Raw genomic sequence first — 453,698 nt, 5'->3', positions numbered from 1 at the left:
CGCCGCCCGGCGGCCGGGTGGCCCGCCGGCGCTGGTCCCGGTGCCGCTGCGCGGCCGGATCTCGCTCGGGCCGACCCAGCTGCTCGTGGTCGCGGTGCTCGTCGCCGTCGGCATCGCGGTCACGGGGTGGTGGGTGGTGCGCGGCGACCCGGAGCGGCTGGAGGCGCCCGCGCCGGCGACCACGGGCGGCGCGGCCGCCCCTACCGCCGCCGCGGGGAGTCCGCCGTCGTCGGCGGTGCCCTCGCAGTCATCCGCACCGGCGGGCGCCGCAGGTGCGCCGGAGGTCACGGTCGACGTCACCGGCAAGGTGCGGCGACCCGGCATCGTCGTGCTCGACGCCGGGGCCCGGGTGGTCGACGCGGTCGAGGCGGCGGGCGGCTCGCGCCGCGGGGTCGACCTGTCCTCGCTCAACCTGGCTCGGGTGCTGGTCGACGGGGAGCAGGTCGTGGTCGGGGCACCGGCCCGCGCCGATCCGGGCGTGCCGGCCGGTAGCGCGGCGCCGACGGCCGGAGCCCTGGTCAACCTCAACACCGCGACCCAGGCCGAACTGGAGTCGCTGCCCGAGGTCGGTCCCGTCACCGCGCAGGCGATCCTCGCCTGGCGCAGCGAGCACGGCGGCTTCACCGCCGTCGACGAGCTGCTCGAGGTCGACGGCATCGGCGACGCGACACTCGGGCAGATCGCCCCCCACGTGACGGTGTGAGGTGGCCGGAGCTGACGACCGCTCTGCCGGGCCCGACCTGCGGATGCTCGCGCTGGCGGCCGCGGCCTGGACCGGCGCGGGCCTGGCCCGGTGGACCGGGTGGTGGCTGGTCCCGGCCGCGACCGTGGCGGCGGCCCTCGGCTGGCTCGTGCTGCGTCGACGACCCGATCGCTCCGCGGCGCGCACGGCGTGCGGTGGCCTGCTCGTCCTCGTCGCGGTCGGCACCGTCACCCAGCTGCGCCTCGACCAGGTCGCGTTCGGACCGGTCCGCGCGCTCGCCGCCGAGCGCGCGGCGGTGACTCTCGTCGGAGCGCTGCGGTCCGACCCGCGCCCGGTCGCGGGTCGCTACGGCGACGTCGTGATCGCCCGGCTCGAGGTCCGCGAGGTGACCGGCCGCGGGTCGTCGTACGCCGTCTCCTCACCGGTCCTCGTGATCGGTGACACGGACTGGCTCGACGTGCCGCTCGGCGCGACGATCCGGGCCTCCGGACGGCTCGGCCCGGCCGACGACCACGACCTGGCCGCCGTGCTGGCCGCGCGTGGCCCACCGGTGGTGTCGGAGCCGCCCGATCTCTGGTGGCGCGGCGCCGCGGCCGTCCGGGCCTCGATCCGCGACGCGGTCGCCCATCGCCCCGCCGACGAACGGGCGCTGGTGCCGGCGCTGGTCGACGGGGACGACGCCGGTCTCGACGAGGAGCTCGCCGACGACTTCCGGACCTCGGGGCTGACCCATCTGCTCGCCGTGTCCGGCACCAACCTGACGCTGGTGGTCGGCTTCCTGCTGGTGCTGGCGCGCTGGGCCGGCGTCCGAGGTCGGGCGCTGCTGGCGGTCGGTGCCGTCGGCATCGTGGGCTTCGTGCTGCTCGCCCGCACCGAGCCCAGTGTGCTGCGGGCCGCGGTGATGGGCACGGTCGCACTGGTGTCGATGGGCGCCGACGGCCGGCGGCGCGGCGCGCGAGCGCTGGGCGTCGCCGTCGTGGTGCTGCTGTTGGCGCGGCCCGGTCTGGCGGTGCAGCCGGGGTTCGCGCTGTCGGTGCTGGCCACGGGCGGGATCGTGCTGCTGGCACCGGGCTGGCGCGACGCGTTGGCGCGCTGGCTCCCGCGCTGGGTCGCGGAGGCCGTCGCGGTGCCGGCGGCCGCCCAGCTGGCCTGCACTCCCGTGGTGGCGGCACTGTCCGGGCAGGTGAGCCTGGTCGCGGTCGCCGCCAACCTCGTGGTCGCGCCGGTGGTCGGCCCGGCGACGGTGCTCGGCCTCGGCGGTGGACTGGTCGGGCTGGTGTGGTCCGGCGGGGGCCGGCTGCTCGGGACGCTGGCCGGCTGGTGCGTGTCCTGGATCGTGCTGGTCGCGACCCGGTCGTCGGCGCTGCCGACCGCGGCGGTCGACTGGGGCAGTGGCGCCGTCGCGCTGACGGTGCTGACGGTGCTGGTCGCCGCGATCGCGCTGGTCGGCCCGATGCTGCTGAGGCACCCGGTGACCGGGGTCGGCTGCTGCGCGCTGCTGGCGCTGGTCGTGGTCGTGCGGCCTCCGACACCGGGCTGGCCGCCCGGGGGCTGGGTGCTGGTCGCCTGCGACGTCGGGCAGGGCGACGCGCTCGTCCTCAACGCGGGGGCGGGCTCCGCCGTCGTGGTCGACGCCGGCCCCGAGCCCGCGGCGGTCGACCGCTGCCTGGACCGGCTCGGCGTCGAGTCCGTCCCGCTCGCCGTGCTCACCCACTTCCATGCCGACCACGTCCGCGGCCTGGCCGGCGTGGTCGACGGACGGCGGGTGGGGGCGATCGCCACGACCGGTCTGCTCGACCCACCCGACGGCGTGCGCGCGGTCGAGGAGGTCGCGGCGGACGCCGGACTGGTGCCGGCGCCGATGGCTTCCGGCACCATCACGACGGTGGGCGAGGTGGCGATCCAGGTGCTCTGGCCACCTCCCGGCGAGCCGACCGGCGGTCCGGGCGATGGCAGCACGGCCAACGACGCCAGCGTCGTGCTGCTCGTCGACGTCCGCGGGGTCCGGATGCTGCTGACCGGCGACGTCGAGCCCGAGGGCCAGGCCGCGATCGCTCGCGCGCTGCCGGGCCTACGCGTCGACGTGCTCAAGGTTCCCCACCACGGCAGCCGCTACCAGGACGAGGACTGGCTGCTGTCCCTCGGCGCCCGGGTCGCGCTGGTCTCGGTGGGCGCCGACAACGACTACGGGCACCCCGCCGCGGCGGCGCTCCAGCCCCTCGCCGAGGCCGGCACGCGGGTGCTGCGCACCGACCGCGACGGCGACCTGGCGGTGGTCACCGACGGAGGCGACCTGGCGACGGTGACCTCCGGTGGGTAGGCGAGGGGGTTGTCCCCGGCCTGTGGCAGGCTGTCCGCACCATGGCAGGTCCCTCGAAGCCCCGCGCGGCAGACGTCCTCGGCCGGGTCACCCTGGTCACCGGCAAGGAGGAGTTCCTGCGCGAGCGCACGGTCGCCACGGTGCGCGACGCCGTCCGTCAGCACGACCCCGACGCCGAGCTGGCCGAGACCCGCGGCTCCGACCTCACCATGGGGACTCTCGGCGAGCTGGCCGCGCCCTCGCTCTTCTCCTCGACCCGGTGCGTCGTCGTGCGCGGTCTCGAGGACCTGCCCGACGAGTCGGTCGACGGACTGCTCGGGTACGCCGCCGCGCCGGTCGACGACGTCGCGCTGGTGCTCATGCACAGCGGCGGCACCAAGGGCTCGGGGGTGCTCACCAAGCTGCGCAAGCTCGACCCTGTCGTCGAGGTCAAGGTCGCCGAGCTGAGGGCGTCGGAGTTCCCGACGTTCGTGGTCTCCGAGATCCGCGGCCACGGCGCCACGCTCGAGCCGGAGGCCGCCGACCTGCTGGTCCAGGCGGTCGGCCAGGACCTGCGCTCGCTGGCCGCGGCCGCCGACCAGCTCGCCAACGACTTCCCGGGGCAGACCCTGTCGACCGAGGTGGTCAAGCGCTACTTCGGCGGCCGCGCCGAGGCGAAGTCGTTCGCGGTCGCCGACGCGGCGTTCTGGGGCCGGCGCACCGCCGCGCTCGAGGAGCTGCGCTGGGCCCTCGACGGGGGCACCGCGCCGGTGCTGGTCACCTCGGCGTTCGCCGGGGGAGCGCGCGGCGTGGCCCGCTACAAGGCGGCGCCGCGGGGCATGCGCGATGCCGACCTGGCTCGTGAGGTGGGCGTCCCGCCCTGGAAGCTGCGGACCATCCGCGACCAGTCCCGGGGCTGGTCCGACGGCGGCATCGCCCGCGCGATCCGGGCCATCGCCCAGGCCGACGCCGAGATCAAGGGCGCGGCCAGCGACGCGTCGTACACGCTGGAGCGGCTGGTGCTCACGATCACCGGCCTGCGGGACCAGCGTTAGTGGCCGCCACCGGAAGTTCTTCACGGGCCACCCCCGAGGAACTTCCAGCGACGACCACTAGACAACGGCCGTGCGCTGTCCGGGCTGACCGTTTCGGCGCAATTGCGCCGAAATGGTCAACGGCCCGCCCGACGCGAGTCGGACGGGCCGTCGTGACGACCGATCGGGTGGATCAGAGAGAGGCGGCCTTCTTGGCGATCGCGGACTTGCGGTTCGCGGCCTGGTTCTTGTGGATGACACCCTTCGAGGCGGCCTTGTCGAGCTTGCGGGCGGCGTCGCGGCCGAGCTGGACCGCGGTCTCCTTGTCGCCAGCCTCGGCGGCCTCGCGGAACTTGCGGACGGCGGTCTTCAGGCTGGTCTTGACCGCCTTGTTGCGCTCGTGCCGCTTCTCGTTCTGCTTGTTCCGCTTGATCTGGGACTTGATGTTCGCCACTGAGTACGCCTTCGTGATGGGGTGTGATCGGTCGGTTCGTCTGGGGGCGGCCGGGCGGAAACGCACCGGACACGCGACGAACAAGGCTAGCAGCGGCGCTCCGGACCGCCCAAATCTCCGAGAACCTGGTCAGCGCCAGCCGCGCCGCTCGGCGAGCCAGTGCCAACACACCTCGCCCTGCCAGCGCTGCGCGTCGCGGATGTGCGGGGAGGTGGGAGGCACGGGCAGCGTAGCCGAGAGCAGGAAGTACGCCGTGATCAGCGCGATCGCCACGTCGACCGACTCCGCGGGCAGGTCCCGGGTGACCGGGGAGGCGGCGAGGACGGCCTCGACGTCGAGGCCGTCGCCGCGAGGCCCGATCATCAGGAACACGGTGTCGAGCCAGGCGGCGCCGATGACCGGCCAGTTCCAGTCGCAGAGCAGCACCCGGCCGTCCACGGTCAGCATCAGGTTGTCGTCGCGGATGTCGGTGTGGACGAGGGTCTCGCCTGCGGTCACCTCCGCGAACCGGGCCGCGAGCGCGGCCGCCTCGTCGGCGTGCTCGGCGAACCCCGCCAGGTCGGGCGGCGTGCGCCGCAGGCGGTCCCAGTACGCCGGCCACTCGGCGAACTCGGTCGCGAAGTCGGCGACCTCGAGCTCGGGCGGCGGTGGAGTGAGCCCGACCGCCATCTGCTCCGTCATCGCCAGGCAGGCCGCCAGGTCGTCGGCGTGCCAGGGTCGCTCCGGTTGCCGTGCGTCGACGTGCTCGATGCCGAGCACGACCCAGTCGTCCGCGTCGTGGAGCCACAGCAGCCGCGGCGCGGGCGCCTCCTCGGGGAGGGCGGTGAGCTTGCGGGCCTCCTCGCGGTAGGCCTCGGCGAACATCCGCTGAGCCTTGGTCGACGCGGCCTTGACGAAGTGCCGGGTCCCGTCGGCGCAGACGAGCACCGACGCGAAGCCGGGGGTGAAGCCCGCTCCCTGCGAGCGGGCCTCGACGACGGGGGAGCCGCAGTGCTCCTCGACCAGGGCCCGGACGTGCGGCGGCAGGTGCGGCCACTCCAGGCGTCGCGCCGTACGGCCGTGCGGGATGGTGGTCGGCAGACGGACGGTGCTCACGGATCCATCCTCGGCCACGTCATCGCCCGGTAGAGCACCGGGAGTGCGGGGTTTGTGCGGAGACGATGGAACAATGGGAGGCCGTTCCCCGACCTTCGACGAGAGCCATCCGTGCCCACCACCATGCCGCCGCAGCCAGGTCAGACCGACCCGGCGATCATTCGCAACTTCTGCATCATCGCGCACATCGACCACGGCAAGTCGACGCTGGCCGACCGGATGCTGCAGCTGACCGGAGTGGTCGACGAGCGCAGCGCCCGCGCGCAGTACCTCGACCGGATGGACATCGAGCGTGAGCGCGGCATCACGATCAAGAGCCAGGCGGTCCGGATGCCCTGGACCGTCCCGGCCGACAACGCCGAGGGCGCCGAGTCCGGCACCTACATCCTGAACATGATCGACACGCCGGGCCACGTCGACTTCACCTACGAGGTCTCCCGCTCGCTCGAGGCGTGCGAGGCGGCGATCCTGCTCGTCGACGCCGCCCAGGGCATCGAGGCGCAGACGCTGGCCAATCTCTATCTGGCGATGGGCGCCGACCTGCACATCATCCCGGTGCTGAACAAGATCGACCTGCCCAGTGCGAACCCGGAGAAGTACGCCGCGGAGCTCGCCGGCCTGGTCGGCTGCGACCCGAGCGAGGTGCTCCAGGTCAGCGCCAAGACCGGCCTCGGCGTCGAGTCGCTGCTCAACGAGATCGTCAAGCAGACGCCGCCGCCGGTCGGCGAGGCCGATCAGCCGGCCCGCGCGCTGATCTTCGACTCCGTCTACGACACCTACCGCGGCGTGGTCACCTACGTCCGGGTCATCGACGGCAAGCTCACCCACCGCGACCGGATCAAGATGATGTCGACCGGCGCAACCCACGAGCTGCTCGAGCTCGGCGTGATCAGCCCCGAGCAGGTCAAGGCCGGCGAGGTCGGCGTCGGCGAGGTCGGCTATCTGATCACCGGGGTGAAGGACGTCCGCCAGTCCCGCGTCGGCGACACCGTCACCACCCAGCACGGCGGCGCCACCGAGGCGCTCGGCGGCTACAAGCACCCCAACCCGATGGTGTACGCCGGCCTCTACCCGATCGACGGCGACCAGTTCGGCGACCTGCGCGAGGCGCTGGAGAAGCTCCAGCTCAACGACGCCGCGCTCACCTACGAGCCCGAGACCTCGGGGGCGCTGGGCTTCGGCTTCCGCTGCGGCTTCCTCGGCCTGCTGCACATGGAGATCACCCGCGACCGGCTGGAGCGGGAGTTCGACCTCGACCTGATCTCGACGGCGCCGAACGTCGTCTACGACGTCACCATGGAGGACGGCACCGAGCACGAGGTGACGAACCCCAGCGAGTTCCCCGAGGGCAAGATCGCCGAGGTCCGCGAGCCCGTGGTCCGGGCCACGATCCTCAGCCCGGCCGACTTCATCGGCACCATCATGGAGCTCTGCCAGACCAAGCGCGGCACCCTGCAGGGGATGGACTACCTCTCCGAGGACCGGGTCGAGATGCGCTACACGCTGCCGATGGGCGAGATCGTCTTCGACTTCTTCGACCAGCTGAAGTCGCGCACCAAGGGCTACGCCTCCCTCGACTACGAGCGCTCCGGTGAGCAGGCCGCCGACCTGGTCAAGGTCGACATCCTGCTCCAGGGGGAGCCGGTCGACGCGTTCTCGGCGATCGTGCACAAGGACGCGGCCTACTCCTACGGCGTGATGATGGCCGGCAAGCTCAAGGACCTGATCCCGCGCCAGCAGTTCGAGGTGCCGATCCAGGCCGCCATCGGCGCTCGGGTGATCGCCCGCGAGAACATCCGCGCGATCCGCAAGGACGTGCTCGCCAAGTGCTACGGCGGCGACATCAGCCGCAAGCGCAAGCTGCTCGAGAAGCAGAAGGAGGGCAAGAAGCGGATGAAGATGGTCGGGCGCGTCGAGGTGCCCCAGGAGGCCTTCGTCGCCGCGCTGTCGACCACGCAACCCACGGAGAAGTCCAAGAAGTAGTGCGGCTCCCCGAGACCTATCTGGCCTACGCCGCGCGTGGCCCGGAGTGGGCCGACTTCCTGGATCGGCTGCCGGCGCTGCTGGGCGACCTGCTGGGGGAGTGGGAGCTGAGCGTGGACGGCGAGCCGACCCACGGGTACGGAGCGGTCGTCGTGCCCGTGCGCACGACCTCGGGCCGACCCGCCGTGCTCAAGGTCGGCTGGCCGCACTGGGAGGCCGAGCACGAGCACCTGGCGCTCCAGCACTGGCAGGGACGCGGAGCCGTACGGCTGCTGCGCGCGGACCCGCACCGCTTCGCGCTGCTGCTGGAGCGACTGCACGCCGAGGATCTCGGCGGCCTGTGGGACGTCGAGGCGTGCGAGGTCGTGGGTGGGCTCTACGGCCTGCTGCACGTGCCGGCGCCGCCGCAGCTGGTGACGCTCTCGTCCTGCGTGGACCGATGGTCCGGCGAGCTCGCCGAGCTGCCCCGGGACGCGCCGGTGCCGCGGCGGCAGGTCGAGCAGGCGGTCGCGCTGGGCCGCGACCTCGCCGTCGACGCGGCCACCGACGGCCGGCTGATCCACACCGACCTGCACTACGCCAACGTGCTCGCCGGCGATCGCGAGCCGTGGCTGGCGATCGACCCGAAGCCGCTGAGCGGCGACCCGCACTACGAGGTCGCGCCGATGCTCTGGAACCGCTGGGACGAGCTGGCGGCCGCCTCGCGCGGCATCCGCGACGGCGTCCGGCTGCGGTTCCACACCATCGTCGACGTCGCCGGGCTCGACGAGTATCGGGCCCGGGACTGGGTCGTCGTCCGGATGCTGTGCAACGCGCTGTGGCGACTGCAGGACCCACCCGGCGTGCGCCGCCAGCTGCCGACCGACGACTACCTGACCCGGTGCATCACGATCGCGAAGTCGGTGCAGGACTGAGTCCTGCCCGGGAGTCCGCCCTGGGACGAACTTCACCCTTGCTACCCGCGGGTTGGGAAAGTGATCTAGGTTACTCGGCAACCACTTCCGACCGCCCTCTCGGCCGCCCAGCAGGAGTGAGATGTCCGCCCAGGCCAGCAGCACCTCCATCGACCCCAGCTTCGTCGACCACCTGACCCCGAACGTCGCGGTGCAGTTCCTCGACCGCGTCGCGGCGTCCGCCGACCACGAGGCCTTCCGGTTCCCCCGCGGAGAGACCTGGGAGTCGGTCACCTGGCGCCAGGCCGGCGATGTCGTCGAGCGCCTCGCGGCCGGACTGCTCTCGCTCGGTCTGGAGTCCGAGCAGCGCGTCGGCATCGCCGCGGCCACGCGCTACGAGTGGGTCCTCGCCGACCTCGCGGTCATGTGCGCCGCCGGCGCGACCACGACCGTCTATCCGACGACCAACGCCGACGACACGACGTACATCCTGTCCGACGCCGAGTGTCGCGTCGTCTTCGCGGAGGACGACGAGCAGGTCGCCAAGCTGGTCGCCCACAAGGCCGAGCTGCCGCATGTCGGCAAGGTCGTGACCTTCGACGGCAGGACCGACGGCGACCCCGCCAACGACTGGGTGATCGGCCTCGACGACCTCGCGAAGCTCGGCGAGGCCTACCTCGCCGACCACTCCGGGATCGTCGAGACGACCGCGAGGTCGATCGCGCCCGACCAGCTCGCGACGCTGATCTACACCTCCGGCACGACCGGCCGCCCCAAGGGCGTGCGGCTGCTGCACCGGTCGTGGGTCTACGAGGGCACGGCGATCCAGGTGCAGAACATCCTCGACGAGACCGACCTGCAGTTCCTGTGGCTCCCGATGGCCCACTCGTTCGGCAAGGTGCTGCTCTCGGCGCAGCTGGCCTGCGGCTTCGCCACGGCCATCGACGGCCGGGTCGACCGGATCGTCGACAACCTCGGCGTCGTGAAGCCGACGTTCATGGGCGCCGCGCCGCGCATCTTCGAGAAGGCCTACGCCCGCATCATCACCATGCAGGCCGCCGAGGGCGGGGTGAAGGAGAAGATCTTCAAGCGGGCCTTCGAGGTCGGCCTCAAGGTCGACGAGTTGAAGCGCCAGGGCAGGTCGGTGCCGTTCCTGCTGAACCTCCAGCACGGCCTCTTCGACAAGCTGGTGTTCAGCAAGGTGCGCGAGCGCTTCGGCGGCCGGGTGCGCTTCTTCATCTCCGGCTCGGCCGCGCTCAACCCCGAGATCGGGGCCTGGTTCCACGCCGCCGGCATCCTGATCCTCGAGGGCTACGGCATGACCGAGAACGCCGCGGGCGCCACGGTCAACCACCCCGACGACTACAAGATGGGCACCGTCGGCCCGCCGCTGCCGGGCGCCGAGGTGAAGATCGGCGAGAACGACGAGGTGATGCTGCGCGGGCCGCACATCATGGCGGGCTACCACAACCTCCCCGAGGAGACCGCGAAGACGCTGACCGAGGACGGCTGGCTGCACACCGGCGACAAGGGCAGCCTCGACGCCGACGGTTTCCTCACCATCACCGGCCGGCTCAAGGAGCTCTTCAAGACCTCCGGCGGCAAGTACGTCGCGCCGCCGGCGATCGAGTCGAAGTTCAAGGCGATCTGCCCCTACGCCAGTCAGTTCCTGGTCTTCGGCAGCGAGCGCAACTTCGTCTCCGCGCTGATCACCCTCGACCCCGACGCGATGGCCGGCTGGGCGGAGGAGAACGGCATGGCGGGCACGTCGTACACCGACATCGTGCGGTCGGCCGCGGTCCAGAAGATGGTGGGGGAGTACGTCGAGGAGCTCAACGGCAAGCTCAACCGCTGGGAGACCATCAAGAAGTGGCAGCTCCTCGACCACGACCTCACCATCGAGTCGGGCGAGCTCACCCCCTCGATGAAGGTCAAGCGCAACGTCGTCGAGGACCGCAACAAGGCCCTGATCGAGAGCTTCTACGCCTGAGGGTGGTTTCGAGGCTCGGGCCTGGCGGCCCTCGCACCTCAACCACCGGTGACGGTGGTTGAGGAGGTTGCGCTAGCAGCCACCGGTGGTTGAGGAGGTTGCGCTAGCAACCGTCTCGAAACCACTACCGCCAACCCCGGGCTCCCGGGATTGACCCCTTCGAACAGATGTTCGATGATGGGGTGTGGCCAGCGCACTCGACACCCTCGACACCGTGGCCCAGCTGCGCACCAAGATGGCGCGGCTGCAGGAGAGTACGCCGCCGGGGATGGCGCTGGAGACTCACCCCGCCCTCGCGGGACTGGTGCGGCTGCGGGCGGGCGCCAGCTACTCGGTCGACAGCGCGACGCTGGCGTTGGCGCTGCTGGCCGGTCCGTCCCGGGCCGGTGGCTGGTGCGCGGCCGTGGGGGTCGCCGACTTCGGGGCGGAGGCGGCGGCCGCGCTCGGTGTCGACCTGGGCCGCACCGTCCTGGTGCCCGATCCGGGCGACCGGTGGCTCGAGGTCACCGCCGCCCTGGTCGACGTCGTCACCGTCGTGCTGGTCAAGCCGGCCGGCCGGGTCGCCCCCCAGCTCGCGGAGAAGCTCGCCGCCCGGCTCCGCAAGCGCGGCGCCGCACTGGTCGCCTGGGAGACGGCGCGGGGCAGGTGGCCGCGCTGCGAGGTGCGACTGACCACCCGTGACCCGGCCTGGAGCGGGATCGGCCGGGGCCACGGCCACCTCAGCTCCCGCCGCATCGTCGTCGAGGTGCAGCGCGGCACGGCGCCGCCGCGGCACGGGGCGCTGTGGCTCCCGGCGGAGGACCAGACCTACCGTCCCGTCGAGCCGGCGGCCCCGGCGGCCGCTCCCGTGGAGGGAGTGGCCTGAGGTGCGGGTGATGGTCGTCTGGTGCCCCGACTGGCCGGTGGTCGCCGCGCTGGCCGACGAGGGGCTGCCCACCCACCTCCCGGCGGCGGTCTTCCACGCCAACCTGGTGCAGTCGGGCAACGCCGCCGCCCGCACCTTCGGCGTACGCCGCGGCATGCGCCGCCGCGACGCGCAGTCACGCTGTCCCGAGCTCCAGGTCTTCCAGGCCACCCCGGAGCGGGACACCCGGACCTTCGAGACGGTGCTCGCCGCGGTCGAGGAGCAGCATCCCGGAGTCGCGCCGCTGCGTCCGGGGCTGGCGGCGCTGCGCGCGCCCAGGCGGGTCCGCGGTGGCGAGCCGACCGCGGCCGCACTGCTGGCCGAGCGGCTGGTCGAGCTCGGGGTCTGGGACTCCCGGATGGGCGTCGCCGACGAGCTGTTCACCGCCGAGCAGGCCGCCCGCCGGGCCGCCTCGCAGGACTGCCACGTGGTCGAGCCGGGGGAGTCGGTGCCGTTCCTGCGCGGGCTGCCGGTCGAGGCGATCGACGAGGCCGCCGCGGTCAGCCTGCTGCGCCGCCTCGGGCTGCGCACCCTCGGCGAGCTGGCCGACCTGCCGGCGGCCGCGGTGCGCGACCGGTTCGGGCCCAGGGTGGCGTGGGTGCACCGGGTCGTGGGTGGCGCCGGCGCCGTACCCCTCGCCACCCGCACGCCACCGCCCGAGCTGGCCTGCCATGTCGACTTCGAGCCGCCGCTCGACAACGCCGAGACGATCGGCTTCAGCGTTCGCCGGACCGCGGACCGGTTCGTCGCCGGGCTGGCCGGGCAGCAGCTGGTGTGCACCGAGGTGCGCATCGAGGCATACGTCGAGGGCAGCGAGCTGTCGGCGTCGTCGCGACACTGGCTGCACCCGCGCTGGTTCACCGCCGCCGACCTGGTCGACCGGCTGCACTGGCAGCTCCAGGGGGCCATGTCCGGGATGGTCGACCGGGCCGGCCGGGTGCGGGCGCCGGTCAACCGGGTGCTGTTCACGCCGGTGACGGTGGTGCCCGACGCGGTGCACGCCGACGGGCTGTGGGGCGGCACCGACGAGCGCGTGCAGCGCGGCATCGCCCGGGTGCAGGGCATGCTCGGCCACGAGGCCGTCGTCCGCCCGGTGCTCCAGGGCGGCCGGGCGCCCGCCGACCGGCAGGCGCTGGTGCCGTGGGGCGAGCAGCCCACCGGGCTGCGGCCGGCGAGCCACCCGTGGCCGGGGTCGATCCCGCCGCCGGCGCCCACCCGGGTGCTGGCCGACCCGTGGCCGGCCGAGGTCGTCGGCAACGGCGGCTGGCCGATCACGGTCGACGAGCGGGGCGGGGTGCTCGACGAGCCGGTGCGCTTCCGCCCCGAACCCGGCGATTGGCAGCCGGTGGCCGCCTGGTCGGGACCGTGGCCGGTCGAGGAGCTGTGGTGGGAGCCGGGAGCCCGGCGGGTGGCGCGCTTCCAGATGGTGGGTGTCGACGGCCGTGCCTGGCTGATGACCTGGGAGTCCCCGGGCTCCTGGTGGACGGAAGCTGCGTACGACTGATGGGCTGGAGCAACCCCGCGATCTCCTGGGGCGAGCTGGAGAAGCGACTCTCCGGCCGCGTGAACACGCCCCAGGACCCCGAGGCGCCGATCTCGACCCGCAAGCGCAAGCGCCAGAAGGTCGAGATCGAGCGGCCGACCGGCCCGGTCACGCCGTACGCCGAGCTGCACTGCCACTCCAGCTTCAGCTTCCTCGACGGCGCCAGCGGCCCCGACCACCTGGTCGTCGAGGCGATCCGGCTCGGCCTGCACGGGCTGGCGATCACCGACCACGACGGGTTCTACGGGGCGCCGCTGTTCGCTGAGACAGCGCAATTGCACGGTGGCCTGCAGACGATCTACGGCGCCGAGCTCTCCCTCGGGCTCACCAGGCCCCAGAACGGCGTCGCCGACCCCGCGGGCAGCCACCTGCTGGTGCTCGCGCGCGGCGTCGAGGGCTACCACCGGCTGGCCGGCGCGATCACCGACGCCCAGCTGCGCGGGGACGAGAAGGGGAGGCCGGCCTACGACCTGGGCGAGCTCGCCGAGCGGGGGCGCGGGCACTGGCTGGTGCTCACCGGCTGCCGCAAGGGCGCGGTGCGCCAGGCGCTCGTGCGTGGCACGTCGTACGCCGCCGAGGAGCTGGACCGGCTGACCGCACTGTTCGGGCACGAGCACGTCGCGGTCGAGCTGGTCGACCACGGGCTCCCCACCGACTCCGCGAGCAACGACCTGCTCGCCCGGCTCGCCGTCGACCACGGGCTGCCCTACGTCGCGACCAACAACGTCCACTACGCCCGGCCCGAGCAGCACCGCGTGGCCGGCGCGATGGCCGCCGTCCGCGCGCGGCGCAGCCTGGCGGAGATGGACGGCTGGCTGCCGGCGTCCGGGATGGCCAGCCTGCGGTCGGGGGCGGAGATGGCGCGGCGGTTCGCCCGCTATCCGGGCGCGGTCGAGCGCAGCGTCGTACTCGCCGACGAGCTCGCTTTCGACCTGCAGAAGGCCAGCCCGCGGCTGCCGGTCTGCGCACCCGAGGACTGGACCCCGTCGGCGTGGCTACGGGAGCTGACCGAGCGTGGCTTCGCGAAGAAGTACGCCGGCACCGAGCAGGAGAAGAAGGCCCGCGCCTGTGTGGAGAAGGAGCTGGCCGTGATCGCGGACAAGGGCTTCGACGGCTACTTCATCATCGTGCACGACATCGTCGAGTTCGCCCGCAGCAAGGGGATCCTCTGCCAGGGCAGGGGATCCGCGGCCAGCTCCGTGGTCTGCTACGCGCTCGGGATCACTGCGATCGATGCGGTGAAGTACGACCTCCCGTTCGAGCGGTTCATCTCCTCCACCCGCGACGAGGAGCCCGACATCGACGTCGACTTCGACTCCGACCGGCGCGAGGAGGTGATCCAGTGGGTCTACGAGAAGTACGGCCGGCACAATGCCGCCCAGGTCGCCAACGTGGTCGGCTACCGGCCCAAGCTTGCGGTCCGCGACGCCGCGAAGGCGCTCGGCCACTCGCCGGGGCAGCAGGACGCCTGGTCCAAGCAGATCACCTCCTGGACGGCCGTGGCGACGCGGGACGACGGTGAGCACGACGTGCCGGCGCCGGTGGTCGAGCTCGCCAACGCCCTCCTCGGGGCGCCGCGCCATCTCGGCATCCACTCCGGCGGCATGGTGCTCACCGAGCGGCCGATCGGCGAGGTGGTGCCGATCGAGCGGGCCCGGATGGAGAAGCGCACGGTGCTCCAGTGGGACAAGGACGCCTGCGAGTACATGGGGCTGGTGAAGTTCGACCTGCTCGGGCTCGGGATGCTCGGCGCGCTCGACGACATGATGTCGATCGCTGCCGAGCACCTCGGCGAGCGCTGGGAGCTGGACACGATCCCCAGGGAGGAGCCTGCGGTCTACGACATGCTCTGCCGGGCCGACTCGGTCGGCGTCTTCCAGGTGGAGAGCCGGGCGCAGATCGGCACCCTGCCACGGCTGCGACCGCGGGAGTTCTACGACCTGGCGATCGAGATCGCGCTGATCCGGCCGGGCCCGATCCAGGGTGGGGCGGTGCACCCCTACGTACGCCGGGCGACCAAGCGGGATCCGGTCGTCTATCCCCACAAGCTGCTGAGGCCCGTGTTGAAGCGCACCCTCGGCGTCCCCCTCTTCCAGGAGCAGCTGATGGAGATGGCCAAGGTGCTCGGCGACTGCACGGCCGAGGAGGCCGACCTGCTGCGCCGGGCGATGGGCTCCAAGCGCGGCGTCGAGCGGATCGAGTCCATCAAGGAGAAGCTGATGGACGGGATGGCAGCCAAGAACATCCCGGAGGGCCAGGCCAAGGCGATCTACCTGCAGATCCTGTCGTTCGCGAACTTCGGCTTCGCCGAGAGCCACGCGCTCTCCTTCGCCCTGCTGGTCTACGCGAGCTCGTGGTTCAAGCTGCACTACCCGGCGGCGTTCCTCGCCGCCCTGCTGCGCAACCAGCCGATGGGCTTCTACTCGTCGCAGTCGCTGGTGCACGACGCCCGCAGGCACGGCGTTGAGGTGTTGCGGCCCGACCTGGCGCGCTCCCGGGCGGTGGCCGACCTCGAGCTCGTCGGGGAGCCCGGAGCCACGGGTCTCGACTCGTGCCTGGTGGACGGCGAGCGCACCGACTGGGTCCCCGGCACCCCCGACCCGACCCCGGTGCACCGGCGCGACACGGCGTACGCCGTCCGTCTCGGGCTCGACTCGGTGCGCGGCATCGGCACGGCGGTGGCCGAGCGGATCGTGGCCGCCCGGGAGGAGCGGCCGTTCGCCGACCAGGCCGACCTGTCCCGGCGGGCGGGGCTCGACGCGCGGCAGCTCGAGGCGCTGGCGACCGCGGGGGCCTTCGACGAGTCCTTCGCGGTCTCGCGTCGGCAGGCGCTGTGGAACGCCGGCTGGACCGAGACCGACGAGCACCTGCCCGGCGTCCGGGTCGGCGCCGACGCGCCGATGCTGCCCGACATGGGTGTCGTCGAGACCACGATGGCCGACCTGTGGGCCACCGGCATCACCCCGGAGGAGCACCCGGTCGGCCTGCTGCGCGACACCCTGCGCGCGGCCGGCATCAGGTCGGTTGCCGACACCGCGACCGCCGAGGCCGGCCGGCGGGTGCACGTCGCCGGGCTGGTCACCCACCGGCAGCGGCCGGGCACGGCCGGCGGCGTCACCTTCCTCAACCTGGAGGACGAGACCGGCATGCTCAACGTGATCTGCACGGTCGGGGTGTGGCGGCGCTACCGGCAGGTGGCGGCGAGCTCGGCCGGCATGGTGATCCGCGGGGTGCTGGAGCGCCAGGACGGCGTCACCAATCTGGTCGCCGACCGGCTCGCCCCGCTCGAGGAGCTGCATCCATCGGCCGGTCGGGCGCTCCGGGCGCGGCACCGGTCCCGCGACTTCCACTGACGGCACACCGGATCGACACAGGAGCCGCACAGGTCCCGGGGGTCGGATGTGGCCATGACCGACGAGCGAGAAGAACACGACCTCGGCCTCTCCCACGATCTTCCGCGGATCATCGAGCGAAACCAGCGGATGGGACGCCGCGGCATGCTCGCGGTCTTCGGCGCGGCGGGTGTCGCCGCGCTCGCCGTGAGCTGCGGGACGGACGACCCCGAGACGACGTCCGGTAGCTCGGCCCCGGCCGGTGGTCCGGGGCAGGGAGGGGCCGGCGGCCCTGGAGCAGCCGGCGCCGAGTCGTCGGTCGAGGTCGCCGAGGGGGAGATCCCCGAGGAGACGGCCGGCCCCTACCCCGGTGACGGCTCCAACGGCGTCAACGTGCTCACCGAGTCCGGCGTCGTGCGCAGCGACCTGGCGACGTCGTTCGGGTCGGCCTCCGGCGTCGCCGAGGGCGTGCCGGTGACGATCCGGCTGAAGGTCTACGACCTGAACGGGGAGGACGTCACCGCCCTGTCCGGTGCCGCCGTCTACCTCTGGCACTGCGACCGCGAGGGCCGCTACTCGATGTACGACGAGGAGATCAAGGATGAGAACTACCTGCGCGGCGTCCAGGAGACCGACGCCTCCGGCCGCGTGGAGTTCACCAGCATCTTCCCCGCCTGCTACGACGGGCGCTGGCCACACCTGCACTTCGAGGTCTACCGATCGCTCGCCGACGCCACGTCGTACACCGACAAGCTGCGCACCTCCCAGCTCGCGCTGCCGCAGGATGCCTGCGAGGCCGTCTACGCCACCGCCGGCTACGAGCAGTCCGTCGCCAACCTCGCCCGGGTCAGCCTGGACGGCGACATGGTCTTCGCCGACGGCCACTCCCTCCAGCTGGCCACCGTCACGGGCTCCGTCGACGACGGCTACACGATCGCCCTCAACGTCCCGGTGTGAGCGGGGTCGTCCGCCTCTCGAGGGTGTGGGCGCCGGCGTCAGGCGGACGACTCGACCACCCCGAGCCTTCGAAGGTCGCGGACGATGCGCTCGGGGTGCTCTCGGAGCTCGATCGCGCTGCACCTGATCACGATCAGCCCCGTCGCGATCAGCTGGCGCTCGCGCTCGATGTCCGCGCTCCAGTGCTCGACATGCATGTGAAAGCCGCCGTCGACCTCCAGCACGACGACCCGTCCATCGGCGAGCGTCCACTCGGCGTCCGTGTACCGAAACCGGCCGCCCGAGTCACGCCGCCGCTTCTGCCGATCGGGCCGCGGCAGTCGGAACGTGTCACACATGGTCAGCACGTCGCGCTCGGCCGCGGACTGCGTACCCTCCGCCAGCTCACCGAGGAGTCGACGAAACGGCTTGGCTCGCCGCAGGGGACGCATCCGAGTGATCCAGGAGTCGAGGCGGATCGCCGTGGTCAGTCCTTGTTGCACGCACGCCGACAGCAGTCCGTACGCCGAACGCGTGACCGGCTCGTAACCGGCCCAGAGAAGCGCGGCCGGCTCGACCTGCCACGTCGGCAACGCCGTGGAGGCGGTCAGCAGCGGGATCGGCCGGCGCGTCTCGACGAAGTGGATCCCCTTGATGGGTTCGAGGTTGTGTGACTTCTCGACGAGCACGGTGATCTCGTCGCGGTGCCATCTCTCGAGCCCGTGTCGCTCCAGTGCGGTCAGCCCGCCGAGGGCACTTCGCTCGCCGGCATGCAGGACACCGGCCCACATCAGCTGCCGACGCGTGAGGACGCCTGTCGTCGTGCCGAGCACGGTGCTGCTCACCTCCTGCCAGCGCCGTGCGTCCAGCTGTGTGTCGACGTAGTCGCTGCTCAGTCCCAGGCGGCGCAGCTGTCGCCTGGTGAGCAGTCCGTCCTGGGCAGCCGCGACCGGCAACCACAGAGGAGGACGATCGGACATGCCCTGACCTTGCACCGGATCGGCGTCGGGGGTCGTCGGTCATCCACAGGACCTGGGTCGTCCGCCTGAGACCGGCGTATTCACCCGCCAGAGGCGGACGACCCGAGTCCGGAGGCCGGGTGAGAGGATGGATCAATGCCATCCGTCCTGCTCGCTGGCGACCCGGTTCCGGAGGACGGGGCGCTGCCGGAGTCGGCGCTGGCCGGGGTGGGGACGAGGCCGTTCGGGTTCTACGTGCACGTGCCGTTCTGCACGGTGCGGTGCGGCTACTGCGACTTCAACACCTACACCGCCGAGGAGCTCGGGCCGGCGGGCGGAGCGCCGGGCGCGAGCCGGGCGACGTACGCCGAGGCGGCGATCGCGGAGGTACGCCGGGCCCGGCAGGTGCTGGGCGACGCCGACCTGCCCGTCGGCACGATCTTCTTCGGCGGCGGCACGCCGACCCTGCTCAGTCCGGCCGACCTCGGCGCGATCGTGGCCGCGATCGCGAGCGAGTTCGGGCTCGCCGAGGGCGCGGAGATCACCGCCGAGTCCAACCCCGACAGCGTCGCGTTGTGGGACCTCGAGGCGCTGCGGGGCGCCGGCTTCAACCGGCTCTCGTTCGGCATGCAGTCCGCGGTCGACCAGGTCCTGAAGGTCCTCGACCGCACCCACGACCCGCTGCGCGTGCCGGCCGTCGTCGACTGGGCGCGGCAGGCCGGGTTCGAGCCGGCCCAGGGCGGCAGCATCAGCCTCGACCTGATCTACGGCACGCCGGGGGAGTCGCTCGCCGACTGGGAGACCAGCATCGAGGTGGCGCTCGCCTGCCGGCCCGACCACGTGTCGGCGTACTCCCTCATCGTCGAGGAGGGCACCGCCCTGGCCCGCCGGGTCAAGCGGGGGGAGCTGCCGATGCCCGACGACGACGACCTCGCCGACAAGTACCTCCTCGTCGACGAGCGACTCGGCGCGGACGGCCTGGAGTGGTACGAGATCTCCAACTGGGCCCGGGGGTCCGCGAGCCGGTGTCGGCACAACCTCCTCTACTGGACCGGTGGCGACTGGTGGGGCGTCGGCCCCGGAGCGCACTCGCACGTCGGCGGCGTGCGGTGGTGGAACGTCAAGCACCCCGCGGCGTACGCCGAGCGCATCGCCCGCGGGGTCACGCCCGCCCACGCCCGCGAGGTCCTCGACCAGGAGAGCCGCCGGGTCGAGCGGGTGCTGCTCGAGCTGCGCCTGCGCGACGGGCTGCCGGTGAGCGTGCTCGACGCGACCGGACGCGCCGCCGTGGCACGCCTGATCGACGAAGGCCTGCTGACCAGGCACGCGGAGCGGCTGGTGCCGACCCGCGAGGGCCGGCTGCTCGCCGACGCGCTGGTCCGCGATCTGCTGCCCTGATCCCGGCCCGTCAGCCGTAGGGTGAGGTCATGACCCAGGGGCCCGACGACCAGGACCAGCCGACACCGCCGCCCTACGGACAGGTGCCGCCTCCGCCCCCGCCGCCACAGCAGGGCTACCCGCAGCCCGGCGACCAGCAGGGCTACCCGCAGCCGGGCTACCCGTACGGCGCGAGCCCGCAGGCGCCGTACGGCGTGCACCCCGGGACCGGGCTGCCGTACTCCGACAAGCAGAAGCTGGTGGCCGGCCTGCTCCAGATCCTGATCCCGCTGGGCATCGGCCGCTTCTACATCGGCGACACCAAGACCGGCGTCTGGCAGCTCGTCGTCACCGTGCTGACCTGCGGCCTCGGTGCGCTGTGGCCGTTCATCGACGGCATCGTCATCCTCGCGACCGACAGCAAGGACGCGAACGGGCTGCCACTGCGCAACTGACGCTCGTCCTTCGCAGGCTCAGTCCGAGCTGGCGACTGGGTTTCGAGACGGCTCGCTCAGCCCTCGCAGGCTCGGTCTGAGCCGAGCCCCTCAACCTCACCGCCTGACGCTCGTCCTTCGCAGGCTCAGTCCGAGCTGGCGGTGACAAAATCAATGAGCTCCTCGACGCGGCCGAGCAGGGCCGGGTCGAGGTCCTGGTACGACGAGACCCGGCCGAGGATCTGCTGCCACGCGCGGGCGATGTCGGCCTGGTCGCGGTGCGGCCAGCCGAGCTGCTGGCACACACCCTTCTTCCACTCGATGTGGCGGGGCACGTCGGGCCAGCGCTGGAGGCCGAGCCGGTCGGGCTTCACGGCCGCCCAGACGTCGATGTAGGGGTGCCCGACGATCAGCACGTGCTGGCCGATCGGGGACTTCGCGATGCCCTGCGCGATCCGGCTCTCCTTCGAGCCCGGCACCAGGTGGTCGACGAGCACGCCGACCCGGCGCTCGGGGCCGGGACGGAAGTCGCGCAGCTCGGCCGCGAGGTCGTCGACGCCGCCGAGGTACTCCACCGCGACGCCCTCGATGCGCAGGTCGTCACCCCACACCTTCTCGACGAGCTCGGCGTCGTGGCGGCCCTCGACGAAGATCCGGCTGGCCCGGGCCACCCGCGCCTTCGCGCCGTGGACGGCGACCGAGCCGGACGCCGTGCGCGTCGGCCGCGCGGGCGCGGACCGGCGCACCGGAGCGGTGAGGATCACCGGCCGGCCCTCCAGCAGGAAGCCCGGCCCGAGCGGGAACGTGCGTCGCTTGCCGCGCCGGTCCTCCAGCGTCACGGTGTGCAGGTCGCGATCGACGGCCACGATCTCGCCGACCCAGTCGGTGGTCACCTCCTCGACCACCGCGCCCGGCTCGGCAGCCGCCTCGACGGCGCGGCCCCGCTTCGGGGCTCGCCAGTCGGAGGCCAGGACGTCGGTTCCGTAGCGGTCGCGGGAGGTCACCGAGGACACGCTAGGCGGCCGCGCCGACATCCCTGAGGGGGGCGCGCCGTCAGCCCTCCTCGGAGTCCGCGTCGGGTTCGTCACTCTCCGGGGTCTTGCCGCCGTGCATGTCCAGCTCCTCGGGCGACTTCGCCTCGTCCTCGTCGAGCGGCTTCGCCAGCGGGTTGTCCTCGGTCGGCCGCAGCTCCTCGGGCAGGTCGTCGTCGGTGATGCCGGTCGCCGGCTCGTGCTCGCTCTCGTCGTGGGAGTCGTGGTGGGAGTCGTGGTTGCGCATGACCGGGACGTACCCGCTCACACCAGCGGCAACCGCCGCTGGCTGCGGGGCAGCTGCTCGTACCCGCGGCGTACGGCGTGCTCGAGCTCCTCGCGCGGGTAGGGCCACTGCGCGGCGTCGAGCGCCTGGTCGACGGGTACGCCGCGGGTCGCCAGGTCGCGGATCGTCTCGGCCACCACGCCGATCGCGTTGCGCTGCTCCTCGACGAACTCCCGGTCGACCGGGGCGCCGTGCCCGGGCACGATCACCGTCGCGGCGCCGGTCAGGCCGAGCACGATGTCGAGGCTGAGCGGCCAGTCCATCGGGTAGCAGTCCGCGCCGAACCCGGGCACGCCGTTGCGGGCGGCGGACTCCTCGACCAGGTCGCCGGCCAGCACGACGTCGGCGTCGGGCACCCGCACCACGAGGTCGCCGCCGGTGTGGCCGCGACCGGGGTGCACGAGCTCGACCATCCGGTCGCCGAGGTCGAGCGCGACCGCGGAGGAGAACGTGTGGTCGGCCGGCACGATCGTGGTGCGCTGCACCTCGTCGCGGTGCGGGTCGTGGGGCTCGGTGTCGTAGAGCGTCTTGATCCGCTCGCCGGCGGGCAGCGTCCGCTCGGCGGCCACCTCGTGCGCGTGGATCGGGATGTCGCCGTACTCGTGCCGGAACACCCCGTTGCCGAAGGTGTGGTCGAAGTGCTCGTGGGTGTTCACGACGCCGACCACGCCCGGTGCCGGCAGCCCGGCGGCCAGGCGGCGTACGTCGTCGACGACGCCCCGGGCGGCCGGCTCGGAGGCGTGCGTGTCGACGACGAGCAGCCCGCGGTCACCGCCGACGAGCGTGACGTTGACGTCGAACCAGTCGTAGCGCGCGACCCAGACCCGGTCGGCGATCTCGGTGAAGCCCATCCCGCCAGGGTAGGCGGGCCCGGTGCCGCGGGATCAGCAGATGCCGGCGTGCAGCCCGCGACGGAGCATCTCGCCGAGCTCCGCGAGGTCGCGGGCGCGGCGCGGGAAGGCGACGGAGCGCTGGTGCGACCCGGTGACGTCCACCCACTGGAGCGTCACCTCGGAGGGGGAGAGGCGGGCGATCCGCACCCCGACCAGGTCGCCGGGGCGGGTGTTCGTGCCGAGCGCCACCGAGCGGCGCAGCTCCTCCTGGTGGCAGTCGTTGGCGTGCTCGACCGAGCGCTGGAGGTGGCCGCGGTTGAGGTGGTGCTCGCGGCTGCGGAAGTCGTCGAGCGGCACCCGCAGGTGCCTGTCCGGGCGGGCCAGCAGCACGAAGTTCAGGTCGAGGGAGACCACGTGGCGCATCTCGTCGCAGCACTCGCAGCGCTCGAACCCGGACCGGGTGAGACGGCCGGCGAGCGTGAGCGAGTCGCCGCGCGCGGATCCGCCGCGCGGGCCGAGGCCGCTGGTCAGGGTGAGCAGCGCGCTGCGCTGCGTCGCCGCCGCGCGGGCGACCGGTGAGTCGGCCAGGCACAGGAAGGTCGGCGTACCCCGGTGGTCGGTGAGGCCGAGCTGCTCGTCCTCGCCCACGGCGTGCTCCTCGCCCTCGATCACCAGGCTGACCGAGCCCGGACAGGCGAGGATGCTGCGGGCGTCGTTCGCGACCAGTCGAGGGTCGAGGTCTGAGCTGGGCTGCTCGGTCGTGGTCACCGTTGCTCCGTCCGGACGGAATAACTTAGGTAAGCCTAACCTATCTGAATACCGGAGGATGTCGCACCGGCGCTTCCACGATGTGGTGCCGCCGGGCGACGGGTACTCTTGGCACTCCGGCGGGGTGAGTGCCAAGAGGAGGCGGGCAGTGCAGGAGGAGCGCAGGCTGGCCGTGCTTCGTGCGATCGTCGAGGACTACGTCGCCACCGAGGAGCCGGTCGGGTCCAAGTCCCTCGTCGAGCGGCACGGGCTCGGCGTCTCGCCGGCCACGGTCCGCAACGACATGGCGGCGCTCGAGGACGAGGGCTACATCGCCCAGCCGCACACCAGCGCGGGCCGGGTGCCGACCGACAAGGGCTACCGGCTCTTCGTCGACCGGCTCACCACCGTCAAGCCGATGAGCGCGGCCGAGCGGCGGGCGATCGCCTCCCTCCTCGACGGGGCCGTCGACCTCGACGACGTCGTCCAGCGCTCGGTGCGACTGCTCTCGCAGCTGACCCGTCAGGTCGCGATCGTGCAGTACCCGACGCTCTCGCGCTCCACCGTGCGACACGTCGAGCTGGTCGCGCTGGCGCCCAACCGCCTGCTGGTGGTGCTGATCCTCAGCACCGGTCGGGTCGAGCAGCGCATCGTCGAGCTCGCCGCCGACCTCGACGACGAGGCGCTGGTCGAGCTGCGCGCGGTGATCGGCCAGGCGGCGATCGGGCAGGTCATCGCGGACGCCGTCACCGCGCTGGGCGCGCTCGTCGCGGAGGAGGCGCTGGCGCCGCCGGCCACGCTGGCCGTGATCGACGCGCTCTCCGAGGCGATGTCCGACCACCGCTCCGACGAGCGGATCGCGGTCGGCGGCGCGGCCAACCTCGCGCGGTACGGCGACAGCTTCGACTCGGCGGTCCGGCCCCTGCTCGAGGCGCTCGAGGAGCACGTCGTGCTGCTCAAGCTCCTCGGCGAGGCGACGACCGGCGAGCCGATCACGGTGCGCATCGGCCACGAGGGCCCCTACCAGGAGCTCGCCTCGACCAGCGTCGTCGCGGCGGGCTACGGACCCGGCGAGGAGGCGTTCGCCCGCCTCGGCATCGTCGGCCCCACCCGCATGGACTATCCCGGCAGCATGGCGGCGGTGCGGGCCGTCGCCCGCTACGTCTCGCGAATCCTCGACGAGGCCTGAACCTCCGACGGGAACAGCCCGGGAATCAGCAGAGCCAGTACGACCACGAAGGAACCCACTTGAGCCAGGACCTGTACGAGCTCCTCGGCGTCGATCGCGACGCGGACGCCGACGCCGTCAAGAAGGCCTACCGCCGACTCGCGCGCAAGTACCACCCCGACGTCAACCCCGACCCGGACGCGCAGGAGAGGTTCAAGGAGATCTCGCGCGCCTACGAGGTGCTGTCCGACCCGCAGAAGCGCGCGGCGTACGACCGCGGCGGCGACCCCTTCGGCGGCGCCGCCGGCTTCGGGCAGGGCGCCGGCTTCTCGTTCACCGACATCATGGACGCGTTCTTCGGCGGCGCCTCCGCCGGCGGCGGCCGTGGCCCGCGCTCGCGGCAGCGGCGCGGCCAGGATGCGCTGATCCGGCTCGAGGTCGATCTCGCCGAGGCCGCGTTCGGCGTCTCGCGCGAGCTCAAGGTCGACACCGCGGTGATGTGCTCCACCTGCCACGGCGAGGGCGCCGCCCCCGGCACCCACGCGGTGCCGTGCGAGACCTGTCACGGTGCCGGCGAGGTCGCCCACGTGCAGCGCTCGTTCCTCGGCGAGATCCGCACGCTGCGCCCGTGCGCGGCCTGCCGCGGCTTCGGCACGATCATCCCCGACCCCTGCCGGGAGTGCTCCGGCGACGGCCGGGTCCGCTCCCGCCGCACGTTGACGATCAAGATCCCGGCCGGCGTCGACACGGGCACGCGGGTCCAGCTCTCGGGCGAGGGCGAGGTCGGCCCGGGCGGCGGACCCGCCGGCGACCTGTACGTCGAGATCCACGTCGCCCCGCACGACGTCTTCACCCGGCACGGCAACGACCTGCACACGACCGTCACGCTGCCGATGACCGCCGCCGCGCTCGGCACCACGGTCACGCTGCCCACGCTCGAGGCCGACGTGGTCGACGGCGAGGAGCCGCGGACCGACGTCGAGACCAGCATCGACCTCGACGTCCGGCCCGGCACCCAGTCGGGCGCCGAGCAGGTGCTCCGCGGCCGCGGCGTACCTGGCCTGCGCGGCGGACGCGGCGACCTGGTCGTCACCGTGGTCGTCGAGACGCCGACCCGCCTCGACCCGCGCCAGGAGGAGCTGCTGCGCGAGCTGGCCGCGATCCGCGACGAGGAGAAGCCGTCGGGCCAGGCGCAGCCGAGCGGCAAGTCGGTCTTCGGCCGGCTCCGCGACGCCTTCAACACGCACTGAGCCCCATGTCGCTCCCCGTCCACCTCGTCCCGACGCTGGCCGGCGTCGCCGTCGGCGACGTCGTGACCGTCGACGGCGATGAGGCCCACCACGCGGTCGCGGTGCGCCGGCTGCGGGTCGGGGAGCAGGTCGTGCTCACCGACGGCGCGGGCAGGTCCGCGCGGGGCGCGGTCGGCTCGACCGGCAAGCGGGTCTTCACGCTCGAGGTCGAGACCGTGACGGCGCAGGACCCGGCGGCCCCCGAGGTGGTGGTCGTCCAGGCGATCCCCAAGGGGGACCGGGGCGAGCTCGCCGTCGAGGTGCTCACCGAGATCGGCGTCGCCCGGGTGGTGCCCTGGGCGGCCGCGCGCAGCGTGGCGGTCTGGAAGGGCGAGCGGACCGCGAAGTCGCTCGCGAAGTGGCGCGCCACCGCTCGCGAGGCCGCCAAGCAGGCCCGGCGCGCGTGGTTCCCCGAGGTCGCGGAGCCGGCGTCGACCGACGACGTGGCGGCCCTGCTGCGCGACGCCGACCTCGCCGTGGTCCTGCACGAGGCGGCGACCACCTCCTTCGCCGCGGTGTCGGTGCCGTCGTCGGGCCGGATCGTCGTGGTCGTCGGGCCCGAGGGCGGACTCACCGACGACGAGGTCGCGGCGTTCGTCGCCGCCGGAGCCGCGTCCGTGCGGCTCGGCGCCGAGGTGCTGCGAACGTCGACCGCCGGCGTCGCCGCCGTCGCCGCGATCCTGTCCCGCACGTCGCGCTGGGGGTGAGGGTGCGCCGGTATGGGTCGGCCGGGTGGCGGTGAGCTGGGCACCGTTTGGCCGGCGGGATCGGTTGCTGGCGCACCGCCGGGTGGCGCCCCGCCACCTCACCGCGCCAGCAGTCCCTCGATCCGGGCGATCTCGTCGTCGAGCTCGGCCCGCTCGGCAGGGGTGAGGTCGCGGAAGAGGTCGACGATCCGCACCCGGTCGTCCTCGATCCGCCACAGGCCGGCCAGCCAGCCGTCGACGAACACGGTGTTGGCCACGCCGCCGTTGGCGCCCATCCAGTTGCCACGCGTGCCGGCCTCGGTGACCCGATCGCGGGCGGCGTGGGCGAGCCAGACGTTGTCGTAGGTGCCGAGCAGCCGCACCGGCGCGGGGGTGTCCTCGTCCTCGATCACGCCGTCCGGGACGTCGAACAGCACCTTGCCGTCCTCGTCCTCGTGCCGCACCAGATCGGTCATCCGGGTCAGCACCGGCCGCAGCCCGGTCACGGTCGACCACACGCTGAGGTCGGCCGCCGTCGCCGGGCCGAACGCCCGCAGGTAGCGGCGGACGACCTCCTCCGGATCGGGTGTGGCGAGGACGCCTCCGGTGCGCCGCTCCAGCAGGTCCCAGACGATGCCCCCGCTGCCGCGCCACGCCCCGCGGGGCGGCAGCTGCACGAGCGGGACGATGGTGCGCGCGACGACGGTCAGGTCCGCCGGCCGTCCGGGCAGCCGCGCGGCCAGCTGCCCGCCGAGCTCCCGGTGCTCGACCGGGCCGTCGGCGAGCAGGTCGTGCACGACGGCCGCGACCTCCTTGTGGGCGGCCGGCACGCGGCCGCGCATCTGCTTCTCCAGGGCGGGCTGCAGCCACGGGCGGGTGGCGAGCGCGTCGGCACCCGTGTGCAGGTGGATCGTGCCCCGCAGGGACCCGAGGCGCACCCAGCTGCCGTCGTCGAGACCGCGCGAGACGGCGTACGGATCGAAGTCGGCGACCCGCGCGGCCAGCGAGAGGTACGGCGGCAGCGTCTCCTGCCCCTGGAGGCCGACCAGGTGGTCGGCGACCGCCTCGCTCGGCAGGCTGGTGCGCTCGAGCAGGTGCTGGCGGCGCAGCAGCGTGCGATTGAGCCGCTGCCGCGTCAGCCTCACTGGACGGTGATCGACTTCGTGTCGACCATCGGGCCGCCGCCCTCACCCCCCGACGGGTCGTCGGTGAGCGCGACGAACGTGTAGTCGCCGGGTGCCAGGTCGGACACGTCGACGTCGGTCTGCCAGGGGTAGAGCTTGTCCATCCAGCCCTCCGCGGTGGCGAAGCCCTTCGCGACGACCTTGCCGTCGGCCCCGCCCTTGCGGATCTCCCACGGCGTCGTGGCCTCGAAGGAGCTCGAGACGCCGTCGGCGGTGAAGGTGCCGCTCACCGTCGCGCCCTCGGCGGGCGTCGTGATGTTCACCAGCGCGCGTACGTCGATCTCGGGGTCGTTGCTGACCTCGCCGGCCAGCCCGAAGAGGTCGGCCGGGGCGCCGTCGAGGGTGATCGACACCGGGAGCCGCTCCTGCGCGACGCCCTGGAGCGTGTAGACCATCTGCTGGGCCGCCAGCCGGGCCTCCGCCTCCGACATGCCCTCGGGGGCCGTCGTCCACGACTCGTCGGGCAGGCCGACCGTGATCATGTCGTCGCCGATCTCGACGCTGGCGAAGCTGCCGCCGGGGTAGAGCGTGTCGTAGTCGGGGTCGAGGGCGTCCCCGGAGGTCATCAGCGCGAGTGCCGCGAGGGCCGGGTCGTCGGACTCGACCTGGCGGAACTCCCGGTAGAGCCGCGGCCCCTGCGGGGTGTCGCCCACGAAGTAGACCGGCACCGTCGCCGCCTCCGGGGTCTCCGAGGCGGGCTCGGACGGCTCGCCCGAGCCGGAGGGCTCGGCGGTCCCCTCGGTGGCGGTGCCGCCGGCGGGCTTCGGGTCCCCGTCGTCGTCGCCGCAGGCGGTCAGCGCGGCGAGCGCGAGTGCGGGAAGGGACAGGGCGGCGGCGAGCCGGGTACGCGGGGAAGTCATGGTGACCATTTTCGTCGTCTCCTGGGGTTATCGGACGCTGATCGTGCGCGTGTCGGTGAACGTGGGGCCGTAGGCGGAGAGGCGCACGTCCGCCGTCGACACGCTGAAGACGTAGGTGCCGGGGGCGAGGCCGGACAGGTCGACCTCGGCCGTCCACGGGGCGAAACCGCCTCCTCCGGCGTCGATCGTCGCGAGCCCGCGCGCGACGGCGGACTGCGCGTCGGGGCCGTCGAGGATGCTCCACTCCACCGTGCGCTCACCCGCCCCGACCCGCCCACGAGCGATGAACGACCCGGCGTAGGCGTTGCCCTCCGCGGGATCGCTGATGCTGACCGGGTTCAGCACCTCGTCCTGGCGAGCGGCGTCGACCGGGCTGCCGCTCGGCCTGCCGTTCGAGAGGAATCGCACCGGCAGCTGCCGGCCCGCGGCGGCCTGCAGCGTGTAGACGACCTGCTGCACCGCGAGCTCGGGCGCGGCCTGGTCGAGGTCGATCGGGCCGAGCTCGACGTCGATCGTGGTGTCTCGGAGCGTCGCGCTCTCCAGGGCGAGGCCCGCCCCGGTGCCCACGGCCCAGAGGGTGCGATAGTCCGGGTCGCTGGGCGGCTCCTGGATCCGCTCGAGGGCGCCCTGGAGCGGATCGCCGGCCGGCACCCGGTCGAACTCGCGGTACAGCCGCGGCCCGTTCGGCGAGGCGCCGACGAAGTACGCCGGCACCAGCATCGTCGCCGCGTCGTCCTCGGCGGGCCGGTCGGCGTGACCCGCCTCCTCGTGTCCGCCGTGCTCGGCAGGCCCGGTCGGCTGCGGCCCGCTGCCGAGTGCGGCGACCAGGGTGACCGTGGCCGCGGTGCCGACCACGGTCAGTGCCGCGGCGCGGAACCAGGGCTGCGCGGCCTGGGCCGGGCTCGACGTACGGCACCGGATCGCGTCGAGCCGGTCGGCCGGCTCGACGTCGGCGACGGCGTCCTCGAAGAGGTCGTGGAGGTCGTTCACAGCTGCTCCTCGAGGAGGGTCCGGAGGGTGGCCGCGCCCCGTGAGGCGTGGCTCTTCACCGCGCCCCGGCTGATGCCGAGGGTGTCGGAGATCTCGGCCTCCGAGAGGTCGAGGTAGTAGCGCAGCGCGAGCACCTCGCGCTGCCGCTGGGGGAGCGCCCGGAGCGCGTCGAGCACGGCCGCGCGGCGGTCGGAGACCAGCGCGGCCTGGTCGGCGCCGGGCTCCTCCGATGGCGGCGTACGACGCGCGGCGTGCCGCTCCACGACGGCCCGGTGCCGCAGCGCCGAGCGGGACCGGTTGACGACGGTCTGGCGCAGGTAGGCGAGCGCCCGCCCGGGATCGCGCAGCCGGCCCCATCGGCCGTGCACGGCCACGAAGGCGTCCTGCACGACCTCCTCCGCGACGCCCTGGTCGCGCACGAGCAGCACCGAGAGCCGCACCAGCGAGCGCCAGTGCGCGGCGTACAGCTGCTCCAGCGCCTGGTCGGCGGTCCAGGTCGGCTGCCGGCTCGCCTGTCGGCTCGCCGGTGAATCGGGCGGCCGGTCCGTCACGGTCGTCACGGTAATGGGACGCTCGTGGGCACCGATCGGTTTACGCTCACGCCATCAGATCCCGTGGAGGACCAGTGGACGACTGCCTGTTCTGCAAGATCGTGGCCGGGGAGATCCCGGGCGACATCGTGCGCACCACCGAGCACACCGTGGCGTTCCGCGACATCAACCCGCAGGCGCCGACCCACGTGCTGGTGGTGCCGAGGGCGCACTTCGCCAACGCCGCCGAGCTCGCCGCCGGCGATGCGGCCGCGTCCGCCGACCTGGTCACGACGGCCGCCGCGATCGCGGCGGACGAGGGGCATGATGACTACCGGCTGGTGTTCAACACCGGGGCCGGGGTCGGACAGACCGTCTTCCACGCCCACCTGCACCTGCTGGCCGGGCGCCCGATGACCTGGCCGCCGGGATGATCCGGCGGGCGGCGGCCGCGGCGCTGCTGCTCGCGCTCGCCATGTCGCTGGCGGCCTGCGTGGAGGAGGGCGCCGACCGCCGCACGGGGTCGCCCACCGACATCCTCGTCCCGCCGGACCCGCCGGAGGTCGAGGCCGACCAGCTCGCCGCGCTACCCGCCGGCAAGCTGCTGCCGCTGCGCGACGGCGAGCGGCGGATGACGCTGACGATGCCGACCGAGTACACCCCGTCGGCCCCGACCGGCACGGGCACCGACGACTACCGCTGCTTCCTGCTCGACCCCGGACTCGACAAGGACGTCTGGCTCACCGGCGGCCACGTCGCGCCGGGCAACCCGCGGGTGGTGCACCACGTGATCCTGTTCCGGGTCGCTCCCGAGCAGGTGGCCGAGGCCGAGGACCTGGACGCCCGGACCTCCGAGGAGGGCTGGACCTGCTTCGGCGGCTCGGGCCTCCGGGCCGACTTCGCGAATCTCGACGACGCCTTCTGGCTGGCCGCGTGGGCGCCCGGCGGCGACGAGACCAGGACCCGCGATGGCTACGGCGTCCGCCTCGAGGCCGGCTCCCGGATCATCATGCAGGTCCACTAGAACCTGCTGTCGGGTGCGGAGCCCGATGCCTCCAGCACCCAGCTGCGCTGGATGAGGGCCGGCGCCGACCTGACGCCGCTGCACACCTTCCTGATGCCCGCGCCGGTCGAGCTTCCGTGCCGGTCCGGGCACGACGACGGGCCGCTCTGCGACCGCGACGCCGCGGTCGCCGACGTGATGAAGCGCTTCGGCGCGGCGGGGAACACCAACAGCCTGCTGCACCTGCTGTGTGGCACCGACGTGTCGCCGTCTCGTACGACGTCGTGCACCCGCACGCTCCCGCGCGGCATGACGGTCCTCGGCGTCGCCGGCCACATGCATCTGCTCGGCCGCACGATCACGATCGAGGCCGACCCCGGCACCCCCGAGGCCAGGACGATCCTGGACATCCCGATCTGGGACTTCGACAACCAGGGCACGGTGCCACTGCGGGAGCCGCTGCACCTCGACGCGCTCGACCGGGTCCGGGTCACCTGCACGCACCAGCAGTGGCTGCGCGACCGGCTCCCGGCGTTCGCGGGCCAGGAGGAGCGCTACGTGATCTGGGCCGAGGGCAGCACCGACGAGATGTGCCTCTGCACACTGCAGGTGGCGTTCGACGACGAGCGGTAGCCACCGACGCGAGCGATAGGTGGCGACGCAGCGCCCTCAGAACCGAACCGGGCTGCTCGAGTGGGATGCGAGCCTTGTCCTCGAGCGCGCCCTCGAACTGTCGACTCAAGGGAAACTGGAACAGCCCGAAATGACCATGGTCGATCGCGCCGGGTATTGGCGTCGTGCCTCACGAGCTAGAACGTGTTCTCGGAGGGCATGGGCATGCGGAATTCGCTTCGTCGCAGCGCGGTGGTCGGGTCGATTGTCGGCGCTGTCGTGGGAATCTTGGCGCCAGCCGCGCACGCGGACACGTGGTACTCGGCGTGGAAAGACTTCACTTCGAACGGGGTCAACTACCAGAACCGCGCTGGAGCGATTCGCAGCGATGACTTGGATCCGACCGAGTTCGTCGGGTCGACCGTGCGACGGGTGACGGGGACGCACCGATCAACAGGATGGGTGCTCGGGCCCGAGCGTACTTCCAGAGCGACGCGCTCTGTGCGGCCGGTACGTGGGTCTACAACGACGTGGCGACGCATGCGTGGACCGTCTGGTACGCCCATCCATGCCGGGCCTTCATCTACAGCCGCGGGCAGACTCGTACCTGGATTCCTTCGGGGTACGACACGCTCCAGACGTACAAGACAGTGGTCTTCAACTCGTACTGACCGACGTTCGTTCAGAAGGAGGTCTCGTGGACATGATCAAGAATCTGGTCGTCGGTGCGACCGCCGCGCTGGCCGTCGCGGTTCCGACGGGCGTCGTCTCCTACTTCGTGGTCGCTGGCTCCTCGTCGTCGGCGGCGCCATCGGACGCGCCCTCAGCCTCTCGATCGGGGATGGAGCTCAAGTCGGATCCGTTCGTCGGGCAGAAGCTCGCAACACGGGACTTCCCGAAGAACTCCCACGGGCAGACTTACGGGTCGGACGCAGAGGCGGAGACGCTCGCGGAGAGCCCCGACCTGGTCGCGGTCGCCGGTGATCACGGTGTCGGCGGCTACGTCCTCAAGGAGGATCTGGCCGGGCCGACACCGGACAGCCCGGAGGAGGCGGGGAGACGCTCCGGCGAGTCCGTGGTGCTGAAGGTGTACGACCAGGAGGGGGAGAAGGTCGTCGATACCTTCACGCTGCTTGCTCCTGCTGACGGGTCGCCGAATGAGTAGTGGTGCTAGAAGGCGTACAGCACCCGCAGCACCGCGAGCACGACCGGCAGCCCGAAGAGGACCAGCAGGCCCCAGGCCACGATCCGGTGCCGGCGGTTGCCGGCGTCGAGGCGGCCGGCGAAGTCGATGATCGCGCCCTCCGGCACGTGGTGGCTCAGGCCCATCGCGCGGGCGTCGGATGGCAGGTGCTGGCCGGCGAACCAGTACGGCGGCGCGTCCGGGTCGTCGGGCTCGGGATCCTCCGCGAAGAGGTCCTCGACCTCGCCCTCCCTCATGCGGCCACGGTACGCGCAACTCGCTGGGCCGCGCGACGCCGCTCCCGTAGCATGGTGGGGTACGTACGCCGACCGAGAGGGCAGCCCGTCCGGGCCTCATGACTGAAACGCAGACGACCAGGCACACCACCAAGCACACCGTCGTGGTCCCCAACAGCATCAACATGGTCAGCCTGCTCGGCCCCGGTGACGAGCACCTCGGCCTGATCGAGCGCTCCTTCGACGCGCAGGTCCATGTCCGGGGCAACCGGATCACGCTCGACGGCGAGCCGGGCGAGGTGGCCCTCGCCGAGCGGCTCCTCGACGAGCTGGTGGCGATCATCCGCACCGGTCAGGGCGTCACCGGCGAGACCGTCGAGCGCGTCCTGGCGATGCTGCGCGCCGAGACGACCGAGCGCCCGGCCGACGTGCTGAGCCTGAACATCCTCAGCAACCGGGGCCGCTCGATCCGGCCCAAGACGCTCAACCAGAAGCGTTACGTCGACTCGATCGACAAGCACACGATCACCTTCGGCATCGGCCCGGCCGGCACCGGCAAGACCTACCTCGCCGTCGCCAAGGGCGTGCAGGCGCTCCAGTCGAAGCAGGTCAACCGGATCATCCTCAGCCGGCCGGCGGTCGAGGCGGGGGAGAAGCTCGGCTTCCTCCCGGGCACGCTCACCGAGAAGATCGACCCCTACCTGCGTCCGCTGTACGACGCGCTGCACGACATGCTCGACCCCGAGACCATCCCCAAGCTGCTGGCCGCCGGCACGATCGAGGTGGCGCCGCTGGCCTTCCTCCGCGGCCGCTCGCTCAACGACTCGTTCATCATCCTCGACGAGGCACAGAACACCACGCCCGAGCAGATGAAGATGTTCCTGACCCGGCTCGGGTTCGGCTCCAAGATCGTGGTCACCGGCGACGTCACCCAGACCGACCTGCCCGGCGGACAGAAGTCCGGCCTGCGGGCGGTGGAGGAGATCCTCGACGAGGTCGAGGACATCTCGTTCAACCGGCTCACCAGCCACGACGTCGTCCGCCACAAGCTGGTCGGCAAGATCGTCGCGGCCTACGACGAGCACGACGCGCGCGTGGACCTGCGACGTGCCAAGCCCCACGCGACCTCCTGAGCCCGACATGAGCATCGAGATCCTCAACGAGTCCGGCCGCGACCTGGACGTGCAGCGGCTGGCCGGGCTCAGTCGCTTCGTCATGGACCGGATGCGCGTGCATCCGCAGGCCGAGCTGTGCATCAAGGCCGTCGACGAGCCCACCATCGCCGAGCTCAACGAGCAGTGGATGGAGAAGCAGGGTCCGACCGACGTGCTGGCCTTCCCGATGGACGAGCTGCGGCCCGGCCTGGTCAACGAGGATCCCGAGGAGGGCGTGCTCGGCGACCTGGTGCTGTGCCCCGACGTCGCCGCCCGCCAGGGTGAGACGGCGGGCCACGGCACCGAGGCCGAGATCGAGCTGCTGACCGTGCACGGCATCCTGCACCTGCTCGGCTACGACCACGCCGAGCCCGAGGAGCACCGGGAGATGTTCGGTCTCCAGGACCAGCTCCTCACCGCCTGGCGCGCGTCGAGCGCCGCCCACTGACCGCGATGGATCCCACCGACGTCTGGCTGCTGGTCGCCGCGGCCGCCCTCGTCGTGCTCGCGGGGCTGTTCTCCGCCGCCGACGCCGCGCTCGCGTCGTTCTCGCGGGCCCGGGCCGACGAGCTGCTCTCCGACAACCGCCCCGGTGCCAAGCGGCTGGTCGCGCTGCTCGAGGACCCGCCCCGCTACCTCAACACCGCGCTGTTCCTGCGGCTGCTCTGCGAGATCGCCGCGATCGTGCTGGTCACCCTCCAGGTCGACGAGATCTGGGACGGCGCGTGGTGGCCGGCCGTGCTCACCACGATCGCCGCGATGCTGGTCGTCTCGTTCGTCGCGATCGGCGTCGCGCCGCGCACCGTCGGCCGCCAGCACGCCGAGCGGGTCGCGCTGGCCTCGGCCGCGCCCCTGTCGTTCGTCACCGCGGTGCTCGGACCGCTGCCGCGGCTGCTGATCCTGGTCGGCAACGCGCTGACGCCGGGCAAGGGCTTCCGCGAGGGCCCGTTCGCCACCGAGACCGAGCTGCGCGAGCTGGTCGACCTCGCCGAGGCCTCCTCGCTGATCGAGTCCGGCGAGCGCAAGATGATCCACGACGTGCTCGAGCTCGGCGACACCATCGCCCGCGAGGTGATGGTGCCGCGCACCGACGTCGTCTACATCGAGCGCCACAAGAACCTGCGGCAGACGCTCTCGCTCTTCCTGCGCAGCGGCTTCTCCCGCCTCCCGGTGATCGGCGAGAACCTCGACGAGGTGGTCGGCTTCGCCTACCTCAAGGACATCGTGCGGCGCGACTTCGAGGCGCCCGACGTCGAGTTCACCCAGCGCATCGACGAGGTGATGCGGCCGGCGCACTTCGTGCCCGACTCCAAGCCAGTCGACGCACTGCTCTCGGAGATGCAGGCGATGCGCCAGCACGTCGCGGTCGTCGTCGACGAGTACGGCGGCACCGCCGGCCTGGTCACCATCGAGGACATCCTCGAGGAGATCGTCGGCGAGATCACCGACGAGTACGACGCCGAGCAGGTCGAGGTCGAGACCGCCGACGACGGCACCGTGCGGGTCTCGTCGCGCTACCCGATCGACGACCTCGACGAGCTCTTCGGCTTCGACGTCGAGGAGGAGGACGTCGACAGCGTCGGCGGCCTGATGGCCAAGCACCTCGGCCGGGTGCCGATCCCGGGGTCGGTGGTCGAGGCCCACGGGCTGCGCTTCGAGGCGGAGGCGGTCACCGGCCGCCGCAACCGGATCGGCACCGTGCGGATCGCCCGGGTCGCGCACGAGGACGAGGAGGACCAGGTCGGCGATGAGTGACCAGCTGACGGCAGAGGACAGGAAGCTCGTGACGCTCGCTCGCGCGACCCGGGCGCGCACCGGCGCGGCGGAGGGCGCGGCGGTCCGCGACAGCGACGGTCGCACGTACGCCGCCGCCACCGTCGACCTGCCCTCGCTCCACGTCTCGGCCCTCGGCGTCTGCGTGGCGATGGCGGTGTCGTCCGGCTCGTCGGGCCTGGAGGCGGCGGTCGTGCTCGGCGCCGCCGACACTGTCGCTCCCGCCGATCTCGACGCCCTCCGCGACCTCGGCGGCGCCGGCGTCGTGGTCCATCGTGGCGACGCTCGGGGCACGATCGCCGCCACGCTCAGCACGTAGCTCCACGACGCTCGGCTGCTCGCCCCCGGACCCACGAGGCCCCGGAGAGGAGTAAGTTCTCCGACTGTGAGTCTGCGCGGCTGGGGAGCACACGAGAGAGCAGTCGAGCGATTGCGCTCGTCGTACGAAGCCCTCCCTCCGGGTTCGCCGGTGCGGCTGGCGAAGAAGACGTCGAACCTGTTCCGGCCCCGTGCCGCGACCACGTCGCCCGGACTCGACGTGTCCGGCCTCGACGGTGTGATCGCCGTCGACCCGGCGGCGCGGACCGCCGACGTGCAGGGGATGTGCACCTACGAGGACCTGGTCGACGCGACCCTGCCGCACGGCCTGATCCCGTACGTCGTCCCGCAGCTGCGCACGATCACCCTCGGCGGTGCGGTGACCGGCCTCGGCATCGAGTCGACCAGCTTCCGCAACGGCCTGCCGCACGAGTCGGTGGTGGAGATGGACGTCTTCACCGGTGCCGGCGAGGTGGTCACCTGCCGACCCGGCCCCGATGGCGAGCACAGCGACCTCTTCGACACCTTCCCCAACTCCTACGGCTCGCTGGGCTACGCCACGCGGCTGAAGATCCGGCTGGAGCAGGTCCCCGGCTACGTCGCGCTGCGGCACGTCCGCTTCGACGACGCGGACCTGCTGGCGAAGACGATCCGCGAGGTGGCCGAGACCGCGGCGTACGACGGCACCCGCGTCGACGGCCTCGACGGCGTCGCCTTCGGGCCCGGTGAGTACTACCTGACGCTCGCCACCTGGCAGGAGCAGCCCGGGCCGACCAGCGACTACACCGGGATGGACGTCTACTACCGGTCCCTGCAGCAGCGCGAGACGGACCTGCTCACGATCTACGACTACCTGTGGCGCTGGGACACCGACTGGTTCTGGTGCTCCGGTGCCTTCGGCGTCCAGAACCCGAAGGTCCGGCGGCTGTGGCCCAAGCGCTGGCGGCGCTCGGACGTCTACCACAAGCTGATCGCCCTCGACCGCCGCTTCGACGTCGCCGACCGCCTCGACCGGCGGGCCGGCCGCCCGTTGCGCGAGCGGGTGATCCAGGACATCGAGGTGCCGGTCGAGCGGCTGCCGGAGTTCCTCGACTGGTTCGACGCCGAGGTCGGCATGCGGCCGGTCTGGCTGTGCCCCTGCAAGGCCGAGCGCGACTGGCCGACCTACCCGCTGGAGCCGGACCGGCTCTACGTCAACGTCGGCTTCTGGGGCACCGTGCACGTCGGCCCCGAGGCCGTGGACGCGCCGCGCAACCGCGCGATCGAGACGAAGGTGCACGAGCTCGACGGACACAAGTCGCTCTACAGCGAGGCGTTCTACGACCGCGAGACCTTCGACCAGCTCTACGACGGCGCGCACCTCGCCGCCGTGAAGGGTCGCTACGACCCGCAGGACCGATTGACCACCCTGTACGACAAGGCGGTGAAGAGACGTTGACCACCATGACGATCGCCGAGGCCTTCGACTCGCTGTTGATCGAGCCGCTGCCGTTGCGCTTCACGGCGTACGACGGCAGCGCGACCGGCCCCGAGGACGCGCCGTTCAAGTTCCACCTGCGCACCGAGCGCGGGCTCGCCTACCTCGTCACCGCCCCCGGTGACCTGGGCCTGGCGCGCGCGTACATCACCGGCGACCTCGAGCTCGAGGGCGTGCACCCGGGCGACCCCTACGAGGCGATGCGGCTGCTGCAGAAGGGGCTCAAGCTCCGGCGGCCCTCGCCCACCGAGCTGGTCACGCTGCTGCGGGCGATCGGGCTGTCGAGCCTCAAGCCACCGCCCCCGCCGCCGCAGGAGTCGACCCCGCGCTGGCGTCGGGTGCTCGAGGGCCTGCGTCACTCCGAGCACCGCGACGCCGAGGCGATCCACCACCACTACGACGTGTCCAACGCGTTCTACGAGTACGTGCTCGGCCCGTCGATGACCTACACCTGCGCGATCTTCCCGACGGAGGAGGCGACGCTGGAGGAGGCGCAGCACACCAAGTACGACCTCGTCGCCCGCAAGCTCGACCTGCAGCCCGGCCATCGGCTGCTCGACCTCGGCTGCGGTTGGGGCGGCATGGTGCGCCACGCCGCTCGCGAGTACGGCGTCCGGGCGATCGGCGTCACGCTCTCGCGCGAGCAGGCGTCGTGGGCCCAGCGGCGGATCAAGGAGGAGGGGCTCGACCACCTCGCCGAGGTGCGCCACATGGACTACCGCCACGTCGAGGAGTCCGGCTTCGACGCGATCTCCTCCATCGGCCTCACCGAGCACATCGGGGTGAAGAACTACCCGTCGTACTTCTCCTGGATCCGCGACCACCTCAGGCCCCAGGGTCGGCTGCTCAACCACTGCATCACCCGGCAGCACAACAAGCCGACGAGCACCGGGGCGTTCATCGACCGGTACGTCTTCCCCGACGGCGAGCTGATCGGCTCCGGCACGATCGTGTCGGAGGTCGAGAACGCCGGGCTCGAGGTGCAGCACCACGAGAACATCCGGGTCCACTACGCCAAGACGCTCGCCGGCTGGTGCCACAACCTCCAGGAGAACTGGGACGCCTGCGTCGACGAGGTCGGCATCGGCACCGCCCGGGTCTGGGGGCTCTACATGGCCGGCTCCCGGCTGGCGTTCGAGCGCAACGAGATCCAGCTCCACCACGTGCTCGCCACCAAGACCGACGCCAACGGCGCCAGCGGGTATCCCCTCCGCCACACGTTCTGAGCCCCGATACGGTTGTCGGGTGAGCACGAGGGCCCAGCAGTACGTCGCGCAGGTGCTGCGTCGCGAGCAGCTGTCCGACCATCTGGTGCGGCTGACGCTCGGCGGCGCGGGGCTCGCGGGGTTCACGAGCACCGGCATCCCGGACGAGTGGGTCGGGCTGATCGTGCCCGAGCAGTTCCAGAGCCGCTACTACACCGTGCGCTCGTGGGACGGCACCGAGCTGGTGCTCGACGTCGTCGTGCACGAGGTCGGGCTGGTCACCGAGTGGGCACAGCTCGACGTCGTGGGACAGACAGCGACGATCACCGACCCCAAGGGCTCCTTCCTGATGGCGCCGAGCGCCGCCTGGCTGCTGTTGGTCGGCGACCTGACGGCGATGCCCGCGATGGCCCGGATCGCCGAGTCCGTCGACGTGCCGACCCGGATCTGGGCCGAGGTACCCGACCGGCTGCCGGACTACCTCCCCGCCGATGCCGACGTCACCTGGCTGGAGCCGCCCGGGGCGGGCCGGAGCCGCCTGGCCGAGGTGGTCGAGGGCATCGACTGGCCGGTCGGCGACGGCTACTTCTGGATGGCGGGGGAGTCCGCGCAGATGCGCGCGATCCGCAAGCACCTGATGCGCGAGCGCAGGCTGCCGAGCACGGCGTACGACGTGATGGGCTACTGGCGTGGCGTCGAGCGGCGGCAGCCGCGGGCGGTCGACCCGGGCCCGATCTGGCGGGCGGGCAAGGCGGCCGGCAAGAGCGACGAGCAGATCTGGGCCGAGTACGACGAGGCGAGGGAGCCGTGACCACCCCATGAGCGAGCACCGCAGTGGCTTCGTCTCCTTCGTCGGGCGGCCCAACGCCGGCAAGTCGACGCTGACCAACGCGCTGGTCGGCCAGAAGGTCGTGATCACCTCCGACAAGCCGCAGACCACGCGCACCGTCGTCCGCGGCATCGTGCACCGCGACGACGCCCAGCTGATCCTCGTCGACACCCCGGGCCTGCACCGGCCGCGCACGCTGCTCGGCGAGCGGCTCAACGACCTGGTGACGACCACGCTGGCCGAGGTCGACGTGGTCGCGGTGTGCTTCCCGGCCAACGAGAGGATCGGCCCGGGCGACCGGTTCATCGCCACCGAGATGGCGAAGATCAAGCGCACCAAGAAGGTCGCCGTCGCGACCAAGACCGACCTCGCCTCGGGTGAGCAGATCGGCCAGCACCTGCTGGACATCCAGGCGCTGGGCGCCGAGATCGGTGTCGAGTGGGCCGAGATCGTCCCGGTCTCGGCCAAGCAGGGCGACCAGATCGCCCTGCTGCAGGATCTCCTGGTGGGCCTGCTCCCGGAGGGTCCGCAGCTCTACCCCGACGGCGACCTGACCGACGCGCCCGAGGAGATCCTCGTCGCCGAGCTGGTCCGCGAGGCCGCGCTCGACGGCCTGCGCGACGAGCTCCCGCACTCGGTCGCGGTGGTGGTCGAGGAGATGCGGCTGCGCGAGGACCGGCCCGAGGACAAGCCGCTGGTCGACATCCACGCGAACGTCTACGTCGAGCGCGACTCCCAGAAGGGCATCATCATCGGCCCCAAGGGCTCGCGGCTGCGGACCATCGGCACCACCGCCCGCAAGCAGATCGAGGCGCTGCTCGGCACGCCGGTCTACCTCGACCTGCACGTCAAGGTCGCGAAGGACTGGCAGCGCGACCCGCGCCAGCTGCGCAAGCTGGGCTTCTGACACCCGTCCGAGTTCGGGGACGGCGGGTGGACCTCGTTTCCCCGGCCGCCCGGGGAAACGAGCGCGACACGCCGTACGGGTGGTGGGCGGTCAGGGAAAGCGAGCGTGACACGCCGGTGCGGATCGGCGTGTCGCCGTCGCTTCCCCTGACCGGCTCGTCAGCGATTCAGCTGTCGGGAGCCCAGCAGAGCCCGTAGCGCTGGCCGTCGCGCCACTTCTTCGCGCTCGGCCACTCGTAGCCCCAGCGGTAGTCGAGCGCGCCGTCCGCCGCCGCGGCGCCGGCGTCCTGACAAGGCTGGTCGCCGGCGGAGCGAGCCTTGTCCACGCCCGGGTAGCGGTCCTGCTCGAACGGCACCGTCGCGACCGCGCGCCAGGTGTGTTTCGCGGAGCAGATCACCCGCTCGAAGCCCGGCGTGCCGGGCTCGGCGGTGCCGCACATGCCGTAGCGGTCCCGGCCCTCCTCACGGCCGAGCACGCCACGGAGGTCGCCGGTCAGGTTCGCCAGGCGCTCGTCGCCCGCGATCGCGACGACGTCGCAGCGGTACCACGAGGCGCCGGCGTCGGACTGCTCCACGGTCGGGGTGAACCAGATGGGCCGCAGCATGCTGAGCCGGCGGGCGTCGGGGGAGCCGCCGACGTACGCCGCGAACCGCTGCGGGCACTGCTCCGCGACCTGGTCGCGCACCCGCCGGGAGTCGACCGCGAGCAGGTGGCCGTCCACGACGGTGTCGAGGTCGCCCACGGCGACCGTCCGCGACGTGTGCGCACGCTTGCAGGGCATCGGCGTGCCGTCGTTGGTCGGCGCGATCGCATCGGTGTAGTCGAGTCGGTAGCACCGGTCCTTCTTCGGCCGCGCGGGCGCCGCGGCCCGGGGCGACTCGGACGTCGAGGCGCCGACGCCGTCGCTCGCGGTAGCGGACGGGGTCGACGAGCCCGCCGTCCGATCCGGCTCGTCGCCGCCGCTGCACCCCGCGAGCAGCAGGGCGCCGGCGAGCACGAGCACGGCGTACCTCATCGGGCTGCCCTCACTGGGTCGTCTTGGCCCAGCAGACCGAGCGCCGATTGCCGGCCTGCCACTCGGCCTCGTGGAACCACGTGTAGCCGAAGTCGTAGTCGACGGGGTAGTTGAGCCACGCGCCCACGGACCGGGAGCAGTAGTCGCGGGTGGTCACCTCGGCCAGCCGGTCGCCCGGGTACTCGTCCTTGGCCGCGCCGAGGGAGATCGTGGTGACCGCCCGCCAGGTGTGCGGCTGGTTGCACGGCACCTTCACCGAGCCCGCGACCGTCTCGCCGTCGGCGCAGACCATCCAGGCGTCCTTCGGCCGGCCGAGCAGCAGGCCCCGGGCGCTCGTCGGCAGGTCGACGTACTCCTTGCTCTGCTCACCGCCGCCGACCACGTCGCAGCGGTACCAGCGGGCGCCGTCGTCCCACGCCTCCTGGGTGGGGCGGAACCACGCCCAGCTGACCACGGTGCGCATCACCAGGCTCTCGTCGGCGCCGAGGAAGTCGCGGAACGAGCCGGTGCACTTCTGGTAGGCCCAGGCGCCGAGCTGCTCGTCGTCGTAGTCGACGTCGTCGAAGTCGCTGGGCAGCTCGCCCACCGCGTAGGTCTCCGCGGTGTGCGACTCGGAGCACGGCACCGACGGGCTGCTGTTGGCGGGCTGGGCGACGTCCTCGGGCGAGAGCACCCGGCAGGCGCCGAGGTCGGGGGCCGCCATCTCGGCCGGAGCGGTGGTGTCGTCGCCGCAGGCCGTGAGGGTGAGCGCCGCCATGACAGCGAGCACGGCGAGGCGCACGCGGTCTCCTCTCTGCCTCGGTTCCGGACCGCGCGATCGTACCGCTGCCCCTCAGCTCAGCAGCGCGGCCAGGGTCCCGCCGAGCTCGTACGCCGACTCGCGGTGCCGGTCGGTCACGTCGCCGACCACCTCCAGCACCTCGGCCGCCTGCACCCACGGGAGCGCGCCGACGATCGACTGCACCGACCGGACCGCGCCCGTCACGTCGTACCGCCCGTGCACCCAGAGCCCGTACGGCTTCTTCCCCGGCCCGGTGCCCGCGGCGGAGCCGTCGTCGGCCAGCGCGCCGCCGGCCTCGAGGAAGATCGTGTCGAAGAAGTGCTTGAGCGCCCCGCTCATGTAGCCGAAGTTGGCCGGCGTCCCGAGCAGGTAGCCGTCCGCCGCCAGCACGTCCTCGGCGTCCGCATCGAGGGCCGCCCGGACCACCACCTCGACCCCCTCGATCTCGTCGTCGTGAGCCCCGGCCAGCACCGCGTCGGTCAGCGACCGCACCGTCGGCGTGGGGGAGTGGTGGACGACCAGGAGCCGGCTCACCGGGCGAGCGCCTCCCGCTCGACGGCGATGAAGTGCTCGTGGGTCACGGACACGGGCGCAGCCATGCGCACGAGACTAGTCACATGTCGCTACCGCCGCTTGAACATGGCAGCAGCCCCACCGGCCGGGGCGGGTGGGGTGTGGGTCAGCGGATTCGTCGTCTGGTGAAGGTGTGGTCGACGTCGTAGATGTCGCCCGACGGACTGGTCCATTCGAATCGGGTGCGGGTGAGGCGTCGGTAGGTCCAGTGGCCGTGGGTCTTCATCCGATGGTGCAGGCGACACAGCGGGGCGAGGTTCCACGAGCTCGTCGCGCCGCCCTGGTCGAAGGGTTCGATGTGGTCGAGGTCGCAGCGGCGAGCGTCGCGCGTGCAGTGGGCGAACACGCAGGTGGGAGTGGTCAGGATCGCCTGCTCCCGCTGCACCGCGGTGGGCCGGTAGGAGTCGGTGGCGAGCTCGTCGTCGAGGTCGACGACCGGGCGGATGGAGACCCTGGCGCCCGCGTAGCGGCACCACTCGGCGAGCTGCTCCCGGTTGGTCGGACCGACGCCCTCGATGGTGACGATGTCGTGGGCCTCGGCCGGGGTGTGGTGGGCGTAGATCACCAGTTCCCGGCTGGTGGCTGTGCCTTGTCCGGTCAGGAGGCGGCCGGTGGCCATGGCGCGGCGGGTGTCGAGGTCGAGCTCGGGGAACTCCTGGAGTAGCTCGTGAGCGCCGGCCGCGACCTGTGCTTCCAGCGCGAGGGCGTCGGGGTAGTCGAGCAGTCCGTGCACCGGGACCAGGCCGTTGTTGGGACGGACGCCGGTCAGCTCGATGTCGAGGTGCTGCTGGCTCCACCGGTCCAGTCGGGTCATCTCGAAGTGCTCGTCATCGCACTCCGCGACCGCGGCCTCGACCGCCCGCTCGATCTGCGCGAACGAACAGCGGTCCAGGACCGGGGCGAGGTGGGTGTCGACGTACGCGGCGCCCGACATGGTGAGGCGGTGGGTGCGCTCCGTGACTCGGCGGGCCTTCCACACCGGCACCTCACCCGCCTGGACCCGCGCCCAGGTCTTCGGGAGCCGGTGCTTGCACTCCAACGCGGCGCCGATCAGGTCGCGGCCGGCGCGCGTGGAGATCCCGATCGCGGCCGCGAACTCGCCGATCGCGAACTCCGACATCCCCGGCGCACCCTCGCCGGCGAGGGCCACGGGCTGGTCGCCGTGCATCTCCAGGAACCCGTCCGCGTCCACCACCGGACCTTCCGCCGGCGCGGGGTGCTGTGCGGCCCACGTCGCGGCCAACTCGAACCGAGCGGCCTCCGCGGACCGGATGGTCGACGTGAGGTCCCGGGCAGCCGCCAGCACCGGATCAGTCACGGTGGTGTCGGTGCGTCGGGCCATACCACATGCTACATCGATTCGAACATGTGTGCTAGATCTGGTCTAGCTTTCAGGGTGGTTTCGAGGCTCGCTGCGCTCGCACCTCAACCACCGTGGAGGCGGCGCGGTGAGCCGGGGAGCGGCGTTGGCCCGAGGCCGCCGTACCCGCTGTTTGGTGCCTGTGGGTCGGAATCGGAGCGGACCCGTAGGCCAAGGCGCACGCGGGTCGGGTGGTTTCGAGACAGGCGCCAGCGCGCCTTCCTCAACCACCGTCGAGGTGGGCGGTGAGCCGGAAGGCGGCCGCAACCCAGCGCTCGCCCGGTCCCGTAGGTGGGCGCGCATCGGATGGTTTCGAGGCTCGCTGCGCTCGCACCTCAACCACCGTGGAGGCGGGCGGTGAGCCGGGGAGCGGCGTTGGCCCGAGGCCGCCGTACCCGCTCTTGCTGCCTGTCGGTCGGAACCGGAGCGGACCCGTAGGCCAAGGCGCATGCGGGTCGGGTGGTTTCGAGACAGGCGCCAGCGCGCCTTCCTCAACCACCGTGGAGGCGGGCGAGCCCCGAGCCACCCGCAACCGGGACCTTGCCGGGCGCGCGGGGAGCGGGGTGCGTTAGAGTGGCGGCATCATGACGCGCAGCCTCCTCCTTCGCTGCCGCAGCGAGGTCTGAGCCCCCACTACGGGGAAAGAGTCCGGACCCCCTCGCTGCGGAGTGATCGCGTGCGCCGGCCCGACCGCGAACCAGACCCAGCGAGGACCCCGATCATGATTCCCCAGCAGAAGACGAGCGGCATGCCGTTCCAGCGCTACCGCCCGTTCCCGCCCATCGACCTGCCCGACCGCACCTGGCCGTCGAAGGTCATCACCGAGGCGCCGCGGTGGCTCTCCACCGACCTGCGCGACGGCAACCAGGCGCTCATCGACCCGATGAACCCCGCGCGCAAGATGACGATGTTCAACCTGCTCGTGAAGATGGGCTACAAGGAGATCGAGGTCGGCTTCCCGAGCGCCAGCGAGACCGACTTCGCGTTCGTGCGCCAGCTGATCGAGGGCGACCACATCCCCGACGACGTGACGATCTCGGTGCTGACCCAGGCGCGTGAGGACCTCATCGAGCGCAGCGTGCAGTCGCTGGTCGGCGTACCCCGCGCGAACATCCACCTCTACAACGCGCTGGCGCCGCTCTTCCGGCGCGTGGTCTTCCGGGCCAGCAAGGACGAGATCAAGGACATCGCTGTCCGCGGCACCGAGATGGTGATGAAGCACGGCGAGGCCCACCTCGACATGACCGTGATCGGCTACGAGTACAGCCCCGAGATCTTCACGAGCACCGAGCTGCCGTTCTCGGTCGAGGTCTGCGAGGCCGTGAGCGACGTGTGGCAGCCCGAGGACGGTCGCGAGATCATCCTCAACCTGCCCGCGACCATCGAGGTCGCGACGCCCAACGTGTACGCCGACCAGATCGAGTGGTTCGGGCGCCAGCTGACCCGCCGTGAGAACACCGTGATCTCGCTGCACCCGCACAACGACCGCGGCACGGCGGTCGCCGCGACCGAGCTCGCGATGATGGCCGGCGCCGACCGCGTCGAGGGCTGCCTCTTCGGCCACGGTGAGCGCACCGGCAACGTCGACCTGGTGACGCTGGGCATGAACCTCTTCAGCCAGGGCATCGACCCGATGGTCGACTTCGCCATCGAGGGCGGCATCGACGAGATCCGCCGCACGGTCGAGTACTGCACCAGCCTGCCCGTGCACCCGCGGCACCCGTACGCCGGCGACCTGGTCTACACGGCGTTCTCGGGCTCCCACCAGGACGCGATCAAGAAGGGCCTGGAGGACCTCGACCGGCAGGCCACCGAGCAGGGCGTCCCGGTCGGCGAGCTGCCGTGGGAGGCGCCGTACCTGCCGATCGACCCGAAGGACGTCGGCCGCACCTACGAGGCCGTGATCCGCGTCAACAGCCAGTCCGGCAAGGGCGGGGTCGCCTACATCCTCAAGGCCGAGCACAAGCTCGACCTGCCGCGGCGCGCGCAGATCGAGTTCAGCCGGGTGATCCAGGAGCGCACCGACGCCGAGGGCGGCGAGATGTCGCCGGAGGCGATCTGGGAGGTCTTCTCCTCCGAGTACCTCACCCGGGAGACGCCGCTCCAGCTCAACTCCGTGCACACCTCGTCGGCGGCGGGGGAGAAGGACGCGCTCGACGTCAACGTGTACGTCGACGGCGAGATCCAGTCCCTGCACGGCGAGGGCAACGGGCCGCTGTCGGCGTTCGTGGCGGCGATCAACGAGCTGCCGCAGCAGTGGGACGTGCGGGTGCTCGACTACGCCGAGCACGCCCTCTCGGCCGGCGGCGACGCGCTGGCGGCGGCGTACGTCGAGTGCCTCGTGCGCGACCAGGTCTACTGGGGCGTCGGGGTCGACGCCAACATCGTCACCGCCTCCCTGAAGGCCGTGATCAGCGCCGTCAACCGCGCCTGAGCGACGCCACCGGCGGGGTCAGCGACTGAGCTCCACGTCGGAGTCGGCCGAGACGGGTACGGCGCCGAGGTCGCCGGCGACCAGGTCCTCGAGCGTGCCCAGCGCGACGTCCGCGCTGCGCTGGGCACGCCGCTCGGCCTTCACCCGGCCCCGGCGCGCCACGGGAGCCGGCGGCTCGGTCGTGTCGTCGCTCGGCGAGGCGCTCGGGCTCGTCGGGGCCGGCGACGGCTCGGCGGGCTCGGGGACCGCCACCGGCACCGGTGTCCGCAGCGCCGCCGCCTGCTCGGCGACCCAGGCCCGCAGCGCCGCGAGCGCCTCACGGGAGAGCCGGTCCGCGTGCCGGGAGGCCACGACCACCTGGTAGGCGACGCCGGTCGCCCGGCAGGACTCGCACGCGGCGGTGGCGGCGAGGGCCCGGTTGTTGGGCACGATCGTCGGCACGCCGCGCAGGACGACTACCTGCACCGACAGGGCGGTCGCGGCGCACTGCCCGCAGCCCTGGGTCCAGGCCGTGGCGGTGTTGTCCAGGCGGGCCTCCCCACCCCGGCTGACGTAGAGGACCTGCAGGGCGGTGCCGGCCGCGTCGCAGCCGTCGCAGGCCGCCGAACCGGTCGCGACGACGTCCGCCTTCACGGAGCGCCAGCGGGCGACGTCGGACCCGAACGCGTCGTCCGTGACGGCCGGCTCGGCGGCGGACGCGTTGGCACTGGCCACCAGGTCGAGGTCACGGTCCAGGGGGTCCGGGTGGGCGGCGGGCGCCGAGGTGCTCGCCGCGGTCAGCACCAGGACGCCGGCGAGCACGGTCGACGTGATGAGGCGCCGGCGCGTCACGGCCGGTCACCCATCTGCACGAAGTTGTCGGCCACCGCGGCGGCGATGTCCACCAGGCTGTCTCGGGTCTTGCGGTGCAGTGCGGACATGTCGGTCAGTGCTCCTTGCTCGAGGGCGTCGTCCCAGGGGACGGTCACCACGTGTTCACATCGCTTCTCGAAGTGACGCCGCATCAGGTCGGGCGGGGCGGCACCGTTGCGTTGGGCGTTGACGACGACGACCGCGCGGGACACCAGGTCGTCGAAGCCGTGCTCGTCCATCCAGTCGAGGGTGAGCGCGCCGGCTCGGCCCCCGTCGATGCCGGGGCGCACCACCAGCACGATCTGGTCCGCCTCGGTCAGGAGGCCCTGATTGGCGCTGTCGAGGATGCCGGTCCCGGTGTCGAGCACGATCAGGCTGTAGAACCGGTCGAGGATCTGGACCAGCCGGTGGTAGTCGTTGCGGTCCAGCGCCATCCAGATCCGGGGGTCGTCGTCCGAGGCGAGCACCTCCAGGCGCGACTCGATCGCCTGCGCGGTGTACGAGCGCAGCGTCGCGTAGCTGGTGATCGTCTCGAGATCCCGCAGCACGTCGGTGATGGTGCGGTCGTGCGGAGGGGCGACCCGGTGGGCGAGGTTGCCGGCGTCGGGGTTGGCGTCGACGGCGATGACCCGGTCGCCCCGCAGCAGCGCGAACGTGCTGCCGAGCGCCAGCGAGATCGTGGTCTTGCCGACGCCGCCCTTGCGGCTCATGACCACGACCCGGCGCGAGCCGGTGATGGGCGTGCGCAGCCGCCGCTCGAGCTCGTGCCGGCGCTGCTCGACGGCGCTGGGCCCCGGGTTGAGCAGGTGGCCGCTGCCGTCGTACACGACCCGGCGCCAGCCGCGCTCCGGGACCGGCGCCTGCGGCCGGTACATGATCGCGTCGGTGAAGTCGGCGGCCGAGAGCGCTAGCGGCGGGTCGGCGGCCGGGAGGCCACCGACGTCGGTGTCGAGGCCGATCCGCTCCTCCCAGGTCCCGAATCGCGTGGCGATCCGCGCGCGCGTGAGGGCGGTCAGCGAGGTGGCGAGCCGCCACAGCATGACGGCGATCCCCACGAGCGGCACCAGGATCAGCGCGATCGAGATGACCGCGAGCGTCATGGCCGCCCAGTCGCGCAGCTCCCACGCCAGGTCGAAGACCTGCTGCTGGAGGCGGATCCCGGCGCGACCGCGGGCGACGAACTCGGGCAGGTGCCACAGCGTCCAGACGACGGCGCCCGTCAGGAGCGGCACCACCACCAGCACCCAGCCGGCCACGAAGCGCCGGGCGTAGGGGCGCAGCTCGGTGACCCGAGGGTCGACGGGGTGGCCGGGTCGCAGGCTGCGCAGCACCGGCCCGACCCGCGCGAAGAGGTCGGGTACGCCGGCCACGTCGGACACCACGTAGTAGCCGTCGAACCGGACGACGGGGATCAGCTGCTGCAGCATCTGCACCTGCAGCACGAAGGCGGTGAGGAGCAGCAGGCCGCTGCCGGTGGCGAAGTGGGCGGCCGCCAGGACCAGCACGGTCAGCACGTTGAAGTACAGGCCGCCGAGGTCGGTGCGCACCCGTCCGCCGCGGCTGAGCCGGTAGGAGTCGGTGACGTCGGTGTAGAACGCCGGGAAGACGATGTAGATGCCGACGCCGATCTCGCCCGGCCTGGCGCCCCCGTAGCGGCACGCCGCCGCGTGGCCCAGCTCGTGGACCACCGCGGCCAGGGTGAGCAGGGCGTAGATCACCAGCGCCAGGGTCGGCCTGATGAACACCTCGGTGACGGCGGGCCAGAATCCGCCACTGGTGACCAACGCGATGTCGGCGACCACCAGCCCGACCAGGGCGACGAGGACGAAGGGCGGCCACAGCAGCAGGGCGAGCACCCCCGCGAGGCGCCGGGTCCACCGCGCCGGCAGCAGGGTCGCCTTGACCGTCAGCGCCAGCAGCGGTCGGGCGCGGACCGGTCGGGCGATCTCCTCCGACTCCTCGGGCAGCACCAGCCCGAGCGGCTGCAGCTGGGTCGTCACCAGGTGCTCGAGGCCCTCGGCGGTGAGGGTGCGCCCGTACGCCGCGCTCACGTCGGCCGCGACGTCGGCCGCCGGGCGGGGCGGCTCCACGTGAACGACGACCAGGTGGAGCAGCTCGGACAGCTGCACCACCTGGTCGTCGGAGCGCCGTACCAGGAAGGCCACGTCACGCAGGCCCGATCCCTGGACCGGCCCGAGGAGCTGCAGACCGAGGGCGCGACGCCACCGCCGCCCCGTGGCGGGCGGTGTGTCGGCGAGGTGGTCTGCAGTCGTGGGGTTCATCGCTCTGGTGTGCTCTGGTGTGCTCTGGGGAGGTGCTGAGGACGGCGGGCGCGCCAGAGCAACACACCCGCCGCCTGATCGGAGTCAGGCGCGGTGACGGGGTCGCGATCGGAGGGTCGCGATCACGACATCTGGACCGATGCGAGGTACTGCATCGCGAGCGCGTTCGCCTGCGAGTTGATGGTGGCGGCGTTGATCGCGATGGCGAGGTTGACACCGACGACGTTGGTGACGTTGACGCACCCGATCTGGCAGCTCATCGTCTCCCGGCGGGGAAGCGGCACGGCCGCCTGCGCGTCTAGCTCGGCGAGGGCCATCTCTGGACGACGGGACATCCTGGTTCACCCCCTTTCGGCTCTCGGCGGTGTGGTCGGCGTGACCTCCCGGCGAGCGGGAGGCCACGCGTCGGGCATCAGCCCTGGGTCACGGTGATCGACTGGGCGGCCGCACTGTTGGCCATGGAGTACAGCGACGCCGCGTTGAGTGCCAGCGAGGAGTTGGACGCGAAGACGTTCGCCCAGTTGGTGTTGCCGAACGTGAGCGTCTCCCGTGCCGGAAGCAGCTCGGTGCGCTCGGCCTCGAGCTCTGCGATGGTCAGTTCCCTGCGCATTGGTGTTCACCTCCCCCCGATGGCGCGGTGGAATGAGGGGCACATGAGAGCGAGCCCTGCGTGACACCAGCGTGACCGCGGCGTGACGCGCCCAATATCGGGTATGTCCGGTGCCGGTCGATCGCGGGCGAGCCGCGCCCTGCCAGGCTGAAGGATTCCGTCTTGGCGGTCCTCGGGGAGGCAGGGATGCCAGAGCACAGCAGCGCCGGGGCGCCGTGCTCGACCCTGCGCCTGCTGGGCCGGTGGCAGCTGGTCGCCGACGGATCGGACGTCGAGCTCGGCCACCGCGAGCAACGGCTCACCGCGCTGTTGGGCCTGGCCGGGCGCAGCGGTCGGCTGCACGTCGCCGGCCTGCTGTGGCCCGAGAGCACCGACGCGCGAGCACTCGGCAGCCTGCGCCGGGCCGTCCTCCAGACGCGGCGGCGCAGCCCCGGCCTGCTCGAGGTCGACCGCCTCAGCATCGGGCTGGACGCCCACGTCGAGGTCGACGTCGACGGCGTACGGCGCGCCGCCGCCGCGGCCGCCGCCGTGACCGAGGAGGAGATCGCCGCCGGAGAGCTCGGGGCGCTGATGAGCCGGCTGGTGGGGGAGGAGCTGCTCCCCGGGTGGTACGACGACTGGGTCGTGCCGGAGCGCGAGCACCTCGAGCAGCAGCGGGTGAAGGCGTTCGAGCGGATCGCCCGGCGCGCCCTCGAGGAGCGAGACCTGGCGCTCACCATCGAGGCCGCCCGGGCCGCCAGCGACATCGACCCGCTGCAGGAGGCCGCTAGCGAGCTCGCGATCCGCGGCTACCTGGAGCGCGGTGACCTCGGCAGCGCGCTGCGGGAGTTCGGTCGCCACCGCGAGGCGATGAGCGACGAGCTCGGCGCCCCGCCGTCGCGCGCGATCCTCGAGCTGGTCGAGCCGATCCTCGCGCCGCCGGCTCCGGTCGAGACGCCCCCTCAGCCCGCGCACCCGCCGCCCCCGCCGCCCTCGGCGCCCCGGCGCGTCCCGAGCCCGCCCGCTCCGAGCGGTCCGGCCCCGCCGGTGCCGGCGCACGCGTTCGCCGGGTCGATCGGCGCCCGCGGTGCCGTCGTGCGGCTGCTGAGCGTGGCGGCGCTGATCCTGGTCGCGGCGGTGGCAGTGGCCGGGGTCGGATCCGACCGCGACGGCGGCGGCGCGGACCCTCGGGCCGGCTCGACGCGCTCACCGATGCGGGTGCTCCGCGTCGACGGGGCGATCCGGGCCGGGCAGATGGTGGTGCGTCCCGTGGAGGCGACGGTCGGGCGGGCCGCCTTCCTGGTGTGGGCCACCCTGCGGCCCACCCGCGTCCGTCTCGAGGTGGACGCCGCCGGGCCGAACGTCGTCCGCAGCCTGCTGGTGCGTGGTCCGCACGGACGCCACCTGGTGCTGGGTGGGCTGGATCCGGGTGTCCACCGATGGTCGGCGACCTCCCCGACCGCATCGACGGTGAGCGGCCGGGTGCGGGTGTTCGACCGGCCCGCCGCGGCCGGTGACGACTCCGTGGTCGAGGCGGCCGCCCCGGCTGCGACCCCGCCGCCTGCTCCCACGACCTCGGCGACCCCGACGTCCCCGCCGGCCTCGAGTCCCAGTCAGCCGGCCTCACCGCCGACCGCGACCGGAGCGCCCGCACCGAGCCAGCAACCCCGTCCCACCCCGGAACCCAGCCCCACTGCGCGCCCGAACGACCCCGGCACCGTGCAACCGACGCCTGTGGGCTGAGGAGGCAGCCATGTTGAAGACCCTGCTCGTCGCGCTCGTGGTGGGCGCGGCGTCCTTCCTCACCGGCCCCTCCGGCGTCGCGGCGGCGACGTCGGACCGCCCGGACACCGCCCACCGGTGGGTCGGCTACGAGATCCCGCGCAACGGCCGGGCCGACGGTGGCTGGATCGGCGGCTACCGGATCGACGACACGCCGATCTTCGTGACCACCCCCGCCAGGGAGCCCAACGTGTCGGGCTACCGGCCGGCACGCGTCGTCGAGAACCTCGATGGGCGGGGCGGGGCGTCGAGCACGGAGACGGAGCGGGCGGCCTGGATCCTGTCGAAGTACGGCGGCTACCGCGACGCCACGCAGGCGGCCGCGGTCGACGCGAGCGTCTACGCCCTCGTGGTCGGGGGTCGCTGGCGCACCACGGGGGAGCGGGGTGCGCACCGGATCCGCGAGACGCCGGCGTCCGCGACGGTGCGGCGGTTCGCGCGGATCATGCTCGCCCAGGCGAGCCGGCACGCGGGGGAGTACGACGCGCGGGTGACGGCGCGGGGCGCGGACGTGGGCGGCACGATCACGGCCACGGTCACGGTGACCGACGGCGGGGGCCGTCCGGCCGCTGGGCTGCCGGTGACCCTGGTCGCCGCCGGTGCCAGCGCGGTCCAGGCGGTCAGCGGGGACGACGGCCGGGCGGTGGCGCGGTTCGCGGCCCCGCAGCCCGGGTGGCGGAGGATCACCGCGACCGTGGGCAAGGTGCCCGAGCACCGGCTCCACCTCAGGCTGCCGGTCCGGCGGGGCCAGGCGGCCGCGGCCGAGGGCGGAGACCGGAGGACGCTGGTCGCGACGACGCGCGCCGCCGTCCGAGGCCCCCAGGCGCTGGCGCTCCGGGCCACCCCGGCCACCGTGCTGGTGGGCTCGCCGACGCAGGTCACCGCCACCGTGAGCGGTGACGGCACGCAGCGCGCCCTGACCGGGACCCTCCACGGGCCCTTCGCCACGACCTCGGAGGCACACTGCGGCGGCTCGGCCGGCGGCACCGTCACCGCGACCGTGGGCGCCGACGGCGACTACATCCTGCCGCCGGTCAGCCCGGGAGCGCCCGGCTACTACGTGTGGCAGGTGGCGGTCGACGGGACGGCCACCGCGCTGGCCGCCACGGCCTGCGGCGCCGCCACCACGGTCAAGGCGGTGGCCCAGGTCTCCGTGACCGCCCTGGACCCGGAGATGCAGCCCGGCAACGCGGAGGTTCGAGTGAGCCTCTCCGGCCTGCCCCGCTACCCCGCCGTCACGACGACCCTGAACGTGTGGGGGCCGTACGCCAGTCAGCAGGCGATGACGGCGGGCGGCTGTTCGGGGGCGATCGCCGCAGCCGTGGACCAGAAGATGAACGGCGACGCCACGGTGACGCTGATCCCCTACGTCGGCGAGGCCGGGTGGTACGCCCTGCAGGCGACGGTCCCGCCGGGTGAGCTCCACCAGGGGGCGCGGTCCGCCTGCCTGGCCCTCGGCACGGTGCTGCACGTGTCGTGAGCCGGGCCTACGCGGTCGGTCCTACGCGGTCGGTCGGGCAGCGAGCGGGAGGCGCACGGTGATGGTGGTGCCCTCGAGGTGGGCGGAGCGTACGTCGATCCGCCCGCCGTGGGCCGCCACGATCGCCGCGACGATCGACAGGCCGAGCCCGGTGCCGGGGATGGCCCGCTCCTGTGCGGTCGTGGACCGGAAGAACCTCTCGAACATCCCGGACTGCTCGGCCGCCGGTATGCCCACCCCGGTGTCGGCGACGGCCAGGCGGGCCTCGCCGTCGTGTGCGTCGATCGTCACCTCGATGCGGCCGCCGTCGTCGGTGAACTTGATGGCGTTGCTGAGCAGGTTGGTCAGCACCCGCTCCAGCTGCCCGTGGTCGCCGAGCACCGGCACCGGCCGCGCCGAGGCGGCGATGACGAGCTCGAGATCGCGGCCGACGAGCTGAGCACGCAGCGCGTCCTCCGCGCCGGTCGAGACCGACGCCAGGTCCAGCGCGTTGCGCTCCCACGAGGTCACCCCCGAGTCGAGACCGCTCAGCGTGAGCAGGTCGTCGCAGAGCAGGATCAGCCGCTGGCCGTTGCGCGCGATGCTCTCCAGCAGCGGCACCTGCGCCGGCGCCGGCTCGACCAGCGAGCCGTCCTCGAGCATCTCGGTGTAGCCCACGATGCTGGTCACCGGCGTGCGCAGCTCGTGGCTGACGGTGGAGACGAAGTCGTTCTTGGCCGCGTCGAGGTCGCGCATCCGCTGCACGGCGAGCCGCTCCTTCTCGAGCGCCGCGATCAGCATCTCCTGGCTGGCCCGCGCCTCGGTCACGTCGCGGCCGACGCAGAGGAAGCCGTAGTGGGCGGTGATGCTGTCGGTCACCGCGCTCAGCGACATCGAGACCGTGTGGTGGCGGCCGTCGGCGTCGACCCAGATCCAGTCCCGCGGGGTGGCCGTGCCGGACGTCTCGGCGCCGGCGACGAGGTGGGCGAACGCCGGCTCGCCCGGCCCGGTGCGCGTGCGCTCGGCGAGCTGGTCGGGGTCGAGCAGGTCGGTGAACGGCGTGCCGACCATGTCCTGTGCGTCGTGCCCCAGCAGGTTCGCGGCACCGGAGTTGAACACCGTGATCCGGCCGTCGGTGTCGATGCCGATCAGGGCGGTGGTGATGGCGGCCTCGAAGATGTGCCGGTTGAACCCGGCGGTACGCCGCTCCCGGGTCAGGTCGGTGCCGCTGATCACGACGTGCGTCGGGCGGTCGCGCTCGTCGCGCACGTAGCCGGCGTTCCACAGCACGCGGCGGCGCCGCCCGAGGTTGGTGATGACGTCGGTCTCGCGGCTCACGTGGCCGTCGGGCTCGTCGGGCAGGCCGGCCGGGTAGCCGGTCGATCCCGGAGGTGCGAACGGCATCTCCCAGATGGGGCGGCCGACGAGGTCGGACTCGACGTACCCGGTCACCGCGGTGGTGCCTCCGTTGATGCGCACCACCTCGCCGTACAGGTCGGTCACCAGGATCATCGTCGGGATGGTGTGCAGGGTGGCGTTGGTGAGCTTCTCGCTCCGGGCCAGCTCGCGGATCAGCCGTCGGCGCTGGTGGACGGCGACCGCGAGCGGGACCGTCAGCAGCATCGCGCAGAGCAGGTACCCCTGGACGAGCGTGCCCAGCGTCGAGGCGCTGATCGCGCCGCGCTCGTAGTCGAACCCGAACGGTCCGAACCCGTTGGCGCTGAGGAGCGTGACGACGACGCTGAAGGCGACCAGCTCCCACGTGAGCGCCCGGAGGTCGATCCGCAGCGCGGCCCACACCAGCACCGGCAGCGGGATGAAGGAGGCCGACAGGTCCTGGTTCGGGGAGAAGACGACCAGGGTCAGCGCGATCAGCGTGGCGGCCTGGAGCGCCAGCTCGGTGGGGCGCACGAGCAGTCGGTGCCGCAGCGGCGGGGAGATCAGGGCCGGGACGATGATCAGCGTCGCCGCGGTGTGGCTGGTGAAGAACGTCCACGCCGTCGAGACCGGGCCGGCCGTCCCGGTGAGCGCGACCGTCAGGACGCCCACCACCGTGACGGCGGCCCCGCCGAGCACGGCGGCGATCAGCAGCCGGACCAGCACGTCGCTGGAGTCGAGCACCGGCGCCCGGTCGCTGCCGCGGCGCAGGATGCTCGCGGCCACCAGCGCCTCGGCGGCGTTGCCGACCGAGAACAGCGCGGTGACGCCGACGTCGCGGCCGGCGGTGATGCTGGCCAGGCCGGTCACCACGACGATCGCGACCGCGAGCACGGGCCACCGAGTGCGCGGCTGGACCACCAGCAGCCCGACCGACAGCCCGGCGGCCGGCCACCACGCCGCGACGCTGTCGGCCTGGGGCGCGAAGGCGACGGCGTTGAGCCCGGCGACGTACGCGAGGGCGAGCAGCACCCCGGCCGCCGGCCAGCTCGCTAGACGACCCGAGAACGACATGACGCACAGTCTCTGACACGCGACGGGGTTCGTGCGAAAGAACGGACCTCCTGGGTGAGGTGGGTCGCGGGCTACCGTGGGGCACATGCTGGTGTCGGAGCAGATCGGACAGCTCTTCGTCGAGAGCGACGCCGGGCGCGACCGACTCGAGTTCACCGAGTACGGCGTGGGCGCCGCGTGGGTGGTGCTCGTGCCGGCCGAGCTGATGCCGCGGCGGATGCTCCAGCCGCTCGCCCGGGTGCTCGCCGGGGAGGGCTTCCACGTGGTCACGTTGGATCCGCTCGGCCACGGGCGATCCGACCGGCCGGCCGACCCGCAGGCCTACTCGGTCACGGCGTTCGCGGAGCAGGTGATCGCGCTGCTGGACCACATGGGCGCGCCGCAGGCGGTCGTCGGCGGCGTGTCCCTGGGCGCCAACGTCGCGCTGGAGACCGCGGCGATCGCCCCCGAGCGGGTGCGCGGGCTGATCCTCGAGGCGCCCGTGCTCGACAACGGCGTCGAGGCCGGCATCCTCACCTTCGGCCCGCTGCTGCTCACCGCCCGCTTCGTGCCGCTGGCGGTGACCGCGCTGCGGCGCGCGACCCGGCCGGTGCCGCGCGGCGTGGTGCCGTTCTGGGCCGGCATCGCGCTCGACGCCTGCGACCAGCGCGCGGACGCCGTGGCCGCGCTGGTGCACGGGCTGTTCTTCGGTCGGGCCGCACCGTCGGCGCGCGAGCGCCGGCGGATCACCGTGCCCACGCTGGTCGTCGGGCACCCCGTCGACCCGATGCGGCCGCTCGCCGACGCCGAGATGCTCGCGGCCGAGCTGCCGAACGCGACCCTGCTGCGCGCCCGCACCCCGCTCGAGTGGCGGCTGCGGCCCGCGCGCCTGGACCGGGCGGCGGTCGACCTCGCGGCCCGCTGCTGGCGCGCGCCACGCCGACGCCGTCGTACCGGATCCTGAGCCACCCCGGCAGAATGGAGGGGTGCTCTACCGTGACGAGGCGATCGTGCTGCGCACCCACAAGCTGGGTGAGGCCGACCGCATCATCACGCTGCTGACGCGGGAGCACGGCCGGGTCCGCGCGGTCGCCAAGGGGGTGCGCCGCACGACGTCGCGCTTCGGGTCGCGGCTGGAGCCCTTCACCCACGTCGACCTGCAGCTCGCCGAGGGCCGCAACCTCGACACGATCACCCAGGCCGAGACGCTCACCCCGTACGCGAAGGGCCTCGGCCTCGACTACGACCGCTACACCGCCGGGACCGTGATGCTCGAGACCGCCGACCGGCTGGTGCCCGAGGAGCGCCAGCCCGCGCTCCAGCAGTTCCTGCTGCTGGTCGGCGGGCTGCGCGTGATGGTGGCGGGCGAGCACGGGCCCGGTCAGGTGCTCGACTCCTACCTGCTGCGCTCGCTCGCGGTCGCGGGCTACGCGCCGTCCTTCGGACACTGCGCCCGCTGCGGGGAGCTGCCGGGCGCGGCCACGCACCGCTGGTTCAACCCCTCGATGGGCGGGATGCTCTGCGCGACCTGCCGGGTCCCGGGCTCGGCCAGCCCCGCACCCGCGACCGTCGAGCTGCTCGCCGCGCTGCTGAGCGGAGATTGGCCGGTCGTCGACGGCGCCGACCCGCGCTCCCTGCGCGAGGCGAGCGGCCTGGTGGCGGCGTACCTCGCCTGGCACCTCGAGCGCGGGCTGAAGTCGCTGGAGTACGTCGAGCGCTGAGCTGGGAATTGGCGCCGGGGGCCGGGGGTTCATCAAGGGATGAGGGTCAACCCGCGCCTACCCGGATGAGCTCGCCAAGGGATGCGGGGCTTCGTCCTCATTCCTTGATGAAACCGGTGCGTCTGATGCGTCCCCCGGGGCCCCGGCGGCGCCAAGCCGTCGTTTCCCCGGTCGCCCGGGGAAACGACGCGACATGCCGACGCACACCGGCGCGTCGCGCTGCTTCCCCTGACCGACGTGGCGGACCGGCCGGTGGTGCCCGGCGCCGCGACGTCCGCCACTAGGCTCGGCCGGGTGAGACGCGCCGTACGCCAGCCGACGCCGCACCCGTCGGGTGCCCGGCCGCCGGCGATCCCCAGGTCGCTGGTGCCGGGGCATGTCGCGATCGTGATGGACGGCAACGGCCGCTGGGCCAAGGAGCGCGGGCTGCCGCGCACCAAGGGCCACGAGCAGGGGGAGCACTCGCTCTTCGACGTCGTCGAGGGTGCCGTCGAGATCGGGGTCAAGGCGATCTCGGCCTACGCGTTCTCCACCGAGAACTGGTCCCGATCGCCCGACGAGGTGAAGTTCCTGATGGGCTTCAACCGCGACGTGATCCGCCGGCGGCGCGACGAGATGCACGAGCTCGGCGTGCGGGTCCGCTGGGCCGGTCGGGCGCCCCGGCTGTGGAAGTCCGTCATCGAGGAGCTGCGGGTCGCCGAGGAGCTGACCCGCGACAACGATGTCCTCACGCTCACCATGTGCGTCAACTACGGCGGCCGCGCGGAGCTCGCCGACACCGCGCGCAGCATCGCCCGGGAGGTCGCGGCCGGCCGGCTCGACCCGGAGAAGGTCACCGAGAAGACCTTCGCCCGGCACCTCTACGTGCCCGAGGTCGCCGACGCCGACCTGATCTGGCGTACGTCGGGGGAGCAGCGGCTGTCGAACTTCATGCTCTGGCAGGCGGCGTACGCCGAGCTCGTCTTCACCGACGTGCTGTGGCCCGACGTCGACCGCCGGCACCTCTGGCACGCCATCGAGCTCTACGCCCGGCGGGATCGTCGCTACGGCGGAGCGCTCCCGAACTCCGGCTGACCGCTCAGCTGCACCGCGGACAGGTGCCGAAGATCTCGAGCGCGTGGCTGACGTCGGCGTACCCGTGCTCGGCGGCGATGCTGCGGGTCCAGCGCTCGACCGCCGGGCCCTCGACCTCGACGGTCGCGCCGCACGAGCGGCACACCAGGTGATGGTGGTGGCTCTCCGAGCAGCGCCGGTAGACGGCCTCGCCATCCTCGGTGCGCAGCACGTCGACCTCGCCGGCCTCGGCCAGCCGCTGGAGCGTGCGGTAGACGGTCGCCAGGCCGACCTGCTCGCCGCGCTCGCCGAGCAGCTCGTGGATCTCCTGGGCGGAGCGGAAGTCGGCGAACGACTCCATCGCGTCGACCACGGCCCGGCGCTGCCGGGTGGGTCGCATGCCGGTGGGCTCAGTGCTCGTCATAGTGCCTCCCGTGGGCGGCGTGCCGGTGGCCGTCGTGGACGTAGTCGACGTGGTCGCCGTGCGGCACCGCCACATGGCCGCAGTCCTCGCCGTGCTCGTGCGGATGCTCGTCGGCGGTGTGGTGGGCGGTCGCCCCGACCACGGGGAAGGGCTGCCGCAGCCGGCGCCGCGACCGCAGCCACACGCCCACCGGCCACGACACCACGAAGCAGGCGAGCGCGAGCAGCACGATCGTGGGCCCCGGGGCCACGCGCGCGTGGAACGAGGCGTACGCCGAGAGCAGCAGCCCGCCCAGCGACGCGACCGTGCCGAGCACCATCGCCGCGGCCAGCGTGGTGCGGAAGGACCGGCTCAGCTGCTGGGCGGTCGCGACCGGCACCACCATCAGCGCGGAGACCAGCAGCAGCCCGACGGTGCGCATCGCGACCGTGACGCTGACCGCCGCGAGCACCGCGACCAGCAGGTTGTAGAAGCGGATGTTCAGGCCCGCGACCTTGGCGAACTCCTGGTCCTGCGCCACCGCGAAGAGCTGCGGCGCCAGCCCGAGCCCGACCAGCACCACGACGGCGGCCAGGACCATCGTGACGATCACGTCGGTGATCGAGATCGTGGTGATCGAGCCGAAGAGGTACGTCTGGAGGGTCGCGCCGCTCTCGTTGGCGAGCCCGGTGATGAGCACGCCGCCCGCGAGGCCGCCGTAGAACAGCAGCGCCAGCGCGACGTCGCCGTTCGCATGCCCGCGCTCACGGATCACCTCGATGGTGATCGCGCCGGCGATCGCGACCAGCACCGCCGTCCACGTGGGGGAGGTGCCGGTCAGCAGCCCGATGGCGACACCGGTGACGGCGACGTGGCCGATGCCGTCGCCCATCAGGGCGAGCCGCCGCTGCACGAGGTAGGTGCCGATCGCGGGCGCGGCCAGGCCGGTGAAGATCGCGGCCAGCATCGCCCGCTGCATGAACGGGAGGCCGAGCAGGTCGATGAAGTCGCTCACGGCGTGCCTCCCTCGATCAGCGAGGACACGTGCGGCGCATGGTCGTGGGAGTCCGGCACCGCGTGGTGGTGTCCGTGCTCGTGGAGGTGCAGGTGGGCCGTGGCGACCTGCTCGCTGGCCAGCGGCGGGCCGTCGTAGGCGATCAGCCCGTCGCGCATCACGACCGCGCGGTCGATGAGCGAGGCCATCGGACCGAGCTCGTGGGCCACCAGCACGATCGTGGCGCCGCGGCCGGACAGGGTCTCGAGGGTGTCGGCCAGCACCTGCTGGTTGGGCAGGTCGACGCCGGCGGTCGGCTCGTCGAGGAAGAACAGCTCGGGCTCGCCCGCGAGCGCACGCGCGATCAGCACCCGCTGCTGCTGGCCGCCGGAGAGCGACGAGACGCCGTCGCGGGCCCGATGGGCCAGGCCGACCACCTCGAGCGCATCGTCGATCGCGGCCCGGTCGGCGCGTCGCAGCGGGCGCAGCGGGCGCCGCCGGGTCAGGCGGCCCGAGGCGACGACCTCCCAGACCGAGGCGGGTACGCCGGAGGAGGCGCCGCCACGTTGCGGCACGAAGCCGATCCGCTGCCAGTCGTGGAACCGGTCGAACGGGGTGCCGAACAGCCGCAGGGACCCGGTCGCCAGCGGCCAGAGCCCGGTGAGGGCCCGCACCAGCGTCGACTTGCCGGAGCCGTTGGCGCCCATCAGGGCGACGAACTCGCCCTGCCGCACGGTGAGGTCGATGTGCCGGAGGATCGGTCGGCCGGCGATGGCGACCGCGCCGTCGTCCAGCTCGACGACGGGAGGTTCGGTGTCGGGCTCGCTCAACAGCCGTTCGCCTCCTCCAGGGCCGCCAGGTTGGCACGCATGAGGGAAAGGTAGTCCTCGTCGACGGTGTCGTCGGTCAGGCCCTCGAGCGGGTCCAGCACCGCGGTCCGCACGCCGGTGTCCTTCGCCAGCTGCTCGGCGATGTCGGGACCGACCAGCGACTCGTAGAAGACGGTGGTGATGCCGTCGTCGCGGATCAGCTCCTCGAGGTGGGCGAGGTCCGCGGGGGTCGGCTCGGCGTCGGGGGAGAGTCCCGCGATCGGCTCGAACTCGAGGCCGTACCTGCCCAGGTAGCCGAACGCGTCGTGCGAGACCACGACGGTGTCGCGCTCGCACCGGGCGAGGCCGTCGGCGTACTCGTGGTCGAGAGACTCCAGGTCGTGGCGCAGGTCGCCGGCGTTCGCCCGGTAGGCGTCGGCGTGGTCGGGGTCGACCTCGGCGAGCTGCTCGGCGACCGCGTCGCCCAGGTCGGCCATCAGCAGCGGGTCGTGCCAGAAGTGCGGGTCGACGTCGCCGTGGTCGTGGTCGTGGCCCTCGTGGTCCTCGCCCTCGTGCTCGTCGGCGTGCTCGCCGGCGGGGTGCAGCTCCACGACGTCCGCCACGTCGAGCGTCATCCCCGAGGCGTTGGTCCTGATCGCGTCGTCGACCGCGGGCTGCATGCCGCTCTCGAAGACCACGAGGTCGGCCCGGGCGACGTCGGCGGTCTCCTTGGGGTTGAGCTCGAGGTCGTGCGGCTCGCCGCCGGGTGCGGTGAGGTTCTCGACCGAGGCGTGGTCGCCCGCGATCCGCTCCGCGACGTACGCGAGGGGGTAGAACGCCGCCGCGACCTGGACCCCGTCGGCGGAGGAGGCGGAGTCGTCGGTGAACGCGGCACACCCGCTGACGACCGGGAGCAGGAGGGCGACACCGGTGGCCGCGGCGGCGAGTCTGTTCATGAGAACCATTCTCAGATCAAATGAGAATGGTTGTCAACTCCGAACGGCGTTCTAGGCTTCGCCTCATGCTGGTGGTGAGTCGATTCCGGGTGCCGACGGAGCAGGCGGAGGCGTTCCGCGTCGAGATCGAGACCGCGCGGGAGGCGCTGGCGGCCTGCCGGGGGTACGTCGGCGGCGAGGTCGGCCGCAACGTCGACGACGCCGAGCTGTGGGTGCTCAGCACCCGCTGGGCCGACGTCGGCAGCTATCGCCGCGCGCTCTCGTCGTACGACGTGAAGCTGCGCGCCGTCGTCGTGCTGAGCCGGGCGCTCGACGAGCCGTCGGCCTACGAGCTGGTCGAGCCGGGAGCCGCCCTCAACATCGACGCGCCCCGGTCGATAGGCTGACCGTTCCCACACCCAGACCGGCAGCCAGCCGGCCGACCAGCAGGAGCACCTCGTGGCCAAGCCGCCGCCGTCCACCGTCGACCATGTCGTCTCCCTCGCCAAGCGTCGGGGCTTCGTGTACCCGTGCGGCGAGATCTACGGCGGCACCCGCTCGGCCTGGGACTACGGTCCGCTCGGCGTGGAGCTCAAGGAGAACATCAAGCGCCAGTGGTGGAAGTCGATGGTCACCATGCGCGACGACATGGTGGGCCTCGACTCGAGCATCATCCTGCCGCGGCAGGTCTGGGAGGCCAGCGGCCACGTCGACACCTTCACCGACCCGCTGACCGAGTGCCAGTCGTGTCACAAGCGCTTCCGGGCCGACCACCTCCAGGAGGAGGTCGCGGAGAAGAAGGGGATCGACAACCCCGACGACGTCGACTTCGCCACCATCGCCTGCCCCAACTGCGGCACCCGCGGCGCCTGGACCGAGCCGCGTCAGTTCTCGGGCCTGCTCAAGACCTACCTCGGCGTCATCGAGAACGAGGAGGGCCTCCACTACCTGCGCCCCGAGACCGCGCAGGGCATCTTCATCAACTTCGCCAACGTCGTGACCTCGAGCCGGCAGAAGCCGCCCTTCGGCATCGCCCAGATCGGCAAGAGCTTCCGCAACGAGATCACGCCGGGCAACTTCATCTTCCGCACCCGCGAGTTCGAGCAGATGGAGATGGAGTACTTCGTCAAGCCGGGCGAGGACGAGGCCTGGCACCAGTACTGGATCGACGAGCGCACCAAGTGGTACGTCGACCTGGGCATCGACCGCGACAACCTGCGCCACTTCGAGCACCCGCAGGAGAAGCTCAGCCACTACAGCAAGCGCACGGTCGACATCGAGTACCGCTTCCGGTTCACCGGCTCGGAGTGGGGCGAGCTCGAGGGCATCGCCAACCGCACCGACTTCGACCTCTCGACGCACGCGAAGCACTCCGGCCAGGACCTGACCTACTTCGACCAGGCCAACAACGAGCGCTACACGCCGTACGTCATCGAGCCGGCCGCGGGCCTCTCGCGCAGCCTGATGACCTTCCTCGTCGACGCCTACACCGAGGACGAGGCCCCGAACACCAAGGGCGGCGTCGACAAGCGCACCGTGCTCCGGCTCGACCCGCGCCTGGCGCCGGTCAAGGTCGCCGTGCTGCCGCTGAGCCGCAACGCCGACCTGTCGCCGAAGGCGAAGGACCTCGCGATGCAGCTGCGCAGCGCCGGCTGGAACGTCGACTTCGACGACTCCGGTGCGATCGGCCGTCGCTACCGCCGCCAGGACGAGATCGGTACGCCGTACTGCGTCACGGTCGACTTCGAGACCCTCGACGACCACGCCGTGACGATCCGCGAGCGCGACTCCATGCAGCAGGAGCGGATCGGGCTCGACGGCGTCCTGTCGTACTTCGCCGAGCGTTTCGTCGGCTGCTAGCGCCCCGGCGAATGCACAATGGCGGCATGAGCACCCGTCTGCTCGGCTCCACGGCGCTGGCCGTCGTGGTCGCGGCGAGCGCGCTGGCGGGCTGCTCCGGCGACGACGGCGGCAGCGGGGCGGGCGGGTCCGAGTCGCCGACGACCTCCCCGAGCGCGTCGCCGTACCTCCCGGTGCCCGACGGCGTCACGCTCACGCCACCGGGCACCCACCTCAAGGTCGGCGACGAGGGCGTGGTCGCCTGGGAGCCGCGCCAGGACGAGGTCGGCGTGCTGGACCTCACGGTCACCAGGCTGGAGCGCACGACGACCCGCAAGACCCTCTCCGCCTGGCAGCTGACCAAGGCGCAGCGGCAGTCGACGCCGTACTTCGTGCACGTCACGGTCGAGAACGTCGGCGACACCGACCTCGGGGGGCGCCGGGTGCCGCTCTACGTCGTCAACGAGGAGAACCTGCTGCTCGAGTCGACGCCGTTCGCGAGCTCGTTCGACCCGTGTCCAAGCACGCCGCTGCCGAAGAAGTTCGGCCCCGGCGCCCGAGAGGACGTCTGCCTCGTCTACCTGGCGCCCCACCACGGCGAGCTCGAGGCCGTGAGCTTCCGGCCCGAGGAGTCCTTCGACCCGATCATCTGGACCGGCGAGGTGGAGAAGTACGTGCCGCCCAAGCCGCAGCGGAAGCCGGACCAGCCGAAGGGCAAGAAGGACGGCAAGGGCCCGAACGGCTGAGGCCGCCGGGACCGGTCGGCCAACAAGCAGGCGGTAGCTGCTCCCGGCACTCGTGGTGCCGGACGGAAAGCCGATTTTGGACCGCCCGTGTCGCGGCCGGACAATGAACACATGTCCACCGCCACGCCGCCGACCGCGCCGACCCGGAGTCTGACGCTGGGGTCGCTGACGGTCGACGTCCCCGTGGTGCTGGCGCCGATGGCGGGCATCACCAACGCGGCGTACCGACGGCTCTGCGCCGAGCAGGGCGCCGGGCTCTACGTCTGCGAGATGATCACCAGCCGCGGCCTGGTCGAGGGCGACCAGCACACCAAGGACATGCTGGTCTTCGACGAGCTCGAGACCACCCGGTCGGTCCAGCTCTACGGCACCGACCCCCTCTACGTCGGCAAGGCGGCCGAGATCCTGTGCGCCGAGTACGGCGTCGCGCACATCGACCTCAACTTCGGCTGCCCGGTCCCGAAGGTGACGCGCAAGGGCGGCGGCGGTGCGCTGCCGTGGAAGCGCGGGCTGCTCGGTGAGATCCTCGAGCGAGCCGTCTCCGCGGCCGCGCCGTACGACGTGCCGGTCACGATGAAGACCCGCAAGGGCATCGACGACGCGCACCTGACCTACCTCGACGCCGGCCGGATCGCGCAGGAGAGCGGCGTCGCCGCGATCGCGCTGCACGGCCGGACCGTGGCGCAGGCCTACTCCGGCGAGGCCGACTGGGAGGCCATCGCGGCGCTGGTCGACCACGTCGACATCCCCGTGCTCGGCAACGGTGACATCTGGGAGGCCGCCGACGCGCTGCGCATGGTCGAGCAGACCGGCGCCGCGGGTGTCGTCGTGGGCCGAGGCTGCCTGGGCCGGCCGTGGCTCTTCCGCGACCTGGCCGCGGCGTTCTCCGGAGAGGAGGTGGCGACCCTCCCGACGCTCGGCGAGGTCACCTCGATGATGCGCCGGCACGCCGAGCTGCTGTGCCGCCACCTGGGGGAGGAGCGGGGCTGCAAGGAGTTCCGCAAGCACGTCAGCTGGTACCTCAAGGGCTTCGCCGCGGGCGGCCAGATGCGGCGTTCGCTGGGCCTGGTGTGCACGCTCGCGGACCTCGACCGGCTGCTCGCCGACCTCGACCCCGACGAGCCCTTCCCGGCCAGCGCGCTGGGCGCCCCGCGGGGTCGCCAGGGCTCGCCGCGGGAGCGCGTCGTGCTGCCCGAGGGCTGGCTCGACGACGCCGACGGCGCGGGCTGCCACGTGCAGGAGGACGCCGACGAGGCCACCGGCGGGTGACCGAATACCCGATCTGTGTCGTTTGAAAATTGCACGACCGTGGAATCGGTGTGGTTGACTCAACCGTCGTTGCCGTTTCGTGACCTTCCCCCGAGAGCGGTCCGGTGACACCGACCTGACAGCAACCCGCAAAGGATCAGCGCTGTGGCAGACCACCGCCACAAGCGGGAGACCAGCGCCCGCCGTAAGCCCAGAGCCGCCCTCGTGGCCGCACCGATCGCCCTCCTGGCGACCGGATCAGCGGTGACGCTGGGCGTGTTGTCCAGTGAGCCGGTCCGCGACATCCCGGTCGCGCAGGACGCCGCCAGCATCTCCGGCGCCACCACCCGTGAGCCGGGTGCGTCCCGCGACGAGTCGCGCCTCGACACGCCTCGGGAGCGCAAGGCGTTCCAGAAGGCCGTCGATCGCAGCGCCCGGGTGGTCGCCACCCGCTCGGCGGTCCGGAAGGCCGACACCCGCCTGTGGACGACCACCGACCTCAACCTCTGGACCGGATCGGGTGACTTCGCCGCCAAGGACGGCGAGACGAAGGCCGGCAAGCGGGTGCTGGTCACCGGCCGCCGCGCCTCCGGCCGCGTGGAGATCGTCGTCGAGGGGGAGTCCCGGTGGGTCACCCAGGGCTACCTCTCGCAGGAGAAGCCGACGGCGGCCCTGTCGGTCGAGGGGAACTGCACCAATGGCACCTCGGTCTCGCCCGGGGTGAGCCCGAACATCGTGGCCGTGCACGAGGCGGTGTGCGCGAACTTCCCGGAGATCAGCACCTACGGCACGTTCCGGGGCGACGGTGAGCACTCCCAGGGCCTCGCCGTCGACATCATGGTGAGCGGCGACCGCGGCTGGCAGGTCGCGAACTTCGTGCGCGAGAACTTCGGCGCGCTCGGCGTCAACTACGTCATCTACTCCCAGCGGATCTGGTCGGTGGAGCGGTCCGGCGAGGGCTGGCGGGCCATGTCGAACCGCGGCTCGGCCACTGCCAACCACTACGACCACGTGCACGTCACGACGTACTGACAACCGTGGTCAGGGGCTCGTGACCAGGTCGATCTCGGCCCGCAGCCCCGGCGCCGTGGCAATGCGTGCGTCAGTGGTGACCAGCCTCGCGTCGAGGACCTCGGCAAGCGCGAGGTACACCGCGTCGTACGGGGTGAGGTTGTCCCGCAACTCCCAAGCTCGGGGCAGAAGCGGGGTCGGATCATGAAGAGTGATGTCCGCCGCGGTCAGGTCCGCTAGTGCGAGCGATGCCCGCTCAGGCTGCGCGTGCCCACCGAGCACGAGGCCCCGCAGGGCTGCCGCGACCTCGACGCCGATCAGTGACGGCGCGTGCACGGTGACATCGGGGTCGCTGAACCGAGCGGCGACAGCCGCTCCGAGGTCACGCACGAGGAGCCACTCGATCGCAGCAGACGTGTCGAGGACGATCACGGGGCGTTGCGTCCCGAGTCGATCAACTCCGGCGAGGAAGGGCCGGAGCGGACAGGCTCACGGGAGGCCACCAGCTCGAGAAGCTCACGACGAGTCGGCCGGTCCAAGGACCGCCGCAACTCGGCAAGTGCCAGGTCGGACAGCGAGACGCCCTCGAGGGCCGCACGTGCCTTGAGGCGTCGGTGGACGTCGTCGGGCACGTTGCGGATCTGGATCATCGTCATGCACCGAGGCTAGATTGCATGTGAGAGAGCGGCAACCATGTGCCGCGCATGGGATCCGCGCGGCTCGGGTGGGGCCGCGGGTCCTCGAACCACACGGACGTGTCGACGAGGATCACCAGGTGTCGGGCGCTCGCCGCCGCACTAGGCTCGCGCTGCCATGGAGAACCCCGACCTGTACGACGACGCCGCCCGCGAGCGGATCGTCGAGGAGCCCCGCAAGCGCGTCGACGCGCCGATCCGGACGCCGTTCGAGCGCGACCGGGCCCGCCTGGTGCACGCGGCCGCGTCCCGGCGGCTGGCCGCGAAGACCCAGGTGGTCGGCCCGCAGAGCGACGACTTCGTGCGCAACCGGCTGACGCACAGCCTCGAGGTGGCCCAGGTCGCCCGCGACCTCTCCCGGGCACTGGGCAGCCAGCCGGACATCGCCGAGACCGCGGCGCTGGCCCACGACCTCGGCCACCCGCCGTTCGGCCACAACGGCGAGCGCGTGCTGGCCGAGATGGGGGAGCCGTGCGGCGGCTTCGAGGGCAACGCGCAGACCCTGCGGCTGCTCACCCGGCTCGAGGCCAAGACCGTCGACGCCGCCGGGGCGTCGGTGGGGCTGAACCTGACCCGCGCGACGCTCGACGCCTGCACCAAGTACCCCTGGCCGCGGACCGCCGCCGAGGAGCCGCGCGGCGTGCACGCCGACGGGTCGCCGCGCACGGTGCGCAAGTTCGGCGTCTACGAGGACGACCGTCCGGTCTTCGACTGGATGCGCCGCGGCGCCGACGGCACCCGCCAGTGCCTGGAGGCGCAGGTCATGGACCTCGCCGACGACGTCGCCTACTCCGTGCACGACGTCGAGGACGGCATCGTCGCCGGCCGCATCGACCTGGCCGCGATCGACCCGGCGGCGGTGTGGGAGACGGTGCGCGACTGGTACCTGCCCGACGCCACCGACGACGTCCTCGACGCCACGCTGGCCGAGCTGCGCGCCGTGGGTGGCTGGCCGAGCACGTCGTACGACGGGAGCCGGCGCTCGCTCGCGGCCCTGAAGAACCTCACCAGTGACGTGATCGGCCGCTTCTGCGGCGCCGTGCAGCACGCCACGTTCGCGGCCAGCGACGGGCCGTTCGTCCGCTACCGCGCGGATCTCGTGGTGCCGGAGGCGACCCGGCTGGAGATCGCGGTGCTCAAGGGCATCGCCGCCCACTACGTCATGCGCGCCGACGACCGGGTCGCGCTGATGGAGCGGCAGCGCACCCTGCTCGGCGAGCTCGTCGAGGCGCTGGTCGAGCGCGGGCCCGACGCCCTGGAGCGGCCGTTCGCCGACGACTGGCTCGCCGCCGCCGACGACCTCGACCGGCTGCGCGTCGTGATCGACCAGGTCGCCTCGCTCACCGACGCCAGCGCGGTCGCCCGGCACGCCGCCCTCTGCTCCTCCTCGTGGGAGTCCTAGTCTCGGCAGCGTGACCGACCGACTCGTCTGGCTGCCGTTCGACCCCGCCGACCTGGGCGACCCGCCGTCCGGGCTGCGCTACGAGCGGGTCGACCCGACCGAGCACGTGCCCGACGGCGTCGCCGACGTGCGCTTCTACGTGCCGCCGTACCAGGTCGGACCGCGGGTCGCCGAGGTGCTGTCGCGGATGACCAGCCTGGAGGTCGTCCAGACGATGACCGCCGGCGTCGACAACATCCGCCCGCACCTGCCCGAGGGCGTCACGCTGTGCAACGGCCGCGGCATCCACGACTCCTCGACGGCCGAGCTGGCGCTCACCCTGATCCTGGCCAGCCTGCGCGGTGTCCCGGGCTTCGTGCGCGACCAGGACCGGCACCGCTGGCACTCCGGATGGCACCCCGCTCTGGCCGACAAGCGGGTGCTGATCGTCGGGTACGGCGCCGTCGGCGAGGCGATCGAGCGCCGGCTGCTGCCCTTCGAGGTCGAGGTGGTGCGGGTCGCCCGCCGTGCTCGCGACGGCGTGCACGCCATCGACGACCTGCCCGGGCTGCTGCCCGAGGTGGACGTCGTGGTGCTCGTCGTACCCCTCACCGACGCGACCCGGGGCTTGGTCGACGCCGGGTTCCTGGCCGCGATGAAGGACGGCGCGCTGCTGGTCAACGTCGCCCGGGGCGCGGTCGTCGACACGCCCGCGCTGATCGAGGCGCTCGACACCGGCCGCCTCCACGCGGCCATCGACGTCGCCGAGATCGAGCCGCTGCCCGAGGACCACGCGCTCTGGGACGCGCCCAACCTGCTGATCTCCCCGCACGTCGGCGGCGCGAGCAGCGCGATGTGGCCGCGCGCCCAGCGCCTCGTGCTCGAGCAGCTCCGCCGCTACGCCACGGGCGAGGAGCTCCTCAACGTGATGTCCGGCGAGTACTAGCGGCCACCCCGCCCGTAGGATCACGGCGTGGCAGGACGGATCCGCGAGGAGGACATCGCCGAGGTGCGCGAGAAGGCGCGCATCGACGACGTGGTCTCGCAGTACGTCACGCTCCGCAACGCCGGCGGCGGGTCCCAGAAGGGCCTCTGCCCGTTCCACGACGAGAAGTCGCCGTCGTTCAACGTCAACCCGGGCCGGGGCTTCTTCCACTGCCTGGCAGGGGAGACCCGGGTCCTGACCTGGGACGGGCCCCGCGAGATCCGTGAGCTCGCGGGTGGGACGCACCGGGTCCTCGGGGCGCGGGGCGACTGGCTCGAGGCGCCGTTCAAGTCGTACGGCGTTCAGCAACTGCACCGCATCGTGGTCACGCGCAACCGGCAGCGGAAGGAGCTCTTCGCCACCGACGGCCACCGCTGGTTCGTGCGATCCGGGAGGGACCGGAAGAAGCGCCGCGAAGTCCTCACCGCGGATCTGAAGTCCGGTGACCGCCTGGCTTCGACATTTCCGCGCTCGCGGATCCAGCGAACCACCCCGTCGCCGTTCGGCATCGCCCACGGGTTCACGTACGGCGACGGCACGCGATCCGGTACCGGGAGCATGGCCCTGCTGTGCCCGCCGAAGGACCTGGCGATGCTGAAGTGGTTCCCGAACAGCCACACGTCGGCGTCCGGCGACAACCTGCTCGTCCACCACCTGCCGCGCTTCTTCAAGGACCTGCCCCCTCTGGACGAGTCGGTGTCCTACCTCTACGGATGGCTGGCCGGCTACTTCGCGGCCGACGGATGCGTGGCAGAGGACGGCACCGTCATCCTCAACTCGGCCCGTCGCGAGGACCTCGAGTTCGTCCGCACCGTGTGCACCCGGCTGGGCATCGCGACGTACGGGATCACGTCGCAGTCACGCGTGGGGCTGGGCACGGAGGCGACCGATCTGTTCCGCGTCCACTTCGTGAACGACGACCTCACCGAGGACTTCTTCCTGCTGGACAGCCATCGACAGAGGTTCGTCGATGCAGAGAGGAAGTTCGCCCGCCTGGGCTGGGTGGTGCAGTCCGTCGAGCCCACCGACCGGGTGGAGGAAGTCTTCTGTGCCGAGGTCGAGGACGGCCACGCCTTCGTCCTCGAGGACAACATCCTCACCGGCAACTGCTTCGGCTGCGGAGAAGGTGGCGACGTCATCACCTTCCTGATGAAGATCGACGGCCTCAGCTTCGGCGAGGCGGTCGAGCGGCTCGCCGAGAAGGTCGGCGTGGTGGTGCGCCGGGAGGACGACGGGTTCGGCGGCCGGGACGACCGCCCCAAGGGCCCCCAGCGCGGCCGGCTGATCGAGGCGCACAAGGTGGCGCAGCTCTACTACGCCGAGCAGCTCGGCACTCCCGACGCGCTGGCCGCCCGGCAGTTCCTCGCCGAGCGGAGCTTCGACCAGGCCGCGGCCGAGACCTTCGGCATCGGTTTCGCCCCGCGCGAGGGCGAGGCGCTCTTCAAGCACCTGCGCGGCCGTGGGTTCACCCAGGAGGAGACGGTCGAGGCCGGACTGGTGGCGGTCGGCCGCTCGGCGTACGACCGGTTCCGCGGGCGGCTGCTCTGGCCGATCCGCGACGCGAGCGGCGACACGATCGGCTTCGGCGCGCGGCGGATCTTCGACGACGACCGCATCGAGGCGAAGTACCTCAACACCCCCGAGACCAAGATCTACAAGAAGTCCCAGGTGCTCTACGGCCTCGACCTGGCGCGGCGCGAGATCGGCCGGTCGTCGCAGGCGGTGATCGTCGAGGGCTACACCGACGTGATGGCCTGCCATCTCGCGGGCGTCGGCACAGCGGTCGCGACCTGCGGCACGGCGTTCGGCGACGACCACGCGCGGGTGCTGCGGCGCTTCCTCAACGACCACGAGGAGTTCCGCGGCGAGGTGATCTTCACCTTCGACGGCGACGCGGCCGGGCAGAAGGCGGCGGTCCGCGCCTTCGGCGGCGACCAGAACTTCGTCTCCCAGACCTACGTCTCCGTCGAGCCCGACGGCCTCGACCCGTGCGACCTGCGCATCAAGAAGGGCGACGCCGCGGTGCGCGAGCTGGTCGCCCGTCGGGTGCCGCTCTACCGGTTCGTGCTCTCCAACATCGTCGCCAAGTACGACCTCGACCGCGCCGACGGCCGCATCGACGCGCTGCGTGAGGGCGCCCGCCTGGTCTCGAGCATCCGCGACCGGTCGAAGGTCGACGCCTTCGCCCGCGAGCTCGCCGGGATGGTCGGCGTCGACCCCGACGAGGCCCGGGCCGAGGTGCGCAGGTCCGCCTCCCGACAGGCCCGCGACGCCGGCGGCCCCGGTGCCGGGCAGCCCGCGACCGCTCCGCCGCGCTCCAACGTCCCGGACCTCCGCGACCCGCGCTTCTCGATCGAGCGCGAGACGCTCAAGCTGGTCATCCAGCACCCGATGACGATCGGCCGGCTCACCTCCCACGTCGGCCCCGACGACTTCACGCACCCGACGTACCGTGCCGTCTGGGAGATCGTCGCCGCAGCAGGCGGGCCCACCGCGGGCGCCGGCGACGCGGGCTGGGCGACCCGGCTGCGCGACGCCGCGGTCGACCCGGCGGTCTCGTCGGCGATCAGCGCGCTCGGCGTCGAGCCGCTGATGAAGGAGCCCGACGCGGCGTACGTCGCCCAGTACCTGCTGCGGCTCCAGGAGCTCACCGTGGCCCGGCGGATCGCCGACATCAAGTCCAAGCTGCAGCGCACCAACCCCGTCGAGAACCCCGAGGTGTTCAACCGGATGTTCGGAGAGCTGGCCGCCCTGGAGGCGCACCGCCGCGCGCTGCGCGACCGCCTGACGGGGCCGGCCGAGTGAGCCCGCTCTTCCGTCGCGAGCGGACCCCGGTGCGCGTCGAGCGCGGTGAGCGGCTGCTCGCCGACGCCGTCGCGGAGGACGCGCGCCTCGGCGGCACCCGCGACGCGCTGTACGTCGTCCGCACCCTCGGCCACGACCGCCTCGGCCTCGAGGAGACCGTGCGGATCCCGTGGGAGCAGGTCCAGGCCGCCGACTGGGACCAGGACACCTCGACGCTCCGGGTCAGCGAGGTCGGCGCCTGGGGGGAGCGGCGCCCCGAGCACACCTTCAACCTCACCGAGCCCGGGCGGCTGCTCGAGCTGGTGCGCGAGCGCGTCACCGCCAGCGTCGTGCTCCAGCGGCACGTCCCGGTCGACGGCCGGCGCGGGGTGCGCGTGATCGCCCGCCGTGCGCCCCGGGGAGACCAGCCGATCGCCTGGTTCTACGAGTACGACGAGGGCGTCGACCCCGACGATCCCGCCGTCCGCCGCGCCGCCGCGGAGGCGTTCGCCGAGGCCCGCGCCGCCGTCGGCGCCGACTGACACCTCGATTTCCGCTGCTGCCGGCCGATTGCTAACCTGTGCGGGCGCACGATCCCCTGTAGCTCAACTGGCAGAGCATTCGGCTGTTAACCGGAGGGTTGTTGGTTCGAGTCCAACCGGGGGAGCAAGCGAAGAGGGCCTCTGGTCTGCGGCGACGCGGACCAGGGGTCTTCTTGGTACCTACAGGCTCTCATCGCCTGCGGTGACGCCAGGCTTTCGTCGTACCCGACCTCAGTGTCGTGGATCCGCGGATTCGGGAGCAGGATCGTCAGGTGCGTGAGTCGCCCACGCCTCTGGTCAGTTCGGCTCGCCACCAGGCGCCGTCCTGGACCCGCTCCACGCGGCGCAGAGCGAGGCCGCGGTAGGCGAAGGCGTCGAGCTCGGTGCGGCTGAGCGGCCACGGCGGGCCCTTCACCTCGGCTCCTTCGTCGCGCGTGGTCGCCAGGACCAGGAGAGTGCCTGCTGGCGCCACCAGGGCGGCGATGCTCTGCGCCGCGACCGAGTGCTGCTCGGGCGGCATCGACTGCACGGTGAGGCTCTCCACCACCAGGTCGAACCTGCCCTGCCATGCACGAGGAAGGTCCAAGACGTCCGCGACGAGGTAGTCCACCTCGCTGTCCGGGTACGTGCGCCGCGCGGCAGCGATCGCGGTCGGTGCGAAGTCGAACCCCGTGGTCCGAAAGCCCAGCAGCGCAAGGAACTCGGCATCGGCCCCGTAGCCGCACCCCACCACCAGCGCCTCGCGGCCACTGCCCGCGAGGTCCCGGGTCTCGGCCCACTCGACGAGCTGGGGACGGGGCGCGCCGTAGTCCCAGGGCGGCCGGGCTCCGCCGGCCTCCGCGCTCGCGTAGAACTCCTCGAAGATGCCGGACATCTCACCCGTCACGGTGTGAGGCTACCGAGGAGGCGGCCCCGCGGGCCACGTCGCTGTCACAACTCGCCGCCGGCCGTCGTCTGGATGTCGAAGCGACTCACACAGGAGGACGACATGACGGGCACGACGCGCATCCCCGCCGCCGAGATCACCGGCTTCAAGGGCGCGCTGATCAAGCGGTTCGCGAAGAGGACCCTGGGCCGGGTGCCGAGCTCGCTCGGCGTCTACTGGCACAACCAGCAGGTGATGATGGGCATGGCCGCCGTCGGCGGCAAGGTCCGGAAGTGGGACACCTGCGACGAGCAGCTCAAGTCGTTCGCGCACATGGCGGTCGCCGCCCAGGTCGGCTGCAGCTGGTGCCTGGACTTCAACTACTTCGAGGCACACAACAAGAACCTCGACATGGACAAGGCGCGTGAGATCCCGCGGTGGCGGGAGTCGGATGCGTTCACGCCGCTCGAGCGGGAGGTGCTGGCGTACGCCGAGGCGATGACGGTCACGGAACCGACGGTGACCGACGAGATGGTGGCGTCGCTGCGGCGCCAGCTCGGTGATGCCGCACTGGTCGAGCTCACCGCGGTGATCGCGTTCGCCAACTTCACCACGCGCCCCAACGTGGCGCTCGGCATCGAGTCCGACGGGTTCGCCGCGGCGTGCGGCCTCAAGCCGCTCGCGCGGCCCACCGCCGTAGGCTCGTGATCGTGACCGAGGATCCGTTCGTCACGCATCGTGGGCTGCTCTTCACCGTCGCCTACGACATGCTCGGCTCGGCCGCCGACGCCGAGGACGTCGTCCAGGAGACCTGGCTGCGGTGGGACGCGATCGGCGCGGACGGGCGCGCCGAGGTCCGTGCACCGCGGGCGTTCCTGGTGCGGATGGTCACCCGCAAGACGCTGGACCGGCTGCGCTCCAACGCCCGGCGGCGCGAGGAGTACGTCGGCGAGTGGCTGCCCGAGCCGCTGCTCACCGCCCCGGACGTGGCCGACGACGTCGAGCTCGCCGAGAGCGTGTCCTTCGCGATGCTCACCGTGCTCGAGACGCTGACGCCCACCGAGCGCGCGGTGTTCGTGCTGCGGGAGGTCTTCGACCTGCCGTACGGCGAGATCGCCGAGGTGGTCGACAAGTCCGCGGCCGCCGTACGCCAGATCGGACACCGGGCGCGCGAGCACGTCGCGGCGCGGCGGCCCCGGATGGAGGTCAGCCGCGGCGAGCAGCAAGAGGTCGTCGAGCGGTTCCTCGCGGCGGTGACCGGCGGCGACCTGCAGGGGCTGCTCGACGTCCTCGCGCCCGACGTCGTGCTCGTCGCCGACGGCGGCGGAGTCGCCCAGGCCGTCGTCAACCCCGTGGTCGGCGCGAAGAAGGTCGCCAACCTGCTGCGGCCGTTCGCCCGGCTCGCCCCCGGGGCCGAGATCCTGCCGGTGCCGCTCAACGGCGCGCTCGGGGCGCTGATCGTGGGCACCGACGACGGCCACGACACCGCCGTCACCTTCGCCGTCGACGAAGGCCGGATCAGCCGCATCTACGCTGTCCGCAACCCCGCCAAGCTCGGGCGGATCGACGTGGAGACGACGGTCAGCCGCTAGGTCGTCCTTCCACGAGGCGACCGCCGAACGCGAGCCGTCCCGCGGGGGCGTCGTCGACCCCTGGCGGACCGGAGCCGGCGGAGTCAGACTGGTGGACATGGGCGAGGTCCCGGTCGCACTGCAGATCGGCGTGTGTGCGCTGATCTCGATCGCCGCCGTCCTGGCGCTCGTCGTCGTCTGGCGCGACGACCACAAGTGGGTGGAGCGAGACAAGGACGCCGCCCCGGTCGCGGAACCAGGTCCCTACCCCCTGGACCTCCGCGAGCTGGCGCATCGGCCGGCCCACCACGGTCGCTCGTGACCGAGTGCGCCCGGACCGTGGCAGGGCGACGTCAGGCCGATGACGCCCGCACCCGGAGCTCGCCGGCCAGCAGGCGCTGTCGTCGCAGCCCACGCCGACCGTTGACCAGCCCGACCAGCAGGTCGACGGAGGCGACGCCGACCTCGGCCGGCCGCATGCTGACCGTCGTGACCGGCGGGTCGAGGTGTGCGTAACCGGGGTCGTCGCTGAAGCACGCCACGGCGAGATCGCGCGGCACCGTGAGGTCGTGCTCGGCCGCCGCCTCGAGCAGCAGCCGGCCCGAGTCGTCGTAGACGCCGAAGACCGCGTCGGGGGAGCGCCGCAGCGCCGCCTCGATCGCCGCCCGCTCGCCGGCGCCGGCGAGGTCGGGCGTGAAGGTCTCCACGACCGGCTCCTGGCCCGCCGCCGTGCACCATCCGTCGTACGCCGAGCGCAGGATCGCCGGGAACGCGTCGTCGTGGTCGGGTAGCACGGCCGCGATCCGTCGGGCGCCGCCCGTGCGGAAGTGGTCGAGGAGGTCGACGAGCGCGGCGCCGTCGTCGGTGTCGACCCAGGCGTCGGAGCGCCGTGACTCCAGCGGTCGACCGGCGCAGACCAGCGGGATGCCGCGCTTGGCGAGGATCGACAGCACCGGATCGTGCACCCGCGGCTCGACGTGCACCACCCCGTCGAGCGGCGTGGTGAGCCAGGTCCACGACGACATCGACGCCGGCAGCACGACGAGCAGGTAGCCCCGCTCGTGTGCCGCCCGGATCGCGGCCAGGATCAGCTCGGCGTAGTAGGGGATCTCGGTGTACGGCACGGCCACGTCGCCGTGCGTGGCCATGGTGAGGCCGAGGACGCCCGTGCCGCCGCGGGCCTGCGCGCGGGCCGAGGTGTAGGGCACGTAGCTGAGGTCGTGCGCGGCCTCGAGCACCCGCTGCCGGGTCTCCTCCGAGAGCCGGCCGGTGCCGTTGAGCGCGTTCGAGACGGTCGCCGTCGAGACGCCGGCCCGCTCGGCGACCTGGCCCACCGTGGGCCGCACCCGTCGCCCCGCCATCGAGCCTCCCGTTCCACAACCCTTGTGGTTATCTCGTTAATCATCCACGTTCCTCGCCATGAGCGAGCCCGAAGCCGTCACCCAGATCTCCCGCCGGTCCCTGGTCGCCGGAGCCGGCGTCGCCGCGGCCGGCCTCGCCGTCGCCGGACCGTCGGCGGCGCTGGCCGCGGCGGCGGTCCGCCCCCGGCGTACCGCCCGGGTCATCGTCGGCGGCCACGTCTTCACCGGCACCGGTCGAGGTGGGGGAGAGGCCGTTGCGATCGGTCCCGACGGCCGCATCCAGGCGGTCGGCAGCACCCGCGAGATCAAGCGGATGGCCGACCGGCGTACCGAGGTCGTGCACGCCGACGGCGGCACGATCATGGCCGGCATCCACGACGGCCACATGCACCCGCTCGGCGCCGCTGAGCAGGCGATGAACCCCTCGCTCGGCAACGTCTCGATGACCGTCGCCGACCTCCAGGCGACGCTCCAGGGCTTCCTCGACGAGAGCGCCGCCAAGGAGCCGGACGGCTGGCTCCAGGTCACCGACTGGAGCCCGGTCGGGCTGCTGCCCGCGGGCACCGTCGCCCACCGCTCGATGCTCGACGCGCTGAAGACGTCGCGGCCGATCTACCTCCAGGGCTCCGACTTCCACAACGCCTGGGTCAACAGCCGGGCGCTCGCCCTCGCGGGCATCGACCGAAGCACCCCGAACCCGCCCGGCGGCGAGATCGTGCGCGACGGCAGCGGCGAGCCGACGGGGCTGCTCAAGGACACCGCGCAGGACCTGGTCGGCCGGGTGATCCCGCCGCCGTCGCGGGCCGAGCTCGAGGCGGCGTACGCCGACACGCTCGCCTACCTGCTCAGCCTGGGCATCACCTCGTTCCTCGACGCCGCTTCCGGCGAGGACTCGCTGAAGTGGTACGCCGAGCTGCGCAGCGCCGGCCACCTCCTCCAGCAGGTCACCCCGGCCCTGCGCCTGTCGAACAAGCTGACCAAGCACCCCCAGCAGGCGGCCGAGTGGCTGGCCGGGCTGCGCAAGAAGTACGGCGACGTGCCGGGCCTGCACGTCACGACGACCAAGGTCTTCGTGGACGGCGTGATCGAGTACCCCGCGCAGACGGCCGCCCTGCTCACGCCGTACCTCGACGAGGACGGCAAGCCGACCAAGAACCGCGGCGACCTCTACCTCTCCAGCAAGGAGTACCAACGCCTCGCGGTGGTGCTCGACAAGGCGGGCTGGCAGCTGCACAGCCACGCCATCGGCGACCGGGCGGTGCGGGTGGCGCTCGATGCCTACGAGGCGGCGGTCAACGCCAACGGGCGGTCGGCGCGGCGGCACCGGCACACGATCGCGCACCTCCAGCTCGTGCACCCGGCGGACTACCCCCGCTTCGCCGACACCGGGACTCTCGCGTGCATGCAGCTCCAGTGGGCGGTGCGCGACGAGTGGACGCTCGACGCGCTGCGGCCGTTCATCGGCGAGGAGCGGTTCCGTCGGCTGTACCCGGCCCGCAGCCTGCAGCGCGCCGGCGCCCGCCTGGTCGGCGGCTCCGACTGGCCGGTCGACCCGCTGCGTCCGTTCAACCAGATCGCGACCGCGATGGACCGCACCTGGTACGCCGCCGTGCCGCGACCGCTGCTCGCGGAGGAGGGCCTGAGTCGATCCGCCGCGCTCACGATGCACACCGCGGGCAGCGCCTACCAGCTGCACGAGGGCAGTCGCGGCACGGTCGCCCCCGGCAAGGTCGCCGACCTGATCGTGGTCGACCGCAACCTGGAGAGGTCCGGGGCCCGGGCGATCCGGGCCGCGTCGGTGCGCACGACGCTCGTCGGGGGCCGGGTCGTCTACGACGCCGACAGCTCCGAGGGGCGCCGGCGGGCGCGCACGGGCGCGGCCCTGGCGGCGGCCGCCGGCCGCCGGGCGCCGCACTCCTGCTGCGGCTGAGCCTCGATCCACCGATTTGCGGCGTCGCGCAGCAGGCGGAAATCGGTGGATCGAGGCTGAGGCGCGGCTACTCGCCCCAGCCCATCGGGAACACCTCGAAGGCGGCGGCGAACGGCGTACCGAGCCGCTGCCCGGTCTGCCGGGCGAAGCCCTCGAGGAACTCGCGCGGGTCCCAGTTCTCCCAGCCGAGGCCGTCGATGTAGGCGCGGTGGGCCTCGAGCGAGGCGACGCCGGCGTCGAAGGTCTCGGTGGTGTCGACGGCGTGCGTCGCCTGCGGGGAGCCGGCGGCCCAGACGGCGCGGACGCCGCCCCACGGCTCGAGGCCGTCGGTGAGCTGCTCGGGGAAGACCCAGCGGTTGCCGGCGTCGCGGACCGCGTCGAGCACCGCCCGGCCGGTGGCGATGTGGTCGGCCTGGTTGAGGTTGAGCCCGCCCCAGGTGTCGCGGAAGTTGCCGGTGATCACGATCTCCGGCCGGTGCCGGCGGACGACCCCGGCGATCGCGCGACGCAGCGGTACGCCGTACTCGAGGATGCCGTCGGGCTGGCCGAGGAAGTCGACCTGGGACACCCCGACGATGCGGGCCGACTCCACCTGCTCGGCCTCGCGCACCCGCCGGCACTCGTCGGGCGGCAGCGCGTCGATGCCGGCCTCGCCGGAGGTCACCATGCAGTAGACGACGTCCTTGCCCTGACCGGTCCAGCGAGCGACGGCGGCGGCCGCGCCGAACTCCAGATCGTCGGGGTGCGCCACCACGCACAGTGCGCGCTGCCAGTCCTCCGGAACGGCTTCCAGCTTCTCGGGCTCCATGTCGACAGCATGGCAGGCGGGCGGGTCGTGACCCGTCGCCCGCTTGACATGCAGCCAAATGGCTGCATGAAATGGAGGCGTGGACGCGGTGTTCAAGGCGCTCGCCGACCCGACCCGGCGGGCCCTGCTCGACCGGCTGGAGGAGCGCAGCGGGCAGACGCTCGGGGAGCTCTGCGACGGCCTGGACATGGCCCGGCAGTCGGTGAGCAAGCACCTCGCGGTGCTCGAGGAGTCCGGCGTCGTCACCACGCGGTGGTGCGGCCGGCAGAAGCTGCACTTCCTCGACGCCGCGCCCATCAACGCCATCGCCGAGCGGTGGCTGAGCCGCTACGACCGCCGGCGCGCCGAGGCGCTCGCCGATCTCAAGACCGCCCTGGAGGCACCTCCCATGCATGAGTTCGTCTACACCACCTACATCCGCACCACGCCCGACGCGCTGTGGCAGGCGCTCACCGACCCGTCGTTCACCAGCCGCTACTGGGGTGTCGAGCTGACGTCGGACTGGCGGGTCGGGTCGGTCGTCTCCTGGCGGTTCGCCGGCGTCACGATGGCCGACGACGAGGGCGTCGTACTCGAGTCCGACCCGCCGCGACGGCTGTCCTACCGCTGGCACCCGATCACGCCGGAGTTCGGCCGGGCGATCGGGTCCGACGCGGAGGAGGTCGCCCGCCTCGCCGCCGAGCCGCGCTCGGCGGTGACTTTCGAGATCGAGCCGGTGGGGGAGATGGTCAAGCTCCGGGTGACCCACGGCGGCTTCGCCGAGGGGAGCGAGATCCTGCCCGGCATCAGCGAGGGCTGGCCCGCCATCCTCGCGAGCCTCAAGACGCTGCTGGAGACGGGCGAGCCGCTGCCCGCGTGAGGGCTGCCCGCGGCGGGTACGGAGGCCGCGTGGGTGAGATCCGCGTCGGCATCTCCGGCTGGACCTACGCCGGCTGGCGCGGCGACTTCTACCCGCGCGGGCTCCCGCAGCGCGAGGAGCTGCACTACGCGGCCGAGCGGCTCGGCACCGTCGAGATCAACGGCTCGTTCTACTCGCTGCAGCGGCCCACGTCGTACGCCGCCTGGCGCGACGCGACCCCGGAGGACTTCCTCTTCGCCGTCAAGGGCGGCCGGTTCGTCACGCACCTGAAGCGGCTGCGCGACGTCGAGGCGCCGCTCGCCAACTTCTTCGCCTCGGGCGTGCTCGCGCTCGAGGGTCGGCTCGGTCCGGTGCTGTGGCAGCTGCCCGAGCGGCTGCGGTACGACGCCGACCTGCTCGCGTCGTTCTTCGACCTGCTCCCGCGCACCGTGGGGGAGGCCGCCGCCCTGGCCCGGCGTCACGACGACAAGGTGCGGGAGGACCGGGCGCTCACCCGAGCGCCGCGCGGGTACGCCGACCGCCCGGTCCGCCACGCCCTGGAGTTCCGCCACGCGTCCTACTGCACCGACGAGGCGTTCGCGCTGCTCCGCGAGCACGACATCGCCTGCGTCGTCGCCGACTCCGCCGGACGCTGGCCACGCGCCGAGGTCGTCACCAGCGACCTCGCCTACGTCCGTCTGCACGGCGACGAGGAGCTCTACGCGAGCGGCTACTCAGACCGCGCGCTCGACCGATGGGCCGAGCGGATCCGACGCTGGTCCCGCGACGCCGACGTGGTCGTCTACTTCGACAACGACGCCCAGGGCTTCGCACCCCACGACGCCCTCCGGCTCATGGGTCGCCTGGGCCTCCACTAGTGGTCGTCGCTGGAAGTTCCTCGGGCCACCCGAAGAACTTCCGGTGATGGCCACTAGGCTCTCGACCCCGAGGGCCGCGCCCTCAGGGGGCGGTAGCTCAGTCGGTCAGAGCAGAGGACTCATAATCCTTGGGTCGTGGGTTCGAGCCCCACCCGCCCCACGAGGCTAGACATCCAGGTCGCCGCCGGACGGCCCGCGACCAGTGCCTTGCAGGTAGCACCCTCACCAGGGCCTCTCGGACTCCGACGGCAACGAGGACTGTGCTCCGGCTACCCCGATGGCGGCCACGCCCGACACGAGACCGGGCACGGTGACGGCGTCGGTACGCCCTAGGCGTCCCCGAAGCTGGTCGAGGACCAACGCTCACCGGCGCGGCGTGACCGCCAGCCTTCCGTGGGGCACAGTGACTGTCGTGAACTGGAAGGAGTTCATTTCCGAGGTTCTGGGCGCTGTGGCATGGCCGACAGCGTTCGTCGCCGCCGCACTCATCTTCCGCACAGAGGTCAAAGCCTTGATCGGCCGGGTCAAGTACGGTGAGGCGTTCGGCGCCAAGCTCACCTTTGGTGACGGCATCAATGAAGTCGAGTCCGCGCGAGCAGAAGCGGACGTTGGCGGGATGCAATCCGCGTCCGTGGTCTCTGAGACCCGCCTCTACAACCTCGCTCGAGACCTGGCAGATCATCCGTCGTTGCTCGTTGTGACGGCTTGGGAGGAGGTGCAAGCGCCGATCTGGGAACTCGGTAGGGCGTACTTCCCGCGATTCGGGCCCGGCAGTGACAGGGCATCCGGCCCCATCAGAACGAATGACGACGTCGTCAGAGAGTTGGGCAGGGAGATCGTCCTGCCGTTCTGGGTCAGGCAGTATGAGCGGCTTCGCGATCTCCGAGATTCTGTCGCGCACGGACGCGTATCCCCCACGGAAGGCGAAGCCTCGGCCTACGTGGTGAATGCCGCCTGGCTGATTAGGTCCGCGCAGGCTCTGGCCGAATCGGCGCCGGGATAACCTCACGTGCCGCCACGTCCGCCCATCGAAGGTGCCGCGGTGAGTGAGCAACCTTCTGGCGGCGACATTCGGTTGCTGACGCACCGCCGCCCGGCGGGTGGCACTGGCCCGCCGTCCTCGCCGGGCCGCCTCGAGCAAGGCATGCCGACCCCGTCCCCTCGCCATCATCATCCGGTTGCCACCCGACGAGTCGAGTGCGGATTCGCGTGGCTACTCGATCGAGCAAGCTCGACGCCTGACACGTCGAGCGGCGACCTCAGGGACGGCAGATTGCGGAGACGCGGTCACTGCGGTCGGCGTGCTGCTGTCCGCAGGACGGTCCGGACCAGATCTGCTCTCGAGCCCGAGCACCGAGCCCGAGACATACGTCAGCCCGCTGGCGTCTCGGGTCACCAGCGGGCTGACGAGTGAAATCTAGCGCCACGGTGGCTGCCGTGGGGCGTTTTGCGGAAATTCCCCTCGCGTCCTCAGACGTGCCCCGACACCGGGTGCGGCCGGTAGCCGGCGCTGAGCTCCTCGAGATCGGCTTCCGACAGCTCCAGGTCGACCGCCGCGACGGCGTCCGCGAGGTGCTGCGCCTTGGTGACGCCCACGATCGGCGCGGTCACGGCCGGCTGGTGGAGCAGCCACGCGAGGCCGACCTGCGCCCGGGGTACGCCGAGCCGTCCGGCGACCCGGCCGACGGTCTCGACGATCGCGCGGTCCTCGTCGAGGTAGAGGTTCGCGCCGAACTCGTCGGTGTCCGACCGCGCGGTCGCCGCGTCCCAGTCGCGGGTGATCCGGCCGCGCGCGAGCGGGCTCCACGGGATGACGCCCACGCCCTGGTCGGCGCAGAGCGGCAGCATCTCGCGCTCCTCCTCGCGGTAGATCAGGTTGTAGTGGTTCTGCATCGAGACGAACGGCGTCCAGCCGTTGCGCTCGGCCACGTGCTGGGCCTTCGCGAACTGCCAGGCCCACATCGACGAGGCGCCGAGGTAGCGGGCCTTGCCGGCCCGGACGACGTCGTGCAGCGCCTCCATCGTCTCCTCGATCGGCACGGCCGGGTCCCAGCGGTGGATCTGGTAGAGGTCGACGTAGTCGGTGCCGAGCCGCCGCAGCGACTCGTCGATCTCGTGCAGGATCGCCTTCCGCGACAGGCCCGCGCCGTACGGCCCCGGCCGCATCCGCCCGTGCACCTTGGTCGCGACGACGACGTCCTCGCGCCGCGCGAAGTCGCGCAGCGCGCGGCCGGTGAACTCCTCACTCGACCCGCCGGCGTACACGTTGGCGGTGTCGAACGTCGTGATCCCCGCCTCCAAGGCGTCCCGGATGATCGTGCGGGCGGCCTCCTCGTCGAGGATCCACGGGTGCCAGCCGAGGCTGGCGTCGCCCCAGCTCATGCAGCCGAGGATGACGCGGGAGACGTCGAGTCCGGTGTTGCCGAGCTTCGCGTAGCGCATGGCTCCAGCGTCGCACCGACCGTGGACGCGACGGGGCTACCGTCGGATCGTGGACCGCCGCCGCCGACACCGCACCTACTTCTGGCTGATGGGCACCTGCATCGTGCTCATCCTGCTGGCCTGGAACGTCGTGCGCCTGTGGTCGACCACGGCGGCGATCGTGATGAGCGTGGTGGCCGCCCTGATCCCGCCGGTGGCGGCGTTCGTCGGCAACCAGGGTGCGCTCGACGAGTCGGCACCGCCCGCGGGCGACGAGGACCGCTGATCGAGCGTCACTGCGACGGCTGCGGGAGGTCGATGTTGCAGTCGACCTTCGGGTTCGCCCCGACGTAGTTGAGCGGCCCGGCGACGATGGTCAGGGCCGTGTCGCCCGTCGACTTGCAGCTGACGTCGCGGTCGTCGCCGAAGTACCCACGCTGCCACGCCGCGAGCACGCCGATCACGAGCCACACCACGACGACGAGTCCGATGATGGTCCTCATGGAGGGGTCGTACCCAGGCCGCGGCCCGGTGGAACCTCAGCCGGTGCTCGAGTACGTCGCCTGGTAGGCCAGCAGCGCGGTGCGACCGGCCTCGAGCTCCCGCTCCAGCCGGTCGGCGAGCTCGGCGGCGCCGGTGGTCGTGCCCGTGTCGGCGAGCAGCTCGATCTGCTGGGCGGTCCGGCCGGCGGGGGCGACGCCGAGGTTCAGGGCGCCGCCGGCGAGCTTGTGCGAGACCTGCTTGAGGGTGGGCGCGTCGTCGGCGTCGATCGCCCGCCGGATCGTCTCCAGGGTGCCGGGCGTGTTGCGGACGAAGTTGCCGATCGCGCGGTCGAGGTACGTCGTGTCGCCCGGGTCGAGGTCGCGCAGCTCGTCGAGCCGCTCGATCGCGAGGCCGTCGAGGGGCGAGCCGGAGTCGTCGTTGGCAGGCACGAGCGGCAGGGTACTGGCCCCGGCGGACCGGGGTGGGCGCTCCGCGCCACCCGCCCAGCGCGCGAGCACGGTGCCGAGCGCCGTGGCGTCGACCGGCTTGGTCAGGAAGTCGTCCATCCCGGCGTCGAGACAGCGCTCACGCTCGCCCTCGACCGCGGCGGCAGTCATCGCGATCACCGGCACGGTCGAGCCGCCCGCCCGGATCGCCCGGGTCGCGGCGTACCCGTCCATCCTCGGCATCTGCACGTCCATGAGCACGGCGTCGTAGTCGCCGGCGCGCATCGCCGCGACGGCCGCCTCGCCGTCGTCCGCGGTGGTGCTCGCGTACCCGAGCGCGCGCAGCAGGCCCACCGCCACCAGTTGGTTGACCGGGTTGTCCTCGACGACGAGCACCCGGCGGGCGCCGTCGGCTCCGGACGCCGGCTCGGCGCGGCCGTCGCGGCGCGGCTCGCGGCCGGCGAGGTGGCGCAGCATCGTCGTGCGCAGCTCCGCCGCGAGCGTCGGCTTCGTCAGGCACGCATCGATGCCGGCGGCCTGGAGCTCCTCGGGTCTCGGCGAGTCCGACGAGGTGAGCAGCACCAGTCGTACGCCGGCGTTGGCGGCCTCGGCGCGCAGCGCCCGCGCCAGGTCGAGGCCGTCGCGGTCGGGCATGGCGAGGTCGAGCAGCACGGCGTCGAACGGCTCCCCGGCCTCCCGGGCCGCGACCATCGCGGCCTCGGCCGCATCCGCGCCGGCGGCGCTCGCGACCCGGACCCGCCAACGGGCGAGCTGCTCGCCGAGGATCAGCCGGTTGTTGTCGTTGTCGTCGACGACCAGCACCCGCTTGCCGGCGAGCCACTCCCGGCCGTACTCGTCGTCGGGATCGACGCCCGGGCCGGTGGGCGCGTCCAGCTCGGCGGTGAACCAGAAGACGCTGCCGCCCTCCGGGTTGGCGTGCAGCCCGATCTCGCCGCCCAGCGCCGTCACGATCTCGCGCGAGATGGCCAGGCCGAGGCCGGTGCCGCCGTACCGCCGGGTGGTCGACGCGTCGGCCTGGGTGAAGGCCTCGAAGAGCGTCTCGACGTCGTCCTCCCGGACGCCGACCCCGCTGTCGGTGACCGTCACCCGCAGCACGCTGCCGCCGTCGGGGCGGGGCGTCGCGGTCGCCCGCACGAACACCTCGCCCCGCTCGGTGAACTTGACCGCGTTCGAGCCCAGGTTGGTGAGCACCTGGGCGAGCCGGGTGGGGTCTCCGCAGAGCACCTCGGGCACGTCCGGGTGGCACGAGACGATCAGCTCCAGACCCTTCGCCCGGGCCGCCTCGCCGAGCATGCTGGCGATCTGGTCGAAGACCGCGCGCACCTCGAAGTCGAGCCGCTCCAGCTCGAGCATGCCGGCCTCGATCTTCGAGAAGTCCAGGATGTCGTTGATGATCGCGAGCAGCGCCCGGCTGGCGACCTGGACGCCGGAGGCGAGCCGCAGCTGCTCGGGGTCGAGTCGGGTGCGCAGCAGCAGGTCGTTGAGGCCGATCACGCCGTTGAGCGGGGTGCGGATCTCGTGGCTCATGGTGGCCAGGAACTCCGACTTCTGCCGGGACGCCTCCATCGCGGCGTCCCGGGCGTCCGCAAGCACCCGTTCGGTGCGCTCGCGTTCGGCGACCCGTCCGAGCTGGACGGCGACCTGCTCGACCATCGACTGGATCATCTGGAAGCGGTAGAGCGGAGGTGCGGAGGTGATCGTGAGTACCGCGACCACCTCGTCGGCGTACGCCACCGGGAACGCGATCGTGAGCCTCGAGTCGGCCCACACCGACCGGCGCTCCCGGAAGGAGCGGTTGGCCAGGTCGAGCTCCATCGCCGTCTCCTCCGGCGTCTCGGCGTCGGCCCGGCTGTCCTCCTCGGTGATCACCAGAGGCACGACGTGGGTGCCGGTCTCGTCGGGTACGAAGGCCCGGCCGCGCTCCCAGTCGTCGTGGAGCAGCACCAGACCGCGCGCGTGGGTGAGCACCTCCGTGAGCGTGCGTGCCTCGTTGGCGGCGACGGCCACGGTCTGCATCAGGGTGTTCTGCCGGACCTGGTCCTCGAGCGCGAGGTCGGCGAGCTTGGTCTCGGTGATGTCCTGCTGGGTGCCCGACATCGACACGACCCGACCGGTCGCGTCCGCCATCGAGACCCCGCGGCCCCGCGTCCAGATCCAGTCGGTCGGCCCCTGGAGCCGGGCGACGAACTCGAAGTCGCCGGGTCGCTCCCGGGCCGCCCGGACCTCGGCGTCGACCTCGGCGAGATCGTCGGGATGGACGATCTGCAGGAAGTCGTCGTACCCGGCGGGGAACGAGGCGGGGTCCAGCCCGTAGAGCGCGCAGAGCTCGTCGGAGGCGTAGATCTCATCGGTGGCGAGGTCCCAGTGCCAGCTGCCGAGCCGGGCGATCCGGTGCGCCTCGGCGAGCTGCTCGCGGCTCTCCCGCAGCGCGTCGAGCGCCTGCCGACGGCCGCTGTAGTCGCTGACGCGGTGGGTGAAGCCGATGATCGTGCCGTCGTCGTCGCGCAGCTCGACCTCGCGGACGATCACCCAGAGCGACGTACCGTCGGCGCGCCAGAAGAGCACGTCGACGTCCTCGCCGATGCCGCCATGGCGCTTGAGGTCCTCGAGGTGGGCGGCGAACTGGGTCCGGCCGGTCTCGTCGAGGGAGTCCCAGACGGTGACGTCGGCCATCGCGTCGGCGTCGACGCCGTACAGCGCGCACATCGCGGGGTTGGCATAGATCGTGCGACCGTCGAGGTCGCACACCCAGATCGCGTCTGGGGACCTCTCGACGATGTCCCGGTAGAGCGCCGCCAGCTCCATGGGGCAACCCTAGGGGGAAGGTCAGCTCTCGGCCGCGATGTCGAAGTCTCCGTCGGAGCCCTCGAGGGTGAGCGTGACGTCGTCGGTCGACGTGTGCCCGTCGGCGTGGACGTACTCGACCGTGTAGCTGATCTGCATGTTCTCCGGGTCCGGCTGTGCGGTGACCAGGGCGGCGGAGCGGAAGCCGCTCCAGAACTTCTGGTACTGGCCGAAGTTCCCGCTCTCCGCCTGGAACGCCGGGGTCAGCTGCTCCCAGGTCGCCTTCGGGTCGGTGGTGACCGTCGCCAGGTAGTCCGCCACGAAGCTCTCCATGCCGTCGGCGGTCACGGCGGGCGTCGTAGGCGACGAGGGCGGCGGCGAGTCGCTGTGCCCGCCGGAGGCCCCGTCGGCGTCGGGGCCGTTGTCGTCGCCCCGGCCGAGCGTCCAGCCCACGACGGCGAGTACGACGATCGTGACGGCCGCCATGACGATCGCCACCGGCCGGCCGCGCGAGCCGCGGCGCGCGGGGGCCGGAGCGGCCGGCGGGATCTGTCGGGTGGGCTCGGGCTCGGTGACCGCGACCGGGCCGGCGACCGCGGTGCCGGCGGGCGGCAGCGGTTCGGTCCGGCCCCCGGAGGGCCCGGCGGCCAGGACGTCGCGCACCTGCTCCATCGACCAGCGCGAGCCGGGGTCCGTCGACATCGTCGCGGCCAGCACCGGGGCGAGCCAGCCGGCGTCGGCCAGCAGTGGCGGAGGCTCGTTGACGATCCGGTAGAGCGCACCGAGCACGTTCTCGCCGACCTCGTATGGCGGGCGGCCGGCCAGCGCGTGGAAGAGCGTGGCCCCCAGCGACCACACGTCGCTGGCCGGCTGGGCGGTCTGCCCGGAGGCGACCTCGGGGGAGAGGTACGCCGGCGAGCCAGTAACCAGGCCGGTCTGGGTCAGCGACGCGTCGGCCTCCGCCCGGGCGATGCCGAAGTCGGACAGCTTCACGTGGCCGTCCGGAGCGACGAGGATGTTCGACGGCTTCACGTCGCGGTGCACGATCCCGGCCGAGTGTGCCGCGGCCAGCGCGTCCGCCGCCTGGCGCAGGATCGGCGCGGCCGCCTCCGGGGTGAGGGCACCGTGGCGCTGCACGAGTCCGGCGAGCGTGGCGCCCTCGACGTACTCCATCACCAGCCACTGGTCGGCGCCCTCGGTGACCAGGTCGTAGACCGCGACCACGTGGGGATGGTTCAGGCGTGCCGCGAGCCGGGCCTCGCGCTCCGCGCGCTCGAGATCCGGCGTGCTGCCGCCCGGTGCCCAGCCGACCCGCTTGAGCGCCACGTCGCGGCCCAGCACCTCGTCGCGGGCCAGCCAGACGGCGCCCATGCCGCCCCGGCCGACCTCGCGCCCGAGCGTGTACCTGCCTGCGATCAACGCTGCGATCAACGATGTCCCCTTCCCGATCCGACGAGCGTAGTCAGAGGACCACGTGGCACGCTTGACCCGCACATTCCGACCGGAAAGGTTCCCCGTGACCGTCGATCTCACCCTTCTCGACGACCTCGAGTGGCGCGGCCTGCTCGCGCACTCGACGGACCTCGGCGCCCTGCGCGAGGCCCTGTCCGCGGGGAGCGTGCGGTTCTATGTGGGCTTCGACCCGACGGCGCCGAGTCTCCACATGGGTCACCTCGTCCAGGTGCTCACCGCCCGGCGGCTCCAGCTCGCGGGCCACACGCCGTACGCCCTGGTCGGCGGTGCCACCGGCATGATCGGCGACCCGCGCGACTCGGGGGAGCGCACGCTGAACTCGCTCGACACGGTCAAGGAGTGGGTGGAGCGGGTGCGCGGCCAGATCGAGCCGTTCCTGTCCTTCGAGGGCGAGAACGCCGCGACGATGGTCAACAACTACGACTGGACCGCGAGCCTGTCCACGATCGACTTCCTGCGCGACATCGGGAAGCACTTCCCGGTCAACCGGATGCTGGCCCGCGACGTCGTGAGCCGGCGCCTCGAGTCCGGCATCAGCTACACCGAGTTCAGTTACGTGCTGCTGCAGTCGCTGGACTTCCTCAATCTGTACCGCGACCACGGGGTGAGCCTCCAGTTCGGGGGCTCCGACCAGTGGGGCAACCTGACCGCCGGTGTCGAGCTGATCCGCCGCTCCGACGGGGGCCGGGCACACGCGTTCGCGACCCCGCTGCTCACGAAGGCCGACGGCACGAAGTATGGCAAGACCGAGGGCGGTGCGCTCTGGCTCGACCCGCAGATGATGTCGCCGTACGCCTTCTACCAGTTCTGGCTCAACGTCGAGGACGAGAAGGTCGGCGAGCTGCTGCGGGTCTTCACGTTCCTCTCTCGCGCGGAGATCGAGGAGCTCGAGGCGCAGCATGCGGAGAAGCCCTTCCTCCGGTCCGGCCAGCGCGCGCTCGCGGAGCACGTGACGTCACTCGTGCACGGAGCCGAGGAGACCGAGCGGATCAGGGCCGCCTCGGCAGCGCTCTTCGGCGGGGGCGAGCTCGCCACGCTGAGCACCGACACCCTCGGGGCCGCGCTCCGGGAGGCCGGCAGCACCGTGGTCGACGGCGACGCGGGCATCCCGACGGTCACCGACCTGCTGGTCGCGACCGGCCTGGCGAAGAGCAAGGGGGAGGCCCGGCGCACCATCTCGGAGGGTGGGGCCTACCTCAACAACGAGCGCGTCGAGGACCCCGAGCTGGTCCCCGGCGACGGCGACCTCATCGGCGGCACCTGGCTGGTGCTGCGCCGGGGGAAGAAGAACTTCGCCGGCGTCGAGGTCCGCTGACGCACCGCGTGTCGGCCCTCCTCGAGGGCCGACACGGCCGCTGACCTGCGCAAACGCGGATGTGCTCGCCGTCACGTTTACTCGATTTGAACTCCGCGCGGCCGTCCCCTAATGTTCTCCGAGGCGCCAGGAGCGGCGGGAGGCAAGACCAGTCAGGTCGGGCCTCCGGCACCGGCGCCCATCCTTCACTCTCACTCCACCTCACCGGTGGCGAAGCGCGCCTCTCAGCGAGGCCCTCCAAAACTGGTGAGCAAGGTGCTGTGCGTTGCGGGATGAACGCGGAAAAGCCCGGATTTGCACCGAGCGAAAACAATCCGCTAAGTTTAAACCACTGCCCCGGACGGGGAGGCCCGAAAGGCCGAGCCGCTGGTGTGTGTCTGATGTTTGAGAACTCAACAGTGTGTCATATGTCGACGAATTAGTTTGTTTATGCCCCGTTGACTGGGTCTGGCTTTTTTGGCTGGGTTTGGTCGCGGATTTCTTTGACAATGATTCTGGCAATTGATGTCAGTGTCTCCTGTCGGGGTTTACTTTTTGTTTTCTACGGAGAGTTTGATCCTGGCTCAGGACGAACGCTGGCGGCGTGCTTAACACATGCAAGTCGAGCAGAAAGGCCCTTTCGGGGGTACTCGAGCGGCGAACGGGTGAGTAACACGTGAGTAATCTGCCCTTGGCTTTGGGATAACTATCGGAAACGGTGGCTAATACCGGATACGACCAATCACTGCATGGTGTGTTGGTGGAAAGTTTTTTCGGCTGGGGATGTGCTCGCGGCCTATCAGCTTGTTGGTGGGGTAATGGCCTACCAAGGCTTCGACGGGTAGCCGGCCTGAGAGGGTGACCGGCCACACTGGGACTGAGACACGGCCCAGACTCCTACGGGAGGCAGCAGTGGGGAATATTGGACAATGGGCGGAAGCCTGATCCAGCAACGCCGCGTGAGGGATGACGGCCTTCGGGTTGTAAACCTCTTTCAGTACCGACGAAGCGCCGATGATGGTGGTGACGGTAGGTACAGAAGAAGCACCGGCCAACTACGTGCCAGCAGCCGCGGTAATACGTAGGGTGCGAGCGTTGTCCGGAATTATTGGGCGTAAAGGGCTCGTAGGCGGTTTGTCGCGTCGGGAGTGAAAACCCAGGGCTTAACTCTGGGCTTGCTTTCGATACGGGCAGACTAGAGGCATGCAGGGGAGAACGGAATTCCTGGTGTAGCGGTGAAATGCGCAGATATCAGGAGGAACACCGGTGGCGAAGGCGGTTCTCTGGGCATGTCCTGACGCTGAGGAGCGAAAGTGTGGGGAGCGAACAGGATTAGATACCCTGGTAGTCCACACCGTAAACGTTGGGCGCTAGGTGTGGGATCCATTCCACGGGTTCCGTGCCGCAGCTAACGCATTAAGCGCCCCGCCTGGGGAGTACGGCCGCAAGGCTAAAACTCAAAGGAATTGACGGGGGCCCGCACAAGCGGCGGAGCATGCGGATTAATTCGATGCAACGCGAAGAACCTTACCTGGGTTTGACATACACCGGAAAGCTGCAGAGATGTGGCCCCTTTTTGCTGGTGTACAGGTGGTGCATGGCTGTCGTCAGCTCGTGTCGTGAGATGTTGGGTTAAGTCCCGCAACGAGCGCAACCCTCGTCCTATGTTGCCAGCGGGTTATGCCGGGGACTCATAGGAGACTGCCGGGGTCAACTCGGAGGAAGGTGGGGATGACGTCAAGTCATCATGCCCCTTATGTCCAGGGCTTCACGCATGCTACAATGGCCGGTACAAAGGGCTGCGATGCTGTAAGGCGGAGCGAATCCCAAAAAGCCGGTCTCAGTTCGGATTGGGGTCTGCAACTCGACCCCATGAAGTCGGAGTCGCTAGTAATCGCAGATCAGCAACGCTGCGGTGAATACGTTCCCGGGCCTTGTACACACCGCCCGTCACGTCACGAAAGTCGGCAACACCCGAAGCCAGTGGCCTAACCCTTGTGGGGGGAGCTGTCGAAGGTGGGGCTGGCGATTGGGACGAAGTCGTAACAAGGTAGCCGTACCGGAAGGTGCGGCTGGATCACCTCCTTTCTAAGGAGCACACGCCCCGACCATTGCCTGACCGTCTGGTCTCTCCGTACTTGTGCGGAGTGTGTGGTGGCGCATGGTGGTGTTCACTAGTGGAATCGTCGATGAACGACCGTCCCGGGTTCGGGTCGGCCTCAGTACTACCTGTCGCAGGTCTGCTCTTCGGAGTGGTTCTGGGGTGGGTGTGGAACGTGGCTGGCGTGGGTGTGGGGTGGTTGGTTGGCACACTGTTGAGTCCTGAGGCATCAGCCGTCAGGCGGGTTTCTCTGCGGGGGGCGTGTGTCCCCCGGTGCCTCCTTGGGGGGTGCCTCCTTGGGGTCTGGGGTCTTCGGGTCGTGGTCTCCTTGGTGGGTTGGAAGTTTGTGAATTGGATAGTGGACGCGAGCATCTTGCGACATCACTTCACCAGGTGGTGTCGCGATATAGCGATTGGTCGTTCGTGCGCGTGTGTGTGCGGGCGATCGTTGTCTAGTCTTTGTAGTTTTGCTTTGTAGTTTTTGTTGAGTGTTTGTGCGACAAGCTATGAAGGGCACATGGTGGATGCCTTGGCATCAAGAGCCGATGAAGGACGTAGGAGCCTGCGATAAGCCCTGGGGAGTTGGCAACCGAGCTGTGATCCGGGGGTGTCCGAATGGGGGAACCCAGCACGAGTCATGTCGTGTTACCCGCGCCTGAATATATAGGGTGTGTGGAGGGAACGCCGGGAAGTGAAACATCTCAGTACCGGTAGGAAGAGAAAACAATAGTGATTCCGAGAGTAGTGGCGAGCGAAATCGGATCAGGCTAAACCGTCTGCGTGTGATACCCGGCAGGGGTTGCGTGGGCGGGGTTGTGGGACCACTTGGGGGGATCTGCCGGTCTTCCAGACAGTGAGAAAGCATCGTTGAAGTTGAAGTCCATTGGAAAGTGGCGCCGTAGAGGGTGATAGCCCCGTAAGTGTAAGGCGATGTCTGTCGAGTGGTATCCCAAGTAACACGGAACCCCTGAAATTCCGTGTGAATCTGGCGGGACCACCCGTTAAGCCTAAATACTCCTTGATGACCGATAGCGGACTAGTACCGTGAGGGAAAGGTGAAAAGTACCCCTGGCGGGGAGTGAAATAGTACCTGAAACCGTGTGCCTACAATCCGTCAGAGCCCGGCTGCCTCCTTTGGGGGGTGTTGGGGTGATGGCGTGCCTTTTGAAGAATGAGCCTGCGAGTTTGCGTTGTGTTGCGAGGTTAACCCGTGTGGGGTAGCCGTAGCGAAAGCGAGTCCGAATAGGGCGTATCCATGTATGTGGTGTAGTAGCGCGATCAAGACCCGAAGCGAAGTGATCTATCCATGGGCAGGTTGAAGCGCGGGTAAGACCGCGTGGAGGACCGAACCCACTTAGGTTGAAAACTGAGGGGATGACCTGTGGATAGGGGTGAAAGGCCAATCAAACTTCGTGATAGCTGGTTCTCCCCGAAATGCATTTAGGTGCAGCGTTGTGTGTTTCTTGCTCCAGGTAGAGCACTGGATAGCCGATGGGCCCGACCAGGTTACTGACGTTAGCCAAACTCCGAATGGGAGTAAGTGAGAGCGCAGCAGTGAGACTGCGGGGGATAAGCTCCGTAGTCGAGAGGGAAACAGCCCAGACCATCAGCTAAGGCCCCTAAGCGGTGACTAAGTGGAAAAGGATGTGGAGTCGCAGTGACAACCAGGAGGTTGGCTTGGAAGCAGCCACCCTTGAAAGAGTGCGTAATAGCTCACTGGTCAAGTGATTCCGCGCCGACAATGTAGCGGGGCTCAAGTCATCCGCCGAAGCTATGGCACTCACACGTGTACTCAGCCTCCTTGTGGGGTTCAGGTGTGTGGGTGGGTAGGGGAGCGTCGTGTCGCGAGTGAAGCTCCGGGGTGACCCAGGGGTGGATGCGACACGAGTGAGAATGCAGGCATGAGTAGCGAATCACGGGTGAGAAACCCGTGCGCCGAATGATCAAGGGTTCCAGGGTCAAGCTAATCTGCCCTGGGTAAGTCGGGACCTAAGGCGAGGCCGACAGGCGTAGTCGATGGACAACGGGTTGATATTCCCGTACCGGCAAAGTAGCGCCCATGACGAGGCCGGTGATGCTAACCACCCGAAGCCCGGGTGACCGATCCCTTCGGGGTGAGGCGTCTGGGTGGAGCGTGGGATCCGATCCGGTAGTAGTCAAGCGATGGGGTGACGCAGGAAGGTAGCCCAACCACGCCGATGGTTGTTGCGTGGGTAAGCAGGTAGGGGACGGTCTAGGTAAATCCGGGCCGTGGTGTCGTAAGGCACGACCCTGAGATGTGATGCCGAGCCCGTATGGGTGAAGTGGGTGATCCTATGCTGTCGAGAAAAACCTCTAGCGAGCTACGCGCCGCCCGTACCCCAAACCGACTCAGGTGATCAGGTAGAGAATACCAAGGCGATCGAGCGAACCATGGTTAAGGAACTCGGCAAAATGCCCCCGTAACTTCGGGAGAAGGGGGGCCGGATCCGTGATACCCCTTGCGGGTAGTAGCGGTGATGGCCGCAGAGACCAGGCCCAAGCGACTGTTTACTAAAAACACAGGTCCGTGCGAAGTTGTAAGACGATGTATACGGACTGACTCCTGCCCGGTGCTGGAAGGTTAAGGGGACGGGTCAGCCACGTGAGTGGTGAAGCTCAGAACTTAAGCCCCAGTAAACGGCGGTGGTAACTATAACCATCCTAAGGTAGCGAAATTCCTTGTCGGGTAAGTTCCGACCTGCACGAATGGAGTAACGACTTGGGCGCTGTCTCAACCGTGGACTCGGCGAAATTGCACTACGAGTAAAGATGCTCGTTACGCGCGGCAGGACGGAAAGACCCCGGGACCTTTACTATAGTTTGGTATTGGTGTTTGGTTCGGCTTGTGTAGGATAGGTGGGAGACTGTGAAGCATCGACGCCAGTTGGTGTGGAGTCATCGTTGAAATACCACTCTGGTCGTACTAGATGTCTAACCTAGGACCATGATCTGGTTCAGGGACAGTGCCTGATGGGTAGTTTAACTGGGGCGGTTGCCTCCTAAAATGTAACGGAGGCGCTCAAAGGTTCCCTCAGCCTGGTTGGCAATCAGGTGTTGAGTGTAAGTGCACAAGGGAGCTTGACTGTGAGACAGACATGTCGAGCAGGGACGAAAGTCGGAACTAGTGATCCGGCCACGGCATGTGGAAGCGTGGTCGCTCAACGGATAAAAGGTACCCCGGGGATAACAGGCTGATCTTCCCCAAGAGTCCATATCGACGGGATGGTTTGGCACCTCGATGTCGGCTCGTCGCATCCTGGGGCTGGAGTAGGTCCCAAGGGTTGGGCTGTTCGCCCATTAAAGCGGCACGCGAGCTGGGTTTAGAACGTCGTGAGACAGTTCGGTCCCTATCCGCCGCGCGCGTAGGAAACTTGAGAAAGGCTGTCCCTAGTACGAGAGGACCGGGATGGACGAACCTCTGGTGTGCCAGTTGTCCCGCCAGGGGCACGGCTGGTTGGCTACGTTCGGAAGTGATAACCGCTGAACGCATCTAAGCGGGAAGCACGTTTCAAGATGAGGTTTCCCACCGGGTTAACCGGGTAAGGCCCCCAGCAGAACACTGGGTTGATAGGCCAGAAGTGTACAACCGTGAGGTAGAGCTGACTGGTACTAATAGGCCGAGGGCTTGTCACACAAACCCTCAACAAAACCCACAACACATTCCTGCATCGACACTCGCGTCCACAATCCAAACACAGAACCAGTGACACCTCACTGGACAGATCTACACCAAACAGATCTAAACCGAACAGATCTAACTGAACAGATGCTTGGCCACACACCGTGACAACACCGGTGCGTGACGCCACCAGAGTTACGGCGGCCATAGCGAAAGGGAAACACCCGGTCCCATCCCGAACCCGGAAGTTAAGCCTTTCAGCGCCGATGGTACTGCAACCGAGAGGCTGTGGGAGAGTAGGACGCCGCCGGACATACACTCAGTAGAGGCCACCGTAAGGTGGCCTCTACTCATTTCAGCACCATGTGGTGCGACCAGCGAGAACCAGGAGTACCCAGTCGTGGCCGAGCAGCGTCGTAGCCAGCGTCCGTCGGGCGGGGGCGGCCGCACGGGCGGCAAGCCCGCGGGCGGGCGCTCCGGCAGCCAGGGCCAGCGGTCCGGCGGCCCCAAGTCGGGGCCGAAGTCCGGTCAGAAGTCCGGTCAGAAGTCGACCCAGAGGTCAGGCCAGGGTTCCGGACAGGGGTCCGGCCAGAAGTCGGGCGGTCCGAAGTCGAGCCAGCCGCGAGGTCAGTCGGCGAAGTCGGCGGAGCGGTCGACTCGCTGGAGCCCGGACGACCGGCGCGGTGCGGGCAAGGACGCGCCCCGGCGCGGCGGCAAGCCGGCGGGCAAGCCCACGGGTGGGCGGTCGGGCGGCCGGCAGGGTGCGCCGCGTGGCGGCGGTCGCGCCGCGGAGCAGCCGGCACGCACGGCCGAGCAGGCGGCGTACGACGGTCCGGAGCTGCCCGCGGAGATCACCGGCGCCGAGCTGGATCGGTCCGTGACCGCTCAGCTGAAGGGTCTGCCGGAGAAGCTCGCGTCGCGGGTGGCGCGGCACCTCGCGGCGGCCGGGCTGTTCATCGACCAGGATCCGGAGCTGGCCTACCAGCACGCGCTGGCCGCCCGGGCCCGGGCGTCGCGGATCGCCGTGGTGCGGGAGGCGACCGGAGAGGCGGCGTACGCCGCCGGCCACTACGCCGAGGCGCTGGCCGAGCTGCGCGCGGCGAAGCGGATGAACGGGGCGACGGCGTACCTGCCGATCATGGCGGACTGCCACCGCGCGCTGGGCAAGCCCCAGGAGGCGCTGAAGCTGGCGAAGAGCCCGGGCGTCGCGAACTTCTCCGTGGAGGCGAAGGCGGAGATGACGATCGTCGAGGCCGGCGCCCGCCGTGACCTCGGACAGCTCGACGCAGCGCTGCGGACGCTCGAGCTGGCGCCGCTGCAGTCGAAGAGCCGCGGGTCGTGGGTGGTGCGGCTGCGCTACGCCTACGCGGACACGCTCGAGGCCGCGGGCCGCGAGCAGGACGCCTTGGCGTGGTTCCACCGGACCCACGCCATCGACGGGGACGACCTGACCGACGCGGCCGAGCGGGCCGAGACCCTGGAGCGCCGGTTCGGCTAGCGCGCTGCCGCCCCTGGTTTCGTGTCGGCGGCGTAGGGCAGGATCGCACCAGTCCCGGGCGAGGGAGGTCATCGTGCTGCGGTTCGCGGGAGCGGGCGTGAGTGACGTCGGTCGGGTGCGTCCCCACAACGAGGACGCGGCCTTCCTGGGCCCCTACGTCGCCGTGCTCGCCGACGGCGTGGGCGGTGCCGCCGCCGGTGAGGTGGCCGCCGCGACCGCGGCCTACGTGGTGGCGGCGACGGCGCTGGCTCGCTTCGGCGAGGATCCGGTGCAGGTGCTGCTCCGCGGTGTCGAGGACGCCCACCTGAGCGTCCGCGTGGGCGTGGCGGTGGACCCGGAGCGGACCGGGATGGCCACCACGTTGACGGCGCTCGTCACCGACGGCCGGCGGGTCGTGCTCGGCCACGTCGGCGACAGCCGTGCCTACCTGCTGCACGACGGCGAGCTGCGTCAGCTGTCGCACGACCACACCTACGTGCAGCACCTGGTCGACTCCGGCCAGCTCGACGAGGACGCGCGGGCCGGTCATCCGTGGAGCAACGTGGTGCTCCGCTCGCTCGACGGCGGCCCCGACCCGAGCCTCGACGTGACGGAGCTGCACCTGGAGGTGGGCGACCGCGTGCTGCTGTGCAGCGACGGGCTCACCGACCTGGTGCCCGACCAGGAGATCAGCGAGGCGCTGGTGACGGTCGCGGACCCGGACGTCGCGGCCGGCGTGCTGGTGTACGCCGCACTGGCGGCCGGCGGCAGGGACAACGTGACCTGCCTGGTGCTCGACGTGGTCGACGGCCCGGTCGTCGTCGGCGACGGCACCGTGCTCGGCGCCCTGGTCGACCCCGCGAACCTGGTCGACCCCACCTCCGTGCGTGTCTGATCCGGCGTCCTCCCGCGGTGTCGAGTGGGAGACTGGACGCATGGCTGGGGCGAAGGCCGGAGTGCGGCGACCGGCACTGGAGGGCACGGTCGCGGTGCGCGGGGACCGGCGGCTGAGCTTCGCGGAGTACGGCTCGCGAGGCGGCCAAACCGTGGTGTGGATGCACGGCACCCCCGGAGCGCGTCGGCAGGTCCCGTTCGAGGCGCGGCGGTACGCTGAGCAGCACGGGATCCGGCTGATCGGGCTGGACCGGCCCGGAATCGGCTCGTCGACGCCGCACCTGTATCCGGACGTCCTCGACTGGACCCGCGATCTCGAGCTGGTGCTGGAGACGCTGGCCATCGACACGGCCCACGTGATCGGCCTGTCCGGCGGCGGGCCGTACGCCCTGGCCGCCGCCGCAGCGCTGCCCGAGCGGGTGCCGGGCGTCGCCGTCCTCGGGGGAGTGGCGCCGACCCAGGGCGTCGACGCGGCCGCCGGCGGCATGGTCGCGCTCGCCGCGCACCTGGCGCCGCTGCTCACCCTGGCCCGGGTGCCGTTGGGCGTGACGCTCACCCAGGCGATCCGGCTGGCGCGCCCGCTGGCGGGGCCGGCGCTGGACCTGTACGCCGCGGCCCAGCCGCCGGGGGACAGGAACCTGCTCGCGCGGCCGGAGTTCAAGGCGATGTTCCTCGACGACCTGCTCAACGGCAGCCGGTTCCAGACCACGGCACCGATCCACGACGTCATCCTGTTCACGCGGTACTGGGGCTTCGACCTCGCCGAGGTACAGGTCCCGGTGCGGTGGTGGCACGGCGACGACGACCACATCGTCCCGCTCCGGCACGGCCGCCACGTGGTCGACCGGCTGCCGGACGCGACGCTCACGGTCATCGACGGCGAGAGCCATCTCTGCGGGCTCGGGATCGCCGAGGGCGTGTTGGCCTCGCTGCTGGAGCCCGGGCCACGGCGTACGCCGGCCGCCCGGGTCCCGTGACCGCGCGGCCGTTCACACGCCGAACGCTGGCGTTCTCGCGTCCCGTTTGCCACAATGGAGCCACAACTACACGCGTGTCACTCACGCCTCAAGACATCTTCGGTGAGACCGCTGGGGAAGGCGCATCTCGCGCCGGAGATGAAGGAGGTCACGGTGACCGCAAGCACTGCCATCCGCACCGCGACGAGGGGCGTCCTGTACGTCCACTCAGCGCCGTCCGCGCTGTGCCCTCACATCGAGTGGGCCGTCGGCGGTGTCCTTGGCGTGCCCGTGAGCCTGGACTGGACGCCGCAGGCGGCGCAGGCGGGCACCTACCGCGCCGAGCTCTCGTGGACCGGCGGTACCGGCTCCGCCGCCGCGGTGGCCTCCGCGCTGCGCGGCTGGAACCAGCTCCGGTTCGAGATCACCGAGGAGCCGACCGCCGCTTCGGAGGGCGCGCGCTACTCCTACACGCCCGAGTTGGGCGTCTTCCACGCCGTCACCGGCCTGCACGGCGACATCATGATCCCCGAGGACCGGCTCAAGGCCGCCGTGGTCAAGGCCGCCCTCGGCGACACGACGCTACTCGTCGAGATCGACAAGCTGCTCGGCAAGCCGTGGGACGACGAGCTGGAGACCTTCCGGCACGCCGGCGAGGGCGCTCCGGTGCGCTGGCTGCACCAGGTGGTCTGACAGGCGGCCCGAACGGCGGGCCTCGGCCCTCGCTCAGGCGCGGCCTCCGAAGCCACCGGTCGGCGCGAGCTCGTCGATGCGGGCCAGGTCGGCCTCGGTGAGGACCAGGTCGGCGGACGCGACGTTCTCGGCGACCCGGCCGGGGTTGCGGGAGCCGGGGATCGGGACGATGTGGTCGCGCCGCGCGAGCAGCCAGGCGATGGCCAGCTGGGAGAGGGCGGCGCCCTTCTCGGCGGCGAGCCGGGCCAGGTCGTCGACGATGCGCACGTTGGCGTCGTAGTTCTCCGGTGCCCACCAGCCGACGTACTGGCGGAAGTCGTCGGCGCCGTAGCCGCTTCGCGGCCGGACCGCGCCGCTGAGGAACCCGCGGGCCAGCGGCGAGTAGGCGACGAGCCCGATGCCGAGCTCCTCGATGGTCGGGAGGAGCGCCTCGGTGTCGCGGGCGAAGAGGGAGTACTCGGCCTGCAGGACCGAGATCGGGTGGACGGCATGAGCCCTGCGGATGCTCTCGGCGTCGGTGTTGGACAGGCCGAGGTACCGGACCTTGCCCGCGTCGACGTACTCCTTCATCACGCCGACGACCTCCTCGACCGGGACCCGGGGGTCGTGGACGTGCTGGTAGAGCACGTCGATGCAGTCGACGTCGAGGTTGCGCAGGCTGGCGTCGACGACCTCACGGATGTGGTCGAGCCGGGAGTCCGGCTCGAACCTCGGCGTGAATCCGAACTTGGTCGCGATGGTCACCTCGTCGCGGATCGGCGCCAGCGCGGCGCCGAGGAGCCTCTCGCCCGCACCCCAGCCGTACATCTCCGCGGTGTCGAAGTGGGTCACGCCGAGCTCGTGTGCCTTCCGGATCGCCGCGATCGACTCCGTCTCGTCGGCCGGGCCGTAGCCGATCGCGGTGCCCATGGCGCCGTAGCCGATCGCCGCGACCGTGAGTCCCTGCTGCCCGAGGGCGCGCTGCTGCATCGTCTCTCCTAGAGTCATACCGAACGGTTCGGTTTGACTCTACGCGTGGTCGCCCGGTTTCCAAACCGTACGGTTCGGTTCGTATGCTCGAGCCATGGCCGCCACCGAGTCCACCCGCGACCGGATCCTCACCGCGGCCACCGCCGAGTTCGCCCGGCACGGCATCGCCGGCGCCCGGGTGGAGCGCATCGCCAAGGCCGCGCGCACCAGCAAGGAGCGGGTCTACGCCCACTTCGGCAGCAAGGACGAGCTCTACCGGTTCGTGGCGGCGCGAGAGCTCACGGCGATGGCCGCGGCGGTGCCCCTGGACCCGGCGGACCTGCCCGGCTACGCCGTGCGCCTGCACGACCATGTGGTCGCGCACCCCGAGCGACTGCGCCTGATGCGGTGGGGACAGCTCGAGCTGTCCCCGGACGACACGCCGCCCGACGACCCCTTCCGGACCGTCGTCGAGGGCAAGGTCGCCCAGCTGCGCCGGGCTCAGCGGTCCGGCGTCGTCGACCCGGACTGGGACCCCGTGGACGTCCTCGTCTTCGTGAGCCAGCTGGCCACCTCGTGGGCCGACCAGGGCGACCAGGTGGCTGCGGGCCCGGAGCGCGACGCGTTCCTGGCGGCCCGTCGGCGCGCCATCGAGACGGCCGTCCAACGGCTGTTCCCCGGCGCTGCCGACTGACTACCGGGCCCGTCTCAGGCGGAAGCGGGAGGGCTCGAGCCAGACCCGGTGGCCGCCCTCGTCGTCGTACCAGTGCAGCAGCGCGCGGATCGTGAACCTGCCCGGGCGGGTGTTGTAGCGGCAGAGGTCGAAGGTGCTGCGCCGGGTGGCCGGGTCGGAGTCGGACATGAAGGCTCCGGAGGCGACCGAGTCGCCGGTGGGATCGCGGAGGAAGGTCTCGAGCGTCCAGTCGCCCGTGGGTGGTGTGACGGCGTAGCGGTAGGCGTAGCCGCGGCAGCCCTTGCGGAGCACCCCGTCGGGGGCGTGCGTGCCGCCGTACGACGAGCGGTCACGCGGTGCGCCGGGCTCCGCCGGCGCCGGCTCGGCCCGAGCGGGTGCGCCGAGCAGGCCCACGGTGACACCGGCGACCGCGAGGCACGCGGTGGCGCGAGTGACCTGGGTCATACCGGGATCAACGCGGTCCCGGCGCACCCGTTACGGGTTCGGGCCCGCTCAGAGGGGGATGTTGCCGTGCACGCCGCGGCGTACGCCGACGGTCTGGACCGCGTCCTCGATCGCCCGCGCGATCGCCGAGCGGGTCTGCGCCGGCTCGACGACCTCGTCGACGACGCCGATCTCGACGGCCTTCTCGACGCCGCCGGCGATGCGCTCGTGCTCCGCGGCCAGCTCGGCCTCGACCTGCGGCCGGATGTCGGGGGCGACCTCGGCGAGCCGGCGGCGGTGCAGGATCCGGATCGCGGCGACCGCGCCCATGACCGCGACCTCCGCGCCCGGCCAGGCGAACACCTTGGTGGCGCCGAGGGAGCGGGCGTTCATCGCGATGTAGGCGCCGCCGTACGTCTTGCGCGTGACCAGGGTGACCCGGGGGACCACGCACTCGCCGAACGCGTGCAGAAGCTTGGCGCCGCGGCGCACCACGCCGTCCCACTCCTGACCGACGCCGGGCAGGTAGCCGGGGACGTCGACCACGACGACCAGGGGCACGCCGAAGGCGTCGCACATCCGGACGAAGCGGGAGGCCTTCTCGGCCGAGAGCGAGTCGAGGCAGCCGCCGAGGCGCAGCGGGTTGTTGGCGATCACGCCGACCGTGCGGCCGCCGAAGCGGCCCAGGGCGGTGACGATGTTGGGTGCCCAGCGGGCGTGCAGCTCCTGCGTGGTGTCCTCGTCGAGGATCGACTCGACGAGCGGGTGCACGTCGTAGGCGCGCTTCTTGGACTCCGGCAGCAGGGCGGCCAGGTCGCGGTCCTCGATCTCGTCGACCTTCATGCTGCCCTGCGAGCCGAGCAGCGAGGCGACGCCACGTGCCCGATCGAGCGCCTCGCGCTCGGACTCGGCGAGGATGTGCACGACGCCCGAGCGGCGACCGTGCGGCTCGGGGCCACCGAGGCGGAGCATGTCGACGTCCTCGCCGGTGACCGAGCGGACCACGTCGGGGCCGGTGACGAAGATCCGGCCCTCGGGGCCGAGGATCACGACGTCGGTCAGCGCCGGACCGTACGCCGCGCCGCCGGCCGCCGGGCCGAGCACCACGGAGATCTGCGGGATCTTGCCGGACGCCTGGGTCATGGCCTGGAAGATCCGGCCGACCGCGTGCAGCGAGAGCACGCCCTCGGCGAGGCGCGCCCCGCCGGAGTGCCACAGGCCGATGATCGGCACGCTGTCGGTCATGGCGCGGTGGTAGGCGTCGACGACCACCCGGCAGCCGAGGTCGCCCATCGCGCCGCCCATCACGGTGGCGTCGGAGCAGAAGGCCACCACGCGGGTGCCGTCGATGCTCCCGACCGCGGCGAGCATGCCGGAGTCGTCGTCGGGCGTGATCAGCTCGAGCGTGTCCTCGTCGAACAGCGCGGTGAGCCGGTGCACGGGGTTGCGCGGGTCCTCCGCGCGGGGGAGCTTCGCGGGCTTGGTCGCCGTGGCAGTCACTGTCGTCCTTCCGTGGGGTGGCGGCTCACACCGAACCGAACGCCACGGCGACGTTGGCGCCGCCGAATCCGAACGAGTTGTTGAGCGCCGCAATGTCGCCGGCCGGCAGGTCGCGGGCCTTGGTGGCGATGTCGAGCTCGACCGCCGGGTCCTGGTTGTCCAGGTTGATCGTCGGCGGCGAGACGCGGTGGTGCAGGGCGAGCACGGTCGCCACCGCCTCCAGCGCGCCGGCCCCGCCGAGCAGGTGGCCGGTCATCGACTTGGTGCTGGTCACGACCACCTCGGTCGCGTGGGCGCCGAGGGTCGCGTGCAGCATCAGGCCCTCGGCGATGTCGCCCTGGGGGGTCGACGTCGCGTGGGCGTTGACGTGGACGATGTCGGCCGGGCTGATGTCGGCCTCGGCCAGCGCCCGCAGGATCGCCCGGGAGCCGCCGCGGCCCTCCGGGTCGGGCTGGGCGATGTCGTGGGAGTCGGCGGTGATGCCGGCCCCGAGCACGGTCGCGTAGATGCGTGCGCCGCGCGCCCGGGCGTGCTCCTCGGACTCGAGGACCAGCACACCGGCACCCTCGCCGAGGACGAACCCGTCGCGGGCGAGGTCCCACGGGCGGGAGACCGCGGTCGGATCGCCGCCCGCCTCCCCGCTCGCGGTCTTCGACAGCGCCATCATGTTGGCGAACGCCGCCATCGGCAGCGGGTGGATCGCCGCCTCGGTGCCGCCGGCGACCACGACATCGGCCCGGCCGAGCCGGATCTGGTCGACGGCGTGGGCGATCGCCTCGTTGCCGGACGCGCACGCCGAGACCGGCGTGATGACCGCCGCGCGCGCTCCGACGTACAGGCTGATCTGCGCCGCGGGCGCGTTGGGCATCAGCATCGGCACCGCGAGCGGCGAGACCCGGCGCGGCCCCTTCTCCTTCAGCGCGTCGTAGTTGTCGAGGAGCGTGGTCACGCCGCCGATGCCGGAGGCCATGGCGACGCCGAGCCGGTCGCGGTCCAGCGAGCCGTCCTCCTGCGCGGCGGCCAGGCCGGAGTCGGCCCAGGCCTCCATGGCGGCGACCATCGCGAACTGCGCGCTGCGGTCGAGGCGACGGGCCTTGACCCGCTCGATCACCTCGGTGGGCTCCACGGCGATGCGACCGGCGATCTTGACCGGCATCTCCTCGGCCCAGTCGTCGGTCAGGTACCGGACGCCGGAGCGTCCGCTGACCAGGGCGTCCCAGGTGCTGGGAACGTCACCTCCGACGGGACTGGTGGTCCCGAGGCCGGTGACGACGACTCGCTTGGAAGACATGCTGCTCCTCGGTGTTCCTCGACGTGCTGGACGGTCGAGAGAAGGTCAGGCCTGGGCCCGCTCGATGAAGGCGACGGCGTCGCCCACGGTCTTGAGGTTCTTGACCTCGTCGTCGGGGATGGAGACGCCGAACTTCTCCTCCGCTGCGACGACGACCTCGACCATGGAGAGCGAGTCGACGTCGAGGTCGTCCACGAAGGACTTGTCGAGCTGGACGTCGTCGGCGTCGATGCCGGCGACCTCGTTGACGATCTCGGCGAGGTCGGCGCGGATCTCTTCGGTGGTGGCCATCAGGCTGTTCCCTCTCTTCGGGGTTGGTTGGGTGGTGCGGAAACTTCGGAAGGGCGCTGGGTCGGGTGCGGTGCCGAGCCCGGGGCGGGTCAGGGGACCCGGACCACCTGCGCGGCGTACGCGAGGCCGGCGCCGAACGCGATCAGCAGCGCGAGGTCGCCGCTGCGCGCCTCGCCCTCCTGGATCATCCGGTCGAGCGCGAGCGGCACGGACGCGGCCGAGGTGTTGCCCTGCTCGGCGATGTCGCGGGCGATCTTGACCCGGTCGGGCAGCTTCATCGCGCGCGCCATGGCGTCGGTGATGCGCATGTTCGCCTGGTGGGGCACGAAGACGTCGAGCTGGTCGGCGGTGATGCCGGCCCGGTCGAGCGCCTCCTGGCCGATCTTGGCCATCGAGTACGACGCCCAGCGGAACACCGGGTTGCCCTGCATGACCAGGTGCGGCATGACGGGGTTGTCGCTGGCGACGACGTCGCGCCAGTCCTCGCGCTGACGGATGTGGTCGAAGTGCTCGCCCTGCGAGCCCCAGACCACGGGGCCGATGCCCGGGGTCTCGCTCGGTCCGACGACGACGGCGCCCGCGCCGTCGGCGAAGATGAAGGCGGTGCCGCGGTCGCCGACGTCGGTCAGGTCGGAGAGCCGCTCGACGCCGATCACCAGCACGTGCCCGGCGCTGCCGGCGCGCACGAAGTCGGCGGCCATCCCCACGCCGTGGCAGAAGCCGGCGCATGCCGCCGAGATGTCGAAGGCGGCGGCGTTGTCGGTGCCGAGCTCGTAGGCGATCGCCGTGGCGATGGCCGGGGTCTGGAACATGTGGCTCACCGTGGCGACGACCACGCACTCGATCTGCCGGGCGTCGACGCCGGCGTCGTCGAGGGCCTTGCGGGCCGCGGCCACCGCCATGAACTGCACGGTCTCCTCGGGGGTGGCCCACCGGCGCTGCTTGATGCCGGAGCGCTGCTGGATCCACTCGTCACTGGAGTCGATCGCCTCGACGACCTCGGCGTTGGGGATCACCCGGCTGGGCCGGTAGGACCCGAGGCCGAGGATCCCGGCGTGGCGGGCGCCCTCGGCCTGGGCGAGAGCGATGGACTCGGCCATCACTGGCCTCCTTCGGGGTGCAGGCGGAGCAGGGGCTGACCGGGGGAGACGAGGTCGCCGTCCTCGACCAGCCACTCGACGACGCGGCCCCCGTGGGGCGCGGCCACGACGGTGCGGTCGCGGAGGCTGGCGACCTCGCCGATCGTCGTACCGGACGACAGCACCTCGGCGTCCGCGGAGTCGGCGGCGATGTGGAAGGTGCCCTTGGCGGGGGAGACGACCATCCGCCAGGTCGGGCTGATGCCGAGGCCGGAGGATTCGCCGTGCTTGGCGCAGAACGCGCGGGCGTCGTCGAGCTGGTCGGGCGTCTTGAGGGCGAAGGTCTCGACCCCCTTGAGCGCGCGCTTCGCGATGCCGGTGAGCGTGCCGGCCGGCGGCATCTCGAGGATGCCGGTGACCCCCAGGTCGTCCATGGCCTCCAGGCACAGGTCCCAGCGGACCGGGCTGGCGATCTGGCCGACGATCCGGGCCAGCACCTCCCGGCCGTCGTGGACGACCTTGCCGTCCCTGTTGGAGATCACGCGGGTGCGCGGGTCGTGCACGGACACCGAGCGGGCCAGCCCGGCGAGATGGCCGACCGCGGGCTCCATGTGGTGGGTGTGGAACGCGCCGGCGACGCTCAGCGGCATCAGCCGGGCCTTGGCCGGAGGCTCCTCGGCGAACGCCGCGAGCTGTTCCATGGTGCCGGCCGCGACGATCTGGCCGGGGCCGTTGTCGTTGGCGGCGGTGAGGCCGTGCTTCTCGATGACCGCGAGGACCTCCTCGCGGTCGCCGCCGAGCACCGCGGTCATGCCGGTCGGGGTGGTGGCGGCGGCCTGCGCCATCGCCTTGCCACGCTCGCGGACCAGTACCATCGCCTGCTCGGCGGTGATCACCCGGGCACCGGCGGCCGCGGCGATCTCGCCGACGCTGTGGCCGGCGACCGCGCCGATCTGGTCGAACGCGTCGGCCGGGTGGGGGAACAGCTCCAGCGCGGCGACCAGCCCGGTCGCGACCAGCAGGGGCTGGGCGATCTGGGTCTCGCGGATGGTCTCGGCGTCCGCCTCGGTGCCGTAGTGCGCGAGGTCGAGGCCGGCCACGGTGGCCAGCCAGTCGAAGCGGGAGGCGAAGACCGGGTCCTCCAGCCACGGCTTGAGGAATCCGGGAGTCTGAGCACCTTGGCCGGGGGCGACGATCACGAGCACGCGTCCACTCTGCCGCGTGGACGGCCCGGACCTCGCCTACGGCCCGCACGAAAACGATCCGCGAGTCTTTGTATGGTTCCTACAAAGACTCCGGGATCCCGGTACCCAGGCGCCTGGTCTACGGCGTGCGGCCCGAGAGCCGGCCCAGGACCAGTGCCATCTGCAGGGTCAGCGCCTCGCGTGGATCGCTGGGGGAGAAGCCGGTGAGCTCCGTCACCTGACGCAGCCGGTAGCGCACCGTGTTGGGGTGCACGAAGAGCGCCCGACCGGTGCCCTCGATCGAGGAGCCCTCCTGGAAGTACGTCGAGAGCGTCTCGATGAGGGTGCCCCGGGCGTGCGTGATCGGGAGGTAGATCTCCTCGACCAGGTGCCGTCGCGCGTGCCCGTCGCCGGCCAGCGCGCGCTCGGGCAGCAGGTCCGCGCTGCGCACCGGCCGGGGGGCGTCCGGCCAGCCGGGCGCGGCGCGGTGGGCCGCCAGGGCCGCCCGGGCGGAGACGTGCGCGCTGCCGAGGCCGTCGGCCACCGGGCCGACCACGACGGGTCCGGGCCCGAAGTGGTCCGCGACCACCGCGGCCGCGGCCCGCGCCTCGGCCACCCCGCCGAGCACCACGACCAGGCGGTCGCCCTGGACGGCGCAGAGGGCGTCCATCCCGGCCGCGCGGGCGAGCCGGCGTACGTCGTCGAAGGTGTCGCTCTCGCGCCGCTCCGTGCTGACGCTGCCGAGCACCACCGCGACGTCGCCGCGCCCGGCCCAGCCCAGCGCGCTAGCCCGGGAGAGCAGGGTCTCGTCCGGGTCGGAGCGGAGCACGGCGTCGACCACCAGTGCCTCGAGCCGGGCGTCCCACGCGCCGCGGACCTCGGCCGCGCGGGCGTAGACCTCCGCGGTCGCGAAGGCGATCTCGCGGGCGTAGCGGAGCACCGCGGCCCGGACGTCGGCGGCATCCTCGGGGTCGAGCAGCTGCTCGACGTTCGCCTCGACCACCTCGATCGAGAGCCGCACCAGCGCGACGGTCTGCTGCAGGTTGATCACCCCGGCGAGGGCGCGGGGCGCGGCGCCGAAGACCGAGGCGACCATCTCCCCGCCCGCCGGCGCGGGTTGGTCGTCGGCCAGGCGGTACCAGTCGACGAAGCCCCGGATGCCGGCCTGCACGATCATCGACACCCACGAGCGGTCCTCCGCGCTGAGCGACCGGAACCAGGCCATGTCCTGGTCCATCCGGGCCGTCGCCGCCGTGGCGAGGGCGCCGGTGGCCCGCTGCAGCGCCTCGGCGGCTCGCTCATGGGGGGATGCGGCGGGAGGGGTGGCCACGTGGCGAGGCTATTGCACCCGCCGATGGTCGGGAAAACGCCGGTGATTCCAGGGGATCGGCCGTCGGGCCGGCGAGCGTGCGTGGTTGAATCGACCACTACCATTTGCAGCAGGCGGGCGTACACATGGGGAGGCGTTCGTGACCGGAGGGTACGACGTGCAGTTCGTGACCATCCACGGTCACCGGCGCGCCTTCGTGAAGGTGGGCCGAGGCCCGGCGCTGCTGCTCCTGCACGGCCTGGCCTGCGACCACACCACCTGGGAGCCGGTGATCGAGCGGTTGAGCCGGCGGTTCACCGTGATCGCGCCCGACCTGCTCGGCCACGGCCGGTCCGACAAGCCCCGCGCCGACTACAGCGTGGGCGGCTACGCCAACGGCATGCGCGACCTGCTTACCGTGCTCGGCGTCGACAAGGTGACCGTCGTCGGGCACAGCTTCGGCGGTGGCGTGGCGATGCAGTTCGCCTACCAGTTCCCCGAGCGCACCGAGCGCCTGATGGTCGTGGCGTCCGGCGGCCTCGGGGCCGAGGTGCATCCCGGCATCCGCGCGATCACCACGCCCGGCTTCCACGAGCTGATGGGCGTCCTCACCCTGCCCGGCCTGCGGCACCTGGGCGTCGCGGGGCTGCGCACCCTCGCCGCCGTCGGCGGCAGGCAGACCCGCGACTTCGACGAGGTCGCCCGGATCTTCGACGCCTTCAAGGACCCGGCCGCCCGGCGGGCCACGCGTCACGTCGCCCGCGCGGTGGTCGACTGGAAGGGCCAGATCGTCACGATGGCCGACCGCGCCTACCTCACCGAGGCGATGCCGATGTGGGTCGTGTGGGGCCGCGACGACCGGGTGATCCCGGCGCGGCACGCGGAGACCGTCGCCGCGCTGGCGCCCCACGCCCGGGTCGAGGTGATCCCCGACGCGGGACACTTCCCGCACCAGGACCACCCGGAGCGGTTCTGCCGGATCGTCGAGGACTTCGTCCGGTCGACCGCGCCCGCGACGTACTCCCGTGCCCGCTTCCGGACGCTGCTCAGGTCCGGCGCCGCGTCCGCACCGCTCGAGCCGGTCGAGGACACGGCCTGAGAGGTCGCCGCGAGGCGCCCGGTTGCAGGGATACCCGGTGCACCGGGTATCCCTGCACTTCTCGGGCGATGCAACGCCCGAGAAGTGCAGGGACGGCCCGAGAAGTCAGGCGTCGCCGCCCTCCTGCTTGACCCCCGCGACGGCGGTGGGGTCGTCGATGCGGTACTTCGCGAAGGCCTCCTCGACCTTCGCCCGGTCGATCTGGCCGGCGTCGGCGAGCGCCTGGAGCGCCTGGACCACGACCGACTGGGCGTCGATGTGGAAGAACCGCCGGGCGGCCGGGCGGGTGTCGGCGAAGCCGAAGCCGTCGGCACCGAGCACCCGGTAGTCGCCGGGCACCCAGCGGGCGATCTGCAGCGGGACCGCGCGCATGTAGTCGGACACCGCGATGACGGGACCCTCGGCACCGCGCAGCTTGTCGGCGACGTACGCCGTGCGGGGCTGCTCGCCCGGGTGCAGCAGGTTCCACTCCTCGGCGGCGACGCCGTCGCGGGCCAGCTCGTTCCAGGAGGTCACCGACCAGGTGTCGGCGCGGACGCCCCACTCCTCGCGGAGCAGGCGCTGGGCCTCCTTGACCCACGGGAAGCCGACGCCCGAGGCGAGCAGCTGGACCCGGGGGCCCTCCGCCGAACCCTGGGGCGCGTCGTCGACGTGGTGGATGCCCTTGAGGATGCCCTCGACGTCGACGCCCTCGGGCTCGGCCGGCTGCGCCACCGGCTCGTTGTAGACGGTGAGGTAGAAGATCACGTTCTCCGCGTCCTCGCCGTACATGCGCTCGAGGCCGGACTTCATGATGTGGCTGATCTCGTAGGCGAACGCCGGGTCGTAGTGCACGACCGCCGGGTTGCTGGCCGCGAGCAGCGGCGAGTGGCCGTCGGCGTGCTGCAGGCCCTCACCGGTCAGCGTGGTGCGGCCGGCCGTCGCGCCGATCAGGAAGCCCCGGGCGAGCTGGTCGGCCATCGCCCAGATGGAGTCGCCGGTGCGCTGGAACCCGAACATCGAGTAGAAGATGAAGAACGGGATCATGTGCTCGCCGTGCGTGGAGTACGCCGACCCGGCCGCGGTCGCCGACGCCATGCCGCCGGCCTCGGAGATGCCCTCGTGGAGCATCTGGCCCTGGGCGGACTCCTTGTAGGAGAGCAACAACTTCCGGTCGACCGATTCGTACTGCTGCCCGCCCGGGTTGTAGACCTTGGCGCTCGGGAACATCGAGTCCATGCCGAAGGTGCGGTACTCGTCGGGGGCGATCGGCACGATGCGCTTGCCGATCTCCGGGTCCTTCATCCACTCCTTGAGCAGCCGGACCAGGGCCATCGTCGTGGCGATCGAGTGCTTGCCGCCGCCCTGCTTGAGCTCGGCGTAGACCTCGTCGCCGGGCAGCGTGAGGTTCTTGGCCCGGAGCACCCGCTTGGGCAGCGAGCCGCCGAGCTGCTTGCGCCGGTCGAGCATGTACTGGATCTCCGGCGACTCCATGCCCGGGTGGAAGAACGGCGCGGCGCCGGTCTCGTCGTAGGCCCGCTCGAGGTCGCGGTCGGAGATCGGGAGGTAGAGGCGGTCCCGGAACTTCTTCAGGTCGTCCTGGGTCAGCTTCTTCATCTGGTGCGTGGCGTTCTTGCCCTCGAGGGCGTCGATCGTCCAGCCCTTGATGGTCTTGGCCAGGATCACCGTCGGCTGACCGACGTGCTTGGTGGCGGCGTCGAACGCGGCGTACACCTTGCGGTAGTCGTGGCCGCCGCGCGGCAGCTTCACGATCTGTTGGTCGGTCATGTGCTCGACCATCTTCTTCAGGCGCGGGTCGGCACCGAAGAAGTGGTCGCGGACGTAGGCGCCGTCCTCGACGCTGTAGGTCTGGAACGCGCCGTCGGGGGTCGTGTTCATCCGGTTGACGAGCACGCCGTCGACGTCGCGCGCGAGCAGGTCGTCCCACTCGCGGCCCCACACGACCTTGATGACGTTCCACCCGGCGCCGCGGAAGTTGGCCTCGAGCTCCTGGATGATCTTGCCGTTGCCGGTGACCGGTCCGTCGAGCTGCTGCAGGTTGCAGTTGACGACCCAGACCAGGTTGTCGAGCTCCTCGCGGGCGGCGAGGCGGATCGCGCCCAGCGACTCCGGCTCGGCCATCTCGCCGTCGCCGAGGAAGGCCCACACGCGCTGGTCGCCGGTGTCCTTGATGCCGCGGTTGTGCAGGTAGCGGTTGAACCGCGCCTGGTAGATGGAGTTGAGCCCGGTGAGACCCATCGAGACCGTCGGGAACTCCCAGAACTCGGGCATCAGCCGGGGGTGGGGGTACGACGAGAGGCCCGCGTGCGGCCCGTGCTGGACCTCCTGGCGGAACCGGTAGAGCTGCTCCTCGGTCAGCCGGCCCTCGAGGAAGGCGCGGGAGTAGATGCCGGGGGAGGCGTGACCCTGGATGTAGACCTGGTCGCCGCCGCCGGGGTGGTCCTTGCCACGGAAGAAGTGGTTGAAGCCGACCTCGTAGAGGCTCGCCGACGACTGGTACGTCGCGATGTGGCCGCCGACCTCGAGGCCCTTGCGGTTCGCCGACGACACCATGACGGCGGCGTTCCAGCGGATGAACGCCCGGATCCGGCGCTCGGTCTCCTCGTCACCGGGGAACCACGGCTCCCGCTCCGGCGGGATCGTGTTGATGTAGTCGGTGCTGCGCAACGCCGGGACGCCGACGTTCGCCTCTCGGGCCCGCTCGAGCAGGCGCAGCATGACGTAGCGCGCTCGCTCGCGGCCGCGCTCGTCGACGAGCGCGTCGAAGGAGTCGAGCCAGTCGTGGGTCTCGTCCGGGTCGATGTCGGGCAGCTGGGTGGGCAGGCCTTCGTGGATGACGGTCGGGGTGGTGCCGCTCCGCTTGGTGTCCGTGCCGGGGTCAGAAGTGGGTACTACGTCTTCGGTCACCTGCTCATCGTTGCACGCGCTCGAACCGCGCCAAATCTACCCATGGGTACCGGACCAGTGGCCGGCTCCTTGTGGACACGGGTTGCGCCCTCGGGTGAACTCCGGTGGACTACTCCCCACCTCGAATCCCCGCGGGACCGCCGCGGGGGCACAGCCGAAGGAGGCGACGTTGAGCTCGACCCCGGATGGTGGGTCCACCCAGACAGATCCTGCACCGGGCCCTGCCGAACGCCTCGGTTTGAAGGCAGGCATGGTGGTCCAGGAGCTGGGGTGGGACACCGACAGCGACGACGAGCTCCGGATCGCCGTCGAGGATCGGATCGACGCCGACCTCGTGGACGCCGACTACGGCAACGTCGTCGACGCGGTGCTGCTGTGGTGGCGTGACGAGGACGGCGACCTGGTCGACGGCCTCGTCGACGCGCTGACCGATCTCGTCGGCGGCGGCGCGATCTGGCTGCTCACCCCCAAGGTGGGGCGGCCCAACGCCGTCGACCCGGCCGACATCGCCGAGGCGGCCCCGATCGCCGGTCTCTCGCAGACCACGACCGCCGCGGTGAGCAAGGACTGGTCCGCAACCCGGCTCGTCGCACCCAAGACGCCGGCCTGACCAGGCTCCGGCCGTGCTCGGCAGGGCTCTCGCGGGTGCGGCCGGTGCCGGCACCACGCTGAGGGTCCTCGGGCGGGCCGGCGTCATCCGCCCGCACCACCCCGTCGCGCTGGCGAGGGCGGCCCGGGCGCTCCAGGAGTGGGGCGTGGGCCCCGCCGGCGGCTTCACCGCCGCCGCCCTGCTCGACCCCCACCGCACCGCGGTCGTCGACGAGCTCGGCTCGCTGACCTACGACGACCTGCGTCGGCGCTCCAACTCGCTGGCCCGGGCACTCGCCGGTCTGGGGGTCTCCAGCGGCGACGGCGTCGCCGTCATGTGCCGCAACCACCGCGGCTTCGTCGACGTCAGCATCGCTGCCGCGAAGCTCGGTGCCGACCTGCTGTACCTCAACACCGCCTTCGCCGGCCCGCAGCTGGTCGACGTCATCGAGCGGGAGCGGCCGCGGGTCGTCGTCCACGACGAGGAGTTCGCCGGCCTCCTGGCCGCCGCCGACGTGGCCGAGCGGGTGGTCGCCTGGACCGACGGCCCGACCGAGGTCCCCGGCCACGGCCCGACGCTCGAGGGACTCATCGGCAGCCACCCCGACGGCGATCTCGAGCCGGCCGGTCGTCATGGCCGCGTCGTGATCCTCACCTCCGGCACCACCGGTACGCCGAAGGGCGCCCCGCGCAGCGAGGCCGGCGTCGACGCGGCGGTCGCGCTGCTGTCGCGGATGCCGCTGCGCTACGGCTGGCGGACCCACATCGCGGCGCCGCTCTTCCACACCTGGGGCTTCGCGCACTTCGCGCTGGCGATGCTGCTCGGCTCCACGATGGTGCTGCGCCGCGGGTTCGACCCGGCGGACTGCCTCGCGGTCGCGGAGGCCGAGCGCTGCGACTCGCTGGTGGTGATCCCGGTGATGCTGCAGCGGATCCTGGCGCTGCCCGAGGAGGAGCTGGCCGGCCACGACCTGGCGCGCGTGCAGGTCGTCGCCTCGTCGGGCTCGGCGCTCCCGGGCGACCTGGCGCTGCGGTGGATGGACCGCTTCGGCGACCACCTCTACAACATCTACGGCTCGACCGAGGTCGCCTACGCCTCGATCGCGATGCCGGCCGACCTGCGGGCGGCCCCGGCCGCGGCCGGCCGGCCGCCGTACGCCACGGTCGTGCGCATCCTGGACCCCGAGGGCCGCGAGCTGCCGCCGGGGGAGACCGGCCGGATCTTCGTCGGCAACGGGCTGCTCTTCGAGGGCTACACCGGCGGTGGCGGCAAGGAGGTCGTCGACGGGCTGATGTCGACCGGCGACGTCGGCCGCCTCGACGCCGACGGCCGGCTCTGGGTCGAGGGCCGCGACGACGAGATGATCGTCTCCGGCGGGGAGAACGTCTTCCCCCAGGAGGTCGAGGACTGCCTGGCGCGGCACGAGGCCGTCGTCGAGGTCGCCGCGGTCGGGGTCGACGACCCCGACTTCGGCACCCGGCTGCGGGCGTACGTCGTGGTCTCGGGTCCGGTCGGTGAGGCCGAACTGCTGGACCACGTGCGGGCGAACCTGGCCCGCTTCAAGGTGCCCCGCGAGATCGTCTTCATCGACGAGCTGCCCCGCAACGTCACCGGCAAGGTGCTCAAGCGCGACCTCGGCCGCGACTGACGGACGGCGATTGAGGGTCTGTCGCCGGCGGGTGACAGGATGGCGGCATGTTCGGTCTCGAGCTCGGGGCTCCGGCCCCCGACTTCATGCTGCGCGACCAGTTCGGTCAGGACGTCTCGCTGTCGTCGTACCGCGACAAGAAGGCGGTCGCGATCCTCTTCTACCCCTACGCCTTCTCCGGTGTCTGCACCGGCGAGATGGCGGGGGTGCGCGACCGGCTCGCGGAGTTCCTGACGTTCGAGACCGAGGTGCTGGCGATCTCGTGCGACCCGATCTACTCGCTGCGCGCGTTCGCCGACCAGGACGGGCTCAACTTCCCGCTGCTCTCCGACTTCTGGCCGCACGGCGAGGTCGCCCGGGCCTACGAGGTCTTCGACGAGGCCAAGGGCTGCCCGAGACGCTCGTCGTACGTCGTCGACAAGCAGGGTCTGCTGCGCTGGGCGGTGCACAACGCGATGCCCGAGGGCCGCGATCTCGACGAGCATCTGCGCCAGCTCGTCGCGGCGGTCTAGACCGGTCGGCGTCCGGTGTCTCGAATTCCGGTCGAAGGGGAGACAACTCCTGCCCGGGCGTCCTAGTCTCTGAGCCGTTGAACCGCAGGTGACCCGAGACGCCTGCGGTTCAACTTCATTTCGGAGCCGGTTCATGCGTAGTCTGTGCCCGCTCCGGCGCCGATGCGCGACCGGCGCGACGGGCGTATAGCTCAGCGGTAGAGCACCTCCCTTACAAGGAGGTGGTCGGGGGTTCGATCCCCTCTGCGCCCACTCCCGAGGCTCACTCACAGGTGTGCCTCGGGTGCGTCGTTTCATCACGGGCTGAAGCCGGAGTCGCGCATCCCGTGCCGCGCTCGCCTTGGTGCGGGTGGTGACCTTCATCCCTTGATGAACCTGCGGCGCCGGGTGCGACCAGCGCCCGATGCTCACCCACCGGCCGTGCACGGGCGCGGTCGGCCGAGGCGCGAGGAAGCCCACCCGTCTCAAAGACCGGCCGCCGGGGCTGGTCGGTAGTAGGTTGCACCCATGATCCGGTTGCTGCTCGGCTTCCTGATCCAGCTGCTGTCCAACGCGCTGGGTCTGCTCGTCGCGAACTGGGTGCTCGACGACGTCGAGGTGAGCGGCACGGCGTTCGTCATCGCCGTCGTGATCTTCACGGTCGTCTACGCGGTCGCCCAGCCGTTCCTCACCCAGATGGCCCTCAGCAAGGCGCCCGCCCTGCGCGGCGGCGTCGCCCTGGTCGCCACGCTGGTCGGCCTGATCATCACCGCCGCCGTCTCCGACGGGCTGTCCATCTCCGGCGGGGCGCTGACCTGGATCGAGGCGACGGTGATCGTCTGGATCGTCTCCCTGATCGGCGTGCTGATCCTGCCGTTCGTGATCATCAAGAAGAAGGCCGAGGAGAAGCGCGCCTGACGCCGGGGTCTCCGACAGGAGCGCCCCGTCTACGCCGTCCCGATCACGCGGTCTTGATGGCGTCGACGTCGCTCTGGAGGAGCGAGTGCCGACGGTCGGGGACGCTGAGCGTGAGCCCGGCCAGGTAGGCCAGCTTGGAGCTCCGCACGAGCCGCCGGACGGCCCAGCGGACGTCACCGCGGTAGAAGAGGTGGAGGAAGTCGCCGACGACGACGCCGTCGAAGCCCAGCCGGTCGGCGAGTCGGTGGAGCGCCTCGGTCGTGAAGAACGTGACGTGCTGGCCGGTCTCCGGCGAGTAGTAGGCCCATTCGTCGGGCTGCGGCGCCGGCGCCGGGAGGAGCTGGGTCGACATCAGGAGCCGGTCCGTGGCCGCCGCGAGCGGGGCGAGCGACTCCACCGGGTCGACGAGGTGCTCCAGGACCTCGTAGCCGGTGATCAGGTCGTAGCGGGTCGCGTCGAGACCGGCGGCCTCGTGCTCCGGCGCGAACACGTTCTCCGCCATCGGGTCGAAGTGACTGAAGTGGAACCCGCGGTCGCGCATCAGGCGGGTGAGCGTGCCGTACCCGCCGGCCCAGTCGAGGAACCGTCCTCCACGGCCCTTCTCGGCCCGCAGGATCGCGGCCGTGGCGTTGGCCAGGATGAAGCAGCGGTCGAGCAGCCCGACGTCCAGCCGCGCGATCGGCGCGCTGTAGGCGCGGTCGAGCCAGCTCGGGTCGGCGGCCATCACCATGCCGCAACGCGGGCACCGGACATACTCGACGGGCACGTCTCCGAGGACCGTGCCCTGCGCGAACGGCGCGGTGGTGGTCGTCGGCGGGCAGACTCGGCACGCTGCGGTCACGTCGGCTCCTTGGGGGTCGGGGACTGCACGGTCAGCGCCTGTGCGCGCGCATTCAGCCGCTTGGCGGCCGACCTGCTGGCGATCCGCACCGGCACGTCCCACAGGGGGGCCAGGGGCCGGACCCAGGGGCGCAGGTAGCGGTGCTTGATGGCCTCGGACTCGGCTCCGGAGGCACGACGGTTGGACACGGTGATGGAGTCCGGGTGCCAGCGGAAGCAGGAGGTGATCCGTGGCGTCGAGACGAACCGTCCGCGCCGGCGCAGGCGCAGGAAGATGTCGAGGTCCATGGCGTACTTGAGGGACTCGTCGTAGCTGCCGACGGCGTCGAGCGCGTTCAACCGGACGAGTGACGACGGCGCCGGGACCAGGTTCGGACCCCACCCGAGGACTCGGGTGGCCCAGTCGCCGGCGCGGCTGACGGCGATCGATCGCCCCTGCGGGTCGATGTAGTCACATGCGCCGAAGGCGACGACCGCCGCGGGGTCGGCGCCGAGCAGGCCGGCCAGGTGGGTCAGGGCCCCGGGCATCAGCAGGTCGTCGTCGTTGAGCCAGGCGTAGTAGTCCTCATCGAGACGCGCCGCGATGCCGGCGTTGACGGCGGCTGTGAGCCCGCGCCGCGGGTCGTCGATGACATCGACACCGAGCTCGCGCGCGGACTCTCGGGCGTCGGACGCCCCGGTGGGGACGACGAGGACGAGCCGGACATCGACCCCTTCCTGGTCGAGCGCGCTCCGCATGGCGTCGGTCAGCGTGTCCGGGCGCTCTCCGAGCGTCGGCATCACCACCAGGACCGAGGGCCGCCCGGCGCTCATGCGCGCACCTCGCCCTCGGTCGCGGCCCGGTCCAGTTCGTCCAGGTCGGCCTGCACCATGGTTCGCACGAGCTCGGAGAAGCTCACGGTCGGCTCCCAGCCCAGTTCGCGGAGCCGGGTGGAGTCGCCGACGAGCGCCCGCGGGTCGGCGGGCCGGTAGAGGCCGGGGTCGACCGACACGTACGACTCCCAGTCGTCGATGCCGACGACGGCGAACGCCTCGCGCACGAAGTCGCGCACGCTGTGCGCGTTGCCGGTGGCCACGACGTAGTCCCGGGGCGACGGAGCGTCGAGGATGCGGATCATGGCGGCGACGTAGTCGGGGGCGTAGCCCCAGTCGCGGAGCACGTCCATGTTGCCGAGCGAGAGGTGGTCGGCTCGCCCCCGCGCGATGGCCGCGACGGCGGCGGTGATCTTGCGCGCGACGAACGTCGGCGGCCGGCGTGGCGACTCGTGGTTGTAGAGGATCGCCGCGGTCGCGTACAGGCCCCGGTGCCGATAGACCTGCACCATCGTATGGGCGAAGTCCTTCGCCGCGCCGTACGGCGTGACCGGGTTGCGCAGGGTGGCCTCGCTCTGGGGAGCCGTCGCCGGATCGCCGAAGACCTCGGCGCTGGAGGCCTGGAGGAAGCGGATCTCGCTCCCCGTGCGCTCCTGACGCTCCCACGCGGCGGCCAGCAGACGGACCGCGCCGATCCCGATCGTGTCCGCGGTCTCGACCGGCTCCTCCCAGGAGCGTGCGACGGACGTGGAGCCGGCCAGGTTGAAGATCCGATCAGGCGCCGCCGCCTCGAGCGCGCGCAGCAGGCTGTCGTGGTCGCGAAGGTCGGCGAGGTGCACCTGGAGACCCGGAAGCTCGGCCGCGATGGCGTCGATCACGGCCGCGTCGCGGACGATGCCGTGCACCTCTTGTCCTTCGGCGAGGAGCCGCCGTGCGAGGTACCACCCGTCCTGGCCGGTCACTCCCGTCAGCAGTGCCCGGTACCGGCTGTCGTGATCAGTCACATGGCTCCTCGTCGTCTGTGGGCGCGCGCCCACCCGGGGCACGGTGCACAAGGCTAGGGCACGGCTCCTCGGACGGCGGCCCGCCACTACCATGTGTGATTCCCGCGAATCGAGACAGAGACGAACCCACGCGCATGATGTCTGCAGCTGCTTCGCAGAGGCCCGTCAGCGTGGGGCTCCCGATGCTGAATCTGGTCCGGGGAGGGATGGGCGGCAGCGAGACCTACGCCCGCGAGCTGACGCGGGAGCTGGCCGTCGCCGACGGGATCGACGTCACCGCCTACGTCGCCCGACTGGCGGCCGGGTTCTCCGAGGGGGTTCCGGAGCGGGTGATCACCCGGGTGCGGGGCGGGGAGAGCGTGCGGGACCGACTGCTCAGCCAGCTCGCCGCCCGGTGCAGCCGCGAGCTGCGCACCGGGCTCCAGGCTGCGGAGGTCGTCCACTACCCGCTCAGCGTTCCGGCACCGCCCGCGCCACGCGGAGTGCCGTGGGCCGTCACGCTGCTCGACGTCCAGCACCACGACCTGGCCGAGCTGTTCTCGCGCGCCGAGCTCGCCTACCGGACGATCACCTACGATCGACCGGCCCGCCGCGCCGCCGCGGTCCTCACGATCAGCGAGTTCTCCAAGCAGCAGATCGTGCGTCACCTCGGCATCGATCCCGACCGGGTCCACGTCGCCCACCTCGGTGTCGACACCGAGCACTTCGAGCCGGTCGTCGGCGACCGCGAGGACTTCGTCCTGTACCCGGCGCGCGGCTGGCCGCACAAGAACCACCGCGCCCTGATCGAGGCGATGGCCCTGGTCCGCGAGAAGCGACCCGACCTGCGGTTGGTGCTGACCGGTGGCGGGCTCGACGACCTCGGCGACCTGCCGGAATGGGTGGACCGCCGCGGCCTCGTGTCACGGGAGGAGCTGCTCTCCCTCTACCAGCGTGCGTCCTGCCTGGTGTTTCCGAGCCGGTACGAAGGCTTCGGGCTGCCGCCGCTCGAGGCGATGGCGTCCGGATGTCCGGTCGCCGCGGCCTCGGCCGGCTCCCTGCCCGAGATCTGCGGCGACGCGGCGGTGCTGTTCGACCCCGACGACGTGCGCGACATCGCGCGTGCCGTGCTGGCGGCCGGGGCGCGCGGGCGGGAGCTCGCCGTGCTCGGCCTGGAGCGCTGCCGGAGGTTCACCTGGGCCGCGTGCGCCGAGGTGCACCGCGAGGTCTACCTCCGCCTCGGTGAAGCAGCACGCCGGTGACGGGCAGGTCCGAGACCGAGCCCCCGACGCGGGCGCCGGAGCGGCGCCCGCGCACCTGGCCGATCGCGGCGGGCGCCCTGGTCTCCGCGGTGCTGACCTGGGCCATCCAGGCGCTCGCGTTCCGGTCGCTCGGCCCGGCGTCCTACGCCGGCTTCATGGTCGTGTGGGGAGCGGTCTTCTTCCAGGTCGGCGTGCTCTTCGGCCTGCAGCAGGAGGTGACCCGGAGCGTGGCCTCGGCAGGTGGCGCGCCGGGTGGCTCCCGCTCCACGGTGCCGGTCTGGCGCTCGCCCGTGCTCCTCCTCGGGCTGTTGCTGGGCGCCGGCGGTGCTGCGGTCCTGATCGCGTTCTCCGGGCTCTACGGCGCGCGGGTGTTCGGCGACGACTGGGTGCCGATCGTGATGGCGGTCGCGGTCGCGTGGCTGCTCTACGCGTTGTTCAACGCCGTCAACGGGGCCCTGGCCGGGGCGCGTCACTGGGGTTGGCTGGGCGTCTCCATGACGGTCGAGGGCACCCTGAGGTTCGTCGTCCTCCTGGTGCTCCTGGTCGCCGGAGCCGGGCTGGCCGGGCTGTCCTTCGGACTGGCCGCTGCGGGACTCACCTGGCTCCTCCTGATGGTGTGGTCCGGGCCGCGCGACACGCTCCGCCTGCCGCTGGACCGCCGACTGCGCGCCCTGGCCCGGTCGAGCTGTCAGGCCATGGTGGCGACCGCAGCGGCAGCCATCCTGCTCTCGGGCTATCCCGTGCTGCTGAGCGTGACGGCGCACGGTCCGCTCCCGCCGGAGGCGGGTGCCGTGATCGCCACGGTGGTCGCGACCCGAGCCCCCCTGCTGCTGCCGCTCAACGCGTTCCAGACGGTGATCCTCACGCGCTTCGTGGCCGCCGGCCGACACGTTCTGCGCCCGCTGGGGGCGATCCTGGCGCTGGTCGCGAGCGTCACCGTGGTCGGCTTCGTCGTGGGCGCGCTGCTGGGACCCTGGGCCCTGACGATCCTGTACGGCGCCGACTACACGATCGAGGGCTGGCTGGTCGGAGCGCTGGTGATCGGGGCCGGGACGCTCGCGATGTTGAGCGTGACCGGGGTCGCGGCCCTCGCGCTCGAGCGCCATGCACTGTTCGCCGTCGGCTGGGTCGTGGCGGCAGCGGTGGCGACCGTGCTGCTCGCCACCGACATGCCGGTGGGCACGCGGACGGCCTGGGCCCTCGCGGCAGGACCGGTCGCCGGTGCGCTGGTGCACATGATCGGCGTGCGGCAGGGCCCGCGGACGGCCCGCTGACGGCCCTGAGGGACCCGGTGCCATGAGGTCCCGAGCCATCGGTAGTAGGTTTCTGCGCATGCTCCCGGTGTCGACGATTGCTGCGCGACTCGACGGGCAGCACGTGCTGCTCACCGGTGTGACCGGCTTCGTGGGCGAGGCGCTGCTCCACCTGATGCTGGCCGAGGCGCCGGGCGTGCGCGTCACGGTGTTGGTGCGGCGCAAGGGCTCGACGAGCGCCGAGGCCCGCACGGCGGCGCTGCTGCGCAAGCCGGTCTTCGCCGACATCGTCGAGGCCGCCGGTGGCGTCGAGGCGCTGATGGCGGCCCGGATCGAGGTGCTGGAGGGCGATCTGGCCGACGCGCCCGAGCTGCCACCCGGGCTGGACGCTGTCGTGCACTGCGCCGGCGACGTCTCCTTCGACCCGCCGGTCGACGAGGGCTTCCGCACCAACGTGCAGGGCACCCGCGAGCTGCTCGCCCGGGTCCGCGACGCCGGACCGGACATCCACTACGTGCACATCTCCACGGCGTACGTCGCGGGCCGTCGGCGCGGCAGCATCCCGGAGGCGCCGGTCGACCACGACGTCGACCTCGGGGCCGAGCTGTCGTGGGGCCTCGTCCAGCGACAGATCGTCGAGCACCAGAGCCGCAGCGCGTTCGTGCTCGAGCGCGAGCGCAAGAAGGCCGAGCGCACGCACAGCCGGGCCGGCCTGCTCACCGCGGCCGCCGCGACCGAGGAGGCCCGCAAGGAGTGGGTCAAGCGCGAGCTGGTGCGGATCGGGTCGGAGCGGGCGCGCAGCCTGGGCTGGACCGACTGCTACACGTTCACCAAGGCGCTCGGCGAGCGGGTGGTGGAGCAGCACGCCCGCGACGCCGCCCAGCCGCGCCGGGTCTCGATCGTCCGGCCGAGCATCATCGAGTCCGCCCTGGAGCGTCCGCACCCGGGCTGGATCGAGGGCTTCAAGATGGCCGAGCCGCTGATCCTGGCCTACGGTCGCGGCGAGCTGCCGGAGTTCCCGGCGGCCGCCGACACGATCGTCGACATCGTGCCGGTCGACCACGTGGTGGCCGCGATCGTCGCGGTGCTGGCGCACCCGCCGGAGGCCGGCGACCCGGCGTACTTCCACGTCTCGTCCGGGGACCGCAACCCCCTCACCTTCCGGATGCTCTACGACAACGTCCGGGCCTACTTCGACGAGCACCCGTTCGCCGCCGGCGACCGCGGCGCCGTGCGGCTGCCGGACTGGCGCTTCCCGGGCGCCTCGTCGGTCGAGCGGCTGCTGTCGACCAGCGAGCGGGCGCACCAGGTCGCGAACTACGTGGTCGGCCACGCTCCCCGCGGTGACCGGACCCGCGACCTCGCCCGCAAGCTCGACCAGCAGGGCCGGCGGCTGGAGTTCCTGCGCCGCTACCTGGACCTCTACCGCGAGTACGCCCAGGCCGAGCTGCGCTTCTCCGACGCGAACACGCTCGGGCTCTACCGCTCGCTGTCCCCGGAGGACCAGGCGGCGTTCGCGTTCGACACCGCCGTCGTCGACTGGTCCCACTACCTGCGCGAGGTGCACTGCCCGGCAGTGACCGCGCCGGTGCGGCGGATGGACGAGGCCCGCCGCAAGCGCAAGGCCGCGACCGACCCGACGCTCAAGCCGGTGTCGGCGAGCTCGACCGGCCAGATCGGCGCGTTCTTCGACATGGACGGCACGCTGATGTCCTCCAACGTCATCGAGACCTACCTGTGGCTCCGGCTGCGCGAGCAGACCGGCAGCGAGCGCTGGGGCGAGCTGGGCCGGATCGCCGCGAAGGTGCCGGCGATGGTGCGCGCCGAGCGGCGCGAGCGCAGCGCGTTCCTGCGTGCCGTCTACCGGCAGTACGATGGAGCCCGGCTCGCCGATCTGGACGCGATCGCCGACGAGCACCTGACCGACTACGTGCTCTCGCGGCTCTCGCCGGACGCCGTCCGCCGGATCCGAGAGCACCGCAACGCCGGCCACCGGACCGTGCTCATCACCGGCGCCATCCGGCCGCTGACCCGGCCCCTGGAGCCGCTCTTCGACCACATCGAGGCCGCCGAGCTCGCCGTCGACGACAGGGGCGTGTGCACCGGCTTCCTGGCCAGCTCGCCGCTGGTGGGGGAGTCGCGGGCGGCCTGGATGCGGCAGTACGCCGCGGAGCACGGCATCGACCTGGCCGCGTCGTACGGCTATGCCGACTCCCACTCCGACCTGCCGCTGCTCGATGCCGTCGGCCGGCCGGTGGCGGTCAAGCCCGACGTGTCGCTCTTCCGGCACGCCCGTCGGCACCGATGGACGATCGTCGACTGGGCGAGCTCGACGTCCAACACCCGCACCCTCAACCCGGCAGGTGATCTGCGGTGATGCTCGCGCTCGAGATGTTCCGGTCGCTGCCGCGCACGGTGGCCGGGAAGGCGATCGGCGGCCGGATGCCCGGCATCCTCTCGGGGTACGCCGCGCCGCTGCGGCTGGTGACGATCCAGGAGCCGAGGGTCGACCGACCCGGCTGGGCGCGGCTGCGCACCCGGCTCTCGGGCATCTGCGGCTCCGACCTCGGCGCGCTGTCGGGCCGGACCAGCCTGTACTTCTCCGCGGTCGTCTCGCTGCCGTTCGTGCCCGGCCACGAGGTCGTCGCCGAGCTGCTCGAGGACTGCGAGGACCTGCCGAAGGGCACCCGCGTCGTGGTCGACCCGGTGCTCACCTGCGCCGCCCGCGGCGTCGAGCCCTGCTCGGCCTGCGCGGACGGGCAGACCAACCGCTGCGAGCGGATCACCGTCGGCCATCTCTCGCCGGGCCTGCAGACCGGCTTCTGCAAGGACACCGGCGGCGGCTGGGGCCAGCAGCTCGCGGCGCACCGCAGCCAGCTGCACCCGGTGCCCGAGGGCTTCTCCGACGAGCAGGCGATCCTGATCGAGCCGGTCGCCTGCGCCGTCCACACCGCCCGCCGGGCCGGGGTGCGCAGCGGCGACCGGGTGCTGGTCAGCGGCGCCGGGTCCGTCGGGCTGTTCGCGACCCTCGCGCTGCGCGAGCTCACCGACGCCGGCGAGATCATCGTCGTGGCCAAGCACGCCCACCAGCGCGAGCTGGCCCGCGAGTTCGGTGCGACCGAGGTCGTCGCACCGGGCGAGGTGCTGCGGCGGGTACGCCGGGCGACGGGTGCCTTCCAGCTCGAGCCGGAGTTCTCCTCGCCGTACCTGCTCGGCGGCGTCGACGTCGCCGTCGACGCGGTGGGCAGCAAGCAGTCGCTCGAGACCGCGCTGCAGGCCACCCGCGCGGGTGGGCGCGTCGTGCTCTCCGGCATGCCGGCCGCCGCGGACCTCTCCGCGGCCTGGTTCCGCGAGCTCGAGGTGGTCGGCACCTACGCCTCCGCCCAGGGCGACGCGGCCTTCGAGCAGGCCGTCGAGCTGGTCGCCACCGACGCCGTCCAGCAGCTCGCGAAGAGCGTCGCCAGCTACCCGTTGCACCGCTGGCGGGAGGCACTCGACCACGCCCACGCGGCCGGCCGTCTCGGCACCGTGAAAGTCGCTTTCGATCCCAGGAGTTCCACATGAGTCGCCCCGGATTCGTCCTCGAGGTGGACGATCGCACCCCGCCGCTGGTCGTGCACGAGGGGCTGGGCTTCCGCCTGGAGAGCTTCCCGCTCGGCACCCGGGTGGTCTACCCGCCGGAGTCGCTCCCCGCGGTGCCCGACGTCGACGAGGCGATCCGCGAGGCGCTGCTGCACCCGGTCGACTCCGACCCGCTGCCGACGCTGCTCTTCCCGGGCATGCGGCTGACGATCGCCTTCGACGACCTGTCGCTGCCGCTGCCGACGATGAAGGCGCCCGACATCCGCGGCCGGATCATCGAGCACGTGCTGACGATGGCGGCCGAGGCCGGCGTCGACGACGTCAAGCTGATCGCCGCCAACGCGCTGCACCGCCGGATGACCGCGGCCGAGCTCAAGCACATCGTGGGCGAGCGGGTGTTCCGCTCGTTCTACCCCCAGGGCGACCTCTACAACTTCGACGCGGAGGACCGCGCCAACCTCACCCACCTCGGCACCACCGACAAGGGTGAGGACATCGAGATCAGCAAGCGGGCCGCCGAGTCCGACCTGCTCGTCTACGTCAACGTCAACCTCGTCGCGATGGACGGCGGCCACAAGTCGGTCGGCATCGGGCTCGCGTCGTACAAGTCGCTGCGCCACCACCACAACGCCAAGACGATGGTGCACTCGCGGTCGTTCATGGACCACAAGCACTCCGCGATGCACCACTCCGCGTGGCGGATGGGCCGGGTCATCAAGGACACCGTCAAGGTCTTCCAGATCGAGACCACGCTCAACAACGACGTCTTCCCGAAGCCCTTCGACTTCCTGCAGAAGCGGGAGTGGGAGTGGTCGGTCAAGGACCAGGCCACCATGCTCGGCGTACGCCGGGGTCTCGCGGTCGCGCCGCAGAAGATGCGGCACAAGATGTTCCACGACATGCGCTCGGTCTACGGGCTCACCGGCGTCAACGCCGGCGAGGTCGAGGCGGTGCATGAGCGCACGCTGGCGAAGGTGCATCAGCAGCACCTGGTCGAGGTGCAGGGGCAGTCGGACGTGTTGGTGATGGGGGTGCCCTACCTCGGCCCCTACAACGTCAACTCGTCGATGAACCCGATCCTGGCCACCTGCATGGGGCTCGGCTACTACTTCAACTCCTACCGGGGTCAGCCGGTCGTCCGGAAGGGCGGCGCGGTGATCCTCTACCACCCGCTCAACGAGGGCTTCAACCAGCTGCACCACCCGTCGTACGTCGACTTCTACGAGGAGGTGCTCGCCGAGTCGACCGACCCGGCGGTCGTGGGGGAGAAGTACGAGCAGCAGTTCGCGCAGGACCCCTGGTACATCCACCTCTACCGCACCTCGCACGCCTACCACGGCGTCCACCCGTTCTACATGTGGTACTGGGCGGCGCACGCGATGGACCACGTCGACGAGGTGATCTGGGTGGGGGCCGACCGGCGGGCCGCGGCGCGGCTGGGCTTCCGGGCCGCGACCACGCTGCAGGACGCGCTGGAGATGGCGTCCGGCACGGTCGGCTCGTCGCCCTCGATCACCTACCTGCACAACCCGCCGCACCTGCTCGCGGACGTGCGATGAGTGCCCGGCGCGGCGGTCCGGGCGGTGGTCCGGGCGGCGGTGCGTGGGCAACCGTTTCGGGCGCCCGGTCGGTTGCTGGCTCACCGCCGGCCGGCGGCGTGGCCGGGCGGCGGTGCGTGAGCAACCGTTTCGGGCGCCCGGTCGGTTGCTGGCTCACCGCGGGGCCGGCTGGGGCGGTGGCCCGATGACCTTCCTCCGCGAGTCGGTTGACGACGTCCGCCAGGTCGCCCGCGGGTGGCGCTGGGGCCGGCGACCCCAGGTCCCGCGGTCGGCCGAGGCGTGGGTGCCGCCGTCGCGGTCGACGGTGTTCCGCACCGACTGGTCGCGCCGCAAGCCGGCGATGGCCGCGCGCGAGGTCGCGCAGAAGGCCGGCCTCGAACCGCTCTTCCGCTCCCAGGTGCGCACGCAGGTCGAGGGGCTCGACGTGCTCGACCGCATCGACGGCCCGGTGATCTTCGTCGCCAACCACGCCTCCCACCTCGACACCCCGCTGATCCTGCTGTCGCTGCCCGACGAGTGGCGGCGGCGTACGGCGGTGGCGGCCGCGGCGGACTACTTCTTCGACACCTGGTGGCGCGCGGTCGGATCGGTGCTGCTCTTCAACACCTTCCCGATCGACCGGCGCGGCGGCACGATGGCCGCGACGCCGGGGGAGGTGCTGGCCGACGGCTGGAGCCTGGTCATCTACCCCGAGGGCACCCGGTCGGTCGACGGCTGGATGGGGCGGTTCCGCCTCGGCGCGGCGTACCTCGCCAAGGAGCACGGCGTGCCGGTCGTGCCGGTCGCCCACCGCGGGACGTTCGCGGCGATGCCGCGCGGCCAGGGTTGGCCGTCGCCGGGGCGGCGGCAGCTCACGATCCGCTTCGGCGAGCCCCTGGTGGCAGGACCCGACGAGTCCGTGCGCGACTTCGCGCCACGGATCAAGGACGCCGTGGGCGCGCTGCTCGACGAGGACCGCAGCACCTGGTGGGAGGCCCGTCGCCGGGCGGCCGCCGGTGCCGTACCCGACCCGTCGGGGCCGCGCGTCTCACAGTGGCGCCGGGTGTGGGAGCAGACCGAGTCGCCGGTCGCCGACGCACCGGCGCGCCGGCTGACCGCCTGGCGGCGCTGACCGCAACCGGAACGAGCCCGACCCCGACCCTCGAATGCGGCACCCGGGCTGAGGTCCGGGCGGGCCACCATGAGAGCGATCTCATCGGCGACTCATGGTCGCCTCACCGGCAGGCGGAATCGTCGTCCTCGTCCAGCAACCACACGAGGAGACGATGATGAACAAGCTGATCACGACCGGCACGCTCGGCCTGGCCGCACTGGTGACCACCGGGCTGGTCGCCTGGCAGGCGCCGACGGCGTCGGCCGACCACGGCTCGAGCCACGCCTCCGACCAGGGCAAGGCGTTCAAGCGGGACGACGACAGCCACGTGCTCGTCACCACCGTCGACGACGACGATGACGACGACACCGGGCTCGACCAGCAGACCGGCACCCAGACCCGCACTCGTGGCGGCGACGACACCAACACCAACACCCGCACCCGGGGTCGCGATCGCGACGACAGCCGGCACAGCCGGGTCCGCGACCTGACCAACGACGGTCCGGGCAGCGGCAACGTCGACCGGTCGCGGCACCACACCAACGACGGCACCCGTCACAACACCCGCGGCTGATGTCCTCCCTGACCTCCTGGGACTTCGTGGAGGGTGACCCGATCACCGCCGAGCTGACGGCCGTCCGTCGGCTCGGCGGCGGGTCCGCCTACGAGGCCTACCTGGCGTTCGACGAGATCACCTACGCGCCCGTCGTGGTGAAGACCGTGCGGCCCGACCAGGTCGAGGACGAGCACAGCCTGCGCGGGCTGGCGCGCGAGGTCGACGCGCTCGCGACGATCAACCACCCGGTCGTGGTGCGCGGGCTGCGGCACGTGCTGTCGGGCGAGCGCCCGCACGTCGTGCTGGAGCAGATCGACGGGCCCCGGCTCTCGACGCTGGTCCGGCGCTACGGACCGCTCCAGGAGCAGCAGTACCTGCCCCTGGCGATCGAGGTCGCCAGCGCGCTCCACTACCTCGCGCACCTCGGCTGGGTGCACCTCGACGTGAAGCCGAGCAACGTGATCATGGGCGCCCCAGCGCGCCTCATCGACCTCTCGGTCGCGCGGCCGGTGGCCGACGCGGCCCGCACGGTGCGGATCGGCACCGACGCCTACATGTCCCCCGAGCAGGCGGACCCGGATCGCTTCGGCGCACCCTCGACCCCGTCCGACGTGTGGGGCCTGTGCGCGACCCTCTTCGAGGGGGTCGCCGGCTACCGCGCCTTCGACCGCGCCCACGACGACGAGCTCCCGCAGACCTACGACGACCCGTACCAGCTCCCCGACGGCGTACCGCCGGAGGTGTCGAAGGTCCTGTACGCCGGCCTCGACCGCGATCCGGCCAACCGGCCGCTCCCGCGGGAGATCGCGGAGGCCCTCGAGCCGGTCCTCGACCGGCAGCCGCCGGTGCGGCTCGGCGGTGCGCTGCGGACCAGGTGAAACGGACAAGATGACGCGGGTCACCGGTTGAAGCGGTAGCCCATTCCGCGCACGGTGGCGATCGACCCGGAGCCGAGCTTCTTGCGCAGGTAGCCGACATAGACGTCGACGACGTTGGAGCCGGGGTCGAAGTCGAGGCCCCAGACGTGGTCGAGGAGCTGCTCGCGGGAGAGCACCTGCCCTGCGTTGACCATGAACATCTCGGCCAGCGCGAACTCGCGCGCGGAGAGCTCGACCTGCCGTCCACCCACCTCGGCGCGGCGGGTGCGCACGTCGAGTCGGACCCCGCCGCAGTCGAGGACGTCCTCGCGCCGCGGGCCGCCGTTCGACTGGTCCTGGCGCAGCCGCAGGCGGACCCGCGCGAGCAGCTCGGCGAACCGGAACGGCTTGGGCATGTAGTCGTCGGCACCGCCTTCGAGCGCCGAGACCGTGTCGCCGACGGAGTCGCGTGCGGTGAGCACGATGACGGGGACCTGGGAGCCGTGGGCGCGCAGCTGGTCGAGTACCTCGAACCCGTCGATGCCGGGCAGGCCGATGTCGAGGACGACGAGGTCGAAGTCGCCGCTCAGCGCGCGGTCGAGGCCGGCGTGACCGTCGGCGACGATCGTCGTCAGGTGGCCGTCGGCGCGCAGGCCCTTCGCCACGAACGACGCGATGCGCTGCTCGTCCTCCACGATCAGGATGCGGGCCACTCGTCCTCCATCTTCCGCACTCTCGAGAGTGTCACGACGAACCGCGCCCCCGGTGGATCCGCGTCCTCGACGGCGACCGTGCCGCCGTGCGCTCGCACGATGGCACCGACGATGGAGAGACCGAGTCCGAAGCCCTCGTCACCCGGAGGTACGGCGGAGCGGCCGAAACGTTCAAAGACGAGCTCGCGATCCTCGGGCGGGACGCCGGGCCCGGTGTCGCGGACCCAGATCCGCACCTGCGTCGGGGTGGCCGACGACCCGATCGCGATGGTGTCGCCGGCGTGGGTGTGCTTGACCGCGTTGTCGGCGAGCTGGAGCACCGCCTGGGTGAGCCGCTGCTCGTCGGCGACGACCTTGGCCTCGGCCACCTCGTCGACGACCCAGTCGCGGTCGCCGAGGCCGCGGGCCTTGGCCACCAGGTCGTTGGTCAGCCCGTCGAGGTCGACCTGCCGCAGCCGCAGGAAGTCGGGGCGGTCGCTCTTGGCGAGCAGGATCAGGTCGCCGACCAGCCGCGACATCCGGTCGATCTCGTCGAGCAGCAGCAGCCGGGTCTCGGCGACGTCGGCGGGGTTGTCGGAGTCGAGCAGCTCGAGATGTCCGCGCAGCACCGTGAGCGGGGTCTTGAGCTCATGGCCCGCGTCGTCGAGGAACTGCCGCTGCCCGACGAACGCCGCCTCCAGCCGGTCGAGCATGCCGTTGAAGGTGCGGGTGAGCGCGGTGATGTCGTCGTTGCCGGTGACCGGCAGCCGCTGCGAGAGATCGGTCTCGGTGATGTCCTCGGCGGTCTCGCGCAGGGTGCGCAGCGGCGAGAGCAGGCGTCCGGAGACCCAGAACGCCACGGCCGTCACGACCAGCAGGACGAGTGCCGCGACGATGGCGTAGGTGCGCATCGTGTCGCGCAGGCCGGACCGGACCCGGTCGAGGAATGTCACCACGACCAGCGCCCCGGTCTCGTCTCCCTGCCGGACTGCCTGCGTCGCGACCTGGAGTTCGCCGAACTCCGAATCGACAGTCGTGGTGCCGTTGTCGTCGAGCAGGGAGCGCACGGTCGGGCCGATCCAGTCGCTCTCGCTGATGGCGTCCTGCCTCGGCGACTGGGCACCGATGCGGTCGTTCCACCAGCCGATCAGCAGCTCGTTGTCGCCCGGGACATTGCGCTGGAAGAAGAGCCGCACCATGTCCTCGGGTGTCTCGAACGGACGGCCCGTGTCGGGGTTCACCCCGTCGCTCTGCAGCTTGCCGAACTCGGCGAACTCCTGGTCCACCGAGCTCGCGATCTGCTGTTCCAGGCGGCGGGACTCGATCGTGTACACGACGGCGCCGGCGAGGACGAGTCCGGCGAGCACCAGCAGCGCCACGGTCGCGGTGATGCGGACCCGGACCGAGACGCTAGTGGTCATCGCTGTTGATACGTCGGGGGTATCCGTGCTCAGGGTGCGTGCCTCGCAAGGCGGCGGCGCGACGGCATACCTGGTTGTCTACCGAGCGTCGCCGACGCGGCGAGGCGCGTGCACTGGGTGCGTAGACCCTGGGTGAATCAACGGTGATGGCCACTAGTCGTCGCCACCACCGCGCCCGCTGTGATCGTCGTCCCGGTCGTCGTGATCCCGGCCCCGGCGGTCGTCGTCGCCGTCGTCGTCGTGGTCGTCGAAGTCGTCGTAGTCCGGCACGATCACCTCGACGTCGTCATCGTCGCTGTCGTCGTCATCATCCTCGCCGTCATCCCCGCGGCCCGGTGTGCCGGTGGGCGACGGCGGCTCGCTGGGCTTGCGGGTAGGCTTCGCGCTGGGCGTGGTGCTCGGGTCGGGCTCCTGGATCTGGATCGTCTCCCGCGGCCGCGGGTCGTTCGAGGCGGACGCGGCGAGGGAGCCCGCGACGTAGGCACCCATCGGGACGACGACCGCGAGCGCGATGAGGATCTTCCAGACCGGCTTCATGGCGTCATCATTCTCCCCGATCGTGGGCAGACGGTGAGAGCCCGATGAGAGGACTCTCACCGATCCGCGGTCCAGGAACGAGGCAACCTCCGGACAACGTTGCGTGGATAGAGTGGCAGGCATGATCGTGCCGTTCAGCGTCTCGGACTTCATCGATCGGGCCGTGCAGGTGTACGGCGAGCGGGTGGGCGTCGTCGACGAGCCCGATCAGCCCGCGCCACCGCTGGCGGGTCCGTTGGGCGGCGGGCGGCTCACGTACGCCGAGCTCGGTGCCCTGGCCGGCAGGCAGGCCGCCAGACTCGACGAGCTCGGGCTGGAGGTGGGCGACCGGGTCGCGATCGTGAGCCACAACAGCGCGCGGCTGCTCACGTCGTTCTTCGGGGTCAGCGGCTGGGGCCGGGTGCTGGTGCCGGTCAACTTCCGGCTGCGTCCCGACGAGGTGCGCTACATCGTCGAGCACTCCGGTGCCCGCGTGCTGCTGGTCGACCCCGAGCTCGAGGAGTCGCTCAAGGACGTGGACGCGGAGTTCAAGTTCGTCCTCGGCAACGACGACGAGCTGTACGCCCCCGAGGGGATGCAGCCGCAGGCCTGGGCGCCCGACGAGAACGCCACCGCGTGCATCAACTACACGTCGGGCACGACCGCGCGGCCCAAGGGCGTGCAGATCACCCACCGCAACATCTGGGTCAACGCCGTCACCTTCGCCATGCACGCGGCGGTCACCGACCGCGACGTCTACCTGCACACGCTGCCGATGTTCCATGCCAACGGGTGGGGCTGGCCGTTCCTGGCGACCGGCCTGGGGCTGAAGCAGATCGTGCTCCGCAAGGTCGACGGCACCGAGATCCTGCGTCGGGTGCGCGACCACGGTGTGACCGTGATGTGCGCGGCCCCTGCGGTCGCCGCGGCGGTGCTCGAGGCCGCGCAGACCTGGGAGGGCGAGATCCCCGGCCGCGACCGGGTGCGGATCATCATGGCCGGGGCCCCGCCGCCGACGAAGACGATCGTGCGGGTGCAGGAGGAGCTGGGCTGGGAGTTCATCCAGATCTACGGCCTCACCGAGACCTCGCCGCTGCTGACCTTCAACCGCACCCGCGCGGAGTGGGACGACCTGCCCGCCGAGCAGCGGGCGTCGCTGCTGACCCGCGCGGGCGCGCCCGCGCTCGGCGTACGACTGGCGATCGCGGACGACGACGACAACGAGGGCGAGGTGCTGGCGCAGTCGAACGTCGTGCTCGAGGGCTACTGGGAGCAGCCGGAGGAGACCGAGCGGGCGCTGGGCGACGGCTGGTTCCACACCGGCGACGGCGGGACGATCGGCGACGACGGCTACCTGACGATCTCCGACCGGAAGAAGGACGTGATCATCACCGGCGGCGAGAACGTCTCCTCGATCGAGGTCGAGGACGTGATCTTCTCGCACCCGGCCGTCGCCGAGGTCGCGGTGATCGGCGTCCCCAGCGAGAAGTGGGGCGAGACGATCATGGCGATGGTGGTGCTGGCCGAGGGCCAGCAGGCGACCGAGGCCGAGATCATCGCGTGGTGCAAGGAGCGCGCGGCGGGCTACAAGGCGCCCACCGTCGTGGAGTTCCGCGCCGAGCTGGCCCGCACCGCCACCGGCAAGCTGCAGAAGTTCAAGCTGCGCGCGCCGTACTGGGAGGGACGCGGCCGGCAGGTCAACTGACGTCGGGGACCCTGCGGGTCAGCGGCGTCCGACGTCCAGGACGACCTCGAACTCGAGCAACTCGGCACCGGAGGCCACCGGCTTCCCGTGCTCGCCCGCGTGGGCGGCGCGGGCCGACCCGTCGCGCCAGGCCTCGAACGAGGCCTCGTCCTCCCACTGGGTCACCACGAAGTACCGGTCCTCGCCCTTGACGGGCCGCAGCAGCTGGAAGCCGAGGAAGCCCGGGCTGCTGTCGACGGTGTGCGCGCGGTGGGCGAAGCGGCGCTCGAGCTCCTCGTGGGCCTCGGGCGGGACGGAGATGGCGTTGATCTTCACGACCGACATGAGGCGAGCCTAACGACCCCGGTGGAGCCGCCCCGGCACGACGGCCGGGCTCGGATAGCCTCCCCCCATGCCCGCGCTGAAGGAGGTCGTCGCCCTGTTGCACGGCTGGTACCCGCCCGACACGGCCGACTCCTGGGACGCCGTCGGCCTGGTCGCCGGCGACCCGGACCAGCCCGTGCGCAAGGTGCTGTTCGCGGTCGACCCGGTGCTGCCGGTGGCCCGCGAGGCGGCCGAGTGGGGCGCCGACCTGCTCGTCGTGCACCATCCGCTCTTTCTCAAGGCGGTGCACGGCGTCGCGGCCACCACGCCGAAGGGACGCACGCTCGCGACGCTCACCGGCGCCGGGTGCGCGCTGCTCACCGCGCACACGAACGCCGACCAGGCCCGCGGCGGCGTCTCCGAGTCGCTCGCCCGCGCGCTCGGCCTGACCGGCCTGGCCCCGATCGTGCCCGCGCCGGCCGGGCCGATGGACAAGCTCACGACCTTCGTGCCGCTGGCCGACGCCGACGGGCTGCGTGCGGCGCTCGCCGAGGCGGGCGCCGGCCGGATCGGCGACTACGAGCACGCGTCGTTCTCCACGCCGGGCAGCGGCCGGTTCCGCCCGCTCGAGGGAGCCACCCCCGCGATCGGCTCGGTCGGCGACCTCGAGACCGTCGAGGAGGAGCGGGTCGAGGTCGTGCTGCCGCGGTCGCGGCGCGCGGCGGTGGTCCGGGCGCTGCTGGCCACCCACCCCTACGAGGAGCCGGCCTTCGACGTCGTCGAGCTCGCCGACCCCGGCCTCGCCGAGACCGGCACCGGCCGGATCGGGTCGATCGCACCGACCACGCTGCGCGGCTTCGCCGCGGCCGTCTCGGGCGCGCTGCCGCAGACCGCCCACGGCGTCCGCGTGGCGGGAGAACCGGAGCGGGAGGTACGCCGGGTCGCGGTGTGCGGCGGCGCCGGGGACTTCCTGCTCGACACCGTCGCACGCACCGACGCCGACGTCTACGTGACCAGCGACCTGCGGCACCACCCGGCGAGCGAGTTCCTGGAGCCGGACGGGCCGGCGCTGATCGACATCGCCCACTGGGCCGCGGAGTGGACGTGGCTGCCCGCGGTGGAGGCGCGGGTCCGTGCCACGCTGGGCGATACGGTGGACACCCGCGTGAGCACCACGTGCACCGATCCCTGGCAGTTCCGCATCTGAGGAGACCCCGCTGAAAGCCGACCCCGCCGCCCAACTGAAGCTCCTCGAGCTCCAGGAGCTCGACGCCCGCGGCGACCAGCTGCGCCACCAGCGCGCCAAGCTGCCCGAGCTGGCCGAGATCGCCGAGCTGAGCGCCAAGCGCACCGACGTCGACAACCTCGCGCGCGACGCGCGGATCTCCGTCGACGACCTGACCGCCGAGCAGCGCAAGATCGACACCGACGTCGAGGCCGTCAAGGCGCGCCGCGCCCGTGACCGCGACCGGATGGACCAGGGCCTGGTCACCAATCCCAAGGACCTCGAGCGGATGCAGCACGAGCTCGAGTCGCTGGAGCGCCGGATCTCCTCGCTCGAGGACGACGAGCTCGAGATCATGGAGCGGGTCGAGGAGGCGCAGCGCGAGCTCGACGAGCTCCAGCTCCTGGTCGCCGAGACCGACGAGCGGCTCGGTGTGCTCGGCGCGGCCCGCGACGAGAAGTTCGCCGACATCGACGCGCAGGCCGAGCGGGTGCGGGCCGATCGCGCCCCGGCGACCGAGGGCATCCCGGCCGACCTGATCGCGCTCTACGACCGCCTGCGGGAGCAGAAGGGCGGCATCGGCGCCGCCGCGCTGCGCGCCCGGGAGTGCGGCGGCTGCCGCCTCACCCTCGACTCGGCCGAGCTGACCCGGATCAAGGGCCTGCCCGACGACGAGGTGGTCCGCTGTGAGGAGTGCCAGCGGATCCTGGTGCGCACGCCCGAGTCGGGGCTGTGACCCGCGGCGTCGTCGTCGAGGCCGACGGCGCCTCCCGGGGCAACCCCGGGCCCGCGGCGTACGGCGCCGTGCTCCGCGACGCCGAGACCGGCGCGGTGCTCGCCGAGGACGGCCGCACGCTCGGGGTGGCGACCAACAACGTCGCGGAGTACTCCGGCCTGGTCGCCGGCCTCGAGCTCGCCGCCGAGCTCGCCCCCGGTGCGGACGTCGAGGTGCGGATGGACTCCAAGCTCGTCGTCGAGCAGATGTCGGGGCGCTGGCGGATCAAGCACGCCGACCTGCGGCCGCTGGCCGAGCAGGCGATGCGGCTGGCGCCGACGGGTACGACGTACACCTGGGTGCCGCGGAACCGGAACGGCCACGCCGACCGGCTCGCCAACGAGGCCCTCGACGGCACGCGCGACGGCGTCACCGTCGCCCGGGAGCCCGGCCCGTGGGAGGAGGAGCCCGAGTCGCTGGCCGAGTCGGTGCAGGACCCCGACACGCAGCCGGTCTCCATCCAGACCCAGGCGCGCGGCTGGTCCGGCGGGGAGGCGCCGACGACGGTGGTGCTGGTGCGCCACGGGGTCACCCCGCACACGGTCGAGAAGCGGTTCTCCGGCGGGCTCGCCAGCGCCAACCCCGGCCTGAGCGACGAGGGCCGCGCACAGATCCGCGCCGTCGCCGACTGGCTCAGCCCGATCGCCGAGCGCATCGACGCCGTGGTCGCCTCGCCGGTACGCCGCACGCTGGAGTCGGCCGAGATCGTCGCGGCCGCCCTCGGGCGGGAGGTCGAGCTGGAGCCGGGCTTCGCCGAGATGGAGTTCGGGGCCTGGGACGGGCTGACCTTCGCCGAGGTGGGGGAGCGCTACCCCGACGAGCTGACGACGTGGCTCGGCTCGGTCGATCACGCCCCCGGCGGCGGGGAGTCCTTCCGCGCGGTGCAGGAGCGGGTGCTGGCCGGGCTCGCGCGGCTGCTCGAGACCCACGCCGGCCGCACCGTCGTGGTCGTCAGCCACGTGACGCCGATCAAGACGCTGGTGGCCACCGCCGTCGACGCGCCGCTCGAGTCGGTCTTCCGGATGGAGCTGAGTCCCGCCTCGGTGACGGTGCTGGCGTGGTTCGACGACCGGCCGTCGATGCGGATGTACAACGCCCTGCCTCCGGGCAACGACGTCTTCGCCGCCGGGGCCGTGAAGTGGTGACTCCTACAGCTCGCTGACCACCACGTCGAGCTGCACGCCCTGCCGGCCCGGCGCGCCCTCCTCGACCGTCCAGCCCAGGTCGCGCAGCGCGCCGGCGAGCCGGGACGGCGTGCGCGGGTCCGCGCCGCTCTCGAGCAGGGCGCGCACGATGCGGCCCTTGGTGGCCTTGTTGAAGTGGCTGACCACCTTGCGTTGGCCCCGGTGCTCGTGGAGCACCCGCACGGTGGCGACCTGGAGGTCGGGCGTGGGGCGCCAGAACGCGGCGTAGGTGCTGCTGCGCAGGTCGACCAGCAGTCCGCGGCCGAGCGCCTCCGTGGCGGCCTCGCCGAGGCACTCGCGCCACACGCCCGCGACCGGGCCGAGCCCGGGCAGGGTCACGTCGCCGGAGAGGCGGTACGCCGGGATCCGGTCGCTCGGGCGCACCAGCCCGAACAGGCTGGAGGTCACCGCCAGCCGCCGGGTCGCCCGTCGCCGGGCCGCGGGGGTGAGCGTGGCGACGTCGAGGGCGTCGTACAGGACTCCGGTGTAGACCTGGTCGGCGCGCGCCGTCGGGTTCTCACGCAGCCCGCGGTTGAGCGCGACCAGGTCGAGCTGGGTGCCGCCGATGCCCAGGGTCTTCGCGGCCACGTCGGGGTCGCCCTCGCAGAGCTCGACGAGGGCGTCCAGCACCCGCTCCCGCGCCGCGGTCAGCGTCGGGAAGTCCAGCGCGGTCAGGTCGAGGGGCTTGCCGCGACGTGGGGCGGCCTTGCCCTCGCTGGGCGGTAGCAGTACGAGCACGCGGCTATGGTGCCCGTATGCCCAGCAGCCGCGTCGTCCGGGTCCGCTCCGTCGATGACGGCGTGGCCGCCGGCACGCTGCGCGCGGGTGTCGAGCGGATCCACGGCGAGCTCGACGTCTCGCCCGACTTCCCGCCCGAGGTCGAGGCGACCGCCGCCACGGCGGCCGGCTCGCCGCGGCTGCCGGACCTCGACCGCACCGACGTGCCGTTCGTGACCATCGACCCGCCCGGGTCGCGCGACCTCGACCAGGCGCTGCACCTCTCGCGCAACGGCTCGGGGTACGTCGTGGAGTACGCGATCGCCGACGTGGCCGCCTTCGTCACGCCCGGCGACCCGGTCGACCTCGAGGCGCACCGGCGCGGCGAGACCCTCTACGGCGCGGACTCCAAGGTGCCGCTGCACCCGGCCGTGCTGAGCGAGGGCGCGGCGTCGCTGCTGCCCGGCGAGGTGCGCCCGGCGCTGCTCTGGACGATCCGGCTCGACGACGAGGGCACCCGCACCGACGTGCACGTGGAGCGGGCGCGGGTGCGCTCGACCGCACAGCTCACCTACGCGCAGGCGCAGGCCGCGATCGACGGCGGCACGGCCGACGAGTCGCTGGCGCTGCTGCGCGAGATCGGCGAGCTCCGGATCGCGCGGGAGGCCGCGCGCGGCGGTGTGTCCCTGCCGTTGCCCGAGCAGGACATCGAGGTCGCGGGGGAGCGGTGGCACCTGGAGTTCCGCCAGCAGTTGCCGGTCGAGCTCTGGAACGCCCAGCTCTCGCTGCTCACCGGCTTCGCCGCAGCCGACCTGATGCTCTATGCCCGCATCGGCCTGCTCCGCACCCTGCCGCCGCCCGACCCGCGCGACGTGCAGCGCCTGCACCGGACGGCGCGCGCGCTGGGCATCGAGTGGCCGGCCGAGCAGCTCTACCCCGACTTCATCCGCACCCTCGACCCGGCGATCCCCGCCCACGCCGCGATGGTCAACGCCGCCACCCGGCTGCTGCGTGGGAGCGGGTACGTCGCGTTCGACGGCGAGACACCCGCGCAGCCGCTCCACTCGGCGCTGGCCGAGCAGTACGCCCACGTCACCGCACCGCTGCGCCGGCTCGGGGACCGCTACGCGAGCGAGGTGTGCCTCGCGCTCTGCGCCGGCACCGACGTCCCCGACTGGGTGCGGGCGGCGCTGCCGTCGCTGCCGAAGACCCTCCAGGCGTCGGGGTCGAGGTCACGGACGTACGAGCGGGCGGTGCTCGACCTGGTCGAGGCCGGCGTGCTCGCGAGCCGGGTGGGCGAGGTCTTCGGCGGCGTCGTGGTCGACGTCGACGACAAGGACGAACGCCGTGGGGTCGTCGTGCTCCACGACCCCGACGTCGAGGCGGTGGTCGGCTCGGAGGAGACGCCCCTGCCGCTCGGCACCGACGTCCGGGTGCGGCTCACGACCGCCGACGTCGCGACCCGGCGGGTGGAGTTCCAGCTCGTCGAGGAGCGGCTGACCGCGACCGCGTGACGGGGGACGAGAAATGGTCGGGCACCGATGTCGAGAACCGGGCAGCGGCTCCGTCCCCGCTGTGAACGCGACCAACATGGGTCGCCGGCACCGAGGAGAACCACGATGACCAAGTACCTGCTGCTCAAGCACTACCGCGGCGCCCCGGCCCCGGTGAACGACGTGCCGATGGACCGGTGGACGCCGGAGGAGATCTCGGCCCACGTGCAGTACATGCGCGACTTCGCGGACCGGCTCGAGCAGACCGGCGAGTACGTCGACGGTCAGGCACTCGCGCCCGAGGGCACCTTCGTCCGCTACGACGGTGCGGGTCGCCCGCCGGTCACCGACGGGCCGTTCGCCGAGACCAAGGACCTGATCGCCGGCTGGATGGTGATCGACGTCGACAGCTACGAGCGCGCCGTCGAGCTGGCCGGCGAGCTGTCGGCGGCGCCCGGCGCGGGCGGCCAGCCGATCCACGAGTGGCTCGAGCTGCGGCCGTTCCTGACCGAGCCGCCCACCATCACGGAGTGACCTCGGTGGACGAGGTCCTGCTGCGCAGCCTCACGCCGAGGGTGCTCGGCATCCTCGTCCGCCGCGGAGCCGACTTCGCGGCGGCCGAGGACGCCGTCCAGGACGCTCTCATCGACGCCCTGCGGGTCTGGCCGGTCGAACCGCCACGCGACCCGCAGGGCTGGCTGGTGACCACGGCCTGGCGCCGGTTCCTCGACGCGACCCGCGCCGACGTCGCCCGCCGCCGGCGGGAGGACCGCGTCGACGAGGAGCCGGAGCCCGGGACGGCGAGCGGGGCCGACGACACGCTCCAGCTCTACTTCCTGTGTGCGCACCCGTCGCTGACGCCGTCGTCCGCGGTCGCGCTCACGCTGCGCGCCGTGGGCGGGCTGACCACCCGCCAGATCGCGCAGGCCTATCTCGTGCCCGAGCCGACCATGGCCCAGCGCATCAGCCGCGCCAAGCGCACCGTCGCCGCCGTGCGCCTCGACCAGCCCGGCGACGTCGCCACCGTGCTGCGGGTCCTCTACCTGGTCTTCAACGAGGGCTACTCCGGTGAGGTCGACCTCGCCGACGAGGCGATCCGGCTCACCCGCCAGCTCGCCGCCGCGATCGGCACCGACCACGAGCTCGGCAGCGAGACCGCCGGGCTGCTCGCGCTGATGCTGCTCCACCACGCCCGGCGGGCGGCCCGGACCGCTGCCGACGGCAGCCTGGTGCCACTGGCCGAGCAGGACCGCAGTCGGTGGGACACCGCGGCGATCGCCGAGGGCGTCGAGATCCTGCAGGCCGCCCTCGCCCGCGACCGGCTGGGGGAGTTCCAGGCGCAGGCCGCGATCGCGGCGCTCCACGCGGACGCACCCACCGCCGCGGAGACCGACTGGGTGCAGATCGTCGAGTGGTACGACGAGCTCGTGCGCCTGACCGACAGCCCGGTCGTCCGGCTCAACCGCGCGGTGGCGGTCGGCGAGGCCGACGGACCGCGCGCCGGCCTCGCCGCGCTCGCGACGGTCGACGACTCGCTGCCCCGGCACACCGCCGCGGCGGCGTACCTCCACGAGCGGGACGGCGACCTGGCGACCGCGGCCAGGCTGTACGCCGAGGCGGCCCGCCAGGCGACCAACCTCGCCGAGCGCGACCACCTGACCCGGCAGGCGGCGCGGCTCAACACGCGGCGATGACGGCCGGCCCGCGACGGGGCAGGATGGGCGGACGTGGCGCACATCCAGCGAGCTGGGACCGCCGGCTGGACGCCGTGGCGAGCGGTGTTCGCGTTCGGGCTGGTCAGCCTGACGGCCGACATGGTCTACGAGGGCATGCGGGCCGTGTCCGGGCCGTTCCTGGGATCGCTCGGCGCCTCGGCGCTCACCGTCGGGCTGGTGACGGGAGCGGGGGAGGCGGTCGCGCTCGTGCTGCGCCTGGCCGCCGGGGCCTGGGCCGACCACAGCCGGCGGCACTGGCGCCTCACGGTCGTCGGCTATGCGATGACCGCGATCTGCGTCCCGCTCCTCGCGGTCGCGCCGTTCGTGGGTGCGGCCGGCGTCGCCCTCGCGTCGGTCCTGATCCTGCTGGAGCGCACCGGCAAGGCGATCCGGAGCCCGGCGAAGTCCGCGCTCCTCGCGCGGATGGCGACGGCGACCGGGCGCGGGCGAGGGTTCGGCGTACACAAGGCCCTCGACCAGGTGGGCGCGTTCGCGGGGCCGCTCCTGATGGCCGGTGCACTCGCGGTCACCGGCGCGTACTGGCCGGGGTTCGCCGTGCTGGCGATCCCGGGCGCCCTGTGCCTGCTGCTGCTCGCCCAGCTGCGGCGGCGGGTGCCGTCGATCGCCGAGCCGGACCCCGAGGACACGCCGGTCCCCGCCGCCGGCGGGGGCGCGCTGCGCCGGGTGCGCGCCGCCGTGCTCGGCTCCGACCTTCCGGGCACCTTCCATCTGTTCGCGCTGTCCGCGGCGTTGACCACGGCCGGGCTGATGACCTTCGGCGTGATCTCCTACCGCTTCGTCGACGCCGGACTGGTCGCGATCGCCGCGGTGCCGCTGGTCTACGCCCTCGCGATGGCCGTCGAGGCGCTCGCGGCGCTGGTCACGGGGGACCTCTTCGACCGCTGGGGAGCGGGCATCCTCCTGGCCGTACCGGCGCTCGTCTCGGTGGTGCCGGTCGCGGTCTTCGCGGACCAGTTGTGGCTGGTGCTGGTCGGCGTCGCGGTCTGGGGCCTCGCCACGGGCGTGCAGGACTCGACGGTCAAGGCGTACGTTGCGAGCCTGGTCGGCCCGAGCCGCCGCGCGACCGCGTACGGGGTCTTCGCGGCGGTTCAGGGCCTCGGCGCGCTCGGCGGTGGCGCGCTCGCGGGCGCGCTCGTCATCGGGCACGCCGCGCTGCTCGCGGCCTGTATCGGGGTGCTGCAGGTCGTCGCGTTCGGGCTGCTCTGGGCGACGCTGCGCGTCGGACGACCGGTCAGCTGACGGGTTGCTCGGTGGCGGGGAGCAGGACGGTGACGGTCATCCGGTCGTCGTGGCGGCAGGGGAGGTCCGTGCGTGCTCCGGTGGCGACATGGTGCGCTCGGTAGCACAGCCGCAGCTCGCCGCCGGCCGCGGTGACGAGGTGCTCGACGATCGACAGCCCGAGCCCGGCGCCGGGCCGGGAGCGTGCCTCGGGGGCCCGGCTGAAGCGGCGGGTGGCCTGGGCGAGCAGGTCCGGCGGCATGCCGGGTCCGTCGTCGACCACCTCGACGATCGCGCGATCGCCCTCGCGGCGTACCCGGATCCGGACGGGTGGACGGCCGTGGGTGAGCGCATTGGCGAGCAGGTTGGTCACGATCCGCTCGAGCGCGTGCGGATCGACGGGCACGAGCGTGGCGCCTCCGGGCACCTCGACGGTCACGTCCCCGGGTCGGTCGGGGTGGGCCTCGCCCCAGCGCCGGACGACGCCCTCGGCGGCCCCGGCGAGGTCGCCCACGGCGTCGCGGGGCTCGGTCTCCCGGCTCAGGTCGAGCAGCTGCTCGGCCAGCTCGGCGAGCCGCGCGACGTCCACGGCGAGCTCGTCGAGCGCGGCCTCGTGCTCCTCGACCGAGCGGACCCGGCGCCGGGTCAGCTGGATCCGGGACTTCAGCAGCGTCAGCGGCGTGCGCAGCTCGTGGCTCGCGTCGTTGACGAACTGGCGCTCCCGGTCCAGGGCCTCCTCCAGGCTCGCGAGCATCTCGTTGAGGGTGTGGCCGAGCCGGGTGACCTCGTCGTCGCGGGCCTCGGGCACGTCGAGGCGCAGGTGCGCGGCACCGGTCGCGATCTCGGCGGCCCGGCTGCGGTAGCGCTCCACCGGGCGCAGCGCCAGGCGGGCGAGCTGGTCGCCCACGACCGAGGCGATCACGAGGGCGCCGAGGCCGGCGATGGTCAGCTGGAGGAGGAGCTCGCGCAGCGCCTCGTCGCGGTGGTCGCGGCGGACGCCGACCAGCAGGTAGTCGACCGTGCCGGCGCCGGTCTCGGGGAGCGCCTCGACGCGGACCCGGTACGGCGTGTCGGCGGCCGGCAGCAGACTGCCCACGTCGAAGGTGCGGACGCCGCTCTCGCCGACCTGGTCGAGCCGGGACTCCGAGACGAGGGGCGTCGCCGAGGCCGGGCCGCCCCAGTCGAGCACCGTGCCGTCGTGTGCGAGCACCTGCCACCCGACCCCGGTGGCGTCGGCCGCGTCGCGTGGGGCGACGGTGCCGTCGGCGCCGACGAGCGGCGCGATCACGCTGGCGGCCGACGCGAGCTCGGTGTCCAGGCCGCGGTCGAGCGCGTACTCGACGCGCCAGTAGACGAAGGCGCCGGCCGCGGTCAGCAGCACGAGCATGACGACCGAGAAGCCGGCGACGAGACGGACCCGCAGGGGCAGCCGGCTCCCGAGTCGGCGTACGCCGCTCATCGAGGCCCCGGCTCGACGGGGAGCTCGAGGCGGTAGCCGGCGCCGCGCACGGTGGTGATCGTGCTGGTGCCGAAGGGCTTGTCGATCTTGCCGCGGATCGAGGCGAGGTGGACGTCGATGACGTTGCTGCGCAGGTCGGTCTCGCCGTCCCAGACGTCGTCGAGGATCGTGTAGCGCGACACCACGCGGCCCGCGCTGGCGGCGAGCAGGTGCAGGATGTCGAACTCCCGGGCCGACAGCTCGATCTCGGTCTCGCCGCGCCGGACCCGTCGCGAACCGGCGTCGACGACGAGGTCGCCGACCTCGACGACCTCGTGCTCGGCGTACGACGAGCGCCGGTGCAGCGCCCGGAGCCGGGCCAGCAGCTCGTCGAGGTCGAACGGTTTGGGCAGGTAGTCGTCGGCCCCGGCGTCCAGGCCGTGGATGCGGTCGCGGACCTCGCCGCGGGCGGTGAGCATCAGCACCGGCGTCGTCAGCCCGAGATCGCGGAGTCGCCGGCACACGGTGACGCCGTCCATGCCGGGCAGCATCCAGTCGAGCAGCAGCACGTCGTACGGCACGCCGTCGGGGAGGGCACGGGCGTACGCTGACCGGCCGTCGTGGACGACCTCGACCGCCCAGCCGGCCTCGGCGAGCGACTGCTCCAACACCTCGGCCAGCCGTACGTCGTCCTCGGCCACCAGCACCCGCACGCGCCACCCCCTTCCGGGCTGGGCCCATCGTCCCCGGCCGAGCCTCATCGGGGCCAGAGCGCGACCCCCGGTGTCCGGCAACGCCGCGGGGCGATATCATCGCTCTATGTCGATGATTCAGGTGGCGCCCGCCGATGCGGTCCAGGCCCATGCTGCAGTCGAGTCTGCCGGAGCCTCCGCGCTCTTCCGCGCTCTCGGCGACCCGTCCCGCCTGTCGATCCTGCGGCACCTGGAGCTCGGGCCGCACCGGGTCGCCGACCTCGTCGAGCACCTCGGCCTGGCGCAGTCCACCGTCTCGAAGCACCTGGCCTGTCTGCGGGACTGTGGCCTGGTCTCGTCGACCCCGCAGGGGCGGGCCTCGATGTTCGCGCTGGTGCCCGGGGTCCCCGTCGACCGGCTGCTGTCGGCCGCCGAGTCGGTGCTGGTCGCGACCGGCGCCGCGGCGGACAGCTGTGCGTCCGTGAGTCCTTCCGGCTCCGGCTCCGTGTCCGGGACGGAGGTCGGCTGATGGGTGCGGGACACAGCCACGGCGGCTCCGGGCACGCCGGCGGCCGGCACCGCTGGCGCCTGGCCACGGCGTTCGGGATGGTCGGCGCGTTCTTCGTCGTCGAGCTCGTCTTCGGACTGCTGTCCGGTTCGCTCGCGCTGATCTCGGACGCGGGCCACATGGCCGCCGACGTCGTCGCGCTCGGCGCCGCGCTGGCCGCGACCCGCATCGCCACCCGCCCGGACCGCACCGGGCTGCGCACCTACGGCTCCTACCGGGCCGAGATCTTCGCCTCCGGCCTCACCGTCCTGATCATGCTGGGCGTCTCCGTCTACGTCGTCGTCGAGGCGCTGCGCCGCGTGGGGGAGCAGGTCGACGTCGAGGCCGGCCCGATGCTCGTCGTCGGTGCGCTGGGCCTGCTCATCAACATCGCCTCGATCATGCTGCTGCGCGGCGGCGCGAAGGAGTCGCTCAACGTCAAGGGCGCCTACTACGAGGTGATCGCCGACGCCGCCGGCAGCGTCGGCGTCATCGCCGCCGGCCTCCTCGTCACGACCACGGGGCAGACCTGGTGGGACACCGCCGTCGCCCTGGCCATCGGTGCCTTCGTCGCCGTCCGCGCGGTCATCCTCGGCCGTGAGGTCCTGCACGTCCTGGGCCAGCACGTCCCCGCCGGCATGGACGTCGACCACATCGTCGGCGACCTCGCCGCCGTCCCGGGCGTCGTCGACGTCCACGACCTCCACGTCTGGACCCTCACCTCCGGCATGAACGTCGCCACCGCCCACCTCGTCGTCGCCGCCGACGCGAACCCGCAGGCCGTGCTCGACCGCGCCCGCGACGTGATGCGCGACAACCACCACCTCGAGCACGCGACCCTCCAGGTCGAGGCCCGCCCGACCAAGGAGTGCACCGAGAGCACCTGGTGACCGGGTCGGTGTAGCTCGACTGGGTCGGAGCCCCGCACCGATAGGCTGTTCGTCGGGGGGTAGCGCGCCGTGGACTTCAGACAGCTCGAGTACTTCCGGGTCGTCGTCGATGCCGGGTCGGTCTCCCGGGCCGCCAAGCGGCTCCACCTCACGCAACCGCCGGTCAGCATCGCGATCTCGAAGCTGGAGAAGGAGCTCGGCGTCCGGCTCCTGGAGCGCACGGCGAAGGGCGTGGTGCCGACCGCCGCGGGTCTCTACCTGCTCGCGGAGGGCGGCCAGCTCCTCGCCGACCGCGACCGGCTGGTGCGCCAGCTCGCGCTCATGGGCGACGGTGCGGTCGGGGAGCTGCGGGTCGGCGTGGAGCCGATGGTGGTCAACGAGCTGATCGCGGAGGTCGTCGGAGCCTTCGTGGACTCGGCTCCCGGTGCGCACGTCAGCCTCACCGATGCCGCTCCCGACGCCCTGCTCCACGGCGTCCGGACGGGCGAGCTGGACCTGGCGTGCGTGCCGTTCGGCCCGAACCAGTTCGCCGACTTCGTCACCGAGTTCTGCGACTACGAGCTGCTGGGCCGGATCCCGGTGCAGCTGGCCGTCCCTGCCGGCCGCCGGCGCGAGCAGCACGAGGGTGCCCGGGGCTGGGGACGGTGGGTGGTGCCCTACCGCCTGTCGGCCTTCAACGGCTTCCCGGAGGCCATCGAAGGGGCGCTCCGTGACGACCCGACCTTCGAGACGATCGAGGTGTCGACCCCGCAGACCTCGGTCGGCTTCGTCGCCGCCGGGCTTGGCGTCGCGCTGGTCACCGAGCGGATGGTGAAGGGCAACCCCGAGGTGGCCGCGCTCTGGGCTCCGGACTGGGTGCCCGACATGGGCGTCTCGGTGCTGTGGCGGCGAGGGGGCGAGGTGACGCCGTTGATGGCTCGGTGGCTCGACGCCAGCCGCGCCGTCGCCCGCGATCGCCTGGTGAGGGTCGAGCCATATACCTCCGTGAATACCCCTGGCGACGATCCCGTATAGAACTCGATCTGACCTGGCAACCCTCATCTCACGATATGGACGAGTTTTCTTGGGCTTTTCGGAGATGAGGAGGCGCCCGGGACGATCGAACGCGCCGGCCCCGCAAGATCGGCGTTTGCGCAGGTCAGCGCGCTAGGCGGCGGCAGAGTGGCCTGGGTCACGCGCCGGCCTGACGGGCCGGGCGGCGGCGGATCGCGGCGTTGTCAACCCCTCCGCTCCTCTTTCTTGTCGAGCGCGGCCGTTGTCAGGATCCCCGGCCATGAGCGAGCTGCTGACCAAGGACGACACCATCGAGCCCGGGGCCGCCCTCGTCCCCTTCACCGGCGAGGAGTACCTCGCGAGCCTCGACGACGGTCGCGAGGTGTGGATCTACGGCGAGCGCGTCACGAACGTCGCGGAGCACCCCGCCTTCCGCAACTCGGCGCGGATGATCGCCCGGATGTACGACGCCCTGCACGACCCGGCGCGCCAGGACATCCTGACCACGCCGACCGAGTGGGGCGGCTTCACCCATCGGTTCTTCCGCGCGGCGAACAGCGTCGACGAGCAGGTCGCGGCCCGCGACGCGATCGCGGAGTGGCAGCGGATCACCTGGGGCTGGATGGGCCGGTCGCCCGACTACAAGGGGTGCTTCCTCGGCACCCTCGGCGCCAACTTCGACTTCTACCGTGGCTACGAGGACAACGCGCTCGCCTGGTACCGCAAGGCGCAGGAGCGCACCTACTACATCAACCACGCCATCATGAACCCGCCGGTCGATCGGGCCATGGGCGCGGACGCGGGCAAGGACGTCTTCATGCGGGTGACGCGCGAGACCGCCGACGGCATCTACGTCTCCGGCGCGAAGGTGGTCGCCACCGGCTCCGCGCTCACCCACTTCACCTTCGTCGGCCACGTGGGTCAGGTCGCGATCCAGGACCCGGCGTACTCCCCGGTCTTCATCACGCCGACCAACGCCCCCGGAGTGAAGCTGATCTGCCGCACCTCGAACGAGTACCGCGCCGCCGTGCTCGGCAGCCCCTTCGACTACCCACTCTCCAGCCGGGTCGACGAGAATGACGCGATCCTGGTCTTCGACGAGGTGTTCGTCCCGTGGGAGAACGTCTTCATCCACAACGACCTCGAGCAGGCCAACCGCTACAACGTGCACTCGGGCTACCTCGAGCGGGCCTCCCTCCACGGCTGCACGCGGTTCGCCGTCAAGCTCGACTTCCTCGTCGGCCTGCTTTCGAAGGCCCTCGACGTGACCGGCGCCGGTGAGTTCCACGGCGTGAAGTCGCAGCTCGGCGAGGTGATCGCCTGGCGCAACACCTTCTGGGCGCTGTCCGACGCGATGGCCAAGAGCGGGGTCCCGTGGAAGAACGGGATGGTCCGCCCCGACCCGCACTTCGCCGGCGCCTACCGGGTGATGAACCAGCTCGCCATGCCGAAGATCAAGAACATCATCGAGCAGGTGGTGGCCAGCGGGCTGATCTACCTCAACTCCCACTCCAGCGACTTCAAGGCGCCGGAGATCAGCGGCTACCTCGACACCTACCTGCGCGGCACCAACGGCATCACCGCGGAGGAGCGGGTCAAGGTGATGAAGCTGCTCTGGGACTCGATCGGCACCGAGTTCGGCGCCCGACACGAGCTGTACGAGATCAACTACATCGGCAGCAACGACGTCACCCGCCAGACCAACCTGTTCGCCGCCCTCGGCACCGGGCTGCTGGAGGAGTGCCGGCAGTTCGCGCAGACCGCGATGGACGAGTACGACCTCGACGGGTGGACCGTCGACGACCTGGTCGGACCGGACGACGTCAGCGTCCTCGGTCGCTGACGAGGCGCCGAGGAGAGACAGCCATGGCGACCGCAGTCGACTGCGCCCAGGTCACCTACGAGATCCCGGATCTGGAGCTCCAGAAGAGGTTCCTCACGGCGTTCGGGATGACGCCGGCGGAGGGTGGCGACGAGCAGACCCTCTACATGCGAGGGACGGGCACCCAGCACCACATCCACGTCAGCCGCAAGGCACCCCGGCAGCGCTTCGTCGGGGCGTCGATCGAGATGGCCACCCGCGAGGACCTCGACGAGCTGGCCGCCCTGCCCGGCTCCTCGGCCGTCGGGGAGTCGACCGAGCCCGGCGGCGGCCTCGAGGTCGTGATGCACACCCCCGACGGGATCGAGATCAAGGCGATCTGGGGGAGGACGAAGGCCGAGCCGCTCGCGGACCGCGATCCGTTCCGGTTCAACAACCTCACGGACAAGCCGCGGGTCCACGAGTCGGTGCGGATCGAGACCGCGCCGTGCACCATCGCCCGGCTGGGGCACTTCGTGCTCCATGTCAGCGACCACGACGCGACCGTCGCCTGGCTGATGGAGCGCTTCAACTTCCTGCCGTCCGACTACATGGTCCCGGCGGGCACCGAGGACCCGCCGTACGGCACGTTCCTGCGGCTCGACCTCGGCGACCAGCTGGTTGACCACCACTTCCTGCTGGTGCTGCAGTCCGACTGGGTCGGCGTCCACCACAGCGCGTTCGAGGTGCTCGACCTCGACGCGGTGATGTCGGCGCACGACTACCTGCTTGAGGCGGGGTTCACGCTCGACGTCGGCGTCGGCCGGCACCGGCTCGGCAGCCAGGTCTTCGACTACTGGAAGGACCCGCACGGGTTCCGGATCGAGCACTACACCGACGGCGACGTGGTCGATGCCAGCCACCGGCCGACGTCGTTCAACGGCACCGCCAGCGAGACCACGCAGTGGGGCAACCGGCCGCCGCTGGAGTTCTTCCAGTGAGCCCGGCGGAGGAGGCGGCCCTCGAGCAGCTCCGCCAGGTCGGCACCGCGAACGTCGCCAACGCCCTCTACACGCGCGGATTCCGCAACGTCGTGCTGCACGGCGTCGTCCCCCTGGGCACGGACCAGGAGCAGCTCGTCGGGCCGGCGTACACGCTCCGGTTCATCCCCGCCCGGGAGGACCTGGACTCGCTGGACGAGTACGCCGAGGACTCCAACCTCCACCGGCGCGCCATCGAGGAGGCGCCGCCCGGCTCGGTGCTGGTGATCGACGCCTTCGGCTCGACCCGGGCGTCGTCGATGGGGGACATGATGGCGACCCGCCTGCGCCAGCGTGGCGTGGTGGGCGTCGTCACCGACGGTGGGTACCGCGACGCCACGGGGATCGCGGCCACCGGCCTGCCCTGCTACCAGACGGGTGGCGCGCCGCCGGCGACGCCGATCGCCCTGCACCCGATCGCGCTCGACGAGCCGGTGGGCTGCGCGGGCGTCGCGGTCTATCCGGGCGACATCGTCGTGGGCGACCGCGACGGGGTCGTCGTGGTCCCGCGCCACCTCGTGGTCGAGGTCGCCCAGGCGGCGTACGACGCCCACCAGTACGAGCAGTTCGCCGAGCTGCAGATCGGGGCCGGCCGACCCATCTTCGGCCTGTTCCCGGCCACCCCCGAGAGCCGGACCGAGTACGACGCGTGGGTGGCCGCCGGCCGCCCGCACCCGGAGGAGAGCGCATGACCGACGTCACCGAAGCGAGCCTGAAGTCCCTCGAGCTGCTGGTGCACGCCACCGACCTCGACGAGGACCAGTGGATCGACTACCCGGAGTACGGCTTCCGCCAGTACTTCCTGTTCAAGAACGAGGAGACCGGTGCAAGCATCGCGCTTCTCGAGTACGAGCCGGGTGGCCGGATCCCCACCAAGCACACACACGCCTCGAACCAGTTCATGTACTGCCTCGAGGGCGACTACGAGTACACCGACTCCGGCAAGCGGCTGGGGCCCGGCTCCTTCTACATGAACCCCAAGGACCACCCGCACGGTCCGACGCTCGCCCACGAGCGCAGCGTGCTGATCGAGATCTACGACGGGCCGCACTACTACGAGAAGCCCGAGTACCACACCGACGAGACGATCGGCGACTTCCTCGCCAAGGACCCGGCATGACCGCCACGAACGGGAGCACGCAGATGACCGACCAGAGGTTCGACCCGGCCGAGGCGCTCGCCTCCTTTGGCCTGGACCGGGTGCTCTCCGGGACCTACTCCGCCGCGACGGGCTGGGGCCCGGTCGAGGGCCGCGACCTGATCGACGCCCAGAACCCGGCCGACGGCACGACCGTCGCCCGGGTCGCCGGCTCCACCGGTGCCGACTACCAGGAGATCCTCGCCGGCGCGACCAGCGCCCAGGAGCGGTGGCGCAACGTGCCGGCGCCCCGGCGCGGCGAGTTCGTGCGCCGGATCGGTCAGCTGATCGAGGAGAACATCGACGCGCTCGCGGCGATCGTCTGCCTGGACACCGGCAAGTCGGTGATGGAGGCGAAGGGCGAGCTCAAGGAGTCGATCGACATGTCCGTCCTGGCCGCCGGCCAGGCACGGATGCTCTATGGGTTCACGCAGCAGTCGCAGCGGCCCGACCACCGGATGTACGACCAGTGGCTGCCGCTCGGCGTCGTGGGCATCATCAGCGCCTACAACTTCCCCGCGGCCGTGTGGGCGCAGAACGGGTTCCTGTCGGCGATCGCCGGCAACACCGTGGTGTGGAAGCCGAGCCCGAAGGTGCCGTTGACCGCGATCGCCCTGCAGCAGCTGGTGAACCGCGCGGCCGAGGAGCTCGGCCACCACGGCGTCTTCTCCCTCTACCTGCCCGCGGACGACGCCGATGCGGAGCTGATGGTCGCCGACCCGAGGGTCGCGATGATCTCCTTCACCGGCTCGACCGGGGTCGGGAAGAAGGTCGCCGCCATCGTGGGGTCCACCCTGGGGCGCCGCTACCAGCTGGAGTGCTCGGGCAACAACGGCTGCATCGTCGACGAGACCGCCGACCTGGACCTGGCCGCGAAGGCACTCACCTTCGGTATCGTCGGCACCACCGGCCAGCGCTGCACCAGCACCCGGCGGGTGATCGCGCACGTCGACGTCGTCGACGCGCTCGTCGAGAGGATGAAGCAGGCCTTCGACCAGATCGCGATCGGCGACCCGCGCGACCCCGGCACCGTGGTCGGCCCGCTCATCGACGCTGCTGCGGTCGACCAGTACCGCGACGTACTGGAGCGTGCGATGGCGCAGGGCGCGACCGTGGCGTACGGCGGGCGGGTACTCGACCGCCCCGGCCTCTTCGTGGAGCCGGCGATCGTCACCGACGTCAAGCCGGACTTCGAGATCGCCCAGGAGGAGACGTTTGCGCCGATCGTGTCGGTGCTGACCTACCAGACCCTCGACGAGGCGATCCGGATCCACAACGACGTCGCCCAGGGGCTCGCCTCCGGCATGCACTCGACCAACCTCACGAACATCGAGACCTTCCTCTCCGCCCGCGGCAGCGACTGCGGGATCGTCCGGATCAACATGGGGACGACCGGTGCCGACGTGGGGGCCGCCTTCGGCGGCGAGAAGGAGACCGGGGGAGGGCGGACCGCGGGCTCGGACGCCTGGAAGGGCTTCATGCGCCGCCAGTCGGTGTGCGTGAACTGGGGCGGAACCTCCGCCTGGGACCACCTGATCGAGCTGTGAGGAGCACTGTCGTGAACACGTTGAACCTGGTGAGCCAGAAGAAGCAGCGGATCCGGTCGGAGGCGGTGCGCGAGCCCGCCGACCGGCTGTGGTCGAACTGCTACCGCATTGGGGACCTGGTCCTCGTCTCCGGCATGACCGCCCGTGCCGACGACGGCGAGACCGTCGTCGGCGGCGAGTACGAGCAGGCGCGGGTGATCTTCACCAAGATCAAGAACCTGGTCGAGGCGGCCGGCGCGGTGATGGACGACGTGGTCAAGATGACGATCTACGTCACCGACATCAGCCGCAACCGCGCCGTCTGGCAGGCCCGCGAGGAGTTCTTCACCGGTGACTTCCCGGCGTGCACCCTCGTCGAGGTCTCGGCCCTCGCGAAGCCCGAGATCCTCCTCGAGATCGAAGCCATCGCGGTCGCCGGCTGCAGCGCCGACTGACCCGCGTCGCCCCCACCCTCCGTCCGGACCCCAAGGAACGCCCATGACAACTCTGAACAACCCCGACTCGTCTCGGTCGGTGGAGACCTCGCTGGCCGCGGCGGCGGAGGACCACGCGCTGGTCAGCGTGCCGGCCGTGGACCGCCGCAGCGGCTTCCAGCTGGCCCTGTCGCCCGTCAGCGTCGCGACCGCCCTGGTCATCTTCGCGATCGCCGGCTTCACCGTGACCCTGGCCGGCTTCGTCTGGGGCCTGGTCGCCGGCGTCGCCGTCGGCGTACTCGGGTTCGCGCTCGGCAAGCTGCTCGGGAACATGGCCTACCGCACCGGCCTGTCCGGCACCGTGACGTCTCGGTTCTTCGGCTTCGGCCAACGTGGCTCCGCCGTCGGCTCCGTGGTGTTCGCGGTCATGATCCTCGGCTTCCTCGCCGTCGAGTCGGCGCTGCTCTACGAGGGCACGCTGCTGATGTTCGAGTGGGAGGACACCTGGGCCACGAAGATCGGGGTGTACGGCGTCCTGACCCTGCTGTGGATCGCCCTCGCGATCTTCGGCATCAAGCTCGCGTTGCGCGCCGGCGCGGCGATGATCGTCGTGACGCTCCTGGTGACGGCGTACATGATCGTGCAGATCTACGTCGTCGACGGCGCCAGTGTCTCCGCGGTGTTCGGGTTCGACGGCGTCGTCCCGGGCGGCGGTTGGACCAAGTTCGAGACCGCCGTGTCGGTGATCGGCGCGACCGCCGGCACGATCGCGCTGGTCACCGCCGACTTCGCCCGCTACGCCCGCACCGACAAGGACGTCACCGTGCTCGCCGCGGCCGGGCCGCTGGTGCAGAACGTGGTGATGATCGTGCTCGGCTCGCTCGTCGTCATCGGCGGCATGTCCGAGGTGGTCGAGTACCTGATGGCGCGCGACGCCGGGCTCACCCCGGAGGCGGCGGCCGCGGCCGGCAGCGGCCTGGTGATGGGCAACACCGGCGCGTTCTTCGTGATCTTCGCCGGCTGGGCCGGGTTCGTGACGATCTACGCCGCCCAGGCCAAGGCGCAGGCGATCAACGCCTACTCGGGGTCGCTGGCCCTGGTGAACCTCGTCGACTCCCTCTTCGGGAAGAAGCCCGGCCGCGCCGTGATGGTGGTCGTCGGCAACGTGATCGCGCTGCTCATGATCGCCGCCGGGATCCTCGACGAGTTCAACACGTACCTGTCCTACCTCGGTGCGATGACGCTGGCCATGGCCGGCGTGATGATCGCCGACTACTACGTCGTCCGTCGTGGCAGCGTCGACGGCAGCCACCGGATCGAGAAGTGGAACTGGGCGGGCGTGACCACCCTCGTCGTGGCCGCGGCGGTCGGCATCTGGCTGATGGAGGCGGAGATCGTCACCCTCGGCTTCCTGGTGTCGCTCGTGGTCGCGGTCGTCGGCTACCCGCTGCTGCGCTCGGTGCTTCCCGAGGGCACCGGCACCGGCTTCGTCGCCGAGGCCGAGGCGCTCGACGAAGCGCTCTGACCGCCCACGTGAAGAGGAGAACCCGGATGTCCCAGCATGTCGTCGACGCGCCCTCCGTGGTGGAGTCGCCCGCCCTCCGCAGCGCCTTCGGGCGGTTCGCCACCGGCGTGGTCGCCGTGACCTACGAGTCCGCCGGTGCCCGCTACGGCATGACCGTCAACTCGTTCACCTCGGTCTCGCTCGACCCGGCGCTGGCGCTGGTGGCGATCCGGAAGAGCTCGCGGGCACGCGAGTTCCTCGAGACCGGCCACTACGCGATCAACGTGCTGGCGGAGGAGCAGCTCGCCACCGGCCTCCACTTCGCGGGCCGGCCCGGCGACGGGTCCGACGTCGAGTGGGTCACCGAGGGGCGAGCGCCCCGGGTGAGGGGGGCGCTCGCGTACTTCGAGTGCGCGCCGTGGGCGACGTACGACGGGGGCGACCACGTGCTCGTCGTCGGCCGGGTGACCGCCTTCGGTGAGCGTGACGGAGCCGGACCGCTCGTCTTCTTCGAAGGCGCTTGGCGCCAGCTGGCGGCGGGCGGCCACGCATGAACGCCCTCGACGGGTTCCCCTACGCCGACTACCTCGACCTGCTGTTGGAGACGGCGGTCCGGCCCGTGCCCGAGTGGTTCGGGCGATGAGGCTCGCCACCGTCCGCACGGAGAGCGGGACCCGGGCGGTCAGACTCGAGGGCGACCGCCTGGTCGACCTCGGCCGGCCCGACCTCGGCGTACTGCTGGCGGAGGCCGACTGGGAGAGGACGGCGGCGACGACCGGGATGCGGACCTACCCCGTCGCGGACGCGGACTTCGCGCCGCTGGTGCCGAACCCGTCGAAGGTGCTGTGCGTCGGCCACAACTACACGAACCACATCCAGGAGATGGGCCGCGAGCTCCCGGCGTTCCCCACGCTGTTCCCCAAGTTCGCCGACACCCTGATCGGCGCGAACGACCCACTCGTCAAGCCGCCCGAGACCGAGCGGCTGGACTGGGAGGTCGAACTCGCGCTGGTCGTCGGCCGGCAGGTCCGCCGGGCCTCGCCCGCGGAGGCGGCGGCCGCGATCGCGGGCTTCACCGTCATGAACGACATCTCCGTGCGCGACTGGCAGTTCCGCACCATCGAGTGGACCCAGGGCAAGATCTGGGACTCCTCCACCCCGGTCGGGCCGTACCTCGTCACCCCCGACGAGCTCCCGGGCGGCGTCCGGCCACAGGTGAACGTCCGCACCGTCGTCGATGGCATCGTGATGCAGGACGACGACACCGCGACCCTGCTCTTCGACCCGGTCGCGCTGGTGGAGTACGTCTCCACGGTGATCACCCTGCGCCCCGGCGACCTGATCGCGACCGGCACCCCGGCCGGCGTCGGTCAGGCCCGCGACCCGCAGGTGTTCCTCACCCCGGGCAGCACCGTCACGGCCGCCATCAAGGGGATCGGCGCCTGCACCAATGTGGTCATCGGTTCCTCGTGCGGCGCCGCTGTGAGGCCGCGCGGCCGACGCTGAGCGGCTGTGGCGAGCAGACATCGAGAATGGCTTCGTTCGGACCAGGACGGCCGGACGTGCTGTGCGAGCTCAGGCGTCCCACGGGTTGAGGAGTTGTACCCCGAGAGGCTCGAAGTGCTTGGTGTTGCGGGTCGCGACCACGAGCTCGTTGGCTCGCGCGACGGCCGCGATGAGGGCATCGTCAAGCGGGGCGTGCTCGGGAACCCGGTAGGTCGCTAAGACGCGTGCTGCGGCTAGATCGAACGGCAGAACGCGATCGGCGAACGCGGGCAGTACTCGCTCGCTGAACCAACGGCGGAGCACCGCTCCTTGCTCGGCGTCGGACCGCTCCAAGGCGGCCACGCCACGTTCGATCTCGGCAACCGTGGTCGCGGCGATGAACTGGTCGTTCACGGCGACCGACGCAGCCCAGACTTCGACCGCGGGATTGCGTCCGCGCACCCGCAGCGCCGAGACCACATTCGTGTCGAGCAGGTACCTCACAGTTCGGGCACTCGGGCCGTCAGACCGAGGCGGCCGGGCTCGAAGTCGATGTCGGCGCCCTCATCGGTGCTGAGAAGATCAACCAGCGTGACCGGCTCGCGCTCCAGAGCTTCAACGAGGATGGCCCGCACCTCAGCCTCTGTGTTTCGATGATGCTGCCCAGCGCGAGCCTTCAACTTGGCCTTGGTGCCGGGCGGCAGGTTGCGAATCAGGATCTGCTCCACGGCGATCACCTCCGATATCGATCACACGATATCACCGCCGTCCTGTATCTGTGTCAGGCGCTCATGGCGTCGCGACGAAGTTCGGATCGACCCTTGCGGCGGCGTACGTCAAGCAGGCCGTGATGTCCTCGGAGGTCAGGTCGGTCGGGGTGTCCCTCGAGGATCGTGGCCTCGTCGGCCCTTGCAACGAGCATCGAGAGGACGTCGGTGACGCTGTTGTGCGGATGGGCTGGCCTGTAGGCCGGGTTCTGTACGCCGAAGCGTGGCGACCATCCATCTACGACGGCCGTTGCCGGCCGCCTCCAGCGGTCTACCCGCGCACTCGGGCGGGCCGCCCTCGGTCGTGCGCGCGTCCGGGGCCCGAAGGCTCCGGACTTCTTGACCTTGCTCCAGGTGGGGTTTACCGAGCCGGCCGGGTCGCCCCGGTCGCTGGTGGTCTCTTACACCACCGTTTCACCCTTACCTCCCGTCGTCAGGCAGAGCCGTCAGGCGGGAGGCGGTCTGTTCTCTGTGGCACTGTCCCGCGGGTTTCCCCGGGTGGGCGTTACCCACCACCTCGCCCTGTGGAGCCCGGACCTTCCTCGGCACCGCACTCTCGCGAGCACGGCGACGCGGTCGCCCGGCCAGCCCATCCGCAGGGACAGGATAGGGCAGGTGGGGCGGGGGACGTCATACGGATGGTGGAAGGGGACGCACTGTCCGTATGACGTCCGGGGGAGGGCCTAGGCTGGCGCGGTGCTGGCGGACGGGTACGAGATCAGGGCGCTGCGGCGGGGTGACGGGGCCGCGCTGGCGGCGGCGTTCCGGCGCAACCGGGAGCACCTCGCGCCGTGGGACCCGGAGCGGCCGGACGAGTTCTACACCGACGCGGGGCAGGAAGCGGAGGTCGGCCGCAACCTGATGCAGGCCGAGCAGGGCCGGTCCTACCTCTGGCTGCTCACGTACGGCGACGTGGTGGTCGGCCGGATCATGCTCAACAACATCGTGCGCGGCATCCTGCAGACCGGCACGGTGGGCTACTGGATCGACCACGAGCACCTGGGTCGGGGCCTGGCGACCGCGGCCGTCGAGCACGTCGCCCGGGAGGCGACCAGGCTCGGGCTGCACCGGCTCGAGGCCGGCACGATGCCGCACAACGCGGCGTCGCAGGCGGTGCTGCGGCGCAGCGGCTTCACGGAGTACGGCACGGCGGAGAGGTTCCTCTACCTGCGCGGCGCGTGGCGCGACCACGTGCTCTTCCAGCGCATCCTGCACGACGACCCGCCCGGGAATCCCCTGCCCTGACCCGGTGTTGAGCGGGCATGTACGACGACACGCTGCCCACGCCGCCGGTCGTCTTCCCGGACCAGGCGGCACCCGAATCGGCCTACCGCACCGCCTTCGACCTGCTCGCCCGGCGCGCGCCCCGGGAGGCGCTCGAGGTGCTGACCCCCGCGCTCGAGCAGGAGCCCGACAACACCGGCCTGCTGACGCTGCGGGCGTGGGCCTACCTGATCCGTGCCCAGCTCGGGCCCGCCGAGACCGAGCTCGCCGCGCTGGCCGAGCGGCGACCCGACGACGACTGGGTCCGGCACGCGCTCGGCCGCGCCCTCGAGCGGCAGTCGCGGTACGCCGAGGCGTTGCCTCACCTGCGCCTGGCCGCCGCCATGTCGGGCGACCCCGAGCACGAGTTGGCGGTCCTGCGGGTCGAGCGACGGCTCGCCGAGACCGGTGAGCGGAACCTCGACGACCTGACCTGACGGGCCGTGCCGCGTGTAGTTTCGGCAGCATGAGCTACTGGTTCTGCGTGCGGCACCGCCGGGTCGAGGACGAGGACAACATCTGCCCGCCGATCGACCGGCTCGGGCCCTACGACACGCGCGAGGAGGCCGAGCGGGCGCTCGAGACGGCCGAGCAGCGCAACGAGGACTGGGACAACGACCCGGACTGGAATGACGACTGACTCGACGCGCCGGACCTCGCCCTGGCCGTTCGTGGGCATGGCGGGGATGGCCTGCGCCTTCTTCCTGTACGCCGCGAGTGGGCTGGTCGCCCCGTGGTGGGCGGTCGCGTTGCTGCTCGTCGTGTGGGTGCTCCTGCTGGTCGTCGCGTGCGCGTGGTGGACCCCGCGGCCGCGATGGGTCCCGGGAGTCGCGGTGTTCGCCGTGGTGCTGTGGTTCGCGGTCGTGACCGCGGGTGGGGCGTGGCTGGGCTGGACGGCCTGAGCGCCCTCAGGCGCCCGGCCGCACCGAGACCCGGGTGATCCGGTGCCGGTCGACGTCGGTGACGACGAGCCGGTGGCCGTCCACGACCACGGCGTCGCCGATCTCCGCCAGCCGGCCGAGCCGGTGCATGACGTAGCCGGCGACGGTCTCGTAGGGGCCGTCCTCCAACGGCACGCCGGTTTCGCGGGCGAACTCCTCGATCGTCAGGCCCGCGTCGACGACGTCGGGCGCGGTCTCGGGCGCGGCCTCGTCGTACTCGTCGCGGATGTCGCCGACCAGCTCCTCCACGAGATCCTCGAGGGTGACGATGCCGTCGGTGCCGCCGTACTCGTCGACCACGACCGCGATGTGGCGACCCTCGTCGCGCATCCGGGCCAGCGACGGCAGCAACCGGTTGGTGGCCGGCAGGTGCACGATGTCGCGGGTCAGGCCGCGGATCCGGCGCTTCGGGTCGGCACCGAGCAGGTCGCGCACGTGCAGGAAGCCGCGGATGTCGTCGGGGCCGGTGCCGGTCACCGGGAAGCGCGAGTAGGGGTGGGACAGCGCCGCCTCGGTCGCCTCGGCGACGGTGCAGTCGGCGGCGAGGAACGTGACGTCGCGCCGGGGCCGCATCACCTCGCTCAGCGACCGGTCGCCGGCGTCGAAGACGTCGGTGAGGATCTTGCGCTCGTCGTCGGCCAGCCCCTCGTGCTGGTCGACGAGGAACCGCAGCTCGTCGTCGCTGAGCTGCTCCGCCGTCGCGCCGGGGTCGCCGCCGAAGACCCGAACCACGGCGTTGGTCGAGAGCGAGAGCAGCCACACCACCGGCCGCATCAGGACGGCGAACCGGTCGAGCGGCCCGCCGACGACGTACGAGACGCCCGCGGCGCGCTGGAGGGCGAGCCGCTTGGGCACCAGCTCGCCGAGCACCAGCGACAGGTAGGCGATGAACAGCGTCAGCAGGATCAGCGCCAGCGTGTCGGCGGCGGCTCCGCTGAGGCCGAGATCGACGAGCACCGGGGCGAAGTCGGGCGCCAGCGTCGACGCGCCGTACGCCGCGGAGAAGAAGCCGGCCACGGTGACGCCGATCTGGACGGCGGCGAGGAACCGGTTGGGGTCGCGGGCGACCCGCGCGACCCTGGCCCCGCGCGGGCCGCGCTCGGCGAGGGCGTTGATCTGGCCCTCGCGTAGCGAGACCAGCGCGATCTCGGTGCCGGCGAACACGCCGCCGACGAGGATGAAGGCCAGGACGAGCAGCAGGTTGGTCAGCGTCTGGGCGTCCACCCGTGAAATCTAGCGGCGCGGTCGTACCCGCAGGATCACGTCGGTGCCGCCGCCGTTGTCGGTGGTCACATAGAACGTCGGACCGGGGCCGTCGACCACGGTGCGGATCCGGCCGTAGCGTCGCAGCTCGGCGGGCACGTGCACCCGCTGGAGCGTGCCGTCGGCCGACAGCGTCAGGAACAGCACCCGCTCGGCCTTGAGCGCCGCGACGGCCAGGGTGCCGTCGTACGCCCCGAGCCCTGGGCCGCCGACGAAGCCGCCGCCGGAGGTGGCCAGCGTCGGGTAGCCCGAGCTCCACACGGCCTCGACCTGTCGACCGGGCAGCGACTGGTCGGTCATCGGCACGCTCTCGTCGTAGCCCGGGCCCGGGTCGTAGCCGTAGTTGCCGCCGTTGACGAGTCGGTTGACCTCGTCGTCCCGATCGGTGCCCTGCTCGATCGACCACAGCGTGCCGTCGGCGCGCTGGCTGAGGCCCTGCACGTTGCGGTGCCCGTAGGTGTGGACGTAGCGCTGCGCGCGGCTCCGCGCCCCGGCGAACGGGTTGTCGGGCCACGGCCTGCCGGTGAAGCGGTCGAGCCGCAGCGTCTTGCCGCCGAGCGACCGCTTGTTCTGCGGGTTGGTGGCGGTGGCGGCGTCGCCGGTGCCGACCAGGAGCGAGCCCGCGTCGTCGACCAGCAGGCGACAGCCGCCGTGGCGACCGCTGGTCGCCGGGAGTCCGCCGACGAGTCGCCGCACCTTCGTGGCCCTGGTCAGGTCGGTGTTCAGCCGCCACGCGATCACGCGGACGTCGTGGCCGCCCGCGGTGGTGCCACCCTGACAGGTGTAGATCCGCCGGTTCGTCGCGAAGCGCGGGTCGACCTCGAGGCCCATCAGCCCGGTCTCGCCGCTGACCCACACCGAGCCGCTGGGGAACCGCACCCGGTGCCGGCGCCCGTGGTCCCACACCCCGAGCGTGGCCCGGTCGCGCTGGGTGTAGAGCAGCACGCCGCGACCGAGCACGCGGACGTCCCACGGATGGTCGAGGTCGCGCACGAGCCGCTTGACCGCGAGCGGTGGGTACGCCGCGGCCCGCCCGACCGCATCCCGGTCGGAGTGGTCGGGCGTGCAGGCGACCGCGGGTGCGGCGGGCAGGGCGAGTGCGAGGGCCGTGGTCAACCCGAGAACGACGGAGCGCATGGCGGCACGGTAGCGACGGTTGATGAGACCGCGGGTGGGGTCAGAAGGTGTGCTCCTCGGCCGGGAAGGTGCCGGCGCGGACGTCGGCGGCGTAGGCCCGCGCCGCGTCGAGCAGGACGCCGTGGAGGTCGGCGTACTGCCGCACGAAGCGCGGCATCCGGCCGGTGCGCAGCCCGAAGGCGTCCTGCCACACCAGCACCTGGCCGTCGCAGCCCGCCCCGGCGCCGATGCCGATGGTGGGGATCGACACGGACGCCGTGACGTCGGCGGCGACGTCGCCGGGCACCATCTCCATCACGACGGAGAAGGCGCCCGCCTCCTCCATCGCCCGGGCCTCCTCGATGACCCGCTTGGCCGCGTCGCCGCGGCCCTGCACGCGGTAGCCGCCCAGGTTGTGCTCCGACTGTGGGGTGAAGCCGATGTGCGCCATCACGGGGATGCCGCCCTCGGTCAGCTTGCGCACCTGCGGGGCCATCTCGACGCCACCCTCGAGCTTCACGGCGTGCGCGTTGGCCTCCTTCATGAACCGGACGGCGGTCAGGTAGGCCTGCTCGGGCGAGGCCTGGTAGGAGCCGAACGGCAGGTCGGCGACGACCAGCGCGCGGCGTACCGACCTCGTCACGGCGCGCGCCAGCGGGATCAGCTCGTCGACGGTCACCGGCAGCGAGGTCTCGTTGCCGAAGACGTTGTTGGAGGCGCTGTCGCCGACCAGCAGGACCTCGATACCGGCCTCGTCGAAGGTCTGGGCGGCGTACTGCTCGTAGGCGGTGAGCATCGCGAACCGCTCGCCGCGCTGCTTCATCTCGCGTAGGTGGTGGGTGCGGATCCGCTTGATCGCGGCGGCTCCCTCCGTCTGCTGGGCCTTGGCCGGACCGGTGCCGTACGGCGCGGTCTCCTCGCTCATGGAATCTCCCTGACATGTCATCTCGCGGCTCCCTGATGGAGTCCACGGACCGTTCGTCAGGCTAGCCCCGGACCGCCCCGTTGAGGCCTGTGTGCCTCGTCACGCGATGCCGGCGGGGCGGGCGGCGTCGGCCGCCGCCTCCATGTCGGCGATCACGATCTTCTGCATCGTCATCATCGCCGCGGCGGCCGCCTGGGCGCGGGCCGGGTCGGGATCGGAGATCAGCTCGTAGAGGCGCACCGGCACGATCTGCCAGGACAGCCCGAACCTGTCCTGCAGCCAGGCACACTGGTCGGGCCGGCCGCCGGCGACCAGGGTGTCCCAGTAGTAGTCGACCTCCGACTGGTCGGCGCAGTCGACGCTCAGCGACACGGTCTCGGTGAAGCCGGCGTGCACCGGTCCGCCGTTGATGCCGCGGAACGGCCGGCCGTCGAGGGTCCACCGGGCGGCGAGCACGCTGCCGTCGTCGTGATGGGACACCCCGCGGATCTCGGAGTTCGGGAAGACCGCGGTGTAGAACTCCACGGCCTCCATCAGGTTGTCGTCGAACCACAGGCAGGTGCTGATCTCAGGCATGCCGTGCAGACCGCGGCCGGTCCGAGAACTCATCGCAACCGGCACGGATCTGCCTCGTTCGGGCCATGTCGGTCGGGCGGTCGGCGGCGCACGCTGAGGGGATGGCAGCACCGCAGGACGCTCGGGAAGAGCTCCGCCTCGCCGTCGTGCTCAACGGCGGCGTGAGCCTCGCCGTCTGGATCGGGGGAGTCACCCTCGAGATCGACCGGATGACGCGGGGCGACCGCGTCTACGGCCAGCTGTTGGACCTGCTCGGCATGAGCGCTCGTGCCGACGTCATCACGGGTACGTCGGCCGGCGGGATCAACGGGGCCGCGCTCGCCCTGGCGCAGGTCAACGACCACGCCGACCTGCGCGGACTGCGCGACCTGTGGGCCGACCAGGGGCGGATGGAGACCCTGCTGCGTACGCCGTTCCACGGCCAGCCGGCGTCGCTGCTGCGCGGCGACGAGTACTTCTTGCCGTCGCTGGAGCGGGCGCTGCGCGGCCTGACCGTCGACTACGCACCGATCGGGTCGGACCGCCGGCCGGTGTACCTCGGCGTGACCACGACGCTCCTCGACGGCGCCCGCACGGTCACCTCCGACGCGCTCGGCCAGGCGCTGCCCCAGGAGGTGCACGCCGGCCTGATGACCTTCAAGCATCTGGAGAACGACGGCCAGGACGACTTCGCGGCCGACCAGATCGGCGAGACCACGCGCCGGCTCGCCCTGGCCGCCCGCTCCTCGGCGAGCTTCCCGGTGGCCTTCGAGCCGTCGTTCCTGCCGGTGGGCACCGGGGTCTCGGGCAACGGCCGGCCGGACATGACGATGGTCGCCGACTGGGTCGACCCGACCGGACCGCCGGACCAGTCGCACTTCGGCGTCGACGGCGGTGCGATGGTCAACACCCCGACGCTCCCCGCACTCGAGGTGATCGACAGCCTGCCGGCGACCACGGCGGTACGCCGGGTGATGCTGCTCGTCTTCCCGCACGCGCCGACCGTGCAGGAGCGCCCGCCCGCCGAGGAGCAGGACCCGCCGACGGTGGTGGAGGCGCTGACCGGGGTCGCCCACGCGACCCGCAGTGAGGCGAGCCGCACGCATGTCGAGAAGGTGGAGGAGCACAACCGGCAGGCGGCGGCGCGCAGGTTCGGGCGCTCCGACGTGCTGATCAGCCTCCAGCGCAGCACCGACAACGGCCTGACCGACGTGCTGTCCGGGCTGTTCGGGACGCTCTACCCGCACTACCGCGAGCTGCGCCTGCGCCGGGCCGCCCGCGACCTCGCCGAACGGGTGCCGACGGTGCCGGGCTGGTCCTACGACCGGGTGCTCGGATCCGTCGAGAAGGCGCAGCAGCGCGTCGACGCGACGCACGGCCTGCCGTACGTCGTCACCACGGCGGAGGCGCGCGACTGGCGGTTCGACCCCGCGCGCGGCTGGCCGTGGGGCGTCACCACCGCCGAGCACTTGGCCGACGACGCGCTCGACCTGGCGCGCCGGCTGGTGCGCCTCGAACTGACCGCGGACGAGCGGGTGCTGGTCGAGCGCCAGCGGATGGCGCTCTTCGACGTACGCCGCCGGGTCGAGCGGGCCCGGCGCGGGTTCGACGACGTGTGGTTCCGCGGCTGCCTGAGCGGGCTGCCGCCGAACACGTCGTACTGGCAGGTCCGGATGGCCGCCCAGCAGCGCGCCTACCGCGGCGGGCGCGAGCTGGAGGCGGCCGACTTCGAGCGACTCACCCCGGACCCGCAGCGCCGCCAGGACCTCGCCGACCTGGTCAACGCGACCTATCCCGAGCGCAGGGTCGGCACCGAGGTCGCCGACGGCCTGATCGAGCTCGCGTCCTCGCTGCTCGCGCTGACGCCGGCCGTCGACCGGCTCGCCGACGTCGTGACCGGCGACGATCAGCTGGCGCTCCAGGCCTGGCAGAAGCTCCTCGGGAACGTCGCCGACGAGCGTGAGCTGATCGCGGAGCTGGTGCGGCTCGACGTGGTGACCGCGTGTCTGAGCAACGCCCCCGAACGAGGCTCGGAGCAGCTGGTCGAGCTGGTGCAGGTGAGCCTGCAGACCAGCAACGCCTTCGCGCAGGTGACCACCCAGGGCAGCGACAAGCTGGGCGGCGCCCGGCTCGGCCGCTTCGCCGGCTTCCTCAAGGAGTCCTGGCGGATCAACGACTGGATCTGGGGCCGGCTCGACGCCGCCACGATGCTCTGTCAGGTGCTCCTGGACCCCGACCGGCTGCGCCGCGCCCGCGAGGACGCCGAGCGGCGCGGCGAGCCCTGGCCGGCGACGGCGCAGGGGTGGGTCGACGCCTGGGTGGCGACGCTGTTCGAGGGCCGGGAGCCGGGGCCGGGCTTCCTCTCGCTCCGGCAGCGGGCGGTCGTGGAGCTGGACCGGTACGTCTACCACGACACCGCCGACCGGCCGCCCACGCTGGAGGCGCTGGCCGGGCTGTTCGCCTGGGCGATCCAGGCGGATGTCGCGGCCGAGGACCTGCCCGCGCTGCGGGACGCGGTCGCCGCGGACCGCCGGGAGGGCGCGACCCAGGCCTCGCACGGGGAACGCTTCGTCGAGGACAACGCGGCCCTGCTCGACCAGCTCAAGGGGCTGGGGCCGGTGCTGCTGACGTCCAACGAGCCGGGCGCCGCACCACCCGACGACCCGAGGTCCGCCCAGCGCCGGGGTCTCGGGCTGGCCGGACTGCGCGCCTTCGACCGCGCGGGCGTCGGCCGCGAGCCGCTCGACGCCGAGGCGTCCGGCGACCTGCTGATCCGCACCGGCGTCACCGCGGTGGCCGTCGGTGCCACCGTGCTGGACAGCCCGAAGCTCGGCGTACCGGCCGCCAAGCCGCTGACCCGCACGATCCGGGGCCTGGCGCTGCTGCCGTACTGGGTGGCCCGCGGCCTCACCGGTGGCGCCCGCATCGGCAACACCGTCGCCATCGCCGTGCTGGCGCTCGGCGGCGCGATGCTGGCGCTCTCGCTGGTGCTGTCGGCGACCCCGCGCTGGGTGGCGCTGATCGGGGTGTCGGCGCTGCTCTTCGGCTTCGCCTACGCCGCGCTGCGCACCGGCAGCCTGCTGCACGGCATCGCACTGCTCAGCCCGGTGATCCCGTTGATCGCGTACGCCGTGACCCAGCAGGTCCGGCCGACGGAGACGACCCTGCCCACGCTCGCCGTGCTGCCGTTCGTGGCCGCGCTGATCGCGGGCCTGGTCATCCTGGGATCCCTGCCGGCGCTGGTGCGTACGCCGTTCGCGGTGGTCACCGACAGCGGTGGGCGCGGGTGGCTGATCGCCCTGATCGGCGGCACGCTGGTGCTGGAGGCGGCGGTCGTGGCCGCCGTATGGATCACCGTCTCCTGGAGGCCCGCGCTGGTGCTGCTGGCCGTGTCGGTCGTCGTCGACGTGGCCTGCTGGCTGGCCGAGCGCGAGTCGTCGGCCTTCCGGGTGCGCTTCCTGGCCGCCGACGGCTGGGCCGAGGATCGGCTGGTGCAGCCACAGGCGGTGGCGGGTGCCTGGGCCTGCGTCTACGCGATCCTGTCCGCCGCGGTCGGGGTGCTGCTCTGGCTCCTGGTGCGCGCGCTCGGCGACGACCTGCGCTTCGACACCGGCGAGCACCAGGGCGAGCTGACCGCCACCGGGGTCGCGCTCTGGGCCTCGGTGATCGGCGCGCTGGTGATGACCGTGCTGCTCGCGGTGCTCGTCGTGGCGCTGCCGCGCCGGGCCCGCGGCCGCTTCGCGACCGAGCTGGAGCGGCAGGTCCGGGCCGGCGCGTTCGCCGTCGGCCCCAGCCTCGACGAGACGCGGGACCTGCTGGTGCGGCGGCTGCGCACGCGCGGCACGGCGTACGTCTATCTGACGCAGGTCGCCGACGACGACCTCGTGCTCTCCGGGACCGGCGACGGCCTGGCCCGGCGCATCTGGAGGGCGGCGGGTCATACCTAGGCCCACACCTAGACTCTGGGCCGTGGACTTCTACTCCGCCTACGCCCAGGGGTTCGCCCGGGTGGCCGCGTGCACCGTCCCGATCCGGGTGGCCGACCCCGCGACCAACGCTCGCGCCGTGCTGGAGCAGGCCCGGGCCTGCTCCGACGACGGCGTCGCGGTCGCGATCTTTCCCGAGCTCTGCCTGAGCGGGTACGCCGTCGACGACCTCTTCCTGCAGGACCCGCTGCTCGACGCCGTGGCCGACGCGATCGCCGAGATCGTCGCGGCGTCGCTCGACCTGCTGCCGGTCCTGGTGGTCGGCGCGCCCGTCGAGCACGGCAACCGCGTGCTGAACGCCGCCGTGGTGATCCACCGCGGCCGGATCCTGGGCGTGGCCCCGAAGTCGTACCTGCCGACCTACCGCGAGTTCTACGAGCGCCGCTGGTTCGCGCCCGGGGACGACGTGCGCGGCACCACGGTGCTCGCGGGCCAGGAGGTGCCGATCGGGCCGGACCTGCTCTTCCGGGCCGACGACGTGCGCGGGCTGGTGCTGCACGTCGAGGTGTGCGAGGACCTGTGGGTGCCGGTGTCGCCGAGCGCCGAGGCGTCGCTCGCCGGCGCGACCGTGCTCGCGAACATCTCCGGCAGCCCGATCACCGTCGGCCGCGCGAGCGACCGGCACCTGCACGCCCGGAGCGCGTCGAGCCGCTGCCTCGCGGCGTACCTCTATGCCGCTGCCGGCCAGGGCGAGTCGACCACGGACCTGTCCTGGGACGGCCAGACGATGGTCTACGAGAACGGCGAGCTGCTCGTCGAGTCCGAGCGGTTCCCCGACGGGCCGCGGAGGTCGGTCGCCGACGTCGACCTCGACCGGCTGCGGCTGGAGCGGCTCCGGACGGGCACCTTCGACGACAACCGTCGCGCGGTCGGCCGAGACTTCCGGACCGTCGACTTCGAGCTCGCGCCGCCTGCGGGTGACATCGGGCTGCGCCGCAAGGTGGACCGGTTCCCTTTCGTGCCGGACGACCCCGAGCGCCTCGCGCAGGACTGCTACGAGGCCTACAACATCCAGGTCTCCGGGCTCGAGCAGCGCCTGGCTGCGATTGGCCAGCCGAAGGTGGTGATCGGCATCAGCGGCGGCCTCGACTCGACGCACGCGCTGATCGTCGCGGCCAAGGCGATGGACCGGCTCGGCCGGCCGCGCAGCGAGATCCACGGCTTCACGCTGCCCGGCTTCGCGACCGGCGAGCGCACCAAGGGCTACGCGTGGCGGCTCGCGGAGTCGCTCGGCATCACCATGCAGGAGATCGACATCACCGCGGCGGCACGGGAGCTGCTGGCCGACCTCGGCCACCCCTACGCGCAGGGCGAGGAGGTCTACGACGTCACGTTCGAGAACGTCCAGGCCGGGCTGCGCACCGACTACCTCTTCCGGCTCGCCAACCACCGCGGCGGGATCGTGGTCGGCACCGGCGACCTCTCCGAGCTGGCGCTGGGCTGGTGCACGTACGGCGTGGGCGACCAGATGTCCCACTACAACGTCAACGCCGGCGTACCGAAGACGCTGATCCAGCACCTGATCCGCTGGGTGATCGGCTCCGGGCAGTTCGGCGACGACACCAACGACGTACTCGCCGAGGTCGTCGCGCAGGAGATCACCCCCGAGCTGGTGCCGCATCGCGAGGACCAGCTGCCGCAGTCGACCGAGGCGTCGGTCGGGCCCTACTCGCTCCAGGACTTCACGCTCTTCCACGTGCTGCGCCTCGGCTACCCGCCGCGCAAGATCGCCTTCCTCGCCTGGCACGCCTGGCACGACGCCAACGCGGGGGAGTGGCCGCCGAACTTCCCCGACGACCGCCGGGTCGCCTTCGACCTGGCGACGATCCGGACGTGGCTCGACGTGTTCGTCCGACGCTTCTTCGCCAGCCAGTTCAAGCGCTCCGCGCTCCCGAACGGGCCGAAGGTCAGCCACGGCGGCACCATGTCGCCGCGCGGCGACTGGCGAATGCCCTCCGACGCCAGCGCGGCGGCCTGGCTGGCCGACCTCGCGTCGGTCCCGGACTGAGGTGGCCACCCGAGACCCGGGCCGCGGCGTACTCGCTGCGGTCGCTTGCCTCGGCGCCCTGCTGGTGCTGATCGGTGCGGCCTGCGGCGTCGTCAATCGCGAGGTGCTCGACGCCGGCCGCTTCGCCGCACACGTCGACGCGGTCCGGTCCGACCCCGGTGTCTCTCGGCAGGTAGGTGCGCTGCTGACCGACCGACTCCTGGACGAGCAGCCCGATCTCGTGGCGATCCGGCCACTGGTCGAGAGCACGGCCACGTCCGTCGTGGCGAGCCCGGCGCTCGGCCCGGTGGTGCGGGCCGGCGTCCGACCGCTGTACGACGCGCTGGTGCTCGGCCGTGACGACGCCGTCGTGCTCCGGCTGGCCGACGTCGGCGCGGTCGTGGTCGGGTCGCTGGCGGTCGCGGCGCCGGAGGCCAGGGCCGCGGTGCCGGCCGATCTGGACGTGCGGCTGTCGCGGTTCGGCGGCCAGGAGTACTCCGGGAGCGTGGTCGGCTCGGTGCACCTCGTGGAGCTGCTCGCCTGGCTCTGTCCGGTGCTGGGACTGGCGTTGCTCGTGCTGGCAGGCGTCCTCCGGGAGCGTGGTCCGGGGACGGTCCGCCGGGTGACGCGCGAGGTCGGCCGCGGCGTCCTGGCGGCCGGCCTGGGGCTCGCCGGCCTGCTCGTCGTGGTGGGCTTCGTCGTCGACCGGCTCGACCCGGGCACGCTGGCGGGCGCCGTACGCCGCGCTGCGTGGAGCGAGCTGGACGGGCCGTTCTGGGTGACCGCGGGCGTCGTGGTGGCGCTCGGGGCGCTGGCGACCGCCGTGGCGACGGCCACGAGGTGGCCGCGGCTCGAGGACGTGCGCCGGCTCGTCGACCTCGATGTGCCACCGCGCCGGCTTGCGGCCCGCGCGGTGGTGCTCGCCGTGCTCGGGGCGGCGCTCGTCCTCCAGCCCGCCCGGGTGGCCACCGTGGGTCTCGCGCTCCTCGGCGTCGGCCTGCTGACCCTCGCCGTGGTCTCGGCCCTGGTGGCGCTCGGCCGCAGTCCCCGGCGGCGTACCTGGATCGCCCTCGCCGCCGCCGGCCTCGTCGGAGCCACGGTCCTCTCCGCCCTCCCCGTCGAGCACCGGCTCGCGGTCACCTCGGCCGCTCCGCGCGAGGGCTGCAACGGCCACGTCGAGCTGTGCGACCGGCGCTACGACGAGATCGCCTACCCCGCGACCCACAACTCGATGGCGGCGGCGAGCGAGGGGTGGTTCTTCCCCGAGCAGCCCGACGGCATCGTCGACCAGCTCGACCACGGCATCCGGGTGCTGCTGATCGACAGCTGGTACGGCCAGCGCACCGACCGTCCGGGAGTCATCGCCACCGCCGATGAGCACCGGGCCAAGGCCATCGCCCAGGCGGAGTCTGAGCTCGGCGCCGCCACCGTGCGCAGCGCGCTGCGGATCCGCGACGCGCTCGGACTCACCCCGCAGGGCGCCGTCGAGTCGTACCTCTGCCACGGCCTGTGCGAGCTCGGCGCGACGCCATGGCTGCGGAGCCTGCGCGAGGTGCACGACTGGCTCGTCGCGCACCCCGACGAGGTGGTCACGCTCTTCGTCCAGGACGAGGTGAGCCCCGACGACACGGTCGCGCTCATCGAACGGGCCGGGCTGCTGCCGTACGTGCACGAGCAGGGCGGAGACACCTGGCCGACGCTCGGCGAGATGATCGCCTCGGGCCGGCGTCTGGTCGTGCTGATGGAGAACCGGGGTGGGGGTACGGCGCATCCGTGGCTCCTGCAGGGCTTCGACGAGGTGCAGGACACGCCGTTCCTCTTCCGTCGCCCCGGCGAGTTCAGCTGCGCGCCCAACCGAGGCTCCGTCGACGCCCCGCTCTTCCTCGTCAACCACTGGATCACCGACAAGACCGCCGAGATCACCAACGCGGAGCGGGTCAATGCGCGTGAGGTGCTGCTGCCGAGGGTCGAGCAGTGCCGGGCCGAGCGCGGGATGCTGCCCAACTACGTCGCGGTGGACTACTACGACCGCGGCGACCTGATGGAGGTCGTCGACGAGCTCAACGGGCTCTGAGCCGCCTCGGCCCCGATACGGTCAGCACGTGCGCGTCGATCTCCTGGGGTGTCAGCGGCCGGAGCACCGCGATCGAGGCATGATCACCGGACCCGACGGTCGCGGCTACGCCCGCCACGGCACGCGAACCGGCCGGCGAGCCGCGGACGAGCTGGTCGCCGCGGGCGTGCCGATCGTGCTGGACCTCTACGGCCACGGGCAGCTCGAGTGGTTCGACGCCGAGGATGCCCGCACCGCCTGGACCGAGGTGCGGCCCTTCGTCACCACGGCCGAGCCCACGTCCCGGCAGCTGGCCAAGCATGTCATGTGGACCGCGGGCACCTGGCTGTCCGAGGACGAGGGGCCCCTGCTCTACCTCACCGGTCGTTGCTGACCTGCCTTCGAGTGTGATGCCCGGAGCGGTGCGGTCAGCCGGTGGTTGCGGCCGGTGACGCGCTTACCGGGTTTGTGTGGTCGCCGTAGGGGGTGTCGGCTGCTGGGCGGCTTGCGGTCTGCTCGGGTCGCCTGGGTCGCTCGGGTCAAGCGGCGTAGTCGATGGCGATGTGGAGGTCGGTGTAGTAGAGCTCGCCTCCCATGAGGGGCACGACGCGGCTGGGGGTGGGTGCGCGTGGTGCTGTTGATCGGATGACGTGGCCGGTGGGCAGGGTGGTCTCGACGGTGTGCTGGGTGTCGGTGCTCGCGGGTGGGCCGGTGATGGGGGTGGCTCGCCAGCCGGGGGCTTGTTTGGTGTGGTTGCACTGTTCGCAGAGGCCTTGGCCGTTGATCGCGGAGGTGGGGCCGCCATCGGCGTGGTCGGTGATGTGGTCGTGGTGGCGGACCGGGGCGTTGCACCAGGGGGTGCGACAGGTCTGGTCGCGGAGGTCGAGGAACAGGCCGAGGGCCTTGGGGAACGCCCGGGTCTTCGATTCCATGGCGACGAGGGTGCCGGTCTCGGGGGCCACGTAGAGCCGCCGCAGCGCCGTCCGCGCCGTCTGTGCCTGGGCGAGCGCGGTGGCGGCGAGGTCGCGGGCGTGGTCGGCGGTGATCGGGCCGTAGCCGGTCAGCCAGGCGGGCTGGTGTCCGCCGGCGAGGAGGGTGTGGTCGGAGACGGTCAGGTTGATCGTGACCGGGACCGCCTCCGCGGTGGCTTGTCCGGTGATCAGGGTGACGAGGGTGTCGGTCATCACCTGACCCCGTGACCGGGAGTCGCCTTGGGCGCGGACCTGGTCGGCGGCCCGGGTCAGGGTGGCGTAGGCCGCGACACCCTGGGCGACCGGGAGCAGTACCGAGAGCCGGGCCATCGTGTCCGGCGCGGGCCGCAGGCTCACGTACCGGTCGGCCTCCGCGCGGGCGCGGCGGTCGACCACCGCGGCCGGGTCCAGGCCGGCGACCAGCGCCCGGGTCTGCGCGACGAGTCGTCGGTCGCCCCACCCCTCGAACCGATACGCGCCATCGGAGTCGGGGGCGCACAGCTCGGCGTCCACCCGGGCCCGGTGCCCGGGCTGGAGGCAGGCGGTCTCCCGGGCGATCAGGATCGCCCGCCACTCCGACACCACCCCGGCCGCCAGCGCGGCCTCCGTCGAGGGGAGCTCGGTCAGGGCGTGCGCGAACCCCAACAACCGCGACCCACGCGCGGGAGACTCCCGACGGGCGTAGGCCACCAGCCCGGGCACGTCCCGCCCCCGCCGCGCCGCCGGCACCCCCTGGTCGGCGTGCCGGGCCTTCACGCGGGCATCGAGTGCCCGGGTCAACCGCGCCTGGGCCGCGCAGGCCTTCGCTTTGGTGTCCTCGAGGGCGCGGATCGCGTCCACCAGCTCCGCCTCGCTCATCCCCGACATCGCGGACACGTCGGGCATCTCGGGCATGGCACCGCCGTCGACCGGGGGGTCGAGGTGGGTGTCCGAGAGCAGCGCCATACCTCATTGTATCGAACGATTGTTCGATCACATAAGGGGTTGGGCGGCGAGTTTCGCCCAGGTTCGTGGTGGTTTCGAGACAGGCGCTAGCGCGCCTTCCTCAACCACCGTGGCCCCGAGGACGTTGGTTGAGGAGGTTGCGCTAGCAACCGTCTCGAAACCCCGCTGCGTCGGCGGATGTGGGGTCGGGTGCTGGGTGGTGGTTTCGAGACAGGCGCTAGCGCGCCTTCCTCAACCACCGTGGGCGCGCTTTCGCACCTCGGCCACGGGGTGCTTCGGGCGGGCCGCTTCGCCCGGAGTGGGTGAGGCGGAGGGGGTGGGGGCTGGGGGAGCATCGGCGTGCTTGCTGCTCCAACCGGCCGCTGTGCCGAGCGCCGGTGCGCCGGGCGCGCGCTGAGCGTGCCGTACGACTGCGCCCGCTTCACGATCGAGGAGGCACCATGAGCACCCAGACCGAGGCGGCTTCGGGCGGCGCCGTCGCGAAGATGAGCGTGCCGACGCTGACGGCGATGGTGGTCGGCAGCATGGTGGGTGCGGGCGTCTTCTCGCTGCCGGCCCGCTTCGGCGTCGCCACCGGGATCCTGGGCTCGCTGATCGCCTGGGCGATCGCCGGCACCGGCATGCTGATGCTCGCGTTCGTCTTCCAGAATCTCGCGATCCGCCGGCCCGACCTCGACTCGGGTGTCTTCATCTACGCGAAGGCCGGGTTCGGCGACTATGCCGGCTTCAACTCCGCCATCGGCTTCTGGGCGAGCGCGGTGGCCGGCAACACCTTCTACTGGGTGTTCATGACCGCGACCGTCGGCGCGTTCTTCGACAGCTTCGGCGACGGGGACACGTTCCTCGCGGTCGCCGTCGGCACCGTCGGGGTCTGGATGTTCCACTACCTGGTCGCGCGCGGGGTCCGCGACGCGGCGGTGATCAACCGCATCGTGACGGTCTTCAAGATCATCCCGATCCTGGTCTTCATCGTCGTGCTGTTCGTGAACTTCGACGCCGGCGTGTTCTCCGACAACTGGACGGCCTACGGATACGGGGACCTCGGCAACCTCAACGAGCAGATCCGCAACACGATGCTGATCACGACGTTCGTCTTCATCGGCATCGAGGGGGCGAGCGTCTACTCGCGCTACGCGCGGCGCCGCGAGGACGTCGGCCGGGCGACGGTGCTCGGCTTCCTCAGTGTGCTGTCGATCTTCGCGCTGGTCACGCTCTCCAGCTACTCCGTCGTCCCGCAGCCCGAGCTAGCGGACACCCGGCAGCCGTCGATGGTCGGCGTCTTCGAGACGGTCGTGGGGGACTGGGGCGAGGTCTTCATCAGCGTCGCCGTGATCGTGTCGGTGCTGGGCGCCTACCTCGCGTGGACGCTGATGGCGGCCGAGGTGATGTACATCCCGGCGCGCCAGGACGACTTCCCGGAGTTCCTCGGTCAGGAGAACGCTAACGGCACCCCGATCACGGCGCTCGTCGTCACCTCGCTGGCGGTGCAGGGGCTGCTCGCGCTGACGCTGTTCGTGACCGACGCGCTGAACTTCATGCTCGACCTCTCCACGTGTCTCGCCCTGCTGCCCTACCTGCTGGCCGCGGCGTACGCGCTCAAGCTGGGCCTCACCGGTGAGACGTACGACGGGGTGGCGGCGGCCGTCAGACGCAAGGAGACGATCGTCGCCGGCGTCGCGACGGCGTACACGATCTTCCTCTTCGACGCCGCCGGCATGAAGTTCGTGCTGCTGATGACGGTCATCCTCGCCCCGGCGTCGCTGCTCTACATCAAGGCGCGCAGCGAGCACGGTCGGCGCCTGTTCACGCCGGCGGAGATCGCGCTCTTCGCGCTGATCGTCGCCGGTGGCGTCATCGGTGCGATCGGGCTGTGGACCGGCCGCATCGTCCTCTGACCCCCGACCCTGACCTCCACGACGCAGATCCATGGCACAGAAAGGAACCCCGATGAGCGTCTCCGAGACGTACGGCGTGCACTCCGAGGTGGGACGGCTGCGCAAGGTGTTGGTGTGCGCGCCCGGCCTCGCGCACCGCAGGCTCACCCCGAGCAACAACGACGAGCTGCTCTTCGACGACGTCATGTGGGTCGAGAACGCCCAGCGCGACCACGCGGACTTCGTCAACAAGCTGACCCAGCGCGGCGTCGAGGTCGTCGAGCTCCACGACCTGCTGGCGCAGACGCTCGCCGTGCCGGGCGCGAAGGACTGGATCCTGGATCGCAAGATTGTGCCCAATCAAGTGGGCCTCGGGCTGGTCGACGACGCCCGCGGCTATCTCGAGGCGCTACCGGACCGGCAGCTCGCGGAGTTCCTGATCGGCGGCCTGGCGACCAACGACCTCCCCGACGACTTCCGCTCCGACTACATCAACCTGGCCCGGGAGTCGACGGGGGCGCGGGAGTACCTGATGCCGCCGCTGCCCAACACCCTCTACACCCGCGACACCACCTGCTGGCTCTACGGCGGACTGACGATGAACCCGCTGTACTGGGCGGCGCGCAAGGAGGAGACCCTCCTCTACAAGGCGATCTACCAGCACCACCCCGACTACGTCGGCTCCACGATCTGGTGGGGCGACCCGGAGCGGGAGTGGGGTCAGGCCAGCTTCGAGGGCGGCGACGTGATGCCGGTCGGCAACGGCGTCGTGCTGATCGGCATGAGTGAGCGTACGTCGCGGCAGGCGATCACCCAGGTCGCGAAGGCGCTCTTCGAGCAGGGCGCCGCGACGCGGGTGATCGTGGCGGGCATGCCGAAGCTGCGCTCGGCGATGCACCTCGACACGGTGTTCACGTTCGTGGACCGCGACATCGTCACGCTCTACCCGACGATCATGGACGCGGTGCACACGTTCACGCTGACGCCGTCCGACCGGGCGCCGGGGGTCGAGGTGCGCGACGAGGGCGCGGCGGCGTTCGTCGACGTGGTGGCGCGCGAGCTCGGGCTGCCGTCGCTCCGGGTCATCGACACCGGCGGGGACGTCTACCAGTCGGAGCGGCAGCAGTGGGACAGCGGCAACAACGCCGTCGCGCTGGAGCCCGGCGTCGTCTTCACCTACGACCGCAACACGCTCACCAACACGCTGCTGCGCAAGGCGGGCATCGAGGTGATCACGATCGTCGGCGCCGAGCTCGGCCGGGGCCGGGGTGGCGGGCACTGCATGACCTGCCCGATCACCCGCGACCCAGTGGACTTCTGACCGGCCTCAGCCCGCGGACTCAGGGGTCACGGGCACCGTCTGCTGCTCGCCGGCGCGCTCGAAGGTGACGTCGACGGGCTGCCCGATCGTCGCCTCGAGCTCGATCTGCACGAGGTCGTCGGGCACCGAGACCCGGCGTCCGTCGAGCTCCATGATGACGTCGCCCGGCCGGAGGCCGGCCTGCTCGGCGGGGCCACCGGGCACCACCTCCTGGACGAAGAGACCGGTGGGCAGGCCGGTGCTCTTCGCGGTGTCGACGGACACCGCGGCGACCTGCAGGCCGAGCGTGGGGTGGCGGACCCGGCCGTGGTCGACCAGCTCGGTGGCGATCGTGGTGAAGAGCGAGGAGGGGATCGCGAAGTTCAACCCCACGCTGCCCTGGTCGCCCGGCGGCGAGGCGCCCGCGGAGTTGACGCCGACGAGTTCCCCGTCGCAGTCAACGAGCGCGCCACCGCTGTTGCCCGGGTTGATCGACGCGTCCGTCTGGATCGCCCCGACGAGGTGGTGGGACGACCCGGCCGCCGAGGGGACCCGCACGTACCTGTCCGTCGCGCTCACGATCCCGGTGGTGACGGTCGAGCTGAGCCCGAGCGGGGCGCCCAGCGCGATGACCGGCTGCCCGATGCGGAGGTCGCCCGAGCTCCCGACCTCGACGGGTGCGGCGTCCGGCTCGCTCTCGACCACGGCCAGGTCGGTCACCGCATCGGCGCCCACGACCTGGCCGACGGCGCTGCGGCCGTCGCTGTAGATCACCCGGATGTCGGTGCCCGGATCGCCCGAGCCGACGACGTGCTCGTTGGTCAGGATGTAGCGGCGGCCCGGAGTCGTCTCGACCACGACGCCCGACCCGTTGCCCTCGCCCTCGGCGGTCGTGACCTGCAGCGTCACCACGGAGGGCAGGGTCGCGGCCGCCACCCGCTCCACGTCGCAGCCGGGGCCGGCCGACCCGCTGGGGGAGTCGTCCGACCCGGCCAGCTCACGAACGCCGACCACGACACCGCCACCCACGAGACCGGCGACGAGGGCCAGCGCCACGATCAGGTAGGGATGCGCCAGGATCCGAGGTGTCGCGTCCACGAGGCGACGCTAGGGGAAGCCCGGGGGACCAGCCAATAGGCTGGCCCCATGGGCAAGCAGGAAGACTTCGTTCTCCGCGCTCTCGAGGAGCGTGACGTCCGGTTCGTCCGGCTCTGGTTCACCGACGTGCTCGGCTTCCTCAAGTCGGTCGCGGTCGCCCCGGCCGAGCTCGAGCAGGCGTTCTCGGAGGGCATCGGCTTCGACGGCTCCTCGATCGAGGGATTCGCCCGCGTCTACGAGTCCGACATGCTGGCCAAGCCCGATCCGTCCACGTTCCAGATCCTGCCGTGGCGCAGCGGCGACGGGCCGTCCACGGCCCGGATGTTCTGCGACATCTCGATGCCCGACGGCTCACCGTCGTACGCCGACCCGCGCTACGTGCTCAAGCGCACCCTGAGCACCGCGGCCGACAAGGGGTTCACGTTCTACACCCACCCCGAGATCGAGTTCTACCTGTTCAAGGACGTGCCGGCGTCGGGCGCCGAGCCGATCCCGGTCGACCGCAGCGGCTACTTCGACCACACCGCGCAGTCGCGCGGCGCCGACTTCCGGCGCGAGGCGATCACGATGCTCGAGGCGATGGGCATCTCGGTGGAGTTCAGCCACCACGAGGGCGGCCCCGGCCAGCAGGAGATCGACCTGCGCTACGCCGACGCGCTCACCACCGCCGACAACATCATGACCTTCCGCACCGTCGTGCGCGAGGTCGCGCTGACGCAGGGCATCTGGGCGTCGTTCATGCCCAAGCCGTTCACCGACCAGCCGGGCTCGGGCATGCACACCCACGTCTCGCTCTTCGAGGGCGACAACAACGCGTTCTTCGAGGCGGGCGCGGAGTACCAGCTCTCCAAGACCGGCCGCGGCTTCATCGCCGGCATCCTCAAGCACGCGAGCGAGATCAGCTGCGTCACCAACCAGTGGGTGAACAGCTACAAGCGGATGCTGTGGGGCGCCGAGGCGCCGTCGTACGTCTGCTGGGGGCACAACAACCGGTCGGCGATGATCCGGGTGCCGATGTACAAGCCGCTCAAGGGCCAGTCCACCCGGGTCGAGCTGCGCACGCTCGATGCCGCGTGCAACCCCTACCTCGCGTACGCCGTGGTGCTCGCGGCCGGCATGAAGGGCATCGAGGAGGGTTACGAGCTGCCGCGGGAGGCCGAGGACGATGTCTGGTCGCTCTCGGAGCGCGAGCGCAAGAGCCTGGGCATCGACCCGCTGCCGAAGAGCCTGCACGACGCGATCGAGATCGCCGAGGACTCCGAGCTGCTGGCCGAGACGCTCGGCGAGCACGTCTTCGACTTCTTCCTGCGCAACAAGCGCGCCGAGTGGGACGACTACCGCGGCCAGGTCTCGGCGTACGAGCGCGACCGCATGCTCCCGGTGATCTGATGACGGAGGGCCCGGAGTTCCTCACCGACGACCGCACGAAGGTGCTGCGTCGGCTGCTCTTCGTCATCGTCGGGTTCGCGGTCGTGCTGGTGTTGGTCGGCGTGCCGCTCGTCGCCGGCGACTACGAGGTGTACGGCGCGATCGTGCTCGCGATCGCGGTGGTGGTCGGTGCGGCCGCCCTCGCGACGCTGCGCGCGGTCCGTGGCCGCTCCCCGGCGGCCCGCCGGCTGTGCATCGCCACCGGGGTGCTGACGGCGGCGCTGTCGGTGCTGCTGGTGCCGGTCTGGATCGGCCTGCTGACGGTGGTCGCCGGCATCGGCCTGCTCGTGATCACCTTCGCCCCGGAGCGGGGACCTCGGTGAGCGCGCGGCGGGTGCTGGTCGTCGAGCACGACGCCGAGTGCCCGGTCGGCTGGCTGGGCGTCTGGCTCGACGAGGCCGGGTGCGCGGTCGAGGTGTGCCGGCCCTACGCCGGGGAGCCGCTGCCCGAGCTCGGCGAGTACGACGGACTGGTGGTGCTCGGCGGCCCGATGGGTGCCAACGACGACGAGTCGCACGCCTGGCTGGGCCCGGTGAAGCAGCTGCTGCGCGAGGCGCGGGACGTCGCGCTGCCCACGCTCGGCATCTGCCTGGGGCACCAGCTGGCCGCGGTCGCCCTCGGCGGCACGGTCGAGCGCAACCCGCGCGGCCAGCAGGTCGGCCTGCTCGCGCTCGGGTGGACCGCCGAGGCGGCCGCCGACCCGCTGCTCGGGCCGCTGGCGACGCCGCGCCGCGGCGTGCAGTGGAACGACGACATCGTGACCGCGCTCCCGGACGGCGCGGTGCTGCTGGCCGCGACCCCGGAGGGCGAGGTGCAGGCCGCCCGCTTCGGGCCGGCCATGTGGGGCGTGCAGCTGCACCCGGAGGTCGACGACGTCATGCTGCGGCCCTGGGCCGAGGTGGACCGGGGCAGCCACGCGACCCGGGGGATCGACACCGACGCCCTGCTCGCCGACGTGCGCGCGGCGCGGGCCGAGCTCGACGCCGCGTGGCGGCCGCTCGCCGAGAGCTTCGCGGCCCTGCTCGGCGACCGGACCACGGACGCCGCTGGGCGATGACCCGGACGGCGACGAGCAAGGGCGGCCTGGTGCGGCTCGGGTTCCAGGACCCGGAGGCCGCGCAGGCGGCCCTGGCGGGGCTCGGTGCCGCCGAGCCGCTGCTGGGCGCGCTGGGTCGCACCGCCGACCCGGACGCCGCGCTGGCCGGGCTGGTCCGGCTGCGGGCGAGCGCCGGCGACGCCGACGCCCTGCTCGCGACCCTCGTCGAGGACGACGACACCGCCATGCGGCTGCTCGGCGTGCTCGGCGCGAGCGAGGCGCTGAGCGACCACCTGGCCCGGCATCCCGAGCACTGGCACGAGCTGCGCGACCCGGCACTCGCCTCGACCCGGTCGGCCGCCTGGGCGCTGCGGGCGGCGCTGCTGGCCGCGGTCGGTGCGGACCCCGACGCCGACGTACCGGTCGCGACCCGGCCCGACGCCGAGGCGGTCGACGCGCTGCGGGTGGAGTACCGCCGCCTGCTGCTCCGGCTCGCGGCGCGCGACCTCGCGCACCGGCTCGAGGTCGACGACGCCGCCGCCGAGCTGTCCGACCTCGCCGCCGGCACCCTCGAGGCGGCGCTCGCCGTCGCCCGGCAGCGGGTGCCCGACGCCGGGCTCGCCCGGCTCGCCGTCGTCGCGATGGGCAAGTGCGGCGGCCGGGAGCTCAACTACGTCTCCGACGTCGACGTGATCTACGCCTACGCGCCGGCCGAGGGCGCCCTTCGAGACGGCTCGTCCCTCGCCTCCTCAGGAACCACGGACGACGCGGCCGCACTCAAGGTCGCCACCCAGCTCGCCAGTCACCTGATGCGGGTCTGCTCCGACCACACCGGCGAGGGCACGATCTGGCCGGTCGACGCCAACCTCCGGCCCGAGGGCAAGGCCGGTCCGCTGGTGCGCACCATCGCCAGCCACCGCGGCTACTACGAGCGCTGGGCGAGCACGTGGGAGTTCCAGGCGCTGCTCAAGGCCCGGCCGGTGGCCGGCGACCTCGCGCTGGGTCGTGAGTTCGTCGAGCTGACCGCGCCGATGGTCTGGTCGGCGGCGGGCCGCGACGGCTTCGTGGAGGACACCCAGGCGATGCGCCGCCGGGTGCTCGACCACATCCCCGCCAAGGAGGCCGAGCGCCAGCTCAAGCTCGGCGCCGGGGGACTGCGTGACGTCGAGTTCGCCGTGCAGCTGCTCCAGCTCGTGCACGGCCGGGCCGACGAGCGGATCCGGCCGCCCACCACGCTCAGCGCGCTCGCCGAGCTGACCCGGGGCGGGTACGTCGGGCGCGCCGACGGGGAGGCGCTGCACGCGGCGTACGCCTTCCTGCGCACGCTCGAGCACCGCATCCAGCTGCACGGGCTGCGGCGGACGCACGTCGTGCCCGCCGACGAGGCCTCGTTGCGCCGCCTCGGCCGCAGCATGGGCCTCTTCTCCGACCCGGTCGGCACCCTCGACAAGACCTGGCAGCACCACCGCCGCGAGGTGCGGCGGCTGCACGAGAAGCTCTTCTACCGGCCGCTGCTGACCGCCGTTGCGAGGATCCCGGGCGACGAGGCCCGGCTGACCCCGGAGGCGGCGCAGCTGCGGCTGGCCGCGCTCGGGTTCGCCGACCCGAGCGCCGCGCTGCGGCACCTCGAGGCGCTGACCGCGGGGGTCAGCCGCACGGCGCAGATCCAGCGGACCCTGCTGCCGGTGCTGCTGTCCTGGTTCGCCGACGCGCCCGACCCCGACGCCGGGCTGTGGGGTTTCCGGCGGATCAGCGAGTCGCTGGGCGCCACCCCGTGGTACCTCTCCACGCTGCGCGACGAGGGAGAGGTCGCCGAGCGGCTGGCCCGGATCCTCGCGACCTCGCGCTACGCCACCGACCTGCTCGAGCGCGAGCCGCAGGGCGTGCGGATGCTGGGCGGCGACCTGCAGCCCCTGACCGCCGAGGCGCTCACCGAGGAGATGCTCGCCTCGGCGAGCCGGCACGACCAGCCCGAGGCCGCCGTGCGCGCCGTCCGCGGCATCCGGCGCCGGGAGCTGCTGCGGATCGCGGCCGGCGACCTGCTCGGCCTGACCGACGTCGCCGACGTCGGCGCCGGGCTCTCCCGCCTCACCGACGCGACCCTGGAGGCGACGCTCGCGGTCGCCGGCCGGGCCGCCCGCACCCAGCGCGGCCTCGACGAGGCGCCGACCCGGATGGCGATCGTCGCGATGGGGCGCTACGGCGGATTCGAGCTGTCCTACGGCAGCGACGCAGACGTGATGTTCGTGCACGACCCGCTGCCGGGAGTCGACCCGCAGGCGGCCGCGACGTACGCCCAGGCGGTCGCCAACGAGCTGCGCCGGCTGCTCGCGCTGCCCGGACCCGACCCGGCGCTCGAGGTCGACGCCGACCTGCGGCCGGAGGGCCGGCAGGGGCCGCTGGTGCGCACCCTCGAGGGCTACGCCGGCTACTACGCCCGGTGGTCGAAGGTCTGGGAGGCACAGGCGCTGCTCCGCGCCGACGCGGTGGTCGGCGACCCCGGCCTGCGGCAGCGCTTCGAGGAGCTGATCGCCCCGCTGCGCTACCCGCCCGCGGGCATCACCGAGGACGACGTGGTCGAGGTGCGCCGGATCAAGGCCCGGGTCGACTCCGAGCGGCTGCCGCGCGGTGCCGACCCGCACACCCACCTCAAGCTCGGCCGCGGCGGGCTCGCCGACATCGAGTGGACCGTGCAGCTGCTCCAGATGCGGTACGCCGGCAGCGTCCCCGGGTTGCGCACCCTGCGCACCCTGGACGCCCTCGCCGCGGCCCGCGAGGCCGGGCTGATCGGGGACGACGACGCCGCCGTGCTCCAGCAGAGCTGGCGCCGGGTCAGCCGCGTCCGCAACGCCGTCACGCTGGTGCGCGGTAAGCCCGGCGACGAGCTGCCGCACGACTTCCGGGAGCGGGCCGCGGTCGCGGCGGTCCTGGGCTATCCGCCGGGGTCGTCCGATGCGATGGTCAACGACCAGCTGCGCTACACCCGGCTCGCGCGCAACGTGGTCGACCGGGTGTTCTGGGCCTGACCGTTCCGGACCGGCCTCAGCCCTCCGCCGGCTCCTCCATCCGGTAGCCGACGCCCCGCACCGTGCGGATGTAGCGCGCCCCACCCAGCTTGCGGCGCAGGTTGCCAACGTGCACCTCGACCACGTGGGTGTCGCCGACCCAGGGCGTGTCCCACACCGCCTTGAGCAGGTCCTCGCGGGTCGCGACCCGGGTCGGGTTGCGCATCAGCTCGGTGAGCAGGTCGAACTCGGTGCGGGTGAGCGACAGCTCCTCGCCGTCGCGGAAGACCCGGCGGGCGGAGACGTCCACCCGCAGCCCACCGTGCACCAGCACGTCGGCGAGGTCACCGAGGCCGGGGCGGGGGCGCCGGAACATCGCGTTCGCCCGGGCCTGCAGTTCGCGCGGGCTGAACGGCTTCGCCATGAAGTCGTCGGCTCCGGTCTCGAGCCCGAGCAGACGGTCGATCTCGTCGGAGCGGGCGGTGACCATGATGATGTACGCGTCGCTGATCTCGCGGACCTGCCGGCACACCTCGATGCCGTCGATGCCGGGGAGGCTCAGGTCGAGCGTGACCAGGTCGGGTCGCAGCTCGCGCACCGCCTCGACGCCGTCCGTGCCGGTGTCGACGGCCGTGACCTCCATGCCGAGGTCGGCGAGCGTGTGTGCGATCAACTCGCGGATGTCGCGGTCGTCCTCGACGACGACGACGCGCCGCGGCCGGTCGGGAACTCCCTCCATGTCGACGGATGATGCCATGCTCCGGAGGCGACCGTCCGGTAACCGGTGCCGACCTCGGGTCGGGTCGTGCCGCGGAGGCGGTCGGCAACCGGTTGAATGGGCGGGTGCCCGACTCTGTGGTGACCCTCGACGGCGGTCTCTCCAACGCCCTGGAGGACCGCGGACACGACCTGTCCTCCGACCTGTGGACCGCCCGCCTGCTGCTCGACGACCCGGGCGAGATCGCCGCGGTGCACGAGGCCTATTACCGCGCCGGAGCGGACGTCGCCACCACGGCGAGCTACCAGGCGAGCGTGCCGGGACTGGTGGCCGCCGGTCTCGAACGGACCCGCGCCGAGGCGGTGATCCGCGCCAGCGTCACGGTGGCCCGCGACACCCGGGACCGGCTCGCCGACGAGCTCGGGCGACCGCTGCTGGTCGCCGCGTCCGTCGGCCCGTACGGCGCCTACCTGGCCGACGGATCCGAGTACCGCGGGCGCTACGGCGTCTCGGCGCGGGTGCTCCGCGACTTCCATGCGCCCCGCCTCGAGCTGCTCGCCGCCGCCGGGCCCGACCTGCTCGCGGTCGAGACGGTGCCGGACGTCGACGAGGCGGAGGTGCTGGTGTCGCTGCTGGCCGACCTCGGCCTGCCCGCCTGGTTCTCCTACGCCGTGGCCGGCGACGCCACCCGCGCCGGGCAGCCGCTGACCGCGGCGTACGACGTGGTGGCGGGCTGCGAGCCGCTGGTCGCGGTCGGGGTGAACTGCTCCTCGCCGTACGACGTGGGCGGGGCGCTCGCGGCGGCCCGCACCGCCACCGGGCTGCCCGGCGTCGCCTACCCGAACCTGGGGGAGGCGTGGGACGCAGAGCGGCACGCCTGGACGGGCGCTCCGGAGTACGACGTCGCGCTGGCGCCGGGCTGGGTCGCGGCGGGCGCGGCGTACGTCGGCGGCTGCTGCCGGGTCGGGCCGGGACTGATCGGCGAGCTGCGCGCGCGGCTCAGCGGTAGAGGCTGACCGTGTCGTCGGAGACCACGACGACGGTGCCGTCGCCGGCCTCGAGGTAGCGGGGGTCGGCGTGCGCCAGGTCGAGCCGCCAGGCCGGCTCGGTGGCGTCGAAGGCGAAGAACGAGACCGTGTCCGAGGTCAGGTCGTAGACGCCGTCGCCGCTGACCGCGGAGAGGTGGGGGTGCGAGGTGCCGACCTCGTCGAGGTCGTCGTCGTACACGGTGCCGTCCATCGTCACCAGGAAGTCGCCGCCGGCTCCGTGCACCGCCAGCACGTAGAAGCCGCTCGGGTCGTCGCCCGGCACCGATCCGGTGCGGCCGCGTGCGTCGTAGATCACCGCCCGCCGGGGCTCCTCACCCCAGACGAAGACCGTCGACCGGGAGGCCTGGCCGACCGGCGGGCCGTAGGCCTCGGCCGCGACGTCGATGTCGGCGGTCCAGCGGGGCGCGCCGCTGTCGCTGTCGAAGGCGCGCGCCTCGTGCGTCCCCGCGGTGACGACGAAGCCGTCGGCGACCGTGATCGCGTTGAACCCGGACGACGAGCTGGCGTCGTCGACCGGCGCCGACCAGACCTCGTCGCCGTCGTCGAGGTCGAGACGGCGCAGGCGGTCGTCGTCGACGACGTACACCGCGTCCGGCCCTGTCGCCACCCCCGTGGCGGCCGCGGTGCTCCACCGCTCGCGCCCGGACCGGGCGTCGATCACGTGGGCCGTCCCGTCGGCGAGCAGGACCACGCGGTCGCCGGCGTCGTCGACGTCGTCGCCCGGTCGGGTCCAGAGCTCCGCGCCGTCGTGCGGGTCGAGTGCGGTCACCTCTCCGCTCTGGAACCCCAGCACCAGGAGGTAGTCGGCCCCGGCCGGCGCCATCAGGTAGGCGGCTCCGGACAGGTCCGTCGACCAGTCCTCGCGGCCCTCGGGGTCCAGCGCGTGGACCGCCTCGGTCGTCGCGACGTACGTCGTGGACCCGGCCGAGACGACCATCTGGACGGCGCTCTCGCCCGTCCAGGTCCAGGCCAGCTCCGGCCGGGCCGTCACGCCCGCCGGCTGAGCGAGGCGCGTGGTCCAGTAGTCCTCGTCGGTGTCGCCGCGCAGCACCCCCCAGGCCGTGCCGGCCACCGCCAGGGCGGCCACGGCGCTCACCGCGATCACGGCCGTCCGGCGCCATCGTGAGGTCTCCGCGGGGTCCGTGCCGACGGCGTCCGGCGCCTCGTCGACCGCTTCCTGGAACAGGATCGGCTCGGGCACCGGAGCCGGGGCCGGCGGCTCCGGCCGGGTGAGGACGTCCTTGCCACACCGGGGGCAGTAGCCGACGTTCGGCGAGAGCGGCTCCTCGCAGTGCGGACAGAACGGAGGCGACTCCAGGGTCACGGGCGGCCACCTCCTCGTCGGTCCGGCGTGAGTGGAGGGCCACTGTAGATGCTCCGAGCCACTCGCATGCCGAGCGGCACCAGCGGGCACCGGCGGGCCATGACCGATGCCCTCCGCGCGCTGATCCTCGTGTGCACCCTGAAGCCGTCTCCCGCGGAGTCGAGCTCCCATTTGATCGGGGAGCAGGTCCTCGGACAGCTCGAGCGGCTCGGCGTCGGTGGCGAGATCGTCCGGGTGGTCGACCACGACGTGCGGTTCGGGGTCGGCATCGACGAGGGCGACGGCGACGCCTGGCCGGGCATCCGGGAGAAGATGCTCGCCAGCGACATCCTGGTGCTCGCGACGCCGATCTGGATGGGTCAGCCGTCGTCGGTGTGCAAGATGACCCTCGAACGACTCGACGCCGAGCTGGGCGAGACCGACGACGAAGGCCGGATGCTCACTGAGGGCAAGGTGGCCGCCGTGGCCGTCGTCGGCAACGAGGACGGCGCGCACCACGTGGTCGCCGAGGTGCTGCAGGCGCTCAACGACACGGGATTCAGCGTCGCGGCCAACGCCAGCACCTACTGGGTCGGCGAGGCGATGCAGACCACCGACTACCTCGATCTCGACGAAACGCCCGAGAAGACCGGCTCCACCAACGAGTCCCTCGCCCGGCACACCGTCCACCTGGCCCGGCTGCTCGCGGCGGCGCCGTACCCCGCACCGGCGGGAGACTGACGTGACCGAGACCGGCACCGTCGAGACGACGGACTTCGGGATGCTGCGGATCAGCTTCGACCACCGCGTGTTGCGTCCACGGCCGTGGACGGCCGCGCAGTCGGCGTGGGCGGCGGAGCTGGCGGCGACCGGTCCGGCCGGGCCGATGCTCGAGCTGTGCGCCGGCGCCGGGCAGATCGGGCTGTTGGCGGTGCTCGACACGGCGCGTTCGCTGGTCTGTGTGGATGTGGATCCGGTGGCCTGCGGGTTCGCCCGGCGCAACGCCGAGGCGGCCGGGCTCGCCGACCGGGTGGAGGTACGGGTGGGCCGCATGGAGGAGGTGGTGCGCGACGAGGAGCGCTTCGCCGTCGTGGTCGCCGATCCGCCGTGGGTACGCCGGGCCGAGGTCGGCCGCTATCCCGAGGACCCGCTCCGGGCGATCGACGGGGGCGACGACGGGCTGGACCTGGCTCGGACCTGCGTGGCCGTGGCCCGCCGGCACCTGCTGCCGGGCGGCAGCGCGCTGCTGCAGCTCGGCACCGTCGAGCAGGTCGGCCTGCTGGAGAGCGTCGACGCCGCCGAGGTCGTCGAGGTGCGGCGCTACGACCGCGGGGTCGTCGTACGACTCGACCTGGCGTAGCGCCGCTCTGCCTCAGGTCGGCCTCAGGCCGGACGCAGCTTCGGCGGGAGCACCTTGTGGGTGTCGTCGCACCACGGGTACGACGCCGACCTGCTGCACCGGCAGACGGCGGTCACCGGCCGGGTGGTCTCGTGGGGGACCCCGTCGGCGTCCTCGACGGTGTGCCGTCCGCGCAGCAGCATCGGCCCGCCCGGGCAGAGGATGACGTCGGGGTGGTCGTAGCTCATGCCGCACGCTCCTCGACGCCCCAGCGCTGCAGCATCGCCCGGGCGAAGCGGTCCTCGAGGTCGAGACAGGTGAAGGCGCCGAACCACAGGTCTCCCTCGAGCTCCGGCTCCTCCGCCAGCAGGGCGCCGCAGATGGTGCGCACCGCGAGCTGCTCGTGGATCGCGTCCGCCTCGACGTGCTCGGCGTAGTAGGCGACCAGCTCGTCGGGGAAGCCGAGCCGCTCGAGACCGTGCACCATTCGGCGGGACGGGAGCGAGCTGGTCGCCTCGAAGGCCGCGAGATGGCCGAGCGCGGCCCCGCGCAGTCGGCGGTGCAGGCCGAAGAGCGTCAGGGCGTTGTTCTGCTCCAGCGCCTCGGCCGGTGCGACGTCGACGTGGGCGTCGTACGCCGGCTCGAGCCCGCAGGCCGCCATCCCGAGGGCGAACAGGTGGTGGTGCAGCCGGTTGGGGTCGCCGTCGCCGTACTCGTCGTACTGAAGCTCCATGAGCGCGGCCTTCGCGGGTACGCCGAGCCGGGGAACCAGCCAGGAGACCGGGTCGGACTCCTTGAGGTGGTAGAGCGAGCGGGCGCGCAGCAGGTCGAGCACTTGGTCGCGGTCGGCGTCGTGGTGGACGTGGCGGGCGAGCGAGACGCCCTCCTGGTCGTCGATCCATCCGAGGACGTCCGCGACGAACGGGCGGCCCTCGGGCGGCGTGCACCTGGCGCGCAGCCGGGTCTCGAGGTCGCGTTCGAGCAGCGTGCGCACCCGGACCAGCGTGGGCTCCCACTCGAGTGCGTCGTCGACCCCGGCGAAGCCGCGGTAGTGGAGCTCGTGGAGCACCCAGAGGGCGAGCGCGGCGTCGTCGCCGGTGGCGCTGGGAGCCGCCGCGAGGGTCGCGCGGAAGTCGGTGCCGACCGGTAGTGCGTCGAGGAGCTCTTCGGACAGGGGGCCGCGGGGTAGGGGGAGCCGGGGTCGGTGCATGGCCGACCCGTACCCGCACCGTGACCGGGACACGCGCCGCCCGCACGGGTGAGCCGGCCCGCATCGGCGCGGGACGCGGGGGTACTTCCGGGTCATGCGCATCGGATACTTCCTGTCGACCGAGGAGTACGCCCCCGCCGAGCTGCTCGCCCAGGCGCGGGCCGCCGAGGGGGCGGGCTTCCAGGGCCTGTGGATCAGCGACCACTTCCACCCGTGGAACGACGAGCAGGGCAACAGCCCGCACGTGTGGAGCATGATCGGCGCGATCAGCCAGGTGTGCGGCCTGCCGGTGACGACTGCGGTCACCTGCCCGACCACGCGGATCCATCCCGCGATCGTCGCGCAGGCCGCGGCCACCTCCGCCGAGCTGCTCGGTGGCCGGTTCACGCTCGGGGTCGGCACGGGGGAGGCGCTCAACGAGAGCATCCTGGGCGAGCCGTGGCCGACCCTCGACGTACGCCTGGAGATGCTGGAGGAGGCCGTCGCGCTGATCCGTCGACTCTGGACCGGCGAGGTGGTCACCCACCGCGGCCGGCACTACACGGTCGAGCACGCCCGGATCTACAACGTGCCCGACACACCGCCGGAGGTCTTCGTCTCCGCGTTCGGCCCCAAGGCCGCCGAGCTGGCCGTCCGGATCGGCGACGGCTACATCGGTACGTCACCCGACGCCGATCTGGTGAGCCGGTTCAAGCGGGGCTCCGCGGGGAAGCCGGCGCAGGCCGGTGCCAAGGTCGCGTTCGCGCCGACCCCCGAGGAGGGCTGGGAGCACGCCCACCGGCTCTGGCCGAACGCCGGGCTGCCGGGCGAACTGGCGCAGATCCTGCCCACGGTCGAGCACTTCGAGCAGGTGACGGAGCTGGTCACGTTGGACTCCACCCGCGAGTCCGTGGTCGCCGGTAGCGACCCTGCGCCGCATCTGGAGCAGGTCCGCGAGTACGCCGAGGCCGGCTACGACGAGCTCTACGTCGCGAACATGGGGCCGCACCACCAGGCGATGATCGAGTTCTACGGCGAGCACGTGCTGCCGGAGTTCGGCTGAGGTCCGATGGCGGGCGGCGGGCGCCGCGGGGGTCTCCTCGTGGTGGTGGGGGCGCTGGGGGTGGTCTTCGGCGACATCGGCACCAGCCCGCTCTACGCGCTGCGCACGATCCTCGACGAGGGCGGCTCGCTCGACCGGGCCACCGTTTACGGACTGACCTCCACCGTCATCTGGTCGCTGCTCGTCGTCGTCACCATGCTGTACGTCGGCGTGCTGCTCGGCACCGACAACGACGGCGAGGGCGGACTGCTGGCGCTGCTGGGGCTGCTGCGGCGTACCGGCGCCCCGGCCCGGGTGGTCGCCGTGGCCACGATGGTCGCGATGGTCGGGGCCGGGCTGTTCCTCGGCGACTCGGTGATCACGCCCGCCATCTCGGTGCTGTCGGCGGCCGAGGGACTCAAGGTCGCCAGCTCGTCGATGAAGGTGGTCGTCGTGCCGATCGCACTCGTGATCCTGAGCGGCGTCTTCGTGCTCCAGCGGGTCGGCAGCGGGCGGATCGGGGCGCTCTACGGACCCGTCATGGTGCTCTGGTTCGCGACGCTCGCCGCGGGCGGGGTCGCGTCGCTCGCGCGGGAGCCGGACGCGCTCCGGGCGCTGTCGCCCCTCTGGGCGGTCCGGTTCTTCCTCGACGAGCCGCTCACGGCGTTCCTGTCGCTGGGCGCGGTGATCCTCGCGATCACCGGAGCGGAGGCGCTGTACGCCGACCTCGGCCACTTCGGCCGCCGGGCCATCGCCCGCGCCTGGCTGCTCGTGGTGCTGCCGGCGCTGGTGCTCGCCTACCTCGGGGAGGCCGCCGCCGTCGTGCGCGACCCGGGCGCCGCCGCGGACCCCTTCTACGCGGTCGTGCCGGGCTGGGCGACGATCCCGGTGCTGGTGCTCGCCACGCTGGCGACGATCATCGCGTCCGAGGCGGTGATCGCCGGTGCGTTCACGGTGCTCCATCAGGCCGGCGGGCTCGGGATCTTCCCGCACCTGCTCACCCGCCACACCTCCGAGGAGGAGGGTGGGCGGATCTACCTGCCGGCCGTCAACTGGGCGCTGGCCGCGGCGGTGCTCCTCGTCGTCGTGCTCTTCCGCAGCTCCGACCGGCTGGCCTCGGCGTACGGCGTCGCCGTGGCGGGCACGATCCTGACCACCGTCACGATCTTCCTGCTGCTCGACCGCAGCAGGGCGGGTCGGCCGACGCTGCGCCAGGGTGTCGCCGGCCTCGGCCTGCTCGCGATGCTGGCGTTCTTCGTCGCCACGCTGCCGAAGGTGGTCTCGGGCGGGTGGGCGCCGGTCGGGATCGGCCTCACGGCGTTCGTGGTGATGTGGACCTGGCGCGACGGGCAGCGCCGGCTGGCCGCGGCGCGCGCTCGCGCCGAGGGCACACCGCGTGAGCTGCTCGAGGGGCTCGACGCCCGCCTGTACCGAACGCCGGGCACGTCGGTCTTCCTCACCGACGATCGGGAGGTCGCGCCCTTCGCGCTGCGGACCGTCGTCGAGCGCGCCCGGGTGCTCCCGGAGCGGGTGGTGCTGCTCAGCTGGGACGTCCGCGACACCCCGTCGGCCCGCGCACACGGGGCCGTGGTCGAGGTCGACGACTTCGACGGCCGCTGCCGGGGCGTGTTCGGGGTCTCCGTGACGCTCGGCTACCGCGAGCGGCTCTCGGTGCAGCGCGTGCTGGCCGTGGCGCGGGAGCGGGACCGCGAGCGGCTCGACATCGACCCGGACGAGGCGACGTACCTGCTCTCGGACTCGATCCCTCGGCTGTCCCGGTCCGGCGCCATGGCCGCCTGGCGGCAGCGGGTGTTCCTGTTGCTGCACCGCCTGGCGACCGACCGGGCCGAGCACCTGGACCTGCCGCGGGAGCGGACGATCGTGATCGGGCGGGAGTTCGATCTGTGACCCCGAACCTCACGTGCGTCGGTGGAACCGGATCTTCCCGGTGGGGAGGTACGTCGTCTTCCTCAACCACCGTGACCCCGACGAGGACGGTGGTTGAGGAGGTTGCGCTAGCAACCGTCTCGAAACCCTGCTGCGTCGGCGGATGTGGGGGTCGGGTGCTGGGTGGTGGTTTCGAGACAGGCGCTGGCGCGCCTTCCTCAACCACGGTGGTCCCGAGGACGGTGGTTGAGGAGGTTGCGCTAGCAACCGTCTCGAAACCCCCCTCGCGACGACGAGAACCCCCGACCCGGACCAGGCGGTGGTTTCGAGACAGGCGCTAGCGCGCCTTCCTCAACCACCGTGGTCCCGAGGACGGTTGTTGAAGAGGTTGCGCTAGCAACCGTCTCGAAACCCTGCTGCGTCGGCGGATGTGGTGGGTCGGGTGCTGGGTGGTGGTTTCGAGACAGGCGCTGGCGCGCCTTCCTCAACCACCGTGATCCCGAGGGCGGTGGTTGAGGAGGTTGCGCTAGCAACCGTCTCGAAACCCCCCTCGCGACGACGAGAACCCCCCGACCCGGACCAGGTGGTGGTTTCGAGACAGGCGCTAGCGCGCCTTCCTCAACCACCGTGACCCCCGAGGACGGTGGTTGAGGAGGTTGCGCTAGCAACCGTCTCGAAACCCCCCTCGCGACGACGAGAACCCCCCGACCCGGACCAGGTGGTGGTTTCGAGACAGGCGCTAGCGCGCCTTCCTCAACCACCGTGCGCGCGCGTCTTCACACCTCAGCCACCGTGTGCCCGGGCTCGGGCGCCGTCAGCGGACGGTGATCGTGGCAGCGCCGGCGGGCACCAGTTCGCCGATCACGGGGTAGCCCGGGACCTCGCCGGCGACGAGCAGTCCGCCCGAGGTCTGGGCGTCGGCGAGCAGCACGAGCTCGTCCTCGGACACCTGCGCGTCGAGGTGCGGGCGCACCCAGTCGAGGTTGCGGCGACTGCCGCCCGGCACGTAGCCCGCGGCGTACGACGCGCGCGCCGGTTCGAGGTAGGGCACCGCGGCGGCCTCGACGACGGCGGAGACCCCGCTGGCGCGGCAGAGCTTGTGCAGGTGGCCGAGCAGGCCGAACCCGGTGACGTCGGTCGCGCACACCGCCCCGGCGGCGAGGGCGTCTCGGGAGGCGTCGCGGTTGAGCGTGGTCATCGCGGCGATCGCCTCGGGGAACACCTCGCCGGTCGCCTTGTGCCGGTTGTTGAGCACGCCGAGACCGAGCGGCTTGGTGAGCGTGAGCGGTACGCCGGGGGCGCCGGCGGCGTTGCGCAGCAGGCGTGCCGGGTCGGCGATGCCGGTGACGGCCAGGCCGTACTTCGGCTCGGGGTCGTCGATGCTGTGCCCGCCCGCGAGGTGACAGCCGGCGCGGCGGGCGACGTCGGCGCCCCCGCGCAGCACCTCGGCCGCGAGCTCGAAGGGCACCCGGTCGCGCGGCCAGGCGAGCAGGTTGACCGCGACCAGTGGCTCGCCGCCCATCGCGTAGACGTCCGACAGCGCGTTGGCGGCCGCGATCCGCCCCCAGTCGTAGGGGTCGTCGACCACCGGCGTGAAGAAGTCGGTGGTCAGCACGACCGCCCGGCTCCGCCCGTCGGGTCCGGCCTCGATCCGCACCACCGCGGCGTCGTCGCCGTTCTCGACGCCGACGAGCAGGTCGTCGCCGCCCGCCGGCACGACGCCGGCCAGCACGCGCTCGAGCTCACCGGGTGGGACCTTGCAGGCGCAGCCCCCGCCGGCGGCGTACTGGGTGAGTCGGACGTCGGCGCTCGCGGTCACCTGCTCATCTTGGCCGACCCGCCCTGACGCGCAACCCGCTCGCGCTGGGGCACCACGGTGTACTTCGGGTCGCGCGCCGACGCGAGCCCCGCCTCGAAGATCCCGAACCGGGTGGTCACCGAGGCGGCGACGTACGTCGCGCCCGCGACCGCGGACGCCAGCCGCGAGCGGCGGCCGAGGAGCAGCGTGGCGGCGGAGGCGGCGGCCGTGCCGTTGCGGGCGATCCGCATCAGCCGGCCGGGCGTGCCGACCTGGTAGGGCTCGGCCACCAGGCCGCGCCGCAGCACGATCGACTCGGCCGCGGCGATCTCGACGGCGGCGCCGGCCAGCGCCATCCGCCGGGCCGGCCCGGCCTGGTCGAGCGGCACCAGCATCATCGCCAGACCGCCGGCGGCCTGCGCGCCGGAGCCGCCGAAGACGAATGGCAGCTCGCGGTGCGCCTCGTGCCACGCGGGCACCACGGTGTTGCCGAGCAGCGCCGCGGTGTACGTCGCGAGCGGCGGCCCGAGCACGCCCGCGCCGACGCCGGCCAGCCGGCCCAGCCGGGGCAGCAGGCCGGTGACGTGGGAGGCCGCCGCGGCACCGGAGAGCGCGCTGAACGGCGCGAGGATGAACGACCCGACCGAGAGCGGCGACGTCGGCTTGAGCACGCGGAGCATGTTGAGGAACCGCTCGGGCCGGCCCAGGTCGTGGACCAGCGCGACGGTGCCGGCCGCCGCCCCGCCGGCGGCGGCCAGGCGGGTGACCCGCTCCAGCTCCGGGCGCCCGGACAGGGCGGCGCCCTCCGCGAGCACCGCCGAGCAGCCGGCCAGGCCGCCCAGGAAGAGGTAGAGCGGGACGTCGGGGGTCTTCCACGTGGGCGTCTTGATGATCTGCCGGCCGTAGTAGGACTCGAAAGAGCTCGGTCCCTGAGGAGCCGAGGAACGAGGCGTCTCGAAGGGCGGGACCATCGGCGCCTCGCCGCGGGCCATCAGCGCCTCCTCCCGGAGAAGGCGGCGACGCCGAGTCCGGCGACGGCCGCCGCGGCGTACCCGACGTGCTTCCACACCGAGCCGAGCGTCCGCGTGGGCACCACCGGGTCGGGCGGCAGGCCGTAGACCTCCGGCTCGTCGAGCAGCAGGAAGAACGCCCCGTCGCCGCCGACGCCGTCCTCGGGGTCGCGGCCGTAGAGGCGGGCGACGTCGACGCCCCGCTCGTGCAGCTCGGCCAGGCGGCGGTCGGCGCGCTCGCGCAGCTCGTCGAGCTCGCCGAACTGGATCGACTCGGTCGGGCAGGCCTGGGCGCAGGCAGGCGTCTGCCCGTCCTTGAGCCGGTCGTAGCACAGCGTGCACTTGAACGCGCGGCCGTCGTCCTTGCGGAGGTCGATGACGCCGTAGGGACAGGCCGAGACGCAGTAGCCGCAGCCGTTGCAGACGTCGGGCTGGACGACGACCGTGCCGAACTCGGTGCGGAACAGCGCACCGGTCGGGCAGACGTCGAGGCAGCCGGCGTGCGTGCAGTGCTTGCACACGTCGGATGACATCAGCCAGCGGATCCCGGCGTCCCCCGACGCGGCCGACTGGTCGGCGTCCCGGGGCGGGCCCACGGTCGGCATGCCGAGGTCGACGGCGGGCTTCTCGACGAAGGCCACGTGCCGCCAGGTCGAGGCCCCCAGCTCCTGGGTGTTGTCGTAGGACATCCCGGTCAGCAGGTAACCGTCGTCGGGGACGTCGTTCCACTCCTTGCAGGCCACCTCGCAGGCCTTGCAGCCGATGCACACCGAGGTGTCGGTGAAGAAGCCCATCCGGGGCGGATGGTCGGCGTCGTACCCCGCGTCCGCCTGGACGTCGTCGAGGCCACCCCACAGGCTGCCCATCAGGTCTCCTCTCCGGCCTCGGGGATGCCGGCCCGGCGACGGTAGTCCGCGACGTACGCCGGGAGCGCCGGGCCGCGCGGGCGGCGACCGGGCCGGATGTCGCAGGTGCCGACCTTGTCCTGGATGTAGACGTTGGGATCGAGGGTGAGGTTGACCAGGTCGTTGGGGGAGTCGCCGGTGGTGATGCCGTTGCCGCCCCAGTGGTAGGGGAGCCCGATCTGCTCGACGAACCGGTCGCCCAGCCGCAGCGAGCGGAGCCGGTCGGTGACGATCACCCGCGCCTCGATCGCGGTCCGGGAGGTCACGATCGTGGCCCAGCCGAGGTGCTCCAGCCCGCGCTCGGCGGCCAGCCGCGGCGAGACCTCGCAGAACGGCTCGGGCTGGAGCTCGGTGAGGTAGGGCAGCGTCCGGCTCATCCCGCCCGCCGTGTGGTGCTCGGTGAGCCGGTAGGTCGTGAACACGTAGGGGTAGACCTCGCTCCAGCTCGGGTTCAGCGGGTTGGCGGGGGACCGCACCTGCTTGCGGGTGGGGTTGCTCTGCTGCCCGTAGAGCGGGTTGCGCACCGGGGACTCGGCCGGCTCGTAGTGGGTGGGCATCGGGCCGTCGGCCAGCCCCAGCGGCGCGAACAGCCAGGCCTTGCCGTCGGTCTGCATCACGAACGGGTCCTGGCCGCCGATCGCGTCCGGGCCCGTCGCACCCTCCTCGGGCACGAAGTCCGGTGCCCGGTCGGGCACGAAGTCGGGCACGTCGGCCCCGGTCCACCGCCGCGCCTCGGCGTCCCACCAGACGTAGCGCTTGCGCTCGCTCCACGGTGTGCCGTCCGGGGCCGCGGAGGCCCGGTTGTAGAGGATCCGACGGTTGGCCGGCCAGACCCAGCCCCACTCGGCGGCGACCTGGTCCTGCTCCCAGTGCGGCTTGCGGCGCCGGGCCTGGTTGGCCTCGTCGGCATACACACCGCAGTAGATCCAGCAGCCGCAGGCCGTCGAGCCGTCGGCCCGCAGCTCGGTGTACGCCGAGAGCGCGGCGCCGTCGGGTCCGGTGCCGTTGATCTCGCGGAGCACCGACTCGGGCTCGGGCCCGCCCTCGGCGTCGAGCGGGTAGTCCCAGGCCAGGTCGAGCAGCGGCCGGTCCCTCTCGTCGGTGGAGCCGGCGAGCCTGGCGCGGATCCGCCGACCGAGGTCGAAGTAGAACTGCAGCTCGCTCTGACAGTCGCCGGGCGGGGCGACGGCCTGGTCGCGCCACTGCAGCATCCGCTGGGTCTGGGTGAAGGAGCCGGCCTTCTCGACGTGCGAGGCGGCGGGCAGGAAGAAGACCTCGGTGCCGATCCGCTCGGTGACCAGCTCGCCGGTCTCGATCTCCGGGCCGTCTTTCCAGAACGTCGCGGACTCGATCAGCTGCAGGTCGCGCACCACCAGCCAGTCGAGGTTGGCCATGCCGAGCCGCTGCATCTTGCCGTTGCTGGAGCCCACGGCGGGGTTCTCGCCCACGACGAAGTAGCCCTTGCAGCGGCCCTCGATCATCGCCTTGACGGTGGTGTACGTCGAGTGGTCGCCGGTGACCCGCGGCAGGTAGTCGAAGCAGAAGTCGTTGTCCACGGTCGCGGCGTCGCCCCAGTAGGACTTCAGCAGGCTCACGGCGTACGAGCGGATGTTGCCCCAGAAGCCGGCCTTGCCCTCGTCGTCGGCCACCCACGCGTCGAGCGACTGGTGGTGGGCGGCGTTCGGCATCGGGAGGTAGCCCGGGAGGATGTTGAACAGCGTCGGGATGTCGGTCGACCCCTGGATGCTGGCGTGGCCGCGCAGCGCCATGATGCCGCCGCCGGGGCGGCCGATGTTGCCGAGCAGCAGCTGGAGGATCGAGGCGGTGCGGATCATCTGCGCGCCGACGCTGTGCTGGGTCCAGCCGACGGCGTAGCAGAACGCCGTGGTGCGCTCGCGGCCGCTGTTGCGGGTCAGCGCGTCGGCTACCCGGAGGAACTGCTCGGGCTCGATGCCGCAGACATCCCACACCATCTCGGGGGTGTAGCGGGCGTAGTGCCGCTTGAGGATCTGGAAGACGCAGCTCGGGTGCTGCAGGGTCTCGTCGCGCAGGCCCTTCCAGCTGACCGGTGCGCCGCCCGAGCCGTGGCTCTCCGAGCGGGCCGCCTGGTGGGACTCCTGGTGGCGGCTGCCCTCCTGGTCGCGGCGCTCCTGGTCCTCGAGCTCCTCGGCGCGCTGCCGCTCGTCGTCGGTCATCTCGGCCGGCGGCTGGTAGCGCCAGGTGATCGGGTCGTAGTGGCCCGCCTCGGGGTCGTAGCCGGAGAAGAGGCCGTCCAGCTCCTCGGTGTCCTGGAAGTCCTCGTCGATCACGTTGGCGGCGTTGGTGTAGGCCACGACGTACTCGCGGAAGTCGAGGTCGTTGCTCAGCACGTGGTTGACCAGGGCGCCGAGGAAGGCGATGTCGGAGCCGGCACGGATCGGCACGTGCTGGTCGGCGACCGCCGAGGTGCGGGTGAAGCGCGGGTCGACGTGGATGACCGTGGCGCCGCGCCGCTTCGCCTCCATGACCCACTGGAAGCCCACGGGATGGGCCTCGGCCATGTTCGAGCCCTCGATGAGGATGCAGTCAGCGTTGCTGAGGTCCTGCAGGTTGGTGGTCGCCCCACCCCGGCCGAACGAGGTACCCAGACCGGGCACCGTGGAGGAGTGTCATATCCGAGCCTGGTTCTCGATCTGGATCGCGCCCATCGCCGTGTAGAGCTTCTTCATGAGGTAGTTCTCCTCGTTGTCGAGGGTCGCTCCTCCGAGGCTCGCGATGCCGAGGGTGCGGCGGGTGCGGCGCCGGCCGTCGGGTCCGTCGGCCTCCCACTCCCAGTACTTCCTGCGGGTCTCGACGACCCGGTCCGCGATCATGTCGATCGCGGTGTCGCGGTCGAGGTCCTCCCAGTCGGTGGCGTACGGCCTGCGGTAGCGGACCTTGGTGACCCGGGTGGGGGAGGTGACCAGCTGCTTGCTGGCGCTGCCCTTGGGGCACAGTCGGCCCCGCGAGATCGGGCTGGCGGGGTTGCCCTCGATCTGGATGACCTCGCCGTCCTTGACGAAGACCTTCTGCGCGCAGCCGACCGCGCAGAACGGGCAGACCGAGTCGACGACCCGGTCTGCCGACGCGGTGCGGGGCGTCAGGCGGTCGCTGCGCTCGGACCGGGCGGCGTGGCCGCGGCCGAGCCGGTCCGCGCCCGTGACCTGACGCAGCAACGGCCAGCCCAGGAACGTCCGCGGATCCGCCACAGTGGCCAGGTAACCACACCTGACCCGCCGAAAACACCGGTCAGCCGACGGGTCCCGGCCGGCAGGCCGCGTCGGCCAGTCGCTGGTCGATGGCGCGCCGCGCCTGGTCGTAGACGTCGAAGCTGTCCATCAGCAGCGAGCGCAGGTTCGCCGAGTCGAGGCAGGCGACCACGTCGAAGGCCATCAGCCCGGCGTCGATGTCGGCCCGCAGCTCGCCCGTCGCCTGCGCCTCGACGATGGTCCGGGTGATCAGGCCGATCCACTCCTCGTCGACCGCGGCGAGGGCGTCACGGATCGCGCCGGGCCGCCCCGCGTGCTCGTGTGCGGCGCGGCCGAAGAAGCAGCCGCCGGGGAAGCGTCGGTCGCTGGAGTACTCCAGCCAGGCGTCGAGCAGTCGCCGCAGCCGGGTCATGCCCGCGGGCGACTCCAGCGCCGGCTCGATGACCGTGCGCACGAAGATCGCCCGGGCCGCCCGGATCGTCGAGAGCTGGAGCTGCTCCTTGGTGCCGAAGTGGGCGATCAGGCCGCTCTTGCTGATCGAGAGCTCCGCGGCGAGCCGCCCGATCGAGAGGCCGTCGAGGCCGTCGACCGACGCGACGTCGACCGCCTTGGCCAGCACCACCCGACGGGTGCGGTCGCCGCGGCGCACACGCCCGTCGGTGGGCTCGTCGACCCGTTGCTCGCTCATCGCCGTCCAGCCTAGTGCGGGTGGGGGATTGACCTGACGATCAAATAGTACGATCGTTCGGTTTGTTAGTTCAATCCATCGTGATGAGGCCACCATGACCAGCACCGACCTCCCGGATCGCCGCACCTCCGGCCCGACCCCGAGGGGCCTGCGGATCCGGGGCGCCACGCGGGCCGACCGCACCGAGCTCGCCGGGCTGCTGCGCGGCCTGAGCCTCGAGTCGTCGTACCGCCGCTTCCAGACCGGCCTCGGACCCGAGCCGCCGCCGGCGGTGCTCGACGCGCTGCTGCCGGAGGGCCTGCGCGGCGCCGCCGTGCTGGCGTACGTCGGGAGCGCGCTGGTCGGTCACGGTCTCTGGGTGCGCGCCGGCGCGACGCCGGTGGCCGAGATCGGTCTCATCGTGGCGGACGACCACCAGGGCCGCGGCATCGGTACGGCGCTCGCGCGCGGGCTGATGGCCGACCTGGGCGCCCACGGCGTCGAGCGCGTGGAGGTGTTCGCGAGCGTCACCAACGAGCCGGTGATCCGGATGGTCCGCCGCCAGGCTCCCGACGCGGTCGCCGAGCCCGACGGGGCCACGGTCACCTACTCGTTCGCCACCCCGGTGCTCGCCCGCGCCGTTCGCCCCGTGGCCTGACCGCGGGCACTTGTGGTCATCACCGTTGATGCGTCGGGGGTATCCGTGTTCAGGGTGGGTGCCTCGCAAGGCGGCGGCGCGACGGCATACCTGGTTGTCTACCGAGCGTCGCCGACGCGGCGAGGTGCGTGCACTGGGTGCGTAGACCCTTGGTGAATCAGCGGTGATGGCCACTAGATTGCCCGTGGAGGCGTAACTCGTCTGGTGACGGGCGCGGTCCTCAACACCGTAGTGGTCGGTCACGCCGGCCAGGCGGGTTCGATTCCCGTCCGCCTCCGCCAATGCGTTCCCGCAGAGGAGGCCCGTGACCGACGATCCGCGCCGTCGTACGCCGCGCACCGATGCCGTGCTCGCCGACCCGGCGGTCGCGGCGGCGGCCGTGCGGCTCGGGCGGGCGCGGGTCAAGGGCGTCGTGGTCGAGGTGCTCGACGAGTGCCGCACCGGTGCCGTCCCGCCGCAGGACGCGGTCGCGGTGGTCCTCGACCGGCTACCGGCGGCGGCCACCACGCTGCGTCGGGTCGTCAACGCGACCGGTGTCGTGGTGCACACCAACCTCGGGCGGGCGCCGCTCTCGGCGGCGGCCGTCGAGGCGGTCGCCCGGGCCGCCGGTGCCACCGACGTCGAGATGGACCTGGCCTCGGGCCGGCGCGGGCCGCGGGGCACCGGTGCGCTCGCCGCCCTGGCCGCCGCCGTGCCCGACGCGGGCGGCGTGCACGTCGTCAACAACGGGGCAGCGGCGCTGGCACTCGTGGCGTGCGCGCTGGGCCGGACCGAGATGGGCCGCGCTCGGGAGGCGGTGATCGCCCGGGGCGAGCTGGTGGAGATCGGCGACGGGTTCCGGATCCCCGAGCTGCTGGAGTCACTGGGCGTCCGGCTGCGGGAGGTCGGCACCACCAACCGGGTGCGGCTCGCCGACTACGAGGCCGCGCTCGGCGCCGACACGGCGTTCGTGCTCAAGGTGCATCCCTCGAACTTCCGCGTCGAGGGCTTCACCTCGGCGGTCTCCGTGGCGGAGCTGGCGAGCCTCGGCGTGCCGCTCGTCGTCGACATCGGCTCCGGGCTGCTCGCGCCGCATCCGCGGCTGCCCGACGAGCCGGACGCCGCGACCGTGCTGCGGGCCGGCGCGGACCTGGTCACGGCCTCGGGCGACAAGCTGCTCGGCGGACCGCAGTGCGGCCTCCTGCTCGGGGAGGCCGGACTCGTCCAGCGGCTGCGCCGGCACCCGTTCGCGCGGGCGCTGCGCGTCGACAAGCTGACGCTGGCGGCGTTGGAGGCGACGCTGACCGGCCCGGTGCCCCCGGTGCCCGCCGCACTGGCGGCGCGGCCGGAGGAGCTGCTGGCCCGCGCGACGCGACTGGCGCGGCAGCTCGGCGGCGTCGCCTCGGCCGTGCCGTCGCAGGGCCGGGTCGGGGGCGGCGGGGCGCCCGGCGTACCGCTGCCCAGTGCCGCGCTCGCGCTGCCCGCCGCGCTCGCGGCCCCGCTGCGACTCGGCGATCCGGCCGTGGTCGGGCACGTGCACGACGGGCGGCTGCACCTCGACCTGCTGACCGTGCCGGAGGAGCTCGACGAGGTGCTGGTCGAGGCGGTCCGCCGCGTGGCTCCCTGATGCACGTCGTCGCGACCGCCGGCCACGTCGACCACGGCAAGTCGACGCTGGTGGCGGCGCTCACCGGTCAGGATCCCGACCGGCTCGCGGAGGAGAAGCGGCGCGGGCTGACCATCGAGCTCGGCTACTGCTGGACGTCGCTGCCCGAGGTGGGCGAGGTGGCGTTCGTCGACGTGCCCGGCCACGAGCGCTTCGTGACGACGATGCTCGCCGGTGTGGGACCGGTGCCGGTGGCGATGCTCGTGGTGGCCGCCGACGATCCGTGGATGCCCCAGGCGGCCGAGCACCTCGCCGCGCTCGACGCGCTCGAGGTCGCGCACGGCGTGCTGGTCGTGACCCGGGCGGACCTGGCCGACCCGGCGCGGGCACTGGGCCGGGCCCGCGCCGAGGTCGACGCGACGTCGCTGCGCGGGATTCCCGACGTCGTCGTCAGCGGGCGGACCGGCGCCGGCCTCGACGGGCTGCGGTCGACGCTGGCCTCGGTGCTCGCCGCCGTGCCGGCCCCGGACCCCACCGCCGACGTGCGGCTCTGGGTGGACCGGCGCTTCCACGTGCGCGGCGCCGGGACCGTGGTCACCGGCACGTTGCCCGCCGGCACCATCCGCGTCGGCGACGTGCTCGCGTGCGGCGACGCCGAGGTGCGGGTGCGTGGCGTCGAGTCGCTCGGGACGCCCCGGCCCGCGGTGTCCGGGGTGGCGCGGGTCGCCCTCGACCTGGGCGGGCGCGCTCCGGAGTCGATCGGGCGGGGGAGTGTGCTGGTGACGCCGCGCGCATTCGAGGCGACCGCCGTCGTCGACGTACGCCTCACCGGTCCGGACCGGCTGCCCGCGCACCCCGTCCTGCACATCGGCTCGGCCCACCTCGGCACCCGCGCGCACCTGCTCGCGCCGGGCGTCGCGCGGCTCCGGCTGGAGCGCCCACTGCCGCTGCGGTACGCCGACCGCGCAGTGCTGCGCGACCCGGGCAGCCGCCGGGCCTGGGGCGTGCGGGTGCTCGACCCCGTCCCGCCGCGCCGGCGGCGTGACATCGCCTCCCACGACGGCACGCCGGAGGCCGAGCTGCGGCTGCGCGGCGTCGTCCGCCGGTCGCTGCTGACGCGCGCCGGACTGCCGATCGAGCCGCTGCCGCCCGGCACCGTCGTCGCGGGCGACTGGCTGGTCGCGCCGGGGCTGGCCCGCGAACTGCGGTCACGGCTCTCGTCACTCGTGGTCGACGGTCCGGTGGCGTCCGGCGCCGCCGCGCACGCACTCGGCCTGCCCGACCCGGCGGTCGTCGATGCGCTCGTGCTCGCGCCGCTGCGGCTCGAGGAGGGCCGGATCGTCGGACCCGACGGCCTGCCGCCGGCCCTGGTCGCGGCGGCCGAGACGCTGTGCGCGGGGCTGTCGGGGTTCGCCGCTCCGGAGGCCGGCCGGCTCGACGAGCTCGGCCTGGATCCCGCCGCCCTGGCGGTGCTGCACAAGGCCGGGCGGCTGCTCCGCGTGGACGAGCGCGTCGTCCTGCTGCCCGGAGCCGACGAGCGGGCGCTGACGGTGCTCGCCGAACTGGCCCAGCCGTTCACGACCAGTGAGGCCCGGCAGGCGCTCGGCACCAGCCGCCGGGTGGCGCTACCGCTGCTCGCCCATCTCGACCGCACCGGGCGGACGGTCCGACTGTCCGACGATCGACGTCGACTGCGCTGACGTGGCCGGTCTCGTCGGGAGCTCGTCCACGGTGATCTGCAGGTCCTTCTCGACCGACGCGTAGATCGGGGTCTCTTCCATCGCCCGCACCTACCCCGGTCCTCGGGGCCGCACACGTGAGGGTTGTCTCATCACGGCAGCGTCCGTGCGCTAGACGGCGAGGGCGACGGCTGGTGCTCCTTCAGGTCGTTGGTCGGGTCGCCGTTGATCCAGGTGATGACGAGGAAGACGATGAGCACGAGGATGATCGCGCCGACGGTCACCCCGCCCACCAGCTTGGCGGTCTGCGCGGGTGTCAGGTTCATGTCGATCAACCGTGGTAGCCCAGCACGGTGCTCAGCAGGAAGACCACCACGATCAGCATGACGAGCCCGGCCGCGACCAGCACGGGCGTCACCTGGGGGCGCGGCCTAGTGCTCAGCGGCTGCTTCGCGCCCGCGTGGCGTCGCCGTTCGTCGTCGGTCACGACGTCCAGTGCCCACCCGCGCGCGGCGCACACCTGATCCCGGCTGATCCCGGCTGGTCCGGGCCGAGTTGCGCGCGGTCGATCGGGTACCGGGACCGTGACAGGGGGAGGACGACCGTTGGGGACGATCACGTGGGAGGCCGGCCAGCACCGGCTGCGGCTGGCGGGCAGGTTTGAGGAGGGCGACCGGGGGGCCGTCGAGGACGCGCTCGCGGCCATCGGCGACCCGGGTCCGGTGTTCATCGTCGACCTGACCGCGGTCGACTCGCTGGACCCGTCCGTGGTCGAGATCCTCGCCGCCTGCGAGCGCGCCGAGGGCTGCCGGGTCAGCGTGCTGCGCCGCTCCGGGAGCGAGGTCGACCGGATGCTCAGCGAGCGGGGGGCGTGACGGCCGAGAGGTAGACCTGCCACTGCAGGCCGAGCAGGTCCTCCGGAGCGGCCGCCACCGTGACCGCGCCGGCTTCCATCAGCTCGGCCCGGCCGACGCCACCGGAGAGCAGCGCTACGCAGGCGAGACCGGCACGCGAGGCGGCCTCCACGTCGTACACGGTGTCGCCGACCAGGAGGGCCCGCTCGACGCCGTCCATGCGGCTCAGCGTCTCACCCACGAGGTCGGGCTCGGGCTTCGAGGCGTCCACGTCCTCGGAGGTCGTGAGCAGCTCGATGTCGCCGCCGATGCCCAGCATCTCGATGGCCTCCCGGGAGAACTGCGGGTCTCCGGACGACGCGAGTGCCACCCGGTAGCCCTCGTCGCGGAGCCCGGCGATCAGGGGGCGGGCGCCCGGGAGCGGACGGACCTCCTTCCGGAGCTCGAGGTACTCCTCCCGCCATGCGTCGCGCAGCAGGTCACCGAGCCGGTCCTCGGTCTCGTCGTCGGCGACCTGGGCGACGAGCCGGTCCCCGCCCATCCCGATCGCCCGGTGGATCCGCCACAGCGACTGCGCCACGTCGTGGCGGGCGAAGGCGCGGTGCCAGGCGACGGCGTGGTGGTAGGTCGAGTCGACGAGTGTGCCGTCGATGTCGAACAGCACGGCGGTGGTGGCGGTCATGACCGTGCGGTACCCAGGCGGTTGGCGGCATGCGCCGCGGGCGGCCGGGTACTTGCCCGGCATGGGAGAGCGTGAGCACACGAAGCAGCCGGTTGAGGAGCATCGCCCCGTCGACGCGCCCGGCGTGTCCGACGAGGAGGACCTGTCCCGCGCCGACGTCGCGGAGCGGGTCGACCTCGATCCGGACGAGCAGCCCAACCGGCCCGAGCAGGCCGACTTCGACGAGGCCGAGCGCCGGCAGTACGACGAGCCGCCGGTGGACCGGCCGATCGCCGAGTCGGACCGCCCCGAGGACCGCTGATCACTCCTCGTCGGCGAACCGCACCGGGGTGGGGTCCATCGACGCTCCGGTGTCGATCGCGGTGCTGTGCGCCGACGCGATGGTGGCGCGGACCCCCGGTCGCGGTCGACGCCCGCCGGGCACGAGATGTGCACGAGGTCGGTTCGGTGTGGGTCGGCGGTGGCCGAGAAGCCCTCGGTCGACAGCGCCGTGAGCACCACGACCGGGTCCTGCCCGGGCGGCACGTGATAGTCGAGGGTCGAGGTCGTCGGCCGCGCCAGGTCCTCGGCCACGGCCTCTCGCCGAGCCGCCCACGCCCGCACGCCGACGCCCACGGCGATCAGGATGACGACGAGCAGGATCAAGGGGACCAGCAGTGCGCCCATGGGCCCTCGGTGCCCGTCCCTCCGATCCGCAAACGGCTCAGGACCGGAGTCGCTCCAGCAGCGGACCGGCTGCTTCGTCGAGGAACCGGTCCTGGCCCTCGTCGCCGATCTGCACGATCGCGACGTCCGTGAACCCGGCGTCGACGTACGCCGTGATCGCCTCGGCGGCGCGATCGAGGTCGGGACCGCAGGGGATCGCGTCGGCCACGTCATCGGGGCGGACGAACTGGGTGGCGCCGGCGAACCCCGCCGGGGTGGGCAGGTCGGCGTTGACCTCCCAACCGCCGCCGAACCACCGGAACTGCTCGTGTGCGCGCCGTACGGCGGCCTCCTCGTCGGGGTCCCAGCAGATCGGGATCTGGCCGATCGCCCGCGCGCGCTCGCCGATCACGCGAGCGCCGTCGACGGCGTTCCAGGCGGTGATCAGCGACGGATCGGGCTCGACGCCGATCAGATGGTCCCCGAGGGGCGCGAAGGCCTCGACCGCGCGATCACCGGCGACGGCCAGACCGATCTCGACACCCTCCTCGGGGAGGTCCCAGATCCGTGCGGAGTCCACCTGGAAGTATTCGCCGCGGTGGTCGACCAGCTCGCCGGTGTGCAGCGCCCGGATGATCTCGACGGCCTCGCGGAGCATCTCCTGACGGTCCTGGATCGCGGGCCAGCCCGCACCGACCACGTGCTCGTTGAGGTTCTCTCCGCTGCCGAGACCGAGCGTGAAGCGGCCATCCGCCAGGATCTGCAGGGTCGCGGCCTTCTGGGCGACGACGGCCGGGTGGTAGCGCAGCGTCGGACAGGTCACGTACGTCATCAGCCCGACGCGCGAGGTCGCCTGGGCGACCGCGCCGAGGGTGGTCCACGCGTACGGCGCGTGCCCCTGCTCGACCGACCATGGCGAGTAGTGGTCGCTCATCACCTCGAAGTCGAAGCCGGCCCGCTCGGCGGCGCCGGCGTAGCGCAGCAGCTCGCGCGGCCCGCTCTGCTCGGTCATCAGCGTGTAGCCGAAGCTGGTCATCGCGCGTGGTGCTGGTCCAGCTCGTGCCTCATGTCGCCGAGGATCCGGGCCAGCAGCCGGGAGACCTGCATCTGGGTGACCCCGAGGTCGTCGCCGATCTCGGCCTGGGTGAGGTCCTCGAAGAAGCGCAGGTAGAGGATCCGGCGGTCCCGCTCCGAGAGCCGGCGGACGACGGGCTCGAGCATCAGTCGTGCGTCGCTGGCGTCGTGGTCCTCGTCGGTGTCGGGCAGCAGGTCGCCGAGCGTCGCCGACTCCGCGCCGACGGGCAGGTCGAGCGAGGTCGGCTGGAAGCAGCCGAGCGCGGCCATCGCCTCGTCGTACTCCTCGACGGGGATGTCGAGCTCGTCGGCGACCTCCTCGCCGGTGGGCTCGCGGCCGAGGTCCTGCTCGAGCTCGCGCACGACGGCGTTCGCGTGGCTCTGCAGCTCCTGGATCCGGCGCGGTGGCCGCACCGTCCAGCCCTGGTCGCGGAAGTAGCGCTGGAGCTCGCCGCGGATGGTGGGGACGGCGAAGGTGAGCAGGTCGTTGCGCAGGGACGGGTCGAAGCGGGTCACCGCCTTGGTGAGGCCCTCGTAGGCCACCTGGTTCAGGTCGTCCTGCGGCAGTCCGCGTTGGCGGTAGCGCCGGGCCACGGCCTCGGCGACCCCGCGGTTGATGAGCACGGCGCGGGCACGCAGGGCGTCGGCCTCGCCGCGATCTGGCGTCTCGTGCGCCGTCCGGAGCAGGGTGTCGGTCTGCTCGGCGCGCTCCGTGCGGCTGAGGCCGCAGTCGCTGGAGTGTGCCTCCGCGTCGGTCAGTGGGGGGAGCAGGGATGAGGATCGTGCCATCAGGTCACTCCATCTCGTCTGTGATGGTGCGCCCTGCCGACTCTCGGCAAGGTGAGGCTGCGTCCGGACTCACTGGCGACGCTACCCGCGCTGCCGACGGATACAAGCCGCCGACCTTCGTCGGCCGGGCATCGCCGGATCCGTCGGTGCCCGGCTCCCACCATGCGCCCTCCGGGGGAGGCGTCGTCTCACCCCAACGGGTCGAATCCTCCCGCCGATCCTGGGTACGGACGGTCATCCGAACGACGTCAGCAGGAGGGTGAGTCGTGAAGGCAGTGACCTGGCAGGGCCGGCAGGACATGAGGGTCGAGGAGGTCCCGGACCCCTCGATCGAGCAGCCGACCGACGCGATCGTGCGGATCACCAGCACCGGTCTGTGCGGGTCCGACCTGCACCTCTACGACCCGCTGGCGCCGTTCATGACTCCGGGCGACGTCGTCGGCCACGAGCCGATGGGCATCGTGGAGGAGGTCGGATCGGGTGTTCGCGACCTGAAGGCGGGAGACCGGGTCGTCGTCCCGTTCAACGTGAGCTGTGGTGACTGCTGGATGTGCGAGCGCGACCTCTACAGCCAGTGCGAGACCACCCAGAACCGCGACCAGGGCACCGGCGCGAGCCTCTTCGGCTACAGCAAGCTCTACGGCCAGGTGCCCGGCGGCCAGGCGGAGTACCTGCGGGTGCCGTTCGCCGACTTCCTGCCGGTCCGGGTGCCCGAGGGACCGCCGGACGAGCGGTTCCTCTACCTCTCCGACGTGCTGCCGACAGCGTGGCAGGGCGTGGAGTACGCCGCCGTGCCCGACGGCGGCACGCTACTGGTCCTCGGGGCCGGGCCGATCGGCGACATGGCGGCCCGGATCGCGCTCGACCGAGGAATACGGGTGATCGCGGTCGACTATGTGCCCGAGCGACTGGCCCGGGTGGCGGCCCGGGGCGCCGAGACGATCGACCTGGCCGAGTGCGACGACGTGCCGGCGGTGGTGCGCGAGCTGACCGACGGTCGCGGTGCCGACAGCGTGATCGACGCGGTGGGCATGGAGGCGCACGGGTCGCGGGTCGCTGAGACGGCACAGAAGGCGCTCGGCCTGCTGCCGAGCAGGGTCGCCGGCGCGGTGATGACGCGGGCCGGGATTGATCGGCTCGCCGCGTTGCAGACGGCGATCGAGGCGGTGCGCCGCGGCGGCACGATCTCGATCTCGGGGGTGTACGGCGGCGCGATGGACCCGCTCCCGATGATGCAGCTCTTCGACAAGCAGGTGCAGCTGCGGATGGGGCAGGCGAACGTGCGCGCCTGGACCGACCGGATCCTCGGCAGGCTCACCGAGGACGACGACCGGCTGGGGGTCGAGACGTTCGCCACCCACCGGCTGCCCCTCGACGAGGCCCCGGACGCGTACGCCAGGTTCCGGGCCAAGGAGGACGGCATGGTGAAGGTCGTCTTCCAGCTCTGACGACCTGTCCCTGCGACGAACGGACAACGGGGAAGGACGGTGGCATGGAGGACCGGCAGCGTCGGGAGACGGACCTGGTGCTCCGGGTCCACGACGCGCTGTTGCCGAAGGGAATCCCCGTCGTACCGGGCGTGGAGGTCTCTGCTCGCTACCTGCTCGCGGAGACCCATGTCGGCGGCGATTGGTTCGACGTGATCCCGCTCGAGGACGGCCGGCTCGTGGTCTGCGTCGGCGACGTCGTCGGGGCCGGTGTCGAGGCCTCGGCCGCGACGGGCGGGCTGCGCACGGTGTTCGACGACCGGGTCCGTGACGAGGGTGACCTCGCCGCCGCGCTCCGGGCGCTGGACCGGCGAGCGCGGCGCGCCCCGGAGACGCGGGCGACGACGATCTGCGCCGCGGCGGTCGACCCCGCGTCCGGCGACCTCTGCTACTGCACCGCGGGGCACCCCCCGCCGATCGTGGTCGATCCCTTTGGGCGCGCGTCGTACCTGCCGACCTCCGGCGCCGTCCCGCTGGGGAGCGGTGATGGCACGTTCCCGACGCTCACCCATCACCTCCGCAGGGGCGAGCTCGTGCTGCTCTACAGCGACGGTCTCGTGAAGCGGCCGGGTCGTACGCCGGCGGAGGGAGCCGCCGAGCTGCTGGAGGCCGTGAGCGGGAGCGTCGTCGGCCGGCTCGACGGCACCGACGGGACGGACGACCAGCTCGCCGACCGGGTGTCCCGCGGGATCCTGGAGCTGGTGACGAGCGCCACGGGCTATGACGACGACATCACCCTGGTGGCGCTGCGGCGGGTCGAGCCGATCGCGCCGCTGCTGCTGGAGCTGCCGGCGATCCCCGATGCGGCGCGCGCCGCGCGGGCCGATCTCGGCGCCTGGATGGCGCCGTTGCACGTGAGTGTGCTGGACGACCTCGCGGTGCGGCATGCGGTCGGCGAGCTGGTGGCGAACGCGGCAGAGCACGCCTACGAGCAGCCGGGGGTGCAGGACCAGGTGCGCCTCACCGCCGTGCTGGAACCCACCGGCGTGCTGGCGGTGCAGGTCGTCGACGACGGTCGCTGGCGGGACCGGCCCGACATCCCGGGCAACCGGGGCCGGGGCCTGGCCCTGGTGCGCGGGTTCATGGACGACCTCACCCTGGAGCGGGGGGAGTTCGGCACCCGGGCCACGATCCGGCACCTGCTGACGCGCCCGGCCGTGATCCTGCGTGGTGCGCCGTCCGGACGCCTCGGGCCCGTGGCGGCTCGGGGCTTCCGGCTGGAGGTCGACGGGCACCGGCTCGCGGTGGTCGGCGATCTCGATCAGGAGGGCGCCGACGAGCTCCGCCGGACCCTGATCCTGAGCTCGCAGGGGGGCACTCGGGCGTTGGAGGTCGACCTGTCGGGCGTTCGGGTGCTCACCAGCGCCGGCGTGCAGGTGCTGCTGGACGCGCGTGCCGAGGGGGAGGTGCGGCTGCTGGCGCCCGCCGGGTCGCCGGCCCAGCATGTGCTCGAGCTCGTGCAGGTGCCGTACGAGGCCTGAACGCCCGTCGCCCTCAGCCTTGGGGCGGCTTGTCCGGAGCGCCGGCTCCTTCGCCCTCGCGGGTGAAGAACGAGATCCTGCCGTCCGCCTCGAGCACGGCGTACTCGATCTCGGAGGTGCGCCTGATGCCCTGCTCGCGGGCGGCGACCAGCAGGTCGGCGAGCGACAGGCGCTGCTCGTCCATGCTCTCCTCGACCGGCGAACCGTCGGCGAAGACGAGGACCGGCCGCCCGGTGACGACCGGACGCGTTCTCGGGACCCGCCACTGCAACCACGACAGCCCGACGGTCAGCAGCGCGAACGTGCCCACGGCGAGGAACGCGGCCGTCACCGAGTAGTCCTGCTGGGTGACCGCCTGCTGCACCAGGTCGCCCATCGTCACGTAGAGCAGCAGCTCGAAGGTGCTGAGCTCGCCGAGCGTCGCGCGGCCCGCCGCGCGGGTAACCAGCCAGAGGAACAGGAACACCACCAGGGCGCGGATCACGATCTCCACAGGTCCTCCTACGGCAGCAGCCGGGTGCGGAAGTCGGTGGCGGCCACCCGGTCGCCGTCGACCACGACGGCGACGGTCCCGTCGCGGCCGGTCTGGGCGGAGGGCTGGACGTACGCGTCGTACGCCACCACGAACGTGTCGCCGGGCGGTGCCGTGAAGGTCAGGTAGAGCGTGTGTCCGTCGCGGGTCTCGTCGGACGGCTCGGGGTCGAACCCCTGCGACTCGAAGATGTCGAAGTAGTCGCCCGTGACGGCGAGGGTCAGCTCCTTGTCGAAGCCGCCCGGGTGGGTGACCGTCACCTGCCACGGGACGTCGAGGCCGGGGCGGGCGACCGACGCGTGCTCCACCGTGAGCGTCCACCCCGCCTCGTCGCTGCTCGCGGTCGTCGTGCGAACGCCGAGGAGGCCGAACAGTCCGGCGAGCACGAACAGCAGCAGCGCCAGCAGGAAGAGGCGCCGCAGCCAGGCCGCCGGGCGTCCCGGACGGCCGGTCTCGACGCCCGAGAGCGTGGAGGTCGTGGCGTCCACGGATCCGGTCTAACACCGTGGGTACGGCGTGCCGGCCCGACACGCCGCGTTGCTCCGGCCCGTCGCCGGGTACCCGACGACCATGGCGGCCGTGAACGAGCGCACGATGGACGCGAGCGCAGAGGCGATCTGGGACGTCCTGGCGGACGGATGGCTCTACCCCCTCTGGGTGGTGGGCGCGTCCCGGATGCGGGACGTCGACCGGCACTGGCCGGACGTCGGCTCCCGGCTCCACCATTCCGTGGGAGTCTGGCCCCTCCTCGTCGACGACGAGACCGAGGTGCTCGACGTGATCCCAGGGGAGGCGCTGACGTTGCACGCCAGGGCGCGCCCGACCGGCACGGCGGAGGTGGCGCTCCGCCTCGAGCCACGCGGCGCCGAGACCCGGGTGGTCATCGAGGAGGACGCCGTCGCGGGTCCCGGACTGCTGGTGCCCAGGCCCCTGCGCGAGCTCGGCCTCACCTGGCGCAACGTGGAGAGCCTGCGCCGGTTGGCTTACCTCGCCGAGCGTCGTGCCCGCCGAAGCCACGAGGCATCGTGACCGAGTGGGACGCCGTCGTCGTCGGCTCCGGGCCCAACGGCCTGGTCGCGGCCAACCTGCTCGCGGACGCCGGCTGGTCGGTGCTGGTGTTGGAGGCCCAGCGCAGCCCCGGCGGCGCGGTGCGCAGCGACCGCGACGTGGACCCGGACTTCGTCCACGACACGATGAGCTCGTTCTATCCGTTGGCGGCCGCGTCGCCGGTGGTCGCGCGTCTCGGCCTGGAGGCGCACGGGCTGCGCTGGCGCCACGCGCCGGCGGTGCTCGGCCACTTCCACCCGGAGTCCGGGGGCTGGGCGGTCCTGCACCGCGATCGGCAGGTGACCGCCGATCTCCTGGATCAGCACGACCCCGGTGACGGTGCGGCCTGGCTGGCCCTCTGCGAGTCGTGGGACGCGATCGGGGAGTCGCTGATCGGCGCGCTGCTCTCGCCGTTCCCGCCCCTGCGCAGTGGGCTCGCCACCGCGCGCAGGCTGCCGCGGGCCGGCGGCCTGGACCTGGTCCGCTCGCTGCTGATGCCGGCGTCCACCCTCGCTCGGCAACGCTTCGCCGGCGAGCGCGGCCGGCTGCTCATGGCCGGCAACGCCAGTCACGCCGACATCCCGCTCGACGCGCCGGGATCGGGCCTGATGGCGGTGTTGCTGGCGATGCTGGGGCAGACGGTCGGCTGGCCGGCGCCCGAGGGTGGCGCGGGTCGGCTCTCGGAGGCACTGGTACGCCGCCTCGAGGACGCCGGGGGGACCCTGCGCTGCTCGGCGGAGGTGGTCCGGATCGAGGTCGAGGACCGGCGCGCGACCGGGGTCCGACTGGCGGACGGCGAGCGCATCTCCGCCGGGGTCGTCCTGGCCGACGTCGCCGCCCCACGTCTCTACGGAGGGCTGGTCCGCCCGGAGGACCTGCCGTCGCGCACGCTGCGCCGGATGCGCGGCTTCCAGCTGGACCCGGCGACCCTCAAGGTCGACTGGGCGCTCACGGGCCCCGTGCCCTGGGCGGTCCCGCCGCCGTACCGGCCCGGCACCGTGCACGTGGCCGACTCGGTCGCCGAGCTGACCGAGACCTACGCCCAGATCGAGGCCGGGGCGGTGCCGGCCCGGCCGTTCCTGCTCGTGGGGCAGATGACGACGACCGACGAGGGCCGCTCGCCCGTCGGCACGGAGTCGGCGTGGGCCTACACGCACATGCCGCAGCAGGTCCGGCGGGACGCCGGGGACGACGGCGTCACCGGACGCTGGGACCACGACGACTGCGAGCGGCTGGCCGACCGGATGCAGGCGCGGATGGAGCGGCTCGCCCCGGGCTTCGGCGACCTGGTGCGTGCCCGGCGCGTGCTCGGACCGCGAGAGCTGGAGGCGCGCAACGCCAACCTCGTCGGCGGGGCCATCAACGGCGGCACGGCCCAGCTCCACCAGCAGCTCGTCTTTCGCCCCATCCCCGGCACCGGCCGGGCCGAGACGCCCGTGCGCGGTCTCTACCTCGCCTCGGCCGCCGCCCACCCCGGCGGCGGGGTGCACGGCGCGGCCGGCAGCAACGCGGCCCGCGCGGCGCTGGCGGCCCGCCGGATCAGGCGGACGGTCTCCCGGATGCCCTGGACCTCATGAGCCGTCCCGGCCCTCGGGGTTGCCCCGGGTCAGCCGTAGCTGGCGACCACGCTCGACGTCGGTCCGCGCCTTCCGCGCGGCCTTGTCGCTCTTGCGGGTATCGCGGGCCGGCAGCTGGATGACCTCCTCGGCGGGCATGCCCGCCTGCAGCTCGCGGCCGCGCTCCAGCTCGGCGTCCAGCTCGGCGCCGAAGAGCAGCGCGAGGTTGGTGATCCAGAGCCAGAGCAGGAAGACCACGACCCCGGCGAGCGAGCCGTAGGTGCGGTTGTAGCTGGAGAAGTTCGCGACGTAGAAGCCGAACGCCGCCGACGCCACGACGCAGGTCAGGATCGCCACCACGGCGCCCACGCTGACCCAGCGGAAGCGGGGCTGCCGCACGTTGGGAGTGGCGTAGTAGAGCAGCGCCACGATGAGCACCACGACGGCCAGCAGTACCGGCCACTTGGCGATGTTCCAGACCAGCACCGCCGTGTCGCCGAGACCCACCGCGTCGCCGACGGCCCGGGCCGCGGGACCGGTGAGGACGAGCCCGAGGGCGACCAGCGCGGTGAGGACGACGGTGATCAGCGTGACCAGCAGCATCGCCGGGCGCAGCTTCCAGATCGGCCGGCCCTCGGGGACCTCGTAGATCCGGTTCATGCCGCGCCCGAACGCGCCGACGTACCCGGACGCCGACCACAGCGCGAGCGCGAGGCCGAGGAGCAGGCCGAGGCCGGCGTTGCTGGTGCGGCTGAGCTCGGTGAGCGTGGGCTCGAGCGTGTCGGCGGCGCCGGTCGCGCCGACGTCGCGCAGGATCTGCAGCAGCGTGTCGACGGTCTGTGCACCCTGCCCGACGAGGCCGACCAGCGACAGCATCGCGATCGCTGCGGGGAAGAGCGCGAGCACGGAGTAGTAGGTCAGCGCCGCGGCGAGATCCGTGCACTCGTCGTCGGAGAACTCCCGGATCGACTTGCGTACGACGTACCGCCACGACGGCTTGGTCAGGTCGGTGGGGGAGCTCGGCTTGCGTGGGTCGTCGGGGTGCGGCGCCTCGACAGAGTCGGGCTCGTCGGTGGTGTCCGCCTCGGCGTGCTTGCCCGCCATCGCCTGCTCCTCTCGTGCGGGTGTGTCGGAGACGGTGCCCGTCGGGGCGGCCCTCATGCGGATCGGCGGTCGGGGTGCCGGAAACGGGCGGGTCGTGCAGGTAGGTTGCCTGGGTGCTCGCGATCGTCGCTCCCAGCCCGGAGGCTCTCCCTGCCCGCGGACGGCTCACGATCGACCCCGCCCGGTCGATCTGAGCGCGGTGAGCATGCGCAAGCTCCTCCTGGGCCCGATCGTCCTCGCGGTCCTGCTCGCCCTCGTGCCGGTCTACGGGCCTGCCCAGGCCGCGCGCGAACGCGCCCCGAAGCCCGTGGTCTTCCCGCGTGCCTACACGAAGGCACACCCGATGCGGGTGATGTTCGTGGGCGACTCGATGACCCACGGGCACCCGGGCTCGGCGACCTACCGCTACTGGATGTGGCGTGAGTTCCAGGCGCAGCGGGTGCCGGCCCGCTTCGTCGGGCCGCGCACCGACCTGCGCTCGACGTACCCGAGGAAGGACCTCGCCCCGGGGGAGTACAACTACGAGCACACCGATCACGGGTTCGGCCGCCAGCTGGCGCACGCGGCGCAGGGCGGGTCGCGGTTCGCCTACCACCTGCCGCGGATCGCCGGCGAGATCCGCACCTACCGACCCGACGTGGTCGTGCTCGAGCTCGGCTTCAACGACGCCACCACGCGCTCGGCGTGGAGCATCGCCCGCGACACCGCGACCCTGCTGCGGCGGATCTGGTCCGTGGAGCCGCAGACCCGGGTCGTGGTCGGCGAGATCCCCAGCTCCGGTCGGGAGGAGGGGGTCAACATCAAGGCGAGCCGGAAGAACTCGCGCACGGCGTACGCCAACGAGCTGATCTCGCGGAGGATCGGCTCGGACCCGCGAGTCGCGATCGCCCACCTCCGCACCAACCCGGCACACCCGTGGGACCCCCGGCTCTACACCTTCGACAACGTGCACCCGAACCCGACGGGGGAGACGCTCTTCGCCGAGAACTTCTCGCTGGCGTTCGCCGAGCTCCGGGTGTTCCGCAGGCCGGTGCACGTCTTCCACCAGGAGGACTGGACGCCGCGGATCACGCTGCCGGTGTCCGGCGGCACCGGACTCGCGGTCGCCAACCTGCTCACCGTGCGCCAGATGACCTACGCGACGAGGGCGCGGGTGCGGGTCTGGACCGCGCCGAAGGGCGGCACGCTGGTGGCCGAGAGCACGTGGAGCAAGGACGACTACGCCGCGGTCCGTCTGGACCCCGGCACCTACTGGGTCGAGCCGATCGCCGCCCGTCGCGAGCTGGTCAGCGCGCCCGGGGCCCGGGTTCCGGTCACCGTCTCCTGACGACGGGCCGTCGGGTCAGCGCGTCGCCTCGGGGCGCTTGACGGCGTACCGCACGTGGGTGGCGTACGGCGAGCTCCAGGTGCCGAGCACCTCGAGGTCGAGGTCCTGCTCGAAGCCCTCGAACAGCCGCTTGCCGCCGCCGAGGACCACCGGCGCGATGGAGAGCGCGAGCTCGTCGACCACCCCGGCTGCCAGGCCCTGGCGGATCAGGTCGGCGCCGCCGCCGAGGGACACGTCGTCGTCCCCGGCGAGGTCCCGCGCCTGGGACAGAGCCGCGTCGAAGCCGTCGACGAACAGGAAGCCGGCGCTCGGGTCCGGCTGGTCGCCGGTCCGGTGGGTGAGCACGATCAGCGTGCCGGGGAACGGGTTGGTGCCGCCCCAGGCGCCCGCCGCGTCGTACATGTTGCGACCGACGATGCCGCAGCCCAGACTCGCGGTGAGCGCCTCGTAGTACTCCCGGTCCGGCCCGTGCATGCCGTCGGTGTCGCGCCCGTCGTCGGCGTAGGACCAGGGCCCGCCCATCACCCAGTAGTGAAGCCGCTCACCGCCGATGCCGAGGCCGTACTGCGGGCCGTCCTCCGGGCCCACGACGTAGCCGTCCACCGAGGTGCTGATGGCTGCGATGACCTTGCTCATGATGCCTCCCTCGTCGCGTCGATCACGCAGACCGGGTGCCCTCGCCGAACTCATCGGCTCGGTACGCCGTCGGGCCGTGCTCACCCCGGCGGGCTCGTCGACGCCCGCGTCGTGGAGTCAGAGGTGCGTCGGCCGGCTCGGCCAGAGGGCGTTGCGTCCGAGCAGCCGGATGCAGGCCGGCACCAGCAGCGGCCGGATGACGAAGGTGTCGAGCAGGATGCCGATCGCCATGGCCAGGCCGAACTGATACAGCTCGCGAATGGGCTGGGTCATCAGCACGGCGAAGGTGCCGGCCAGGATGACACCGGCGGAGGAGATGACGCCGCCGGTCCGGACGATCGCGGTGCGCAGCGCGGCGGCTGGGTCCTGGGTGGCCAGCTCCTGGCGATATCTGGTCATCATGAAGATCGTGTAGTCCACGCCGAGGGCGACGAGGAAGACCAGCACGTAGACCGCGACCCGGTTCCCGATGCCGAGGTCGCCCCCGACCGTGATGGTGATGAAGGCGGTCAGGCCCATCGTCGCGGCGTACGACGCGACGAGCGTCGCGGTCAGGTAGACCGGCGCCAGCACCGAGCGCAGCACGATGCCGAGGATGACCGCGACGGCCAGGAGCATGACGGCGCCCACGACGAGGAGGTCGCGGTCGAGTGCCTCTCGCGTGTCGGCCGCGACGGCGGTCTCGCCGCCGATCAGGACCTCGACGTCGTGGACTCCGGCCTGGCCGGCGGCCTCGTGGACGCTCGCGCGGAGCTGAGGGACGCGGTCCATCGCCTCGGCGCCGTACGGGTTCGCGTCGAGGGTGACGTCGATGCCGACCGAGCGGTCGTCGGGTGACGTCGTGGTGGCGCCGAGACCGGCCACCCCGGGAGCGCTGGTGAGAGCCGTCCGGATGGTCTCGACCTGTCGCTCGTCGATCGGGGCTTCCGAGCGGACGATGACCCGGCTGGGGGCGATGGCACCGGGTCCGAACGCGTCGCCGAGCAGCTCGCTGCCGGCGGCCGACTCGGTCTCGATGCGGAAGCCGCTGACGAGGTCGAAGGTCTGGTGCACGCCGATCAGCCCGGTCGACAGCAGTGCCAGGGCGGCAAGGCCGCCGGCCAGGACGCGCCGCGGTGCGCCGATGGCGAGGTCGGCGACTCGGCTCCAGGTCCGTGGGTCGCGGAGTGGCTGCCCCAGGACCGGGGCTCGGCGCGGCCAGAAGGCGAAGCGGCCGGTGAGCACGAGCAGCGCCGGGGTCAGCGTGAACGCGACCGCCGCCATCGAGACGACGCCGATGGCCAGGTAGGGGCCGAAGGCATGGAGCGTCGGCGTCACCGCTGTCAGAAGGGCGAGCACCGCGGCGACGATCGTCGACATGCTCGCGAGCAGGGCGGCGGACACGGACCGGGTCGCGGCGGCGACGGCGACGCTCGGATCGTCGGTGGTCGACAGTGCCTCGCGGAAGCGCGAGAAGATGATCAGCGCGTAGTCCGTGCCCACGCCGAACAGCAGCACCGTCATGATCGATGCGGTCTGGCCACTGATCTGGATGAGCCCCGCTTCGGCGAGCAGCGCACCGAGGCCCTCGGCGAGCCGCATGGCGAACCCGACCCCCACCAGCGACACGACCACGAGGACCGGCGAGCGGTAGATCGCGAACAGCAGCACGATCACGAGCGCCACGGTGCCGAGCAGCAGCACCTTGTTGCTGCCGCCGAAGACCTTGACCGCGTCGACGACGATGGCCGCCGGGCCGGCCACGGACACGTCGACGTCCGCCGGTGCGTGCGCCGAGGCGATCTCGCGCAGCTGGACGACCGCATCGCGGAACTGATCGTCGGCGGGGTCACCGGTGAGCGCCACGACGACCGCCTCGGCGGTCCCGTCCGCGGTCGCCAGGCCGGCGCCGGCGGGTCCGGAGCGGGAGTCGAGGATGCCCGCGACCGGGTCGAGGTCCGCAGACTCGATCGCGGCGGTGATCGCGCCCGCGGCGTCGCGGGTCGAGTCGGGTGAGTCGGAGCGGATCACCACGATGGCGGGCGGCGTCGAGTCGACGCCGAGCTCGGTCCGGGCGAGGGCCGCGGCCCTCATGGACATGGAGTCGGCCGGGGGATTGTCGTCGTCGTTGCTCTCGACCGAGTCCAGCGACGGGGCGAGCGCGGCGAGGGCGCCGACCAGGATCACCCACCCGAGCACCACGAGCCAGGCAGCGCGTCGGGAGAAGCGTGACCGAGGAGATCCGAATGAGCTCACGGTGCCGAGTGAAGCGGGCTTCTCGCCCCGCCACATCCGGCGTTGGTCCGGACCTGCCTCTAACTTTCGATGGGGGCGCGGCTCGGTGGTCAGGATTCGAGCGGAACCAGGCCGAGTTGACGAGCGCGGGCGACGGCGGCGGTGCGGGACCTGACGTCGAGCTTGGCGAAGACCTGCACCAGGTGGGACTTCACGGTGCCCTCGCTCAGGAAGAGCGCCCGTGCGACGTCGCGGTTGGACTTGCCGGTCGCCACCGATCTCAGGACCTCGAGCTCGCGGGGCGTCAGTCGTGCGGTCGGCGCGCGCAGGGTGTCGAGGATCCGCGCTGCGATGGCGGGGGGAAGCGTGGAGCCGCCCGCGGCCGCGGTCCGCACGGCCGCCCAGAGCTCAGCGGGCGGTGCGTCCTTGAGCAGGTAGCCGTTCGCACCCGCCTCCAGGGCCCGCAGGATCTCGTGGTCGGTGTCGTAGTTCGTCACCACCAGCACCTGGGGTGGCCGGGGGAGTGCGCGGATGCGGCGAGTGGCGTCCACGCCAGTCTCGGCCTCCCCGCTGAATCGCAGGTCCATGAGCACCACGTCGGGTCGGACCTCCACCGTCAGCCGTACGGCGTGCGCGACCGTGGCCGCCTCACCGACGATCTCGACCTCGGCGGAGTGCCGGTCGAGCAGGGCGCGCAGGCCGGCGCGCACGATGGCGTGGTCGTCGGCGATCAGGATGCGGATCATGCCGGCACCCCCGCCGGCGCCGTCGCCGGACCGCTCATCGCGGGGATGGGGAAGGTGGCCGAGAGGGCGGTGTGGCCGGCCTCGGACTCCACCGAGAACTCGCCGCCCAGGTCGCGGACGCGGGCGCGCATCGTCGTCAGGCCGAAGGCGCGGTTGCGCCCCGCGGTCAGCGTCGTCGGATCGAAGCCGACTCCGTCGTCGACGACATCGAGCCGGACCGCGTCGACACCCCAGCTCAGGCTGACGACGGCTCGAGCCTGAGATCCCGCATGTCGGTCGACGTTGCCCACGGCGCCCTGCGCGATGCGGACCAGTGCCGCCTCCACCGACGGGGCCAGCGCGACGGGCGCACCGTCCACGTCGAGCCTGACCGGGGCGATGGCTCGCGAGCAGACCTGCGCCAGGGCCGAGGCCAGCGTCGAGTCGACGAGATCGGCGGGTCCGAGCTCGTCCATGATGTGCCGGGTCTCCGAGAGCGCGGCGGCGGCCGTCTCCCGTGCCATGGAGATCCGCTCCCTGGACCGAGGGGGGACGTCGCTCCCGTCGGCGGCGTGGAGCAGCATCTGGATGCTGCTCAGGCTCTGGGCGACCGCGTCGTGTATCTCCCGGGCCAGGCGCTGGCGCTCGGCCGCCTGCCCGGCGGTGCGCTCGGACCGGGCCAGTTCGGAGCGGGTGAGATGGAGCTCGTCGATGAGGTCCTGCTGCCTGCTGAGCATGTCGAACAGCAGGCGATACCCCAGGCCCAGCAGCACGGAGATGACGGCCCCGAGCACGGGCGCCGCCAGCAGCGCGACCGGGTCTCCGTGGGCGGCGGACACGACGACGTCGAAGACCGTCATGGCGAGGACGCAGGCGAGCGCCTGAGTGACCCTCAGGTCGATCAGGAAGACCAGGAACAGCCCGACCGAGATGTACGCGGCGTCGGCCCCCAGCACGGTCAGGGACGCCCAGATCGTGACCATCGCCGCGAGCAGGACGCCGCGGGTCCGCGGCGAGGCGACCTGCTCGCGAACGACGTACGCGAGGGCGAAGGCCGTCACGAGGCCCGCGATCGGCCCGGTGCGCGGCTGGGAGAGGAGGACGGCACGGAGCAGCACGACCGACGCGAGGGTGAGGACGAGCGTGTGCAGTCCCCAACGCAGCCGGCCGGAGCTCGGCCGCGGGGAGTGATCGGGCACGCATCGAGTGTACGAACGGGGAACGATCGGCCGGTCGCCGCCCGGCGGCGTCAGCCGTCGAACTCGACGATGCCGGCCGTCAGGGTGCGCACCCGGTCGCGATCGCGGATGCCGTCGATCTCCACGATCCGGTCGCCCACGACGGTGAAGGCCAGGAGGGAGACGGGGCGGCCGTGCCGAGCGGTGACCACGCCGGGGAGGCCGTTGACGATCACCGGGTACAGGTCGGCGCCCCGGCCGGCGCGGGACTGCCGGGCGATGGTGTCGACGCCGCGGTACACGGCGGGCGAGCGTCCCGGGCCGTAGTCGGCGCGGTGGACGACGTCCGGGTCGAGGATCCGGGCCAGCGAGGCGAAGTCTCCGGCGTTCACCGCTGCGAAGAACGCGTCAACGACCCGGCGCTGCCGACCGGACCGGTCCGGACCCGGCGCCGGAGGGTCGGCACCCCGTACCCGGCGCCGGGCGCGGCTGGCGTGCTGTCGGGCGGCCGCGGGGCTGCAGCCCATCAGCGAGGCGATCTCGTCGAAGGCGAAGCCGAACATGTCGTGGAAGACGAAGGCCAACCGCTCGGCGGGGCTCAGCGAGTCCAGCACCACCAGCAGGGCGAGGCTGACCGAGTCGGCGAGCAACGCCTCCTGCTCCGGGTCGGCCGGCTCCTCGGCCGCGGACACGACCGGGTCGGGCAGCGGGCGCGCCACCGGGTCGACGAGCCGTTCGGGTCGTCGTCGCGAGCGCAGCACGTGGAGGCACTCGCGACCGACGACGGTGGTCAGCCACCCGCCGAGGTTCTCGATGGCGTCGGGGTCGGCCCGGTGGAGCCGCAGCCACGCGTTCTGGACGGCGTCCTCCGCATCGGGCAGCGACCCCAGCATCCGGTAGGCGACCGCACGCAGCCGAGGTCGGTTCGCCTCGAACTGCCGCGAGAGCCATTCCTCGTCGTCCATCCGTCACATCCTCCTCTCCGCCGGGCTCATCCCCATGAGCCCGCACGCGGGCCTGATGTGACCGACGAGCAGAGGGAGGCTCCCCGTGGCCGTGCAGCAGGAGCAGTCGAGACCGGCAACGCGCCAGCGGAACCAGTGGTCGCTGGTGGTGGTCGCCGCCCTCGCGGTGTTCATGGCGTCGGTGGACATGAGCATCGTCAACGTGGCGCTGCCGGCGATCGAGTCCGACCTGGAGATCCCCACCAGCATGACCGAGTGGGTGGCGCTGGCCTACCTGCTGCCGCTCGCCGGTCTCGCACTGCCCAGCGCCCGCTGGCTCGACACCGTGGGTCGTCGTCCCGCTCTGGCGTTCTCGCTCGGTGGCTTCGCCCTCGCGAGCCTCGCCGCCGGCCTCGCTCCCGACCTCGGCTGGCTCCTCGGGGCGCGCGTCGTCCAGGGGTCGTTCGGTGCGGTGCTCTTCGCGCTCGTGCCGGCGCTGGCGACCGCGGCCGTGCAACCGCGGGCCCGCGGGCGCGCGATGGGGCTGATCACCACGCTGGGACCGCTCGGCCTGATCAGCGGGCCGGTGCTCGGCGGCGTGCTCGTCGATCGCCTGGACTGGTCGTGGATCTTCTTCGTCAACGTGCCGGTCAGCCTCGTCGTCCTGGTCGTGGGCATGAGGCGGCTGCCGACGACGACGCCGCTCCGAGCGCCGACCCGGGCGTGGTACGCCGAGGCACTGCTGCTCAGCTGCGCGGTGGCGGCACTCCTGCTCTCGCTGACCCTGACGGCCGACGCGGGGGCGCCCTGGCTCCTGCTGGCCGTCGTCGCCGTTCCGCTGCTCGCCACCTGGCTGCACCGGCCGGACAGCGCGCCCGTGCGGCGGCTGCTGCGCGCACCGGCAGAGGCGGGGCCGCATCTGGCCCTCGCGCTGACCGCCACGGCCATCGGCGTGATCTTCTTCATCACGCCGTTCTTCCTGCAACGCTCGCTCGGCCAGTCCGCGTCGGCGACCGGCGTGGTCATGCTGGCGTTCCCGGCCGGGATGGCGTTGGCCGGGCCTGTCGGCGGCTTCGCGGGGGACCGGTGGGGCTGGCGTCGTACGGCGTTGCTCGGCGTCACCTGGTTCAGCGTCGGCCTCGCCTGCCTGGTGCCGATGAGCGCCGCCTGGAGCCCCGGAGACGTGGCGTGGCGGCTGTTCCTGGCCGGCTGCGGGAGCGGGCTCTTCAACGCACCGAACATGGCCATCGCGATGTCGAGTGCTCCCGCGGCGTTGCTGGCGACCACCGGCGCCACCACCAGCCTCGCCCGACAGGCGGGGTTCGCCGTCGGGCCGGCGGCGGCCACCGTCGCCTGGTCGCTGTCGGGCTACCACGTGGCGGGGATGACCACCGCGATTCTTCTGGGTGCCCTGCTCGGCGCGGCGGCGCTCGTCGTCCTGGCGTGCCTCCGTGGCGCCGACAGTGGCGGAACTCTGGCGTAACTCCTAGGGTGGGGTCGTGGACAGGCGCACGACTCCCCGCACGATCCCGCCGGGCTGGACCTCGGCCCATCCGCGACAGGTCCGAGCCCGAGAGGTCGCGGAGCGCCTGCGCGAGCTGATCCTCGGCGGTGAGTTCGGAGCCGGTGACCGGCTCGACGAGGCCGCGCTGTCGGCGCGGTTCACGGCGTCGCGCAACAGCGTCCGCGAGGCGTTGGACCTGCTGCGGCGGGAGGGGCTGATCGAGCGGAGGCGGGGAGCCGGGACCACCGTGACGGCCCCGAAGTACGGCCACGGCCTGGACCGGCTGGAGGGTCTCGCGGAGTCGCTGGCGGGCCACGGGACGGTGCGCAACCGGGTCCTCGAGGCGGAGCGGCTCGTCGAGCTGCCGGCCGATGTCGCCGCCCGACTCGAGATCGATCCTGCTGAGGGTGGCATCCGGCTGGAGCGGCTGCGGTTCGTCGACGACGAGCCGCTGTCGCTGGACGTCAGCTACCTGCCGGTCGACATCGGTGAGCCGCTGCTCTCGGCGGACCTGGCGGGCACCGACGTGTTCGCGCTGATCGAGGAGGCCAGCGGCGTCGCGCTGGGGCGCGCCGAGATCGTCGTCCATGCCGCGACGGCCGGCTCGGATGTCGCCGGCCTGCTCGGGCTCGACGTCGGGGACGCGATCTTCGCCATCGACCGGCTGACCCGGGGGGCGGACGGGCGCCCGGTCGATGCCGAGGTCCTGCGGATCCGTGCCGATCGGTTCGCGCTCCGGGCGGTGGTCCATCGCGACCGCCGGCTGGGGAGCGAGTGATGCACGACCTGTCGCCGCTGATCGTGGTCGCGCTCGCCCTGGTCGGATTCGCGGGCGGCGTCGGGATCACCGCGATCGGTCCGGGAGGGATCCTGCCGACCATCGGGCTGGTGACGCTGACCGGGCTGGCGCCGGCGGAGGTCGCCGGCACCGCGATCGCGACGCACGTGGCGACCGGCGCCCTGGGGACGGCGACCTGCGCGCGATCCGGGCACCTCCGGGCTCCGGGCACCGCTCGGGTGGCATGGACCCTGGGTGGCGTGGCCCTGATCGGTACGCCGCTGGGGATCGCGCTCAACTCGTTGCTGTCGCCGCGTTGGTTCGGTCTGGTGCTCGGGGCCCTGCTCACCGTGGTGGCGCTGTTGGTGCTGCCGCGTGCGCGCCGGACCGACCCGCCGGCGACCCGCCGTCCGGGACTCCCGCTGCTGGTCGGCATCGGCCTGTTCGTGTCGGTGGTCGCCGGGATCGTGGGCATCGGCGGGCCGATGCTGACGGTGCCGCTGCTGGTCGCCGTCGGGTTCGAGATGCTGGGCTCGCTGGCGGCCGCGCAGGCCCAGTCGGTGGTCATCGCCGGTGTCGGCACCATCGGCTACCTGCTCCAGGGATCCATCGACTGGCCGCTGGCGGTGCTGGTCGGCGTTCCCGAGCTGGCCGGCGTGCTGCTGGGTTGGCGCATCGCCAGGGCCGTGCCGACCAGGACCCTGCAGCTGGCCCTGGTCACGGCGCTGCTCGCGATGGCTCCGTACCTGGTGTGGCACGGATGAACCCCTCTCGATGACCGGAATGCCCGCATGCCGGTGGCGTTGAACCAGCACGGGACGGGACCGTCTCGGGAACAGGAGAGTGCGATGGCTGGGACCCCCGACATCGAGGTCGTCGTGTTCGACGTGCTCGGCACCATGGTCGACGAGCCGGGCGGGCTCCGAGCGGCCATTTGCGGCGCCGTGCCGGCGGCCGACGACGCCGCGGTCGACCGGCTGCTCGGCGTCTGGCAGGAGCACGTCGAGCACGAGCAGCGTCGCATCGCCGACGGCGACCGGCCGTTCGCCACGACCGAGGTCATCGACCGCGAAGCGGCCGGACGCGTGGCCGACGACGCCGGGGGACTGGACCCGGCCGCCGTCGAGCGACTCGCGACCGCGGGACAGCGCCTGGAGCCCTGGGCGGACTCCGTCGACGGTCTCGCCCGGATCGCGGCTCGGTTCCCCGTCCTCGGGCTCTCGAACGCCAGCCGCGCGGCGCTGCTCCGGCTCAACGCGCACGCCGGACTGCGCTGGCACCAGGCCCTGTCGGCGGAGGACGCCGCGGCGTACAAGCCCGCACCGGAGGTCTACCGGCTCGCGATCGACGCCGCGGGATGTGCACCGGATCGGATCCTGATGGTCGCCGCCCACGCCTGGGACCTGCGCGGAGCCCAGGCGGTCGGCATGCGCACGGCGTACGTCGAGCGGCCGGTCGGCGACCCGCCGACCGATGGTGACACCTTCGACTGGCGCGTCACGAGTCTCGATGCGCTGGCTGCCGCGCTGAGCTCGCCCGACGCCGGGTAGCCGGTGACGACCACAGGACGTCGGGCGGCGCCGCGGCCGGAGCCCGAGGGGCTCAGGCGCCGTCCTCCCGGACGCAGGCCGTCAGGTCGATCTCGACCAGCATGCCGGCCGGGAGGACGGCACCCACGGTGGTCCGTGCGGGGGGCTCCGCGGCCCAGAACTCCGTGTACGCCGCGTTCATGGCTGCTCGGTCGGCGAGGTCGCTGAGGAAGACCTGGGCGCGGACGACGTCGTCGAGGGTCGCCCCGCAGGCTTCCAGCGCGGCCCGGCAGTTGACCAGCGACTGACGGGTCTGGGCCGCCACGTCGTCCGACACGAGCTGCCGGGTCACGGGATCGAACCCACCCTGTCCCGCCGTCCAGACGACGGGTCCGATCCGAACGGCCTGCGAGTAGTGGCCGGACGGCTTGGGCGCCTGGTCGGTCGCGCTCACTCTGCGGATCATCGGTCTGCTCCTCGGGAGGGTTCGTAGCGATGCGTTGAACGCATTAGTGTTGCGCTCAGACCATACGACAGCGCGCGCTCGGCGCGCCAGATGCGTCTGGCGTGCGAGGGGGCATCGCCAACCCGGCGCCGGTCGTGCTTCCCAGCGAGGCGAAACGCCGCTAGGTTGATCGCATGCAGCGCATTGGCGTTGCATTCACAGCATCGCTCACCAGCCGGTGACCACTGAGAAGGAGGCCCCGTGGGTCCCGAGACCTTCGAGCGCCTGGGCGCGGCCAGCACGGCGACACTGCAGAACCAGCTCTTCATCCGCGGGCTCCGCCGGACCGTGATCCAGGGGGTGCTGCCCCTCGGTCACGGTCGCCGGAACTTCGTGGCTGAGGCATTCACGCTGCGGTACATACCGGCGCGGGAGGACCTCGACACGGTCGAGTCCTTCCGGGACCCGGAGCACGCGCAGCGTGCGGCGATCGACACGATCCCCGCCGGCCAGGCGCTGGTCGTCGATAGCCGCGGCGACGGCGCCGCCGCCTCGGCCGGCGAGATCCTGATGACCCGGCTGGCGGTGCGTGGCTGCGCCGCGTTCGTGACGGACGGCTCGGTGCGCGACTCCCACCACATCAGCGAGATGGACATGCCCGTCTTCGTCGGGTCGGTGACCCCTACCACCAACCTGGTCCTTCACCACGCCGTGGACTTCCAGGTGCCGATCGCCTGCGGCGGGGTCGCGGTGTTCCCCGGCGACGTGCTGGTCGGCGATCCGGAGGGCGTCGTGGTGATCCCTCGTCACCTCGCCGAGGAGGTCTCACGGGACGCCGTCGAGCAGGAGGGCCTCGAGGAGTTCCTCCTGGAGAGGGTCCGTGGCGGGGCGCCGGTCCGCGGAACCTATCCGCCCACCGCCGAGTTGCGGGCGGAGTACGACGCGCAGCGCGGAGCCCGGGGATGAGCCCGAACGCGCCGTTCGAGCCCTTGCGGTGCGCCGTCGTGGGCCTCGGCAGCATCGGTCGCGACCACGCCGCGATCCTCGATGCGCTGCCGGAGACCGAGCTCGTCGTCGGCTGCGACCTCGACCCGACCCGCCGGGCGGTCCTGCCCGCCGAGGTGCCGTTCGTGACCGAGGCCGACGCCGTACTCGATCGCGACGACGTGGACGCGGTCTGGGTCTGCACCCCGCAGCACCTCCACCGCGATCTGACCGTGGCCGCCCTCGAGCGCGGCCTCCATGTGTTCTCGGAGAAGCCGATCGCCCACTCGCTGGCGGATGCGGACGCGATGATCCACGCCGCGGAGCGCTGCTCGGAGGCCGTGCTCGTGGTCGGGCACACCCTGCGCTTCCATCCCGACTTCGTGGTGGCGATGGAGGCGGTCGCCGCCGGGCAGGTCGGCGTTCCGATCCAGCTGTCCGCGCGCTGGAACACCGGTGACCACGAGGGCACGGTGATCTCCGGCCGCACGACGGTCCCTCTCGAGATGGCCATCCACGACGTGGACATCCTCCGGCAGATCGCGGGCGAGGTGCGGTCCGTCTTCGCGGTGGCATCGACGATCAGCCCCTGCGGCCCCGGCCCGGACGCCGTGGCGGGCACGCTCGAGTTCGAGTCCGGCGCGGTCGCGTCGCTGGACCACAGCTGGATCATGCCCTCGACCACCGGCATGTTCAGCGACCACCGGTTGGCGGTGTTCGGCGATCGCGGCACCGTGTACGTCGAGACGCGGCCGACGCCCGCGCAGATCTTCGGCCCGGACGGGCCGGCCTTCCCCAACACGGCCTATCGGCAGGCGAACCCGCTCATTCCCGGCGGTGCCCTGGCGACCGCGGACCGGCACTTCGTGCGCACGGTGAAGCACGGGGCCCCGTGGCCGCTGACGCTCGCCGACGCGCGTGCCGCACTGGCCATCGCGCTCGCCATGGATCGCTCGATCGTGGAGCGTCGGCCGGTCGAGATGCGCGAGATCGAAGGAGAACGATGAGGATCGTCGCTGTTCGCACCATTCCGGTGCACGTCCCGGTGTCGCCTCCGCGGGTCTCCGCCCTCGGGACCTTCACCGGCTACGACTACGCGATCGTGCTCGTGGAGACCGATACCGGCCTGCAGGGCATCGGGGAGATCTCGACGCTCTGGGACGGAGCCTCCGCCGTGCAGTGCGCGATGGTCGAGAGGGTCTTCGCGCCGGCGCTGATCGGGCTGGACCCCCGGCAGGTCACCGAGGCACGTCGGCGGATGACGATGCTGAAGGAGAGCGGTCTCCCCGCCCGGGCGGGGATCGAGATGGCCCTGTTCGACCTGGTGGGCAAGGACCTCGGGGCGCCGGTCCACGACCTGCTCGGCGGTCGGACGCGCGACCGGATCACCCTGTCGAGGTCGATCCACATGTCGTCCCCGGAGGAACTGGGCGATCGGGCGCGGCAGTACGTCGCCGACGGCTTCGGGTGCGTGAAGGTCAAGGTCGGTCGTGGCATCGACGACGACGTGGCCGCGGTCCGTGCCGTCAGGGAGGCGGCGGGTCCGGGCACGCTCATCCGGGTGGACGCCAACATGGCCTGGCGGTCGGCGAAGGAGGCGACCCGCAACATCGACCTGCTGAGCGAGTTCGACCTGCACTCGGTGGAGCAGCCCCTCCCGCCGGGCAACATCGACGAGATGCGCCTGCTGAGGACGCTGTCCCGCGTGCCGATCATGGCCGACGAGTCGGTATGGGGTCCGGAGGAGGCGTGGAGCCTGCTGCGGCACGGCGCCGTCGACCTCCTGAACGTCTACGTCGCCGAGTCCGGCGGCCTGGCGGCGTCGGCGCTGATCTTCCAGATGGCTGCCTTGGCCGACGTGCGCTGCGTCATCGGAGCGATGCCCGAGCTCGGGATCGGCACGGCCGCCGCGGTCCATCTCGGCGTGTCCGTCGCCGAGCTCACCGATCCGTGCGACGCCTCCGGTGCGATGTATCAGCAGCACGATGTCGTCCATGAGCGCTTCGACATCGCCGACGGCACGATCGCTCCGCCGCCCGGACCGGGCCTCGGCGTCACCCTTGACCTGGAGCAGGTCGAGCGCTTCGCCGTGGATCCCCTGCGGATGAACGGCGCGCTGGCGTGACCGGCGACGACGACGTGGCGGCGGTGCTCGACGCGGCGACCGCTGCGGCTCCTGTCCTGGCGGCGCTCCCTCCGGACCGGCGTGGCCGCGGCCTCCTGGAGCTCGCGTCGGCGCTCGAGGACGCCGCCGGCGAGCTCACGGAGGCCGCGGTCGCCGACACGGGGCTGGACGCCGAGCGGCTCCGCGGGGAGATCACCCGTACCTGCGCGCAGTTGCACCTGTTCGCCGACGTGCTCGCCGGCGACGACTGGCTCGGCCTCCGGGTTGACGAGGCGCAGCCGGGGCCGCCGCGGCTGCCGTCGACCGTGCGCTTCCGGATGCCGATGGGTCCGGCTCTGGTGTACGAGGCCAGCAACTTCCCGTTCGCGTTCGGTGTGCTGGGGACCGACACGGCGGCTGCGCTGGCGGCGGGCTGTCCGGTGGTGGTGAAGACCCATCCGGGTCACCTGGCGACGTCGGCCAGGACGCTGGAGATCGCTTCGGAGGTCCTCGGCCGGCTGGAGTGGCCCGACGGCGCCCTCGGGGCGCTGCACACCGAGGACGGAGCGGTCGCGGCGATGGCCGACACCCGGGTCCGCGTGGCGACCTTCACGGGGTCACTGGCAGCGGGGCGGGCCCTGTTCGACATCGCGGCCCGGCGGGCCGACCCGCTGCCGTTCTACGCCGAGATGGGCAGCGTGAATCCGGTCTTCGTCCTCCCGGAAGCGGCGCGGACCCGGGGCCGGGAGATCGCCGAGGGACTGGCGGGCTCGTTCGGGCCGAGCGGGGGCCAGCTCTGCACCAAGCCCGGGTTGGTGTTCGTGCCCCGCGACAGTGCCCTGGAGGCCGCCATCGCCGACGCCGTCCGCGACGTGCCTGCGGCCCGGCTCCTGACCGAGCGCATCAGCACGATGCACCGCGCCACCAGGACGGCACTGATCTCCCTCGACTCGACCGAGGTGCTCGCGACCGGTCGGCGCGGCGGTGCGGGGGAGGTGGAGGCGACCGCCCTCGCCGTCGACCTGCACGCCCTCGACGCACCGGGGTCTCCCTATCTCGAGGAGTGCTTCGGCCCCCTTGTCGTCGTGGTGCGGTACGACGACGTGGCAGAGCTATCCGCGGCGGCCACCCGGATCCCAGGCTCCCTCACGGCGTCCGTCCACGCGGCCGACGGCGAGGAGTCCGGCGGCGACCTCGTGCGGCTGCTGGCCGACCGGGTCGGCCGACTGGTGTGGAACGGCTGGCCGACCGGGCTGCGGGTCGGCCAGGCGACCCACCACGGCGGTCCCTACCCGGCGACGTCCTCCGCACAGTTCACCTCGGTCGGAGCTCCGGCCATCGACCGGTTCCTCCGGCCGGTCGCCTATCAGGGCGTCCCGGACGAGGCCCTGCCCGGCCACGTGCGAGCCGCGCTCGTGCGCCTGCGGGGATAGCGATTCCTGCCCGGACGACGGTCCGAACCCATCCCTTACAATCGCCGCGGCACCCATTGCTGCGCTCAGATCGGAGAATCCATGACCGCGAGCTCCGGCATGCAGAATGCGACGCGGGTCGTCCAGACGATCGAGTACCTGGCGGAGCACGGGAGCGGACGGATCGAGGACATCGCCGACCTGCTCGGGGTCCACAAGTCGAGCGCGTCACGGCTGCTGGCGACGCTGCGGACCTGTGGCTGGGTGGTCTCGAACCCGAGCCGCACGCGTTTCACCCTCGGGCCGCGGCTCGTCCGGATCGGTCAGGCGGCGTTGCCCGAGGTGCAGATCGAGCGGGCGATCCAGCTGGCCACGGACCTGCGTGAGCTGACCGACGAGACGGTGCACGTCTCCGTCCCCGATCCGAGCAGTCATCAGATGGTCGTCGTCGCCCGGGTGGACAGCAAGGACCCGTTGCGGGTGACCCAGCCCGTGGGCTCCTTCGACCCGTTGCACTCCACGGCGGTCGGCAAGGTCTACCTGGCCTCGCTCACGTCCGAGGAGCTCGAGCGGGAGTTCGAGGAGATGGGGACCCTGGACAGGTACGCATCCCAGACGATCACCAGCAAGAAGCGCCTGCTCCGCGACCTCGAGCTGGTGCGCTCCCGGGGCTACGCGCTCAACCTGGGTGAGTCCCGGCTCGGCATCGCCGCCGCGGCGGTCCTGCTCCGCTTCTCCGAGTACGGCTCGGTCGTGGCGTTGTCGATCACCGGTCCGGCCAGCCGGTGGACGGCCGAGGCGATCGAGTCCGCGATGCCCAGCGTCCTCAAGTACGTCGACCAGTACCGGGTCCGGTTCGACTCCGACTCCTGAGCCCGGCGGCCCGTCAGCCGATCCGGCCGTCGGGGTAGCGGTCGAACACCCGCGGTTCGTGGATCGGGACGATGTGCTGCGCCGAGCGCAGGGTGCGCGCGTAGGCGGTCAGGCCTTCGTCGATGCTCTCGTTGAGCCCGAGCATCCGGCCGTCCTCGACGTTCGCGTAGTAGAAGAAGGCGTCCGAGACCGCCACGGTGCCGTCCGGGGTGTCGATCTCGACGACGACCGACTCGCGGTGATGGGTGCCGGCCCACCATGTCCGGAGCCCATCCGCCACCTCGTGCTCGTCGTCGAGCAGCCGGACGCGGTCCCACGAGTCCGTGACGAGGTCGACCAGGGTGGACTGCGGGAACTTGCGCCAGCGCTTGTCGTGCGGGTGGTCGTGAACCGTGTGGAGGTGCACCCAGCCGGTCCGGGACAGGTAGATCTCCGCCTTCTGGAACAGGTGGAGCGTGCCCGTCGTGTAGAGCTCGAAGGGCGTCAGGATCACGGTGTCCACGTCGTCGGGCTCCAGGCCGTGAGCGGCCAGTGCCGCGACCATGTGGTGGCGCGGCTCACGATCGAGGTCGCCGGCCGGCGCGTCGTGCAGGTACCGCATCCGCGGGAAGAGCCGCTCGACCACCTCGGTCGTCTCCGGCGGCGAGGTGTTGATCAGCACGGTGCGGGCCGCGCTCCGGGCCAGCACGGCGTTGAACGCCAGCGGGACCATCTCGTCCCATGCGTCGTTCCAGAAGGCCTGGGGTCCCCGGATCAGGGACCGACCGAGATCGAGGACCTGGACGGACCAGGCCGGGGTGGTCGCGCTCATCTGCACTCCTGACGTCGATGCGTTCAGAACATCGGCATTGCGAATCCCTTGACACCGGGCATTACACCAGTATTGACTGCTGTCGCGCTAGTCACATCGGCGATGCGCTTAACGCAACGAAGAGGCGGTGGTGGGGGATGACATCCACGACTGGCCCGAGGGGGTGGGCGCTGGCCGAGCATCGCCGCGAGACGCTCGTGGAGCGGGCGGCCGCCGGTGCCGTCCTGGTGCTCCCGGTCGGCGCCATCGAGCAGCACGGCCCGCACCTCCCGGTGTGGACCGACGCGCTGATCGCCACGCACGTGGCGGAGCGGGCGGCGGCGGCGCTCGACGGCACCCCCGACGTCCTGGTCGCGCCGACCTTCAGCTTCGGCTCCTCCGACCACCACCTGCCCTTCGGCGGCACCCTGTCGATGCGCACCCGCACCCTGATGGACGCGCTCACCGACCTGGGTCGGTCCGCGGTGGACTCCGGGTTCCGGCGTCTGTACCTCCTCAACGGCCACGGGGGCAACGACGAGATCGTGCAGCTGGTCGCCCGGGACCTGGCCTTGCAGCTGCCCGTGCACGCCGGCTGCAGCTCGTGGTGGAAGCTCGTCGAGAAGCAGGTGCGCGGCTCCGGGCTGGCGGCGGCCGCGAGCCGGATCCCCGGGCATGCCGGCGCCTTCGAGTCCGCGGTGATGCAGACGCTCCGGCCCGACCTCGTGGGCGACTTCCCGGCCGAGCAGCCGGAGCCCGAGAGCAAGAGGCAGCTCAGCCGCCTCGAGATGCACCAGGCCTGGATCCGAGCCGACGGCTACACGGACTCCCCAGGCTCCCTTCCTGCTGCCGACGGTGCCGCGATCCTGCGCATCGCCGTCGACGCCGTGGCCACGGAGATCCGGCGCTTCTGCGCCCTGGCCGACCAGAATTCGCTTCCGACCGAGGAGACCCGTACCCGTGACTGAACTCGTGCTGCCCAAGATCGACGCCGACCAGGTGGTCGCCCTCGCGTCCGAGCTGACCGCCATCCCGTCGCAGGCGTCCAACGAGCTGGCCGTCGCCGAGGTCGTCTACCGCGAGCTGAACCATCCGCGGGTCGAGCTGCACATCGAGGAGGTCGTCAAGGGACGGGCGAACGTCGTGGCCCGCGTGCGCGGCGGCGGCGAGCGGCCGCCTCTGGTGCTCAGTGGTCACCTGGACGCCTCGGTCTCCGAGCGGTGGAGCAGGGACCCGTACCAGCCCTGGGTCCAGGACGGTCGGCTCTACGGCGCCGGCGTCGACGACATGAAGGCCGGCGTGGCCGCGATGGTCTTGGCGGTCCGCGCGGCGGCGGACCACCGGGTCCCGATGCGGGGCGATCTCATCCTCCACGCCGTCATGCACCACGACACCATCGGGCTGGGGGAGAAGTACGTCCTCGCCAGCGAAGGCCCCCACGAGGGCTACGCCATCTGCGGCGAGCCGAGCTCGCTGGACATCAACACCGCGAACGGCGGCGCGCTCAAGTTCTCGGTGCTCTTCCGGGGGGAGACCGCGCACGTGTCCCGCCTCGAGGGTGCCCGCGACGCGCTCGGCGCCGCCGTATCCGCGTACGGCGCCGTGCAGCAGATGGAGCTGCCGTTCGAGCCGTGTGATCGGCTCCCGCACCTGCCGCGCAAGGTCATCGGACGGCTCTCGGGTGGCTTCGACCCCGGCAAGGTGGCCGAGGTGGCAGAGTTCCACGGAGACATCCGCACGGTCCCCGGCATGCGGCGCGAGGACATCAAGCGGGCCATCCAGGAGGTCGTGCACGATGCCTGCCCCGCCGATGTCGACATCGACGTGCGCATCACGGCGGTGCAGCGGCCGTTCCTCGGGCCGGAGAGCGGACACCTGATCGACACCATCCGACGTGCGCACACCGATGTCCGCGGCGTGGAGCCGCGGGTCACGAGCCGACTGCCGATCCAGGCGTTCGTCACGGACGCCGCGGACCTGGCCCACCAGGGCCTGGAGACGGTCGTGTACGGCCCGGGCGACTGGCACTTCGGACCCGACCAGTCGATCGACATCGCCGAGCTCGTCGACTCCTCACGCATCTATCTCGCAGTAGCGGCGGCCCTGTGACCACCGCCGGCCTCCGACTCGGGCGGCCAACCCGGTCCTGCAGACCCCTCTGCAGGATTCCCTTGATGAGAGGTTGAACCCATGAAGAAACGATGGCTCCTCGCAGCAGCCGTTTCATCAGCGTCGCTGGTCCTCACCGCGTGTGGCTCCAGCGACGATACGTCCGAGTCGCAAGGCCCGGTCAAGGAGAACGCGTGCGAGAACGCGACCATCAACTTCATCGGTCTCGAGGGCGAAGAGGGCAAGGTCGAGCTCGAGGACTGGCGCGAGGAGCGAGGCACCAAGCTGGTCAGTTCGTGGCCCGGTGACTGGGCCCAGCTGATCGCGGCGATCAAGGTCGGCCAGCCGTTCGAGCTCTCCACCATCCCCTATCACTGGGCCCAGCGGATGATCGCGGCCGAGGTGGTCCAGCCGATCGACACGAGCCGGCTGACCAACTGGGACAAGGTCGCCTCGGGCCTGGCCGAGAGCCCGTCCCTGCGCGGCGAGGACGGAGAGATCTACGGCGTCCCCATCGCGTGGGGCGACGCTCCGTACATCTACGCCCCGGACCGGGTGAGCAACCCACCGAAGTCGATCACCGACCTGCTCGACCCGAGCTGGAAGGGCCGGTTCGTGCTGTTCGACGCACCGGACTCGCCGTTCTACCTGTTGGCCAAGGCACACGGCTTCGACGAGTCGCCGCTCCTCACCCAGGAGCAGCTGGACGTGGTGGTGGCCGATGCGGCGAAGCTGGTGGACAACGCTGCGGCGTTCCAGAGCAACTATCAGGACGCCAACGACCGGCTGATCAACAAGGACGTCGACTTGGCCGTCGGTGGCTGGGAGGCGCAGGTCGCGTGGGCCGAGGAGAAGGGCGTGACCCTCGACTTCGGGTTCTTCGACGAGGGTCGCCACGGCTGGTGGGACGGGCTGGCGATTCCCAGCACGTCGGAGAACGTCGACTGCGCCTACGAGTACATCGACCAGATGATCTCGACCGAGGTGCAGGCGGAGCTGGCGACGAACCTCGTCTCCGGAGCGGTGAACACCGACGCGTTCGACCTGGTCGAGGGGGACGCCCAGTCCTACGACTACTCCGTCGTGACCGGCGGAGCGAACTCCGACGACTTCGCCTCCAGCACTCCGCCCGAGGAGGTGGCGGACGGCTACATGAACTACCAGGACTGGCTCGACGCCTGGCAGAAGATCAAGTCGTAGCCGGCTGTACCTCGCCGGATCCGCCGACGATCGAGACATGGGAGGGAGTAGGCCGTGAGGCCCAGTGTGCGCACGCTGCAGATGGCGCCGGCGACGCTGTACTACGTCGCGCTGTTCCTGATTCCGTTGCTGATGCTCGCGGTCTACTCCTTCTACTCGGTGGAGTCGTTCGAGCCGGTGCCGAAGCTGACCCTGGACAACTACGTCGAGGCGGCGACGAGCGACGTCTTCCGCGGGTTCTACCTGCGCACGCTGCGGGTCGCGCTGACCGTCGCGCTCATCGTCACCCTGATCAGCTTCCCCTTCGCGTTCGTGCTGAACTACGTGCTGCCGGCACGCAAGCACGTCGTCTACTTCATGGTGCTGGTGTCGCTGTTCGGCGGCTACATCGTTCGGGTGTACGCGTGGCGGAACATCATGGGCCGCGAAGGCGTCGTCAACCAGACGCTCCTCGGCCTCGGCGTCGTGGACCGTCCGGTCACGCTGTTCCTGAACAGCGAGCTGGCGGTCATCGTCGCCCTGGTGAACTACCTCATCCCGTTCGGGATCCTCCCGATCTACGCGGCGATGCAGAACGTTCCGGTGGGGCAGGTCGAAGCCGCCCAGGACCTGGGCGGCTCGCGCTGGCTCGCCGCCCGCCGGGTGGTCCTGCCCCTCACGTCGCAAGGGTGCGTGGCGGCGTTCGCGATCAGCTTCATCGCGACGTCGGCCGAGTGGGTGACGCCGCAGCTGTTGGGTGGCACCGGTGACCAGCTCATCGGCAACCAGATCCAGCACCAGTTCGGCGGCGGTCTCAACTGGCCGCTCGGAGCCGCACTCGCACTGACCATGGTCGTGTTGGTGGTGGCGCTCCTCGGCCTCGCCTACGCGGTGATCAGGAGGTGGCTGCGATGAGGAACCCGATGGCGACGCGAAGCACCCGGGCGCTCGCCAGGGCGTACCTGATCGCGGTGATCGCCTTCCTGTTCGCGCCCCTGGTCGTCGTGGTGCTGTTCTCGTTCCACTCCGTGCCGCGGATGAGCCTGCCCTTCGAGGGGTTCTCGCTGCGGTGGTACGACGAGGTCCTGCACGATCCGGTCGTGATCGACGCGATGATGCGGTCGGCGACCGCGGCGGTGCTCACGGGTCTGCTCAGCGGAATCCTCGGACTGAGCATCGCCCTGGCGCTGGTCGGGGCGCGCCAGCGTGTCCGTGCCGCGACGATGGTGGCGGCGCTGATCCCGCTCACCTTCCCCAGCCTGCTCTACGCGATCGGTCTGGCGATCTGCTACCACTACTTCGACGTGGGCTACTCGCTGAAGGCGACGATCGGTGGTCACGTGATCATCGCCCTGCCGTTCGTCTTCATCGTGCTGAGCGCCAGCCTGGACCGGTTCCGGTTCTCGCTGCTCGAGGCCGCGTTCGACCTCGGGGCGAGCCCGTGGCTGGCGTTTCGCAAGATCACCCTGCCACTGATCCTCCCCGCGGTGATCGGCGCGACCGTGCTGGCCATGGCGCTGTCCACCGACGAGTTCGTGGTCGCGTTCTTCACCGCCGGGCAGGAGAAGACCCTGCCCCTGTTGCTCTACGCCCGTATCAACCAAGGGTTGGATCCCAGCCTGAACGCGATCGGCACCATCCTGCTCGTGGCAACGACGGGGTTGGCGTGGCTGAGCGCCGTCCGAACCGCCAAGGAGAGCTGATGACCGAGTCTCAGGCCGATGCCGCCGCGATCGAGCTGGTCGGGATCCACAAGAGCTTCGGTACCGCGGAGGCGGTCCGTGGCATCGATCTGGCCGTCCGGCAGGGGGAGTTCTTCTCCCTGCTCGGGCCCTCCGGATGCGGCAAGACGACCACGCTGCGGATGATGGCGGGGTTCGAGCAGCCGACGTCCGGGTCGATCCGCATGCACGGGCGCGACGTGACGGCGCTCGGTGCCAGTGCTCGTCCGACCAATCTCGTGTTCCAGAAGTACGAGCTCTTTCCCCACATGACCGTCTTCGACAACGTGGCGTTCGGGCTGCGCGTGAAGAAGGTGCCCAAGCACGAGACCGCGACCCGGGTCGCCGAGATGCTCGACGTCACCGGGGTCGGAGACCTGGCCGAACGACGTGCCGAGCAGCTGTCCGGTGGTCAGCAACAGCGGGTCGCGCTCGCCCGGGCCCTGGTCAACAAGCCCCAGGTGCTCCTCCTCGACGAGCCCCTGAGCGCCCTGGATGCGAAGCTCCGCCACCGCATGCAGGTCGAGCTGAAGGACATCCAGGCACGGTTGGGCACCACCTTCTTGTACGTGACCCACGACCAGGAGGAGGCCTTGATGATGTCGGACCGCATCGGGATCATGAACGCGGGCCGACTCGAGCAGGTCGGCACGCCGGACGAGGTCTACGAGCGCCCGGCCACGCCCTTCGTCGCCGACTTCGTCGGGGCCACCAACACGTTCAGCCTGGTCGGCTCCGCGACCCAGGGAGGCGCCGTCGTGTACCAGAGTGCCGGCGCCCGGATCGTGCTGCCCCCGGGCACACCGGCCGGGGAGCCGGTGCAGGCGATCCTGCGCCCCGAACGTGCCCGCATCGCCGCGGTAGGCGAGCAGTGTCTGGAGTCGTCCGTGCGCGGGACCTTGACCCGCGTGATCTACGCTGGCGCGTCGTCCCGCCTGGTGGTCGAAACCGAGCTCGGTCCGGTGATCGTCTCCGAGGCAGGTGTCGACAGGTCCGGCCTGCCGGCCGAGGGCAGCGCCGTCGAGGTGGGCTGGCGGGCCGACGCGCTGCGCGTGGTCGACCGCGTCGGGCCGGGAGTCGGAGCATGAGCGTGATGACGGTCCTCGGGCCGATCGAGCCGGACGCCCTCGGCCCCACGATGATGCACGAACACGTGTTCCTCGATGTCCGCGATCGGTGGAGTGCGCAGGACTCCCCCCTGCCGGATGCGGGCGTGCGCCGGTTCGACGCCTCGCTGAACGCCCGGGCCCGCTGGTCGAGCCACGTCGTACGGGACAACCTCGCGCTCGATCCGGTCGCCGACTACGACGTGCTCCGCCAGGAGGTCGCGACCTTCGTCGCGGCGGGCGGACCGGGTGCCTGCCTCGTGGACCTCACCTCCGGCGGCATCGGGACCGATGTGACCCGTCTGCGGGAGCTTGCGGCAGAGGTCGGCGTCACGATCGTCACGGGGGCGGGGTTCTACGTCTGCTCCACCCATCCGGCATGGGTCGAGACGGCCACGGTCGACGAGCTCGCCGACCACATCCTCGGTGAGGTGGAGCACGGCCGCGACGGCACCGACGTCCGTGCGGGGATCATCGGAGAGATCGGCACCTCCGAGGCGCTGCAGGACTGCGAGGAGCGCGTCCTCCGGGCAGCGGCCCAGGTGAGCCGGGCGACCGGGGTGGCCATCAACGTGCACTGCCACCCGAGCGGCCCGGAGGTCACCCACCGGATCATCGACGTGCTCGAGTCCGGTGGCGCCGACTTGACGCGCTGCTACCTCTCCCACCTCGACGAGATCGGCGACGTGGACTACCTGCGCTCGGTCCTCGACCGCGGCTGCGTGATCGGCTTCGACAGCTTCGGGCAGGAGGGGTACTTCGCCCCGGACTGGCCGGCCCGGACCGACGGGGCGAAGGCGCTCATGCTCAGCGGCCTCGCGGAGGGCTACCGGGACCAGCTGGTGGTCGCCCAGGACGTCTGCAAGAAGCAGCACCTGAGCGCGTTCGGGGGGCTCGGCTACGACCACGTCCTCGTCCGGGTCCTTCCCCGGATGCGGCAGCTGGGTCTGCTCGACGACGACCTGGAGGACCGGCTGCTCCGCGGCACGCCGCGTCGGCTGCTCACCCGGGTGCCGGGCGAGTGAGCTCCAGCCGGACGGGCTCCGCCATCGACCCGGTGGCGGTCCTGTGCGACGGTGAGCCCGGGGGATCCCTCGATGGCCTGCGGGAGCGTGCTCCCGTGCTGGTCTCGTCGCTTCGTGAGCCGCCGCCGCCGGGGTGGAACCCGGAGATCGTCTACCTGACCGAGTGGCCGACCACGCCCTGGGAGCAGGCGCTGGCCGAGGCGCCTCGACTTCGCTGGGTGCACTGGGCCGGCGTCGGCGTGGACCGGCTCCGGGGTCCGCTGTCATCACGCCCGGAGGTCCTGGTGAGCACCTCGCGCGGGGTGTTCGACCAGGCGATGGCCGAGTACGCCGTCATGCTGGGTCTCGCCGCGCTGCGTGACCTGTGGCCGACGTGGGAGCACCAGCGCCTGCGCCGGTGGGCCCCCCGGCCGACCCGCCGGCTCGCCGATGCCCAGGTGGTCGTGGTCGGGGCCGGGTCGATCGGCCACGCGGTCGGCCGGGCGTTCTCGGGACTGGGGGCCGAGGTGAGGCTGGTCGGCCGCGCCGGGCGCACCGATCCGGAGCTCGGCACCGTGGTGGCCGTCGGCGAGCTCGGGGAGGTCGTGCCGGAGGCGGACCTTCTCGTCCTCGCCGTCCCGCTCACCAAGGACACCCGCGGCATGATCGACCGTGCGGTGTTCGACCGCCTGAAGCCCGGCGCCCACCTCATCAACCTCGCGCGCGGACCCGTTGTCGTGGAGGCCGACCTGATCGCGGCGCTCGCCTCCGGCCGGCTCGCCGGCGCCGCCCTCGACGTGTTCGACACCGAGCCGTTGCCCGCAGACCACCCCCTGTGGACGCTCCCCGGCGTCGTGGTCTCGCCGCACATGTCGGCATCGGCGCACGGCGACTGGGACCGACTGCTCACCCACTTCCTGTTCAACCTCGACCGCTACCTGGCGGGGGAGCGGCCGCCGGACCTGGTCGACCTCGAGCAGGGCTTCGTCTCCAGCGAAAGGGACTGATGTCGTGACAGCGCATCCTCCGGCGGCCGGCACGGAAGGCACGGTGGCCGCCGACCTCGCCGATCTCCTCGTGACCGAGGGGATCGACCGGGTGTTCACGGTGCCGGGTGAGAGCTTCCTGCCGCTGCTCGACGCTCTGCACGAGCGGGGAGTCCAGGTCGTCACCTGCCGGCACGAGAACGGTGCTGCGTTCATGGCCCAGGCCGCCGGTCGGCTGACCGGACGTCCCGGTGTCTGCCTGGTCTCCCGGGCGCCCGGCGCGGCCAACGCCGCGATCGGCGTTCATGAGGCGGAGCAGGCCGGCACGCCGATGCTGATGATCGTTGGCCAGGCGAGCACTGGGCTGCTGGGACGCCACGCCTTCCAGGAGGTCGACCTGGTGCGCGTGTTCGCGCCGATGGCGAAGGCTGCGTACCAGCCCGTGGCGGCGGGAGAGGTGGCCGGTGCCGCGCGGGATGCGTGGCGCGCCGCCGTCTCCGGTCGCCCGGGCCCGGCGGTGCTCGCCGTACCCACCGACCTGCTGCGCGCCTCCACCGGCGCCCGGCCCGCCACGGTCGCGTCCGGCGATTCACCACGTGCCGGCCGGGCCGAGGCCGTGGCCGAGCTGGTGGCGGGTGCGCATCGTCCGATGGTGATCGTCGGAGGCGGGCGATGGTCGGCCGAGGCCGAGGCCGATCTCCGCCGCTGGGCCGAGGCCTGGAGCCTCCCGATCGCGGTGGAGTTCCGCTGCCAGGACTACCTCGACAACCGCTCGACGTCGTACGTCGGCGATCTCGGCCTGGCGCCGAGCCCGGCGCTCGCCGGACGGATCGCCGATGCCGACGTCTGCGTCGTGATCGGCGGCGAGCTCGGCGACATCGCGACCCAGGGCTTCTCCCTGTTCGCCCGCCGGCAGCCGGAGAGCTTGCTCCAGGTCGTCGACGACCCGAGCCGGGTGCGCGGTCGCCACCCGGGACGGGTGCGCGAGGGCGGCGGCCCCGAGACGGTCCGCGCGCTGGCGCAGCTGCCGGCCCCGCCCGGAGCGTCGGCCTGGCAGGGCCGGACCGGCACGGCGCGCGAGGAGTGGGTGGAATGGACCTCCGCGCACGAGAGCGGAGACGAGCTCGCGGTGGCCGTGCGTGGTATGTCGGAGCTGGCGAGCGAGCACACAGTGGTGAGCGTCGGCGCGGGCAACTACACGGGATGGGTGCAGCGACACTGGACGTTCCGCCAGTACGGCACCCAGCTCGCGCCACGCAGTGGCTCGATGGGATACGGCCTGCCATCGGCCGTCGCCGCCGCTCTGGGTGGCGCCCAGGGGCCGGTCGTGTCCTTCGGCGGGGATGGCTGCTTCCTGATGACGGCCCAGGAGCTGGCCACCGCAGCGCGTTACGGCGCAGGCGTGGTGGCCGTTGTCGTCAACAACGGCATGTACGGCACGATCCGCATGCACCAGGAGGCCGCCTACCCCGGTCGCGTGGCGGGCACGATGCTGACCAATCCCGACTTCATGGAGCTGGGGCGGGCCTACGACTGCTGGACATATCGTGCGCACCGAGCGGAGGAGGTGCTGGAGGCCTTCGCCGACTGCGTGGCCCACCCGGAGCGGCGCTCGCTCATCGAGATCGTGACGGCACCGGATCGCATCACTCCTACGCGGTCCCTGCTGCGGGGTGGTGGCCTGAGCCCGGTGTGACCGGCCAGGTGCGTCCTTGCCGCCCCAGGTTCCTGGCTTGGGGGAGTCGTGGGGCAGCCGATCGGCTCCGAGCAGGGTGAAGCGCTTCTCGGGCATGGTGGTTCTCCTGGTGCGGCCGTGAGGCGGAGCCTGGATCAGGCGGCGTCGTGGAAGACGAGGGCGAGCGTGTGCCGCTCGCCGCTGCGGATCGCCGACACGCCGTGACGCACCGGAGCCGCGGACCAGCCGCGTGCCGACGGGACCGGACGGTCGCGGGTGGTGAACACGTAGCCGTGCCCCTGGGGAAGGAGCGTCGAGGTGCCGCGGGACTGGGCACGGGGCCGTTGCTCGACGAGCAGGAACTCGCCGCCGGTGTGGTCGACGCCTGGCTCGTTGAGGTTGATGACGACCTGGAGCGGGAAGACGAGGTCGCCATAGAGGTCGCGGTGCAGGGCGTTCCAGTCGCCTTCGCGGTAGCGCAGCAGGATCGAGGTCGACTTGGTCTGCCCGACCGCGTGGCACCGGTCGAGCCACTCGTCGAGGCTGTCCGGCCAGGGCGCCTGCCGACCCAGGCGGGTCCACCAGTCGCGGGCGACGGGCAGCAGGCGCGGGTAGAGGGCCTGCTTGAGCCGCTCGATCGGCTCCGGGTACGGCGCGCGGAAGTACTTGTACTCCCCGGAGCCGAAGCGGTGCCGAGCCATGTCGATCCGGCTGCGGAAGAGCTTGTCGCGCTGGTACAGGTCGCGGATCTCCGCCGTCTCGTCGACGCTGAGGAGCGGGGGCAGCAGCGCGCCGCCGTACTGGTCGAGGTCGCTGGTGACCTGGGCCCAGTCGGCTCCGGCGACGCGCTGCTCCCACGATGCGGTCGTGCTCATGCGGCCTCCAGGTGCAGGAGGGTGGACTTGGCCTCGGCGCCGCCGATGTAGCCGCCGAGGCTGCCGTCGGCGCCCAGGACCCGGTGGCAGGGGACCACGACCGGGAGGGGGTTGGTGGCGCACGCCGTACCGACCGCGCGGACGGCCTTGGGGTTGCCGACGAGCATGGCGACCTCGCCGTAGCTGCGAGTCTGTCCATAGCCGATCGCGGGGAGATGCCGCTGGACCAGCTGCCGGAAGCCGTGGGACAGCGACAGGTCGAGGTCGAGGTCGAAGGCGCGACGGTCGCCGGCGAAGTACTCCGCGAGCTCCCGTGCCACGCGATCGAGCCGGGCCGGTGCCCGCAGGATGCGGGCGGACAGCTTGCGGCCGAGCTCATCGAGGACCAGGTCGTGGTCCTCGCGGGCATAGGCCACGCGGACCAGGCCCCTCGTGGTCGCGGCGAGTAGCAGGGGCCCGACGGGACTGTCGACGACGGTGTAGGCGACGTCGAGGATGCCCTCGGCGGCGGCCTGCGTGACGAGTCGGTCGTGGAGGCGGGCCAGGACGGCGTCGTCCGCGGGCGTCGACAACGCAGCAGCGAGTGCCGTGTCGAGGTCACCGGTGTGGCGATCGTTGTCGTTCATGATGGTGCTCCTTCCGTGCTCGGGCCCGGATAGTTCTGTCTCAGCTTCTTGATGCCGTCCGCGGCCGCGCGGCGGGCCGCGTCGGTGGTGCCGCCGAGGATCCGCGCGATCTCGGCGTAGGGCAGGCCGGCGACGTAGTGGTACGCGACCGCCTGGCGCTGCTTGTCGGGCAGTGCCCGAACGCTCTGCCACAGCTCGGATGCGTCGAGGTCGGAGTCGGGTGCGGCCGGGCGCTCGGGCGGCTCCTCGACCGGCAGCGGACGCCGGTTGATGGCTCGGACGATGTCGATGGCCTTCCGGTGGGCGATGGTGACCAGCCAGGCCTCGATGTTCGCGTCCGGTGGGAGGTCGGGATACGCGCGCATCGCGGCGAGGAAGGTCTCCGACCAGGCGTCCTCCGCATCGTGCCGGCCGAGGACGGCGCGACAGACCCGGAGCACGGTGGCGCCGTATACCTCCACGACCCTCTCGAAGGGCTGTTTCACCCCGCTCCCTTCGTCCGGCCCGGGCACTCCTGCCCCTCCGCGGACGGGGCGGACGGGTCGGTCGTCCTCGCCCGCCCCGTCCGCGGGAGCGCTCTCATCATGCTCTGACATCGGCGGTCGGCGATCAGAACAGCCGGCCCGCAGCTCGCGCGTCGACCTCTTCGAGGGCGAGCAGGGCCTTCTTGCGGGCCAGGCCCCCGGCGTACCCGGTCAGCGACACTCCGGCACCGACCACCCGGTGGCACGGCACGAGGAGGCACAGCGGGTTCGCGCCGACCGCCTGACCGACCTGCCACGCCAACGCCTTGTCGCCGAGCTCATCGGCGATCGCGCCGTACGTCGTGGTCGTCCCGCGCGGGATCCGGTCCAGGATCTTCCAGACCTTCCTCTGGAACTCGTCGCCCTCGGCCGCGAGCGGCAGGTCGAAGTCGAGGCGACGACCGTCGAGGTAGTCGACCAGCTGGGTCGCGGCCTCGGCCAGCAGCGGGTCCTCTCTGGCGGGGATCTCCGGGCCGAAGGTCTCCTGGCGGGGACGGCGGATGTGGCTGCGGAAGTACAGGCCGCTGATCGCCTCGCCCGACGGGGTGCTGGTGGCGACCACGGTGATCGGGCCGAAGTCGGTCTCCACGACCGCGTGTCGAGTCTTCATGATCTGTCTCCTTCTCCTCAGCCGGTAGACGTCCACGTCGCCCGGAACGTGAGATGTGCCGTTCGGGGTCGTGGGCGAGATGAGGGCGGTCAGTCCGCCAACGGATCTGGCGGCGGTCGTGACGTGGAGCGGCCGCGCATCCAAGCCGTCGAGCTCCCGCGTGATCCACCTGCGCTGACTCCGAACCATGGCCGCGGCCAGCGGCGGGCGCCGTGCCACTCGTCGCATGGAGAGGGTCGGTGTCGCGTTCCGTGTGTGCACGTGAGAACTCAAGGACACAGGCGCGCTGTCGCCCAGGGGGAGTCGGTATCGGCGCGCAACGCCTCCTCGTCGAACCCCAGATCGCTGATCGCACGGAGGCTCGGCGCCGAGCGGACCAGGTGCGCCAGGTGCACCACCCGCATGTCGCGCGTCTCGTGGTCGACCTCGCCGCAGTGGATGGTCCAGTCCTCGCCGCGCTCCTCGTCCGACTGGCGCGCTGCCCACAGGACGGCCTCGCCGTCGTCGACGACGTGGCTGCAGGAGAACGCCCGGTGGTCCGGTGGCACGGGGAAGGTCCACTCCGGGTCCGACGCGAGTCCGCCGGTGTGGTCGATGGGCACCCGCCACTCGCGCGGCTGCAGGTCGTCGAGCATCTCCTCCGCCCCCGGCTGCCAGGCGAAGATGCCGCTCCGGTCCGGCCACACGAGCGCCAGTGCGTCCTGCGGGCGGCGATGGAACCACGCCGACCAGGTGACCGTCTCCTCGAGCGCGTCGTCATCGACCTGCTCGATCGCGACCGGCACGCCGGCCAGCACGTCCTCGAGAGCGTCGCCGGGGGCGAGGCGGCGGCCGTCGATGACCCGTTGGGCCACGTCGTTGAGGGCGCTGTGCAGCACGCGGTGGTCGAGTCCGGACATCAGCAGCTCCGGGTGACCGCAGCGATGCCCCAGGCCGACCGTGTACGCGAACGCTGGTCCCGGTTCGTCGTGGTCGTCGAACCAGGGGTCGTCGTGATCGGGGTGGCTGCAGCCGGCGTCCCCGCCCACCAGGATCACCTGCCATCCGTGCTTGAGGACCGTGTCGATCGTGTGACGGTCCAGCTCGTCGTAGGCGTCGTCCGGCCGACATATGTGGCAGTCGCACCCGCGCGCCGCGGGAAGCGGGCCCATCCACGGCGTGTCGTTCCCGGCTCGTGACATCGCACCTCCTCGTGTCGGAGTCGGTTGTACCGCGCCCGGAGGTGGTGGCGCGTCGGCTATCCACAGGCCGCCTCCTGCGCATTGCGCAGCAGAGCGGCTGATCGCAGCCTTGTCGTCATGGGCTACCAGACCGACTTCATCGGCTATCTGCAGATCGAGCCACCCCTCGGGCCGCGCGAGATTTCCTTCATCAACCGCATCTCCGGATCGCTGTTCCTCCACGAGTCCGAAGGCGGACTGCGGGTGGCCGACGAGGACGACGAGGTGCTCCGCGATCTCACCAAGCATGCCCCGCGCGGGTGGTCCAACTGGGCCGTGTGTCCCCAAGGCTGCTGTCTCAGCTACGACGGCGGTGACAAGGCGAACCACATGGTGCCGTGGCTCACGTTCCTGATGGACACCTTCCTGGTGCCGGGCGCCGCAGCCGAGGGCATCGAGGGGATGACCTGTGACCACATCCTGACCGGCATGGTTGTCGGCTCTCGTCGCGACACCCGAGAGCTCTACTCGATCACCGCCCGAGACAACGACGTCGAGGTCGAGCTCATGTGGCCAGGCAATCCGCAGTGGAGCGACTACCCGCGGCTGGCGTATCAGACCAGGATCGATCGCTTCCGAGACTGGGTGGCCGACCGGAAGGCGCGCGGATAGGGAGAGCGCCGCAGGGTTTGGGACCCTCGGCCCTCGTCGCGACGATCGAGCCCGGTTCCGACCAACCGTCAGCTCGCCCGGCCTACCAACGGCTCGGCCTTCGCGAGCGTGATGAGCGTCGTGCCGCGTCGTGCCGGGCGCAAGCGACCGGTGCCCAAGGACAGCTCAGCCATGTCACCGCCGCCGTTGTGTCGCATGCACGAGGCCCGCGGACTCCTAGCGAAACCGAGGCGATCCTCGGGGGCTCTCCCAACTCGGCCCGTCTTCCGCGCATCGGCGTTGATCAAGGCCGTTGAGTAGTGGGCCGTGTCCTTCAGATCGAGGAGGGTGGTGAGGTGCTTGCTCGGCTTGTCGTCCGGGATCGCGCTGCGGAGGAAGCCGATGGCTCCCGCGTGGTCCTCGCCGCGCCATCGCTCGCCGACGGCGCCGGCCCCGATCGCATCGGCGGCTGAGATCCCCGCGAGGACATAGAGCGAGACGGCGACCTTGGCGGCGTAGGTGTCATCGACGTCGGAGCCGACCAGTTCGCCGGCCTCATGGCATTTGCGCGCGTAGTCGAGTCGCTGCCTGCCCTGTGCGCGATTGAACGCCTCGGTCCTGTCTCGGCTCGAGCGGCTCATCCGACGCGCTCCGTTTCGTTCATGAGGTCGAGTCCGTCGCGGCGGATGCTGTCAACCAGCGGGTCGCCATCCTTGGTCATCCTTGTCCACGCCGACTCGCTGACGACGACGAGCTGCGCGTGGTTGCCGGTCCACCGGGCCACGGAAGACCGGAGCGCCTCGATGTCTGGGTCCGTTGGCGCGGAGTCATCTCGGTGGACGATCAGGATGTCGATGTCGGACGCGGCGTCGCCGTCGCCTCGGGCTGCGGAACCGAAGAGCGTGGTCTGCTTCGGCGGCTGCTCCCAGGTGCCCAGGAGGTCGCCGAGGCGCTGGAGCAGGGAGCTGCGGATGCCGACGAGGACCTCGACGGCCGGCCAAGCGAGGTGCTCGCGATTGGCCTCGTAGAGGATCGACGAGCCGGCGCGCTCAGCCGTGATGATGCCGGTCTCGGTGAGTCGATCGAGCACAGTCGCGACGCCGGGGATGCTGCCTCGGCGCGCAAGGCGCTGCACCTGTCGGCCGGTGATCGGCTTGCCGGCTCGGGCCAGGACCTCGAGCACAGCGCCGTCAAGCGACGGCACGACAGTCTCGTAGGGAGCGGACACATCCACGTGCTAAAAATAACAGACATGTGTCTGAAATAGTTGTCGGCCAATCTGGCGTGCGCGTATCGAGATGGGCTCGCTCACAGCGAGCACTCCCGTGGTGGTCCTCGGACAGGCGAAGTGCATTCTGCCGAGTTCGTCGGTATCACCGGAGCAAGTCGCGCGCGTGGTCGCGCGGCTGCGCCGGGACTGGATCGGCGTCTATGTCACCACAGGATCCTTCTCGCGGCAGGCCCAGGTCGAGATCATCGACGACCAGTACCCGGTCGTCTTGATCTCCGGCGGCACGCTGGCAGCTGCGGTGCGGCAGATGGCGCAGGCCAACTACGGCGGCGATCTGGAAGCCCTCCTGGAGTCCACGATCGACGGACACGGCACGGTGGCCACGCATCGTCGACCCGAGGAAGTCCTCTCGATGTAGGTGTGTCGGGCACACCTCGCGCGTGGGCTGCACTGGGTACGCACAACAACGAAGAACGGCGCCTGACGCTGGAAGACGTCGAAAGACGTTTTCGCAGGACAGGCGCCGTTTCAGGCACCCAGCCGCAGGTCAGCGAGACCCGGAATCAGATGTCGTAGTTCTGACCGCACCTGTACCCTGACCTGCGCAAACGTCGAATAGGCAGGGGGGCGGGCCGCGATGGGACCGCACGCGGCCAGTCGCCGCGCGCGGACGCCACTGGCCGACCTCGGTGGACCCGGAATGAGGCATCGCACTGATCGCGGTGAGGCTCGGGTGCTCTATCGGGCGGTGCGCAGCGTGGACCAAGTCAACGATCGGGTCTGCTGCGCGATCGGGTGACAGGTCAAGGTGTCACCCATCCGTGCAGCAAACCCTCAGGCAAGAGTGGAGGCGGCGGTGGCCCGCGAGCTGGCACGCCGGTATGGCGTGTGACCTCCGCCCGGCGTCGGTGTACGCGTGTCTGAACGCCATGGGATGGTGCGCCGACTGGACTGATCGCCGAGGTTGGTGCCGGGCGTAGGGTTGAGGTGAGTGACCGGCGATAAGGCCTCCGCCCGGAGGTCGGTGTCGGTCGAGAGGCGGACGTCATGACGACGTCGAAGGGGCTCATGCATCCCTCCGAAATCGCCCCCGTGGGTCGCGGCCCGCTGCGGCTCAACATGGCCGAGCATCCCGGCAAGAATCGTCTCGATGGCGCGTGGTGGCCCCAGAGCCGCGACTTGGCGGTGGAGCTGGCCGACCTGGTCGACCACATCCCCCCGCGGTTCGGCCGGGTCGCGCGCGTGCTGTTCTCCCCGCCCGACTGGGATCCCGGGCCGCGCCGTGTTCCGGTCGCCGGCGGCTACGTGAAGGTCGGCTCGTTTCCTCGCGACGACAGCCACCTGATCGACCTCACGATGTCGGACCGGACCGTGCTCCACGTCCTGGTCGTGCCACCCGGCTTCACCGCGGGCCAGGGCGAGGAGGCACTGTTGGCTGCTGCGACCTCCGGAAACGCGCACTCGGCAAACGACCTCCTCGCAGAGGTCGTGGACTCGCCTGATGTCGACCCCACGGGTCACTGGACCGACGACGGTGGGTCCTGGTGGAGACGGAGCCCGATGCCACCGTCGTTCCGGACAGGCAGCTGACAGTGGCGTACTTGATGCTCTACGGCAACGGGTGGACGCAGCGCTGGGGGATCGTTCCGGGTATGGAGGAGCAGGTCCGTTCCCAGATCGTCCAAGTCGGAACGGACGCCACGGGGGAGCTCACCGTGGTCGATCCTGGGTCCGAGGCCGAAGCCACCCTTGTGGTCGCGTGGGCACTTGTGGCGGCCGCCGTGGTGCTCGACGGCTCCGGCCGGGCCGCAGCCGGCGACTCCACGGGGCAGTACGCCTGACACCGACTCCGATCGAGGCGAACAAGGAGGCACCGACGATGAAGTTCGTCATCGAGGCGAATCTGGCGAGCAAGCCAGCATGGTGGCTGCTCGATGACGACGATCGAGTCGTCGCCTGGGCTGGGCGGACCTTCGTCAGCCTCGCCCACGCCGACCAGGCAGCCCATGACTTCCGAGTGAATGCCGATGATCCCGACTACCGGATCCACACCAAGTCCGGTGGCAGTTGGCGGTGGACTGCCTGGCGGTCGGAGGGCGACCGGGTGGCTGTCTCTGGTGACTGGTTCCCCGACAAGGCCGCCGCTCGCGACGCGGCCCGGCGAGTTCAGCAGCAAGCGTGCACCGCTATCGGGCCGTGACCGTGTCGGGCCTGGTGCTTCGCGTCCGGCTGGTCAGCGGTGACAGTACCGACGTCACCTACGAAGACCCCGACGCGGGAAGCGACGCCGAGTTGATCGACCACGTCGTAGCCAGGCTCTCGAACGACTCCGGCGTACTGCGCTGCAGACACGGCGACCGGCTCGTGGTGTTGTATGCCAGGGGCGTCGCAGCTGTGGAAGTCGCACCTCGGGGCGCTGTCCTCTGACGGATGGAGCCGTGGTCGGCACTTCGAGGTCACATCTGATGAGCCTGGCTCATCTCGTGGGCCCGGATTCTAGGTCAGCGGAGTCCCCGAGACGGTCGCCACCAGGTTTGCGATGATCTGCTCGCCGGCTTGCGGGTCGCGAACGAGCGGCCGCTGGATGGCGGCGCGAATCTGGGTGGTCTCCAGGATGAGAGCACGACCCTCGGGCATCGACTCGAAGAGACCACCTCCGAGAGCAGGGCGAGCCTGGGATCGTTCGTCGTCATGGCGCCCGCGATCTGCGCGGCGTCGAGGAGCGCCACGCCAGCACTGGCACTGAGGGACATGTTGTTCCTCCGCTCATCGTTGGCATCTCGTGCTGAACATCGCGCGACACGGCGCCGGCCGAGTCAATGCCTCAGGGCGCGCCCCTTAGCCGGCGGTAGACCACGATCTCGGTTCTGATCCGACGAGGTATGGGCGCGCCCAGGTCAGTGATGGCGGAGGCGTACTGCTCCAACGCGTCGAGCAGGTCTTCACGTGCGGCCGCCTTGTCGATCTCTCGTGCCGCTCCTCGTCGACCGCGTAGTCTCGCTCGCGCGACCCCGACCGTTTGAAGGCATGTCACAAGCCGGTCGTGCTCCAGCGGCCCGGGGCGACGCCTCGGTAGGGGCATCTGGGACTCCTGACGTTGACCGCAGTCGAAGCCTGACCGTATGAGCGCCGGGGCTCCGACGCCCGGGCCGGCGGCCTCCGGCGTGCGGCGGCGGCCGAACGAGAGGCTAGTGACCCGGACTCTCATGATGCGCGCGCGCCCAGTCAGGGTCCGTACCGCCATGGGCGCTGTGCGTCGCGACGGCGCGCATTCGTCGCTCACCCTCGGCCTGATCGGTGTCGCTAGGCACCACCACGAGGCGAAGGCGGCGACCGTTCGCCATGGACAGAACCATCAGATGCGTGTCGTCCCTGGGGAACGAGCCCACCTTCACTGGCCCCCGACCTGCCTGAATTCGACGAAGTCCCTGACCGTTCGTGGCCCCGTCGTCCCAGTCGGGGCGGGAGAAGAGCAGTCGGTTGATCCGACCGACCGAGGCCGGGAACTGGTCGACCAGCTGAGCGGCTTCGGTCGCCAGGACGCGGGACCGTGGCCACCATGCGCCGTCGAGATGGTCTGGGGTCTCGTGGAGCGCCAGACGCAGCGGCGCTGCTGCCACCGGGGATTCGCCAGGTGTGTTCGGAGACGTCGTCATGACGTCCGCCCTTCAGTCCTGCCCCGCAGTTCGACGAACTGGCTCGACAGGTCGGTTGCTCTCGACACTACTCGGACGTGCCAACTCGCCCCTCGCGATATCCGCCGTGACCGGCCGGGGTGTACCGGTCCTTGTCGCGTGTCGGTCAACGCGTCGTCGCGGTCATCGATGTCGACACCGCGTACCGTCGCGGCGAGGCGTGGTCTTGGCCTGTGCAGTTGCAGTCGCGTGCAAGGCGGCATCGCTACAAGAGTTCCTCGCGGTCGTCCGCAAGACGATGCACGGCCTACCGTCGGTTGACCGGGCCGAACGGCTCAAACTGGTCGGTTTGTACCGTCGAGGACATGGTGACCGCGCTGCGGTCAGCGCCCGACTTGCGAGCCTGAGTCGGCAGGAACGGGCCGTCCTGGGCCACCTCATGGCTGGGCACGTGGTCAGCGAGATCGCCGTCTTGCGCGTCGTCTCCGAACTGACGGTTCGTACCCAGGTCAAGGCGGTGCTGTACAAGCTGGATGTCGCGAGCCAGATCAAGGCGTCGCCCTTGCCTGGGACAACAACGTCGCGCCGAGCGCAGAGACTCCCTATCGCCAGGCTGTGCCTCGTTCCGAGTAAACCGCTTTGCCTTCAACGGGACCGGGCACTCCGGATCTCTCCGAAGTGCCCGTCAACCCGTCGTAGCGACGAGACGCACGAAGCGTGGCGTACACGAATCGCGATCCGGCCTACGGGCCGAGGCGATGAAACGACCCTTCCCCCGTATCGGGCAATGCCACCACGTGTACGGAACTGTCCTCCGGATAGCGCTCCACGTCAATAGGCGTCAACCGACGTCCGAGTCTGGCCCGCGCACGGCCCTCGCCTGGTTGCCATGTTCCGGTTCTGGGCGGTCACGCCGCAGCCAAGCGTTCGCAGCAGAGTCCTCAGGGTCAAGCCCAAAGTACGTCGCCGACGCGGTGATCGGCGCTCTCGCCAAGCACGCGCAATCCAATTTGAGCTGTACTACCTCTACAGGTCGTAGTTCTGACTGACTGACCCATGCTGACCTGCTCAAACGTAGATTCGTGAACTCCGTTTGTACCACGCTTGTAACGGGTGCCCACCCCGTCACTGAAGTGCGGGTTTGCGACTCGCGCGTTTGGCGGCAAGTTGCCAAGCGTCGTCGTCAGGGATGGGCCCGTCGCAGGGGAGCGGGCATCGAGAAGGCGTGCGGGCATCGAGAAGGCGTGCGGGCACTGTTTTCTGCACCAGGCATGACAGGGACGGTTCCCCTTGTGCGCTCGGGCGGAAGAATCACAGCGTGACCCCGCGCAGCCACAGCACCACCTCGCCATGGACATGGGACCGATACAAGCGCAAGGTGCGCAGGGTTGATCGCGACAGTCTGCTGGTTCAGGCAGCCGCAACCGCAGCACGGATCGCACAGGATGAGGTGTCGGACGAGCTCGCACGCATGGGGCTGACTCCGTGGTGCATCGGAGACGTCGCTCGGACCGCTCTGGCTTGGAGCAGATTCGAGCGGCCGGAGGCCGATCTTCGGACCCTTCTCGAACTGTGCAACCGGTGTGCGCAACTCGCCGACGAGGGCCTCGTTGTTGATCCGAACTCCGCGGAAGGACTCGGGCAGGTACTCGCCCGTCACTTCTTTGAGCAGTTCCCGAGTCAACGCTCGATCTTCAGCGAAATCGCACGCACGATCCTTCTGTTCGGATCGGGGGTCGAGTTTCCGCCCAACTTCACTCCGGAGGCAATGACGCCGGGCTGGTTTGAGTCCATCACGGACGGACTCAGTCTCGATGATTACGTCGAGAGCATCTTCTTGATCTCGACAATGGCGCAGCAGCACAATGGCGGCTTTTCGTTGAATTGGCTTGACGGACCCGGTTGGGAAGAGCTCGACGGGGTGATTCCGCTCGACGCCGTCCGTCGAACGTTCACTGAGCATCTGGTGACGACGGCATCAGCCTTCAAGGAGGCTAACCGTGGCTTCCAGGACCCGCTGCCCACCGCGCAGAAGAAGTTTGCGTTCAATCCTCTGCTCGACACACCGTTCATCGAGGACGTCGCGCCGATCCCGATCGCACCGTTGGTGCAGGCCATCATGAGGAAGGCAGTCCCACCATCGATCTACCACCTGTCGAGGCGAGAACTTGGGGATGCCTTCACCCGCGACCTCGGCCACGTCTTCCAGCACTACGTCGGACGGCACCTCGGCCTCGTCAGCGGTGATAGCAAGGTCGTCCCCGAGCTTCGTTACGGCCCACGGCGGTCGAAGACGGATTCCTGCGATTGGTTTGTGGACCTGCCGGGCGCACTGGTGCTCGTTGAATGCAAGGCGAGTCAGCCGGTGGAGTCGCTGAGGGTCGGCAGTGCCGACTGGCTTGAAGGGGTCGGGCGCAGCATCGGGAAGGGCTTCGCGCAACTGAACCGATCGAACCGCGATATCGAGGCCATCGCCGGCCGCGAGCCGGCAATCGACCCCAGGAAGCCGAGGGTCGGCATCGTCGTCACGATGGAGCCGTTCTATGCAGACCAGAACTGGATCCTGGCCGAGAGCCTCCCTGCGAGGGATTTTCCGATCGCCGTCGTCTCCGCCGAGGAACTCGAGTCGCTTGCAACGCTCGACGCAGTGAAATTCAGCCGCGCCGTCTTAGACAACGAACAGGTTTCTGCAGCCAACGAGCTTCGGCTGAGGGCCACTCTTTCCGGAGAGCGCCACAACGAACTGCTCTCTTCGACGTGGGAGTCGATTGGGCTCTTCTCACGGATCGAGTCGTTCAGGGAGCGGGCCGGGCGAGCCACTTGAGAGAGCGAGCGCGACTTGCTGCATACCCGCGTTGTCGACGGCACGTCGAAGCACCTCAACAACGAGACGATTGACCGATCATGAACGCTGAACTCCGACTGGTGTTGTGACTGCGTTGTGGCTGATGACAACTCCCAACGACGAGAACTCGTTTGCGCGTGACCTCTTGCCGCCTCGAACCTGTCGATGATGCGTTCCAAGCGCTCGATGCTCGACTCGTACTTCGTCTGTCTGGCGAAGGCGATCACCAGTTCGCGGTCGTATTCGCCGAGTGTTGCGAGGTCGTTGAGCCAACTGCGCACCAGGCGCTCGGAGATGCTGTCGGTCCACCCCTTGTATGCCTCGTGCACGATATTTTCGAGGATCTCGGTGGACTGAGCGCTCAGGTCAGCGTCCATCACCTCGCCGGTGATGATGTTGTAGGCGCGATTGATCTTGGCCCACGCCTCCATCTCACCCGGGATCCACTCCACGAGCACGACGACGCTCTCCTCCAGGTGGTGCAGCTTCTCCAGTGTCTTGTGCCGCGGACACCACGCGAGAACGACTCCACCATCTTCGACGCGGCCACTGCGCTCGGTCACGATGGTCTGCTTCGCCAACTCCGGGTGATGCGTGGCGCCGTTCTTCTGCACCGAAAGAACGGTCAGCTGTGCGCCGTGCCGCCGCGCGAGGACCAGCCCGAGTTGCTTGCCCGGCCCGAGCGTGTCCTGCTCCGTGCCGCGCGGAAGGTAGATACAGCGATGCTTGAGCGCTTCGTCGACCCGATCTGGCATGTCCTGCTTCCTTTCGCTCCTACTTCGTTCGCGGTCTTGATCGCTAGGCCGGGTGCGAACACCGACACAATCGGGTTGCCCGGTTCGCCGCCCAGAGCGAACAACACCCGCATTGCAGCCACGGCGCGGATGCCATCGCGGGCCGCACACGCAAGGCATGCGGCCCGCGGGGCCTTTGTCGATCGTCAACCGTTCTCGGTGACGGTCGTGTTCGGGTGTCGCTGGGCAGTGCCCTTGGTGACGTACTTGCCGCTGATCGCGGAGCGGTACGACGTCCCCGAACCCTTGTTGCCGCCCCGCTCGACGACGGTGGTGCGGGGGTGCCGCGCCGCCGTCGCCTTCGAGACGTACCTTCCCGTGATCGCGCTACGGGCGCTTCCCTTGGAACTGCCGGACCGTGCCATGGGGACCTCCTTGGGTCCTCGTACAGCGGCGGATCGAGTAGTCTTCGCGATATCTAGGCGTGAGGGCTCTTCGATCTGCTGCTGTGGGTTGAGAAGCCTCACCCGTTGTGGGGCTCCGTCAGTGCCGTTCGAGCGCCTGACATCTAGGTATAAGTGCCAGGGTTCGGCCTACCCCCCAGATTGCTTGCGCCCAGATCGCGGCGCCTGTTGCGAGGCCCTGGCTACGACCTTCGAGGCCGCCTTGGCTGGTACTGATCGCCGAGCGGCCGCGGCCTGCTTCGTTCCGAACGAGCTGCGCTCGATGGCGCGCTTGATGTCTTTGTTCAACCGGCTCTCCTCTTCCTTTGGCGCTGACGCTCGTTGTAGAGCATCCGCTCGACGGTCTTCTCAGTGCAGTCCAGGAGATCGGCGATCTCTGCCTGGCTGCGGCCAGCCGCGGTCAGCAACATCGCGTGTTTGACGCGGTCGTCCTTGACCTCGGCCAAGCACCGCTCGATCTCGTCGCGGTGGGCAGCAGCCCGCTGAAAGTCGTCGGTTCGTACGCCACCGAGCTCGTTCAAGAGTTCGTGGTCGTCGCTGCGACTCGCCTGTCGGAACCTCGACTCGTTGCCCCACCAATGTCTGTAGATGTTGGCGAACCGGATGATGCACTGGCCAACGAAGTAGGTACGGAGTGTTGCCCCGCGGGTGCTGTCCCACTTGCGCTTCAAGAGCACGTCGCGCCGAAAGTGGTACAACGCCTTTGCCACCGTCTCGCTCGTCAGTTCCGTGATCTCATCCGGTTCAAACGGACGCCCGAGTTCAGGCAGGCCGAAGCCCTTGGCACGACACTTGTGGTGGATGAGGCCCTTATGCATCCACCCGCCGATCACAGCCATGCCGTACTTAGCCAGTTCGGTCGCGAAGACATCCCAGCGGTCGCCCTCGTAGTTGCTGAGTGCCAGAAGCATGACGACCTCGACGTCGCCGGCCAGGCGGTCGACCTTGTCCGCGAGCCCAGCGTGCTCAGGCTCGCTGAGCCAGTCCTCCGGGATCGCCGCTTCACCCGGCTGCAGTTGTACGGGCTCGCCTGAGGCGCCGGGGCCACCCGGCGGTCGCTTCGGCTCGAAGGCCATAGCGTCTCCTCAGTTCGGCGACGTCGGCGAGCAAGCTCGTCGATGTCCCCTCATAAGTGCCGCCCAGCGTGCCACCCCCCAACCTTCCGGAATCTTTTTCTGGGAAGCAGCCGACGGCCGAATCAGTGTCGCAACAACCACCGACATAGCGAGGCGTCGCGCCTCCGAAATCCGCTGGATTGGCAGCCGCAACTCAGGGACGGCCAGCCCGCGGTCCTCGGGGATCTCCACAGGTCAGGTCCGCGCCGGCAACGCGGTCCAGCCCTCGACCGCCGGTGCCGCGAGGTGTTCTGCGGGGATGTCTGCGGCATGCCCCCACAGCGACAGGCCGGGCCTGCCGTGTTTGACGGACAACTTCGCCTAAGCGAATATGTATGTCATGTCGTTGCTCGCCGTTTCTGATGCCGCTGAGCGGCTCGGTGTCTCGACGCGGCAGGTGCAGCACCTGGTCGCGCGGGGTGAGCTGCGGTCGCTGGCGAGGGGAGTGGTCGACGAGACCTCGGTTGAACGCCTGCTGGCCGTTCGCCGTGGTTCGCACACCAGGGCGTGGGCCGAGTCAACGGCATGGGCGGCCGTGGCTTTGCTCTCCGGACGTGAGGCGGGGTGGCTGGGGGAGAGCCAGCGGTCCCGCCTCAGAGGACGACTCCGTGGGCTCGGAGCAGAAGAACTTGTCGAGCGCGCCCGCGGGCGGGCCAGCGTGAGCCGGTACGTCGCACACCGCAGCGCAGGGGGGCGGCTGCGTTCGGAGTTGGTCGACACATCATCGGCGGCCGCACGACTGGGATTGGCGACGACGAACGCGATCGACGGCTACCTGGCCACGACCGCCTTGAAAGCGGTCGCGGCTCGACACGGCCTGATTCGCGATGACACCGGGAGCGTGACCCTCCGCGCGACCTCCATGGACCTCGTTGTGGTCCGCGACCTGATCGACGCCAGCGATGTCCTCGCCGCACTCGACTTGGCCGAGTCCCTCGATGTCCGCGAACGCCGAGCCGGAATCGGTGTGCTCGAGCGCGCGCTGGGAGAGTTCCGTGGCTGACCGGCCGACCATCGACGTCGCCACGCCCGCCGGCGGTTGGGGTGCGCCATGGCCGAACGTCGCCGAGATCGAGGCAGTGCTGCCCCACGACAAGTGGACGCTCGTCGGCGGACTGATGGCTCAACTGCACGGCATCCACGCAGGCATCGCCACAGTACGCCCCACCAATGACGTCGACATCGTCCTGCACGTCGAGACCACCCGCGGCATCGCGTCTGAGACCGCGAGGGCCCTCGAATCACTCGGATACGAGCTGGCGCCGTCGATCGACGAACGCAACAACACCGCCCACCGGTTCAGGCGAGGGGACTCGACCGTCGACGTCGTCACCGACGGTCCCGACGTGGTTGACGTTCTCGTCGCCGACCACGCCTCACCGCGAGTGGTCGAGAAGCTCCGTGGTCGCACGATGGTCGCCATCGAGGGCGGCACCCAGGCCCTACGTCGAACGATCAACGCACGGATCCAGATCACGGCTGGGCGCACCACAACGGTGAGTGTGCCGTCCCCGTTCGGCGCCGTCATCCTCAAGGCCGCTGCGTATCAGACCGACTCCCGCGACCGGGAACGTCACCTCCAGGATGCTGCGCTCCTACTTGCGGTCATCGACGATCCCTACGCCGAGCGGGAGCAGTTCGCTGGGTCGGATCGCTCCCGACTCCAGATGTTGGCGCGCGCCCTTCCGGACTCTGCCGCTCAATGGCGGACGCTGCCGGCCGGCGCCCGCGCCAACGGACAGACTGCGATTCGAATCCTGAACGCCTGAGGAGTGACGGCGCGTCGTTCGCTGCGGAGTGTCGCACCTCGGCTCGAGCTGATTGCCGCAGACGAGGACACGGGACGCGAACGCCTGACTCCGCGCTAGACCTCAGCGACTGCTGCGCATGAACAAACAACTGCGGGAGCGTACGTTGATCAGAGGGGTGGCGGCAGGTAGGCAATGGAGGTCGGGTCCAGCACGAGGCGTGTCTTATCCACCTCGTGGCCGCCGTCGGCTACCTCTTCGGGCGGGATGAACAGCACACATGAGGTCACGGACGGGTCCTTCGAGGAGCGCCAAAGCACACCGTCTGCAGAGAGGTCGTACCTCATGGTCTCGGCCATCACCTGCGTGGGGATGTAGTCGAGATTCTGGAAGTCGCCCGGGTCAGCAACCTCCCGCACGTCTCGCACGAAGCCGTGGAGGAACTCGATGTAGGGACGCAGGTGCCGAAGGGCAGGATCGAAGAGCGAGGGCACGGTCGGCACATCTCTCAGGTCGACAACTGTGAGGGGTACTGCGGTGGTGAAGCGACCGATGCTGGCTGCGTGAGCAGGGTCGGCATAGCCGGCGACCTCGTCACGTGCCCCCTTCTCTGTAGATGCTCCGTAGAAGGCACCGATGCCCTTCGGGGTCATGCGGTTATCTCGGGCCGCTTTGTCAGGAGGTGTCCCAATCTCGGCGGCAATCGAGTAGCTCTCTGTGGCGGGGTGAGGACGCAGCCGCCACCACTCGCTGCCCTTTGGAAGCGTCACGACGAGGCCTCCAGCGTGAACCGAATCGGAGACGGCGTTGGGCATCGCGTGGAGTGGAATCTCCCCGGCTCCCTCAGCCGTGCTGTGGTCCTCAACCAGGAAGGTGTACCGGCGCTTGTGCTTTACGTGCATCCGGAAGGCCTCCCACCCCCACCGGAGTGCGTCGGCTGGCTTCGCCGCGTAGGGGTCCTTCTGGCACCACACGTCCTGCTCAATGGCATACGTGAGCGCGCGGACTACGTCGGTGCTTTCCGTGGCGCCCAGATCGAGGATCAGGTCCCACGTGTCGTGGGTGGTGCCCACGTACTCGCCGTCGTCCCATGCCATGCCTTCGACCGGGTCTTCGTACTCGAAACGGAGCCCATCCACCACCAGTTCGAGCACCACCTCAATGGACGCGCTCGCCTCCGGAGCCGCGGATACGTCCTCGCAGAAGTCGCAGGGATCGGTCCCGCCCTCAGCCCTGACGGCTTCGACAAGTGCAGGGTCCGTCACGCACTGGGAACAGATGGTGCTCTCGTCGTCGCTCCACCCCCGCGCTTCGACCTCCGCCATGTACCGCTTCACCAAGCCCATGAGTCAATCGAACACGGGGCACTGCCGGATTGTCTTGCCCTCGCTGCAACTCGGGCCGCACACTTCCCGGACGCGAGGCCGCCCGTCCGGGCAGAACTTGGATACGGCTGGGCGTGTCGTGCTTGGATCTGAGAGTGGTCCGGCCCACATTTGAGTGCTGTCTCGGGAGGAGGGTTTCCAATGGTGTCTCATGACCATCAACGTCACGCTCGACCGCGCAACCGTGTCCATCGACCGCGAGGTGTTCGCGGCGCTCTTTGAGCAGTCGGTGGTCCACGACTACGAGCCCATCAGGAAGGCGCTCAACTCGGGCACGATGCCCTTCCGTGAACTGGTACGGATGGCACGGCAGGCGGAGATCCCCTACCCGCTCTTCTTCGCGCCCCGTGACGTGGTGGTCGAACAGCTTCGCATGAAGACCGAGGCGCTCATGGTCGGCTTCGGCAAGAAGACCGCGTTCGCCATGAACTCGCGGAACACGGTGCGTATTCACGAGGTAGAGCTCATCGTCAAGGACCTTCTGCGCAAGCAGGAGTACCTCAAGACCGACAAAGCGCTTCCGAAGAACCCTGTCGTGAACTGCCTCAAGCTTCCTGGCGTATCGGCGCGGGCGGACGCTGCGAAGCTGATGGGCCTCATCAACCTGTCTCCCACCGACTTGCGCAACACGAAGAACAAGGGCGATGCGCTCGCGCTCCTCGTCGAGAAACTTGAGGCACAGCACGTACTGGTCGCCCAGAGCGCTAAGAACTACATGCCACAGCAGATGCCGAAGGGCGCACGATTCAGCGGGATGACTGTGAAGGACAACAAGGTGCCCTACATTTTCATCGCCAGCGGCGATGAAGGCGAGAAGTACGAGCCTGCTGGGCGGCGGGTCTTTACCCTTGCCCTCCTTGCCGTGCTCGTGGCGCGGGGTACGTTCGCGACTGTCACCTACAAGGACCATACGAGCGACGAGACGACTTTCCGCGAGTGGGAGATCACCGCGGAGCTGCTCATGCCGGCCGCCGACTTCAAGCACGCCGACCTGAGCACGCTCGATGCCGTGCGCGATACCTCGGACGTGTTCAAGGTGACCCCGAGCGCCGTGGTCACTCGAGCGCGCCGCCTCAACATTCTTGGCAAGCAGGAGGCAGACCGATACCTCGAGGAGCTCCGCATCGCGTACGAAAGGGGAGGCAACCCGCCTCGCCGCGCGGCAAAGGGACTTAAGGCTCTGCGGAAGTACAACGGCGTGGAGTGCTCGCGTCGAATGCTCGCCCTCTACGACGCTCAGGGCGTCTCACGTGGCGACTTCTGCCGAGTGATGTTTTCCAACAAGTTCCGTGGAGCGCAGTCCATCAACGACTACAGGGCGTTGGTGGCATGACCGAGACCAAGTACCTCGTTGATAACAACGCGCTCATCTTCCTGGGAACCAAGCGCAATGCATCCCACTTCTTCAGGGAGTACTGCCGTGTGCCCGAGGAGGTCGCACACGAGGCGGGCACACGGCGAGCCGAACTCTTGACACCGCTGACCGTGCCAATGAGCGTTCGGATACTCAATGAGCTCAGCGCCGTGATGAAGACGGTGCCGGTCGGAGACAAGGGACTTCTCGACCTCTACGGCAACAGGGGCGCCGCTGACCCCGTCCTCGTTGCAACGGCCGTTGTGCTGAACAAGCCGGAGAAGCCCACGCTCTTCGAAGAGGAGTGGGTCATCGTCACCAACGACAGAGCCGTGCGTGACAAGGCCAAGGAGTTCGACGTCAAGACCGCCACGCCTGAGGCGTTGGCGGCACTCATCGACGCTGCGGGATCACCCGCAGACTGAGGATTCGCTGCACGATCCGGTGACAGAAGACGCGTGAGGGGCAACCACGACGATGAGCTGCGGACCTGGGCGGGAGCGGTGATCGTGCAGATCAGCTGCTGCCTTGCGGGTCTTGACCGCGGTTTAGGCCCGCAAGACCCTGCCGCGGCGTGTTCCATTGGATGCGTGGCATGGGGGCGGGAATCGGTAGCGATCCCGCAATCGAAATGATTGGTGGCCCCGGGGAGACCCGGGGCCACCGTTGATCGAATACGAGTAATTCGATCAGTTTACGACCTAAATGTCGTAGTACTGATGGCTTCACGCGGCTGACCTGCATAAGCTGCGATCAGGAGCGTCTGTGGGGTGCACACGGTACTCACACGACGCAGGGTAATAGTCAAGACCTGTGGATCGGCGTGTCATGCGGCGTGAGCGTCACCTCCTGATTCGTCGGGTCGTTCGACGAGTTTGCCGTTCTTGAACTCGGCGCCGGCATGGATCAGGGCGACGAGGTGGGGTGCGTTGACCGCGCGCCAGCGGGCTTGTGCGGACTCGATGAGCTTGAATGCCATCGCGATGCCGGCGGCGCGGGATCCGGGTCCATTGGTGCCCCGCTGCCGAAGCCGGACGGTCGCGAAGGTCGACTCGATCGGGTTCGTCGTGCGCAAGTGGATCCAGTGCTCAGCGGGGAAGTCGTAGAAGGCGAGCAGTACGTCGAGGTCGTCGATGATCTTTGCGACGGCCTTGGGCCACTTGGCGCTGTAGTCGGCGGCGAACGCCTTCGCGGCCTTGACGGCGTGGTCCTTGTCCTCGGCGTTGTGGATCTCGGCGAGCGCGGCCTTCGCGCCGGGGTGCGCGGATTTCGGCAGAGCGGCGAGGACGTTGCCCAGCTTGTGCCACCAGCAGCGCTGCTCCTTGGTGTCGGGGAACACCTCGCGCAGCGCCTTCCAGAACCCCAGCGCACCATCGCCCATGGCCAGCACCGGGGCGCGCATGCCGCGGCGCTTGCAGTCACGCAGCAGGTCGGCCCACGACTCCGAGCTCTCGCGGAACCCGTCGGCCAGGGCGACCAGTTCCTTGGTGCCGTCGACTCGGACGCCGATCATCACCAGTAGGCACACCTTGTCCTGCTCGAGGCGGACCTTGAGGTGGATGCCGTCGACCCACAGGTACACGTAGTCGGTCTCGGCCAGGGACCGCTTCCCGAACGCCTTCGCGTCGTCTTGCCACTGGGCGGTGAGCCGGGTGACCGTCGCCGCGGACAGGCCCGCCGTTGACCCGAGGAACTGCTCCAACGCGGGCACGAAGTCGCCCGAGGACAGGCCGTGCAGATAGAGCAGCGGAAGCACCTCGGCCACGCCCGGAGACTTCCTCGCCCACGCGGGCAGGATCGCCGAGGAGAAGCGCTTCCGCTTCCCGGTCTCCTCGTCGATGCGCTTGTCGTTGACCCGCGGCTGGCGCACCGGCACCGAGCCGGCCGACGTGGCGACCTCCCGCGGGTCGTGGAACCCGTTGCGGACGACCAGCCGGCGACCCTCGGCGTCGACCTCGTGACGGTGGGCCTCGACGTAGGCAGCGACCTCGGCCAATAACGCCGCAGCCAGCATCTGCCGAGCACCGTCGCGGGCTCGTCAAGCAACGACCCACCGACGGCCGCCGGGACGTGCTGCTGGGGCTGGTTCTCCTCGTGGACTACCTTGAGCATGGGCGTACCTTCCCGAGCCGGCGCTCCAACGCCGACCTCGATCCGAACTTGAGCATGGGCTTCGATCTTGCTCGGGAGGTACGCCTCTTCTACGTCACCTCACCGAGAGCCATCCACAGGTTCTGATCATTGCTCCACGACGCAGAGGCTTTCCGGTTCTCTGCATGGGCGAAAATTTGAAGTCTGCTGCACAGGTGCGCTCGAGTTGTCGCCCAGCGAGGGGCATCCCATCGCACCTAACGTCGGACAGGCCTCCCTGGGGACAGCCGTACATGGCTTCCTGTGGTTCCAGTCGTCACACTGGTTCAACTCGCGGAACACGCGGAACGGGTCAGATGCCGATGATCAGGGGAGGGGGCAACCTGGTGTGCGGTCGTTCGCTCGCGATGCGCGAGAAGGGGTAGGAGTTAGCGGCTCACCGCCAGGTTGCGGGCCGACGACACCGAGGGCCGCTCGCACAGTCGAGGAGGTAGCCGAGAGGATCATGCTCCTCGCCTCTGGCGCGACCTCCAGCAGCCGGGTCCGAGTCCGTCATCGACGAAGGCGCCGTGCTCGCGGCACGGCGAGCGGAGTCACGCTCGCCTGACCCCGAACCGAAAGCGGTGGATTGCGGTCGAAGCACGGCGAGAGCGCCCTGGACAAGCCGCGGTCCAGAGCGACGACCCGAACCATCTCCTTGACCAGCAGCGTGCCAGAGGAGGAGATCAACGACTCGCGGACGGGATCGAGAACCAGATTCCCAACGCGGCTACGCTTCACCTACGGAGTGCCTCTCTACGCGGTGGATCTTGACCTTCGACAAGCCAAGAATCCCGCGTCAGACAGACACTTCCGTGCGTTACGCGCCGCACCGACCAGGTGACGTCCCGCGTCGTGGTGGAGTTACTCGACACCGTGCGGGTCAGTGGTTCTCATGATGCCGTCATGAGCTCGGGCTTGGCCACCTCCTCGTCAGGGCTGCCAGTCAACTGCGCCATGGAGTGCTCAGACAGGTAGCGCCGCTCGGCGGTGACCTGCCACTCGTCATGGGCCTCGACCAGCACGGCGCCGGCCAGGCGCAGCAGCGCAGCGGGGTTGGGGAAGACCCCGACGACGTCGGTGCGGCGTTTGACTTCCTTGTTGAGTCGTTCGAGCGGGTTGGTCGACCAGACCTTCTTCCAGTGGCTGACCGGGAAGCCGGTGAAGGCCAGTAGGTCCTCGCGGGCCTCACGCAGCATGTCCTCGACCTTGGGCAGCTGCTTGCCGAGCATCGCCGCGATGACCTCGAACTGCTCGACCACGTGCTCGGCATCGGGCTGCGCGAAGATCGTGCGGATCGCTGCCGCGACCATCTCCGAGTTCCCCTTGGGCACCACGGCGAGCACGTTGCGCATGAAGTGGACCCGGCACCGCTGCCATGCAGCGCCCAGCAACACCGCACTGATGGCCTGCTTCAGGCCGCTGTGCGCGTCACTGATGACCAGCTGCACACCAGCCAGGCCGCGAGCCTTCAGCCCGCGCAGGAACGCGGTCCAGAACGCGCCGTCCTCGCTGTCGCCGACGTCGAACCCGAGGACCTCGCGGCGCCCGTCCGCGGTGACGCCGGTGGCGATCACCACGGCCTGGGACACCACCCGGCGGTTCACGCGTGCTTTGCAGTAGGTCGCATCGAGGAACACGTACGGGTAGGCGACCTCGGCCAGGGACCGGTCCCGGAACGCGCCGACCTCCTCATCGAGGTCGGCGCAGATCCGGGAGACCTCGGACTTGCTGATCCCGCTGGCGCCACCCAGCGCCTGGACCAGGTCGTCGACCTTCCGGGTCGACACCCCGTGCAGGTAGGCCTCCATGATCACCGCGAACAGCGCCTGATCAACGCGGCGTCGACGTTCCGACAGGCTCGGGAAGAACGACCCCGTGCGCAGCTTGGGGATCCGCAGCTCGAGGTCACCAGCGGTCGTGGTCAACGTCCGGGACCGGGACCCGTTGCGCTGCGCCGTCCGCTCCGGGCTGCGTTCCCACGGACCGGCGCCGATCACCGCGGTGAGCTCGGCGTCGATCAGGGCTTGGTAGATCGTCTGGGCTGCGGTGCGGACCCGGTCCTCGACACCAGCAGCCTGCATGGCTTCAAGTACCTCGAGTAGTGCAGCATTGTCTAAGGCCATCGTGCTTCGTGTCCTATCCGGGCTCGGTCGCACCCACGAAGAGAATGAACTCCGCCGCTCGGGACCCGGGTGTCACCGGGGACGCTCTCGCTGACCTCGCTGACCTCGCTGACCGGCGGCTCGTCACGGCTGCGCCGCCCGGCCGGTCATCTCATGACACCCGGTGGACAAAGGGAAGCGTGTGGTGAACGAGTGGGAGGCCCGGCAGCTCGCCGGCATCGAGCAGGAGCTCGGCGCCGATACACGGCTCGCGCACGTTCTGGCCGGACCGACCCGCCGTGAGCGCGGCTGGGCGTTCCTCAGGCGGCGATTTATCCCGGGGGGTTACTGCTGTGCGCGCTGGCGTTCGAGACTGCCTCAATGGCAGGCGCGCAGCGGCGGATCGCGCTCGGCGCGATCGGGGCGTTGACAGCCGGATGGGTCCTGGTCGAGGTCCGGATCGCCGGCGTCAGGTCGTTCCTGCGGGAGGGCCTGACCGGACTGGGCGGTTCGACGGCGAGGTGACTCGTCGTCGAACCGCCCAGTCGCTCTGCCCTTAGACCGCGGCGTCGACCGCGGCCGGTGGCTCGCCGAGGTCGAGTTCGAGGCCCATCACACGATGGAATCGGCTCAACGCGTTCCAGAGCGACACCGACATCGTGAGTTCGACCAGCTCGGCCGGTTCGAAGGCGCTCTTGACTCGGGCCAGGAGCTGCGGGTCCACCCCGGTCGTGCTGGTTGCGATCCCGACGACCGGCACGTCGACGGTCAGTGACCGGGTGAGCTCTAGGCCCAGCCGCTCGCGGTCCGTGAAGTCGTCGTGCTTCCCGCTCGCCACGCGGGCGAGGTCGTCCGCCGTGATGCCCTTGGCCTGAGCGGAGTAGCACCGATGGCTGGTCGTGTACCGGCAGTGGTTCAGCACGGCCACGTAGACCGCGGTGAGCTCCTTGATCCGCTGGTCGAGGTGTCCGGGCCCGCTGACGCTCCTGACGAACGGAAGGTACGTCGAGAGCATCCCCGGGCTGGCCGCGATGGCGAGCCAGGTGTTGAGCAAAGTTCCGAACGCCGCCTCACCCGATTCGAGGAGCGGCAGGTCGACCGGATCGACCTGCTCCTTGGTTTTCAGCGGTATGAGCGCCATGGTCTGGTCCTTTCGAGGTCGTCCGGCGGGTGCCGGTCGGAGGTTCAAGTCGACCGGACGACCTCGGCGATCGACGCCCAGTCAAGGTCGCCCAGCCCGCGGTCGATGGCGAGTTGGAAGGTCTGCTGCAGGGCAGCCGCGGTCGGCAGCGTGAGCTCGACCTCGTCGGCGGCCTGCCTGGCAAGCGTGAGGTCCTTCATGCCGAGGGTGGTGCGGAACCCTGCGGGGAGGTACGTGTGCGAGGCCATCTCCTTCCCGTACCCCTCGTAGACCGGACCTGGGAACAGCGTGCCGGTGATCAGTGCCTGCAGCTCGTGACTGTCGACTCCGTGCTGCTCGGCGAGGGCGAACGCCTCGGCCATGGCCTGGAGCGCGTGGAGGATGAGGAAGTTCATCGTCACCTTCACGACGTTGGCCTGCTCCGGGTGCTCGCCGACCCGCCAGGTCCGCTGACCCAGGGAGTCGAGCACCGGCGCGAGGTCGTCGATGAGGCTGCTGTCACCCGCGGCGAGAAGGTTGAGTCGCCCGGCGGCTGCGACCTCTGGCCGGCCGAGCACGGGCACCGAGGCCAGGGCGATCCCGGCGTTCGCGTGCCGGCGGGCCAGGGCTCGTCCAGCCTGTGCCGAGATCGTCGACATGCTGACGTGGATCGAGCCAGGACCCGCCGCCGCGAGCACCGAGTCGTCGAAGACGGAGGCGACGGCGGCGTCGTCCGCGAGCATCGAGAGGACGGGGCCGGCGTCGAACAGCTCGGCGACCGAGGCCGCACGAACCGCGCCGCGTGCGACGAGGTCGTCGGCCGCTTCCGGTGACCGGTTCCAGACGGTGACCACGTGCCCCTCGTCGAGGAGCCGGCCCACCATCGCGTGGCCCATGTTGCCCAGACCCGCGAACGACACCCGTGCCATCGATCAGTCCTCCTGCTCGCGACGAGCCGCCGTCGACATCAGATGACCGACTTGCCGAGGCCGCCGTCGACCTGGAAGACCTGGCCGGTGACGTAGGACGAGAGGTCGGAGGCGAGAAAGAGCGCGACCGCGGCGATCTCCTCCGGCTGCGCCCAGCGACCGAGCCGGATGCCGAGTCGTTCCACCATGCCGTCGCGGACGGCCTCGGGTGTGGTGCCGCTCTGCTCGGCGGTCGCCGCGTGGCGGTCCTTCCAGACCTGCGTCAGGGTCATCCCGGGGGAGATGCCGTTGACGAGAACGCCGGCCTCGGCGGCCTCGGCGGCGAGGTAGCTGGTCATCGCGACGACAGCGGCGTTCACGGCCGCGGCGACGCCGATGTTGGGGACGAGCACGTGCGCGGCCATGCCCGCGATGTTGATGATGCGCCCATGCTCGCTCAGCCGCAGGTGGGGAAGCGCTGCGCGTGACACCCGCAGGTATCCGGCAGTCTTGCCCTCCATGGCCTCGGTCAGGACGGCCTCGTCCACGTCGCTGAGCGGGCTGTTGGCCAGCAGCGGCGCGGCGCTGTTGACCACGATGTCGAGGCCGCCGCGCCAGTCCTGCACCGCCTGGACCGCCCCGGCCACAGCGGCGTCGTCGGTCACGTCGGCGGCGAGGGCCAGCACCCGGTCGCTGCCACCGGAGATCTGGTCGGCCGCGACCTTGAGCTTCTCCTCGGTGCGTCCCAGGATCGCGACAGCGGAGCCCTGAGCGTGCAGCGCCTCCGCGATCGCGAAGCCGAGACCGCTGCCACCTCCGGTGACGAGAGCGGTCCGTCCGTCCAGTCGAATACCAAGCGTCATCTTCTCGATCCCTCTTCCACGAGTCTCAAAACCGGTCGCCTGCCGCCGGTCCGGCTCAGTGTGAGGAGCCCCCCGGCGCGGTGGCAAAGGCGGTTAACGCCTGCTCTAACCGGGTCGAGAACCGATTAACGACCGGTTAACGAGTCGTGACGTAGAACACTCCGTCACCGGCTCCCGTGGTGGAGCGAACCTGCGCAGCGCTGCCTGTGACGTCGGAGAAGCGGCGCGCGCCGAATCGAGAACCTGGGGGATGTCCATGGCTCGAACCGCCGATCCCGGCCCCGCCTTCCACCGAGTGCTGGCGCGCTCCAGCATCGAGGTGATCCCGCTGAAGGGTGCCGACGAGACCGTGGCCCGGATGCCGGTCGAGAGACCGGTGACGATCACCTGCTCGCCGAAGTTCGGCCTCGACCGGACGCTCGAGCACGTGACCTGCGCGCGCCGTGCCGGGCACCGCGTCGTCCCTCATCTCGCCGCGCGCATGGTGGTCGACCGGCGGCAGCTGCGGGACTTCGTCTCGCGCATCGTCGACCTGGGTGTCGACGATCTGTACGTCGTCGGCGGCGACGGCGCCACACCGGTCGGGGCCTTCTCCGAGGCCTCGGATCTGCTCGAGGAGCTGCGCGAGTTCGACCATGGACTGCGCCGGCTCGGGGTCGGGTGCTATCCCGAAGGGCATCCCAAGATCCCCGATGGCCTTCTCCTCGACGCGCTGGTCCGCAAGCAGGCGTACGCCGACTACATGGTCAGTCAGCTCTGCTTCGATGCCGGGGCGCTGGCGGACTGGTTGCGGATGGTCCGGGACGCAGGCATCACCCTGCCGCTACGAGTCGGAGTGGCCGCCCCCTTGCAGACTCGCAAGCTGATCGAGCTCTCGCTCCGGATCGGCGTCGGGCAGTCGGTGCGGTTCCTCTCCAAGCAGCACGGCATCGTCGGAAACCTGCTGCTCGGGCGCACCTACGAGCCCCTCGGCCTCGTCCACGAGCTCGCGAGCCAGATCTCGTTCGAGGAGCAGGCCGTCGAAGGCCTGCACCTCTTCTCGTTCAACCAGGTCGAGGCCACCCTCGACTGGCTAGCTCGGGCGAGCGGAAGGTCACCGTCGGGTCTGTCTCCGATCTGAGCCATCCATCACCAACCCACCCGCAGGAAAAGAAAGACGAGTGTGAACTGACGTGAATCTCGAAGAGAAGATCCAGAAGGTCGGAAATGTGGCGCAGATGCTGCGCAACGCGCCACAGGGCCCCTACATCTTCCCGATGCAGTCCGAGTACACGAACTGGCGGGACGAGCAGCGGGCCTGGAAGGAGACCGCGGTCATGTTCGACCAGTCCCTGCACATGACCGACATCCACTTCAAGGGTCCCGATGCCCTTCGCCTGATGTCCGACATCGGGGTGAACGGGTTCAAGACCTTCGGTCGCAACAAGGCCAAGCAGCTCATCGCCTGCAACTACGATGGCTACTTCCTGGGCGACGCCATCCTGTTCGGCTTCGAGGACGACGCGTTCAGCCTGGTCGGCCGGCCGGTCGCCCCGAACTGGGCCGCGTTCCACGCCGAGACCGGCGACTACCGCGTGACGGTGACTCGCGACGAGCGCTCGGTCGCGAACAACAGCCGCCGGCTGTCGTTCCGGTTCCAGCTCAACGGTCCGGCAACGCACAAGATCGTCGAGAAGGCGGTGGGGTCGCCGTTGCCGGCCATCAAGTTCTTCGCCATGGGCGAGATCGAGATCGCCGGCGTACCGATCCGCGCCCTGAACCACACGATGGCCGGTGTTCCCGGGCTGGAGTTCACCGGCTTGGAGCTCGTGGGTCCGTCCGAGGGCAGCGAGAAGGTCCGCGAGGCCCTGATCAAGGCGGGTGAGGAGTTCGGCCTCCGCCTCGGTGGTGCACGCGCCTACCCGTCCACCGCGATCGAGTCGGGGTGGATCGCTGCACCGGTGCCGGCGATCTACACCGGCGAGTCCATGAAGCCGTTCCGCGAGTGGCTCCCGGGCCACGGGTTCGAGGCCAACGCATCGATCGGTGGCAGCTTCTACTCCGACGACATCGAGGACTACTACGTCACCCCGTGGGATCTCGGCTACGGGCACGTCATCCGGTTCGACCACGACTTCATCGGTCGTGACGCCCTGGAGAAGATGGTCGACCAGCCGCACCGCCGGCGGGTCTTCCTGCGCTGGAACGACCGAGACGTCGCCGACCTGATCGCCGACAGCCTCTTCGGAGCCGGGCCGCGCACGAAGTACCTCGAGATGCCGGTCTCGAACTATGGCACCAACTCCTACGACCAGGTCCTCGTCGACGGTCAGCTGATCGGCTTCTCCGCCAGCTCGGGCTACACGGTCAACGTGGGCGGTTGGTCGTCGCACGCGATGGTCGCCGAGGACGAGGCGATCGACGGCCGCGAGGTGACGGTGCTCATCGGTGAGCAGGGCGGTGGATCCGCGAAGCCCACCGTCGAGCGACACGTCCAGCGCGCCATCCGGGCGACGCTGCGCACCAGCCCCTTGGTGTGAGCAGCGCCTCCGGCCGCGCTCGCCGAGCTGGGCGAGCGCGGCCGGGGAGGTCGGTGGCCAACGTGCAGAATGGATCCACATGACCGGCTGCGGGCTATGCTCACCTCGCAAGACAGGCGGGCAGGCATGACAGACGAACGAGTGGCCATCCCCGACCCCCGACGCTTTCTGATCCAGCGAAAGGTCGTGGTCCCGGAGGTCCGCGACGACCTCACGTCCCGACCACGGCTCACGCATCGGATCCAAAGCCTCCTCGAGCGTCATCAGTCGCTGTCGGTCTGCGCGGCGGCCGGAAGCGGCAAGTCGACCGCCATGGCGCACGCCGTACGCGATCTGTCGCGCCCCGTCGCCTGGTTGTCGCTCGACGGCACCGAGTCGACCCCAGGACGGCTGATCGCCTACCTCGAGGCGGCCGTCGAGCGGCCGCTGCCGCAGTCGCCGCGGGTCGGCTCGGAGGCCGTGCGCGCCGGGATCACCGATGAGGAGGCGGCCGGCCTCCTGGCGGAGAGCTGGGCCGGCACCGGCGTCGTCCTGGTCTGTGACAACGTGGATCGGGTCGCCGCCGACGGCCGGTCGGTCGCCATCCTCGCTGGTCTCGTCCGCTACCTTCCGCCCGACGTCGGCATCGTCCTGGTCTCCCGGCGCCAGCTTCCGCTGGAGATCCTCTTTGAGATGGAGCACGCGGACCTCGCCGAGCTCGATCAGGACGACCTGAATCTCGACCGGGACGAGGCGGAGGGCTCACTGGTCCGGTACGGCGAGCCGAGCGCGGACCTCGACCGCATGCTCGCACTCACCGGCGGCTGGGTGACCGGGTTCTTGTTCGAGGGCCGGCGGACGCTCCTGGCGTCGGACGCCGACGAGGGAACCTGCGGCGAGTACGTCGCGGCGCATCTCCTGCCCCGGCTCCCGGCCGCGGTGCGGTCCTTCCTGGTGCGCACCAGCCTGCTCACCGAAGTCACCGGCGAACAGGCCGTCGTCCTCGGGGAGTCGGACGCAGCCCGAATGATGGCCGCCTTGGCCGAGGAACGGGTCCCCGGCGAGTGGCACGACGACAGGAGTCGCCTCGTCCTCTACCCGCAGTTCCGCGAGATCCTCCAAGCGGAGCTGGTCCGGTCCGAGGACTCCGAGACCGTACATCGATTGCGCCGTGCCCACGCCGACATCCTCGCCGGCGAGGGCCGGCTGGAGGATGCGGTCAACACCCTGCTGAGCCTCGGCGACACCGAGGCCGCATGGCGACAGGCGGCGCTCGCCCTGCCGGGCCTGGTCGCCCGGATGGACTTCGCGTCGGCCGCCCGCTGGTTGGACGAGCTGGGCGTCGTCACCAGGATGCCGACCCCGGAGGTCGGCACCCTGGTGCTCCGGGTTTCCTTCGCCCTCGAGCAGTGCGGACGGGGCAACGCGCTCCTCGAGCGGCACGGGCTCGACTGGCTACCTGGGCCGGAGTCGCCGTACTTCGAAGAGGCCCTGCTGCTCGCCGCGTGGTGCCGCTGGCACTCCGGCCGGCTCGCCGAGGCCCGGTCGCTCGCCGAGCGCCTACCGGCGGGTCGGGCACGGGACACCGCAGACAACCTCCTGGCGCTCTCGGACGGGACGTCGCCACCGTTCCCCGACATCTCGTCGTCCAGGTCCGAGACGGTCGACGGCCTGCTGATGCGGATCGGCTACTTCCGGGGCCGGCTCCGGGAGCTCGACCACCCACCGGCGGCCGACGCGGGCAACGCGCCGCTCGGGATGCCGTGGGTGATCGCGGGGCTGCGCGCCACCGGCCGACTGGACGAGGCCATGGAGATGTACGAGGTGCTCCGCGGTTCCTGGGAGCCACCCTGGCTGCACGCGTTCGACGCGGTGGACCTGATGATCGACCTGGGCCGTCGCGACGAGGCATGGGCGGCGATGACCCGAGGGCGGCGACTGATCGCCGACACCGGGTCCCGTGTCTACAGCGTCTTCGGCCACCTGAACGAGGCCAAGCTGAGCCTGCGGCTGCACAAGGACACGGAAGCCGCGCACCGCGCGCTCGCCGAAGCCGAGGCGGGCGGAGCGGGGGAGCACGCGTTCAGCCGCGAGCTGTGCCAGCTCTGGCGCGGTCTCTCCTACCTGCTCCAGGGTCGCGACGAGGACGCACGGTCTGAGCTGGAGTCGGCCCAGGCGAGCATGCGGCAGGGTGACCGACGGCTGGAGTTGGCGACCACGGCGGCGTACCTTGCGGAGGTGTACTGGCGGCTCGGCGACGAGGAGGCTGCGGACGCCGCCGCCGACCTGGCGCTCACCGAGGCGACGACGCGGGGTTCGCAGCACCTGCTGCTGACGGCGTTGAGCGACGTCCCGGCCGTGGCGGTGCGCGCCGCCGACGCCTCCCCGAGCAGGCTGTCGAGGTGGCACGAGCTGACCGCGATGCTGTCGGATCAGGGGCCCCTGCGGGTCACGGCCCGAGCTCCACGGCTGATCCTGGAGGAGTTCGGTGACCCGATCCTCACCGTCGACGGACAACCCGTCACGCTGCGGTTGAGCAAGAGCCTCGAGCTGCTCAGCTATCTTCTCGGCGCGCGCCGGGGGGTGCCCCGTTCAGAGCTGCTCGGAGAGCTGTTCGACAGTCGCAACGATGCCGCGGGGCGTAGCTACCTTCGTCAGGCTCTCTACCGGCTACGCGAGGTGCTGCCAGAGGAGCTGATGCCGCACCAGGACGGTGAGCACTTCCTGATCCCGAAGCCGGACCTCGTCTGCGGCACCTCCCAGGTGGTTCTCGACTCCCTGGTCCAGGCCGACCATCAGGACGGGGAGATCCGGCTCCGCCGGATGATCGAGGTGCTTGCGCACGCCGGCCGCGGGCCGTATCTGGCGACGCTGTCCAGCGACTGGGTCGAGAGGCGTCGAGCCGAGATCGACGAGCGCGTCACAAGCGGACGGATCGACGCGGCGCGGTTGGCGTTCCGGCTCAGCCGCTACCGCGAGGCCCGCCAGCTCGTCGAACAGGTCCTGCGATTGAGCCCGCATCGCGAGCAGGCGTGGCAGTTGGCCATCTCGTTGGCCCACGCCAGCGGAAGTGACGACGGCGTGATCGCCCTGTACCAGCGGTATGCCGCGGCCATGCGTGACCTCGGAGTGGCGCCCTCGGCCGAGGTGCGCCGGCTCGTGACACAGCTGCGTCGCTGAGCCTCGATCGCCGTCTCCCCGCGGTCGCATGCGCCACGACGCAGCGATTTCGAGCCGATTAACGGCCCGTTCTGAGACTGGTGCCTGTTCCTTTCATCGCAACCTTGGAGAGAAGCAGATGGCGTATCACGTTTCACGTGCTGCCGAGCGCAAGTGGGTCGACGTACCGGGCTTCCCCGGTCTCCGCCAGGCGCTCATGGCTGGCGAGGTCCACGGCTCGCACCACATGGAGATCGCGCTCTACGAGCTCGAGCCGGGCGCCAGCCTCGGCTGGAACCGGTCGCCGTTCGAGGAGTCATGGTTCGTGACGGAGGGGAGCGGCCGGGTGGCGCTGGCCGGACTCGAGTACGAGCTCGGCATCGGCGACTACGGGGTCACCCCGGTGGCCGTGGCCAACTCGCTCACCGCTGGCGAGGCCGGCCTCAGCTGGTTCTCCGCGCGGTCGCCCAAGCCACCCACGTTCGAGGGCGCGCGCAGCCACATCTCGGCGCAGCCGGTGACCGGTGAGTTCCTGGGGCGTCCGTCGGAGACGGACCCGCGGCATCGGTATGTCGGCCACTTCGACGAGGCCGACATGGCGCCGTACCACGACCTGAACATGCCCGGCTACCACGGGCCCTGCATCAAGAACATCAGCATCCGGATGATGGCCGACGAGCTGCTCGGCGCCCAGCACCACACGATGTTCATGGCGAGCATCGACGCCAAGTCCGGTCCGGGTAAGGCGGCCAAGATCCACTACCACCCGTTCGAGGAGATCTACTACTTCGTCGGTGGCGGGATGCGGGGCTGGCTGGACGGCAACGAGGAGGTCACCGAGACCGGCGACCTCGTCTGGGTGAGCTCCGGCGGCACCCATGGCTTCATCAACGAGAGCGACGAGCCGGCCAAGTGGATCGAGGTCCAGTCGCCGGTGCCGCCGCCGGCGCACGCGTTCTACTTCCCCGACGACTGGCGCGCCCTCCCCGAGGAGAGCTGAGCGCTCCTCGCCTCGAGCCCGGCCCTGGGCACTACCCCTTAGTGCCCAGGGCCGGTACCACCCGTACGCCGACCTGCGACCAGTCGCGTCGAGGCGGTGCAGACGTCCACGGCAACTCGTGAGAGGAAGCAACGATGAGCAACAACCCCGGGGGGTTCGAAGTCCCGCTGATCCCGGCCGGAGCGATCGGCCCCGACGTACCGTCGTCCGGTTACCTCGTCGACGAGGTAGCGGGCGGCGTCTACTGGATCACCGACGGTGGCTACCAGTGCGCCTTCGTCGTCGGCGACGACCAGGTGGTCGCCATCGACGCACCGCCGTGTCTGGGAGGCCTGGTGACGCGGGCGATCCGTGACGTGACCGACAAGCCGATCACCCACGTCGTCTACTCCCACTTCCACGGAGACCACATCGGCTCGGTCGACCAGTTTCCCGACGACGCGATCCGGATCGCCCAGCGCGAGACGCACTCGAAGCTCAGCGAGATCGCCGATCCGAGCCGGCGCCTCCCGGACATCACCTTCGAGAACTCCTATCGCCTCGAGGTCGGCGGTCAGGTGCTCGAGCTGCACTACCGGGGCGACAACCACGCGCCCGGCAACAGCTTCGTCCACCTGCCCCAGCAGCGGGTGCTGATGCTGGTCGACGTCATCTATCCCGGTTGGGTGCCGTTCACGAACATCGCCCAGTCGAAGAACATCCCCGGCTTCATGGCCCATCACGACCACACGCTCGACTTCGACTTCGAGACCATGATCACCGGTCACCTGACCCGACTCGGCACCCGGGAGGACGTGTTGGTCCAGCGGGAGTACATGCACGACGTACGGGACGCCGCCCGGCATGCGCTCGAGATCACCGCCGAGAAGCGAGAGATCGCCCGCGAGAAGGTCGGAACCGAGCAGATCTACCTGTACTTCAAGACGATGTACGAGGCGGCGGCCGCCGAGGCTGCGAAGCCGCTGCTCGAGAAGTGGCTCGGCCGGCTCGGCGGAGTGGACACGCTGGGGGTGAACCACGTGCTCACGATGTACCACAGCCTCCGCCTCGACGACAACGCCAAGCCCTCGGTGGTCTTCTTCCCGCCCACCGACACCTGCCCCGACCACTGAGGAGGTCTCATGCCCATCCCCGGACTCACCCGTGTCGACCACATCGGCATCACCGTTCCCGATCTGGACCAGGCCCGGGAGTTCTTCGAAGACGTACTCGGGTTCGAGTACCTGTACCGGCTGGGCCCCCTGCGGGGAGACGGCACCTGGATGAGCGAGCACCTGAACGTGCCCGACTCGGCGGTCGCCCCACGGATCTACTTCTTCCGGGTCGGCGACCAGGCCATGTTGGAGGTGTTCGAGTACGAGGCTCCCGGTCAGCGGCGGGAGGTGCCGCTCAACAGCGACGTCGGAGGTCACCACCTCGCGTTCTACGTCGACGACATCGACGCGGCCGCGGCCGAGCTCCGGCGGCAGGGCGTCCGTGTGCTGGGTGACCCGACGCCGAGCAAGGGGCCGCACGAGGGCCAGCGGTGGCTGTACTTCGTGTCTCCGTGGGGACTGAACTGCGAGCTGGTCTCCTACCCGAACGGCAAGGCGTTCTTCCGGACCCCCGAGGCGTTCGAGTAGGGCCGTGGCTATGCCGGTTCGGGTGCCGGAGGCGCCGGCGGGCTCTTGACCACGTGCCAGAGCCCGACGGCCGGCCCATCGTCCTCGTTGAGGTAGAGATGCGGCACCGAGGAGTCGAAGTCGATCGACGAGCCCGGCTCGAGGACGAAAGACTCGAACCCGACACGGGCGGTGAGCTGCCCGGAGACCAGATATCCGTACTCGTGGCCGGGGTGGTTCATCAGGCCACCGTTGGTGGACGAGCAACTGCCCGGCGGATAGGTGACCAGAAGGGCGTCGACGATCGGGTCCGGCTCGGCGGTGAGCCGCTCCCAGGTCACCCCGCTCTCCAGCACGAGGGTCGCACGACCGTCTGGCGGCACGATGGAGGCACCGGTGGTGGCGGCACCCGTCCCCGGCGCTCCGGAGAGCAGGTGGTCGAAGGAGAGGGAGAGCGCGGTCCCCAGGGCGTACAGCGTCGCTACCGACGGCTCGGAGTGCCCGTTCTCGATCTGGGACAGCATGCTCGGCGAGATCCCGATCCGACGGCTCAGCTCGCGCACGCTCAGATTGGCATCGGTCCGTGCGGAACGCAGTCGGGCTCGGGCCTCGGGATCCACAGTGATCGCCTCTTCCGGAATGACCAGGACGCTCCTGGGCCGGTCAACATAGCCCACGCCTCCGGCCAATCGTCAAGCAGTACTGAACACTCGGCCGCGGTCCGGATGGAGATCCCCCGACCGCCCCTCGAACTCTGGAGATGAACGATGAAGATCGGTGTCGTGCGCGAGGTCCGGCCCCGCGAGACTCGGGTGGCTGCCACGCCGTCCACAGCTGCTCGGCTGATGAAGCTCGGCTGCGACGTCGCCGTCGAGACCGGCGCAGGAGTGGCGGCCGGCTTCGCGGATCGGCAGTACGCCGAGAGCGGGGCGACGGTGGGCACCCGAGACGAGGTGCTTCGCGGTGCCGACCTGGTCCTCGGCGTGAACGCTCCGACGCTCGACCAGCTCGACCTGCTCACGCCGGGCGCCACCGTCGTCGGGCTCCTCGGCCCCACGCAGAGCCCCGAGCTCCTGGCCGAGCTCGCACGCCGGGGAGTGACGGCGATCGCGATGGACGCGGTCCCGCGGATATCGCGGGCGCAGTCGATGGACGTGCTGTCCTCGATGGCCAACGTCGCGGGCTACCGCGCTGTCGTGGAGGCGGCGCACGAGTTCGGCCGGATGTTCACAGGCCAGGCGACCGCGGCCGGCAAGATGCCACCCGCGAGGGTGTTTGTCGTGGGAGCGGGCGTGGCCGGTCTGGCGGCGATCGGCGCGGCCTCTGCGATGGGCGCGGTCGTGCGCGCGTTCGACGTACGTCCCGAGGTGGCCGAGCAGGTCGAGTCACTGGGTGGTCAGTTCGTGACCGTCGACTTCGAGTCCGAGGTCTCGACCGACGGCTACGCGAAGCAGATGACCGCGGGGCAGGAAGCGGCCACGGCCGAGATGTACGACGCAGAAGCACGGGCGGCCGACATCGTGATCACCACCGCGCTCATCCCCGGTCGCCCGGCGCCGTTGCTGATCGGCGCCGACACCGTCGCCCACATGCGGAGCGGCTCGGTCGTGGTCGACCTGGCGGCCGCGTACGGCGGGAACGTGGCCGGCACCGAGGCCGACCAGAGGGTGATCACGGAGTACGGCGTGACCATCCTCGGCTACACCGATCTCCCCGGACGCCTGGCGACGCAGGCCTCGGAGCTCTACGGCACGAACCTGGTCAGCCTGGTGAAGACGCTGGTTCCGGACGGGGACGGACAGATGGTGCTCGACCTCGACGACGTGGTGCTCCGCTCGATGACGGTCGTGCACGCCGGTGAGGTGACGTGGCCACCGCCTCCCGTGGCGGTCTCGGCTGTCCCCGCGCCGGTACCGGCACCGGCCGCCCCCACCAAGCACCGGAGCACCAGCGGTCGGTCGTCGGTCGCCTCACGGAGTGGTGTCGCCGTCGGGGCGGCGTCGGTGTTCGCCCTGGTCGCGATCTGCCCGCCGTCGCTGCAGGCGCGACTGATGGTCTTCGCCCTGGCCGTCGTCATCGGCTACTACGTCATCGGGCACGTGCACCATGCGTTGCACACGCCCTTGATGAGCGTCACCAATGCGATCTCGGGGATCGTCGTCGTCGGAGCGCTGCTCAGCCTGGCCAACGACGACGAGCTGATCGTCGCGCTGGCCGCATCGGCCACCTTGCTGGCCTCCATCAACGTGTTCGGCGGGTTCGCGGTGACCCGCCGGATGCTCGGCCTGTTCGTCCGTTCGTGAGTGAGGTGTCCTCCATGTTCTCGATCCTCACCGTCACCACCGCCGCCTACCTGGTGGCAGCACTCCTCTTCGTCCTCGCCCTAGCGGGACTCTCGCGGCATGAGACCGCGAGGGACGGAGCCTTCTTCGGCATGGTCGGGATGACGGCGGCGCTCGCGGCGACCGTTGCCCTGACCGTGGACGCCGGCATCTCGTCGACCAACGTCGCGGTGATGATCGCCGCGGTCCTCGTGGGAGCAGCCATCGGCCTGCAGCGGTCCCGCGTCGTCCAGATGACGGGCATGCCGGAGCTGATCGCCCTGCTCCACTCGTTCGTCGGCCTCGCCGCGGTCCTGGTCGGGTGGACCTCCTTCCTCCTCGTCGAGCACGACGCAGGCGCGGTCGAGGCGCTGCGCCTGGACGCGGAGGGAACGCTCGGCGTCCACCACGCCGAGGTCGTCATCGGCGTCTTCATCGGCGCGGTCACCTTCACCGGATCCGTGGTCGCCTACCTGAAGCTCGCCGCCCGGATCAAGACCGCCCCACTGGACTTGCCCGGCAAGAACGTGCTGAACGTCGGCGCCCTGCTCGCCTTCGTCATGGTGACGATCTGGTTCTGTGTCGACCCGAGCACCCGGCTGCTGGTGCTGGTGACGGCGGTCGCCCTGGCCCTCGGCTGGCACCTGGTCGCGTCCATCGGCGGCGGCGACATGCCCGTGGTCGTGTCGATGCTGAACAGCTATTCCGGCTGGGCCGCGGCCGCTTCGGGCTTCCTGCTCGAGAACGACCTGCTCGTCGTCACCGGTGCCCTCGTGGGATCGTCGGGCGCCTATCTGTCGTACATCATGTGCACGGCGATGAACCGCTCCTTCCTGTCGGTGATCGCCGGAGGGTTCGGCGCCGAGGTTCGCGCAGGATCCGACGGAGACCACGGCCAGCACACCGAGACCACCGCCGATCAGGTGGCGGATCGACTCTCCTCGGCGTCCCGCGTCGTCATCACGCCCGGCTACGGGATGGCGGTCGCCCAGGCGCAGTACGCCGTGGCCGAGCTGACCGCCAGGCTCCGGGATCGGGGTGTCGACGTCCGGTTCGGGATCCACCCGGTCGCTGGTCGGCTGCCCGGTCACATGAACGTCCTGCTGGCCGAGGCCAAGGTGCCCTACGACATCGTCCTGGAGCTGGACGAGATCAACGACGACTTCTCCGTCACCGACGTCGTCCTGGTGATCGGAGCGAACGACACGGTGAATCCGGCTGCCGCGGAGGACCCGTCGTCACCCATCGCCGGCATGCCGGTCCTCCAGGTGTGGAACGCCGGCGAGGTCGTCGTGTTCAAGCGGTCCATGGCGGCCGGTTACGCGGGGGTTCAGAACCCGCTGTTCTTCCGCGAGAACTCGCGGATGCTCTTCGGCGATGCCAAGGAGCGGGTCGGCGAGATCGCCGCGGCCCTCGGCTCAGACGTCCGGCAGAAGGAGACCCGATGACCGCCCGAATCCTCGATGGCGCCGGCACCGCGACCGCGCTCCTGGCCGAGGTCGCCGACCGGGTATCCGCCCTCCGGGCGGCCGGCACCACGCCCAGGCTCGCCACGGTGCTCGTCGGCGACGACGGAGCCTCCAGGACCTATGTCCAGATGAAGGTGAACCGGTGTGCGGACGTCGGGATCGACTCTCTTCGGGTCGACCTGGGCGGCGGTATCACCACCTCGGAGCTGGTCGGCGCGATCAGTGAGCTCTCGGCCGATCCCACAGTCCACGGGATCCTGCTGCAGCATCCGGTCCCCGGGCACATCAACGAGCGTGCCGCATTCGAGGCGATCGCGCCGGAGAAGGACGTCGACGGGGTGACGCTGACCTCGTTCGCAGCCATGTCGCTCGGTGTCCCGGGCTTCCAGTCGTGCACGCCCGGTGGCATCGTGCGCCTGCTCGACGCCCACGGGGTCGAGCTCCGCGGCCGGAACTCCGTCGTGGTGGGGCGCAGCCCGATCCTGGGCCTGCCGATGGGGATGCTCCTGCTGCGGCGCGACGCGACGGTGACCTACTGCCACTCCCGGACCGTCGACCTGGCGGACGTCGTACGCCGGTCCGACCTCGTGGTCGCCGCGGTCGGGCGTCCCGACTTCATCCAGCCTGCCTGGATCAAGCCCGGCGCCGTGGTCGTCGATGCGGGCTACAACGCAGGGAACCGCGGAGACGTCGACCCGGCCGCCGCGGATGTCGCCGACTGGTTCACCCCGGTCCCCGGCGGCGTCGGCCCGATGACCATCGCCACCCTGCTGGAGCAGACGGTGGTCGCCGCGGAGCGCTGTCATGGTGCTGGCGCCTGATGCACGCACACCGCCGCTGGCCGGGCAGCGGCCGGCGGTGCTGGGCATCCTCAACACGACGCCCGACTCGTTCTCCGACGGCGGCCTGTACGACGACCGCGATGCAGCGGTGGCGCACGGGCTCCGCCTGACGTGCGCGGGTGCCGACATCATCGACGTCGGGGGAGAGTCCACACGGCCGGGAGCTGCACGCGTCCCGGAGGAGGTCGAGCTGGCCCGGGTGGTGCCGGTGATCGAGGATCTGGTGTCGGCCGGGGTCAGGGTCAGCATCGACACGACGCGAGCCCACGTCGCCGCGGCCGCCGTCAGCGTCGGCGCCTGCATGATCAACGACATCAGCGGCGGCCTGGCCGACCGCGAGATGGCGGCGGTCGCCCGCGCAGCGCAGGTGCCCTTCGTGGCCATGCACTGGCGGGGACACAGCGATCGGATGCAGCAGGCGGCCCGGTACGGCGACGTGGTGGCCGAGGTCGTGGAGGAGCTCCGCGGGCGCCGAGAGGCGCTGCTGGAGTGTGGCATCGCGCCCGAGCGGATCGTCCTCGACCCCGGCATCGGTTTCGCCAAGAGGAGCGAGCACAGCTGGGCGCTGTTGGCGGCCCTGCCCCGGTTCGCAGAGCTCGGCGCGCCTCTCATGGTGGGTGTCTCGCGCAAGTCGCTGCTCGACGAGCTGTCCGACGAGGATCAACGGCTGAGCGGTCCTGATCGCGACGTCGCGACGGCGGTGCTGTCCGGGCTCCTGCTCAGGTGCACGTCGTACGTCCGGGTCCACGACGTGCACGCCACCGTGCTCGCGCTGCGGGTGGCCGAGAAGCTTCGCGCCGACCGATGATGGTCGAGTCCGAGGTCGTTCGTCGGCCGCTTCGCACCTCGCTCGGTCCGCTGGAGGTGCTCCGGCTGTTCCGGGACCGCGACCGACTGGTCGGCCTGGTGGGCGACTGGGCCGGCGGCGGGGCGGTGATCGCCTTCGATCCGGTCTGCCGAGCGAATCGGCTGGACGACCTGAGGCCGGCGACCGTGACGGCGTCCGGGCCGGACGGACTCATCGGTGGGGGTTGGTTCGGCGTGCTCGGCTACCAGTTGGGGGCGCTCACCGAGGAGTTGGTGCCCGCCCCGTCGCGCGTGCATCCTCGCCCGGACTGCGACCTGGCGTTCTACGACGAGGTGCTCCGGTACGTCGCGGACAGCGGCGAGTGGTTCCTCGAGGGTCTGCGGCACGGTGGGCGAGATCTCGATGTCAGCCACCGGCTGATCCAGGAGGAGCTGGACGGCGTGGTGTCCCAGGCGGCGGCGCCGTACCGATGCGGGCCGTTCGGCGCGACTCCCTCCGTCGAGTCGCACCGGATGGTCGTGGAACGGGTCCTGGAGCACATCCGGGCCGGCGACGTCTTCCAGGTCAACGCCTGTCTGCGACTGGAAGCGACGTTCACCGGCGATCCCCTGGACGTGTTCGTGGCCGGCGTCGAGGCGCTCGCACCGGCGTACGCCGCCTTCGTCAGGACCGACGGCGGCGCTGTCGTCAGCCTCTCCCCGGAGCTGTACCTCGAGCGCCGCGGGCGAGCGGTGCGCACCGCTCCGATCAAGGGCACGGCACCGCTGGACGCCGATCCCCGTGCGTTGAGGGAGTCCGGCAAGGACCGGGCCGAGAACATCATGATCGTCGACCTCATGCGCAACGACCTCGGACGGGTGTGCGCACCCGGATCGATCCGTGCGAGTGCCGCGCCGATCGTGAGCCGCCGGGCGGGGGTCTGGCACCTGGTCTCCGAGGTGTCCGGGCGTCTCCGCGAGGATGCCGACGACCTGGACCTGATTCGCGCGACCTTCCCGCCCGGGTCCGTGACCGGTGCGCCGAAGATCCGGGCCATGGATCTGATCAACGGCCTCGAGGCGACGGCCCGGGAGTCCTACACCGGGGCGATCGGCTGGTGCGGCCCGTCGAGCCTGGAGCTCAACGTCGCGATCCGCACGTTCGAGTTCGCCGCCGGGCAGGTGTGGCTGGGGGTCGGCGGTGGCATCGTGGCGGACTCGGTCGGGGAGCACGAGGTCGAGGAGTGCTTCGTCAAGGCTCGACCACTCCTCGGCGCGATCGGGGCACGGCTGTCGACCGATGTCGAGGCCGCTCTGGTCGGCATCGGCGGATCCGAGCCGGCGGCCATGGGCACCGACGACCGGCCCTCGTCGCCCGACGCCGGACTCGTGCATGTGCTGGACGACCAGGTCGTCGTCGACCCGGCGGTGCTGGCCGAGCCGGGCGGATCCAGGCTGGTCGGGTGCCTCGCCGACGCCGGGCTCCCGATCGCCGTACGCGTTCTCCGGCAGGACGAGCACGGGCAGGTCCACGAGCGGTTCGGCGTCGGAGCCCCGGCTCCGCAGGCGGTCGCCGCCGGCCCGCTGGAGCGCTGGGTGACCGGACGAGGGACGTCGCGGGCAGGGGTACGCGACGAGGCGCGGGACGGACCGACACTGACCCGTGGCCGGATCCGGGTGCTGCTGATCGACAACTACGACTCGTTCGTGTTCAACCTCGCGCAGTACTGCTCCGAAGCCGGCGCTGAGGTCGAGGTCGTCCGCAACGACCGGTTCGACATCGACCGGGTAGCGTGCGCTGCCGCTGCGGGCCGTTGGGATCGGGTGGTGATCTCGCCCGGCCCCGGAGCTCCTCGCGACGCCGGCTCGTCGATCGGGCTGCTCAAGGCGCTGCCCCCTGCCGTGCCGGTGCTGGGGGTGTGTCTGGGGCTCCAGGCGATCGGGGAGGCCTTCGGTGCCGAGGTCGTACGAGCACCGGCTCCGGTCCATGGCCGGCCGGCAATCGTTCACCACGACGGCGTCGGTGTCTTCGCCGGTCTGGACGGCCCCATCGTCGGTGCGCGTTACCACTCACTGGTCGTGGACGAGCGGTCCGTCGCCGGGACCCGGCTCCGGGTGACCGCGCGGACGCCGTCCGGAGTGGTCATGGGGATCCGGCACCTCGACCGGCCTGTGGAGGGGCTGCAGATCCACCCCGAGTCGGTCCTCACCCCCGGCGGTCGTCGCCTCGTCGGCACCTTCCTGCGCGTCGGCACTGCCTGAATCTCGACCCTCCGTCGCCACTCGGATGTACAGTGTGACTTCACACACGTACCGACGAGACGGCGCCCCTGGGGATGGTGGTGATGACGATGGTGCGGGGTACGGCGTTCCGAGGTTTCCCCATGCCGATGCGCTCCGAGGGGCGGCGCTACGAGACCACCGATCCTCGCGCGGCCCGGGATGCCGCGCGCCTCTTCCTGGCGCCGCACCACCTCACGGTCGGCGCCGAGCGTGAGCGGTTCCGCGCCATCGGAGACCATGTCGATCTCGGTGCGGTCACGCTGTCGTACCTCTCGTACGGCGCCGAGGTCACGATCGATCGACCGGGGGAGCAGGATCACGTCGGCATCCTGGTCCCGCTCAGTGGCTCGGCGCTGGTCCGCCAGGACAGCGGGGAGGTCGTGGCTCGGGCGGCGAGCTCCCTCGCCGCGGTCACCCCGCGCTCCCAGCTGCACATGCGCTGGACCCCGGACTGCAGCGTGCTGCTGCTTCGCGCCGAGATGCGCGCGCTGCGCGAGCTCGCGGTCGGCCTGGCGCCGCACGGGCGGCACGACGACCTGACCGTGACGGCCGGGCGGGTGGCGGGATCGGAGGCAGCGGCACTGGCCGGTGTGACCGACCTGCTCGTCCATGTGCTCCAAAGCTATGGGCCGGTCGATGCGCTGCCAGGCTCGGTCAGGCGTCACTTGGCGGAGCAGGCGCTGATGTCGATCCTGCTGGCGATCCCCAACTCGAGCACCTCTCAGTTCGTCGAGCACCCGTCCGGCCATCGTGCGTCCGTGCGGATCGCCACCGACCTGCTCGCCACGGAGACGGAGGCGAGCTTCACCGTCGGCGACCTCGCTCGCGCGGCCGGGGTCGGGATCCGTGCCCTCGAGCTCGCCTTCCGGCGAGATCTCGGCACCACACCCCATGCGTTCGTCCAGAAGTCACGGCTGGAGAAGGCGCGTCAGGAGTTGCTCGTCGGTGCCGAGGAAGGCAGTGCGACGGTGACCTCCGTTGCGGTCCGCTGGGGCTTCGCGCACGTCGGCCGCTTCGCGCGCCTGTACCAGCAGGAGTTCGGCGTGCTGCCCTCGCAGACCCTCAGCCCGCGTCGCTGACCGCGCTCCCGGAGTTTCGCGGACGCTTTTCGGGATATGGCCTGACGACGTTCGCTTCCTGGCCTGTTCGTCGCCGCCTGCGTTGCTAGCGTCCGCGGACCCGAGTCCCCGGTTGGCCTCCGACGGAGGCGACCGACTAGCAGAAGGACCACCCGATGGTGCATCCCACTCCACCCGCGCGCACCCGCGCGGATCGTATGTCAGGCGCCCAGATCACGGCGGTGTCGATCTGTCTTCTCATCGCGATCCTCGACGGGCTCGATGCGCAGCTGATCGCCTACGCGGCGCCGTCGATCGTCAAGGAGTTCGGCTTCGGGCCGGCCTCGTTCGGCGTCGTCTTCTCCTCCAGCCTGCTCGGCATGGCGATCGGAAGCGTCATCTTCGGCATGCTCGCGGACTACGTCGGGCGCAAGCGGATCATGATCATCGCGACGCTCATCTTCGCGGTCACGACCCTGCTGATCCCGGTGTACGCCGACAGCATCGCGTCCTTCGTTGCGATCCGATTCGTCGCGGGGATCGGGCTCGGCGGGGTGACGCCGAGCCTGATCGCGATGATCGCGGAGAACACGCCGAGCCGGGTGCGCTCGATGTCGGTCACCATCGCCGTGGGCTGCCTGTCCCTGGGTGCGTTCGTCGGCGGCCTGATCGCACGCTGGCTGATCCCGGCCGAGGGCTGGCGCTCGGTCTTCGTGCTCGGCGGGGCGATCCCGCTGGTCCTCGCCGTCGTCATGATCGTCGGTCTGCGACGCCTCGACGAGCGCGCATCGCTGGAGGAGCCCGAGCCGGAGCAGTCGTCGTCGCCGGTCGAGCTCTTCCGCTCCGGTCGCGCCGCGAGCACGATCGTGATCTGGATCGTCTTCTTCGCGAACCTGCTGTTGATGTACGCCCTGCTCAACTGGCTGCCGACGCTCTTCGTGAAGGCCGGCTACTCGAGCGCGACGGCCACGATCGGCGGCTCGTTGTTCGCGCTCGGCGGCTTCGCGGGCGGCGTCGTGATCGGCGTGATCATGGACCGGATCGCACGCACGCACGCGATCCTCGTGGCCGGCTACTCGATCGGCCTGGTCGGCATCGCGATGGTGGCTCTCGCCGACAGCACCGGGGTGCTGATGACCGGCATCGTGTTGGCCGGCATCGGCGTGATCGGCGGTCAGACCGGGATCAGTGCGCTCGCCGTCGCGCTCTACCCGGCCAACATCCGGGGCGCGGGAGTCGGCTGGGCCTACGCCGTCGGTCGGGTCGGCTCGATCGCCGGACCGACGATCAGCGGCTTCCTGGTCGCCTCCGGCCTGCAGCCGAACGCGATCATCGGTGCGGGAGCGATTCCGGCTGTCGTCGCCGGGGCGGGCGTCGCGACGCTTGCGGCGCTCGCCGTACGGCGGGTGCGGCAACGCGGGACCGTGGCCTCGCAGGCCACCGCCTGATCGCAACTGGGAGCTCCCTGCTCCGCGATGACCTCGGCCCCGCCATCGATCGATGGCGGGGCCGAGGTCCGTGTTGGCCGGTGAGGCAGGTCAGCCGACCGCATCGGTCGTGCTGAGAGCGCGTCGTCCGGTCGCCGTGTTCAGGTGCGACTGGGAGTCGCGCTCGGCCGGAAGTGGACCACCGACGGCGTAGTAGCGCTGGCCACACACCAGCAGCTCCTCGGCCGGGAACTTGGTGATCACCTCACATCCATCAGCGGTGACCACCAGCTCCTCCTCGATCCGGGCGGCGCCCCAGCCGTCCTTGGCGGGCCAGTAGGTCTCGAGGGCGAAGACCATGCCCTCCTCGAGCACCTCCGGGTGCTCTAGGGAGACCAGGCGGGAGAAGACCGGCTTCTCCCAGATGGACAGGCCGACGCCGTGGCCGTACTGGAGGGCGAAGGCCGCCTCCTCGTCGGGGAACCCGAACTCCTGGGCGGTCGGCCACACCGAGACGATGTCCGCGGTGGTGGCGCCGGGCCGCACCAGGCTGATCGCCTCGTCCATGTACTCCCGGCAGCGGGTGTAGGCGTCGCGCTGAGCGGTGGAGGCGCTCCCCACCGCGAAGGTCCGGTAGTAGCACGTGCGGTAGCCGTCGTAGCTGTGCAGGATGTCGAAGAACGCCGGGTCGCCCGGTCGCACGATGCGGTCGGAGAACACGTGCGGGTGCGGCGCGCACCGTTCGCCCGAGATGGCGTTGACCCCTTCGACGAACTCCGAGCCGAGGTCGTAGAGCGTCTTCGCGACGACGCCGACGCACTCGTTCTCGCGCACCCCCGGACGCAGGAACTCGTAGAGGTTCTCGTACGCGGCGTCGACCATCGACGCGGCGTGGGTCAGCAGCCCGATCTCGTCGACCGTCTTGATCCGTCGTGCCTCGAGGAAGACCTGCTGACCGTCGACGACGGTGATGCCGACCTTCTGAAGTGCTGCGAGGACCGGCAGCTCGATCACGTCGACGCCGAGTGGTTCGCCGAGCAGACCGTAGAGCTCGAGCTCACGGCGGATCTTCTGTGCCACCGAGTCGCCCATGCCGACCAGTGGATTGATCGCGCCCCGCAAGGTCGAGATCCCGGCTCGCGCGCCGCTGGGGTTGCGGAGGTCCGCTCCGTGATGAGCGCCGTGCGGGTCCGCGTCGGGGTGGGCGTTCGAGTAGTCCAGCCACGGGTTGTAGAGCTGGTGGTGCTTGGCCGCCGAACCGAAGTCCCAGATGATGGGTTCGCCGCCGCGGACCAGGAGCGAGAACCGGATCATCTTGTCGACCGCCCAGGTTCCGATGTGGGTGGAGGTCATGTAGCGGATGTTCGAGAAGTCGAACGCCAAGATCGCGCCCAGCTCGGAGCGCTCCAACTCGGCGCGCAGGCGAGCCAGGCGCTCCTCTCGCAGCCGGTTCATGTCGAGCCGCGTCTCCCAGTCGACGGCGTTGGGCCCGAACGTCGGGATGGCCATGTTTCGTCCTTTGTCTCGTCGCAGATGTTCACTATCACTTAACATCTGATCGAAGGTACCGGTCAAGTACGGGGCTCGTGTGGGTGCTATGTACAGCGGAGATGAACGGGGAGGGCGTCCGATGGTTCTGGACGCACGCCAGCTCGAGTGCTTCGTGGCGGTGGCCGAGGAGCTCAACCTCAGCCGCGCGGCCGAGCGACTGCACCTGTCGCAGCCGCCGCTTACCCGGCGGATCCACCGACTCGAGTCCGAGCTGGAGGTCGACCTCTTCCGACGGACAGCGGGCGGGATGGAACTGACCGAGCCGGGGAAGATCCTGCTCGAGCGTGCCTACCGGCTGATAGCTCTGTCGAGCAACGCGGTCGAACGGACGCGCCAGGGGCGAGCCGGAGAGCTGGGACGGCTCGACATCGGCTACTACGACTCGGCCATCCTCGACGCCATCCCGACCATCCTGCGGGAGTTCTCCGCGCTCAACCCGGAGGTGGAGGTCCGGCTGGAGCGCGTCCTCAAGCGGACCCAGGTCGACTATCTACGCGACCAGATCCTGCACGTGGCCTTCGGCCGGCACTATCGCGACGAACCGGGGATCGAGACGCAGGCCGTCCATCACGAGCCGCTCTACCTCGCCGTGCGGGTGGAGGACGCAGCCACCTGGCCCGCCGAGATCGAGGTGGGGATGCTGGTGGGCACGCCACTGGTCCTGTTTCCGCAGGACCGGCCGGAGTTCGCCGACGAGGTCGTGCACCTCTGCCTGGATGCGGGCTTCTCGCCGGCGGTCGCGGTCGATGCCTTCGACGTCGTCTCCGCTCTCGCCTACGTCGCGATCGGCAAGGGTGTGGCGGTCGTGCCGCGGTCGGCGACCAAGACCCGTGCCGAGGACGTCGCCTTCCTCCCCATCCGCGGTGACCATACGACGACGCTGTCGTGCGCCTACCTGAGCACCGGCCGCACGCCTGCCACCGAGACGTTCTTGCGTTTCCTGCAGCTGCGCGACGCAGGTTCACGGTAGCCACGGCTCCGGGTCCGAACGCGCCTCGTTCGATCCGGGTATGGCGTCCCTCCCGAAGCGGTATTGGACGCGCGGTGAGCGCTGTCACACAGTGAAGTCCGCACCGGATTCACGAGACGCCGAGGTCTCGCGAGACCCGCGCGTGACCGGGATCCGGCACGCTGCCGCCCGCCTCCGCGCCGGTGCTCCCACCATCGGACACAGAGTAGGACGCACATGACCCAGCACCACGTCGACGGCCTCGAGGTGGCGGTCACTTCCCTGGCCGCGACCGCCAACCTCGAGGTCATCCCGCTCAATGGCGCGCAGGACAAGATCCGGGCGGCCGCCCCGGGAACGACCATCACGGTCACCTGCTCGCCCAAGTTCGGCCTGGAGCGGAGCCTCGAGCACATCGCCTCGGCCCGGCTGGCCGGCTATGACGTCATCCCGCACCTGGCCGCCCGGATGGTCTCCAGCGAGGCCGCGCTGCGGGACTTCGTCTCCAGGATCTGCGACCTCGGCGTCACCGACCTCTACGTCGTCGGCGGCGACGGCGCCGTACCGGACGGCCCGTACGCCGAGGCGAGCGAGATCCTCGAGGCGCTTCGCGACTTCGACCACGACCTCATCCGCCTGGGCGTCGGGTGCTATCCCGAAGGGCACCCGAAGATCGCGGCCGAGACTCTCCTCGACGCGCTCCACCGCAAGCAGGAGTACGCCGACTACATGGTCAGCCAGCTCTGCTTCGACGCACAGACGTTGCGTACCTGGTTGGAGAGGACGCGCGACGCCGGTGTCATCCTGCCGCTGCGGATCGGCCTCGCGGCGCCGATCAGCATCGCCAAGCTCCTCGAGCTGTCCCTGCGGATCGGTGTCGGCTCGTCGGTGCGGTACCTGCGCAAGCAGCACGGCATGGTCGGCAACCTCGTGCTCGGTCGGACCTACGCCCCGGAAGGACTGCTCCACGAGCTCGGTCCCGCGCTGACCGATCCGCGCCACAACATCGAAGGCCTGCACCTGTTCACCTTCAACCAGCTGGACGCCAGCGTCGGCTGGTGCGCCCGTGTCGGTTCGTCGACCCGCTGAGCGGGAATGGAAAGGAGAAGTCGGATGTCCCAGCTCGACACCACCCAGGGTTTCGTCCTCACCCTCATCTGCCAGGAGCGGCGGGGCATAGTGCTCGCCGTCTCCGAGTTCCTCATGTCGGAGGGCTGCTCGATCCAGGAGAGCCAGCAGTTCGTCGACCGACAGGGTGAGCTGTTCTTCATGCGAGTGCAGTTCCGGACCGAGACCGAGGCGAAGACGATCGAGGAGCTGTGCACCTCGTTCGGCCGGATCGCGGAGTCGCTGTCGATCGCGAGCTGGCGTCTGGTCGATGCGTCGGTCAAGCCCAAGATCCTGATCATGGTGAGCAAGTACGGCCACTGCCTCAACGACCTGCTGTTCCGGCAGAGCGACGGCAGGCTCGGGGCGGAGGTCGCCGCCGTGGTCTCCAACCACCCCGACCTCGCCCAGCTGGCGGACAGCTACGGCATCCCGTTCCACCACATCCCGGTCACCCCGGACACCAAGGCGGCTGCGGAGCGCCAGCTCCTCGAGCTCGTGGACGAGCTCGACGTCGACCTGGTCGTGCTGGCCCGGTACATGCAGATCCTCTCGGCGGACCTGTGCAAGGAACTGGAGGGTCGAGCGATCAACATCCACCACTCGATGCTGCCGAGCTTCAAGGGGGCCAGGCCCTATCACCAGGCCTATGCGCGCGGCGTGAAGTTCACCGGGGCGACCGCGCACTACGTGACGCAGGACCTCGACGAGGGCCCGATCATCGAGCAGGAGGTGGCCCGGGTCGATCACTCGATGACCGCCGAGGAGGTGACCGCGCTCGGGCGGGACACCGAGTGTGCGGCGCTGGCGCGCGCCGTTCGCTGGCACTGCGACAACCGGGTCCTGTTGCACGGGCGCCGTACCGTCGTCTTCTCGTGAGCGGACCGGTCATCGCCGCCGCCGTCCCGGGGACGCAGTTCCTGGCCGGCCTGACCAACTACGAGTCGTCGGGGGTGCTCACCGGCCCGACGCTGTGGCGGGTCCGCGCGCTGGCCGATGCGCTGGGCAGCCCGCAGGATGAGCTCGCGGTCATCCATGTGACGGGGACCAACGGCAAGGGCTCGACCGCCACCCTGGCGGCGGAACTGCTCACCGCGGCGGGACGTCGGGTCGGCCTCTTCACCAGCCCCCATCTCCGGGTGCTCAACGAACGGATCGTCGTCGACGGACAGCTGGTCGGTGACGACGTTCTCGAACGGGCGCTCGGTGCGGTCGAGGAGGCGGCGTCGCGAGTGCGGGTGCAGCCGACCTGGTTCGAGGCGATCACCCTGGCGGCCCTGCTCGTCTTCCGCGATGCGGGAGTCGACGCCGCTGTCGTCGAGGTCGGCATGCTCGGCTCCTGGGACGCCACCAACATCGTCCACAGCCGCGTCGCTGTCGTCACCAACGTCGGCCTCGACCACGTTCAGGAGGCGGGTGGCAGTCTGGTCGCGATCGCTCGGGAGAAGGCGGGGATCGTCAAGCCTGGTGCGACCCTGGTCCTCGGAGAGACCGACGAGGTGCTCGCCTCCGTGTTCCTCTCGGGCCCTGCTCGACGGATCCTCTGCCGCGGCCGGGAGCTGCGTGCTACGAACCTGCGCGAGACAACCGGCGGGTTCGTCGTCGACCTGGAGACTGCGCACTCCCGGCACCGCGGCCTACGGATCGGACTGCGAGGCCGCCACCAGGTCGCGAATGTGCTGCTGGCGCTGGCTGCCGTGGAGGCGTTCCTCGATGCTCCGCTGCCGGCCCGGGTGGTGCGCAAGACGCTGAGCCAGGTGCGCCTGCGGGGCCGTGGTGAGGTGATCGCCACCCGACCCCAGGTGGTGCTCGACGGGGCCCACAACCCAGCAGCGGCTCGAGCGCTCCGGTCCGTGGTCGACGGGACTCCCTTCGCCCGCCGAGTCCTGATGGTCGGCGTGCTGGCCGGCCGGGACCCTCAGGAGTTCCTCCGCGCTCTCGGGGCAGACACCTACGACGTCGTCATCTGCACCCAGGCGGACACTCCCCGATCGCTGCCGTCGGCCGAGCTGGCGGCAGCGATGGTCTCGGACGGCACCACGGTGGTCACCGAGCCCGAGCCGGGCCGGGCCGGCCGGATCGCGGTGCAGGCGGCCGGCGCCGGTGGTCAGATCGTGGTCACCGGATCGTTCTACGTCCTGGAGCCGGCCCGGCGGGCGATCATCGACGCGCTCCGTCAGCGGTCGCCGCTCACCGGATGAAGATCTCCGGCTCCAGGGAGAGCTGGATGCGGGTCCGGCGGATGTGGCCGCTGAGGAAACGTTCGCAGTCGACGGAGTCACGGCGCTCGATCGCGTCGAGCAGCAGGCGGTGCTCGGCGTTCACGATCCAGCGGCGGTCCTCCGCGGAGCGGGTCATGAACGCGCGCCGGTAGTGCTGGGTCGAGTTCCAGAGCCGGGTCACGGACGAGAGCAGATCCGGGGTGGGACAGGCCGAGTAGCTCAACAGGTGGAAGGTCCGATCGAGGCGGAGGAAGGCGGCGACGTCCTCGTTCGCCTCGATCTCGTCCTGGAGGCGATGCAGTCGGGCAAGGGCGTCGTCATCGAGCAACGGGGCGCTGGCGATCAGAGCGAGGGGCTCGAGTCGCTCGCGCATCCGGTAGAGCGTCTCCAGTTGGCCGAGGTCGAGCGCCGGGACGCGGGCACCCTTGTTGACCTCGATCTGGGTCAGGCCCTCGATCTCGAGCATCCGCAGTGCCTCGCGGACCGGAAGCCGGCTCGACCCCAGACGCTCCGCGATCTCCTCCTGGCGGAGCCGGGTGCCGGGTGGGATGTCGCCGTCGAGGATGGCGGAGCGCAGGTACTCCGCGATCCGCTCGCTGGCGGCTCCCGTCTCCTTGATGTCGACCACAACGCTCCCGCTCCTGACAGCGCCGCACCTCCGCTGCCTAGTATGTTCACCTATACTGAACAATGCTGCCGACTCAAGTCTAAAGGAGTTCGTGATGCCCCTCACCGGTCTTCTCGCCGTCGGCCAGGCGGACGCCGCGGACGTGCCCGCGCTACACAAGAGCCCGGGCCTACGGGCCGCTTGATCGAGCCCTCGATCTTCCGCTGCCCGACACGAGCCGCGGCAGCGCGCCGCGCAGCTGTAGGACCACAGGTTCAGCTTCAGTGAACAGAGGTACGTCGCCAGCGGGTGACGCACCGCCGATCCCAGACCGATGACGAGGACAGCCATGACCGGCACGGCAGACGAATCCGAGCTGGAGGTGCACGCGCCGAAGCGCGCCGCCGCCGGCATCACCGGGGTGCGCGTGTCCCTGAGCAGGGCGCAGCAACACATGGGCGTGGCGCGCTCGGTCAAGACCCTCACACGGCTCAACCAGGTGGATGGCTTCGACTGCATGAGCTGCGCCTGGCCGGATCCCGAGCACCGTCATCTGGCGGAGTTCTGCGAGAACGGCGCCAAGGCGGTGGCCGAGGAGGCGACCCGGGCCCGGGCGACTCCCGAGTTCTTCGCCGCGCACCCGATCTCCGAGCTCGACCGGCACGACGAGCACTGGATGGGGCAGCAGGGCCGGATCACCGAGCCGATGCTGAAGCGTCCGGGCTCCGAGACCTACGAGGCAGTCGCCTGGGACGAGGCGTTCCGTGTCGTCGCCGACCACCTGAACGCGCTCGCGTCACCGGATGAGGCCGTCTTCTACACCTCTGGTCGCGCCTCCAACGAAGCCGCGTTCGCCTACCAGCTGTTCGCGCGGGCCTTCGGCACCAACAACCTGCCGGACTGCTCCAACATGTGTCACGAGTCCACCGGGGTCGCGCTCACCGAGAGCATCGGTATCGGCAAGGGGAGTGTGTCGCTGCTCGACCTGCACGCGGCCGACCTCATCTTCGTGATGGGCCAGAACCCCGGCACCAATCATCCGCGCATGCTCTCCGCGCTCGAGGCGGCGAAGAGGCGCGGGGCGAAGATCGTGGCGGTCAACCCGCTGCGCGAGGCGGGCCTGATCAACTTCCGCAACCCCCAGCGTCCGCGCGGCGTCATCGGCGGCGGCGTACCGATGGCCGACCTGTACCTCCAGATCCGTCCGAACGGCGACCTGGTGCTGCTGCAGACGCTGGCGGCGCTGGTGCTCGCCGCGGGAGCGGTCGACCGCGACTTCGTGGACGCGCACACCCACGGCTTCGCCGAATGGGCCGAGCACGTCCGAGAGGTCGACTGGCCGCAGGTGGAGAAGATCACCGGCCTCACCGAGGTCGAGATCCGGACCGTCGGAGACCTGCTCATCGGTTCGAGCGCCACGATCTGGTGCTGGGCGATGGGGCTGACCCAGCACCGCAACGCCGTGGCGACGATCAAGGAGGTCGTGAACCTGGCTCTGGTCCGGGGTGACATCGGCAAGCCGGGCGCGGGGTTGTGCCCGGTCCGCGGACACTCGAACGTCCAGGGCGACCGGACGATGGGCGTGTGGGAGCGGATGCCGGACAGCTTCCTGGACGCCCTCGGCGCCGAGTTCGGCTTCGAGCCGCCGCGCCGGCACGGTGTGGACACGGTCGATGCGATCCGGGCCCTGCGGGACGGACGCGCGTCGGTCTTCATCGGCCTCGGCGGCAACTTCGTACAGGCATCGCCTGACACGTCGGTCACGTCCGCCGCGATGTCCCGGGCCGCGCTGACGGTGCACATCTCGACGAAGCTCAACCGTTCCCACCTGGTGACCGGGGAGACGGCCCTGATCCTGCCGACGCGGGGGCGGACCGAGCGCGACGTGCAGGCGAGCGGAGAGCAGTACGTCACGGTCGAGGACTCGATGTCGGTCGTGCACGCCTCCCGGGGCCGGCTCCGGCCCGCGGGGCCGCACCTGAAGTCCGAGACCGAGATCGTCGCCGGTATCGCACACGCGACCCTCGGTGACCGGCACGGCATCGACTGGCCGGCGCTCGCTGCGGACTACGACCGGATCCGGGATCACATCTCCCGGGTCGTCCCAGGCTGCGAACGGTATGCCGAGCGCGCCTCACGGCCCGGTGGCTTCGTGCTGCCCCACGGCCCTCGCGACTCGCGTACGTTCGACACGGTCAGCGGGAAGGCGGAGTTCACCGTCTCACCGGCGCAGGCCCTGCAGATCCCTGACGGGCATCTGCTGCTCCAGACGATGCGCAGCCATGACCAGTTCAACACCACCGTCTATGGCCTGAGTGATCGGTATCGCGGGATCGAGAACGGACGCCGAGTCGTCCTCGTCCATCGAGACGACATCGCTGCCCTCGGGCTGGACGACGGGCAGCGGGTGGACCTGGTGGGGCTGTGGTCCGACGGCGTCGAGAGGATCGCCGAGGACTTCCGGGTCGTCGACTACGACACCCCGAGGGGCAGTGCTGCGGCGTACTACCCCGAGACCAACGCACTGGTGCCACTCGATGACACCGCTCTGGAGAGCAACACCCCGGTGTCGAAGGGGGTCGTGGTCCGGCTGCGTGCGCGGAGCTGACGCCTGCGGGCGGACCCGCGTCAGCTGTACCTGACGCTGCGTCGCGCCGAGGTGAACCCGTAGAGCGCGAGCCCACCCTCGCGGGCCAGTGCGACGGACAGCGAGGTCGGCGCGCCGACGGAGACCAGCGCCGTCGTACCCACCGCCAGCGCCTTCTGGACCAGCTCGAAGCCCGCCCGCCCGCTCACCACCAAGTAGGTCGCCGCGGGGTCCAGGCCGGCCAGCACACGTGCCCCCGTGACCTTGTCGACGGCGTTGTGGCGGCCGACGTCCTCGCGGATCGTCAGCGCCGTCCCGGTCGCGTCGAAGAGTCCGGCAGCGTGCGCCCCGCCGGTGCGCTCGAAGACGCCCTGCTGCTCGCGCAGCAGGGCAGGGAGCTCGCGGACCAGATCGTCGTCGGGGATCGTGTCGACCCGCTTCGATGCGGGTCGCACCTCGAGCGCGGACCTGATCGAGTGATGACCGCAGACACCGCAGGCCGAGGATCCCGCGCTGATGGCGTCGTGTCGGTGGGCCGGTGGGCGCAGCGGTGGCCGGTCGAGCACGACGGTGACCACGTTGTACCGCTGCACGGCGGTGAGGTCGGCTTCGCTGCAGAAGCCGACGGCGTACGGCCGGTCGACGATTCCCTCGTGACGGAGCCAGCCGACCGCCAGCTCGAAGTCGTGCCCGGGGGGTCCGCATCGTCACCCACAGCCGTTCAGCGGGACGGCCCGGCGACTCGAGACGGACCTCGAGCGGCTCCTCGGTGACGATGCGGTCGGGACGCGTCGAGCGCCCCGAGCCGGTGACCTCGTGCACCCGCACCCTGGTGGTCGGGCCTCGATGCGGTCGCTCTCCAGTCGTCACTCGTGCACGTGGAGTGGCCGCCCGGCGAGCAGCAGGTGTGCCTCTCCGATCGCCTCACCCTGGGTCGGGTGCGGATGGACGAGTGACGCGACGTCCTCGGCGACCGCCTGCCAGTTGACGATCAGCTGCGCCTCCGCGATGAGCTCGCCGACCCGATCGCCGACGATGTGGGCGCCCACGACGGTGCCGTCGGGTGCGGCGACCAGCTTGACCGCGCCCTGGGTGCCGAGGATGGCACTCTTCCCGTTGCCGGAGAGGTCGTAGCTGACGGTCCCCACCCCGTCGCCGTACCGCTCCCGCGCCTGCGTCTCGGTGAGTCCGACCGAGGCGACCTCGGGGGAGGAGTAGGTCACCCGCGGCACGCCCGGGTAGTCGATCGGCGTCACGTCGAGCCCGGCGGCGTGCTCGGCTGCCAGGATGCCCTCGGCGAAGCCCACATGAGCCAGTTGGAGCGTGGGCAGCAGGTCGCCGACCGCGTAGAGGTGCGGAACCGCGGTGCGGCAGAACTCGTCGGCGACGACGGTGCCACGGTCCAACAGCACCCCTTGCTGCTCGTAGCCGAGGTCGTCGACGACGGCCTCCCGGCCGATGGCGACCAGCACGACGTCGGCCTCGAGGGCCGTGCCGTCCGTCAGGGTGACGCGGACACCGTCGGCCGCGGCGTCGACCCCGCCGACCCGGAGGCCCAGGCGGGTCTGGATCCCCCGTCGTCGGAACGCGCGCTCCAGCAGCCGGGAGCTCGCCTCGTCCTCCAGGGGGACCAGCCGCGGCAGCGCCTCGACGACCGTGACCTCGACTCCCAGCGAGTGCCAGGCCGAGGCGAACTCGCAGCCGATGACTCCGCCACCGAGTACGACAGCTGAGTCCGGCAGGTCGGTGAGTGCCAGTGCGTGCTCGCTCGTGAGGATCCGGTCCCCGTCGACGCCGATGCCGGAGAGCGATCGTGGGCGGGAGCCTGTGGCCAGCACCGCGTCCGTCCCCGTGTAGACCGTGTCGCCCACCCGAACCGACGTGGGGCCGACCAGCCGTCCGACCCCATCGACGACCTCGATGCCCCGGCTGCGGATCAGGCCGTCGAGCCCCTTCCAGTTCTTCTCGACCACGCCCTGCAGGTAGCCGAGTACGCCCGTCATGTCGATGCCCGTGAAGGCCGCGCCGACGCCGTACCTGCTGGCCGCGCGGGTCGTGTCTGCAACCTCGCCGGCGTGGAGCAGCGCCTTGGTGGGGATGCAGCCGCGGTGCAGGCACGTGCCGCCGAGCTTGTCCTTCTCGATCAGGGCGACGGTGCGACCGAGCTGCGCCGAGCGGAGGGCGGCGGCGTAGCCGCCGCTCCCGCCGCCGAGGACGACGACGTCGAATGTCTTCTCGAGCATGTGCTGGCCTCCGGTGGTCACGGGCGTCACAGTGACGCCGCGATGTACGTGGACTCGAGGAACTCGTGGATACCGGCGAAGCCGCCCTCGCGACCGATGCCGCTCTCCTTCACCCCGCCGAAGGGGGCCGCGGGATCGCTCAGTGCACCCCGGTTGATCGCGACCATGCCGGACTCGAGCCGCTCAGCGATGGCGAAGGTGGCGTCGAAGGCACCGCCGTACACGTAGCTGATCAGGCCGTACGGCGTGTCGTTCGCCATCCGGACCGCGTCGTCGACCGTGTCGAACGACACGATCGGGGCCACCGGCCCGAAGATCTCGTTGCGCAGCAGCTCGCTGTCCGGGGCCAGGCCGGCGAGCACGGTCGGAGGGTAGAAGGCACCGGGGCCCTCCGGCACCTGCCCACCGGTGATGATGCGGGCCCCGGCCGCCGACGCCATGTCGACGAGAGCCGCGACCTTGTCGCGCTCGGTCCGGGACACCAGGGCGCCGATGTCGTTGCCCTGGTCGAGGCCCGGTCCGACGTGGAGGCGCTCCATCGCCGCCGACAGACGCGCGGTGAACTCCGGTGCGACCGAGGCGTGCACGTAGAAGCGGTTGGCGGCCGTGCACGCGGCTCCGCCGTTGCGCAGCTTCGCCACCAGCGCGCCCTCGACCGCCGCGTCCAGGTCGGCGTCGCCGAGAACGAGGAAGGGCGCATTGCCGCCCAGCTCCATCGAGGTCCGGAGCACGTGGTCCGCGGCCTCGCGCAAGAGGGAGACGCCGACCTCGGTGGAGCCCGTGAAGGACAGGTTCTTGATCCGCGTGTCGTGGAGCATCTCGCGCACGCGACTTCCGGCCGGCGAGGCAGGGATGACGTTGACCACGCCCGCCGGGACGCCGGCGCTGTGCAGGATCTCGGCCAGCGCGAGCGCAGTGAGTGGGGTCTCCGACGCGGGCTTGAGGACGGTCGTGCAGCCGGCCGCGAGTGCGGGCGCCCACTTCCGGGTCGCCATCGCCGCCGGGAAGTTCCAGGGTGTGACCAGCAGCGACGGCCCGATCGGGTGCTGGGTCACGATGATGCGCTTGTCGCCAGCGGGCGCGACCCGGAACTCGCCCGCGATCCGCACCGCCTCCTCGGCAAACCAGCGGAAGAACTCGGCTGCGTAACTGACCTCCGCCCGGGCGTCGGCGAGGGACTTGCCGTTCTCCCGGGTGATGAGCCGGGCCAGCGCCTCGTGCTGGTCGATCATCGCCTCGAAGGTGCGGCGCAGGATCTCGGAGCGCTCGCGGGGGCTGGTCGCCGCCCACTCCTCGGCGGCGCCGGCGGCGGCGTCGACAGCGGCGGAGCACTCGGCCTCGCCGGCCATGTGGACCTCGGCGAACGGCTGGCCGTCGGCGGGGTCGAACACCGGCACGGGAGCCGCGGTGAGCACCCGCTCGCCGTTGATGACGAGTCCGGGCCGGGGGATCGCAGTACCAGTAGCGTCGATATAAAGTGGATCCATTTTTTCATGATAGGGCAACACGTGAAGGCTTGTCATCTACGACGAGCGTTGCAAATGGATCCAATCTGTGCCACATTGGCTGACGAGTGCGAGGAGAAGATCAATGTCGAAGAACCACAAGCTGGCCCCGGCGGCACCGTGGATGGAGCTGCGGACGAGTGACCGCGACTGGCTGTCCGCCGACCCCGACCTGTTGCGGACGATGTACGTGCAGCTGGTCGTCATCCGGGTGTTCGAGGAGTACGTTCTCGAGCTCGCCGGTCAGGGCCTGATCCACGGCCCGGCGCACTCGAGCATCGGTCAGGAGGGCGGCGCGGTGGGCTCGGGGCTCGCCCTCCGAGTCGGCGACACGGTGAACGGGACGCACCGCGGCCATCACCAGTTCCTCGCCAAGGCGTTAGGTCATGTGAGCCCCGGTGGCCTAGACCCCGAACAGCCGTTCGCGGACGAGGTGCGCACCCTCCTGCTGCGCACCCTGGCCGAGATCTGCGGGCTCGACCGTGGGTTCTCCCACGGGCGTGGTGGGTCGATGCATCTGCAGTGGAAGGACGCGGGCGCGATCGGCACCAATGCCATCGTCGGGGGTGGCGTCCCGCTCGCGGCCGGCTCGGCCTTCGCGCACCACCGCGCGGGGACGGGAGACGTAGCGGTGACCTACTTCGGCGACGGTGCCGCCAACATCGGCTCGACCCTGGAGACGTTCAACCTGGCTGCGGCCTGGAAGCTCCCGCTTTGCTTCTTTGTCGAGAACAACCTGTACGCCGTCTCGACGAACGTGTTCGAGGTGACCGGCGAACCGCGGCTCTCGGCCCGCGGACCCGGCTTCGGCATCCCGAGCTGGAAGGTCGACGGGATGGACCCCCTGGCCGTCCATCTCGCGACGACTGCCGCCGTCGACCTGATGCGCGCGGGTGGGGGGCCCACCCTGATCGAGGCAGACGTCTACCGCTACTTCCACCAGAACGGCCCGTTCCCGGGGAGCGCGTTCCGCTACCGGACCAAGGACGAGGAGGCGCACTGGAGGCAGCGCGACCCGGTCGACCTGGTCGCGTCCTGGCTCGACCGGCGCAAACTCGTCCCGGTCGAGGCCATCGAGACGGTGCGGACCGCCGCGCGGACGCTGATGGCGGAGATCGGCGCGGTGCTGCTCGAGCAGGACCCGAACGCCAAGGACGGCGTACGCCGCATCAAGCCGGCCGAGTGGCCCGACCCGACCTTCGTCGACACGGGTGTCCGCGGCGACCTGTCCGAGTTCGACGACGCCCGGGTGCTCGACCGGGACACCTTCGACGGCGACATCGTCGAGGCGAGCTTCATCGACGTGGTCGCGGACGTGATGGCTCGCCGGATGGGCGAGGACGACTCGATCGTCGTCATGGGGGAGGACGTGCACCGCCTTGCTGGAGGTACGAACGGCGCCACCAAGGGCCTGGTCGACAAGTTCCCCGACCGGATCCTGGGGACGCCGATCAGCGAGAACGCGTTCACCGGCCTGGCGGGCGGGCTGGCCCTCGATGGCCGATACAAGCCGGTGGTCGAGTTCATGTACGCCGACTTCATGTGGGTGGCGGCCGACCAGCTGTTCAACCAGATCGGCAAGGCGCGGCACATGTTCGGCGGGGACGACGACGTGCCGCTGGTGTTGCGCAGCAAGGTGGCGATGGGCACGGGCTACGGATCCCAGCACTCGATGGATCCGGCCGGTGTGTTTGCGACCGCGGCTGGTTGGCGTGTGGTGGCGCCGTCGACGCCGTTCGACTACGTGGGTCTGATGAACGCCGCGCTGCGGTGCAAGGATCCCGTGCTCGTCTTGGAGCACGTCGACCTGTACGCGTCGAAGGGCGAGGCGCCGGCTGTCGACCTGGACTACTGCCTGCCGGTCGGCCGAGCGGCTGTCCGACGCCCGGGCGAGGCGATCACGATCGTCACCTACCTGGCGATGACCGACTACGTGCTCGAGGCGGTCGAGGCCACCGGGATCGACGCTGAGGTGATCGACCTGCGGTGGCTCGATCGGGCGAGCCTCGACTGGGAGACGCTGCGGGCCAGCGTGCAGAAGACGAACAACGTGCTGATCGCCGAGCAGGGCTCGCTGGGCACGGGCTACGGCGCCTGGCTCGCCGACGAGATCCAGCGCGAGCTGTTCGACTGGCTCGACCAGCCCGTGCAGCGCGTGACCGGGGGGATCGCGTCCCCGAGCATCTCGAAGGTCCTCGAGCGCGCGGCGATCGCCCGGTCGGAAGAGGTCGCGGCGGCGCTCACGAAGGTGGTGCTGGACTGATGGCCACGATCACCCGGATGCCGGAGCTGGCTGCGAACACCCCGGACGCTGTGCTGACCGAGTGGCTGGTCAAGGAGGGTGACCAGGTCTCGGCCGGCGACCCGATCGCCACCGTGGAGACGGCGAAGGCGACGGTCGACATCGAGGCCGAGATCGCAGGCTTCGTCCTGCGGTTGGTGGTCGAGGACGGCGCCGATGTCCTTGTCGGAGCACCGATCCTGGTTCTCGGCGAGCAGGGCGAGGACCTCTCCGGATTAGACCTCGGCGACGAGCCGGAGACCGAGCCGGAGACCGAGCCGGAGACGGAGCCGGTGGTCGAGCCGGTGGTCGAGCCGGTGGTCGAACCGGTCGCGCCCGCACCAGCGCCGGTGCCCGTCCGGCCGGATCGGATCTTCGCGAGCCCGTTGGCCCGCAAGCTGGCCCGTGATGGGGGACTGTCCCTCGAGGAGCTCTCTGGATCGGGCCCGCACGGACGGATCGTCCGTCGTGACGTCGCCTCTGCCCTGGCCGCGCGTACGCCGTCGCCGGAGCCGCTGGCCGCCGAGCCGCAGCGTGCCGAGCAGGTCGCCAGCTCGACCCCACCGTCGGCCGGATTCGTGGACGTCCCGCATACGCGCCTTCGACGTGCGATCGCCTCGCGGCTGACAGAGAGCAAGCGTGAGGCACCCCACTTCTACGTCCGGGGCACCGCGGACGTGACCGGCCTGCTCAAGCTGCGCCGGAGGCTGCTCCGGCAGACCGGCGCGCAGATCTCACTCAACGACCTGATCGTGAAGGCGGTGGCACTGGCGCATCTCCGGGAACCGGGGATGAACTGCATCTGGACCGACGACGCGGTCCGGCGCTTCGAGACGGTGGACGTCGCGGTCGCGGTGGCCACGGACAACGGCGTGGTGACTCCGGTGGTCCGCGGCGTCGACTCCCTCAGCCTTTCCGCGCTTGCGGATCGGACCCGTGCAGCCGTCACCCGCGCCCGGGAAGGGACGCTGCGACCGCAGGATCTCCAGGGCGGCACGATCACCGTCTCGAACCTGGGCATGTTCGGCACCGAGGAGTTCGCTGCGATCATCAACCCGCCGCACGCGTCGATCCTGGCCGTGGGGGCGGCGCTCGACAGCCCGGTGGTCCGCGACGGGAAGATCGTAGTGGGCAAGCAGATGTCGTTCACCCTCTCGGTCGACCATCGCCCGGTCGACGGCGCAGTGGCGGCATCGTGGATGCGCGAGTTCCTGGCCGTGATCGACGTGCCGTCGCGATTGACGGTGTGAGCGAGGTGTCGACCGTGTCGTGGCCGGCCGCCTTGCGAGGTGCCGTCGGCAGGCAGTCGCTCAAGCGGACCTGTGCTGCGGCACTGGTCGTCGGTACGACGCTGGCCGTGGTGAACTTCGGCGGACAGCTCGCAACGACCGGTCTCAGCGTCGCTGTCGTGGTCAAGCTGCTTCTGACGTTCCTGGTGCCCTGGGGGAACGCGACGTTCGGAGTCGCCCTGGGTCAACGACACCATGCGCGCGGATCCGGCGGTGTGGGGGAGGACCATGCCTAGCCGGCAGTCGGTCGAGGCGGCCATGCGTGTCTATGCCGCGCTCGTCGGCAACGAGGAGGTCGCGGGCGGAGCCGACCTCTTCGCGGCGACGGTCGTGGAGGCGGGTCAGGAGCTCGCTGGCGGCTTCGAGGACTTGGCCGCCGGCCTGCTTCAGGTCGTAGCCGTCCTCACCGAGCTCGTCGCGACCCAGTCCGGGACGAAGCGATCCACCGTGGTCCAGGCGGTTGGCCTGGCCCTGGCTCGTGGCGAGTGAGGCCGGGAGCAGCAGGCCGGGACTCAGTCAGACGCGGGTGCAGGAGGCCGATCCCGTCGAGGGTGGATGAAACGTCCTGCCGCCTGAGGGTGGCTGATCGGAGGATGTCGCCCTTGCGCACCGGGAGCAGCGACCGTGACGTGGCCAGTGCCGCGGCCAGTGCCGTGATGGTGTCGCCGCTCGATGCGCTCAGCCAGCGTGCGACCGCGGTGGCGAAGGCATCCTCGACCCCCAGGTCTGGTTCTCGACGGCGGCTCTGATCCCTGGGTCCGACGCTGCCTCGCCCCAGATCTGCCACCACGACGCCAAGAGGGGACCTCGTCGGGCGTCAGTCCCGCCAGTCACCACTCGGTGATCTCGCGTGGCGTGCGCGCCCCGTCGAGATCGGCGTTCAGCTGCTCGGCCGGTCGCCGATCACGTGCGGTGACCAGCTCGACGAGCTCGTCCTTGTCGTTGAAGGGCGAGTACACCGAGCCTGCGGAGAGTCCGGCCATCCCCGCGCCAAGTTGTGGCTCTTGTGACGCTTCCGTGGGTGGTTGATCGTGCCTGAACGGCCACACGCCGTTCCTGGTCTACGTTTCTGGCTTGTCTAGGTTCAGAAACTGCTGAGCGGAGAATGGCGTGCGAAACGCCAGCCTATGGCGCGACCTGTTGGGCGTCGAGAACACCGTCATCGAGGACGTCGACTTCGACGAGGTCTCCGAGGTCTCCGAGGTCGTCGTGGTCCATGTCCGACCGCGGCGAGCGCGGAGCGGCCGCTGCGGGAGTTGTGGATCACGAGCTGGGTGGTATGACCGCGGTGAAGGCCGGCGCCGTTGGCGCGGTCTGGACCTGGGCACGATGCAGGTCTTCTTGGAGGCAGACGCTCCACGGGTGAACTGCGCGACCCACGGGCCGACTGTGCGGCAGGTCCCGTGGGCCAGACATGGCGCCGGACACACTCATCGGTTCGATCAGCAGGTTGCCTGGCTGGCCACGCAATGTTCGAAGTCTGCGATCACCCAGCTGATGCGTATCGCCTGGAGGACCGTCGGAGCGATCATCACGCGAGTGCGGGGCGAGACCGCTGCCGGGATTGACGCCTTCGCCGGGTTGCGACGCATCGGGATCGATGGGATCTCCTACAAGCGCAACCACAAGTATCTGACCGTGGTCGTCGATCACGACAGTGGCCGCCTGGTGTGGGCCAGCCCGGGCAGGGACCGCGCGACACTCCACCGATTCTTCGACGCGCTCGAGGAATCCGGCGAAGGTCGATGTGCCCAGATCACCCACGTCACTGCAGATGGCGCTGACTGGATCGCCGACGTGGTCGGTAAGCGATGTCCCCAAGCGATTCGGTGCGCCGACCCGTTCCGCGTAGTCGGCTGGGCAACCGACGCCCTCGACGCGGTGCGCCGCGACGCCTGGAACCAAGTTCGGCGTGCCGGCCACACCAGGACGCACGGCTGGGGAGGAGGCAGGAGCCTCACCGTCGCTACCGGACCCGCCCGGATGCTCAAGCACGCGCGTTTCGCGCTATGGAAGAACCCGGAGAACCTCACCGACCACCAGCGAGTGAAGCTGGAATGGATCGCGAAGACCGATCCCCGGCTCTACCGGGCCTACCTCCTCAAGGAGGGCCTACGGACGATCTTCAAACTGCCTGCCGCGGACGCCGCCGAGGCGCTGGACCGATGGATCGCCTGGGCCCGACGATGCCGCATCGAGTCGTTCGTCAGACTCCAAGCACGCATCGTCCACTACCGCGCCGAGATCCTCGCCGCGATCGAACACGGCCTGTCCAACGGGCTCATCGAATCGGTCAACACCAAGATCCGACTCATTGCCCGCCTCGCGTTCGGGTTCAAATCGCCCGAAGCACTCATCGCCCTGGCCATGCTCAACCTCGGCGGGCACCGCCCCGTCCTGCCCGGCCGATGACCCACGGATCAGTCACAAGAGCCAGAAAAACCGTGGCCGCGAGGCTGTCGCACGAATCGGCGTGGTGTTGCCGCGTTGCGCGAGCCCTCTCCGAGCCGGGAGTCGAAATACTTGACTCGTGGCCTACAACTTCAGCCCGGTCGATCGTGAGCAACTGCTGCTGATGCCGCCCTCGGTGGCGGAGTGGCTTCCTGATGACCATCTGGCGTGGTTCGTGATCGATGTTGTCGCCGAGTTGGATATCTCGGCGTTCTTGACGTCCTACCGGACCGACGGTCGAGGGGGCGCGGCCTACGACCCTCAGATGATGCTCGCGCTGCTTGTCTACGCCTACTGCGTGGGTGAGCGGTCCAGCCGCAAGATCGAGAAGCGGCTGGCCGAGGACGTGGCCTTCCGGGTGGTCGCGGCCAACCAGCAGCCCGACCACGCCACGATCGCGCGGTTCCGCGCCAACCACGAAACCGTGATCGCCGGGCTGTTCGGGCAGATCCTCGCTGTGTGCGCTCGCACGAGGCTGCTGCGGCCCGGGCTGGTCGCGATCGATGGCACCAAGCTGAGCGCCAACGCCTCGCGTGACGCGAGCCGGACCGCGGAGCAGATCGGCCGGGAGCTCGCCGAGGAGATCTTGGCCGAGGCCGAGACGACCGATGCTGTCGAGGATGCCGAGGCAGTCGCTGCGGGGCATGACATGAACGACGGTCCCGACAGTGGTGGTGCTGGTCTTCGTGGCCGCGGTGGTCGACGTGCCCGGTTGCGGGCGCTGCTCGACGAACTCGAGGCCGAGGCTGCGGAGAAGTCCTACGAGGCACACCTGGCCCGCCGTGCCGAGCAGGAGGCGGCCACGGGCAAGCCGATCCGTGGTCGCCGACCCACCCCGGGATCGGCGACCCACAAGTCGCGACGGCAGGCCAACCTCACCGATCCGGACAGTCGCCTGCTCAAGACCAAGGAGGGGTACCTGCAGGGCTACAACGCCCAGGCGGTCGCGACCACCGATCAGTTCGTGGTCGCTGCTGAGGTCACCAACATCGCGATGGACGCACCCGCGTACGCGCCGATGATCACCGCAGCGAAGACGAACCTGAAGGCTGCCGGGGAGAGGCGCCGGGTCCGCAGGGTCGTCGCTGACGCCGGCTACTGGAGTGTCGAGAATGTCGGCATGAGGGGCGTGGAGTCGTTCATCGCGCCTGGACGTGCCCGACAGCTGAAGAAGATCGCCGAGGCTGAGCAGGCCCGTGCCGAGATCCTCGACCGTGTCGAGGCCAAGGAGATCGACACCCTGGAAGCCTCCGAGCGGCTCGGGGTCACCCGGGCCAGGGTCAACCAGCTCCTACGCCGCCGCCGCACCGGTGATCCGGACCCGCTGACCACCACGATGATTGCGAAGCTCGACACCCCACGTGGCCGCAGGACCTACAAGAGGAGAGCACCGAGCATCGAGCCCGTCTTCGCCCAGATCAAACACAACCGAGGGATCCGAACCATCTCCCGCCGCGGCCTGAGCGCCGCGGACAGCGAGTGGAAGCTGATCTGCGCCACCCACAACCTGCTCAAGGTCTACCGGCTCGCCTGAGGGGCCAGGCCCCAGGCCCGTCCAGGGGCTATCTCCCCGGGACCCGAACCCCGCCGAACATTCGTGCGACAGCCTCCCGCCTTGAGGATTTCGTCGTCCTCACGCAGCTTCTTCAACTCGGCCTTTGAGCCGTTTGATCTCGGCCTGCTCATCACTTGTCGCACCGGGTCGGGCACCAGCATTGACGTCCGCCTGGACCAGCCACCGTCGGCGGTCTCGCGCCCGATGCCTAGCTTGGTGGCCACCGCCTGGGCCAGCGCCGTGTCAGAGGGGTAGTCCGACCGGTGGTCGGCAAACATCCTCAACGCGCGTTCCTTCGACGCAGCATCGATCTTCTTCGGCATGCGCTCATCCTCCTGCGAATCATACAGGAGCGGCATCAAAGCCGTGACGGTTCACTTATGGCTGCTGACCTGCGGAATGGTCGTCCGATGAGCCGTTGGGGTGCATTCGGTACGCAGCTCGGCCCCGTTCGGCGGAACCATGTTCGTCGAGTTCAAGTCCGCTGTCATTAGGCGCGGCGATGGCTCCGATCTGAGCCGAACAAGGCCGCGACGCGGACGCGACGCCTCGGACTGCCGCTGTCGGCAGGAGACGTCTTGTCCCGAACCGGAACGATGGATGCCGAATGCCCTCATGCGGCGGCGGCCAGCGAGCCGCGTGCGGCGGGTGGGATGCAACCGCAGGTCTCGCTGCACGGCAGGTAGGTGTGGCTCGGGTGCCCGCATCGGGGGCACGGCGGATCGTGTGACAGGTGCAGATGGGTGGTGGCTTCCGGGATGTCCCACATGATTCACTCCTCCTAGTCCGACCGGATCGATTCGGTGATGACTGCCGAGTTGATGGCGGTGACGGGATCTGTCACGTTGGCCGCTGGCCGTTGCTCATTGGGCGGTGCTGTCGGCGCGGCCTGCCCAGCCGTAGAACGGCTCGCGTTCCCCGGCGTCCCACTGTTCTCGCAAGCCCGGCGCAGTGAGGTCCCAGTCGGGTCGGATCTCCCGAGTCACCTCGCGTAGGTCGTGCCACAGGTCGGTGGTAGATGGCCGACCCCAGAACCAGTAGCCGTTGTAGACCGAGTGGACGATCAGCCCGGGCTTGAGCACGAGGGTGTAAGGGAGCATCGGGTCGTCGATGGGATCGGTGTACTCCGCGATGCCGAGATCGCGCTGCACGACTCGGTGCGGGTCGGAAAGGAACGGCCACTGCGCACCGACCGCGTCGTGGAACTCCTGAGTGCCCCGCAGCTTGTCCGGCGTGATGGTTGCGACCTTCGTGTAGGCGACCGCGATCTTCGGATAGAAGGCTGCGAGGTCGAGGTGTTGTTGGTGCTCCTTCGGGCAGTAGCCGCCGCGCGCGAGGGTGAGGATCATCGGGTCGAGGCCCTGGATGTCGCTGAGTCTGCGTCGGGTGCCGACGTGGTCAGGCAGTTCGTAGTCCGGGAAGGTTCCCCCGGGCGTCAGTGCGGGATGCATGGTGATTTCCTCGATGTCTTCAGACGTGTGTCCGGTGGCTTCGCTCGAGCGTGGTCGCACGCCACTCCTCGAACGTCCTGGTGGTGGTCCGCCAGGCGGGCAGCAGTGCATCGGTGCCAGGCTCAAGTCGAGCGCCCAGGTAGAACGCAGCGTGGTCGGCCTCGACCGGTCGCAGGTCGCCGGCTCCCGCGAGCATCTGGCGCGCCAGCTCATCGAGGAAATGGACCTCTGGGCCTGCGAACTCGAACGCGCCGTTCAGCGGCGCTCCGAGGGCCAGCCGGACGATCTCGGCGGCGACGTCGTCTGCTGCGACGGGCTGCACCCGGACCGGCGGAAGGCGGACGAGGTGCGTGGTGGCGACGTGGTCGACGAGCCGGGGGACGAACTCATGCAGCATCGTGGTGCGGAGCAGGGTGTGGGGCGTGGGCGCCTCGGTCACCAGGCGTTCCTGCGCGGCCTTTCCGCGGAAGAACTCGCTGTCGATGCTCGGCGCGCCGATGATCGAGACGCCGACGTGGTGCTGCACGCCAGTCTCGTGCTCGGCGAACAGCACGTTGCGGGTGCAGGTCTCGAAGAAGTCGTGGGCCTGCTCGTAGTCGTACGCCGGCCGGTTCATGTTGGTGGCGTCGACGACGACGTCCGCTCCCCCGAAGAGGTCGACAAGGCCGCGGCCGCTGTAGGCGTCGATGCCTGTCCGCAGCGAGCCGACGGTAACGTCCGCCCCGTGGTCCCTCAGTCGGTTGACCACCCGGGAACCGATCAGTCCGGTCCCGCCGACCACGACGACGTGCATGGCGTCTTCCTCTCGCTAGAACGTTGATGCAGCCTTCGACCGGACCGGAAGCTCCGGCGTGACGTCACACCCGAGGACGCTGCCCGGTCGGTGGGGACGGCGGAGCGAAGGTCGAGTCGCAGGTAAGGACGGGACTCACCGGGTTTCACCGGGGCGGACCGAGATGTGTCCGTCAGGCCGGAAGCAGAGAGCGACTGGACCCGCTCGTCACCCTCCTCCGCCCGCCTGCTGTCACATGCGCCACGGCTGCGCGGTCGAACGTGCTGCATCACGGACTTCCAACCAGAGAGGTGTTCCCATGAAGGTCGTCGTCATCGGTGGCACGGGGCTGATCGGCTCCAAGGTCATCGAGAAGCTCAGCGCTCACGGCCACGAGGCCGTCCCGGCCGCGCCGCAGACCGGCTGCAACACTATCACCAACGAGGGTGTCGACGAGGCGATCGCCGGCGCGGACGTCGTGGTCGACGTCTCCAACTCCCCATCGTTCGCCGACGACGACGTGCTGGACTTCTTCACCACCTCCACCGGCAACCTGATCGAGGCCGCGAAGAAGGCCGGCGTCGGTCACTACGTCGCGCTCTCGGTGGTCGGGTGTGACCGGCTGCCCGACAGCGGGTACCTGCGTGCCAAGGTCGCCCAGGAGAAGCTCATCGCCGGGTCCGGCATCCCGCACTGCATTGTGCGCGCCACACAGTTCTTCGAGTTCGGGAAGTCGATCGCCGACGCCGCCACCGTCAACGGGCAGGTCCACCTCCCGCCCGCGTACTTCCAGCCCATGTCCTCCGACGACGTCGCCGCGGCCGTGGGTCGCCAGGCCGTCGGCGCACCGGTCGACGGCGTCGTCGAGGTCGGCGGACCCGAGAAGTTCCGCATGAGCGAGTTCGTCGCCGGCGCTCTGGAACGGACCGGAGACCCGCGTGTCGTGGTGTCCGACCCGCACGCGAAGTACTTCGGCACCGAGATCGACGACCAGAGCCTGGTGCCAGGCCCGGACGCCCTGCTCGGCGAGACGACGTACGACGCCTGGGTTGCGGCGAACGCCCGCTGACCATGCGTACCGGAGCTGGGCGGCGCCGCGTGATGGGCGCCCGGACGATCGACGAGGCCAACAGGACCGCGACCCCGCTGGAGCTGCTCTTCGACCTCACGTTCGTCACCGCGATCGCCCAACTCGCCGCCCGGCTCGCACATGCGACGGTCGACGGCCACGCGCCGTCGGCCGTCGCGCCGTTCCTGATGACGTTCTTCGCGATCTGGTGGGCCTGGATGAACTTCACCTGGTTCGCCTCGGCCTACGACTGCGACGATGTGCCCTACCGCCTGACGGCCTTCGTCCAGATGGGTGGCGTGCTGGTGCTCGCGGCCGGCACCGGGCGAGCCTTCGACCATGGCGATTACACCGCGGTGACGCTCGGCTACCTCATCATGCGCGCCGGTTTGCTCGGCCTCTGGATCCGGGCAGCGGTGCAGCACCCGGAGGGCCGCGTGGCGTCGGTGCGGTACGCCGGCGGCGTGGCGACGCTCGAGGTGCTCTGGCTGGCTCGGCTCGCCTTCGGCGAGCACGCGGCGGTCGCGACCTTCCTCGTCCTGGTCGTCCTCGAGCTGATGGTGCCGGTCTGGGCCGAGCGGCACAGTCCGACCAGTTGGCATCCGCACCACATCGCGGAGCGCTACGCGCTGTTCACGATCATTCTGCTCGGTGAGAGCGTCTTCGCCTCCACGACCGCCGTCGTGGCCGTCGTAGAGCATGCCGCGGACCTCGAGCTCGTCGCGGTGTCCGTCTCGAGCCTGGCGATCGTCGCCGCGCTCTGGTGGCTCTACTTCGCCGTGCCGGCCGGTGCCGGTCTGGAGGCTCACCGACAGTGGTCCTTCGTCTGGGGCTATGGCCATTACCTCACCTTTGCCGCGCTCGCTGCCCTCGGCGCTGGTCTCGAGGTCGCGGTGGTGGTGAGCTCCGGAGCTCACGCTCACCTTGCTGCACGCGGCGCGGTCGCGGCGGTAGCGCTCCCTGTCGCGATCGTGATCGTGATGGTGGAGCTGCTGCGCGTGGAGGACGGATCGGCCCGACTCCGTCCGGTGACGGTGCTCGCACTGCTCCTGCTCGGGTCGATCACGGCCGGCGCCGCTCAGCTCGGCCTGGCCATCGGGGTGTTCCTGGTGGCCGTGACCGTGGCCGCCGCCGTGACGGTCGACCTCACCGTTCCCGCACGATCGAGGAGTTGGGCATGAAGACCATCAGCGCCAAACACGTCAGCACGAAGCGCATCGTCGTCGTCGGCGGCGGGTACGCCGGCTTCTACACGGCGTGGGGTCTCGAGAGGCGGCTGCGTCGCGGCGAGGCATCGGTGACGGTCATCGATCCTGCGCCGTACATGACCTATCAGCCCTTCCTCCCCGAGGTCGCTGCCGGCTCGATCGAAGCGCGACACGCGGTCGTCCCGCTGCGCAGGCACCTGCGCCGTACCGAGGTCGTCAGCGGCCGCGCCACCTCCATCGACCACGGCTCGCGCACCGTGACGGTCCGGCTGGTCGACGGATCGACCACCACGATCGGGTACGACGAGGTGGTCGTCACCGCGGGCGCGGTCACGCGCGTGCACCCGGTGCCGGGAGTCGCGGACGCCGCCATTGGCCTGAAGCGCATCGAGGAGGCAGTCGCGATCCGCGATGCCGTCTTGACGGCGTTCGACGAGGCGGCCAGCCTGCCTCCGGGGGCGGCGCGGAGTCGGCGACTCACAGTCACCTTCATCGGCGGTGGGTTCGCGGGTGTCGAGGGCTTCGCCGAGGTGCTGAGCCTCGCGCACGCGCTGATCCGGTCACATCCGGAGCTCTCCCGGGACGAGGTGACCTTCCACCTCGTCGATGCGGGCGACCACCTCCTGCCCGAGGTCGGGCCGCGCGCCCGGGAGTGGGTGCGTCGGCACCTGGAGCGGCGCGGTGCGCTCGTCCACCTGCGTACCACGGTGACGTCGCTGGTCGGGGGGAACGTGACGCTGTCGACGGGTGAGACGTTCGAGTCGGGACTGGTGGTGTGGACCGCCGGCATCACAGCCAACCCGGTGATCGCCCGGCACACCGATCTGCCGATCGACGACCGCGGTCTGGTCGTGGTCCGGCCGGATCTCCGGGTGGGCACTGTCGAGGACCCCGTCGACCATGCCTGGGCAGCCGGTGACGACGCAGCGGTCCCTGACCTGGCTCGCGAGCGCGGTGCCTACACGGTGCCCAACGCGCAGCACGCCGTCCGCCAGGGGAAGCGGCTGGCCACGAACCTCGTCGCCACTCTCCGCGGACGACGGCCGCGGGACTATCGCCACCGCAGTCTCGGCGTCATCGCCACCCTGGGCCTCGGGCACGGCATCTTCCAGTCCGGCCCGGTCACGATCACCGGCTTCCCGGCCTGGGTCGTGCACCGGGGCTACCACGTGCTCGCCGTCCCGACCTGGGAGCGCAAGCTCCGGGTGTCCATCGGATGGCTCGGCGGGCTCGTTCTGGGCCGCGACATCGCGTCGCTTCAGACCGTCCAGCAACCGCGCGCGGCGTTTCGGGAGGATGCTGGGCAGCGCCGTCTGGCGTGAGGGAGGGCGTGTGCGAGCCGCATTCATCGAACGTCGTGGTCCTGCCGACGAGATCCGATACGGGGACCTGCCGGTCCCTGAGCCGGGACCGGGTGACCTCCTCGTGCGCGTGGAGGCCGTCGCGGTCAACCCGGTCGACACGTTCGTGCGCAGCGGGGCATACCCGACGCCGTTGCCGTTCCCTTTCGTGGTCGGCCGCGACCTGGTGGGCACGGTGGTGGCCAGCGGGCCGGGAGTGTCCAGCTTCCGGATCGGCGATCGGGTGTGGTCGAACAGCCTGGGCCACGATGGTCGGCAGGGTGCCGCGGCCGAGTATGCCGTCGTAGGCGCCGACCGTCTCTACCGTGCGCCCGCCGGGGTGGACCCCGTGGCCCTGGTGGCGGTGGTGCACCCGGCGGCAACGGCGTACCTCGCGCTGCACGTGCACGGTGATATGCGTAGCGGTGACACGGTGCTCGTGGCCGGGGCGGCGGGGCACGTCGGCCGGGCGGCGACCGTCCTGGCCGATTGTGCCGGAGCCCGGGTGGTCGCCACCGCGGGCGGTGGGGACGTCGATGCGTGCCGGGAGCTCGGCGCCGACATCGTCGCGGACTATCGCGACCCTGACGTTGCTCGCACGCTTGCCGAGGCCGTCCCCGACGGTGTCGACGTGCACCTGGACACGTCGGGTCGTCACGACCTCGCAAGGGCCCTGGCGCTGATGGCGTGCCGTGGGCGGATCGTGGCGATGGCCGGCATCAACGCCCGTCCGGTCCTGCCGGTCGGTCCGCTCTACACGCGCGACATCCGCATCGTCGGGTTCGCGATCAGCAACGCCTCGGTCTCCGATCTGGCCTCTGCGGCGCGCCGGGTCAACCAGCTGGTCGCCGAGGGTGTCCTCGACGCAGGCCCCATCGAGGTCCTTCCGCTGAGCGACGCCGCGACCGCGCACCTTCGGGTCGAACGTGGTGAGGTCCGCGGTGTGCGGCTGGTCCTGGTGCCGTCGCTCGACTGAGGTCGGCGATCGGCAGCAGGAACCAGTGACGCTGGACGCACCGGATGCGGGCGTGCTCGATTGGGCCGTCGGTGCTCTCGAGGACGTCGCGCCACTCCAGCTCCGCGGGGCGGCCGCACTCGGGGCAGGTCGTCAGGTCCATCACGGTCACGCCACCCGATCGTGCTCGATGAGCTCGTGCTCGACCACGACGCGGTGATCGGCGTCGAGGGGAGCGTGGATCTCGGAGTAGGCACCGTCCGGTGCGCGCACGATCCGTCCGGTCTCGAACCCATGTGCCGCAACCTCACGCTCGTGGGCGACCAGGCCGACGCAGATCCACCTGGCGACCTGGAACGCGACGAGCGGTCCGAGCACCAACAGGGAGCGCAGTGCGAGCACCTGGTGCTCGAAGGCGATGCTCAGCTGCGTCGTGACTAGATCGGTGGCACCCGCGCCCCACAGGATGAGGAAGAAGACGATCCCCGCGACGCCCAGGGGCGTACGGACCGGGTGCTCCCGTGGGCGGTCGAGCAGGTGGTGCTCGCGGCGGTCGCGTGTGGCGCGAGCCTCGAGAAAGGGCCACAGCACTACCGTGGCGAGAAAGGCTCCCACCACGGCCTGGGGGACCAGCACCCCGAGTGGCACGGTGCCGCCGAGGGCGCTCACCTCCCACCCGGAGGGGACCAGCCGGAGCGCGCCGTCGAGGAACCCGGTGTACCAGTCGGGCTGGCTGCCGGCGGAGGCGTGACCGGCCGAGGATGGCCCGTACTTCCACAGCGGGTTGATGGCGACCGTGCCGCCGAGCAGGACGAGGACGCCGCTGGTGACGAGGAACAGGCCGAGTCCGCGCACCACCACCGCGGCGAGCGGCAGTCCGACGACGTTCTGATCGGACCGGCCGGGGCCTGGGAACTGGGCCGGTAGCCGGCGGACAGCGAGCCGGAAGCGGAGCGCGAGCACCGCGAGGAGGAGGCCCGGGACGACCGCGACGTGCAGCCAGTACATGCGCTCGATGACCTTCCCGGGGAACTCCCCGCCGAGCAGCAGGAACGACGCGTGCGTGCCGACCACCGGGATGCCGAGGAGGATGCTCTGGGCGATCCGCAGACCGGTGCCGGCGAGCATGTCGTCGGGGAGGCCGTAGCCGCTCCAGCCTCCGGCCAGGGCGAGCAGGAACGTGAACGACAGGAGCACCCAGCTCCACTGTCGAGGCCGCCGGAAGCCACCCGTGAAGAAGGTGCTCAGCATCTGCAGCACGAGTGAGGCAGGGAGCACGAGTGCGGCCCAGTGGTGCGTCTGACGCACGAGCATCCCACCGGGAACCTCCAGCGAGATGTGGAGCGTGCTCGCATAGGCCTCCGAGACGGGGACACCCTGGAGCAACGGGTAGCTCCCGTCGTAGCGGATCGGGTCGTTCGACGGGTTGAAGAAGTAGAGCAGGATGACGCCGGTCACGGCCAGGATGACCAGGCAGCTCAGCGAGATGACGCCGAGCAGCAGGGTCCAGTGCAGGGGAATGGCACGGTTGGCGAGTCGGTCGGCGGATCGCAGTCGCATGGTCGGTTCCTCTGGTCGTGACGACGACCTTCCGCGGGTGGGCTGGTCGGCCCACCCGCGGATCGGTCAGGCTGCGTCGGCGGCGGTGCAGGCGGCGAGCGCCTCGAAGATCACCTCGGTGACCTCGTCGGGGTGGGAGACACCGACGGCGTGTGAGGCACCCGCGATCTCCCGAACGCCGCGAGCGCCGGCCCGCGCGGCCTCGTCGCGCAGCTCCGCGGCCGGGATGTTGCGGTCCTCGGTGGCGATCACGAACCAACTCGGCGAGGTCTGCCAGCCGGGCTGGTCGGTCGGCAGGCCCTCTTGGAGGGCGTGCTCGGTGACCGGTCGCTGGGTCCTTGCCATCAGCCCGGCGGTCTTCGCGGGCAGGTCGGCGCAGAACTGCTGGTGGAAGGCGTCGAGTCGGATGGCGAGCTCGTTGCCGCCGGTGCTGACCGGGTAGGCGGTGAGCGCGTCGCCCAGCGTGCTGCCCGGCTTGCGGGTCGAGAGGTCGAAGGCGCTCTCGTTCTCGTCGGGGGCGAAGGCCGCGACGTAGACGAGGCCGACGACGGCGGGGTTCGCCGCCCCGGCAGCGCCGGTGATGACGATGCCGCCGTAGGAGTGGCCGACCAGCAGGACGGGCCGGCCGAGACCGGCGATCACGTCGCGCACGTACGTCGCGTCGTTGCGCACGCCGTGGAGCGGGTTGGCGACGGCCACGGCATCGACTCCGTTGGCGTGGAGTCGCTCGATCACGCCGTTCCAGCTCGAGGACTCGGCGAAGGCGCCGTGCACGAGGACGACGACGGGGGACTGCTCGGACATGGTGTGCTCTCTCTTTCGTGGGATCGATCAGGCCGCGAAGGCCTTGCGGAGGACGTGGACGGCCTGCTCGATGGCGCCCGTGCTGGCGGCCGACGGCCGGAGCGGGTTGAGCATCATGAAGTCGTGGATCGTCGCGTTGTAGCGAACCGACGTGGTGCGCACGCCGGCCTCGAGGAGGCGACGCGCGTAGGCCTCGCCCTCGTCGCGCAGGACGTCGTTCTCGTCGACGACGACGAATGCCTCGGGCAGCCCGGCGAGCTCCTCGAGCGTCGCGCGCAGCGGGGAAGCGGTGATCTCGCCGCGCCGGTCCTGGTCGGGCAAGTAGGCGTCCCAGAACCAGGCCATGGACTTGGCGAGCAGGAACGGCCCGTCGGCGAACTCGACGTAGCTGTCGGTGTCCTGCGCGGCGTCGGTGACCGGGTAGTACAGCGACTGGTGGCAGAACGTCACGTCGCCGCGCTGCTTGGCCATGATCGCGACGGCCGCGGCCATGTTGCCGCCGACCGAGTCCCCGGCCACCGCGAGCCGGGACGGGTCGAGACCCTCGTCGGCGCCGTGCGCGGTGACCCACCGGGCGGTGGCGTAGGCCTGCTCGATCGCGACCGGGTAGCGGGCCTCGGGGGAGCGGTCGTACTCGACGAACACGACGGCGGCGTCGACACCGGTCGCCAGGTCGCGAACCAGACGGTCGTGGGTCTGGGCGTTGCCCAGGACCCAGCCGCCGCCGTGGATGTAGAGGATCACGGGCAGCGGCTCCGTGCTCACCACGGGCGTGACGATTCGGACACGAACGTCCCCGACCTCGGCCGGGACGGTGACCCACTTCTCGTCCACGTCCGGCTTGTCGATCGGCTGCAACTGCACGTCGTCGAGGACCTTGCGGGCCTGCTCGGGCGTCATCTCGTAGAAGTACGGCGGGTTCGCGGTGGCGTCGGCGATCGCCTGCGCTTCGGGCTCCAGGTGGTTCTTGCTCATGGGGACTCCTTCAGATGCTGGATGGCTGGTGTGTGGTCGTCAGCGGGTGGCGCGGACGGCGGCGGTGATGACCCGCGTGACGGCCACGGGGTCGCTGATCAGGCCGAGGTGGCCAGCCTTGAAGCGGGCGATGGTCGATCCCGCCTTGACAGCCATCTCGTGCTGCGCCGTGGCGGGGATGACCAGGTCCTTGGTGCCGATCAGGTACCAGCTCGGGATCGTGTCCCAGGCCGGCGTGCCCGACGCTTCGTTGAGAGAGCCGAGGGTGACCGGGCGCTGGGTCGCCCAGAGCGTCTGGGCCTTTGCGCGACCGAGTCCGGTGGCGAACGACTTCAGGAACGTCGACCTCTTCAGGTAGACGTCGCTCTCCGGGGTCGGCGGCAGCTGCGCCGGCACGAAGTCGAAGATCGTGGTCGGGTCGGGCACCGACAGCGCCGACTTGGGGCCGGCGAGCTCCGCGACGGTCTCGCCCTCCGCTGGCACCGAGCCGTTGACGAAGACGAGTGCTCGCACGTCGGGGTCGCCGGTCGCGGCGTTGGTGATGACGCTCGCGCCGTAGGAGTGGCCGACGAGCACGATCGGTCCGTCGATGGTCTCGAGGATCGCGTCGAGGTAGGCCGAGTCCGAGGCGAGGGAGCGCAGCGGGTTCGCGGGCGCGAGGACCGGGTAGCCGTCGCTCTGCAGTCGCCGTACGACACGACTCCAACTGGAGGCGTCGGCCCAGGCGCCGTGCACCAACACGATCGTCGGCTTGTCGCCGCCGCGCTCGGTCCCGCGGGCCTCCGCGGCGGTGGGGACCGTGGCGGTGCCGAGTGTGAGGGCGCCGACGAGGAGCGCGGCGCGGAGACGGCGGCGGCGCGCGTTGCGCCGGGCGGCACGGGCGGTGGGGGTCATGGTGACGTCCTTTTCTCGGGAAGGGACTGATGTGGACGGGTAGGACGACCGAGCACCGACCCGGCGCGTGACAGTCACGCGCTCCGTGGGCGCTCCCATGGCCGAACGGTTCTGACGCTGGTCAGCTGTTCGTGCCAGGTAAGGAGGTCGTCGTAGGTCAGCGGCGGGCCCGTGGGGGCTCGGTCGGCGTCGGCGAGCGTTGGCTCGCTCAGCCGCAGGGGCTGGACGCCGACGAGGAGGAGCAGGGTGAGCAGTTCGCCGACGACTCGGCGCAGCCCTGGACGTCCGCAGGCCGGGCAGCAGAAGAGCAACTCCGCGTCGGCGCGTGGCTCGGCGTCCATTCGGAGGATCGCGGCATCCATGTCCACGGCGATCTCCTCGTCGCAGTTCGTGCAGGCCAGCAGGACCTCGGTCACGCCCATCACCTCCGTCGGTCAGGTCACAACGCCGACCGAGTCGTCGAGGCGCTCGTGACATGGCACCCTGCCCGTCGCAGATGCCCGTCACAGCTGCCCGTCACAGATGGCTCGGTCACCCGGTCGGAGAGTCAGGCAGTGAAGCCCGAGCCGAAGGTGGTCAGCATGTCCCGGGTCATCGAGACCGCTCGTCTGGTGCTGCGACCCTGGCAGGTGTCCGATGCCGATGCGGCGCTGGCGATCTACGCGGACCCGGCCGTGCGGCGCTGGTTGGCACCTGCGGACCTGCCGATGACCGCCGGTGAGATGCGCCTTCGCCTGCAGCAGTGGCGCACCGACGATCTGACCAGCACCGGGTGCATCGGCCACTGGGCCGTCGCCGATAGCAGCACGTCGGTGGTGGTCGGGGCGATGGTCCTGGACCACGCGCCCGGGACCGAGAGCCTGGCCATCGGGTGGGCACTCGCGGCCGAGGCTCGCGGGCGCGGCTATGCCACCGAAGCCGGAGACGCCCTGGTCCGCTGGGCCATCCACGAAAGGGGTGCGGTCGAGGTGTTCGCGCTTGTCCAGCCCGGCAATGTTCGCGCCCGGTCGACGGCCGAGCGGATCGGGATGGAGTGGGTGACCGAGCTGGGACATCTCGACGGGGGCGGACGCTACCAGGTGTACCGGATCCGGCACGGCGACCTGGACTACGAGGACGAGGCCTGACGGCCCACGTGCGGCATGGTCCGGTCGAGACGAGGCGGATACCGTGGTGCCGGAGCGCTCCCGACGGGTGCCGCACCCGACAGGAGGCCGATGAGCGCCAGCCCGATGCCCGACCTGGTCGGTCGACGCGCCGAGTGCACGGTGCTCGACGACCTGCTCGACGGCCTGCGCGCCGGACAGTCCGCGGTGCGGGTGATCCGCGGGGAGGCCGGCATCGGCAAGTCGGTGCTGCTCGAGTACGTCGCCTCCCGGGCGACTGACGCCGAGGTGACCCGGTCGCGGGGCGTGGAGGCCGACATGGAGCTGGCCTGGGCCGGCCTGCACCAGCTGTGCGCCCCGTTCCTGGGTGCGGTCGACGTCCTGCCAGGTCCCCAGCGCGATGCGCTCCAGGTGGCGTTCGGGATGGCCGCCGGTGACCCTCCGGACCGGTTCCTGGTCGGGCTGGCGGCGCTGACCCTCCTCACTCGAGCCTCCGAAGCCCGACCGGTGCTCGTGCTCGTCGACGATGCCCAGTGGCTCGACCAGATCTCGCGCCAGACGCTGGAGTTCGTGGCCCGACGACTGCTCGCCGAAGCCGTCGCGATCGTGTTCACGGTCCGCGACCCAGAGGGCGAGGGAGCGCTGACCGGTCTCCCCGAGATGCGCATCGGGGGCCTCGACGTGAGGGCGGCCGGTGAGCTGCTCGAGGCGGCCGCGGAGGGGCGCATGGACCCCCGTGTCCGCGACCGCCTCGTCGCCGAGACGCACGGCAATCCGCTGGCCCTGCTCGAACTGTCCCGGGGCCGCACCGCGGCCGAGCTTGCCTACGGTCTCGACGCCACCGAACCGGTCTCGGTCATGACCCGGGTCGAGCAGGACTACCGGCGCCGGCTCGCCGCACTTCCGGACCACACGCGCACCCTGTTGCTCCTCGCCGCCGCGGAGCCGGTGGGCGATGCTCAGCTGCTGATGAGCGCGGCCGACCTCCTCGGCATCAGCCCCGAGGTCGCACCGGCTATGGAGGCGGGGCTGGTCGAGCTCGGCGAGACGCTCCGCTTCCGGCATCCGCTGGCGCGCTCTGCTGTCTACCGCGAGGCCAGCGCCGAGCAGCGCCGATCCGCGCACCGGGCGCTGAGCGAGGTCACGGACCCGGTCCTCGATCCTGACCGACGAGCGTGGCACGCCGCGCAGGCCTCGGACGGTCCGGACGAGGAGGCTGCAGCTGGTCTCGAACAGGCAGCAGACCGTGCGCGCCAACGCGGCGGCCTGGCCGCCGAGGCGGTGCTGCTCGAGCGGGCTGCCGCTCTCACGCCCGATCCGTGGCTGCGTGGCCGCCGGGCGCTCTCCGCGGCCGAAGCCCACTTCTCGGCCGCCGCCCCCCACCAGGCCACGGAGCTGGCCACGCTCGCCGACCTGTGCCCTCTCGACCCCCTCGACCGCGCACGCCTCGCCCGGCTGCGTGGGCGGATGCTGTTCGGACGCAGTCGCAGCGACGAGGCGGCGCCCCTCCTACTCGACGCGGCGGCGCGCTTCGCCGCCGAGGATTCGCCGCTGGCGCGCGAGACATATCTCGAGGCGATCAGCGCCACCGTCTTCGCTGGTCTGGTGCACGGACCGCACGGTGCGCGAGCCGTGGCCGTGGCCGCGCGGTCCTCGGGAGCGCCGTCCTCGCGGTCCGAGGCGTTGGACCTGCTCCTCGACGGTGTCTCCACGCTGCTCGCCGACGGCAACGAGCTGGGCGTCCCGGCCTTGTCGCGAGCGTTCGAGCCGTTCGTCCACGAGGAACTCGCCGGCCGGGACGCGGTGATGCGCTGGCTGTACTCGGTGCCGGTGGCGCTCGAGTCGTTCATCCATCACCGCTGGGATCTGCCCGCCTGGGAGGTGGTGTCCGCCCGCGCGGTCCGCAAGGCGCGTGACATCGGTGCGCTCAGCGTGCTGCCCTCGGCGCTGATCTACGCCGGCGGGGTCCAGGTTCACTACGGTGACTTCGCTGCCGCCGCCCGGATGATCGAGGAGGCCGACGCGATCTCCAGGGCGGCCGGCCAGGCACCGCACCGCTACGCTGCCCTGGTCCTCGCCGCATGGCAGGGCGACGAGGATGCGGCGGCGGGGCTCTTCGAGGAGGCGCGGATCAGCGCCACCGAGCACGGCGAGGTTTCACTGCTCGGGGTGACGAGCTACGTGCAGGGGGTCCTCTACAACGGTCTCACCCGCCACGAGGACGCGCTCGTGGCCGCGCGGGCTGGCATCGAGCACGACGGCTACAACTTCACCGGGCTCTCGCACGTCGAGCACATCGAGGCCGCGGTGCGATGCGGCGAGCTCGCCGAGGCGCGCGAGTCGTATGACCGGCTGGTCCGGCTCACGCGGACCGCCGACACGGGCTGGGCGCGTGGCGTCCAGGCGCGGTGCCTGGCGCTGCTGTCCGACAATGTCGCGGAGGCCGAGCGCCTCTTCGGGATCGCGATCGACGAGCTGAACCTCGACCGGCTGGTGGTGGAGGTGGCCCGCACCCACCTCATCTACGGCGAGTGGCTGCGGCGTGATCGCCGTCGTGCCGACGCGCGCGAGCAGCTGCGCACCGCCCACCGTATGTTCGCAGGCATGGGGTCACAGGCGTTCGCCGAGCGGGCCCGGACCGAGCTGGCCGCCACCGGCGAGCAGGTGCGTGCACGTCACGCCGAGCCGGCCGCGCCACTGACCACCCAGGAGGCGCAGATCGCCGCCCTGGCGGCCGCCGGGATGACGAACCCGCAGATCGCGGCCGAGCTGTTCCTCAGCCCGCACACCGTCGAGTGGCACCTCCGCAAGGTGTACACCAAGTTCGACATCGGGTCGCGACGCGAGCTCGCCGGGGCCCTTGCCGGGGCGTCTCCGGCGACCACCACGTAGTACGCGGTCTTCCGACCACGGTGCGTGGTAGAGACCCCACGTGGTCGCCACGCGCTGACTACGGACTCTCGTGGCGCGAGGCACCGTCCGGTGGATCCACGCTGGAGACATCGCACCGTTCGGGTGTCGTCCACGAAGAGGAGCCATTCTGATGTTCGCCCCAGGCCCGCAGGCCACACCCCACACCGACGCGGACCTCGACGGGGCGCTTGAGGTTTTCCTCGCCGAGCGCACGCGCCTCTTCCGGGTGGCACGACGCGTCACCGGTGACATCGGGAGCGCCGAGGACGTGGTCCAGGAGGCGTGGATGCGGTGGCAGCGGACCGACCGCAGCGCCATCAGCAACCCCGCGGCGTTCCTGACCACGGCCACCACCCATCTCGCGATCAACGTCATCCAGTCCGCGCGCCACCGCCACGAGGCCCCCACGGACTCACCGCTTGCCACCCTGGTGGATGCACAGGACCCGACCCGATTGGCGGAGCGGACCAGCGAGGTCGAGGAGACGCTGCATCTGCTGATGACCAGGCTGCGCCCGGCCGAGCTCGCGGCGTACGTGCTGCGCAAGGGCTTCGACTACCCCTACGGCGAGATCGCCGCCCTGTTGCGCACCAGCGGCGCGAACGCACGCCAACTGGTCCGTCGGGCCCAGCAACACCTCGACGGCGATCGTGAGCAGGAGGTCTCCCCGGGCGCGCACGGCGAGCTGGTCGCCGCCTTCCTGGCGGCCGCGCGCCACGGAGACCTCACGGATCTGGAGCGACTGCTGCAGGGTGCCGCCCGCTGCCCGCAGCGGTCGCCCGGGCTTCGGGTCGCCTGAGCGTCCGTACCCGCGACGAGGCCACAGCCCATCAGGGCGCCCATGAGGCGGCGCGATCGGCACTATCGTGTGGAGTCCGACGCACCAATTGCCGTGATCGAGCCGCCCATGATCGAGCCCTTCTCGCCCGCAGCCCTGTTGGGCCGTGACCGCGAGCTGTCCGAGCTGCTTGCGCTCGTCCGATCGGCTCGCGAGGGTCGGAGCGGCACGGTGGTCGTCACCGGTGCCGCGGGGATCGGCAAGACGGCGCTGCTCGACCGGCTGGTTGGTCTGGTCGGCCAGGGCGTGCGGGTCGTGCGCATGGTCGCTGCTGAGAGCGAGATGGAGCTGACCTACGCCGGCCTTCAGCTGCTGTGCGGATCGCTCATGCCCTCTGCTGGCGATCTCCCGGCGCCGGAGCGTGAGGCGCTGGAGGCGGCGTTCGGGCTGCGCGGCTCCGACCCGCCCAGCCCGCTCGTGCTAAGCCTCGCAGTGCGCGACCTGTTGACGCGCGCGGCCGGTGCCGGCGCGTTGCTCTGCGTCATCGATGACGCCCAGTGGCTCGACGACGTGTCGGCGCGGACGATCGCGTCGGTCGCCCGCAGACTGTCCGTCGAGAAGGTCGCGTTGGTGATGGCCAGTCGCCGGGAGGACCCTCGCTTCGACGACCTTCCCCACCTGGTCGTCGAGGGCCTGGCGGACCACGATGCGCGGGCGCTGCTCCACAGTGCCCTGGCGAGCTCGATCGACGAGCGCGTCGCCGACCAGCTGATCGTCGAGTCGCGCGGGAATCCGCTCGCCCTGCGAGAGCTTCCGCGGTCGCTGAGTCCATCGGAGCTCGCCGGCGGGTTCGCTCTCGCGAGCTCGATCCCGCTCGAGAGCCGCATCGAGCAGAGCCTGCTTGCCCAACTGGAGCCGCTCCCCACACCGACCCGCACGCTCCTGCTGCTCGCTGCTGCCGACCCGACCGGGGACACCGGGCTGTTGTGGCGCGCCGGCGCCATCCTCGGTCTCGCGCCCGAGAACCTGGACCTCGCTCAGCAGGCCGACGCGCTCGTGGTCGCCGGGCGGGTCAGCTTTCGACACCCGCTGATCCGTTCCGCGGTGTACCGATCCGCAACACCGGCCCAACGACGGGCCGTGCACGCCGCGCTGGCCGACGCAACCTACGAGGACCGAGACCCCGACCGACGCGCCTGGCACCGCGCGAGTGCGACGGTCGCGCCGGACGAGGAGGTCGCCGGCGCTCTCGTGCGGTCGGCCGACCGCGCCCGGGCCCGGGGCGGGGTCGCCGCCAGCGCGGCGTTCCTGGAACGGGCGGCCGGGCTCACCCCCGATCAGGACGTGCGCGCCGACCGGGTGCTCGCCGCGGCCGAGGCGAAGCTCGATGCCGGTGCAGCTGCGGACGCCCTCCGTCTCGTCGGCACCACCCGCGACCTGGCGACACCGCTCCAGGAAGCCCTGGCGGGACGTCTGCGGGCGCGTGCCGAGTACGCACTGCGGAGGGATCGGAGCGCACCGCGCCAACTGCTCCGTGCGGCGCAGGCCCTCGAACCGCACGACGCACAGCTGGCCCGGGACACCTACATGCTCGCCCTGACGGTCGCGATCTACGCGAGCCGGCTCGGCGAGGCCGGTGCGATCGAGGAGATCGCGGCAGCGGTCCTGGCGGCGACGGCCGGCGACCGGTCCCCGAGCGCGGGCGACCTCATCCTGCGTGGCCAGGCACTGCTGTGCAGCGAGGGTCCGGCAGCCGCGCGTTCGACGGTGCGGCGGGCAATCAGTGCCTTCCAGACCGAGCCGGTCGGCCCGAGCGACCTGCAACGGATGTGGATCGGCGGCCGCGCCGCGCAGGATGTGTGGGACGCCGACGGACTCCGCACCCTCGCTGAACGGCAGGTGCAGGTGGCTCGGTCGACCGGGGTCCTGACGGTGCTTCCGATGGCGCTCAACCTCCTGATGGTGGTCCGGACCTTCGACGGCGACCTGGACGAGGCCGAGAGGATCTGCGACGAGATCGACGCCATGCTTCTCATCACAGGACACCCACTGCCGCCGTACGGGCGGATCTTCATCGCCGCCTACCGCGGTCGAGTGGAGGAGGTCGAGCGCCGAGCTGCCGAGCTCCGCACCGACGCGCATGCACGAGGAGAGGGCTATGCCCTCACCGTGGCGAACATGGCCGAGGCACTCGTCTACAACGGCGCCGGCCGCTACGAAGAGGCGCTCGCATCTGCCCGGGGCGAGCTCCCCTATGCCCACGAGCTCGGCCACGCGATGCGCACACTGCTCGAACTCATCGAGGCGGCGTCCCGAACCGGGGAGGGGACGCTGGCGGAGGAGGCGCTCGAGCAGCTTTCGCGAGTGACGCCTCCCGCGGGCGAGAGCGACTGGGCCGACGCCTTCATGTCGCTGGCGCAGGCGCAACTGCGCGAAGGCGCCGAGGCGGAGAGGCTCTACCGCCAGGCGATCGAGTTCTTCGACCGCATCCGTGTCCCGATGCTCCGGGGCCGCAGCCAACTGTTGTACGGCGAGATGCTGCGCCGGCAAGGGCGTCGGGTCGCCGCGCGTGAGCAGCTCCGCGCGGCGGTCGACGTGCTGACGGCCTGCGGAATGGCGGGGTTCGCCGACCGGGCGCAGCGGGAGCTGAAGGCGACGGGGGAGAAGGTGCGCGCGCGGAGCGCGACCACGTCCGACGCGCTCACCGAGCAGGAGCTCAACGTCGCCCGCCTGGCCCGCGAGGGTCTGACCAACCGCGAGATCGGCGCTCGACTCTTCATCAGCGCGCACACCGTCGACTGGCACCTGCGGAAGGTGTTCACCAAGCTCGCCATCAAGTCAAGGAACGAGCTGCACGTGGCGCTGCCCGAGCCTCAGTAGGGCTCGGCGAGCCCCGCTGCCATGAGCACCGCGCGTGCGAACGCCTCCGGCGCCTCCTGGGGCAGGTTGTGGCCGGCACGAGGCACCCGCTCGTGGCGCCGCGGCCCGATGAAGACGTCCGTGTCTGGGACACCGACCGACACCGGGAAGTTCCCGTCCGCCTCCCCCTCGAGAGTCACGGTCGGGACGACGATCGAGGGCTGGAGCGCGAGCGCGCCCTCGAGCTCGTCATACCGCGGATCGCCCGGAGCGTGCCCAAGCCGGTGCCGGTAGGAGTGCAGCACGACGTCGACGTAGTCCGGGTTCGTGAACGCCTCGGCGGCACGGTCCAGCGTCTCCCGTTCGAAGTCCCACTCCGGGGAGTTCCGGCGCCAGATGACCTCGGCGATCTCCCGCCGGTGTGCGGCCAGCCCTGCTCGGCCACGCTCGGTGAGAAAGTAGTAGAAGTACCAGAACCCGGCCTCGAGGTCGGGCCGGATCGGTCGGCCCGACGCGGCGATGTCCTGGATCAGGTAACCGTTGACACTGACCAGCCCGGTGACCCTCTCGGGCCGCAGGGCCGCGACCACGCACGCGGCCCGCCCGCCCCAGTCGTAGCCGGCGAGGACGGCCTCGGGGATGTCGAGCGAGTCGAGCAGATCGAGCACGTCGGCACCGAGGGCCGCCTGCTGCCCGGACCGAGGCGTCTCGCCGTCGAGGAAGCGCGTGGGGCCGTGGCCGCGAAGGTGGGGCACGATCGTGCGGAATCCCAGCCCGGCCAGCCGTGGCGCGACCTCGACGTAGCTGTGCACGTCGTAGGGGTAGCCGTGCAGCAGCACGACCGGTCGCCCGGACGCAGGTCCGATCTCGGCGTACGCGACGTCGAGGACCGGGGTGCGGGCGTGCTTCAGGGGTGTCATCGCGTGCCGTCCTGTCACGGGGCCGACGTGGGTGCGGTCATCAACTGACGACCGAACGTCGACCGCGCGCGTGACAGAAGCCCGCGCTCCAAGCCGAAGGAGTGCCGATGCACGAGACCACGAACAACCGGCCCGACCCCAGCTCACGTGCCACGAGCGACCGCGGGGTCCTCGCCGCGATCCGAGCCGACGTCGAGACGGAACTCGCCCACCTCGAGGCGAGCGCAGACCTCCCGAACGACGACGAGCCCGGCCGAGAGCTTCTCGCGACCCGGCTCCGCAGCCTTCGCGACGCTACGTCCTCGCTTGAGGGATCGCGCCGCGACCGATGAGCCGCCGACCTGTCACGGCACCCGTCGCCGTCCGGTCGAATCGATCGACACCCCGAGGCACAGGAGGCTTCGATGAGCACCCCCGAGCGCCGCGCCGGCAACGCGGCCCTGACTGCCCAGCTCCAGCAAGCAGCAAACGAAGACCGCGACGACATCATCGACGCGCTCGTGCTGGCCAACCTCGATATCGCACGCTCCGTCGCGCGGCGCTACACGGGAAGATCTGGGTTCGGCGCCGACCTTGAGCAGGTCGCCGCGCTCGCCCTCGTGCGCGCCGTCCACGACTTCGACCCCGAGCGCGGCCACGAGTTCCTCACCTACGCGATTCCGTGCGTCACGGGAGCGGTCAAGCACTACTTCCGCGATTCGGCCTGGGTGGTGCGGCCCCCACGCGACGTGCAGCAGCGGCACCTGGTCGACGACGGCACCGCCGAACACGTCGACGACGGGGTCCAGGTCGAGAGCTGCTTCCGCCCGTGGAGCCTGGACGCCCCGATGCCCGGTGACGACACTCCACTGGGGGCGATGCTCGCAGACGAACGGGATCGACCCTGGGAGCACGCCGACGACCGGACGTGGTGCTGGCAGCACCTTCGCAGCCTCCCGCCGCGAGCACAGCGGATCATTCAACTGCGGTTCTTCGAGGACCGCACGCAGCAGGAGATCGCCGACGAGCTGGGAGTCTCCCAGGTCCACGTGTCCCGGCTGCTCTCTCGGCACCTGGCTGAGCTGCGCGAGCAGATGGTAGAGGCAGCATGAGGACCCGGGGTGGCGTACCGATGCTCAGCGATTGGGAGAGGCAGGAGCTCGCGGGAATCGAGCGGGGGCTCAGCTCGGACTCCGCGCTCGTCCGCAGACTGGCGGGGCCGACTCGCCGCGAACGGCGCTGGTGCAGACTCGAGCGCCGGTTCTACCCGCTCGGATTCCTGCTCTGCGCGGTCGTGTACATGCTCATGGCGCTGGGCAGGGGCCAACTGCCACTCGTGCTCGAATCCGCTGCCGTCGGTCTCGCCGTCTGGGTCGTGCTCGAAGCCAGGGCCGTTGGCATAGGTGAGTTCATCGGTGCCGGCCTGCAAGGAATGGGGAGGTGGCTCCATGGGTGATCATCACTCCACCCTGGCGACTCCGTTCGCTGGCCGCGCGACCGCGGACGAAGTCCTCGCCGGCGTCGACCTCACAGGCCGATCCGTGCTTGTCACCGGTGGCGGATCGGGTCTCGGCCTGGAGACGGCACGCGCCCTTGCCCGCGCCGGTGCAGACGTCACCGCCGCAGTACGCCGACCCGGAAGGTCCACCGAGGCCGTCGATGGTGTCCGACAGCTGCCGTTGGATCTCGCCGATCTCGCGTCGGTCCAACGACTCGCCGACGAGTGGGACCGCCGGCTAGACGTGCTGGTCGCCAACGCCGGCATCATGGCCATCCCAACCCGCCAGGTCACTCCGCAAGGCTGGGAGTTGCAACTCGCCACGAACTATCTCGGCCACTTCGCCCTGGCTCTCGGTTTGCGACGCGCCCTTGCCGACGCGGCTGCTGATCGAGGGGAGGCGCGATTGGTGGTGGTCAGCTCCGGGGCTCACCGCACGGCCCCACTGGACGTCGATGACCCCCAGTTCGAACACCGCCCATACGGCCGTTGGGCCGCCTATGGCCAGTCCAAGACCGCCGATGTCCTCTTCGTCGTTGAGGCCGCCCGGAAGTGGGCGGCCGAAGGGATTAGCGCTAACGCTCTCAATCCCGGCTTCATCAACACCGGGCTGCAGCGACACGTGGACGACGACACCATGCGCGCCCTCGGCGCGATGGACGAGGACGGCAACCTCGTCGAGGCCGACTACTACAAGACGCCGGCTCAAGGCGCGTCCACCTCCGCACTGCTCGCGGGTTCGCCATTGGTCGCCGGGGTCACTGGTCGCTACTTCGAGGACAACCAGGAGGCGGCCGTCGTCGCGGAGGGGGACCATGGCGTTGCTCCGCACGCACTTGACGAGGCCACCGCGGCTTGGTTGTGGCAATACGCCTCACGGAGTCTTCGTTGATTTAGCAACGGGCGGTCGAGCTCGTGCCCGACCGTGACATACCCCGACGACATGGACGCCCCACACCGCGGAGGGCCTGTTCCGGCCAGGCGTCCAACCCGACAACGGGCGAGAGCGAGTTCGAGCTGTTCTCGTACTACAGGTCGTAGTAGAGCTCGAACTCGTGCGGGTGCGGGCGCAGCTGGACCGGGGCGATCTCGTGGGTGCGCTTGTAGTCGATCCAGGTCTCGATCAGGTCGGGGGTGAAGACGTTGCCGACGGTGAGGAAGTCGTGGTCGGCCTCGAGGGCGTCGAGGACGGCGTCCAGCGAGGTCGGGACCTGGTTGATCTCGGCCATCTCGTCCGGCGGGAGCTCGTAGATGTCCTTGTCGATCGGGGCGGGCGGCTCGATCTTGTTCTTGATGCCGTCGACGCCGGCGAGCATCAGGGCGGAGAACGCCAGGTACGGGTTGGCCGACGGGTCGGGGAAGCGGGCCTCGACGCGCTTGGCCTTCGGGTTCGCACCGGTGATCGGGATCCGGATCGAGGCGGAGCGGTTGCGCGAGGAGTACACCAGCGAGATCGGGGCCTCGTAGCCCGGCACCAGGCGGTGGTAGGAGTTCACGGTCGGGTTGGTGAACGCGAGCAGCGCCGCGGCGTGCTCGAGGATGCCGCCGATGTACCAGCGGGCCAGGTCGGAGAGGCCGCCGTACCCGGTCTCGTCGTAGAACAGCGGCTCGCCGTCCTTCCACAGCGACTGGTGCACGTGCATGCCCGAGCCGTTGTCGCCGAAGATCGGCTTCGGCATGAAGGTGACCGACTTGCCGGCCTCCCAGGCGGTGTTCTTGATGAGGTACTTGAACTTCATCACGTCGTCGGCGGAGCGCAGCAGCGTGTCGAAGCGGTAGTTGATCTCCGCCTGCCCCGCGGTGCCGACCTCGTGGTGGGCGCGCTCGACGAGGAGGCCGCAGGCCTCGAGGTTCTTCACCATGTCGTCGCGCAGGTCGCCGTAGTGGTCGTACGGCGCGACCGGGAAGTAGCCGCCCTTGAAGCGGGTCTTGTAACCGCGGTTGTCGCCCTCCTTGCCGGAGTTCCACCAGCCCTCGACGGAGTCGATGTGGTAGTAGCCCTCGTTGGCGGTGGTGGAGTAGCGGACGTTGTCGAAGATGTAGAACTCCGCCTCGGGGGCGAAGAACGCCGTGTCCGCGATGCCCGTGGTCGACAGGTAGGCCAGCGCCTTGCGCGCGATGTTGCGCGGGTCGCGCGAGTAGGCCTCGCCGGTGATCGGGTCGTGGATGAAGAAGCTCAGGTTGAGCGTCTTGGCCGCGCGGAAGGGGTCGACGTACGCCGTGGACGGGTCCGGGAACAGCGCCATGTCCGACTCGTTGATCGCCTGGAAGCCCCGGATCGACGAGCCGTCGAAGGCCAGGCCGCTCTCGAAGACGGACTCGTCGAACGACGACACCGGGACGGTGAAGTGCTGCTCGATACCGGGCAGGTCGACGAAGCGCACGTCGACCATCTCGACGCCGTCGTCCTTGATGAACTTGAGCAGCTCGTCGCTGTTCTGGAACATTCGTCCTCCTTGGCTGCGCGCGGGTCGGCAGCCGGCAAGTGTGCGAGCAAGACCTCCGCAGCGTCGCTGCCGCGGGCGGAATGTCCGCAACGTATGCACACGCAGTTTCTCGACCGTATCTGGTTTGTTTCCGGCGTGTAACAGATGCCCGGTGGGCGGTCACGGAGCCGGGCCGCCTACGCTGGCGCCCGTGTCCGCCCCGGTCGTGCTGCCCTACGAGACCGCCTCCTGGGGACGCCGCGCCCTCGCCCTGCTGGTCGACTGGTTCGCCTGCATGGCGGTCGTCAGCCTGTTCTCGCCGGTCCTCGGTACGCCGGGCGGGCCGGGCGGCTTCTACACGCTGCTGCTCTTCGTGGTGGAGTCGGCGGTGCTCACCTGCACCGTCGGCGGGTCCTTCGGCAAGTTGCTCACCCGGCTGCGGACGGTCCGCGTCGACGGCGGCGGGCACCTCGACCCGCTGCGCTCGCTGGCCCGGGCGATCCTGGTGGCGCTGGTGATCCCGCCGCTGGTCTTCCGGCCCGACCGCCGCGGTCTGCACGACCTCGCGGCCGGCACGGCGACCGTCACCCTGCAGGTCGCGCTCAGCCGCCGGGGGCAATAGTCCGGGTGGAGGTTTCGGCGCTTGGTGCCGGGAGGGATGCTGGACGCATCCATCACCTGTCGGAAAGGCCCGTTGTGACCGTCTCGATCACTGCCCGTCGTACTCTCGCCGCCGCCGCACTGACGCCGCTGCTGCTCACCGGCTTCGCCGCGTGCGGCGACGACTCAGGCGACTCCGGTGGCTCCGGCTCCAACTCCGCCGCCGGCGCGCCCGCGGCCGGGTCGGCCGTCCTCGCGGGCCTGCAGAAGGGCGAGGAGGTCTCGCCCGAGGAGTTCGTGGGCACGGTCTCCGACGGGCTCGAGGACTCCACGACCGCGCACATGGAGATGAAGATGTCCATGGGCGACCAGGTGTCCACCACGGCCGAGGGGGACCTCGACTACACGACCAAGCCGCCGTCGCTGTCGATGTCGATGGAGGTGCCGCAGGCCGGCGACATGGAGATGGTGCTGGTCGACAACGTCATGTACCTCAAGGCCGGTGCGATGAGCGGCGACAAGTTCTGGAAGCTCGACCTGGCCGACCCCGACAGCCCGTTCGGGGAGATGGGGCTGGACAAGATGCTCGAGCAGTCCGACCCGATCGGGGCGCTCGAGTCCATGAAGGACGGCATCGACACGGTCACCTTCGAGGGCACCGAGGACGTCGACGGCCGCGAGCTCGACCACTACGTGCTCACCATCGACATGTTGAGCGTCATGGACTCCTACGGCGCCGACCTGCCGAGCGACGCGGCGGACGGCATGCCCGACTCGATCACCTACGACCTGTGGCTCGACGACCAGGACCGGTTCGCCCAGATGCAGATGGAGGTGCCGGTGATGGACAAGAGCATGGAGATGGAGATGTCCCTGGACGACTGGGGTCAGGACGTCTCGATCGAGGCGCCGCCGGCCGACCAGGTCACCGACATGCCAGACCTGGGCAGCATGATGGGCGGTACGTCGAGCGGGAGCGCCTCCGGCCAGAGCTGACCGGAGTTGGTCTGCTGCGCGATGCGCGGGCGGGTCACCGCCCGCGCATCTGCGAGCGCATGCCCTTCATGTTGGTCGGGACCGGCCCCTTGGGCAGCGGGATGTTCGACCGGTTGGCGTCGAGCGCCCGGATCCGGTAGAGCACGTCGGTCATCTCGGCGGGCTTCACCTTGCGGCCGAGCTTCTGCACGTGCCGCGCGAGCTTCGGCAGTGGCACCTCGCCCTCGCCGTTGCCGCAGATGACCTCGTGGATCGGCACGTCGGCGGCGACGCGCTCGTGCTTGCGGCGCTCGCTGAGCATCAGCTGGCGCAGCCGGTTGGGGTTGCCCTCGCCGACGAGCACGATGCCCGGAGGGCCGACCACCCGGTGCACGACGTCCTGCTGCTTGGTGAAGCCGATCACCGGGTCGGTCTTCCAGCTGCGCCCGCGCAGCATCCGCAGCGCGGCCGCGGCCGCTCCGGGCTGGCCCTCCATCTGGGCGTACGCCGCCCGCTGGGCGCGGCGGCCGAAGACGATCATCGCGAGCAGGGTGCCGAGTAGCACCGCCCCGACGGCCGTGATGATGATGCCGAGGACGCCGTCGGTCGGCAGCAGCAGCCAGAACACGGTGAAGCCGACGGCGGCGCCGAGCAGGAACGAGCCGAGGACCCACAGCCCGAGACGCGGGTCGGACTTCTTGGCCATCCGGTAGGTCTCGACGAACTGGGCGCGCCGGCTCATCTTGTCCGGGTCGACGGGCTTCGGTTCCTTCGCCATCTTCTGCGGTGCCTCGCTCTTGGGATGTGGATCAGGCGGTCGGGGCGCCCGCGCGGGCGTCCATCGCCTGACGGTACAGCCGACCGGCGCGGTAGGACGAACGCACGAGCGGTCCGGAGAGGGCGCCGGCGAAGCCGATCTCCATCGCCTCGGCCTGGAGCTCGACGAACTCCTCGGGCCGGACCCAGCGCTCGACCGGGTGGTGGCGCACCGAGGGGCGGAGGTACTGGGTGATCGTGACCAGGTCGCAGCCGGCGTCGTGCAGATCGCGCAGCGCCTGGGAGACCTCCTCGCGGGTCTCGCCCATGCCGAGGATCAGGTTCGACTTGGTGACCAGCCCGAACTCGCGGGCCCGGGTCAGCACGTCGAGCGACCGGTCGTAGCGGAACGCGGGCCGGATCCGCTTGAAGATCCGCGGCACGGTCTCGACGTTGTGGGCCAGCACCTCGGGCCGCGACTCGAACACCTCGGCCAGCAGGTCGGGCTTGCCGTTGAAGTCGGGGATCAGGTTCTCCACGCCCGTGTCGGGGTTCAGGTCGTGGATCGCCCGCACGGTCTCGGCGTACAGCCACGCACCGCCGTCGGGGAGGTCGTCGCGGGCGACGCCGGTGATCGTGGCGTAGCGCAGCCCCATGGTCTGCACAGACTCGGCGACGCGACGCGGCTCGTCGCGGTCCAGCGGCTGCGGCCTGCCGGTGTCGATCTGGCAGAAGTCGCACCGCCGGGTGCACTGGTCGCCGCCGATGAGGAACGTCGCCTCGCGGTCTTCCCAGCACTCGAAGATGTTCGGGCAGCCCGCCTCCTGGCAGACCGTGTGCAGTCCCTCGGACTTCACCAGACTCTGCAGGTGCTGGTATTCGGGACCCATCTTCGCCCGGGTCTTGATCCACTCCGGCTTGCGCTCGATCGGGGTCTCCGCGTTGCGGACCTCGAGGCGCAGCAGCTTGCGTCCCTCTGGTGCTGGAGCTTGCGTCACGTGGACCAACTGTACGCGCGCGGGCCAGCGTCCCGGGCGCCGGTCCGGGCGGGGTGCACTTGCATGATGCGTAACCAAATGGTTACCTGTTTGGCATGGATGCGTTCGCCGCGTTGGGGGACCCGGTTCGTCGCGGCCTGCTCGCGGACCTCGCGGCCGCACCGGCCCGGGTGGTCGACCTCGCGGAGACACGGTCGATCTCGCGGCCGGCGGTGAGCAAGCACCTGCGGCTGCTCGCGGAGGCGGGCCTGGTCTCCGTCGAGTCGCGCGGACGCGAGCGGCACTACCGGCTGCGTCGCGACGGGCTCGCGCCCCTCACGACGTACGTCGAGGGCCTGATCCGCACCGGTCCGCTGACCGACAACGCCCTCGACGCGCTGGAGACCGAGGTACGGCGTACCTCCCGGGAGCGGCGACGCGAAGCCGCCGCCACCGACCCGACCACCGACACCGAGGAGACGGCATGACCACGACACCCACGGGCCGCATCGAGGTCGTCGACGGTGAGCATCGGCTCGTCATCGTGCGCGAGCTGCGCGCGCCGATCGAGGACGTCTGGGCGGCGGTGACCGAGTCCGAGCGCCTCGCCCGCTGGATCGGGACGTTCACGGGCGACCCGGCGAGCGGCCTGGTGCGCTTCCGGATGACGGTCGAGGAGGGCGCGCCGGAGGACGACATGGAGATCCGCGAGTGCGACCCGCCCCACCGGCTCGCGGTCACCGCGCGGTCGGGCGACGAGGCCTGGCGCCTCGAGCTCGACCTCGTCGAGCGGGGCGGCCTCACGGTCCTGACCTTCACCCAGCCCGGGATCGCCCCGGCGTCGGTCGACAGCGTGGGTCCGGGCTGGGAGTACTACCTCGACCGGCTCGTCGCGGCCGAGGCCGGCGACGACCCCGGGGACCTCGACTTCGGCCGGGACTACTACCCGGCGATGGCCGACCACTATCGCACCGAGGCCTAGGGAACGTCGCGGCGCCGGAAGGACGCCACCGACGCGCCCGCCGTGGCCACGAGCGGGACGCCGTAGTAGCCGATGCCCTCCCAGGCCGAGAGGTCGCGCCGCTGGTCGCACTCCGAGCCGGGCGCGGGCTCCCGCTCCGCCCGGTCGCCGATGAAGCACGACTCGGGCACCTCGACCCAGTACGTCGTGCCGTTGTCGACGATCGCGGCGATGTTGAGGTCCGGCTGCCACCGACCGCTCAGGCCGACGACCGCGATGACGATCCCACCGGCCACCGAGACTCCGAACAGCACGCCGACGGTCGCGACCGTGCTGCGGAGCAGCATCGTGAGGGCGTAGCCGCCCAGCGCCGCCGCGGCCGCGAAGAGCGCGCCGCGGAGCCCGTAGGCCAGCGAGTCGGTGAGCGCGCCGTCGAGGGTCGGCAGGTCGCGGACCTGCATGGCCGCCCAGATCGTCAGCCAGTACACCGCGCTCACCAGCGCTGCGAGCACGAGCGAGACGAGCGTGACCGCGAGCGCCTTGGCCGCCCAGACCCGGCCGCGGCGCGACTCGAAGAGCAGCTGGTTGCTCATCGACCCGCTGTTCCAGTCGTGGCCGACGAACGTCGTCCCGGCCAGCAGCAGGAGGGTGGTGAGCACCGCGACGACGCCGATGCCGGAGCCGCCGCGCTCGCCGGCCATGCTGAGCGGCTCGCGCCCGGTGTACCAGCCGACGATGGTGGTCTCACACTGCGTCTGCGCCGCGGCTCGAGGTACGCCGTACCGGCGGGGGTGGTCGAGGCACTGCTGGATCTCCGAGGACGCCATCTCGGTCGCGCGGTCGAGGTCGGCCTGGGAGACCGGCCGGGTGGCCCAGATCCGGCTGGCGGCGATCACCGCCGGCACCACGATCGCGAGCAGGAGCAGCACCAGGATGGCGCGTCGCCAGCGGAACCGGGTGAGCTCGACGCCCAGCAGCCGCCGCATCAGGCGGCCCCGCCCAGCTGGTCGCCGGCGGTGAGCTCGAGGAACACGGTCTCGAGGTCGGGCCGCACCGGGGTGAGCTCGCAGAGCCAGACCCCGGCGTTGCCCAGCGCCTCGGTGACGGCCGCCGGGCGGTCGGTCTCGACGAGCAGGTCGGGTCCGTCGCGAAGCGTGAAGCCGGCGCCGTCCAGCACTGCGCGGGCGGCCGCCGGATCCGGCACGCCGACCCGGTACGCCGTACTCGTGCCCAACAGGTCCTCGACCCGCCCGGAGGCCAGCAGCCGGCCGTTGCCGATGATCGTCGCCGAGGTGCACACCTGCTGCACCTCGGCGAGGATGTGCGAGCTGAGCAGCACGGTCACGCCGGACTCGCCGAGCTGTCGGATCGTGTCGCGGATCTCCCGGATGCCGGCCGGGTCGAGCCCGTTCGTCGGCTCGTCGAGGATCAGGAGGGCGGGCCGCTTGAGCAGCGTCGCCGCGATCGCGAGCCGCTGCTTCATGCCGAGGGAGTAGGACTTGTAGCGGTCGCCGTCCCGGCCGGTGAGGCCCACCGTCGCGACGGCCTCCTCGACCCGGTCGGCGGAGGCGCCGATGGTGCGCGCGAGCAGGGTGAGGTTCTGGCGGCCGGTGAAGTGGGGCGCGAACTTCGGGTTCTCCACGACCGCGCCGATCCGGTCGATGACGGCCGGGAGCCGCCGGGGCACGGGCTCGCCGAAGAGCCGCATCGTGCCGGCGGTCGCGTGGGCGAGCCCGAGCAGCATCCGGATCGTGGTGGTCTTGCCCGAGCCGTTGGGGCCGAGGAACCCGTGCACCCCGCCGGCCGGCACGGCCAGGTCGAGGTCGTGCACGGCGATCCGGACGCCGCGGCGGGAGCGGAACTCCTTGCGCAGCCCGCTGGTCTCGATGACGAGGTCGCTCACGGCCCCGATCCCAGCATGGCGGCCGGGGGAGTGCAGTCCGACGCGCCGTCAGTCCGGCCCGGGATCGGCCGGACGCCGGCGGAAGGCGGTGCGCGGCGGTGGCACGAGGAGGACGGCGAGCACGGCGAGGAGCAGCACCGTGCCCGGCGGACCGGTCATGGTGCGGGTCAGCGTCGCCGCCGGTCCGGTGATGGCGGTGACGAGCACCGCCTCGACCTCGGTCCGGGGCACCCAGGTGGGGTCGGGAACGTCGTTGGCGTCGCCCTGCAGCCGGAGTCGCGAGCCGTCGGCGTCGACCTCGACCACGCGGTGGGTGTAGCGGTCCGGGGGAGCGCCGACGACGAGGATCCGTCCGGCCCGGAGGTCGTCGTCGGTCGGCGGCCGGGTGAGCAGCACGTCGCCGCGATGCAGGGTCGGCTCCATCGATCCGCCGTCCACGACCGTGAGCTGGCGATCGGTGAGCAACGGCAGGGCGAACGGCGCGACCAGGGCGAGACCGATCGCCGCGACCGCGGTCCAGCGCAGCACCCTGCCGACCGTCACGGGCTGTTCCAGTCGGCGGCGATCGTGCTCGCGAGCGACGACCAGCCGGCCTTGGTGTAGACGACCCGGTAGGAGACCGGCACGGTCGCCCCCGGCGAGCAGCGCGCGGCGTCCGAGTCGAGGAGCCAGCCGGCCGCACAGGTCAGCGTCGACAAGGCGTCGGTGCCGGTGGGGGTGGGCGTCGACCGGTCGCTCGTGGTGCCGTCACCGAGCTGGCTGGTGGCGTTCGCCCCCCAGCAGTACGTCGTGCCGGAGCCGACCGCGCAGCTGCTGTCGAACCCGCTGCCGACCGAGGTGGCGGTGACGCCGGCCAGGGCGCTGCCGGGGTCGACGGCGACCGGTCTCGGCTGGTTGCTCGTGACGCCGCTGCCCAGCCGACCGTTGTGGTGGGCGCCCCAGCAGTACACCCCGCCGTCGGCGATGGCGCAGGTGTGCGAGACACCCGCGGCGAACTCGGTGATGGTCTTCCCGGCCAGTGCGCCGGACGCGTCGACGGCGAGCGGAATCGCGGAGTCCGCGCCGGCCGTGCCGCTGCCGAGCTGCCCGTAGGTGTTGAACCCCCAGCAGTACGCCGCGTCGTCGGCGATGGCGCAGGTGTGCGAGCCACCGGCACTGATGGCGGTGACGGTCCTGCCGGTCAGCACGCCGCCGGCGTTGACGGGCACGGGCGTCGAGCTGCTGCCCCCGACCGACGCGTTGCCGAGCTGCTTGGAGCCGTTGTCCCCCCAGCAGTAGGCGACCCCGCCGGCGATTCCGCAGGTGTGGCGCGACCCCGCCGAGACCGCGGTCCATGGCCCCCCGGGACTGCTGACCGGGCCGGGGATCCTGCGGAAGAGATCCGTGCCACTGAGCTGACCGTAGCCGTTCGAGCCCCAGCAGTAGACGGCTCCACCGACGAGCGCGCAGTTGTGATTGGCGCCGGAGGTGATCGTGCTGACCGTGCCGCCCGGGAGCGACACCGCGACCGGCACGGTGCTGCTCGCGCTCCCCCCGTCGCCGAGCTGGCCGGAGCCGTTGCCGCCCCAGCAGTAGGCGGCATCGTCGGCGATCGCGCACGAGAAGAAGTCGCCGACGCTGATCGCGGTCACGGTCCTTCCGGCCAGCGCACCGGTGTCTCTGACGGCGGTCGGCTCCGACCGGTTGGTCTTCGTGCCGTCGCCCACGGTGCCCTCGCTGTTCGAGCCCCAGCAGTAGGCCCGGCCGTCGGCCAGCTCACAGGCGTGGAACCGCCCGCTGGCGACCGCGGTGGCGGCGGCGATGCCCCCGTCGGCCTCGACGGTGAGGTCGTCGGTGAGGGAGGCGCTGCCGTCCTCCGCGCTGACCGGGGCGTCGACGGCGGTGGTGGTCGCCCCGACGGTCCGCTCGACCGAGTACGCCGGCGCCACGTCGGCGCGCACCGTCGGCGCCGACCAGGTCACCGTGGCGGCGCCTCCCGCGGCGTACTCCGCGGCGCCGTCGGTCACCGGCGCGAGCACGGCCGTCGCCATCGCCTGCGGTGCCGTGGTGGCGGACTCCGCGGTGAAGACGGCCGCGGCCGTACCGGGGGCGAGCGCCAGCACGAGTCCGGTAGCCCCGGCGAGGGCGCCGTTGCGCCATCGACGGTGGGTGCGCATCGCGTTCACCTCCTCCGGTTCTGGAGTCATCGGGCCGTCGCGGTAAGGACCAGCTCGAGTGGCGTGGTGGTGCCCTGAAGGTCGTCGCCGGCGGAGGGCAGGACGTCGACGACCAGGGTCGCGACGGTCCGCTGGCCGGGGGCCAGCAGCACCGGTCCGCCGATGTCGTCGAAGCGGACCCGTCCGTGCAGCCCGGATGCCGACGCATCGGTCCGCAGCCGTCCGGAGAGCCGGATCGGCACGGCGTCGCTGTTGGTGACCGGCACCGTCAGCGCCACGACGCTGTCGCCGGGCAGCAGGCCGCTGGTGACGGTGGGCGTGGCCCAGCTGATCGCCGACTCGTCGATGGCGATCAGCGAGCAGCCGGCGCCGTACTCCACCCGGGTGGTGTCGGCGTGGGCCGGGGGAGCGCCCGTTGGGGCGAGCAGCGCCCCGGCGACGACCGCGACCGACAGCACCGCCCCGGCGGTGCGTCTGCGCCGGGCTCGGAGCAGCACGACGACGCCGACGGAGACCAGGGCGAGCGCGAGGGCGAGCACCCAGAAGGGCGTTCCGGCGCCCGTGTCGGGCAGGGATCCGACGGTCGCGGTGCAGGTCCGGCCGATCTCGGTGAGGGCTGCCCGGGTGATCACGATGCGCTCCACTCCGCTGTCAGGTCCATTGCGGCAAGAGGCGACCAGCCACGCTTGGCGTAGTCGATCCGATACGACACGGACACGTCCGGTCCGGGGGCACATCGGGTCGCGTCGAGCAGCCAGTCGGGCTCGCAGAAGGGCTCGGTCAGCCCGTGCCCCTCGTCCCCTGCGAGCACCGGTTCGTAGCTGCGGCGGACCGAGCTGCCGTCGCCCAGTTGGCCTTCGCCGTTGTCACCCCAACAGGCGACCACCCCGGCGCTCACGCAGCCGCTGCCGGGCCCGAGGGAGATGGCCGTGGCCGTGGTGCCGTGAAGGACGCCGGTGGTGTCCAGGGCCACGGGCACGGAGGATCGTGCGCTGAGCTCGACCGAACCCCAGCAGTACGCCGCACCGGAGGCGACCGCGCAGGTGCCCAGGTCTCCGCCGTCGATGTCGGTGACGGTTCGGCCGGCGAGCGCGTCGTCGGTGCTCACGGCGACCGGCACGTACTGATCGGTGCTCGTGCCGTCGCCGAGCTGTCCGCGGGCGCCGCGCCCCCAGCAGTACGCCTGACCCGAGGCGACGGCACAGGCGTGGCCGTTGCCCGCCGTGACCCGGGTGACGGTCGTGCCCGCCAGGGCTCCGTCGGTGCGCACCGCGACCGGGACGCTGCTGGTGCTGACGCCCTCGCCGTCGCCGACGGCACCGTCGCCGTCGTAGCCCCAGCAGTAGGCGCGGCCCGCGGCCAGGGCGCAGGCGATGCCGCCGCCGGCCGCGACGGCGGTAACGGTCTTGCCCGCCAGGGCGCCGCTCGTGCTGACCGCCACCGGGACATAGCTGGCGGTGCTGCCGCCGTTCCCGAGCTTGCCGTTGCCGTTGTCTCCCCAGCAGTAGGCCCGCCCGTCGGCCACGGCGCACGTGAAGTTGTAGCCGGTGCTGATGTCGGTGACGGTCTTGCCCGCCAGGACCCCGTCGGTGCTCACCGCGACCGGGACGGAGCTGGTGGTCGTGCCGCCGTCGCCGAGTCCGCCTCCCCAGCCCCAGCAGTAGGCCCGTCCGTCGGCGACCGCGCAGGTCTGGGCGAGGCCGACGCTGATGTCGGTGACGGTCTTGCCGGCGAGGACGCCGCTGGTGGACACCGGGGTCGGGACATTGCGGCTGGTGGTGGTGCCGTCGCCGATCTGCCCGTACACGTTCCGGCCCCAGCAGTAGGCGGCGCCGTCCGCGATCGCGCAGACGTTGAAGGCACCGGCGCTGACGCGGGTGACGTCCCGGTACCTGAAGTCGGCGGCACGGGTGAGGTCGTCGGTGAAGCCGGTGCGGCCGTCGGAGGTGGTGAGGGTGGGGTCGATCTCGGCCGTGGCCGCCTCGACCGTGCGGCGCACCGTGTACGCCGGCGCGACGTCGTTCCGCTGGGTCGGCGTGTCCCAGCCGACCGTGGCGACGCCCGCGGCCGTCCGGGACGCGGAGGGGTCGCCGAGGGCCCCGACCTCCGCGGCGTGGGCCTCCTGCGCCGCGCCGACGACGGCCTGCGCGGTGAAGGAGGCGCCGGTGGTCGGCAGACCGCCGGAGAGGGCGAGCAGCAGCGTGGCCGCGCCGGTGACGCCCAGCAGCCCGAGGCCGATGTGGGGCACGGTCAGTCCGCGACCCAGCCGGCGGTGGGCGCCGTGGTGTTGCGGGCCTGGATGGCGTCGATCTGGGCGGTGAAGCCGGCGTCGAGGCCCTGGAGGGTGTTGTCGGCCGTGGTGGGCAGTGAGATCGTCACGGTCATCGTCTGGCCGCCGGCCGCGGCGAGTGCGGGGCCGATCTGGAGGGCGCCGGCCTGCCATGCGGTGAGGCTGCGGGTCTCGGAGGCGGCACCGACGGCCACCTCGACCTGGATCGCGGACTCGAGGGCGGTGTCGCCGCCGGCGGTCTTGGGCAGCCGGATCGTGTAGTAGACGTCCTCGCTGCCGGTGTTGGCGAGGTCGATGGTCGTGCTCTCGCTGTCGCCGGGCAGCAGGCTCGCCGCGCTGATCGGCGCCGAGGAGGCCGCGGTGCCGGCCGTGATCGCCACGGTGGCCGTGCCGACCGACTGGCCGCCGACCGTGGCCTGGGAGGTGAAGTAGGCACCGGTGACCGCGATGCCCCCGGCGACGAGCGCCGCGGCCGCGGCGACCCCGACACCGGCCACCACGATCTTGCGCCGGCGGGTGAGTCCGCGGGAGTGGCGGGCGCCGGCGGGCGCCGGCGGGGCGGGCTGATCGGTGACTGACAAGGGTGCTCCTCGGACGGACGGGCAGGACGCTCGTCACGCTAGGGAGTACGACGCCCCCGCCGTGCGGACTCCAGCCACCCCTTTCCGTGGTTCTCCCGACTCCCGGTCACGGGGTCCGCGGCAGCTCGGCGACCTCGTCGCCCGTCACCGCGCTGGCCAGGCCGTCCCGGCCGTGCGGCAGGATGCGGCCGGTGAACCGCCCCTCCGGTACGGCGTCGAGCCGGCTGGCGAGCCAGTGCGCGATCGCGTCCAGCTCGGTCTCGGACAGCACCCGGTCGGACGCGTCGTCGAGCAGCACGACGTCGACGCCGCGCCGGCGGGCGGCCATCGCGGCCTCGATCATCGGAGGCCGGCTGATCCGGCCGCCCCGGTACTGGTCGCGGAGCCGGCCGTCGAGGGCGGCGCACTCCCGGCGCTCGTGCTCGGTGAGCTCCGCACCGCTCTCGAGCCGCTCCAGCATGCGGCCGATGACCTCCTCCAGGGCCCGGGACCGCTCCCGCAGCTCGCGAGCCGCCGCCTCGCGGAACACCTGGGCACGCACCGCCGCCAGCTCCTCGGCCCGCAGCGCCGTGGTCCGAGCCTGGGTGCGGGCGGTGCCCAGCACCAGCAGCACCCCGATCGCCAGGATCACCAGGTGCCGGGTCGTCGAGGCGAGCACGTCCGCGACGTCGTTCGGCCAGAGGTAGGCACCGCTCAGCGAGAGCACGACGGCGACCAGGCCGCCGAGGACCGCCACACCCGGCCGGCCTCGGACCGCGAGCGCGAGGAGGACGAAGCCGCAGGCCGCGACGTACCAGGTGTCCCCGTAGCGGTGCTCGTCGCGCGGGATCGGGACGAGGCTCAGCGCGGTGGTGGCGACGACGATCGCGACGACCACCCAGGCACGTGCGGGAGTGGGCCGGGCCAGCGAACGCCAGCCGATGGCGAGGAAGGCCGCACCGACGCCGACGATCGCCAGGCCGGCGACCGCGGGGTCGCCGGCCGCAGCGCCGGCGATGCCGGCGAGAACCGCCTGGGCGGCCCAGAAGACCGCGATCGTGACCAGGATCCCCGTTCGCACCCGGCGGTCCTCCGCCGGCAGGATGCCCGTGTCCACGGCCGGGGCGGCCGGCTCCTCCGCCGGGCGGCCACGGGTCCAGGCGAGGGTGACCCGGGTGCCCGAGCCCGGTCGCGACTCGACCCGGGCCTCGCCTCCGGGCACGCCCCGCACCCGCCCGACGATGCTGGTGGAGATCCCCATCCGGCGGGGCGAGACCCGGGCCGGGTCGAACCCCACACCGTCGTCCGCGACCCGGATCCGCACGTCGTCGTCCGAGATCGCCATCTCCACCGAGATCGTCGCCTGCGGCCCGGCATGGGTGCGGCTGTTCACGAGTGCCTGGCGCAGAGCGCCCGTGAGCGCCTCGGCGACGTCGAGGCCGACGGAGGCCGCGGCGCTGCCCGTCCGCCGGCTGTCGATGAGACCGACCCGGGCTGCGGGGCACTCCTGGGCGGCGGTGTCGCGCACCTGGCGCACCAGGTCGTCGACGGGCACGCGCGCGGCGGCCTCCGGCTCGTGCAGGTCGCGAAGCAGCCGACGGGTGCGGGCGGCCTGGGCCGCGACCGCGGTGCGCAGGGCCGGGACGTCTCGTGCGGCGAGCACCAGCGTTGCCAGCAGCTCGTCGTGCACGAGCGTCTGGAGGCGGCGTCGTACGCCGGCGCGGGCGTCCTCGGCCGACCGGTGGGACGCCCGGGCGTAGGCGACCCTGGTGGAGCGGTCGAAGTCGCGGCTCGCCGCGACCAGGGTCCCGAACAGCAGCACGAGCGCCAACGAGGCGAAGAAGGCCTGCACGTCGCTCGCCAGCGCGCTCAGGGTGTCGTGCCCGACCAGGACGCGGAGCAGCTGGATCGCCGCGGTGGCCGCGAGCAGCACCAACCACGCCGCACGCCGTCCCCAGGCGACCAGCGCCGCCGCGACCGGCGCCGCGGTGAACGTGAGCACCCACGGCACCTCGCCGTCGCTCACCCGCCCGGACGCGGCAGCCAGGGCCAGGACCAGCAGCAGCACGCCGTACTCGACGACGACCAGCGCGTTCAGCCAGCGCAAGGTGGGCAGGTCCGACCAGGGCGCGCTGCCCGCGGCCAGCAGCGGCAGCAGGATCGCGATCGCCGTGAGCACCCACGGGGACGTCGGAGTGCCGAGCCGGTCGGGCTGGGTGACGACGAAGGAGGTCGCGACCGTGGCCGCCAGCGTGCTCGCGCCGACGACCCCGGTGCACAGGCGCAGGGTGCGCAGCTCCGCGCGCGGCTCGCGCGCCGCCGTCGCGGTCACGACAGGGTGGGGTACGGCAGGATGCCGTCCTCCATCCCGCGCCGGTACAGGTCCACCTTGGTGTTCGCGGGACGGCTCAGCTGGGCGTAGACGGTGCGGATCCTGCGGATGTGGTCGTCGATGGTGTTCTCCGTGACGCTCAGGCGGCGCGCGACGCTCTTCGCGGGGAGCCCGGAGGCGTAGAGCGCGAGCACCTCGCGCTCCCGGTCGGTCAGCGGCGCCGAGCCGAGCTCGGGGTCGGAGTCCAGGGCGGCGGCCCACTCCGTGGTCACGATCGGCTGTCCGGCCGCGGCCGCGGCGATCGCCCCGATGATGTCCTCCGGTGCGGCCGACTTCCGCACGATCCCCAGCACCCCCGAGCGGGACACCTCCCGGATCAGGAACGGGTTCTCGCCCGAGGTCAGCACCAGCACGTCGGTGCCGCGGTCACGAAGTCGCTCGACGTTCTCCGAGGGCTGGGAGCCGTCCCGCAGGTTCAGGTCGAGGACCACCAGGCGGGCGTGGATCCCGGCGGCGATGAGCTGCGGCACGGACGCCGCGTGGCCGGCGAACTCGAGCGCCTCGTGGTCGTGGATGAGGCCACCGACGGCCAGCGAAACCAGCTCGTGATCGTCGACGATCGCCACCTGGATCGGCTCCGGCACCCTGTCCCCTCTCGTCGCCGCCCACCGTAGTCGGCGGACGCGGCACGCGTGGCCGAATCCGGACGGGCCCGGTGTGGGCCGGGACTCAGGGGGTGAGCAGCTCGATCCGGGGGCCCTTCGCCGGGTCCGGGCGCGGGTCGTAGTCGGGTGTCGCGTCGTATGGCTCCCAGGCCAGGTAGGTGCGCAGGTGGCGCTCGACGTACGGCGTGACCTCCGCGACCGTGACGTCGCGCCCGAGTTCGAGGCTCAGCGAGGTGACGCCCGCGTCGGAGATGCCGCAGGGGACGAACCGGTCGTACCAGCCGAGGTCGACGTCGCAGTTGATCGCGAAGCCGTGCATGGTCACCCCGCGACTCACGCGGATGCCCAACGCGGCGATCTTGCGCTCCGGCCCCCGGTCGTCGGCCCGCAGCCAGACGCCGCTGCGCCCCGGCACCCGCGCCGTGGTGACGCCGAGGTCCGCGCACGCCCGGATCAGCGCCTCCTCGACCCGGCGCACGTAGTCGACGACCTTGACGTGGTCGGGCAGCATGACGATCGGGTAGCCCACCAGCTGACCGGGTCCGTGGAAGGTGATCTTGCCGCCGCGGTCGACGTCGACGACCGGCGCGCCGCCGGGGTCGAGCGGGCGCTCGTGCAGCTCGGTGCGCTTGCCGGCCGTGAACACCGCCGGATGCTCCAGGAGCAGCACGGTGTCGGGCCGGTCGCCGTCCGCGACCCGCTCGTGCAGGTCGCGCTGGAGATCCCACGCGGCCAGGTAGTCGACGAGTCCGACGTCCTCGAACTTCAGCCGGTCAGTCACGCGTCGAGCGTACTGCGGCGCCTGTGGACGGCCGACGGGACGGTCTCGCCTGCTGGGTAGGAGAGAGGCATGACGTTGCTGCTGTCCCTGGTGCTGCCGGTGCTCGTGGCCGCCCCGGCCGCACCACCTGCGATCGAGGCCGCCGCCGTGCTGCATGCCTGGGACGAGCGACGCGCGACGGCGTGGGCCGACGGCGACGTGACCGCGCTGCGGTCCCTCTACGTGCCGGGGTCGGCGACCGGCCGGGCCGACGTCGCGATGCTGCGCGCGTGGGTGGCCCGCGGCCTGCGGGTCGAGGGGTCGTCGATGCAGCTGCTGCGCGTCGAGGTACGTCGGGCGGACGGGTCGCACCTGACGCTGGTCGTCACCGACCGGCTCGTCGGGGCGGTCGCCGTCGGTCCCGGCGTACGCCGCCCGCTGCCGCGGGACGAGGCCTCGACCCGGCGGATCGTGCTGGTGCGCCGGGCGGGGGAGTGGCGCGTGGCTCAGGCGAGCCCGGCGCGGACCACCTCGTGGACGGTGCGGTCGCGGAAGGAGTAGCCCGTCGCCTCGAGGACCGTCGGCCGCAGGTTGATCGAGCCGAGCACCTCGCCGGACACCGGGCCGGCGCCGACCCTGATCGCGAACGCCGGCGCGGGCAGCAGCGCGCGGCGGCCGAGCGCCCGGGCGAGGGCCTCGGTGAACTCGGCGTTCGTCGGGGTCTCCGGACAGCACAGGTTCACCGGCCCGGAGACGTCGTCGAGCTCGGCCAGGTGTGCCGCTGCGCCCACCCAGTCGCGCAGCGAGATCATCGCCATCCGCTGCCGGCCGCTGCCGAGCCGGCCCCCCAGGCCGGCTCGGAAGAGCAGTCGCAGCTGCTTGAGCGGCGCCGCGCGGCGGTCCATGACCGGCGAGGTGCGCAGCACGCAGACGCGGGCACCCGCGGCGACGGCCGGGGCCGTGGCGTCCTGCCACTCCCGGGTCACGGCGGTCATCAGGCTCTCGCCGCGGCTGTCGGACTCCTCGGTCACGACATCCTGCCCGTGGTCGCCGTACCACGCGATCGCGTTGCCGGCGAGGTACGCGGGACGCCGCTCGCTGGTCGCGACCGCCTCGGCCAGCACCCGGGTGGTGGTCACCCGGCTGGCCCGCAGCTCCCGCGCCCAGCGGCGCGAGTGGGGGTTGCCGATCGTGGGCGTGCCGGCGAGGTTGACGACGACGTCGGCGGACTCGATCACGGCGCGGTCGTAGACCCCGGCGTACGGGTCCCAGCTCGACTCGTCCGGCGCCGACGTCGGCCGCCGGGTGAGCGCCACCACCGCGTGCCCGCGCCCGACCAGCTCCTCGGAGAGATGGCGCCCGAGGAAGCCCGAGGCGCCCGCGATCACGACGGTCCTGGTGTCCACGCCCCCACCCTGCCATGCCCCGAAATGCCGAGTAGGCACCAGATTTCAGCCGAAGCTGAAATCTGGCGCCTACTCGGGTGAAATCTGGCGCCGGGTCGGCGGTCAGACCTCGAAGTGGCCGGCCTCCAGGCGCTGCTTGACCTCGCGGAGGAAGCGGCCGGCGTCGGCGCCGTCGACCAGCTGGTGGTCGTAGGTCAGGGACAGGTAGACCATGTAGCGCACGGCGATCGTCTCGCCGAGGTTCGGGTCGTCGATGACCACCGGGCGCTTGACGACCGCGCCGGGGCCGAGGATCGCGACCTGCGGCTTGTTGATGATCGGGGTGTCGAAGAGCGCCCCGAAGCTGCCCAGGTTGGTGATCGTGAAGGTGCCGCCGGAGAGCTCGTCGGGCCCGATCTTGTTGGTGCGGGTCCGCTCGGCGACGTCGGCGATCTTCTTCGCCAGGCCGGCCACCGACAGGTCGCCGGCGTCCTTGATCACCGGGGTGAGCAGGCCCTTCTCGGTGTCGACCGCGAACGCGACGTGCTCGCGGTCGAAGTAGGTGACCTCACCGGCCTCGGTGTCGAGGGTGGCGTTCAGCGCCGGGTGCTGCTTGAGCGAGTCGATCGCCGCCTTGGCGAAGAACGGCAGGTACGTCAGCTTGGCGCCCTCCCGCGCCAGGAAGTCGTCCTTCACCGCCTCGCGCAGGCGGGCGATGTTGGTGACGTCGACCTCGACGACCTGGGTCAGCTGGGCCGAGGACTGCAGCGAGTCGCGCATCCGCTCCGCGATGATCTTGCGCAGCCGCGAGATCTTCTCGGTCTTGCCGCGTAGCGGCGACGGCTGCACGGGCACCGGGGCCGCGGCCGGGGCGGCCGCCGGAGCGGCGGGAGCCGCCGCGGCAGGGGCCGCCGGCGCCGCGGGGGCCGCCGGCTGGCGGGCGTCGAGCACGTCCTGCTTGCGGATCCGACCGCCGACGCCGGTGCCGCGCACCGTCGCCAGGTCGACGCCGTGCTGTGCCGCGAGCTTGCGGACCAGCGGGGTCACGTAGCCGGGGCCGTCGGAGTCGGCCGCCGCGGGCGCGGCGGGAGCCGGGGCGGGGGTCGCCGCGGCCGGTGCCGGAGCGGCGGGGGCGGCCGGCGCGGGCGCCGGCTCGGGCGCCTGCTGCGGCTCGGGCTCCGGTGCCTTCTCGGGCTCGGGCTGGGCCTGCTGCTGGGTCTGCTGCGGGGCCTGCTGGGCGGGCGCGGCGGAGGCGTCCCCGATCACGGCCAGCTCGGCGCCGACCTCGACAGTCTCGTCCTCCTGCACCTTGACCTCGAGCAGGGTGCCGGCGACCGGGGAGGGGATCTCGGTGTCGACCTTGTCGGTGGAGACCTCGAGCAGCGGCTCGTCGACGGCGACGTCGTCGCCGACCGACTTCAGCCAGCGGGTGACGGTGCCCTCGGTCACCGACTCGCCGAGCGCGGGCAGAGTGACCGACGTGCCGCCGCCGGAACCGCCGGCCGGCTCGGCCTCGGCTGCGGGCTGCTCGGGGGCCGGCGCGGTCGCTGCGGGCTGCTCGGCCGGCGCGGGCTCCGGTGCCGGCTCGGGCTCGGGCTGGGATTCCTGCTGCTGCTCCTGCTGCGGCTCGGCGGCCTGCTCCTGCGAGCCCGAGGACTCGCCCGCGTCGCCGATGACCGCCAGCACGGCGCCGACCTCGACGGTGTCGTCCTCGTTGGCCTTGATCTCGAGCAGGGTGCCGGCCACGGGGGAGGGGATCTCGGTGTCGACCTTGTCGGTGGAGACCTCCAGCAGCGGCTCGTCGACCGCGACCGTGTCGCCGACCTGCTTGAGCCAGCGGGTGACGGTGCCTTCGGTGACTGACTCGCCGAGTGCCGGGAGGTTGACTTCGGTGGCCATGGAGTTCCTTCGCTTCGAGTGCTGAGTCTTGTTCTGGACGTCTGGTTCTGGACGGTCAGGAATGTGCGTGCAGGGGCTTGCCCGCGAGCGCGAGGTGCGCCTCGCCCAGGGCTTCGTTCTGCGTGGGATGGGCGTGCACGAGCGGCGCCACGTCGTCGGCGTACGCCTCCCAGTTGTAGATCAGCTGGGCCTCGCCGATCAGCTCGCCGACCCGGTCGCCGACCAGGTGCACGCCGACCACCGGCCCGTCCTTGCGGCGGACCAGCTTGACGAAGCCCTGCGTCTTGAGGATCTGGCTCTTGCCGTTGCCGCCGAGGTCGTAGGTCACGGTCTCGACGCCGTCGTCACCGTACGTCGTGCGCGCCTGCGCCTCGTCGAGGCCGACGGAGGCGACCTCGGGGTGGGAGTAGGTGACCCGCGGGATGCCGGCCTCGTCGATCGGAGTCGGGTCGAGCCCGGCGATGTCCTCGGCCACGAGGATGCCCTGCTGGAAGCCGCGGTGCGCGAGCTGGAGGCCGGGCACGATGTCGCCGACGGCGTACACGCCGTCGAGGTTGGTGCGGCAGCGCTGGTCAGCGAGCACGAAGCCGCGGTCCATCGCGACGCCCTGCTCGTCGTACCCGAGCCCCTCGGTGACCGGTCCGCGACCGACGGCGACGAGCAGCAGCTCGGCCTCGATCACGCTCTGCTCACCGTCGGCTCCCTCGACGGTCACGGCGACGCTGGCGTCGGTGGTCTTCACGCTCCGGAAGGAGGTGCCCGTGCGGAACGCGATCTTGCGCTTGCGGAACGCCCGCTCGAGCGCCTTCGACGACGCCTCGTCCTCGGCCGCGAGCAGCCGGGGCAGGGCCTCGACGATGGTGACCTCGGCCCCGAAGCTGCGCCAGACGCTCGCGAACTCGCAGCCGATCACGCCGCCTCCGAGCACGACCACCGAGGCCGGCACCCGGTCGAGCCGGAGCGCCTGCTCGGAGGTGATCACGCGCTCGCCGTCGATCTCGAGATCGGGGAGGCTCTTGGAGTAGGAGCCGGAGGCGAGCACCACGTGCGTGCCGGTGTACGCCGTGCCGTCGACGGTCACCTCACGCGGGCCGGTGAGTCGGCCGGCGCCCTCGATCACGGTGATGCCGCGGCCCTTGATCAGGCCCGTCAGGCCCTTGAAGAGCCGCGAGACGACCCCGTCCTTGTAGGCGTTGACGCCGGCCATGTCGACGCCCTCCAGCGTGGCCCGCACGCCGAACTGCCCCGACTCGCGCGTCTGGTCGGCCACCTCGGCTGCGTGCAGCAGCGCCTTGGTCGGGATGCAGCCCACGTGCAGGCAGGTGCCGCCGAGGTTGCCCTTCTCGACGAGTCCGACCTTCAGACCCAGCTGGGCCGCCCGGAGAGCACAGGCATAGCCGCCCGAACCGGCACCGAGGATGAGTACGTCGAAGTCGGGATCGGCCACGGGCCCATCTTTGCACTTCTGACCCGCCAGTCCACACCGGCCTCCCGACTACCGAGCGGTCACCACCGGCGTGGAACCGCGACGCTGCGTGGCGGGTGTTGGCACACTTGACCACATGTCATGGATGGACCGCTTTCGCCGTGGGTCGAAGGTGCGGATGAGCGCCCCGGCGCAGGACGCCGCCCGCACCGGCTCGACCCGGGTGCGCGCCTCGGACTCGATGGACGTCGGGCACCTCTACACCTGGGTCGCCGAGCGCCGCGGGGTCGAGGGCTTCGTCGAGCCGCGGACGGCGGTCAGCGACGTGACCCTGCTCCTCGTAGCCCATGACGGCGAGTGGACCCGGCGCCGGGTGCCGTCGGCGAAGTGGGCCCACGAGTTCTGCAACAAGCAGCAGATCCCGTCGTACGACGCCGCCGTGGTCGGGATCCCGCAGCGGATGCGCGACTACAACCGGCGCAAGAAGCTGCAGGGCGGGGCGTAGCTGCTCCCTCCGACTGACTACCCGGCCGACCGACTACCGCGCCGCTACCAACGCCCGCGCGTAGTCGACCAGCGTGCCGACGGCGACGCCGGTGCCGCCGCTGGTCACGTGACCCCAGGGGCCACCGGAGTTGAACGACGGGCCGGCGATGTCGAGGTGCGCCCACGGCAGCCCGCCGGTGAACTCGCGCAGGAACGCCGCGGCGTACAGCCCGCCGCCCCACCGGATCCAGTCGTGCTGGGAGAGGTCGGCGACCTTGCTGCTGCGGATCCGCTCGTTCATCGCCTCGGGGATCGGCATCGGCCACATCTCCTCGCCGGCGGTCGCCGCGGCCGCGAGCACGTCGTCGACGACGTCGGGGGAGCCCATCACCCCGGCGACCCGGTCGCCGAGCGCGACGACCATGTGCCCGGTCAGGGTGGCGACGTCGACCAGCACGTCGGGCCGCTGCTCGGTCGCGCGCACCAGCGCGTCGGCGAGGATCAGTCGGCCCTCGGCGTCGGTGTTCTGGATCTCCACGGTGGTGCCGCCGTACTGCGTGAGCACGTCGCCGGGCCGGATCGCGCTGCCGGAGAGCATGTTCTCGGCCATCGGTACGAACGTGCTGACCTTGAGCGGCAGGCCGAGCGTCGCGATCGCGTACGTCGCCTGCACGACGGCGGCCGCCCCCGCCATGTCGGACTTCATCTCGCCCATGCTCTGCGCGGGTTTGATCGTCAGGCCGCCGGAGTCGAAGGTGATGCCCTTGCCCACCAGCGCCAGGTGGTGCTTGGCGCCGCGGGGGGAGTAGCTGAGCTCGACCAGCCGCGGCGCCGCGGACGAGCCGGCACCGACGCCGAGGATGCCCCCGCAGCCCAGCTCGGCGAGCGCCTGCTCGTCGTACACCTTGATCGCGATCTTCGGGGCGCCGCGACCGCGCGTCAGCTCCTTGGTCGCGGCGGCGACGGTGTCGGCGAACGCCGGCGGCGTCAGGTCGCCCGGAGGGGTGTTCACCCAGTCGCGGGTGACGGCGACGGCGCGGGCGACGACCTGCGCCTCCTCGAACGCCGCGACCGCCTCCTTGCGGCGGGCGACCTCGCTGAGCACGACCACCTCGCCGGGGGCCGAGTCCTTCCCGTCCTTCTTCGCCGGGCCGGACTTGTAGGCGGTGAAGGTGTAGCCACCCAGGAGGTGCCCCTCGGTCACCGCGCGGACCAGCTCCGGGGAGCCCGCGGGCAGCGCGAGGGCGACCGACGCCGCGTTGCCGACCGAGCGGCCGGCCACGCCGGCGGCCCGGCGTACCGTCGTGGGGTCGACCTTCTTGCCCAGGCCGACCAGCACCAGCAGCGGCGAGCCGAGGGTGCCGGCGGTCGGCACCTTGACCGCCTCGCCGGCCTTGCCGGTCACGCCGAGCGTCGCGAGCAGCGGCCGCAGCTTGCGTCCGTAGGCCTTCGCGACGTCGCCGCCGCCGTCGGCCAGCTCGGGGCCCTTGGCGCCTTGCACGACGCCGATCACCACCGCATCGCACTTGGTCTTCGCGGGGCTGGCGCTGCGCAGGGTGTACGTCGTCACCGGGGCAGGATAGTGCGGACCTGCCGAGGTGCGCGCTCCTCCCGGGCGCTCGGCTAGGGTCGCCACATGGCCGACCTCCTCCACTCGCCACTCCACGACCGGCACGAGGCGTCGGGTGCCAAGTTCGGGGAGTTCGGTGGCTGGTCGATGCCGCTGGAGTACCCCACCGGCGTGGTCAAGGAGCACACCGCGGTCCGCGAGGGCGTCGGCGTCTTCGACGTCAGCCACCTGGGCAAGGCCGTGGTGGCCGGCCCGGGTGCGGCCGCCTTCGTGAACAGCACGCTCACCAACGACCTCGGGCGCATCGCTCCCGGCCAGGCGCAGTACACGCTGTGCTGCGACGACGAGACCGGCGGCGTGGTCGACGACCTGATCGCCTACCTGTACGACGACGAGCGGGTGCTGCTGGTGCCGAACGCCGCGAACACCGCCGAGGTCGTGCGCCGGCTCACCGCGGCCGCGCCGGAGGGCGTGACCGTCACCGACGAGCACCGCGACCACGTGGTGCTCGCCGTGCAGGGCCCGCGGTCCGACGAGGTGCTCGGCGCGCTCGGGCTGCCGGTTGGGCACGACTACATGTCCTTCGGGGTCGCTCCCTTCGAGGGTGCGGACGTCGTGGTGTGCCGCACCGGCTACACCGGCGAGCGCGGCTACGAGCTGATCGCGCCGAACGCCGTCGCCGGCGCGCTCTGGGACGCCATCCTCGCCGCGGGCGCGGAGCATGGCATCACGCCGTGCGGCCTGGGCGCCCGCGACACCCTGCGCACCGAGATGGGCTACCCGCTGCACGGCCAGGACATCTCCCTCGACGTCACACCCAACCAGGCCCGCATCGGCTGGGCGGTCGGCTGGAAGAAGGACGCCTTCTGGGGCCGCGACGTGCTGACCTCCGAGCGCGAGGCCGGCCCGGCGCGGGTGCTGCGCGGCATCGTCGCCACCGGCCGCGGCATCCCGCGCCCGCACATGTCGGTCAGCCTGACCGCCGACGTCCCCGTCGGCGAGGTCACCTCCGGCACGTTCTCGCCGACGCTGCGCAAGGGCATCGGGCTCGCGCTCGTCTCGTCCGCCGTGGCCCCCGACGCCGAGGTCGGCGTCGACATCCGCGGCCGGCGCGAGGTGTTCCAGCTGGTGAAGCCGCCGTTCCTCGACCCGTCCGTGCGGGAGGACTGATCCGTGAACCTGCCCGACCAGCCGCCCACCTTCCGGCCCCCGAGCCCGGCCGAGCGTCCGTGGTGGTGGCGCCTCGAGAACGCCGCCGGAGCCGAGGTCGCCGTCGCGGGAGACCTCGCCGGCCAGCGCTTCGCCAGCCAGGCCGACGCCGAGTCCTGGGTGGGCGAGATCTGGTCGGACCTCGCCGACCAGGGCGTCGACGCCGTCACGCTCTTCGAGCACGACCGGCAGGTCTACGGACCGATGTCGCTGCGGGCCTGACGCGGCCCGTCGCGTTGGGGTCATGATGGCGGCATGGCCGGGGACGACGCCGACTTCGCCGCCTACCTGGCGGCCCGGTGGCCGTCGGTCGTCCGCACTCTGATCCTGCTCGGCGGCCCGCCGGCGCAGGCCGAGGACGTCGCCCGCGACGCGCTCGCCCGCTGCTACGGCTCGTGGGAGCACGTCCGCCGCGAGGACGACGTCGACGCCTACGTCTACCGCACGGTCCTGGAGCGCTGGCGGCACGGCCGGCGGCACCGGGCGTCGGTGCCGCCGACGGTGCCAACGACGGAGGCGGCGACAGTGCCGGCGACGGAGGCGGAGGGCGAGGAAACCGGTCCGGTGCGGCTGCGCCGGGCGCTGGAGGCCGAGCTCGACCGGCTGGCCGAGGAGCCACGCGAGGCGGTGGTGCTGCGGTTCGTCGCCGGGCTCGACGACGTCCAGGTGGCCGGTGCGCTCGACGTGCCGCTGGACGCGGCGCGGCAGCGGCTCTCCCAGGCCCTCGCCGAGGTCGACCTCGACGCGCTGCGGGAGCTGGACCCGTGAGACCGCGCGAGGTGCTGGCGGCGGACCTCTTCCGTCGTGCGTCCGAGTCGATCGAGGTCTCGTCGGTGCCGCTGGAGGAGATCGTCGGCGCGGCCCGGGCCGAGCGCGTCCGGCGCCGCCGGCGCGCGCTCGTCGGCGTGGCCGTGGCGGCGCTGGTCGTCGGCGTCGCGACCTGGCTGTCGACCCGCTCGTCCTCGGAGCCCGACAGCCTCGGCCCGCTGGAGGTCAGGCGGGCGCCGAACCCGGTGGACGTCGCCTGGTACGCCGGCGGGCGCCTGCACCTCGACGACGTCACCGTCGCGCTGCCGGCCCTCACCGATCTCGTGGAGCTCAACGGCGGGGCGGTGTACGGCGACCACCAGGGCACCGTCGCCTTCGTCGCTGCCGACGGCGAGCGGCGGCTGCTGGGCCACAAGGACCCCGACACGCTGCTGGTCGGCTCCACCGCGCAGGCCTGGGTCGCCTGGATCGAGCCGGGCGAGGACCGGCGACTCGTCGCGTACGACGTCAGCACCGGCGAGGTGGTCGACACCCGCGACCTGCCCGCCGGCGACGCCCAGCTGATCGCGCTCGACCACCACCGGATCTTCTACCGCGACTCGGCGGGCGCCTACGCCTGGACGCCCGGCGTCGACAGCGCGGAGCGCCTGGTGCGCGGCGGACTCGTCGACGTCGAGTCCGCCACGCGCGTCTACCAGGAGGGTCGGCGGATCGACATGGTCCAGGCGTTCTTCAGTGTGGACTTCGAGCGCCCCGGGATCGGCGCGCTGCTCTCGCCGGGCGGCACCCACGTGCTGACCCGGCGGCCGGACGGCGCAGCGACGCGGGTCGGCGCGCCGTACCGGCCGCTGCTGTACGACGCGCGCTCCGGGGATGCGCTCGACACCGGCGTCGGGCGCGGCGAGCGGGCGGTCGACGCGACGTTCGGGGACAACCTCGAGACGGTCTACCTGGTCGCCCAGGTGGCCGACCTGGCGGGTGGGTCCGACCTCGACGGCAACATCGACCCGCTGCTGGTGCTGCGCTCCTGCTCGATCGGCGGCCAGTGCCACGACGTCGCCCCCGTGCAGACCGGCACGGACCGGCCGCTGCTCGCGCACTGACCGGCCTGGCCCTACCGTCGGCTCATGCGCTTCAGCCAGGTCGACGTGTTCTCGAGCGAGCCGCTGCGCGGCAACCCGGTCGCGGTCGTGCACGATGCCGACGGCGTGACCGACGAGCAGATGGCGGCGTTCGCGCGCTGGACGAACCTGTCGGAGACGACGTTCCTGCTCACGCCGACCGACCCGGCCGCCGACTACCGGCTGCGGATCTTCACCCCCGGCGACGAGCTGCCGTTCGCCGGGCACCCCACGCTCGGCAGCGCCCACGCGTGGCTCGAGGCCGGGGGAGTGCCGGCGGCCCGCGACCGCGTGGTGCAGGAGTGCGGCGCGGGGCTCGTGACGATCCGGCGCGAGGACGGGCTCGCCTTCCAGGCGCCGCCGCTGATGCGCTCGGGCGCCGTCTCCGACGAGGATCTCGACGCGATCGCGGTCGCCCTGCGGCTCGACCGCGCCGACCTGGTCGACACGGCATGGATCGACAACGGGCCGGGCTGGGTCGGTGTGCTGCTGCGCGACGCCGACACGGTGCTGGGGCTGCGCCCCGACTGGGCGGCGTTCGGCGACCTCAAGATCGGCGTCGTCGGTCGGTACGCCGCCGGTGGCCCGGCCGACGTGGAGGTCCGGGCGTTCTGCCCGCAGTACGGTGTGCCGGAGGACCCGGTGACCGGCTCGCTCAACGCCGGCCTCGGCCAGTGGCTCGCGGGCAGCACCCTGCCCGCGGCGTACGTCGCGTCGCAGGGCACGGTGCTGCAGCGGGCCGGCCGGGTGCAGGTGTCGCTGGTCGGCGGCGAGGTCTGGGTCGGCGGGGCGACGCGCACCACGGTTGCCGGGTCCGTCGATCTCTGAGGACTAGGCTCGGGCCGTGCAGCAGTACCTCGACCTCCTCCAGCGGATCCTCGACGAGGGCGTCGAGAAGGGCGACCGCACCGGCACCGGCACCCGCTCGGTCTTCGGCCACCAGATGCGCTTCGACCTGACTGCGGGCTTTCCGCTGGTCACCACGAAGAAGGTGCACACGCGCTCGGTCTTCGGCGAGCTGCTGTGGTTCCTGCGCGGCGACACCAACGTGAAGTGGCTGCAGGACCGCGGCATCAGCATCTGGGACGAGTGGGCCGACGCCAACGGCGACCTCGGCCCGGTCTACGGCTACCAGTGGCGCTCCTGGCCGACGCCCGACGGCCGGCATGTCGACCAGATCGCGCAGGTGGTCTCGCAGCTCCGCGACGATCCCGACTCGCGGCGGCACATCGTGTCGGCCTGGAACGTCGCCGACATTCCCGACATGGCGCTCGCGCCGTGCCACACGATGTTCCAGTTCTACGTGGCGGACGGCCGGCTTTCGTGCCAGCTCTACCAGCGCTCGGCCGACGTCTTCCTCGGCGTGCCGTTCAACATCGCGTCGTACGCCCTGCTCACCCACATGGTCGCCCAGGTGACCGGTCTCGAGGTCGGCGACTTCGTGCACACGCTCGGCGACGCGCACCTCTACCTCAACCACCTCGACCAGGCGCGGCTGCAGCTCACGCGCTCGCCGAGGGACCTCCCGCGGCTGGTCCTCGACCCGTCGGTGACCGAGCTCGACGCGTTCGACCTCGAGCACATCGCCGTCGAGGGCTACGACCCGCACCCCGGCATCAAGGCTCCCATTGCCGTCTAGGGTCGGACGTCGGGTCGTCCTGGTCGCCGCCGTCGCCCGCAACGGCGTGATCGGCAACGGCCCGGACATCCCGTGGCGGCTGCCCGGCGAGCAGGCGCTGTTCAAGTCGCTCACGCTCGGCCACACGCTGGTGATGGGCCGCACGACGTACGCGTCGATCGGCCGGCCGCTCCCGGGCCGCACCACGATCGTGCTGACCCGGTCGACGACATGGTCGGCCGACGGGGTGCTGGTCGCGCACTCCATCGAGTCCGCCCTCGACCTGGCCGACACCCTCGACCCCGCCGCCCAGGTGATGGTCGCCGGCGGGGGAGAGGTCTACGCCGCCTCCCTTCCGCACGCCGACGAGCAGGTGCTGTCGCTGGTGGACCTGACTCCCGACGGCGACGCGTTCTACCCGGCGTACGACCCCGCCGAGTGGATCGAGACCGCCCGCGAGCCGTACGACGGATACGAGCGGGTGTTCCTGGTTCGGGCCTCGGAGCGGCTGTAACGCGGCTACGGTGCGCCTGTGGTCGACCTCTGGGCGCGCTTCGGCATCGCGGCCTTCTTCGTGTACGGCACGGTGCGCCACTGGCCGAAGAGGTCGCCCGAGGCGGTCGAGCTGCGTCTCGAGCAGTTCGCGGAGCGATTCGAGTCGCCGGTCCGGATCGAGGAGGCGTCGGGCGTCGACGGCGTGATTCGCGGGGGCGACCACTTCCTGAGTCTCGCCTATGCCGGGCTGGCCGTGATCGCGCTGGCGTGGGGCCCGGAGCCGGCGACCACGGTCGGCATGATCGGTGCCACGGTGCTCCTCGGTGCGGTGCTCGCGCTCGGAGCAACGGTGCGGGCGTTCTCGCGGCTGGAGGATCGCTCACCTGACGGCGAACTGGTGTCGTCCACGGACTTCCAAGACCCTGCGGAGCGAGCCACGCCGTACGCCCTGGTGGTGGCGTCCGTCCTCGCGGTCGTGGCCGACCATGCCGTTGTCGGGTTGGCGGTCGCCGGCGCCGGCCTCCTGGGCGCGGTCGCGATGATCGGTCTCGACCGCTGGCTGTTCCGACTTCGCTTCACGCCCCGTGACGAGCACCACGCGTACGTGCTCGACGCGCTGCGAGCGTCCATCGTGGCGCGCCTGTACCTAGTCGCGGTGAGCTGGCTGGTTGTCCTGCTCGCCATCGGCGAGCACACCGAGCCCTGGACCGCCCTCGCGGTGGCGGTCGTCGTCGTCCCGGTCGTCTGCACCGTGGTGCTCGGCTGGTCGGGGTCGCCGCGCTTCGTCCGACGGCGCTGGCCGGAACGCGCGGCACGGGCCGACGCTGCCCGAACTGCGAAGGCGCCCTGGTGGCGGCGCCCGCGAGCCGCACGCCGGGTACGAGCGGGTGTTCCTGGTTCGGGCGGCCGACCGCCTGTAACGGGTGATCCCGCGCCCGCCCCGCGGAACTAGCGTGAGGCGCATGATCAGGGTCATCGAGGACATGCCGCCGGGGACGATCGGGTTCGAGGCCGGCGGCAAGGTCACCGACGAGGACTACGAGACGGTCCTCGTGCCGGCGGTGCAGGCGGCGCTGGAGGCGGGTGAGGTGCGGCTGCTCTACGTCCTCCCGGACGGCGTGCAGTACTCGCCCGGCGCGATGTGGGCCGACACCAAGCTCTGGGCCGGCCACCTCAAGGGCTGGAAGCGGGTGGCGATCGTCTCCGACGCCGACTGGCTGGAGCACGCCATCAAGGCGTTCGGCTGGATGATGCCCGGGGAGGTGCGCGTCTTCGACGACGACGACGTCCGCGACGCCAAGGCGTGGCTGGTCGGCATCGACGACGACTGAGCCGGGCCACCCTCGCCGACCATGCGCTTGGCCGGCCTGACAGGCTGGACGGCATGGAGCTGCGCGTCTTCACCGAACCCCAGCAGGGAGCCACGTACGACGACCTGGTGGCCGTCGCCCAGGAGGCCGAGAGGCTTGGGTTCGGGGCGTTCTTCCGGTCCGACCACTACCTGGGCATGGGCACCGAGGGGCTGCCCGGGCCGAGCGACGCGTGGATCACGCTGGCCGGCATCGCGCGCGAGACCAGCACGATCCGGCTCGGCACGATGATGACCAGCGCGACGTTCCGGCTGCCGGGTCCGCTGGCGATCAGCGTGGCGAACGTCGACCAGATGAGCGGCGGGCGGGTCGAGCTGGGCATCGGCGCCGGCTGGTTCGAGCCGGAGCACACCAAGTACGGCATCCCGTTCCCGGGCACGAAGGAGCGGTTCGACCGGTTCGAGGAGCAGCTGGCGATCGTCACCGGCCTCTGGGCGACCGAGGGGGGCTTCGGCTTCGACGGCGAGCACTACCAGGTGACCGACAGCCCGGGGCTGCCGAAGCCCACCCAGCCCAAGCCGCCCGTGCTCATCGGCGGCGTGGGCAGGAAGCGGACGCCGCAGCTCGCGGCGCGGTACGCCGACGAGTTCAACCTGCCGTTCGTCGACGAGACGACGACCAAGGAGCAGTTCGCCCGCGTGCGTGAGGCCTGTGAGGCGCAGGGCCGCGACCCGCGGACCATGCGCTGGTCCAACGCGCTCGTGGTCTGTGTCGGCGCCGACGAGGCCGAGGTCGAGCGCCGGGCCGCCGCGATCGGGCGCGAGAAGGACGAGCTGCGCGAGAACGGCCTCGCCGGCACGCCGCAGGAGGTCGTCGACAAGATCGGCCGGTACGCCGCGCTCGGCGCCGAGCGGGTCTACCTCCAGGTGCTCGACCTCGCCGACCTCGACCACCTCCGGCTGATCGCCCGCGACGTGATGCCGCACGTGTGAGCCGACACCGGTCGGGTCGGGGCGGAGCGATAGCCTGGGGGACATGACCTCTGCCGCACCCGCAGCGCCGTTCGGACGCATGCTGACCGCCATGGCGACCCCCTTCGCCGCCGACGGGAGCCTCGACCTCGACGGGGTGCAGCGCGTGGCCAAACACCTGGTCGCCACCGGCCACGACGGGCTCGTGGTCTCCGGTACGACGGGTGAGTCGCCGACCACCACCAAGGAGGAGGACGGCGAGATCCTCGCCGCCGTGCGCGCCGCGGTCGGTCCCGACATCAAGCTGGTCGCCGGCGTCGGCACCAACGACACCGCGACCTCGACGTACCTCGCCCGCCAGGCCCGCGAGCGCGGCGCCGACTGCGTGCTCCTCGTGTCGCCCTACTACAACAAGCCCGGCCAGCGCGGCATCGTCCAGCACTTCCGCCAGGTGGTCGACGCCGCCGAGCTCCCGGTGATGCTCTACGACGTCCCCGGCCGCACCGGCAGCCAGATCGCGCTCGAGTCGTACGCCGAGATGATCGCCTGGGAGCCGGTGATCGCCGTCAAGGACGCCGTCGGTGACATGCCGCGCGCGGCGAAGCTCGCGCAGCTCGGATACGCCGTCTACTCCGGCGACGACGTCAACACGCTCGGCTTCCTGGCCCACGGCGCCTGCGGCCTGGTCTCGGTCGTCGGCCACGCCGCCGGCAAGGAGCTGTCGTCGATGATCGCCACCTTCCTGGCCGGCGACCACGCCGGGGCCCTGGAGACCTACCTGCGGCTGATGCCGGCGTTCGAGGCGGTGATGGGGGTGCCCAACTACGGCGCGACCACCGCCAAGGCGTCGCTCGAACTGCTCGGGGTCCTCGACAACCGCCACGTCCGGTCCCCGCTCGTCGCGCTCGACGACGACGAGGTCGCGGCGCTGCGCGCCGGCCTGGAAGCGGCGGGTCTGTTGTGAGCCACCCCCATCCCGAGCTGTCGGCCCCCGGCCCGCTCGCGCAGGGGGGCCTGCGGGTCACCCCGCTCGGCGGGCTCGGCGAGGTGGGCCGCAACATGACCGCCTTCGAGTACGACGGCCGGCTGCTGCTGGTCGACTGCGGCGTGCTGTTCCCCGAGGACCACCAGCCCGGCATCGACCTGATCCTCCCCGACTGGTCCTCGATCCGCGACCGGCTCGACGACGTCGAGGCGCTGGTGCTGACCCACGGTCACGAGGACCACATCGGCGCCACGCCGTACCTCCTGCGCGAGCGGCAGGACATCCCCCTGGTCGGCTCCCAGCTCACGCTCGCGCTGCTCGGCTCCAAGCTCCGCGAGCACCGGCTGAAGGAGACGGTGCACCACGTCGTCAAGGAGGGGGACCGGATCTCGTTCGGGCCGTTCCAGCTCGAGTTCGTGGCGGTCAACCACTCCATCCCCGACGCGCTCGCGGTCGCGATCCGCACCGGCGCCGGCCTGGTGCTGCACACCGGCGACTTCAAGATGGACCAGCTGCCGCTCGACGGCCGGATCACCGACCTGCGGGCGTTCGCGCGGCTGGGGGAGGAGGGCGTCGACCTCTTCCTCACCGACTCCACCAACGCCGAGACGCCGGGCTTCACCCCGACCGAGAAGAAGATCACCCCGGTCATCGACCAGGTCTTCCGCGAGTCGAACCAGCGCATCATCGTGGCCTGCTTCGCCTCCCACGTGCACCGCGTGCAGCAGGTGCTCGACGCGGCGTACGCCCACGAGCGCCAGGTCGCGTACGTCGGGCGCTCCATGGTCCGCAACATGGGCATCGCCCGCGACCTCGGCTACCTCAAGGTCCCGCCGGGCACGCTGGTCGACACCAAGGACCTCGCCGACCTGCCGCCCGAGCGGCAGGTGCTGATCTCGACCGGGTCGCAGGGCGAGCCGATGAGCGCGCTGAGCCGGATCGCGCAGCGCAACCACAACTTCGTGCACATCGAGGAGGGCGACACCGTCCTGCTCGCCTCCAGCCTGATCCCCGGCAACGAGAACGCCGTCTTCCGGGTGATCAACGGCCTGGCCCGCTGGGGCGCTCGGGTCGTGCACAAGGGCAACGCGATGGTGCACGTCTCCGGCCACGCCAGCGCCGGCGAGCTGCTCTACTGCTACAACATCGTGCAGCCGCGCAACGTGCTGCCCGTGCACGGCGAGATCCGGCACATGCTCGCGAACGGCGAGCTGGCCCGGGCCACCGGTGTCGAGAACGTCGTGATCGCCGAGGACGGCGTCGTGGTCGACCTGGTCGACGGTGTCGCGGAGGTGGCCGGCAAGGTCGAGTGCGGCTACGTCTTCGTCGACGGCTCCTCGGTCGGCGACGTCACCGAGTCCGACCTCAAGGACCGCCGGATCCTGGGGGAGGAGGGCTTCATCTCGGTGATCGTGGTCGTCGACTCGGTCAGCGGCAAGGTCGCCGCCGGCCCAGAGATCCACGCGCGCGGCAATGCCCTCGACGGCGCGTCCTTCGACGAGATCAAGCAGCCGATCATCGACGCGCTCGACCGGGCGATCTCCGAGGGCAACACCGACACCTACCAGCTGCAGCAGACCGTGCGGCGGGTGATCGGCCGCTGGGTGAGCAACACCCACCGCCGCCGGCCGATGATCGTGCCGGTCGTGATCGAGGCCTGAGCGGGTCGGCCGCGTCGGCCGAGCGGCTCGGGCAGTCCGACGCCGGAGCCTGCGAGGGCGTGACGGTGCGTGTCGAGGTATCGGTGAGCCGGGCAGCTGCCTGTCGTTTCATCAAGGGATGTGGGCGAAGTTGCGCCTCCCCCGATGGGGTGCTGCGCGACGGCGTCGGTTCGCCTTCATCCCTTGGTGGCGCCGCGGTTCCCTGGATGAGCTCGGCGAGGGAAGCGCCGGTTCACCCTCATCCCTTGATGAAACCCCCGGGCTCCCACGCCGATCACCCCCACGGAACCGACACCCGATCCGCTTCTTGACGAGACGACCGAGCCAAGACACGCACTCCTGTGGTGCGTGTGACGGGAGTGGCTGCTGCGTAGGGTGGTAACCATGGCGACCCGTACGTCTTCCCCGCCGGGGTCGCGGAGCAAGAGCACGTCCTCGACCTCCCGATCCCGGAGTACCGGCACCAGCCGGACCACCAGCAGCCGTTCGACCGGTTCGGGGCGCAAGCCTGCCTCGAAGTCCCGGTCGAAGAGCTCGAGCAAGAAGCGTCCGGCGTCGCGGCGCCCCGCGCCTCGCGCGGTCCGCACCGGTCCGGGGCCGATCTCCCGGTTCTTCACGATGATCTTCCGCGGCGTCGCGGCGCTGTGGCTGGCGATCGCCCACGGCGTCGGCGCGGTCGCCCGCAGCATCGGCCACACCGCCCGGGACCTCGAGCCCGAGCACCGCCGCGACGGCGTCGGGCTGTTCCTGCTCGGCGGCGCGGTCGTCGTGGCCGCCGCGGTCTGGTGGCAGCTGCCGGGCTCGGTCCTCGACGGGGTCCGCACCGTGGTGCAGGGGTCCGTCGGCAAGGTCGGGTTCCTGGTCCCGCTCGCGCTGGTCTTCGTCGGCTGGCGCACCATGCGCGACCCCGAGCACACCGGACCCGCCGGCCGCCAGGTCGTCGGCTGGACCGCGCTCGCCTTCGGCGTCCTCGGCATCGTCCAGATCGCCGAGGGCAACCCGCAGCCCGATCTCGGTGACACCAGCGACCTGCGGACCGCCGGCGGTGCCGTGGGGTACGTCGTCGCGAGCCTGCTGCTCGACCTGCTGCGCTCGGTGTACGTCGTGGTGCCGCTGCTCGCGCTGCTCGCCTTCTTCGGCGTCCTGATCGTCACCGCGACGCCGCTCTACCAGGTGCCGCACCGGCTCGCCGAGACGCGCGACCGCCTGCTCGGCCGCACCCACGAGGACGAGGACGCGGGCGAGTCCGCCTCGACCCGCCGCAGCCGCCGGTCGAAGGTCGACGACGACGAGATCGATCCCGACCTCGGCGACCCGGCGTACGACAGCCCGGTGCTGCAGGACCGAGAGCTTCGCAAGCGCAAGAAGCGCCTCGAGACCACCGAGGACGGCCTCGACATCTTCGCGTCCGACCCGTTCGCCGACCCGGCGGCCGACCCGGAGCCGGACCCGGCCGACGTCGCCACCGTCGCCAACGGCCCGGCCTTCCCCGACGTCGGCTCCGAGAAGGTCGAGCTCGAGCCGCCGCCGCACGTCCCGCTGCCGGTGCGGGCCGAGCAGCTCGCGCTGTCCGGCGACATCGTCTACACGCTGCCGGGCAGCGACGTCCTCAAGGCGGGCTCGCCGCACAAGCCGCGCTCGAAGGCCAGCGACGCCGTGGTCGAGCGGCTCACCCAGGTGCTGGAGGAGTTCTCCATCGACGCCCAGGTCACCGGCTACACCCGGGGCCCGACGGTCACGCGCTACGAGGTCGAGCTCGGCCCCGGCGTCAAGGTCGAGAAGATCACCAACATCCAGAAGAACATCGCGTACGCCGTCGCCTCGGCCGACGTCCGGATCCTCAGCCCGATCCCCGGCAAGTCGGCGGTCGGCATCGAGATCCCGAACGTCGACAAGGAGGTCGTCTCCCTCGGCGACGTGCTGCGCTCCACCACCGCGCGCTCCGACCATCACCCGATGGTGGCCGGCCTCGGCAAGGACGTGGAGGGCGGCTTCGTGGTCGCCAACCTGGCCAAGATGCCGCACCTGCTGGTCGCCGGCGCCACCGGCTCGGGCAAGTCGTCGTTCATCAACTCGATGATCACCTCGGTGCTGATGCGCGCGACGCCCGACGAGGTCCGGATGATCATGGTCGACCCCAAGCGGGTCGAGCTGAATGCCTACGAGGGCGTCCCGCACCTGATCACGCCGATCATCACCAACCCCAAGAAGGCCGCCGAGGCGCTGGCCTGGGTGGTGCGCGAGATGGACCTGCGCTACGACGACCTGGCCAACTTCGGGTTCCGCCACATCGACGACTTCAACAAGGCGGTGCGCGCCGGCAAGGTCGACCTGCCCGCGGGCAGCGAGCGCAAGCTCGAGCCGTACCCCTACCTGCTGGTGATCGTCGACGAGCTCGCCGACCTGATGATGGTCGCGCCGCGCGACGTCGAGGACGCCGTCGTCCGGATCACCCAGCTGGCCCGCGCCGCCGGCATCCACCTGGTGCTGGCGACGCAGCGACCGAGCGTCGACGTCGTCACCGGCCTGATCAAGGCGAACGTGCCCTCGCGGCTCGCCTTCGCCACCTCCAGCCTTGCCGACAGCAGGGTCATCCTCGACCAGCCCGGCGCGGAGAAGCTGGTCGGCCAGGGTGACGGGCTCTTCCTGCCGATGGGCGCCTCGAAGCCCGCGCGCATCCAGGGGTCCTGGGTGACCGAGGCCGAGATCGCCCAGGTGGTGAAGTACTGCAAGGGGCAGCTGGAGCCGGCGTACCGCGAGGACGTCACCGCGCCCGCGGCCTCCAAGCGCGAGCTCGACGACGACATCGGCGACGACCTCGACCTGGTGATCCAGGCGGTCGAGCTGGTGGTCTCCACGCAGTTCGGCTCCACGTCGATGCTGCAGCGCAAGCTCCGGGTCGGCTTCGCCAAGGCGGGTCGGCTGATGGACATCCTTGAGAGCCGTGGCGTGGTGGGGCCCAGCGAGGGCTCGAAGGCGCGTGACGTGCTCGTCAAGCCCGACGAGATCGATGGTGTGATCGCGACCCTCCAGGGGGAGATGTGAGCAACCTCAGCACGGCCGACTTCGACCAGACCTACGACGAGCCGGCCGCCACCGCGCCGGCCCCGGTCGAGGTGCGCCGCAACGGCGCGCTCTCGGGCGGCATCGGCGTGGTGGCGGCGGTCGTCGCCCTCGCCTACCTGACCCGAGCCCTCGGCGACGGCGCGCTGCTCGACTGGGTGCTCGCCCTCGCGATGGGTGCCGTCGCGGCGGTGTACCTGTCCGCGCTCGTCGACGCCCGCACCCCGCTCATGGTCGTCGACGAGCAAGGTGTCCGACTCCGCAGGGGCCGCCGCTGGCTCGGCTTCCGGTGGGACTCGGTCGAGTGCCTGGAGCACCGGCCCCGCCGCGGGGCGCTGCGCGACGGGCGCCTGGTCGTGGTCGCGTTCGACGACGACCGCGAGTACGCCGTACCCCTGTCGCTCTCGACCTGGGTGGCCGGAGGCGGCGACGACCTGACGCTGGCGCTGGAGCGGCTCGCCGACGACCCCGACCGGGTCGTCGAGGTCACCGACGTCGCCCACGCTCCGGTCGAGGACGAGTGGACCGAGGACGACCTCGACGAGCCCGAGTACGACCCGTACGACGAGGGGGAGTGGGTCGATGAGGCCGACCGGCCGGAGGAGCCGCTCCACCCCGTGCTGCACGATCCCCGGCCGACCGTGGCCCGGGGCATCGACTTCCTCGCCGACCGGCTGCGACTGCGCCGCGAGCGGCCGACCGGCCACGACGAGGCCGAACAGGACGCGGCCGAGCACGACGCGGCCGAGCACGAGGACCTTCCGGCCGGTCCCGAGCCGACCGTCCCGCTGGTGGCCGCGAGCGCGACGCCGCTGCCGCTGCGTGACCCGGTCGGCGGCAGCCGGGCCGAGGTGCGCTTCGACGGCGCCGCCGCCCTGGCGGCCGAGCCGGCCGAGACCGACGACACGATCGCGGCCGCGCTGCCCGAGATGAGCGAGCTGCGCCGCGATCCGGACGCGCTCGTCATCGACGCCGGCGACGTCGCGCCGGTGGTCGACCCGGTCGCCGACCCGGTGGTCGGCCCGGTGCTGGCGGCGGCTCGCACCCGGCTCCACCTCACCGTCGACCAGCTCGCCGAGCGCACCCGGATCCGCCCGCACGTCATCGAGTCCATCGAGGTCGACGACTTCGCGCCCTGCGGCGGCGACTTCTACGCCCGCGGCCACCTGCGCACGCTCGCGCGGGTCCTGGGCGTCGACGCGACACCGCTGCTCACGGCGTACGACGAGCGGTACGCCGACGCGCCGATCGACGCCCGGCGCGTCTTCGAAGCCGAGCTCGCGACGGGCGCGGACGGCCCGATCCGCAGCATGCGCGGCGGCCCCAACTGGTCGGTGCTGATCGCCGCCGTGATGGCGCTCGTGCTGGCCTGGTCGATCGCGCGGCTGGTCATGGACAGCCCGGTCGAGATCGGCGACAAGCCGGTGCTCAACGGCTCGCCGGCCCCGCGCGCCAAGCTCGGCGCACCGGTGCCGGTCGTCCTCGACGCGGCCACCGGCGGCACGCACGTCGTCGTGCTCGACGGCGCGGGCGAGCAGGTCTTCAGCGGCGATCTCGCCTTCGGCGAGAAGAAGACCGTGAAGGCGGCGCCGCCGGTGCGGGTGCAGGCCTCCGACGGCGGTCTCCAGGTGACGGTCGCCGGCAAGGAGCGCGGCGCGGTCGGCTCCGAGGGCCAGCCCGCCCAGAACACCTTCGCCGCCGACGACTGAACCGGACGCCGAGGCGGCGCCAGATTTTCACAACACCGTGCAATCTGGCGCCGACTCGGCATTTCGACGCGCCACCCGTCGGTTGGGATACTCGGAGGGACATGACGACCGAAACCAGCAGCCCGTCCGATCTCCTCTCCGTCGCGATGGTCACCCTCGGGTGTGCCCGCAACGAGGTCGACTCCGAGGAACTGGCGGGGCGCCTCGAGGCGGGCGGCTTCCGCCTGGTCGACGACCCCGCCGCCGCCGACACCGTGGTCGTCAACACCTGCGGCTTCGTCGAGTCGGCCAAGAAGGACTCGGTCGACACGCTGCTCGAGGCCGCCGACCTGAAGGCCAGCGGCCGTCCCCAGGCCGTGGTGGCGGTCGGCTGCATGGCCGAGCGCTACGGCAAGGAGCTCGCCGACTCGCTGCCCGAGGCCGACGCCGTGCTCGGCTTCGACGACTACCCCGACATCGCGGCCCGGCTCCGGTCGATCATGGCGGGGGAGTCCCACGAGGCGCACACCCCGCAGGATCGCCGCACGCTGCTCCCGATCACGCCGGTCGAGCGCGCGCTGTCGACCGCTCCGGTGCCCGGCCACGCCTCGGGGCCCGCCAGCCTGCGCCGCCGCCTCGACTCCGGCCCGACCGCCTCGCTCAAGCTCGCGAGCGGCTGCGACCGGCGCTGCTCGTTCTGCGCGATCCCGTCCTTCCGCGGCTCCTTCGTGAGCCGCCGCCCCTCCGACGTGCTCCAGGAGGCCCGCTGGCTGGGCGGCAACGGCGTCCGTGAGCTGTTCCTGGTGAGTGAGAACTCGACGTCGTACGGCAAGGACCTCGGCGACCTGCGGCTGCTCGAGACGTTGCTGCCCGAGCTGGCCGCGGTCGAGGGCGTCGACCGGGTCCGGGTCTCCTACCTGCAGCCCGCCGAGACCCGGCCGGGGCTGGTCGAGGCGATCGCGACCACGCCCGGCGTCGCGCCGTACTTCGACCTCTCCTTCCAGCACGCCAGCGCCGGCGTGTTGCGCCGGATGCGCCGCTTCGGCGACCCCGAGAGCTTCCTGTCGTTACTGGAGCAGATCCGCGGGCTCGCGCCCGACGCCGGCGTGCGGAGCAACGTGATCGTCGGCTTCCCGGGCGAGACCGAGGACGACCTGCAGACGCTGTGCGACTTCCTCGTCGCGGCCCGCCTCGACGTCACCGGCGTGTTCGGCTACTCCGACGAGGACGGCACCGAGGCGGCGACGTACGACGCGAAGCTGGACGACGAGGAGATCCGCGGCCGCGCCGAGCACGTGACGGCCCTGGTCGAGGAGCTCACCAGCCAGCGGGCCGCCGAGCGGGTCGGCGAGACCGTGGAGGTGCTCGTCGAGCGCATCGACGACGAGACCACCGAGGGCCGCGCCGCCCACCAGGGGCCGGAGGTCGACGGCTCGACGTACCTCCTCGACGGCGACGCGCAGGTGGGCGACCTGGTCCGCGCGGTCGTGGTCGAATCCGAAGGCGCCGACCTCTACGCTCGGGTGGTGTGATGGACGAGGCCGTGCGCACCCAGCCCAGCAACTGGAACGTCCCCAACGTGCTGACGACCCTGCGGATCGTCATGGTCCCGTTCTTCGCCTGGGCGCTGCTCGTCGACGGCGGTGAGTCGATCACCTGGCGCTTCGTGGCGTTCGTGATCTTCGCGGTCGCGATGATCACCGACAAGATCGACGGCGACCTGGCCCGCAAGCACGACCTGGTCACCAACTTCGGCAAGATCGCCGACCCCATCGCGGACAAGGCGATCACCGGCATGGCCTTCATCGGCCTGTCGATCGTCGGCGACATCTGGTGGTGGGTGACGATCGTCGTGCTGCTGCGCGAGTGGAGCGTCACCCTGCTGCGGCTCTCGATCCTGAAGAAGGTCGTGATCGCCGCGGCCGACCTCGGCAAGATCAAGACCACCTTCCAGGCGGTCGCACTCGCGACGCTCTGCCTGCCGCTGCGCGACCCGGACCTCCCGAGCGGGCTCGAGGTGCCCGGCGAGGTCGTCTTCTACCTTGCGCAGGCGTGCCTGGCGATCGCGGTCGCCCTCACACTCTGGTCGGGCTGGGAGTTCTACCGCGGCGTGTGGCGGCAGCGGGCCTCGCTGCGCTCCTGAGCCCCACCGACGAGCGCTGACGGGTCCGGATCGGACCTGTCCGGACGTCTACCCGGATCCCGGTAGACGTCCTCGGCGGCGCGCCGTCGCGGCCGGCCTGTAACGAATTGTTCAGCAGATACAGGTGCGAGACGTCCGTTTCGAGGCTAGGGTCCCTTCACCACCATGGTCCGCGCCGGAGGGCTTCCCCCACCGCTGCGTCGTCGCCGAGAGTTCTCCTGAGCTTCCCGGTGCGGCCAGCGAAGCTTCCCGACGTTCGCGGTTCGATGGCGCCGCTCGCTGTTGCTGTCCACCGTCAACCGTTCGGAGAACGCCTTACATGTTTGCTTCCGGAAAGCGATTCGCCTGGGGCGCAGCCCTGGCCGTCGTCGCCAGTGGTCTGCTCGTCCTCCCCGCCGCACCTGCCTCCGCCAACGCGGCCGGGACCGGCTTGGTCATCAACGAGGTCTACGGCGGCGGTGGCAACACCGGCGCGGTCTACACGAACGACTTCATCGAGCTCTACAACCCGACCGCGAACGCGATCTCCGTCGGCGGGCTGAGTCTGCAGTACCGCGCCGCCGCCGGCTCCGGTGCGCCCGGGTCGTCGAACGTGTTCGCTCTGCCGACGAAGACGATCCAGGCGGGTGGATACTTCCTGGTGCAGGCGGCGCCCGGCACGACCGTGACCGACAAGCCTCTTCCGGTGACGCCGGACGCGCAGACCACCGGTACCGCGCTGAACCTGTCGGGCACCGGCGGCCAGATCTTCCTCGCGGACGGCACCGCCCCGCTCGACCCCGGCACGGGAACGATCTCCAACCCCTCCGTCATCGACTTCGTCGGCTGGGGCACGTCCACGACCAGCTACGAAGGCGTCCCGGTCGCGCCCGCAACCCGCAACAGCGCCCCGGCCACGGCGAACGCGACCTCGATCTCGCGCACCTCCCCGGGTGCCGACACCGACTCGAACTCCGCCGACTTCGCGGCCGCGACCACGCCGTCCCCGACCACGTCGACGGTCGCTGCCGCACTCGCCGTGACGACGCCGGGTAACAAGGCGGCCTTCGTGGGCACCGCGATCGCGCCGATCGCACTCGCCGCTACGGGCGGTACCCCTCCCTACGCCTGGGAGGCCAGTGGCCTGCCCGCGGGACTGTCGCTGGGCGGAGCCACGATCTCGGGCACCCCGACCGAGACCGGCACCTCGGAGGTCACGGTCACGGTGACGGACTCGGCGAGCCCCACCCCGGCCTCTGACTCCCAGACCTTCACGATCACCGTCAGCGAGACGCCCGAGCTCCGGACGATCGCCGAGGTGCAGGGCACCGGCGAGCGCTCGGAGTTCGCCCCCGCCACCGGCAACGGCGCCGGCCAGACGGTGGCCGTGCGCGGTGTCGTCACCGCGATGTACCGCACCGGCGGCTACAACGGCATGTACGTCCAGACCGAGGGCACGGGCGGCACCACCGACGCCACCCCCGGTGCGTCGGACGCGATCTTCGTCTACGGCAACCCCGACATGAGCCGCATTCCCGCCGGCATCGAGATCGGCGACTCGGTCGAGGTCATCGGCGCCGTCTCGGAGTTCTACAACTCCACCCAGATCACCCCGGCGGTCGGCGGCGTCACCGAGCTCGGCACCGCGCTGGACCCGGTCACCGGCTTCGAGACCGGCTACCCGGCCACCGACGCGGAGCGCGAGGCACTCGAGGGCATGCTGCTCGCCCCCACCGGTGACTTCGTCGTCAGTAACGCCTACAGCACCAACCAGTACGCCGAGGTCGGTCTCGCCGCGACGATCGAGGGCGCGGGCGGCGACCCCGACATCGCCGGACCGCTGAAGCAGCCGACCGAGCACGTCAGGCCCAGCGACACCGCGGGCGTCGCCGCGATCAGGGCCGAGAACGCCGCTCGTGCGGTCACCCTGGACGACGGAGCCTCGTTCAACTACCTGCAGAGCCAGGCCAACAAGGGGCTTCCCGTGCCCTACCTGACCGGTGCCGACGGCCAGCCGAACCCGGTCCGGGTCGGCGCCAAGGTCACGTTCGAGGTGCCGGTGATCTTCGAGTGGCGCAACGACCTGTGGAAGTTCCAGCCGACCTCGCAGGTCACCACCAACGGCGCGGACTTCGTGACCTTCGAGGACACCCGCACCCCCAACGCCGCGCCCCAGGACGTCCTGGGGACCGACGGCGACCTCAAGATCGCCACCTTCAACGTGCTCAACTACTTCGACACCACCGGTGAGGCCTACGTCGCCGCCGGCCAGCACGAGAACCCGCCGATCGTCACCCACTGCACCTACTACACCGACCGGGCGAGCAACCGGATCGGCAACGACCAGTGCGGTGTCAAGCACCCCGGTGAGACCTACACCGCCTCCAACCCCAACGACGGCCGTGGCCCCCGCGGCGCGGCGACCGACGCGAGCCTCGCGCGCCAGGAGGCCAAGCTGGTCAACACGCTGATCACCATGGACGCCGACATCATCGGGCTGGAGGAGATGGAGAACTCCATCAAGCTCCCCGGAGAGTCGAACCGCGACCAGGCGCTCGCCCACCTGGTCGACCTGCTGAACGCCGCGGACGACCAGAACACCTGGGCGTACGTGAAGAGCCCGGGTGAGGCGATGACCGCAGCCGCGGTCGCCGAGCAGGACGTGATCCGCGGCGCGTTCATCTACAAGCGCGACACCGTCGAGACCGTCGGCCAGTCGCGGATCCTCTTCGGCACCGACGAGTTCGCGAACGCGCGCGAGCCGCTCGCCCAGGCCTTCAAGGCCGCGGGCGCTCCCGACGGCGACGCCTTCGCGGTGATCGTCAACCACTTCAAGTCCAAGGGTGACAACCAGTCCCCGACCCCGCCGGCGACCGGCGACAACGCCAACGACACCATCACGGGCGTCGGCGCCTTCAACGGCGACCGCAAGCGCCAGGCGACCCGCCTGCTGCAGTTCGCCGAGGACTTCGCCGAGGAGCGGGAGATCGAGGCGGTCTTCCTGGCCGGTGACTTCAACTCCTACAGCATGGAGGAGCCGATCGCGATCCTCACCGCTCCGTCCGCCGGGTACGAGCTGATCGAGTCCGACCAGGCGGGCGAGGAGTCCTACTCCTACAACGGCCTGTCGGGCTCTCTCGACCACGTCCTCGGCAATGCGGCCGCGATCGACATGGTGACCGGCGCGGACATCTGGGAGATCAACGCCAACGAGGCGGCCTCCTTCATGTACAGCCGCTACAACTACAACGTCACCGACTTCTGGCAGCCGAACCTCCCCTTCGGCACCTCGGACCACAACCCCGAGATCGTGGGGGTCGACGTCCCGGACTTCACGCCGACCTCCTACGAGGAGGTCCAGGTGATCGGCACCAACGACTTCCACGGTCGGCTGCTCCCCGACGCCGGCAACGCGGCCGGCGCGGCGCCGTTCGCCACGGCGGTCAAGGAGCTGAAGGACGACAACCCGAACTCGGTCTTCGTCGCGGCCGGCGACCTCGTCGGTGCCTCGACGTTCGAGTCCTTCATCCAGGACGACGAGCCGACCATCGAGGCCCTCAACGCCATGGGCCTCGAGGTCTCCGCGGCGGGCAACCACGAGTTCGACCGCGGCTACACCGATCTCGCCGATCGGATCCGGAGCAAGGCCGACTGGGAGTACATCGCGGCGAACCTCGAGTACGACCCCGAGTTCATCGAGGCGGCCGACGAGCTCGCCGAGACCTGGACCAAGACGATGCCGAACGGCAAGAGGATCGGCTTCGTCGGCGCGGTCACCGAGGACCTGCCGGCGCTGGTGAACCCGGCCGGCATCGAGGGAATCACCGTCACCGACGTGGTCGACGCGACCAACGACGCGGCGGCCGCCCTCAAGTCCGGTCCGGACCCCGTGGACCTGGTCGTGCTGCTCGTCCACGAGGGCTCGCCGTCGACGGTGTGCAACTCGGACAGCTTCACCGACGAGGCGACCACCTGGGGCAACATCGTCCAGAACACCTCGGCCGACGTGGACGCGATCATGTCGGGCCACACGCACCTGGCCTACAACTGCCGGTTCCCGGTGCAGGAGTGGGTCGACGACTCCTCGCGGACCGTCAAGCGCCGTCCGGTCGTCTCGGCCGGCCAGTACGGCACCAACCTCAACCGGCTCGTGTTCAAGTACGACGACGCGACCGGCGACCTGGTCTCGATCGGCCAGGACGTGATCGCCACGGCCGGCGTCGGCTACCCGTCGAACGCCACGGTGCAGGGGATCGTCGACGACGCGGTCGACTACGCCGCGACCAAGGGCGCCGAGCCGCTGGGCTGGATGGACGGCGAGTACCGCCGGGCGTCGTACAACCCGAGCGGCACCGCCACTGAGAACCGGGGCGGCGAGTCGACGCTGAACAACCAGGTCGCGGAGGTCCAGCGCTGGGCCACCGACGAGGCCGGCATCGAGACCGACATCGCGTTCATGAACCCCGGTGGTCTGCGGACCGACATGCCGGGTGACGCGGACGCCGGCCTGCGGAAGCTGACCTACCGAGGGGCGGCCAACGTCCAGCCCTTCGCGAACACGCTGGTCAACATGAAGCTGACCGGTGCGCAGCTCAAGACGGTGCTCGAGCAGCAGTGGCAGCGCAACGCCCAGGGCGGCGTCCCGTCCCGGCCGTTCCTGCGCCTGGGTGTCTCGAAGGGCTTCACCTACACCTACGTGGAGACCCCGGAGACGGTCAGCGTGCCGAACTCCGCACCCGTGAACACGTTCCAGGGTGAGGTCACCGGCATGTGGCTCGATGGTGAGCCGATCGACCCCGCGGCGACGTACTCGGTGACCGTCAACTCCTTCCTCGGTGGTGGCGGCGACAACTTCTGGGAGCTCGCGAACGGGACCCAGAAGGTCGACACCGGCAAGGTCGACCTCGAGGCGATGGTCGAGTACATGAAGCAGTACCCCGACGCCGCGCACGCGCTGCCGGTCGACTACAGCCAGCGGGCCGTCGAGGTGACCTTCCCGAACTCCGCCCCGGCGACCTACGCCCCGGGGGACTCGGTGACCTTCGATGTCGCCTCGTGGGCGATGTCGGCCGCCGGCGACAAGACCGACGCGCAGCTCAAGGTGCTGCTCGACGGTGAGGAGATCGGCTCCGCCACGGTCGACAACGCCATCGGCGCCCAGCCGTACGACGACTACGGCACCGCCACGGTCGACGTCCCGCTGCCCGCGGACCTTGGGGACGGCCCGGCGACGCTGATGCTCGTCGGGGGGACCACCGGGACGTCGATCCCCGTCGAGATCACCGTGGACGACGGGATCGAGCCGGCGGCGACCCTCTCCGCCGGACCTGACGTGTCCATCGCGTGGGGACAGCCGGCCTCGGTCTCGGTGACCGTCGGCGGCAACGCCGGTCAGCCGACCGGCACGGTCCGTCTCCTGGAGGGCGGCTCGCCGCTGGGCCAGGCCACGCTCGCGGACGGCTCCGGCACCGTCACCCTGGCGGCGGGGTCGGTGACGCCCGGCAGGCACGTGCTGCGCGCGGTCTATGACGGTGACGGCACCTACCCGGCCGGTGCCGAGGACGAGGTCGTGCTCACCGTCGCGCCGGCCACGTCCACGGTCACCGCGGGCGACGTGTCGATGACGTACGGCAAGGCGGCGACGGTCACCGTCAACGTCAGCGGTGGCGGCGGCGGAACGGTGACCATCCTGGACGGGCCCAAGAGCCTGGGCAGCGCACCGGTCGCCGGCGGGGTCGCCACCATCGGGCTGTCGGCCGGGGCGCTCCTGCCCGGCGCGCACACGCTCACCGCGGCGTACTCCGGTGACGCCCGCGTCGCCTCGGGCTCCGACACGTTCGCGGTGACGGTCGCGAAGGCGAAGTCGTCGACGAAGGTGAAGGCGAAGCCGGCGAAGGTCAAGGTCAAGAAGACCAAGGCCAAGCTGACCATCACCGTGACCGGACAGTCGGGTGTGGTGGCGACCGGCAAGGTGAAGGTGAAGGTCCCGGGCCAGGGCACGAAGACGGTGACCCTGCGCAAGGGCAAGGCCACGCTGAAGCTGGCGAAGTTCACCGATACCGGCAAGAAGAAGGTCAAGGTCAGCTACCAGGGCAGCGACCTGCTGAAGCCGAGCTCCGGCTCGGTGGTCGTGAAGGTCGTCAAGAAGAAGTAGGCCCGAAAGCAGGCTGCGACGTACGTCGGCCCGTCCGTGCTCCGGCAGGGACGGGCCGACGTACGTTACCGGGAACCGTCGGTCGACCGGGTTAGGGTGCTGGTCCGTCTCGGATCTCGGCTCTCTCGGAAAGGTCAGTCAGTTGCTCCCTTCCCCTCGGACCGGCAGGGGCGTTCGCGCCCTCGTCGCCGTGTCGTCCATGGGCCTGGTCTCCGCCGGGCTCGCCCTCGTCGCGGCGCCGGCGGGTGCCGCACCCGCCAGCCCGGTCGACGTGACGATCCTCGCGACCAACGACTTCCACGGCCGGATCAAGGCCAACGGAGCCGAGGCCGGCGCGGCCGCGATCGCCACCTACGTCAAGAACGCCAAGGCCGATGCGACGACCGGGCCCAACACCGTGTTCGCGGCCGCCGGTGACCTCATCGGCGCCTCGACCTTCGAGTCGTTCATCGCCCACGACAAGCCCACGATCGACGCCCTCAACGAGGCGAGGCTCGACGTGTCCGCGGTCGGCAACCACGAGTTCGACAAGGGGTACGCCGACCTCGTCGACCGCGTGATGAAGCCGTACGACGCGACCGCGAACCCCGAGGGCGGCGCCCAATGGAAGTACGTCGGCGCCAACCTCGTCGAACCCAACGGGGCCGACGCGATCAAGGCGTCGTGGACCGCCGAGCTCAGCAACGGCACACCCGAGACGACCGATGACGTCAAGGTCGGTTTCATCGGCGCCGTGACCGAGCACCTTCCCGAGCTGGTCTCGCCGGCCGGCATCCAGGGCCTCCAGGTGACGCCGATCGTGCAGGCCGTCAACGCCGAGGCGGCGGCCCTGAAGTCGGCCGGCGCCGACGCGATCGTGCTGCTGGTGCACGAGGGCGCGCCCAGCACCGACTGCGCCACGATGGCCGGCGACCCGGCGTCCGACTTCGGCAAGATCGTCACCGGTGTCAGCGCCGACGTCAACGCGATCGTCTCGGGCCACACCCACCTCGCCTACGACTGCGACCTGGCCAAGCCGGGCGGTGGCACCCGGCCCGTCGTGTCGGCCGGCCAGTACGGCTACAACCTCAACAAGCTGAAGCTGACGATCGGCACGGACGGCGCGGTGACCACGGCCCACAGCCTGGTGCCGCTGACGACCAAGAGCGGCGACACCTACACGCCGATCCCGGAGACCGTGCCGGCCGACCCGGCGACCAAGGCGATTGTCGACGCGGCCGTCGCGGCCGCGGAGGTCAAGGGCGCGGCGCCGCTGGGCAAGCTCGGCGGGGCCTTCTACCGCGCGTCGCGGCCGGTCGTGTCCGGCACCGGTGCCGAGGAGAACCGCGGTGGCGAGTCCACCCTCGGCAACCTGGTCGCCGAGGCCCAGCGCTGGGCGACCCGCTCGGCCACGACCGGCTCCGCCCAGATCGCCTTCATGAACCCGGGCGGGCTGCGGGCGGACATGCTCGGCAACAACGCCGGCGGCTATCCGGCCGTGCTGACCTACAAGCAGGCCGCCAACGTGCAGCCGTTCGCGAACACGCTGGTCAACATGAGGCTGACCGGCGCCCAGCTCCGAGCGGTCCTCGAGCAGCAGTGGCAGCCCGCCGGCGCGTCGCGGCCGTTCCTGCGGCTCGGCGTCTCGCAGGGCTTCACCTACACCTACGACCCGACGACCAAGAAGGTCACCGGCATGTGGCTGAAGAAGAAGCAGGTCGAGGACGCCACGTCGTACTCCGTCACGGTGAACTCCTTCCTCGCCTCGGGCGGCGACAACTTCGCGGCGTTCAAGGACGGCACCGGCCGCCGGGACACTGGCCAGACCGACCTCGAGGGCATGGTGGGCTTCATGGCCGCCAAGGGCGGCGGCAACGGGCTGCCGGTCAGCTACAAGCAGCGTGCGGTGGGCGTCACCCTGCCCACGGGCGCCCCGAAGGCATACCGGGCCGGCGACAGCCTGTCGTTCAAGGTCTCCTCGCTGGCCTTCACCGGCCCCGGCGACGTGCAGGACAAGCGCGTCGACGTCACCCTCGGCAAGACCAAGCTCGGCCGCGCCAAGGTCGACAACACCGTCGCGGCCGGCGCCACCGACGACGAGGCCGGCACCGCGACCGTGACGGTCCGGGTCCCCGGCGGCGTGAAGCGCGGGGTCCAGCAGGTCAAGGTGACCGGCGTCCAGACCAAGACCCAGGTCCTGGTGCCGGTGCGGTTCAAGGGCAACCGGCTCGACTCGAAGCTGACCGCGAAGCTGCACCCGAAGAAGGTCAAGGTGCGCCAGGGCCGGGTCCAGGTCCGGGTCAAGGTACGTGCCGCGGGCGCCCCGGCGGCCGGCAAGGTGCGGGTCCGCGCCGGGCACCGTCCCTACGTCGCCCGGCTGAACAAGAAGGGCGTCGCCACCTTCCGGCTGCTGCCGTTCAAGCAGACCGGGGTCAAGAAGGTGAAGGTCGCCTTCCTGCGCACCAACGCCCTCAAGGCCGACCACGAGGTGCTGACCGTGCGGGTGGTCCGCCGCTGATCGATGGGGGCCGGTCGGCCGGGGAGCTCACCCCGGTCGGCCGGCCCGCGCCTCGGCCAGGTCGGCGGCCGCGTGCACGAGCGCGAGGTGGCTGAACGCCTGCGGGAAGTTGCCGATCATCCGCCGGCCCGCCGGGTCGTACTCCTCCGACAGCAGGCCGACGTCGTTCGTGAGGTCGCAGAGCCGGTCGAAGAGGGCGGCGGCGTCGTCGATCCGGCCGGCCCGGGCGTACGCCGAGACCAGCCAGAACGAGCACGCGAGGAACGGGTGCTCGTCGCCGGCGAGGCCGTCGACGCCGGTGCTGGTGCGGTAGCGGAGCACCAGGCCGTCGCGGAGCAGGTCGCGCTCGACGGCCTCGATGGTGCCGAGCATCCGCGGGTCGTCGCCGTCGATGAAGCCGATCGTCGGCAGCACGAGCAGCGCGGCGTCCACCTCGGCGCCGCCGTAGTACTGCACGAACGTGCCGCGCTCGGCGTCGTACCCGTGCTCGAGCACCCGGGCGTGCACGGTGTCGCGCAGCCGCCGCCACTGGTCGACCGGGCCGTCGAGGTCGAACTCCTCGACCGCGCGGACGGCCCGGTCGAACGCCGCCCAGACCATCGCCTGGGAGTGCGTGAAGTACTGCTGCGGGCCGCGGATCTCCCACAGCCCGTGGTCCTTGCGTTGCCAGGTCGTCGCCAGGTGCTCGACGAGCGTGCGCTGGAGGGCCCATGCGTCGGCGTCGGCCCGGCCGGTCGCCCGACGGATCTGCTCGAGGCCGATCATCACCTCGCCGAGCACGTCGAGCTGGCGCTGCACGGCGGCGCCGTTGCCGATCCGCACCGGGGTCGAGCCGGCGTACCCCGGCAGGTGCGGGAGGGTGAACTCGGGGAGCCGGCGAGCGCCGTCGACGGCGTACATGATCTGGAGGTCGTCGGGGTCGCCGGCGACCGCCCGCAGCAGCCACGCCCGCCAGAGCCGTGCCTCGTCGGTGTGGCCGGCCCGGACCAGGGCGCCGATCGTCAGCGCGGCGTCGCGCAGCCAGCAGTAGCGGTAGTCCCAGTTGCGCTCGCCGCCCGGATCCTCGGGCAGCGACGTGGTGGCTGCGGCGACGATGCCGCCGGTCTGCTCGTCGGTGAGCAGGCGGAGGGTGAGCAGCGAGCGGAGCACCGCGTCGAGGCGGGGCAGGTCGGCGCGGCAGCGGTGTGCCCACCGCTGGCCCTCCCGGATCGACTCCGTGACGTGGTCCTCGGGCGGGTCCGTGACGGTCAACGGGGCCCACGAGGGCAGCCAGGTCGTGGTGAAGACCAGGTGGTCGCCGGCCAGCACGTCGAACTCGTCGGCATGGTGCCGGTCGACCGCGCCGGGCAGCCGCGGTCCGCGCAGCACCAGCCGGTCGGGCCCACCGGTCGCGGTGATCACCCGCTCGCCGGCGACCTCCGCCCGGCGTACCCACGGCACCACGGCGCCGTAGTCGAACCGGACGGTCCACTCGTGGCGGACCCGGACGGTGCCGCGAACGCCCACCACCGTGCGCACCAGGTCGGCGCGGCCGTCACCGCGGGGCATCGCGTCGGTGAGGGTGATCTCGCCGGTGGCGGTGGTGAACGTCGTCTCCAGTACGGTCGACTCGCCGACGTAGCGCCGGCGGACGTCGTACTCGTCGACCGGACAGAGCTGCCAGTGCCCGTGGTCGTCGCCGCCGAGCAGGCCGGCGAAGCAGGCGGGGGAGTCGAAGCGCGGCAGGCAGAGCCAGTCGACGGAGCCGTTCCTGCCGACCAGCGCGCCGCTGCGGCGGTCGCCCACCAGGGCGTAGTCCTCGATCGGCAGCGTCATGGCTCTGGACAGTAGCGTTGCTCCCGTGACGGACCTGGCGACACGCGTGCACCTCCTCCTGCGCGGCTCGGGTGGCACGGTGGCGACCGCCGAGTCGCTGACCGGCGGCCGGCTCGCGGTGGCGCTGACCGACACGCCGGGGGCGTCCGAGACCTACCTCGGTGGCGTCGTGACCTATGCGACCGAGCTCAAGAAGTCGGTGCTGGGCATCGACCAGCGGATCATCGACGACCACGGCGTGGTCTCGGCCGAGTGTGCGAGGGCGATGGCCTCCGGCGTGCGGGCGTTGACCGGGGCGGCGTTCGGCCTGGCGACCACCGGCGTCGCCGGGCCGTCCGAGCAGGAGGGCAAGGCACCCGGGACGGTGTTCGTGGGGATCGCCGGGCCCGGCGTGCTGGAGGTCGTGGCGCTCGAGCTCAGTGGCAAGCGCCAGCAGATCCAGGATCGGACCTGCACCGAGGCGCTCACGGCGTTGGAGCAGGTCCTGCGGCGGGAAGAAACGGCCCTCGGGTAGCGTTGGGCCCGACAGGTCTCGGCATCGGAGGGAGCGACGCGCATGGTGCTGGTTCGTCGAGTGCTCGGCGACGTGCTCCGCAGCCTGCGGATGCAGCGCGGTCTGACCTTGCGTGAGGTCTCCGCCGCGGCCCGGGTGAGCCTGGGCTACATCTCCGAGATCGAGCGCGGGCAGAAGGAGGCCTCCTCCGAGCTGCTCGCGTCGCTGTGTGCCGCGCTCGAGGTGCCGCTGTCCGATGTGCTGCGGGAGGTCTCCGACCTCGTGGCCGTCGAGGAGGCGGCTGCCGCGCTGATCCGGATCCCGGTGGCCACGCCGGCGGCCCCGGTGGTCACCTCGGCCGCCTGACCCGCCCTCACGAGCGCGTGGGCTGGCAGCTGGGGCACCAGTACGCCGTCCGCTCCGCACCGGCCCGCCCGAAGGCCGTCGTCGCCACGCGGCCGCCGCAGCGGCGGCACAGCCGCTGCCGGTAGACCCACATCCGGTTGGACCGGGACCACTCCTGGTCGAGCATCTGCCGGGCCCGGCGCACCATTCGCGGCAGGTCGGGCACCTCGCCGACCGGGGCGACCGGCGGGACGCCCATGACGAAGAGGACCTCGGCGGCGTAGATCGTGCCGATGCCCGCGAGCAGGGTCTGGTCGCGCAGGGCCTCGAACACCGGTCGCTCCGGGTGCGTCCGGAGCCGCCGCAGCGCCTCGTCCTCGTCCCAGTCCGGTCCCAGCAGATCGGGCCCGAGATGTCCGACGACCTCCGGCTCCCACTCGCGGGGCACGAGCTCGACGATCCCGAGCAGGTAGCCGACCGCCACCGGTCCGTCGGTCTCGAGCACCACGCGGATCTCGTGGGACCGGGGGTTCCAGCGCTTGCCGGGCTCGAAGACCCGCCACGACCCCTCCATCTTGAGGTGGGTGTGGAGGGTCACGGGTCCGTCGTCGCCGTCGATCCGGGTCAGCAGGTGCTTGCCCCGCGACACGGTCTCGACGACCGTGCCGCCCGCGAGGTCGGCGGTGGCGTGCCGCGGGACGCGGAGGTCGCTGCGGGTCAGCACCCGGCCGTCGAGCGCCTGCGCGAGCCGGCGGGCGGTACGGCGCACGGCGTCGCCCTCAGGCACCGGCGCCCCTGAGCCGGAGCCCGCGCGGGGTGGCGACGAACCCGGCCGCCTGGAGCGCGTCGCGCAGCGGCGTCGCCCCGGCGCCGAGGAGCTGCTCCCCGTCGGCCTTCTCGACGGTCATCCGGCCCAGCGACCCCTGCCGGGCGGCCTCGGCGAGTGCTGCAGCGGCCGGGCCGAGCCGGTCGGGGTCGTCGGACCAGGTGAGGAGGGTGCGACCACCGCGCTCGACGTACAGCGTGAGCCGCCCGTCGACGAGCACCACGATCGCGCCGGCCTTGCGGCCGGGCCGATGGCCGCTGCCGGCCGCCTCGGGCCAGGGGAGCGCGGCGCCGTACGGGTTGGCCGGATCGGTGGCGGCCAGGGCGACCGCCGTGGGTTTGGTGTCGACGTCGACCTCGGAGAACGTGCGCAGCCGGTCGACCGATCCGGCCGTGCCGAACTGGGCGGCCCCGAGGCCGGCCACGAAGTAGCCGCGTCGACAGCGCCCGGACTCCTCGAAGGCCGAGAGCACCTTGTAGACCGCGGCGAACCCTCCCGGGAGCCGTTCGCTGGCCACGGCGCCGCGGGTGACCACGCCGTGGCGGTCGAGGAGCCGCTCCGCGACCGCGTGCGCGCGTCGGGTCGGATCGGTGTCGATCGGCGGCAGCAGCGCCCACCGGCCGGCGGTCTCGGGCGGCCCGGTGCGCGCGGGCATCCGGGCCCGGCCGCCGGTGGTGCTGGACATCCGGATCCGGGGCGGTGGGCGGCGGGTCCGGTGGGCCGGCGTGCCGCCGCGGGTCAGCGCCCGCAGCGGGGTCAGCGTGTCGTTGCTGATCCGGCCCGCCCAGACCAGGTCCCACAGCGCGGCCGAGAGCGCTGCGTCGTCGCTGGACCCGACCGACTCGGCGAGCTGGCGGAAGAACCACGCGCCACCCGGTGCGAGCGCGTCGAGCACGGCCTGGTGGAGCTCACTGTGGTCGAAGGGGGCGGGCTCGGGCAGCGTCAGGGGAGCCTGGTCGGCGGTGTGCAGCGAGACCCAGCCGTCGGCGCCGGGCAGCGGCGCGTGCCCGGCCCAGACGACCTCGCCGGAGGCGGTGAGCTCGTCGAGGTACGCCGGCTCGTAGTCGCGCACGCGGCCCGCCAGCACCAGCGGCTCGAGCGCGGAGGCCGGGATCGCGCAGCCGGCGAGCTGGTCGACCGCGGACAGCACCCCGTCGACGCCGCGCAGGCCGCCACGGGACGTGACCACGTGCTGCCAGGCCGGCAGGAACCGGCCCAGCGTGTCGGGCTCGACCGGCTCGATCTCCTGGCGCAACCGGGCCAGGGAGCGGCGCCGGAGCCGGCGCAGCACCTCGGCGTCGCACCACTCGGTGCCCGAGCCGGCGGGCCGGAACTCGCCGTCGAGCACGCGGCCCTGGGCCGCCAGTCGCTGCAGGGTGTGGCGGACGACGGCGGCGCCGAGCCCGAGCCGGGTCGCCACGTCGTCGACGGTGAAGGGGCCGTGCGTGCGGGCGAAGCGGGCGACCAGGTCCGCGAGAGGGTCGTCGACCGGTTCGGCGAAGGCGTCGGGGGTGCCGGGCGGGACGGGGACGCCGAGTCCGTCGCGGAGCCGGCCGACGTCCTCGACCGCGGCCCAGCGCTCGACGCCGGCCATCCGGACCTCGACGACGCGGCGACTGTCGGCGAGCGCGGTCAGCCAGGCCGCGACGTCGGCTCCGGGCGTGGAGCGCTCGGCGACCTCGTCGGTCGACAGCGGTCCGAGCAGCCGGAGCAGGTCGGCGACCCCTTCGGCGCCGCGGGCGTGCCGGTCGGTGGCGGTGCGCTGGAGCTCGGCCTCGACCTCGGCGAGCACCTCCGGGTCGAGCAGCTCGCGCAGCTCGGCCCGGCCGAGGAGCTCGGCGAGCAGCCCCTGGTCGAGCGCGAGCGCGGCGGCGCGCCGCTCGGCGATGGGGGAGTCACCCTCGTACATGAACTGGGCGACGTACCCGAAGAGTAGGGTGCGGGCGAAGGGCGACGGCTGGTGGGTCGCCACGTCGGCCACCCGGATCTCGCGCCGGTCGATGCCGCGCATCAGTGCCGTGAGCGAGGGCAGGTCGTAGACGTCCTGGAGGCACTCACGGACGGCCTCGAGCACGATCGGGAAGGACGGGTACTGCGCGGCCACCTCGAGCAGCGCGGCCGAGCGCTGCCGCTGCTGCCACAGCGGTGAGCGGCGGCCGGGATCGCGGCGGGGGAGCAGCAGCGCGCGGGCCGCGCACTCGCGGAAGCGCGACGCGAAGAGCGCCGAGCCGCCGACCTCCTGGGTGACCAGGGCCTCGATCTCGTCGGGCTCGAACACGACGACGTCGCCGGCCGGGGGCTCGGCGTCGGTGTCGGGCACCCGGATCACGATGCCGTCGTCGGAGGCGACCGCCTGGCCGTCGACGCCGTACCGCTCCCGCAGGCGGGCGTTGATCGCCAGCGCCCATGGCGCGTGCACGGGCACGCCGTACGGCGAGTGCACGACCAGCCGCCAGTCGCCGAGCTCGTCGCGGAACCGCTCGACGACGAGGGACTGGTCGCTCGGCAGCAGGTTGGTGGCCTCCAGCTGCTCGTGGAGGTAGCCGACCAGGTTGCCGGCGGCGTACTCGTCGAGTCCGTCGGCCCGGGCGCGCTCCTCGGCACGCTCGCGGGGCAGGGCGGCGAGCTCGCGGGTGAAGGCGCCGATGGCCCGGCCGAGCTCGGCGGGCCGGCCGAGGGTGTCGCCCTTCCAGAACGGCAGCCGGCCGGGGATGCCGGGCGCGGGGGTGACCAGCACCCGGTCGTGGGTGATGTCCTCGATGCGCCAGCTGGTCGCGCCGAGGGCGAAGATGTCGCCGACGCGGGACTCGTAGACCATCTCCTCGTCGAGCTCGCCGACCCGCCTGCCGGTGCCCTCGCCCACGAGGTAGACGCCGAACAGGCCGCGGTCGGGGATGGTGCCGCCGCTGGTGACGGCGAGCCGCTGGGAGCCGGGGCGTCCGGTGAGCACGCCCGTGACTCGGTCCCAGACGATGCGCGGGCGCAGCTCGGCGAACTCGTCGGAGGGGTAGCGGCCGCTGAGCAGGTCGAGAGTGGCGTCGTAGGCGCTGCGGGGGAGCTGGGCGAACGGCGCGGTGCGGCGGACCAGCTCGTAGAGGTCATCGGCGGTCCAGGCGTCGAGCGCGGTCATGGCCACAATCTGTTGGGCCAGCACGTCGAGCGGATTGGCGGGCACCCGCAGCGACTCGATCGCGCCGGTGCGCATCCGGTCGACCGCGACCGCGGTCTGGGCGAGGTCGCCGCGGTGCTTGGGGAAGAGCACGCCGCGGGAGACCTCGCCGACCTGGTGGCCGGCCCGGCCGACGCGCTGCAGTGCGCTCGCGACGCTCGGCGGGCTCTCGATCTGGACGACCAGGTCGACCGCGCCCATGTCGATGCCGAGCTCGAGGCTGCTCGTGGCCACCACGCAGGGGAGCCGGCCGCGCTTGAGGTCGTCCTCGATCAGGGCCCGCTGCTCCTTCGAGACCGACCCGTGGTGCGCCTTCGCGATGATCTGGTCGGCACCGTGGCTCTGCCCGGACTGCGCCATCACCTGCGCCGGCACGGTGGTTGAGGAAGGCGCGCTAGCGCCTGTCTCGAAACCACCGTCCTGCTCGAGGTCCCCGCCGGCCCGATCGGTCGCGATCTCGTTGAGCCGCGCGGTCAGCCGCTCGGCCAGCCGGCGGGAGTTGGCGAACACGATGGTGGAGCGGTGTTGCTCGACGAGGTCGACGACGCGCTCCTCGACGTGCGGCCACAGGCTCGGGGAGCGCTGCGGGTCGTCGCTGTCCTCGGCGTAGTCGTCGGGGGCCGTCATGTCCTCGACGGGGACGACGACGCGCAGGTCCCACCGCTTCTCGCTCGGCGGCGCGACGATCTCCACGGGGGTGGAGCCGCCGAGGAAGCGGGCGACCTCGTCGAGCGGTCGCACGGTCGCCGAAAGGCCGATGCGCTGGGCGGGCCGGTCGAGGAGCGCGTCGAGCCGCTCGAGGCTGACCGCGAGGTGGGCACCGCGCTTGGTGCCGGCGACGGCGTGGACCTCGTCGAGGATGACGGTCTCGACGCCCCGCAGCGACTCGCGCGCCTGGCTGGTCAGCATCAGGAACAGCGACTCGGGGGTGGTGATCAGGATGTCGGGCGGGCTGGTGGCCAGCTTGCGACGGTCGGCGGCGGGCGTATCGCCGGAGCGGACGCCGACGGTCACCTCCGGCATCGGGATGCCGAGCCGGTCGGCGGTGTGGCGGATGCCGGCCAGCGGCGCCCGGAGGTTGCGCTCGACGTCGACGCCGAGCGCCTTGAGCGGCGAGATGTAGAGGACCCGGCAGCGGTGCTGCTTGTCCTCGGGCGGCTCGGCGGTGAGCAGCCGGTCGAGGCCCCACAGGAAGGCGCTGAGCGTCTTGCCCGACCCGGTCGGCGCCACCACCAGCGCATGTCGACCCGCGCCGATCGCCTCCCACGCACCCGCCTGCGCGGGCGTCGGCTCGGCGAACGCCGCACCGAACCAGGCGCGGGTGGGCTCGCTGAACCTCTGGAGCGGGTCGGTCACCTCCCCATCCTCGCGCACCCCACCGACAGTCGAGTCGGGACTTCTGGTCGGAACTCCCGATGCGACCGAGTGGGGCCGGCGCGGCGACACCTGCCGGTCGGTGGGTCAGCCGACGACCGCGTCGAGCTCCATCTCGACCTTCCAGCGCGGGTCGAGCAGGCCGGCGACGACGACCATCGTGCTCGCGGGCCGGACGTCGCCGAAGACCTCGCCGTGGACGGCGCCGATCGCGTCGGCGTACGCCGCGTCCACGACGTACTGCCGGGTGCGGACGACGTCGGTCACGTCGCCGCCGAGCTCGGTCAGCGCGGCGAGCATGATCTCCCAGCAGCGACGGGCCTGGGTCGCGGGGTCCGGGTCGACGCTTCCGTCGGGCCAGACCGGCGCGGTGCCGCTGACGGCGACCGTGTCGCCGACGCGCACGGCCCGGCTGAAGCCGATGCTGGCCTCGAAGGGCGACCCTGACCTCGCGTGCTGTCGTTCCACGTGGCGACTCTAGGACGCCCAGGGGTGTCGTCTTCCCCAGGGGATGAGGGTGAAGCTGCGCCTCCCCGGTTGAGCTTGCCGGGGCGAGCGCAGGCCGATCCTCATCCCTTGATGAAGCCCCCGGCGCCGCGGTGGCCACGACCCCACCGATCCGGCACCAGAGGCGGATGTCGGCGCCGGGTTCTAGGGTCTTGATACGTGAGCACCGTCGACGCCGACTCCATGATCCACGCCGCCGGCCTGCGCAAGTCCTTCGGGAGCTTCGAGGCGGTGCGTGGCATCGACGTCGACGTACGCCGCGGCGAGGCGTTCGGCTTCCTCGGCCCCAACGGCGCCGGCAAGTCGAGCACGATGCGCATGGTGGCGGCGGTGTCCCCGGTGAGCGGCGGCACGCTGCGCATCCTCGGGATGGACCCTGCCACTGACGGCCCGCAGATCCGGGCGCGCATCGGGGTGTGCCCGCAGGAGGACACCCTCGACACCGAGATCACGGTCCGCGAGAACCTCTACATCTACGGCCGCTACTTCGGGCTCCCGCGCAAGGAGGTGCGCGAGCGCGTCGACGAGCTGCTGGAGTTCGTGCAGCTGACCGAGAAGGCCGGAGCGATGGTCGAGGATCTCTCGGGCGGCATGAAGCGCCGGCTGACGATCGCGCGCAGCCTGATCAACCGGCCCGAGGTGCTGCTGCTCGACGAGCCGACGACCGGGCTCGACCCGCAGGCCCGCCACGTCGTCTGGGACCGGCTGTTCCGGCTCCGCCAGCAGGGCGTGACGCTGGTCCTGACGAGCCACTACATGGACGAGGTCGAGCAGCTCTGCTCGCGCCTGGTCGTGATGGACAAGGGCGTGATCGTCGCCGAGGGATCGCCGCTCGGCCTGATCGCCGAGCACTCCACCCGCGAGGTCGCCGAGCTCCGGTTCGCGGTGGGGGAGAACGAGTCGGCCGCGGGCAAGGTCGAGGACCTCGCCGACCGGGTCGAGGTGCTGCCCGACCGGCTGCTGCTCTACACCGCGGACGGCGAGGAGACCGTGGCCAAGGTGCACGAGCGCGGCCTCGAGCCGGTCGCGACGCTGGTACGCCGCTCCACGCTGGAGGACGTCTTCCTCCGCCTCACCGGCCGGACGCTGGTCGACTGATGGCCGCTCCCAGCCCCAGCACCGCGCCCGCCAACGACCTCGCCGGCGCCGGCCGGCTGCTCGACTACTGGCTGATCGTCTACCGCCGCACCTGGAAGGGCTCGGCGATCTCGTCGTTCGTCAACCCGCTCTTCTACGTCCTGGCGATGGGCGTGCTGCTCGGCGACTACATCGCCGGCGACCCCGGCCAGCTCGAGGGCGCGACGTCGTACCTCGCCTTCATCGCCCCGGGTCTGCTGGCCGGCCAGGCGATGCAGACGACGTTCGGCGAGACCACCTATCCGGTGATGGGCATGATCAAGTGGCAGCGGGTCTACTTCGGCATGACCGCCTCGCCGCTGAGCGTGCGGTCGGTGATCCTCGGCCACCTGGGCTTCGTGATGTTCCGGGTCGGGCTCGCGTGCGGGGTCTTCGTGCTGGTGATGGCGCCGTTCGGGGTCTTCGAGACGGTCTGGGGCGCGGTGCTGGCGTTCCTGGTGCAGTTCCTGGTCGGGCTCGCCTTCGCCACCCCGATCTTCGCCTTCTCCGCCGGGCTGAAGGACGAGAGCGCGTTCGCCCTGGTCTTCCGGCTCGGGATGATCCCGCTCTTCCTGTTCTCCGGTGCGTTCTTCCCGATCGAGAACCTCGACGGCTGGATGCAGGTGCTCGCCCGCGCCACGCCGCTGTGGCACGGCGTCGACCTGACCCGGATGCTCACCCTCGACACCGTCGACGGGTCCGCCGCGCTGGTGCACGTCGTCTACCTCGTCGTGCTCGCGCTGCTCGGCTGGCTCTGGGCCGTGCGCCGCCTGGACCGGAGGCTGATGTCCTGATGGCCATCACCACGACCGCCGTCGCCCGCGCCGCGGCCCACCCGGTCGGGCCCGCGGAGGCCACCGGCCTGCTCGTCTACCGCAACTACCTGGCCTACCGCCGGGCCTGGTACATCTTCCTCACCGGCTTCCTCGAGCCGGTCTTCTACCTGTTCTCGATCGGCGTCGGCGTCGGGCAGCTGATCAGCGGCTTCGAGTTCAACGGCCAGGACATCCCGTACGCCGAGTTCGTCGCGCCCGGCATGCTGGCCGCCTCCGCCATGAACGGCGCCCTGCTCGACAGCACCTTCAACTTCTTCTTCAAGCTGAAGTACAACAAGCTCTTCGACCAGATGCTGGCCACCCCGCTGACCACGATGGACATCGCCCGCGGCGAGCTGAGCTGGTCGCTGCTGCGGGGCGGGCTCTACTCCGCCGGCTTCCTCGTGGTGATGGTCGCGATGGACCTGGTCTCCTCGTGGTGGGCGGTGCTCGTCGTGCCCGCGTCGCTGCTGATCGGGCTCGCGTTCGGTGGCGTGTGCATGGCGCTGACCACCTGGATGCGCTCGTGGCAGGACTTCGAGTGGGTGACGCTCGCGACGATGCCGATGTTCCTCTTCTCGGCCACGTTCTTCCCCGTCGAGGCCTACCCCACGGCGGTCCGGTGGGTCGTCGAGGTCACGCCCCTCTATCGTGGCGTCGTGCTGTGCCGTGAGCTCACGACCGGCGCCTTCTCGTGGGGCTCCCTGGTCTCGGTCCTCTACCTGGTCGCGATGGGCGTGCTCGGCCTGCTCGTCGTACGCCGCCGCCTCGACAAGCTGCTGCTCACATGACCCGCCACGCGATGCCGCGGCCCCACCCCCTCGTCGGGGTGCTGCTCGCGGTCACCTTCAGCCGGCCCCGCGTCGAGGTGACCGACTCGGCGCTCCTGGTCTCGCTGGGCTGGTCCTTCCGCGTCGCGGTCCCGCGCGCGGCGATCCAGGAGGTCGCCTCCGTGCCGTGGCGGCGCCTCAGCATCGGCGCCCACGGCTGGCGCGGCCGCTGGCTGGTCAACACCACCGGCGGCCCGCTCGTCCGGGTGCGGATCGACCCGGCCACCCCGGGCCGGATCCTCGGCGTCCCGATCCGGGTCCGCGAGCTCCTGCTCAGCATCGACGACGTCGACGCGTTCCTCACCGACCTCGGCTCGAATCCGGGCTGACCGCGAGCCGCAGCTCCCACAGCTCGGTGTCGATCCACCGGTCGAACTTCCGGCCGACGTCGTGCAGCACGCCGACCCGCTCGAAGCCGCAGGCCCGGTGCAGGCCCCGGCTGCCCGGGTTGGGCAGCGCGATGACCGCGACCGCCAGCCGCACGCCGTCGGCACGCAGCCGCCCGAGGAGCTCGTCGTACAGCGCCCGGCCGACGCCCTCGCCCCGAGCCGGCGCCGCGAGGTAGACGGAGGTCTCGCGGGTGTGTCGGTACGCCGCCCGCGGGCGGTAGTCGCCCGAGTACGCATAGCCGACCACCGCGCCGGCGCGCTCGGCCACCAGCACGTGGTCACCGGGACGGGCCGACTCCAGGCGCTCGCGCCAGTAGCCGACGCCGGGCGGCTCGGTCGCGAAGGTCGAGATGCCGTGGCGCACCTCCTCGTCGTAGATCGCGGCGATCGCCGGCAGGTCGCCTGCGGTGGCGGAGCGGACCGTCGTCATGGCGCCATCTTCGCGGAGGGTGGCCGGATCTCCCGCGCGCGGGGCGCCGCCGGCCTGGGAGGATGAGGCCATGAACGTCGACGGGATCGTGCCCGACACCAAGGACTGGACCTGGGTCCTCGACCGGCCCTGCCCGGAGTGCGCCTTCGACGCCTCGACCGTCACGGTGGACCGGATCCCGGCCGTGATCCGCGACAACGCCACCAGCTGGGAGGCCGTGCTGACCTGCGACGACGTGGCGGTACGGCCCGAGCCGGCCACCTGGTCGCCGCTGGAGTACGCCTGCCACGTCCGCGACGTCCACCTGCTCTTCGACGAGCGCGTCGCGCTGATGCTCGAGCAGGACGCACCCCGGTTCCGCAACTGGGACCAGGACGAGACGGCGGTCGCCCAGCGGTACGCCGAGCAGCGGCCGGCGACCGTGTCGGCCGAGCTGCTGGACGCCGCCGAGCGGGTCGCCGAGCGCTACGAGTCGGTCCCGCCGGGGGCGTGGAGCCGCCGCGGTCTGCGCGGCGACGGCAGCGAGTTCAGCGTCGAGAGCATCGGGCTCTACCACCTGCACGACATCGTCCACCACGCATGGGACGTGCGCGCCACGGTGGTCCGCGCGACGGTCGCGGCCTACGACGCCCACGCGGCGGCGTACGGCGAGGGCACCATCAGCCTGCCCGCCGAGGTCGCCGACGACATCGTCGCCTTCGCGATCGCCGTCGGGCCGCGCGGCCGGGTGCTCGAGATCGGCAGTGCCACCGGCCGCGACGCCGCCGCGCTCGAGGCCGCCGGCCTCGACGTGCGCCGCACCGACATCACGGCGGGCTTCGTCGAGCTGATGCGCGCCGCCGGGCAGAGCGCCGACCGCCTCGACCCGCTCACCGACGACCTCGCCGACCCCGAGCGCCCGGGTGCGCCGTACGACGGGGTGTGGGCGAACGCCTGTCTGCTCCACGTCGACCGGGCCGACCTGCCCCGGCTCCTGGAGCGGCTGGCCGCGGCCACCCGCCCGGCCGGGCCGCTGGCACTGACCCTGAAGGAGGGCGACGGCGAGGCCTGGTCCACCCACGGCCACGTCGGGGCGCCGCGGCGCTTCGTCTTCTGGCGCGAGGCGGAGCTGCGCGCGGTGCTCGAGGCCGCCGGCTGGCGGGTCGAGGTGGTGCGGCAGAGCCGCAGCGCGCGCACCGGCGAGCCGTGGCTCGACGTGCGGGCGGTGCGTGCATGAGGCACACCGAGTTCTGGGCCCGGATGGACGACGCGCTGGGTGCGGCGTACGCCCGGTCCTGGGCGGGCAGCTTCGTGATCGGCGAGCTCGGCGGCCGCACCGCCGCCGAGGCGCTCGATGCGGGAGTGCCGCCCAAGGAGGTCTGGGCCGCGGTCTGGCGGACCCTCGAGCTGCCGGCCTCCCAGAAGTGAGCGCCCCGGCCCGGGTCGAGCCAGACCTGGCGGCGATCCAGCGGCGCACGATCCGCACGCTCGTCGTCGCCCAGGCGGTGGGCGCGATCGGCATCACCATCGGCATTGCCACGGCGTCGCTGCTCGCGCGCGACATCTCCGGCTCGGAGAGCCAGGCCGGCCTGGCCCAGACCTTCCAGGTGCTCGGCGCCGCGGTGGCGTCGTACCTCCTCGCCCGGGTGATGGCGATCCGCGGCCGCCGGATCGGCCTGGCCGCGGGGTACCTGATCGGTGCCGCCGGCGCCGTCCTGGCGGTGGTGGCCGGCGTCCTGGACTCGATGGTCGTGCTGCTCCTCGGGGCGGTCCTGCTCGGCGCGACGACCGCCGCCAACAGCGGGGCCCGGTACGCCGCCACCGACCTCGCGGAGGACGCCCACAAGGGGCGTGCGCTCTCGACGGTGGTCTGGGCGACCACGATCGGGGCGGTCGCCGGCCCCAACCTGACCGGCCCGTCCGGTGCGCTCGCCGACACGATGGGGATCCCCGAGCTGACCGGGCCGTTCGCGCTCGGCAGCATCGGCATGCTGGCGGCCGCGCTGGTCGTGTGGGGGCTGCTGCGTCCCGACCCGTTGCTGGTCGCGCGCGAGGCGGCGGGCGTGGCACCCGAGGCCCCCGCTGGTACGGCGTGGTCGCGGGCGGTGGCCGCCACCCGTGAGCGCCCGGTGCTCGCGTTCGCCGTGCTCGGCATGGCGTGCGCGCACGCCGCGATGGTCGGCGTCATGGTGATGTCGCCGCTGCACATGGAGCACGGCCACGCGGAGCTGCGCGTGATCGGTCTGGTGATCAGCCTGCACGTGCTCGGCATGTTCGCCTTCTCGCCCCTGGTCGGCATGCTCGCCGACCGCACCGGGCGCCCGACCGTGCTGGTCGAGGGCGCGGTGCTGCTGCTGGCCGCGATGGTGCTGTGTGCGAGCGCCCCGGAGGGTTCGTCGTGGCAGATGTTCACGGGGCTGTTCCTGCTCGGCCTGGGCTGGTCGTTCGCGACCGTCGCGGCCTCGACCCTGATCGCCCAGCACGCGCCGATCGACGCCCGCACCGACGTGCAGGGGGCCGCCGACCTGGTGATGGGGCTGACCGCGGCGGGCGCCGGCGGGCTGGCCGGGGTCATCGTCGGCGTGTGGGGCTACCCGGAGCTCGCGATCTGCTCGATCGGACTGGTCGTGCTGGTCGCGATCGGCGGGTTCGGGGCGCGCGCCACGACGCGGCTGGCAGGCTGAGGCCATGAGCTTCGCGGAGGTGGCGGTGATCGGCGGCACCGGCTTCTACTCGTTCCTCGACGACTACGAGGAGCACCCCGTCGAGACGCCGTACGGCGCGCCCTCGGCGCCGGTCGCGGTCGGCACGCTGGCCGGCCGGCGGGTGGCGTTCCTGCCGCGGCACGGTCCGCACCACGAGCATCCGCCGCACGCGATCCCGTACCGCGCCAACCTCTGGGCGCTGCGCGCCCTCGGCGTCCGCCAGGTGCTCGCGCCGTGCGCGGTGGGCGGGCTGAGCGACGCGGTGGCGCCCGGCGACCTGGTCGTCCCCGACCAGTTGGTCGACCGGACGTTCCGCCGGGTCCCGTCGTACGTCGAGCGCGGGGCGGTCCACCTCCCGTTCGCCGACCCCTACTGCCCGGGCGTCTCCGGCGCGCTCGCCGCCGCCGATCCGGAGCTGAAGGTCGGGGGAGCGATGGTCGTCATCGAGGGGCCGCGCTTCTCGACCCGGGCGGAGTCGCGCCACTACGCCGACCAGGGGTGGACGCTGATCAACATGACCGGGGCGCCCGAGGCGGCCCTCGCCCGTGAGCTGCGGATGTGCTACGCCCCGGTCGCGCTGGTGACCGACATGGACGCCGGCGCGGAGGTGGGGGACGGCGTGGACCAGGAGGAGGTCGTCGCGTTGTTCCGGGCCAACCTCGAGCGGCTCAGCGGCCTGCTCGCCCGCGCGATCGAGGGGCTGCCCGACCCGCGCGGGTGCGGCTGCTCGACGTGGGCCGACGGCGTCGAGCTGACCTACGAGGTGCCGGGCGGCATCGGACCCGGGTGACACACGGGTGGGCGGCCCCGCCGGTGCACCCATCGGATCGGGGGCCTCAAGGGTCACACCAGCACCTCCGCTCCCACCTGGCGGCCGAGAGCCGCACGACACGCCGCATCAGCTCGGCGCGCCGCGCGGGTTTCGGCTGCCAGCAGCCGAAACCCGCACGACGACCAGGGCGACGCCGCGCCGCGGCCCCGAATCCGCAACACGCCGGACCGCGCTGCCGACATCGAACAGATGTTCGGGCTAGGTTGTGTCCACAGGCACGACGCGGACGAGGTTCTCCACAGGTTCGACGGCGCTGATCAGGCACTGTCGGTGGCTCGCTCTAGCGTCGCCGATGTGCCTGGAACCCGACGAGAGACGAGGAAGAAGACCATGGCTGGTGGAGACCGCGAGAAGGCCCTCGACGCCGCGCTCGCCAACATCGAGCGGCAGTTCGGCAAGGGGTCGGTCATGCGGCTCGGCGACGAGAGCCGGGCACCGCTCGAGATCATCCCGACCGGATCGATCGCGCTCGACGTGGCGCTGGGCCTGGGTGGCCTGCCCCGCGGCCGCGTGGTCGAGATCTACGGCCCGGAGTCGTCGGGTAAGACGACGGTCGCCCTGCACGCGGTGGCCAGCGCCCAGGCCGCCGGCGGCATCGTGGCCTTCATCGACGCCGAGCACGCGCTCGACCCGGAGTACGCGAAGGCCCTCGGCGTCGACACCGACGCGCTGCTGGTCTCCCAGCCCGACTCCGGTGAGCAGGCGCTGGAGATCGCCGACATGCTGGTCCGCTCCGGCGCGCTCTCGCTGATCGTCATCGACTCGGTGGCCGCGCTGGTGCCCCGGGCCGAGATCGAGGGCGAGATGGGTGACAGCCACGTCGGCCTCCAGGCGCGCCTGATGAGCCAGGCGCTGCGGAAGATGACCGGTGCGCTCAACAACTCCGGCACCACCGCGATCTTCATCAACCAGCTGCGCGAGAAGATCGGCGTGATGTTCGGCTCGCCCGAGACCACGACCGGTGGCCGGGCGCTGAAGTTCTACTCCTCGGTCCGGCTCGACGTGCGCCGCATCGAGACACTCAAGGACGGCACCGACATGGTCGGCAACCGCACCCGCGTCAAGGTCGTGAAGAACAAGGTGGCCCCGCCGTTCAAGCAGGCCGAGTTCGACATCATGTACGGCAAGGGCATCAGCCGCGAGGGTGGCCTGATCGACGTCGGTGTCGAGGCCGGCCTGGTCCGCAAGGCCGGCGCTTGGTACACCTACGAGGGCGATCAGCTCGGCCAGGGCAAGGAGAACGCGCGCAACTTCCTGCGCGACAACCCCGACCTCGCCAACGAGCTGGAGAAGAAGATCCTGGAGAAGCTCGGCGTGGGCCCGCAGGTCGACCAGGAGGCACCGCTCTCCGACGAGCCGATCGGCGTCGACTCCTTCTAGTGATGGTTTCGAGGCTCGCAAGCTCGCACCTCAACCCAAGGGTTTCGAGGCTCGCAAGCTCGCACCTCAACCCAAGGGTTTCGAGGCTCGCAAGCTCACACCTCAACCACCGTCATGTCGGTGGTTGAGGTGGGAGGGCCGCCAGGCCCGAGCCTCGAAACCCAGCGACCCAGGAGAGCAAGCCCATGACTCTCGACGAGGACCGGCCGCCGCCGGAGTGGCTCGGGGACGTCTCGACCGGGGTGGACGCCTGGACCAAGCGCGCAGCCGCCCCGCCCCCCGAGGACACCACGGCGCAGGGCCCCTTCGAGACGGTTGCTGCGCAACCTCCTCAGGAACCACCGGACGCCGACCCGGAGGCGGTGGCCCGCAAGATCCTGCTCGACCAGCTCACCGGCCAGGCGCGCAGCCGCCAGGAGCTCGCCGACAAGCTGGCCAAGAAGCACGTGCCGGACGAGATCGCCGGCCGCCTGCTCGACCGGTTCGAGGAGGTCGGCCTGGTCGACGACGACGCGTTCGCCCGGTCCTGGATCGCCAGCCGTGGCCCCGCGGGGGCGGGTGGCAAGGGCCTGGCCCGGCGGGCGCTCGCCCAGGAGCTGCGCCGCAAGGGCGTCGACGACGAGACCGCCCGAGAGGCGCTCGACGAGATCGACCCGACCGACGAGGAGGAGACCGCCCGGGCCCTGGTGCGCAAGAAGCTGCGGTCGCTGCAGCGCGTCGACGACGCCACCGCCACCCGGCGCCTGGTCGGCATGCTCGCCCGCAAGGGCTACGGCTCCGGGATGTCGTTCGCCGTGGTGCGCGACGAGCTGGCGGCCGCCGGCCGCGAGTCGGCGGACCAGCACGCCTAGTGTCGTGCGTTGGAAGTTGTGGCACGGTTGGCGTGCTCACGGTGCGTGCGCTGCAAGGCGCCGGAGCGCAGCCATACCCGCTCGTCTCGCAAGCGACGGCAACGCCGCAGAGTGCGTGCCATGGGTGCGCGAAGCGCACCAGAACTTCTGACGCACGACGCTAGTGCCGGCCGATCGGCGCGAGGCTGTTCCCCGATCCCCATGCCACCCGGCACAATGCCGCGATGAGCCACCCCATCGCCGACGCACCGGTCCGCGTGGTCGTCCACGACCGGGGCCGCGACCTGAGCGGGGTGGTGCGGCCGGACGAGTCCTGGGCCGCGGCCGCGCGGCGTACCTGCGCCAGCATGCACGCCGAGCCGGTGCCGGGCGACCTGTCCGGGCAGGTCAAGGAGTTCGTGGTCGACCACGACGAGCGGGTCGCGGTGCGCGCGATGACCCGCGGTGACCTGGGCGACCTGCTGCGCTGGCGGCAGTCCGACCACGTGGCCCGCTGGTGGGCCTCGGAGGGTGAGCCGACGGCGGCCCTGATCGAGGCGCGCTACGGGCCCCGGATCGACGGCCGGAGCGCCACCCGGATGTGGGTGGCGGAGGTCAACGGCCGGTCGGTGGGCTTCGTGCAGGACTACCGGGTCGGCGACTACCCCGACTACGCCGTGCTCGGGCCGGATCCGGACGCGATCGGCGTCGACTACGCACTGGCCGAGGAGTGGAGCGGGCGCGGCCTCGGCGTGCGGGTGCTGTGGGCGTGGATGCGGCGCGCCCGGAGCCGGTTCCCCGAGGCGACGACGTACTTCGCCGCGCCCGACCACCGCAACGGCGCCTCGCTGCGGATGCTCGCGAAGGCGGGCTTCGAGGCGGGCCTGTGGTTCGACGAGCCCCAGGAGGACGGCAGCGTCGACACGGTCGTCGGCTGCACGCTCGACGTACGCCGGGTGCTCGGCTGACCCGCCGGTGGCGCGACCCCGGAGCACGCCGTCTCATCTAGGGTTTGGGTCGTGATCCCGACCGTCGCCGTGACCCGCTACGTCACTCCGCTGCGCGAGGGCGGCAGCCTGCCCGGCATCGTCGAGGGCGACGACCTCGGCACCTACGTCTGCAAGTTCCGCGGCGCCGGCCAGGGCCTGCGCGTGCTGGTCGCCGAGGTGATCGTGGGCGAGCTGGCGCGGCGCATCGGGCTGCGCACGCCGCGGCTGGTCGCGCTCGAGCTGGACCCGGAGATCGCCCGCTACGAGGCGGACGAGGAGGTGCAGGACCTGCTCAACGCCAGTGCCGGGCTCAACCTCGGGATCGACTTCCTGCCCGGGGCGTTCGGCTACGACGCCGAGGTGCCCGCCGGGGACGGCGTCGGCACGAAGATCCTCTGGCTCGACGCCTTCACCGCGAACGTCGACCGCTCGTGGCGCAACCCCAACCTGCTCGTCTGGCACGGCGACCTGTGGGTGATCGACCATGGCGCCTGCCTGTACTTCCACCACGCCTGGGCGGGCGGGGTGACCGACCCGGGCCGGTTCGCCGAGCAGCGCTGGAGCCCCGACGACCACGTGCTGCTCGCGCACGCGCCCGACCTGCCGGCCGTCGACGCCGAGCTCGGCGACCTGCTCACCGCGGAGGTCTTCGCCGAGGTGCTGGCCGAGGTCCCCGACGAGTGGCTCGAGCCGGTGCCCGGCGCGGACTCACCCGACGCGCTGCGCGCGGCCTACGCGGCGTTCCTGACCGCACGGCTCGGCACCCGCCAGTGGCTGCCGGTGGTGGCGCGCCGATGAGCAAGCTCGCCTACCAGTACGTCGTGCTGCGCTGCGTGCCCCGCGTCGACCGCGAGGAGTTCGTGAACGTCGGTGTCGTGCTCTACTGCCACGCGACCGACTTCCTGCGGGCGGCGTGGCACGTCGACCGCGACCGGCTGCGGGCGCTCGACCCGCGGTTGGACCTCGACCAGGTCTGCGAGGCGCTGGAGTTCATCGAGGGCGTGTGCGCGGGCGACCAGCGCGGGGGAGCCGCGGCGGAGCGGCCGTTGAGCCAGCGGTTCGGGTTCGTGAAGGCGCCCCGCAGCACCGTGATCCAGCCCGGGCCGGTGCACGGTGGGGTCACCACCGATCCCGAGCGCCAGCTCGAGCACCTGCTGGAGCAGCTGGTCAGCTGACGACCGGAGCGAGCGCCGGCCGCGCGGGCCGGGCGGCGACGGCCAGCCGCCGCAGCTGGGGCAGCAGGTTGCGTCGGTTGGTCTCGGCCAGCCAGCCGTTGGGCAGCGACAGGCGCACGACCTTGTGCCAGGCGCTCGCGACCTGACGCACCAGCGGTCGGGAGTTGTAGGGCAGGTCGAACCGGGCGAACACCTCGCGCACGCGCGGCGCCACCTCGATGTACCGGTTGCTCGGCAGGTCGGGGAAGATGTGGTGCTCGATCTGGTGGGAGAGGTTGCCGGTCATCAGGTGCAGCAGCCGGGACCCGGAGATGTTCGCCGAGCCGAGCATCTGGCGCAGGTACCAGTGCCCGCGGCTCTCCCGCTCGTCGAGCTCGGCCTGCTCGAAGGTCGCGACCCCCTCGGGGAAGTGGCCGCACATGATCACCGAGTGGCTCCAGAGGTTGCGCGCCAGGTTGGCGGTCGCGTTCGCGGCCAGCGTCGAGCGCCAGGCCCGCCCGGAGAGGGCGGGGTAGACGACGAAGTCCTTGGCCAGTTGCCGGCGCACCTTCGCCAGGGCGACCTTGACCTCGGCCTTCTTCTCCGTGCTCATCTGCCGCTTGTCGCGCAGATGGTCGCCGAGGTCGAGATCGAACATCGTGATGCCGTACTCGAAGATGCACGCGGTCACGAAGTTCCACGCCGGCTGCACCAGGTAGCGGGGCTTCCACTCCTGGGCCTCGTCGACGCGCATGATGCCGTAGCCGAGGTCGTTGTCCTTGCCGAGGATGTTCGTGTACGTGTGGTGGGTCTCGTTGTGGGCGCGCTTCCACTGGGCGGCCGGGGAGGTGTGGTCCCACTCCCAGGTGCTCGAGTGGATCTTCGGATCGCGCATCCAGTCCCACTGACCGTGCAGCACGTTGTGCCCGATCTCCATGTTGTCGAGCACCTTCGCGACGCTCAGCCCGGCCGTGCCGGCGACCCAGGCGAGCCGGTTGCGGCTGCCGAGCAGCAGCGCCCGGCTGCCGAGCTCGAGGATCCGCTGCACCCGGACCAGCCGGCGGATGTAGGCGGCGTCCGAGGCGCCACGGGAGTCGAGGACGTCCTGGCGGATCCGATCGAGCTCCGCGCCGAGGAGGTCGACCTCCTTCGAGGTGAGCCCGCCGGGGGTGGTCGCGGGACGCTCGAGCAACGCGGTCATGTTTCAAGGTACCGCGCCGGGCGGGCGGGTACTGATTCGGCGTCGATGTCGGTCACGGAGGTCAGCGCGCGGCCAGGCCGTGCTCGTGGGCGAAGACCACGATCTGCACCCGGTCGCGCAGCCCGAGCTTGCGCAGGATCGCGCCGACGTGGGTCTTGACGGTCGACTCGCTGAGGAAGACCCGGCCGGCGATCTCGCCGTTCGACAGGCCCGCGGCGACCGCCGCGAACACCTCGCGCTCCTTCTCGGTCAGCGAGAGGTACGCCGCGGGCGGCGCCGTTGGCGCCCGGAACTGGCTGTCGAGCAGCGTCGACAGGTCGGTGGGCGCGAGCACCGCGTTGCCCGCGTGCACGGTGCGGATCGCGTCGCGCAGCATGACCGGCGTGGTGCCCTTGAGCAGGAAGCCGCTGGCGCCGTACCGGATCGCGGCGGCGGCCCGGTCGTCGAGGTTGAACGTCGTGAGCACCACGACCCGGACCGGCCGCTCCCGGCGCGCGGCGCGGTCGGGCAGGAAGATCTGGCGGGTTGCCTCGACGCCGTCCATCTCGGGCATCCGGATGTCCATCAGCACGACGTCGGGCGAGAGCTCGTCGACCAGCTGGACGGCCTCGATGCCGTCGGCGGCGGCGCCGACCACCTCCATGCCCTCCTGCGCGTCGACGATGACCCGGACGCCCTCGCGGAAGAGCTCCTGGTCGTCGACGAGCAGCACCCGGATGGACTCGACCGGCGTGCTCATCGCGACCTCACCGGCACCCACGCCGTCGCGGTGAAGGTCGGCGGATCGGTGCGCCGGCGTACGTCGAGCCGGCCGCCCACCGCCTCGAGCCGGCGGCGCATGCCGTCGATGCCCTGGCCCCCGGAGACCGTCGGGTCGCCGGCGTCGGGAGGCTCGGCGGGGACGGCGAGCGGCCGGGTCTCGTCGGTGGTGGTGTCGATCGTGTTCTGCACCTCGATGCGCAGGTCGCCCTCCCAGTGTCGCTCGACCAGCACCGGCCGGTCGCGCCGGCCGTGCTTGATGGCATTGGTCAGCATCTCCTGGAGCACCCGGAAGGCCACCACCTCGAGCTCCGGCGGCATCGGGTGCGGGGTACCGACCTCGGTGGTGACCACCTCGTGGCCGCTCGCGCGCACGCCGTCGACGAGGCTGTCCAGGTCGGCGTGCCGGGCGCGCGGTGCGGGGACGCCGGAGGTGTTCGCCGCGGTCGAGGCGAGCACCTGCCGGACGTTCTCCAGCGAGCTGCGCGCGGAGGTCGCGATGTTCTCCATGGTCTGCTTCAGCCGCTGGGTGTCGGCGTCCTCGAGGTACTGCGCCGACTCGGCCTGGGCGAGGATCACCGCCAGCGAGTGTCCGACGACGTCGTGCACGTCGCGGGCCAGCCGGGCCTGCTCCTCTCGCAGCTGCGCGATCTCCTCGGCCTGGTCGCGCTCGGCCTCGGCGACCACCTGGGAGGCCCGCGACTGCTGCGCCCGCGCCGAGAACCGCAGCGCCAGTCCGGCCAGCCACGGCACGCCGAGCACCGCCATCCCGGCGACCGCGGCGGTGACCTGCCAGCGGTCGCCGAAGCGCGAGGTCTGGTCGACGAGGGCCTGGAAGCCCGCCGTGTCGAGTGCGGCGTAGAAGACCCCCGAATCGATCCAGTAGACCGTGATCACGGCGGCCAGCGGGATCGACATGGCGCTGAGCCAGACGGTGCCGGCGCTGCCCCAGCGGGCGGTGCCGAAGGCGACCGCGGCGATCGCCAGCTCGATCATCAGCAGCTGGGTGCCGGTGACGACCTGCATCGCGCAGACCACCCACACCACGGCGAGGGCGGCCGCCGGCAGGTGCCGGGAGAGCGACACCGCGATCGCGATGCCGACCACGACCAGCAGGAGGGCGGGGCGCGGGTCGCCGACGTAGTAGTACGGGTCGATGTTGAAGACCTCGAGCACCCCGAGGAGGAGCACGAGCAGGCCCGCGCCGAGGTCGGGCAGCCACGGGCGCCAGGCGGTCATGGCGCGGCCACGGCGCACGAGGGACCGGTCACGATGGTCCACCCTGCCAGGTCGCTGGCCAGGGCGCTGCGTCGGTCGGGACGCCGCTCACCGGTGGGCGCCGCGGACCAGCTCGTCGAGCAGCTCGGGGTAGGAGAGACCGGCGGCCGCGAACATCCGTGGCACCTGGGAGTGCTCGGTCATCCCCGGCACGGTGTTCACCTCGTTGAGCACCGGCCCGTCCTCGGTCAGGAAGAAGTCGACGCGGGCCACGCCGGAGCACGCCAGGGCGTCGTACGCCGTGAGTGCGGCGTCCTCGAGCGCCTTGGCGTCGACCTCGTCGAGCCGGGCGGGGACCCGGAAGTCGGCGTGGCCGCCGTACTTCGCGTCGTAGTCGAAGAGCCCGTCGGTGACGATCTCGAGCGCCGGCGCGGCGACGAGGGTGCCGTCGGCACAGCGCAGCACCGCGACATCGATCTCGCGGCCGGTGACGACGTCCTCGACCAGCACCCGGTCGTCGAGGGCGAGAGCGGCCTCGAGCGCCGGTCGCAGCTGTTCGGGCGCGGCGGCGAGGCCGACGCCTTGGCTCGACCCCGCGGCGACCGGCTTCACGACGACCGGATGGGTCCAGCGCAGGTGCGCGGCCGTCGCGGCCGTGACCAGCGTGCCGGGCGCGGTCGCGATGCCGACCGCCGCGGCGACGAGCTTGGTCGCCCACTTGTCCATGGCAAGCGCGCCGGCGCGGACGCCCGAGCCGACGTACGGGAGGCCGGCGAGCTCGCACAGCGCCGCGAGCGCGCCGTCCTCGCCGCGCGGGCCGTGCACGACCGGGAACACCACGTCGCAGCCGCGCAGCACGTGGGCCGCGCCGCTGAGCCCGATCGGCCGCAGGCCGCGGTCGCGCCAGGTGCCGTCGCGGCCGATGGTGAGCGGCACCACGTCGTACGTCGCGGGGTCGAGCGCCGCCGCGACCGAGGCCGCGGAGGCGAGGGAGACGTCGTGCTCGCAGTTCTGCCCGCCGCCGATGACGGCGACCCGCGTCCTCATGCGAGGCTCCGCAGGTGCGGCACCGCGAGGGTGCGCCGCTCGACCCGGGCGCCGATGCCGGTCACGATCTCGTGCTCGATGGTGCCGGACCAGCGGGCCCACTCGGCCACGGTCGGCTCGCCGTGGTCGCCGGGGCCGAAGACCGTCACGGTCTCGCCGAGGTCGACGGCCCGGCCGCGGAGGTCGACGACGAGCTGGTCCATCGAGATCCGGCCGACGACGGGTCGGCGCACCCCGCGGACCAGGACCTCCGCGCGCCCGGAGGCGGTCCGGGGCAGGCCGTCGGCGTACCCGAGCGGCACCAGCCCGAGGTACGTCGCGGTCGCCGTGCGGTGGGCGTGGCCGTACCCGACCGGGGTGCCGCCGCGCACCCGCCGCACCTGCGTCACCGGCGCCGTGAGCGTCATCGGCGGGCACAGGTCGGCGGTGTGCGACGGGTCGATGCCGACCAGGCCGGCGCCGACGCGGCACATCGTGTGGTGGGCCCGCGGGTCGGTCAGGGTGGCGGCCGTCGCGGCGAGGTGGCGCTCCCGCGGGCGCAGGCCGGCGGCGCGCGCGATCTCGATCGCCCACGCGAACCGGGTCCGGCCCCGGGCGTTGCAGTCGTCGCCCGGGTCGTCGGCGCAGCCGAGGTGCCCCATGACGCCGACGACCTCGACCTCGCCGCGCTGCTCGGCCCGGCGGGCCGCGCGGCAGAGCTGGGTCCAGATCGCCGGGTCCGCGCCGTCGCGGGCCATGCCGGCGTCGACGTGCAGGTGGACCCGGTGCCGGCCGGGTGCCTCCGCCACGGCGGCCAGGTGCTGCAGGCCGGGCACGGCCACGTCGACGTCCCACGCGGCTGCCGCCGCCCAGTCGGCGTCCACGGGGTTGAGCCAGCTGAGGATCGGGGCGGCGAGGCCCGCGTCGCGCAGCGGCCAGGCCTCCTCGAGGCTGGTCACGCCGAGGCGGGTGGCGCCGTGGGCGAGCGCGGTGCGCGCCACGTCGAGGGCTCCGTGGCCGAAGCCGTCGGCCTTGACGACCGCCATCAGCTCGCCGGTGGCGCGGTCGGCCAGCAGTCGGGTGTTGCGGGCGACGGCGGCGAGGTCGATCGTCAGTCGGGGGCGCGACCGTGGGGCGATCCGGGGCAGCACGGCGACGCGGCTCTCCGCGGCGGTCATGCCGCCACCGCCGCGGCGAGCGGGCCGTAGCAGGAGTGCTGGGCCCCCGTCGCCAGCGCCCAGTAGCGGTCGCCGAAGCTCCAGTGCCACCACTCGGTCGGGTAGTTCACCAGCCCCTGATCGCCGAGCACCTGCGCCAGCAGATCCCGGTGGGCGCGGGCGTCCGCGCCGATCCCGTCCGCGGCGAACCAGCACCGACCGTCACTCGCCTCGGGCGTCGCGTCGATCGGCGTCCCGAGGTCGAGCTCCTCGCCGCACACGTCGACGAGGGTCAGGTCGACCGCGGCGCCGGCCACGTGCGGCGCCACGTCGACGGGGGAGACGAACCGGCTGGTCAGCCGCTCGAGCTCCCCGGCACCGATCCCCGGGTGCAGCTCGCAGAGCTCCGCGGCGTACGACGCGATGATCTCGCGCTGCTGCTCGACCGGGCGGAAGCCCTCCACGACCCGCAGCCGCAGCCCGGCCGGCAGCAGCCGGTCGGCGGCCACCAGCCGCTGCGCCAGCCCGGCGCGCACCAGCGCCCCGGCCGGGGAGAGGTCGCGCGGCAGCAGGACCAGCGGCTCGCCGCACTCGACCCCGGGCACGGCCCGGACCCGCGGGTCCGACAGCAGGATCGTCATGCCGGCAACGCTAGGAATCCGGGAGTGCCGCCGCCTCCACCTCAGGTGCCGGTCGACTGTCTCCAAGTGCCGAGTTGGCGCCAGATTCGCCCGGCAGGCGGAATCTGGCGCCAACTCGGCTGAAATCTGGCGCCGACTCGCGGAGGTGGGGTCAGACCGGGACGAGCTCGACCGCGCCGACGGCGTACCGGGCCAGGATGGTGCGGGCCAGCTCCGGGTGGGCGCCCAGCGGCTCGGACACGGCGACCGCGCCGGCCTCGAGGGCGAGCTCGGCGGCCCGGTCCGGCAGGAAGCCGGGCGCGAGGAACAGCGAGGCCACGGCGACGTGGCGGCGTCCCTCGGCGCGGAAGGCGCGCACGGCCTCGCCGGCGGCCGGCGGGGCGGCCGAGGCGAACGCCGCGGTCACCGGCAGCTTGTGCCGCGTGCCCCAGACCCGCGCCAGGCGGGCGACCGCCTGGTTGGCGAGCGGGTCGCTGGAGCCGGCCGCGGCGAGCACCAGCGCGTCGAGCTCGCGCACCCGCGACGCCTTGAGCGCCTCGCGCATCCGGACGTCGAGCACCTCGAGGAACTGCGCCTCGAGGCCGAGGATCGAGGTGGCGTGGAACTTCACGCCCTCGTGCCGGGCGCTGGCCTCGGCGATCGCACCGGGCACGTCGACCTTGGCGTGGTAGGCCTGGGTGAGCAGCAGCGGCACCACCACGATCTCCTCGTGACCGGCCTTCACCAGGCGGTCCACGACCATCTGGAAGGACGGTCGGGAGAGCTCGAGGAACGCCGGCTCCACCTTGAGGTCCGGGCGCATCGCCTTGACCTCGTCGACGAGTGCCTTGATCGTGGCGGCGGACCGCGGGTCACGGCTTCCGTGAGCCAGGGCCACCAGAGCAGGAGCAGTCATCGCACTGCCTCCTTGTCTGTGCGTGATGATGCAGGGATCTGCCTGTCGAGTGCAGGGACGGCCACGCTGCCGGCCTGCGGAGTGGGGATCCTCGGATTGAGGAGGTCGTTCTGCGACCGTCTCGAAATCATGAGTGGATCCCGCACTCGGTCTTGTTGGTGCCGGCCCAGCGGCCGCTGCGCGGGTCCTCGCCCGGCGCGACGCGGCGCGTGCAGGGCCAGCATCCGATCGAGGGGTAGCCGTCGTACGCGAGCGGGTTTACCAGGACGCCGTTCTCGGCGATGTAGCGGTCCACCTGCTCGTCGCTCCACCGGGCCAGGGGGGAGACCTTGACCTTCTGCTTCTTGGCGTCCCAGCCGATCACCGGCGCGATCACCCGGTTGTGCGTCTCGGCGCGGCGCAGCCCCGTCGCCCAGGCGTCGTACCCGGCGAGGGCGTCGGCCAGCGGCTGTACCTTGCGGAGCTTGCAGCACAGGTCGGGGTCGGTCTTGTACAGGTCCTTGCCGTACGCCGCGTCCTGCTCGGCGACCGACTGCACGGGGGTGATCGTGAGCAGGTTGACCGGCAGCGTCGCCTGGACCGCGTCGCGGGTGCCGATGGTCTCGACGAAGTGGTAGCCCGTGTCGAGGAAGACCACATCGACGCCCGGAGCGACCTTCGAGGTGATGTCGGCGAGCACGGCGTCGGCCATCGAGGAGGTCACGCAGAAGCGCCCGCCGAACGTCGCGACCGCCCACTCGATGATGTGCTCCGCCGGGGCCAGTTCGAGCTCGGCGCCCCAGTGGGACACCAGCTCGCGCAGCTCCTCCGGGGTGCGCCCGTCGGTCGTGGTCCCGCGGTTGTTGCGCGCGGTGATCGTGGTCGCGGCCGTCATGACGCGCCCCCGCGAGAGCCGGAGGGGTCGACGAGCCCGAGCATGGTCAGCCGGAAGGCGCGCAGGCAGCCGCGGCACTCCCAGGTGCCGTGCGGTGAGGAGACCTCGCCGGTCTCGGAGACGACCTCGTGCGGGCGCAGGTCCTCCTCCCCGCAGTACGGGCAGTGGAAGGGGACGGCGCGCTCAGTCATGTCGGGGTCCCCGCCGGAACCGAGCGAAGCGAGTGTTCTGGTGGGGTGTTCTCATGGTGCGACCGCCGCCAGTGCCTTCTCGCCGCGCAGCAGCTCCTCGTCGGCCCGGACCACCCACTGCGCGAAGCTCTCCGTGGCGTCCGACCGGTCGGCCAGGTAGTTCGTCACGATCGCGGTGACGTAGTCGTCCAGGCCCGCGCTGGTGACCTTGTGGGCGCGGAGCTTCTTCCCGATCGTGTTGTGCAGTCCGATGCCGCCGCCGAGGTGCACCTGGAAGCCCTCGACCTGCTCGCCCTCGTGCAGGACGAGCTGCCCCTTGAGGCCGATGTCGGCGATCTGGGTGCGGGCGCAGGCGTTGGGGCAGCCGTTCACGTTGACGCTGATCGGCGTGTCCAGGTCCGGGAAGCGCCGCTCCAGCTCGTCGACCAGGTCGATGGCGCGCTGCTTGGTGTCGACGATCGCGAGCTTGCAGAACTCGATGCCGGTGCACGCCATCGTCGACCGGCGCCAGGTCGACGGCCGCGCCGAGAAGCCGATCGCGTCGAGGTCGGCCACCAGCGCGTCGACGCGGTCCGGGGCCACGCCGAGCACGACGACCTTCTGGTACGCCGTGAACCGCGCGCCGGCGGCGCCGTACCGCTCCACGAGGTTGCCCAGCTCGGTGAGGGCGGCGCCGTTGATGCGGCCGACCGTCGGGGTGGCGCCGATGTAGAAGTTGCCGTCCTTCTGCTCGTGCACGCCGATGTGGTCGCCGTTGCGGGTGGCGTACTCGGGCGACGGGCTGCTGACCAGCCGCTTGCCGAGGTACTCGTTCTCGAGGACCTCGCGGACCTTCTCGACGCCCCAGTCGGCGACCAGGAACTTCAGGCGCGCCCGCGACCGCAGGCGCCGGTACCCGTAGTCGCGGAAGATGCCGATGACGCCCTCCCAGGCGTCGGCGACCTCGTCGACCGGGATCCACACGCCCATCCGCTGGGCCAGCATCGGGTTGGTGGAGAGGCCACCGCCGACCCACAGGTCGAAGCCCGGGCCGAGCTCGGGGTGCACGGTGCCGACGAAGGAGACGTCGTTGATCTCCGGTGCGCCGTCGAGGCTGGGGTGGCCGGAGATCGAGGTCTTGAACTTGCGCGGCAGGTTCGCGTAGTCGGGGTTGCCGATGTAGCGGCGGCGGATCTCCTCGAGCGCGGGCGTGCCGTCGATCAGCTCGTCCTTCGCGACGCCGGCCACGGGGGAGCCGAGGAAGCCACGAGGGCAGTCACCGCACGCCTCGAGCGTGTCCAGGCCGACGGCCGCGAGCCGGTCCCAGATCTCGGGCACGTCGACGATGTCGATCCAGTGGTACTGGATGTTCTGCCGGTCGGTGATGTCGGCGGTGTCGCGGGCGAAGTCGGTCGAGATGCCGCCCAGCGTGCGCAGCGCGTCGGCGCTCAGCAGCTTGCCGTCCGAGCGGACCCGCATCATGAAGTAGCGGTCGTCGAGCTGCTCCTCGCCGAGCACCGCGGTCTTGCCGCCGTCGATCCCAGGCCGGCGCTGGGTGTAGAGGCCCATCCACCGGAACCGCCCGCGCAGGTCGGCCGGATCGATCGAGTCGAAGCCGCGCTTGGAGTACGTGTAGAGGATCCGGTCGCGGACGTTGAGCGGGTTGTCGTCCTTCTTGGACTGCTCGTTCTTGTTCAGCGGCTCGCTGTAGCCGAGCGCCCACTGGCCCTCGCCGCGCTTGGGGCGGGGGATCTCGGTGTGCTCGGGGCGGCTGGCGGTGTAGCGGAGATCGGTCATCGGGGGCGTTCCTTGACGAGGATGGCGAGCGACACTCGAACCGGGCGGGCCACGTCGTCGGGGCTCCGGACGTCCGGTGAGGTCAGCTGCGCGGGGCTGCTGGTGGGCGGCTGGTCAGGAATGCCAACACATCATGCTGCGCGTGCGCCCGAAGTCCACGTGGCGTCGAACCACGAGGTAGGCGTGCGTGGCAGCAGAGATCATGTCCCGGAGTCTCACGGTCCGGACGCTCATCCCACAAGTCGAAATCTCATGTTTCGAGACGGGAGTCCAGAATCTGATACGCACCGGGGTTGCTTCCCGTGGCAGCGGGACCGCAGGTGCGTCCCACGTCACATCGCGCCGGCCACGCTCGCAATCCTTCTCGATCCGGAGGGCCCGACGCATCTAGGCTTCGGCCATGAGTGACGACCGGACCTCCGCCCTGACCAGCAGCGCGTACCAGCAGGCCCTCGAGGTGATCGCCTCGGTCGAGCCGCGGATCGCCGACGCGACCCGGCAGGAGCTCACCGACCAGCGAGGTTCGCTCAAGCTGATCGCGAGCGAGAACTACGCCTCGCCCGCCGTGCTGCTCACCATGGGCACCTGGCTCAGCGACAAGTACGCCGAGGGCACGGTCGGCCACCGGTTCTACGCCGGCTGCCAGAACGTCGACACCGTCGAGGCCCTCGCGGCCGAGCACGCGCGCGAGCTCTTCGGCGCGCCGTACGCCTATGCCCAGCCGCACTCCGGCATCGACGCGAACCTGGTGGCCTTCTGGTCGATCCTGGCCCACCGCGTCGAGACGCCCGCGCTGGCCAAGCTCGGCGCCAAGAACGTCAACGAGCTCACCGAGGAGGACTGGGAGCGGCTGCGCCACGAGCTCGGCAACCAGCGCCTGCTCGGCATGTCGCTCGACGCCGGTGGGCACCTCACCCACGGCTTCCGCCCGAACATCAGCGGCAAGATGTTCCACCAGCAGCAGTACGGCACCGACCCCGAGACCGGGCTGCTCGACTACGACGCCGTCGCCGCGAAGGCGCGCGAGTTCAAGCCGCTCGTGCTGGTGGCCGGCTACTCGGCGTACCCGCGCCGGGTGAACTTCGCCAAGATGCGCGAGATCGCCGACGAGGTCGGCGCGACGCTGATGGTCGACATGGCGCACTTCGCCGGCCTGGTCGCCGGCAAGGTGTTCACCGGCGACGAGGACCCGGTGCCGCACGCCCACATCACCACCACGACCACCCACAAGTCCCTGCGTGGCCCGCGCGGTGGCATGGTGCTGGCGCAGGAGGAGTACGCCGCCGACGTCGACCGCGGCTGCCCGATGGTGCTCGGCGGGCCGCTCTCGCACGTGATGGCCGCGAAGGCGGTCGCGCTGGCCGAGGCGCGTCAGCCGTCGTTCCGGACCTACGCCCAGCAGGTGGCCGACAACGCCAAGTCGCTCGCCGAGGGCTTCCTGACCCGTGACGCCACGCTGGTCACCGGCGGCACCGACAACCACATCGTGCTGCTCGACGTGTCGTCGTTCGGCCTCACCGGTCGCCAGGCCGAGTCGGCGCTGCTCGACGCGGGCGTCGTCACCAACCGCAACTCGGTGCCCCAGGACCCCAACGGGGCCTGGTACACCTCCGGCATCCGCCTCGGCACCCCGGCGCTGACCACGCGTGGCTTCGGTCACGACGAGTTCGACGCCGTCGCCGACCTGATCGTCCAGGTGCTCCAGAACACCGAGCCCGGCACCACCAAGGACGGCAAGCGGTCGAAGGCGTCGTACGCACTCGGCGACGGCGTGGCCGACAAGGTCAAGGGCGCCGCGGCCGACCTGCTCGACAAGCACCCGCTCTACCCAGGTCTGAACCTCGCGTAGCGAGCGAAGCGAGCTACCCCGCGTGGCGTTCGACCTTGCCTGACGGGATTCTCCACAGGCCTCGCTCGCGTCGGGTGCGTGCTGGCGACGATGCCGCCAGCATGGACCGGTGCTCTGGACGCGTGTGACACTCGATGTTGGAGGTGAGTCATGTCCCAGTTGTTCCCCCACGCGGGGCCCTGGACGGTGGACGACCTCCCGGAGGAGGGCTGGTACGAGATCGTCGACGGTGCACTCGTCGTGAGCCCGGCACCGTCCCCCCGGCACGAGGTGATCGGCTCCGGGCTGCTCGTCCTGCTGGCTGGCCGCTTCGGGCATGCACGCGTGCTCGCCGGGGGCGGGGTCACGTTCTCGGCCGTGAACTACCGGATCCCCGACACCCTGGTGTTGCGCGAGGGGTTCGACGCGATGACTGCACCGTCGATCGGGCCGGGCGACGCGCTGCTGGTCGTCGAGGTGGTGTCGCCGTCCTCGGTGACCACCGACCACATCACGAAGCGGGCGCAGTACGCACGGGCCGGTATCCCCGGCTACTGGATCGTCGAGACCGACCCTGAGCTGCGGCTGACGGCGATGACGCTGCCTGCCGGCGGAGACGTGTACGCCGAACTCGGGTCCTGGGGCGAGGGCGAACGAGTGGCGGTCGACACCCCGCTCGAGATCGCTTTCGAGATCGCGACGTTGCGGGGCTGACGACTCAGCCCCAGCTCGCGGCGTTGGTGAGGCGAAAACCCGCGGTCCGGTCGCCTCCACGACGGTCGGCGCCGATCGCTCACCGGTCGCCGAGGTCGTCCAAGGGTGAGGTTCTCCCGATGGAGCCATCGGGGCAACCGAAACGTGACGGACTATTCCAGCGGGGCCTCACACCACCGGCGTCGCGCGCTCCACGATCGCCCGCAGGTCGCCGCCGTCGAGGGTGCCGAAGACGCCGTCGTACGCCGTGCCCAGGCGCGACGCGCAGAAGACGTCGGCGACCGCGGCGGGGGCGTAGCGGACCAGCAGCGACCCCTGGAGGCACAGCGCCATCCGCATCGCCAGCCGACGGGCGTTGACCTCGAGCGAGGCGGGCTCGCCCAGCAGCGAGCCGATCAGGCCCAGCGTGTCCTCGATGGTGCGGTCGAGCCGGGCGTCGCCGCCGCGGGCCCGGCCGACCTCGGTGATCCAGGCGTCGAGCACCTCGGGCTCGCGGCCCAGGGCGCGCAGCACGTCGAGCGCGTTGACGTTGCCGGAGCCCTCCCAGACCGAGTTCAGCGGCGCCTCGCGGTAGAGCAGCGGCAGGCCGGACTCCTCGACGTACCCGTTGCCGCCGAGGCACTCCAGCGCCTCGGCCACCAGGGCGGGCGTGCGCTTGCAGACCCAGAACTTCGACAGCGGCAGGGCGATGCGCCGCAGCGCCGCCTCGTGCGGGTCCTGGAGGCCGTCGACGGCGGCCGCGAGCCGGATCGCCAGCGCGGTCGCGGCCTCGGCCTCGACCGCGAGGTCGGCCAGCACGTTCTGCATCAGCGGCTTCTCGATCAGCGGGCCGCCGAACGCCGACCGATGCGCCGCGTGCCAGGTCGCCTCGTTGACCGCGCGCCGCATCAGCGAGGTCGAGCCGAGCACGCAGTCGAGCCGGGTCGCCGCGACCATCTCGATGATCGTGCGGACCCCGCGGCCCTCGTCGCCGAGCCGACGCGCGACGGTGCCGTCGAGCTCGAGCTCCGACGACGCGTTCGACCGGTTGCCGAGCTTGTCCTTGAGGCGGACGACGTCGAGCCGGTTGCGGGTGCCGTCGGGGAGCACCCGGGGCACGACGAAGCAGGTCACGCCGCCCGGCGCCTGGGCGAGCACGAGGAACACGTCGTTCATCGGGGCCGAGGTGAACCACTTGTGGCCGTGCAGGGTGTACTCGCCCTCCACGGAGGTACGCCGCGCCTCGGTGACGTTGGCGCGGACGTCGGAGCCGCCCTGCTTCTCGGTCATGCCCATCCCGGCCAGGGCGCCGAGCTTCTCGGAGGCGAGCCGGACGCCGGGGTCGTAGCGCAGCGACGCCAGCAGCGGCGTCCACTCCTTCGCGATCGCGTCGTCGGCGCGCAGGGCCGGCACGGCGGCGTACGTCATCGAGACGGGGCAGCCGTGGCCGGGCTCGGTGTGCGACCACGCCATGAAGCCGGCCGCCCGGCGCACGTGCGCGTGCGGCTCATCCGACTCCCACGCCGCCGCCGCGAGGCCCTGGGAGACCGCCCGGTCCATCAGCCAGTGCCACGACGGGTGGAACTCCACCTCGTCGATCCGGTGGCCGTAGCGGTCGTACGGCGTGAGCCGCGGGTGGAACTCGTTCGCGAGCATCCCGTGCTCCCGCGCCTCGGCCGTGCCGGCCAGCGCGCCGATCGGGGCCAGGTCATCGACCACCCCGGCGTCCGCGTGGCGGGTGACGGCCTCGACCAGCGAGGCATCGCCCGTGACGATGTTGTGACCAACCAGCGGCGGCGCCTGGTTCGTGGCTACCCGGATGTCGGAACCCATGTGTCTACGGTAGGTCCATGCCCCCCGCGGAGCGTGCCCAGACGCAGCAGCGCGCGTCCTCGGGCACCCCGGAGCCGTCCGTCGGCGCCGCGGTCGCCGATCGGCTGCGGCGGGCCCGCGCCGTGGTCTGGCGCCTCGTCGTCGCCACGGTGGGGTCGTGTCTGCGCTACCGGGTGACCGGCCTGGCCGCGGAGGCGGCCTTCTTCGCCGTGCTCTCGGTGCCGCCGCTCATCTTCGCGATGGCGGGCGCGATCGGCTTCGTCACCGACCAGTTCAGCCCGGCCCAGGTCGCCGACGTGCGGGCCGCGGTCATCGACCTGTCCGAGCAGGCCCTGACCCAGGGCGCGGTGCACAAGATCATCGAGCCGACGATCGACGACGTGCTCGAGGGCGGCCGCTTCGACGTCATCTCGCTCGGTTTCGTGCTCGCGCTGTGGTCGGGCTCACGGGCCCTGCACGTCTTCGTCGACACCATCACGATCATGCACGGGCTCGGTGGGCACCGCGGGATCGTCCGGGCCCGCGCGCTGTCCTTCGTGCTCTACGTGCTGGCGATGGTGCTGGCCGTCTTCATGGTGCCGCTCGTGGTCGCCGGCCCCGATCTGGTCGAGCACTGGCTGCCCCAGCGCCTCGACTTCCTGATGGCCTTCTACTGGCCGGTCGTCGTGCTGATCAGCATCTGCTTCCTCGCGACGCTCTACCACGTGTCCGTCCCCGTGCGGACCAACTGGAGCTTCAACCTGCCGGGCGCGACGTTCACGCTGTTCTGCTGGATCGTCGGCTCCTACCTGCTGCGCTGGTTCCTCACGGTCACCGCGGCCGACTCGCGCTCGATCTACGGGCCGCTGGCGGCGCCGATCGCGGTGCTGCTGTGGCTCTACCTGGTCTCGATCGCGGTGCTGATCGGCGCGGCCGTCAACGCGGCGTTCGACAGCGTCTTCCCGCAGTCCTCGACCATGCTCGCGAGATCGGAGCTCGTGCAACGGCTGCGTCGCATCGGCTCGCGACCCGACACGGACTAGATTCAGCGCCGTGGCCGACGACTCCAGCGACATCACCCAGGGCCACAGCCTGGGGAAGCTGTCCCTGCCGGCGAGCACCCGCTCGCCGTGGTGGGAGCTCGGTCGACGGCTGCTGATGGCGGTGGCGATCCTCGTCGGCACGGTGTTGATCGTCTACCTCGACCGGCACGCCTACGTCGACGGCAACGACCCGACCGGCGAGGTCGACCTGGTCGACTCGATCTACTACACGACCGTCACGCTGAGCACGACCGGGTACGGCGACATCACCCCGGCGGAGGCACACGCCCGCATGATCAACGCGTTCGTCGTCACCCCGCTCCGCATCGCCTTCCTGGTCCTGCTGATCGGCACCACCCTCGAGGTGCTCGCCTCGCAGGGCCGCGAGATGTTCCGAGCCGCCCGCTGGAGGAAGCGCATGACATCCCACGTGGTCGTCATCGGCTACGGCACCAAGGGCCGTGCCGCGGTCGACACCCTGGTCAACAACGGCCTGGACCGGGAGTCGATCGTCGTGGTCGACCCCGGGGCCGAGGCGCTGCAGGATGCGCACGCCGACGGGCTGGCGGTCGTCACCGGGGACGCCACCCGCCGCGAGGTGCTGCGCCGTGCCGGTGTCAGCGAGGCCGAGCAGGTGATCATCACGACCAACCGCGACGACTCCAACGTCCTCGCCACGCTCACCGTGCGCCAGCTCAACCCCGAGGTGTGGATCGTCGCCGCGGTGCGCGAGCAGGCGAACGTCCCGCTGATGCGCCAGTCCGGCGCCAACTCCGTGATCACCTCGTCGGACGCGGTCGGCCGGCTGCTCGGCCTGTCCTCGCTGTCGCCGACGCTGGGCACGGTCATGGAGGACCTGCTCACCTACGGCGAGGGCCTCGAGGTCGCTGAGCGCGAGCTGATCGTCTCCGAGGTGGGCAAGCAGCCGCAGACGCTGCCCGACCAGGTGATCGCCGTGGTCCGCGACGAGAAGGTCTACCGGTACTTCGACCCGGTCGTCACCCAGCTGGCCCGGGGCGACCGTCTCGTCGTCGTACGCCCGGCGCGGGAGCTGCCGTGGGCGCCGCGCCCGGGCACCCACAACGAGGACTTCGCGACCGACGACGCCTGAGGCTGCCCCCGTCCAATTCCCGAGATTCCCGCGACGACGGCTCGCTCCGGCTAGCCTTCTGAGCGTGGGTGGGGGCCCTGGGGTCGGCGCAACGCCGAACGTCCGAACGAGGCCGCGTGCATACGTGGGCCTCGCTGCAGCTGTCGGCTTCGCCCTGCTCTTCACGTGCTCGGCGCTGATCACGCACCGGATCGAGCTCTTCGGGTCGGGGTTCAACGGGCTGTGGCCGGCGGGCGGACTCCCGATCGTCTGGCTGATGGTCCGCGGCGCCACCGTGGTGTCGATCGACAGCGTCCTGCTGCTCGCGGCCGCCTTCGCCGCCAACCTGGTCGCCGGCGGCGAGACCGAGCTGGCGGCGGCCTTCGCGGTGGCGAACTTCGCGCAGTCCTGGGCCGCGGTCATGCTCCTGCGGCGCTGGTGCGGCGACCTGTGGGGGTGCGGCGGGGACCGCCCGATCGCCCGACCGCGCGACGTCGCCCGGCTGGGCGCCGCGCTGGGCGTCGCGACGCTCATCGGTACGACGCTGGCCACCGCCGCGATCGTCCTCCTGCCCGGCGTGGACGGCAGCTTCGACCCCGTCGCGAGCGGGCTCTGGACCGGCCGCAACTTCGCGAGCGCGCTGGTCGTGGTCGCCCTCGCCATCCTGATCGGCTACCGGGTCACCAGCCCGCCGCCGCGGCCGTCGCTGCGCGGAGCGGACGGGGGGCAGCTCGAGCTCCTGGTCGCCGTGCTCTTCACGATCACGACGTACGGGCTGGCCTTCAGCCTGGTCGAGCTGCCGCTGGCCTTCCCGCTGCTGGCGGCGAGCGTGTGGTTCGGCGCCCGCTTCTCGACGCTGCTGAGCGCCGCGCACTCCTGCGTCGTGGGCCTGGTGACGGGCCTGCTGACGCTCAACGACATCGGCCCGTTCGCGAACGTCGCCGACACCGACCTCGGTTTCATGATCGCCCAGTTCTACGTCGCCACGATCGCCCTCACCGGTCTGGCGATCGCCACCGGTCGCGACGAGCGCCAGGCGCTCGCCACCGACCTGCGTCAGGCGCAGGAGGAGGCGGGATACGAGGTGAGCATGCGCGCGGCCGTGATCGGCTCGATGATCGAGGGGGTCCTGGTCGTCGACGAGGCCGGCGACCTGCTGGTGCACAACCCGGCCGCCGCCCGGATCCTGGGCCTGGGCGACGAGCTCGACACCGAGTCCCAGTTCGCGCTGAGCAGCTGGACCCTCGACGGCCAGGAGCTGGCCGAGGACGAGCGCCCGACCTCCCGTGCGCTGCGCGGCGAGACCGTCGAGTCCGAGCTGGTCCTGGTCCGGGTCGCGGACGTCGGCGAGCGGGTGCTGACGATCTCGGCGATCCCGCTGCCCCGCGACGAGGTGCAGCACCGGGCGCGTGCACTGCTGCTGCTGCGCGACACGACGACCGAGCACGCCCACCGCGAGGAGCTCGCGGCGTTCGCGGGCGTGGTCGCGCACGACCTGCGCAACCCGCTGGCCGCCATCGACGGATGGACCGAGATGATCGCCGACGAGCTGGACGCCGGTGAGCTGGACACCCAGCTCGCTCGCGAGTTCGTCTCCCGCGTGCGGTCCTCGTCGCGGCGGATGCGAGAGCTGATCCGTGACCTCCTGGCCCATGCGACCAGCAGCTCTCGCGACCTGGACGTCAGCCGGGTCGAGGTGACCGCGCTGGCGACCGAGGTCGCCGCCGCCCGGCACGCGAGCGGCCAGGTGAGCGCCGAGCCGGTGCCGCCGGTGCTCGCGGACCCGGTCCTGGTCCGACAGGTGCTCGACAACCTGATCGGCAACGCGATCAAGTACGTCGCGCCGGGCGAGGAGCCCAAGATCGTCGTCCAGGGCTGTCGCAGCGATGCCCGCCTGGTCACCGTCGAGGTGGTCGACCACGGCATCGGCATTCCGGAGCAGGACCGGGAGAAGGTCTTCGACGAGTTCCACCGGGCGCACTACCGCGAGTACGAAGGCAGCGGGCTCGGGCTCTCGATCGTGCGGCGGATCGTGATCCGCCACGGCGGAACCATCCAGGCGGTGCCCAACCCGGCCGGCCAGGGCTCGGTGTTCCGGTTCACCCTCCCGGCGTACGAGGCCTGACGCTCCGGGCGCCTCACCCGCGCGGAGTTTCATCCCTACGGGTGAGCCGGTGCGCGTCGCCGGGCAGCATGCTGATCGCGCTCCGGTGGCCGCACCGGTCCTCCCGTCTCGGGGGAGGGGACCGGGTGCGGCCGCCGGTGTCCAGGCCAGCAGCTCGTCAGGCGGCGGTCGGTGGCGAGCGGAAGTTGCCGGTCCACATCCGGCCGCTCCACAGCTCCCACCGGTCGGCGCGGTGCGGTGAGGGGTAGCTGCCCGGAGGCAGCACGGTGAGGTCCGGTGTCGCGACCGGGAGCCCGGACCGGCGGTCGCAGACCCAGGTCCCCGAGCAGTCCCATCGCACCCGGATCGCCCCGTTGCGCCACGGCCGCAGGGAGGCCATCCAGAAGGTGCCCTCGTCGAGGACCAGCGTCGTGTAGCCCGCGCCGATCTCGGCCACGAACCGGTCGCCGACCCTGCCGAGCAGCCACCACAGCGTGACGAGGAACCCGCTCCCGCCGGCGGCGATGGCCAGCCACGCCGCGGTGGCGGTCACGCCCGCCTTGCCGGCGACGACGCCCAGGGTGACGAAGGCGGCGAAACCACCGATGGTGACGCTGGTCCAGCGCGCCATCAGGGTGCCCGCCGGAGTCCCCGGCAGCGGCTCCGGCGGCCGGGTGGCGACGCGCGGCAGCAGGCCACGCGACCGCGCCTCGGCGTACCCCGGAACCTGCGCAGGACCGGGCGCGGTCCGCGCCATCAGCGGGTGACGACGTAGGCGTCCGAGGTGTCGCTGCCCCTCTGGTCGAGCACCACGATGCCGTTGACCCTGACGATCAGGTGCCAGCTGAGGTCCGGGTCGTCGCAGGAGCTCCAGTTGACGACCTGGATCGTGTAGTCGCCGCTGGGCGCCTGGCCCGCCGGCCAGTAGACGTTCTCGGTCGGGCGCACCAGCACCGTCTCGCAGCCCGCGTTGGCGTCGAGGTCGAGCGCGCCGCCGGACTCCGACGTCTCGTGCCCGTAGTAGATCTCCTCGCCCGACGGGTCGGTGACGTGCAGGTCGAGGTCCGCGGCGCTGTTCCAGGTCAGCGTGGCCTGAACGTCACCGGTGCCGGCGATGGGCTCCTTCTCGCAGTCGGTGGGGAAGTACCACGGGTCGTGCCAGTTGTGCGTGTAGTTGAGGGCGTCGGGGTGCCAGCTGGCGGACCAGGTGAACTTGCCCGCCCACGCCTTGGCCTCCAGGCCCGCCCCGACCTCCAGGCGGGACTGGAAGCTCACGCATCCCGCGGGGTTGGTGGGGGAGGCCGCGCCGATGACCTTCAGCTCGCTGACGAGCGGGTTGAAGTAGCCGTTCACGCCGGCGACGGCCCCCGCAAGGTCGGTCCCGACGCCCGGGCCGATGGTCAGGGAGCCGCCGAGCTTGACCGTCACGGCACCGCTGGGGCCGATCATCGTGGGCGCCGTGACTCGCCCGTCGTTGATCGGGCCGCTGGCGAAGGCGGGGCCGAGACCGATCTGTCCCTTGGCCCAGAAGCCGTTGGTGATCGTCGCCTGGACGTCGTGCAGCTTGACCGCGCCGGAGACGCTGACCTCGACGGTGGGCTCCAGCACCATGGTGATCGGCACCGGGTAGGCCGACAGCTGCTTGACCACCTTCGTCAGCGGCAGCGCGCAGGCGACCGAGAACTCGGTCTCGAGATCCATCTGGACCCCGGTCTCCAGCGCGACGCTGAAGTCGAACGTGGCCGCGTAGGGGATGCCCCACTTGTCCTTGATCCCCGAGTTCCAGTGCCCCTTCGGCCGCAGGATCGGCCGGAGCGCCGACAGTTGGTGGGAGAGTGAGGTCTGGAGGCACGACTCCCGGCGTTGCAGCCGCTGGCGCTGACCGTCCTTGCCGCTGGGCTGCTGGGCGAGGGCGGCGTTGTACGACGCGACCCGCGCTCGCGCGACGGCGGGATCCGTGACGGCGGAGAGCTCGATCGGCTCCTCGGTGATCGCGCGCTGGAGGTCGAGGCTGGCGAAGACGTCCGCGAGCCCGCCGGGGGACAGGGCGACGCTGCGCCCGTCGGCCGAGACGGAGGCGACGGTGCCGAGGAATCCGCCGGGCAGGGCCGCCGACGGGGGCAGCACGAAGCCGGCGCCGACCGGCGGCGTCGGCCGGCCGGGTGCCAGCCGGACACTCGCCACGCCACCCGACACCGTGACGGTGTCTCGGTCGCTGCCGAGCACCGCCGCGGGTGCCAGGGAGTACGACGGCGTCGACCCGTCGGCCGTGGGCACGCCGACGGTGACGGCGTCACGGACCCAGCCCCCGTGCTTCCGCTTGGCGAACAGCGCGTAGCTGTAGGTCGCGCCCGGGGTCAGGTGATCGGTCGCCCGGTTCTTGCGAACGCCGACCCGCTTGCCGGCGTGCCTGCTCCGTGGGGCCACGCTGCCCGCGGCGCGACGCAGCACCACCTTCGCCTTGCCGGACGCGCGCCAGGTCAGCCCGACCGACTCGGCGGAGAGGGAGGTCGTCGTGAGCCCGAGCGAGCGGACCTTGCGGAGCTTGATCCGCAGCGGTCCGGTCCGGCCGTGGGCCGAGACCCTGATCCTCGAGCGGTGCGGCGCCGCGGCGTACGTGACGCCCTTGAGCACGACGTCGTCGACCTTGACCCGGTATCGGCCCGGCGCCAGCCTGGTCCGGACCTTCGCGGAGGTGCCCGCCGCGGTCTTGCGTACGACGGTCCTGGTCTTGCCGACCAGCCGCACGCTGGCCGGGACTCCCCGCGGAGTCGTGAGGACGACGGTGACCTTCGCGCGGCGCGGCTTGGCCGCCTGCTCCGCGCTCGCCGAGCCCGAGGCCGCCGAGCCCGAGGATGCTGGAGCGGCGCTGGCTTCCCCTGTCCCGCCGAGCGGACCGGCGGCGAGCGCCAGCGTCGTGGCGGCGACCACCAAGGAACGAGTGAGACGAGACACGTGAATTCCCCCGTTGTGCGTCGTCCACGGCTGTGGACCCGCCGCATGCTAGCGACGGCAGGGGCGCCTCCGGGCGGTTTCTCCAGACCGGGTGCCCCACCTCGGCCGGTGCGGTCGCGGCGGGCGCGGGCGGGTCGTCAGGCGGCTTCGGTCGAGAGGCCCGGCAGCAGGTGCCCGCGGGTGTCGCAGCCGTGCTCGCAGGCGCCGTGCGTGGGCATCCAGACCGCGGCCTCGTCGGGCCGCGCCGGGTCGGCAAGGCCCTCGTAGGTCACCACCATCGACCGCCGCCCGCACGCGGGGCACCGGGTGACCTCGCAGCTGAGGAACTGGGCGTCCATGACGGGGGGATACCCGTCCGGACCACCCGCGACACCTCCCGCCCGGTATCGGTCCGGTCGGTCAGCGCCCGCCGGGCGGCGCCGTGGAGCCCCGCTCGACCAGGGACGTGGGCAGCAGCACCGACCGGGCCGAGCGGTCGGTGCCGTGGAGCGCCTCGAGGAGCAGGCGGGCCGCGTCGGTCCCGATCTGGGTGTTCGGCACCGAGACCGTGGTGAGAGGCGGGCGCAGCTTGTCCAGGAACGGCATGTCGTTGAATCCCACGATGCTCAGCTCGTCGGGACAGTCGATCCGGCGCTCGGCGCACACGTCGTAGCAGCCGAGGGCGATCAGGTCGTTGCCGGCGACCACCGCGGTGACGCCCTCGGTGCCGTCGAGCAGTTGGCGCAGGCCGGCGGCGCCGGCGCCCTCGGTCCACTGCGTGCAGGTGACCATCAGCTCGGGTCCGTGGTCCAGCCCGAGCTCGCGCACCGCTCCGCCGAACGCGCGTGCCCGGGCGACGCCGGTGGAGGTGGTGGCCGGGCCGGCCACGTGGGCGATCCGCCGATGGCCGAGCTGCGCGAGATGCCGGACGGCGAGCTCGATGCCCGCCGCGTCGTCGGGCCCGACGTACGGCGCCTCGATCCCTTCGGCGCGCCGGTTCACCATCACCATCGGAATGTCGCTGCGCTGCAGCTCCTCGAGCAGGGGATGGTGGACCAGTGCGGTGGCGATGACCAGGCCTTCGACCTGGCGCGATCGGAGCGACTCGACGAGCGTCCGCTCCCGTTCCGGGTCGCCGTCGGTGTTGACGATCAGCGCGGTGTAGCCGGCCTCCTCGAGGGCGTCCTCGACACCGCGGACGATCGGCGGGAAGAGTGGGTTGGTGAGGTCGGGGATGACCAGCCCGATGGTGGCCGACTTCGCGGTCTTCAGCCCGCGCGCGATCGGGTTGGGGCGGTAGCCGAGCTGCTCGGCCACCCGCAGCACGCGGCGGGCCGTCTCCGCGTTGACCAGCGCCCTGGTGTTGGCGTTCAGTGCACGGGAGGCGGTGGCCGGGTGCACGCCGGCGGCGTCGGCCACGTCTCGCAGGGTCGGATTCGGCACAGCACGGATCCTAGGGCCCACCGGTGTGGGTGCGTCGCGGCCGCCGGCCGGCGCCGGGTGCGTCGCGGGTATCCGCCGGGTCGCGCTCCATGTCAGCAATAGTAGCCTACTCTGCATTCGATTGCAGCCGTCAGGGGCTCGGGAGTACAGGGCTTGACAACCGGCTTGAGAAGCACCACGCTGCAAGCGTTTGCAGTCCGACTCGACCATCACGGAGGCAGGTACACATGAGCACCCCCGATCTTCCCAGCGAGCTCACGGTCGGCTGGATCGGTACGGGACGGATGGGCGCGGCGATGGCCGGACGGCTGGCCCGGGCGGGCTACGACGTGACGGCCTGGAACCGGACCCGAGCGAAGGCCGAGCCGTTGATGGAGCTCGGCGCGCAGGTCGCCGACACCATCGCCGACCTGCGCGGCCGCGACGTCGTCTTCACGATGGTCTCCGCGCCCGCCGACCTCGAGCAGGTCCTGGTCGGGGAGGGCGGGCTGCTCGTCGGCGACGGCGAGGTGCCCGGGGTGGTGGTCGACTGCTCCACGGTGTCGACCGAGTCCTCGGCGGCGATGCGGGCGGCCTGCGCCGAGCGTGGCGTCGCGTTCCTGGCGGCGCCGGTCAGCGGCAACGGCAAGGTCGTCCGGGCGGGGATGCTCAGCATCGTCGTCTCCGGTCCCGAGGAGACCTATCAGCGGGTCCAGCCCCTGCTGGACTGCCTGGGCCTGGGGTCGACGTACGTCGGCGACGGCGACGTCTCCCGGCTGGTGAAGATCGCGCACAACCTGATGCTGGGTGTGGTCACCCAGTGCATGGCCGAGATCACCGTGCTGTGCGAGAAGGGCGGCGTTCCCCGGCACGCGTTCCTGGAGTTCCTCAACAACTCGGTGATGGGATCGACCTTCACCCGCTACAAGACCCCGGCGTTCGTGAACCTCGACTACACCCCGACGTTCACCCCGGTGCTGCTGCGCAAGGACTTCGACCTGGGGGCCGCCGCGGCCCACGAGCTCGACGTGCCGATGCCGATCTGCGCCGCCACTGCCGCCGCGGTGCAGACCAGCGTCAGCCAGGACCGCAACACCGAGGACTTCGCGATCCTGCTGGACGTCCAGGCCGCCAACTCCGGGATCACGCTGGTCTCCGAGAACGTCGAGGTGGACGACGGACTGTCGGCCGCCGACCGGGTGGGCTGATATGGCAGTCCAGCTCGGGGGCCGCCCACTGCCGGCCCCCGGTCACGGTGGTGTCGACTACGAGGAGCGCGTCGACTTCCAGCGCCTGCGGGCCTACCGGCTCTCGCGGGCACGGGCGGCGCTGGAGAGTAGCGAGTGCGGCGCGTTCCTGCTGTTCGACTTCTACAACATCCGCTACACCACACAGACGTGGATCGGCGGCGCCCTCGGCGACAAGATGATCCGGTACGCGCTGCTGACCCGTGGTCAGGAGCCGATGCTGTGGGACTTCGGCTCCGCCGTGAAGCACCACCAGCTGCACTCGCCGTGGCTGCCGACCGAGCACAACCGGCCCGGGTTCCTGGGCTTCCGCGGCGCGGTGGCACCCACCGTGGGTCTGATGACCCAGGCGGTCGCGGAGATCAAGTCGCTCCTGATGGAGGCGGGCGTCGCGGGCCTCCCGGTCGGCGTGGACATCGTCGAGCCGCCGTTCCTGTTCGAGATGCAGCGACAGGGCCTGACGGTCGTCGACTGCCAGCAGCTGATGCTCGACGCCCGGGTGATCAAGAGCGCCGACGAGATCATGCTGCTCAGCCAGGCGGCCGCCATGGTCGACGGCGTCTACCAGGACATCTACGAGGCGCTGAAGCCCGGCGTGCGGGAGAACGAGATCGTCGCGCTGGCCAACAAGCGGCTCTACGAGATGGGCTCGGACCAGGTGGAGGCGGTCAACGCGATCTCGGGGGAGCGGTGCAACCCGCACCCGCACAACTTCACCGACCGGGTGATCCGCCCCGGTGACCAGGCGTTCTTCGACATCATCCACTCCTTCAACGGCTACCGGACCTGCTACTACCGGACCTTCGCCGTGGGCCGGTCCACGCCTGCCCAGCGCGACGCCTACCAGCAGGCGCGGGAGTGGATGGACCGGGGCATCGACGGGATCAAGGCCGGGGTGGGCACCGACCAGGTGGCCGCACTGCTGCCCAAGGCGGAGGACTTCGGCTTCCCCGACGAGCTGTCCGCGTTCGGGCTGCAGTTCGCGCACGGGCTCGGCCTCGGCCTCCACGAGCGGCCGATCATCTCGCGGCTGAACTCGATGAAGGAGCCGCTCGAGCTGCAGGTCGGCATGGTCTTCGCCCTGGAGACCTACTGCCCGGCCTCCGACGGCTTCTCGGCGGCGCGGATCGAGGAGGAGATCGTGGTGACCGAGGACGGTCCCCAGGTGCTCACCCTGTTCCCGGCCGACGAGCTCGTCGTCGCCAACCGCTACTGACCCCCCACCACCGCAGCCAGAACCACGCGAACGGACTCGAGAGCCGCCATGCCACTAGACATCCCCGACCTCCCCCTCGACCTGTGGATCGACGGCAAGCCCACCCCGGCTTCCGACGACCGGCGCTTCGACGTCGCCGACCCCGCCACCGGAGCGGTGCTCGCCGCCGTCTCCGACGGCTCGGTCGAGGACGGTCTCGCCGCCGTCGCCGCCGCGGAGGCCGCCGCGGCGGCCTGGGCGGCGACCGCACCGCGGGAGCGGGCGGAGGTGTTGCGCCGTGCCTTCCTGCTGATGCAGGAGCGGAGCGAGGAGCTGGCCAGGCTGATCTCGCTCGAGAACGGCAAGGCGCTCGTCGACGCCCGGGGCGAGGTGGCGTACGCCGCGGAGTTCTTCCGGTGGTACGGCGAGGAGGCCGTGCGGATCCTCGGCACGGTGGCCACGGCGCCGTCGGGCCAGAACCGGATCCTGGTCGTCCATCAGCCGGTCGGCGTCGCGGTGCTGGTCACGCCGTGGAACTTCCCGGCGGCGATGGCGACCCGGAAGATCGGCCCGGCGCTCGCGGCGGGCTGCACGGTCGTCCTCAAGCCGGCCAGCGACACCCCGCTCACCGCTCTGCTGGTCGCCAGGATCCTCGCCGATGCGGGGGTCCCGCCCGGGGTCGTGAACGTGGTCCCGGCCCGCCGGTCCGGCGCGGTCGTGTCGGCGATGCTGCACCACCCGTCGGTGCGCAAGCTGTCGTTCACCGGCAGTACCGAGGTCGGCCGGATCCTGCTGCGGGAGGCCGCCGACCAGGTCGTGAACTGCTCGATGGAGCTGGGTGGCAACGCGCCGTTCCTGGTCTTCGAGGACGCCGACCTCGATGCCGCGGTCGCGGGCGCGATGGTGGCGAAGATGCGGAACGCCGGTGAGGCCTGCACGGCCGCCAACCGGCTCTACGTCCATGCCGACGTGGCCGGGGAGTTCTCGCGCCGGCTCGCGGAGCGGATGTCGGAGCTCAGGGTCGGGCCCGGTACCGCCGCGGAGACCGACGTCGGGCCCCTGGTCAACGCCGACGCCGTCGACAAGGTCGACGAGCTGGTGCGGTCGGCGGTCGCCGAAGGAGCTCGGGTGGTCGTCGGCGGCGACCGACCCGATCGGGTCGGCAGCTACTTCAACCCGACCGTGCTGAACGACGTCCCGCCGTCCGCGGCGATCCTGCGCGAGGAGATCTTCGGGCCGGTCGCGCCGATCGTGACCTTCACCGAGGAGGCGGAGGCGATCCGGTTGGCGAACGACACCGAGTACGGCCTGGTGTCCTACGTCTACACCGACGACCTGGCGCGCGGCCTGCGGGTCAGCGAGGCGCTGGACTCGGGCATGGTCGGGCTCAACCGGGGCCTGGTCTCCGACCCGGCGGCTCCCTTCGGCGGCACCAAGCAGTCCGGCATCGGGCGCGAGGGCGGGCACGAGGGGATGCTGGACTACCTGGAGTCCAAGTACATCGCGGTCAGCTGGTAGCCGGCACCCGACCTAGGCGTCGAACAGGTCCGGGTACCGGGCCAGCTCGATCCGGGTGCGCCGGATGTGCCCCTCCAGGGTGCGCTCGGCGTCGACCGAGTCGCCGCGCGCGATCGCGTCGAGGAGCAGTCGGTGCTCGGCGTTCACCACCCACATCCGGCTCCGGCCGCCGCGGGCGACGTACGCCCGGCGATAGGGCTGGGTGGAGTTCCACAGGCGCTGCACCATCGACGTCAGCGGATCGAGCCGGCAGCCGCGGTAGGAGTGCAGGTGGAACTCCCGGTCGAGCTCGAGGAACCGCTCGAGGTCGTCGTTCTCCTCGATCTCCTGCTGGATCTCCTCGAGCCGGGAGGTGTCGGTGTCGTCGAGTCGGGGGATGCTCTCGGCCAGCGCGAGCGGCTCGAGCCGCTCGCGCATGCGGTAGACGCCGTCGACCTCGTGGGCGGTGAGCCGGGGCACCCGGGCGCCCTTGTGGGGCTCGTGCTCGGTGAGCCCCTCGGCCTCGAGCATGCGCAGGGCCTCGCGCACGGGCAGCCGGCTGGCGCCGAACCGTGAGGCGATCTCCTCCTGCCGGATCCGGTCGCCGGGCTTGAGCTCTCCGCTCAGGATCGCGGTGCGCAGATAGTCGGCGACCCGCGTGCTGCTCGCCTCAGTCACGACGCGACTCCTCCTGTTCTCGGTCCCACTTCTTCCCGGCGGGATAGGAGACCAGCTCGAACTGCATGCCCCAGGGTGCCAGGAAGTAGATCCACCGGTTGCCCTCGGCCGGGCCGCGACTCGCCGTCGGCCCGGCGAACACCTCGACACCGGCGCGCACCAGGTGGTCGATCGCGGCGTCGAGGTCCTCGACGTACAGGGCGACGTGGTGACCGCCGACGTCGCTGTTGCGAGGGATCGCGTCACGCTGGTCGGGCGTGGCATAGGCGAACACCTCGAAGACCGCCTGCTCGCCGCAGCGGTACCACCGGTTCACCATCTCCGCGCGTGGATGCACGGCGAGGTGCGTGGTCATCCAGTCGCCGTCGTCGCGGAACGGGCCGAGTGTGTACAGGTACTCGCAGCCGAGGACGTCCACCAGGAAGTCGTGGGCCTGGTCGAGGTCGGGGACGGTGAAGCCGACGTGGTCGAGTCGGCGGAGGCCGGGAAGTCCCATTGTACGCTCCTTGGATCCAATCCGGAAGTTCTGTTGAGACACGTCCGCGAGAAGCGCGGATCAATCCCTTGATTTCGGATCCAATCTGTACCACAGTGAGTGCTCGCAGTCACAGCATGAGAGGGCATCTGATGGCGGAGCACCGTCGGCTGGAGCCGGCTTCACCCTGGGTCGAGACCGTGGTCACCCAGGCGGACTGGGACCGGGCGGACCCGGGGCTGATGCGCACGATGTACGCGCACCTGGTCTGGATCCGGACCTTCGAGCAGTACGTGCTCGACCTCGCGGCGAGCGGGTTGATCCACGGTCCGGCGCACTCGAGCATCGGCCAGGAGGGCGGCGCGGTCGGCTCGGTGCTGGCGCTGACCAGTGCGGACCTGGTCAACGGCTCCCACCGCGGGCACCACCAGTTCCTGGCCAAGGCGCTGCACCACCTGCAGCCGGACGGGATCGATCCTCTCGCGGTGCCCTCGGCGCAGCTGCGCGACGTGCTGCTGCGCACCCTGGCCGAGATCTGCGGGCTGGAGCGGGGCTGGAGCCACGGCCGCGGCGGATCGATGCACCTGCAGTGGAAGGACGCCGGTGCGATGGGCACCAACGCCATCGTCGGCGGCGGCGTACCCCAGGCGGCCGGCTTCGCCTGGTCGCACCGGCACGCCGGCACCGATGCCGTCTCGGTCACCTACTTCGGTGACGGTGCGGTCAACATCGGATCCACGCTGGAGACCATGAACCTGGCGGCGGCCTGGCGGCTGCCGGTCTGCTTCTTCATCGAGAACAACCAGTACGCCGTGTCCACCTCGGTCCGGGAGGCGACCGCCGAGCCGCGGCTCTCCGCTCGCGGGCTCGCCTTCAACATCCCGAGCTGGCGGGTCGACGGGATGGACCCGCTCGCGACCAACCTGGCGATGAGCGAGGCGGTCGCGCACATGCGACAGGGTGGCGGCCCGACCGTGGTCGAGGCGGACACCTATCGCTTCTTCCACCAGAACGGCGGCTTCGCGGGGAGCGCCTTCGGCTATCGCGACAAGACCGAGGAGCAGGCCTGGCGGAACCGCGACCCGCTCGTCCAGACCGCCGCGCATCTCGAGCGACGGGGCATCATGACCGCCGAGGAGACCGCCACGGCCCTCGCCCAGGCGAAGGCCACGATGGCCGAGATCGGCGCCGTCCTGGTCGAGCCCGTTCCGGGCGGTCGGCCCGGGCAACGACAGATCAAGGCCGGCGAGTGGCCCGACGCGGCGTTCGCCGACGTGGGGGTGCGCGGCGACCTCGGCGAGCTGGACGGTCAGCGGGTCGTGCCCGCCGACGGGTTCGCGGTGCCGGTCGAGGAGATGCGGTTCATCGACGCGGTCGCCGGGGTGATGGCGCGCCGGATGGAGACCGACGCGCGGGTCGTGGTGATGGGGGAGGACGTCCACCGGCTCAACGGCGGCACCAACGGCGCGACCCGGGGCCTGACCGAGCGCTTCCCCGACCGCGTGCTGGGCACGCCGATCAGCGAGAACGCGTTCGCGGGCCTGGCCGGCGGCATCGCGATCGACGGCCGGTACCGACCGGTCGTGGAGTTCATGTACGCCGACTTCATGTGGGTCGCGGCCGACCAGCTGTTCAACCAGATCGGCAAGGCGCGTCACATGTTCGGCGGCACCGACGGCGTGCCGCTGGTGCTGCGCAGCAAGGTCGCGATGGGCACCGGCTACGGGTCGCAGCACTCGATGGACCCCGCCGGCGTGATGGCCACCGCGCCGGGCTGGCGGATCGTCGCGCCCAGCACGCCGTACGACTACGTCGGCCTGGTGAACGCCGCGCTGCAGTGTGACGACCCGGTCGTCGTCCTCGAGCACGTCGACCTCTACCAGTCGAGTGGCCCGGGTCCGGTCGACGACTACGACTACGTGCTCCCGGTCGGCCGGGCGCAGGTACGCCGCGAGGGCGCGGACCTGACCGTCCTGACCTATCTGGGCATGACGCCGTTCGTGCTCGGCGCGGTCGAGGAGCACGGTGGCGTCGACGCCGAGGTCATCGACCTGCGCTGGCTGGACCGCGCGTCGGTGGACTGGGAGACGATCGAGGCCAGCCTGGCCAAGACGAACCGGCTGCTGATCGCCGAGCAGGGCGCGATCGGCACGTCGTACGGCGGCTGGCTGGCCGACGAGATCCACCGGCGATTCTTCGACCTGCTCGACGCGCCGGTGTGGCGGGTCACCGGCGGCGAGGCGTCGCCGAGCATCAGCAAGGTGCTCGAACGGGCCGCGATCGCCCAGCAGGCCGAGGTCGTGGCGATGCTCGACGAGATCGCGAGGTACTGAGGAGATGGCCCGCATCCTGCGCATGCCCGAGGTCGCGGCCGACACGGCCGAGGCCATGCTCGCCGACTGGCTGGTCGGCGAGGCGGACGAGTTCGCGGCGGCGGATCCGATCGCCACGGTCGAGACCGAGAAGGCCGCGGTGGAGATCGAGGCCGACGCCGCCGGGGTGCTGCTCAAGCTCCTCGTGCCCGCCGGCGCCCAGGTCGAGGTCGGCTCCCCGATCGCCGTGCTCGGCGAGCCGGGGGAGTCCGTGGCCGACGTCGACGCCCTTCTCGTCAGCCTCGGCGTCGGTGTGGTCACCGACCCGGTGCTGCCCGAGCGCAGGGACGTCGAGGACCCACCGCCCGCCGCGGCCGCCGCCGAGCCCCAGGGCCCGGTCCGGGTCTTCGCGAGCCCGCTCGCGCGCCGGCTCGCGGCCGAGGCGGGCCTGGAGATCGAGCGGCTGCGGGGCAGCGGTCCACGCGGACGGGTGCTGCGCCGCGACGTCGAGCAGGCCGTCGCGGACCGCCCGGCTCCCGCCGCCCCACCCGCCGTCCAGGAGCTCGACGGGCGGGGCCGCGCCGAGCTGCCGGCACGTCCCGACGCCCCGGATCGTGCGGGAGAGGCGCCGTACGAGGAGGTTCCGCACACGCGGATCCGCCGGGCTACTGCGTCGCGACTGGTGCGCAGCAAGCAGGAGGCGCCGCACTTCTACCTGCGCGCGGCACTGCGGGCCGATCGGCTGATGGCCCTGCGCGAGGAGTTGAATGCGGGGGTCGACAAGGCCGGTCGGGTGTCGGTGAACGACCTCGTCGTGCGGGCCGTCGCGCTGGCCGGCCGCGAGGTGCCCGACCTCAACGTGACCTGGACCGACGCGGCGGTGCGCCGCTATCGCACCGTGGACGTCGCGGTGGCGGTGAGCACCGACCAAGGTCTGCTGACGCCCGTGGTGCGCGACCCGGCGGGGCAGCCGATCGGCGCGCTGGCGAGCACGCTGCGCGAGGCCGCCGCCCGGGCTCGAGCGGGCCGGCTGCGGCCGGACGAGCTGGAGGGCGGCAGCATCTGCGTCACCAATCTCGGGATGTACGACGTCGACGAGTTCGCCGCGATCATCAACCCGCCCCACGCGGCGATCCTGGCGGTCGGTGCGGTCCGGGAGGAGCCGGTCGTCGAGGCCGGCTCGATCGTGGTCGGACGGGTCATGCGGGTGACGCTGTCGGTCGACCATCGGCCGGTCGACGGGGCCGTGGCGGCCCGCTGGCTGACGGCCTTCCGCGGCCTGGTCGAGCATCCGATCCGGATCCTCGGCTGATCCGCAACCGATTGCAGAACAGGCCGCGCAAGCGGCCGTTGGCGACCGCATCTGGCGAGCACGATCGTGCCGCGATTTGCGCGCAAATGCTTGACAATCAAGCGGCGGTGTCGTGAGACTGGCCCGACCGCAAACGTTTGTGATGATGTGGTCACGAAGGAGTAGCGAGTTGTTGCACGACGCACCGGATCGCGCGAGTTGGCGGCACGTGTTGGAGGCGTATCGCACCGAGATCCGACTTGCCGTGGTGGTGGCCGCGTTGATCGTGGTCTTCACCGTGCTGTTCCCCGACCAGTTCGGCACCCTGCGCAACGCCGAGAACCTCTCGCGCTACATCGCGGTGCTGTTCGTCGTCACGCTCGGGCAGTCCTTCGCGCTCCTGGTCGGCGGCTTCGACATCTCGGTGGCGGCGACCATGGGTCTGAGCAGCACCGTCGCGGCGCTGGTCATGCTGGACTACGGCATGGCGGCCGGGCTGGTGGCCGGGCTGCTGGCTGCGGCCGCCGTCGGCCTGATCAACGGCGTGCTGATCGCGGTCTGCGGGGTCAGCCCCTTCGTCGCCACCCTCGGCGTGATGAGCATCGTGACGGGGTACGCCAACGTGATCTCCGACGGTCGCTCGGTCTCCGGCCTGCCCGACTCGGTCGCCTGGATCGGTCGCGCCGACTGGGGCCCGGTGCCCTCGGCGCTGGCGATCGCCGGCATCGCCGGCCTGGTCAGCTGGGCGCTCCTGAACTGGACCCGCACCGGGCTGAACCTGTATGCGATCGGCGGCAGTCGGGCGGCGTCGGTCGTCGCCGGCGTGCCGGTGCGGCGCTACGAGCTGCTGGCCTACACGATGTGCGGGCTCTGCGCGGGCCTCGCCGGCCTGATGCTGATGTCGCGGGTCGGCGTCGGCCAGGCCTCGCTGGGCAGCGGCTACGAGCTGCGCTCGATCGCGACCGCGGTCATCGGCGGCTTCGTCATCGGGGGCGGCGCCGGCCGGATCAGCGGCATCGTGCTCGGCGTACTGCTGCTGAGCATCCTCACCACCGGCATGAACATCGCCGGTATCTCGGAATTCGTCCAGCAGATGCTGACCGGCGCGGTGCTGGTCGGTGCGGTGCTGGTCGATCGCTTTCGCCGGACCCGCTCGGGGCGCAGGCCGGCGGCGGGCCCCCCGAGCGTGGTCGCCTACGACGGAGCCCCGGCGATGCCGTCCCCCAACACCGAGAGTCAGGAGAAGTCATGAAGATCCGTGCCGTGGGCGCTGGGCTCGCAGCGGGTGCGCTGCTCGCGTCCGGCTGCAGTGCCAGCGACGAGAAGGACGAGCCGACGGCGATCGCCGACCTGGGCTCCTCGCTCGAGTGCGATGCCTCGCCCACCGAGCAGGAGCTGTTGGACTACGAGGTGCCCGAGGCGCCCAGTGGCACCAAGCTCACGCTGATGCAGGTGAGCTCGGCCGGCTACTACTACCAGGCGATCAGCCAGGGCGCCGCCGAGGCGGCCAAGGCCGCCGGTGCCGACCTGACCGAGTTCTCGGCGGACGGCTACGCCTCGCCGGACCAGCAGCTTCAGCAGGTCGGCGACGCGCTCGTCCAGGGCACCGACGGCATCGTGATGGCGCCCTCGGACATCAAGGGCTCGGTGCCGGTCGTCACCCAGGCCACCGACGACGACGTCCCGGTCGTGAACATCTCCTCGGAGGTCGACAGTGACGACGTGTACATGGTCATGCAGGACGACTACGCCTTCGGGCAGCGGGCGGCCGACCGGGTCGCAGAGGTGGTCGGCGAGGCCGGCGGCACCGGCATCCTGATCGCGGGACCGTCGAACGCGACCTGGTCACAGCGTCGTACCCAGGGCTTCGAGGACCGGATCGCGGAGAAGTACCCCAAGCTCGAGATCGCCGCCGCGCCCACCCAGCTGGTCGACCCGGCCGAGGGGCTGCGGTCGTTCGAGGACGCGGTCCAGGCGACCCCCGACATCGACTGGATCTTCTCGGTGCACTACTTCATCCTGCCGCCGGACTCGCTGCCGTCGGACTACCGCGGGAAGGTGCCCTACGTGTCGGCCGGCTACGAGCCGGACTCGGTCAAGGCGCTGGAGGGCGGCTCGATGGACTCGGTGTTCGGGCTCGCGCCGCGCTGGATGGGCATCATCGGCGTCGGCCGGATGGTGGAGGTGCTCAACGGCGAGGAGCCGCCGAAGGTCACCTGCCTGCCGATCCCGCTGTTCACCAAGGACGACATCGACTCTCCCGTCGCGAACGCGGAGCTGATCCCGTAGCGACGCGCGCACGGGACGATCGGAGACGGTAGGAGTGCAGACGGTGGCGGGCGTGAGCGCAGAGCGTCGGGGCGAGCCTGAGGTGAGACTGTCGTCGATCCTCAAGACGTACCCGGGCGTGCAGGCCCTCCGGGGCGTGGACCTCGACCTCTATCCGGGCGAGGTCCACGCCATCGTCGGGGAGAACGGCGCCGGCAAGTCGACGCTGGTGAAGATCCTCGCCGGCATGGAGACGCCCACGGACGGCGAGATCGTCGTCGACGGTCGGCCGGTGCACCTGCGCAGCCCGCGCGCGGCGCTGGCCGCCGGCGTCCGGATGGTCCCGCAGGACACCCAGGGGGTGCCGCTGCTGTCGGTGGGGCGCAACATCCTGCTCGGGCACGGCCCCGCGGTGGTGCGCAACTCCCGGCTGTCGGCGTCCGAACGCCGTGAGGTCACCGAGGCGATGACGGCCGTCGGGTTGCGCCACGTGCACCCGGCGACGCCGTACGGCGCGCTCTCGGTAGCCCAGGCGCGCCTGGCGCAGATCGCCGGCGCTCTCGCGCGACCGGCCCGGGTGGTCATCCTGGACGAGCCCACCGCGGTGCTCTCCGACGAGGACTCCCAGCACCTGCTGGAGGTGCTCGACGAGCTCCGGCGAGCCGGTCGGTCGGTGGTCTACATCAGTCACCATCTCCACGAGGTGGTGCGGATCGCCGACGTGATCACCGTGCTGCGCGACGGTGAGGTGGTCGCCCGGCACCGCCGCGGCGAGGTCGACCGCGAGACGCTGCTCGCGGAGATGGCGCGGGTGGGCGGCAGCGCCCAGCCGACCGAGCCGGTGCGGCACGACGACGTCGTCGACGACGGTGCGATCACGCTCTCGGTCTCCGACCTCAGCGGCGACGACTTCGCCGGAGTCTGCTTCGAGGTGCGCGCCGGGTCCGTCGTCGGCCTGGCCGGCGTCCAGGGCTCGGGGCACGGATCGGTGCTGCGGGCGATGGCCGGGCTGACACCGGTGGACGCCGGACAGGTGAGCGTCGCCGGCGCCACCGTGGCCACCGGGTCGCCGCGCCGCTCCTACGTCGCCGGGCTGCGACTGGTGCCCGAGGATCGCCGGGGGGAGGGTGTCGTCGGCGGCCGGACGATCGTGGAGAACGTGGCCCTCGCGGACGGCGTCCGCACCGGGCGCGGCTTCCTGCGCGCCCCGGCGGCCGAACGGGCGATCGCCCAGGAGGTGATCGACGTCTTCGGTGTCCATCCGCGCCGGATGATGGCGCGGGTGGGCAACCTGAGCGGCGGCAACCAGCAGAAGGTCGTGCTCGGCCGGGTGGTGGCCAGCAACCCGCGGGTGCTGATGCTCGCGGAGCCGACCCAGGGCATCGACGTGCGGGCCAAGACCGAGATCCTCACCTTGATCCGCACGATGGCCCGGGAGCGGAGGCTCGCCGTGGTGATCGCGTCATCGGAGTTCGAGGAGCTGCTGGAGTACTGCGACGAGATCCACGTGTTGCGGCTCGGGCGACAGTCGGCACACTTCAGGCGCGGAGACGCGACGTACCACGACGTACTCGAGGCGGCGACGCCGTGAGCGTCGACCAGGGAGGCAGGAGGAGATCGTGAAGGCGGCAACGACCACGAGACTCGAGCGCGAGGCGGCCGCGGCGGTGGCCGCGGGACGTGCTCCGGCGGATCTCGTACTCACCAACGCGCGGATCGTCAACGTGCACACCGGCCGGATCCAGGCCGGCGGGGTCGCGGTGGTCGGCCCGCGGATCGCGGCGGTCGGCTCGGTCGACCACTGCATCGGGCCCGACACCACCGTGGTGGACGCCGGCCGGCGGTTCCTGGCGCCGGGGTTCATCGACAGCCACATCCATCTGGGCGGGTCCCAGCTGGTGATCCGCCGGCTGGCGGACGTGCTGGTGCCGCGCGGCACGATCGCGCTGGGCACCGACTTCTACGAGATCGCCACGATCGCCGGCCGGGAGGCCGTGCTGCACGAGCTGGAGCAGGCCGAGCGGTCCGCGCTCGACGTGCTGTTCTCTCCGGCGATCTTCGGGGTGCTCGGGATCGGTGAGTTCGGCAACCCGGGGCGGTTCAGCTGGGAGGACCTCTTCTCGCTCCTCGACCACCCGGCCTGCGTGGAGTTCCGGGAGTGGAACTGCTGGTCGTCGTGGCTGCCGATGCCGCAGATGCGCGAGCTGCACGACCGGATCATCGAGCGCGGCCTGACCGTCGGCGGCCATCTCGAGGGTCTGTCCGGGCCGACCCTGCAGGCATCCGTGGCGCTCGGCGCCGTGTCCGATCACGAGACCGCGACGACGGCGGAGGCTCTGGAGCGGGTCGGCCTCGGGCTGACGGTGCAGATCCGCAGCGGCTCGGCGGCCCGCGACTTCGACGCACTGGTGCCGGCGATCACCGAGCACGGCTGCCCGACCTCGGCGTTCGCGTTCTGCACCGACGAGCAGGAGCTCGCCGACATGGCCTCCCACGGCCACCTCGACCGGCTGGTCCGGCAGGCGGTCGCCGCGGGCATCGGGCCGGTCGAGGCGATCACCATGGCCAGCCTGACCTCGGCCCGCTCGATGGGCGTCGACGACGACTACGGCTCGGTGCAGCCGGGCAAGCTCGCGTCGTTCCTGCTCGTCGACGACCTGCGCGCGCTGACCATCTCGTCGGTCTACGCCCGCGGACGGCTGGTCGCCGAGCACGGGCAGATGCTGGCCCCGGTCGAGCCGGAGGGGTACGGCGCGGAGGCTCGCGCCCTCACCGTGGTCACCACCTCGATCGCGGCGGACGACTTCTGCTTCGGGGACCGCTCCGGCACGTACGCGATGCGTGTCGTCGGGGTCACCGAGGGGAGCCTGATCACCGAGGAGCGGATCGAGGACGTCGAGCTGAAGTCCGGCCGTCCCGACCGTGCCGAGCGCGACCTGGCGACGATCGCGGTGATCGACCGGCACGAGGGCGGCGCCGAGCGGTTCACCGGGCTGATCAGCGGCCTGCGGATCCGGCGCGGAGCGCTGGCGGCGACGGTGAACCCCGGGATGATGAACCTGATGGTCCTCGGCGTGGACGAGGAGGACATGGCGATCGCCGCGCGCACGGTCGCCGACTCGTCCGGCGGCCTCGCCGTCGTGGTGGACGGAACGGTCGTCGCGCACGTGCCGCTGCCGATCTACGGCATCCTCACCGACGACCCGACCGACGAGGTCGTCGCGGCCTGCCAGCAGTTCGAGCACGCGATCGAGACCGAGATGGGCTCGGACTTCCAGGGGCTGGTCAGCGCCGCCGGGTTCACGCTGTTGGCCGTCTCGATCCCGTCGCTGAAGATCACCTCGCGTGGCTTGGTCCACGTCGTACGCGGTGCACCACCCGAGGGGCGCGACCTCTTCGTCGCCGACCCCGACCTCACCTCTGCCTAAGGAGAAGAATTGACTACCGTCCCCGCCCCCAGGCTCGTCGAGAGCGGCAGCGCCGAGATCCTTCACCACGAGGGGTACGACGAGGCGATCGTCAGCCCGTTCGTCCCGGCGATCCGGGTGGTCTCGAACGCGCGGCTGGTGTTCATCAGCGGCGTGACCGGCGCGCCGGTCTACCACGACCACCCGCACGTGCCCGAGGTCTTCGACGCCGTCCCCGCCGACATCGCCGGCCAGGTCGCCAACGCCTTCGACCACCTCGACCTCGCGCTGCAGGCCGCCGGCGCGCGGCGCAGCGACGTGGTGAACCTGATCCGCTTCTTCACCAACGTCGGCGAGGACCAGGACACCGTCAACCGGCACCAGGGCCAGTGGTTCGGCGGCCACATCCCGACCAGTTCCTCGGTCGAGGTGGTCCGTCTGGCCACCGACCACCGCCTCCGCCTCGAGATCCAGGCGGTCGCGGCCGTCCCCGCCTGACCCTCCCCGGGACGCACTGCCCGGCCGTGACGAGCGACCCCCAACCCTTCACGGCCGGGCAGTGCCGTCTGCGTTCGCCGGCTGTCCGCCGTCCTAGTCCGGTGCGGCGAGCAGCAGCGAGGCGAGCGGTTCGAGAGCGGCCATGAGCTCGTGGAGCTCGTCCGGTGAGAGGCTCTCGTAGGGTCTCGCCGCGAGGTCGTCGGTGCGGGCCTCGACCCGTTGCTTGACGGCGCCGCCCAGATCGCTCAGCCCGCCGTCGTCCCCGATCAGGCCGCGGTCGCGCATCGCGTCGATCACCGCGGCGAGCTGCGCCTGGGGGAGGTGGTGGATGCGACCGAACCTCTCCGCCGGCATGCCCAGGTCGAGGGCGAGGAGGACGTGCGCCTCGAGGCCACCGATGCTCTCGACCATCAGGGCCGCGACGTGCCCGTCGCCACGATGCTCGCGCAGCAGGGAGGCTGCGTGAAAGAGGCGGGCCACCACCTCATCGGGAATCGGAAGCGCGCGCAGCGCGGCGTACATCGGCCGGCCCTCGACCGGCGCGCTGATCGCCGCCATGGTCAACAGCTCGGCGGCGCGGGCGAAGGCGGGCGAGTCGACGTGGTCGCCGAGGATCCGCCGCAGCGCCTTCACACAACCCGACTGGCGAGCGGCGATCGCCGCCTCGGGCGTGGTGGTGCGCCACACCTTCGGAATGTGCCGAGCCACCTCGCCGGGAGCGAAGCTGTAGAAGAGCGCGTCCACCACCTCCGCCGGGACGATGCCGAGGGGCGCCGCCCGGCCCGCGAAGTAGGTGTCCCAGTAGTTGGTGAACCCCAGGGCGAACATCGCCTGGTTGGGCTCGTCGGCCGAGTAGGGGATCACGCCGATGGGCTCGACCAGCTCGAACATCCGACGAGCCATGGGATTCACGGTGCACACTTCCTGCTACACGCGCTGCGCCTGCGGACACTCACGGTCATGGTGACCCGTGCGCGCCGCCAAACCCATCGCTCACGTCAGCGGCGCTGGGGTCCAGGCGGGCCAGTCGGCCCGCCCGACCGGCTGCCCGTACTCGTAGGCCGCGACCGGCCTGAAGGGCCCGTCGAGGCTGGCGTTGTCGTAGAAGTCGGCACGGTCGGCCAGGCCGCGCGCTCGGGCCACGAGCTCCCAGAGTCGGCGGTAGCGGCCGCGAATCTTGTCGACGGGGACGGTGTGACCGCCGTGGGCGACGCGGTCGGCGACGCGTTCGACCGCGAGGTCTTCGGGAATCATGACGATGTGCAGGTGCACGGTGTAGCCGCACTCCCGGGCGCTGCGGAGGAGATCGAGCTTGCTGGGGTGGCTGAACACGGTCTCGGTGATGAAGGAGACGCGGTCGGCGAGTAGGCGATCTCGCTCGTCGGAGGCGAGCTGGGAGACCTCCGGCGCGCGGCGCGCCTGCTCCTCGCGATCTCCGGGCCACAGCTCTTCGGCGATGAGGTCGGCGTTCACGAACGGCAGGTGCGTGCGTGGGATGAGGACCAGCTCGGCCAGCGTGGACTTGCCCGCGCCGTTGGATCCTGCGAGGAGGTGCAGGACCGGTGTGCTCAACCGCGCTTGCCTCGGTGCCGGGGCCCGGTCGGCACGTCGTCACCGGTGGTCTCGTGCACGGTGACCGTGCCGTCGGCGTCGGCCTCGGACCAGCGACGGCGTCCCTGCGCCTCGAACCGGGAGCGCAGGTCGAGGGTGGACAGGTCGTCCTCGATCCCTTCGCCCCAGGAGGTGCGCACCACCGCCTGGTCGCGGTCCCCGAGCTCGTCATAGGAGAGCTGGCCGGCGAGGACGCGATCGATGTCGCGTTGAGTTACGCCGCCGGCGGCCTCGAGCTCGCGGCCGAGGCGTGCCCAGTGGGCGAGTTGCTGCGCGGCACTGCGGTGCGAGCGCGCGCCGGCGACCTGGGCGGACGCGAAGAGATCTGCGTCGAACCTGGTCGGGGTAGTGGTGGCCACGACGGGCTCCTCTCTCCGGGTGACCTTCTCTCAAATGTAGCAGGTTGCTACACCTGCTTCGCGTGTCTCATGTGAGCGGCGACACAGCCAACTGTGGACGCTTCGGCTGCCGAAGCGCACGGCCGCGACGGACGACGTCCGGTGATTCGACTGGCCTCGTATCTGAGGGGCGCCGATGGGTCGTCTCGTCTGCAGAAGGGCAAGGCGATGAAGCGGGAGCGGTCATGGCATCGGCCGCGGAATCAGGTCCGGATGGGGGCGGTCGCGGTGCGGCAGCTCGACGGGCAACGAGATCCGCCACGATTCGAATGAGGCTCAGTGGCCGACGTGATGGCCCTCCGCTGTTCGCGGTGTGGGCGCCGTTGGTGGCGAGCCTGGCGGAAGCCCCGCCAGACGTACGGCCGCGCCACAGCCTGGGCTGGCGTGATGCCCTACTTCATCGCTCGGTTCCGCCGCGATGACCGCATCTTCGAGAGCACGCGTTCTGCACCGAGTGGGCGTCAGCCCACTCGGCCGACCTCGTGATCGCGCTAGCATTGGCCCGCGTATCGGGCCAACCCACAGCGTGCCGCCGCTGATCGCGGAAAAGAGGCTAGTCGCCTCGTTGTCGCCGCCGGCAGTTTGGGTTTAGCTTGTTCTCATTCCAGCCCGAGATGAGCTCGTATTCGGTCGTCAGCCATCCCCGCACCCGCTGCCCACTGTTGAACAACGGCGTCAAAAGCCGAGGCCCAACCGCTGAGGTCCCAGCCGAGAAATGGGTCGAGGCGTTTAACAAGCTCCTGTGCAACTAACAGTGCCGTTATGGAGTGCCAGGCAACGCTCTCTGCGCGCCGCCACGGGGTTATGTCGTGGGGCAACGAGTATTCATCCGGGAGTAACGTTCCGGAATCACGGGAGTGCGCAACGGCGGAAAGCGAGCGCCACATCGAAATGCCAACGCCACATGGGAGTACCTGCTCCACCATCACCCGAGCACTGTCTGCCCTAGTCCGCCCTGGCCCAAGGATGACTGGCGGCTCATGCGAGCCAGTTCGGCGAGGACGCTTGACGGTGAACCCCGCGTGCTCTGCAAACCCGATCAGTTCGCCGAGCGCCTCTTCGTACTGGAACTCATCTCGCCGGTCCGCGACCTCGTTGGCGGACTCGCGAAGTTCGGCCAAATGGAAGTTGAGGCCCCTGCGTAGCCGCTCTTCCGAGGAAACAGTCGAATCGGTCACGAAGCACCCGACTGACGCGGCTTCAAGAACCGATCTGGACAGCGTTAAAGGTGCTCGAATGTACTCGCCCCGGCGCATCAATACAGCCAGGCCAGATAGATCATCGATGACGGTATGAACACAGCGTTTCAAGAAGTCGACCGACCACTCGGCCGGGTTCCGAGTTGGGTTGGTCGCTAGCCAGTGGTGCTGCTCGGGGACTGCTTCTTCCACAAAGGCCAGGACGCCGGGTTCGAAGGACGCGAAGTCGGCTTGCGCCATCGATCCTGGCCGCGCCAGCCACGCATAGGTCTGTGTTGGCTGTTTTTCTGCTTCAAGGCAGGAGATCTGCCTCTGGAGCTCGATCGAGTCGTACAAAGTACGGGTCATTTTGAGGAGCGACTTCGACATGGCCTTCGGTGACGGCCGCAGAGCGGCCACTGCCTCTTTCTCGCGACTCAAACGCTCAAGTTCGTCCAGAAGCGCTTGAGGATCGAACTCTCCCGCGCCGCGTGCTGTGTCGTCCACCGTTCGATTATCACGGTCCACTGGCGCCGTGCCATTGAAGACACGCAGCAAGTTGGACGGAACGGCTTCGACCCAATCCATGGGGCCGTTCGTCCCGAAATTGCACATGTATTGGACGGGCGAAAAAGCAAACCGCCCTTGACGAGCGCTTGCGCAGGTCGGGGCGGTTTCTCTGGTGGGCGATACTGGGTTTGAACCAGTGACCTCTTCCGTGTCAAGGAAGCGCGCTACCACTGCGCCAATCGCCCGGGTCTTGAGTTAGAACGGAGGGACTGCTGGAGGTGGGTACGGGATTTGAACCCGTGTACACGGATTTGCAGTCCGTTGCCTCGCCTCTCGGCCAACCCACCGTGGAGGCCAAACCAGGGAGAGACCTCTCCGAGCGGACGACGAGGCTCGAACTCGCGACCTCAACCTTGGCAAGGTTGCGCTCTACCAACTGAGCTACGTCCGCTTGCGCTCCGGCCGGTCTCCCGGTCGGGTGCGTGAGAACAGTAGCCGATGCCCCAGACCATGCAAAATCCGGCTCCGTCCGGCGCGTTGCGGGGTCGCAGCGGCCCGTTGCCGGGCCCCACTGCGCCGCCGTGGTGGACGTGCGTCGGTCACTAGGGTGGCGGCATGCGCGCGTGGATGAACGGCGACCTGCTCCCGGACGCGACCGCCGCGGCCCTCCCCGTCACCGACCACGGGGTGACCGTGGGCGACGGGGTGTTCGAGACGCTGAAGGTGGTCGACGGGCTGCCGTTCGCGCTCGACCTCCACCTGGCGCGGCTCCAGCGGTCCGCGGAGGGGCTCGGGATCGAGGGCGTCGACCCTGACGACGTACGCCGCGGGGTGGTGGCGGTGCTCGAGGGGGAGCGGTCGCCGTTGGGCCGGCTCCGGATCACCGTGACCGGCGGTCCGGCGCCGCTGGGCTCGGGGCGCGGGGACGCAGGGCCGAGCGTCATCGTGGTCGCGGCCGCCATGGATCCGGCGCCGGAGGCGACCGCGGTGGTGACCGTGCCATGGCCGCGCAACGAGCGCGGGGCGCTGACCGGCCTCAAGACCACGTCGTACGCCGAGAACGTCGTCGCCCTGGCTGCCGCTCAGCGGCGGGGTGCCAGCGAGGCGATCTTCGCGAACCTCGCCGGCCACCTGTGCGAGGGCACCGGCTCCAACGTCTTCTACGTCGTCGACGGTGAGCTCCGGACGCCGACGCTGGCCAGCGGCTGCCTGGCCGGGGTCACCCGGGCGTTGGTGCTGGAGTGGTACGGCGGTCGCGAGGTCGACGAGCCGATCGAGGTCGTCGACGGGGCGAGCGAGGTGTTCCTGGTCTCGACCACTCGCGACGTCCAGGCGGTGGCCCGGTGGAACGACCGCGAGCTGGAGGCTCCGGGCCCGATCACCGCGGAGGCCCTGGCGGCCTGGCGGAGCCGGGAGCGGGACCTACTGGGTCTGTGAGCCGGTGAGCGTCTCGACCAGCAGGTCGAGGTCGATCTCCTCCCGGCCCTGAGGGACGACCGCGAGGGTGCGGATCAGGAACGTCCCGAGCTCGCGGGTCGGGAGCTGGGTGACCAGCCGCCCGTGCGGCGAGCTGAGCTCGAGCACGACGGCCGCGCGCCCGCAGTCGTCGATGCTCGGCGAGACCAGGACGTCGCCCTCGCCGGCTGGGTCGGTCAAGCCCTGGAGCAGCAGGTCGCGGCCGATCAGCCAGCGGACCGTGCCGGAGGGCCACCCGAAGGTGACCTCGACGGCCCACGGGTCGGTGGGCTCGTAGGCGAGCAGGGCGGGCAGGTCGACGCTGCGGCCATACGCGTCGAGGCACTGGAGCGCGACCGCCTGGGAGAGGCGGGGCGACGTCGGCGGCTGGTTCACGCCTAGGAGACGGGCGGCCGGACCGGCCGTGACGCGGAGAACGGCGGTGGTTGTCGCCCGAATGTGATCGACCGGCGGACGTAGGCTAGAGTCTGCGTCCGCACGGGCGATTGGCGCAGTGGTAGCGCGCTTCGTTCACACCGAAGAGGTCACTGGTTCGAACCCAGTATCGCCCACCGATGCGATCGATGTCGGCAACCGCGAGCGAGGGTGAGCGCATGACCACCGACGCGCGCACCCGGATCACCCGCCCGGGAGCCAAGCGGTACGGCCTGTCGGTCAGCGATCCCAAGCGGTTTATCTACGTGCGCACCGCCAAGGTGGCGACACGATCGATCTCGGCGGCCTTCAACAACCGCCCCGACCTCGAGGTCGTCATGCACCGCGGCCGGCTGCGGCGGTGGCCGCAGGGGGAGCAGCGCGACTACCCGGCGTTCGGCTTCGTGCGCAACCCGTTCACCAAGCTGGTGTCCTGCTGGCAGGACAAGGTCGTCGGCACCGGCCGGGGCACCTGGCGACTGACCTCGGTGCAGGACCGGTCGTTCGAGGAGTTCGTGACCGCGCTCGAGGGCATGGACATCCTGGTCGGTGACCGGCACGTCCGGCCCCAGGTCGCTGCGCTGCCGCTCGACCGGCTCTCGTTCGTCGGCCGCTTCGAGCGGCTCGTGCCGGACTGGGAGCGGGTCTGCGAGTGGCTGGACCTCGGTGAGATCCCGCTGCCGCGGGAGAACGTCTCAGCAACTCCCGCGGAGCCGGTGCGGGTCGAGCCGGCCCTGGCGGCGCGGATCGTGCGGCTCTACGAGCTGGACTTCCAGATGTTCGGCTACTCGACCGAGATCCCCGAGAAGCTCCGCTGACCCTGCGGACGCCGACGCTCGCTCCCGGGCGGTCGGCGGAACCCGCGAAACCGCCGCGCGGGCCCGGCGCCCCGGTCGATACGATCGAGCGGTCCGTCCCCGACCACCAGGAGTCACTGTGTCCGATCTGAAGATCGTCCTCGTCCACGCCGGCGCGCGTGAGGACCGGACGGTCACGACGGGCACCAAGGCCTGGGAGCCGTTCGCCGAGGATTCGTCGGTGATCGCCGCCCGCGTCAACGGCCAGCTCAAGGACCTCTCCTACGAGCTCGTCGACGGCGACGAGGTCGAGGGCGTCGCGATCGACAGCAAGGACGGCCACGACATCCTGCGGCACTCGACCGCGCACGTGATGGCGCAGGCCGTGCAGCAGCTCTACCCGGAGGCCAGGCTCGGCATCGGCCCGCCGGTGCAGGACGGCTTCTACTACGACTTCGACGTCGAGACCCCGTTCGTGCCCGAGGACCTCGCGAAGATCGAGACCGCGATGCGCAAGATCATCAAGGAGGGGCAGCGCTTCTCCCGCCGCGTCATCACCGACCACGACGCGATCCACGAGCTCCAGGACGAGCCCTACAAGATCGAGCTGATCGGCCTGAAGGGCTCCGGCAGGGCCGACGACGCGGCCCAGGAGATAGCGGAGGGCGCGAGCGTTGAGGTCGGTGCCGGGGAGCTGACCATCTACGACAACATCCGCCGCAACGGCGACGTCGCGTGGAGCGACCTCTGCCGCGGCCCGCACCTGCCGACCACCAAGCGGATCCCGGCGTTCAAGCTGATGCGCTCGGCGGCGGCGTACTGGCGCGGCGACGAGAAGAACAAGCAGCTCCAGCGCATCTACGGCACGGCGTGGGAGTCCAAGGAGGCGCTCGACGAGCACCTGCACCGGATCGAGGAGGCCGAGCGCCGCGACCACCGCAAGCTCGGCCGCGAGCTCGACCTCTTCAGCTTCCCCGACGAGATCGGCTCCGGCCTCGTGGTCTTCCACCCCAAGGGCGGTGTGATCAAGCGCGAGATGGAGGACTACGTCCGACAGCGGCACATCGAGGAGGGCTTCTCCTACGTCGGTACGCCGCACATCACCAAGGACCAGCTCTTCTACACCTCGGGGCACCTGCCGTACTACGCGGACACGATGTTCCCGCCCATGGAGTTCGAGGGCTCGAACTACATGATCAAGCCGATGAACTGCCCGATGCACAACCTGATCTACCGGTCACGCGGGCGGTCCTACCGCGAGCTGCCGCTGCGGCTCTTCGAGTTCGGCTCGGTCTACCGCTACGAGAAGTCCGGCGTCGTGCACGGTCTGACCCGGGTGCGTGGTCTGACCCAGGACGACTCGCACTCCTACGTCACCCCCGAGCAGGCGCCCGGCGAGATCAGGCACCTTCTCGACTTCGTGCTCGGCCTCCTGCGGGACTTCGGGATCGACGACTTCTACCTGGAGCTCTCGACCCGTGACGACTCCAAGCCCGACAAGTTCGTCGGCTCCGAGGAGGAGTGGGCGGTCGCGACCAAGGTGCTCGAGGACGTCGCGATCGAGTCCGGCCTCGAGCTGGTGGCCGACCCCGGCGGCGCGGCGTTCTACGGCCCGAAGATCTCGGTGCAGGCCAAGGACGCGATCGGCCGGACCTGGCAGATGTCGACCATCCAGTACGACTTCAACCAGCCCAAGGGCTTCGACCTCGAGTACAACGGCGCCGACGGGCAGAAGCACCAGCCGGTGATGATCCACTCCGCCAAGTTCGGCTCGATCGAGCGGTTCTTCGGGGTGCTCGTCGAGCACTACGCCGGCGCGTTCCCTCCGTGGCTCGCGCCCGTGCAGGTGCAGGCGATCCCGGTCGCCGACGCCTTCAGCGACTACCTGCACGACGTGGCCCGGCAGATGCGCGCCCGGGGCCTGCGGGTCGAGGTCGACGACTCCGACGACCGGATGCAGAAGAAGATCCGCAACGCGCAGCTGCAGAAGGTGCCGTTCATGATGATCGCCGGCGGCGACGACGTGGCGGCGGGCGCGGTGTCCTTCCGCTACCGCGACGGTCGCCAGGACAACGGCGTACCGCTCGAAGAGGCGATCCAGCGGGTCGCGGACGCCGTGGCGTCGCGCGTGCAGGTCTGAGCCGAATCGTGAGGCGGCGCGGCGCGGCCCTCCTGGCCGGCGCCGCGCTGCTCACCGCCTGCTCCTCCGGCGGGCCGGCGGGGGAGCCGACGTCGGAGCCGGTATCGAGCGCGCCGGTGCCGTCGCCGACCACGCCGCGGCCGACCGCGGTCGTCACCCCGACGGCCGACGCCGAGGCGGCCCGGCTCCAGGCCCTCGCGCAGCTCGCCGAGCAGAAGGCCGCCGAGCTGCCGAGTGCCGCCCCGTCGTCGGTGTCGCCGACGACCGGCAAGCCGGTGCGCGGCGCCGACATCGGCTGGCCGCAGTGCCCGAGGGGCATGGGCATCCCCGAGCGGCCGACACTCGGCCTGCCGATGCCGCTCCCGGCGGCGGAGTACGTGGTCGTCGGGCTCACCAACGGCCCCGGGTTCACCGCCAACCCGTGCCTGGCCGACCAGGTCGCCTGGATCCGGGAGCGACACCTGCTCGCCGCGGCGTACGCCGTCGTCAGCCAGCCGGACGCCGACACGGTCGCCGAGTACCGCGACCGCGGGCCCTACGACGCCGACACGAGGCTCGGTGCCCTCGCGAACACCGGCTACCAGCAGGCGCTGGCCAACGTGGCCACCATGCGGGCGGCCGGCCTGGTGTCGCCGGTCGTGTGGGTCGACGTCGAGCACGTCCCCGACTTCGAGTGGAGCGACGATCTCGACGCCAACGCCGCCGTCGTCCAGGGTGCCGCGGCCGGGTACGCCGACGCCGGCTACGACGTCGGGGTCTACTCGACGCCGATCCTGTGGCGCGAGGTCGTCGGCGACCTCGCGCTCGGCCTGCCGGAGTGGCGCGCCGCCGGTCAGACCTCGCGGGCCGAGGCGCTGTCGAGATGCGGCGACGACTGGCGGATCCAGGGTGGCGACGCCGTGCTGGCGCAGTGGGTCGCCGACGGGCGCGACCACGACGTCACCTGTCCGGGTGTGACCGACCTGGGTGCCTGGTTCCAGCAGTACTGACCGGCCGGAGGGGCCCCGGGACGGCACCCTAGGGTTAGGGCCATGACCGATCCTGCCGGGCACGTGCGCGACGGGTTCGAGGGCTTCGACCGGCTCTGGACCCCGCACCGCATGGCCTACGTCGCGCCGGGCCTGCCCTCCGTCGACGACGGCTGCCCGTTCTGCGCGATGAGCGACCACGCGCTCGAGGAGAGCCTCGTCGTCCACCGCGGCAAGACCTGTTTCACCGTCCTGAACCTGCACCCGTACAACCCCGGCCACCTGATGGTGCTCCCGCACCGGCACGTCGCCGAGCTCGAGGACCTCACCGACGACGAGGTCACCGAGCTGATGACCACCACCCAGCAGGCGGTGCGGGTGCTGCGGCGGGTCAGTGGACCGCACGCCTTCAACATCGGGCTGAACCTGGGCGGGGTCGCCGGCGGCTCGCTGTCGCAGCATCTGCACCAGCACGTCGTACCCCGCTGGGCGGGCGACGCCAACTTCATCACCGTGCTCGGCGGCACGAAGACCCTGCCGCAGCTGCTCGCCGACACCCGCGCGATGCTGGCCGAGGCATGGTCGTGACCCCCGGGAATGCCCTGGCCGACGACGCGGCGCTCGCGGCCCGGCTGGTCCGCGAGGCGGGCGCGCTCGCCCGCCGGATGCGGGCCGGGGGACTCGAGCCCGACACGAAGACCTCGATCTCCGACGTGGTGACCGCCGCCGACCACGCGGCGGAACGGCAGATCGTCGAGACGCTCGCCACCGAGCGGCCGGACGACGGCGTGCTGGGGGAGGAGGGTGCCTCGCACGACGGCACCTCGGGGCGGACCTGGGTGATCGACCCCGTCGACGGCACCTACAACTTCGTGGCCGGGCTGGACTGGTGGTGCTCCGCCCTCGCGCTCACCGACGGTGACGAGCTGGTCCTCGGCGCGGTGCACCACCCCGCCACCGGGCGCACCTACGTCGGCGGCCCGGGCCTGCCGACCACCGTCGACGGCGTGCCGGTGCCCGCGCTGGCCGACCGCCCGCTCGCGACGTCCTGCCTCACGACGTACCTCCACCCGCCGGCGTACGACGGCGCGCCGGGCGTGGCCTTCCGCCGGATGGCCGGGGGCGCGGCGACGCTGCGGATGCTCGGCTCCGCGTCCATGGACGGGGCGTCGATCGCGGCCGGCCAGCTGCACGTGCGCTGCCAGCACTCCATGCCGCCGTGGGACGAGCTGCCCGCCGCGGCCCTCATCCTCGGCGCCGGCGGCAGCACCGCCCGGGTCGACGGGGGCGGCGTCACCTGGTCGGTGGCCGGCGCACCCACGGCCGTCGCCGACGTCGTCGCCGCGCTGGCGGGCTAGCCGCGGCCGGGGACGTCATACGGACAGTGTGTCCCCTTGCTCGGAACGTATGACGTCCGCGCGCGCCGTCACCGCACGCCGTACAGGTGCTCCAGCGCGAGCTGGTCGAGGCGCTCGAAGGCCATCCCGCGGCGACCCGCCTCGTCGGGGTCGAAGGGTTCGGCGCGCAGGTCGGCGATCGTCTCGCCGTCGGCGAGTGAGGGCAGCGCGAGCTGGTCGAGGCGTGCGTCGAGGAGCGCCTGCCGGACCTCCGGGTCGGCGCGGAACGCCCGCACCTTGGCGCGCAGGATCAGGTAGTTGCGCATGCACGCCGCGGCCGAATCCCATACACCGTCCAGGTCCTCGGTGCGCGGGGGCTTGTAGTCGAAGTGTCGCGGCCCGTCGTACCCGCCGTGCTCGACGATGTCGACGGTCCAGAACGCGCCGCGGGCGTTGCCGGCGCCGAAGCGCAGGTCCTGGTCGTAGCGCGGGCCGGTCTGGCCGTTGAGGTCGATGTGGAAGAGCTTGCCGTGCCACAGCGCCTGCGCCAGGCCGTGTGCGTAGTTGAGCGAGGCCATCTCCTCGTGGCCGACCTCGGGGTTCACGCCGACCAGGTCCGGGCGCTCGAGCTCGTCGATGAACGCCAGTGCGTGGCCGACGGTCGGGAGCAGGATGTCGCCGCGGGGCTCGTTGGGCTTCGGCTCGATCGCGAACCGCAGGCCGTACCCCTGCTCCTCGGAGTAGGAGCCGAGGACGTCGAAGGCCTCCTTGTAGCGCGAGAGCGCGGTCCCGACGTCCTTCGCGGCGCCGGACTCGGCGCCCTCGCGCCCGCCCCAGGCCACGAAGACCTGCGCGCCGAGCTCGGCGGCCAGGTCGATCTGGTCGGCGGCCTTGCGAATCGCGAAGCGGCGTACGTCGCGGTCGTTGTTGGTGAAGCCGCCGTCGCGGAAGACCGGGTGCGAGAAGAGGTTCGTCGTCACCATCGGTACGGCGAGTCCGGTCTCGGCCAGCGCCTTGCGGAACGGCGCCAGGTGCTGCTCCTTCTCGGCGGGGGAGGCATCGAACGGGAAGACGTCGTTGTCGTGGAAGGTGATGCCGTAGGCGCCCAGGTCGCTGAGCCGGTGGATCGCCTCGGCGGGATCGAGCACCGGGCGCACCGCGCCGCCGAAGACGTCCACGCCCTGCCAGCCCACCGTCCACAGACCGAAGGAGAACCGGTCCTCGCGGGTCGGGGAGAAGGCGGCCGGGTCGGTGCTGTTCGAGCTCATCGGATCCTCTTCCTCCGCGGGTGTCGTCACGACGTCCGGCGCGGCTTCGGTCGCCGCTTCCATCACGATTCGGTCACGCGCGGCCGCGGCGACGCTTGGTTGGAACGTGCAACAAAAGATGCACCAAGAACGTCTTGTCGGGCCCCGGAGCCGTGAGTATGTTGTCGCGCACAACATATACCGTGACCCCCGTCACACGACAGTGGTTACCCGGGTCCGAGCCATGGAGGTCGAGGAATGGTCAGGAACAGGCGGGCGCGGATGGCGTCCCTGGTGGCAGTAGGAGCGCTGGCGTTCGGTGCTCTCGCCGCATGCGGAGACGACTCCGACGGCGGTAGCAGCAGCAGCAGCGACAACGGCAGCAGCGCCGCCGCGTCCGGCAAGGTCGGAGTGATCCTGCCCGACACCACGACGTCGCCGCGCTGGGAGGCCAACGACCGGCCGAGCCTGGAGGCGGCGTTCAAGAGCGCCGGCGTCGACTACGACATCCAGAACGCCAACGGCGACGTCGACAAGTTCGGCACGATCTGCGACAGCATGATCACCGAGGGCGTCACGGTGCTGATGATCGTCAACCTGGACTCCGACTCGGGCTCGGCCTGTCTGTCCAAGGCGGCCGACGCCGGCATCCAGAGCATCGACTACGACCGGCTGACCCTCGGCGGCGGCGCGTCGTACTACGTCTCGTTCGACAACGTCGAGGTCGGCCGGCTGATGGGCACCGGCCTGATCGACTGCCTCGACGCCAACAACAAGACCAAGGCCAACATCATCTACATCAACGGCGACCCGAGCGACAACAACGCCGCGCTGTTCAAGGAGGGCTACGCCGAGGCGCTCAAGGGCAAGATCGACTCCGGTGACTACAAGCTGGTCGGCGACCAGAGCGGCTACTGGGACGCCGACAAGGCCGGCAAGGCGTTCGAGCAGCTCTACACGCAGAACGGCGGAAAGATCGACGGCGTCGTCTCCGCCAACGACACGATGGCCGGCGGCATCATCGCCCGGATGCAGGCCCAGGGCGTGGCCGGCGAGATCCCGGTGACCGGTCAGGACGCCTCCACCGAGGGGCTGCAGAACATCCTGCTGGGCTACCAGTGCGGCACGGTCTACAAGAACACCGACCTCGAGGCCGACGCCGCCTCGAAGCTCGCGATCGCGCTGATCAAGGGGGAGGACCCCAGCAGCCTGGTGACCGGCACGGTGACCGACACCAAGACCAAGGAGGACGTCCCGTCCGTGCTGGCCAAGCCGGTGTGGATCACCACCGAGAACATCAAGCAGGTCTTCGACGACGGCTTCGCGAAGGCTGCGGACGTCTGCACCGGCAACGTCGCGGCGGCCTGCAAGAAGGCCGGCGTCAGCTGACGCCCTGACCCGACACCGTGCGGAGGCGGGGGCGGCGTCGTCCGCTCCCGCCTCCGCACGGTGACACCACTGCGGCCGGCCCGCCCGTCCGCGCTTCTTCCACCCCAGGAGGACCAGTGACCGCGACCGCTCTCGAACGGTCAGCCGTTCCGGGCTCGAGCGAGCCGCTCCTGCAACTGCGCGGGATCCAGAAGAGCTTCGGTGCCGTGCACGTGCTGCGCGGCGTCGACCTCGACGTGAAGGCCGGGGAGGTCACCGCGCTCGTCGGTGACAACGGCGCCGGCAAGAGCACCCTGATCAAGGGCATCGCCGGCATCCACGGGTTCGACGAGGGCGAGTACCGCTTCGACGGCCGGCACGTGACCGTGCACGGCCCCAAGGACGCGGGCGCGCTCGGCATCGAGGTCGTCTACCAGGACCTCGCGCTGTGCGACAACCTCGACGTCGTCCACAACATGTTCCTCGGCCGTGAGCTCCGCAGGAGCGGGCTCCTCGACGAGGACGCCATGGAGCAGCGCGCCCGCGAGACCCTGGACGGGCTCTCGGTGCGCACGCTGCAGTCGGTGCGCACCAAGGTGGCCGCGCTCTCCGGAGGCCAGCGCCAGACCGTGGCGATCGCCCGGTCGGTGCTGTGGAACTCGCGCGTCGTCATCCTCGACGAGCCGACCGCGGCCCTCGGCGTCGCCCAGACCGAGCAGGTCCTGCTGCTGGTCCGCAGGCTGGCCGACAGCGGCCTCGGCGTGATCCTGATCAGCCACAACCTCAACGACGTCTTCCGGGTCGCCGACGAGATCGCCGTCCTCTACCTCGGGCAGATGGTCGCCCAGATCCGCAAGGCGGACACGACGCAGAGCCAGGTCGTGCAGCTCATCACGGCCGGACGCGTCGGGGACGAAGGAGCGTTCGCATGACCGCCCAGCAGACCGAGACCCCCGAGGTCGCCCCTGAGCCGTGGCAGGCCTCCGGGATCGGCGGCATCGCCCGGGCGTACGTCGCCAAGGTGCGCGGTGGCGACGTCGGCGCGCTGCCGGCGGTGCTCGGACTCGTCGTGCTGGTGGTCGTGTTCTCGGTGCTGCGGCCCGAGACCTTCACCTCAGAGCTGAACTTCGCCAACCTGATCAACCAGTCCGCGGCGATCACCGTCATCGCCATGGGTCTGGTGTTCGTGCTCCTGCTCGGCGAGATCGACCTGTCGGCCGGTGTCACCGGCGGCACGGCGGCCGCCGTCATGGGCGTGGTGATGACCAACCACGAGCAGAACTGGCTGATCTCGATCCTGGCGTGCATCGCCACCGGTGCCGTGATCGGCGCGGCAATCGGCCTCCTGGTGGCCCGACTCGGCATCCCGTCGTTCGTCGTCACCCTGGCCGCCTTCCTCGGCCTGCAGGGCGTGATGCTCGAGATCATCGGCGAGGGCGGCACGATCCCGTTCAAGAACGAGAAGATCCTCGCGCTCACCGACGACAACCTGCCGGTGTGGCTCGGGTGGACGATCGCGCTGGCCCTCGTCGTCGGCTTCGCCGGGCTGACCTTCTTGCGCAACAGCCGCCGGCGCCGTGCGGGGCTGCAGTACGAGCCGATGCTGCTCTGGGCGATCAAGAGCGGTGCGCTGCTGGTGATCACGGTGCTGGTCACCTACTACCTGTCGAAAGAGCGCAGCATCAACCCCACCCTGAAGTCGCTGAAGGGGGTGCCCGTCTCGCTCGTGGTGATCCTCGGGCTGCTGCTGGTGCTGAGCTTCCTGCTCTCGCGCACCGCCTGGGGCCGCCACGTGTACGCCGTGGGCGGCAACGGCGAGGCGGCCCGGCGGGCCGGCATCAACGTCAAGGGGATCAAGCTCAGCTGCTTCGTCCTGTCGTCGTCGGTCGCGGCGATCGGCGGCCTGATGCTCGCCGCCCGGAGCCACTCGGTATCGCCCTCGACCGGCGGCAACGAGACCCTGCTGTACGCCGTGGGCGCGGCCGTCATCGGCGGCACCAGCCTCTTCGGCGGCAAGGGCCGGGTCGTCGATGCCGTCATCGGTGGCACGGTCATCGCGGTGATCTCGAACGGCATGGGGCTGCTCAACAAGTCGGCGGGGGTCGTCTATATCGTCACCGGACTGGTCCTGCTCGTCGCCGCCAGCGTCGACGCGATCAGCCGCCGTCGCGCAGCAGCGAGCGGACGAGCCTAGACGACAGGAGCGGCACGTGCCCACCCCGACCGGCGTCGGGAGCGATGAGCTCCGACGCGTGAATCTCCGCGCCATCCTGCAGACCGTGCACACCCACGGCCCGACGACCCGCGCCGTACTCACCAAGCAGCTCGGCCTGAACCGGAGCACGATCGGCGGGCTGACCGGGGAGCTGCAGTCGCTGGGCCTGGTCACCGAGCAGACGGCGGTGGTGGGCGGTCGGGGCCGCCCGTCGCACCTGGTGGTGCCTTGTGAGGACAACGTGGTCGTCGCGGTCGACGTCGGCGTCGACCGGATCGCCGTCGCCCTGGTCGGGCTCGGGGGACAGGTCCTGGCCGGTCGCAACCGGGGCCACCAGCGGGGCGAGCACGACGTCGACCACGTCGTGGAGTCCGTCGCGCAGATGGTCGAGGAGACGCTCGCGGCCTCCAGCCACAGCCGGTGCCTGGGCATCGGCTGCGCGGTCCCCGGCGCGGTGCGGGCCAGCGACGGGCTGGTCCGCTTCGCCCCCAACCTGGGGTGGTACGACGAGCCCTTCACCGAGCTGCTCGCCGAGCGCCTCCAACGTCCGGTCTCGACCGGCAACGACGCCAACCTCGGGGTGCTCGCCGAGCACGTGCGTGGCGCGGCCGTGGGCTTCTCGGAGGCCGTCTACCTCAGCGCCAGCGTCGGCATCGGTGGCGGCTTCCTGGTCGGCGGCCGGCCGCTGACCGGGGTGAGCGGGTACGCCGGCGAGGTCGGCCACATGCAGGTCGACAGCCTCGGCCCCACCTGCCGTTGCGGCGCGGTCGGCTGCTGGGAGACCAAGGTCGGCGAGAACGTGCTGCTCCGGCACGCCGGGCGCCTCCCCGGGGGTGGCCCGCCGGCCGTGGCCGAGGTCATCGAGGCCGCGCGGGCGAGCGACAGCCGTGCCCGGACCGCGGTCGAGGAGGTCGCCGAGTGGACCGGGATCGGGATCCGGGCGATCGTCAACCTCTTCAACCCCGAGGTCGTCGTGCTCGGCGGCTGCCTGGCCCAGGTGTGGCGGGCGGCCGAGCCGGCGGTGCTGGACTCGTTCGAGCGCAGCAGCCTGCTCTCGCCGCGGGCCGACACCCTGATCAGACCGGCCGGGCTCGGCGACGACTCCCCGCTGCTCGGAGCCGCCGAGCTGGCGTTCGCGCCCGTGCTCGACCGGCCCCAGGCGGTGTTGAGGGCCGGCTGAGGTCGCGCCGTCCTCGGCTCCGGGTAGCCTGCTGCCCGCCATGATGGAACGTTTCCGCGCCTTCTGGACGAAGGTCATCTCGCCGATCGCCCACCTGCTGATCCGGCTGGGGGTGAGCCCCGACGTCGTCACCCTGGTCGGCACGCTCGGCGTCTGCGCCGGGGCCCTGGTCTTCTTCCCGCAGGGCCGGCTGCTCACGGGCGTCCTGGTGATCACGGCGTTCGTGTTCAGCGACCTGCTCGACGGCTACATGGCCCGGACCACCGGGCGGGTCAGCAAGTTCGGCGCGTTCTGGGACTCCACGCTCGACCGGCTCGGCGACGGCGCGATCTTCATCGGCCTCGCGCTCTACTTCGCCTGGGAGGAGCCGAGCCGCCTCTACCTCGTGCTGAGCCTGGTCTGCCTGCTGATGGGCGCGGTCACGTCGTACGCCCGCTCCCGCGGCGAGAGCCTCGGCTTCGAGGTCAAGGTCGGCATCGCCGAGCGCGCCGACCGGCTGGTCGCGATCCTCGTGATGACCGGCTTCAGCGCCATCTTCGACCTGCCCGTGCTCCTCTACATCGCGCTGTGGGCGCTCGCGATCGCCTCCACGGTCACGGTCGCGCAGCGCGTGTGGGTGGTACGGAAGCAGGCGTTGTCCGACGCCGGCACTACCATCTGAATCATGGTCGAGAGCACCCCCGAGAACACGCCAGCCACCGGCACCACCCGCGTCAAGCGCGGCATGGCCGAGATGCTGAAGGGCGGCGTCATCATGGACGTCGTCACACCCGAGCAGGCCAAGATCGCCGAGGACGCCGGCGCGGTCGCCGTGATGGCGCTCGAGCGGGTGCCGGCCGACATCCGGGCTCAGGGCGGCGTGTCGCGGATGAGCGACCCCGACATGATCGACGGCATCATCGAGGCGGTCTCGATCCCGGTGATGGCCAAGGCCCGGATCGGCCACTTCGCCGAGGCGCAGGTGCTGCAGTCGCTGGGTGTCGACTACATCGACGAGTCCGAGGTGCTGACCCCGGCCGACTACGCCAACCACATCGACAAGTGGGCCTTCACGGTCCCGTTCGTGTGCGGCGCGACGAACCTCGGTGAGGCGCTGCGCCGCATCACCGAGGGCGCGGCGATGATCCGCTCCAAGGGCGAGGCCGGCACCGGCGACGTGTCGAACGCCGTCACCCACATGCGCACGATCCGCCGGGAGATCCGCCGCCTCGGTGCGCTGGAGGCCGACGAGCTGTACGTCGCGGCCAAGGAGCTGCAGGCGCCGTACGACCTGGTCAAGGAGGTCGCCGAGGCGGGCAAGCTGCCGGTGGTGCTGTTCACCGCGGGCGGCATCGCCACCCCGGCCGACGCGGCGATGATGATGCAGCTCGGCGCCGAGGGCGTCTTCGTGGGCTCGGGCATCTTCAAGTCGGGCAACCCGGCCCAGCGGGCCGAGGCGATCGTCAAGGCCACCACCTTCCACGACGACCCCGACATGGTCGCCAAGGTCTCGCGCGGCCTGGGTGAGGCCATGGTCGGGATCAACGTCGACGAGATCCCGCAGCCCCACCGGCTCTCCGAGCGGGGCTGGTGACCCCGCCCCGCATGAGCGCGCCGACCGTCGGCGTCCTCGCCGTCCAGGGCGACGTCCGTGAGCACCTGCGCACGCTGGAGAGCCTCGGAGTCCGGGCGACCACGGTGCGGCGTACCTCGGAGCTCGACGCCTGCGACGGCCTCGTCGTCCCGGGCGGCGAGTCGACGACGATGGCCAAGCTGGTCCGCACCTTCGACCTGTTCGAGCCGATCCGGCAGCGGATCAAGGCGGGGCTGCCGGTCTTCGGGACCTGCGCCGGGATGATCATGCTCGCCGACCGGATCGAGGACGGCGCGGCCGGCCAGGAGACGCTCGGCGGGCTGGACATCACGGTACGGCGCAACGCGTTCGGGCGGCAGGTCGACTCCTTCGAGGGCGACCTCGTCGTCGCCGGTCTCGACGCCCCGGTGCACGCGGTCTTCATCCGGGCGCCGTGGGTGGAGTCGGTCGGTCCGGACGTCGACGTGCTCGCTCGTGTCGAGGACGGGCCGGCCGCGGGTAGGATCGTGGCGGTCCGTCAGGGTTCGCTGATGGCGACGTCGTTCCATCCCGAGGTGGGTGGCGACGCCCGGGTCCACCGGCTGTTCGTGGACCTGGTCGAGGGTCGCGACGAGCTCGACCCGCGAGGTTAGAAGGAGACGCATGTCCGGCCACTCCAAGTGGGCGACCACCAAGCACAAGAAGGCGGTCATCGACGCCAAGCGCGGCAAGCTGTTCGCCAAGCTGATCAAGAACATCGAGATCGCGGCGAAGATGGGCGGCCCCGACCCCGCGGGCAACCCCACGCTCTACGACGCGATCCAGAAGGCCAAGAAGCAGTCGGTGCCCAACAAGAACATCGACTCCGCGGTCAAGCGCGGCGGTGGGCTCGACGGCGGCGGCGTCGACTACGAGACGATCATGTACGAGGTCTACGGGCCCCAGGGCGTCGCGCTCCTGGTCGAGTGCCTCACCGACAACCGCAACCGGGCCGCGATGGAGGTCCGCACCGCGGTGACCCGCAACGGCGGCACCATGGCCGACCCCGGATCGGTCTCGCGGCTCTTCACCCGCAAGGGCGTCGTCGTGGTCGGCAAGGCCCAGGAGCGCGGTGGCCAGCCGTGGGAGGTCTCGGAGGACGACGTGCTCGAGGCGACGCTCGACGCCGGTGCCGAGGACGTCAACGACCTCGGGGAGAACTTCGAGATCCAGTCCGACTCTTCCGACGTGGTCGCCGTGCGCTCCGCGCTGCAGGCCGCCGGCATCGACTACGAGTCCGCCGAGGTCCAGTTCGTCGCCACGATGGACATCCCGGTCGCCGAGGTCGACGTCGCGGGCAAGGTCTTCCGCCTCGTCGACGCCGTCGACGACCTCGACGACGTGCAGAACGTCTACAGCAACGCCGACATCCCCGACGACGTACTCGAGGCCATCGACGCGTGATGGGCGGCGCTCGCTCTCAACGCATGTAACGCCGGGTTATCCGCTGTTCCC

The 453,698-nt window shown here is 71.5% G+C and carries 415 protein-coding genes, 8 tRNA genes, 3 rRNA genes, 1 other RNA gene and 1 pseudogene (1 of these 428 cut by a window edge); 261 read left to right on the top strand and 167 right to left on the bottom strand.

The features are described 5' to 3' along the window. The 3 genes in view from KM427_RS17350 to holA are tightly spaced (at most 41 nt apart) and all read left to right on the top strand, a layout consistent with a single transcriptional unit that may run on beyond the window. Positions 1-703, top strand: partial view of a helix-hairpin-helix domain-containing protein gene (locus KM427_RS17350; RefSeq protein ID WP_215524712.1) — the 3' portion only. 227 nt of this gene lie to the left of the window's left edge; only the last 703 of its 930 coding nucleotides appear in the window; its start codon lies beyond the left edge, outside the window; the stop codon is at positions 701-703. A 1-nt stretch (position 704) separates the two neighbouring features. Further along, complete coding sequence (locus tag KM427_RS17345) at positions 705-3,023, top strand: ComEC/Rec2 family competence protein (protein ID WP_252274605.1); 2,319 nt, start codon at positions 705-707, stop codon at positions 3,021-3,023. Positions 3,024-3,064: 41 nt separating this feature from the next. Next, complete coding sequence (gene holA, locus KM427_RS17340) at positions 3,065-4,057, top strand: DNA polymerase III subunit delta (protein WP_215524711.1); 993 nt, start codon at positions 3,065-3,067, stop codon at positions 4,055-4,057. 172 nt (positions 4,058-4,229) lie between these two features. On the opposite strand, the gene rpsT is transcribed toward holA, so the two are convergent. Together rpsT and KM427_RS17330 are read right to left on the bottom strand one after the other, a co-directional pair. Then, on the bottom strand, positions 4,230-4,490 hold the full coding sequence (rpsT, locus tag KM427_RS17335) for a 30S ribosomal protein S20 (protein WP_183593610.1): 261 nt from the start codon (positions 4,488-4,490) through the stop codon (positions 4,230-4,232). Between the two features lie 129 nt (positions 4,491-4,619). Beyond that, a complete protein-coding gene (locus KM427_RS17330) occupies positions 4,620-5,585 on the bottom strand; it encodes a phosphotransferase (protein ID WP_215524710.1) in 966 nt (321 codons plus the stop codon). Between the two features lie 123 nt (positions 5,586-5,708). Here KM427_RS17330 and lepA point away from each other — a divergent pair, with 123 nt between their 5' ends. The 7 genes from lepA (at position 5,709) to KM427_RS17295 (ending at position 17,187) form a co-directional block, all read left to right on the top strand. Beyond that, positions 5,709-7,568: a translation elongation factor 4 gene (gene lepA, locus KM427_RS17325; protein WP_215527659.1), complete on the top strand. Its 1,860-nt coding sequence runs from the start codon at positions 5,709-5,711 to the stop codon at positions 7,566-7,568. Then, positions 7,568-8,482: an aminoglycoside phosphotransferase family protein gene (locus tag KM427_RS17320; protein WP_215524709.1), complete on the top strand. Its 915-nt coding sequence runs from the start codon at positions 7,568-7,570 to the stop codon at positions 8,480-8,482. The genes lepA and KM427_RS17320 overlap by 1 nt, the downstream gene beginning before the upstream one ends. 121 nt (positions 8,483-8,603) lie before the next feature. After that, positions 8,604-10,451 carry an AMP-dependent synthetase/ligase gene (locus KM427_RS17315; protein ID WP_215524708.1) on the top strand — a complete coding sequence of 616 codons (1,848 nt, stop codon included), beginning with the start codon at positions 8,604-8,606 and terminating at the stop codon, positions 10,449-10,451. 184 nt (positions 10,452-10,635) lie between these two features. Next, positions 10,636-11,316, top strand: a complete 681-nt coding sequence (gene imuA', locus KM427_RS17310; RefSeq protein ID WP_252274603.1) for a DnaE2-dependent mutagenesis accessory factor ImuA' — start codon at positions 10,636-10,638, stop codon at positions 11,314-11,316. Between the two features lie 10 nt (positions 11,317-11,326). Beyond that, positions 11,327-12,859 carry a DNA polymerase Y family protein gene (locus tag KM427_RS17305; RefSeq protein ID WP_215524707.1) on the top strand — a complete coding sequence of 511 codons (1,533 nt, stop codon included), beginning with the start codon at positions 11,327-11,329 and terminating at the stop codon, positions 12,857-12,859. Further along, the gene (locus KM427_RS17300) at positions 12,859-16,251 is read left to right on the top strand and encodes an error-prone DNA polymerase (protein WP_215524706.1); all 3,393 of its coding nucleotides are present in this window, start codon (positions 12,859-12,861) and stop codon (positions 16,249-16,251) included. The genes KM427_RS17305 and KM427_RS17300 overlap by 1 nt, the downstream gene beginning before the upstream one ends. A 54-nt stretch (positions 16,252-16,305) precedes the next feature. Beyond that, positions 16,306-17,187, top strand: coding sequence for a dioxygenase family protein (locus tag KM427_RS17295; RefSeq protein WP_183593615.1), 882 nt, complete (start codon positions 16,306-16,308; stop codon positions 17,185-17,187). Between the two features lie 38 nt (positions 17,188-17,225). Here KM427_RS17295 and KM427_RS17290 read toward each other — a convergent pair whose 3' ends face one another. Then, positions 17,226-18,146: a putative endonuclease domain-containing protein gene (locus KM427_RS17290; protein WP_215524705.1), complete on the bottom strand. Its 921-nt coding sequence runs from the start codon at positions 18,144-18,146 to the stop codon at positions 17,226-17,228. Positions 18,147-18,281: 135 nt separating this feature from the next. Between KM427_RS17290 and hemW the strand changes: the two genes are divergently transcribed. Together hemW and KM427_RS17280 are read left to right on the top strand one after the other, a co-directional pair. Then, entirely contained in the window at positions 18,282-19,523 is a 1,242-nt protein-coding gene (hemW, locus tag KM427_RS17285) for a radical SAM family heme chaperone HemW (protein ID WP_215524704.1), read from the top strand. A gap of 29 nt (positions 19,524-19,552) precedes the next feature. Continuing rightward, complete coding sequence (locus KM427_RS17280; protein WP_215524703.1) at positions 19,553-19,957, top strand: TM2 domain-containing protein; 405 nt, start codon at positions 19,553-19,555, stop codon at positions 19,955-19,957. A 125-nt stretch (positions 19,958-20,082) separates the two neighbouring features. Here the strand turns inward: KM427_RS17280 and KM427_RS17275 are convergent, their stop codons facing one another. Genes KM427_RS17275 through KM427_RS17260 form a run of 4 tightly spaced genes read right to left on the bottom strand, consistent with a single transcriptional unit; the run spans position 20,083 to position 22,854 of the window. Beyond that, on the bottom strand, positions 20,083-20,970 hold the full coding sequence (locus KM427_RS17275; protein ID WP_215524702.1) for a DUF3097 domain-containing protein: 888 nt from the start codon (positions 20,968-20,970) through the stop codon (positions 20,083-20,085). Between the two features lie 19 nt (positions 20,971-20,989). Then, positions 20,990-21,214 (bottom strand): hypothetical protein, encoded by a 225-nt coding sequence (locus KM427_RS17270; RefSeq protein WP_183593620.1) that lies wholly within the window; start codon positions 21,212-21,214, stop codon positions 20,990-20,992. A 17-nt stretch (positions 21,215-21,231) separates the two neighbouring features. Next, positions 21,232-22,104 (bottom strand): MBL fold metallo-hydrolase, encoded by an 873-nt coding sequence (locus KM427_RS17265; protein ID WP_183593621.1) that lies wholly within the window; start codon positions 22,102-22,104, stop codon positions 21,232-21,234. A 33-nt stretch (positions 22,105-22,137) separates the two neighbouring features. After that, a complete protein-coding gene (locus tag KM427_RS17260; protein ID WP_215524701.1) occupies positions 22,138-22,854 on the bottom strand; it encodes a hypothetical protein in 717 nt (238 codons plus the stop codon). Between the two features lie 148 nt (positions 22,855-23,002). Between KM427_RS17260 and hrcA the strand changes: the two genes are divergently transcribed. Genes hrcA through KM427_RS17245 form a run of 3 tightly spaced genes read left to right on the top strand, consistent with a single transcriptional unit; the run spans position 23,003 to position 25,997 of the window. Then, a complete protein-coding gene (gene hrcA, locus KM427_RS17255) occupies positions 23,003-24,022 on the top strand; it encodes a heat-inducible transcriptional repressor HrcA (protein ID WP_183593623.1) in 1,020 nt (339 codons plus the stop codon). Between the two features lie 59 nt (positions 24,023-24,081). Further along, positions 24,082-25,251 carry a molecular chaperone DnaJ gene (gene dnaJ, locus KM427_RS17250; RefSeq protein ID WP_183593624.1) on the top strand — a complete coding sequence of 390 codons (1,170 nt, stop codon included), beginning with the start codon at positions 24,082-24,084 and terminating at the stop codon, positions 25,249-25,251. Positions 25,252-25,256: 5 nt separating this feature from the next. After that, positions 25,257-25,997, top strand: a complete 741-nt coding sequence (locus KM427_RS17245; RefSeq protein ID WP_215524700.1) for a 16S rRNA (uracil(1498)-N(3))-methyltransferase — start codon at positions 25,257-25,259, stop codon at positions 25,995-25,997. Positions 25,998-26,095: 98 nt separating this feature from the next. Here KM427_RS17245 and KM427_RS17240 read toward each other — a convergent pair whose 3' ends face one another. The 4 genes from KM427_RS17240 to KM427_RS17225 are packed head-to-tail and all read right to left on the bottom strand — an operon-like array spanning position 26,096 to position 29,561. Beyond that, complete coding sequence (locus tag KM427_RS17240; protein ID WP_215524699.1) at positions 26,096-27,121, bottom strand: winged helix DNA-binding domain-containing protein; 1,026 nt, start codon at positions 27,119-27,121, stop codon at positions 26,096-26,098. Continuing rightward, positions 27,118-28,020, bottom strand: a complete 903-nt coding sequence (locus KM427_RS17235; RefSeq protein ID WP_215524698.1) for a Gmad2 immunoglobulin-like domain-containing protein — start codon at positions 28,018-28,020, stop codon at positions 27,118-27,120. Before KM427_RS17235 ends, KM427_RS17240 begins: the two co-directional genes overlap by 4 nt. Before the next feature lie 27 nt (positions 28,021-28,047). Beyond that, complete coding sequence (locus KM427_RS17230; RefSeq protein ID WP_215524697.1) at positions 28,048-29,010, bottom strand: Gmad2 immunoglobulin-like domain-containing protein; 963 nt, start codon at positions 29,008-29,010, stop codon at positions 28,048-28,050. Further along, on the bottom strand, positions 29,007-29,561 hold the full coding sequence (locus KM427_RS17225; protein ID WP_215524696.1) for a SigE family RNA polymerase sigma factor: 555 nt from the start codon (positions 29,559-29,561) through the stop codon (positions 29,007-29,009). Before KM427_RS17225 ends, KM427_RS17230 begins: the two co-directional genes overlap by 4 nt. 74 nt (positions 29,562-29,635) lie before the next feature. Here KM427_RS17225 and KM427_RS17220 point away from each other — a divergent pair, with 74 nt between their 5' ends. From KM427_RS17220 to KM427_RS17205, 4 genes are all read left to right on the top strand, one after another. Further along, positions 29,636-29,974, top strand: a complete 339-nt coding sequence (locus KM427_RS17220) for a histidine triad nucleotide-binding protein (RefSeq protein ID WP_215524695.1) — start codon at positions 29,636-29,638, stop codon at positions 29,972-29,974. Beyond that, positions 29,971-30,564 (top strand): hypothetical protein, encoded by a 594-nt coding sequence (locus tag KM427_RS17215; protein ID WP_215524694.1) that lies wholly within the window; start codon positions 29,971-29,973, stop codon positions 30,562-30,564. The genes KM427_RS17220 and KM427_RS17215 overlap by 4 nt, the downstream gene beginning before the upstream one ends. Before the next feature lie 51 nt (positions 30,565-30,615). Beyond that, on the top strand, positions 30,616-31,176 hold the full coding sequence (locus tag KM427_RS17210) for a hypothetical protein (RefSeq protein ID WP_215524693.1): 561 nt from the start codon (positions 30,616-30,618) through the stop codon (positions 31,174-31,176). 676 nt (positions 31,177-31,852) lie between these two features. After that, positions 31,853-32,320, top strand: coding sequence for a hypothetical protein (locus KM427_RS17205; protein WP_183593633.1), 468 nt, complete (start codon positions 31,853-31,855; stop codon positions 32,318-32,320). A gap of 5 nt (positions 32,321-32,325) precedes the next feature. Here the strand turns inward: KM427_RS17205 and KM427_RS17200 are convergent, their stop codons facing one another. Further along, on the bottom strand, positions 32,326-32,595 hold the full coding sequence (locus KM427_RS17200) for a hypothetical protein (RefSeq protein ID WP_183593634.1): 270 nt from the start codon (positions 32,593-32,595) through the stop codon (positions 32,326-32,328). Between the two features lie 98 nt (positions 32,596-32,693). Between KM427_RS17200 and KM427_RS17195 the strand changes: the two genes are divergently transcribed. The 8 genes from KM427_RS17195 to era all read left to right on the top strand — a co-directional run bounded on the left by KM427_RS17195 (position 32,694) and on the right by era (position 40,237). Further along, on the top strand, positions 32,694-33,707 hold the full coding sequence (locus KM427_RS17195) for a PhoH family protein (protein ID WP_183593635.1): 1,014 nt from the start codon (positions 32,694-32,696) through the stop codon (positions 33,705-33,707). Positions 33,708-33,714: 7 nt separating this feature from the next. Beyond that, positions 33,715-34,176: an rRNA maturation RNase YbeY gene (ybeY, locus tag KM427_RS17190; RefSeq protein ID WP_183593636.1), complete on the top strand. Its 462-nt coding sequence runs from the start codon at positions 33,715-33,717 to the stop codon at positions 34,174-34,176. Positions 34,177-34,181: 5 nt separating this feature from the next. Next, positions 34,182-35,483 carry a hemolysin family protein gene (locus KM427_RS17185; RefSeq protein WP_215524692.1) on the top strand — a complete coding sequence of 434 codons (1,302 nt, stop codon included), beginning with the start codon at positions 34,182-34,184 and terminating at the stop codon, positions 35,481-35,483. Beyond that, positions 35,476-35,820, top strand: coding sequence for a cytidine deaminase-like protein (locus KM427_RS17180; protein ID WP_215524691.1), 345 nt, complete (start codon positions 35,476-35,478; stop codon positions 35,818-35,820). The genes KM427_RS17185 and KM427_RS17180 overlap by 8 nt, the downstream gene beginning before the upstream one ends. Positions 35,821-35,970: 150 nt before the next feature. Beyond that, positions 35,971-37,257, top strand: coding sequence for an FAD-binding oxidoreductase (locus KM427_RS17175; protein ID WP_252274600.1), 1,287 nt, complete (start codon positions 35,971-35,973; stop codon positions 37,255-37,257). A gap of 5 nt (positions 37,258-37,262) precedes the next feature. After that, positions 37,263-38,522: an SAM-dependent methyltransferase gene (locus KM427_RS17170; protein WP_215524689.1), complete on the top strand. Its 1,260-nt coding sequence runs from the start codon at positions 37,263-37,265 to the stop codon at positions 38,520-38,522. A gap of 19 nt (positions 38,523-38,541) precedes the next feature. Beyond that, positions 38,542-39,312 carry a siderophore-interacting protein gene (locus KM427_RS17165; RefSeq protein ID WP_215524688.1) on the top strand — a complete coding sequence of 257 codons (771 nt, stop codon included), beginning with the start codon at positions 38,542-38,544 and terminating at the stop codon, positions 39,310-39,312. 7 nt (positions 39,313-39,319) lie between these two features. Then, on the top strand, positions 39,320-40,237 hold the full coding sequence (gene era, locus KM427_RS17160) for a GTPase Era (protein WP_183593641.1): 918 nt from the start codon (positions 39,320-39,322) through the stop codon (positions 40,235-40,237). Between the two features lie 166 nt (positions 40,238-40,403). Here era and KM427_RS17155 read toward each other — a convergent pair whose 3' ends face one another. The 4 genes from KM427_RS17155 to KM427_RS17140 all read right to left on the bottom strand — a co-directional run bounded on the left by KM427_RS17155 (position 40,404) and on the right by KM427_RS17140 (position 43,948). Next, the gene (locus KM427_RS17155; protein ID WP_215524687.1) at positions 40,404-41,252 is read right to left on the bottom strand and encodes a septum formation family protein; all 849 of its coding nucleotides are present in this window, start codon (positions 41,250-41,252) and stop codon (positions 40,404-40,406) included. 10 nt (positions 41,253-41,262) lie between these two features. Beyond that, complete coding sequence (locus tag KM427_RS17150; protein WP_252274598.1) at positions 41,263-42,033, bottom strand: septum formation family protein; 771 nt, start codon at positions 42,031-42,033, stop codon at positions 41,263-41,265. 51 nt (positions 42,034-42,084) lie between these two features. After that, on the bottom strand, positions 42,085-42,567 hold the full coding sequence (locus KM427_RS17145; protein WP_183593643.1) for a flavodoxin family protein: 483 nt from the start codon (positions 42,565-42,567) through the stop codon (positions 42,085-42,087). A 145-nt stretch (positions 42,568-42,712) separates the two neighbouring features. Continuing rightward, entirely contained in the window at positions 42,713-43,948 is a 1,236-nt protein-coding gene (locus tag KM427_RS17140; protein ID WP_215524686.1) for an HNH endonuclease signature motif containing protein, read from the bottom strand. Positions 43,949-44,687: 739 nt separating this feature from the next. Between KM427_RS17140 and leuA the strand changes: the two genes are divergently transcribed. Continuing rightward, positions 44,688-46,400 carry a 2-isopropylmalate synthase gene (leuA, locus tag KM427_RS17135; protein WP_215524685.1) on the top strand — a complete coding sequence of 571 codons (1,713 nt, stop codon included), beginning with the start codon at positions 44,688-44,690 and terminating at the stop codon, positions 46,398-46,400. An 18-nt stretch (positions 46,401-46,418) separates the two neighbouring features. On the opposite strand, the gene KM427_RS17130 is transcribed toward leuA, so the two are convergent. The 4 genes from KM427_RS17130 to KM427_RS17115 form a co-directional block, all read right to left on the bottom strand. Next, a complete protein-coding gene (locus KM427_RS17130) occupies positions 46,419-47,231 on the bottom strand; it encodes a hypothetical protein (protein WP_215524684.1) in 813 nt (270 codons plus the stop codon). After that, positions 47,228-49,534, bottom strand: a complete 2,307-nt coding sequence (locus KM427_RS17125; protein WP_215524683.1) for a MinD/ParA family ATP-binding protein — start codon at positions 49,532-49,534, stop codon at positions 47,228-47,230. Before KM427_RS17125 ends, KM427_RS17130 begins: the two co-directional genes overlap by 4 nt. A 122-nt stretch (positions 49,535-49,656) precedes the next feature. Then, positions 49,657-49,869 (bottom strand): hypothetical protein, encoded by a 213-nt coding sequence (locus tag KM427_RS17120; protein WP_183593648.1) that lies wholly within the window; start codon positions 49,867-49,869, stop codon positions 49,657-49,659. Positions 49,870-49,946: 77 nt separating this feature from the next. Continuing rightward, positions 49,947-50,144 (bottom strand): hypothetical protein, encoded by a 198-nt coding sequence (locus tag KM427_RS17115; RefSeq protein ID WP_183593649.1) that lies wholly within the window; start codon positions 50,142-50,144, stop codon positions 49,947-49,949. Positions 50,145-50,330: 186 nt separating this feature from the next. Here KM427_RS17115 and KM427_RS17110 point away from each other — a divergent pair, with 186 nt between their 5' ends. Further along, the gene (locus KM427_RS17110) at positions 50,331-51,866 is read left to right on the top strand and encodes an AfsR/SARP family transcriptional regulator (RefSeq protein WP_215524682.1); all 1,536 of its coding nucleotides are present in this window, start codon (positions 50,331-50,333) and stop codon (positions 51,864-51,866) included. A 10-nt stretch (positions 51,867-51,876) separates the two neighbouring features. Beyond that, positions 51,877-53,385: an Ig-like domain-containing protein gene (locus KM427_RS17105; protein WP_215524681.1), complete on the top strand. Its 1,509-nt coding sequence runs from the start codon at positions 51,877-51,879 to the stop codon at positions 53,383-53,385. Between the two features lie 21 nt (positions 53,386-53,406). Here the strand turns inward: KM427_RS17105 and KM427_RS17100 are convergent, their stop codons facing one another. Continuing rightward, entirely contained in the window at positions 53,407-55,815 is a 2,409-nt protein-coding gene (locus KM427_RS17100) for an ATP-binding protein (protein WP_215524680.1), read from the bottom strand. 85 nt (positions 55,816-55,900) lie between these two features. On the opposite strand from KM427_RS17100, the gene KM427_RS17095 reads away from it, so the two are divergent. From KM427_RS17095 to KM427_RS17085, 3 genes are all read left to right on the top strand, one after another. Then, positions 55,901-56,758, top strand: coding sequence for an alpha/beta fold hydrolase (locus KM427_RS17095; protein WP_215524679.1), 858 nt, complete (start codon positions 55,901-55,903; stop codon positions 56,756-56,758). Between the two features lie 22 nt (positions 56,759-56,780). Then, positions 56,781-57,515: a DNA repair protein RecO gene (gene recO, locus KM427_RS17090; protein ID WP_215524678.1), complete on the top strand. Its 735-nt coding sequence runs from the start codon at positions 56,781-56,783 to the stop codon at positions 57,513-57,515. A gap of 294 nt (positions 57,516-57,809) precedes the next feature. After that, entirely contained in the window at positions 57,810-58,589 is a 780-nt protein-coding gene (locus tag KM427_RS17085; RefSeq protein WP_183593898.1) for an isoprenyl transferase, read from the top strand. 4 nt (positions 58,590-58,593) lie between these two features. Here the strand turns inward: KM427_RS17085 and KM427_RS17080 are convergent, their stop codons facing one another. From KM427_RS17080 to KM427_RS17065, 4 genes are read right to left on the bottom strand one after another with little or no spacing between them, the layout of a single operon-like run. Further along, positions 58,594-58,992: a Fur family transcriptional regulator gene (locus KM427_RS17080; protein ID WP_183593655.1), complete on the bottom strand. Its 399-nt coding sequence runs from the start codon at positions 58,990-58,992 to the stop codon at positions 58,594-58,596. After that, positions 58,979-59,986 carry a metal ABC transporter permease gene (locus KM427_RS17075; protein ID WP_252274596.1) on the bottom strand — a complete coding sequence of 336 codons (1,008 nt, stop codon included), beginning with the start codon at positions 59,984-59,986 and terminating at the stop codon, positions 58,979-58,981. Before KM427_RS17075 ends, KM427_RS17080 begins: the two co-directional genes overlap by 14 nt. Beyond that, on the bottom strand, positions 59,983-60,795 hold the full coding sequence (locus KM427_RS17070; protein ID WP_215524677.1) for a metal ABC transporter ATP-binding protein: 813 nt from the start codon (positions 60,793-60,795) through the stop codon (positions 59,983-59,985). Before KM427_RS17070 ends, KM427_RS17075 begins: the two co-directional genes overlap by 4 nt. Next, positions 60,792-61,730 (bottom strand): metal ABC transporter substrate-binding protein, encoded by a 939-nt coding sequence (locus KM427_RS17065; protein ID WP_215524676.1) that lies wholly within the window; start codon positions 61,728-61,730, stop codon positions 60,792-60,794. The genes KM427_RS17070 and KM427_RS17065 overlap by 4 nt, the downstream gene beginning before the upstream one ends. A 65-nt stretch (positions 61,731-61,795) precedes the next feature. On the opposite strand from KM427_RS17065, the gene KM427_RS17060 reads away from it, so the two are divergent. From KM427_RS17060 to KM427_RS17040, 5 genes are all read left to right on the top strand, one after another. Further along, positions 61,796-62,116 (top strand): antibiotic biosynthesis monooxygenase family protein, encoded by a 321-nt coding sequence (locus KM427_RS17060; protein ID WP_183593657.1) that lies wholly within the window; start codon positions 61,796-61,798, stop codon positions 62,114-62,116. 52 nt (positions 62,117-62,168) lie between these two features. Next, complete coding sequence (locus tag KM427_RS17055) at positions 62,169-63,569, top strand: glycine--tRNA ligase (protein WP_183593658.1); 1,401 nt, start codon at positions 62,169-62,171, stop codon at positions 63,567-63,569. 26 nt (positions 63,570-63,595) lie between these two features. Beyond that, positions 63,596-64,294 (top strand): hypothetical protein, encoded by a 699-nt coding sequence (locus KM427_RS17050; protein ID WP_215524675.1) that lies wholly within the window; start codon positions 63,596-63,598, stop codon positions 64,292-64,294. A 111-nt stretch (positions 64,295-64,405) separates the two neighbouring features. Continuing rightward, the gene (gene dusB / locus KM427_RS17045) at positions 64,406-65,563 is read left to right on the top strand and encodes a tRNA dihydrouridine synthase DusB (protein ID WP_183593660.1); all 1,158 of its coding nucleotides are present in this window, start codon (positions 64,406-64,408) and stop codon (positions 65,561-65,563) included. A 144-nt stretch (positions 65,564-65,707) separates the two neighbouring features. Further along, positions 65,708-66,574 carry a VldE C-terminal domain-containing protein gene (locus KM427_RS17040; RefSeq protein WP_215524674.1) on the top strand — a complete coding sequence of 289 codons (867 nt, stop codon included), beginning with the start codon at positions 65,708-65,710 and terminating at the stop codon, positions 66,572-66,574. Between the two features lie 9 nt (positions 66,575-66,583). On the opposite strand, the gene KM427_RS17035 is transcribed toward KM427_RS17040, so the two are convergent. Both KM427_RS17035 and KM427_RS17030 read right to left on the bottom strand, forming a co-directional pair. Next, entirely contained in the window at positions 66,584-66,985 is a 402-nt protein-coding gene (locus KM427_RS17035) for a type II toxin-antitoxin system VapC family toxin (RefSeq protein ID WP_215524673.1), read from the bottom strand. Continuing rightward, positions 66,982-67,209 (bottom strand): FitA-like ribbon-helix-helix domain-containing protein, encoded by a 228-nt coding sequence (locus KM427_RS17030; protein ID WP_183593663.1) that lies wholly within the window; start codon positions 67,207-67,209, stop codon positions 66,982-66,984. Before KM427_RS17030 ends, KM427_RS17035 begins: the two co-directional genes overlap by 4 nt. 157 nt (positions 67,210-67,366) lie before the next feature. On the opposite strand from KM427_RS17030, the gene KM427_RS17025 reads away from it, so the two are divergent. From KM427_RS17025 to KM427_RS17005, 5 genes are all read left to right on the top strand, one after another. Next, a complete protein-coding gene (locus KM427_RS17025; RefSeq protein WP_215524672.1) occupies positions 67,367-68,650 on the top strand; it encodes a deoxyguanosinetriphosphate triphosphohydrolase in 1,284 nt (427 codons plus the stop codon). A gap of 10 nt (positions 68,651-68,660) precedes the next feature. Further along, positions 68,661-69,575 carry a 2-hydroxyacid dehydrogenase gene (locus KM427_RS17020; RefSeq protein ID WP_215524671.1) on the top strand — a complete coding sequence of 305 codons (915 nt, stop codon included), beginning with the start codon at positions 68,661-68,663 and terminating at the stop codon, positions 69,573-69,575. A 27-nt stretch (positions 69,576-69,602) separates the two neighbouring features. Further along, positions 69,603-72,419 carry a DNA primase gene (gene dnaG, locus KM427_RS17015; RefSeq protein WP_215524670.1) on the top strand — a complete coding sequence of 939 codons (2,817 nt, stop codon included), beginning with the start codon at positions 69,603-69,605 and terminating at the stop codon, positions 72,417-72,419. Beyond that, positions 72,416-72,940: a hypothetical protein gene (locus tag KM427_RS17010; RefSeq protein ID WP_215524669.1), complete on the top strand. Its 525-nt coding sequence runs from the start codon at positions 72,416-72,418 to the stop codon at positions 72,938-72,940. Before dnaG ends, KM427_RS17010 begins: the two co-directional genes overlap by 4 nt. A gap of 52 nt (positions 72,941-72,992) precedes the next feature. Then, positions 72,993-73,065 (top strand) — tRNA-Asn (locus KM427_RS17005). Positions 73,066-73,208: 143 nt separating this feature from the next. On the opposite strand, the gene KM427_RS17000 is transcribed toward KM427_RS17005, so the two are convergent. After that, positions 73,209-73,826: a class I SAM-dependent methyltransferase gene (locus KM427_RS17000; RefSeq protein ID WP_215524668.1), complete on the bottom strand. Its 618-nt coding sequence runs from the start codon at positions 73,824-73,826 to the stop codon at positions 73,209-73,211. Between the two features lie 102 nt (positions 73,827-73,928). Here KM427_RS17000 and KM427_RS16995 point away from each other — a divergent pair, with 102 nt between their 5' ends. The 3 genes from KM427_RS16995 (at position 73,929) to KM427_RS16985 (ending at position 75,698) form a co-directional block, all read left to right on the top strand. Continuing rightward, on the top strand, positions 73,929-74,513 hold the full coding sequence (locus tag KM427_RS16995) for a carboxymuconolactone decarboxylase family protein (RefSeq protein ID WP_183593957.1): 585 nt from the start codon (positions 73,929-73,931) through the stop codon (positions 74,511-74,513). 2 nt (positions 74,514-74,515) lie between these two features. Beyond that, positions 74,516-75,397, top strand: a complete 882-nt coding sequence (locus tag KM427_RS16990; RefSeq protein ID WP_183593959.1) for an RNA polymerase sigma-70 factor — start codon at positions 74,516-74,518, stop codon at positions 75,395-75,397. 97 nt (positions 75,398-75,494) lie between these two features. Beyond that, a complete protein-coding gene (locus KM427_RS16985) occupies positions 75,495-75,698 on the top strand; it encodes a hypothetical protein (protein WP_215524667.1) in 204 nt (67 codons plus the stop codon). 31 nt (positions 75,699-75,729) lie between these two features. On the opposite strand, the gene KM427_RS16980 is transcribed toward KM427_RS16985, so the two are convergent. After that, the gene (locus KM427_RS16980; protein WP_183593962.1) at positions 75,730-76,737 is read right to left on the bottom strand and encodes a LacI family DNA-binding transcriptional regulator; all 1,008 of its coding nucleotides are present in this window, start codon (positions 76,735-76,737) and stop codon (positions 75,730-75,732) included. Between the two features lie 58 nt (positions 76,738-76,795). Here KM427_RS16980 and KM427_RS16975 point away from each other — a divergent pair, with 58 nt between their 5' ends. Next, entirely contained in the window at positions 76,796-78,667 is a 1,872-nt protein-coding gene (locus KM427_RS16975) for an amidohydrolase (protein WP_215524666.1), read from the top strand. A 67-nt stretch (positions 78,668-78,734) separates the two neighbouring features. On the opposite strand, the gene KM427_RS16970 is transcribed toward KM427_RS16975, so the two are convergent. Then, positions 78,735-79,475 carry a PIG-L deacetylase family protein gene (locus tag KM427_RS16970; protein ID WP_183593966.1) on the bottom strand — a complete coding sequence of 247 codons (741 nt, stop codon included), beginning with the start codon at positions 79,473-79,475 and terminating at the stop codon, positions 78,735-78,737. Between the two features lie 79 nt (positions 79,476-79,554). Here KM427_RS16970 and KM427_RS16965 point away from each other — a divergent pair, with 79 nt between their 5' ends. From KM427_RS16965 to KM427_RS16950, 4 genes are all read left to right on the top strand, one after another. Continuing rightward, positions 79,555-80,334: an ArsR/SmtB family transcription factor gene (locus KM427_RS16965; protein ID WP_215524665.1), complete on the top strand. Its 780-nt coding sequence runs from the start codon at positions 79,555-79,557 to the stop codon at positions 80,332-80,334. A gap of 29 nt (positions 80,335-80,363) precedes the next feature. After that, entirely contained in the window at positions 80,364-81,191 is an 828-nt protein-coding gene (locus KM427_RS16960; RefSeq protein WP_215524664.1) for a DUF72 domain-containing protein, read from the top strand. Between the two features lie 86 nt (positions 81,192-81,277). Continuing rightward, a tRNA-Ile gene (locus KM427_RS16955) sits at positions 81,278-81,351 on the top strand. 252 nt (positions 81,352-81,603) lie between these two features. Then, positions 81,604-82,194 (top strand): hypothetical protein, encoded by a 591-nt coding sequence (locus KM427_RS16950; RefSeq protein ID WP_215524663.1) that lies wholly within the window; start codon positions 81,604-81,606, stop codon positions 82,192-82,194. A gap of 467 nt (positions 82,195-82,661) precedes the next feature. Here the strand turns inward: KM427_RS16950 and KM427_RS16945 are convergent, their stop codons facing one another. Then, positions 82,662-83,633 (bottom strand): aldo/keto reductase, encoded by a 972-nt coding sequence (locus KM427_RS16945; RefSeq protein WP_215524662.1) that lies wholly within the window; start codon positions 83,631-83,633, stop codon positions 82,662-82,664. 49 nt (positions 83,634-83,682) lie between these two features. Between KM427_RS16945 and KM427_RS16940 the strand changes: the two genes are divergently transcribed. Next, positions 83,683-83,898, top strand: a complete 216-nt coding sequence (locus tag KM427_RS16940) for a DUF3099 domain-containing protein (RefSeq protein ID WP_252274594.1) — start codon at positions 83,683-83,685, stop codon at positions 83,896-83,898. Positions 83,899-83,905: 7 nt separating this feature from the next. On the opposite strand, the gene KM427_RS16935 is transcribed toward KM427_RS16940, so the two are convergent. From KM427_RS16935 to KM427_RS16925, 3 genes are read right to left on the bottom strand one after another with little or no spacing between them, the layout of a single operon-like run. Beyond that, positions 83,906-84,115 carry a hypothetical protein gene (locus tag KM427_RS16935; RefSeq protein WP_183593975.1) on the bottom strand — a complete coding sequence of 70 codons (210 nt, stop codon included), beginning with the start codon at positions 84,113-84,115 and terminating at the stop codon, positions 83,906-83,908. Positions 84,116-84,151: 36 nt separating this feature from the next. Further along, the gene (locus tag KM427_RS16930) at positions 84,152-87,367 is read right to left on the bottom strand and encodes a response regulator (protein ID WP_215524661.1); all 3,216 of its coding nucleotides are present in this window, start codon (positions 87,365-87,367) and stop codon (positions 84,152-84,154) included. Positions 87,368-87,388: 21 nt separating this feature from the next. After that, positions 87,389-88,777: a serine/threonine-protein kinase gene (locus KM427_RS16925; RefSeq protein WP_215524660.1), complete on the bottom strand. Its 1,389-nt coding sequence runs from the start codon at positions 88,775-88,777 to the stop codon at positions 87,389-87,391. Positions 88,778-88,862: 85 nt separating this feature from the next. Here KM427_RS16925 and tyrS point away from each other — a divergent pair, with 85 nt between their 5' ends. The 8 genes from tyrS (at position 88,863) to KM427_RS16885 (ending at position 99,874) form a co-directional block, all read left to right on the top strand. Beyond that, complete coding sequence (tyrS, locus tag KM427_RS16920; protein WP_215524659.1) at positions 88,863-90,134, top strand: tyrosine--tRNA ligase; 1,272 nt, start codon at positions 88,863-88,865, stop codon at positions 90,132-90,134. 540 nt (positions 90,135-90,674) lie between these two features. Next, positions 90,675-92,201 (top strand): 16S ribosomal RNA (locus KM427_RS16915). Between the two features lie 510 nt (positions 92,202-92,711). Beyond that, positions 92,712-95,868, top strand: a 23S ribosomal RNA gene (locus KM427_RS16910). 182 nt (positions 95,869-96,050) lie between these two features. After that, a 5S ribosomal RNA gene (rrf, locus tag KM427_RS16905) occupies positions 96,051-96,167 on the top strand. The 16S, 23S and 5S rRNA genes sit together here, the layout of an rRNA operon. 87 nt (positions 96,168-96,254) lie before the next feature. Further along, positions 96,255-97,352: a tetratricopeptide repeat protein gene (locus KM427_RS16900; RefSeq protein WP_215524658.1), complete on the top strand. Its 1,098-nt coding sequence runs from the start codon at positions 96,255-96,257 to the stop codon at positions 97,350-97,352. A gap of 97 nt (positions 97,353-97,449) precedes the next feature. Further along, positions 97,450-98,226, top strand: a complete 777-nt coding sequence (locus KM427_RS16895; RefSeq protein ID WP_183593980.1) for a PP2C family protein-serine/threonine phosphatase — start codon at positions 97,450-97,452, stop codon at positions 98,224-98,226. 40 nt (positions 98,227-98,266) lie between these two features. Then, positions 98,267-99,202 carry an alpha/beta fold hydrolase gene (locus KM427_RS16890; RefSeq protein ID WP_215524657.1) on the top strand — a complete coding sequence of 312 codons (936 nt, stop codon included), beginning with the start codon at positions 98,267-98,269 and terminating at the stop codon, positions 99,200-99,202. A gap of 138 nt (positions 99,203-99,340) precedes the next feature. Continuing rightward, positions 99,341-99,874 carry a DUF3145 domain-containing protein gene (locus KM427_RS16885; protein WP_183594757.1) on the top strand — a complete coding sequence of 178 codons (534 nt, stop codon included), beginning with the start codon at positions 99,341-99,343 and terminating at the stop codon, positions 99,872-99,874. 33 nt (positions 99,875-99,907) lie between these two features. Here KM427_RS16885 and KM427_RS16880 read toward each other — a convergent pair whose 3' ends face one another. Further along, positions 99,908-100,843, bottom strand: a complete 936-nt coding sequence (locus KM427_RS16880; protein WP_215524656.1) for an aldo/keto reductase — start codon at positions 100,841-100,843, stop codon at positions 99,908-99,910. A gap of 94 nt (positions 100,844-100,937) precedes the next feature. Here KM427_RS16880 and KM427_RS16875 point away from each other — a divergent pair, with 94 nt between their 5' ends. Further along, the gene (locus KM427_RS16875) at positions 100,938-101,516 is read left to right on the top strand and encodes a TetR/AcrR family transcriptional regulator (protein WP_215524655.1); all 579 of its coding nucleotides are present in this window, start codon (positions 100,938-100,940) and stop codon (positions 101,514-101,516) included. On the opposite strand, the gene KM427_RS16870 is transcribed toward KM427_RS16875, so the two are convergent. The 7 genes from KM427_RS16870 to KM427_RS16840 all read right to left on the bottom strand — a co-directional run bounded on the left by KM427_RS16870 (position 101,517) and on the right by KM427_RS16840 (position 108,614). Beyond that, positions 101,517-101,960 carry a hypothetical protein gene (locus KM427_RS16870; protein ID WP_215524654.1) on the bottom strand — a complete coding sequence of 148 codons (444 nt, stop codon included), beginning with the start codon at positions 101,958-101,960 and terminating at the stop codon, positions 101,517-101,519. 48 nt (positions 101,961-102,008) lie between these two features. Next, positions 102,009-103,439, bottom strand: a complete 1,431-nt coding sequence (locus tag KM427_RS16865; RefSeq protein WP_215524653.1) for an acyl-CoA carboxylase subunit beta — start codon at positions 103,437-103,439, stop codon at positions 102,009-102,011. Positions 103,440-103,464: 25 nt separating this feature from the next. Beyond that, the gene (locus tag KM427_RS16860; RefSeq protein ID WP_183593986.1) at positions 103,465-104,730 is read right to left on the bottom strand and encodes a beta-ketoacyl-[acyl-carrier-protein] synthase family protein; all 1,266 of its coding nucleotides are present in this window, start codon (positions 104,728-104,730) and stop codon (positions 103,465-103,467) included. Between the two features lie 45 nt (positions 104,731-104,775). Then, positions 104,776-105,021, bottom strand: a complete 246-nt coding sequence (locus KM427_RS16855) for an acyl carrier protein (protein ID WP_028645031.1) — start codon at positions 105,019-105,021, stop codon at positions 104,776-104,778. 89 nt (positions 105,022-105,110) lie between these two features. Continuing rightward, positions 105,111-106,121, bottom strand: coding sequence for a beta-ketoacyl-ACP synthase III (locus KM427_RS16850; protein WP_183593987.1), 1,011 nt, complete (start codon positions 106,119-106,121; stop codon positions 105,111-105,113). Continuing rightward, a complete protein-coding gene (locus tag KM427_RS16845; protein WP_215524652.1) occupies positions 106,121-107,305 on the bottom strand; it encodes an acyltransferase domain-containing protein in 1,185 nt (394 codons plus the stop codon). Before KM427_RS16845 ends, KM427_RS16850 begins: the two co-directional genes overlap by 1 nt. A gap of 118 nt (positions 107,306-107,423) precedes the next feature. Further along, positions 107,424-108,614 carry a PucR family transcriptional regulator gene (locus KM427_RS16840; RefSeq protein ID WP_183593989.1) on the bottom strand — a complete coding sequence of 397 codons (1,191 nt, stop codon included), beginning with the start codon at positions 108,612-108,614 and terminating at the stop codon, positions 107,424-107,426. A 139-nt stretch (positions 108,615-108,753) separates the two neighbouring features. On the opposite strand from KM427_RS16840, the gene KM427_RS16835 reads away from it, so the two are divergent. Then, entirely contained in the window at positions 108,754-109,692 is a 939-nt protein-coding gene (locus tag KM427_RS16835; RefSeq protein WP_252274590.1) for an alpha/beta fold hydrolase, read from the top strand. Positions 109,693-109,797: 105 nt separating this feature from the next. On the opposite strand, the gene aceE is transcribed toward KM427_RS16835, so the two are convergent. Further along, on the bottom strand, positions 109,798-112,599 hold the full coding sequence (aceE, locus tag KM427_RS16830) for a pyruvate dehydrogenase (acetyl-transferring), homodimeric type (RefSeq protein WP_425490189.1): 2,802 nt from the start codon (positions 112,597-112,599) through the stop codon (positions 109,798-109,800). 250 nt (positions 112,600-112,849) lie between these two features. Between aceE and KM427_RS16825 the strand changes: the two genes are divergently transcribed. The 5 genes from KM427_RS16825 (at position 112,850) to KM427_RS16805 (ending at position 116,245) form a co-directional block, all read left to right on the top strand. Further along, positions 112,850-113,209, top strand: coding sequence for a DUF3052 domain-containing protein (locus KM427_RS16825; protein WP_246391221.1), 360 nt, complete (start codon positions 112,850-112,852; stop codon positions 113,207-113,209). Between the two features lie 13 nt (positions 113,210-113,222). Continuing rightward, complete coding sequence (locus tag KM427_RS16820; protein ID WP_215524651.1) at positions 113,223-114,836, top strand: AMP-binding protein; 1,614 nt, start codon at positions 113,223-113,225, stop codon at positions 114,834-114,836. A 47-nt stretch (positions 114,837-114,883) separates the two neighbouring features. Continuing rightward, positions 114,884-115,348, top strand: coding sequence for a peroxiredoxin (locus KM427_RS16815; RefSeq protein ID WP_183593992.1), 465 nt, complete (start codon positions 114,884-114,886; stop codon positions 115,346-115,348). 180 nt (positions 115,349-115,528) lie between these two features. Continuing rightward, positions 115,529-115,600 (top strand) — tRNA-Val (locus KM427_RS16810). Between the two features lie 255 nt (positions 115,601-115,855). Beyond that, positions 115,856-116,245, top strand: coding sequence for a phage holin family protein (locus KM427_RS16805; protein WP_183593993.1), 390 nt, complete (start codon positions 115,856-115,858; stop codon positions 116,243-116,245). 43 nt (positions 116,246-116,288) lie between these two features. Here KM427_RS16805 and KM427_RS16800 read toward each other — a convergent pair whose 3' ends face one another. The 3 genes from KM427_RS16800 to KM427_RS16790 are packed head-to-tail and all read right to left on the bottom strand — an operon-like array spanning position 116,289 to position 118,902. Beyond that, positions 116,289-117,086, bottom strand: a complete 798-nt coding sequence (locus tag KM427_RS16800) for a class I SAM-dependent methyltransferase (RefSeq protein WP_215524650.1) — start codon at positions 117,084-117,086, stop codon at positions 116,289-116,291. Then, a complete protein-coding gene (locus KM427_RS16795) occupies positions 117,083-117,898 on the bottom strand; it encodes a glycosyltransferase (protein WP_215524649.1) in 816 nt (271 codons plus the stop codon). The genes KM427_RS16800 and KM427_RS16795 overlap by 4 nt, the downstream gene beginning before the upstream one ends. After that, complete coding sequence (locus KM427_RS16790) at positions 117,895-118,902, bottom strand: GDP-mannose 4,6-dehydratase (protein ID WP_252274588.1); 1,008 nt, start codon at positions 118,900-118,902, stop codon at positions 117,895-117,897. The genes KM427_RS16795 and KM427_RS16790 overlap by 4 nt, the downstream gene beginning before the upstream one ends. Positions 118,903-119,084: 182 nt before the next feature. Between KM427_RS16790 and KM427_RS16785 the strand changes: the two genes are divergently transcribed. The 8 genes from KM427_RS16785 (at position 119,085) to KM427_RS16750 (ending at position 129,064) form a co-directional block, all read left to right on the top strand. Then, positions 119,085-120,143 (top strand): glycosyltransferase family 4 protein, encoded by a 1,059-nt coding sequence (locus KM427_RS16785; RefSeq protein WP_215524647.1) that lies wholly within the window; start codon positions 119,085-119,087, stop codon positions 120,141-120,143. After that, on the top strand, positions 120,140-121,417 hold the full coding sequence (locus tag KM427_RS16780; protein WP_215524646.1) for a hypothetical protein: 1,278 nt from the start codon (positions 120,140-120,142) through the stop codon (positions 121,415-121,417). The genes KM427_RS16785 and KM427_RS16780 overlap by 4 nt, the downstream gene beginning before the upstream one ends. A gap of 58 nt (positions 121,418-121,475) precedes the next feature. Further along, positions 121,476-123,773 (top strand): HAD-IB family hydrolase, encoded by a 2,298-nt coding sequence (locus KM427_RS16775; RefSeq protein ID WP_215524645.1) that lies wholly within the window; start codon positions 121,476-121,478, stop codon positions 123,771-123,773. Continuing rightward, positions 123,773-124,960 carry a zinc-dependent alcohol dehydrogenase gene (locus KM427_RS16770; RefSeq protein ID WP_215527656.1) on the top strand — a complete coding sequence of 396 codons (1,188 nt, stop codon included), beginning with the start codon at positions 123,773-123,775 and terminating at the stop codon, positions 124,958-124,960. Before KM427_RS16775 ends, KM427_RS16770 begins: the two co-directional genes overlap by 1 nt. Further along, the gene (larAH, locus tag KM427_RS16765; protein WP_215524644.1) at positions 124,957-126,537 is read left to right on the top strand and encodes an NPN-dependent hydroxyacid isomerase, LarAH14/15/16 family; all 1,581 of its coding nucleotides are present in this window, start codon (positions 124,957-124,959) and stop codon (positions 126,535-126,537) included. Before KM427_RS16770 ends, larAH begins: the two co-directional genes overlap by 4 nt. A gap of 184 nt (positions 126,538-126,721) precedes the next feature. Beyond that, entirely contained in the window at positions 126,722-127,648 is a 927-nt protein-coding gene (locus tag KM427_RS16760) for a lysophospholipid acyltransferase family protein (RefSeq protein ID WP_215524643.1), read from the top strand. A gap of 157 nt (positions 127,649-127,805) precedes the next feature. Beyond that, the gene (locus KM427_RS16755) at positions 127,806-128,204 is read left to right on the top strand and encodes a hypothetical protein (RefSeq protein WP_215524642.1); all 399 of its coding nucleotides are present in this window, start codon (positions 127,806-127,808) and stop codon (positions 128,202-128,204) included. After that, positions 128,204-129,064, top strand: a complete 861-nt coding sequence (locus KM427_RS16750) for a serine/threonine-protein kinase (protein WP_215524641.1) — start codon at positions 128,204-128,206, stop codon at positions 129,062-129,064. Before KM427_RS16755 ends, KM427_RS16750 begins: the two co-directional genes overlap by 1 nt. Before the next feature lie 20 nt (positions 129,065-129,084). Here the strand turns inward: KM427_RS16750 and KM427_RS16745 are convergent, their stop codons facing one another. The 3 genes from KM427_RS16745 to KM427_RS16735 form a co-directional block, all read right to left on the bottom strand. Beyond that, the gene (locus KM427_RS16745) at positions 129,085-129,756 is read right to left on the bottom strand and encodes a response regulator transcription factor (protein WP_183593999.1); all 672 of its coding nucleotides are present in this window, start codon (positions 129,754-129,756) and stop codon (positions 129,085-129,087) included. Further along, on the bottom strand, positions 129,741-131,156 hold the full coding sequence (locus KM427_RS16740) for a sensor histidine kinase (RefSeq protein ID WP_215524640.1): 1,416 nt from the start codon (positions 131,154-131,156) through the stop codon (positions 129,741-129,743). The genes KM427_RS16745 and KM427_RS16740 overlap by 16 nt, the downstream gene beginning before the upstream one ends. 153 nt (positions 131,157-131,309) lie before the next feature. Further along, a complete protein-coding gene (locus KM427_RS16735; protein ID WP_215524639.1) occupies positions 131,310-131,846 on the bottom strand; it encodes a hypothetical protein in 537 nt (178 codons plus the stop codon). Here KM427_RS16735 and KM427_RS16730 point away from each other — a divergent pair. After that, on the top strand, positions 131,815-133,377 hold the full coding sequence (locus KM427_RS16730; protein WP_215524638.1) for an AMP-binding protein: 1,563 nt from the start codon (positions 131,815-131,817) through the stop codon (positions 133,375-133,377). The genes KM427_RS16735 and KM427_RS16730 overlap by 32 nt on opposite strands. Positions 133,378-133,395: 18 nt before the next feature. Here the strand turns inward: KM427_RS16730 and KM427_RS16725 are convergent, their stop codons facing one another. Next, positions 133,396-133,701: an antibiotic biosynthesis monooxygenase family protein gene (locus KM427_RS16725; RefSeq protein ID WP_215524637.1), complete on the bottom strand. Its 306-nt coding sequence runs from the start codon at positions 133,699-133,701 to the stop codon at positions 133,396-133,398. Positions 133,702-133,768: 67 nt separating this feature from the next. On the opposite strand from KM427_RS16725, the gene KM427_RS16720 reads away from it, so the two are divergent. The 3 genes from KM427_RS16720 to KM427_RS16710 are packed head-to-tail and all read left to right on the top strand — an operon-like array spanning position 133,769 to position 136,825. Further along, entirely contained in the window at positions 133,769-134,887 is a 1,119-nt protein-coding gene (locus KM427_RS16720; RefSeq protein WP_215524636.1) for a Nif3-like dinuclear metal center hexameric protein, read from the top strand. Next, the gene (locus tag KM427_RS25940) at positions 134,865-135,641 is read left to right on the top strand and encodes a zinc ribbon domain-containing protein (RefSeq protein ID WP_502887160.1); all 777 of its coding nucleotides are present in this window, start codon (positions 134,865-134,867) and stop codon (positions 135,639-135,641) included. The genes KM427_RS16720 and KM427_RS25940 overlap by 23 nt, the downstream gene beginning before the upstream one ends. Then, entirely contained in the window at positions 135,638-136,825 is a 1,188-nt protein-coding gene (locus KM427_RS16710; RefSeq protein ID WP_215524635.1) for a bifunctional RNase H/acid phosphatase, read from the top strand. Before KM427_RS25940 ends, KM427_RS16710 begins: the two co-directional genes overlap by 4 nt. Before the next feature lie 3 nt (positions 136,826-136,828). On the opposite strand, the gene yaaA is transcribed toward KM427_RS16710, so the two are convergent. Continuing rightward, positions 136,829-137,602: a peroxide stress protein YaaA gene (gene yaaA / locus KM427_RS16705; RefSeq protein ID WP_215524634.1), complete on the bottom strand. Its 774-nt coding sequence runs from the start codon at positions 137,600-137,602 to the stop codon at positions 136,829-136,831. A 17-nt stretch (positions 137,603-137,619) separates the two neighbouring features. On the opposite strand from yaaA, the gene KM427_RS16700 reads away from it, so the two are divergent. The 4 genes from KM427_RS16700 (at position 137,620) to KM427_RS16685 (ending at position 142,049) form a co-directional block, all read left to right on the top strand. Then, positions 137,620-139,095, top strand: coding sequence for an RNB domain-containing ribonuclease (locus KM427_RS16700; protein ID WP_215524633.1), 1,476 nt, complete (start codon positions 137,620-137,622; stop codon positions 139,093-139,095). A 105-nt stretch (positions 139,096-139,200) separates the two neighbouring features. Next, on the top strand, positions 139,201-139,608 hold the full coding sequence (locus KM427_RS16695; protein WP_215524632.1) for a YciI family protein: 408 nt from the start codon (positions 139,201-139,203) through the stop codon (positions 139,606-139,608). Next, positions 139,605-140,768 carry an RNA polymerase sigma factor gene (locus tag KM427_RS16690; protein ID WP_252274585.1) on the top strand — a complete coding sequence of 388 codons (1,164 nt, stop codon included), beginning with the start codon at positions 139,605-139,607 and terminating at the stop codon, positions 140,766-140,768. The genes KM427_RS16695 and KM427_RS16690 overlap by 4 nt, the downstream gene beginning before the upstream one ends. A 33-nt stretch (positions 140,769-140,801) precedes the next feature. Continuing rightward, complete coding sequence (locus KM427_RS16685) at positions 140,802-142,049, top strand: MFS transporter (protein WP_252274582.1); 1,248 nt, start codon at positions 140,802-140,804, stop codon at positions 142,047-142,049. On the opposite strand, the gene KM427_RS16680 is transcribed toward KM427_RS16685, so the two are convergent. After that, positions 142,042-143,487, bottom strand: a complete 1,446-nt coding sequence (locus KM427_RS16680; RefSeq protein ID WP_215524631.1) for a sensor histidine kinase — start codon at positions 143,485-143,487, stop codon at positions 142,042-142,044. The two genes, KM427_RS16685 and KM427_RS16680, sit on opposite strands and share 8 nt — an antisense overlap. Then, positions 143,484-144,179, bottom strand: a complete 696-nt coding sequence (locus KM427_RS16675) for a response regulator transcription factor (RefSeq protein ID WP_215524630.1) — start codon at positions 144,177-144,179, stop codon at positions 143,484-143,486. The genes KM427_RS16680 and KM427_RS16675 overlap by 4 nt, the downstream gene beginning before the upstream one ends. A 106-nt stretch (positions 144,180-144,285) precedes the next feature. Between KM427_RS16675 and KM427_RS16670 the strand changes: the two genes are divergently transcribed. The 12 genes from KM427_RS16670 (at position 144,286) to KM427_RS16615 (ending at position 155,537) form a co-directional block, all read left to right on the top strand. Beyond that, a complete protein-coding gene (locus tag KM427_RS16670) occupies positions 144,286-144,687 on the top strand; it encodes an ArsR/SmtB family transcription factor (protein WP_252274580.1) in 402 nt (133 codons plus the stop codon). Continuing rightward, positions 144,687-145,595 (top strand): cation diffusion facilitator family transporter, encoded by a 909-nt coding sequence (locus KM427_RS16665; protein WP_215524629.1) that lies wholly within the window; start codon positions 144,687-144,689, stop codon positions 145,593-145,595. Before KM427_RS16670 ends, KM427_RS16665 begins: the two co-directional genes overlap by 1 nt. A 69-nt stretch (positions 145,596-145,664) precedes the next feature. Then, a complete protein-coding gene (locus KM427_RS16660; protein WP_183594013.1) occupies positions 145,665-146,609 on the top strand; it encodes a LysR family transcriptional regulator in 945 nt (314 codons plus the stop codon). Between the two features lie 259 nt (positions 146,610-146,868). Further along, a complete protein-coding gene (locus KM427_RS16655) occupies positions 146,869-148,431 on the top strand; it encodes a 4-hydroxyphenylacetate 3-hydroxylase N-terminal domain-containing protein (protein ID WP_183594014.1) in 1,563 nt (520 codons plus the stop codon). Between the two features lie 23 nt (positions 148,432-148,454). Beyond that, the gene (locus KM427_RS16650; protein WP_215524628.1) at positions 148,455-149,390 is read left to right on the top strand and encodes a VOC family protein; all 936 of its coding nucleotides are present in this window, start codon (positions 148,455-148,457) and stop codon (positions 149,388-149,390) included. Continuing rightward, positions 149,387-150,121 carry an RraA family protein gene (locus KM427_RS16645; protein WP_215524627.1) on the top strand — a complete coding sequence of 245 codons (735 nt, stop codon included), beginning with the start codon at positions 149,387-149,389 and terminating at the stop codon, positions 150,119-150,121. The genes KM427_RS16650 and KM427_RS16645 overlap by 4 nt, the downstream gene beginning before the upstream one ends. Next, the gene (locus KM427_RS16640; protein ID WP_183594017.1) at positions 150,118-150,549 is read left to right on the top strand and encodes a cupin domain-containing protein; all 432 of its coding nucleotides are present in this window, start codon (positions 150,118-150,120) and stop codon (positions 150,547-150,549) included. Before KM427_RS16645 ends, KM427_RS16640 begins: the two co-directional genes overlap by 4 nt. Beyond that, positions 150,546-152,114: an aldehyde dehydrogenase family protein gene (locus KM427_RS16635; protein ID WP_215524626.1), complete on the top strand. Its 1,569-nt coding sequence runs from the start codon at positions 150,546-150,548 to the stop codon at positions 152,112-152,114. The genes KM427_RS16640 and KM427_RS16635 overlap by 4 nt, the downstream gene beginning before the upstream one ends. 11 nt (positions 152,115-152,125) lie before the next feature. Beyond that, a complete protein-coding gene (locus KM427_RS16630) occupies positions 152,126-152,548 on the top strand; it encodes a RidA family protein (RefSeq protein ID WP_215524625.1) in 423 nt (140 codons plus the stop codon). 43 nt (positions 152,549-152,591) lie between these two features. After that, positions 152,592-154,052, top strand: coding sequence for a purine-cytosine permease family protein (locus tag KM427_RS16625; protein ID WP_215524624.1), 1,461 nt, complete (start codon positions 152,592-152,594; stop codon positions 154,050-154,052). Between the two features lie 26 nt (positions 154,053-154,078). After that, on the top strand, positions 154,079-154,585 hold the full coding sequence (locus KM427_RS16620; protein ID WP_215524623.1) for a flavin reductase family protein: 507 nt from the start codon (positions 154,079-154,081) through the stop codon (positions 154,583-154,585). A gap of 85 nt (positions 154,586-154,670) precedes the next feature. Further along, positions 154,671-155,537 carry a fumarylacetoacetate hydrolase family protein gene (locus tag KM427_RS16615; protein ID WP_215524622.1) on the top strand — a complete coding sequence of 289 codons (867 nt, stop codon included), beginning with the start codon at positions 154,671-154,673 and terminating at the stop codon, positions 155,535-155,537. Positions 155,538-155,606: 69 nt separating this feature from the next. Here KM427_RS16615 and KM427_RS16610 read toward each other — a convergent pair whose 3' ends face one another. The 3 genes from KM427_RS16610 to rnpB form a co-directional block, all read right to left on the bottom strand. Next, positions 155,607-156,020: a type II toxin-antitoxin system VapC family toxin gene (locus tag KM427_RS16610; protein WP_215524621.1), complete on the bottom strand. Its 414-nt coding sequence runs from the start codon at positions 156,018-156,020 to the stop codon at positions 155,607-155,609. Then, positions 156,017-156,244: a FitA-like ribbon-helix-helix domain-containing protein gene (locus KM427_RS16605; RefSeq protein ID WP_183594023.1), complete on the bottom strand. Its 228-nt coding sequence runs from the start codon at positions 156,242-156,244 to the stop codon at positions 156,017-156,019. Before KM427_RS16605 ends, KM427_RS16610 begins: the two co-directional genes overlap by 4 nt. Positions 156,245-156,465: 221 nt before the next feature. Beyond that, positions 156,466-156,875, bottom strand: an RNA gene (rnpB, locus tag KM427_RS16600) — RNase P RNA component class A. A 104-nt stretch (positions 156,876-156,979) separates the two neighbouring features. Here rnpB and KM427_RS16595 point away from each other — a divergent pair. Genes KM427_RS16595 through KM427_RS16580 form a run of 4 tightly spaced genes read left to right on the top strand, consistent with a single transcriptional unit; the run spans position 156,980 to position 158,448 of the window. Then, positions 156,980-157,528 carry a GNAT family N-acetyltransferase gene (locus KM427_RS16595; RefSeq protein ID WP_215524620.1) on the top strand — a complete coding sequence of 183 codons (549 nt, stop codon included), beginning with the start codon at positions 156,980-156,982 and terminating at the stop codon, positions 157,526-157,528. A 17-nt stretch (positions 157,529-157,545) separates the two neighbouring features. Further along, the gene (locus KM427_RS16590; protein ID WP_215524619.1) at positions 157,546-157,983 is read left to right on the top strand and encodes a tetratricopeptide repeat protein; all 438 of its coding nucleotides are present in this window, start codon (positions 157,546-157,548) and stop codon (positions 157,981-157,983) included. A gap of 29 nt (positions 157,984-158,012) precedes the next feature. Further along, positions 158,013-158,186 carry a hypothetical protein gene (locus KM427_RS16585; protein ID WP_183594026.1) on the top strand — a complete coding sequence of 58 codons (174 nt, stop codon included), beginning with the start codon at positions 158,013-158,015 and terminating at the stop codon, positions 158,184-158,186. After that, positions 158,176-158,448: a hypothetical protein gene (locus KM427_RS16580; protein WP_215524618.1), complete on the top strand. Its 273-nt coding sequence runs from the start codon at positions 158,176-158,178 to the stop codon at positions 158,446-158,448. The genes KM427_RS16585 and KM427_RS16580 overlap by 11 nt, the downstream gene beginning before the upstream one ends. A gap of 6 nt (positions 158,449-158,454) precedes the next feature. Here the strand turns inward: KM427_RS16580 and KM427_RS16575 are convergent, their stop codons facing one another. From KM427_RS16575 to KM427_RS16560, 4 genes are all read right to left on the bottom strand, one after another. Continuing rightward, positions 158,455-159,711: a hemolysin family protein gene (locus KM427_RS16575; RefSeq protein ID WP_215524617.1), complete on the bottom strand. Its 1,257-nt coding sequence runs from the start codon at positions 159,709-159,711 to the stop codon at positions 158,455-158,457. A 9-nt stretch (positions 159,712-159,720) separates the two neighbouring features. Next, the gene (locus KM427_RS16570) at positions 159,721-160,887 is read right to left on the bottom strand and encodes a PQQ-dependent sugar dehydrogenase (RefSeq protein WP_215524616.1); all 1,167 of its coding nucleotides are present in this window, start codon (positions 160,885-160,887) and stop codon (positions 159,721-159,723) included. Positions 160,888-160,927: 40 nt separating this feature from the next. Beyond that, on the bottom strand, positions 160,928-161,791 hold the full coding sequence (panB, locus tag KM427_RS16565; protein WP_502887138.1) for a 3-methyl-2-oxobutanoate hydroxymethyltransferase: 864 nt from the start codon (positions 161,789-161,791) through the stop codon (positions 160,928-160,930). Between the two features lie 99 nt (positions 161,792-161,890). Then, positions 161,891-162,367 carry a VOC family protein gene (locus KM427_RS16560; RefSeq protein WP_215524614.1) on the bottom strand — a complete coding sequence of 159 codons (477 nt, stop codon included), beginning with the start codon at positions 162,365-162,367 and terminating at the stop codon, positions 161,891-161,893. Between the two features lie 101 nt (positions 162,368-162,468). Here KM427_RS16560 and KM427_RS16555 point away from each other — a divergent pair, with 101 nt between their 5' ends. The 4 genes from KM427_RS16555 to KM427_RS16540 all read left to right on the top strand — a co-directional run bounded on the left by KM427_RS16555 (position 162,469) and on the right by KM427_RS16540 (position 170,766). Next, positions 162,469-166,293 carry a patatin-like protein gene (locus KM427_RS16555; RefSeq protein ID WP_215524613.1) on the top strand — a complete coding sequence of 1,275 codons (3,825 nt, stop codon included), beginning with the start codon at positions 162,469-162,471 and terminating at the stop codon, positions 166,291-166,293. 22 nt (positions 166,294-166,315) lie between these two features. Continuing rightward, positions 166,316-168,340 (top strand): NAD(+) synthase, encoded by a 2,025-nt coding sequence (locus KM427_RS16550; RefSeq protein WP_215524612.1) that lies wholly within the window; start codon positions 166,316-166,318, stop codon positions 168,338-168,340. Position 168,341: 1 nt separating this feature from the next. Beyond that, on the top strand, positions 168,342-170,393 hold the full coding sequence (locus tag KM427_RS16545) for a phosphoinositide-specific phospholipase C-related protein (RefSeq protein WP_215524611.1): 2,052 nt from the start codon (positions 168,342-168,344) through the stop codon (positions 170,391-170,393). Positions 170,394-170,472: 79 nt separating this feature from the next. Continuing rightward, complete coding sequence (locus KM427_RS16540) at positions 170,473-170,766, top strand: hypothetical protein (protein ID WP_215524610.1); 294 nt, start codon at positions 170,473-170,475, stop codon at positions 170,764-170,766. A 145-nt stretch (positions 170,767-170,911) separates the two neighbouring features. Here the strand turns inward: KM427_RS16540 and KM427_RS25740 are convergent, their stop codons facing one another. Continuing rightward, positions 170,912-172,288 carry an HNH endonuclease gene (locus KM427_RS25740; protein WP_215524609.1) on the bottom strand — a complete coding sequence of 459 codons (1,377 nt, stop codon included), beginning with the start codon at positions 172,286-172,288 and terminating at the stop codon, positions 170,912-170,914. Between the two features lie 440 nt (positions 172,289-172,728). On the opposite strand from KM427_RS25740, the gene KM427_RS16530 reads away from it, so the two are divergent. Then, positions 172,729-174,183, top strand: coding sequence for a basic amino acid/polyamine antiporter (locus KM427_RS16530; protein WP_252274577.1), 1,455 nt, complete (start codon positions 172,729-172,731; stop codon positions 174,181-174,183). A 52-nt stretch (positions 174,184-174,235) separates the two neighbouring features. Next, positions 174,236-175,483: an arginine deiminase gene (locus tag KM427_RS16525; protein WP_183594035.1), complete on the top strand. Its 1,248-nt coding sequence runs from the start codon at positions 174,236-174,238 to the stop codon at positions 175,481-175,483. 6 nt (positions 175,484-175,489) lie between these two features. Here the strand turns inward: KM427_RS16525 and KM427_RS16520 are convergent, their stop codons facing one another. Next, the gene (locus KM427_RS16520) at positions 175,490-176,560 is read right to left on the bottom strand and encodes a S1C family serine protease (protein ID WP_215524607.1); all 1,071 of its coding nucleotides are present in this window, start codon (positions 176,558-176,560) and stop codon (positions 175,490-175,492) included. 48 nt (positions 176,561-176,608) lie between these two features. Here KM427_RS16520 and glnA (KM427_RS16515) point away from each other — a divergent pair, with 48 nt between their 5' ends. The 4 genes from glnA (KM427_RS16515) to KM427_RS16500 are packed head-to-tail and all read left to right on the top strand — an operon-like array spanning position 176,609 to position 182,050. After that, entirely contained in the window at positions 176,609-177,949 is a 1,341-nt protein-coding gene (glnA, locus tag KM427_RS16515) for a type I glutamate--ammonia ligase (protein ID WP_183594037.1), read from the top strand. Further along, positions 177,949-178,311 carry a hypothetical protein gene (locus KM427_RS16510; RefSeq protein ID WP_215524606.1) on the top strand — a complete coding sequence of 121 codons (363 nt, stop codon included), beginning with the start codon at positions 177,949-177,951 and terminating at the stop codon, positions 178,309-178,311. The genes glnA (KM427_RS16515) and KM427_RS16510 overlap by 1 nt, the downstream gene beginning before the upstream one ends. Next, positions 178,308-179,045, top strand: coding sequence for a type 1 glutamine amidotransferase (locus tag KM427_RS16505; protein WP_215524605.1), 738 nt, complete (start codon positions 178,308-178,310; stop codon positions 179,043-179,045). The genes KM427_RS16510 and KM427_RS16505 overlap by 4 nt, the downstream gene beginning before the upstream one ends. Continuing rightward, positions 179,042-182,050, top strand: coding sequence for a bifunctional [glutamine synthetase] adenylyltransferase/[glutamine synthetase]-adenylyl-L-tyrosine phosphorylase (locus KM427_RS16500; RefSeq protein ID WP_215524604.1), 3,009 nt, complete (start codon positions 179,042-179,044; stop codon positions 182,048-182,050). The genes KM427_RS16505 and KM427_RS16500 overlap by 4 nt, the downstream gene beginning before the upstream one ends. Positions 182,051-182,066: 16 nt before the next feature. On the opposite strand, the gene KM427_RS16495 is transcribed toward KM427_RS16500, so the two are convergent. Beyond that, positions 182,067-182,786 carry a response regulator transcription factor gene (locus KM427_RS16495; RefSeq protein ID WP_246391224.1) on the bottom strand — a complete coding sequence of 240 codons (720 nt, stop codon included), beginning with the start codon at positions 182,784-182,786 and terminating at the stop codon, positions 182,067-182,069. Positions 182,787-182,872: 86 nt separating this feature from the next. Here KM427_RS16495 and mmuM point away from each other — a divergent pair, with 86 nt between their 5' ends. Beyond that, on the top strand, positions 182,873-183,763 hold the full coding sequence (gene mmuM / locus KM427_RS16490) for a homocysteine S-methyltransferase (protein WP_252274575.1): 891 nt from the start codon (positions 182,873-182,875) through the stop codon (positions 183,761-183,763). Here mmuM and KM427_RS16485 read toward each other — a convergent pair. Further along, entirely contained in the window at positions 183,747-185,120 is a 1,374-nt protein-coding gene (locus tag KM427_RS16485; protein ID WP_215524602.1) for an outer membrane protein assembly factor BamB family protein, read from the bottom strand. The genes mmuM and KM427_RS16485 overlap by 17 nt on opposite strands. 99 nt (positions 185,121-185,219) lie before the next feature. Between KM427_RS16485 and KM427_RS16480 the strand changes: the two genes are divergently transcribed. Both KM427_RS16480 and KM427_RS16475 read left to right on the top strand, forming a co-directional pair. Continuing rightward, complete coding sequence (locus KM427_RS16480) at positions 185,220-185,840, top strand: flavodoxin family protein (RefSeq protein ID WP_215524601.1); 621 nt, start codon at positions 185,220-185,222, stop codon at positions 185,838-185,840. Between the two features lies 1 nt (position 185,841). Next, positions 185,842-186,459, top strand: coding sequence for an RsmD family RNA methyltransferase (locus tag KM427_RS16475; RefSeq protein ID WP_252274573.1), 618 nt, complete (start codon positions 185,842-185,844; stop codon positions 186,457-186,459). A gap of 23 nt (positions 186,460-186,482) precedes the next feature. Here the strand turns inward: KM427_RS16475 and KM427_RS16470 are convergent, their stop codons facing one another. Then, positions 186,483-186,686 (bottom strand): CDGSH iron-sulfur domain-containing protein, encoded by a 204-nt coding sequence (locus tag KM427_RS16470; RefSeq protein ID WP_183594045.1) that lies wholly within the window; start codon positions 186,684-186,686, stop codon positions 186,483-186,485. After that, positions 186,683-187,648: an iron-containing redox enzyme family protein gene (locus KM427_RS16465; protein ID WP_183594046.1), complete on the bottom strand. Its 966-nt coding sequence runs from the start codon at positions 187,646-187,648 to the stop codon at positions 186,683-186,685. The genes KM427_RS16470 and KM427_RS16465 overlap by 4 nt, the downstream gene beginning before the upstream one ends. A gap of 94 nt (positions 187,649-187,742) precedes the next feature. On the opposite strand from KM427_RS16465, the gene KM427_RS16460 reads away from it, so the two are divergent. After that, on the top strand, positions 187,743-188,690 hold the full coding sequence (locus KM427_RS16460) for a TIGR03557 family F420-dependent LLM class oxidoreductase (RefSeq protein WP_215524600.1): 948 nt from the start codon (positions 187,743-187,745) through the stop codon (positions 188,688-188,690). A gap of 45 nt (positions 188,691-188,735) precedes the next feature. Further along, the gene (locus KM427_RS16455; RefSeq protein ID WP_215524599.1) at positions 188,736-190,577 is read left to right on the top strand and encodes a KUP/HAK/KT family potassium transporter; all 1,842 of its coding nucleotides are present in this window, start codon (positions 188,736-188,738) and stop codon (positions 190,575-190,577) included. A 793-nt stretch (positions 190,578-191,370) separates the two neighbouring features. Here KM427_RS16455 and selD read toward each other — a convergent pair. Genes selD through KM427_RS16425 form a run of 6 tightly spaced genes read right to left on the bottom strand, consistent with a single transcriptional unit; the run spans position 191,371 to position 198,184 of the window. Next, positions 191,371-192,375 (bottom strand): selenide, water dikinase SelD, encoded by a 1,005-nt coding sequence (gene selD, locus KM427_RS16450; protein WP_215524598.1) that lies wholly within the window; start codon positions 192,373-192,375, stop codon positions 191,371-191,373. Further along, positions 192,372-193,346, bottom strand: coding sequence for an NrfD/PsrC family molybdoenzyme membrane anchor subunit (gene nrfD, locus KM427_RS16445; protein WP_215524597.1), 975 nt, complete (start codon positions 193,344-193,346; stop codon positions 192,372-192,374). The genes selD and nrfD overlap by 4 nt, the downstream gene beginning before the upstream one ends. Then, complete coding sequence (locus KM427_RS16440) at positions 193,346-194,230, bottom strand: 4Fe-4S dicluster domain-containing protein (protein ID WP_215524596.1); 885 nt, start codon at positions 194,228-194,230, stop codon at positions 193,346-193,348. Before KM427_RS16440 ends, nrfD begins: the two co-directional genes overlap by 1 nt. Further along, positions 194,230-196,905: a formate dehydrogenase gene (gene fdh, locus KM427_RS16435; protein WP_215524595.1), complete on the bottom strand. Its 2,676-nt coding sequence runs from the start codon at positions 196,903-196,905 to the stop codon at positions 194,230-194,232. The genes KM427_RS16440 and fdh overlap by 1 nt, the downstream gene beginning before the upstream one ends. Before the next feature lie 12 nt (positions 196,906-196,917). Continuing rightward, entirely contained in the window at positions 196,918-197,496 is a 579-nt protein-coding gene (locus tag KM427_RS25935; protein ID WP_183594051.1) for a dehydrogenase, read from the bottom strand. Positions 197,497-197,536: 40 nt separating this feature from the next. After that, on the bottom strand, positions 197,537-198,184 hold the full coding sequence (locus KM427_RS16425; protein WP_215524594.1) for a TetR/AcrR family transcriptional regulator: 648 nt from the start codon (positions 198,182-198,184) through the stop codon (positions 197,537-197,539). Between the two features lie 94 nt (positions 198,185-198,278). Between KM427_RS16425 and KM427_RS16420 the strand changes: the two genes are divergently transcribed. The 4 genes from KM427_RS16420 to KM427_RS16405 all read left to right on the top strand — a co-directional run bounded on the left by KM427_RS16420 (position 198,279) and on the right by KM427_RS16405 (position 202,106). Further along, the gene (locus KM427_RS16420; protein ID WP_215524593.1) at positions 198,279-198,821 is read left to right on the top strand and encodes a GNAT family N-acetyltransferase; all 543 of its coding nucleotides are present in this window, start codon (positions 198,279-198,281) and stop codon (positions 198,819-198,821) included. Positions 198,822-199,007: 186 nt separating this feature from the next. Then, positions 199,008-199,102: transfer RNA gene (locus KM427_RS16415), tRNA-Sec, on the top strand. Between the two features lie 23 nt (positions 199,103-199,125). Then, positions 199,126-200,427, top strand: coding sequence for an L-seryl-tRNA(Sec) selenium transferase (selA, locus tag KM427_RS16410; RefSeq protein WP_215524592.1), 1,302 nt, complete (start codon positions 199,126-199,128; stop codon positions 200,425-200,427). After that, entirely contained in the window at positions 200,427-202,106 is a 1,680-nt protein-coding gene (locus KM427_RS16405) for a SelB domain-containing protein (RefSeq protein ID WP_215524591.1), read from the top strand. The genes selA and KM427_RS16405 overlap by 1 nt, the downstream gene beginning before the upstream one ends. A gap of 131 nt (positions 202,107-202,237) precedes the next feature. Here KM427_RS16405 and KM427_RS16400 read toward each other — a convergent pair whose 3' ends face one another. Together KM427_RS16400 and KM427_RS16395 are read right to left on the bottom strand one after the other, a co-directional pair. Next, positions 202,238-202,411 carry a hypothetical protein gene (locus tag KM427_RS16400; protein ID WP_183594056.1) on the bottom strand — a complete coding sequence of 58 codons (174 nt, stop codon included), beginning with the start codon at positions 202,409-202,411 and terminating at the stop codon, positions 202,238-202,240. Positions 202,412-202,416: 5 nt separating this feature from the next. Next, positions 202,417-202,572, bottom strand: coding sequence for a hypothetical protein (locus KM427_RS16395; protein WP_215524590.1), 156 nt, complete (start codon positions 202,570-202,572; stop codon positions 202,417-202,419). A 118-nt stretch (positions 202,573-202,690) separates the two neighbouring features. Between KM427_RS16395 and KM427_RS16390 the strand changes: the two genes are divergently transcribed. After that, positions 202,691-202,960 (top strand): hypothetical protein, encoded by a 270-nt coding sequence (locus KM427_RS16390; RefSeq protein ID WP_183594058.1) that lies wholly within the window; start codon positions 202,691-202,693, stop codon positions 202,958-202,960. On the opposite strand, the gene KM427_RS16385 is transcribed toward KM427_RS16390, so the two are convergent. Next, positions 202,941-203,621: an HAD family hydrolase gene (locus tag KM427_RS16385; protein WP_215524589.1), complete on the bottom strand. Its 681-nt coding sequence runs from the start codon at positions 203,619-203,621 to the stop codon at positions 202,941-202,943. The two genes, KM427_RS16390 and KM427_RS16385, sit on opposite strands and share 20 nt — an antisense overlap. A 61-nt stretch (positions 203,622-203,682) precedes the next feature. On the opposite strand from KM427_RS16385, the gene KM427_RS16380 reads away from it, so the two are divergent. Next, positions 203,683-203,922 carry a hypothetical protein gene (locus KM427_RS16380; protein ID WP_215524588.1) on the top strand — a complete coding sequence of 80 codons (240 nt, stop codon included), beginning with the start codon at positions 203,683-203,685 and terminating at the stop codon, positions 203,920-203,922. A gap of 402 nt (positions 203,923-204,324) precedes the next feature. Here the strand turns inward: KM427_RS16380 and KM427_RS16375 are convergent, their stop codons facing one another. After that, positions 204,325-205,302 carry an LLM class F420-dependent oxidoreductase gene (locus tag KM427_RS16375; protein WP_215524587.1) on the bottom strand — a complete coding sequence of 326 codons (978 nt, stop codon included), beginning with the start codon at positions 205,300-205,302 and terminating at the stop codon, positions 204,325-204,327. Then, a complete protein-coding gene (locus tag KM427_RS16370; protein ID WP_215524586.1) occupies positions 205,299-206,129 on the bottom strand; it encodes a sigma-70 family RNA polymerase sigma factor in 831 nt (276 codons plus the stop codon). The genes KM427_RS16375 and KM427_RS16370 overlap by 4 nt, the downstream gene beginning before the upstream one ends. A 266-nt stretch (positions 206,130-206,395) precedes the next feature. Between KM427_RS16370 and KM427_RS16365 the strand changes: the two genes are divergently transcribed. Further along, entirely contained in the window at positions 206,396-207,577 is a 1,182-nt protein-coding gene (locus KM427_RS16365; RefSeq protein WP_215524585.1) for a zinc-dependent alcohol dehydrogenase, read from the top strand. Between the two features lie 44 nt (positions 207,578-207,621). Then, the gene (locus KM427_RS16360; RefSeq protein ID WP_215524584.1) at positions 207,622-209,097 is read left to right on the top strand and encodes a SpoIIE family protein phosphatase; all 1,476 of its coding nucleotides are present in this window, start codon (positions 207,622-207,624) and stop codon (positions 209,095-209,097) included. A gap of 13 nt (positions 209,098-209,110) precedes the next feature. On the opposite strand, the gene KM427_RS16355 is transcribed toward KM427_RS16360, so the two are convergent. Together KM427_RS16355 and KM427_RS16350 are read right to left on the bottom strand one after the other, a co-directional pair. Beyond that, positions 209,111-209,590 (bottom strand): DUF421 domain-containing protein, encoded by a 480-nt coding sequence (locus tag KM427_RS16355; protein WP_183594066.1) that lies wholly within the window; start codon positions 209,588-209,590, stop codon positions 209,111-209,113. An 8-nt stretch (positions 209,591-209,598) separates the two neighbouring features. Beyond that, positions 209,599-210,117 carry a hypothetical protein gene (locus tag KM427_RS16350; protein WP_215524583.1) on the bottom strand — a complete coding sequence of 173 codons (519 nt, stop codon included), beginning with the start codon at positions 210,115-210,117 and terminating at the stop codon, positions 209,599-209,601. 82 nt (positions 210,118-210,199) lie between these two features. Here KM427_RS16350 and KM427_RS16345 point away from each other — a divergent pair, with 82 nt between their 5' ends. Together KM427_RS16345 and KM427_RS16340 are read left to right on the top strand one after the other, a co-directional pair. Further along, on the top strand, positions 210,200-210,658 hold the full coding sequence (locus tag KM427_RS16345; protein ID WP_183594067.1) for an SRPBCC family protein: 459 nt from the start codon (positions 210,200-210,202) through the stop codon (positions 210,656-210,658). Continuing rightward, positions 210,655-212,253, top strand: coding sequence for a phytoene desaturase family protein (locus KM427_RS16340; RefSeq protein ID WP_215524582.1), 1,599 nt, complete (start codon positions 210,655-210,657; stop codon positions 212,251-212,253). The genes KM427_RS16345 and KM427_RS16340 overlap by 4 nt, the downstream gene beginning before the upstream one ends. Here KM427_RS16340 and KM427_RS16335 read toward each other — a convergent pair. After that, positions 212,248-213,336, bottom strand: a complete 1,089-nt coding sequence (locus KM427_RS16335) for a YihY/virulence factor BrkB family protein (protein ID WP_215524581.1) — start codon at positions 213,334-213,336, stop codon at positions 212,248-212,250. The two genes, KM427_RS16340 and KM427_RS16335, sit on opposite strands and share 6 nt — an antisense overlap. Before the next feature lie 205 nt (positions 213,337-213,541). Between KM427_RS16335 and KM427_RS16330 the strand changes: the two genes are divergently transcribed. After that, positions 213,542-214,663 carry an SGNH/GDSL hydrolase family protein gene (locus KM427_RS16330; protein ID WP_215524580.1) on the top strand — a complete coding sequence of 374 codons (1,122 nt, stop codon included), beginning with the start codon at positions 213,542-213,544 and terminating at the stop codon, positions 214,661-214,663. Between the two features lie 15 nt (positions 214,664-214,678). Here KM427_RS16330 and KM427_RS16325 read toward each other — a convergent pair whose 3' ends face one another. The 5 genes from KM427_RS16325 to KM427_RS16305 all read right to left on the bottom strand — a co-directional run bounded on the left by KM427_RS16325 (position 214,679) and on the right by KM427_RS16305 (position 220,381). After that, on the bottom strand, positions 214,679-215,299 hold the full coding sequence (locus KM427_RS16325; RefSeq protein ID WP_215524579.1) for a dihydrofolate reductase family protein: 621 nt from the start codon (positions 215,297-215,299) through the stop codon (positions 214,679-214,681). 117 nt (positions 215,300-215,416) lie between these two features. Beyond that, positions 215,417-217,534, bottom strand: a complete 2,118-nt coding sequence (locus tag KM427_RS16320) for an MMPL family transporter (protein ID WP_215524578.1) — start codon at positions 217,532-217,534, stop codon at positions 215,417-215,419. A gap of 89 nt (positions 217,535-217,623) precedes the next feature. Further along, positions 217,624-218,259 carry a response regulator gene (locus tag KM427_RS16315; protein WP_215524577.1) on the bottom strand — a complete coding sequence of 212 codons (636 nt, stop codon included), beginning with the start codon at positions 218,257-218,259 and terminating at the stop codon, positions 217,624-217,626. After that, positions 218,256-219,437, bottom strand: a complete 1,182-nt coding sequence (locus tag KM427_RS16310) for a sensor histidine kinase (protein WP_215524576.1) — start codon at positions 219,435-219,437, stop codon at positions 218,256-218,258. Before KM427_RS16310 ends, KM427_RS16315 begins: the two co-directional genes overlap by 4 nt. 50 nt (positions 219,438-219,487) lie before the next feature. Continuing rightward, positions 219,488-220,381, bottom strand: coding sequence for a sigma-70 family RNA polymerase sigma factor (locus KM427_RS16305; protein ID WP_215524575.1), 894 nt, complete (start codon positions 220,379-220,381; stop codon positions 219,488-219,490). Between the two features lie 85 nt (positions 220,382-220,466). Here KM427_RS16305 and KM427_RS16300 point away from each other — a divergent pair, with 85 nt between their 5' ends. The 4 genes from KM427_RS16300 to KM427_RS16285 all read left to right on the top strand — a co-directional run bounded on the left by KM427_RS16300 (position 220,467) and on the right by KM427_RS16285 (position 224,192). Further along, positions 220,467-221,843 carry an MFS transporter gene (locus tag KM427_RS16300; RefSeq protein ID WP_215524574.1) on the top strand — a complete coding sequence of 459 codons (1,377 nt, stop codon included), beginning with the start codon at positions 220,467-220,469 and terminating at the stop codon, positions 221,841-221,843. A 16-nt stretch (positions 221,844-221,859) separates the two neighbouring features. Further along, positions 221,860-222,642, top strand: a complete 783-nt coding sequence (locus KM427_RS16295; protein ID WP_215524573.1) for a GntR family transcriptional regulator — start codon at positions 221,860-221,862, stop codon at positions 222,640-222,642. Then, positions 222,642-223,406 (top strand): sulfite exporter TauE/SafE family protein, encoded by a 765-nt coding sequence (locus tag KM427_RS16290; RefSeq protein WP_215524572.1) that lies wholly within the window; start codon positions 222,642-222,644, stop codon positions 223,404-223,406. Before KM427_RS16295 ends, KM427_RS16290 begins: the two co-directional genes overlap by 1 nt. Before the next feature lie 84 nt (positions 223,407-223,490). Next, a complete protein-coding gene (locus KM427_RS16285; RefSeq protein ID WP_215524571.1) occupies positions 223,491-224,192 on the top strand; it encodes a haloacid dehalogenase type II in 702 nt (233 codons plus the stop codon). 52 nt (positions 224,193-224,244) lie between these two features. Here KM427_RS16285 and KM427_RS16280 read toward each other — a convergent pair whose 3' ends face one another. Then, on the bottom strand, positions 224,245-224,637 hold the full coding sequence (locus KM427_RS16280; RefSeq protein ID WP_215524570.1) for a RidA family protein: 393 nt from the start codon (positions 224,635-224,637) through the stop codon (positions 224,245-224,247). Between the two features lie 240 nt (positions 224,638-224,877). Between KM427_RS16280 and KM427_RS16275 the strand changes: the two genes are divergently transcribed. From KM427_RS16275 to KM427_RS16255, 5 genes are all read left to right on the top strand, one after another. Further along, the gene (locus KM427_RS16275; RefSeq protein ID WP_183594099.1) at positions 224,878-225,582 is read left to right on the top strand and encodes a ribonuclease activity regulator RraA; all 705 of its coding nucleotides are present in this window, start codon (positions 224,878-224,880) and stop codon (positions 225,580-225,582) included. Beyond that, positions 225,579-226,607 (top strand): Gfo/Idh/MocA family protein, encoded by a 1,029-nt coding sequence (locus tag KM427_RS16270; RefSeq protein ID WP_215524569.1) that lies wholly within the window; start codon positions 225,579-225,581, stop codon positions 226,605-226,607. Before KM427_RS16275 ends, KM427_RS16270 begins: the two co-directional genes overlap by 4 nt. After that, positions 226,604-227,725, top strand: a complete 1,122-nt coding sequence (locus KM427_RS16265) for a mandelate racemase/muconate lactonizing enzyme family protein (RefSeq protein ID WP_215524568.1) — start codon at positions 226,604-226,606, stop codon at positions 227,723-227,725. Before KM427_RS16270 ends, KM427_RS16265 begins: the two co-directional genes overlap by 4 nt. Continuing rightward, entirely contained in the window at positions 227,722-229,137 is a 1,416-nt protein-coding gene (locus tag KM427_RS16260) for an aldehyde dehydrogenase family protein (RefSeq protein ID WP_215524567.1), read from the top strand. The genes KM427_RS16265 and KM427_RS16260 overlap by 4 nt, the downstream gene beginning before the upstream one ends. An 81-nt stretch (positions 229,138-229,218) precedes the next feature. After that, positions 229,219-229,989, top strand: a complete 771-nt coding sequence (locus tag KM427_RS16255) for an IclR family transcriptional regulator (RefSeq protein WP_215524566.1) — start codon at positions 229,219-229,221, stop codon at positions 229,987-229,989. A gap of 13 nt (positions 229,990-230,002) precedes the next feature. Here KM427_RS16255 and KM427_RS16250 read toward each other — a convergent pair whose 3' ends face one another. After that, positions 230,003-230,800 carry an MBL fold metallo-hydrolase gene (locus KM427_RS16250; RefSeq protein WP_215524565.1) on the bottom strand — a complete coding sequence of 266 codons (798 nt, stop codon included), beginning with the start codon at positions 230,798-230,800 and terminating at the stop codon, positions 230,003-230,005. Between the two features lie 137 nt (positions 230,801-230,937). Between KM427_RS16250 and KM427_RS16245 the strand changes: the two genes are divergently transcribed. The 9 genes from KM427_RS16245 (at position 230,938) to KM427_RS16205 (ending at position 240,580) form a co-directional block, all read left to right on the top strand. Then, on the top strand, positions 230,938-231,747 hold the full coding sequence (locus KM427_RS16245) for a creatininase family protein (protein WP_215524564.1): 810 nt from the start codon (positions 230,938-230,940) through the stop codon (positions 231,745-231,747). Next, positions 231,740-232,888 carry a M20 family metallopeptidase gene (locus tag KM427_RS16240; RefSeq protein WP_183594106.1) on the top strand — a complete coding sequence of 383 codons (1,149 nt, stop codon included), beginning with the start codon at positions 231,740-231,742 and terminating at the stop codon, positions 232,886-232,888. The genes KM427_RS16245 and KM427_RS16240 overlap by 8 nt, the downstream gene beginning before the upstream one ends. A gap of 81 nt (positions 232,889-232,969) precedes the next feature. Beyond that, on the top strand, positions 232,970-234,088 hold the full coding sequence (locus KM427_RS16235; protein ID WP_215524563.1) for an ABC transporter substrate-binding protein: 1,119 nt from the start codon (positions 232,970-232,972) through the stop codon (positions 234,086-234,088). 54 nt (positions 234,089-234,142) lie between these two features. Then, on the top strand, positions 234,143-234,982 hold the full coding sequence (locus KM427_RS16230) for an ABC transporter permease (protein ID WP_183594108.1): 840 nt from the start codon (positions 234,143-234,145) through the stop codon (positions 234,980-234,982). 8 nt (positions 234,983-234,990) lie between these two features. Then, positions 234,991-235,770, top strand: coding sequence for an ABC transporter permease (locus KM427_RS16225; RefSeq protein ID WP_215524562.1), 780 nt, complete (start codon positions 234,991-234,993; stop codon positions 235,768-235,770). Then, complete coding sequence (locus tag KM427_RS16220; RefSeq protein WP_215524561.1) at positions 235,770-236,876, top strand: ABC transporter ATP-binding protein; 1,107 nt, start codon at positions 235,770-235,772, stop codon at positions 236,874-236,876. The genes KM427_RS16225 and KM427_RS16220 overlap by 1 nt, the downstream gene beginning before the upstream one ends. Then, the gene (locus tag KM427_RS16215; RefSeq protein ID WP_215524560.1) at positions 236,873-237,919 is read left to right on the top strand and encodes a phosphotriesterase family protein; all 1,047 of its coding nucleotides are present in this window, start codon (positions 236,873-236,875) and stop codon (positions 237,917-237,919) included. The genes KM427_RS16220 and KM427_RS16215 overlap by 4 nt, the downstream gene beginning before the upstream one ends. A 95-nt stretch (positions 237,920-238,014) precedes the next feature. Continuing rightward, on the top strand, positions 238,015-238,905 hold the full coding sequence (locus tag KM427_RS16210) for a D-2-hydroxyacid dehydrogenase (protein WP_215524559.1): 891 nt from the start codon (positions 238,015-238,017) through the stop codon (positions 238,903-238,905). 4 nt (positions 238,906-238,909) lie between these two features. After that, positions 238,910-240,580, top strand: a complete 1,671-nt coding sequence (locus tag KM427_RS16205; RefSeq protein WP_215524558.1) for a thiamine pyrophosphate-binding protein — start codon at positions 238,910-238,912, stop codon at positions 240,578-240,580. Between the two features lie 134 nt (positions 240,581-240,714). Here the strand turns inward: KM427_RS16205 and KM427_RS16200 are convergent, their stop codons facing one another. The 5 genes from KM427_RS16200 to KM427_RS16180 form a co-directional block, all read right to left on the bottom strand. Further along, positions 240,715-241,434 carry a 2OG-Fe(II) oxygenase gene (locus KM427_RS16200; protein WP_215524557.1) on the bottom strand — a complete coding sequence of 240 codons (720 nt, stop codon included), beginning with the start codon at positions 241,432-241,434 and terminating at the stop codon, positions 240,715-240,717. Then, complete coding sequence (locus KM427_RS16195) at positions 241,431-242,060, bottom strand: methylated-DNA--[protein]-cysteine S-methyltransferase (RefSeq protein WP_215524556.1); 630 nt, start codon at positions 242,058-242,060, stop codon at positions 241,431-241,433. Before KM427_RS16195 ends, KM427_RS16200 begins: the two co-directional genes overlap by 4 nt. Continuing rightward, on the bottom strand, positions 242,057-242,521 hold the full coding sequence (locus KM427_RS16190; RefSeq protein WP_252274567.1) for an RNA polymerase sigma factor: 465 nt from the start codon (positions 242,519-242,521) through the stop codon (positions 242,057-242,059). The genes KM427_RS16195 and KM427_RS16190 overlap by 4 nt, the downstream gene beginning before the upstream one ends. A 148-nt stretch (positions 242,522-242,669) precedes the next feature. Further along, a complete protein-coding gene (locus tag KM427_RS16185; RefSeq protein ID WP_215524554.1) occupies positions 242,670-243,194 on the bottom strand; it encodes a methylated-DNA--[protein]-cysteine S-methyltransferase in 525 nt (174 codons plus the stop codon). Positions 243,195-243,463: 269 nt separating this feature from the next. Then, positions 243,464-244,375 (bottom strand): DUF4262 domain-containing protein, encoded by a 912-nt coding sequence (locus KM427_RS16180; RefSeq protein ID WP_215524553.1) that lies wholly within the window; start codon positions 244,373-244,375, stop codon positions 243,464-243,466. A 24-nt stretch (positions 244,376-244,399) separates the two neighbouring features. Here KM427_RS16180 and KM427_RS16175 point away from each other — a divergent pair, with 24 nt between their 5' ends. Further along, positions 244,400-245,026 carry a hypothetical protein gene (locus KM427_RS16175; RefSeq protein WP_215524552.1) on the top strand — a complete coding sequence of 209 codons (627 nt, stop codon included), beginning with the start codon at positions 244,400-244,402 and terminating at the stop codon, positions 245,024-245,026. 68 nt (positions 245,027-245,094) lie between these two features. On the opposite strand, the gene KM427_RS16170 is transcribed toward KM427_RS16175, so the two are convergent. Both KM427_RS16170 and KM427_RS16165 read right to left on the bottom strand, forming a co-directional pair. Further along, positions 245,095-245,646 (bottom strand): hypothetical protein, encoded by a 552-nt coding sequence (locus tag KM427_RS16170; protein WP_215524551.1) that lies wholly within the window; start codon positions 245,644-245,646, stop codon positions 245,095-245,097. Continuing rightward, entirely contained in the window at positions 245,643-246,239 is a 597-nt protein-coding gene (locus KM427_RS16165) for a nucleotidyltransferase domain-containing protein (RefSeq protein WP_215524550.1), read from the bottom strand. The genes KM427_RS16170 and KM427_RS16165 overlap by 4 nt, the downstream gene beginning before the upstream one ends. A 91-nt stretch (positions 246,240-246,330) precedes the next feature. Here KM427_RS16165 and KM427_RS16160 point away from each other — a divergent pair, with 91 nt between their 5' ends. The 5 genes from KM427_RS16160 to KM427_RS16140 all read left to right on the top strand — a co-directional run bounded on the left by KM427_RS16160 (position 246,331) and on the right by KM427_RS16140 (position 248,663). Beyond that, positions 246,331-246,654 carry a restriction endonuclease gene (locus KM427_RS16160; protein WP_252274565.1) on the top strand — a complete coding sequence of 108 codons (324 nt, stop codon included), beginning with the start codon at positions 246,331-246,333 and terminating at the stop codon, positions 246,652-246,654. A gap of 629 nt (positions 246,655-247,283) precedes the next feature. After that, positions 247,284-247,826: a DUF5994 family protein gene (locus KM427_RS16155; RefSeq protein WP_215524548.1), complete on the top strand. Its 543-nt coding sequence runs from the start codon at positions 247,284-247,286 to the stop codon at positions 247,824-247,826. 11 nt (positions 247,827-247,837) lie between these two features. After that, positions 247,838-248,077, top strand: coding sequence for a hypothetical protein (locus tag KM427_RS16150; RefSeq protein WP_215524547.1), 240 nt, complete (start codon positions 247,838-247,840; stop codon positions 248,075-248,077). 38 nt (positions 248,078-248,115) lie between these two features. Next, complete coding sequence (locus KM427_RS16145; RefSeq protein WP_215524546.1) at positions 248,116-248,436, top strand: hypothetical protein; 321 nt, start codon at positions 248,116-248,118, stop codon at positions 248,434-248,436. Further along, complete coding sequence (locus KM427_RS16140; RefSeq protein WP_252274563.1) at positions 248,433-248,663, top strand: hypothetical protein; 231 nt, start codon at positions 248,433-248,435, stop codon at positions 248,661-248,663. Before KM427_RS16145 ends, KM427_RS16140 begins: the two co-directional genes overlap by 4 nt. 761 nt (positions 248,664-249,424) lie before the next feature. Here KM427_RS16140 and KM427_RS25865 read toward each other — a convergent pair. Next, positions 249,425-249,892, bottom strand: coding sequence for a DUF5994 family protein (locus tag KM427_RS25865; RefSeq protein ID WP_353846969.1), 468 nt, complete (start codon positions 249,890-249,892; stop codon positions 249,425-249,427). Here KM427_RS25865 and KM427_RS25860 point away from each other — a divergent pair. Further along, a complete protein-coding gene (locus KM427_RS25860) occupies positions 249,891-250,709 on the top strand; it encodes a helix-turn-helix transcriptional regulator (protein ID WP_353846968.1) in 819 nt (272 codons plus the stop codon). The two genes, KM427_RS25865 and KM427_RS25860, sit on opposite strands and share 2 nt — an antisense overlap. A gap of 480 nt (positions 250,710-251,189) precedes the next feature. After that, positions 251,190-252,695, top strand: coding sequence for a hypothetical protein (locus KM427_RS16130; protein WP_215524545.1), 1,506 nt, complete (start codon positions 251,190-251,192; stop codon positions 252,693-252,695). A 961-nt stretch (positions 252,696-253,656) separates the two neighbouring features. On the opposite strand, the gene KM427_RS16125 is transcribed toward KM427_RS16130, so the two are convergent. Both KM427_RS16125 and KM427_RS16120 read right to left on the bottom strand, forming a co-directional pair. After that, positions 253,657-253,875 carry an ABC transporter ATP-binding protein gene (locus KM427_RS16125; protein WP_215524544.1) on the bottom strand — a complete coding sequence of 73 codons (219 nt, stop codon included), beginning with the start codon at positions 253,873-253,875 and terminating at the stop codon, positions 253,657-253,659. A 323-nt stretch (positions 253,876-254,198) separates the two neighbouring features. Further along, on the bottom strand, positions 254,199-254,990 hold the full coding sequence (locus KM427_RS16120; RefSeq protein ID WP_215524543.1) for a sigma-70 RNA polymerase sigma factor region 4 domain-containing protein: 792 nt from the start codon (positions 254,988-254,990) through the stop codon (positions 254,199-254,201). Between the two features lie 379 nt (positions 254,991-255,369). Here KM427_RS16120 and KM427_RS16115 point away from each other — a divergent pair, with 379 nt between their 5' ends. Both KM427_RS16115 and KM427_RS16110 read left to right on the top strand, forming a co-directional pair. Then, on the top strand, positions 255,370-256,032 hold the full coding sequence (locus KM427_RS16115) for a hypothetical protein (RefSeq protein WP_183594125.1): 663 nt from the start codon (positions 255,370-255,372) through the stop codon (positions 256,030-256,032). After that, on the top strand, positions 255,968-256,798 hold the full coding sequence (locus KM427_RS16110; protein WP_252274560.1) for a GSU2403 family nucleotidyltransferase fold protein: 831 nt from the start codon (positions 255,968-255,970) through the stop codon (positions 256,796-256,798). The genes KM427_RS16115 and KM427_RS16110 overlap by 65 nt, the downstream gene beginning before the upstream one ends. Positions 256,799-256,947: 149 nt before the next feature. Here the strand turns inward: KM427_RS16110 and KM427_RS16105 are convergent, their stop codons facing one another. After that, complete coding sequence (locus KM427_RS16105; RefSeq protein WP_215524542.1) at positions 256,948-258,123, bottom strand: HEPN-associated N-terminal domain-containing protein; 1,176 nt, start codon at positions 258,121-258,123, stop codon at positions 256,948-256,950. A gap of 190 nt (positions 258,124-258,313) precedes the next feature. Here KM427_RS16105 and KM427_RS16100 point away from each other — a divergent pair, with 190 nt between their 5' ends. Then, positions 258,314-259,495 (top strand): ImmA/IrrE family metallo-endopeptidase, encoded by a 1,182-nt coding sequence (locus tag KM427_RS16100; protein WP_215524541.1) that lies wholly within the window; start codon positions 258,314-258,316, stop codon positions 259,493-259,495. Then, positions 259,492-259,941 (top strand): hypothetical protein, encoded by a 450-nt coding sequence (locus KM427_RS16095; RefSeq protein WP_183594129.1) that lies wholly within the window; start codon positions 259,492-259,494, stop codon positions 259,939-259,941. Before KM427_RS16100 ends, KM427_RS16095 begins: the two co-directional genes overlap by 4 nt. A 401-nt stretch (positions 259,942-260,342) precedes the next feature. Here the strand turns inward: KM427_RS16095 and KM427_RS16090 are convergent. Together KM427_RS16090 and KM427_RS16085 are read right to left on the bottom strand one after the other, a co-directional pair. After that, a pseudogene (locus KM427_RS16090) lies at positions 260,343-261,628 on the bottom strand (IS256 family transposase). Between the two features lie 911 nt (positions 261,629-262,539). Continuing rightward, the gene (locus KM427_RS16085) at positions 262,540-263,772 is read right to left on the bottom strand and encodes an IS256 family transposase (protein ID WP_215527649.1); all 1,233 of its coding nucleotides are present in this window, start codon (positions 263,770-263,772) and stop codon (positions 262,540-262,542) included. A 360-nt stretch (positions 263,773-264,132) separates the two neighbouring features. On the opposite strand from KM427_RS16085, the gene KM427_RS16080 reads away from it, so the two are divergent. After that, entirely contained in the window at positions 264,133-264,276 is a 144-nt protein-coding gene (locus KM427_RS16080) for a hypothetical protein (protein ID WP_215524540.1), read from the top strand. 31 nt (positions 264,277-264,307) lie between these two features. On the opposite strand, the gene KM427_RS16075 is transcribed toward KM427_RS16080, so the two are convergent. Genes KM427_RS16075 through KM427_RS16065 form a run of 3 tightly spaced genes read right to left on the bottom strand, consistent with a single transcriptional unit; the run spans position 264,308 to position 266,642 of the window. After that, positions 264,308-264,892, bottom strand: a complete 585-nt coding sequence (locus tag KM427_RS16075) for a carboxymuconolactone decarboxylase family protein (RefSeq protein ID WP_215524539.1) — start codon at positions 264,890-264,892, stop codon at positions 264,308-264,310. A 44-nt stretch (positions 264,893-264,936) separates the two neighbouring features. Further along, a complete protein-coding gene (locus KM427_RS16070) occupies positions 264,937-265,800 on the bottom strand; it encodes an NAD(P)-dependent oxidoreductase (RefSeq protein ID WP_215524538.1) in 864 nt (287 codons plus the stop codon). A 38-nt stretch (positions 265,801-265,838) separates the two neighbouring features. Continuing rightward, complete coding sequence (locus tag KM427_RS16065; RefSeq protein ID WP_215524537.1) at positions 265,839-266,642, bottom strand: SDR family NAD(P)-dependent oxidoreductase; 804 nt, start codon at positions 266,640-266,642, stop codon at positions 265,839-265,841. Between the two features lie 250 nt (positions 266,643-266,892). Here KM427_RS16065 and KM427_RS16060 point away from each other — a divergent pair, with 250 nt between their 5' ends. The 6 genes from KM427_RS16060 to KM427_RS16035 all read left to right on the top strand — a co-directional run bounded on the left by KM427_RS16060 (position 266,893) and on the right by KM427_RS16035 (position 274,921). Continuing rightward, complete coding sequence (locus KM427_RS16060) at positions 266,893-267,762, top strand: methylenetetrahydrofolate reductase (RefSeq protein ID WP_215524536.1); 870 nt, start codon at positions 266,893-266,895, stop codon at positions 267,760-267,762. Between the two features lie 52 nt (positions 267,763-267,814). Continuing rightward, positions 267,815-269,161, top strand: coding sequence for a hypothetical protein (locus tag KM427_RS16055; protein WP_215524535.1), 1,347 nt, complete (start codon positions 267,815-267,817; stop codon positions 269,159-269,161). A 126-nt stretch (positions 269,162-269,287) separates the two neighbouring features. Further along, positions 269,288-272,320, top strand: coding sequence for an AfsR/SARP family transcriptional regulator (locus KM427_RS16050; protein WP_215524534.1), 3,033 nt, complete (start codon positions 269,288-269,290; stop codon positions 272,318-272,320). 118 nt (positions 272,321-272,438) lie between these two features. Continuing rightward, a complete protein-coding gene (locus KM427_RS16045; RefSeq protein WP_215524533.1) occupies positions 272,439-273,299 on the top strand; it encodes a cupin domain-containing protein in 861 nt (286 codons plus the stop codon). A 134-nt stretch (positions 273,300-273,433) separates the two neighbouring features. Beyond that, positions 273,434-274,411: an MBL fold metallo-hydrolase gene (locus KM427_RS16040; protein ID WP_215524532.1), complete on the top strand. Its 978-nt coding sequence runs from the start codon at positions 273,434-273,436 to the stop codon at positions 274,409-274,411. Positions 274,412-274,420: 9 nt separating this feature from the next. After that, a complete protein-coding gene (locus tag KM427_RS16035; RefSeq protein WP_215524531.1) occupies positions 274,421-274,921 on the top strand; it encodes a VOC family protein in 501 nt (166 codons plus the stop codon). An 8-nt stretch (positions 274,922-274,929) separates the two neighbouring features. Here the strand turns inward: KM427_RS16035 and KM427_RS16030 are convergent, their stop codons facing one another. Further along, a complete protein-coding gene (locus KM427_RS16030) occupies positions 274,930-275,463 on the bottom strand; it encodes a helix-turn-helix domain-containing protein (RefSeq protein ID WP_215524530.1) in 534 nt (177 codons plus the stop codon). Between the two features lie 204 nt (positions 275,464-275,667). On the opposite strand from KM427_RS16030, the gene KM427_RS16025 reads away from it, so the two are divergent. From KM427_RS16025 to KM427_RS15995, 7 genes are all read left to right on the top strand, one after another. Further along, positions 275,668-277,203 (top strand): Re/Si-specific NAD(P)(+) transhydrogenase subunit alpha, encoded by a 1,536-nt coding sequence (locus KM427_RS16025; protein WP_215524529.1) that lies wholly within the window; start codon positions 275,668-275,670, stop codon positions 277,201-277,203. A 14-nt stretch (positions 277,204-277,217) separates the two neighbouring features. After that, the gene (gene pntB, locus KM427_RS16020; protein WP_215524528.1) at positions 277,218-278,669 is read left to right on the top strand and encodes a Re/Si-specific NAD(P)(+) transhydrogenase subunit beta; all 1,452 of its coding nucleotides are present in this window, start codon (positions 277,218-277,220) and stop codon (positions 278,667-278,669) included. Continuing rightward, positions 278,666-279,511, top strand: a complete 846-nt coding sequence (locus tag KM427_RS16015; protein WP_215524527.1) for a bifunctional 5,10-methylenetetrahydrofolate dehydrogenase/5,10-methenyltetrahydrofolate cyclohydrolase — start codon at positions 278,666-278,668, stop codon at positions 279,509-279,511. The genes pntB and KM427_RS16015 overlap by 4 nt, the downstream gene beginning before the upstream one ends. Beyond that, on the top strand, positions 279,495-280,340 hold the full coding sequence (gene folP / locus KM427_RS16010) for a dihydropteroate synthase (RefSeq protein WP_215524526.1): 846 nt from the start codon (positions 279,495-279,497) through the stop codon (positions 280,338-280,340). The genes KM427_RS16015 and folP overlap by 17 nt, the downstream gene beginning before the upstream one ends. Then, a complete protein-coding gene (locus tag KM427_RS16005) occupies positions 280,337-282,580 on the top strand; it encodes a chorismate-binding protein (RefSeq protein WP_215524525.1) in 2,244 nt (747 codons plus the stop codon). Before folP ends, KM427_RS16005 begins: the two co-directional genes overlap by 4 nt. A gap of 122 nt (positions 282,581-282,702) precedes the next feature. Beyond that, positions 282,703-283,680: an AraC family transcriptional regulator gene (locus tag KM427_RS16000; protein WP_215524524.1), complete on the top strand. Its 978-nt coding sequence runs from the start codon at positions 282,703-282,705 to the stop codon at positions 283,678-283,680. Between the two features lie 155 nt (positions 283,681-283,835). Beyond that, positions 283,836-285,107 carry an MFS transporter gene (locus KM427_RS15995; RefSeq protein WP_215524523.1) on the top strand — a complete coding sequence of 424 codons (1,272 nt, stop codon included), beginning with the start codon at positions 283,836-283,838 and terminating at the stop codon, positions 285,105-285,107. A gap of 90 nt (positions 285,108-285,197) precedes the next feature. On the opposite strand, the gene KM427_RS15990 is transcribed toward KM427_RS15995, so the two are convergent. Further along, positions 285,198-286,595 (bottom strand): M24 family metallopeptidase, encoded by a 1,398-nt coding sequence (locus tag KM427_RS15990; protein WP_215524522.1) that lies wholly within the window; start codon positions 286,593-286,595, stop codon positions 285,198-285,200. A gap of 121 nt (positions 286,596-286,716) precedes the next feature. Here KM427_RS15990 and KM427_RS15985 point away from each other — a divergent pair, with 121 nt between their 5' ends. From KM427_RS15985 to KM427_RS15970, 4 genes are all read left to right on the top strand, one after another. Continuing rightward, positions 286,717-287,607 carry a LysR family transcriptional regulator gene (locus tag KM427_RS15985; protein ID WP_215524521.1) on the top strand — a complete coding sequence of 297 codons (891 nt, stop codon included), beginning with the start codon at positions 286,717-286,719 and terminating at the stop codon, positions 287,605-287,607. A gap of 216 nt (positions 287,608-287,823) precedes the next feature. Next, positions 287,824-288,675: a methylenetetrahydrofolate reductase gene (locus KM427_RS15980; RefSeq protein WP_215524520.1), complete on the top strand. Its 852-nt coding sequence runs from the start codon at positions 287,824-287,826 to the stop codon at positions 288,673-288,675. A gap of 24 nt (positions 288,676-288,699) precedes the next feature. Beyond that, entirely contained in the window at positions 288,700-289,572 is an 873-nt protein-coding gene (gene purU / locus KM427_RS15975) for a formyltetrahydrofolate deformylase (protein ID WP_215524519.1), read from the top strand. Beyond that, positions 289,569-290,894 carry a bifunctional folylpolyglutamate synthase/dihydrofolate synthase gene (locus tag KM427_RS15970; RefSeq protein WP_215524518.1) on the top strand — a complete coding sequence of 442 codons (1,326 nt, stop codon included), beginning with the start codon at positions 289,569-289,571 and terminating at the stop codon, positions 290,892-290,894. The genes purU and KM427_RS15970 overlap by 4 nt, the downstream gene beginning before the upstream one ends. Here the strand turns inward: KM427_RS15970 and KM427_RS15965 are convergent. After that, complete coding sequence (locus KM427_RS15965; protein WP_252274558.1) at positions 290,884-291,543, bottom strand: GntR family transcriptional regulator; 660 nt, start codon at positions 291,541-291,543, stop codon at positions 290,884-290,886. The two genes, KM427_RS15970 and KM427_RS15965, sit on opposite strands and share 11 nt — an antisense overlap. A 328-nt stretch (positions 291,544-291,871) precedes the next feature. Between KM427_RS15965 and KM427_RS15960 the strand changes: the two genes are divergently transcribed. Further along, positions 291,872-294,130, top strand: a complete 2,259-nt coding sequence (locus KM427_RS15960; protein WP_215524516.1) for an FdhF/YdeP family oxidoreductase — start codon at positions 291,872-291,874, stop codon at positions 294,128-294,130. A gap of 20 nt (positions 294,131-294,150) precedes the next feature. Here the strand turns inward: KM427_RS15960 and KM427_RS15955 are convergent, their stop codons facing one another. The 3 genes from KM427_RS15955 to KM427_RS15945 all read right to left on the bottom strand — a co-directional run bounded on the left by KM427_RS15955 (position 294,151) and on the right by KM427_RS15945 (position 297,839). Continuing rightward, on the bottom strand, positions 294,151-294,756 hold the full coding sequence (locus KM427_RS15955; protein ID WP_252275415.1) for a formate dehydrogenase accessory sulfurtransferase FdhD: 606 nt from the start codon (positions 294,754-294,756) through the stop codon (positions 294,151-294,153). A 219-nt stretch (positions 294,757-294,975) separates the two neighbouring features. Beyond that, positions 294,976-296,373 (bottom strand): dihydrolipoyl dehydrogenase, encoded by a 1,398-nt coding sequence (gene lpdA, locus KM427_RS15950; protein WP_502887137.1) that lies wholly within the window; start codon positions 296,371-296,373, stop codon positions 294,976-294,978. 5 nt (positions 296,374-296,378) lie between these two features. Beyond that, positions 296,379-297,839, bottom strand: coding sequence for an NAD-dependent succinate-semialdehyde dehydrogenase (locus KM427_RS15945; protein WP_215524515.1), 1,461 nt, complete (start codon positions 297,837-297,839; stop codon positions 296,379-296,381). Positions 297,840-297,942: 103 nt separating this feature from the next. On the opposite strand from KM427_RS15945, the gene KM427_RS15940 reads away from it, so the two are divergent. The 4 genes from KM427_RS15940 to KM427_RS15925 are packed head-to-tail and all read left to right on the top strand — an operon-like array spanning position 297,943 to position 301,916. After that, positions 297,943-300,120, top strand: a complete 2,178-nt coding sequence (locus tag KM427_RS15940; protein WP_215524514.1) for an alpha-ketoacid dehydrogenase subunit alpha/beta — start codon at positions 297,943-297,945, stop codon at positions 300,118-300,120. Continuing rightward, on the top strand, positions 300,120-301,388 hold the full coding sequence (locus KM427_RS15935) for a dihydrolipoamide acetyltransferase family protein (protein WP_215524513.1): 1,269 nt from the start codon (positions 300,120-300,122) through the stop codon (positions 301,386-301,388). The genes KM427_RS15940 and KM427_RS15935 overlap by 1 nt, the downstream gene beginning before the upstream one ends. Then, positions 301,385-301,663: a hypothetical protein gene (locus KM427_RS15930; RefSeq protein WP_215524512.1), complete on the top strand. Its 279-nt coding sequence runs from the start codon at positions 301,385-301,387 to the stop codon at positions 301,661-301,663. The genes KM427_RS15935 and KM427_RS15930 overlap by 4 nt, the downstream gene beginning before the upstream one ends. Next, the gene (locus KM427_RS15925; RefSeq protein WP_215524511.1) at positions 301,656-301,916 is read left to right on the top strand and encodes a hypothetical protein; all 261 of its coding nucleotides are present in this window, start codon (positions 301,656-301,658) and stop codon (positions 301,914-301,916) included. The genes KM427_RS15930 and KM427_RS15925 overlap by 8 nt, the downstream gene beginning before the upstream one ends. Before the next feature lie 341 nt (positions 301,917-302,257). Here the strand turns inward: KM427_RS15925 and KM427_RS15920 are convergent, their stop codons facing one another. Continuing rightward, on the bottom strand, positions 302,258-302,410 hold the full coding sequence (locus KM427_RS15920; RefSeq protein ID WP_215524510.1) for a hypothetical protein: 153 nt from the start codon (positions 302,408-302,410) through the stop codon (positions 302,258-302,260). 127 nt (positions 302,411-302,537) lie between these two features. Between KM427_RS15920 and KM427_RS15915 the strand changes: the two genes are divergently transcribed. Together KM427_RS15915 and KM427_RS15910 are read left to right on the top strand one after the other, a co-directional pair. Continuing rightward, positions 302,538-303,839 carry an ISL3 family transposase gene (locus KM427_RS15915; protein ID WP_215524509.1) on the top strand — a complete coding sequence of 434 codons (1,302 nt, stop codon included), beginning with the start codon at positions 302,538-302,540 and terminating at the stop codon, positions 303,837-303,839. Positions 303,840-303,957: 118 nt separating this feature from the next. Beyond that, on the top strand, positions 303,958-305,412 hold the full coding sequence (locus KM427_RS15910; protein WP_215524508.1) for an IS1182 family transposase: 1,455 nt from the start codon (positions 303,958-303,960) through the stop codon (positions 305,410-305,412). Here KM427_RS15910 and KM427_RS15905 read toward each other — a convergent pair. The 3 genes from KM427_RS15905 to KM427_RS15895 form a co-directional block, all read right to left on the bottom strand. Next, complete coding sequence (locus KM427_RS15905; protein WP_215524507.1) at positions 305,397-305,756, bottom strand: hypothetical protein; 360 nt, start codon at positions 305,754-305,756, stop codon at positions 305,397-305,399. The genes KM427_RS15910 and KM427_RS15905 overlap by 16 nt on opposite strands. Positions 305,757-306,296: 540 nt before the next feature. Continuing rightward, on the bottom strand, positions 306,297-306,944 hold the full coding sequence (locus KM427_RS15900) for a redoxin domain-containing protein (RefSeq protein WP_215524506.1): 648 nt from the start codon (positions 306,942-306,944) through the stop codon (positions 306,297-306,299). Beyond that, positions 306,904-307,677, bottom strand: coding sequence for an SDR family oxidoreductase (locus tag KM427_RS15895; protein WP_215524505.1), 774 nt, complete (start codon positions 307,675-307,677; stop codon positions 306,904-306,906). Before KM427_RS15895 ends, KM427_RS15900 begins: the two co-directional genes overlap by 41 nt. A 298-nt stretch (positions 307,678-307,975) precedes the next feature. On the opposite strand from KM427_RS15895, the gene KM427_RS15890 reads away from it, so the two are divergent. Genes KM427_RS15890 through KM427_RS15875 form a run of 4 tightly spaced genes read left to right on the top strand, consistent with a single transcriptional unit; the run spans position 307,976 to position 312,249 of the window. Then, positions 307,976-308,725 (top strand): SDR family oxidoreductase, encoded by a 750-nt coding sequence (locus tag KM427_RS15890; protein ID WP_215524504.1) that lies wholly within the window; start codon positions 307,976-307,978, stop codon positions 308,723-308,725. Positions 308,726-308,727: 2 nt separating this feature from the next. After that, on the top strand, positions 308,728-309,906 hold the full coding sequence (locus tag KM427_RS15885; protein WP_215524503.1) for a low temperature requirement protein A: 1,179 nt from the start codon (positions 308,728-308,730) through the stop codon (positions 309,904-309,906). Then, positions 309,903-311,255 carry an NAD(P)/FAD-dependent oxidoreductase gene (locus KM427_RS15880; protein WP_215524502.1) on the top strand — a complete coding sequence of 451 codons (1,353 nt, stop codon included), beginning with the start codon at positions 309,903-309,905 and terminating at the stop codon, positions 311,253-311,255. The genes KM427_RS15885 and KM427_RS15880 overlap by 4 nt, the downstream gene beginning before the upstream one ends. Next, complete coding sequence (locus tag KM427_RS15875) at positions 311,230-312,249, top strand: NADPH:quinone reductase (RefSeq protein WP_215524501.1); 1,020 nt, start codon at positions 311,230-311,232, stop codon at positions 312,247-312,249. Before KM427_RS15880 ends, KM427_RS15875 begins: the two co-directional genes overlap by 26 nt. A 147-nt stretch (positions 312,250-312,396) precedes the next feature. Here the strand turns inward: KM427_RS15875 and qcrB are convergent, their stop codons facing one another. The 5 genes from qcrB to KM427_RS15850 form a co-directional block, all read right to left on the bottom strand. After that, positions 312,397-313,788, bottom strand: a complete 1,392-nt coding sequence (qcrB, locus tag KM427_RS15870; RefSeq protein WP_215524500.1) for a cytochrome bc1 complex cytochrome b subunit — start codon at positions 313,786-313,788, stop codon at positions 312,397-312,399. Positions 313,789-313,854: 66 nt separating this feature from the next. Continuing rightward, positions 313,855-314,592, bottom strand: coding sequence for an alpha/beta fold hydrolase (locus KM427_RS15865; RefSeq protein WP_215524499.1), 738 nt, complete (start codon positions 314,590-314,592; stop codon positions 313,855-313,857). 27 nt (positions 314,593-314,619) lie between these two features. Further along, entirely contained in the window at positions 314,620-315,567 is a 948-nt protein-coding gene (locus KM427_RS15860) for an alpha/beta hydrolase (RefSeq protein WP_215524498.1), read from the bottom strand. Between the two features lie 39 nt (positions 315,568-315,606). Then, complete coding sequence (locus KM427_RS15855) at positions 315,607-316,461, bottom strand: alpha/beta fold hydrolase (protein ID WP_215524497.1); 855 nt, start codon at positions 316,459-316,461, stop codon at positions 315,607-315,609. Between the two features lie 74 nt (positions 316,462-316,535). Beyond that, complete coding sequence (locus KM427_RS15850) at positions 316,536-316,877, bottom strand: hypothetical protein (protein ID WP_215524496.1); 342 nt, start codon at positions 316,875-316,877, stop codon at positions 316,536-316,538. A gap of 138 nt (positions 316,878-317,015) precedes the next feature. On the opposite strand from KM427_RS15850, the gene KM427_RS15845 reads away from it, so the two are divergent. From KM427_RS15845 to KM427_RS15830, 4 genes are all read left to right on the top strand, one after another. Next, a complete protein-coding gene (locus KM427_RS15845; RefSeq protein WP_215524495.1) occupies positions 317,016-317,588 on the top strand; it encodes a GNAT family N-acetyltransferase in 573 nt (190 codons plus the stop codon). Between the two features lie 90 nt (positions 317,589-317,678). Then, positions 317,679-320,459 (top strand): helix-turn-helix transcriptional regulator, encoded by a 2,781-nt coding sequence (locus KM427_RS15840; protein WP_215524494.1) that lies wholly within the window; start codon positions 317,679-317,681, stop codon positions 320,457-320,459. 151 nt (positions 320,460-320,610) lie between these two features. Continuing rightward, positions 320,611-321,279, top strand: coding sequence for a sigma-70 family RNA polymerase sigma factor (locus tag KM427_RS15835; protein WP_215524493.1), 669 nt, complete (start codon positions 320,611-320,613; stop codon positions 321,277-321,279). A gap of 108 nt (positions 321,280-321,387) precedes the next feature. Beyond that, entirely contained in the window at positions 321,388-324,138 is a 2,751-nt protein-coding gene (locus KM427_RS15830) for an ATP-binding protein (protein ID WP_215524492.1), read from the top strand. Here the strand turns inward: KM427_RS15830 and KM427_RS15825 are convergent. Beyond that, entirely contained in the window at positions 324,132-325,037 is a 906-nt protein-coding gene (locus tag KM427_RS15825) for an alpha/beta fold hydrolase (RefSeq protein WP_215524491.1), read from the bottom strand. The genes KM427_RS15830 and KM427_RS15825 overlap by 7 nt on opposite strands. 107 nt (positions 325,038-325,144) lie before the next feature. Here KM427_RS15825 and KM427_RS15820 point away from each other — a divergent pair, with 107 nt between their 5' ends. The 4 genes from KM427_RS15820 (at position 325,145) to KM427_RS15805 (ending at position 327,406) form a co-directional block, all read left to right on the top strand. Continuing rightward, on the top strand, positions 325,145-325,369 hold the full coding sequence (locus KM427_RS15820) for a hypothetical protein (protein WP_215524490.1): 225 nt from the start codon (positions 325,145-325,147) through the stop codon (positions 325,367-325,369). 72 nt (positions 325,370-325,441) lie between these two features. Further along, positions 325,442-326,128: a sigma-70 family RNA polymerase sigma factor gene (locus KM427_RS15815; protein WP_215524489.1), complete on the top strand. Its 687-nt coding sequence runs from the start codon at positions 325,442-325,444 to the stop codon at positions 326,126-326,128. Between the two features lie 20 nt (positions 326,129-326,148). Beyond that, positions 326,149-326,472, top strand: coding sequence for a DUF3040 domain-containing protein (locus tag KM427_RS15810; RefSeq protein WP_215524488.1), 324 nt, complete (start codon positions 326,149-326,151; stop codon positions 326,470-326,472). After that, complete coding sequence (locus KM427_RS15805; RefSeq protein WP_215524487.1) at positions 326,465-327,406, top strand: SDR family NAD(P)-dependent oxidoreductase; 942 nt, start codon at positions 326,465-326,467, stop codon at positions 327,404-327,406. The genes KM427_RS15810 and KM427_RS15805 overlap by 8 nt, the downstream gene beginning before the upstream one ends. A 136-nt stretch (positions 327,407-327,542) precedes the next feature. Here KM427_RS15805 and glnA (KM427_RS15800) read toward each other — a convergent pair whose 3' ends face one another. Then, positions 327,543-328,961: a type I glutamate--ammonia ligase gene (gene glnA / locus KM427_RS15800; protein WP_215524486.1), complete on the bottom strand. Its 1,419-nt coding sequence runs from the start codon at positions 328,959-328,961 to the stop codon at positions 327,543-327,545. Positions 328,962-329,151: 190 nt separating this feature from the next. Between glnA (KM427_RS15800) and KM427_RS25560 the strand changes: the two genes are divergently transcribed. Together KM427_RS25560 and KM427_RS15790 are read left to right on the top strand one after the other, a co-directional pair. Beyond that, positions 329,152-329,562: an RDD family protein gene (locus KM427_RS25560; RefSeq protein WP_252274555.1), complete on the top strand. Its 411-nt coding sequence runs from the start codon at positions 329,152-329,154 to the stop codon at positions 329,560-329,562. Between the two features lie 74 nt (positions 329,563-329,636). After that, positions 329,637-330,536, top strand: coding sequence for an SCO4651 family lipoprotein (locus KM427_RS15790; RefSeq protein ID WP_215524484.1), 900 nt, complete (start codon positions 329,637-329,639; stop codon positions 330,534-330,536). Positions 330,537-330,570: 34 nt separating this feature from the next. Here the strand turns inward: KM427_RS15790 and KM427_RS15785 are convergent, their stop codons facing one another. Beyond that, entirely contained in the window at positions 330,571-331,293 is a 723-nt protein-coding gene (locus KM427_RS15785) for a DUF4191 domain-containing protein (protein WP_183594132.1), read from the bottom strand. A 31-nt stretch (positions 331,294-331,324) separates the two neighbouring features. Continuing rightward, positions 331,325-332,269 (bottom strand): lipoyl synthase, encoded by a 945-nt coding sequence (lipA, locus tag KM427_RS15780; protein ID WP_183594133.1) that lies wholly within the window; start codon positions 332,267-332,269, stop codon positions 331,325-331,327. Between the two features lie 95 nt (positions 332,270-332,364). Between lipA and KM427_RS15775 the strand changes: the two genes are divergently transcribed. Together KM427_RS15775 and KM427_RS15770 are read left to right on the top strand one after the other, a co-directional pair. Further along, entirely contained in the window at positions 332,365-332,736 is a 372-nt protein-coding gene (locus tag KM427_RS15775; RefSeq protein ID WP_215524483.1) for an ArsR/SmtB family transcription factor, read from the top strand. Beyond that, positions 332,733-333,230, top strand: coding sequence for an SRPBCC family protein (locus tag KM427_RS15770; RefSeq protein ID WP_215524482.1), 498 nt, complete (start codon positions 332,733-332,735; stop codon positions 333,228-333,230). The genes KM427_RS15775 and KM427_RS15770 overlap by 4 nt, the downstream gene beginning before the upstream one ends. On the opposite strand, the gene KM427_RS15765 is transcribed toward KM427_RS15770, so the two are convergent. From KM427_RS15765 to lipB, 10 genes are all read right to left on the bottom strand, one after another. Continuing rightward, positions 333,227-334,195 carry an ABC transporter permease subunit gene (locus tag KM427_RS15765; protein WP_215524481.1) on the bottom strand — a complete coding sequence of 323 codons (969 nt, stop codon included), beginning with the start codon at positions 334,193-334,195 and terminating at the stop codon, positions 333,227-333,229. The two genes, KM427_RS15770 and KM427_RS15765, sit on opposite strands and share 4 nt — an antisense overlap. After that, the gene (locus KM427_RS15760; protein ID WP_215524480.1) at positions 334,195-335,112 is read right to left on the bottom strand and encodes an ABC transporter ATP-binding protein; all 918 of its coding nucleotides are present in this window, start codon (positions 335,110-335,112) and stop codon (positions 334,195-334,197) included. The genes KM427_RS15765 and KM427_RS15760 overlap by 1 nt, the downstream gene beginning before the upstream one ends. A gap of 48 nt (positions 335,113-335,160) precedes the next feature. After that, entirely contained in the window at positions 335,161-335,655 is a 495-nt protein-coding gene (locus KM427_RS15755; protein WP_215524479.1) for a signal peptidase I, read from the bottom strand. Then, positions 335,652-337,268, bottom strand: a complete 1,617-nt coding sequence (locus tag KM427_RS15750) for an RCC1 domain-containing protein (RefSeq protein ID WP_215524478.1) — start codon at positions 337,266-337,268, stop codon at positions 335,652-335,654. The genes KM427_RS15755 and KM427_RS15750 overlap by 4 nt, the downstream gene beginning before the upstream one ends. A gap of 26 nt (positions 337,269-337,294) precedes the next feature. Next, positions 337,295-337,900, bottom strand: coding sequence for an LPXTG cell wall anchor domain-containing protein (locus tag KM427_RS15745; RefSeq protein ID WP_215524477.1), 606 nt, complete (start codon positions 337,898-337,900; stop codon positions 337,295-337,297). Continuing rightward, entirely contained in the window at positions 337,897-339,516 is a 1,620-nt protein-coding gene (locus tag KM427_RS15740) for an RCC1 domain-containing protein (protein ID WP_215524476.1), read from the bottom strand. The genes KM427_RS15745 and KM427_RS15740 overlap by 4 nt, the downstream gene beginning before the upstream one ends. Before the next feature lie 2 nt (positions 339,517-339,518). Continuing rightward, complete coding sequence (locus tag KM427_RS15735) at positions 339,519-340,139, bottom strand: hypothetical protein (RefSeq protein WP_215524475.1); 621 nt, start codon at positions 340,137-340,139, stop codon at positions 339,519-339,521. Positions 340,140-340,245: 106 nt separating this feature from the next. Further along, positions 340,246-342,450 (bottom strand): DUF8320 family protein, encoded by a 2,205-nt coding sequence (locus tag KM427_RS15730; protein WP_215524474.1) that lies wholly within the window; start codon positions 342,448-342,450, stop codon positions 340,246-340,248. Continuing rightward, positions 342,447-343,094 (bottom strand): LuxR C-terminal-related transcriptional regulator, encoded by a 648-nt coding sequence (locus KM427_RS15725; protein WP_215524473.1) that lies wholly within the window; start codon positions 343,092-343,094, stop codon positions 342,447-342,449. Before KM427_RS15725 ends, KM427_RS15730 begins: the two co-directional genes overlap by 4 nt. Before the next feature lie 85 nt (positions 343,095-343,179). Beyond that, positions 343,180-343,896, bottom strand: coding sequence for a lipoyl(octanoyl) transferase LipB (gene lipB / locus KM427_RS15720; protein ID WP_215524472.1), 717 nt, complete (start codon positions 343,894-343,896; stop codon positions 343,180-343,182). Positions 343,897-343,965: 69 nt separating this feature from the next. Between lipB and KM427_RS15715 the strand changes: the two genes are divergently transcribed. Beyond that, positions 343,966-344,436 (top strand): hypothetical protein, encoded by a 471-nt coding sequence (locus KM427_RS15715; protein WP_215524471.1) that lies wholly within the window; start codon positions 343,966-343,968, stop codon positions 344,434-344,436. Here KM427_RS15715 and KM427_RS15710 read toward each other — a convergent pair. From KM427_RS15710 to lpdA (KM427_RS15700), 3 genes are all read right to left on the bottom strand, one after another. Next, on the bottom strand, positions 344,382-345,281 hold the full coding sequence (locus KM427_RS15710; protein WP_215524470.1) for a TIGR01777 family oxidoreductase: 900 nt from the start codon (positions 345,279-345,281) through the stop codon (positions 344,382-344,384). The genes KM427_RS15715 and KM427_RS15710 overlap by 55 nt on opposite strands. A 102-nt stretch (positions 345,282-345,383) precedes the next feature. Further along, positions 345,384-347,159: a 2-oxoglutarate dehydrogenase, E2 component, dihydrolipoamide succinyltransferase gene (sucB, locus tag KM427_RS15705; protein WP_215524469.1), complete on the bottom strand. Its 1,776-nt coding sequence runs from the start codon at positions 347,157-347,159 to the stop codon at positions 345,384-345,386. A 55-nt stretch (positions 347,160-347,214) separates the two neighbouring features. Beyond that, positions 347,215-348,606, bottom strand: a complete 1,392-nt coding sequence (lpdA, locus tag KM427_RS15700; RefSeq protein ID WP_215524468.1) for a dihydrolipoyl dehydrogenase — start codon at positions 348,604-348,606, stop codon at positions 347,215-347,217. 157 nt (positions 348,607-348,763) lie between these two features. Here lpdA (KM427_RS15700) and KM427_RS15695 point away from each other — a divergent pair, with 157 nt between their 5' ends. After that, positions 348,764-349,090: a hypothetical protein gene (locus KM427_RS15695; protein WP_183594150.1), complete on the top strand. Its 327-nt coding sequence runs from the start codon at positions 348,764-348,766 to the stop codon at positions 349,088-349,090. 33 nt (positions 349,091-349,123) lie between these two features. On the opposite strand, the gene KM427_RS15690 is transcribed toward KM427_RS15695, so the two are convergent. Next, positions 349,124-350,641, bottom strand: a complete 1,518-nt coding sequence (locus KM427_RS15690) for a leucyl aminopeptidase (protein WP_215524467.1) — start codon at positions 350,639-350,641, stop codon at positions 349,124-349,126. Positions 350,642-350,707: 66 nt separating this feature from the next. On the opposite strand from KM427_RS15690, the gene gcvT reads away from it, so the two are divergent. The 18 genes from gcvT (at position 350,708) to KM427_RS15600 (ending at position 376,303) form a co-directional block, all read left to right on the top strand. After that, the gene (gcvT, locus tag KM427_RS15685) at positions 350,708-351,811 is read left to right on the top strand and encodes a glycine cleavage system aminomethyltransferase GcvT (RefSeq protein WP_215524466.1); all 1,104 of its coding nucleotides are present in this window, start codon (positions 350,708-350,710) and stop codon (positions 351,809-351,811) included. A gap of 3 nt (positions 351,812-351,814) precedes the next feature. After that, positions 351,815-352,072, top strand: coding sequence for a hypothetical protein (locus tag KM427_RS15680; protein ID WP_215524465.1), 258 nt, complete (start codon positions 351,815-351,817; stop codon positions 352,070-352,072). A gap of 33 nt (positions 352,073-352,105) precedes the next feature. Beyond that, entirely contained in the window at positions 352,106-352,618 is a 513-nt protein-coding gene (locus KM427_RS15675; protein ID WP_215524464.1) for an RNA polymerase sigma factor, read from the top strand. Then, complete coding sequence (locus KM427_RS15670; RefSeq protein WP_215524463.1) at positions 352,615-353,721, top strand: hypothetical protein; 1,107 nt, start codon at positions 352,615-352,617, stop codon at positions 353,719-353,721. Before KM427_RS15675 ends, KM427_RS15670 begins: the two co-directional genes overlap by 4 nt. Before the next feature lie 24 nt (positions 353,722-353,745). Then, positions 353,746-354,567, top strand: a complete 822-nt coding sequence (locus KM427_RS15665; RefSeq protein WP_215524462.1) for a PhzF family phenazine biosynthesis protein — start codon at positions 353,746-353,748, stop codon at positions 354,565-354,567. 16 nt (positions 354,568-354,583) lie between these two features. Further along, entirely contained in the window at positions 354,584-355,378 is a 795-nt protein-coding gene (locus tag KM427_RS15660; protein ID WP_183594157.1) for a thymidylate synthase, read from the top strand. Next, positions 355,368-355,871, top strand: a complete 504-nt coding sequence (locus KM427_RS15655; protein WP_215524461.1) for a dihydrofolate reductase — start codon at positions 355,368-355,370, stop codon at positions 355,869-355,871. The genes KM427_RS15660 and KM427_RS15655 overlap by 11 nt, the downstream gene beginning before the upstream one ends. Before the next feature lie 18 nt (positions 355,872-355,889). Next, positions 355,890-356,804 (top strand): hypothetical protein, encoded by a 915-nt coding sequence (locus tag KM427_RS15650; protein ID WP_215524460.1) that lies wholly within the window; start codon positions 355,890-355,892, stop codon positions 356,802-356,804. A 10-nt stretch (positions 356,805-356,814) separates the two neighbouring features. Then, a complete protein-coding gene (locus KM427_RS15645; RefSeq protein ID WP_215524459.1) occupies positions 356,815-357,183 on the top strand; it encodes a SpoIIAA family protein in 369 nt (122 codons plus the stop codon). A 53-nt stretch (positions 357,184-357,236) separates the two neighbouring features. After that, positions 357,237-358,154 carry an LLM class F420-dependent oxidoreductase gene (locus KM427_RS15640; protein ID WP_215524458.1) on the top strand — a complete coding sequence of 306 codons (918 nt, stop codon included), beginning with the start codon at positions 357,237-357,239 and terminating at the stop codon, positions 358,152-358,154. 43 nt (positions 358,155-358,197) lie between these two features. Further along, positions 358,198-359,097, top strand: coding sequence for a 4-hydroxy-tetrahydrodipicolinate synthase (dapA, locus tag KM427_RS15635; RefSeq protein ID WP_215524457.1), 900 nt, complete (start codon positions 358,198-358,200; stop codon positions 359,095-359,097). After that, positions 359,094-360,779 (top strand): ribonuclease J, encoded by a 1,686-nt coding sequence (locus KM427_RS15630; RefSeq protein WP_183594163.1) that lies wholly within the window; start codon positions 359,094-359,096, stop codon positions 360,777-360,779. The genes dapA and KM427_RS15630 overlap by 4 nt, the downstream gene beginning before the upstream one ends. Positions 360,780-361,163: 384 nt before the next feature. Next, positions 361,164-363,824 carry an FtsK/SpoIIIE family DNA translocase gene (locus tag KM427_RS15625; RefSeq protein ID WP_215524456.1) on the top strand — a complete coding sequence of 887 codons (2,661 nt, stop codon included), beginning with the start codon at positions 361,164-361,166 and terminating at the stop codon, positions 363,822-363,824. Beyond that, on the top strand, positions 363,821-365,551 hold the full coding sequence (locus KM427_RS15620; protein ID WP_215524455.1) for a helix-turn-helix domain-containing protein: 1,731 nt from the start codon (positions 363,821-363,823) through the stop codon (positions 365,549-365,551). Before KM427_RS15625 ends, KM427_RS15620 begins: the two co-directional genes overlap by 4 nt. A gap of 101 nt (positions 365,552-365,652) precedes the next feature. Next, the gene (gene rimO / locus KM427_RS15615) at positions 365,653-367,062 is read left to right on the top strand and encodes a 30S ribosomal protein S12 methylthiotransferase RimO (RefSeq protein WP_215524454.1); all 1,410 of its coding nucleotides are present in this window, start codon (positions 365,653-365,655) and stop codon (positions 367,060-367,062) included. Further along, entirely contained in the window at positions 367,062-367,673 is a 612-nt protein-coding gene (gene pgsA / locus KM427_RS15610) for a CDP-diacylglycerol--glycerol-3-phosphate 3-phosphatidyltransferase (protein ID WP_183594167.1), read from the top strand. The genes rimO and pgsA (KM427_RS15610) overlap by 1 nt, the downstream gene beginning before the upstream one ends. A 319-nt stretch (positions 367,674-367,992) precedes the next feature. After that, positions 367,993-373,806 (top strand): ExeM/NucH family extracellular endonuclease, encoded by a 5,814-nt coding sequence (locus KM427_RS15605; RefSeq protein ID WP_215524453.1) that lies wholly within the window; start codon positions 367,993-367,995, stop codon positions 373,804-373,806. 199 nt (positions 373,807-374,005) lie between these two features. Next, positions 374,006-376,303 carry a bifunctional metallophosphatase/5'-nucleotidase gene (locus KM427_RS15600; RefSeq protein ID WP_252275413.1) on the top strand — a complete coding sequence of 766 codons (2,298 nt, stop codon included), beginning with the start codon at positions 374,006-374,008 and terminating at the stop codon, positions 376,301-376,303. 27 nt (positions 376,304-376,330) lie between these two features. On the opposite strand, the gene KM427_RS15595 is transcribed toward KM427_RS15600, so the two are convergent. Then, positions 376,331-378,118, bottom strand: a complete 1,788-nt coding sequence (locus tag KM427_RS15595; RefSeq protein WP_215524451.1) for a glycoside hydrolase family 15 protein — start codon at positions 378,116-378,118, stop codon at positions 376,331-376,333. 25 nt (positions 378,119-378,143) lie between these two features. On the opposite strand from KM427_RS15595, the gene KM427_RS15590 reads away from it, so the two are divergent. Then, positions 378,144-378,632 carry a CinA family protein gene (locus KM427_RS15590; protein ID WP_252274553.1) on the top strand — a complete coding sequence of 163 codons (489 nt, stop codon included), beginning with the start codon at positions 378,144-378,146 and terminating at the stop codon, positions 378,630-378,632. 42 nt (positions 378,633-378,674) lie between these two features. Next, positions 378,675-378,977 carry a helix-turn-helix domain-containing protein gene (locus tag KM427_RS15585; RefSeq protein WP_183594172.1) on the top strand — a complete coding sequence of 101 codons (303 nt, stop codon included), beginning with the start codon at positions 378,675-378,677 and terminating at the stop codon, positions 378,975-378,977. A gap of 7 nt (positions 378,978-378,984) precedes the next feature. Here the strand turns inward: KM427_RS15585 and KM427_RS15580 are convergent, their stop codons facing one another. The 3 genes from KM427_RS15580 to KM427_RS15570 all read right to left on the bottom strand — a co-directional run bounded on the left by KM427_RS15580 (position 378,985) and on the right by KM427_RS15570 (position 384,793). Next, complete coding sequence (locus KM427_RS15580) at positions 378,985-379,743, bottom strand: DNA-formamidopyrimidine glycosylase family protein (RefSeq protein ID WP_215524450.1); 759 nt, start codon at positions 379,741-379,743, stop codon at positions 378,985-378,987. Next, positions 379,736-384,307 (bottom strand): ATP-dependent helicase, encoded by a 4,572-nt coding sequence (locus KM427_RS15575; protein WP_215524449.1) that lies wholly within the window; start codon positions 384,305-384,307, stop codon positions 379,736-379,738. Before KM427_RS15575 ends, KM427_RS15580 begins: the two co-directional genes overlap by 8 nt. A 105-nt stretch (positions 384,308-384,412) precedes the next feature. After that, on the bottom strand, positions 384,413-384,793 hold the full coding sequence (locus KM427_RS15570) for a RidA family protein (protein ID WP_215524448.1): 381 nt from the start codon (positions 384,791-384,793) through the stop codon (positions 384,413-384,415). Between the two features lie 198 nt (positions 384,794-384,991). Here KM427_RS15570 and KM427_RS15565 point away from each other — a divergent pair, with 198 nt between their 5' ends. Genes KM427_RS15565 through KM427_RS15550 form a run of 4 tightly spaced genes read left to right on the top strand, consistent with a single transcriptional unit; the run spans position 384,992 to position 387,922 of the window. Further along, complete coding sequence (locus KM427_RS15565) at positions 384,992-385,930, top strand: ABC transporter ATP-binding protein (protein WP_425490197.1); 939 nt, start codon at positions 384,992-384,994, stop codon at positions 385,928-385,930. Next, on the top strand, positions 385,930-386,742 hold the full coding sequence (locus tag KM427_RS15560; protein WP_215524447.1) for an ABC transporter permease: 813 nt from the start codon (positions 385,930-385,932) through the stop codon (positions 386,740-386,742). The genes KM427_RS15565 and KM427_RS15560 overlap by 1 nt, the downstream gene beginning before the upstream one ends. After that, complete coding sequence (locus tag KM427_RS15555; protein WP_183594177.1) at positions 386,742-387,554, top strand: ABC transporter permease; 813 nt, start codon at positions 386,742-386,744, stop codon at positions 387,552-387,554. The genes KM427_RS15560 and KM427_RS15555 overlap by 1 nt, the downstream gene beginning before the upstream one ends. Continuing rightward, positions 387,551-387,922 (top strand): hypothetical protein, encoded by a 372-nt coding sequence (locus KM427_RS15550; protein WP_183594178.1) that lies wholly within the window; start codon positions 387,551-387,553, stop codon positions 387,920-387,922. The genes KM427_RS15555 and KM427_RS15550 overlap by 4 nt, the downstream gene beginning before the upstream one ends. Here the strand turns inward: KM427_RS15550 and KM427_RS15545 are convergent. Further along, complete coding sequence (locus tag KM427_RS15545; RefSeq protein WP_215524446.1) at positions 387,894-388,412, bottom strand: GNAT family N-acetyltransferase; 519 nt, start codon at positions 388,410-388,412, stop codon at positions 387,894-387,896. The genes KM427_RS15550 and KM427_RS15545 overlap by 29 nt on opposite strands. 70 nt (positions 388,413-388,482) lie before the next feature. On the opposite strand from KM427_RS15545, the gene KM427_RS15540 reads away from it, so the two are divergent. From KM427_RS15540 to KM427_RS15500, 9 genes are all read left to right on the top strand, one after another. Next, complete coding sequence (locus KM427_RS15540) at positions 388,483-389,628, top strand: class I SAM-dependent DNA methyltransferase (protein WP_215524445.1); 1,146 nt, start codon at positions 388,483-388,485, stop codon at positions 389,626-389,628. Continuing rightward, complete coding sequence (locus tag KM427_RS15535; RefSeq protein ID WP_183594181.1) at positions 389,625-389,819, top strand: DUF3046 domain-containing protein; 195 nt, start codon at positions 389,625-389,627, stop codon at positions 389,817-389,819. The genes KM427_RS15540 and KM427_RS15535 overlap by 4 nt, the downstream gene beginning before the upstream one ends. Further along, entirely contained in the window at positions 389,816-391,075 is a 1,260-nt protein-coding gene (locus KM427_RS15530; RefSeq protein WP_183594182.1) for an MFS transporter, read from the top strand. Before KM427_RS15535 ends, KM427_RS15530 begins: the two co-directional genes overlap by 4 nt. A gap of 4 nt (positions 391,076-391,079) precedes the next feature. Further along, on the top strand, positions 391,080-391,886 hold the full coding sequence (locus tag KM427_RS15525; protein WP_183594183.1) for an S-methyl-5'-thioadenosine phosphorylase: 807 nt from the start codon (positions 391,080-391,082) through the stop codon (positions 391,884-391,886). A gap of 372 nt (positions 391,887-392,258) precedes the next feature. Continuing rightward, entirely contained in the window at positions 392,259-393,308 is a 1,050-nt protein-coding gene (gene recA, locus KM427_RS15520) for a recombinase RecA (protein ID WP_183594184.1), read from the top strand. A 185-nt stretch (positions 393,309-393,493) separates the two neighbouring features. Further along, the gene (locus KM427_RS15515; protein WP_183594185.1) at positions 393,494-394,159 is read left to right on the top strand and encodes a regulatory protein RecX; all 666 of its coding nucleotides are present in this window, start codon (positions 393,494-393,496) and stop codon (positions 394,157-394,159) included. Between the two features lie 224 nt (positions 394,160-394,383). Further along, a complete protein-coding gene (locus KM427_RS15510) occupies positions 394,384-395,106 on the top strand; it encodes a GNAT family N-acetyltransferase (protein WP_215524444.1) in 723 nt (240 codons plus the stop codon). A gap of 51 nt (positions 395,107-395,157) precedes the next feature. Further along, a complete protein-coding gene (locus KM427_RS15505) occupies positions 395,158-395,925 on the top strand; it encodes a HipA family kinase (RefSeq protein WP_215524443.1) in 768 nt (255 codons plus the stop codon). Continuing rightward, the gene (locus tag KM427_RS15500) at positions 395,922-396,302 is read left to right on the top strand and encodes a DUF3037 domain-containing protein (RefSeq protein ID WP_183594188.1); all 381 of its coding nucleotides are present in this window, start codon (positions 395,922-395,924) and stop codon (positions 396,300-396,302) included. Before KM427_RS15505 ends, KM427_RS15500 begins: the two co-directional genes overlap by 4 nt. Here the strand turns inward: KM427_RS15500 and KM427_RS15495 are convergent. The 10 genes from KM427_RS15495 to KM427_RS15450 form a co-directional block, all read right to left on the bottom strand. After that, entirely contained in the window at positions 396,295-397,482 is a 1,188-nt protein-coding gene (locus tag KM427_RS15495; RefSeq protein WP_215524442.1) for a fatty acid desaturase family protein, read from the bottom strand. The genes KM427_RS15500 and KM427_RS15495 overlap by 8 nt on opposite strands. Positions 397,483-397,543: 61 nt before the next feature. Further along, positions 397,544-398,221 (bottom strand): response regulator, encoded by a 678-nt coding sequence (locus KM427_RS15490; RefSeq protein ID WP_215524441.1) that lies wholly within the window; start codon positions 398,219-398,221, stop codon positions 397,544-397,546. Continuing rightward, positions 398,218-399,480, bottom strand: coding sequence for a sensor histidine kinase (locus KM427_RS15485; RefSeq protein ID WP_215524440.1), 1,263 nt, complete (start codon positions 399,478-399,480; stop codon positions 398,218-398,220). The genes KM427_RS15490 and KM427_RS15485 overlap by 4 nt, the downstream gene beginning before the upstream one ends. Positions 399,481-399,567: 87 nt before the next feature. Further along, positions 399,568-400,506 carry a D-alanine--D-alanine ligase family protein gene (locus tag KM427_RS15480; RefSeq protein WP_183594192.1) on the bottom strand — a complete coding sequence of 313 codons (939 nt, stop codon included), beginning with the start codon at positions 400,504-400,506 and terminating at the stop codon, positions 399,568-399,570. Further along, positions 400,503-401,663: an alanine racemase gene (alr, locus tag KM427_RS15475; protein ID WP_215524439.1), complete on the bottom strand. Its 1,161-nt coding sequence runs from the start codon at positions 401,661-401,663 to the stop codon at positions 400,503-400,505. The genes KM427_RS15480 and alr overlap by 4 nt, the downstream gene beginning before the upstream one ends. Beyond that, positions 401,660-402,283, bottom strand: coding sequence for a M15 family metallopeptidase (locus KM427_RS15470; RefSeq protein WP_215524438.1), 624 nt, complete (start codon positions 402,281-402,283; stop codon positions 401,660-401,662). Before KM427_RS15470 ends, alr begins: the two co-directional genes overlap by 4 nt. Positions 402,284-402,434: 151 nt before the next feature. Continuing rightward, positions 402,435-403,178: a sirohydrochlorin chelatase gene (locus KM427_RS15465; RefSeq protein WP_215524437.1), complete on the bottom strand. Its 744-nt coding sequence runs from the start codon at positions 403,176-403,178 to the stop codon at positions 402,435-402,437. A 127-nt stretch (positions 403,179-403,305) separates the two neighbouring features. After that, positions 403,306-404,052, bottom strand: a complete 747-nt coding sequence (locus tag KM427_RS15460) for a phosphoadenylyl-sulfate reductase (RefSeq protein WP_183594196.1) — start codon at positions 404,050-404,052, stop codon at positions 403,306-403,308. Continuing rightward, a complete protein-coding gene (locus KM427_RS15455) occupies positions 404,049-404,243 on the bottom strand; it encodes a hypothetical protein (RefSeq protein WP_183594197.1) in 195 nt (64 codons plus the stop codon). Before KM427_RS15455 ends, KM427_RS15460 begins: the two co-directional genes overlap by 4 nt. 51 nt (positions 404,244-404,294) lie before the next feature. Further along, positions 404,295-406,019 (bottom strand): nitrite/sulfite reductase, encoded by a 1,725-nt coding sequence (locus tag KM427_RS15450; protein WP_215524436.1) that lies wholly within the window; start codon positions 406,017-406,019, stop codon positions 404,295-404,297. A 400-nt stretch (positions 406,020-406,419) separates the two neighbouring features. On the opposite strand from KM427_RS15450, the gene KM427_RS15445 reads away from it, so the two are divergent. Together KM427_RS15445 and KM427_RS15440 are read left to right on the top strand one after the other, a co-directional pair. Then, the gene (locus KM427_RS15445; RefSeq protein WP_215524435.1) at positions 406,420-407,868 is read left to right on the top strand and encodes a glycine hydroxymethyltransferase; all 1,449 of its coding nucleotides are present in this window, start codon (positions 406,420-406,422) and stop codon (positions 407,866-407,868) included. A gap of 150 nt (positions 407,869-408,018) precedes the next feature. Continuing rightward, a complete protein-coding gene (locus KM427_RS15440; protein WP_215524434.1) occupies positions 408,019-408,561 on the top strand; it encodes a Uma2 family endonuclease in 543 nt (180 codons plus the stop codon). 168 nt (positions 408,562-408,729) lie between these two features. On the opposite strand, the gene KM427_RS15435 is transcribed toward KM427_RS15440, so the two are convergent. Continuing rightward, positions 408,730-410,373: an acyl-CoA dehydrogenase family protein gene (locus KM427_RS15435; protein WP_215524433.1), complete on the bottom strand. Its 1,644-nt coding sequence runs from the start codon at positions 410,371-410,373 to the stop codon at positions 408,730-408,732. Between the two features lie 17 nt (positions 410,374-410,390). Between KM427_RS15435 and KM427_RS15430 the strand changes: the two genes are divergently transcribed. The 3 genes from KM427_RS15430 to KM427_RS15420 all read left to right on the top strand — a co-directional run bounded on the left by KM427_RS15430 (position 410,391) and on the right by KM427_RS15420 (position 414,610). After that, a complete protein-coding gene (locus KM427_RS15430; protein ID WP_183594202.1) occupies positions 410,391-411,395 on the top strand; it encodes a YihY/virulence factor BrkB family protein in 1,005 nt (334 codons plus the stop codon). A 10-nt stretch (positions 411,396-411,405) separates the two neighbouring features. After that, positions 411,406-412,506, top strand: coding sequence for a potassium channel family protein (locus tag KM427_RS15425; protein ID WP_183594203.1), 1,101 nt, complete (start codon positions 411,406-411,408; stop codon positions 412,504-412,506). A gap of 124 nt (positions 412,507-412,630) precedes the next feature. After that, a complete protein-coding gene (locus KM427_RS15420) occupies positions 412,631-414,610 on the top strand; it encodes a sensor histidine kinase (protein ID WP_215524432.1) in 1,980 nt (659 codons plus the stop codon). A 157-nt stretch (positions 414,611-414,767) separates the two neighbouring features. Here the strand turns inward: KM427_RS15420 and KM427_RS15415 are convergent, their stop codons facing one another. The 4 genes from KM427_RS15415 to KM427_RS15400 form a co-directional block, all read right to left on the bottom strand. Further along, positions 414,768-415,346 carry a hypothetical protein gene (locus KM427_RS15415; RefSeq protein ID WP_215524431.1) on the bottom strand — a complete coding sequence of 193 codons (579 nt, stop codon included), beginning with the start codon at positions 415,344-415,346 and terminating at the stop codon, positions 414,768-414,770. Next, positions 415,346-417,520 carry a YfaP family protein gene (locus KM427_RS15410; RefSeq protein ID WP_502887159.1) on the bottom strand — a complete coding sequence of 725 codons (2,175 nt, stop codon included), beginning with the start codon at positions 417,518-417,520 and terminating at the stop codon, positions 415,346-415,348. Before KM427_RS15410 ends, KM427_RS15415 begins: the two co-directional genes overlap by 1 nt. A gap of 161 nt (positions 417,521-417,681) precedes the next feature. Beyond that, complete coding sequence (locus KM427_RS15405; protein WP_183594207.1) at positions 417,682-417,882, bottom strand: hypothetical protein; 201 nt, start codon at positions 417,880-417,882, stop codon at positions 417,682-417,684. Positions 417,883-417,943: 61 nt separating this feature from the next. Continuing rightward, the gene (locus KM427_RS15400; RefSeq protein WP_252274550.1) at positions 417,944-418,966 is read right to left on the bottom strand and encodes a LacI family DNA-binding transcriptional regulator; all 1,023 of its coding nucleotides are present in this window, start codon (positions 418,964-418,966) and stop codon (positions 417,944-417,946) included. 227 nt (positions 418,967-419,193) lie between these two features. Here KM427_RS15400 and KM427_RS15395 point away from each other — a divergent pair, with 227 nt between their 5' ends. Genes KM427_RS15395 through KM427_RS15385 form a run of 3 tightly spaced genes read left to right on the top strand, consistent with a single transcriptional unit; the run spans position 419,194 to position 422,905 of the window. Next, positions 419,194-420,153, top strand: coding sequence for an NAD(P)-dependent oxidoreductase (locus tag KM427_RS15395; RefSeq protein WP_215524429.1), 960 nt, complete (start codon positions 419,194-419,196; stop codon positions 420,151-420,153). 1 nt (position 420,154) lies between these two features. Further along, positions 420,155-421,408 (top strand): M24 family metallopeptidase, encoded by a 1,254-nt coding sequence (locus tag KM427_RS15390; RefSeq protein ID WP_215524428.1) that lies wholly within the window; start codon positions 420,155-420,157, stop codon positions 421,406-421,408. 48 nt (positions 421,409-421,456) lie between these two features. Beyond that, a complete protein-coding gene (locus KM427_RS15385) occupies positions 421,457-422,905 on the top strand; it encodes an NAD-dependent succinate-semialdehyde dehydrogenase (protein WP_215524427.1) in 1,449 nt (482 codons plus the stop codon). A gap of 12 nt (positions 422,906-422,917) precedes the next feature. Here the strand turns inward: KM427_RS15385 and KM427_RS15380 are convergent, their stop codons facing one another. Both KM427_RS15380 and KM427_RS15375 read right to left on the bottom strand, forming a co-directional pair. Further along, entirely contained in the window at positions 422,918-423,562 is a 645-nt protein-coding gene (locus KM427_RS15380) for a GntR family transcriptional regulator (RefSeq protein ID WP_215524426.1), read from the bottom strand. Beyond that, positions 423,555-424,058, bottom strand: coding sequence for a VOC family protein (locus tag KM427_RS15375; protein WP_183594212.1), 504 nt, complete (start codon positions 424,056-424,058; stop codon positions 423,555-423,557). The genes KM427_RS15380 and KM427_RS15375 overlap by 8 nt, the downstream gene beginning before the upstream one ends. A 131-nt stretch (positions 424,059-424,189) precedes the next feature. Between KM427_RS15375 and KM427_RS15370 the strand changes: the two genes are divergently transcribed. The 7 genes from KM427_RS15370 to KM427_RS15340 all read left to right on the top strand — a co-directional run bounded on the left by KM427_RS15370 (position 424,190) and on the right by KM427_RS15340 (position 433,813). Continuing rightward, positions 424,190-426,370 carry a dehydrogenase E1 component subunit alpha/beta gene (locus KM427_RS15370; protein ID WP_215524425.1) on the top strand — a complete coding sequence of 727 codons (2,181 nt, stop codon included), beginning with the start codon at positions 424,190-424,192 and terminating at the stop codon, positions 426,368-426,370. A 4-nt stretch (positions 426,371-426,374) separates the two neighbouring features. Then, positions 426,375-427,661 (top strand): dihydrolipoamide acetyltransferase family protein, encoded by a 1,287-nt coding sequence (locus KM427_RS15365; RefSeq protein ID WP_215524424.1) that lies wholly within the window; start codon positions 426,375-426,377, stop codon positions 427,659-427,661. A 208-nt stretch (positions 427,662-427,869) separates the two neighbouring features. Continuing rightward, positions 427,870-428,892: an ABC transporter permease gene (locus KM427_RS15360; protein ID WP_183594215.1), complete on the top strand. Its 1,023-nt coding sequence runs from the start codon at positions 427,870-427,872 to the stop codon at positions 428,890-428,892. Then, positions 428,889-429,929, top strand: coding sequence for a sugar ABC transporter substrate-binding protein (locus KM427_RS15355; protein WP_215524423.1), 1,041 nt, complete (start codon positions 428,889-428,891; stop codon positions 429,927-429,929). Before KM427_RS15360 ends, KM427_RS15355 begins: the two co-directional genes overlap by 4 nt. A gap of 52 nt (positions 429,930-429,981) precedes the next feature. Then, complete coding sequence (locus KM427_RS15350; RefSeq protein WP_215524422.1) at positions 429,982-431,499, top strand: sugar ABC transporter ATP-binding protein; 1,518 nt, start codon at positions 429,982-429,984, stop codon at positions 431,497-431,499. 28 nt (positions 431,500-431,527) lie between these two features. Continuing rightward, complete coding sequence (locus KM427_RS15345; protein WP_215524421.1) at positions 431,528-433,336, top strand: adenine deaminase C-terminal domain-containing protein; 1,809 nt, start codon at positions 431,528-431,530, stop codon at positions 433,334-433,336. A 9-nt stretch (positions 433,337-433,345) separates the two neighbouring features. After that, positions 433,346-433,813, top strand: coding sequence for a RidA family protein (locus KM427_RS15340; protein ID WP_215524420.1), 468 nt, complete (start codon positions 433,346-433,348; stop codon positions 433,811-433,813). A gap of 93 nt (positions 433,814-433,906) precedes the next feature. On the opposite strand, the gene KM427_RS15335 is transcribed toward KM427_RS15340, so the two are convergent. The 7 genes from KM427_RS15335 to KM427_RS15305 all read right to left on the bottom strand — a co-directional run bounded on the left by KM427_RS15335 (position 433,907) and on the right by KM427_RS15305 (position 437,961). Further along, the gene (locus tag KM427_RS15335) at positions 433,907-434,716 is read right to left on the bottom strand and encodes an SCO6745 family protein (protein ID WP_252274549.1); all 810 of its coding nucleotides are present in this window, start codon (positions 434,714-434,716) and stop codon (positions 433,907-433,909) included. A gap of 90 nt (positions 434,717-434,806) precedes the next feature. Further along, the gene (locus tag KM427_RS15330) at positions 434,807-435,385 is read right to left on the bottom strand and encodes an ATPase (protein WP_215524418.1); all 579 of its coding nucleotides are present in this window, start codon (positions 435,383-435,385) and stop codon (positions 434,807-434,809) included. Beyond that, positions 435,382-435,783 carry a TA system antitoxin ParD family protein gene (locus KM427_RS15325; protein WP_215524417.1) on the bottom strand — a complete coding sequence of 134 codons (402 nt, stop codon included), beginning with the start codon at positions 435,781-435,783 and terminating at the stop codon, positions 435,382-435,384. Before KM427_RS15325 ends, KM427_RS15330 begins: the two co-directional genes overlap by 4 nt. Before the next feature lie 638 nt (positions 435,784-436,421). Next, a complete protein-coding gene (locus KM427_RS15320) occupies positions 436,422-437,588 on the bottom strand; it encodes a hypothetical protein (protein ID WP_215524416.1) in 1,167 nt (388 codons plus the stop codon). 92 nt (positions 437,589-437,680) lie between these two features. After that, positions 437,681-437,755, bottom strand: a tRNA-Val gene (locus tag KM427_RS15315). A 28-nt stretch (positions 437,756-437,783) separates the two neighbouring features. Continuing rightward, positions 437,784-437,857, bottom strand: a tRNA-Cys gene (locus KM427_RS15310). Between the two features lie 31 nt (positions 437,858-437,888). After that, positions 437,889-437,961 (bottom strand) — tRNA-Gly (locus tag KM427_RS15305). Positions 437,962-438,125: 164 nt separating this feature from the next. Here KM427_RS15305 and KM427_RS15300 point away from each other — a divergent pair. Further along, entirely contained in the window at positions 438,126-438,947 is an 822-nt protein-coding gene (locus KM427_RS15300) for an aminotransferase class IV (protein ID WP_215524415.1), read from the top strand. Here KM427_RS15300 and KM427_RS15295 read toward each other — a convergent pair. Further along, a complete protein-coding gene (locus tag KM427_RS15295; RefSeq protein WP_183594222.1) occupies positions 438,933-439,361 on the bottom strand; it encodes an SsgA family sporulation/cell division regulator in 429 nt (142 codons plus the stop codon). The two genes, KM427_RS15300 and KM427_RS15295, sit on opposite strands and share 15 nt — an antisense overlap. A gap of 104 nt (positions 439,362-439,465) precedes the next feature. On the opposite strand from KM427_RS15295, the gene KM427_RS15290 reads away from it, so the two are divergent. The 6 genes from KM427_RS15290 (at position 439,466) to KM427_RS15265 (ending at position 444,663) form a co-directional block, all read left to right on the top strand. Beyond that, positions 439,466-439,537, top strand: a tRNA-Val gene (locus KM427_RS15290). Positions 439,538-439,579: 42 nt separating this feature from the next. Then, on the top strand, positions 439,580-440,218 hold the full coding sequence (locus KM427_RS15285; RefSeq protein WP_183594223.1) for a sulfotransferase family 2 domain-containing protein: 639 nt from the start codon (positions 439,580-439,582) through the stop codon (positions 440,216-440,218). Positions 440,219-440,336: 118 nt separating this feature from the next. Continuing rightward, positions 440,337-442,337, top strand: a complete 2,001-nt coding sequence (gene thrS, locus KM427_RS15280; protein ID WP_215524414.1) for a threonine--tRNA ligase — start codon at positions 440,337-440,339, stop codon at positions 442,335-442,337. Between the two features lie 8 nt (positions 442,338-442,345). Further along, complete coding sequence (locus tag KM427_RS15275; protein ID WP_215524413.1) at positions 442,346-443,326, top strand: hypothetical protein; 981 nt, start codon at positions 442,346-442,348, stop codon at positions 443,324-443,326. 42 nt (positions 443,327-443,368) lie between these two features. Further along, positions 443,369-443,893, top strand: coding sequence for an HIT family protein (locus KM427_RS15270; protein ID WP_215524412.1), 525 nt, complete (start codon positions 443,369-443,371; stop codon positions 443,891-443,893). Continuing rightward, entirely contained in the window at positions 443,890-444,663 is a 774-nt protein-coding gene (locus KM427_RS15265) for an inositol monophosphatase family protein (protein WP_215524411.1), read from the top strand. Before KM427_RS15270 ends, KM427_RS15265 begins: the two co-directional genes overlap by 4 nt. Positions 444,664-444,731: 68 nt before the next feature. On the opposite strand, the gene xylA is transcribed toward KM427_RS15265, so the two are convergent. Next, positions 444,732-445,910 (bottom strand): xylose isomerase, encoded by a 1,179-nt coding sequence (xylA, locus tag KM427_RS15260; protein ID WP_215524410.1) that lies wholly within the window; start codon positions 445,908-445,910, stop codon positions 444,732-444,734. A 261-nt stretch (positions 445,911-446,171) separates the two neighbouring features. On the opposite strand from xylA, the gene KM427_RS15255 reads away from it, so the two are divergent. The 8 genes from KM427_RS15255 (at position 446,172) to KM427_RS15220 (ending at position 453,647) form a co-directional block, all read left to right on the top strand. After that, positions 446,172-447,278 carry a sugar ABC transporter substrate-binding protein gene (locus tag KM427_RS15255; protein WP_252274548.1) on the top strand — a complete coding sequence of 369 codons (1,107 nt, stop codon included), beginning with the start codon at positions 446,172-446,174 and terminating at the stop codon, positions 447,276-447,278. Positions 447,279-447,394: 116 nt separating this feature from the next. Beyond that, positions 447,395-448,189, top strand: coding sequence for an ATP-binding cassette domain-containing protein (locus KM427_RS15250; RefSeq protein ID WP_215524408.1), 795 nt, complete (start codon positions 447,395-447,397; stop codon positions 448,187-448,189). Then, complete coding sequence (locus KM427_RS15245) at positions 448,186-449,451, top strand: sugar ABC transporter permease (RefSeq protein ID WP_215524407.1); 1,266 nt, start codon at positions 448,186-448,188, stop codon at positions 449,449-449,451. The genes KM427_RS15250 and KM427_RS15245 overlap by 4 nt, the downstream gene beginning before the upstream one ends. Before the next feature lie 16 nt (positions 449,452-449,467). Next, positions 449,468-450,652 (top strand): ROK family transcriptional regulator, encoded by a 1,185-nt coding sequence (locus tag KM427_RS15240; protein WP_215524406.1) that lies wholly within the window; start codon positions 449,468-449,470, stop codon positions 450,650-450,652. 40 nt (positions 450,653-450,692) lie between these two features. Then, a complete protein-coding gene (gene pgsA, locus KM427_RS15235; RefSeq protein WP_183594233.1) occupies positions 450,693-451,313 on the top strand; it encodes a phosphatidylinositol phosphate synthase in 621 nt (206 codons plus the stop codon). Positions 451,314-451,316: 3 nt separating this feature from the next. Then, entirely contained in the window at positions 451,317-452,225 is a 909-nt protein-coding gene (pdxS, locus tag KM427_RS15230) for a pyridoxal 5'-phosphate synthase lyase subunit PdxS (RefSeq protein ID WP_183594234.1), read from the top strand. Positions 452,226-452,236: 11 nt separating this feature from the next. After that, positions 452,237-452,857, top strand: coding sequence for a pyridoxal 5'-phosphate synthase glutaminase subunit PdxT (gene pdxT / locus KM427_RS15225; RefSeq protein ID WP_183594235.1), 621 nt, complete (start codon positions 452,237-452,239; stop codon positions 452,855-452,857). A 10-nt stretch (positions 452,858-452,867) separates the two neighbouring features. After that, the gene (locus tag KM427_RS15220) at positions 452,868-453,647 is read left to right on the top strand and encodes a YebC/PmpR family DNA-binding transcriptional regulator (RefSeq protein ID WP_183594236.1); all 780 of its coding nucleotides are present in this window, start codon (positions 452,868-452,870) and stop codon (positions 453,645-453,647) included. The last annotated feature ends 51 nt before the right edge of the window (positions 453,648-453,698 follow it).

This window comes from Nocardioides sp. LMS-CY (assembly GCF_018732145.1).
GTDB classification, from domain to species: domain Bacteria; phylum Actinomycetota; class Actinomycetes; order Propionibacteriales; family Nocardioidaceae; genus Nocardioides; species Nocardioides soli.
The sequence above is the reverse complement of the archived record's forward strand: the minus strand, read 5'-3'. Positions and strand labels throughout refer to the sequence as shown.

What these genes read in the sequence shown, in the direction of transcription:
- KM427_RS15925 (WP_215524511.1), top strand. Translation starts at nt 301,656, where the DNA reads ATGCCTAGCCGGCAGTCGGTCGAGGCGGCCATGCGTGTCTATGCCGCG.
- KM427_RS16775 (WP_215524645.1), top strand. Translation starts at nt 121,476, where the DNA reads ATGCTCCCGGTGTCGACGATTGCTGCGCGACTCGACGGGCAGCACGTG.
- KM427_RS17105 (WP_215524681.1), top strand. Translation starts at nt 51,877, where the DNA reads ATGTTGAAGACCCTGCTCGTCGCGCTCGTGGTGGGCGCGGCGTCCTTC.
- KM427_RS16405 (WP_215524591.1), top strand. Translation starts at nt 200,427, where the DNA reads ATGCACGTCGTCGCGACCGCCGGCCACGTCGACCACGGCAAGTCGACG.
- KM427_RS16265 (WP_215524568.1), top strand. Translation starts at nt 226,604, where the DNA reads ATGAGGATCGTCGCTGTTCGCACCATTCCGGTGCACGTCCCGGTGTCG.
- leuA (WP_215524685.1), top strand. Translation starts at nt 44,688, where the DNA reads ATGATTCCCCAGCAGAAGACGAGCGGCATGCCGTTCCAGCGCTACCGC.
- KM427_RS17185 (WP_215524692.1), top strand. Translation starts at nt 34,182, where the DNA reads ATGGATCCCACCGACGTCTGGCTGCTGGTCGCCGCGGCCGCCCTCGTC.
- KM427_RS15455 (WP_183594197.1), bottom strand. Translation starts at nt 404,243, where the DNA reads ATGACTGAGCGCGCCGTCCCCTTCCACTGCCCGTACTGCGGGGAGGAG.
- KM427_RS15715 (WP_215524471.1), top strand. Translation starts at nt 343,966, where the DNA reads ATGACGTTGCTGCTGTCCCTGGTGCTGCCGGTGCTCGTGGCCGCCCCG.
- KM427_RS16065 (WP_215524537.1), bottom strand. Translation starts at nt 266,642, where the DNA reads ATGACGCTTGGTATTCGACTGGACGGACGGACCGCTCTCGTCACCGGA.
- KM427_RS15750 (WP_215524478.1), bottom strand. Translation starts at nt 337,268, where the DNA reads ATGCGCACCCACCGTCGATGGCGCAACGGCGCCCTCGCCGGGGCTACC.
- KM427_RS15805 (WP_215524487.1), top strand. Translation starts at nt 326,465, where the DNA reads ATGGGTGATCATCACTCCACCCTGGCGACTCCGTTCGCTGGCCGCGCG.
- KM427_RS16795 (WP_215524649.1), bottom strand. Translation starts at nt 117,898, where the DNA reads ATGAGCGCCGGGCGGCCCTCGGTCCTGGTGGTGATGCCGACGCTCGGA.
- KM427_RS17300 (WP_215524706.1), top strand. Translation starts at nt 12,859, where the DNA reads ATGGGCTGGAGCAACCCCGCGATCTCCTGGGGCGAGCTGGAGAAGCGA.
- KM427_RS16420 (WP_215524593.1), top strand. Translation starts at nt 198,279, where the DNA reads ATGACCAGCACCGACCTCCCGGATCGCCGCACCTCCGGCCCGACCCCG.
- KM427_RS15920 (WP_215524510.1), bottom strand. Translation starts at nt 302,410, where the DNA reads ATGGCCGGACTCTCCGCAGGCTCGGTGTACTCGCCCTTCAACGACAAG.
- KM427_RS17100 (WP_215524680.1), bottom strand. Translation starts at nt 55,815, where the DNA reads ATGTCGTTCTCGGGTCGTCTAGCGAGCTGGCCGGCGGCCGGGGTGCTG.
- KM427_RS15465 (WP_215524437.1), bottom strand. Translation starts at nt 403,178, where the DNA reads ATGACTGCTCCTGCTCTGGTGGCCCTGGCTCACGGAAGCCGTGACCCG.
- KM427_RS17155 (WP_215524687.1), bottom strand. Translation starts at nt 41,252, where the DNA reads ATGAGGTACGCCGTGCTCGTGCTCGCCGGCGCCCTGCTGCTCGCGGGG.
- KM427_RS15625 (WP_215524456.1), top strand. Translation starts at nt 361,164, where the DNA reads ATGGCGACCCGTACGTCTTCCCCGCCGGGGTCGCGGAGCAAGAGCACG.
- KM427_RS16080 (WP_215524540.1), top strand. Translation starts at nt 264,133, where the DNA reads ATGGCAGGCGCGCAGCGGCGGATCGCGCTCGGCGCGATCGGGGCGTTG.
- KM427_RS15995 (WP_215524523.1), top strand. Translation starts at nt 283,836, where the DNA reads ATGGTGCATCCCACTCCACCCGCGCGCACCCGCGCGGATCGTATGTCA.
- KM427_RS15405 (WP_183594207.1), bottom strand. Translation starts at nt 417,882, where the DNA reads ATGGACGCCCAGTTCCTCAGCTGCGAGGTCACCCGGTGCCCCGCGTGC.
- KM427_RS15980 (WP_215524520.1), top strand. Translation starts at nt 287,824, where the DNA reads ATGACCCAGCACCACGTCGACGGCCTCGAGGTGGCGGTCACTTCCCTG.
- KM427_RS15430 (WP_183594202.1), top strand. Translation starts at nt 410,391, where the DNA reads ATGCCCCCCGCGGAGCGTGCCCAGACGCAGCAGCGCGCGTCCTCGGGC.
- KM427_RS17110 (WP_215524682.1), top strand. Translation starts at nt 50,331, where the DNA reads ATGCCAGAGCACAGCAGCGCCGGGGCGCCGTGCTCGACCCTGCGCCTG.
- KM427_RS16655 (WP_183594014.1), top strand. Translation starts at nt 146,869, where the DNA reads ATGAGCGAGCTGCTGACCAAGGACGACACCATCGAGCCCGGGGCCGCC.
- KM427_RS16850 (WP_183593987.1), bottom strand. Translation starts at nt 106,121, where the DNA reads ATGGCCGAGTCCATCGCTCTCGCCCAGGCCGAGGGCGCCCGCCACGCC.
- KM427_RS16380 (WP_215524588.1), top strand. Translation starts at nt 203,683, where the DNA reads ATGGGAGAGCGTGAGCACACGAAGCAGCCGGTTGAGGAGCATCGCCCC.
- KM427_RS15335 (WP_252274549.1), bottom strand. Translation starts at nt 434,716, where the DNA reads ATGGCTCGTCGGATGTTCGAGCTGGTCGAGCCCATCGGCGTGATCCCC.
- KM427_RS16375 (WP_215524587.1), bottom strand. Translation starts at nt 205,302, where the DNA reads ATGACCAGCTTCGGCTACACGCTGATGACCGAGCAGAGCGGGCCGCGC.
- era (WP_183593641.1), top strand. Translation starts at nt 39,320, where the DNA reads ATGAGCGAGCACCGCAGTGGCTTCGTCTCCTTCGTCGGGCGGCCCAAC.
- KM427_RS16115 (WP_183594125.1), top strand. Translation starts at nt 255,370, where the DNA reads ATGTCGTTGCTCGCCGTTTCTGATGCCGCTGAGCGGCTCGGTGTCTCG.
- KM427_RS16325 (WP_215524579.1), bottom strand. Translation starts at nt 215,299, where the DNA reads ATGAGCAAGGTCATCGCAGCCATCAGCACCTCGGTGGACGGCTACGTC.
- KM427_RS15765 (WP_215524481.1), bottom strand. Translation starts at nt 334,195, where the DNA reads ATGCGGCGGCTGCTGGGCGTCGAGCTCACCCGGTTCCGCTGGCGACGC.
- KM427_RS15355 (WP_215524423.1), top strand. Translation starts at nt 428,889, where the DNA reads ATGAAGATCCGTGCCGTGGGCGCTGGGCTCGCAGCGGGTGCGCTGCTC.
- KM427_RS25865 (WP_353846969.1), bottom strand. Translation starts at nt 249,892, where the DNA reads ATGACGACGTCTCCGAACACACCTGGCGAATCCCCGGTGGCAGCAGCG.
- KM427_RS16585 (WP_183594026.1), top strand. Translation starts at nt 158,013, where the DNA reads ATGAGCTACTGGTTCTGCGTGCGGCACCGCCGGGTCGAGGACGAGGAC.
- KM427_RS16085 (WP_215527649.1), bottom strand. Translation starts at nt 263,772, where the DNA reads ATGGCCTTAGACAATGCTGCACTACTCGAGGTACTTGAAGCCATGCAG.
- KM427_RS16400 (WP_183594056.1), bottom strand. Translation starts at nt 202,411, where the DNA reads ATGAACCTGACACCCGCGCAGACCGCCAAGCTGGTGGGCGGGGTGACC.
- KM427_RS16760 (WP_215524643.1), top strand. Translation starts at nt 126,722, where the DNA reads ATGACCTTCCTCCGCGAGTCGGTTGACGACGTCCGCCAGGTCGCCCGC.
- KM427_RS16995 (WP_183593957.1), top strand. Translation starts at nt 73,929, where the DNA reads ATGACGGGCACGACGCGCATCCCCGCCGCCGAGATCACCGGCTTCAAG.
- KM427_RS16860 (WP_183593986.1), bottom strand. Translation starts at nt 104,730, where the DNA reads ATGTCTTCCAAGCGAGTCGTCGTCACCGGCCTCGGGACCACCAGTCCC.
- KM427_RS16875 (WP_215524655.1), top strand. Translation starts at nt 100,938, where the DNA reads ATGGCCGCCACCGAGTCCACCCGCGACCGGATCCTCACCGCGGCCACC.
- KM427_RS16280 (WP_215524570.1), bottom strand. Translation starts at nt 224,637, where the DNA reads ATGATCCGCAGAGTGAGCGCGACCGACCAGGCGCCCAAGCCGTCCGGC.
- KM427_RS15510 (WP_215524444.1), top strand. Translation starts at nt 394,384, where the DNA reads ATGAGCCACCCCATCGCCGACGCACCGGTCCGCGTGGTCGTCCACGAC.
- KM427_RS15695 (WP_183594150.1), top strand. Translation starts at nt 348,764, where the DNA reads ATGAGCGCCCCGGCGCAGGACGCCGCCCGCACCGGCTCGACCCGGGTG.
- KM427_RS17210 (WP_215524693.1), top strand. Translation starts at nt 30,616, where the DNA reads ATGAGGGCCGGCGCCGACCTGACGCCGCTGCACACCTTCCTGATGCCC.
- KM427_RS15365 (WP_215524424.1), top strand. Translation starts at nt 426,375, where the DNA reads ATGGCCCGCATCCTGCGCATGCCCGAGGTCGCGGCCGACACGGCCGAG.
- panB (WP_502887138.1), bottom strand. Translation starts at nt 161,791, where the DNA reads ATGAGCGAGGAGACCGCGCCGTACGGCACCGGTCCGGCCAAGGCCCAG.
- KM427_RS16825 (WP_246391221.1), top strand. Translation starts at nt 112,850, where the DNA reads ATGGTGGTCCAGGAGCTGGGGTGGGACACCGACAGCGACGACGAGCTC.
- dusB (WP_183593660.1), top strand. Translation starts at nt 64,406, where the DNA reads ATGTCCACCGCCACGCCGCCGACCGCGCCGACCCGGAGTCTGACGCTG.
- KM427_RS15855 (WP_215524497.1), bottom strand. Translation starts at nt 316,461, where the DNA reads ATGACCCCCACCGCCCGTGCCGCCCGGCGCAACGCGCGCCGCCGCCGT.
- KM427_RS16615 (WP_215524622.1), top strand. Translation starts at nt 154,671, where the DNA reads ATGAGGCTCGCCACCGTCCGCACGGAGAGCGGGACCCGGGCGGTCAGA.
- KM427_RS16620 (WP_215524623.1), top strand. Translation starts at nt 154,079, where the DNA reads ATGTCCCAGCATGTCGTCGACGCGCCCTCCGTGGTGGAGTCGCCCGCC.
- KM427_RS15255 (WP_252274548.1), top strand. Translation starts at nt 446,172, where the DNA reads ATGGCGTCCCTGGTGGCAGTAGGAGCGCTGGCGTTCGGTGCTCTCGCC.
- KM427_RS15770 (WP_215524482.1), top strand. Translation starts at nt 332,733, where the DNA reads ATGACCACGACACCCACGGGCCGCATCGAGGTCGTCGACGGTGAGCAT.
- KM427_RS17115 (WP_183593649.1), bottom strand. Translation starts at nt 50,144, where the DNA reads ATGCGCAGGGAACTGACCATCGCAGAGCTCGAGGCCGAGCGCACCGAG.
- KM427_RS15945 (WP_215524515.1), bottom strand. Translation starts at nt 297,839, where the DNA reads ATGGATCCACTTTATATCGACGCTACTGGTACTGCGATCCCCCGGCCC.
- KM427_RS16465 (WP_183594046.1), bottom strand. Translation starts at nt 187,648, where the DNA reads ATGCACCGACCCCGGCTCCCCCTACCCCGCGGCCCCCTGTCCGAAGAG.
- KM427_RS17120 (WP_183593648.1), bottom strand. Translation starts at nt 49,869, where the DNA reads ATGTCCCGTCGTCCAGAGATGGCCCTCGCCGAGCTAGACGCGCAGGCG.
- KM427_RS16155 (WP_215524548.1), top strand. Translation starts at nt 247,284, where the DNA reads ATGACGACGTCGAAGGGGCTCATGCATCCCTCCGAAATCGCCCCCGTG.
- KM427_RS17170 (WP_215524689.1), top strand. Translation starts at nt 37,263, where the DNA reads ATGACGATCGCCGAGGCCTTCGACTCGCTGTTGATCGAGCCGCTGCCG.
- pntB (WP_215524528.1), top strand. Translation starts at nt 277,218, where the DNA reads ATGTTCTCGATCCTCACCGTCACCACCGCCGCCTACCTGGTGGCAGCA.
- glnA (WP_215524486.1), bottom strand. Translation starts at nt 328,961, where the DNA reads ATGTTCCAGAACAGCGACGAGCTGCTCAAGTTCATCAAGGACGACGGC.
- KM427_RS16330 (WP_215524580.1), top strand. Translation starts at nt 213,542, where the DNA reads ATGCGCAAGCTCCTCCTGGGCCCGATCGTCCTCGCGGTCCTGCTCGCC.
- KM427_RS17060 (WP_183593657.1), top strand. Translation starts at nt 61,796, where the DNA reads ATGCTGGTGGTGAGTCGATTCCGGGTGCCGACGGAGCAGGCGGAGGCG.
- KM427_RS16680 (WP_215524631.1), bottom strand. Translation starts at nt 143,487, where the DNA reads ATGAGCGGCGTACGCCGACTCGGGAGCCGGCTGCCCCTGCGGGTCCGT.
- KM427_RS16635 (WP_215524626.1), top strand. Translation starts at nt 150,546, where the DNA reads ATGACCGCCACGAACGGGAGCACGCAGATGACCGACCAGAGGTTCGAC.
- KM427_RS15390 (WP_215524428.1), top strand. Translation starts at nt 420,155, where the DNA reads ATGGCAGTCCAGCTCGGGGGCCGCCCACTGCCGGCCCCCGGTCACGGT.
- KM427_RS16040 (WP_215524532.1), top strand. Translation starts at nt 273,434, where the DNA reads ATGAGCAACAACCCCGGGGGGTTCGAAGTCCCGCTGATCCCGGCCGGA.
- KM427_RS15815 (WP_215524489.1), top strand. Translation starts at nt 325,442, where the DNA reads ATGAGCACCCCCGAGCGCCGCGCCGGCAACGCGGCCCTGACTGCCCAG.
- KM427_RS15525 (WP_183594183.1), top strand. Translation starts at nt 391,080, where the DNA reads ATGAGCTTCGCGGAGGTGGCGGTGATCGGCGGCACCGGCTTCTACTCG.
- KM427_RS16035 (WP_215524531.1), top strand. Translation starts at nt 274,421, where the DNA reads ATGCCCATCCCCGGACTCACCCGTGTCGACCACATCGGCATCACCGTT.
- KM427_RS17140 (WP_215524686.1), bottom strand. Translation starts at nt 43,948, where the DNA reads ATGGCCCGACGCACCGACACCACCGTGACTGATCCGGTGCTGGCGGCT.
- KM427_RS17305 (WP_215524707.1), top strand. Translation starts at nt 11,327, where the DNA reads ATGGTCGTCTGGTGCCCCGACTGGCCGGTGGTCGCCGCGCTGGCCGAC.
- KM427_RS15830 (WP_215524492.1), top strand. Translation starts at nt 321,388, where the DNA reads ATGATCGAGCCCTTCTCGCCCGCAGCCCTGTTGGGCCGTGACCGCGAG.
- KM427_RS16025 (WP_215524529.1), top strand. Translation starts at nt 275,668, where the DNA reads ATGAAGATCGGTGTCGTGCGCGAGGTCCGGCCCCGCGAGACTCGGGTG.
- qcrB (WP_215524500.1), bottom strand. Translation starts at nt 313,788, where the DNA reads ATGCGACTGCGATCCGCCGACCGACTCGCCAACCGTGCCATTCCCCTG.
- KM427_RS16285 (WP_215524571.1), top strand. Translation starts at nt 223,491, where the DNA reads ATGGCTGGGACCCCCGACATCGAGGTCGTCGTGTTCGACGTGCTCGGC.
- KM427_RS16185 (WP_215524554.1), bottom strand. Translation starts at nt 243,194, where the DNA reads ATGAAGACTCGACACGCGGTCGTGGAGACCGACTTCGGCCCGATCACC.
- ybeY (WP_183593636.1), top strand. Translation starts at nt 33,715, where the DNA reads ATGAGCATCGAGATCCTCAACGAGTCCGGCCGCGACCTGGACGTGCAG.
- KM427_RS16470 (WP_183594045.1), bottom strand. Translation starts at nt 186,686, where the DNA reads ATGAGCTACGACCACCCCGACGTCATCCTCTGCCCGGGCGGGCCGATG.
- KM427_RS15935 (WP_215524513.1), top strand. Translation starts at nt 300,120, where the DNA reads ATGGCCACGATCACCCGGATGCCGGAGCTGGCTGCGAACACCCCGGAC.
- KM427_RS17025 (WP_215524672.1), top strand. Translation starts at nt 67,367, where the DNA reads ATGGAGAACCCCGACCTGTACGACGACGCCGCCCGCGAGCGGATCGTC.
- pgsA (WP_183594233.1), top strand. Translation starts at nt 450,693, where the DNA reads ATGATGGAACGTTTCCGCGCCTTCTGGACGAAGGTCATCTCGCCGATC.
- KM427_RS16650 (WP_215524628.1), top strand. Translation starts at nt 148,455, where the DNA reads ATGGCGACCGCAGTCGACTGCGCCCAGGTCACCTACGAGATCCCGGAT.
- KM427_RS16220 (WP_215524561.1), top strand. Translation starts at nt 235,770, where the DNA reads ATGACCGAGTCTCAGGCCGATGCCGCCGCGATCGAGCTGGTCGGGATC.
- KM427_RS16195 (WP_215524556.1), bottom strand. Translation starts at nt 242,060, where the DNA reads ATGAACGACAACGATCGCCACACCGGTGACCTCGACACGGCACTCGCT.
- KM427_RS15395 (WP_215524429.1), top strand. Translation starts at nt 419,194, where the DNA reads ATGAGCACCCCCGATCTTCCCAGCGAGCTCACGGTCGGCTGGATCGGT.
- KM427_RS16855 (WP_028645031.1), bottom strand. Translation starts at nt 105,021, where the DNA reads ATGGCCACCACCGAAGAGATCCGCGCCGACCTCGCCGAGATCGTCAAC.
- KM427_RS16005 (WP_215524525.1), top strand. Translation starts at nt 280,337, where the DNA reads ATGATGGTCGAGTCCGAGGTCGTTCGTCGGCCGCTTCGCACCTCGCTC.
- KM427_RS17315 (WP_215524708.1), top strand. Translation starts at nt 8,604, where the DNA reads ATGTCCGCCCAGGCCAGCAGCACCTCCATCGACCCCAGCTTCGTCGAC.
- KM427_RS15825 (WP_215524491.1), bottom strand. Translation starts at nt 325,037, where the DNA reads ATGACACCCCTGAAGCACGCCCGCACCCCGGTCCTCGACGTCGCGTAC.
- KM427_RS17080 (WP_183593655.1), bottom strand. Translation starts at nt 58,992, where the DNA reads ATGACGAGCACTGAGCCCACCGGCATGCGACCCACCCGGCAGCGCCGG.
- xylA (WP_215524410.1), bottom strand. Translation starts at nt 445,910, where the DNA reads ATGAGCTCGAACAGCACCGACCCGGCCGCCTTCTCCCCGACCCGCGAG.
- KM427_RS16700 (WP_215524633.1), top strand. Translation starts at nt 137,620, where the DNA reads ATGCCCAGCAGCCGCGTCGTCCGGGTCCGCTCCGTCGATGACGGCGTG.
- KM427_RS16170 (WP_215524551.1), bottom strand. Translation starts at nt 245,646, where the DNA reads ATGAGCCGCTCGAGCCGAGACAGGACCGAGGCGTTCAATCGCGCACAG.
- KM427_RS16000 (WP_215524524.1), top strand. Translation starts at nt 282,703, where the DNA reads ATGCCGATGCGCTCCGAGGGGCGGCGCTACGAGACCACCGATCCTCGC.
- KM427_RS15595 (WP_215524451.1), bottom strand. Translation starts at nt 378,118, where the DNA reads ATGACGCTGCCGATCGAGGACTACGCCCTGGTGGGCGACCGCCGCAGC.
- KM427_RS15470 (WP_215524438.1), bottom strand. Translation starts at nt 402,283, where the DNA reads ATGACGATCCTGCTGTCGGACCCGCGGGTCCGGGCCGTGCCCGGGGTC.
- KM427_RS15860 (WP_215524498.1), bottom strand. Translation starts at nt 315,567, where the DNA reads ATGAGCAAGAACCACCTGGAGCCCGAAGCGCAGGCGATCGCCGACGCC.
- KM427_RS16885 (WP_183594757.1), top strand. Translation starts at nt 99,341, where the DNA reads ATGAAGGAGGTCACGGTGACCGCAAGCACTGCCATCCGCACCGCGACG.
- KM427_RS16495 (WP_246391224.1), bottom strand. Translation starts at nt 182,786, where the DNA reads ATGGCATCATCCGTCGACATGGAGGGAGTTCCCGACCGGCCGCGGCGC.
- KM427_RS16720 (WP_215524636.1), top strand. Translation starts at nt 133,769, where the DNA reads ATGCCCGCGCTGAAGGAGGTCGTCGCCCTGTTGCACGGCTGGTACCCG.
- gcvT (WP_215524466.1), top strand. Translation starts at nt 350,708, where the DNA reads ATGGCCGACCTCCTCCACTCGCCACTCCACGACCGGCACGAGGCGTCG.
- KM427_RS16945 (WP_215524662.1), bottom strand. Translation starts at nt 83,633, where the DNA reads ATGCGCTACGCGAAGCTCGGCAACACCGGACTCGACGTCTCCCGCGTC.
- KM427_RS15500 (WP_183594188.1), top strand. Translation starts at nt 395,922, where the DNA reads ATGAGCAAGCTCGCCTACCAGTACGTCGTGCTGCGCTGCGTGCCCCGC.
- KM427_RS15245 (WP_215524407.1), top strand. Translation starts at nt 448,186, where the DNA reads ATGACCGCCCAGCAGACCGAGACCCCCGAGGTCGCCCCTGAGCCGTGG.
- KM427_RS16770 (WP_215527656.1), top strand. Translation starts at nt 123,773, where the DNA reads ATGCTCGCGCTCGAGATGTTCCGGTCGCTGCCGCGCACGGTGGCCGGG.
- KM427_RS16985 (WP_215524667.1), top strand. Translation starts at nt 75,495, where the DNA reads ATGGGCGAGGTCCCGGTCGCACTGCAGATCGGCGTGTGTGCGCTGATC.
- KM427_RS16540 (WP_215524610.1), top strand. Translation starts at nt 170,473, where the DNA reads ATGATCACCGGACCCGACGGTCGCGGCTACGCCCGCCACGGCACGCGA.
- KM427_RS17125 (WP_215524683.1), bottom strand. Translation starts at nt 49,534, where the DNA reads ATGAACCCCACGACTGCAGACCACCTCGCCGACACACCGCCCGCCACG.
- KM427_RS17245 (WP_215524700.1), top strand. Translation starts at nt 25,257, where the DNA reads ATGTCGCTCCCCGTCCACCTCGTCCCGACGCTGGCCGGCGTCGCCGTC.
- KM427_RS17180 (WP_215524691.1), top strand. Translation starts at nt 35,476, where the DNA reads ATGAGTGACCAGCTGACGGCAGAGGACAGGAAGCTCGTGACGCTCGCT.
- KM427_RS16970 (WP_183593966.1), bottom strand. Translation starts at nt 79,475, where the DNA reads ATGGAGCCCGAGAAGCTGGAAGCCGTTCCGGAGGACTGGCAGCGCGCA.
- KM427_RS15890 (WP_215524504.1), top strand. Translation starts at nt 307,976, where the DNA reads ATGAAGGTCGTCGTCATCGGTGGCACGGGGCTGATCGGCTCCAAGGTC.
- KM427_RS15820 (WP_215524490.1), top strand. Translation starts at nt 325,145, where the DNA reads ATGCACGAGACCACGAACAACCGGCCCGACCCCAGCTCACGTGCCACG.
- KM427_RS16980 (WP_183593962.1), bottom strand. Translation starts at nt 76,737, where the DNA reads ATGGCGGGGCGACGGGTGCGGCCCACGGTGGGCCAGGTCGCCGAGCGG.
- KM427_RS15775 (WP_215524483.1), top strand. Translation starts at nt 332,365, where the DNA reads ATGGATGCGTTCGCCGCGTTGGGGGACCCGGTTCGTCGCGGCCTGCTC.
- KM427_RS25860 (WP_353846968.1), top strand. Translation starts at nt 249,891, where the DNA reads ATGACGTCCGCCCTTCAGTCCTGCCCCGCAGTTCGACGAACTGGCTCG.
- KM427_RS17200 (WP_183593634.1), bottom strand. Translation starts at nt 32,595, where the DNA reads ATGAGGGAGGGCGAGGTCGAGGACCTCTTCGCGGAGGATCCCGAGCCC.
- KM427_RS16250 (WP_215524565.1), bottom strand. Translation starts at nt 230,800, where the DNA reads ATGAGCGCGACCACCCCGGCCTGGTCCGTCCAGGTCCTCGATCTCGGT.
- dapA (WP_215524457.1), top strand. Translation starts at nt 358,198, where the DNA reads ATGACCTCTGCCGCACCCGCAGCGCCGTTCGGACGCATGCTGACCGCC.
- KM427_RS16070 (WP_215524538.1), bottom strand. Translation starts at nt 265,800, where the DNA reads ATGGCACGGGTGTCGTTCGCGGGTCTGGGCAACATGGGCCACGCGATG.
- KM427_RS16120 (WP_215524543.1), bottom strand. Translation starts at nt 254,990, where the DNA reads ATGGCCTTCGAGCCGAAGCGACCGCCGGGTGGCCCCGGCGCCTCAGGC.
- KM427_RS16815 (WP_183593992.1), top strand. Translation starts at nt 114,884, where the DNA reads ATGTTCGGTCTCGAGCTCGGGGCTCCGGCCCCCGACTTCATGCTGCGC.
- KM427_RS15300 (WP_215524415.1), top strand. Translation starts at nt 438,126, where the DNA reads ATGCGCGCGTGGATGAACGGCGACCTGCTCCCGGACGCGACCGCCGCG.
- purU (WP_215524519.1), top strand. Translation starts at nt 288,700, where the DNA reads ATGTCCCAGCTCGACACCACCCAGGGTTTCGTCCTCACCCTCATCTGC.
- KM427_RS16740 (WP_215524640.1), bottom strand. Translation starts at nt 131,156, where the DNA reads ATGACCACTAGCGTCTCGGTCCGGGTCCGCATCACCGCGACCGTGGCG.
- KM427_RS16805 (WP_183593993.1), top strand. Translation starts at nt 115,856, where the DNA reads ATGATCCGGTTGCTGCTCGGCTTCCTGATCCAGCTGCTGTCCAACGCG.
- KM427_RS15270 (WP_215524412.1), top strand. Translation starts at nt 443,369, where the DNA reads ATGACCGATCCTGCCGGGCACGTGCGCGACGGGTTCGAGGGCTTCGAC.
- KM427_RS25740 (WP_215524609.1), bottom strand. Translation starts at nt 172,288, where the DNA reads ATGGCGCTGCTCTCGGACACCCACCTCGACCCCCCGGTCGACGGCGGT.
- pdxT (WP_183594235.1), top strand. Translation starts at nt 452,237, where the DNA reads ATGAGCGCGCCGACCGTCGGCGTCCTCGCCGTCCAGGGCGACGTCCGT.
- KM427_RS15320 (WP_215524416.1), bottom strand. Translation starts at nt 437,588, where the DNA reads ATGGATTGGGTCGAAGCCGTTCCGTCCAACTTGCTGCGTGTCTTCAAT.
- KM427_RS16045 (WP_215524533.1), top strand. Translation starts at nt 272,439, where the DNA reads ATGGCGTATCACGTTTCACGTGCTGCCGAGCGCAAGTGGGTCGACGTA.
- KM427_RS16125 (WP_215524544.1), bottom strand. Translation starts at nt 253,875, where the DNA reads ATGGCACGGTCCGGCAGTTCCAAGGGAAGCGCCCGTAGCGCGATCACG.
- KM427_RS16440 (WP_215524596.1), bottom strand. Translation starts at nt 194,230, where the DNA reads ATGGGCAGCCTGTGGGGTGGCCTCGACGACGTCCAGGCGGACGCGGGG.
- KM427_RS16555 (WP_215524613.1), top strand. Translation starts at nt 162,469, where the DNA reads ATGGCAGCACCGCAGGACGCTCGGGAAGAGCTCCGCCTCGCCGTCGTG.
- KM427_RS16730 (WP_215524638.1), top strand. Translation starts at nt 131,815, where the DNA reads ATGATCGTGCCGTTCAGCGTCTCGGACTTCATCGATCGGGCCGTGCAG.
- KM427_RS17065 (WP_215524676.1), bottom strand. Translation starts at nt 61,730, where the DNA reads ATGAACAGACTCGCCGCCGCGGCCACCGGTGTCGCCCTCCTGCTCCCG.
- KM427_RS15895 (WP_215524505.1), bottom strand. Translation starts at nt 307,677, where the DNA reads ATGCACGTCGTCGTGGTCGGCGGGACCGGACTGATCGGTTCCCGGGTG.
- KM427_RS16530 (WP_252274577.1), top strand. Translation starts at nt 172,729, where the DNA reads ATGAGCACCCAGACCGAGGCGGCTTCGGGCGGCGCCGTCGCGAAGATG.
- KM427_RS15600 (WP_252275413.1), top strand. Translation starts at nt 374,006, where the DNA reads ATGGGCCTGGTCTCCGCCGGGCTCGCCCTCGTCGCGGCGCCGGCGGGT.
- KM427_RS15550 (WP_183594178.1), top strand. Translation starts at nt 387,551, where the DNA reads ATGACCCGCCACGCGATGCCGCGGCCCCACCCCCTCGTCGGGGTGCTG.
- KM427_RS15415 (WP_215524431.1), bottom strand. Translation starts at nt 415,346, where the DNA reads ATGGCGCGGACCGCGCCCGGTCCTGCGCAGGTTCCGGGGTACGCCGAG.
- KM427_RS16870 (WP_215524654.1), bottom strand. Translation starts at nt 101,960, where the DNA reads ATGACCCAGGTCACTCGCGCCACCGCGTGCCTCGCGGTCGCCGGTGTC.
- KM427_RS15490 (WP_215524441.1), bottom strand. Translation starts at nt 398,221, where the DNA reads ATGAGCACGCCGGTCGAGTCCATCCGGGTGCTGCTCGTCGACGACCAG.
- pgsA (WP_183594167.1), top strand. Translation starts at nt 367,062, where the DNA reads ATGGACGAGGCCGTGCGCACCCAGCCCAGCAACTGGAACGTCCCCAAC.
- KM427_RS15810 (WP_215524488.1), top strand. Translation starts at nt 326,149, where the DNA reads ATGCTCAGCGATTGGGAGAGGCAGGAGCTCGCGGGAATCGAGCGGGGG.
- KM427_RS16460 (WP_215524600.1), top strand. Translation starts at nt 187,743, where the DNA reads ATGCGCATCGGATACTTCCTGTCGACCGAGGAGTACGCCCCCGCCGAG.
- KM427_RS16785 (WP_215524647.1), top strand. Translation starts at nt 119,085, where the DNA reads ATGCTGAATCTGGTCCGGGGAGGGATGGGCGGCAGCGAGACCTACGCC.
- KM427_RS15440 (WP_215524434.1), top strand. Translation starts at nt 408,019, where the DNA reads ATGTCCCAGTTGTTCCCCCACGCGGGGCCCTGGACGGTGGACGACCTC.
- KM427_RS17275 (WP_215524702.1), bottom strand. Translation starts at nt 20,970, where the DNA reads ATGTCGGCGCGGCCGCCTAGCGTGTCCTCGGTGACCTCCCGCGACCGC.
- KM427_RS15835 (WP_215524493.1), top strand. Translation starts at nt 320,611, where the DNA reads ATGTTCGCCCCAGGCCCGCAGGCCACACCCCACACCGACGCGGACCTC.
- KM427_RS16930 (WP_215524661.1), bottom strand. Translation starts at nt 87,367, where the DNA reads ATGGAGCTGGCGGCGCTCTACCGGGACATCGTCGAGAGGTCCCCAGAC.
- folP (WP_215524526.1), top strand. Translation starts at nt 279,495, where the DNA reads ATGGTGCTGGCGCCTGATGCACGCACACCGCCGCTGGCCGGGCAGCGG.
- KM427_RS15495 (WP_215524442.1), bottom strand. Translation starts at nt 397,482, where the DNA reads ATGACCGCGTTGCTCGAGCGTCCCGCGACCACCCCCGGCGGGCTCACC.
- KM427_RS16180 (WP_215524553.1), bottom strand. Translation starts at nt 244,375, where the DNA reads ATGTCACGAGCCGGGAACGACACGCCGTGGATGGGCCCGCTTCCCGCG.
- KM427_RS15445 (WP_215524435.1), top strand. Translation starts at nt 406,420, where the DNA reads ATGAGTGACGACCGGACCTCCGCCCTGACCAGCAGCGCGTACCAGCAG.
- KM427_RS15555 (WP_183594177.1), top strand. Translation starts at nt 386,742, where the DNA reads ATGGCCATCACCACGACCGCCGTCGCCCGCGCCGCGGCCCACCCGGTC.
- KM427_RS15435 (WP_215524433.1), bottom strand. Translation starts at nt 410,373, where the DNA reads ATGGGTTCCGACATCCGGGTAGCCACGAACCAGGCGCCGCCGCTGGTT.
- nrfD (WP_215524597.1), bottom strand. Translation starts at nt 193,346, where the DNA reads ATGGCCCGCGGCGAGGCGCCGATGGTCCCGCCCTTCGAGACGCCTCGT.
- recA (WP_183594184.1), top strand. Translation starts at nt 392,259, where the DNA reads ATGGCTGGTGGAGACCGCGAGAAGGCCCTCGACGCCGCGCTCGCCAAC.
- KM427_RS16880 (WP_215524656.1), bottom strand. Translation starts at nt 100,843, where the DNA reads ATGCAGCAGCGCGCCCTCGGGCAGCAGGGACTCACGGTCGCGGCGATC.
- KM427_RS16935 (WP_183593975.1), bottom strand. Translation starts at nt 84,115, where the DNA reads ATGAGGACCATCATCGGACTCGTCGTCGTGGTGTGGCTCGTGATCGGC.
- KM427_RS17215 (WP_215524694.1), top strand. Translation starts at nt 29,971, where the DNA reads ATGATCCGGCGGGCGGCGGCCGCGGCGCTGCTGCTCGCGCTCGCCATG.
- KM427_RS15990 (WP_215524522.1), bottom strand. Translation starts at nt 286,595, where the DNA reads ATGGCCATCCCGACGTTCGGGCCCAACGCCGTCGACTGGGAGACGCGG.
- KM427_RS16725 (WP_215524637.1), bottom strand. Translation starts at nt 133,701, where the DNA reads ATGTCGGTCGTGAAGATCAACGCCATCTCCGTCCCGCCCGAGGCCCAC.
- KM427_RS17270 (WP_183593620.1), bottom strand. Translation starts at nt 21,214, where the DNA reads ATGCGCAACCACGACTCCCACCACGACTCCCACGACGAGAGCGAGCAC.
- KM427_RS15645 (WP_215524459.1), top strand. Translation starts at nt 356,815, where the DNA reads ATGATCAGGGTCATCGAGGACATGCCGCCGGGGACGATCGGGTTCGAG.
- KM427_RS17195 (WP_183593635.1), top strand. Translation starts at nt 32,694, where the DNA reads ATGACTGAAACGCAGACGACCAGGCACACCACCAAGCACACCGTCGTG.
- KM427_RS16145 (WP_215524546.1), top strand. Translation starts at nt 248,116, where the DNA reads ATGAAGTTCGTCATCGAGGCGAATCTGGCGAGCAAGCCAGCATGGTGG.
- KM427_RS17235 (WP_215524698.1), bottom strand. Translation starts at nt 28,020, where the DNA reads ATGACTTCCCCGCGTACCCGGCTCGCCGCCGCCCTGTCCCTTCCCGCA.
- KM427_RS16755 (WP_215524642.1), top strand. Translation starts at nt 127,806, where the DNA reads ATGAACAAGCTGATCACGACCGGCACGCTCGGCCTGGCCGCACTGGTG.
- KM427_RS16975 (WP_215524666.1), top strand. Translation starts at nt 76,796, where the DNA reads ATGAGCGAGCCCGAAGCCGTCACCCAGATCTCCCGCCGGTCCCTGGTC.
- glnA (WP_183594037.1), top strand. Translation starts at nt 176,609, where the DNA reads ATGGGCAAGCAGGAAGACTTCGTTCTCCGCGCTCTCGAGGAGCGTGAC.
- KM427_RS16735 (WP_215524639.1), bottom strand. Translation starts at nt 131,846, where the DNA reads ATGAAGTCCGAGACGCTGAACGGCACGATCATGCCTGCCACTCTATCC.
- alr (WP_215524439.1), bottom strand. Translation starts at nt 401,663, where the DNA reads ATGACCGCCGCGGAGAGCCGCGTCGCCGTGCTGCCCCGGATCGCCCCA.
- KM427_RS15785 (WP_183594132.1), bottom strand. Translation starts at nt 331,293, where the DNA reads ATGGCGAAGGAACCGAAGCCCGTCGACCCGGACAAGATGAGCCGGCGC.
- KM427_RS16235 (WP_215524563.1), top strand. Translation starts at nt 232,970, where the DNA reads ATGAAGAAACGATGGCTCCTCGCAGCAGCCGTTTCATCAGCGTCGCTG.
- KM427_RS15535 (WP_183594181.1), top strand. Translation starts at nt 389,625, where the DNA reads ATGAGGCACACCGAGTTCTGGGCCCGGATGGACGACGCGCTGGGTGCG.
- KM427_RS15905 (WP_215524507.1), bottom strand. Translation starts at nt 305,756, where the DNA reads ATGCCGAAGAAGATCGATGCTGCGTCGAAGGAACGCGCGTTGAGGATG.
- KM427_RS16625 (WP_215524624.1), top strand. Translation starts at nt 152,592, where the DNA reads ATGACAACTCTGAACAACCCCGACTCGTCTCGGTCGGTGGAGACCTCG.
- KM427_RS15460 (WP_183594196.1), bottom strand. Translation starts at nt 404,052, where the DNA reads ATGACGGCCGCGACCACGATCACCGCGCGCAACAACCGCGGGACCACG.
- KM427_RS17290 (WP_215524705.1), bottom strand. Translation starts at nt 18,146, where the DNA reads ATGTCCGATCGTCCTCCTCTGTGGTTGCCGGTCGCGGCTGCCCAGGAC.
- KM427_RS16695 (WP_215524632.1), top strand. Translation starts at nt 139,201, where the DNA reads ATGACCAAGTACCTGCTGCTCAAGCACTACCGCGGCGCCCCGGCCCCG.
- KM427_RS15840 (WP_215524494.1), top strand. Translation starts at nt 317,679, where the DNA reads ATGAGCGCCAGCCCGATGCCCGACCTGGTCGGTCGACGCGCCGAGTGC.
- KM427_RS16095 (WP_183594129.1), top strand. Translation starts at nt 259,492, where the DNA reads ATGACCGAGACCAAGTACCTCGTTGATAACAACGCGCTCATCTTCCTG.
- KM427_RS16200 (WP_215524557.1), bottom strand. Translation starts at nt 241,434, where the DNA reads ATGAGCACGACCGCATCGTGGGAGCAGCGCGTCGCCGGAGCCGACTGG.
- KM427_RS16590 (WP_215524619.1), top strand. Translation starts at nt 157,546, where the DNA reads ATGTACGACGACACGCTGCCCACGCCGCCGGTCGTCTTCCCGGACCAG.
- KM427_RS15880 (WP_215524502.1), top strand. Translation starts at nt 309,903, where the DNA reads ATGAAGACCATCAGCGCCAAACACGTCAGCACGAAGCGCATCGTCGTC.
- KM427_RS16110 (WP_252274560.1), top strand. Translation starts at nt 255,968, where the DNA reads ATGTCCGCGAACGCCGAGCCGGAATCGGTGTGCTCGAGCGCGCGCTGG.
- KM427_RS15515 (WP_183594185.1), top strand. Translation starts at nt 393,494, where the DNA reads ATGACTCTCGACGAGGACCGGCCGCCGCCGGAGTGGCTCGGGGACGTC.
- KM427_RS15370 (WP_215524425.1), top strand. Translation starts at nt 424,190, where the DNA reads ATGGCGGAGCACCGTCGGCTGGAGCCGGCTTCACCCTGGGTCGAGACC.
- KM427_RS16305 (WP_215524575.1), bottom strand. Translation starts at nt 220,381, where the DNA reads ATGGACGACGAGGAATGGCTCTCGCGGCAGTTCGAGGCGAACCGACCT.
- KM427_RS16510 (WP_215524606.1), top strand. Translation starts at nt 177,949, where the DNA reads ATGACGGAGGGCCCGGAGTTCCTCACCGACGACCGCACGAAGGTGCTG.
- KM427_RS15450 (WP_215524436.1), bottom strand. Translation starts at nt 406,019, where the DNA reads ATGACCGATCTCCGCTACACCGCCAGCCGCCCCGAGCACACCGAGATC.
- KM427_RS16290 (WP_215524572.1), top strand. Translation starts at nt 222,642, where the DNA reads ATGCACGACCTGTCGCCGCTGATCGTGGTCGCGCTCGCCCTGGTCGGA.
- KM427_RS15485 (WP_215524440.1), bottom strand. Translation starts at nt 399,480, where the DNA reads ATGACCGCCTGGCGCCCGTGGCTGCCCGACCTCGGCGCGGGCCTGCTC.
- KM427_RS16255 (WP_215524566.1), top strand. Translation starts at nt 229,219, where the DNA reads ATGACCGCGAGCTCCGGCATGCAGAATGCGACGCGGGTCGTCCAGACG.
- KM427_RS16670 (WP_252274580.1), top strand. Translation starts at nt 144,286, where the DNA reads ATGTCGATGATTCAGGTGGCGCCCGCCGATGCGGTCCAGGCCCATGCT.
- KM427_RS15385 (WP_215524427.1), top strand. Translation starts at nt 421,457, where the DNA reads ATGCCACTAGACATCCCCGACCTCCCCCTCGACCTGTGGATCGACGGC.
- KM427_RS16215 (WP_215524560.1), top strand. Translation starts at nt 236,873, where the DNA reads ATGAGCGTGATGACGGTCCTCGGGCCGATCGAGCCGGACGCCCTCGGC.
- hemW (WP_215524704.1), top strand. Translation starts at nt 18,282, where the DNA reads ATGCCATCCGTCCTGCTCGCTGGCGACCCGGTTCCGGAGGACGGGGCG.
- sucB (WP_215524469.1), bottom strand. Translation starts at nt 347,159, where the DNA reads ATGGCCACCGAAGTCAACCTCCCGGCACTCGGCGAGTCAGTCACCGAA.
- KM427_RS15665 (WP_215524462.1), top strand. Translation starts at nt 353,746, where the DNA reads ATGCGCTTCAGCCAGGTCGACGTGTTCTCGAGCGAGCCGCTGCGCGGC.
- KM427_RS16345 (WP_183594067.1), top strand. Translation starts at nt 210,200, where the DNA reads ATGGCGGCCGTGAACGAGCGCACGATGGACGCGAGCGCAGAGGCGATC.
- KM427_RS16015 (WP_215524527.1), top strand. Translation starts at nt 278,666, where the DNA reads ATGACCGCCCGAATCCTCGATGGCGCCGGCACCGCGACCGCGCTCCTG.
- KM427_RS16385 (WP_215524589.1), bottom strand. Translation starts at nt 203,621, where the DNA reads ATGACCGCCACCACCGCCGTGCTGTTCGACATCGACGGCACACTCGTC.
- KM427_RS15885 (WP_215524503.1), top strand. Translation starts at nt 308,728, where the DNA reads ATGCGTACCGGAGCTGGGCGGCGCCGCGTGATGGGCGCCCGGACGATC.
- KM427_RS16560 (WP_215524614.1), bottom strand. Translation starts at nt 162,367, where the DNA reads ATGCCTGAGATCAGCACCTGCCTGTGGTTCGACGACAACCTGATGGAG.
- KM427_RS15220 (WP_183594236.1), top strand. Translation starts at nt 452,868, where the DNA reads ATGTCCGGCCACTCCAAGTGGGCGACCACCAAGCACAAGAAGGCGGTC.
- KM427_RS16580 (WP_215524618.1), top strand. Translation starts at nt 158,176, where the DNA reads ATGACGACTGACTCGACGCGCCGGACCTCGCCCTGGCCGTTCGTGGGC.
- KM427_RS16750 (WP_215524641.1), top strand. Translation starts at nt 128,204, where the DNA reads ATGTCCTCCCTGACCTCCTGGGACTTCGTGGAGGGTGACCCGATCACC.
- rimO (WP_215524454.1), top strand. Translation starts at nt 365,653, where the DNA reads ATGACGACCGAAACCAGCAGCCCGTCCGATCTCCTCTCCGTCGCGATG.
- KM427_RS16245 (WP_215524564.1), top strand. Translation starts at nt 230,938, where the DNA reads ATGACATCCACGACTGGCCCGAGGGGGTGGGCGCTGGCCGAGCATCGC.
- KM427_RS15560 (WP_215524447.1), top strand. Translation starts at nt 385,930, where the DNA reads ATGGCCGCTCCCAGCCCCAGCACCGCGCCCGCCAACGACCTCGCCGGC.
- KM427_RS16500 (WP_215524604.1), top strand. Translation starts at nt 179,042, where the DNA reads ATGACCCGGACGGCGACGAGCAAGGGCGGCCTGGTGCGGCTCGGGTTC.
- KM427_RS17265 (WP_183593621.1), bottom strand. Translation starts at nt 22,104, where the DNA reads ATGGGCTTCACCGAGATCGCCGACCGGGTCTGGGTCGCGCGCTACGAC.
- KM427_RS16640 (WP_183594017.1), top strand. Translation starts at nt 150,118, where the DNA reads ATGACCGACGTCACCGAAGCGAGCCTGAAGTCCCTCGAGCTGCTGGTG.
- KM427_RS15985 (WP_215524521.1), top strand. Translation starts at nt 286,717, where the DNA reads ATGGTTCTGGACGCACGCCAGCTCGAGTGCTTCGTGGCGGTGGCCGAG.
- KM427_RS16570 (WP_215524616.1), bottom strand. Translation starts at nt 160,887, where the DNA reads ATGCGCTCCGTCGTTCTCGGGTTGACCACGGCCCTCGCACTCGCCCTG.
- KM427_RS15285 (WP_183594223.1), top strand. Translation starts at nt 439,580, where the DNA reads ATGACCACCGACGCGCGCACCCGGATCACCCGCCCGGGAGCCAAGCGG.
- KM427_RS15960 (WP_215524516.1), top strand. Translation starts at nt 291,872, where the DNA reads ATGACCGGCACGGCAGACGAATCCGAGCTGGAGGTGCACGCGCCGAAG.
- KM427_RS15585 (WP_183594172.1), top strand. Translation starts at nt 378,675, where the DNA reads ATGGTGCTGGTTCGTCGAGTGCTCGGCGACGTGCTCCGCAGCCTGCGG.
- KM427_RS16425 (WP_215524594.1), bottom strand. Translation starts at nt 198,184, where the DNA reads ATGAGCGAGCAACGGGTCGACGAGCCCACCGACGGGCGTGTGCGCCGC.
- KM427_RS17295 (WP_183593615.1), top strand. Translation starts at nt 16,306, where the DNA reads ATGACCGACGAGCGAGAAGAACACGACCTCGGCCTCTCCCACGATCTT.
- KM427_RS17050 (WP_215524675.1), top strand. Translation starts at nt 63,596, where the DNA reads ATGAGCACCCGTCTGCTCGGCTCCACGGCGCTGGCCGTCGTGGTCGCG.
- pdxS (WP_183594234.1), top strand. Translation starts at nt 451,317, where the DNA reads ATGGTCGAGAGCACCCCCGAGAACACGCCAGCCACCGGCACCACCCGC.
- KM427_RS16075 (WP_215524539.1), bottom strand. Translation starts at nt 264,892, where the DNA reads ATGGCGCTCATACCGCTGAAAACCAAGGAGCAGGTCGATCCGGTCGAC.
- KM427_RS16225 (WP_215524562.1), top strand. Translation starts at nt 234,991, where the DNA reads ATGGCGACGCGAAGCACCCGGGCGCTCGCCAGGGCGTACCTGATCGCG.
- KM427_RS15545 (WP_215524446.1), bottom strand. Translation starts at nt 388,412, where the DNA reads ATGACGACGGTCCGCTCCGCCACCGCAGGCGACCTGCCGGCGATCGCC.
- KM427_RS17095 (WP_215524679.1), top strand. Translation starts at nt 55,901, where the DNA reads ATGCTGGTGTCGGAGCAGATCGGACAGCTCTTCGTCGAGAGCGACGCC.
- KM427_RS15480 (WP_183594192.1), bottom strand. Translation starts at nt 400,506, where the DNA reads ATGAGGACGCGGGTCGCCGTCATCGGCGGCGGGCAGAACTGCGAGCAC.
- larAH (WP_215524644.1), top strand. Translation starts at nt 124,957, where the DNA reads ATGAGTCGCCCCGGATTCGTCCTCGAGGTGGACGATCGCACCCCGCCG.
- KM427_RS15375 (WP_183594212.1), bottom strand. Translation starts at nt 424,058, where the DNA reads ATGGGACTTCCCGGCCTCCGCCGACTCGACCACGTCGGCTTCACCGTC.
- KM427_RS15540 (WP_215524445.1), top strand. Translation starts at nt 388,483, where the DNA reads ATGAACGTCGACGGGATCGTGCCCGACACCAAGGACTGGACCTGGGTC.
- KM427_RS16665 (WP_215524629.1), top strand. Translation starts at nt 144,687, where the DNA reads ATGGGTGCGGGACACAGCCACGGCGGCTCCGGGCACGCCGGCGGCCGG.
- KM427_RS15940 (WP_215524514.1), top strand. Translation starts at nt 297,943, where the DNA reads ATGTCGAAGAACCACAAGCTGGCCCCGGCGGCACCGTGGATGGAGCTG.
- KM427_RS16360 (WP_215524584.1), top strand. Translation starts at nt 207,622, where the DNA reads ATGGAGGACCGGCAGCGTCGGGAGACGGACCTGGTGCTCCGGGTCCAC.
- KM427_RS16270 (WP_215524569.1), top strand. Translation starts at nt 225,579, where the DNA reads ATGAGCCCGAACGCGCCGTTCGAGCCCTTGCGGTGCGCCGTCGTGGGC.
- lepA (WP_215527659.1), top strand. Translation starts at nt 5,709, where the DNA reads ATGCCGCCGCAGCCAGGTCAGACCGACCCGGCGATCATTCGCAACTTC.
- KM427_RS17030 (WP_183593663.1), bottom strand. Translation starts at nt 67,209, where the DNA reads ATGACGATGATCCAGATCCGCAACGTGCCCGACGACGTCCACCGACGC.
- KM427_RS15675 (WP_215524464.1), top strand. Translation starts at nt 352,106, where the DNA reads ATGGCCGGGGACGACGCCGACTTCGCCGCCTACCTGGCGGCCCGGTGG.
- KM427_RS16060 (WP_215524536.1), top strand. Translation starts at nt 266,893, where the DNA reads ATGTCCATGGCTCGAACCGCCGATCCCGGCCCCGCCTTCCACCGAGTG.
- KM427_RS15640 (WP_215524458.1), top strand. Translation starts at nt 357,237, where the DNA reads ATGGAGCTGCGCGTCTTCACCGAACCCCAGCAGGGAGCCACGTACGAC.
- KM427_RS16370 (WP_215524586.1), bottom strand. Translation starts at nt 206,129, where the DNA reads ATGGCACGATCCTCATCCCTGCTCCCCCCACTGACCGACGCGGAGGCA.
- KM427_RS16335 (WP_215524581.1), bottom strand. Translation starts at nt 213,336, where the DNA reads ATGGCGGGCAAGCACGCCGAGGCGGACACCACCGACGAGCCCGACTCT.
- KM427_RS16050 (WP_215524534.1), top strand. Translation starts at nt 269,288, where the DNA reads ATGACAGACGAACGAGTGGCCATCCCCGACCCCCGACGCTTTCTGATC.
- holA (WP_215524711.1), top strand. Translation starts at nt 3,065, where the DNA reads ATGGCAGGTCCCTCGAAGCCCCGCGCGGCAGACGTCCTCGGCCGGGTC.
- KM427_RS16890 (WP_215524657.1), top strand. Translation starts at nt 98,267, where the DNA reads ATGGCTGGGGCGAAGGCCGGAGTGCGGCGACCGGCACTGGAGGGCACG.
- KM427_RS16100 (WP_215524541.1), top strand. Translation starts at nt 258,314, where the DNA reads ATGACCATCAACGTCACGCTCGACCGCGCAACCGTGTCCATCGACCGC.
- KM427_RS15605 (WP_215524453.1), top strand. Translation starts at nt 367,993, where the DNA reads ATGTTTGCTTCCGGAAAGCGATTCGCCTGGGGCGCAGCCCTGGCCGTC.
- KM427_RS16315 (WP_215524577.1), bottom strand. Translation starts at nt 218,259, where the DNA reads ATGATCCGCATCCTGATCGCCGACGACCACGCCATCGTGCGCGCCGGC.
- KM427_RS15865 (WP_215524499.1), bottom strand. Translation starts at nt 314,592, where the DNA reads ATGTCCGAGCAGTCCCCCGTCGTCGTCCTCGTGCACGGCGCCTTCGCC.
- KM427_RS16525 (WP_183594035.1), top strand. Translation starts at nt 174,236, where the DNA reads ATGAGCGTCTCCGAGACGTACGGCGTGCACTCCGAGGTGGGACGGCTG.
- KM427_RS15875 (WP_215524501.1), top strand. Translation starts at nt 311,230, where the DNA reads ATGCTGGGCAGCGCCGTCTGGCGTGAGGGAGGGCGTGTGCGAGCCGCA.
- KM427_RS16105 (WP_215524542.1), bottom strand. Translation starts at nt 258,123, where the DNA reads ATGGGCTTGGTGAAGCGGTACATGGCGGAGGTCGAAGCGCGGGGGTGG.
- KM427_RS17280 (WP_215524703.1), top strand. Translation starts at nt 19,553, where the DNA reads ATGACCCAGGGGCCCGACGACCAGGACCAGCCGACACCGCCGCCCTAC.
- KM427_RS16480 (WP_215524601.1), top strand. Translation starts at nt 185,220, where the DNA reads ATGACCGATGCCCTCCGCGCGCTGATCCTCGTGTGCACCCTGAAGCCG.